Source organism: Cupriavidus sp. PET2-C1 (assembly GCF_054515855.1).
Genome location: NZ_CM137260.1, coordinates 1195990 through 1651929, shown reverse-complemented (window position 1 = coordinate 1651929; position 455940 = coordinate 1195990). Strand labels below are relative to the sequence as shown.

At 65.8% G+C, this 455940-nt stretch carries 393 protein-coding genes, 3 tRNA genes, 3 rRNA genes, 3 pseudogenes and 1 riboswitch (2 of these 403 cut by a window edge); of the genes and pseudogenes, 223 read left to right on the top strand and 179 right to left on the bottom strand.

Annotated elements, in window-relative coordinates:
• Together ACX12D_RS27355 and ACX12D_RS27350 are read left to right on the top strand one after the other, a co-directional pair.
• On the top strand, positions 1 to 681 hold the 3' portion of the coding sequence (locus ACX12D_RS27355; protein WP_459374153.1) for an ABC1 kinase family protein. The gene continues 663 nt to the left of window position 1, outside the view; only the last 681 of its 1344 coding nucleotides appear in the window; its start codon lies beyond the left edge, outside the window; it ends in the stop codon at positions 679 to 681.
• Positions 682 to 835: 154 nt separating this feature from the next.
• Positions 836 to 1351 (top strand): DUF2867 domain-containing protein, encoded by a 516-nt coding sequence (locus tag ACX12D_RS27350; RefSeq protein WP_459374152.1) that lies wholly within the window; start codon positions 836 to 838, stop codon positions 1349 to 1351.
• Between the two features lie 158 nt (positions 1352 to 1509).
• Here the strand turns inward: ACX12D_RS27350 and ACX12D_RS27345 are convergent, their stop codons facing one another.
• The 3 genes from ACX12D_RS27345 to copC all read right to left on the bottom strand — a co-directional run bounded on the left by ACX12D_RS27345 (position 1510) and on the right by copC (position 3545).
• Positions 1510 to 2091 (bottom strand): histidine phosphatase family protein, encoded by a 582-nt coding sequence (locus ACX12D_RS27345; RefSeq protein WP_459374150.1) that lies wholly within the window; start codon positions 2089 to 2091, stop codon positions 1510 to 1512.
• Positions 2092 to 2304: 213 nt separating this feature from the next.
• A complete protein-coding gene (locus tag ACX12D_RS27340) occupies positions 2305 to 3174 on the bottom strand; it encodes a CopD family protein (protein ID WP_459374148.1) in 870 nt (289 codons plus the stop codon).
• Positions 3174 to 3545 carry a copper homeostasis periplasmic binding protein CopC gene (copC, locus tag ACX12D_RS27335; RefSeq protein WP_459374147.1) on the bottom strand — a complete coding sequence of 124 codons (372 nt, stop codon included), beginning with the start codon at positions 3543 to 3545 and terminating at the stop codon, positions 3174 to 3176. The genes ACX12D_RS27340 and copC overlap by 1 nt, the downstream gene beginning before the upstream one ends.
• Before the next feature lie 395 nt (positions 3546 to 3940).
• Here copC and ACX12D_RS27330 point away from each other — a divergent pair, with 395 nt between their 5' ends.
• The 3 genes from ACX12D_RS27330 (at position 3941) to ACX12D_RS27320 (ending at position 5987) form a co-directional block, all read left to right on the top strand.
• Positions 3941 to 4324 carry a DUF2946 family protein gene (locus tag ACX12D_RS27330; protein ID WP_459374146.1) on the top strand — a complete coding sequence of 128 codons (384 nt, stop codon included), beginning with the start codon at positions 3941 to 3943 and terminating at the stop codon, positions 4322 to 4324.
• A 90-nt stretch (positions 4325 to 4414) separates the two neighbouring features.
• Positions 4415 to 5458 carry a transporter gene (locus tag ACX12D_RS27325; protein WP_459374145.1) on the top strand — a complete coding sequence of 348 codons (1044 nt, stop codon included), beginning with the start codon at positions 4415 to 4417 and terminating at the stop codon, positions 5456 to 5458.
• Positions 5448 to 5987, top strand: a complete 540-nt coding sequence (locus tag ACX12D_RS27320; protein WP_459374144.1) for a TlpA family protein disulfide reductase — start codon at positions 5448 to 5450, stop codon at positions 5985 to 5987. Before ACX12D_RS27325 ends, ACX12D_RS27320 begins: the two co-directional genes overlap by 11 nt.
• Positions 5988 to 6093: 106 nt before the next feature.
• On the opposite strand, the gene ACX12D_RS27315 is transcribed toward ACX12D_RS27320, so the two are convergent.
• From ACX12D_RS27315 to ACX12D_RS27305, 3 genes are read right to left on the bottom strand one after another with little or no spacing between them, the layout of a single operon-like run.
• Positions 6094 to 7152 carry a HoxN/HupN/NixA family nickel/cobalt transporter gene (locus ACX12D_RS27315; RefSeq protein WP_459374143.1) on the bottom strand — a complete coding sequence of 353 codons (1059 nt, stop codon included), beginning with the start codon at positions 7150 to 7152 and terminating at the stop codon, positions 6094 to 6096.
• A 53-nt stretch (positions 7153 to 7205) separates the two neighbouring features.
• The gene (locus ACX12D_RS27310; protein ID WP_459374142.1) at positions 7206 to 8720 is read right to left on the bottom strand and encodes a PepSY domain-containing protein; all 1515 of its coding nucleotides are present in this window, start codon (positions 8718 to 8720) and stop codon (positions 7206 to 7208) included.
• Positions 8721 to 8727: 7 nt separating this feature from the next.
• The gene (locus tag ACX12D_RS27305; RefSeq protein WP_459374141.1) at positions 8728 to 10986 is read right to left on the bottom strand and encodes a TonB-dependent receptor; all 2259 of its coding nucleotides are present in this window, start codon (positions 10984 to 10986) and stop codon (positions 8728 to 8730) included.
• Between the two features lie 125 nt (positions 10987 to 11111).
• A riboswitch (cobalamin riboswitch) is annotated at positions 11112 to 11369 on the bottom strand.
• Between the two features lie 304 nt (positions 11370 to 11673).
• Between ACX12D_RS27305 and ACX12D_RS27300 the strand changes: the two genes are divergently transcribed.
• Positions 11674 to 13230 (top strand): methyl-accepting chemotaxis protein, encoded by a 1557-nt coding sequence (locus ACX12D_RS27300; protein ID WP_459374139.1) that lies wholly within the window; start codon positions 11674 to 11676, stop codon positions 13228 to 13230.
• 37 nt (positions 13231 to 13267) lie between these two features.
• Here the strand turns inward: ACX12D_RS27300 and ACX12D_RS27295 are convergent, their stop codons facing one another.
• On the bottom strand, positions 13268 to 13744 hold the full coding sequence (locus ACX12D_RS27295; RefSeq protein WP_441638307.1) for a YjjA family protein: 477 nt from the start codon (positions 13742 to 13744) through the stop codon (positions 13268 to 13270).
• Positions 13745 to 13955: 211 nt separating this feature from the next.
• On the opposite strand from ACX12D_RS27295, the gene ACX12D_RS27290 reads away from it, so the two are divergent.
• Entirely contained in the window at positions 13956 to 14483 is a 528-nt protein-coding gene (locus tag ACX12D_RS27290; protein WP_459374138.1) for a hypothetical protein, read from the top strand.
• A 79-nt stretch (positions 14484 to 14562) separates the two neighbouring features.
• On the opposite strand, the gene ACX12D_RS27285 is transcribed toward ACX12D_RS27290, so the two are convergent.
• Both ACX12D_RS27285 and ACX12D_RS27280 read right to left on the bottom strand, forming a co-directional pair.
• Complete coding sequence (locus ACX12D_RS27285; RefSeq protein WP_459374137.1) at positions 14563 to 16017, bottom strand: GntP family permease; 1455 nt, start codon at positions 16015 to 16017, stop codon at positions 14563 to 14565.
• Positions 16018 to 16096: 79 nt separating this feature from the next.
• Positions 16097 to 17002, bottom strand: coding sequence for a LysR substrate-binding domain-containing protein (locus ACX12D_RS27280; RefSeq protein WP_441638311.1), 906 nt, complete (start codon positions 17000 to 17002; stop codon positions 16097 to 16099).
• A gap of 312 nt (positions 17003 to 17314) precedes the next feature.
• Between ACX12D_RS27280 and ACX12D_RS27275 the strand changes: the two genes are divergently transcribed.
• The 6 genes from ACX12D_RS27275 (at position 17315) to ACX12D_RS27250 (ending at position 24366) form a co-directional block, all read left to right on the top strand.
• Complete coding sequence (locus ACX12D_RS27275; protein ID WP_459374136.1) at positions 17315 to 18355, top strand: Bug family tripartite tricarboxylate transporter substrate binding protein; 1041 nt, start codon at positions 17315 to 17317, stop codon at positions 18353 to 18355.
• Positions 18356 to 18448: 93 nt separating this feature from the next.
• On the top strand, positions 18449 to 20041 hold the full coding sequence (locus tag ACX12D_RS27270; RefSeq protein WP_459374135.1) for a gamma-glutamyltransferase family protein: 1593 nt from the start codon (positions 18449 to 18451) through the stop codon (positions 20039 to 20041).
• Between the two features lie 146 nt (positions 20042 to 20187).
• Entirely contained in the window at positions 20188 to 20439 is a 252-nt protein-coding gene (locus ACX12D_RS27265) for a hypothetical protein (protein WP_459374134.1), read from the top strand.
• A gap of 253 nt (positions 20440 to 20692) precedes the next feature.
• Complete coding sequence (hpnD, locus tag ACX12D_RS27260) at positions 20693 to 21547, top strand: presqualene diphosphate synthase HpnD (RefSeq protein WP_459374133.1); 855 nt, start codon at positions 20693 to 20695, stop codon at positions 21545 to 21547.
• A gap of 93 nt (positions 21548 to 21640) precedes the next feature.
• Entirely contained in the window at positions 21641 to 23656 is a 2016-nt protein-coding gene (shc, locus tag ACX12D_RS27255; protein ID WP_459374131.1) for a squalene--hopene cyclase, read from the top strand.
• A gap of 53 nt (positions 23657 to 23709) precedes the next feature.
• A complete protein-coding gene (locus ACX12D_RS27250) occupies positions 23710 to 24366 on the top strand; it encodes a phosphorylase (protein ID WP_459376537.1) in 657 nt (218 codons plus the stop codon).
• A gap of 63 nt (positions 24367 to 24429) precedes the next feature.
• Here ACX12D_RS27250 and ACX12D_RS27245 read toward each other — a convergent pair whose 3' ends face one another.
• The gene (locus ACX12D_RS27245) at positions 24430 to 25275 is read right to left on the bottom strand and encodes an MlaA family lipoprotein (protein ID WP_459374130.1); all 846 of its coding nucleotides are present in this window, start codon (positions 25273 to 25275) and stop codon (positions 24430 to 24432) included.
• Between the two features lie 20 nt (positions 25276 to 25295).
• Positions 25296 to 27965 (bottom strand): hopanoid transporter HpnN, encoded by a 2670-nt coding sequence (gene hpnN / locus ACX12D_RS27240; protein ID WP_459374129.1) that lies wholly within the window; start codon positions 27963 to 27965, stop codon positions 25296 to 25298.
• Between the two features lie 281 nt (positions 27966 to 28246).
• Here hpnN and ACX12D_RS27235 point away from each other — a divergent pair, with 281 nt between their 5' ends.
• A complete protein-coding gene (locus ACX12D_RS27235) occupies positions 28247 to 28885 on the top strand; it encodes an MlaC/ttg2D family ABC transporter substrate-binding protein (protein WP_459374128.1) in 639 nt (212 codons plus the stop codon).
• A gap of 112 nt (positions 28886 to 28997) precedes the next feature.
• Here the strand turns inward: ACX12D_RS27235 and hpnH are convergent, their stop codons facing one another.
• Both hpnH and ispH read right to left on the bottom strand, forming a co-directional pair.
• Positions 28998 to 30164, bottom strand: a complete 1167-nt coding sequence (gene hpnH / locus ACX12D_RS27230; protein ID WP_441638331.1) for an adenosyl-hopene transferase HpnH — start codon at positions 30162 to 30164, stop codon at positions 28998 to 29000.
• A gap of 33 nt (positions 30165 to 30197) precedes the next feature.
• Positions 30198 to 31199, bottom strand: coding sequence for a 4-hydroxy-3-methylbut-2-enyl diphosphate reductase (gene ispH, locus ACX12D_RS27225; protein ID WP_459374127.1), 1002 nt, complete (start codon positions 31197 to 31199; stop codon positions 30198 to 30200).
• Between the two features lie 157 nt (positions 31200 to 31356).
• On the opposite strand from ispH, the gene hpnA reads away from it, so the two are divergent.
• On the top strand, positions 31357 to 32358 hold the full coding sequence (hpnA, locus tag ACX12D_RS27220) for a hopanoid-associated sugar epimerase (RefSeq protein ID WP_441638335.1): 1002 nt from the start codon (positions 31357 to 31359) through the stop codon (positions 32356 to 32358).
• A 31-nt stretch (positions 32359 to 32389) separates the two neighbouring features.
• Here hpnA and ACX12D_RS27215 read toward each other — a convergent pair whose 3' ends face one another.
• From ACX12D_RS27215 to ACX12D_RS27200, 4 genes are all read right to left on the bottom strand, one after another.
• Complete coding sequence (locus ACX12D_RS27215) at positions 32390 to 33529, bottom strand: glycosyltransferase (protein WP_459374126.1); 1140 nt, start codon at positions 33527 to 33529, stop codon at positions 32390 to 32392.
• Positions 33530 to 33597: 68 nt separating this feature from the next.
• Positions 33598 to 34566 (bottom strand): ferritin-like domain-containing protein, encoded by a 969-nt coding sequence (locus ACX12D_RS27210; protein ID WP_236702091.1) that lies wholly within the window; start codon positions 34564 to 34566, stop codon positions 33598 to 33600.
• A gap of 127 nt (positions 34567 to 34693) precedes the next feature.
• A complete protein-coding gene (locus tag ACX12D_RS27205) occupies positions 34694 to 35509 on the bottom strand; it encodes a helix-turn-helix transcriptional regulator (protein ID WP_459374125.1) in 816 nt (271 codons plus the stop codon).
• Positions 35493 to 36428, bottom strand: coding sequence for a DMT family transporter (locus ACX12D_RS27200; protein WP_459374123.1), 936 nt, complete (start codon positions 36426 to 36428; stop codon positions 35493 to 35495). Before ACX12D_RS27200 ends, ACX12D_RS27205 begins: the two co-directional genes overlap by 17 nt.
• Before the next feature lie 219 nt (positions 36429 to 36647).
• On the opposite strand from ACX12D_RS27200, the gene surE reads away from it, so the two are divergent.
• The 5 genes from surE to ACX12D_RS27175 all read left to right on the top strand — a co-directional run bounded on the left by surE (position 36648) and on the right by ACX12D_RS27175 (position 44370).
• Positions 36648 to 37418, top strand: a complete 771-nt coding sequence (gene surE / locus ACX12D_RS27195) for a 5'/3'-nucleotidase SurE (protein WP_459374122.1) — start codon at positions 36648 to 36650, stop codon at positions 37416 to 37418.
• Positions 37419 to 37658: 240 nt separating this feature from the next.
• Complete coding sequence (locus ACX12D_RS27190; protein ID WP_459374121.1) at positions 37659 to 39155, top strand: DUF3375 domain-containing protein; 1497 nt, start codon at positions 37659 to 37661, stop codon at positions 39153 to 39155.
• Between the two features lies 1 nt (position 39156).
• The gene (locus ACX12D_RS27185) at positions 39157 to 39912 is read left to right on the top strand and encodes a DUF4194 domain-containing protein (RefSeq protein ID WP_459374120.1); all 756 of its coding nucleotides are present in this window, start codon (positions 39157 to 39159) and stop codon (positions 39910 to 39912) included.
• The gene (locus ACX12D_RS27180; protein ID WP_459374119.1) at positions 39909 to 43232 is read left to right on the top strand and encodes an ATP-binding protein; all 3324 of its coding nucleotides are present in this window, start codon (positions 39909 to 39911) and stop codon (positions 43230 to 43232) included. The genes ACX12D_RS27185 and ACX12D_RS27180 overlap by 4 nt, the downstream gene beginning before the upstream one ends.
• Positions 43216 to 44370: a Wadjet anti-phage system protein JetD domain-containing protein gene (locus ACX12D_RS27175; RefSeq protein WP_459374118.1), complete on the top strand. Its 1155-nt coding sequence runs from the start codon at positions 43216 to 43218 to the stop codon at positions 44368 to 44370. The genes ACX12D_RS27180 and ACX12D_RS27175 overlap by 17 nt, the downstream gene beginning before the upstream one ends.
• 17 nt (positions 44371 to 44387) lie before the next feature.
• Here the strand turns inward: ACX12D_RS27175 and ACX12D_RS27170 are convergent, their stop codons facing one another.
• The 4 genes from ACX12D_RS27170 to ACX12D_RS27155 all read right to left on the bottom strand — a co-directional run bounded on the left by ACX12D_RS27170 (position 44388) and on the right by ACX12D_RS27155 (position 47254).
• Positions 44388 to 44816: a PIN domain-containing protein gene (locus ACX12D_RS27170; protein WP_459374117.1), complete on the bottom strand. Its 429-nt coding sequence runs from the start codon at positions 44814 to 44816 to the stop codon at positions 44388 to 44390.
• The gene (locus ACX12D_RS27165; protein ID WP_174428675.1) at positions 44803 to 45036 is read right to left on the bottom strand and encodes an AbrB/MazE/SpoVT family DNA-binding domain-containing protein; all 234 of its coding nucleotides are present in this window, start codon (positions 45034 to 45036) and stop codon (positions 44803 to 44805) included. The genes ACX12D_RS27170 and ACX12D_RS27165 overlap by 14 nt, the downstream gene beginning before the upstream one ends.
• Positions 45037 to 45224: 188 nt before the next feature.
• Positions 45225 to 46766, bottom strand: coding sequence for a tripartite tricarboxylate transporter permease (locus ACX12D_RS27160; RefSeq protein WP_459374116.1), 1542 nt, complete (start codon positions 46764 to 46766; stop codon positions 45225 to 45227).
• A 5-nt stretch (positions 46767 to 46771) separates the two neighbouring features.
• Positions 46772 to 47254 (bottom strand): tripartite tricarboxylate transporter TctB family protein, encoded by a 483-nt coding sequence (locus tag ACX12D_RS27155; RefSeq protein ID WP_459374115.1) that lies wholly within the window; start codon positions 47252 to 47254, stop codon positions 46772 to 46774.
• Between the two features lie 584 nt (positions 47255 to 47838).
• Between ACX12D_RS27155 and ACX12D_RS27150 the strand changes: the two genes are divergently transcribed.
• Positions 47839 to 48921 (top strand): porin, encoded by a 1083-nt coding sequence (locus ACX12D_RS27150; protein WP_459374114.1) that lies wholly within the window; start codon positions 47839 to 47841, stop codon positions 48919 to 48921.
• A 129-nt stretch (positions 48922 to 49050) separates the two neighbouring features.
• Here the strand turns inward: ACX12D_RS27150 and ACX12D_RS27145 are convergent, their stop codons facing one another.
• Entirely contained in the window at positions 49051 to 49398 is a 348-nt protein-coding gene (locus tag ACX12D_RS27145) for an antibiotic biosynthesis monooxygenase family protein (RefSeq protein ID WP_441641575.1), read from the bottom strand.
• Positions 49399 to 49463: 65 nt separating this feature from the next.
• Positions 49464 to 50093, bottom strand: a complete 630-nt coding sequence (locus tag ACX12D_RS27140; protein WP_459374113.1) for a LysE family translocator — start codon at positions 50091 to 50093, stop codon at positions 49464 to 49466.
• Positions 50094 to 50225: 132 nt separating this feature from the next.
• On the opposite strand from ACX12D_RS27140, the gene ACX12D_RS27135 reads away from it, so the two are divergent.
• The 6 genes from ACX12D_RS27135 to ACX12D_RS27110 all read left to right on the top strand — a co-directional run bounded on the left by ACX12D_RS27135 (position 50226) and on the right by ACX12D_RS27110 (position 60058).
• Positions 50226 to 51551, top strand: coding sequence for an aminotransferase-like domain-containing protein (locus tag ACX12D_RS27135; protein ID WP_459374112.1), 1326 nt, complete (start codon positions 50226 to 50228; stop codon positions 51549 to 51551).
• Between the two features lie 231 nt (positions 51552 to 51782).
• Positions 51783 to 52088 carry a hypothetical protein gene (locus ACX12D_RS27130; RefSeq protein ID WP_459374111.1) on the top strand — a complete coding sequence of 102 codons (306 nt, stop codon included), beginning with the start codon at positions 51783 to 51785 and terminating at the stop codon, positions 52086 to 52088.
• Between the two features lie 294 nt (positions 52089 to 52382).
• Positions 52383 to 53402, top strand: a complete 1020-nt coding sequence (locus ACX12D_RS27125) for a helix-turn-helix domain-containing protein (RefSeq protein WP_459374110.1) — start codon at positions 52383 to 52385, stop codon at positions 53400 to 53402.
• Between the two features lie 591 nt (positions 53403 to 53993).
• Positions 53994 to 55484: a phenylacetaldehyde dehydrogenase StyD gene (gene styD, locus ACX12D_RS27120; RefSeq protein WP_459374109.1), complete on the top strand. Its 1491-nt coding sequence runs from the start codon at positions 53994 to 53996 to the stop codon at positions 55482 to 55484.
• 196 nt (positions 55485 to 55680) lie between these two features.
• Entirely contained in the window at positions 55681 to 57882 is a 2202-nt protein-coding gene (locus ACX12D_RS27115) for a PQQ-dependent dehydrogenase, methanol/ethanol family (RefSeq protein WP_459374108.1), read from the top strand.
• Positions 57883 to 58027: 145 nt separating this feature from the next.
• Positions 58028 to 60058 (top strand): TonB-dependent receptor family protein, encoded by a 2031-nt coding sequence (locus ACX12D_RS27110; protein WP_459374107.1) that lies wholly within the window; start codon positions 58028 to 58030, stop codon positions 60056 to 60058.
• 99 nt (positions 60059 to 60157) lie between these two features.
• Here ACX12D_RS27110 and ACX12D_RS27105 read toward each other — a convergent pair whose 3' ends face one another.
• From ACX12D_RS27105 to ACX12D_RS27075, 7 genes and pseudogenes are all read right to left on the bottom strand, one after another.
• Positions 60158 to 61009: a glycosyltransferase family 25 protein gene (locus ACX12D_RS27105; protein WP_459374106.1), complete on the bottom strand. Its 852-nt coding sequence runs from the start codon at positions 61007 to 61009 to the stop codon at positions 60158 to 60160.
• 34 nt (positions 61010 to 61043) lie between these two features.
• On the bottom strand, positions 61044 to 62780 hold the full coding sequence (locus ACX12D_RS27100) for a ShlB/FhaC/HecB family hemolysin secretion/activation protein (RefSeq protein WP_459374105.1): 1737 nt from the start codon (positions 62778 to 62780) through the stop codon (positions 61044 to 61046).
• A gap of 703 nt (positions 62781 to 63483) precedes the next feature.
• Positions 63484 to 64374 (bottom strand): hypothetical protein, encoded by an 891-nt coding sequence (locus tag ACX12D_RS27095; protein WP_459374103.1) that lies wholly within the window; start codon positions 64372 to 64374, stop codon positions 63484 to 63486.
• 19 nt (positions 64375 to 64393) lie between these two features.
• Positions 64394 to 65008, bottom strand: coding sequence for a hypothetical protein (locus ACX12D_RS27090; RefSeq protein WP_459376536.1), 615 nt, complete (start codon positions 65006 to 65008; stop codon positions 64394 to 64396).
• A gap of 168 nt (positions 65009 to 65176) precedes the next feature.
• Positions 65177 to 65308: pseudogene (locus tag ACX12D_RS27085) on the bottom strand (hypothetical protein); the annotation flags it as partial.
• The gene (locus ACX12D_RS27080; protein ID WP_459374102.1) at positions 65309 to 65548 is read right to left on the bottom strand and encodes a hypothetical protein; all 240 of its coding nucleotides are present in this window, start codon (positions 65546 to 65548) and stop codon (positions 65309 to 65311) included.
• The gene (locus tag ACX12D_RS27075) at positions 65545 to 73974 is read right to left on the bottom strand and encodes a hemagglutinin repeat-containing protein (RefSeq protein WP_459374100.1); all 8430 of its coding nucleotides are present in this window, start codon (positions 73972 to 73974) and stop codon (positions 65545 to 65547) included. The genes ACX12D_RS27080 and ACX12D_RS27075 overlap by 4 nt, the downstream gene beginning before the upstream one ends.
• A gap of 372 nt (positions 73975 to 74346) precedes the next feature.
• Here ACX12D_RS27075 and mdtD point away from each other — a divergent pair, with 372 nt between their 5' ends.
• Positions 74347 to 75795 (top strand): multidrug transporter subunit MdtD, encoded by a 1449-nt coding sequence (gene mdtD / locus ACX12D_RS27070; protein ID WP_459374099.1) that lies wholly within the window; start codon positions 74347 to 74349, stop codon positions 75793 to 75795.
• A 7-nt stretch (positions 75796 to 75802) separates the two neighbouring features.
• On the opposite strand, the gene ACX12D_RS27065 is transcribed toward mdtD, so the two are convergent.
• Positions 75803 to 76753, bottom strand: coding sequence for a LysR substrate-binding domain-containing protein (locus tag ACX12D_RS27065; protein WP_441638560.1), 951 nt, complete (start codon positions 76751 to 76753; stop codon positions 75803 to 75805).
• 95 nt (positions 76754 to 76848) lie between these two features.
• Here ACX12D_RS27065 and pcaH point away from each other — a divergent pair, with 95 nt between their 5' ends.
• The 4 genes from pcaH (at position 76849) to pcaDC (ending at position 80931) form a co-directional block, all read left to right on the top strand.
• On the top strand, positions 76849 to 77574 hold the full coding sequence (pcaH, locus tag ACX12D_RS27060) for a protocatechuate 3,4-dioxygenase subunit beta (RefSeq protein ID WP_043355917.1): 726 nt from the start codon (positions 76849 to 76851) through the stop codon (positions 77572 to 77574).
• A gap of 3 nt (positions 77575 to 77577) precedes the next feature.
• Complete coding sequence (gene pcaG, locus ACX12D_RS27055; RefSeq protein WP_416053029.1) at positions 77578 to 78156, top strand: protocatechuate 3,4-dioxygenase subunit alpha; 579 nt, start codon at positions 77578 to 77580, stop codon at positions 78154 to 78156.
• 137 nt (positions 78157 to 78293) lie between these two features.
• A complete protein-coding gene (locus tag ACX12D_RS27050) occupies positions 78294 to 79640 on the top strand; it encodes a 3-carboxy-cis,cis-muconate cycloisomerase (RefSeq protein ID WP_459376535.1) in 1347 nt (448 codons plus the stop codon).
• A gap of 97 nt (positions 79641 to 79737) precedes the next feature.
• Entirely contained in the window at positions 79738 to 80931 is a 1194-nt protein-coding gene (gene pcaDC, locus ACX12D_RS27045) for a bifunctional 3-oxoadipate enol-lactonase/4-carboxymuconolactone decarboxylase PcaDC (protein WP_459374098.1), read from the top strand.
• 952 nt (positions 80932 to 81883) lie between these two features.
• Here pcaDC and ACX12D_RS27040 read toward each other — a convergent pair.
• Positions 81884 to 82693, bottom strand: a complete 810-nt coding sequence (locus ACX12D_RS27040; RefSeq protein ID WP_459374097.1) for a glutamate racemase — start codon at positions 82691 to 82693, stop codon at positions 81884 to 81886.
• A gap of 89 nt (positions 82694 to 82782) precedes the next feature.
• Between ACX12D_RS27040 and pdxR the strand changes: the two are divergent.
• Positions 82783 to 84159 (top strand): annotated as a pseudogene (pdxR, locus tag ACX12D_RS27035) (MocR-like pyridoxine biosynthesis transcription factor PdxR); the annotation flags it as partial.
• Positions 84160 to 84359: 200 nt separating this feature from the next.
• Here pdxR and ACX12D_RS27030 read toward each other — a convergent pair.
• The 5 genes from ACX12D_RS27030 to ACX12D_RS27010 all read right to left on the bottom strand — a co-directional run bounded on the left by ACX12D_RS27030 (position 84360) and on the right by ACX12D_RS27010 (position 92797).
• The gene (locus ACX12D_RS27030) at positions 84360 to 87152 is read right to left on the bottom strand and encodes a molybdopterin-dependent oxidoreductase (protein ID WP_459374096.1); all 2793 of its coding nucleotides are present in this window, start codon (positions 87150 to 87152) and stop codon (positions 84360 to 84362) included.
• A gap of 65 nt (positions 87153 to 87217) precedes the next feature.
• Positions 87218 to 88447 (bottom strand): NAD(P)/FAD-dependent oxidoreductase, encoded by a 1230-nt coding sequence (locus ACX12D_RS27025; protein ID WP_459374095.1) that lies wholly within the window; start codon positions 88445 to 88447, stop codon positions 87218 to 87220.
• Entirely contained in the window at positions 88444 to 88815 is a 372-nt protein-coding gene (gene nirD / locus ACX12D_RS27020; protein WP_459374094.1) for a nitrite reductase small subunit NirD, read from the bottom strand. The genes ACX12D_RS27025 and nirD overlap by 4 nt, the downstream gene beginning before the upstream one ends.
• A 45-nt stretch (positions 88816 to 88860) precedes the next feature.
• Positions 88861 to 91410 carry a nitrite reductase large subunit NirB gene (nirB, locus tag ACX12D_RS27015; protein ID WP_459374093.1) on the bottom strand — a complete coding sequence of 850 codons (2550 nt, stop codon included), beginning with the start codon at positions 91408 to 91410 and terminating at the stop codon, positions 88861 to 88863.
• Between the two features lie 64 nt (positions 91411 to 91474).
• Positions 91475 to 92797: an MFS transporter gene (locus ACX12D_RS27010; RefSeq protein ID WP_459376534.1), complete on the bottom strand. Its 1323-nt coding sequence runs from the start codon at positions 92795 to 92797 to the stop codon at positions 91475 to 91477.
• 566 nt (positions 92798 to 93363) lie between these two features.
• On the opposite strand from ACX12D_RS27010, the gene ACX12D_RS27005 reads away from it, so the two are divergent.
• Entirely contained in the window at positions 93364 to 93852 is a 489-nt protein-coding gene (locus ACX12D_RS27005) for a DUF4265 domain-containing protein (protein WP_459374092.1), read from the top strand.
• A gap of 58 nt (positions 93853 to 93910) precedes the next feature.
• Here the strand turns inward: ACX12D_RS27005 and ACX12D_RS27000 are convergent, their stop codons facing one another.
• Positions 93911 to 94414 (bottom strand): winged helix-turn-helix transcriptional regulator, encoded by a 504-nt coding sequence (locus ACX12D_RS27000; protein WP_459374091.1) that lies wholly within the window; start codon positions 94412 to 94414, stop codon positions 93911 to 93913.
• An 88-nt stretch (positions 94415 to 94502) separates the two neighbouring features.
• Here ACX12D_RS27000 and ACX12D_RS26995 point away from each other — a divergent pair, with 88 nt between their 5' ends.
• Positions 94503 to 95138, top strand: coding sequence for a GNAT family N-acetyltransferase (locus ACX12D_RS26995; RefSeq protein ID WP_459374090.1), 636 nt, complete (start codon positions 94503 to 94505; stop codon positions 95136 to 95138).
• Here ACX12D_RS26995 and ACX12D_RS26990 read toward each other — a convergent pair.
• On the bottom strand, positions 95135 to 96019 hold the full coding sequence (locus ACX12D_RS26990) for an EamA family transporter (protein WP_459374089.1): 885 nt from the start codon (positions 96017 to 96019) through the stop codon (positions 95135 to 95137). The genes ACX12D_RS26995 and ACX12D_RS26990 overlap by 4 nt on opposite strands.
• Positions 96020 to 96076: 57 nt before the next feature.
• Positions 96077 to 96613 carry an NAD(P)H-dependent oxidoreductase gene (locus ACX12D_RS26985; protein WP_459374088.1) on the bottom strand — a complete coding sequence of 179 codons (537 nt, stop codon included), beginning with the start codon at positions 96611 to 96613 and terminating at the stop codon, positions 96077 to 96079.
• Positions 96614 to 96712: 99 nt separating this feature from the next.
• Between ACX12D_RS26985 and ACX12D_RS26980 the strand changes: the two genes are divergently transcribed.
• On the top strand, positions 96713 to 97609 hold the full coding sequence (locus ACX12D_RS26980; protein WP_459374087.1) for a LysR substrate-binding domain-containing protein: 897 nt from the start codon (positions 96713 to 96715) through the stop codon (positions 97607 to 97609).
• Positions 97610 to 97621: 12 nt separating this feature from the next.
• Here ACX12D_RS26980 and ACX12D_RS26975 read toward each other — a convergent pair whose 3' ends face one another.
• A complete protein-coding gene (locus ACX12D_RS26975; RefSeq protein WP_459374086.1) occupies positions 97622 to 99721 on the bottom strand; it encodes a TonB-dependent siderophore receptor in 2100 nt (699 codons plus the stop codon).
• Between the two features lie 207 nt (positions 99722 to 99928).
• Here ACX12D_RS26975 and ACX12D_RS26970 point away from each other — a divergent pair, with 207 nt between their 5' ends.
• Positions 99929 to 100645, top strand: coding sequence for an SDR family NAD(P)-dependent oxidoreductase (locus tag ACX12D_RS26970; RefSeq protein WP_441638701.1), 717 nt, complete (start codon positions 99929 to 99931; stop codon positions 100643 to 100645).
• An 11-nt stretch (positions 100646 to 100656) separates the two neighbouring features.
• Here the strand turns inward: ACX12D_RS26970 and ACX12D_RS26965 are convergent, their stop codons facing one another.
• From ACX12D_RS26965 to ACX12D_RS26950, 4 genes are all read right to left on the bottom strand, one after another.
• Positions 100657 to 101961 carry a type II toxin-antitoxin system HipA family toxin gene (locus tag ACX12D_RS26965; protein WP_459374085.1) on the bottom strand — a complete coding sequence of 435 codons (1305 nt, stop codon included), beginning with the start codon at positions 101959 to 101961 and terminating at the stop codon, positions 100657 to 100659.
• A complete protein-coding gene (locus ACX12D_RS26960; RefSeq protein WP_459374084.1) occupies positions 101958 to 102251 on the bottom strand; it encodes a helix-turn-helix domain-containing protein in 294 nt (97 codons plus the stop codon). The genes ACX12D_RS26965 and ACX12D_RS26960 overlap by 4 nt, the downstream gene beginning before the upstream one ends.
• A 111-nt stretch (positions 102252 to 102362) precedes the next feature.
• Positions 102363 to 103988 carry a rhodanese-like domain-containing protein gene (locus ACX12D_RS26955; RefSeq protein ID WP_459374083.1) on the bottom strand — a complete coding sequence of 542 codons (1626 nt, stop codon included), beginning with the start codon at positions 103986 to 103988 and terminating at the stop codon, positions 102363 to 102365.
• A gap of 49 nt (positions 103989 to 104037) precedes the next feature.
• Positions 104038 to 104661: a cysteine dioxygenase family protein gene (locus ACX12D_RS26950; RefSeq protein ID WP_459374082.1), complete on the bottom strand. Its 624-nt coding sequence runs from the start codon at positions 104659 to 104661 to the stop codon at positions 104038 to 104040.
• A 375-nt stretch (positions 104662 to 105036) separates the two neighbouring features.
• Between ACX12D_RS26950 and ACX12D_RS26945 the strand changes: the two genes are divergently transcribed.
• A complete protein-coding gene (locus ACX12D_RS26945) occupies positions 105037 to 107331 on the top strand; it encodes a rhodanese-like domain-containing protein (protein ID WP_459374081.1) in 2295 nt (764 codons plus the stop codon).
• A 444-nt stretch (positions 107332 to 107775) separates the two neighbouring features.
• On the opposite strand, the gene ACX12D_RS26940 is transcribed toward ACX12D_RS26945, so the two are convergent.
• Entirely contained in the window at positions 107776 to 108771 is a 996-nt protein-coding gene (locus ACX12D_RS26940) for a tripartite tricarboxylate transporter substrate binding protein (RefSeq protein ID WP_459376472.1), read from the bottom strand.
• 223 nt (positions 108772 to 108994) lie between these two features.
• Here ACX12D_RS26940 and ACX12D_RS26935 point away from each other — a divergent pair, with 223 nt between their 5' ends.
• From ACX12D_RS26935 to metC (ACX12D_RS26915), 5 genes are read left to right on the top strand one after another with little or no spacing between them, the layout of a single operon-like run.
• A complete protein-coding gene (locus tag ACX12D_RS26935; RefSeq protein ID WP_459376471.1) occupies positions 108995 to 109843 on the top strand; it encodes a transporter substrate-binding domain-containing protein in 849 nt (282 codons plus the stop codon).
• Positions 109843 to 110589, top strand: a complete 747-nt coding sequence (locus ACX12D_RS26930; protein WP_459376470.1) for an amino acid ABC transporter permease — start codon at positions 109843 to 109845, stop codon at positions 110587 to 110589. The genes ACX12D_RS26935 and ACX12D_RS26930 overlap by 1 nt, the downstream gene beginning before the upstream one ends.
• On the top strand, positions 110576 to 111379 hold the full coding sequence (locus ACX12D_RS26925) for an amino acid ABC transporter permease (protein WP_459376469.1): 804 nt from the start codon (positions 110576 to 110578) through the stop codon (positions 111377 to 111379). Before ACX12D_RS26930 ends, ACX12D_RS26925 begins: the two co-directional genes overlap by 14 nt.
• Positions 111366 to 112223, top strand: coding sequence for an amino acid ABC transporter ATP-binding protein (locus tag ACX12D_RS26920; protein ID WP_441638722.1), 858 nt, complete (start codon positions 111366 to 111368; stop codon positions 112221 to 112223). The genes ACX12D_RS26925 and ACX12D_RS26920 overlap by 14 nt, the downstream gene beginning before the upstream one ends.
• Positions 112224 to 112257: 34 nt before the next feature.
• The gene (metC, locus tag ACX12D_RS26915) at positions 112258 to 113466 is read left to right on the top strand and encodes a cystathionine beta-lyase (RefSeq protein ID WP_459376468.1); all 1209 of its coding nucleotides are present in this window, start codon (positions 112258 to 112260) and stop codon (positions 113464 to 113466) included.
• A 165-nt stretch (positions 113467 to 113631) separates the two neighbouring features.
• Here metC (ACX12D_RS26915) and ACX12D_RS26910 read toward each other — a convergent pair whose 3' ends face one another.
• Positions 113632 to 115050 carry an NCS2 family permease gene (locus ACX12D_RS26910; RefSeq protein WP_459376467.1) on the bottom strand — a complete coding sequence of 473 codons (1419 nt, stop codon included), beginning with the start codon at positions 115048 to 115050 and terminating at the stop codon, positions 113632 to 113634.
• Positions 115051 to 115579: 529 nt separating this feature from the next.
• Here ACX12D_RS26910 and ACX12D_RS26905 point away from each other — a divergent pair.
• Entirely contained in the window at positions 115580 to 116293 is a 714-nt protein-coding gene (locus ACX12D_RS26905; protein ID WP_459376466.1) for a hypothetical protein, read from the top strand.
• On the opposite strand, the gene ACX12D_RS26900 is transcribed toward ACX12D_RS26905, so the two are convergent.
• From ACX12D_RS26900 to ACX12D_RS26885, 4 genes are all read right to left on the bottom strand, one after another.
• On the bottom strand, positions 116284 to 117399 hold the full coding sequence (locus tag ACX12D_RS26900) for a tetratricopeptide repeat protein (protein ID WP_459376465.1): 1116 nt from the start codon (positions 117397 to 117399) through the stop codon (positions 116284 to 116286). The two genes, ACX12D_RS26905 and ACX12D_RS26900, sit on opposite strands and share 10 nt — an antisense overlap.
• A gap of 110 nt (positions 117400 to 117509) precedes the next feature.
• Positions 117510 to 118685 (bottom strand): CaiB/BaiF CoA transferase family protein, encoded by a 1176-nt coding sequence (locus ACX12D_RS26895; protein ID WP_459376464.1) that lies wholly within the window; start codon positions 118683 to 118685, stop codon positions 117510 to 117512.
• Between the two features lie 62 nt (positions 118686 to 118747).
• The gene (locus ACX12D_RS26890) at positions 118748 to 119725 is read right to left on the bottom strand and encodes a Bug family tripartite tricarboxylate transporter substrate binding protein (protein ID WP_459376463.1); all 978 of its coding nucleotides are present in this window, start codon (positions 119723 to 119725) and stop codon (positions 118748 to 118750) included.
• A 69-nt stretch (positions 119726 to 119794) separates the two neighbouring features.
• Positions 119795 to 120559, bottom strand: a complete 765-nt coding sequence (locus ACX12D_RS26885; protein WP_459376462.1) for an enoyl-CoA hydratase/isomerase family protein — start codon at positions 120557 to 120559, stop codon at positions 119795 to 119797.
• A 73-nt stretch (positions 120560 to 120632) separates the two neighbouring features.
• Between ACX12D_RS26885 and ACX12D_RS26880 the strand changes: the two genes are divergently transcribed.
• The 4 genes from ACX12D_RS26880 (at position 120633) to ACX12D_RS26865 (ending at position 123375) form a co-directional block, all read left to right on the top strand.
• A complete protein-coding gene (locus tag ACX12D_RS26880; RefSeq protein ID WP_459376461.1) occupies positions 120633 to 121316 on the top strand; it encodes a GntR family transcriptional regulator in 684 nt (227 codons plus the stop codon).
• A gap of 150 nt (positions 121317 to 121466) precedes the next feature.
• A complete protein-coding gene (locus ACX12D_RS26875) occupies positions 121467 to 122087 on the top strand; it encodes a flavin reductase family protein (RefSeq protein ID WP_459376459.1) in 621 nt (206 codons plus the stop codon).
• Between the two features lie 188 nt (positions 122088 to 122275).
• Positions 122276 to 122755, top strand: a complete 480-nt coding sequence (locus ACX12D_RS26870; RefSeq protein ID WP_459376458.1) for a nuclear transport factor 2 family protein — start codon at positions 122276 to 122278, stop codon at positions 122753 to 122755.
• A 59-nt stretch (positions 122756 to 122814) separates the two neighbouring features.
• Positions 122815 to 123375 carry a TetR/AcrR family transcriptional regulator gene (locus ACX12D_RS26865; RefSeq protein ID WP_459376457.1) on the top strand — a complete coding sequence of 187 codons (561 nt, stop codon included), beginning with the start codon at positions 122815 to 122817 and terminating at the stop codon, positions 123373 to 123375.
• A 34-nt stretch (positions 123376 to 123409) separates the two neighbouring features.
• Here ACX12D_RS26865 and ACX12D_RS26860 read toward each other — a convergent pair whose 3' ends face one another.
• The 5 genes from ACX12D_RS26860 to ACX12D_RS26840 all read right to left on the bottom strand — a co-directional run bounded on the left by ACX12D_RS26860 (position 123410) and on the right by ACX12D_RS26840 (position 130696).
• Entirely contained in the window at positions 123410 to 123979 is a 570-nt protein-coding gene (locus ACX12D_RS26860) for a hypothetical protein (protein ID WP_459376533.1), read from the bottom strand.
• 206 nt (positions 123980 to 124185) lie between these two features.
• A complete protein-coding gene (locus ACX12D_RS26855; protein WP_459376456.1) occupies positions 124186 to 124521 on the bottom strand; it encodes a DUF4148 domain-containing protein in 336 nt (111 codons plus the stop codon).
• Between the two features lie 193 nt (positions 124522 to 124714).
• On the bottom strand, positions 124715 to 126193 hold the full coding sequence (locus ACX12D_RS26850) for an efflux transporter outer membrane subunit (protein ID WP_459376455.1): 1479 nt from the start codon (positions 126191 to 126193) through the stop codon (positions 124715 to 124717).
• A 7-nt stretch (positions 126194 to 126200) separates the two neighbouring features.
• Positions 126201 to 127433, bottom strand: coding sequence for an efflux RND transporter periplasmic adaptor subunit (locus ACX12D_RS26845; protein WP_459376454.1), 1233 nt, complete (start codon positions 127431 to 127433; stop codon positions 126201 to 126203).
• A gap of 17 nt (positions 127434 to 127450) precedes the next feature.
• Positions 127451 to 130696: an efflux RND transporter permease subunit gene (locus ACX12D_RS26840; RefSeq protein ID WP_459376453.1), complete on the bottom strand. Its 3246-nt coding sequence runs from the start codon at positions 130694 to 130696 to the stop codon at positions 127451 to 127453.
• A 218-nt stretch (positions 130697 to 130914) separates the two neighbouring features.
• On the opposite strand from ACX12D_RS26840, the gene ACX12D_RS26835 reads away from it, so the two are divergent.
• Positions 130915 to 131589 carry a heavy metal response regulator transcription factor gene (locus tag ACX12D_RS26835; RefSeq protein ID WP_150991420.1) on the top strand — a complete coding sequence of 225 codons (675 nt, stop codon included), beginning with the start codon at positions 130915 to 130917 and terminating at the stop codon, positions 131587 to 131589.
• Entirely contained in the window at positions 131589 to 133004 is a 1416-nt protein-coding gene (locus ACX12D_RS26830) for a heavy metal sensor histidine kinase (RefSeq protein ID WP_459376452.1), read from the top strand. Before ACX12D_RS26835 ends, ACX12D_RS26830 begins: the two co-directional genes overlap by 1 nt.
• A gap of 39 nt (positions 133005 to 133043) precedes the next feature.
• Here the strand turns inward: ACX12D_RS26830 and ACX12D_RS26825 are convergent, their stop codons facing one another.
• From ACX12D_RS26825 to ACX12D_RS26790, 8 genes are all read right to left on the bottom strand, one after another.
• Complete coding sequence (locus ACX12D_RS26825; protein ID WP_459376451.1) at positions 133044 to 133685, bottom strand: LysE family translocator; 642 nt, start codon at positions 133683 to 133685, stop codon at positions 133044 to 133046.
• A 120-nt stretch (positions 133686 to 133805) separates the two neighbouring features.
• Complete coding sequence (locus tag ACX12D_RS26820) at positions 133806 to 134924, bottom strand: NAD(P)H-dependent flavin oxidoreductase (protein WP_459376450.1); 1119 nt, start codon at positions 134922 to 134924, stop codon at positions 133806 to 133808.
• Positions 134925 to 135004: 80 nt separating this feature from the next.
• The gene (locus tag ACX12D_RS26815) at positions 135005 to 136186 is read right to left on the bottom strand and encodes a YbfB/YjiJ family MFS transporter (protein ID WP_459376449.1); all 1182 of its coding nucleotides are present in this window, start codon (positions 136184 to 136186) and stop codon (positions 135005 to 135007) included.
• Complete coding sequence (locus ACX12D_RS26810; RefSeq protein WP_459376448.1) at positions 136179 to 137063, bottom strand: LysR substrate-binding domain-containing protein; 885 nt, start codon at positions 137061 to 137063, stop codon at positions 136179 to 136181. The genes ACX12D_RS26815 and ACX12D_RS26810 overlap by 8 nt, the downstream gene beginning before the upstream one ends.
• Positions 137064 to 137294: 231 nt before the next feature.
• Positions 137295 to 137603 (bottom strand): hypothetical protein, encoded by a 309-nt coding sequence (locus ACX12D_RS26805; RefSeq protein WP_459376447.1) that lies wholly within the window; start codon positions 137601 to 137603, stop codon positions 137295 to 137297.
• 112 nt (positions 137604 to 137715) lie between these two features.
• Entirely contained in the window at positions 137716 to 137970 is a 255-nt protein-coding gene (locus ACX12D_RS26800) for a hypothetical protein (RefSeq protein WP_441639918.1), read from the bottom strand.
• Positions 137971 to 138209: 239 nt separating this feature from the next.
• Positions 138210 to 138437, bottom strand: coding sequence for a helix-turn-helix domain-containing protein (locus tag ACX12D_RS26795; protein WP_150991403.1), 228 nt, complete (start codon positions 138435 to 138437; stop codon positions 138210 to 138212).
• Positions 138438 to 138475: 38 nt separating this feature from the next.
• Positions 138476 to 139054, bottom strand: a complete 579-nt coding sequence (locus tag ACX12D_RS26790; protein ID WP_459376446.1) for a hypothetical protein — start codon at positions 139052 to 139054, stop codon at positions 138476 to 138478.
• Positions 139055 to 139078: 24 nt separating this feature from the next.
• Here ACX12D_RS26790 and ACX12D_RS26785 point away from each other — a divergent pair, with 24 nt between their 5' ends.
• Both ACX12D_RS26785 and ACX12D_RS26780 read left to right on the top strand, forming a co-directional pair.
• Complete coding sequence (locus tag ACX12D_RS26785; RefSeq protein ID WP_459376445.1) at positions 139079 to 139759, top strand: porin family protein; 681 nt, start codon at positions 139079 to 139081, stop codon at positions 139757 to 139759.
• 135 nt (positions 139760 to 139894) lie between these two features.
• The gene (locus tag ACX12D_RS26780) at positions 139895 to 140272 is read left to right on the top strand and encodes a DUF4156 domain-containing protein (protein ID WP_441639915.1); all 378 of its coding nucleotides are present in this window, start codon (positions 139895 to 139897) and stop codon (positions 140270 to 140272) included.
• 28 nt (positions 140273 to 140300) lie between these two features.
• Here the strand turns inward: ACX12D_RS26780 and ppk1 are convergent, their stop codons facing one another.
• Positions 140301 to 142463, bottom strand: coding sequence for a polyphosphate kinase 1 (gene ppk1, locus ACX12D_RS26775; protein ID WP_459376444.1), 2163 nt, complete (start codon positions 142461 to 142463; stop codon positions 140301 to 140303).
• 277 nt (positions 142464 to 142740) lie between these two features.
• On the opposite strand from ppk1, the gene ACX12D_RS26770 reads away from it, so the two are divergent.
• Both ACX12D_RS26770 and ACX12D_RS26765 read left to right on the top strand, forming a co-directional pair.
• Positions 142741 to 143382, top strand: a complete 642-nt coding sequence (locus tag ACX12D_RS26770; RefSeq protein WP_459376443.1) for a DsbA family oxidoreductase — start codon at positions 142741 to 142743, stop codon at positions 143380 to 143382.
• Between the two features lie 221 nt (positions 143383 to 143603).
• Entirely contained in the window at positions 143604 to 143789 is a 186-nt protein-coding gene (locus ACX12D_RS26765; protein WP_459376442.1) for a hypothetical protein, read from the top strand.
• A gap of 149 nt (positions 143790 to 143938) precedes the next feature.
• Here the strand turns inward: ACX12D_RS26765 and ACX12D_RS26760 are convergent, their stop codons facing one another.
• On the bottom strand, positions 143939 to 144979 hold the full coding sequence (locus ACX12D_RS26760; RefSeq protein WP_459376441.1) for an AraC family transcriptional regulator: 1041 nt from the start codon (positions 144977 to 144979) through the stop codon (positions 143939 to 143941).
• A gap of 278 nt (positions 144980 to 145257) precedes the next feature.
• On the opposite strand from ACX12D_RS26760, the gene ACX12D_RS26755 reads away from it, so the two are divergent.
• The 9 genes from ACX12D_RS26755 to ACX12D_RS26715 all read left to right on the top strand — a co-directional run bounded on the left by ACX12D_RS26755 (position 145258) and on the right by ACX12D_RS26715 (position 154213).
• Positions 145258 to 145533, top strand: coding sequence for a hypothetical protein (locus tag ACX12D_RS26755; protein WP_459376624.1), 276 nt, complete (start codon positions 145258 to 145260; stop codon positions 145531 to 145533).
• A 12-nt stretch (positions 145534 to 145545) separates the two neighbouring features.
• Complete coding sequence (locus ACX12D_RS26750) at positions 145546 to 146388, top strand: TauD/TfdA dioxygenase family protein (protein ID WP_441639910.1); 843 nt, start codon at positions 145546 to 145548, stop codon at positions 146386 to 146388.
• 53 nt (positions 146389 to 146441) lie between these two features.
• Positions 146442 to 147500: a beta-keto acid cleavage family enzyme gene (locus tag ACX12D_RS26745; protein WP_459376532.1), complete on the top strand. Its 1059-nt coding sequence runs from the start codon at positions 146442 to 146444 to the stop codon at positions 147498 to 147500.
• Between the two features lie 114 nt (positions 147501 to 147614).
• Positions 147615 to 148625, top strand: coding sequence for a Bug family tripartite tricarboxylate transporter substrate binding protein (locus ACX12D_RS26740; protein WP_459376440.1), 1011 nt, complete (start codon positions 147615 to 147617; stop codon positions 148623 to 148625).
• Between the two features lie 96 nt (positions 148626 to 148721).
• Complete coding sequence (locus tag ACX12D_RS26735; RefSeq protein ID WP_459376439.1) at positions 148722 to 150428, top strand: long-chain fatty acid--CoA ligase; 1707 nt, start codon at positions 148722 to 148724, stop codon at positions 150426 to 150428.
• Positions 150429 to 150688: 260 nt separating this feature from the next.
• Entirely contained in the window at positions 150689 to 151681 is a 993-nt protein-coding gene (locus ACX12D_RS26730) for a Bug family tripartite tricarboxylate transporter substrate binding protein (RefSeq protein ID WP_459376438.1), read from the top strand.
• A gap of 36 nt (positions 151682 to 151717) precedes the next feature.
• Positions 151718 to 151891 carry a DsbA family protein gene (locus tag ACX12D_RS26725; RefSeq protein ID WP_459376437.1) on the top strand — a complete coding sequence of 58 codons (174 nt, stop codon included), beginning with the start codon at positions 151718 to 151720 and terminating at the stop codon, positions 151889 to 151891.
• A 182-nt stretch (positions 151892 to 152073) separates the two neighbouring features.
• A complete protein-coding gene (locus ACX12D_RS26720; RefSeq protein ID WP_459376436.1) occupies positions 152074 to 153132 on the top strand; it encodes a beta-keto acid cleavage family enzyme in 1059 nt (352 codons plus the stop codon).
• Positions 153133 to 153232: 100 nt separating this feature from the next.
• Positions 153233 to 154213: a quinone oxidoreductase family protein gene (locus ACX12D_RS26715; RefSeq protein ID WP_459376435.1), complete on the top strand. Its 981-nt coding sequence runs from the start codon at positions 153233 to 153235 to the stop codon at positions 154211 to 154213.
• A 142-nt stretch (positions 154214 to 154355) separates the two neighbouring features.
• Here the strand turns inward: ACX12D_RS26715 and ACX12D_RS26710 are convergent, their stop codons facing one another.
• Complete coding sequence (locus tag ACX12D_RS26710) at positions 154356 to 155642, bottom strand: alpha-hydroxy acid oxidase (protein ID WP_459376434.1); 1287 nt, start codon at positions 155640 to 155642, stop codon at positions 154356 to 154358.
• A 66-nt stretch (positions 155643 to 155708) separates the two neighbouring features.
• Entirely contained in the window at positions 155709 to 156638 is a 930-nt protein-coding gene (gene glaH / locus ACX12D_RS26705) for a glutarate dioxygenase GlaH (protein ID WP_459376433.1), read from the bottom strand.
• Between the two features lie 50 nt (positions 156639 to 156688).
• On the opposite strand from glaH, the gene ACX12D_RS26700 reads away from it, so the two are divergent.
• Positions 156689 to 157645, top strand: a complete 957-nt coding sequence (locus ACX12D_RS26700; protein WP_459376432.1) for a LysR family transcriptional regulator — start codon at positions 156689 to 156691, stop codon at positions 157643 to 157645.
• A 14-nt stretch (positions 157646 to 157659) separates the two neighbouring features.
• Here the strand turns inward: ACX12D_RS26700 and ACX12D_RS26695 are convergent, their stop codons facing one another.
• Complete coding sequence (locus ACX12D_RS26695) at positions 157660 to 158931, bottom strand: MFS transporter (RefSeq protein WP_459376531.1); 1272 nt, start codon at positions 158929 to 158931, stop codon at positions 157660 to 157662.
• A gap of 313 nt (positions 158932 to 159244) precedes the next feature.
• On the opposite strand from ACX12D_RS26695, the gene ACX12D_RS26690 reads away from it, so the two are divergent.
• The gene (locus ACX12D_RS26690) at positions 159245 to 160240 is read left to right on the top strand and encodes a Bug family tripartite tricarboxylate transporter substrate binding protein (protein WP_459376431.1); all 996 of its coding nucleotides are present in this window, start codon (positions 159245 to 159247) and stop codon (positions 160238 to 160240) included.
• Positions 160241 to 160460: 220 nt separating this feature from the next.
• Here ACX12D_RS26690 and ACX12D_RS26685 read toward each other — a convergent pair whose 3' ends face one another.
• Together ACX12D_RS26685 and ACX12D_RS26680 are read right to left on the bottom strand one after the other, a co-directional pair.
• Positions 160461 to 161021, bottom strand: coding sequence for an RBBP9/YdeN family alpha/beta hydrolase (locus ACX12D_RS26685; RefSeq protein ID WP_459376430.1), 561 nt, complete (start codon positions 161019 to 161021; stop codon positions 160461 to 160463).
• A 9-nt stretch (positions 161022 to 161030) separates the two neighbouring features.
• On the bottom strand, positions 161031 to 161942 hold the full coding sequence (locus tag ACX12D_RS26680; protein WP_459376429.1) for a TauD/TfdA dioxygenase family protein: 912 nt from the start codon (positions 161940 to 161942) through the stop codon (positions 161031 to 161033).
• A 126-nt stretch (positions 161943 to 162068) separates the two neighbouring features.
• Between ACX12D_RS26680 and ACX12D_RS26675 the strand changes: the two genes are divergently transcribed.
• From ACX12D_RS26675 to ACX12D_RS26660, 4 genes are all read left to right on the top strand, one after another.
• Complete coding sequence (locus ACX12D_RS26675; RefSeq protein WP_459376428.1) at positions 162069 to 163112, top strand: AraC family transcriptional regulator; 1044 nt, start codon at positions 162069 to 162071, stop codon at positions 163110 to 163112.
• 170 nt (positions 163113 to 163282) lie between these two features.
• Positions 163283 to 163546 (top strand): hypothetical protein, encoded by a 264-nt coding sequence (locus tag ACX12D_RS26670; RefSeq protein WP_459376427.1) that lies wholly within the window; start codon positions 163283 to 163285, stop codon positions 163544 to 163546.
• A 201-nt stretch (positions 163547 to 163747) separates the two neighbouring features.
• The gene (locus tag ACX12D_RS26665) at positions 163748 to 164551 is read left to right on the top strand and encodes a GntR family transcriptional regulator (RefSeq protein WP_459376426.1); all 804 of its coding nucleotides are present in this window, start codon (positions 163748 to 163750) and stop codon (positions 164549 to 164551) included.
• A gap of 694 nt (positions 164552 to 165245) precedes the next feature.
• Positions 165246 to 166451, top strand: coding sequence for a porin (locus ACX12D_RS26660; protein WP_459376425.1), 1206 nt, complete (start codon positions 165246 to 165248; stop codon positions 166449 to 166451).
• Positions 166452 to 166705: 254 nt separating this feature from the next.
• Here ACX12D_RS26660 and ACX12D_RS26655 read toward each other — a convergent pair whose 3' ends face one another.
• From ACX12D_RS26655 to ACX12D_RS26645, 3 genes are read right to left on the bottom strand one after another with little or no spacing between them, the layout of a single operon-like run.
• On the bottom strand, positions 166706 to 168952 hold the full coding sequence (locus ACX12D_RS26655) for a xanthine dehydrogenase family protein molybdopterin-binding subunit (protein WP_459376424.1): 2247 nt from the start codon (positions 168950 to 168952) through the stop codon (positions 166706 to 166708).
• Between the two features lie 10 nt (positions 168953 to 168962).
• Entirely contained in the window at positions 168963 to 169436 is a 474-nt protein-coding gene (locus tag ACX12D_RS26650; protein ID WP_459376423.1) for a (2Fe-2S)-binding protein, read from the bottom strand.
• 47 nt (positions 169437 to 169483) lie between these two features.
• On the bottom strand, positions 169484 to 170578 hold the full coding sequence (locus ACX12D_RS26645) for an NADH:flavin oxidoreductase/NADH oxidase (RefSeq protein WP_459376422.1): 1095 nt from the start codon (positions 170576 to 170578) through the stop codon (positions 169484 to 169486).
• Positions 170579 to 170753: 175 nt separating this feature from the next.
• Between ACX12D_RS26645 and ACX12D_RS26640 the strand changes: the two genes are divergently transcribed.
• Positions 170754 to 171671 carry an AraC family transcriptional regulator gene (locus ACX12D_RS26640; RefSeq protein ID WP_459376421.1) on the top strand — a complete coding sequence of 306 codons (918 nt, stop codon included), beginning with the start codon at positions 170754 to 170756 and terminating at the stop codon, positions 171669 to 171671.
• 137 nt (positions 171672 to 171808) lie between these two features.
• On the opposite strand, the gene ACX12D_RS26635 is transcribed toward ACX12D_RS26640, so the two are convergent.
• Positions 171809 to 172705, bottom strand: a complete 897-nt coding sequence (locus ACX12D_RS26635; protein WP_441639942.1) for a LysR family transcriptional regulator ArgP — start codon at positions 172703 to 172705, stop codon at positions 171809 to 171811.
• Positions 172706 to 172778: 73 nt separating this feature from the next.
• Between ACX12D_RS26635 and ACX12D_RS26630 the strand changes: the two genes are divergently transcribed.
• Positions 172779 to 173414, top strand: coding sequence for a LysE/ArgO family amino acid transporter (locus ACX12D_RS26630; RefSeq protein ID WP_459376420.1), 636 nt, complete (start codon positions 172779 to 172781; stop codon positions 173412 to 173414).
• A 161-nt stretch (positions 173415 to 173575) separates the two neighbouring features.
• Positions 173576 to 173761, top strand: a complete 186-nt coding sequence (locus ACX12D_RS26625) for a hypothetical protein (protein WP_459376419.1) — start codon at positions 173576 to 173578, stop codon at positions 173759 to 173761.
• A 362-nt stretch (positions 173762 to 174123) separates the two neighbouring features.
• Here ACX12D_RS26625 and ACX12D_RS26620 read toward each other — a convergent pair whose 3' ends face one another.
• Positions 174124 to 175548, bottom strand: coding sequence for an aldehyde dehydrogenase family protein (locus ACX12D_RS26620; RefSeq protein WP_459376418.1), 1425 nt, complete (start codon positions 175546 to 175548; stop codon positions 174124 to 174126).
• Positions 175549 to 175653: 105 nt separating this feature from the next.
• Here ACX12D_RS26620 and ACX12D_RS26615 point away from each other — a divergent pair, with 105 nt between their 5' ends.
• Both ACX12D_RS26615 and yedA read left to right on the top strand, forming a co-directional pair.
• On the top strand, positions 175654 to 176580 hold the full coding sequence (locus ACX12D_RS26615) for a LysR family transcriptional regulator (RefSeq protein ID WP_459376417.1): 927 nt from the start codon (positions 175654 to 175656) through the stop codon (positions 176578 to 176580).
• 187 nt (positions 176581 to 176767) lie between these two features.
• A complete protein-coding gene (gene yedA / locus ACX12D_RS26610) occupies positions 176768 to 177649 on the top strand; it encodes a drug/metabolite exporter YedA (protein ID WP_459376530.1) in 882 nt (293 codons plus the stop codon).
• A gap of 35 nt (positions 177650 to 177684) precedes the next feature.
• On the opposite strand, the gene ACX12D_RS26605 is transcribed toward yedA, so the two are convergent.
• Positions 177685 to 178377: a GntR family transcriptional regulator gene (locus tag ACX12D_RS26605; RefSeq protein ID WP_459376416.1), complete on the bottom strand. Its 693-nt coding sequence runs from the start codon at positions 178375 to 178377 to the stop codon at positions 177685 to 177687.
• A gap of 307 nt (positions 178378 to 178684) precedes the next feature.
• Here ACX12D_RS26605 and ACX12D_RS26600 point away from each other — a divergent pair, with 307 nt between their 5' ends.
• The 4 genes from ACX12D_RS26600 (at position 178685) to ACX12D_RS26585 (ending at position 183559) form a co-directional block, all read left to right on the top strand.
• Complete coding sequence (locus ACX12D_RS26600; protein WP_459376415.1) at positions 178685 to 179659, top strand: 2-dehydropantoate 2-reductase; 975 nt, start codon at positions 178685 to 178687, stop codon at positions 179657 to 179659.
• Positions 179660 to 179887: 228 nt separating this feature from the next.
• A complete protein-coding gene (locus ACX12D_RS26595; RefSeq protein WP_183034614.1) occupies positions 179888 to 180607 on the top strand; it encodes a GntR family transcriptional regulator in 720 nt (239 codons plus the stop codon).
• A gap of 465 nt (positions 180608 to 181072) precedes the next feature.
• A complete protein-coding gene (locus ACX12D_RS26590) occupies positions 181073 to 182878 on the top strand; it encodes a tetratricopeptide repeat protein (RefSeq protein WP_459376414.1) in 1806 nt (601 codons plus the stop codon).
• Positions 182879 to 183091: 213 nt separating this feature from the next.
• The gene (locus ACX12D_RS26585) at positions 183092 to 183559 is read left to right on the top strand and encodes a cupin domain-containing protein (RefSeq protein WP_459376413.1); all 468 of its coding nucleotides are present in this window, start codon (positions 183092 to 183094) and stop codon (positions 183557 to 183559) included.
• A 60-nt stretch (positions 183560 to 183619) separates the two neighbouring features.
• On the opposite strand, the pseudogene ACX12D_RS26580 reads toward ACX12D_RS26585, so the two are convergent.
• Positions 183620 to 183910 (bottom strand): annotated as a pseudogene (locus ACX12D_RS26580) (SDR family NAD(P)-dependent oxidoreductase); the annotation flags it as partial.
• Complete coding sequence (locus tag ACX12D_RS26575; RefSeq protein ID WP_459376412.1) at positions 183910 to 184236, bottom strand: nuclear transport factor 2 family protein; 327 nt, start codon at positions 184234 to 184236, stop codon at positions 183910 to 183912. The gene ACX12D_RS26575 and the pseudogene ACX12D_RS26580, both read right to left, overlap by 1 nt.
• 90 nt (positions 184237 to 184326) lie before the next feature.
• On the opposite strand from ACX12D_RS26575, the gene ACX12D_RS26570 reads away from it, so the two are divergent.
• On the top strand, positions 184327 to 184665 hold the full coding sequence (locus ACX12D_RS26570) for a winged helix-turn-helix transcriptional regulator (protein ID WP_039008740.1): 339 nt from the start codon (positions 184327 to 184329) through the stop codon (positions 184663 to 184665).
• A 260-nt stretch (positions 184666 to 184925) separates the two neighbouring features.
• Here ACX12D_RS26570 and ACX12D_RS26565 read toward each other — a convergent pair whose 3' ends face one another.
• Positions 184926 to 185525: a TetR/AcrR family transcriptional regulator gene (locus ACX12D_RS26565; protein WP_459376411.1), complete on the bottom strand. Its 600-nt coding sequence runs from the start codon at positions 185523 to 185525 to the stop codon at positions 184926 to 184928.
• Positions 185526 to 185672: 147 nt separating this feature from the next.
• Between ACX12D_RS26565 and ACX12D_RS26560 the strand changes: the two genes are divergently transcribed.
• Both ACX12D_RS26560 and ACX12D_RS26555 read left to right on the top strand, forming a co-directional pair.
• Complete coding sequence (locus ACX12D_RS26560) at positions 185673 to 186089, top strand: 4-oxalocrotonate tautomerase (protein ID WP_441637556.1); 417 nt, start codon at positions 185673 to 185675, stop codon at positions 186087 to 186089.
• Positions 186090 to 186166: 77 nt separating this feature from the next.
• Positions 186167 to 186562, top strand: a complete 396-nt coding sequence (locus ACX12D_RS26555; RefSeq protein ID WP_416047008.1) for a VOC family protein — start codon at positions 186167 to 186169, stop codon at positions 186560 to 186562.
• Positions 186563 to 186897: 335 nt separating this feature from the next.
• Here the strand turns inward: ACX12D_RS26555 and sucD are convergent, their stop codons facing one another.
• The gene (sucD, locus tag ACX12D_RS26550) at positions 186898 to 187782 is read right to left on the bottom strand and encodes a succinate--CoA ligase subunit alpha (protein WP_459376410.1); all 885 of its coding nucleotides are present in this window, start codon (positions 187780 to 187782) and stop codon (positions 186898 to 186900) included.
• Between the two features lies 1 nt (position 187783).
• Positions 187784 to 189007: an ADP-forming succinate--CoA ligase subunit beta gene (gene sucC / locus ACX12D_RS26545; protein WP_459376409.1), complete on the bottom strand. Its 1224-nt coding sequence runs from the start codon at positions 189005 to 189007 to the stop codon at positions 187784 to 187786.
• A gap of 465 nt (positions 189008 to 189472) precedes the next feature.
• Here sucC and ACX12D_RS26540 point away from each other — a divergent pair, with 465 nt between their 5' ends.
• The 4 genes from ACX12D_RS26540 (at position 189473) to ACX12D_RS26525 (ending at position 195660) form a co-directional block, all read left to right on the top strand.
• Positions 189473 to 191227, top strand: coding sequence for a thiamine pyrophosphate-binding protein (locus ACX12D_RS26540; RefSeq protein WP_459376408.1), 1755 nt, complete (start codon positions 189473 to 189475; stop codon positions 191225 to 191227).
• 23 nt (positions 191228 to 191250) lie between these two features.
• Complete coding sequence (gene frc / locus ACX12D_RS26535; RefSeq protein ID WP_441637563.1) at positions 191251 to 192480, top strand: formyl-CoA transferase; 1230 nt, start codon at positions 191251 to 191253, stop codon at positions 192478 to 192480.
• A 137-nt stretch (positions 192481 to 192617) separates the two neighbouring features.
• Positions 192618 to 194747, top strand: coding sequence for an acetate--CoA ligase family protein (locus ACX12D_RS26530; RefSeq protein ID WP_459376407.1), 2130 nt, complete (start codon positions 192618 to 192620; stop codon positions 194745 to 194747).
• 139 nt (positions 194748 to 194886) lie between these two features.
• On the top strand, positions 194887 to 195660 hold the full coding sequence (locus tag ACX12D_RS26525) for a fumarylacetoacetate hydrolase family protein (RefSeq protein WP_441637567.1): 774 nt from the start codon (positions 194887 to 194889) through the stop codon (positions 195658 to 195660).
• A 114-nt stretch (positions 195661 to 195774) separates the two neighbouring features.
• On the opposite strand, the gene ACX12D_RS26520 is transcribed toward ACX12D_RS26525, so the two are convergent.
• The 3 genes from ACX12D_RS26520 to ACX12D_RS26510 form a co-directional block, all read right to left on the bottom strand.
• Positions 195775 to 196344 carry a cupin domain-containing protein gene (locus ACX12D_RS26520; protein ID WP_441637569.1) on the bottom strand — a complete coding sequence of 190 codons (570 nt, stop codon included), beginning with the start codon at positions 196342 to 196344 and terminating at the stop codon, positions 195775 to 195777.
• Between the two features lie 145 nt (positions 196345 to 196489).
• Entirely contained in the window at positions 196490 to 196801 is a 312-nt protein-coding gene (locus ACX12D_RS26515; protein ID WP_459376406.1) for a LysR family transcriptional regulator, read from the bottom strand.
• 115 nt (positions 196802 to 196916) lie between these two features.
• Positions 196917 to 197858, bottom strand: coding sequence for a LysR family transcriptional regulator (locus tag ACX12D_RS26510; RefSeq protein ID WP_183034606.1), 942 nt, complete (start codon positions 197856 to 197858; stop codon positions 196917 to 196919).
• A gap of 213 nt (positions 197859 to 198071) precedes the next feature.
• On the opposite strand from ACX12D_RS26510, the gene oxlT (ACX12D_RS26505) reads away from it, so the two are divergent.
• The 7 genes from oxlT (ACX12D_RS26505) (at position 198072) to ACX12D_RS26475 (ending at position 208704) form a co-directional block, all read left to right on the top strand.
• Complete coding sequence (gene oxlT, locus ACX12D_RS26505; RefSeq protein WP_459376405.1) at positions 198072 to 199412, top strand: oxalate/formate MFS antiporter; 1341 nt, start codon at positions 198072 to 198074, stop codon at positions 199410 to 199412.
• Positions 199413 to 199530: 118 nt separating this feature from the next.
• Positions 199531 to 200442, top strand: a complete 912-nt coding sequence (locus ACX12D_RS26500; protein ID WP_459376404.1) for a LysR family transcriptional regulator — start codon at positions 199531 to 199533, stop codon at positions 200440 to 200442.
• A 133-nt stretch (positions 200443 to 200575) separates the two neighbouring features.
• Complete coding sequence (locus ACX12D_RS26495; RefSeq protein WP_459376403.1) at positions 200576 to 200797, top strand: hypothetical protein; 222 nt, start codon at positions 200576 to 200578, stop codon at positions 200795 to 200797.
• Positions 200798 to 201453: 656 nt separating this feature from the next.
• Positions 201454 to 202770 (top strand): oxalate/formate MFS antiporter, encoded by a 1317-nt coding sequence (gene oxlT, locus ACX12D_RS26490; RefSeq protein ID WP_459376402.1) that lies wholly within the window; start codon positions 201454 to 201456, stop codon positions 202768 to 202770.
• A gap of 225 nt (positions 202771 to 202995) precedes the next feature.
• A complete protein-coding gene (locus ACX12D_RS26485; protein ID WP_459376401.1) occupies positions 202996 to 204723 on the top strand; it encodes an NADH-ubiquinone oxidoreductase-F iron-sulfur binding region domain-containing protein in 1728 nt (575 codons plus the stop codon).
• Complete coding sequence (gene fdhF, locus ACX12D_RS26480) at positions 204720 to 207557, top strand: formate dehydrogenase subunit alpha (protein WP_459376400.1); 2838 nt, start codon at positions 204720 to 204722, stop codon at positions 207555 to 207557. The genes ACX12D_RS26485 and fdhF overlap by 4 nt, the downstream gene beginning before the upstream one ends.
• A 130-nt stretch (positions 207558 to 207687) precedes the next feature.
• On the top strand, positions 207688 to 208704 hold the full coding sequence (locus ACX12D_RS26475; RefSeq protein ID WP_416052888.1) for a zinc-binding alcohol dehydrogenase family protein: 1017 nt from the start codon (positions 207688 to 207690) through the stop codon (positions 208702 to 208704).
• Between the two features lie 167 nt (positions 208705 to 208871).
• Here the strand turns inward: ACX12D_RS26475 and ACX12D_RS26470 are convergent, their stop codons facing one another.
• Positions 208872 to 209843 carry an alpha/beta fold hydrolase gene (locus tag ACX12D_RS26470; protein ID WP_459376399.1) on the bottom strand — a complete coding sequence of 324 codons (972 nt, stop codon included), beginning with the start codon at positions 209841 to 209843 and terminating at the stop codon, positions 208872 to 208874.
• Positions 209844 to 210031: 188 nt separating this feature from the next.
• On the bottom strand, positions 210032 to 210562 hold the full coding sequence (locus ACX12D_RS26465) for a TetR/AcrR family transcriptional regulator (RefSeq protein ID WP_441637591.1): 531 nt from the start codon (positions 210560 to 210562) through the stop codon (positions 210032 to 210034).
• Between the two features lie 343 nt (positions 210563 to 210905).
• Here ACX12D_RS26465 and ACX12D_RS26460 point away from each other — a divergent pair, with 343 nt between their 5' ends.
• The 24 genes from ACX12D_RS26460 (at position 210906) to ACX12D_RS26345 (ending at position 233126) form a co-directional block, all read left to right on the top strand.
• Complete coding sequence (locus ACX12D_RS26460; protein WP_459376398.1) at positions 210906 to 211298, top strand: helix-turn-helix domain-containing protein; 393 nt, start codon at positions 210906 to 210908, stop codon at positions 211296 to 211298.
• A gap of 521 nt (positions 211299 to 211819) precedes the next feature.
• Positions 211820 to 212041 carry a DUF2783 domain-containing protein gene (locus tag ACX12D_RS26455; protein ID WP_459376397.1) on the top strand — a complete coding sequence of 74 codons (222 nt, stop codon included), beginning with the start codon at positions 211820 to 211822 and terminating at the stop codon, positions 212039 to 212041.
• Positions 212042 to 212057: 16 nt separating this feature from the next.
• Positions 212058 to 213407, top strand: coding sequence for a homogentisate 1,2-dioxygenase (gene hmgA, locus ACX12D_RS26450; protein WP_459376396.1), 1350 nt, complete (start codon positions 212058 to 212060; stop codon positions 213405 to 213407).
• Between the two features lie 105 nt (positions 213408 to 213512).
• A complete protein-coding gene (gene fahA / locus ACX12D_RS26445) occupies positions 213513 to 214775 on the top strand; it encodes a fumarylacetoacetase (protein ID WP_459376395.1) in 1263 nt (420 codons plus the stop codon).
• A gap of 624 nt (positions 214776 to 215399) precedes the next feature.
• Positions 215400 to 216128 (top strand): beta-ketoacyl synthase chain length factor, encoded by a 729-nt coding sequence (locus ACX12D_RS26440; protein WP_459376394.1) that lies wholly within the window; start codon positions 215400 to 215402, stop codon positions 216126 to 216128.
• Positions 216121 to 216897 (top strand): lysophospholipid acyltransferase family protein, encoded by a 777-nt coding sequence (locus tag ACX12D_RS26435; RefSeq protein WP_459376393.1) that lies wholly within the window; start codon positions 216121 to 216123, stop codon positions 216895 to 216897. The genes ACX12D_RS26440 and ACX12D_RS26435 overlap by 8 nt, the downstream gene beginning before the upstream one ends.
• Entirely contained in the window at positions 216884 to 217156 is a 273-nt protein-coding gene (locus ACX12D_RS26430; RefSeq protein WP_459376392.1) for a phosphopantetheine-binding protein, read from the top strand. Before ACX12D_RS26435 ends, ACX12D_RS26430 begins: the two co-directional genes overlap by 14 nt.
• Before the next feature lie 87 nt (positions 217157 to 217243).
• The gene (locus ACX12D_RS26425) at positions 217244 to 217501 is read left to right on the top strand and encodes an acyl carrier protein (protein WP_043355719.1); all 258 of its coding nucleotides are present in this window, start codon (positions 217244 to 217246) and stop codon (positions 217499 to 217501) included.
• Between the two features lie 6 nt (positions 217502 to 217507).
• On the top strand, positions 217508 to 218056 hold the full coding sequence (locus ACX12D_RS26420; protein ID WP_043355718.1) for a COG4648 family protein: 549 nt from the start codon (positions 217508 to 217510) through the stop codon (positions 218054 to 218056).
• Positions 218049 to 219761 carry an AMP-binding protein gene (locus ACX12D_RS26415; RefSeq protein WP_459376391.1) on the top strand — a complete coding sequence of 571 codons (1713 nt, stop codon included), beginning with the start codon at positions 218049 to 218051 and terminating at the stop codon, positions 219759 to 219761. Before ACX12D_RS26420 ends, ACX12D_RS26415 begins: the two co-directional genes overlap by 8 nt.
• Positions 219754 to 220497 carry a glycosyltransferase family 2 protein gene (locus ACX12D_RS26410; protein ID WP_459376390.1) on the top strand — a complete coding sequence of 248 codons (744 nt, stop codon included), beginning with the start codon at positions 219754 to 219756 and terminating at the stop codon, positions 220495 to 220497. Before ACX12D_RS26415 ends, ACX12D_RS26410 begins: the two co-directional genes overlap by 8 nt.
• Entirely contained in the window at positions 220494 to 221528 is a 1035-nt protein-coding gene (locus ACX12D_RS26405) for an LpxL/LpxP family acyltransferase (protein WP_459376389.1), read from the top strand. The genes ACX12D_RS26410 and ACX12D_RS26405 overlap by 4 nt, the downstream gene beginning before the upstream one ends.
• Positions 221529 to 221559: 31 nt before the next feature.
• Entirely contained in the window at positions 221560 to 222009 is a 450-nt protein-coding gene (locus tag ACX12D_RS26400; RefSeq protein WP_459376388.1) for an acyl-CoA thioesterase, read from the top strand.
• Positions 222006 to 222632, top strand: coding sequence for a LolA family protein (locus tag ACX12D_RS26395; RefSeq protein WP_459376387.1), 627 nt, complete (start codon positions 222006 to 222008; stop codon positions 222630 to 222632). Before ACX12D_RS26400 ends, ACX12D_RS26395 begins: the two co-directional genes overlap by 4 nt.
• Positions 222625 to 225006, top strand: a complete 2382-nt coding sequence (locus tag ACX12D_RS26390) for an MMPL family transporter (RefSeq protein WP_459376386.1) — start codon at positions 222625 to 222627, stop codon at positions 225004 to 225006. The genes ACX12D_RS26395 and ACX12D_RS26390 overlap by 8 nt, the downstream gene beginning before the upstream one ends.
• 82 nt (positions 225007 to 225088) lie before the next feature.
• Positions 225089 to 226318, top strand: a complete 1230-nt coding sequence (locus tag ACX12D_RS26385; protein ID WP_441637621.1) for an NAD(P)/FAD-dependent oxidoreductase — start codon at positions 225089 to 225091, stop codon at positions 226316 to 226318.
• Positions 226306 to 226965: a DUF3261 domain-containing protein gene (locus tag ACX12D_RS26380; protein WP_459376385.1), complete on the top strand. Its 660-nt coding sequence runs from the start codon at positions 226306 to 226308 to the stop codon at positions 226963 to 226965. The genes ACX12D_RS26385 and ACX12D_RS26380 overlap by 13 nt, the downstream gene beginning before the upstream one ends.
• Positions 226962 to 228143, top strand: coding sequence for a beta-ketoacyl-ACP synthase (locus tag ACX12D_RS26375; protein WP_459376384.1), 1182 nt, complete (start codon positions 226962 to 226964; stop codon positions 228141 to 228143). The genes ACX12D_RS26380 and ACX12D_RS26375 overlap by 4 nt, the downstream gene beginning before the upstream one ends.
• Before the next feature lie 2 nt (positions 228144 to 228145).
• Positions 228146 to 228616 (top strand): ApeP family dehydratase, encoded by a 471-nt coding sequence (locus tag ACX12D_RS26370; protein ID WP_459376383.1) that lies wholly within the window; start codon positions 228146 to 228148, stop codon positions 228614 to 228616.
• Positions 228613 to 229344: a 3-oxoacyl-ACP reductase FabG gene (gene fabG / locus ACX12D_RS26365; protein WP_459376382.1), complete on the top strand. Its 732-nt coding sequence runs from the start codon at positions 228613 to 228615 to the stop codon at positions 229342 to 229344. The genes ACX12D_RS26370 and fabG overlap by 4 nt, the downstream gene beginning before the upstream one ends.
• A complete protein-coding gene (locus tag ACX12D_RS26360; protein WP_459376381.1) occupies positions 229341 to 230567 on the top strand; it encodes a beta-ketoacyl-ACP synthase in 1227 nt (408 codons plus the stop codon). The genes fabG and ACX12D_RS26360 overlap by 4 nt, the downstream gene beginning before the upstream one ends.
• A gap of 82 nt (positions 230568 to 230649) precedes the next feature.
• Entirely contained in the window at positions 230650 to 231102 is a 453-nt protein-coding gene (locus ACX12D_RS26355; protein WP_459376380.1) for an excinuclease ATPase subunit, read from the top strand.
• Positions 231103 to 231123: 21 nt separating this feature from the next.
• Positions 231124 to 231822, top strand: a complete 699-nt coding sequence (locus tag ACX12D_RS26350) for a 4'-phosphopantetheinyl transferase family protein (protein WP_459376379.1) — start codon at positions 231124 to 231126, stop codon at positions 231820 to 231822.
• Positions 231823 to 232022: 200 nt separating this feature from the next.
• Entirely contained in the window at positions 232023 to 233126 is a 1104-nt protein-coding gene (locus ACX12D_RS26345) for a Rieske 2Fe-2S domain-containing protein (protein ID WP_459376378.1), read from the top strand.
• A 34-nt stretch (positions 233127 to 233160) separates the two neighbouring features.
• Here the strand turns inward: ACX12D_RS26345 and ACX12D_RS26340 are convergent, their stop codons facing one another.
• Positions 233161 to 233916, bottom strand: coding sequence for an IclR family transcriptional regulator (locus tag ACX12D_RS26340; protein WP_043358260.1), 756 nt, complete (start codon positions 233914 to 233916; stop codon positions 233161 to 233163).
• A gap of 532 nt (positions 233917 to 234448) precedes the next feature.
• Between ACX12D_RS26340 and ACX12D_RS26335 the strand changes: the two genes are divergently transcribed.
• From ACX12D_RS26335 to ACX12D_RS26320, 4 genes are all read left to right on the top strand, one after another.
• The gene (locus ACX12D_RS26335) at positions 234449 to 234847 is read left to right on the top strand and encodes a cupin domain-containing protein (RefSeq protein WP_459376377.1); all 399 of its coding nucleotides are present in this window, start codon (positions 234449 to 234451) and stop codon (positions 234845 to 234847) included.
• An 83-nt stretch (positions 234848 to 234930) separates the two neighbouring features.
• Positions 234931 to 235908, top strand: a complete 978-nt coding sequence (locus ACX12D_RS26330; RefSeq protein ID WP_459376376.1) for a Bug family tripartite tricarboxylate transporter substrate binding protein — start codon at positions 234931 to 234933, stop codon at positions 235906 to 235908.
• A gap of 104 nt (positions 235909 to 236012) precedes the next feature.
• Positions 236013 to 236987: a Bug family tripartite tricarboxylate transporter substrate binding protein gene (locus ACX12D_RS26325; RefSeq protein ID WP_459376375.1), complete on the top strand. Its 975-nt coding sequence runs from the start codon at positions 236013 to 236015 to the stop codon at positions 236985 to 236987.
• An 8-nt stretch (positions 236988 to 236995) separates the two neighbouring features.
• The gene (locus ACX12D_RS26320) at positions 236996 to 238168 is read left to right on the top strand and encodes an acyl-CoA dehydrogenase family protein (RefSeq protein WP_416052856.1); all 1173 of its coding nucleotides are present in this window, start codon (positions 236996 to 236998) and stop codon (positions 238166 to 238168) included.
• 128 nt (positions 238169 to 238296) lie between these two features.
• Here the strand turns inward: ACX12D_RS26320 and ACX12D_RS26315 are convergent, their stop codons facing one another.
• The 6 genes from ACX12D_RS26315 to ACX12D_RS26290 all read right to left on the bottom strand — a co-directional run bounded on the left by ACX12D_RS26315 (position 238297) and on the right by ACX12D_RS26290 (position 244819).
• Positions 238297 to 238479 (bottom strand): glycine zipper 2TM domain-containing protein, encoded by a 183-nt coding sequence (locus ACX12D_RS26315; RefSeq protein WP_441637645.1) that lies wholly within the window; start codon positions 238477 to 238479, stop codon positions 238297 to 238299.
• Between the two features lie 243 nt (positions 238480 to 238722).
• On the bottom strand, positions 238723 to 239583 hold the full coding sequence (locus ACX12D_RS26310; protein WP_459376374.1) for an NAD(P)-dependent oxidoreductase: 861 nt from the start codon (positions 239581 to 239583) through the stop codon (positions 238723 to 238725).
• A gap of 170 nt (positions 239584 to 239753) precedes the next feature.
• Positions 239754 to 241403 (bottom strand): ABC transporter ATP-binding protein, encoded by a 1650-nt coding sequence (locus ACX12D_RS26305; protein WP_459376373.1) that lies wholly within the window; start codon positions 241401 to 241403, stop codon positions 239754 to 239756.
• Positions 241400 to 242230: an ABC transporter permease gene (locus ACX12D_RS26300; RefSeq protein WP_416052853.1), complete on the bottom strand. Its 831-nt coding sequence runs from the start codon at positions 242228 to 242230 to the stop codon at positions 241400 to 241402. Before ACX12D_RS26300 ends, ACX12D_RS26305 begins: the two co-directional genes overlap by 4 nt.
• Positions 242227 to 243210 carry an ABC transporter permease gene (locus tag ACX12D_RS26295; protein WP_459376372.1) on the bottom strand — a complete coding sequence of 328 codons (984 nt, stop codon included), beginning with the start codon at positions 243208 to 243210 and terminating at the stop codon, positions 242227 to 242229. Before ACX12D_RS26295 ends, ACX12D_RS26300 begins: the two co-directional genes overlap by 4 nt.
• 7 nt (positions 243211 to 243217) lie before the next feature.
• Positions 243218 to 244819 carry an ABC transporter substrate-binding protein gene (locus ACX12D_RS26290; RefSeq protein WP_459376371.1) on the bottom strand — a complete coding sequence of 534 codons (1602 nt, stop codon included), beginning with the start codon at positions 244817 to 244819 and terminating at the stop codon, positions 243218 to 243220.
• Between the two features lie 268 nt (positions 244820 to 245087).
• Here ACX12D_RS26290 and ACX12D_RS26285 point away from each other — a divergent pair, with 268 nt between their 5' ends.
• Complete coding sequence (locus tag ACX12D_RS26285; RefSeq protein ID WP_459376370.1) at positions 245088 to 245936, top strand: VOC family protein; 849 nt, start codon at positions 245088 to 245090, stop codon at positions 245934 to 245936.
• 105 nt (positions 245937 to 246041) lie between these two features.
• Here ACX12D_RS26285 and ACX12D_RS26280 read toward each other — a convergent pair whose 3' ends face one another.
• On the bottom strand, positions 246042 to 246794 hold the full coding sequence (locus ACX12D_RS26280; RefSeq protein ID WP_459376369.1) for a head GIN domain-containing protein: 753 nt from the start codon (positions 246792 to 246794) through the stop codon (positions 246042 to 246044).
• Complete coding sequence (locus tag ACX12D_RS26275; RefSeq protein ID WP_459376367.1) at positions 246791 to 247897, bottom strand: GGDEF domain-containing protein; 1107 nt, start codon at positions 247895 to 247897, stop codon at positions 246791 to 246793. The genes ACX12D_RS26280 and ACX12D_RS26275 overlap by 4 nt, the downstream gene beginning before the upstream one ends.
• 392 nt (positions 247898 to 248289) lie before the next feature.
• Between ACX12D_RS26275 and ACX12D_RS26270 the strand changes: the two genes are divergently transcribed.
• Positions 248290 to 248706: a hypothetical protein gene (locus ACX12D_RS26270; protein ID WP_459376365.1), complete on the top strand. Its 417-nt coding sequence runs from the start codon at positions 248290 to 248292 to the stop codon at positions 248704 to 248706.
• 206 nt (positions 248707 to 248912) lie between these two features.
• Here ACX12D_RS26270 and ACX12D_RS26265 read toward each other — a convergent pair whose 3' ends face one another.
• The gene (locus ACX12D_RS26265) at positions 248913 to 249503 is read right to left on the bottom strand and encodes a phasin family protein (protein ID WP_459376364.1); all 591 of its coding nucleotides are present in this window, start codon (positions 249501 to 249503) and stop codon (positions 248913 to 248915) included.
• A gap of 213 nt (positions 249504 to 249716) precedes the next feature.
• Complete coding sequence (locus ACX12D_RS26260) at positions 249717 to 250745, bottom strand: Bug family tripartite tricarboxylate transporter substrate binding protein (RefSeq protein ID WP_459376363.1); 1029 nt, start codon at positions 250743 to 250745, stop codon at positions 249717 to 249719.
• A gap of 245 nt (positions 250746 to 250990) precedes the next feature.
• Between ACX12D_RS26260 and ACX12D_RS26255 the strand changes: the two genes are divergently transcribed.
• The 3 genes from ACX12D_RS26255 to ACX12D_RS26245 all read left to right on the top strand — a co-directional run bounded on the left by ACX12D_RS26255 (position 250991) and on the right by ACX12D_RS26245 (position 255345).
• A complete protein-coding gene (locus ACX12D_RS26255; protein WP_459376362.1) occupies positions 250991 to 252790 on the top strand; it encodes an IlvD/Edd family dehydratase in 1800 nt (599 codons plus the stop codon).
• A 58-nt stretch (positions 252791 to 252848) separates the two neighbouring features.
• Entirely contained in the window at positions 252849 to 253523 is a 675-nt protein-coding gene (locus ACX12D_RS26250; RefSeq protein WP_459376361.1) for a GntR family transcriptional regulator, read from the top strand.
• Positions 253524 to 253773: 250 nt separating this feature from the next.
• Positions 253774 to 255345: a sensor domain-containing diguanylate cyclase gene (locus ACX12D_RS26245; RefSeq protein ID WP_459376529.1), complete on the top strand. Its 1572-nt coding sequence runs from the start codon at positions 253774 to 253776 to the stop codon at positions 255343 to 255345.
• A gap of 52 nt (positions 255346 to 255397) precedes the next feature.
• On the opposite strand, the gene ACX12D_RS26240 is transcribed toward ACX12D_RS26245, so the two are convergent.
• Entirely contained in the window at positions 255398 to 257530 is a 2133-nt protein-coding gene (locus ACX12D_RS26240) for a cation:proton antiporter (protein WP_459376360.1), read from the bottom strand.
• Between the two features lie 206 nt (positions 257531 to 257736).
• Positions 257737 to 258663 (bottom strand): LysR family transcriptional regulator, encoded by a 927-nt coding sequence (locus tag ACX12D_RS26235; RefSeq protein ID WP_441637784.1) that lies wholly within the window; start codon positions 258661 to 258663, stop codon positions 257737 to 257739.
• A 202-nt stretch (positions 258664 to 258865) separates the two neighbouring features.
• Here ACX12D_RS26235 and ACX12D_RS26230 point away from each other — a divergent pair, with 202 nt between their 5' ends.
• Both ACX12D_RS26230 and ACX12D_RS26225 read left to right on the top strand, forming a co-directional pair.
• Positions 258866 to 259837 carry a 3-hydroxyacyl-CoA dehydrogenase family protein gene (locus ACX12D_RS26230; protein WP_459376359.1) on the top strand — a complete coding sequence of 324 codons (972 nt, stop codon included), beginning with the start codon at positions 258866 to 258868 and terminating at the stop codon, positions 259835 to 259837.
• Between the two features lie 37 nt (positions 259838 to 259874).
• Positions 259875 to 260717 carry a beta-keto acid cleavage family enzyme gene (locus ACX12D_RS26225; protein ID WP_459376358.1) on the top strand — a complete coding sequence of 281 codons (843 nt, stop codon included), beginning with the start codon at positions 259875 to 259877 and terminating at the stop codon, positions 260715 to 260717.
• Positions 260718 to 260740: 23 nt separating this feature from the next.
• On the opposite strand, the gene ACX12D_RS26220 is transcribed toward ACX12D_RS26225, so the two are convergent.
• A complete protein-coding gene (locus ACX12D_RS26220) occupies positions 260741 to 261007 on the bottom strand; it encodes a hypothetical protein (protein WP_441637678.1) in 267 nt (88 codons plus the stop codon).
• A gap of 489 nt (positions 261008 to 261496) precedes the next feature.
• On the opposite strand from ACX12D_RS26220, the gene ACX12D_RS26215 reads away from it, so the two are divergent.
• From ACX12D_RS26215 to ACX12D_RS26165, 11 genes are all read left to right on the top strand, one after another.
• Positions 261497 to 262162, top strand: a complete 666-nt coding sequence (locus ACX12D_RS26215) for a CDP-alcohol phosphatidyltransferase family protein (RefSeq protein WP_459376528.1) — start codon at positions 261497 to 261499, stop codon at positions 262160 to 262162.
• Positions 262163 to 262168: 6 nt separating this feature from the next.
• Positions 262169 to 263959: a bifunctional alpha/beta hydrolase/class I SAM-dependent methyltransferase gene (locus ACX12D_RS26210; RefSeq protein WP_441637682.1), complete on the top strand. Its 1791-nt coding sequence runs from the start codon at positions 262169 to 262171 to the stop codon at positions 263957 to 263959.
• On the top strand, positions 263959 to 265380 hold the full coding sequence (locus ACX12D_RS26205) for a phosphatase PAP2/dual specificity phosphatase family protein (RefSeq protein WP_459376527.1): 1422 nt from the start codon (positions 263959 to 263961) through the stop codon (positions 265378 to 265380). The genes ACX12D_RS26210 and ACX12D_RS26205 overlap by 1 nt, the downstream gene beginning before the upstream one ends.
• The gene (locus ACX12D_RS26200; RefSeq protein WP_459376357.1) at positions 265361 to 265831 is read left to right on the top strand and encodes a hypothetical protein; all 471 of its coding nucleotides are present in this window, start codon (positions 265361 to 265363) and stop codon (positions 265829 to 265831) included. The genes ACX12D_RS26205 and ACX12D_RS26200 overlap by 20 nt, the downstream gene beginning before the upstream one ends.
• A gap of 6 nt (positions 265832 to 265837) precedes the next feature.
• Entirely contained in the window at positions 265838 to 266464 is a 627-nt protein-coding gene (locus ACX12D_RS26195; protein WP_459376356.1) for a lysophospholipid acyltransferase family protein, read from the top strand.
• A 6-nt stretch (positions 266465 to 266470) separates the two neighbouring features.
• The gene (locus ACX12D_RS26190) at positions 266471 to 267433 is read left to right on the top strand and encodes a phosphatidate cytidylyltransferase (RefSeq protein ID WP_441637688.1); all 963 of its coding nucleotides are present in this window, start codon (positions 266471 to 266473) and stop codon (positions 267431 to 267433) included.
• 78 nt (positions 267434 to 267511) lie between these two features.
• Complete coding sequence (locus ACX12D_RS26185) at positions 267512 to 268921, top strand: saccharopine dehydrogenase C-terminal domain-containing protein (RefSeq protein ID WP_459376355.1); 1410 nt, start codon at positions 267512 to 267514, stop codon at positions 268919 to 268921.
• Positions 268918 to 270090, top strand: coding sequence for a glutathionylspermidine synthase family protein (locus ACX12D_RS26180; RefSeq protein WP_459376354.1), 1173 nt, complete (start codon positions 268918 to 268920; stop codon positions 270088 to 270090). Before ACX12D_RS26185 ends, ACX12D_RS26180 begins: the two co-directional genes overlap by 4 nt.
• A 26-nt stretch (positions 270091 to 270116) precedes the next feature.
• Positions 270117 to 270872 (top strand): hypothetical protein, encoded by a 756-nt coding sequence (locus ACX12D_RS26175; RefSeq protein WP_459376353.1) that lies wholly within the window; start codon positions 270117 to 270119, stop codon positions 270870 to 270872.
• A gap of 60 nt (positions 270873 to 270932) precedes the next feature.
• Entirely contained in the window at positions 270933 to 271331 is a 399-nt protein-coding gene (locus ACX12D_RS26170; RefSeq protein ID WP_441637696.1) for a DUF350 domain-containing protein, read from the top strand.
• A gap of 250 nt (positions 271332 to 271581) precedes the next feature.
• Positions 271582 to 271914: an H-NS family nucleoid-associated regulatory protein gene (locus ACX12D_RS26165; protein WP_459376352.1), complete on the top strand. Its 333-nt coding sequence runs from the start codon at positions 271582 to 271584 to the stop codon at positions 271912 to 271914.
• 41 nt (positions 271915 to 271955) lie between these two features.
• On the opposite strand, the gene ACX12D_RS26160 is transcribed toward ACX12D_RS26165, so the two are convergent.
• From ACX12D_RS26160 to ACX12D_RS26135, 6 genes are all read right to left on the bottom strand, one after another.
• Positions 271956 to 272324, bottom strand: coding sequence for a copper-binding protein (locus ACX12D_RS26160; protein ID WP_459376351.1), 369 nt, complete (start codon positions 272322 to 272324; stop codon positions 271956 to 271958).
• Between the two features lie 65 nt (positions 272325 to 272389).
• Positions 272390 to 272863: a cupredoxin domain-containing protein gene (locus ACX12D_RS26155; protein ID WP_459376526.1), complete on the bottom strand. Its 474-nt coding sequence runs from the start codon at positions 272861 to 272863 to the stop codon at positions 272390 to 272392.
• Between the two features lie 65 nt (positions 272864 to 272928).
• Positions 272929 to 274230: a multicopper oxidase family protein gene (locus tag ACX12D_RS26150; RefSeq protein WP_459376350.1), complete on the bottom strand. Its 1302-nt coding sequence runs from the start codon at positions 274228 to 274230 to the stop codon at positions 272929 to 272931.
• 2 nt (positions 274231 to 274232) lie between these two features.
• On the bottom strand, positions 274233 to 275666 hold the full coding sequence (locus ACX12D_RS26145) for a TolC family protein (protein ID WP_459376349.1): 1434 nt from the start codon (positions 275664 to 275666) through the stop codon (positions 274233 to 274235).
• A gap of 9 nt (positions 275667 to 275675) precedes the next feature.
• Positions 275676 to 275981, bottom strand: a complete 306-nt coding sequence (locus ACX12D_RS26140; RefSeq protein ID WP_459376348.1) for a hypothetical protein — start codon at positions 275979 to 275981, stop codon at positions 275676 to 275678.
• Positions 275982 to 276068: 87 nt separating this feature from the next.
• Positions 276069 to 276614: a hypothetical protein gene (locus ACX12D_RS26135; protein ID WP_459376347.1), complete on the bottom strand. Its 546-nt coding sequence runs from the start codon at positions 276612 to 276614 to the stop codon at positions 276069 to 276071.
• Positions 276615 to 276770: 156 nt separating this feature from the next.
• Between ACX12D_RS26135 and ACX12D_RS26130 the strand changes: the two genes are divergently transcribed.
• Together ACX12D_RS26130 and ACX12D_RS26125 are read left to right on the top strand one after the other, a co-directional pair.
• Complete coding sequence (locus ACX12D_RS26130; RefSeq protein WP_441637712.1) at positions 276771 to 277445, top strand: heavy metal response regulator transcription factor; 675 nt, start codon at positions 276771 to 276773, stop codon at positions 277443 to 277445.
• Positions 277446 to 277482: 37 nt separating this feature from the next.
• Positions 277483 to 278916, top strand: a complete 1434-nt coding sequence (locus ACX12D_RS26125) for a heavy metal sensor histidine kinase (RefSeq protein ID WP_459376524.1) — start codon at positions 277483 to 277485, stop codon at positions 278914 to 278916.
• Positions 278917 to 279093: 177 nt separating this feature from the next.
• Here the strand turns inward: ACX12D_RS26125 and ACX12D_RS26120 are convergent, their stop codons facing one another.
• On the bottom strand, positions 279094 to 279486 hold the full coding sequence (locus tag ACX12D_RS26120) for a hypothetical protein (RefSeq protein WP_459376346.1): 393 nt from the start codon (positions 279484 to 279486) through the stop codon (positions 279094 to 279096).
• Between the two features lie 276 nt (positions 279487 to 279762).
• On the opposite strand from ACX12D_RS26120, the gene ACX12D_RS26115 reads away from it, so the two are divergent.
• Positions 279763 to 280122, top strand: coding sequence for a hypothetical protein (locus ACX12D_RS26115; protein ID WP_459376345.1), 360 nt, complete (start codon positions 279763 to 279765; stop codon positions 280120 to 280122).
• Positions 280123 to 280176: 54 nt separating this feature from the next.
• Here the strand turns inward: ACX12D_RS26115 and ACX12D_RS26110 are convergent, their stop codons facing one another.
• The 4 genes from ACX12D_RS26110 to czcI all read right to left on the bottom strand — a co-directional run bounded on the left by ACX12D_RS26110 (position 280177) and on the right by czcI (position 286441).
• Entirely contained in the window at positions 280177 to 283383 is a 3207-nt protein-coding gene (locus ACX12D_RS26110) for a CusA/CzcA family heavy metal efflux RND transporter (RefSeq protein WP_459376344.1), read from the bottom strand.
• Positions 283384 to 283397: 14 nt separating this feature from the next.
• Positions 283398 to 284684, bottom strand: a complete 1287-nt coding sequence (locus ACX12D_RS26105) for an efflux RND transporter periplasmic adaptor subunit (RefSeq protein WP_459376343.1) — start codon at positions 284682 to 284684, stop codon at positions 283398 to 283400.
• Positions 284685 to 284702: 18 nt separating this feature from the next.
• Positions 284703 to 285971: a TolC family protein gene (locus ACX12D_RS26100; protein ID WP_459376342.1), complete on the bottom strand. Its 1269-nt coding sequence runs from the start codon at positions 285969 to 285971 to the stop codon at positions 284703 to 284705.
• A 74-nt stretch (positions 285972 to 286045) separates the two neighbouring features.
• Positions 286046 to 286441, bottom strand: coding sequence for a cation efflux protein, CzcI family (gene czcI / locus ACX12D_RS26095; RefSeq protein WP_459376341.1), 396 nt, complete (start codon positions 286439 to 286441; stop codon positions 286046 to 286048).
• A 171-nt stretch (positions 286442 to 286612) separates the two neighbouring features.
• Between czcI and ACX12D_RS26090 the strand changes: the two genes are divergently transcribed.
• A complete protein-coding gene (locus ACX12D_RS26090; protein WP_459376340.1) occupies positions 286613 to 289057 on the top strand; it encodes a heavy metal translocating P-type ATPase in 2445 nt (814 codons plus the stop codon).
• Between the two features lie 140 nt (positions 289058 to 289197).
• Here ACX12D_RS26090 and ACX12D_RS26085 read toward each other — a convergent pair whose 3' ends face one another.
• The 8 genes from ACX12D_RS26085 to ACX12D_RS26050 form a co-directional block, all read right to left on the bottom strand.
• Positions 289198 to 290088 (bottom strand): polysaccharide deacetylase family protein, encoded by an 891-nt coding sequence (locus ACX12D_RS26085; RefSeq protein ID WP_459376339.1) that lies wholly within the window; start codon positions 290086 to 290088, stop codon positions 289198 to 289200.
• A 13-nt stretch (positions 290089 to 290101) separates the two neighbouring features.
• The gene (locus tag ACX12D_RS26080; RefSeq protein WP_052495092.1) at positions 290102 to 291154 is read right to left on the bottom strand and encodes a bifunctional UDP-4-keto-pentose/UDP-xylose synthase; all 1053 of its coding nucleotides are present in this window, start codon (positions 291152 to 291154) and stop codon (positions 290102 to 290104) included.
• On the bottom strand, positions 291151 to 292110 hold the full coding sequence (locus tag ACX12D_RS26075) for a formyltransferase (RefSeq protein ID WP_459376338.1): 960 nt from the start codon (positions 292108 to 292110) through the stop codon (positions 291151 to 291153). Before ACX12D_RS26075 ends, ACX12D_RS26080 begins: the two co-directional genes overlap by 4 nt.
• On the bottom strand, positions 292098 to 293090 hold the full coding sequence (locus ACX12D_RS26070; protein ID WP_459376337.1) for a glycosyltransferase: 993 nt from the start codon (positions 293088 to 293090) through the stop codon (positions 292098 to 292100). The genes ACX12D_RS26075 and ACX12D_RS26070 overlap by 13 nt, the downstream gene beginning before the upstream one ends.
• A complete protein-coding gene (locus ACX12D_RS26065) occupies positions 293069 to 294232 on the bottom strand; it encodes a DegT/DnrJ/EryC1/StrS family aminotransferase (protein ID WP_459376336.1) in 1164 nt (387 codons plus the stop codon). Before ACX12D_RS26065 ends, ACX12D_RS26070 begins: the two co-directional genes overlap by 22 nt.
• Positions 294233 to 294273: 41 nt before the next feature.
• A complete protein-coding gene (locus tag ACX12D_RS26060) occupies positions 294274 to 294645 on the bottom strand; it encodes a DMT family transporter (protein ID WP_043355625.1) in 372 nt (123 codons plus the stop codon).
• Entirely contained in the window at positions 294642 to 296414 is a 1773-nt protein-coding gene (locus tag ACX12D_RS26055) for a glycosyltransferase family 39 protein (protein ID WP_459376335.1), read from the bottom strand. Before ACX12D_RS26055 ends, ACX12D_RS26060 begins: the two co-directional genes overlap by 4 nt.
• 502 nt (positions 296415 to 296916) lie before the next feature.
• Positions 296917 to 297480, bottom strand: a complete 564-nt coding sequence (locus ACX12D_RS26050) for an HdeD family acid-resistance protein (RefSeq protein ID WP_459376334.1) — start codon at positions 297478 to 297480, stop codon at positions 296917 to 296919.
• 233 nt (positions 297481 to 297713) lie between these two features.
• On the opposite strand from ACX12D_RS26050, the gene ACX12D_RS26045 reads away from it, so the two are divergent.
• A complete protein-coding gene (locus ACX12D_RS26045; protein WP_459376333.1) occupies positions 297714 to 298535 on the top strand; it encodes a hypothetical protein in 822 nt (273 codons plus the stop codon).
• Positions 298536 to 298667: 132 nt separating this feature from the next.
• Here ACX12D_RS26045 and ACX12D_RS26040 read toward each other — a convergent pair whose 3' ends face one another.
• Both ACX12D_RS26040 and ACX12D_RS26035 read right to left on the bottom strand, forming a co-directional pair.
• Positions 298668 to 298976, bottom strand: coding sequence for a hypothetical protein (locus ACX12D_RS26040; RefSeq protein ID WP_043355619.1), 309 nt, complete (start codon positions 298974 to 298976; stop codon positions 298668 to 298670).
• Between the two features lie 348 nt (positions 298977 to 299324).
• Positions 299325 to 300263, bottom strand: coding sequence for an amino acid ABC transporter substrate-binding protein (locus tag ACX12D_RS26035; RefSeq protein WP_459376332.1), 939 nt, complete (start codon positions 300261 to 300263; stop codon positions 299325 to 299327).
• Between the two features lie 272 nt (positions 300264 to 300535).
• Between ACX12D_RS26035 and ACX12D_RS26030 the strand changes: the two genes are divergently transcribed.
• The 19 genes from ACX12D_RS26030 (at position 300536) to ACX12D_RS25940 (ending at position 324945) form a co-directional block, all read left to right on the top strand.
• Positions 300536 to 302335 (top strand): DUF2138 domain-containing protein, encoded by a 1800-nt coding sequence (locus tag ACX12D_RS26030; protein ID WP_459376331.1) that lies wholly within the window; start codon positions 300536 to 300538, stop codon positions 302333 to 302335.
• A gap of 26 nt (positions 302336 to 302361) precedes the next feature.
• Entirely contained in the window at positions 302362 to 303030 is a 669-nt protein-coding gene (locus tag ACX12D_RS26025; protein WP_459376523.1) for a DUF1175 domain-containing protein, read from the top strand.
• Positions 303031 to 303035: 5 nt separating this feature from the next.
• Positions 303036 to 307787 (top strand): alpha-2-macroglobulin family protein, encoded by a 4752-nt coding sequence (locus ACX12D_RS26020; protein ID WP_459376330.1) that lies wholly within the window; start codon positions 303036 to 303038, stop codon positions 307785 to 307787.
• 7 nt (positions 307788 to 307794) lie between these two features.
• Positions 307795 to 309534, top strand: coding sequence for a DUF2300 domain-containing protein (locus ACX12D_RS26015; protein ID WP_459376329.1), 1740 nt, complete (start codon positions 307795 to 307797; stop codon positions 309532 to 309534).
• Positions 309531 to 310355, top strand: a complete 825-nt coding sequence (locus ACX12D_RS26010; RefSeq protein WP_459376327.1) for a YfaP family protein — start codon at positions 309531 to 309533, stop codon at positions 310353 to 310355. The genes ACX12D_RS26015 and ACX12D_RS26010 overlap by 4 nt, the downstream gene beginning before the upstream one ends.
• Before the next feature lie 101 nt (positions 310356 to 310456).
• Positions 310457 to 311302: a YfaP family protein gene (locus ACX12D_RS26005; protein WP_459376326.1), complete on the top strand. Its 846-nt coding sequence runs from the start codon at positions 310457 to 310459 to the stop codon at positions 311300 to 311302.
• A gap of 80 nt (positions 311303 to 311382) precedes the next feature.
• Positions 311383 to 312564 (top strand): MGDG synthase family glycosyltransferase, encoded by a 1182-nt coding sequence (locus tag ACX12D_RS26000; protein WP_459376325.1) that lies wholly within the window; start codon positions 311383 to 311385, stop codon positions 312562 to 312564.
• Between the two features lie 67 nt (positions 312565 to 312631).
• Positions 312632 to 313108: a hypothetical protein gene (locus ACX12D_RS25995; protein ID WP_183037099.1), complete on the top strand. Its 477-nt coding sequence runs from the start codon at positions 312632 to 312634 to the stop codon at positions 313106 to 313108.
• Positions 313109 to 313275: 167 nt separating this feature from the next.
• The gene (locus ACX12D_RS25990) at positions 313276 to 314394 is read left to right on the top strand and encodes an acyltransferase family protein (RefSeq protein ID WP_459376324.1); all 1119 of its coding nucleotides are present in this window, start codon (positions 313276 to 313278) and stop codon (positions 314392 to 314394) included.
• A gap of 294 nt (positions 314395 to 314688) precedes the next feature.
• Positions 314689 to 315927: a GTP cyclohydrolase II gene (locus ACX12D_RS25985; protein WP_459376323.1), complete on the top strand. Its 1239-nt coding sequence runs from the start codon at positions 314689 to 314691 to the stop codon at positions 315925 to 315927.
• Positions 315924 to 317246, top strand: a complete 1323-nt coding sequence (locus ACX12D_RS25980; RefSeq protein ID WP_459376321.1) for a URC4/urg3 family protein — start codon at positions 315924 to 315926, stop codon at positions 317244 to 317246. The genes ACX12D_RS25985 and ACX12D_RS25980 overlap by 4 nt, the downstream gene beginning before the upstream one ends.
• An 89-nt stretch (positions 317247 to 317335) precedes the next feature.
• On the top strand, positions 317336 to 317995 hold the full coding sequence (upp, locus tag ACX12D_RS25975; protein ID WP_459376320.1) for a uracil phosphoribosyltransferase: 660 nt from the start codon (positions 317336 to 317338) through the stop codon (positions 317993 to 317995).
• Positions 317995 to 318711: a TetR family transcriptional regulator C-terminal domain-containing protein gene (locus ACX12D_RS25970; RefSeq protein WP_459376318.1), complete on the top strand. Its 717-nt coding sequence runs from the start codon at positions 317995 to 317997 to the stop codon at positions 318709 to 318711. Before upp ends, ACX12D_RS25970 begins: the two co-directional genes overlap by 1 nt.
• Entirely contained in the window at positions 318701 to 319708 is a 1008-nt protein-coding gene (locus tag ACX12D_RS25965; protein ID WP_459376317.1) for a BMP family protein, read from the top strand. Before ACX12D_RS25970 ends, ACX12D_RS25965 begins: the two co-directional genes overlap by 11 nt.
• A 106-nt stretch (positions 319709 to 319814) precedes the next feature.
• A complete protein-coding gene (locus ACX12D_RS25960; RefSeq protein WP_459376315.1) occupies positions 319815 to 321407 on the top strand; it encodes an ABC transporter ATP-binding protein in 1593 nt (530 codons plus the stop codon).
• Positions 321397 to 322488: an ABC transporter permease gene (locus tag ACX12D_RS25955; RefSeq protein ID WP_459376314.1), complete on the top strand. Its 1092-nt coding sequence runs from the start codon at positions 321397 to 321399 to the stop codon at positions 322486 to 322488. The genes ACX12D_RS25960 and ACX12D_RS25955 overlap by 11 nt, the downstream gene beginning before the upstream one ends.
• Positions 322485 to 323450, top strand: coding sequence for an ABC transporter permease (locus tag ACX12D_RS25950; RefSeq protein ID WP_459376522.1), 966 nt, complete (start codon positions 322485 to 322487; stop codon positions 323448 to 323450). Before ACX12D_RS25955 ends, ACX12D_RS25950 begins: the two co-directional genes overlap by 4 nt.
• A gap of 36 nt (positions 323451 to 323486) precedes the next feature.
• Positions 323487 to 324758 (top strand): amidohydrolase family protein, encoded by a 1272-nt coding sequence (locus ACX12D_RS25945; RefSeq protein WP_459376313.1) that lies wholly within the window; start codon positions 323487 to 323489, stop codon positions 324756 to 324758.
• 100 nt (positions 324759 to 324858) lie between these two features.
• Positions 324859 to 324945 (top strand) — tRNA-Leu (locus tag ACX12D_RS25940).
• A gap of 269 nt (positions 324946 to 325214) precedes the next feature.
• Here the strand turns inward: ACX12D_RS25940 and ACX12D_RS25935 are convergent.
• A complete protein-coding gene (locus ACX12D_RS25935; protein ID WP_459376521.1) occupies positions 325215 to 326414 on the bottom strand; it encodes a sterol desaturase family protein in 1200 nt (399 codons plus the stop codon).
• Between the two features lie 455 nt (positions 326415 to 326869).
• On the opposite strand from ACX12D_RS25935, the gene ACX12D_RS25930 reads away from it, so the two are divergent.
• The 5 genes from ACX12D_RS25930 (at position 326870) to rrf (ending at position 333506) form a co-directional block, all read left to right on the top strand.
• Positions 326870 to 327649, top strand: a complete 780-nt coding sequence (locus ACX12D_RS25930; protein ID WP_459376312.1) for a hypothetical protein — start codon at positions 326870 to 326872, stop codon at positions 327647 to 327649.
• Between the two features lie 65 nt (positions 327650 to 327714).
• Positions 327715 to 327791, top strand: a tRNA-Arg gene (locus ACX12D_RS25925).
• A gap of 697 nt (positions 327792 to 328488) precedes the next feature.
• Positions 328489 to 330020, top strand: a 16S ribosomal RNA gene (locus ACX12D_RS25920).
• A 366-nt stretch (positions 330021 to 330386) separates the two neighbouring features.
• Positions 330387 to 333265, top strand: a 23S ribosomal RNA gene (locus ACX12D_RS25915).
• A gap of 128 nt (positions 333266 to 333393) precedes the next feature.
• Positions 333394 to 333506: ribosomal RNA gene (gene rrf, locus ACX12D_RS25910) — 5S ribosomal RNA — on the top strand.
• The 16S, 23S and 5S rRNA genes sit together here, the layout of an rRNA operon.
• A 193-nt stretch (positions 333507 to 333699) precedes the next feature.
• Here the strand turns inward: rrf and ACX12D_RS25905 are convergent.
• Positions 333700 to 335778, bottom strand: a complete 2079-nt coding sequence (locus ACX12D_RS25905) for a hypothetical protein (protein ID WP_459376311.1) — start codon at positions 335776 to 335778, stop codon at positions 333700 to 333702.
• Positions 335779 to 336031: 253 nt separating this feature from the next.
• Between ACX12D_RS25905 and ACX12D_RS25900 the strand changes: the two genes are divergently transcribed.
• Both ACX12D_RS25900 and ACX12D_RS25895 read left to right on the top strand, forming a co-directional pair.
• Positions 336032 to 336244, top strand: a complete 213-nt coding sequence (locus tag ACX12D_RS25900; protein WP_459376310.1) for a hypothetical protein — start codon at positions 336032 to 336034, stop codon at positions 336242 to 336244.
• A 141-nt stretch (positions 336245 to 336385) separates the two neighbouring features.
• A tRNA-Met gene (locus tag ACX12D_RS25895) sits at positions 336386 to 336461 on the top strand.
• Between the two features lie 511 nt (positions 336462 to 336972).
• Here the strand turns inward: ACX12D_RS25895 and ACX12D_RS25890 are convergent.
• The 5 genes from ACX12D_RS25890 to ACX12D_RS25870 form a co-directional block, all read right to left on the bottom strand.
• Positions 336973 to 338301 carry a CsgG/HfaB family protein gene (locus ACX12D_RS25890; RefSeq protein ID WP_459376309.1) on the bottom strand — a complete coding sequence of 443 codons (1329 nt, stop codon included), beginning with the start codon at positions 338299 to 338301 and terminating at the stop codon, positions 336973 to 336975.
• Between the two features lie 37 nt (positions 338302 to 338338).
• Entirely contained in the window at positions 338339 to 339013 is a 675-nt protein-coding gene (locus ACX12D_RS25885; RefSeq protein WP_441631495.1) for a hypothetical protein, read from the bottom strand.
• Positions 339014 to 339093: 80 nt separating this feature from the next.
• Positions 339094 to 340167: a hypothetical protein gene (locus ACX12D_RS25880; RefSeq protein ID WP_459376307.1), complete on the bottom strand. Its 1074-nt coding sequence runs from the start codon at positions 340165 to 340167 to the stop codon at positions 339094 to 339096.
• Positions 340158 to 341318 (bottom strand): hypothetical protein, encoded by a 1161-nt coding sequence (locus tag ACX12D_RS25875; protein ID WP_459376306.1) that lies wholly within the window; start codon positions 341316 to 341318, stop codon positions 340158 to 340160. The genes ACX12D_RS25880 and ACX12D_RS25875 overlap by 10 nt, the downstream gene beginning before the upstream one ends.
• 312 nt (positions 341319 to 341630) lie before the next feature.
• Positions 341631 to 342281 (bottom strand): TetR/AcrR family transcriptional regulator, encoded by a 651-nt coding sequence (locus ACX12D_RS25870; RefSeq protein ID WP_459376305.1) that lies wholly within the window; start codon positions 342279 to 342281, stop codon positions 341631 to 341633.
• Between the two features lie 203 nt (positions 342282 to 342484).
• Between ACX12D_RS25870 and ACX12D_RS25865 the strand changes: the two genes are divergently transcribed.
• Together ACX12D_RS25865 and ACX12D_RS25860 are read left to right on the top strand one after the other, a co-directional pair.
• Positions 342485 to 344056, top strand: coding sequence for a flavin-containing monooxygenase (locus ACX12D_RS25865; RefSeq protein ID WP_459376304.1), 1572 nt, complete (start codon positions 342485 to 342487; stop codon positions 344054 to 344056).
• A gap of 66 nt (positions 344057 to 344122) precedes the next feature.
• Positions 344123 to 345061 (top strand): alpha/beta fold hydrolase, encoded by a 939-nt coding sequence (locus ACX12D_RS25860; RefSeq protein ID WP_459376303.1) that lies wholly within the window; start codon positions 344123 to 344125, stop codon positions 345059 to 345061.
• A 30-nt stretch (positions 345062 to 345091) separates the two neighbouring features.
• Here ACX12D_RS25860 and ACX12D_RS25855 read toward each other — a convergent pair whose 3' ends face one another.
• Positions 345092 to 346069 (bottom strand): tripartite tricarboxylate transporter substrate binding protein, encoded by a 978-nt coding sequence (locus ACX12D_RS25855; protein WP_459376302.1) that lies wholly within the window; start codon positions 346067 to 346069, stop codon positions 345092 to 345094.
• Positions 346070 to 346273: 204 nt separating this feature from the next.
• On the opposite strand from ACX12D_RS25855, the gene ACX12D_RS25850 reads away from it, so the two are divergent.
• The gene (locus ACX12D_RS25850; RefSeq protein ID WP_459376301.1) at positions 346274 to 346531 is read left to right on the top strand and encodes a hypothetical protein; all 258 of its coding nucleotides are present in this window, start codon (positions 346274 to 346276) and stop codon (positions 346529 to 346531) included.
• A 26-nt stretch (positions 346532 to 346557) separates the two neighbouring features.
• Here ACX12D_RS25850 and ACX12D_RS25845 read toward each other — a convergent pair whose 3' ends face one another.
• The 3 genes from ACX12D_RS25845 to ACX12D_RS25835 form a co-directional block, all read right to left on the bottom strand.
• Entirely contained in the window at positions 346558 to 346764 is a 207-nt protein-coding gene (locus ACX12D_RS25845; protein WP_459376300.1) for a hypothetical protein, read from the bottom strand.
• A 303-nt stretch (positions 346765 to 347067) separates the two neighbouring features.
• Positions 347068 to 348585, bottom strand: coding sequence for an MFS transporter (locus tag ACX12D_RS25840; protein ID WP_459376299.1), 1518 nt, complete (start codon positions 348583 to 348585; stop codon positions 347068 to 347070).
• Positions 348586 to 348717: 132 nt separating this feature from the next.
• The gene (locus ACX12D_RS25835; protein WP_459376298.1) at positions 348718 to 349473 is read right to left on the bottom strand and encodes a hypothetical protein; all 756 of its coding nucleotides are present in this window, start codon (positions 349471 to 349473) and stop codon (positions 348718 to 348720) included.
• Between the two features lie 730 nt (positions 349474 to 350203).
• Between ACX12D_RS25835 and ACX12D_RS25830 the strand changes: the two genes are divergently transcribed.
• Positions 350204 to 351628, top strand: a complete 1425-nt coding sequence (locus ACX12D_RS25830) for a DUF1254 domain-containing protein (RefSeq protein WP_459376297.1) — start codon at positions 350204 to 350206, stop codon at positions 351626 to 351628.
• A 72-nt stretch (positions 351629 to 351700) separates the two neighbouring features.
• On the opposite strand, the gene ACX12D_RS25825 is transcribed toward ACX12D_RS25830, so the two are convergent.
• Both ACX12D_RS25825 and metE read right to left on the bottom strand, forming a co-directional pair.
• Positions 351701 to 353812, bottom strand: a complete 2112-nt coding sequence (locus ACX12D_RS25825; RefSeq protein WP_459376296.1) for a TonB-dependent receptor family protein — start codon at positions 353810 to 353812, stop codon at positions 351701 to 351703.
• Positions 353813 to 354099: 287 nt separating this feature from the next.
• A complete protein-coding gene (gene metE / locus ACX12D_RS25820) occupies positions 354100 to 356487 on the bottom strand; it encodes a 5-methyltetrahydropteroyltriglutamate--homocysteine S-methyltransferase (RefSeq protein ID WP_459376295.1) in 2388 nt (795 codons plus the stop codon).
• Between the two features lie 145 nt (positions 356488 to 356632).
• Between metE and ACX12D_RS25815 the strand changes: the two genes are divergently transcribed.
• Positions 356633 to 357556 carry a LysR family transcriptional regulator gene (locus tag ACX12D_RS25815; RefSeq protein ID WP_006156332.1) on the top strand — a complete coding sequence of 308 codons (924 nt, stop codon included), beginning with the start codon at positions 356633 to 356635 and terminating at the stop codon, positions 357554 to 357556.
• Between the two features lie 9 nt (positions 357557 to 357565).
• Here ACX12D_RS25815 and ACX12D_RS25810 read toward each other — a convergent pair whose 3' ends face one another.
• Positions 357566 to 358495 (bottom strand): diacylglycerol kinase catalytic domain-containing protein, encoded by a 930-nt coding sequence (locus tag ACX12D_RS25810; protein ID WP_459376294.1) that lies wholly within the window; start codon positions 358493 to 358495, stop codon positions 357566 to 357568.
• A gap of 80 nt (positions 358496 to 358575) precedes the next feature.
• Positions 358576 to 359607, bottom strand: coding sequence for an SPFH domain-containing protein (locus ACX12D_RS25805; RefSeq protein WP_459376293.1), 1032 nt, complete (start codon positions 359605 to 359607; stop codon positions 358576 to 358578).
• 173 nt (positions 359608 to 359780) lie between these two features.
• Between ACX12D_RS25805 and ACX12D_RS25800 the strand changes: the two genes are divergently transcribed.
• Complete coding sequence (locus ACX12D_RS25800) at positions 359781 to 360494, top strand: NUDIX hydrolase (protein ID WP_459376292.1); 714 nt, start codon at positions 359781 to 359783, stop codon at positions 360492 to 360494.
• Between the two features lie 54 nt (positions 360495 to 360548).
• Here ACX12D_RS25800 and ACX12D_RS25795 read toward each other — a convergent pair whose 3' ends face one another.
• Positions 360549 to 360869, bottom strand: coding sequence for a hypothetical protein (locus ACX12D_RS25795; protein WP_459376291.1), 321 nt, complete (start codon positions 360867 to 360869; stop codon positions 360549 to 360551).
• 171 nt (positions 360870 to 361040) lie between these two features.
• Between ACX12D_RS25795 and ACX12D_RS25790 the strand changes: the two genes are divergently transcribed.
• Positions 361041 to 361511 carry an Lrp/AsnC family transcriptional regulator gene (locus ACX12D_RS25790; RefSeq protein ID WP_045240794.1) on the top strand — a complete coding sequence of 157 codons (471 nt, stop codon included), beginning with the start codon at positions 361041 to 361043 and terminating at the stop codon, positions 361509 to 361511.
• A 38-nt stretch (positions 361512 to 361549) separates the two neighbouring features.
• Here ACX12D_RS25790 and bluB read toward each other — a convergent pair whose 3' ends face one another.
• The 7 genes from bluB to ACX12D_RS25755 form a co-directional block, all read right to left on the bottom strand.
• Positions 361550 to 362227 carry a 5,6-dimethylbenzimidazole synthase gene (bluB, locus tag ACX12D_RS25785; RefSeq protein ID WP_459376290.1) on the bottom strand — a complete coding sequence of 226 codons (678 nt, stop codon included), beginning with the start codon at positions 362225 to 362227 and terminating at the stop codon, positions 361550 to 361552.
• A 121-nt stretch (positions 362228 to 362348) separates the two neighbouring features.
• Positions 362349 to 362768: a PIN domain-containing protein gene (locus ACX12D_RS25780; protein WP_459376289.1), complete on the bottom strand. Its 420-nt coding sequence runs from the start codon at positions 362766 to 362768 to the stop codon at positions 362349 to 362351.
• A complete protein-coding gene (locus ACX12D_RS25775; RefSeq protein ID WP_174425893.1) occupies positions 362765 to 363010 on the bottom strand; it encodes a FitA-like ribbon-helix-helix domain-containing protein in 246 nt (81 codons plus the stop codon). Before ACX12D_RS25775 ends, ACX12D_RS25780 begins: the two co-directional genes overlap by 4 nt.
• A gap of 57 nt (positions 363011 to 363067) precedes the next feature.
• A complete protein-coding gene (gene metC, locus ACX12D_RS25770) occupies positions 363068 to 364285 on the bottom strand; it encodes a cystathionine beta-lyase (RefSeq protein WP_459376288.1) in 1218 nt (405 codons plus the stop codon).
• Positions 364286 to 364390: 105 nt separating this feature from the next.
• Positions 364391 to 365398, bottom strand: a complete 1008-nt coding sequence (locus ACX12D_RS25765; RefSeq protein WP_459376287.1) for a Bug family tripartite tricarboxylate transporter substrate binding protein — start codon at positions 365396 to 365398, stop codon at positions 364391 to 364393.
• Between the two features lie 291 nt (positions 365399 to 365689).
• Positions 365690 to 367330: a rhodanese-like domain-containing protein gene (locus ACX12D_RS25760; RefSeq protein WP_459376286.1), complete on the bottom strand. Its 1641-nt coding sequence runs from the start codon at positions 367328 to 367330 to the stop codon at positions 365690 to 365692.
• Between the two features lie 148 nt (positions 367331 to 367478).
• Positions 367479 to 368066, bottom strand: coding sequence for a cysteine dioxygenase family protein (locus ACX12D_RS25755; RefSeq protein ID WP_441631539.1), 588 nt, complete (start codon positions 368064 to 368066; stop codon positions 367479 to 367481).
• Positions 368067 to 368203: 137 nt separating this feature from the next.
• Between ACX12D_RS25755 and ACX12D_RS25750 the strand changes: the two genes are divergently transcribed.
• Positions 368204 to 369070, top strand: a complete 867-nt coding sequence (locus ACX12D_RS25750) for a LysR substrate-binding domain-containing protein (RefSeq protein WP_459376285.1) — start codon at positions 368204 to 368206, stop codon at positions 369068 to 369070.
• A 56-nt stretch (positions 369071 to 369126) separates the two neighbouring features.
• On the opposite strand, the gene ACX12D_RS25745 is transcribed toward ACX12D_RS25750, so the two are convergent.
• Both ACX12D_RS25745 and ACX12D_RS25740 read right to left on the bottom strand, forming a co-directional pair.
• Complete coding sequence (locus ACX12D_RS25745) at positions 369127 to 370683, bottom strand: methyl-accepting chemotaxis protein (protein WP_459376520.1); 1557 nt, start codon at positions 370681 to 370683, stop codon at positions 369127 to 369129.
• 25 nt (positions 370684 to 370708) lie between these two features.
• Positions 370709 to 370897, bottom strand: a complete 189-nt coding sequence (locus tag ACX12D_RS25740) for a hypothetical protein (RefSeq protein ID WP_459376284.1) — start codon at positions 370895 to 370897, stop codon at positions 370709 to 370711.
• A 31-nt stretch (positions 370898 to 370928) separates the two neighbouring features.
• Between ACX12D_RS25740 and ACX12D_RS25735 the strand changes: the two genes are divergently transcribed.
• Both ACX12D_RS25735 and ACX12D_RS25730 read left to right on the top strand, forming a co-directional pair.
• On the top strand, positions 370929 to 372470 hold the full coding sequence (locus ACX12D_RS25735) for a methyl-accepting chemotaxis protein (protein WP_459376283.1): 1542 nt from the start codon (positions 370929 to 370931) through the stop codon (positions 372468 to 372470).
• A gap of 260 nt (positions 372471 to 372730) precedes the next feature.
• Positions 372731 to 375724 (top strand): transglycosylase domain-containing protein, encoded by a 2994-nt coding sequence (locus tag ACX12D_RS25730; RefSeq protein WP_459376282.1) that lies wholly within the window; start codon positions 372731 to 372733, stop codon positions 375722 to 375724.
• A gap of 20 nt (positions 375725 to 375744) precedes the next feature.
• On the opposite strand, the gene ACX12D_RS25725 is transcribed toward ACX12D_RS25730, so the two are convergent.
• The 3 genes from ACX12D_RS25725 to ACX12D_RS25715 all read right to left on the bottom strand — a co-directional run bounded on the left by ACX12D_RS25725 (position 375745) and on the right by ACX12D_RS25715 (position 377446).
• Positions 375745 to 375924, bottom strand: coding sequence for a hypothetical protein (locus ACX12D_RS25725; protein ID WP_441631549.1), 180 nt, complete (start codon positions 375922 to 375924; stop codon positions 375745 to 375747).
• 123 nt (positions 375925 to 376047) lie between these two features.
• Positions 376048 to 377190, bottom strand: a complete 1143-nt coding sequence (locus ACX12D_RS25720; RefSeq protein WP_459376281.1) for a DUF1275 domain-containing transporter — start codon at positions 377188 to 377190, stop codon at positions 376048 to 376050.
• 25 nt (positions 377191 to 377215) lie between these two features.
• Entirely contained in the window at positions 377216 to 377446 is a 231-nt protein-coding gene (locus ACX12D_RS25715; protein ID WP_459376280.1) for an HPr family phosphocarrier protein, read from the bottom strand.
• A gap of 290 nt (positions 377447 to 377736) precedes the next feature.
• Here ACX12D_RS25715 and ACX12D_RS25710 point away from each other — a divergent pair, with 290 nt between their 5' ends.
• Positions 377737 to 379104, top strand: coding sequence for a M20/M25/M40 family metallo-hydrolase (locus ACX12D_RS25710; RefSeq protein ID WP_459376278.1), 1368 nt, complete (start codon positions 377737 to 377739; stop codon positions 379102 to 379104).
• Between the two features lie 47 nt (positions 379105 to 379151).
• Here the strand turns inward: ACX12D_RS25710 and ACX12D_RS25705 are convergent, their stop codons facing one another.
• The gene (locus ACX12D_RS25705) at positions 379152 to 381719 is read right to left on the bottom strand and encodes a sensor domain-containing protein (RefSeq protein WP_459376277.1); all 2568 of its coding nucleotides are present in this window, start codon (positions 381717 to 381719) and stop codon (positions 379152 to 379154) included.
• A gap of 241 nt (positions 381720 to 381960) precedes the next feature.
• Between ACX12D_RS25705 and ACX12D_RS25700 the strand changes: the two genes are divergently transcribed.
• From ACX12D_RS25700 to ACX12D_RS25660, 9 genes are all read left to right on the top strand, one after another.
• Complete coding sequence (locus ACX12D_RS25700) at positions 381961 to 382650, top strand: cobalt-precorrin-7 (C(5))-methyltransferase (protein WP_459376276.1); 690 nt, start codon at positions 381961 to 381963, stop codon at positions 382648 to 382650.
• Positions 382651 to 382815: 165 nt separating this feature from the next.
• Positions 382816 to 383667 carry a universal stress protein gene (locus ACX12D_RS25695; protein WP_459376275.1) on the top strand — a complete coding sequence of 284 codons (852 nt, stop codon included), beginning with the start codon at positions 382816 to 382818 and terminating at the stop codon, positions 383665 to 383667.
• Between the two features lie 96 nt (positions 383668 to 383763).
• Positions 383764 to 384084 carry a metalloregulator ArsR/SmtB family transcription factor gene (locus ACX12D_RS25690; RefSeq protein ID WP_459376274.1) on the top strand — a complete coding sequence of 107 codons (321 nt, stop codon included), beginning with the start codon at positions 383764 to 383766 and terminating at the stop codon, positions 384082 to 384084.
• Between the two features lie 14 nt (positions 384085 to 384098).
• Positions 384099 to 384533 carry a YeeE/YedE family protein gene (locus ACX12D_RS25685; protein WP_459376273.1) on the top strand — a complete coding sequence of 145 codons (435 nt, stop codon included), beginning with the start codon at positions 384099 to 384101 and terminating at the stop codon, positions 384531 to 384533.
• Positions 384534 to 384541: 8 nt separating this feature from the next.
• Positions 384542 to 385006, top strand: coding sequence for a DUF6691 family protein (locus tag ACX12D_RS25680; protein WP_459376272.1), 465 nt, complete (start codon positions 384542 to 384544; stop codon positions 385004 to 385006).
• A 68-nt stretch (positions 385007 to 385074) separates the two neighbouring features.
• On the top strand, positions 385075 to 386025 hold the full coding sequence (locus ACX12D_RS25675) for a cation diffusion facilitator family transporter (protein WP_459376271.1): 951 nt from the start codon (positions 385075 to 385077) through the stop codon (positions 386023 to 386025).
• Between the two features lie 236 nt (positions 386026 to 386261).
• Positions 386262 to 387221, top strand: coding sequence for a Bug family tripartite tricarboxylate transporter substrate binding protein (locus ACX12D_RS25670; protein ID WP_459376519.1), 960 nt, complete (start codon positions 386262 to 386264; stop codon positions 387219 to 387221).
• Between the two features lie 144 nt (positions 387222 to 387365).
• The gene (locus ACX12D_RS25665) at positions 387366 to 388790 is read left to right on the top strand and encodes a DHA2 family efflux MFS transporter permease subunit (RefSeq protein WP_459376269.1); all 1425 of its coding nucleotides are present in this window, start codon (positions 387366 to 387368) and stop codon (positions 388788 to 388790) included.
• Between the two features lie 268 nt (positions 388791 to 389058).
• Positions 389059 to 390771 (top strand): ABC-F family ATP-binding cassette domain-containing protein, encoded by a 1713-nt coding sequence (locus tag ACX12D_RS25660; protein ID WP_459376268.1) that lies wholly within the window; start codon positions 389059 to 389061, stop codon positions 390769 to 390771.
• A gap of 16 nt (positions 390772 to 390787) precedes the next feature.
• Here the strand turns inward: ACX12D_RS25660 and ACX12D_RS25655 are convergent, their stop codons facing one another.
• On the bottom strand, positions 390788 to 391732 hold the full coding sequence (locus tag ACX12D_RS25655; RefSeq protein WP_459376267.1) for a LysR substrate-binding domain-containing protein: 945 nt from the start codon (positions 391730 to 391732) through the stop codon (positions 390788 to 390790).
• 157 nt (positions 391733 to 391889) lie between these two features.
• On the opposite strand from ACX12D_RS25655, the gene gtdA reads away from it, so the two are divergent.
• The 12 genes from gtdA (at position 391890) to ACX12D_RS25595 (ending at position 405631) form a co-directional block, all read left to right on the top strand.
• On the top strand, positions 391890 to 392936 hold the full coding sequence (gene gtdA / locus ACX12D_RS25650) for a gentisate 1,2-dioxygenase (protein WP_459376266.1): 1047 nt from the start codon (positions 391890 to 391892) through the stop codon (positions 392934 to 392936).
• A 77-nt stretch (positions 392937 to 393013) separates the two neighbouring features.
• On the top strand, positions 393014 to 393712 hold the full coding sequence (locus tag ACX12D_RS25645; protein WP_459376265.1) for a fumarylacetoacetate hydrolase family protein: 699 nt from the start codon (positions 393014 to 393016) through the stop codon (positions 393710 to 393712).
• Positions 393713 to 393753: 41 nt separating this feature from the next.
• Positions 393754 to 394398: a maleylacetoacetate isomerase gene (maiA, locus tag ACX12D_RS25640; RefSeq protein ID WP_459376264.1), complete on the top strand. Its 645-nt coding sequence runs from the start codon at positions 393754 to 393756 to the stop codon at positions 394396 to 394398.
• Between the two features lie 61 nt (positions 394399 to 394459).
• Entirely contained in the window at positions 394460 to 395668 is a 1209-nt protein-coding gene (locus ACX12D_RS25635; protein ID WP_459376263.1) for a 3-hydroxybenzoate 6-monooxygenase, read from the top strand.
• 141 nt (positions 395669 to 395809) lie between these two features.
• Entirely contained in the window at positions 395810 to 397153 is a 1344-nt protein-coding gene (locus ACX12D_RS25630) for an aromatic acid/H+ symport family MFS transporter (protein ID WP_459376262.1), read from the top strand.
• Positions 397154 to 397489: 336 nt separating this feature from the next.
• A complete protein-coding gene (locus ACX12D_RS25625) occupies positions 397490 to 399340 on the top strand; it encodes an OPT/YSL family transporter (protein ID WP_459376261.1) in 1851 nt (616 codons plus the stop codon).
• A gap of 341 nt (positions 399341 to 399681) precedes the next feature.
• Positions 399682 to 402507: a monovalent cation/H+ antiporter subunit A gene (locus ACX12D_RS25620; RefSeq protein WP_459376260.1), complete on the top strand. Its 2826-nt coding sequence runs from the start codon at positions 399682 to 399684 to the stop codon at positions 402505 to 402507.
• Entirely contained in the window at positions 402507 to 402902 is a 396-nt protein-coding gene (locus tag ACX12D_RS25615; RefSeq protein ID WP_459376259.1) for a Na+/H+ antiporter subunit C, read from the top strand. The genes ACX12D_RS25620 and ACX12D_RS25615 overlap by 1 nt, the downstream gene beginning before the upstream one ends.
• Positions 402899 to 404431 carry a monovalent cation/H+ antiporter subunit D gene (locus ACX12D_RS25610; RefSeq protein WP_459376258.1) on the top strand — a complete coding sequence of 511 codons (1533 nt, stop codon included), beginning with the start codon at positions 402899 to 402901 and terminating at the stop codon, positions 404429 to 404431. Before ACX12D_RS25615 ends, ACX12D_RS25610 begins: the two co-directional genes overlap by 4 nt.
• Before the next feature lie 4 nt (positions 404432 to 404435).
• Entirely contained in the window at positions 404436 to 404939 is a 504-nt protein-coding gene (locus ACX12D_RS25605) for a Na+/H+ antiporter subunit E (RefSeq protein WP_459376257.1), read from the top strand.
• Positions 404924 to 405199, top strand: a complete 276-nt coding sequence (locus ACX12D_RS25600; RefSeq protein ID WP_441631606.1) for a K+/H+ antiporter subunit F — start codon at positions 404924 to 404926, stop codon at positions 405197 to 405199. The genes ACX12D_RS25605 and ACX12D_RS25600 overlap by 16 nt, the downstream gene beginning before the upstream one ends.
• A gap of 27 nt (positions 405200 to 405226) precedes the next feature.
• The gene (locus ACX12D_RS25595) at positions 405227 to 405631 is read left to right on the top strand and encodes a Na+/H+ antiporter subunit G (protein ID WP_459376518.1); all 405 of its coding nucleotides are present in this window, start codon (positions 405227 to 405229) and stop codon (positions 405629 to 405631) included.
• A gap of 18 nt (positions 405632 to 405649) precedes the next feature.
• Here ACX12D_RS25595 and ACX12D_RS25590 read toward each other — a convergent pair whose 3' ends face one another.
• Entirely contained in the window at positions 405650 to 405967 is a 318-nt protein-coding gene (locus tag ACX12D_RS25590; RefSeq protein ID WP_459376256.1) for a high-potential iron-sulfur protein, read from the bottom strand.
• Positions 405968 to 406214: 247 nt separating this feature from the next.
• Between ACX12D_RS25590 and ACX12D_RS25585 the strand changes: the two genes are divergently transcribed.
• The 4 genes from ACX12D_RS25585 (at position 406215) to ACX12D_RS25570 (ending at position 409452) form a co-directional block, all read left to right on the top strand.
• The gene (locus ACX12D_RS25585) at positions 406215 to 406922 is read left to right on the top strand and encodes a hypothetical protein (protein ID WP_459376254.1); all 708 of its coding nucleotides are present in this window, start codon (positions 406215 to 406217) and stop codon (positions 406920 to 406922) included.
• 202 nt (positions 406923 to 407124) lie between these two features.
• Positions 407125 to 408066 (top strand): Bug family tripartite tricarboxylate transporter substrate binding protein, encoded by a 942-nt coding sequence (locus ACX12D_RS25580; protein ID WP_459376253.1) that lies wholly within the window; start codon positions 407125 to 407127, stop codon positions 408064 to 408066.
• A gap of 16 nt (positions 408067 to 408082) precedes the next feature.
• Entirely contained in the window at positions 408083 to 408970 is an 888-nt protein-coding gene (locus ACX12D_RS25575) for a PhzF family phenazine biosynthesis protein (protein WP_459376252.1), read from the top strand.
• Positions 408967 to 409452, top strand: coding sequence for a RidA family protein (locus ACX12D_RS25570; RefSeq protein WP_459376251.1), 486 nt, complete (start codon positions 408967 to 408969; stop codon positions 409450 to 409452). Before ACX12D_RS25575 ends, ACX12D_RS25570 begins: the two co-directional genes overlap by 4 nt.
• A gap of 20 nt (positions 409453 to 409472) precedes the next feature.
• Here ACX12D_RS25570 and ACX12D_RS25565 read toward each other — a convergent pair whose 3' ends face one another.
• Together ACX12D_RS25565 and ACX12D_RS25560 are read right to left on the bottom strand one after the other, a co-directional pair.
• Positions 409473 to 410264, bottom strand: coding sequence for a helix-turn-helix domain-containing protein (locus ACX12D_RS25565; protein ID WP_459376250.1), 792 nt, complete (start codon positions 410262 to 410264; stop codon positions 409473 to 409475).
• Positions 410265 to 410303: 39 nt separating this feature from the next.
• Positions 410304 to 411068, bottom strand: coding sequence for an SDR family oxidoreductase (locus tag ACX12D_RS25560; protein ID WP_459376249.1), 765 nt, complete (start codon positions 411066 to 411068; stop codon positions 410304 to 410306).
• A gap of 341 nt (positions 411069 to 411409) precedes the next feature.
• On the opposite strand from ACX12D_RS25560, the gene ACX12D_RS25555 reads away from it, so the two are divergent.
• The 3 genes from ACX12D_RS25555 (at position 411410) to ACX12D_RS25545 (ending at position 414419) form a co-directional block, all read left to right on the top strand.
• A complete protein-coding gene (locus ACX12D_RS25555; RefSeq protein ID WP_441631626.1) occupies positions 411410 to 412096 on the top strand; it encodes a hydrolase in 687 nt (228 codons plus the stop codon).
• Between the two features lie 78 nt (positions 412097 to 412174).
• Positions 412175 to 414046: an amidohydrolase gene (locus tag ACX12D_RS25550; RefSeq protein ID WP_459376248.1), complete on the top strand. Its 1872-nt coding sequence runs from the start codon at positions 412175 to 412177 to the stop codon at positions 414044 to 414046.
• A 79-nt stretch (positions 414047 to 414125) separates the two neighbouring features.
• A complete protein-coding gene (locus tag ACX12D_RS25545; protein ID WP_459376247.1) occupies positions 414126 to 414419 on the top strand; it encodes a XapX domain-containing protein in 294 nt (97 codons plus the stop codon).
• Positions 414420 to 414539: 120 nt separating this feature from the next.
• On the opposite strand, the gene ACX12D_RS25540 is transcribed toward ACX12D_RS25545, so the two are convergent.
• Positions 414540 to 414758: a DUF2188 domain-containing protein gene (locus ACX12D_RS25540; RefSeq protein WP_459376245.1), complete on the bottom strand. Its 219-nt coding sequence runs from the start codon at positions 414756 to 414758 to the stop codon at positions 414540 to 414542.
• 86 nt (positions 414759 to 414844) lie between these two features.
• Positions 414845 to 415570: a GntR family transcriptional regulator gene (locus ACX12D_RS25535; protein WP_459376244.1), complete on the bottom strand. Its 726-nt coding sequence runs from the start codon at positions 415568 to 415570 to the stop codon at positions 414845 to 414847.
• Positions 415571 to 415740: 170 nt separating this feature from the next.
• On the opposite strand from ACX12D_RS25535, the gene ACX12D_RS25530 reads away from it, so the two are divergent.
• The 3 genes from ACX12D_RS25530 to ACX12D_RS25520 all read left to right on the top strand — a co-directional run bounded on the left by ACX12D_RS25530 (position 415741) and on the right by ACX12D_RS25520 (position 421668).
• Positions 415741 to 416961: a pyridoxal-phosphate-dependent aminotransferase family protein gene (locus tag ACX12D_RS25530; RefSeq protein WP_459376243.1), complete on the top strand. Its 1221-nt coding sequence runs from the start codon at positions 415741 to 415743 to the stop codon at positions 416959 to 416961.
• Between the two features lie 248 nt (positions 416962 to 417209).
• On the top strand, positions 417210 to 418478 hold the full coding sequence (locus ACX12D_RS25525; RefSeq protein ID WP_459376242.1) for an MFS transporter: 1269 nt from the start codon (positions 417210 to 417212) through the stop codon (positions 418476 to 418478).
• Between the two features lie 163 nt (positions 418479 to 418641).
• Entirely contained in the window at positions 418642 to 421668 is a 3027-nt protein-coding gene (locus ACX12D_RS25520) for an FAD-binding and (Fe-S)-binding domain-containing protein (RefSeq protein WP_459376241.1), read from the top strand.
• A 112-nt stretch (positions 421669 to 421780) separates the two neighbouring features.
• Here the strand turns inward: ACX12D_RS25520 and ACX12D_RS25515 are convergent, their stop codons facing one another.
• The 6 genes from ACX12D_RS25515 to bfr form a co-directional block, all read right to left on the bottom strand.
• The gene (locus tag ACX12D_RS25515; RefSeq protein ID WP_459376240.1) at positions 421781 to 423214 is read right to left on the bottom strand and encodes an MFS transporter; all 1434 of its coding nucleotides are present in this window, start codon (positions 423212 to 423214) and stop codon (positions 421781 to 421783) included.
• Positions 423215 to 423354: 140 nt separating this feature from the next.
• Positions 423355 to 424107 carry a hypothetical protein gene (locus ACX12D_RS25510; protein ID WP_459376516.1) on the bottom strand — a complete coding sequence of 251 codons (753 nt, stop codon included), beginning with the start codon at positions 424105 to 424107 and terminating at the stop codon, positions 423355 to 423357.
• Positions 424108 to 424156: 49 nt separating this feature from the next.
• Entirely contained in the window at positions 424157 to 426640 is a 2484-nt protein-coding gene (locus tag ACX12D_RS25505; protein WP_459376239.1) for a TonB-dependent siderophore receptor, read from the bottom strand.
• 119 nt (positions 426641 to 426759) lie between these two features.
• Entirely contained in the window at positions 426760 to 427746 is a 987-nt protein-coding gene (locus ACX12D_RS25500; RefSeq protein ID WP_459376238.1) for a FecR domain-containing protein, read from the bottom strand.
• Between the two features lie 4 nt (positions 427747 to 427750).
• Positions 427751 to 428263, bottom strand: coding sequence for a sigma-70 family RNA polymerase sigma factor (locus tag ACX12D_RS25495; protein ID WP_441631646.1), 513 nt, complete (start codon positions 428261 to 428263; stop codon positions 427751 to 427753).
• Positions 428264 to 428528: 265 nt separating this feature from the next.
• On the bottom strand, positions 428529 to 429005 hold the full coding sequence (gene bfr / locus ACX12D_RS25490; RefSeq protein ID WP_459376237.1) for a bacterioferritin: 477 nt from the start codon (positions 429003 to 429005) through the stop codon (positions 428529 to 428531).
• Positions 429006 to 429531: 526 nt separating this feature from the next.
• Here bfr and ACX12D_RS25485 point away from each other — a divergent pair.
• From ACX12D_RS25485 to ACX12D_RS25465, 5 genes are read left to right on the top strand one after another with little or no spacing between them, the layout of a single operon-like run.
• Complete coding sequence (locus ACX12D_RS25485; protein ID WP_459376236.1) at positions 429532 to 430920, top strand: cytochrome-c peroxidase; 1389 nt, start codon at positions 429532 to 429534, stop codon at positions 430918 to 430920.
• Between the two features lie 40 nt (positions 430921 to 430960).
• Positions 430961 to 432370 (top strand): porin, encoded by a 1410-nt coding sequence (locus ACX12D_RS25480; RefSeq protein ID WP_459376235.1) that lies wholly within the window; start codon positions 430961 to 430963, stop codon positions 432368 to 432370.
• Between the two features lie 40 nt (positions 432371 to 432410).
• Positions 432411 to 432971, top strand: a complete 561-nt coding sequence (locus tag ACX12D_RS25475) for an FMN-binding protein (protein ID WP_459376234.1) — start codon at positions 432411 to 432413, stop codon at positions 432969 to 432971.
• 49 nt (positions 432972 to 433020) lie between these two features.
• Positions 433021 to 433821: an FAD:protein FMN transferase gene (locus tag ACX12D_RS25470; protein WP_459376233.1), complete on the top strand. Its 801-nt coding sequence runs from the start codon at positions 433021 to 433023 to the stop codon at positions 433819 to 433821.
• Between the two features lie 45 nt (positions 433822 to 433866).
• The gene (locus ACX12D_RS25465; protein WP_459376232.1) at positions 433867 to 434328 is read left to right on the top strand and encodes a hypothetical protein; all 462 of its coding nucleotides are present in this window, start codon (positions 433867 to 433869) and stop codon (positions 434326 to 434328) included.
• Between the two features lie 40 nt (positions 434329 to 434368).
• Here ACX12D_RS25465 and ACX12D_RS25460 read toward each other — a convergent pair whose 3' ends face one another.
• The 3 genes from ACX12D_RS25460 to ACX12D_RS25450 are packed head-to-tail and all read right to left on the bottom strand — an operon-like array spanning position 434369 to position 437949.
• Positions 434369 to 434908, bottom strand: a complete 540-nt coding sequence (locus tag ACX12D_RS25460) for a Fur family transcriptional regulator (protein ID WP_459376231.1) — start codon at positions 434906 to 434908, stop codon at positions 434369 to 434371.
• A 52-nt stretch (positions 434909 to 434960) separates the two neighbouring features.
• On the bottom strand, positions 434961 to 435773 hold the full coding sequence (locus ACX12D_RS25455; RefSeq protein WP_459376230.1) for a cobalt ABC transporter substrate-binding protein: 813 nt from the start codon (positions 435771 to 435773) through the stop codon (positions 434961 to 434963).
• 4 nt (positions 435774 to 435777) lie between these two features.
• A complete protein-coding gene (locus ACX12D_RS25450) occupies positions 435778 to 437949 on the bottom strand; it encodes a TonB-dependent receptor (protein WP_459376229.1) in 2172 nt (723 codons plus the stop codon).
• A 382-nt stretch (positions 437950 to 438331) separates the two neighbouring features.
• Here ACX12D_RS25450 and ACX12D_RS25445 point away from each other — a divergent pair, with 382 nt between their 5' ends.
• Positions 438332 to 438826: a helix-turn-helix transcriptional regulator gene (locus ACX12D_RS25445; RefSeq protein ID WP_441631656.1), complete on the top strand. Its 495-nt coding sequence runs from the start codon at positions 438332 to 438334 to the stop codon at positions 438824 to 438826.
• 104 nt (positions 438827 to 438930) lie between these two features.
• On the opposite strand, the gene ACX12D_RS25440 is transcribed toward ACX12D_RS25445, so the two are convergent.
• From ACX12D_RS25440 to ACX12D_RS25415, 6 genes are read right to left on the bottom strand one after another with little or no spacing between them, the layout of a single operon-like run.
• The gene (locus ACX12D_RS25440) at positions 438931 to 440661 is read right to left on the bottom strand and encodes a glycosyltransferase family 39 protein (protein ID WP_459376228.1); all 1731 of its coding nucleotides are present in this window, start codon (positions 440659 to 440661) and stop codon (positions 438931 to 438933) included.
• A 51-nt stretch (positions 440662 to 440712) separates the two neighbouring features.
• Positions 440713 to 442032 carry an ATP-binding protein gene (locus ACX12D_RS25435; protein WP_459376227.1) on the bottom strand — a complete coding sequence of 440 codons (1320 nt, stop codon included), beginning with the start codon at positions 442030 to 442032 and terminating at the stop codon, positions 440713 to 440715.
• Positions 442029 to 442700, bottom strand: a complete 672-nt coding sequence (locus ACX12D_RS25430; protein ID WP_183036434.1) for a response regulator — start codon at positions 442698 to 442700, stop codon at positions 442029 to 442031. Before ACX12D_RS25430 ends, ACX12D_RS25435 begins: the two co-directional genes overlap by 4 nt.
• Before the next feature lie 40 nt (positions 442701 to 442740).
• The gene (locus ACX12D_RS25425) at positions 442741 to 443538 is read right to left on the bottom strand and encodes an ABC transporter permease (protein ID WP_459376225.1); all 798 of its coding nucleotides are present in this window, start codon (positions 443536 to 443538) and stop codon (positions 442741 to 442743) included.
• Complete coding sequence (locus ACX12D_RS25420; protein WP_459376224.1) at positions 443535 to 444203, bottom strand: ABC transporter ATP-binding protein; 669 nt, start codon at positions 444201 to 444203, stop codon at positions 443535 to 443537. Before ACX12D_RS25420 ends, ACX12D_RS25425 begins: the two co-directional genes overlap by 4 nt.
• Positions 444200 to 444814: a phosphatase PAP2 family protein gene (locus tag ACX12D_RS25415; RefSeq protein ID WP_459376223.1), complete on the bottom strand. Its 615-nt coding sequence runs from the start codon at positions 444812 to 444814 to the stop codon at positions 444200 to 444202. The genes ACX12D_RS25420 and ACX12D_RS25415 overlap by 4 nt, the downstream gene beginning before the upstream one ends.
• A gap of 492 nt (positions 444815 to 445306) precedes the next feature.
• Between ACX12D_RS25415 and msuE the strand changes: the two genes are divergently transcribed.
• Together msuE and ACX12D_RS25405 are read left to right on the top strand one after the other, a co-directional pair.
• Positions 445307 to 445873: an FMN reductase gene (msuE, locus tag ACX12D_RS25410; RefSeq protein WP_459376222.1), complete on the top strand. Its 567-nt coding sequence runs from the start codon at positions 445307 to 445309 to the stop codon at positions 445871 to 445873.
• A gap of 150 nt (positions 445874 to 446023) precedes the next feature.
• Positions 446024 to 447232, top strand: a complete 1209-nt coding sequence (locus tag ACX12D_RS25405) for an acyl-CoA dehydrogenase family protein (RefSeq protein WP_459376221.1) — start codon at positions 446024 to 446026, stop codon at positions 447230 to 447232.
• Here the strand turns inward: ACX12D_RS25405 and ACX12D_RS25400 are convergent.
• On the bottom strand, positions 447202 to 447651 hold the full coding sequence (locus ACX12D_RS25400; RefSeq protein WP_459376220.1) for a CBS domain-containing protein: 450 nt from the start codon (positions 447649 to 447651) through the stop codon (positions 447202 to 447204). The two genes, ACX12D_RS25405 and ACX12D_RS25400, sit on opposite strands and share 31 nt — an antisense overlap.
• Positions 447652 to 448003: 352 nt before the next feature.
• Between ACX12D_RS25400 and ACX12D_RS25395 the strand changes: the two genes are divergently transcribed.
• Positions 448004 to 448840: a transporter substrate-binding domain-containing protein gene (locus tag ACX12D_RS25395; protein ID WP_459376219.1), complete on the top strand. Its 837-nt coding sequence runs from the start codon at positions 448004 to 448006 to the stop codon at positions 448838 to 448840.
• A 65-nt stretch (positions 448841 to 448905) separates the two neighbouring features.
• Here ACX12D_RS25395 and pcp read toward each other — a convergent pair whose 3' ends face one another.
• The gene (gene pcp / locus ACX12D_RS25390; protein WP_459376218.1) at positions 448906 to 449553 is read right to left on the bottom strand and encodes a pyroglutamyl-peptidase I; all 648 of its coding nucleotides are present in this window, start codon (positions 449551 to 449553) and stop codon (positions 448906 to 448908) included.
• A gap of 130 nt (positions 449554 to 449683) precedes the next feature.
• On the opposite strand from pcp, the gene ACX12D_RS25385 reads away from it, so the two are divergent.
• From ACX12D_RS25385 to ACX12D_RS25375, 3 genes are all read left to right on the top strand, one after another.
• A complete protein-coding gene (locus ACX12D_RS25385) occupies positions 449684 to 450589 on the top strand; it encodes a LysR family transcriptional regulator (RefSeq protein WP_459376217.1) in 906 nt (301 codons plus the stop codon).
• Between the two features lie 250 nt (positions 450590 to 450839).
• Positions 450840 to 451169 (top strand): type II toxin-antitoxin system PrlF family antitoxin, encoded by a 330-nt coding sequence (locus ACX12D_RS25380; RefSeq protein WP_459376216.1) that lies wholly within the window; start codon positions 450840 to 450842, stop codon positions 451167 to 451169.
• Positions 451166 to 451681, top strand: coding sequence for a type II toxin-antitoxin system YhaV family toxin (locus ACX12D_RS25375; protein WP_459376215.1), 516 nt, complete (start codon positions 451166 to 451168; stop codon positions 451679 to 451681). The genes ACX12D_RS25380 and ACX12D_RS25375 overlap by 4 nt, the downstream gene beginning before the upstream one ends.
• A gap of 31 nt (positions 451682 to 451712) precedes the next feature.
• On the opposite strand, the gene ACX12D_RS25370 is transcribed toward ACX12D_RS25375, so the two are convergent.
• The 5 genes from ACX12D_RS25370 to ACX12D_RS25350 all read right to left on the bottom strand — a co-directional run.
• The gene (locus tag ACX12D_RS25370) at positions 451713 to 452009 is read right to left on the bottom strand and encodes a XapX domain-containing protein (protein ID WP_459376214.1); all 297 of its coding nucleotides are present in this window, start codon (positions 452007 to 452009) and stop codon (positions 451713 to 451715) included.
• 110 nt (positions 452010 to 452119) lie between these two features.
• On the bottom strand, positions 452120 to 452560 hold the full coding sequence (locus ACX12D_RS25365) for a DoxX family protein (RefSeq protein ID WP_459376213.1): 441 nt from the start codon (positions 452558 to 452560) through the stop codon (positions 452120 to 452122).
• A gap of 42 nt (positions 452561 to 452602) precedes the next feature.
• A complete protein-coding gene (locus ACX12D_RS25360) occupies positions 452603 to 454468 on the bottom strand; it encodes an amidohydrolase (RefSeq protein ID WP_459376211.1) in 1866 nt (621 codons plus the stop codon).
• Between the two features lie 164 nt (positions 454469 to 454632).
• Positions 454633 to 455631 (bottom strand): alpha/beta fold hydrolase, encoded by a 999-nt coding sequence (locus tag ACX12D_RS25355; protein WP_459376210.1) that lies wholly within the window; start codon positions 455629 to 455631, stop codon positions 454633 to 454635.
• Between the two features lie 39 nt (positions 455632 to 455670).
• Positions 455671 to 455940, bottom strand: the 3' portion of a protein-coding gene (locus tag ACX12D_RS25350) for a hydrolase (RefSeq protein WP_459376209.1). 417 nt of this gene lie beyond the right edge of the window; only the last 270 of its 687 coding nucleotides appear in the window; its start codon lies off the right edge, out of view; the stop codon is at positions 455671 to 455673.

Here is a 455940-nt window from a genome sequence, read left to right as displayed (position 1 = left end):
TTACCTGGGATATTTGTCCCACAACCGATTGCGAGCCACAGCACTCGGCACGTGCTCACAATGCAGGCGGTTGACGGCCTGCATCTGGATGCCTGGCTGGCCACGAACCCGACACAGCAGGCGCGCGATCGCGCTGGGCAACTGCTATTCGATTGGTTCTTGCAAAGCGTCTTCGTATGGCGGCGCTTGCACGCCGATCCGCATCCCGGCAATTTCCTTTTCCTGGCGGACGGTCGAATCGGCGTGGTTGACTTCGGCTGCACCAAGACGATTTCCCCCGACTTTGCCGCAGCTGTGGCGAAAGCATGGTGCGCGGTACTGCGGCACGGGCCCGGCGGCGACTGCGAGGCGTTGCGGCATAACTATGTCGGCTTTGCAATGATTTCGCCGAATTTGTCGGCCGACGAATTTGAGCGGGAATTGATGCCCGCATTGGCGCCGTTGCAGGCTTGGCAGATCGCGCCTTTCCGCACGTCGCGCTTCGACTTCGCAACCCGATCGCCGTACCCCGCATTTGAGGCACCGCAGCAGCGGAAGATCGCTCGCTACATCACCGGTTTTCGTGACGAGGTTCCGTATTTTGAACGGACTTACCTGGGCCTCAACCACATGCTCAGAGCCTTGGGCGCAAAGGTGTCGACCGACAACCCGTGGATCCACCAAGGAACATCAATATGGTAACCGCAACGGCGTGGATTATTTTTTCCCTTGGCGTCATTCATTGCATCGCCGGGGTGTCGTTGAACTATGTTGGCCGCAAACAATCGCCACAGTAGGGAAATCGAAGCCGTATTTTTTCAGGATTCTGACCGCACTACATTTTCAGAGCTTACTCATGACAAACAAAGTCTTGCTGATTCCCACGCCGACGGCGGCAATTCGTGCGTCAGGATTGTCACGCATTGATTTCGCCGATGCTTATTCCGGTCAGGCAGATCGAACCTACGTCGACGCCGAACAAGCAGCGCGCGCCGTGTTCTCCGATCCGCCACCCATGGTCAGATGTCTGATGGCCTTGCGTAACGGAATCGTGGCGCCGTTCGGACTAAAGGCAAGTATTGACTTTAGCGATCGCGGACTGGGGAAGATTGACGTGTTTCCGATTATTTCAAGTACGGGCGCTGAAGTCGTCGTCGGCGGTGACGACAAGCATCTGGATTTTCGGATCTGGATAAGCATTAAACCGAGTCTGAAGGGATCGGAAGTGACGATTTCAACCTTGGTCAAAATCAACAATCTCCTTGGAAGAGCCTACTTGTTTGTCATCATGCCGTTTCATAAGCTCCTCGCTCGCTCGCAGCTGCAACTGGCGGTCAATCGGCGCGACAACGTGTCTCCGGAAGCCAGGTAGGCCTCCAGGTCGCACTGCGGTGCAACGACCATCCTCGACGCCGACGGGCAATGCTGCACATGCACCACACTTGCGGGCGGGCAGGTCATACCAAGAAACGATAGCCGCGTCGCCGGACGAATCCTAGGCTTTAGCCAGCAAGTGCTGAACACCCCCGGTTAGCAGGCAGCATTGTTATTTTGTCGGAAGTGAAAAACAGTGTGTTCCCAATACTTTCTGGGTGATTTTCCCGAACACAACCACCCCATTTTTTTGAGATATCTGGCAATGAACCAGTTTAGTGAGCCGTGCCCAACAAACAACACCGCACCGTGAGTGGAAGCCGTCTCGACCAGATGCTCGGCACAGCGGTAAGCTCTCTCTCTAGCCGCTTTGAATGGCTCTACATTTTCTGAATATCCGAATGCCCAGGCAAGCCGAAAAAATACCGACCACAGTGGTAGCGAGAGTTTCGGGATGTGCCACGCTGCATGGGGCATCTCCATCTCCCGGAACATGGAGTCACAAACACCTATACGCTTGACACCCAGAAGTCTCGCAGACTCCAACGAGCGCACCAGGTTGCTGCACACGGTAAATGCGCATTGATCGGCTTGCTCAATTGCGATCTGTGGAGGTGGGTATTTCGTATCGATACCGGCGGCATTGTATTTCTCAACCCAAACGCCGAACTCTGCTGCATTCAGTTTGCTTTTCTTGTCGATTTGAGGCTTTCCATGTCTCATCAGAACGATTTTCAACCAAGATCTCCCGCTACGGTAACTACCCTCTGGCACGCGAATTTAGGCGAGGATCAGTTAACAGGCCGCTTGTAGCCGTTCCACTCCAAATAAGCCCTCGCGCTCGTCCGTCGATTATCGACGATCTAGGCAACTACGTCGAACACGGATGGACAGTTAGCCAGGCGGCGGCGCAGGACACGTTCGTCGGCTCCCGCGTGGGCATCTCATCGACTACATGGATGGCATGGTCGAGCCAAGCCTGGCCGCAAGTAAAAGTACCAGCACCAGCAGAACAGCCTCGGCGGACAGGCAAAGCGCGAACGGTTTTCGGGCGGACGCATCGCCCTGCAGCAGGCGGGGTAATGCAATCCAACGGTTCCACGCGCCCAAGGCCGCGGCTAGTCCCACGACAATCAGTTTGACCGTCAATCGTTGCTCATAGGCGCCGAATGAGACTTGCGCTGCGTCCAGTATTCGCCATACGTTGAATAGGCCACTCACGACAACCAGGGTCAGAGCCAGCGCGGCGACCTGTGACAGCCGTTGCAGGAAGGCCGTCTGCCATAACACATTGGCTTCAGGCCGGCCCAGTAGTATTGCCTGGGAGACCATCACGCACCCTGCCCATGTGCAGCCAGCGGCAATGTGGACAACATGTACGAGTACCGCCGCACTGAAGGTGCCAGCCTCGGCCGCATGACCCGTAGCAGCGCGTGCGCCCACGAACAGCGTCAGGCTGGCAGCCATGGCGCCACGCGGCCAACGCCCCGGCGGTCCCGCCGACTCTCGTGAACTGGCAATACCGGCCGCGATCAAGGCGACGGCGCCGAGCCACCACATGGCGCCGTTATGCGTATGCCGCAGCACGAGCCAGACCGTGGGGAGGAGTTCACCGGCCGGCTCATCCGCCAGCGCCAGCGCAAAAGCCGGCAGGTAAGCCAGGAAGACGCACGCCAATAGCAACAGGCAGCTTCGCATCCAACGCTGCGCCGAGTCGGGAGGCAATGCCGGCGACAGTGACCAGACGCCGAGTGTGGCGGCAAGCACCACCGACACGCCACCGCCTAGCCACCAACTCAAGGCGGTTGCGAGGTCTTCCATTACTCAACCGTGAAGCGATAGCGACCCTTGGTGCGGTGTCCATCGATGGACACCACGTTCCAATCGACCGTGTAGTTGCCAGGAGCCAGCTTGTCGAGCGGCACGCGCAGCGTTTTTGGGGCGGCCGCGTTGAAGGCCGCCTTGTTGGCCGTGACCCGCTTGCCGGCACCATCCGTCACTTCGATCTTGCTGAGTGCGCCTTCCAGAGGCTCGGAGAAGTCGAGCCGCACCTCCTGCGGCGCGGCCTGCGTGGAGTCGGCAGCGGGCGCTTGCTGCTGGAGATGCGTGTGCGACCATGCGGCAGCGGCGTACAGCAGGGCGATGGCACCCGCGGTGATCCGGATGGGGGAGAACAAGCGTTGAATCGGCATGGGGAATCTCAAAATACAACATTCAGCCGGTCGATTCTATCGCACGGTCAGCACAAGTAGCCCTCACGGTATGTGCGAAAGCAGACCTAGGACACGGAGCTATCTCATCGCGCCGGTTCACAGCTGAGCGCGATGCCCCAAGCGCCGGCGACGGGCGACGTCGTGCTGGCTTCTTAGAACAGCGTGGCATAGCGTACAGAGTGCGGGGAGATGCGGCGTAAGCTGACTACATGAATGGACAGGGGGCCGTTTGCGATGACATCCGGCGCAAATGCGAATCCGGCGGCAGTGGGTGCGACTCGGTGTCACACCCCCGTCTAGCTGGATCAAGCCTAAAGCGTTCTTTCAGGCGGCGGCTCGCCACTATAATCGGCCACCCATTTTCGCGGCGCAACATGTCCTTCACCCGTCGGCTCGTCTTCTGGCTCGCGTTGCTGGGCATGGCGTTGCACTCGCCATGGCCCACGATGGCCCACGGGCAAGCGGCCGGGGGGATGGTAGATCACTCGATCTGCAGTGCGAGCGGCATACGTGTCGTCTCGGCAGACGATCAAACGTCCCTCGATCAGGACGCCCCTGGCAGTCACCAGAGCCTCGACGATTCCCTTTGCTGCCTGGTCTGCGCGGATCTCGGCAGCACCGTTGCCATACCGCACGCGCCGTTTGTCTTTCAGCCGCACCTGAGACAGCTTGGCCTTGTGCGGCCGGTGTTGCAGCCGGATGCCTATCGGCCTCCGGGCATTCTTCGCGCGACGGCCCGAGCGCCGCCCTTGGCATGATCGGCTTCGCCTGATCGCCCGCGCGCTATACGGGCGCGCGCCCATGCCACGGGCGGACCACCGGTCCGCCCCCGTATCGCCCTGAACACCATGAATCCGATCCTTCGCGCCGGCACCGCGGGTGCCGCCTTGCTGCTTCCCTCGTTTGCGTTCGCCTGTGCCACCTGCGGCTGCTCACTCAGCGCCGATGCCGCCATGGGCTACTCCACAATGCCGGGCTGGCGCATCAGCTTCGACTACAGCTTCATCAACCAGAACCAACTGCGCCATGGGACAGGATCCGTCCCCGCCACGCAGGCTGCCGCAATCAACGACGCCGGTGGCAACCAGGAGGTGGAGAAGCAGACAATCAACCGTTACTACAACCTGGGACTGAGCTACAGCCCGAATAGTAGTTGGAGCTTTAGCACGATTGTTCCCATCATTGACCGCAGCCACACCACGTACGGCAACGCGACTTCCGACCAGCTCACGCCGGACAACGTGAGTGGTGTGGCCGCCAGTGGCCTGGGCGATATCAAGCTCATCGGCACCTACCAGGGTTTCCTGCCCACCCGAAACCTGGGTGTGCAACTTGGCGTGAAGCTGCCCACGGGCGCCTACGGAGGCCAGAATGTCGCCACCGGCGCCACCGTGGGGCGCCGCCCGGTGTTCTTCTCGTCAGGCCCGAATGCGGCTGCGGGCCAGGCGCTCGACGCCAGCCTGCAGCCCGGTACCGGCAGCACCGACCTGATTCTTGGCGCGTACTATTACCAGCCGGTCAGCCAGAATTTCGACGCGTTCATCAACGGCCAATTCCAGGCGGCGATGATGCAACGCCTGCACGACTTCAATGCGGACTATCGTCCCGGCAATCTCCTGACCGTGAGCACCGGCCTGCGCTACGTAGCCAACCCAAAGGTGGTGCCCCAGCTACAGTTCAATTTCACTCGCAAGAGCGCAGACCAGGGCGCACTCGCCGATACCATCAGTACTGGCGGTAGCGTGCTCTACCTGAGCCCCGGGGTCACCGTCGCCGTGAGCGAGCATGTGCACGTGTACGCCTTTGTGCAGAAGTCAATCTATAGCAATCTTCAGGGATATCAGCTCTTCCCTCGCTGGACTGGCAACTTGGGGGTGTCCTATGCATTCTGATCCCTCCTCTCGTCGCGACTGGATCCGGAAGGCCGCCGCTCTTGCCTGCGGACCATCGCTGGCTGGCTGGCACGCATCGGCGAGCGCGGAGAGCCTGGCGGTGGGGCGGCCTGCGCCACCGCTGGTGCTGCGCACGCTCGACGGGCGCACCATCGATACGCGGGACCTGCATGGCCAGGTAGTCGTACTCACGTTCTGGGCGACGTGGTGCGGCCCGTGCCACACAGAGCTTCCTGTCTTGTCGACCTATGCGGCGGCGCACGCCCGCGAAGGGCTGACCGTGCTCGGCTTCAGCCTGGACACGCCGGACTCGCTCGCCGATGTGCGCAAGATGGCTGCCAGTCTCGCCTTTCCGGTAGGACTGCTGGGTAGTGCCTACGCGGGCGGCTACGGCCGGGTCTGGCGTCTTCCAGTGAACTTCACCATCGACCGCGCGGGGATCCTCGCCGATAACGGCTGGGATGATGCCAGCCCGGCCTGGACGGCCGAGCGGCTGGAGCAGGTCGTCACGCCTTTGCTGAAGCGGTAGCTGGACAGGGCCTTGGGTGACATGCATTGCGGGCGGGGTTCTTGGGCATGCCGATTCGCGGCCGACGCAACAGCTTTATTGAGCGGCACGCGCTTCCACCATACCTTCACCCCATCCTCACCTCGATTTCGTCATAACGCCGCACCCGGTACACCACCATCGAGATCAGCCAGCTCAGCACGAACACGCCGATGATCACATAGCCGAGCATGCCGAAATGCGCGTTAAGCGCGCCGATCACATCCCACAGCCCGCCTTCGAGCCCGAGCTTGTCGGCGATCAGCCCGAGTGCTTCGATGCCGCCGATGACCACCGCGACCACCACCGAGACCAGCGTGATGGTCATGTTGTAGTAGAGCTTGCGGATCGGCTTGGTGAAGGCCCAGCCGTAGGCGCCCAGCATCAGGATGCCGTCGGTGGTGTCCACCAGCGACATGCCGGCGGTAAACAGCGCGGGGAACACCATGATGGTCCAGAATGGCACGCCCTTGGCGGCTTCGGCGGCGGACAGGCCGAACAGCGCGACCTCGGTCGCGGTGTCGAAGCCGAGGCCAAACAGCAGCCCCATCGGGAACAGGTGCCAACTGCGGCTGGCCAGCCGGAACAGCGGGCGGAACAGCCGCGAGAGCACGCCGCGGTTGTTCAGCAGCAGGTCCAGGTCCTGCTCCTTGATCGCTTCGCCGCGCTTGACCGCGCGGAAGGCGCGCCACACGGAGATCAGGATCAGCAGGTTGAAGAAGGCCAGCAGGAACAGGAACAGCGCGGAGACGCTCGTGCCAATCATGCCGCCCACGGCTTTCATGTCGGCAAAGCGTGTCTGCAGCGCGGCGGCGGCAACCGCGATGCCGATCGACATCAGCGTGACCACGGTGGAGTGGCCGAGCGAGAAGAAGAAGCCGACCGTCACCGGACGCTTGCCTTCCTGCATCAGCTTGCGCGTGACGTTGTCGATGGCGGCGATATGGTCGGCGTCAACGGCGTGGCGCAGGCCGAGCGTGTAGGCCAGCACGGCGGACGCCAGCAGCATGGGGTGGTCGCGGAACGCTGCCAGTGCCCACAGCCATGCCCCCACGTTGGCGGCGATCAGGAAGACGTAGAGCGCAATGACCTTGCGGCGCACGTCGGCGTCCTGGTCGTTGAAGATGCTGGCTAGAAAGCGGAACATGAGCGGTCCGTGAAAGATCGGGGATTCTGAGTGGATGGACGCCAGGCCGGGACTCATGCCCGCCGGCGGCGCCCGCGGAACAACCTGCGCCAGCCAATCACCACGCCACTGACGCAGACTACCAGCCCGGCAACCGAAAGCAACCAGACCGTTGCGTCCCAGGCCGGGCGATGGCGCACTAGCCAGCCAAAGTCCCAGCTGTGCGCGGCATGGAACAGCCACCGGTAGGCGCGGCGGCTGCGGTCGCTGCGGCCCAGCAGGTTGCCGGTGTCCGGGTCGATGTATGCCCACGTCGCGCGATCGTCGTCAAAGCGCACGCGCAGCACCGGCAGCTTGCGCGGCTGGTGGTGGCTGTACCAGTAGGCGTCATCCTCGTGCTGCAGGTCGTGGCCGGCGACGGTGGCGTCCGGCATCAGCCGCGCGGCTGCCTGGGCCAGTGCCGCGGCCGAGAATGCCAGCGGCGCGCCGGTGTCGGCGCGATAGGCTTGCGTCGTGGCCGCGGTCGCCACCAGCATGACCGGCACGCCGGCCTGCCAGGCCAGCTTGATCTCCCTTGGGGGCCCCGCGGTGTTGGACAGCAGGCCCGCCAGCGTTGCGCCATCGCCGGCGGGGAAGTGCGGCAGGGTTGCTCCGGCGTAGCGTTCCAGCGCCGGCTGCGCAAACGCCCGTCCCGGAAACCACTGGTTGGGGTTGACCGAAAGCCAGCCGCTGGCCAGCCACGCCAGCAGGAACAGCGATGCGGCCAGCCCGGCGATATGGTGCCAGGCCATCCAGCCGTGATAGGGCGAGGTGCCGCGGACGCTGCCGTGCGCAAACCGGCGCCGCACGCGCAGTCGCAGCCAGCCGATCCAGATGCCGCTGACGGCCACGGCAATGCACGCGCCGGAGGTCCACAGCACTACCTGCCGCCATAGCGGCGGGTCGGCCCGCACCGGCGTGAAGTACAGCCAGTGCGGCACCGAGCCGAGCCAGTTCCAGAATCGTTCGGCGCGGCTCGTGTCGCGCATCACCTCGCCGGTCCTGGCAGACACATACAGCTCGGAGCCGGCCGCATCGTCCAGCGCAATGCGATGCAGCGGCCGCCAGGGATTGAGCCCGTTGGGCACGGTCCACTGGTCGCGCTCCGCGGTTTCCACCCAGCGCGCGCCCGCCGCACCGGAGAAACGCTGGGCGATGGCTTGCGCGGCGACGCCGTCCACCTGCTCGATGCGGGCCGCGTCGCGGGCGGAGACGGTGTAAGGCTTGCCGTTCCAGTCGATCATCCGGTAGACCGGGTGCGCGCCCATCATCTCCAGGCGCAGGATGCGCGGAAAGCGGGTGAGGCCCGCGCTGGCCATTGCGGCATCCGGCGTGATCCTTACCCCGGGCAGGTCCAGCGGCGGGAGCCCCGCGTGGCGCTCGGCGTCGGTCAGCGCGGGAAAGGCCACGTACATCATGACCAGTCCCGAGAGAAACCACATGGCGATCAGCAGGCAGCCCGCGATCCCGGCCCAGCGGTGCACCAGGTAGAGCCAGCGGCGCGTGAAGCGCCAGCACGCTTCACGCCAGGACAGGGGGGTGCTTGCCATGCCCGGCCTAGAAGTAGAAGTTGGCCGACAGCTCGGCCGCGCGCGGCCGGCCCAGCAGCCACTGGCTGCCGCTGTTGCCGGAGGATTCGGCGTAGTCGCGGTTGAACAGGTTGTACACGCGCAGCGTCAGCGCCGTCTTGCGCGATACGCGCCATTGCAGCGAGGCATCCACCACCGTGTACGACGGCATGGTGGTGGTATTGGCGTTGTTGGTGTAGCGCTTGCCCACGTAGCGCAGGCCGCTGCCTGCCTGCCACTGCGGTGCGAAGGCCCACGTCAGCCACAGGTTGGCCGCCTGCTGCGCAACGCTGGTGGGCACATTGCCATTGCGCGAGACCAGCGCGCCGTTCACGCTTTCCGCGAAGTTGTCGAAGCGGGCGCGCAGCACGGTGCCGTTGGCATCCAACCGCAACCCGCGCATGAGTTCCACGCTGACCGAGGCCTCCAGCCCGCGCGAGGATTGCTCGCCCACCTGCACCGACAACGCCGGGTTGTTGGCGTCGCGTGTCAGCAGGTTCTTCTTGACGATCTGGTAGGCGGTAAAAGTCCACTCGCCGCGCTGGTTCCAGAACGATTGCTTGACTCCGGCTTCGATCTGCCGCCCGGTGGCCAGCTTGAAATCCTTCTGTGCGTCCGAGGTGGAGATCAGTGCGTTCAGCGGATCGGTGGCGGTGGCGTACTGCGCATACACCGACAGGGCTGGCGTGAATGCGTAGACCGTGCCCGCGCGCCACGTGACGTTGTTGAAGCTGCGGGTCCAGTCGTCACCCGTGAGCAGGTTGCCGCGTTCCAGCTGGGCATGGTCCAGCCGCACGCCGCCAATCACCGACCATTGCCGGGTCAGCTTGAGGCGGTCCTCGCCAAACAGCGCGGCTTGCGTGGTGTGGGTGCGAAAGCGCGGCGACGTGACAATGCCCGGCGGGCTGAAGAACTGGCCCGGGTCGAACTGGTAGGCATTGACCGTGGATGCGCCGCCATAGGGCGAGTTGCTGCTATTGGTGTAGTTGATGCGGTTGACGTCGAACCCCACCATGGCGGTATTGGCCATGCCGAACAGCTGGCCATCGATCTTCAGGTCGGCGCGGTCGCCCACCTGTTCCTGGTCGTGCAGGATCTCCAGGTAGTCGGTGCGGCGCACCTGGCCCGTCGCGGGCAGGAAGGTATAGGACTCGGCGTCGCGCCAGTGGCGCTGGCTGGTGAGGTAATAGAACTGGTTGCGCACCGTGACCCGCTCGTTGGGCTGCCACTGCGCCGCGAGCCGGGTCCAGCGGTCGCGGTAGGTGATGTCGGCATCGCCAACGTTGTAGTTCTTCTTGCGCAGCGAGGTGTCCAGGCCGCCACCCGCCAGCGGCGTGCCCAGGTATTGCATCGGGTGCTGGTCGGCATCGTCATAGGACAGCGTCAGGTTGAACTCGGGCGATACGTCCAGCCGCACCGCGGCCGACACCGCCAGGCTGCGCGAGTCGCCCCGGTCCACCCAGCCGCCGGAGCGGTTGTAGCTCGCGTTGAAGCGGTAGGAGAGCGTCTCGTTGACTGCGCCGCCGCTGTCGAACGCCGCGCGTGCCGTTTTTTGCGTGCCGCCGGTGAGCTGCAGCTCGTTGGCGATCGGCGCGCGCATCGGCTTCTTGGGGATCACGTTGACCACGCCGCCGATGGCGCCTTCGCCAACCATGACGGAAGCCGCGCCGCGCAGCACTTCGATGCGGTCCACGGACCAGGTATCGAAGGGGAAGGTGACGGTGCCGGAGGCCACGTAGAGGCGCGTGCCATCGTACAACTGCATCACCGAGCCTTGGCCAGCGAAGCCGCGTGCCGCGAGCGCCGTGCCGCCGTTGCCGGGCGCGCCATTGGACGTGATGCCGGTGGCGCGGGTCACGGCCTCGCGCACCGACCAATCGCCGCGTTCGCGAATGGTGTCGCCGGACAGGACTTCCACGCTAGCCGGCGTTTCCAGCGGGGTCAGGCCAAGGCGGCTGCCGGTGCTGGTGGGCTCGGACAGCGCGAGCCCGGGCGGCTGCGAGGCGCTGCTGACTACCACTGGCGGTAGCATCGTGCTGCCGCGCGACGGCTGCGATTGCGCTCGCTCCGAAGGTTGCGCATCGTCCGCCGCCCAGGCGGCATCGGCGCCGAGGCCGGCGAAGGCCCCCAGCGATAGCGCGAGCGCGCAACGGTGCGCGAGCTGGCGCGGCTTGGGCGCATGACGACGTTTTCGTGGCGTGACGGCCGCCGATGAGGCGGTACGGGCAATGCGAGGGCGCGCGGACATGAGCTTTCCATCATTGGCCGTGGGCGACCCCGCCCGGCGGCAATAAACGAACCAGCCGCGGACGAGCGCGCAGTGACGGCCAGGCGCGTGGCCAGCCGTCTCACGCCTGGCCGCCCGTCCGCAGCCCCGGTGATCGGTCGAAGGCCGGTATCCGGGCTTGCAGGGGGACGCCTGCCGCTGGGGCGCGTCCGGGGTGCCGCCTTCCCGCGCGATGATGCGCAGTGGCTGCCGCGGCCTGTTGGCGCGGCGTGACACCTTTGTACCTGCTGACCGTTGCGGGGGCAGCACAGGATTAGCCGCGGCATGGCCGGCGGCGCACCTGTTTCCCGTTTAACCCCCGCCGCGCGCTGCGCGCCGGAGGCACCTTCGAACCCTTGGCAGTCCACTTGCTAGGTAATTGCAAGTCAATTGCAATTACTGCGTGGAATGCGAGGCGCATTGTAGCCGTATTTGCGCTGCTTTCGGGGGCGGATGGCAGGCGTTTTCTTTGCACCGTGCGGGTGCGCGGGTGTTTCAGCCTGGCGCAACCTGTCGCCATTTTGGTGCTTCATGCGACATTTTCTGCGCTTCGCGGCCTTTCGTGCCGTCCTGCCGCGCCTTTCGCTAAAGAAGGCGAGCCCGGCTCCGATATCCGGAGATGCCGCATGCCTCCTGCATGACTGGCGATTGCCCCGAGAAGCGAATGCCATGAATCGTCTGACCCTGCGAAAAAAGCTGTGGATTCCCCTTGTGCTGGCCTGGCTCGGCCTGCTGTTGCTGACCGTGATGCATGCCTTCCAGACCCGCCAGCTGCAAATGGCCGATCGCCGCAGCGAGCTGGCTAATATCGTCGACATGTCGCTCTCGCTGGTGCGCGACTATGCCGAGCAGGCGCGCCAGGGCAAGATGTCCGAGGCCGATGCCAAGGCCCAGGCCACGGCCCGCGTCGCCGCGCAGCGTTATGGCAAGGATGGCTACATCACCATCGTCGGCGCGGATTCCGTGCTGTTGATGCATCCCATCAACGCCAAGCTCAACGGCAAGAACATGAGTGACTTCAAGGACGCCAAGGGCAACGCCTTGTACGCCGATATCGCGGCCCGCGGCGCGTCGGCCGACGGCGCGGGCCACCTGGACTACTGGTGGCCCAAGCCGGGCAGCGACCAGCCCAGCCCCAAGATCGGCTACGTGGCGCGCTTCAAGCCGTGGGGCTGGGACCTGGTCGCCGGCACGTATATGGATGACGTGCAAGCGCAGTTCCGCGCCTCGCTCTATCAATCGCTGGGGCTGCTGGTGCTGCTGGGCATCGTGATTTCCGCGGTGGCCACGCTGCTGATCCGCAGCATCCAGAGCTCGGTGGGCGGCGAGCCCGCTACCGCCGCGGCCCTTGCCTTGCGCATGGCCAGCGGCGACCTCACGGCGCGGGTCGAAACCCACCCGGACGACCGCTCCAGCCTGATGTACGCCATTGGCCATATGCGCGACCAGCTCGCCGGCACGGTGGCGGGCATCCAGCAATCGGCCGATTCCATCACCTCGGCGGCCCAGGAGATCGCTTCGGGCAATAGCGACCTGTCGAGCCGCACCGAGCAGCAGGCGGCCTCGCTGCAGCAGACTGCCGCCAGCATGGAGCAGATCACCGCGACGGTGCGCCAGAATGCCGACAACGCCAAGGAGGCCAGCCAGTATGTGTCCGACGCCTCGCAGATCGCGCAGCAGGGCGGCAGCGTGGTCAGCCAGGTGGTGGACAAGATGCGCGGCATCACCGCCAGCTCGCGCAAGATCAACGACATCATCGGCGTGATCGACGGCATTGCTTTCCAGACCAATATCCTGGCGCTTAACGCCGCGGTGGAAGCCGCGCGCGCCGGCGAGCAAGGACGCGGGTTTGCGGTGGTGGCTGGCGAGGTGCGCAACCTGGCGCAGCGCAGCGCGGGTGCGGCCAAGGAAATCAAGACGCTGATCGTCGAGTCGGTGGGCCAGGTCGATAGCGGCTCGGCACTGGTGGAGCAGGCCGGGCAGACCATGGCCGAGATCGTCAACGCGGTCGGCCGCGTGACATCGATCATGGACGGCATCGCCTCGGCCACCGCGGAGCAGCGCACCGGCATCGAGGAGGTCAATCGCGCGGTCGCGCAGATGGACCAGATGACGCAGCAGAACGCGGCGCTGGTGGAGCAGGCGAGCGCGGCCGCCACGTCGCTGGAAGACCAGGCCGGCGCGCTGCACCATGCCGTGTCGGCCTTCCGCCTGTCGCCCGCCTGAGCGTTGAGCGCTGACCGGGCGCTCGGCGCGCCTGGCCCTACAGCAGCGATTTGCCCTGCGCGAGGATCTTGTCGCAGACCTGCTTGGTGACCTGCTCCTTGAGGCCGCCGCCGCTCAGGTCGAACTGCTTGCCATCGCTGCTGCTCAGGATGCCCTTGGCGCCGCTGGTGTAGCCGGCGTCCGACGTGGGCGCGTTACCGCCGACCTTGCCCAGCAGCTTGTCTTTGACCGAGGCGGCGCCGCTGGCGCCGCCAAGGTAGTTGTTCTTCACGCAGAACTCCAGGATCCCGGCGACATTGCCGGTGCTGCCCGAACTCAGCGATTGCAGCGAGGGCATTCCACTCATTCCGCCCAGGCCGCTGCCCAGGCCGCTCAGGCCACCGGACGAACTCTCGGTGCCGCCCTGCGTGGCGCCTTTGAGCAGGTCCCCGAGCTGCGCATGCGCGGCTGCCACCGGTAGCAGCGCGGCGATCAGGATCTTCAGGGCGGTGGCGCGATAGTGGCTGGCGTTCATGCGGCATCCTTCTGGCGGCGTGGAAACAGTCTTCACTATAGTGCTTGCCGCAACGGCCATCGCCCTTCGCTGCAGTGACGCTTTCTTCTCTCCCCCCCCTAGCCGATTTGCATGACGCGCGCATTAAGCGAGGCTTCGCGTATGCAATGGCCTGCGTGCCGGCAAGGCGTTCTCGGTATTTGGCGATCTCATCAACGCGCTGGACTTCAACGTGGCCGCAAGCGGCACCAAGCGCGAGATGGGCGGTGAGCTCAAGGCCCGCGCCGGCGACAGCGTGACCGTGACCATCCGCTTCAAGAGCCCGGACCGCAACAACTTCGAGTATCCGCTGGACAGCGGCGCCAACGTCAACGTCAAGCCCACGGTGGACCACATCGACCTGATCGCTGGCGACGTCACGCCGCGCGCCTTGCCTGGCACGCCGGGCTACAGCAAGGACACCAACGACTCCACCAAGGTCATCGCCACCTTCACCAAGGCTGACTGGAAGCTGGACAAGGACGGCTACAACACGGTGACCTACACCTTCAACGCGGCCAAGAGCCAGTACTTCCGGCTGCGCGGCACCAATCTTGGCATGAACGTGCCGGGCGAGACCGCCAACGGCAACCCGCTGCCCGACCTGAAGACGGACCTGACGGAGAACACGCCGCGCTTCAATGCCATCAACGCGCGCAACTACAACGACCTGTGGTTCTATTCGAACCCCGTGTTTGTGACTGTCGCTTCCGGCACCTGAGGCATCTGAGCCATCTGAGCCATCTGAGCCACCTGAGCCACCTGAGCCACCTGAGGCAAGGCGCGCGCCCGGAACCTGCCTAGAACGAGCCGAAGGCGCTGCCGAGCGCGATGACCGCCGCCAGCGCCGCGATCGGGCCGATGATGCCAACCACCACGATATCGCGATAGCTTTCGCGATGCGTGGTGCCGCAAACCGCCAGCAGCGTCACCACCGCGCCGTTGTGCGGCAGGCTGTCCAGTGTGCCAGCGCCAATCACGGCGACCCTGTGCATCAGGGCCGGGTCGATGCCCGTCACCGCCGATAGCTGCAGGTAAGTGCCGCCCAGCGCCTGCAGGGCGATGGTCAGCCCGCCCGAAGCCGAGCCGGTCAGCGCGGCGAGCACATTGGTGGCCACCGCCAGCGATACCAGCGGACCGCCCTCGATCGACAACACCCATTCGCGCACCAGTGCAAAGGCAGGCAGGGCAGCCACCACCGAGCCAAAGCCCACCAGGCTGGCCACGCTGATTGCCGGCAGCACGGCGGCATTGGCGCCCGCGTCCATGCTCTCGCGCAGCTTGCCCAGGCGCTTGCGGTGCAATGCCAGCAGGCAGAGGATGGCCGCTGCCAGCGCCACCAGCACCGACCATACGCCCCCCAGCGCCGCCAGGCTGGTGCCGCCCCAGCGCTCGTTGGCCAGGTAGCTCGCGTTCCAGCGGGGCAACACCAGCAAGCTCATCGCCAGGTTCACGGCCACCACCATCACCAAGGGCAGGAACGCGCTCCACGCTGCCGGCCATTCGGCGCTGCGCGCGCCGTGGCGCGCTTCGGCGGGATCGAACGCATTGGCTACCGTGGCGCGCTCGCGCACCAGTTCATCGCCGGCGGCACGGTCGGCGGATTCCAGCGCCTCGTCGCCAAAGCCTTCTCCTGCGCGGCGCGCGCCGCGCTCCACGCGCGCGAGCCACCACAGCCCGAAGGCCAGCATGATGGCGGACGCCAGCACGCCCAGGCCCGGCGCGGCAAACGGCGTGGTGCCGAAGAACGGCATCGGGATCGCGTTCTGGATGGCCGGGGTGCCGGGCAGGGCGGACATGGTGAAGGTGGAGGTGCCCAGCGCGATCGCCGCCGGCATCAGCCGGCGCGGGATCTGCGCGGCGGCGAACAGCGCTTGCGCCATCGGCGCCAGCACGAAGAAGGCCACGAACAGGCTGACGCCGCCGTAGGTGACCAGCGCGCCGGCCAGCACCACCGCCAGGATGGCGCGCGAGGGACCGAGCTTGAGCGTCATCCATGCGGCGATGGCGTTGACGCAGCCGCTGTCGTCCATCAGTTTGCCGAACAGCGCGCCGAGCAGGAACAACGGGAAGAACTGGGCAAGGAAGCCCGCGGCGCTGCCCATGAAGGTCTGGGTCCAGTGCGCCAGCAGGGGCTCGCCGGCCGTGGCCGCGGCCAGCAGCGACGCCGCCGGCGCCAGCAGCAGGATGCTCCAGCCCCGGTAGGCCAGCCAGATCAGCAGGCCAAGGGCCAGCAGGATGCCAAGAAGGCCCATGGTGTCGGTGCTCCCGCAGCGGTTCTCAAGCCTTTACAGCATAGGTGACGCGGCGCAGCGAGCGGTGCGGCGATGCGCGTTATTGCGCCTGCCGCTCCAGCACCTCCCAGAGCGCCAGCAGGGTAGGGTTGCTGGCATGGGTGGCGCGATACGCGCAGATATCGAATGCCGAGCACCACGCGGCGTCTCCCGCCGGCACCAGCGTGCCTGCCGCGAGCGCATCGGCAGCGGTGGTGCGCGGCAGCCAGGCCACGCCATGGCCCTCGCTGGCCATCTTCATCAGCAGGATTGCCATGTCGGCCTCATAGCAACGCTCCAGCGCGCGGCGTGGCGGCGCGTCTTCGAGAATCACCTCGACGATGCGGCCAAGCGTGGTGCTGGCCGTGTAGGCCAGGTGGGGAATCGGTTTGGCGCCACTGCTGCCCAGCGGGAACAGCGGGGCGCCGCGCGCATTGGGCGCGCACAGCGGCATCAGCACGTCGTGCCCGACCGTGAGGCTGCGGAACTTGTCCGGGTCCAGCGAGACTGGCACCCGCGCATGGTTGTAGCCCAGCATCAGGTCGCAGTTGCCCTCCGACAGCGCCACCACGGCTTCGAGCACGTTGGCGGCCACGACCCGGGCATTGAACTGGCCGTAGCGCTTCTGGCATGCCTTGAGCCAGCCCGGCAGGAAGGTCAGCGACAAGGTATGCCCGGCGGCGATCTGGATGGCCTTGCCCGGCATGCGGCTTTCCTGGCGCAGCGTGGCACGTGCCTCCATCAGCAGCGTGAGTGCCTCGCGCCCGCTGGTGCAGAAGGTCTTGCCGGCCGGGGTCAGGTCCATGGGGAAGGTGTTGCGGTCAACCAGCACCGCGCCCGCCCAGTCTTCCAGCGAACGGATGCGCCGCGACAACGCCGACTGCGTGATATGCCGCAACTCGGCGGCGCGCGAGAAGCTGCGCGTCTTCTCCAGGACCAGCAGGTCGTCGATCCATTTCAGCTGCATGGGATGTGCCTTCGGAAGCGTCGGAACGGTGAGGGAAAGCTTGCCGCCAGCCTGGCCTGGCAAGGGCGCCAGGCCGTGGCCGCAATGTGTATTCCATTTTCGCATAGCTCTATGGCCGATCCGCATTCCGGTGGCCGCCGGGCGCGCCTAAAATCTGCGCTTCCCGTCAGTCAATATCGCCCCAAGGCGAAGCCAGATCCAGCATGACAGGGGCGCGCAAACAAGCCGGCAGCCAAAGCGGCTGCGCCCCGGAACGTTCCGACTCTACCTCGGCAGTTAACGTCTTCGACGCTATCCGGAGCTACCCTGATCATGTTTATCCCGTCGCTTTACCGTACCCGCCCGTTGCAGGGGCCAGCCCGTCTCTTCCGTGGGGGCAAGCGGGCACAAGCTGGCCTGCTGCTGGCGCTGGCCGCGGGCGCCGCTGCCACCACCACGCCAGCCGCCGCAGCGGACTACCCTGACCACGCGGTCCAGCTGGTGCTGTCCTTCCCGCCGTCCGGCGCCACCGATGTGCTGGCGCGCGCGGTGGGCCAGCGCCTGTCCACCGTGCTCAAGCAACCGGTGGTGGTGGACAACCGCCCCGGCGCCGGCGGGGCCATCGGCATGAGCTTCGCGGCCAAGGCCGCGCCCGATGGCTATACGCTTTACCTGGCCGCCGTCAGCAATGCCGCCATTGCGGCTGCAACGTATAGCAACCAGCCCGCCAGCCTCGCCCGCGATTTCGTGCCCATTGCCGGCATCGGCACCGTGCCGCATATCCTGGTGGTGCCGGCCTCGTTGCCGGTGCATTCGGTGCCTGAGCTGGTCAGCCTGCTCAAGGCGTCTCCCGGCAAGTACAACTTCGCCTCGCAAGGCTCCGGCACGTTGTCGCACCTGGAGTCGGAGCTGTTCAAGCTGCGTACCGGCGTGGACGTGGTGCACGTGCCCTACAAGGGCAGCGCCTTCGCGCTGCCGGACCTGATGGCTGGCCGGGCGAGCATGATGTTCGACAGCATTCCCTCGGCCCTGCCGCACGTGAAATCCGGCAAGCTGCGGTTGCTGGCGGTGGCGTCCGATCACCGCCTGGGTTCCTTGCCCGATGCCCAGACGGTGACCGAGGCTGGCATCCGGGACTTCCGTGCCGACAACCTGTTCGGCCTGGTTGCGCCCAAGGGCACGCCGCCCCAGGTGCTCAAGCAGCTTTCCGCCGCGATGAAGGCGGTGTTGGCCTCGCCGGAGCTGGCCACGGCCATGGAAGCGCAGGGCGTGCAGATCAAGTACACCGCGCCCGAGCCGTTCGGCCGCATGATCGGCGACGAGATGCGCGCGTGGGAGAAGGTGGCGCGCGCGGCCAACGTCAAGATCGAGTAGCCGCCGCGCAAGAACAAAACACAAACGCATCTGGCCGGCGCTGCCGTGCAAGCCGCTGGCCAGATTCCCCAACCCTTGGAGTCTCGCAAAGCCATGACCAATTTCTGGAATTTCCCTTATCCCTCGCAACGCGTGCCCGTGCTGGCCGACAACGTGGTGGCCACCTCGCAGCCGCTGGCGGCCGCGGCAGGCCTGCGCATGCTGGCCCGTGGCGGCAATGCCGTGGACGCGGCGCTGGCCACGGCGATCGCGCTGACCGTGGTCGAGCCGTGCATGAACGGGATCGGCGGCGATGCCTTTGCGCTGATCTGGGACGGCAAGGAACTGCACGGCCTGAACGCCAGTGGACGGGCACCGGCGGCGTGGACGCCCGAGTATTTCTCGCGCTACGCCAGCATGCCGCTCAACGGCTGGGATACCGTGACCGTGCCGGGCGCCGTTTCCGGCTGGCGCGCCACGTGGGAAAAATTCGGCAGCCTGCCGTTTGCCGAGCTCTTCGAGCCCGCGCTGGAATACGCGCGCAACGGGTTCCTGGTCTCGCACACCGTGCACCGCCAGTGGCAGGCGCAGGTGCCCGTGCTGATCGACAAGCCGGGCTTTGCCGACGCCTTCGCGCCGAACGGCCGCGCGCCGCTGCCGGGCGAGCGCTTCATCTGCACAGGCCAGGCACAAACGCTGGCGCGCATCGCCGAGACCAAGGGCGACGACTTCTATCACGGTGAGCTGGCCGGCCGCATCGCCGCGCATGCGCGCGCCACCGGCGGCCTGATCACCGAGGCCGACCTCGCTGCCCATCGCGCGGACTGGGTCCAGCCGATCAGCATGGCCTATCGCGACCTGGAGTTGTTCGAAATCGGCCCGAACGGGCAGGGCATCGGCGCGCTGATGGCGCTGGGCATGCTGGAGCATTTCGATGTCGCGGCGATGGGCGTGGACTCCGCCGCCGCTATCCATGCGCAGGTGGAAGCCATGAAGCTGGCGTTTGCCGATCTGCACGAGTACGTGGGCGACCAGTCGGCAATGACCGAGGTGCAGGCCGCCCACCTGCTCGATCGCGGCTACCTGGCCAGCCGCGCCAAGGCCATCGACCCCGAGCGCGCGGCGGCGGCCGGCCCGGGCAAGCCCCACAGCGGCGGCACCGTGTACCTGACCACGGCGGACCGCAACGGCATGATGGTGTCGTACATCCAGTCCAACTTCAAAGGCTTCGGCTCCGGCGTGGTCGTGCCCGGCACCGGCATCGCGCTGCATAACCGTGGCTGGGGCTTCAACCTCAAGCCGGGCCACCCCAACCAGGTGGGCCCTGGCAAGCGGCCGTTCCACACCATCATCCCCGGCTTTCTGATGCGCAAGGGCGCGCCGCTGGCCAGCTTCGGCGTGATGGGCGGCTCGATGCAGGCGCAAGGCCACCTGCAAATGACCAGCCGGCTCGCGGATTTTGGCCAGAATCCGCAGGCCGCGTGCGATGCGCCTCGCTGGCGCGTGCTGGACGACAACGCCACCATCGCGGTGGAGTGGAATTGCCCGGCCGCCACCGTGGAAGGCTTGCGTGCGCGCGGCCACAAGGTGGACGTGGCGCCGCGGGGCAACCTCGAATTCGGCGGCGCGCAGATCGCGATGCGCCTGGAGGATGGCTACGCGGCGGCTTCGGACCATCGCAAGGACGGCTATCCGCTGGGGTTCTGAGCGCCCCCCTGCCTGCCGGCCGGCGGCACCGGAGTGGCTCGCGCGCCAGCCACGGCGCAAGAAAATACACCGGTGCGTGGTCCAGAGCACATTAAACGGCCGTACCACGGGCCTACACTGGCGCCATCCCTTCGAGGAAGGCCGCCATGAACAAGCTAAGGTCCAGCCGTCTGCTCGATCGCATCTCGCCGTCCGTGCTGGCCGACCTGCGCCGCATGCGCGTCGCCGCCGAGGCCGAGCGTGCCCTGGCCGCACAGGCCGCGGCAAGTGGCGCGGGTGCCGGAGAATGCAGTAACAACTCGCTAAACGACGCTAATTACGTCGAAATGGCATGCTACGACCCAAGGCGCGGCAAATTCGTGATGGAGCGCCGCCGCGCCGGCCCGCGCGTTAAATAGGCGCTCGCCCCGCCAATCTGAAGGCGGTGCCGCGCGTGCCAGGCCAGCGCCAGGCACGGCGGCGCTGGCGGTGGCCTGCACGGCATCCCCCCTCCAGCCCCCTTCTTCGGCTGGCGGCCGTGCCCATGGCCGGAGTTGGTATAATCGCCCACTACCCCAAACATGCCGCCTGGCGCTGCATGCCGGGCCGTGGCGACAAGCCAGGCCTAGGCAGTAAAGCAGCACGGCGGTCCAACGCGTGACGAGGAGTTACGTGGCCGGAACAGAAATCGCAGTGCAAACCGTCCCGCAAGCGGGCCATGCCGTATCGTCCGGCAGCTCATTCCATACCGCCCTCAAGATCCTGCCCGCCGCGCAACGCGAGGCGATGTTCGAGGTCTATGGCTTTTGCCGTGCGGTGGACGATATTGCCGATGGCGATGGCCCGCGCGCCTCGCGCCTTGCCGGGCTTGACGCCTGGCGCGACGATCTTGCCGCATGCTACGCCGGCATGCCGCCGGCGGCATTGCGCGGGCTGGCTGCCCAGATTCAGCGCTTCGGCTTGCAGCAGGAGGATTTCCTCGCTGTCATCGATGGCATGGCCATGGACGTGCATGCGGATATCCGCGCGCCGGACAACGCTACGCTGGATCTCTATTGCGACCGCGTGGCCAGCGCGGTGGGGCGCCTTGCCGTGCGCGTGTTCGGCATGGAGCGCGATGCCGGCGTAGCGCTGGCGCATCACCTTGGCCGCGCGTTGCAACTGACCAATATCCTGCGCGATATCGACGAAGACGCGGAGCTGGGCCGTGTGTACCTGCCGGCCGAAGCGCTGCTGGGCGCGGGCGTGCCGATCGGCACGCCGCATGCCATCGTCGGCCATCCCGCCGTTGGCCGCGCGTGCCTGGAAGTCGCGCAGCAGGCGCAGGCGTACTACGACCAGGCATTCGCCATCATGAACGCGGCGCCGCGCCGCACGGTCCGTTCGCCGCGCATCATGGGCGAGGTCTACCACGTGATCCTGCAGCGTTTGCTGGCCCGTGGCTGGGCCAACCCGCGGGCGCGGGCGCGGGTGCGCGTGCCGCGCGCGCGATTGCTATGGATTTTGCTGCGGCATGGCCTCGTGTGAGGTGAATCCGCCGATTGACTGCCGCCCATGGCCGCTTGCGGCCGCGTGCGGCATTGCCGTAATTGCGTTGTTGAAAAGAGGACATCGAAACCGATGAGCCAAGTTGCACTATCCCCCAATTCGAATGAGCCCGCGCATGCCGCGCCCGCGCCGGACGAGTTGGAAGGCACGCTCGATCGCGCGCTAGACGCCTTGCTGGCCACCCAGCGGCCGGACGGCCACTGGGTGTTCGAGCTGGAGGCCGACGCGACGATTCCGGCGGAATACGTATTGCTGGTGCACTATCTGGGCGAGACCCCGGATACCGTGCTGGAAGCCCGTATCGCGCGCTACCTGCGCCGCATCCAGAATGCCGATGGCGGCTGGCCGCTGTTCCATCAGGGCCGCTCGGACATCAGCGCCAGCGTGAAGGCGTATTTCGCGCTCAAGATGATTGGCGACGACACCGAGTCGGAGCCTATGCGCCGTGCCCGCGCCGCCATCCATGGGATGGGCGGTGCCGAGGCCAGCAATGTCTTCACCCGCACGCTGCTCGCGCTGTACGGCGTGATGCCGTGGCAGGCGGTGCCGATGATGCCGGTGGAGATCATGCTGCTGCCGCTGTGGTTCCCGTTCCACCTGTCCAAGGTCGCGTACTGGGCCCGCACGGTGATCGTGCCGCTGCTGGTGCTCAACAGCCTGCGTCCCCAGGCCAGGAACCCGCGTGGCGTGGGCATCGACGAATTGTTCATCCGTCCTTGCCAGGCAGCCCGGCTGGCCCCGCGCGCGCCGCACCAGAAGCGCGTGTGGTTCGGCTTGTTCCGTGTGCTGGACGCCGGCTTGCGCGTGGCGGAGCCGTTGTTCCCCCGCAGCCTGCGCGCGCGTGCCATTGCCCGCGCCGAGAAGTTCGTGCGCGAACGCCTGAACGGCGAGGATGGCCTGGGTGCGATCTTTCCGGCCATGGCGAATGCCGTGATGATGTTCGACGTGCTCGGCGTGCCGCGCACCGATCCCGACGTGGCGGTGGCCCGCGCCTCCATCGAGAAGCTGCTGGTGGTGCATGGCGACGAGGCCTATTGCCAGCCGTGCCTGTCGCCGGTGTGGGACACCTCGCTGGCCAGCCACGCCTTGCTGGAAGTGGGCGGCCCGCGCGCCGAGGCGGCCGTTGAGCGCGGCTTGCAATGGCTGCGCCCGCTGCAGGTGCTGGACGTGCGCGGCGACTGGATCGTGCGGCGCCCCGACGTGCGTCCCGGCGGCTGGGCTTTCCAGTACGCCAACCCGCATTACCCGGACGTGGACGACACCGCCGTGGTGGCGATGGCCATGGACCGCGCGGCGCGCACCGGCGCAGCCGCGCCGGCCGTGGCGCCGGCCAGCCATCTTTCACGCTACGAGGAGGCTGTCAGCCGCGCGCGCGAGTGGGTGGCGGGCATGCAGAGCGGCAACGGCGGCTGGGGCGCGTTCGAGCCCGAGAACACGCATGAGTACCTGAACAATATCCCGTTCGCGGATCACGGCGCGTTGCTCGATCCGCCCACCGCCGACGTCTCGGCGCGCTGCCTGTCGATGCTCGCGCAATTGGGCGAGACCGCGGCCAGCAGCGAAGCCTTCCGGCGCGCCCAGCGTTACCTGCTCGACGAGCAGATGGCCGACGGCAGTTGGTATGGCCGCTGGGGCACGAACTATGTCTATGGCACGTGGAGCGCATTGTGCGCGCTCAATGCCGCCGGCATGGCGCCGCAAGCGCCGGAAATGCGCCGCGCCGCCGACTGGCTGATCTCGATCCAGAACGCCGATGGCGGCTGGGGCGAGGACGGCAGCAGCTACCGCCTCGACTACCAGGGCTACGAGACCGCGCCGAGCGTGCCGTCGCAAACCGCCTGGGCGGTGCTGGGCCTGATGGCCGCGGGCCAGGTCGACCATCCGGCCGTGGCGCGCGGTGTGGACTACCTCATGCGCATGCAGCAGGCCGACGGCCTGTGGAGCGAGGCGCGCTTCACCGCGGTGGGCTTCCCCCGCGTGTTCTACCTGCGCTACCACGGCTACGCGCGCTTCTTCCCGCTGTGGGCGCTGGCGCGCTACCGCAACCTGCGCCGCGATGGCACGCGGGCAGTGGCGTGGGGGATGTGACCGCGCCAAGCTTGCCGCAACGCCATGCCGGTCCCACGCTGGTGGTGGCCGGCATGCGCTTCGAGGCCGGCATCGCCGCCGGCCCCGGCGTTGAAACCCTGCACGGCCTGCGCGCCGAAGCCTTGGCACAAGGCCTGCGGCAACGCCTGGCGCGTCCCTGCGCCGGCGTGATCAGCTTTGGCGTGGCCGGCGGGCTGGATCCCGCGCTGTTGCCCGGCCGGGTGATCGTCGCCTCTGCCATTCATGATGGGAATCGATCGCGGCCCGTTGACGCCAGCTGGTCGCACGCGCTGTCGCTTGCCTTGCCCGAGGCCATCTCCGGCACGCTTGCCGGCGCTGACCAGGCAGTGACCTCGGTGGCGGCCAAGATGGCCCTGCATGCGGCGACCGGTGCGCTGGCGGTCGACATGGAATCGCACATCGCGGCGCGTGTCGCCGAGGAATTCGGGCTGCCGTTTGCCGCCTGCCGGGTGGTGATCGATCCCGCGCAGCGGGAAGTGCCGCCCGCCGCGGTGGTCGGCATGGGCCCCGATGGCAGCACCGATATCTGGGCATTGCTCAAGGCGCTGCTGGCGGGGCCGGGACAGGTGCCGGACCTGATCCGGCTGGGCAGGGATGCGAGGCTGGCCAGGCTTGCGCTGCTGGCCGCCAGGGGCAGGGTGGGGATGGGGTTTGGCTTAGGCTTAGGCCGGGATTTAAGCCAGGGCTAAGGCCTGGGGCAGCCTGAAGCCTGCCTGGTGCTGCATGCAGCACCAGGCAGGGTCAAGCCAGGCTCAGGGCTTCTTCGCTTCGCCTTCCGGCGTCTTGTCTTGCGCGCCAGCAGGCGCGGGAGTAGCGGCCGGCGCCGCGGGTGCGCCAAGCGCAGGCGCCGCGTTTTCGGCCGGCGCGTCGGTATCCTCATATTCCGGCAGCTTCCCTCCACCGCCCTGGATCAGGTACTGCCTGCGCTGGCGGTATGCATCGCGCACAAAGCTGTACTTATCCAGCGCCGCCAGCGACAGCAGATCGGTCGCGCCAAGCGCATTGGTCCGTGCGTCCAGGAAGCCCAGGCCCCACAGGCCCCACTTCACGCCTTCATCGTTTACCCACGTGGTCGGGGACAGCTGGAAGTTCACATACAGCCCAACGCCGTCGCGGACCGAGCTGGGGCCGAACAGCGGCAGGACCAGGTACGGGCCGGCCGGCACGCCCCACACGCCGAGCGTCAGCCCGAAGTCCTGGGAGTGCTTGCTGATGCCGGCGGGCGTGGCGATATCGATCAGGCCGCCAATGCCCAGCACGGAGTTCACCGCCACTCGCATGAAGCTCTCCGCCGCATCCACGCCCTTGCCTTGCAGCAGGTTGTTGACTGTATTGCCGACGTCGGCGAGGTTCGAATAGAAATTAGTGACCGCGGTGCGCACCGGTTGCGGCGTGACGGCGCGGTAGCCCTTGGCCAGCGGCGTCGCCACGTACTCGTCCGCCTTGTCGTTGACCTTGAAGACAACGCGGTTGAGCGGCTCCAGGGGGTCGTCAGGGCTGGCTTGCGGGCCGCTGGCGCAGGCTGTGGCCAACAGCGAGAACGAGAGCGCCGGGAGGAGGCGAGAGAGGCGAGAGAGGCGAGAGTCGGGGTGAGTCATTGTTCTATGGGGACGAGACATCAATGGGCCGGACCGGTGGGGGGGGCCGACCGCGCGCGCGGCCGCCCCATCAGGATAGGCTGAAAGAATACGGCACCAACCAGCGTGCATGCTAGCGCGAGTGCCAGCAACTTGCCCATGCTGGCCGTGCCCGGATGCTGGGACAGCCACAGGCTGCCGAAGGCGGCGGCGGTGGTGGCGGCGCTGAACAGCACGGCGTGCGTCAGCGGGGATTGCAGCAGTTGGGTCTTGCCCTCGCGCCACGCGATCACATAGTAGATCTTGAAGGCCACGCCGATGCCGAACAGCAGCGGCAGCGCGATCACGTTGGCGAAATTGAGCGGAATGCCGAATACGACGCACAGCTCCAGCGTTACCAGGGCGGACACCAGCAGCGGCACCAGCGTGCGCAGCACATCGCCCACGCGGCGCAGCGTGATCCACAGCAGCAGCGTGATCGACAGCACGGCCCACACGCCGGCCTGTGCAAAGGCCGTCATGATGGTGTCGGCGGAGCCGCGGATCGAGATCGGGCCGCCAACCGCGGTGGGCTCGACGCGCTGGACGGCGTCGATAAAGCGCGTGAGCGCGGCGTCGCGCGCATCGCTGTCGCTGGCGCTGGAGGCGTCTCCCGGCGTGGCCGCGACGGGAAGCTTGGGGCTCACGCTGACGAGCGCCTGGCCATCCGGGGCAACCCAGTCGCGCACCAGTGCCGGCGGCAGGGTTTCGCGGGCGATCGGCTGTGGCGCTAGTGCGTGCTGCAGGCGCGCCAGCGCCAGGCGCAGCGGCTGGGCAATGGCTTGCCCGGCGCGCTCGCGGGTGGCCGCGTCCGCGGCGGCCAGCTTTCGCAGCGAGGCCGCCAGGCGCGCCGCCTCGGCGGCACCCGGGCCGGGGTGCTCGTCAGCGGCCAGCGCGAGCTGGCGTGCCGCGTTCTTGAGCGAATTGACCAGCCTGGCATCGTTGGCAGGGGTGGCCGTTGCCTGCGTCAGCACCGGCATCAGGCTGGCCGACGCGGCGGCGATCAAGGCGAGCCGCGCTGGCTGGTCGTCGGGGATGAAGGTCTGCAACGTGACCGCGCGCGCGACTTCCGGCAGCGCCGCCAGGCGGGCGGCGGCGGCCTGCGCGGCGGCCAGCGAGGGCGCCAGCACGCTGACGTTGTCGGTGCCGGCCTGGGGCGCGTCCTTGAGCGAGAGCAAGGTGGCCATCGACTCGGAGTGCGGATCCTTGAGGTGCAGCGGATCGAAGTCGAAGCGCAGGTGCATCAGCAGCGGCGACCCCGCCAGAATCAGGGCGCCGGTTGCCAGCAGCACGGCTTTGCGGTTGCGCTCGAAGAAATCGTCGGCGGGCGCCAGCCATTTAAAGCCTGGCACTTCGACCCGTCCCGCTTCGTCCTTCGGGCGGAACACGGCGATCAGGGCGGGCAACAGCGTGATGGTGGTGAGGAACGCCACCAGCATGCCCACGCCGGCGATCTGGCCCAGCTCGGCCACGCCGCGATAGTTGGTGGGCAGGAAGCAGAAGAAGGCCGCCGCGGTGGAGGCCGCGGCCAGCGCCAGCGGCACCCCGACTGCCCGTGCCGTGCTGGCCAGCGCGTCCGGGATGTCGGTGTGCACATGGCGCTCGGCGCGGTAGCGCACGCCAAACTGGATGCCGAAATCCACGCCCAGGCCGACAAACAATACGGCAAAGGCCACCGAGATCATGTTGAGCGCGCCCACCATGGCCAGCCCGAGGGCAGCGGTGATGGCCAGTCCGACCGCCAGGCTGGCCAGCACGGCCAGGATCAGGCGCTTGGAGCGCAACGCCAGCCACAGGATCAGGATCACCACCAGCACCGTCAGCGCGCCATTGAAGGCCGCGCCTTCCTTGACCGAGGCAAACTCGTCGTCGGCCAGCGCCTGCGAGCCGGTCAGGCGTACCTGGGCGGCGTAGCGCTGTGCCAGGCCCAGCTTGGTGGCCGTGGCGCGGATGGCATCGGCGGCATGCGCGCCGGCCTGCAAGCCAGCGTAGTCAAGCACGGGGCTGAGCGCGACGAACGCCGTGGCGGGATGGCCCGGGGCGGGCTCCTGGCTCGAATCCACCAGCCCGGTCCAGGACAAGGCGGCCGGCTTGCCAGCCAGTACCCGGTCGACCGTATCCGCGCTCTTGCCGAGCAGCGTGGCCATGTCGCCCAGCTTGACCTGCCCCAGTTGCAGCGGCAGCGACAGCGTGGTCGACAGCGTATCGGAAAGGCCGCGCAGGGTCGGGTCGTGCGCCAGCGCGTTCAGCAGCGGCCGCGCCTGGGTCAGCTGCGACGTCACGTCGCGCAGCTTGGCGGTATCGACGAAGAGCAGGCCGTTGCGTTCGAAGAACTCGCCGCCACCGGGCTGGCTGACGGCGCGAAAGAGCTTGCCTTGCTTGGCGAGCGCGCCGGCCAGCTCATTGGCGGCGGCGTCCGCCAGCTCGGGGGCCGGCGCCTGCACCACCGCCAGGATCATCTGGTCGCGTTGGGGAAACGCGGCGCTGACGGCGGCATCGCGGCGCGCCCAGGGCTGGTCCGATTCGAGCAGGCGGCTGATATCGGTATTGATGGCGAAATGGCCGGCCACATAGACGCTGCTGACGATGGTCAGCAGCAACGCCAGCGCAATGACGGGCCATGCGCGGCGGGTGGAAAACTGGACAATGCGGATGACCAACGACGTCAACATGGGCGATATAGGGAGCAGTAACGGTGTGGTGCGCAACGACGCGCGTAGTCAAAGGCGCAAAGCAGGGCGCAACATGGCAGCCGCGAGTATAACGGGACGGCGCGGTGTGGCGCTGCGCGGAGCGCACGTGCCGGTACGCTATACTGCCCCGGCACGTGCGTGCGGACCGGGCTGCAGCCTTGCAGCGGCGCAGCGCGGCGCGTTTCCTGTTTGATTTTCCTGGCAAATCCGCCGGGCATTGCCGGCGGCGAACCGACTGGCATTTTCAGGTCCAAATTCGCATGAAAAAACACGGTATTGCTTTCCAGGTCCTCGTTCCGCTTGCCGCAGTGGCCATGGTTTGCCCCGCGCAAGCGCAAACGGCCGACAGGTCCTCGCCGGACCGCCTGGTACGCGCGGCGGTCGAGGGCGTGATCGGCACCATCCAGTCCAGCCCGGACACCCGCAACGGCGACCTCGCCAAGATCACCGCGGTCGTGCAGCGCCAGTTCCTGCCGTACACCGATTTTGAGCGCACCACCCGGCTGGCGGTCGGCAGCGCCTGGCGCAATGCCACGCCCGAGCAGCAAAAGCAGCTGTACGAGCAGTTCCAGACCTTGCTGGTGCGCAGCTACGCGGTGTCGCTGTCGCAACTGCGCGAGCAGAACGTGAAGTTCAGCTACAAGCCGACGCTGGCCGCCAGCGGCGCCACGGATGTCGTGGTGGAGACGCGCGTGCTGAACAACGGCGATGAAATGCAGATCGATTACCGCCTGCAGCGCAGCGGCAACGGCTGGAAGATCTACGACATCAACATGATGGGCGCCTGGCTGATCGAGGTGTACCGCCGCCAGTTCGCCGATATCGTCGCGCGCAACGGCATCGACGGCCTGCTCAAGTACCTGGCCAACCACAACGCACGCCAGTCCGCCGACGCCTGAGCGCCTGGCCTGGGCCAGCGTATCAGCGACAGCGTCAGGCATAAAAGAAAAGGCGCGCTCCCGGTTACGCGCGGTACCCGGGAGCGCGCCTTTTTGCCAGCCAGCCTTCGGTTTAGTGCGCAGCAGCTTTGCGTGCCGCGGCGTCGTTGGCTGCCTTGGAAGGCTTCGAGCGGCCGATCTCTTCGAGCTTGATCTCCACGTGCTTCGAGAACACGTACTCGGCCGGGCGCTGCTTGGTCAGGTCGATATCCGGTGCCATCGGGCCCGACGTACGCACGCCGCGCAGGCTCACGCCCAAGGCCTTGAGCGGGTGCGCGATGGTGTCCGCTACCGCGGTGGCCTCGAAGCCGCTATGGACCATGCAGTCGGCGCACTTCTCGTAGTGGCCCACGCCATAGGCATCCCAGTCGGTGCCTTCCATCAGCTCCTTGAAGGTGTCGACGTAGCCTTCGCCGAGCAGGTAGCACGGACGCTGCCAGCCGAACACGGTGCGCGCCGGATTGCCCCAGGGCGTGCACTTGTAGGTCTGGTTGCCGGCCAGGAAGTCCAGGAACAGCGTCGACTGGCTGAATGCCCAGTTCTTGCCGGCGCGGCCGCGCGACAGGATGTCGCGGAACAGCTGGCGGGTCTTGCCGCGGTTCAGGAAGTGCTGCTGGTCGGGCGCGCGCTCATAGGCGTAGCCCGGCGAGACGGTGATGCCGTCCACGCCCATGGCCTTCACGGAGTCGAAGAAGCGGGCGACTTTTTCCGGCTCGGCATCGTTGAACAGCGTGCAGTTGATGTTGACGCGGAAGCCGCGCTTCTTGGCCGCGGCGATGGCTTCGACGCAACGGTCGTACACGCCTTCCTGGCTCACCGAGCGGTCGTGCATCTCGCGGTCGCCGTCCAGGTGCACAGACCAGACGAAGTACGGGCTCGGCTCGTACTGGTCCAGTTTCTTCTCCATCAGCAGCGCATTCGTGCACAGGTACACAAACTTGCGGCGCGCAATGATGCCCTTGACGATGGTGGGCATGTCCTTGTGCAGCAGCGGCTCGCCACCGGCAATGGAAACCACCGGCGCGCCGCATTCGTCGACCGCGCCCAGGCACTGCTCGATGGACAGGCGCTGGTTCAGGATGGGATCCGGATAGTCGATCTTGCCGCAGCCATTACAGGCCAGGTTGCAGCGGAACAGCGGCTCGAGCATCAGCGCCAGCGGATAGCGTTTGTTGCCCGAGAGGTGCTGCTTGACGACATAGGCGCCCACGCGGGCAACCTGCAGAAAGGGAATGGCCAAAATGTACTTCCTTGTTATAGGGGCGCCCGGGCGTTAGCCAGCGGCGGTTTGCGGGTCCGGCTGCGGCGCGGCTTCGGCGGTGGCCGTGCCGGCTGCCTGCCGGCGCGGCGACGGATCGGCCAGCTCGGCTGGCAAGCGGAATTCGGCGTGTTCCTCGCGGCCTTCCATGACCGACACGTCCACCGGCCCGAGCTGGCGCAACGTGGCGATCACGTCCTTGACCATTTCCTCGGGGGCGGAGGCGCCGGCCGTGATCCCCACGACCTCAACGCCACGCACCCACTCGGGGTTCAGTTCGCTGCCATCGGCAATCAAATAGCTGGGCACACCGCTCTCCGTGCCGATTTCGCGCAGGCGGTTGGAGTTGGAACTATTGGTGGCGCCGATCACAAGGATCACTTCCACCTGCTTGGAGAGCTCGCGCACGGCGCTTTGGCGGTTTTGCGTGGCGTAGCAGATGTCACGCGTATCCGGCCCGACCAGATTGGCAAAACGCCGGCTCAGGGCGGCAATTATATTACGTGTGTCGTCCACGCTGAGCGTAGTCTGGGTCACGTAGGCAACCGGGGTGTCTGCGGGCAGGTCGAGCAGCGCGACTTCCGCCTCGCTCTGCACCAGGATTACCTTGCCGGGAATCTGCCCCATCGTGCCCTCGACCTCCGGATGGCCGGCATGGCCGATCAGGATCACGGTGCGGCCACTGGCGGCGTACTGGCGCCCCTGGGTGTGGACCTTGATCACCAGCGGGCAGGTCGCGTCGATCGAGTGCAGCTGGCGGGTCCTGGCATCGCTCTCGACATCCTTGGAGACACCATGCGCGCTGAAGATGGTGACGGCGCCGGTCGGCACTTCGTCCAGTTCTTCCACGAATTGCGCGCCCTTGCGTCTCAACCCTTCGACCACGTGCTTGTTGTGCACGATTTCGTGTCGCACAAACACCGGGGCTCCGTGTTTGACGAGGGCACGGTCTACAATCTCGATCGCGCGCACCACACCAGCACAGAAACCGCGGGGTTGAGCAAGAATCACCTGCATAAAGATAGGCCCCCCGACCCAGTCAACGGGTTCAGCATAAGTTGATATTCCGGAATCACTTTCCCGTCATACGGTGGTTACTATATACCGGTGCCGCAACCTTTGCCTGGCACCTGGCTACAGCCAGCAACACTTTGAGGGTTTTTCGGTGGTTGAAATGAGTTCAGGGGACTACGTCCTGGTAACGGGCGCATCCGGCTTTCTCGGCTCGGCAGTGGCGCGGCAGGCATTGGCGCGCGGTTTTCGCGTACGGGCGATGGTACGCGCCGGCAGCCCGCGCCGCAACCTGGAGGGCCTGCCCGTGGAGATCGCCGAGGGCGACATGCGCGACGCGCGCGCCATGGAAAGCGCGCTCCGAGGGGTGCGCTATCTCTTCCACGTGGCGGCGGACTACCGGCTGTGGGCGCCGGATCCCGAGGAAATCGTGCGCACCAATGTGGCTGGCACCGAGACGGTGATGGGTGCGGCACTGGCTTGCGGGGTCGAGCGCATCGTCTACACCAGCAGCGTGGCTACCCTGCGCGTCGCGGGCGCCACCGCGCCGGTGACGGAAGAGGCCGCCATGGCCGGTCATGAGGCTATTGGCGCCTACAAGCGCAGCAAGGTGCTGGCCGAACGCGTGGTGGAGCGGATGGTGGCCCGCGACGGGCTTCCTGCCGTGATCGTCAACCCTTCCACGCCGATCGGCCCGCGTGACGTGCGGCCCACGCCCACCGGCCGCATCATCGTAGAGGCCGCCACCGGCAAGATTCCCGCCTTCGTCGATACCGGCCTGAACCTGGTGCATGTGGATGATGTGGCCGAAGGCCATATGCTGGCGCTGGCGCGCGGCGTGACCGGCGAGCGCTACATCCTCGGCGGGCAGGACGTGGGCCTGCAACAGATGCTGGCCGATATCGCTGCCATGACGGGGCGGCGTGCCCCAACCATCCGCTTGCCGCGCTGGCCGCTTTACCCGCTCGCCTACGGGGCGGAGGCGGTGGCGCGCATGACCGGCAAGGAGCCCTTCCTGACGGCGGATGGCCTGTCGATGTCGAAGTACCGGATGTTCTTCAGCTCGGAGAAAGCCCGCCTGGCGCTAGGCTACCAGGCGCGGCCATATCAACAAGGGCTGGGCGAAGCGCTCGACTGGTTCCGTAGCGCCGGCTACCTGGGCTAACGGGTTAAGCCTCGACTGTCAGCCCTGACGGTCAGCCCCGTTGGGGGGCCTGCGCGCGCCCCTTCCACTGGCCGCCTTTGCGCAGCCAGTAGCGGCGCGCGGAGTCGACCGTGGCGCCGAGGTAGAACAATGCCGTCACCGGCAGCAGTGGTGCCAGCCAGAGCGGCTGGCGGTATTCACGCAGCATGGGCACGTAGGCCAGCGCCATGGCCAGCCAGGCGGCCCATGCCGGCCACAGCCGCAGGCCGCCGCCGAGCGCCAGCAAGGGTGGCGCCAGGTAAGTGAGGACCATGCCAGCCACTGCGCCGGCCAGCAGCAGCGGCGAATAGTGCAATTGGGTGTACGCGCTGCGGGCAATCATGTCCCACAGGCTGCGCCAGTCATCGTAGGGGCGCACCGAAATGCTGTCGTCGGCCAGGTCGAGGCGGATCGAGCCGCCTTGCTTGATGCAGGCAGCCAGGCTGCAGTCATCGATCAGTTCGCCCTGGATCGCCGCAAATCCCCCAATGCGGGCCAGCGCGGCACGGCGCGCCAGCATGCAGCCGCCGGCGGCCGCCGCCACGCTGCTGCGCGGATTGTTCACCCGCGCAAACGGGTAGAGCTTGGCAAAGAAGAACACAAAGGCCGGGACGATCAGGCGTTCCCACCACGATGCGCAGCGCAGCCGCACCATCAACGACACCAGGTCCCGCTGCTCGTGCGCGGCACGCGCCACCAACCGGGCCAGTACGCCGTTGCCGTGGTGGATGTCGGCGTCCGTCAGCCATACCCAGCCGGCTCCGGGCGCTGCCTTGTCGGCGGCGGCGAGGCCTTCGGACTGCGCCCAGACCTTGCCGCTCCAGCCGGCCGGCAGGTCGCGCGCCGTGATCACGGTCAGCGCATCCGCCTTGCCCAGCGCCGCCGCGGCGCTGCGCGCGATGTCGGCGGTGTCGTCGGTGCTATGGTCATCCACCACCACCAGCCGCAGCGCTGCGGGATAGTCCTGGCCCAGCACGCTGGCCACGGCGCCGCCAATCACGTCCGCTTCGTTGCGAGCCGGGATGATGGCAACCACCTCAGGCCATTGCGCGGGCGCGGGTGCGGGGCCGGGTTTGCGCACTCGCCAGAAGCCGGCACGGCCGGCAAGCAGCACGCACCAGATGGCGAGCGAGATCAGGGACAACACAAACATCTCAAAAAACTCCAGGACAGGATGGGTAGGGCAGCAGCGACGGCATCAGCGCATCAGCGCATCACGCATCAGCGCAACAGGCGCCGGGCAAGCCGGGCAAGCTTGGGCACGGTTTCGGGGCGCAGCAGGCGCGGATCGTAGCCGGCCATGCGGCGGTCGTTCTCCGCCAGGCAAAGCTCGATCATCGCCCGCGGCGACAGGGCCTCGGCTAGCGAGGACGTGCTGTTCATGGGGAAATTGGCGTCCTTGGCCACGCCGTCGGCATCGATGCCGCGCGCAATGCCAACACGCTCCCAGATCAGGAAGGCCCACACCCGCATCACCTTGAGCGTGTAAAGCGGGCGCCGCCACCAGGGCAGGTTGCGGCGGTACCAAGCCGCCCAGTTGACGAAGAACAGGATGTGGCGGCCTTCCTCCTGGATGACCGGCTCGAACGTTTCCACCAGCTCCGCGGGGAAGAAGCCTGAGCGCTTGGCCGCGGCAAACAGGCCAAAGGCAAAAAAACTATCGATGCACTCGCTGTAGCCGGTGACCAGCCAGCCCCACTCCACGTCAGCTGGCGGGCGGTACTCAGGCTCGGGTGCCAGGGCGATGCCGTAGGCTTCTACCAGTTTCGACAGCACCACCTTGTGGCGCGCCTCCTCGCCACCATCCATTTCCAGTGCGCTGCGCAGCAGGGGGGCGGTCACGGTATCGGCGAAGGCCTGCACCCGCACGGAAGCACGGCCTTCGGTCTGCACCGCGATATCCCATATCGGCAGCGAGGTCACCCGGCGCAGGGCATCCGGGTCAAGCCTGGGCCAATCGATGACGGCGGGTTTGTAGGGGTTGTGGGTTTGCAACAGCATATTGCAGAACATGCGCAAATGCTGCGGCGAGCCGATGCGGACCGGCCCGGGCTCGGGGTCGGTCCAGTTGCGCATGGCATGGTCGGCCTGGTCGATCTCGGCCTTGGCGAGGGCAGCGACCACGGCGGCGGCCTTGGCCTCGGTGCTCGCCTCGCTGGTTCTGCTGGGTGTGGCAAGGGCGTCTGACATCCTGCTCCCCTGGCGGTTGATGGTCCGGGGGTAATTCTAGCGTGGCCGGCGCGCTTGCGCGTGCCGGCCACGCATCACGGCACGTGCAGGGTACGGCAGGGAACGGCAACGGGGGACCGCTCGCGTACTAGCGCGATGCCGGCAAGGCGATATTCGCCAGCCCGAGGCCCGCACGCCATGCACCCGGCGGCATGCCGAAGCGCTGGGTGAAGCTGCGCGTAAAGGTGGTCTGGTCGGGAAAGCCTAGCGCCAGCGAGATATCCGCCAGCGGCAGGGCCCGGTCCGCCAGCAGGCGCGCGGCCTGGTCCAGCCGCAGGCGCGTCTGGTAGCGATGCGGCGTATCGCCAAAGGCGTCGCAGAACAGGGTGTGGAAGCGCCGCACGCTCCAGCCGAACTGTGCCGCGAGCCGGTCGGCCCGCAGCGGCGCGTCCAGGTGCTGGCGCAGATAGGCGTCGATTCGCGCCAGCGGAAAATGCGTGGGCTGGGCGCGCCCGCCCACGCCCACCGCCTGCGCCAGGTCGGTGGCAAGGGTAGCGGCCAGCTGCCAGTGATGTTGCCGGGAGCTGGCTGCCTGAGGCGGCGTGGCCAGGCGCCGCACGCGATCGCTCCAGCCGCTGGTGATGGCAAACGCCGTGGGCCGGTCCATCAGCGCGGCCGGCAACGCGAGCGATCCCGGCGGAATGTCCAGCACCAACTGCCGGTTGCCGGCCAGCCCCAGGAAGTCGTGACGCTCCCCGGCGGGCACGATCAGCCCGCCGCAGGGATCGAGCCGGTGCAGGTGGCCGCCGATTTCCAGCTCGCAGGCACCGTCCAGGCCGAACAGGACCTGATGGTAGTCATGGCGATGCCACTCCCGCTCTGGCTGGTAGACGCGGGTCTCCACCAGCGGCGCCGGCCGGCCCGCCTGCGCTAGCTGCACAGCATCGTCATCGTGCGGCGGCATGGCTGGTTTTGCGAGGTCTCCCGGCGCCCTGGCCGGTCTGGCATAGCCAGACCCCAATGCCGGCAACGAGCAGGCCCAGTAGCTGCAGGGCCCCGAGCTTGTCGCCAAACAGCAGCCAGGCCTGCAGCGCCGCCAGCGGCGGCGCCAGGAACATCAGCGACGCGGCGGTGGCAGCCTGCCCGCGCCTGACGATGCGCACCAGCAGATAGGTGCCCAGGCCCGACAGCACCAGCGTGGCCCAGGCCAGCGCCGACCAAAGCGCCATGCCCGGCTGCCAGTGCGACTCGCCCAGCAGCCATGCCAGCGCGCCGGCCACCAGGGCCCCGCCCACGTTCTGCCAGGCCATGCTGGTGCGCAGGTCGGCCGCGGCAATCGAGGTTTTCTGCAGGATCGTGCCCATGGTGATGGAGAGGATGGAGATGACCGCCACCAGCACCACCCAAGGTGAAACGGGACTGGGCGCGCTGGCCAGGGTGGCGGGTGCCACCACCAATACTACGCCCAGGGAGCCCAGTGCAAGCCCGCTCCAGCCTTGCCGGGACGGAAACTCCCCCAGCAGCGGGATCGCCAGCAGCGCGGTCAGCAGCGGTTGCAAGGCACCGAGCAAGGCCATGGCCGACGGCGCAAGGCCATGCGCGATGGCCCAGTAACCGCCACCCAGGTAGCTGCCGTGCAGGAGCGCGCCCGCCAGCAAGTGCCGCGGCACTTCGCGCAGCGCTGGCCAGCGCGCGCCACCGGCCACGGCCACGGCCGCGAACAGCACGGCCGCCAGGAAGAAGCGGGCCAGCAGGAACAGGCTGGGCTGGGCCACCGGCACGATGGCACGGCCCACGATGAATCCGGTCGACCAGATCAGGACAAAGGCCAGGCTGGACAGCCAGGCGGCTGAGGCGGGGACGCTGAGGCGGGATGAGGGCATGGTATTTCAGCGCGCCGGTGGCGCGCACGGGGCGGCAATGATCGACAATGGGCTGCAGGCTAGCCGCTCGAAGCCGTCCTGTCTTGGCAAATCCGGCAACGCGTGGCCGAACCGTCACGGCTTCGGTTTATAGTCTGGCGCTAGCCCCGGCTGCCATGCCGCACGCTGCGTGCCGCGCAAGGCAACCCGGCATTCGTCAACCTACGGTCCTCTATAGCCATGTCCGAACCCCTGTTGGAACGCGTACTCCTCACCAACGATGACGGCATCGACGCCCCCGGCCTGGCCGTGCTCGAAGCCGTGGCGGCAACGCTGGCACGCGAGGTCTGGGTGGTCGCGCCCGAGCATGACCAGAGCGGCACCTCGCACTCCCTGAGCCTGCACGCGCCGCTGCGCATCAGCCAGCAAGGCGAACGCCGCTTCGGCGTGAGCGGCACACCGGGCGACTGCGTCGTCATGGCCGCCCGGCACCTGATGGCCGACACCCCGCCGAGCCTGGTCCTGTCGGGCATCAACCGTGGCGCCAACCTCGGCCTCGAAACCGTGTTCTCCGGCACCGTCGGCGCCGCCATGACCGGCGTGCTGCTGGGCATCCCGGCCATTGCGCTGAGCCAGGCTTTCACCGATCGCAACGCGGTGCGCTGGGAAACGGCGCGCGCGCTGGCGCCCGGCGTGATCCGCCGCCTGCTTGCCGCCGGCTGGAACCAGCAGGCCTGCCTGAATATCAACTTCCCCGATGTGGAGCCCGGGTCCGCCGGCCCGCTCACCGTCACCCGCCAGGGCGTTGGCCTCGTCAAGGATCTTGCCGTGCGGGCCCATGTCGACCCGCGCGGCATCCCGTATCACTGGCTGCAGTTCTCGCGCGGCCCGCAGCCGGACGCCGACGACAGCGAGGCGGTGGTGGTCGGCAGGGGCGCGATTTCTGTGACGCCGCTGCGCTTCGAGCGCACCGACGAGGAGGCGGCCGCGGAACTGGCGGGGCGGCTTTGAGGTAATGACCGGTGGTGCCGCCCGGGGGCGGCACCCTGCCACACGGCGCCCGCGTCGCTCTCCGCTGCTTCGATGATCGGCCATCACCTGGATCCTGCGCTGGCATTTCTCTCCCGCACCCGTCTGATAGCATCTCTCTTCGAGGGAATCCGGCGTTTGCCTTCACGCCGGATGATCGGACCATCACGGCATGGTTTTCCTTGATCGGAACCGACGAAAGCACTTCACACAGATAGCGAGATGGATCTCGATTGGAAGCAACGTACGCAGCAGTATGTCCAGGCCCGGCGCCAGCATCCGGCTTGGCAATTGCTTGCAGCGCGCAGTTCACCGCTGGTCCTGAGTTGTCTGCAGACTCTGTTTGAGAGGAGTCACGACGGGATCGTTTTCGAAGAGGCGCAGCAGGCCTTGGCGGCGCTGCTGGAGCAGCACGCCAATAGCGATGAATTCGGCGTCGACGCTGACGACTGCGCGGCAGCAGCGCGCAAGGAGTTGCGCGCCTGGATCCGGCGCGCGCTGGTGATCGAGCGGGAGGGGCGTCTGTATGCTACGGATGCGCTGGAGGAAGCGCTGAGGTTCGTGGCCGGACTCGAAGGCCGGCTGATGACATCAACCGCATCGCGCTTGTCCATCGTGCAACGGGAGATCGAGAATCTGGAGTCAAGCCTGAATCCGGACCCGCGCAGCCGCGCCAGATATTTGCAGCGCAAGATCGCCGAACTTGAAAGCGAACTGGCTGCGGTCAACGCAGGTGAGGTCAAAGTACTGAGCGATGCCGAGGCAGCCGAGGGCATTCGCGAAATATTCAACCTGGCCACCAGCTTGCGGGGGGACTTCCGGCGGGTGGAGGACTCCTATCGCGAGGCGGACCGGCGGCTGCGGCAATCGATTGTCAGCGAGCGCAACCACCGGGGCGAGGTTGTCGACAAGCTGCTGAATAGCCACGATGGCCTGCTGGAGACGCCGGAAGGCAAGGTGTTTCATGGTTTTCAGCAGCAGTTGGGGCGCTCGGCGGAACTGGATGCGATGAAGCATCGCTTGCGTTCGATCATCAGGCATCCAGCCACCCGGTTGGCCTTGAATTCGCAGCAGCAAGGTGAGTTGCGCTGGTTGATTATTCGCTTGGTGGACGAGTCGGCAGCGGTGATTCGCGCACGCGCCCGCAGTGAGCGTGATGTCAAGGGGTTCCTCAAGACGGGCCTGGCTGCCGAGCATCATCGGGTCGGAGAACTGGTCAATGACATTCTGCAGCAGGCCCTGGCGGTGGACTGGGGCAGTGCTGCGGTACGTCGCCAGGCCGGCCCTTTGCCGCCAGTCGCCATCGCGGTGTCGGGGTTGCCACTAGTGGAGCGGCTTCGCTTCAAGGCCAGCGAGGACGATGAGCAGCAGGGCCTCGAACTTGGCGCCCGCGGCATGGATCCCACGCTGATCGATGAGGATTTCTGGGATGCGTTCGATAGCCTTGACCGCCAGGCATTGATCGAGCGGACGCTGGCTTTGCTGCAAGAGAGCGGGCAGGCCATGGGCATTGCCGAGCTGGCGCGGCATCTGCCGCCGACCCATGATCTGGAGTCGATTGCGTTGTGGCTGGGCATGGCGAGGGAGGCTGACGCCCCGGTGCATCCGCAGCGCGAGAGCGTAGATGTGCTTGGCCGTGACGGAATTGCCCTGCGTTTCCAGGTGCCACAGGTGGAATTGGGCGCCGAACATCTGCGCGGCTTGGACATGGAGATATAGCATGGCGAGCATTTTTGATGACCTGACCGCGGCGGATGAGTCCGCCGCAACCGTGGATTCGTCTTCGCGAGACAGCGAAGAAGAGGTTCCGCTCCCATCCTCCGCGCATGCCGGGGCAGAGGGTGGGCTTGCCATCACCCCGCGCCAGGTCAAGGATGCCTGCCAGGAGTTGCTCAAGCTCGGCTTGCTGGAGGCCGCGAGAAAGCCCAACCTCTATCGTATCGCTATCACCCATGCGGCCGATATCGATCGCATCCTGGAGCCGCTGGACCTGGCCTTGAAGATCGACGACGTGCGAGGGCTGGCCTTCCTGGTGGTGTCACAACCATTGTTCGCGCAGGCGGAGGACGAGTGGTCGCATCCACTGGTGCGCCGCCAGCGCCTCACACTCGAACAATCACTGCTGGTGGCCTTGTTGCGCCAGCACTATGTGGCGCATGAGCAGGAGGGCGGGATTGGGGCCGGAGATGCCCAAGTGGCGCTGGAAGACCTGCTGCCACAGGTGCAGCTCTACCTGGGCAACCTGGGCAGCGACGCGCGCGAGCAGCAGCGTTTGCGCACCTTGCTGGAGAAGCTAAAGCCGCATGGCATTGTTTCCGAGGTCGATCCACACGATCAGGTCTCCATCCGGCCCATCATCGTCCATCTTGCCAATCCCGAGAACCTGCAAAGCCTGTTGCAGGCCCTCAGGCTCGCAGCGCAGCCTGCGGGTGGCGACGATAGCGGCGCGTCGAGCGATCCGGAGGGCGCCGTATGAAGCCTCCCCAGGCAGGGCATCCATCAATCGAGGAGTTGCTGCCCTGCGCGGCCTATGTGCTGACGCATCTCGACGTCTACAACTGGGGGCCGTTTGGGGGACGGCACCATGCCGAGATCGATATCGAGGGTACCGCCATCATCGGGCAAACCGGCAGCGGCAAGACGACGCTGGTCGATGCCCTGATGACATTGATCGCGGCCCAGCCGCGTTACAACCTGGCCTCGACCGGCGGGCATGAAAGCGATCGCGATCTGGTGTCCTATGTGCGCGGCGTGTCCGGGGCGGGTCGAGGTGGCGATACCGACCATATTGCCCGGCCGGGCAAGACCGTGTCGGCGATCGCCGCAAGCTTCGGCAACGGCAACGTGCGCTTGACCATTGCCGGCATCTTTACGTTGGAGGGGAGTAGTTCGGCGGCCGCCGACCTTGACAGGATCTGGTTGATTTCCCGGCAGGAGCAGCAAGGGCTGGACGAGTGGCTCGAAGTGCATCACGCCGGCGGCAAGCGCGCATTGAAGCAGCTTGGGCGCGAGTTTGCCGATCTGCAGGTATTCGAGAGCAAGAAGGCTTATGTCGCACAACTACGCCGCTTCTTCGAGGTGGGCGAGAACGCTTTCACCTTGTTGAATCGTGCCGCCGGCCTCAAGCAGTTGAACAGTATCGACGAATTGTTTCGCGAGTTGGTGCTCGATGACCGCTCGGCGTTCCAGCGCGCGGCCGAAGTAGCGTCCGAGTTCGACGACCTGGCGGCGATCCATCAGGAGTTGGAGATTGCGCGCAGGCAGCGGGAGTCGCTGCTGCCGGTCGAGAAGGGGTGGCAGTCGCGCGGCGAGTACCGTCAACAACAAGATGTCCAGCTCGACCTGATTGCCATGCTGCCGGTCTGCTATGCGCTGCGTGCGCACCAGCTTTGGGGGGAACGTGTCACCTATCTTGAGCGGCAGATGGAACTGTGCGCGCAGCGCATCGAGGCGCTGGCCACGGAGGCCGCCAGCCAGGAAGCCGAGGAACAGCTCCTGCGCGATCTGTACTTGCAGAGCGGCGGAAGCAGCATCGAGCTGCTGGAAGCCCAGATCGTGATGCAGCGCAATCATCGAGAGAACTTGCAGCGGCATGCGCAGGATTATCTGCGCCTGACGAAATCCCTTGGACTCGACGGTACGCTCACGCTGGATGCCTTCGTGGTGAATCAGTCGCAGGCCGGCGAGTTGAAGATGCAGGGGGAAGCGGCGTTAGCTGAGCAGGAGCGCAAGGTGTTTTCGTTGGGCGCGAACGTGGCGGCCGGCGAGAAGGCGGTTTCCGATCTGGAGACGTCCCTGGCGCAGGCGCAGGCGCGGCCCGGCTCTAATATCCCGGGACCTTACCAGCAGTTCAGGAGTGAGCTGGCCACATACCTGAACCTGGTTGAAGATGCGTTGCCGTTTGTCGCGGAGTTGGTTGAGGTACAGCCAAAGCAGGCGCAATGGCGCGGCGCTATCGAGCGCGCTCTCGGCGGGCACCGCTTGCGTCTGATGGTGCCGCCGGAGGCGATGAGCGAGGCACTCTCCTGGGTGAATGGGCGCGATAACCGGCTGCATGTACGCTTGCTGGAGGTCAGGGTGCCGACGCAGGCGGTGGCGTTCTTTGTGGATGGTTTCACGCAGAAGCTGAATTTCAAGGGCCATGACTACAGGGATGCCGTGCAGCAGTTCCTGGCGGGCATCGATCGGCATTGTGTGGCCTCCCCGGAGGCCTTGAAACACACGCCGCATGGCATGACGGCCCAAGGCCTGATGTCGGGCAAGAGCGGGTTCTTTGAGAAGCAGGACAAGACGCCCCTGAACCAGGGATGGATGACCGGCTTCGACAACAAGGATAGCCTGGCAGCGCTCCAGCAGCAGTTGCGGGATGCTCAGTCGGCGCTAAATGCGCACCGGGCGCTTTTTGAAGCTGCAAGGGGCGACGTGAGCGCAGGGCGCTTGCGCGTGGGACTGCTGGAGCGGCTGCTAAGTGTTCAGTTCCAGGATATCGACGTGCTGCAAGCCGAGCGCGCGTTGGCCAGCTCGCTCAAGCGCCTGGATGGCTTGGCGAGCCCGGCATCGGACACTGCCAAGGCAAAACGGGATTGGGAGGCTGCCAAGATGCAGTTAACCAAGACAAACGAGGCGCGCGAGAATAGCCGGATCGTCCAGGCCGGCTTGCGGAGGGAGCGCGAGGCTGCGGTGACGCAGCGCGAGCGTGCCTACCGACGAAGCGGCGATGGGCTGGGCGCGCAACAACAGGCACTAGCATGGCAGCATTTTGACTTGTCCGGTGTGCAACAAGTCGATGTGCTGGAGGATCACGAGGCCGAGGCGGAAGGGCGCTTGCGTGGGCACCTGCAAAAGCTCGCCAACGACCTTGTTCGCTGCGAGAAGGATCTGATCCGCGCTATGGGACAAGCGAAGCGCGAGGATACCGGCGCCCTGTCCGATGTGGGCACTGAACTAGAGGACGTGCCGCAATACCTGGCGCGCCTGAAGATACTGAACGAAGAGGCCCTGCCAGAGAAGCTGCAGCGCTTCCTGAACTACCTCAACCAGTCCTCCGACCAGGGCGTAACCCAGTTGCTCGGCAGTATCGAGAACGAAGTGGCGATCATCGAGGAACGCATCGAAGATCTTAACAACACCATGCGCCGGGTCGATTTCCAGCCCGGGCGGTATCTGCGGCTGGATCCGCGCCGTGTGGTTCATGAGAGCTTGAAAACGCTGCAGCAGGCGCAACGCGCGCTACGTTCGGCGGCATTGAAGGACGATCAGGGCGAAAGCCACTTCCGGGCCCTGGCGCAGGTGGTGACGTTGTTGCGAGAAGCCAGCGAGCGCCGGACCACGGTTGGCGCGCGTGCGCTGCTGGATCCGCGCTATCGCCTGCAGTTTGCCGTGTCGGTGATCGAGCGCGGCACGGGCGCGGTCATGGAAACCCGCACCGGCTCACAGGGCGGAAGTGGCGGCGAGAAGGAGATCATCGCCAGCTATATCCTGACAGCCTCGCTGAGCTATGCCCTGTGCCCGGATGGCGGGAGCAAGCCGCTATTCGGCACCATCGTGCTGGATGAGGCATTCTCGAAAAGCTCGCAGGCCGTGGCCGGGCGGATTATTTCGGCGCTGCGGGAGTTTGGCCTGCATCCGCTGTTCGTCACACCGAACAAGGAAATGCGTCTGCTGCGCGCACATACCCGCTCCGCGATCCTGATTCACCGCAGAGGGCAGCAGGCCACCATGACATCGCTGAGTTGGGAAGAGCTGGATGTGCTCGCTCGCTCTAGACAAAACAGCCAAGATGAAGTCACCGGATGAGTTGGCGGCGAAGCTCGCCAGGCATTGGCAATCCGCGGATATGCGCGTGGCGCGATTGCTCCAGGCCGATAGCTGGCCGCTGAGTCTGCCGATAGGCAGGCCGAGCGCGAGGGCTTTTGCCGACGAGACCGGTCTGGTCAGGCGGCATGTGCAGCGCTGGCGTGAGATGCAAGTCGGAACGGTTGTCTGGCAGGATGTGGCGTACCGAGCCGGCAATGCGCCGGTTGAAGTGCCGCAGAGTTGGGAGTTGCGCACGCCGTCGGAATGGGTCTTAGCCACTGGGGATACAGCGATCCAGGCTGAATATCGGGCGCTGGGCCAGCTGGTACAGGCAGTCGATCCGCGCTTCCACCCCTTGATTCTGCGTCAACGCCGCCTTGCGGTAGACCGCCCGGCAGGCGAAGTCGCCAAGGCGAGCGAGGTCGCACTGGCCTTGACGCCTGGCTGTGCGGGGGGACGGCCGCTGCGGGCATTGACTGTCTGCAATATTGATAGCAAGTTCATCGAACGCAATCGCGCCTTGTTGATCCAGATGCTCGATGTGCGCTTTGACGGACTGCCGAGCGAGCTCGGGCTGGAGTCCTTCCTGGATGCAGCCGATGATAGCGATCATTGGCTCCTGTTGGTGCCGCTGGCGCCTGGACTGCTGCCGTTTTCGCAGCAGCGCGTGCGCGTCAGCGAGCTTGGTCTGTTGCCGGAGTCCGTCAGCCATATCCTGGTCGTGGAAAACGAGCGCTGCCTGCATCAATTGCCGGCGTTGGCCGATACCGTCGCCATCCTCGGTGCGGGTTTGAACCTAGGCTGGATGCGAGCCGAATGGCTGGCGCAAAAGCATGTTGCCTATTGGGGCGACATGGACACCTGGGGGCTGACGATGCTGGCCAGGGCACGGCAGGCCCTGGCCGATGTGACTGTCGTGCAGATGAATCGAGCCTGCTTCGATCAATACGCTGTAGGGTTAGCTGTGGCGGAGCCTGTGCCGGCCGGTGTCGAGCCGCCGGAGGGCCTCACAGTTGTTGAAAGGGACTTCTATCTGTATTTGCGCCGGCAGGAGCGCGGGCGCATTGAGCAGGAGTTTCTGCCGCCAGACCCGGTAGTCGCGGCGCTAATCGCGTGGCACGGGGGCGCGCTGGATTGATCTATTGCGCGGCCCCCTCAAGCTGTCCCAAGGGACAGCCCTGCCGCAAACGGATTGCGAACACGCAATCCTTCTTCGATCAGCATCCCGTCCTGCATATCCTCGGAATACAAGATCTCGCAGTCGGACAGCAGTGCCGCCGCTATGATCATCGCATCGTAGACGCTGAACCCGTAACGTTCGGCAATCTGCCTGCCTTTGTCATGTGTTTCCACTGTGAGCGGCTCCACGGGGCACAGGGACTGAATCAGTCTCACAACCTCGCTTACTTCTGGCCACGGCATAGCCAGCTTGCGGCGAGCCACGTTGGTGATTTCGTTCAAGACCTGCACGCTGATTCTGCCCCCGGCCTGGACGACGGCTTCGGCGCGATCCGCTTTTGCCGTGTCGGCGGACAACAGGTACAACAGTACGTTGCTATCGATGAACGCCTTACGCGCGGTCATTGATATCGTCCCGGTCAAATTTGAAATCTGCCGGCAGGCGCCCGCGGAACTGCCGTAGTTTCGCCAGATAGTCGGCGCTGCCGGGTTTCTTCCTGACCTGGAAAACCCGTTCGTCGGCGATCACGACTTCAATGTCGTCGCCTTCGTGCAGCTCCAGCGCGTCCACCACGGAGGCGGGCAGACGGATGGCCAGGCTATTTCCCCATTTGCTGACTTGCATGATCTGTTTCTCCCATGCCACTCAAGGATGATATACGTTATCAAATGTATATCATCGCATGAGCGGCATCAAGGGGTGGTCAGTTTTGTGGCGTACTATCCCTTTCTCTTTCTTTTCGCGCGCTGCGCCCAGAGCCGTCCTTGTGACCTTTCCCGGGCTAGCCGCGCCGGTGCAGGCTTGCGTCGTGGCTACTCATTGACGGCAAGCTCGCCGCCGGCAAGCACGGCCCCTTTGCCTGCGCCGCGGCTGGCTCGCCACGCGGAATAGGTGACCCCGGTCAGCAGCAGGGCTGAGAGCACGACGAAGACGCAGCTGATCGGGCGATGCACGAACACCATCATGTCGCCGCGCGACAGCAGCAGCGAACGGCGGAAGTTCTCCTCCACCATCGGCCCGAGCACGAAGCCAAGCAGGATGGGCGCTACCGAGAACCCGAGCCACATGAGCACTGCGCCGATGACGCCGAACGCCAGTACTTCCCAGATCTCGAACAGGCTGTTCTGCGTGCTGAACACGCCGACCACGATGAAGAACATGGCCGAGGGGAACAGGTAGCGGTAGGGCACCTGCAGCAGCTTGACCCACACGCCGATCAGCGGGACGTTCAGCACGATCAGCAGCAGGTTGCCAATCCAGAAGCTGGCGATCAGGCCCCAGAAGATGTCGGGGTGATCGCTGATGAGCTGCGGCCCCGGGGCGATGCCCTGGATCATCAGCGCGCCAAGGATCAGCGCCATCACGGCGTCGCCCGGAATGCCAAGGCTCATGGTGGGGATGAAGTCGACCTGCGTCTTGGAGTGCGCGGAGGCTTCCGGCCCGGCGACACCCGCGATCATGCCCGTGCCGAACTTCTCCGGCGTCTTGGAGATCTTGCGCTCCAGGGCATAGGCGACGAAGGTCGTGATGGTGGGGCCGGTCCCGGGCATGGCGCCGAACACCGTGCCTACCGCAGTGCCCCGCACCATGGGCCAGAAGGCGGTCTTGAGCTCGGCCAGGCTGGGCCGCATGTCGCGGATGCGCAGCTTGGTTTTGGTGGCGATCACGCTCATCCGGTTGACGTTGAGCAGGAAGTCCGCCACGCCGAACAGTCCCATGGCGATGGCGACCAGCTCCAGTCCGTCGCTAAGCTCGGGGATGTTCATCGCCAGGCGGAAGGTGCCGCTGTTCACGTCGGTACCGACACAGCCGCAGACCAGACCGAACAGCGTCATCGCCACGCCTTTCAGCGGGGACCCGCGTGACATGGTGGAGCCTGCCAGCAAGCCCAGCAGCATGATCGAGAAGATCTCCGTGGGGCCAAACTTGAACGAAATCTCGGTAAGCAGCGGCGAGGCGAAGATCATCACGATGATGCCCACCGACGCGGCGAAGAATGAGCAGATCATGGTGATGCCCAGCGCCGTGCCGCCCTTGCCGGCGCGCGTCATCGGATAGCCGTCCAGGCAGGTGACCGCATGCGGCGGGTGCGAGGGCAGGTTGAGCAGGATTGCGCCGATGGCGCCGCCATATTGCGAGCCATAGAAGATCCCCGCCAACATCAGGATGGCGGGTACCGGGTGCATGGCATAGGTGAGCGGCAGCAGGATGGAAATGGCCGACAGCGCGCCCATGCCGGGCAGCACGCCAATCAGGTTTCCCATCAGCACGCCGAAGAAGGACCACATCAGGTTGGAACCCTGGAAGGCAACGCCAAAACCGAACCAGAGATCATGCAGAGCGTTCGCGGTCATGATGTTCAGACCCCCCAGGCAAAGAGCGGCAGCTGCAGTTGCAGCGCCCACCAAAACACCACCGTGGCGATGGCGCACATGGCCAGCGCCAGGATGGCGGCTTGCTTCATGGTGTTGCTCCGGTCGCCCAGCGCCGAGATAAACACGATGGCGAAGGTGGCGGGGATCAGGCCGCCGTATTTGCCCAGCAGCAAGAAGGCGAGCACGCCCAGGACGATGCAGGCGCATCCGCGCAAGTCTGGCAGGCCGGCGCCATGTCCGTGCTCGGACGCCCTGGCGTCAGCTGGCGGCTCCTTGCGCGCCGAGATGGCGATGAGCACGCCGACGATCGCCAGTAGCGCACCTACCGCTGCCGGGAAGAAACCGGGCCCCATGTGGCTCAGGGTGCCGGTGTGGTACTGAAGGCCGGCCGCCACCGTGGCGAGCCCGATCAGCGTCATCAGCCCGCCGCCGTAGTAGTCCTTCTTGAAGCGCGAGGGGGTGTTCATTGCAGATCCCCTCTGATCCGGCTGCCCGGGCGGTAGCGCGCGTTGGTGTGTTGATGCATGAGGTGGTCCCTCCGTCTCCTGTTTTTACGCCCTTGCCTTGCCGCGACTTCATCGCGGGCGTGAGCGGGTGCCGAGACTGTAGAAACGGCATCTTCCAAACGGCTTTCCGACGGCTTGCAAACGGCTTTCGGCGCAGCGATGTTGTGAAGAATTTCTCGTGGATAGGCGTTATCCCTAGCGCCGAAAACCCATGGAGCAGGGAACTTTGTCAGCGGATTTCGAGCCATGTGGCAGCCAAGTGGTGCATTGCTCACGCTCTGCCGGCAACCTGCACGCAAATCCATTTACATCACGTTGTGCTATATCGATCGCGCTCGCCGGATGCCCCGCATGCGCGTGGACCACGCCTGGATGACCGCAATTGCAGTCATGCAGACATGCAAGCATGCAAATCGACATCAAGCTTTCACATAAGACCTGGACAATGCGCTCAGCCGCCACGGGTGCGGTTCATGGCGTCTATCGCATGGCTGCCCGCGGCTGGCGGAAGACTGCCTCATCCATCCATAAGACAGAGAAAATCAGTGAAGAAAGCTCTCCTTGCAATGACTGCCGCGGCTGCTGCCGCAGGCTCCGGCGCAGCGTTCGCCCAAACCTCCTCGTCCGGCGTCACGCTGTACGGCATCGCCGATGTTGGCATCGAAGTCATCAACCACATGCCGGCCTCCGGCTCCGCGGGTGGCACCGTCACCCGCATGAACTCCGGCAACCTGTCCGGCTCGCGCTGGGGCCTGCGCGGCAGCGAAGACCTGGGCGGTGGCCTGAAGGGTATCTTCGTGCTGGAAAGCGGCTTCGATATCGATACCGGCATGTCCGGCCAGGGCAACCGCCTGTTCGGCCGCCAGTCGTACGTGGGCCTGCAGGGCAATTTCGGCGCCGTGACGCTGGGCCGCCAGCAAAACGCGCTGTATGACCTGTTCGGCGCCTATGACCCGATGGCCGTTGGCCCGCGCTACTCGCTCAACAGCGTCGACTCGCTGTTCAACGGCCGTGCCGACAACGCCTTCAAGTACACGGGCAAGTTCGGCGGCCTGACGGCTACCGGCTTCTACAGCACCGGGCGCGATGCCACGGTGACCAACGGCAGCGAAGTGCCGGGCGAAAGCAAGGTGGGCCGCAACTACGGCGCGGGCCTGGCCTACGCCGTTGGCAGCTTCTCGGTCGGCGCCGCGTATGACCAGTTCCAGGGCTCGTCGGTGGCACTGAAGGACCGCAGCGCCAAGCGCGCGGCCATCGGCGCGTCCTATGCCTTCGGCGATGCCAAGGTGTTTGCCGGCTACCGCTGGCTGCGTGACGACGGCACGGCCAGCGCCACGGCCTCCGTCACCCGCAGCAATGTGTACTGGGCAGGTGCGCAGTACAAGTTCACGCCTGCGTTCCAGCTGACCGGCGCAGCGTACTACACCGACATGAAGAACAGCGGCGCGGATTCGTGGATGTACGTGCTGTCGGGCGACTACTCGCTGTCCAAGCGCACCGATGCCTACGTGAACATTGGCTACGTGAAGAACAAGTCGGGCTCCACCCTGGGCCTGAACGGTGCCGGCACGGCACTGCCGGGCGCGAACCAGACCGGCGCCACCGTCGGCGTGCGTCACCGCTTCTAAGCCGCATCTAAGCCGCATCTGAGCGGTAACTGAGCGGTAACTGAGCAGCACCTGGGCGGCATCCTGCGCACGGAGGATGCCGCCAACAATCATATCGACCTTGCTGATGCGCGAGGATCGCTTGGCCGGTCAGATCGACCGGCCTTTTTTCTCTTCTTCGCCGAACCGCGTGAAGTGAGCCAGGCTGCCGTCGCCATAGACGCGCTCCACCTTTGACACCACGACGTGATAGCCGTCATACCATTTGCGGTACTGGCGCTTGGCGTCAAGGTGCCGTGGATGGGCAGCGAAGGCCCGCAGGGCTTCCTGATCCCGCCAGTAGTAGCTGGCATTGGCCAGCTTGCCGTCGGGCGAGCGCCAGGATTCGGCCCCCAGGAAGCCGGCGATGCTGCCCGCCACCTCGTCAATGACCGCGCTCAGCCGCTGGAACTCTTCGTCGATCTTGCCGGGCTTGTAGATAAAGGCTGCGATGTACATCTCGTGTTGTCTTTCTCGTATTGTCTTTTCAGGATAGGGATGAAAGTGCCCGCCATCTTCGCCGGCTAGGACACCTTCGGCATGGCAAGCAACCTCAGCGCCAGCAGCGCCAGCACCACGGCAAGCCCGTATTTCTGGAACACGGCGGCACGCGGGTTGCGGCTCAGGAACCGCCGTGCCGAGCCGCCAGCCGCGCCCAGCAGGCCGTGGAACACGGTGCTGATCGCCGTCAGCACGCAGCCCAGGACAATCAGCTGCCGGGCCACGTTGCCCTTGCCCGGGTCCACGAACTGCGGCAGGAAGACCATGAAGAACAGCAACGCCTTCGGATTCAGCAAGCTGTTCAGCGTGGAGCGGAAAAACACCGATTTCAACGAGGCCTGCCGGGTCACCGCGCCCAGCGGCAGCAGCGGTCGGCGCAGCGCTTTCCAGGCCATCCACAGCAGGTACAGGGCTCCCGCATAGCGGATCAGGTCGAAGGCCGGGGGCCACGCGGCAATCACGGCGGTGATGCCGGTTGCCGTCAGGACGGTCAGCACGAGATCCGCCGCGGCGATGCCGAGCGCGGCCGCCGCGCCGCCGCCGAGGCCGTAGGTGACGCCGTGCGCCATGACGAAGGCCATGTTTGGCCCGGGTGACAGCAGCAGCACCATCACGGCCGCGGCGAACACCGACAAGGTAGCGAATTCGATCATGCCCAGGTTTCCAGAAAGCTCCGCGGAGCCCTTTACGTTGTCGAGGCTGATAGCGTAATCTTTGTGTCTGATACAAACAAAAAATTGTTCTAGATACAAAGAACGATCCGACGAAGGCGCACAGACCAAGGCATGATCCCAGCCCGGTACAAAACCATCATGGACGAGATCGCGGGGCGCATCCGCGAGGGGGGGCTGCCGCCAGGCACGCAATTGCCGACCGTTCGCGCCTTGATGAAGCAGCATGGCATCGCCCTGGCCACCGCATCGCGCATCTACCGGGAGCTGGAATCCATCGGGCTTGTCGTTGGCGAGACCGGCCGGGGCACCTTCGTGCGCGACACCTCGCTGCCGCGCGGTCTGGGCCTGGAGCAGCACCCGGTGCGTTCCGGCGCGGTCGATCTCACCTTCAACTATCCGTCCTTGCCCGGCCAGGCCGACATGCTGCGCGACGGCCTGCGCACCATCGCGGCCTCGGGGGACCTCGACGCGCTGCTGCATTCGGCGCCCCAGGGTGGGCGGGCGCACGAGCGGCAGACCGCGGCCAGGCACCTGCGCAACCGGGGCATCCGGGTGGGCGGCGAGCAGGTGCTTATCGTCAATGGCGCGCAGCAGGGCCTCGCCGTGACGGTCATGGGCCTGCTCAAGCCGGGCGATGTCCTGGCTGTGGACGCGCTGACCTATCCCGGCATGAAGCGGCTCGCGCAGACGCACCGTCTTGACCTGGAGGCGGTGCCGCACACGGTAGAAGGCATGGACCTGGAGCATCTGGCGGCACTATGCAAACGGCGTCCGGTGCGCGCCGTCTACGTCATGCCAACGATGCACAATCCACTGGGCACGGTGATGGCTGAGCCGTCCCGGGTCCGGCTTGCCGAGCTTGCCGACAAGCATGACTTCCTGGTCATCGAGGATGGCGCCTATGCCTTCCTGGCCGAGCCGGCACCCAAGCCGGTCTTTACCTACGCGCCCGAACGCACGGTTTATGTCTCGGGGCTGTCCAAGAGCGTCGCGTCCGGCTTGCGCGTAGGTTTTGTCGCCGCGCCCCTTGCGCTGGTGCCCGCGCTGGAGGGCGCAATCCGCGTCTCGACCTGGAACACGCCCACGCTGACCGTGGCGCTGGGTTGCCACTGGATCGAGGCCGGACTGGTCGACGAGCTCGAGGATCGCAAGCGCAAGGACGCGCGGCGGCGCCAGAGCCTGGCGCGCCGCGTGCTGCGGGGGTGCGCCATCACCGCGCACCGCTCGTCCTACTATCTCTGGCTTTCCTTGCCCGAGGACCTGCGAGCCGATCGCATTGCCGTGGACCTGGCGCGCGAGGGCGTCCTGGTGACAACGGCGGAGCCGTTCGCCGCGACGCCCAACGTGCCGCATGCGCTGCGGCTCGCCATCGGCTCCATTTCGCTTGAAGCCCTGGAGGCGGCGCTGGCGAAGGTGCGCAGGGCGGTGGCCGGCTGATACCTCCCCCCTTTAAGGCTGGCAGCGGCCCGCCGTTGCGTGTAACGCATACCTCACCGTGCAAGCGGATATCGGGCTGGGCCGCGGGTTGCGCCGGAGCGGTGTCCCTGGCTGCCAAGCTTTGTCCTGCCATGACGCCAATGATGCCGGCCTATAGTGGAACGGGTGGGGCGGGGCCGGCGGCTGCTCCGCGGTCTGTGCCCTTCCGCTAACGCATCAAGGGGAAACATCATGTTGATAGCCAGATGGCAGATCGATGCCCGCTTTGGGCACAAGCAAGAGGTCATCGACCGGTTGCAGGGCTGGGCGCGCGAGATCGCGCCGCAGGTGGGGCTGGTGCGCGGGCGCCTGCTGACCGGCTCGATCGGCGCGCTGGAGGCGACCGTGGTCCACGATTGGGAAGTGAGCGACCTCGGCGAACTGGACCGTGCGTGGAGCCAGCTCGCATCGATTCCGGCCCATGCGCAATGGGGCAGGGAACTGGAGCCGTTCGTGGTCTCCGGCACTGCTCGCTGGGAAATCTATCGCGTTGTCTGAACCCGGAGTCCTCTCCCGGAGCCTGCGGCCATCGTGGCGGGCGACAAGCCAAGGCTCCCAAAGGCGCATCCCGGCAAATCACGCTTGACCGGCGCCCCGGCCGTCCCGAGCAGGTTGTGCGGCAGTGCAGCAACCGGTGCGGCGACGGGGCCGGCTTGCCATTGTCCGGGCCGGCGCGAGTGCGCCTGCGTAGTTGTTCCCATTGTCTGTCCCCGGGCTTTCCATTAGGCTGGCCGTCCAGCTTCCCGCACTTCCGGCGCGCGCGCCATGCCGCCGGTCACTGGAGATGCCCTGATGCCCGCTGTGCAGAGCCTGCCGCAGAATATGACGCGCACGACCAATATGACGTTCGATCAATGGCGCGAGGCCATCGATACGAGTTTCCTGCCGCTCGAATATTCCCGCCAGGCGCGCGGGCCGTTCCATTGCAATGTCAGCTATGCGCGCTTCGGTGCGTGCGCGGTGGCGGACATGGAGGTTGACGCGCATCGCGTGGCGCGCGAGCGCCGGCACGCGGTGGCTTCCGATGCGGGTTTCTTCAAGATTTTCTGGCAGCTGAGCGGGCGCAGCCGGGTGGCGCAGCGCGGCAACGAAGCGTCGCTGGAGCCGGGCATGTGGTCGATCTACGATACCGCGCAGCCCTATAGCATCGAGATGGCGGAGCGTTGCCGCGTGCTGGTGCTGCTGGTGCCGCAGGAGCGCGCCTTCGGCTGGCGGCAGGCGGCCACCTGCCTGGGCGGACGGGCGCTGCGCGGCGAGGGCGCGGCGCGCATCGCGGTGTCGGCGCTGGGGGCGCTGCTGCACGACACCTGCGCGGGCCACCTGCTGGACCAGCAAGGCCAGGTGGTGCTGCAGGATTCCGTCGTGTCGCTGATGGAGACGGCGCTACAGGGCGCGCACGCACCGTCGCCCGCGGTGATAAGGGACGGCACGGACGCCGCCATGGCACGCCATCTGGGCGAAGCGCGCATGAACCGCATCGCCGGGTTCGTCGACGCCCATCTGCACGATCCGGCGCTATCGGCGCAAAGCCTGGCGGTGGTCCTGAACGTCTCGCGCCGCACGCTGTATAACCTGTTCCGCGAGTTCGGCCAGACGCCGCATGCCTATATCCTCTCGCGCCGGCTGCGGCAGGCTGCGCTGCGCCTATCCGGCGGTGGGGAGGGCGGGCGCAGCATTACCGAGATTGCGTTTGCGCTGGGGTTTGCGGATGCCGCGCATTTCAGCCGGGTGTTTCATGAGCGGTTCGGGATGAGTCCGACGCAGTGGCGGCAGCAGAATGCGGGGGGCGGGGGGGTTGCTTTGCGGCATTAGATGGGGGGATGGGGGGGGCTTGGCTGCAACTGCAACTGCAACTGCAACTGCTTAAAGTCAAAGGCAACTGCAGTTTCACCTCCCCTGCGGGGCGGCGACCTACTTTTTTGTCTTGCCAAAAAAGTAGGCAAAAAAGGCGCGCCGGATGGGGCGACTACCCCCTCGGGCTTCGGCGAAAAGAGCGGCCGGGACCCAAACTCGCATCGCCTTAAGGCGATACTCAGACATGGGTCCCTCTTTTCCGCTCTTTTCGCCGAATCCCGAGGCGCCCCATACGGCCTCGGCACACCTTGACGGCTCGCTTCGCGTCGCGCTTGGGTGTTTCCCGCCCCTTCGGGCGGGAAACACGGCTACCACCGTTGGTTGATCTTGCCGCTGGTTGGCTCCCTTCTTCCACTTGTGGGAGAAGGCCGGGGGAGAGGGCGGGGGCGCACTGCGGCGTTGTGGTGCCAAGGGCCATTGGCTTGGGCCTTTCCCACGCTTTGCACGCATCGACAAGCTTTGTGCACGGCCAGACAAGCGATGATCAGGCCGTGGTGTTAACTTCGATCTCCATGACAGGGCACCAGCCAAGACCAACCGGAGACGAAGATGAATGCACCCAAGGAAGCCCGCAGCGGCCTGAACCAGGCCATCCGCAATGCCATGCTGATCGACGGCGAGTGGCGCCAGGCCGAGTCCGGCGAGACCTTCGCCGTGTTCGATCCCGCCACCGGCGAGGAGATCGCGCGCGTGCCCGCGGGCGGCGCGGCGGATATCGATGCGGCGGTGGCTGCGGCCGGGCGCGCCTTTGCCGGCGGCACGTGGCGTGCCATGATGCCGGCTCAGCGCGAGCGCCTGCTGCTCAAGCTGGCCGACCTGGTCGAGCAGCACGGCGACGAACTGGCCCGGCTTGAAACCCTCAACAATGGCAAGCTGCTGGCGTTCTCGCAAGGCCTGGAGGTGGGCGGCAGCGCGCAATGGCTGCGCTATATGGCCGGCTGGGCCACCAAGATCGAAGGCAGCACGCTGGACGTATCGGTGCCGTTTCCCCCCGGCACGCGCTATAGCGCCATGACCCGGCGCTCGCCGGTGGGCGTGGTGGGCGCCATCGTGCCGTGGAATTTCCCCTTGCTGATGGCGGTCTGGAAGATCGCCCCGGCCCTGGCCTGCGGCTGTACCGTGGTGCTCAAGCCGGCCGAGGAAACGCCGCTCACCGCGCTGCGGCTGGCCGAGCTGGCGCTGGAAGCGGGCTTCCCGCCGGGTGTGCTGAACGTGGTGACCGGCGACGGCGTGCCCGGCGCGGCGCTGGTGGCGCATCCCGGCGTCAACAAGATTACCTTCACCGGTTCGACCGAAGTCGGGCGCCTGATCGGTGCGCGCTGCGGCCAGGATATCCGCCGCGTGTCGCTGGAGCTCGGCGGCAAGAGCCCGGTCATCGTGCTGGATGACTGCGATCCCGCGCATGCCATCCAGGGCGCGGCCGGCGCCATCTTCTTCAACCAGGGCCAGGTCTGCACGGCCGGCTCGCGCCTGTACGTGGCGCGCCGCCACTATGACCAGGTGGTCGAGGGGCTGGGCAAGGTGGCCAATGCCACGGTGCTGGGCTCCGGGCTCGATCCTGCCAGCCAGATGGGGCCGCTGGTGTCGTCGCGTCACCGCGACAAGGTCATGGGGCTGATCGGCACCGGGCGCAGCGAAGGCGCGGACATCGTCGCGGGTGGCACTGCGCTGGACCGCGCCGGCTATTTCGTGCGGCCCACCGTGGTGGCCAACGCCGCGTGCAAGGACCTGACGCTGGTGCGCGAGGAAGTCTTCGGGCCGGTGGTGGTGGCCATGCCGTTCGACGATCCCGAGGCCGTGCTGGCCGAAGCCAACCGGTCCGAGTATGGCCTGGGCGCCAGCATCTGGAGCAACGACCTGCGCGCGGTGCAGCGGCTGGTCGATGGCCTGGATGCTGGCACGGTCTGGGTCAATACGCACAACATCGTGGACCCCAACATGCCTTTTGGCGGATACAAGGCCTCCGGGGTCGGGCGCGAGCATGGCCGCTCCGCCATCGAGGCCTACACCGAGATCAAGTCGGTCTGCATGGCTTACTGAGCGGCATCGCCGCGCGTGGTGGGGGAGTTCGCGCTGCGGGTAATCCCGAGTGTGTAAAACCTAGCCCTGCGGCCATTCTTAGGTCTGCTGCAATCCGGTGGCGCGACGGGCGATGTCCGTCGCGCCATTGGCCAGCCGCTGGCATAGAACCAGCCTGGCTTCCCCCCGAAGAAGAAGCAAAAAAAGAGGAGACACAATGAGCCAAGAACCCGAGCGGGTTATCTCCTGCTGGCCGCGCGTTGCGCAGCGCGCTGGCAATCAAGCAGGCCTGTCGCGCAAGGTGGCAGTGCTGGTAGCGGGGCTGGCGGCGTTCTCGCTGGCGGCGGCGCAGGCCAGGCCGCCGGCCAAGGTGGCCAGCGCCGATCACATCCGTACCGTCACCCGAAGCGTCGACGGCGCCTTCATTGAAGGCAACGCCGCCAAGACACCCGACTGGCCCAGCTACGGCCTGGATTACGCGGAAACCCGCTTCAGCCGGCTCTCGCAGATCAATGCCGACAACGTGAAGGACCTCGGGCTGGCCTGGTCCTACGATCTCGAATCCACGCGCGGGGTGGAAGCCACGCCGCTGGTGGTCAACGGCATCATGTACGTCAGCGCGTCGTGGAGCGTGGTGCATGCCATCGACACCCGCAGCGGCAAGCGCATCTGGACCTTCGACCCGAAGGTCGACAAGTCGATCGGCTACAAGGGCTGCTGCGACGTGGTCAACCGCGGCGTGGCGCTGTATCAGGGCAAGGTCTTTGTTGCCTCCTATGATGGCCGCCTGATCGCGCTCGATGCCGGCACCGGCCGCAAGCTGTGGGAGAAGGACACCATCATCGACCGCACCCACTCGTACACCATCACCGGCGCGCCGCGGGTGTTCAAGGGCAAGGTCATCATCGGCAATGGCGGCGCGGAGTACGGCGTGCGCGGCTATATCACCGCCTACGATGCCGGCACCGGCGAGCAGAAATGGCGCTGGTTCACCGTGCCCGGCGACCCCAGCAAGCCGTTCGAGGACGAGTCGATGGCCAAGGCGGCCAAGACCTGGGACCCGGCCGGCAAGTACTGGGAAGCCGGAGGCGGCGGCACCGCGTGGGACACGCTGGCCTTCGACCCCGAGCTCAACCTGATGTACGTGGGCACCGGCAACGGCTCGCCCTGGTCGCGCAGCAAGCGCAGTCCGGCCGGTGGCGACAACCTTTACCTGGCTTCCATCGTCGCGCTGGATCCGGATACCGGCAAATACGTCTGGCATTATCAGGAGACGCCCGGCGACAACTGGGACTACACCTCCACCCAGCCCATGATCCTGGCCGACCTGAACATCGGCGGCAAGGCGCGCAAGGTCATCCTGCACGCGCCCAAGAACGGCTTCTTCTTCGTCATCGACCGCACCAACGGCCAGTTCATCTCGGCCAAGAACTTCGTCGATGTGAACTGGGCCAGCGGCTATGACCAGAACGGACGCCCGATCGAGCTGCCGGAGGCACGCGCCACCGACAAGCCCTATGACGCCATCCCCGGGCCCTACGGCGCGCACAACTGGCATCCGATGTCGTTCAACCCGCAGACCGGCCTGGTCTACCTGCCCGCGCAGCATGTGCCGCTCAACCTGATGGACGACAAGAACTGGACGTTCAACGGCAAGCAGCCCGGCCAGCCGCACGGCAACGTGGGATGGAACACGGCGAAGTTCCTCAATGCCGAACCGCCCACCAGCCAGCCCTTCGGGCGCCTGATCGCCTGGGACCCGGTGCAGCAAAAGGCCGTCTGGACGCAGGAGCAGGTCTCGCCGTGGAACGGCGGCACGCTCACCACCGCCGGCAACCTCGTGTTCCAGGGTACGGCCGATGGCCGCTTCATCGCCTACAACGCCGCCACCGGTGCGAAGCTGTGGGAGTCGCCCACGGGCACCGGCGTGATCGCGGCGCCCGTGAGCTATCTGGTGGACGGCAAGCAGTACGTGTCCGTCGCTGTCGGCTGGGGTGGCGTCTACGGGCAGGCCCAGCGCGCCACCGAGCGGCAGGGGCCCGGCACCGTCTACACCTTCGCGGTTGGCGGCAAGGCACCGATGCCCGCGTTCGTGCAGTACCGCGCGGGTGAATTGCTGTCGGGCGTGAAGTACGACCCGGCCAACGTCGCGGCCGGCACGGCGCTCTACGTCAGCAACTGCGTGCTCTGCCATGGCGTGCCCGGCGTGGATCGCGGCGGCAATATTCCCAACCTCGGCTATATGAATACCGCCTATATTCAAAATCTCGACAAGTTCATCTTCAAGGGCCCCGCCATGGCGCGCGGCATGCCAGACTTCACCGGCAAGCTGAGCGCGGACGATGTCGAGAAGATCAAGGCGTTTATCCAGGGCACCGCAGACGCCATCCGGCCCAAGGCCCAGGCAATGGCCAAGTAGCGGCAGGGCAGGCTGCCCGCACAGCAGCAAAGGACGCAATCAACAAACTCAGGGCAGGGATATGGCCGGCAACAAGGGCGGTGGGCGAAGCAGGAAACGAGCTTGCGCAGAGGCTTCGCACCGCCTGCGCTGCCTGGCGGCGGCGATGCTTGCCGTCGCGCCCGGCGCGGCCTTTGCCGAGGAAATGCTGCCAGATGTGGTGGTGAGCGTCAGCCGCGCCGAGCAGAAGCGCTTTGACGCGCCGGCCGCGATCGACAGCGTTCCCGTCGATTCGCTGAGCGCGGCCAGCCCGTTGGTCAACCTGTCCGAGCTGTTGCCGCTCGTGCCCGGCGTGGCCGCGCGCGAGCGGCAGAATTACGCGCAAGACTTGCAGCTAGCCGTGCGCGGCTTTGGCAGCCGCTCCACCTTCGGTGTGCGCGGCGTGCGGCTGTTCGTGGACGGCATTCCCGCCACCATGCCGGACGGGCAGGGCCAGGCCTCCACCGCCGATCTCACCAACGCCAGCCGCATCGAGGTGTTGCGCGGCCCCTTCGCCCAGCTCTACGGCAATGCGTCGGGCGGTGTCGTGCAGATTTTCACGCCCGATCCGCCCAAGGCGCCGATGGCGCGCGCCACCACCGGATTCGGCTCCGACGGGCAATGGATGGCCGGCGTGACGGTGGGCGGCGGCAACGACAAGATCGGCGGCGTGCTGGATGCATGGACATTCGAGACCGACGGCTACCGCGACCACAGCGCGGCCCGGCGCCGCCAGCTCAACGCCAAGGTGGTGGCGGAGCCGGTCACCGGCACCCGCGTCACGCTGTTGTTCAACGCCTTCGACCAGCCCCAGGCGCAGGACCCGCTCGGCCTCACGCGCGCCCAGGCCGACGCCAACCCGCGCCAGGCCGTGTCGCTGGCCACGCAGTTCAATACCCGCAAGACCGTGCGGCAGAACCAGGGCGGCGTGCTGGTGGAGCAACGGCTAAGCGAGCAGGACAACCTTGAGTTCCGCCTCTACGGCGGCACCCGCGAGCTCACCCAATACCTGGGCTTCAGCGGCATCGCGCCCTCGTCGGCGGGCGGCATCGTGGATATCGACAGATCCTACGGCGGCGGTGCGATGTCATGGCACCACAACACCACCGTAGCCGGACTGCCTTTGCTATGGAGCGCCGGCGTGGACGCCGACGGCATGCGCGACGCGCGCACCGGCTTCGTGAACCAGAACGGCACGCAGGGCGCGCTGCGCCGTGACGAAACCGACAAGGCCGGCAGCCTGGGCGCCTTCGCCCAGTTCGACTGGACCTGGAATCCCTCCTGGCGGCTGGTCGGCGGCGTGCGCGCCAGCCAGGTCAAGCTGCGCATCGACGATCATTACATCACCGCCGCCAGCCCCGACGACAGTGGCACCGCCACCTACAACAACGTCAGCCCGGTGCTCGGCGTGGTCTGGCAGGCGGTGGACTCGCTTAATGTCTACGCCAACCTTGGCCGCGGCTTCGAAACCCCGACGCTGACCGAAGTCGCCTACGGCCGCGGCGGCATCGGCACCAACCTCGGGCTGCAGCCCTCCACCAGCCGCCAGGGCGAGATCGGCGTCAAATGGCAAGGCAAAGGGCAACGGCTGGAAGCCGCGGTGTTCGATGCAGGCAGCCACAACGAGATCGTGCCGCTGTCCAACGACAACGGCCGCTCCGTTTACCAGAACGTCAACGGCGTGCACCGGCGCGGTCTGGAACTGGGATGGCGCGGCACCTACGGCCCCGGCGAACGCTACGGCACTGGCCTGGCCTACACCTGGCTCGACGCCTACTTTGGCGACGCCTTTCGCAATGCGCAGGGCGCAACGGTAGCCTCTGGCAACCGCCTGCCCGGCACCGCTCGCCACAGCCTGTTTGCCGAGGCCACGTACAAGCCGCTGGCCGACCTCACGCTGGGCGTGGAAATGCGCGTGGAAGGGCGCGTGTTCGCCGACGACCTCAACACGCAATATGCGCCGGGTTACGCCACCTTCAACCTGCGCGCTGGCTATCAATTCCGCGTGGGGCGGATGCGCTGGTACGCCTTTGGGCGCATCGATAATATTGCCGACCGGCATTACATCGGGTCGGTGATCGTGAACGAGAGCAATGGCCGGTATTTCGAGCCGGCGCCGGGGCGGCGGTTTTTTGTGGGGCTGCGGGCGGAGATCTGATTGGCGGCTGGGCTGTCCACCCGGCAGGCATCGGTGGGCGCTGTGTCAGCGCGTGCTTCTTCGGGCAGCAAGAATTCAGTCGATATTGGTGATCCCGATTTATCGCCAGATCTGACGTACATACTTTTGCCAAAGCCTTTTCCAGGCGAAGTGCAATCTTTGCGCCTTCGCCGTACGACCGGGTTGTAGTGTTGTTTCAAAGGTGCCATTCTTGCTGCCTTGTTCAACCACCGGGTCCTCGAACCAAAGAATTTCAATGCCAACCAGCCTGTCCATCGCGTCGAAGGCAAGATCGATTGGCAAATCCATCCTGTTCGCCGACATCCATTCCAGTCTGGCGAATGCCTCCGCAATGCCAATAACATAGGAATCAGTCAAGCGTCCGCGGTTGTTTTTGTACAGGTGCTGACCAGAAATTCGTTGGCTGCGAGGAGTGTACTGGTTCCCGCCACAACCAAGATAAATGACGTGTGGGCACTTATGACTCGAGGATTCGATCAGCGCTTGCTTCAGGCCGACTAGAAAATTCTCCGCCAACACCGCGTCATCTTCCAAAATCAGGGCCCGCCGCCAACCTCGAGAGCAAATACGTTCAAGTGCGACGATATGCTTGAGCGAGCAAGACTTCTGCGTTGGACGAAGGCCTGTGCCCTTGAAGTACTTTTCGTCGACTTTCTTGTCGATGTCGACCGCGTCAAACTCGTGGACAAATTCGCCCTCTAGTCCGAATCTGAGAAGTTGTTCTTGAATATGCTTGCGCCGCTCGACAAACGAGCGAACGTTAATGATCAAGATACCGTCAAGTCCCAAGCGGCGAAGGTCACTTAGGCCAGAGCATGCGTTTTGCATCGGAAATACCCACCAAGGTTGTTGTTTGAACTCAGATGGCAAGCGCCATCCGTTGCGATCCAGCTTCGAAGCCTGATGGGGCGAACCCAATTCGTAATTCACTCAGAGTGAGCGCCGGGCTGCAGGGTGATTTGGCCTAAAACTCAACGCCAATCTGCGCCGCGATATTGGGCGTGTGCGTGCGGAAGAATTCAGGCTTCCTGAGCGGCCTGCCGAGCGTCACCTCGTAGGTCAGGGCGGCGTATCCACCCAAGGCCCAGCGTCCGCGCGCCCCTATCACGGCACCCATCAGCGTCTGGCCCACCAGGAACCCGGCGGATGGGCCGCTGACATGTCCCATGTCGAAGCCCACGAAGGCTTCCTGGCCCGTATTGGCGAGTTGCCAGGCCAGGTCGTTGCGCCAGGTGATGCCGTTCTCGGCGGCAAGGGTGAGTTGTTCATCGAAACCACGCACTGCGTAGCGGTTGCCAATGACGAAGTAGTCGGACGGCAAGATGCGGGTGCGGGCGTACTGCATGCGCACGCTGCCCTGGTAGCGCAAGCGCTCCCCGGCGACCTGGAATGGCACCATCAGGCCGGCATTCGCCAGCACGATCTCCGACTTGCCATCCCAGCCAGGCTCGCCCAGCACAAAGCCAGGCGACCTGGAGTGCGCGGGCAGCGACGCGCGCCATGCCGCGCCAACATCCAGCACCGTGTTGCCGAGGTACTGACGATGCGCGGCGCCGGCCTCGAAGCCGACGAAGTCGCGGTGCTGCACTTCGATGTCGATGCCGTCCAGGGTGGAACTGGCGGTCTTGCGGAACACCTTGGCGTACAGGCTCGTCTTGCCCGAAGCGTTGCGCAACGGCACGTAGCCAAGGCCTGCCTCGATCTGCGTGCTGCGCCCGCCGTAGACGATATCGCCGTCGAAACCCGCCACCGTCTGGTGGTAGCGCGACTGGTTGGCGTTGAAGAAAGCGTTCCAGTAACCGAAGGGAAGGCTGTAGTTGATGGCCGAAGAGTGGGTCCCAGCCGCGCCGTTGCCGGCATTGGCATTGGTGCTGCCGGAGAGGGTGAGGCTGTCGTAGAGGAACAGTGGCGAGTCCACCGTCAGCGTGCCGCCCATCTGGTAGCGCCCGGTGTTGTCCAGTCCGGCGTTATCGCCCGTCACGAGGACATGCCAGCGCTTGCCGGTGCCCGGCTTGATGATCAGTTCCGTGTCGCCGGGATTCTCGCCGGGCACCAGGTCGATGCCGGCATCGGCCTGCCCCTGCAGGCGGCGCATGTTCTCCGTGCCCTGGTCAAGGTCGCGCTGGTTCACCAGCCCGCCGGGGCCGGTGGGCAAGGCCATGCGCCACCAGCCGGGCGTGCCCTCGGCCTTGACACCAGAGAGGCGTCCCGCCACCACGCGCAGGTGCAATTCGCCGCCGGCGAGATTCTGGCCCGGGATCACCACGCGCGTGGTCATGTAGCCTCGGGCGAGCAGCCGCGCCGAAAAATAGTCCTGGATGGCCTCCAGCCCCTTGCCCCCAACGCATTGCGTGGGCAGGATGCCCGCCTCGGCCTGGAGCCATGCAAAGTCCTCGGCACCCTCCCAGCGCACCGTCCTGATGCGGAAGCAGGGCGACTCGGCAGGCAGGATCAGCGGTCCCGCGATGCCGGCGTTGGCGGGGGAGGTCGTCAGCACATCGGGACGGGCCAAGGCGCGCTCGCGCGCAGCCTCCTGCTGCTGTTCCTGGCGGCGCTCGATGGCGGCGTTCGGGGTGACAGGCGGGAACGCGGGCGGGAAAGCGGGCAAGGCCTGGGCAACCGCGAGTGTGGGCAGCGTCAGGATGAGCGGGGCAAAAGGGGAGACGCCACGCGCCTTGCGGCGCGCGTTGCGGAAGTTCATCGGCATAGGTTGACGCGGCTTACATGTCAGGCAATTCGACGCGGTGGCTGATGATCTGGTCGGATTAAATGGCTATATGTTCATGAGGGGTGCGATCGAGCGCACAGAAAACATCACGCATTGAGGCTCTGCGAGCGAGAATAAATGGACCAGATTTCCGCGGCATCGAAAGGTGATGCCGGGGTGAAAAAATAAGCCAGATCATTTTCTCCACTCCAGATTTCAGATGGCATTGTTGATGCCAGCGCCGCTGGCCGCGTTGCCAATGCCTCCCGCGCGCAAGTGCGCTGCCGCATGAGTGAGGCTGGACCACGCCCAGGCCAGACGGACGATACCGAGTTTTTGTGCAGATTGAAATCGGACAAATCCGAAAATGAGGGGTGAAATTTCCTATTCAATCGATTCAGCGCTGAATTTGGCCAGGTTCTGAATGGTCTGCGGCCGTCGGGGAGACATTGCTGGTAGGTGGCCTGCTCCTGCCGGCGGCGTATGCTTTCTGTGGCCTGGTCAATGCCGCGCGCGCGTGCGCCTGGGCCAATTGGCAAGGCCATGCGCCATTAGCCGGGCGTGTCGCCGGCCTGGCCACCTGAGACGCCTGCGGCTACGAAGCGCAGGCGGCATTCGCCGCTGGCGCGTATGGCCTCAAGTCGCTTGCCGCTGACGCATTGGGTGGGCAATTGGCGCGGTTGATCCGGGTTGATGACTACAGCACCCGCTGTCCATATATCCACTCGATACTGCCGTATGGCGCGACACGATTGAGGTCATCCAGCATCGTTCGTGCGCTTACCGCATCGCCTTTGACAAACTTCGCATAGGCCGCGCCATGGAACAAGGCTTCCGCAAATGCCTCCTGCTGCTCGGAGCCGGACATCTGTCCGATCAGCGTAGCCGCTTCTTTCTGCGTGTCCTCTCCCTGCCACATCCGCAGCAACGCACCGTAGTGGCCCTTATCCTTCTGGGCGTAGTACGTCGCCATCTCTTCCAATTGAGGGTTCACCAGCGCGTTGTCTTTGGCCCGGCTCATGATGTAGCGATAGACGAGGCTGCGGTAGGCATAGAAGCTCGGCCCTTCAAGCGGTGCCTCCGCATTGGCCAGCGTTGCGATAGCGTCACGCCACTGCTCGAGCTGGATATGCGCAAAGGTGGCTGTCACAAAGCCCTCCGTGAACGTTCCGAGCGCGAGCGCTCGCCCGGCGGCAGCCTGGCTCGCGGCGTACTTCCGTGTCGCCTCCAGTTGCGGCGCCAGCAATGCCAAGGCCCCTCGCGGGTCATTCATGCTGAACAGGATACTGGCCTTGGTAGCGATGAAGTCCTTATTCTTTCCAGGTTCGACCAAGCTCAGCGCCCGGTCGATGACGGTAAGCGCTTCCGCCGATTTGCCCATCGAGTCCAGTTCCGCCGCTTGCTGGCGCAGGGCGAACGCCTTGTCCCAGGTCGACTTGGCCGCTGACTCTTCAACGCGTGCTTTCTCCAGGCGCTGTTTGTGAGCGGCGAGTAGATAGTTTTCCGCTGCCATGGCGGGAATTGCCGCGAGGCTCAGCACGGTGACGGCGATGAGGTGCAAGGTGCGCATGCGATTCATGGTGATCATTACTCTTGTTTTTGTGGCGTCAATTGTTGGGGGCGGGCGCGGTCGGACACTTCTGCGCCAATTCCAGGCGAATGGACTCATCCGCGCCTTGGTCATCGATGCGCCTGGCGGCAACCCAACAGCGGTTGCCGGCGGTTTGCATGAAGACGTCATAATCCCTGCCCGGCTCGGGAACGAACGTAACCGCAGGCGGCGTACAGGAGGAGGACTGCGGGTTGAGCGACAACCTCACCGTGACGGGCTTTGCTGCCGGGACGACGTATTCCTTGATGAAGTCCTTGAAGGCAAGGCCGTCGACGCGCATGTAAGGGCGCGGGCTCTGCGGCATACCGATCGTTACGCTGTTGGACGAGTACTTCCACGACGCCAGAAAGCCATCGTTCACATCGACGCGTTTTTCATCCTGCAGGTAGATGTCCCTGTAGCAAGACTCGCCGGGCCGGAAAGCCGCGCTGCCAGTGCCATTGCCAGAAAGGAATCGGATGCGTGCAGAAACGGTGGGATCGTACGTCGGGGTAGCGACGGTGACGCTGTGTGTGGGTTGAGGGAGAATTGAGCAAGCCGTAGTCAGCAGCGCAGTGACCACAGCTAGGGCGAGGGTTCTTTCCGAGAACGGTACGTGGTTCTTTGTCACGAGAGTCCTTGATAGGTAGATGTTTGCACGCCTGGTGGCGGTAAGAGGGACGGCGGCCCCAGAGGTATCGCGTCTATTCTGGGAAGACCGGAGACGGAGATGCCGGATACCCGACACAAAGGTGACGGGCTCCCGGCTGACCACGTGGCCGTTAGTTTGCGAGATGCCTTCGATGCCCGAGTTGCGCTTTGCCTGGGAGGCGGAGGCCGATACGCCGGAGCCGGCGTTGCCGTTGCCAAGGCCGTACGACACACCGGCGGTGGACCTTTTTTCGCGGGCTCGCGAATTAACGAAGGCCATCTATGGTTTTTGTCTGTCAATCTTATCTTTCCTTTCAATCTGCCGTGTTTTTATCCACGCATATAAGTACCAGGCCGAAATTGCCAGCATCCATAGAAGGCACAGGGTAGAAACGGCATAAAGGTGTTTTTTGGTAACGTTAAACCCGAGAAGTTTTAGGATCGCCAGCGGTATTAACATTATCCAAGGGGCAGTAATTCCCTGGGCTGCCCACAAAATCTTCTTCAGTATTTTCTTCATTTATTCGGTTTTTGTGGGGGTGGAATGGAGGAGCCAGAACCCTGAGCCGCATTACCGAATCCGATGCCAATGAGAGGTGCCGATTGATTTGGCTTCTGAAGTAATGCTGGAATGCCAGAATTAACGTATGCTGGGAACAGGCGGGCTGCCCTTCCTTTTATATATTCTCCAGATTTCGCTCCAGAGACGCCAAAGAGGGAGCCAACGGTGGCTGCGCCCACTAAGCTATTGCTATCCCCGTAAAGCATATTTTGAAACTGCGCATTTAAAATGGCATTTACGCTACCGAGTACGGCATTACCATACGCGCCTGTGTTCATGCCTACGGGTGTCAAGATTACCCCGCTAACCGTAGCCATAGCGGTTTGTCCGGGTCGAATTCCACCAGTTACCAAAACTTGTCCTACCATATCTGCAACGCCGCTCACAACACCGCCAATACCTCCAGCGGCGGTGCAGGTCGTCGGATTGATCGAGCAATTCATAACGGTACCTTCTATTACCCCAGGTGCCGCAGCGGCAACTGCAGGGCCTACAGCAAGCACCGCAGCAGCGCCTACAACGCTGACAACTGCCCCTGCCACCCGCGTGCGTTGTGCGTCACCTGCAGCCCCGGCTGCCGCTGCTTGGTATTGTCCGGGTTGCTTCAGCCCATTGATATGGTAGAACGCCGCGGAATCACCCAGCGTCTTGCCATACATCGTCGAGTCGTTCTTCTGGGCTGCAGTGGCATGGAACATGTATCCCGTTCCGTTAGTCCCATCCGCAGGAAGAAGTCCACGGCCTAGCCTGAGGAATTCGCGTGCTGCGGTATCCTCCTCGCCGCCCACGCCCGCCTGGACTTGCCGGAATCCCTGCTGCGCAAGGCGCATTTCTGCGTCCGATTCGGAGATACCTTGTTGCTTTGCGAAAGCCTTGGCATTGTCCTTGATCCACTTCTGTTCATCCGGATGCAACTGCCGATTGAACCGATCCACATTCGCCGCCGTCGCCGCCCCCGACCCACCACTCACGATGGCACCAACGCCACCCGCTGCAATGTTGGCCGCCACGTTGCCGAGCGCTTCATTCAACCCGGCGTTGCCGGTATCGATGCTCTCTGACACCGAATTGCCAAGCGCTTGCAGTTTGGGCGCGGCCAGCGACGATGCGCCCGCGCCTGCGGCGCCGGCCAGCGCGTTGCCGCCACCGAGGCCCGCAACAAGCGCGCCGCCTGCGGCGTGCAGCACTGCGCGGTAGTCGCCGCCTTCCTCCCAGTTCTTGGCGTCGGCAAGGTACTTGTTTTCCAGTTCGGTATCCCCGGCGTCGTGGGCGGCTTTGGCATTCGCACGGGCCTGCTTCTCTTTGGTGCCGGCGACGTCGCCCACTGTCTTGGCTACCGCCTCGCCAGCGGCCTGGGCGGCGGCCATCGTGTCGGACTGTTTGTTCAGTACCTGGTCCAGATTGGGGTTCTTGCCGACCGTGCTGTTGGTGCCGGCGGTGTCCCGCTTCAGGCTGGCCAGGTCCTGCTTCTGGTTGGCCTGGTCGTTGATGGTGATGGTGCCTTCGGCGATGGCGCTGCGTGCGACGCCGTCCTGGCTGCGGCTCTCGTGCTGCGGAATCATCGGGTTGATGCCGCCGGTGTTCTTGCCGGAGGTCTGGCCGCTGTTGCGCTGGCCATTGGGTGCGCCAAATGCGCCGCCTGCGGAGAGGCCTGCGGAAGTCGCGCTGTAGTCCGAGTGGTTGGCGATGTCGCTCCAGGTGAGCGTGCCGGTGGTCAGGTTGTTCTTGTCCTTGCCTGCCTCGCTGGCGATGACTGCGCCCTTCAGGTCGGTATTGCCCTTCACGGTAATATCGAAGCCGTCCTTGCCGGCATGGATGCCGGACTGCTCACTGACGTTGGCATAGCTGCCATTGGCCTTGCCCTTGGACGCGGAGAAGCTGGCGGACCCGCCGCCCTGGCTGATGCTGAAGCCGCCGCTCATGCTCTCCTGCTTGGCGTGCATCTCCTCGGTGTCCTGGCGGCTGGCGATGTTCAGGTTGCCGCCCACGTCTGCGATCACCTTGCTGCCGCTGACGGTGGCGCCGAGGATGTTGGTGTCGTTACCCGATGCAAGGGTGACGGACTCTCGGCCGCTCACGTGGCTGTTGGCTTGCGAGACGCCTTGGCTGTCCGAGTTGCCCTTTGCCTTGGAGGCGGAGGCCGATACGCCGAAACCTTGCGCGCCATACGATACGCCGACGCTGGCGCTGCTGGACTTGTTGGTGCTGTGGCTCTCGTTGGTGTCGGTGGCGGAGACGATATTGATATCGTGCCTGGCTCCCAGCGCCACCTTGTTGGCGTCGATGTTCGAGCCTGCGATGTTGAGGTTGCCTGCCGTCTGGTTGCCGTTGGCATCCACGCCCGTCGCGACGAAGGCCGCTGTGCCGCCTGCCGATACGTTGGCGCCGTTGTGGCGGGTGGCGTCCTGCGTCATGGTCTGCTTGCTCTGGCTGGTGCCCCAGGAGAGCGTAACGGCGGCGCCTGCCAGGGGGTTGCCGCCGGCCTGCGCCAATGCGCCGCCGGTGTCGGCAATGTCGCGCGCAGCGGCGATTCCCCACAGCGCGGACGCGCGGCCGTCCTGGCTTTGACTGGCCGAGTTGACCTTGTTCCCGGCGGCGATGGCCGCGCCGATGGCGCCGCCCGACACGCCCAGCGTGAAGCCGCTTTGCTTGACCTCGTGGGTTTCGTCGTGGTGCTGGCGGTTCTGCGCGGCTTCGATGGTCACATCCGCGCCCACGCCGGTGATGTCCTGCCTGGCGATCAGGTCGCTTCCGGTGACCGTGAGGGTGCTGCCCGCGTTCATGCGGACGCTGCCGTCCGTGCTGCCTACCAGGCTCCCCACCTGCTGCGTGCCGTTGTCGTTGGTGGTGTCCTTCTGGGCGCGGTTGCCGTACGAGAGGCCGGAGCCGGTGGCGCCGAACCCCGATTTCTTCTCTTCCTTGTAGGTGTAGGCGGATGAGGTGGTCTCGGTGGTGCCGATGGTCAGGTTGCGCCCTGCGCCGAGGTTCACGTCGTGCGTGGCCGCCACGGTGCTGCCCGCGACGGCCAGGTCACGTCCTGCCGCCATGGCCACCGTGTCGCCGGAGAACGTGCTGCCCAGCGCCTCGGTCTGGCTGTTGGCATCGATGGCATGGGTGGACTTCTTCGACAGGAAGCCGCTTTCCTGGTAGGCGTGCTCGTCGCGTACGGAACTCGATGCCTGACCGGCCTTGACGATGATGTCACGTCCCGCGCCCACGGCCAGCGCGCCGTCTGCGCTGACATAGGCGGCGGTGGCGTTCACGTCGCGCCCGGCGCTCAGGGTTGTGTTCTTGCCCGCCGTGACCTGCGTGCCGATTTCCGCGCTGCGCGATACCGCTGCATTGTTTTTTGCGTCTTTGTAGCGGCGTTCCGATTCGCTGACCTCGACCGTGCCGAGGTGGATATCACGGCCCGCCGCCATGCCCAGGCTGCCGGTGGCCTGGATGTTCGCGGCCTTGGTGTTGATGTCGCGCCCGGCCACGAAGGTGGCGCTGTCGGCCGCCACGCTGGAGATGCCGGCGATCACGGCGCGGCTGCCCGCGAGGTTGCCGCTGCCGCCGGCCCCGGAGGCGGTGGTGGTGGTCAGGTTGATGTCGCGGCCTGCCGTGGCTGCCAGTTGGCCCGCCGTGATTTGTCCGGCGAGATTGTTGATGTCCTGCCTGGCGCTCAGCCCCATGACGCGCGCCGATAGCGCGCCGCTATTGTGGATATTGGCCGCGTCGATCAGCGTCACGCCGCGGCTGGCGATGGTGCCCGTGTTCTTCACGTCGCCATCGGTCTGGATGACGGTATCGCGCGCGGCCATCAGGGTGCCGTCCCCCTTCAGGTCGCCCTCGCGCACTTTCAGGTAGACCTGGGGCACCAGCACGCGCTGGGTGGTGCCGTCCGTCAGGGTGACCGTCTTCTCGACCAGCCACACGATGTCGGTGGTGAGCGCGCGCATCTGGTCCGCCGTCAGCCCGGTACCCACGTTCAGGTGGAACTGCTTGCCGAACGCGACGCCTGACTGCATCAGCGCCTTGTATTGCGCCTCGTTGTCGGTGTAGTCGCCCACGAAGCGCTGGCCGGTTCCCAGCATCACGGCGTCGGCCACCAGGCGGGCTTCATAGTAGCCGTCGCCCAGGCGCTTGAGCACGTGGGTGGGGTCCTGGCCCAGTTGCGTGAGCATGACATCGCTGGACAGCCACTGGCGCTGGTTGGTGAAGCGCGGGTCGGTCTCGATCAGGTAAGGCGTGCCCGGCTCGCCGTGAATCTTGAAGAGCGCATTGCCGGGCATCGCCAGCGACGGCGAGACGGCCCGGATGACGTCGCCGCCCAGGCGGCCTCCGGCCCCCGTGCCGAGGGAGATCTGCGTGAGCGTTGGCGCGGTGGCGATAGGGCCGGTGCCGGCCTTGTCCGCCACGATCGTGCCAGTGCCGTTCACAACCTGGTAATCCAGCGCCTCCCCCTTGGCGAGCTGGGTCGGGATTTCCAGATGTACCGCTGGCACGCCCATGTTGTCGTAGCAGCGGTCGCGCCCGCATGGGCGGGTGTATTGGCTGGTGCCGGTCGTATCCTCGATGCGCGTCGCATCGTACGCAAGATTGTTGACAGCGCCGCTGCCGCCGCCGGCAGCAAGCGTGCCGCCAACGAGAATCTGGCTTTTGTCGTTGGTGACCGCGCCAGTGAAGTTGGCGTTGCCGCCCACCAGGATGCGGGCGGGATCGGTGTGGGCGACAACCTCGTCCTGCACACGGGTGTCACGCCGTTCGATGGTCCAGGACTTCACCAGCCGGCCCTGATAGTCGCTGTTGAATGCCTGGATCTTGCCATTCAGGGCTTCGTAAAGCGGTTTGCTGGCGGCCTTTGCGGTATGGTAGGCAACCAGATCCGCCCGGTATTGCGTATGGCAGGCCACTGGCGATCCATCCAGGCAGGGGGAGGGTACGGGAGGCAGCGCGCCGGGCCGGGCCATCCCGAATTTGTCCCAGATCGGGTCGTCAGCCTTGTAGACAAGATGATCGGCTTCCAGGCTGCCATTCGCGTCCGGCGCGAACGGCAGCAGTGCCAGGCCCACGGGCCAGTTTGGACCGGACGAGCGGCTGTCGCTCTGTCCCGGGGTGCCATCGGCCTGGCGCGCCCAGTCGAACGGGGGGCCAAACACGCTGAAGGGGTACTGCGCCGAAGGCAGGAGCAGGCGCTTGTGGTCGTCATCGCCGAGGTAGGCCAGGTCATCGCCGTGACTGGCGATGTGGCCAAATATGGCCCCCGATGCCGTTGGCAGCACGAGCATCGCAGTGCTTGGGTCGATTTTCTCGGTGCTGCCATCGAGCCGATAGTAGAACGCATGCACGGTCCCGGTATCGGTGCGCTCGGTGCGGAAGTGGTCGTTGCGGTTGGCAAGGGCGGCAACGTTGAAGTTGGCGCTGCCTGCCACGTCGATGGTGGCCGAGGCGTTGGTGAGCGTATCGGCCTGGCCGGTTGCCTTGCCGCTGGTATCCAGCGCGCGGCCCACGTTCAGGTCTTGCGACGAGTAGACCAGCGCGTGCTCGCGGTTGACGATCTCCGGGGCGCCCAGCTCGATGCCGCCGCTGCGCGAGGCGATCACGGCCCCCTGGCCGGTGGCGGGGTTGATGTCGTTCAGGATATGCCGGCCGGCGCCGATGGCCACCGAGTCGCCATAGATGCGGTCGATGTTGGTGACGGTGGTGCCCGCCAGGATGCGCACGGCGCCGCCGTCGATGAGGCCTTTGTTGAGCACTGCCTGACCGGCGCGGACGGTGTTGGAGACCCGGCCGGACAGCTCGCCCGCGTTGGTGACGTTGCGCCCGTGGACGACGGCATCGCGGCCTGCCACCAGCTTGCCATCATTGGTGAGATCGCCGGCGGCATTGCCCTGGGCATCCTCGATCAGGATGTTGAGATCCCGCGCCGCGGTCACCGTGCTGGTGTTGTGGAAATCGGTTTGCAGGATCGCGGTGACGTCGCCCGCATGGGACTGCAGCGAGCCATCTCCGCTGAGGCTGTTGCCCTTGATGCCCAGGGCCTGGTTGGCGGCCAGCAGGCCATTGGTGTTGGTGATGGCCTCCACATTGAGCTGCGCCGTGCCTCCGGCGGTGACTTCGCCACGGGTGTTGCCGAGCGTCGCGGCATCGGCGGCAAGCGAGGCATCGGCACGCAGCGCGCCCTGGGCATTGTCGATGGCATGGGCGGCCAGCCTGACGTTGGCGCCCTCCATGCCCTTCGGCGCCGCGTCGGTGCCGGAGAGGGTGTCGCGGTTGAGGATGGTGCCCGCCTGCGCATCCAGGGTGCCACCGGCATGGACGAAGCCCGCCGTGTTGTCGAGGGTAGCCGCGATGCGCACCTTGGCATCGCTGTTCGATGCGACCTGGCCGCCAGTGTTGGTGAGGCTGTCGCCCGACATGGCCAGCGGGCCGCCTGCCACGATCTTGCCGCTGGTGTTGTCAAGTGCCGTGCCGGTAACGGTGAGCGCCTCTTGTCCTGACACGATGCCGTCCCGGTTGTCAAAGGCGCCGGTGCTGGCCTGGATGTTGCCCGCCGCGATCACGCCCAGGGTATTCACCAGCGCCTGCCCGCCGGTGTCCGCCGTCAGCGTTTGCCCTGCCGAGATCTGGCCATGGTCGTTGATGATGGGGCCGCCCGTCAGGGTGATATCGGTGGTGGCGAGCGCCTTGCCGCTGGTGTTGTCCAGCGCTCCGGTCACCCGTAGCGTGTCTTGTACCGACCCGATGACGCCACCGCGATTGACGGTGCTGACGGCCGCGACAGTGGTGGCGCTGGTCCCGGCGATGGTGCCGCCGGTGTTGTCCACGGCCTGCGCCGCGCCCACGCCGAGTGCGCCGCCACTGGTGATGGTGCCATCCTGGTTCAGGATGTTCGCGCCCTGGACGGCTCCGCCTTGGACGCCCCCGGCGATGGCGCCGCCGCGATTGTCCAACGTGCCGCCAGCGTTGAGCTGTACGGCATTGGCTTCCAGCCGTGCGTTCTGGTGGTTGATGTCACCCGCCGCGGACAGATAGGCGGTGTCGTGCGCAACGACTTTGCCGTTCGACAGGTCCAGCGTGGGGGCTGACAGCTTGGTGTCGGCGCCGGACACGATGGTGCCAAGGGATTGGATGGCCGTGCGCGCGGCGAGATGGGCCGTACCCGCGCCGGTCACGTTGGCATTGGCATCGACGCCCGCGCCAATGGTGCCGCTGTTGGCGATGCGGTCGGCCTGGGCCAGCAGATCCGTGCCGGCGGCCAGGGTGCCGCTGTTGCTCAGTTGTCCCGGCGTGGCCGCGGCAATGCCGCCGCGCGTGGTGATGGTGCCCGCGTTGCTGATGTTGGCGCCGGTGACGGAGGCGCTGCCCTCGGCTTGCAGGCGGCCACCTGGCACGATACGCACGTCGCCGTTGTTGTCCACCACGATGTCGCCCGAGCGGGCGGTGACGCCGCCGCCGAGATGAAAGCCGACACCGCGTTCCGTGCCGATCAATTTGACCGCGCCGCTATACATGGAACTCAGCGCCGAGGCGTCGAGCGCGAACTGCGGGGCAGGGCCGTTGCCCGCTTGCGCGGTGGCACTCAGGGTTTCATAGCCGACCTGGTTGGCACCCGCGACCACATTCAGGTGCCTGGCCCACAGCTGCGCATTGACGTGGATCGAGCGCGCCAGCAGATCGACCTGCGCCTGCGGGCTGGACAGGCCTTGTCCGCCGATGCCGATGCTGCCGCCCCGCACGTCGAAGCCGGCCAGGCTGCCATCGGCGCTGAACACCGGACGTCCGGTTGACAGCGTGAAACGGTCCGCGTTGATCGCCCCGCATCCCGAGCAGTGCAGGCCCGCCGGATTGGCCAGGATCAGATTGGCGCGGTTCCCGGCGATTTCTTGTGCGCCAAGCAATCGGGAGGGGTTCGGCTGGGTGACCTGGACCACGATGTTGCCGGCGTGGCCGTTGCCGAGCATCATGTTTCCCTGGACCCAACCCGCAATCTGCGTCTGGCTGTTTGCCCCGCTGTTATTCAGTACCACGCCGGACGGGCCGACGTTGTACTGAATGAAATGACTCACGCTGGTGCCGCCGTTACGGTTGGGCGGGGGGATGTTCACGACCGGGACGCCATTGGCCGCCACGCCCACCACCGGACGCTGCCCCGGCACATTCTTGTCCACTTGAATCGGCAAGGATTGCGCGTGCGCCGACTGGTCCAGCAACACCGGCAAGCCCATCATCGAGGCTGTCAACGCGGTGAGCCATAGCACCGGCACGAAAGCCGAGCCTAGGCCACTGCGTTCGGCGTTGCCTTGGCGGCCCTTGCCGCGCCCCGCGGCATGTTCCGGTACTGCGACCAGCATGCCGCGCACAGCGTTGAAAACCAAGCGATGGATATTCTTGTTCATCCTGCGTATCGGGAGAAGTCGGGTATGCAAGCGCGTTGACGCTTGGGCGAGGCTGGACTAGGCCCAGGCCGGACGTACGATACCGAGCCGAGATTCGGATTGAAATCGGACAGGTACGAAAATGAAGCGGGAAATTTCCGAATCGCTTATTCAATCCAGTCTGAGGGGAATGGCACCAGGCACTGAATGGCGAGGCCGCCAGGCTGACTTCAGCCCGCGGATGGCGGCCTGGCCGAGCCTGTGGCTGGAGCGGCGCAGTCCCGGAATTTGCGCGCGTCACCGTCAGGCTCCGCTACACTGCTACGGTACGCGACCCAGCGGATCTTCCCGGCGCACCTGCGCACCTGTGTTCCGGGGGAGCCGCCCATCCCGATGCAAGACACGCCTCTTCCCACCGCCGCCGCCGCCGACGACGACCGCACCCGCAGCATCATGCTGTGGGTGGTCGCCATCGGTTTCTTCATGCAGACGCTGGATTCCACGATCGTCAACACGGCATTGCCGTCGATGGCCAGGAGCCTGGGGGAGAGCCCGCTGCGGATGCAGTCGGTGATCATCGCCTACTCGCTGACCATGGCGGTGATCATTCCGGCGTCGGGCTGGCTGGCGGACCGGTTTGGTACCCGCACCATCTTCCAGACAGCCATCGTGCTGTTTGTCGTTGGCTCGCTGGCATGCGCCTATTCCAATAGCCTGACCTGGCTGGTGGTCTCGCGGGTGGTGCAGGGCGTGGGTGGCGCGATGTTGCTGCCGGTGGGGCGGCTGGCGGTGCTGCGCACGTTTCCGCGGGACCAGTACCTGCAGGCGCTCAGCTTTGTGGCGATTCCGGGCATGGTGGGGCCGCTGATCGGGCCGACGCTGGGGGGCTGGCTGACCCAGACTTTTTCCTGGCACTGGATCTTCCTGATCAATGTGCCGGTGGGGCTGCTGGGGGGGCTGGCCACCATGCGCTACATGCCCAACGCGCGCCTGCACGGGGTGGCGCCGTTCGATCTGAGCGGCTACCTGTTGCTCGCGATCTCGATGCTGACGATTTCGTTTTCTCTGGATGGCCTGGCGGAGCTTGGCTTCGAGCATGCCACCGTGCTGATGCTGCTGATTGCCAGCATGGCCTCGCTCACGGCCTATGTCCTGCATGCCGCGCGGCGGCGGCGGCCGCTGTTTGCGCTGCGGCTGTTTCGCATCCATACCTTCAGCGTGGGGCTGCTGGGCAACCTGTTTGCGCGCATCGGCAACGGCGCCATGCCGTTCCTGATCCCGCTGACGCTGCAGGTCAGCCTGGGTTACTCGCCGTTCCAGGCGGGCATGATGATGCTGCCGATCACGGCGGCGGGCATGGCGTCCAAGCGGCTTGCCACGCGTCTGATCGAGCGTCATGGCTATCGCAAGGTGCTGGTCACCAATACCTTCCTGGTGGGGCTGGCGATGGCGTCGTTCGCGCTGATCTCTCCCACCCAGCCGCTGGCGCTGGTGCTGGTGCAGCTGGCGATCTTCGGGACGGTCAATTCGATTCAGTTCACGGCCATGAACACGGTCACGCTGAAGGATCTTGGCACGGCCGGGGCTAGCGGCGGCAACAGCCTGCTGTCGATGGTGCAGATGCTGTCGATGAGCCTGGCGGTGACCTCGGCCGGCGCGTTGCTGGCGACCTTCCAGGGCACCTTCGGCCGGCACGGCGCCACCAGCGCGCTGCCGGCGTTCCACGCCACGTTTATCTGCGTGGGCCTGATTACCTCGGCCTCTGCGTGGATCTTCCTGCAACTGTCCCCTGACGTGGCCCGTCTGGCCGGCAAGCGCATCGAGGATGCGACGGAGATGTAGCCGGCGGCTATGCTCTGGGTTTGCCAGCCAGCCCGTGCGAGCGCGCCGCGGCGCGCTCGCGCAGGTCCTGCACAAAGGCTTCGGCGGCAGCGCCGAGCTCGCGGCCGCCCTGGCGCAACAGCCCGACCGGTTCCTCGCTGCCCTGGCCGGAGATGGGCAGCAGCACCAGCTCGCCGCTTTCCAGCGCCTGGCGCATGGCACAGCGCGGCGCCAGCCAGATGGCGTCGGATTTCAGGGTGACCAGCTGGCCCAGGTAAGCGTCCGAGGTTTCCAGCACGCCCGGCGGCAGCATGAAGCCGTGCCGGGCCAGCAGGCTCTCGGCGCTGTGCCGTGGCGCCGAGCCTTGCGCGGGCACCACCAACTGGCAAGCCATGAGCTCCGCCATGGAAGGGGGGGCTTTCGCCAGCGCGTGGCCCTTGCGCACGGCGAGCAGCAGCGGCTCCGCGTCCAGCATTTCAAACCAGAGCCCCTCCATCACCGTGGGATTGTCCATGCGGCCGATGGCGATATCGAGCACGTCGGCTTTCAGCCAGTCGATCAGCGTGCGGTTCATGCCCGTCTGCACCGCCAAGCCCACGTCCGGATGCGTGCGGCGAAAGGCCAGCACGGCTTCCTGAAGCAGGTCGGGCACGACGCTGGGCAGGGCGCCGACGCGGATGTGCTCAAGGCCCGCGGCGTGCGCACCGGTCACGCTTACCGCGGCTTCGTCCAGGTCCTCCAGCACGCGCAGGGCGTGGCGCAGGAATCGCTGGCCCAGCTCGGTCAGGTCGGTACCCGCCCGGCCGCGGGCTAGCAAACGTGCGCCAAGCAGCGCTTCCAGCTCGGTCAGGGTCTTGGATACGGCGGGTTGGCTGAGGCCCAGCTGCTCCCCGGCCTGGCCCAGGTGCTGGGTTTGCGCCACGGCCACGAAGCAATGCAGGTGGCGCAGGCGGACACGGTTGCGGAAGGTTGGCTGCATATCTAAAAGTTATGCAAATAGTCTAAAAACTCAATATACATGCGCTGTAGCTGCAAATAAAGTAATGAAAATTCCACCCCACGGAGACACGTATCATGGCCGACTCGCCCATCAAGCTGCCGCCAGGGCTGGCGCAATATCGCCGCCACTACTGGGACACCCAGCCGGAATACCGCTTTGACCCCTACGGTTCCACAGCACTGCGCTCGCCCAACGAGCCGCTGGTGGCGCTGAACCAGACCCTGTCCGAGGTCACCGGCCCGCTGTTCGGCGCCGAGTTCGTGCGCAATGGCGACAGCGACCTCACCGCCGGCCACGCCGGCGAGCCCATCGGTGAGCGCATCCTGGTCAGCGGCCGCGTGCTCGATGAAAACGGCCGCCCCGTGCCGAACGCGCTGATCGAGGTCTGGCAGGCCAATGCCGCTGGCCGCTATGTGCACAAGCGGGACCAGCACGACGCACCGCTCGATCCCAATTTCACCGGCGAAGGCCGCGCGGTGACCGACGCGCAGGGCCGTTACCAGTTCAAGACCATCAAGCCTGGCGCCTATCCCTGGCGCAACCACCACAACGCCTGGCGGCCGCAGCATATCCATTTCTCGCTGTTCGGCAACGCTTATGCCACGCGGCTGGTGACGCAGATGTATTTCCCGGGCGACCCGCTGCTCGCCTTCGATCCCATCTTCAATTGCGTGCCCGACGCCAAGGCGCGCGATCGCCTGGTGTCCACCTTCGACTGGGAAACCACGGTCCCCGAGTACGCGCTCGGCTACCGTTTCGATATCGTGCTGCGTGGCCGCGATGCCACGCCGATGGAGTAAGCCATGTTGTACGCCACCGCATCCCAGACCGTTGGACCCTACCTGCATATCGGCCTGTCCGGCCTTGACCGCGCCGACCTGACCGCCGAGGCGAGCGAACTGACGGGCGAGCGCATCGTGATCGAAGGCCGCGTGATCGACGGCAAGGGCGATCCCGTGCCCGACGGCATGGTTGAAATCTGGCAAGCCAACCCGGCCGGCCGCTACCGCCACCCCGATGACGCGCGCGACGGCGCCGAGACGGCGCTGGTGCCTGGCTTCACCGGTTTTGGCCGGCTGCCGACCGGGCCCGACGGCAGCTTTCGCTTCGTCACCGTCAAGCCAGGCCCAGTGCCCGGCCCCGACGGCCAGCCGCAGGCACCGCATATCGTCGTCTCGCTGTTCATGCGCGGCCTGCTCAAGCACTTGTCCACGCGCCTATACTTCCCGGACGAAGCGCAGGCCAACGCACGCGACTGGGCGTTGTCGCAGGTGCCCGCCGCGCGCCGCCACACGCTGGTGGCGCAGCAGGCAGGCGCAGGCAGGCTGCAATGGCAGGTAGTGCTGCAAGGCCAGGACGAAACGGTCTTCTTCGACATCTGATCCTGCGCGCAGCCATTGCCAGCGCGCCCGCGCTGAACCAAGCCCCGGCGCCGGACCCATCGTGGCCCGGCGCTGGGGTTTTTCCATGCTGATGCGAACCTGAATCGATGCCGACTTCATCCCGACTGACCGACCCGATGTTCGGCAGCGCCGCCACGCTGGCCGCTTTCTCCGATACGGCGACCGTGCAGCGCATGCTCGATTTTGAAGCCGCGCTGGCGCGCGCCGAAGCCAGCTGCGGGGTCATCCCCGCGGACGCCGCCGAGGCGATCGCCGCCACATGCCGCGCCGGCGAGATCGACTTCGACGCGCTGGCCGCCGCCGCCGTGGCAGGCGGCAACCTTGCCATTCCTCTGGTCAAGCAACTCACCGCCCGCGTGGCCGCGCGCGATGCGCATGCCGCGCGCTACGTGCACTGGGGCGCCACCAGCCAGGACGCGATCGACACCGGCATGGTGCTGCAATTGCGCGAAGCCTTGCAGGCGGTCGACGCCGATCTCAAGGCCCTTGGCCATGCTTGCGCGGCGCTCGCCACGCTGCACCGCGACACGCCGATGGTGGCGCGCACCTGGCTGCAGCACGCGCTGCCCACCACCTTTGGCCTCAAGGCCGCCGGCTGGCTCGATGCCCTGCGCCGCGACCTGCGCCGCCTCGATGCCGCGCGCGCGCAGGCTGCAACGCTGCAGTTCGGCGGCGCCGCCGGCACGCTGGCTAGCCTGGGCGCCGCGGCGCCGGCAGTGGCAACGGCGCTTGGCCGCGCGCTCTCGCTGACGGTGGCGCCCACGCCCTGGCATGCCTACCGGGACCGCATGGTCGAGGTAGCCGCCACGCTCGGCATGCTCACCGGCACGCTGGGCAAGATCGCCCGCGACGTGTCGCTGATGATGCAAACGGAAGTCGCCGAGGTAGCGGAGCCCACCGGCCCCGGGCGCGGCGGCTCCAGCACCATGCCGCACAAGCGCAACCCGGTTGGCTGCGCCGCAGTGCTCACCGCCGCCGTGCGCGTGCCGCCGCTGGTGGCGACCATGCTGGCAGGCATGGTGCAGGAGCACGAGCGTGCGCTGGGCGGCTGGCAGGCGGAATGGGACACCTTGCCGCAAATCGTCACGCTGGCGGCAGGGGCATTGCGGCAGATGCTGGAAGTGGTGGGAGGATTGCAGGTGGATGCCGCGCGCATGCGCGCCAACCTGGGTGTGACGCACGGGCTGATCCTGGCGGAAGCCGCCATGCTGGAGCTCGGCGGCAAGATTGGCAGGCTGCCCGCGCATCACCTGGTGGAAGGCGCCTGCCGGCGGGCCGTGGCCGAAGGCACGACATTGCGCGAAGCCCTGGGCGCGACGCTGGCCGAGGACGCAGGGCATGCGGGGTTGATGGATGCGGCCGCGCTGGACCGGGTTTGCGATCCGGCCAATTACGCCGGGCAGGCAGCGGGATTCGTCGATGCGGTCCTGGCGGCCTGGCGGCAGGAAGCCGACCAGCATTGAGCGCCCGGGAACCTAGCCACAGGCGCTTGAAGAAACACCAAGAACACACGAAGAACACACGTCACTGAACCGCGAACCGAATTCTCTGGAGACCACCTTGCCCTTCATCACCCACGCTGGCAACCGCCTCTTCTACACACTGGAAGGCCCGGCATCCGCGCCCGTCCTGATCTTCTCCAACTCGCTGGGCACTGACCACACGATGTGGGCGCCGCAGGCCGAAGCGCTGGGCCAGCAGTTCCGCATCCTGCGCTACGACACCCGCGGCCACGGCCAGTCCGCGTTGCCCCCGGGCCCGAGCAGCGTGGCGGAACTGGGCAGCGACGTCATCGCCCTGATGGACGCCTTGCAGATCCAGAAGGCCGCCTTCTGCGGCTTGTCGATGGGCGGCCTCACCGGCATGTGGCTGGGCGTGAACGCACCGCAGCGCTTCACACGCATCGTGCTGGCCAACACCGCGCCCAAGATCGGCACGCCCGAGGCGTGGAACACGCGCATCGAAGGCGTGCTGCGCGACGGCATGTCGCCGCTGGTGGAAGGCTCGTTGCAGCGCTGGTTCACGCCTGCCTTCGTCAGCGCCGCCGGCAATCAACTGGACGACCTGCGCCAGGTGCTGACTGGCCTCGATGCCCGGGGCTATGCCGCCAACTGCGCCGCGGTGCGCGACGCCGACCTGCGCGAAGCGGTCAAGACGATTCCCGTGCCGGTGCTGGTGATTGCCGGCAGCGCGGACCCGTCCACGACCGCGGCGGAAGGGCGCGCCCTGGCCGACGCCATCCCGGGCGCGCGTTATCTGGAGCTGGAAGCGGCCCACTTGTCCAACCGCGAACAGCCCGCGCGCTTCACCGAGGCCTTGCTGGACTTCCTGGGCGGCGATGCGCAACAAGCCGCCAGCCGGCCCGCCAACGATGGCGAGCGCTACCAGGCTGGCCTGGCCGTGCGCCGCGCGGTGCTGGGCAGCGCCCACGTGGATCGCTCGCTGGCCAAGCTCAACCCGCTGACCGAAGAGTTCCAGAACCTGATCACGCGCTATGCATGGGGCGAGATCTGGACCCGAGAAGGTTTGCCGCGCCATTCACGCAGCTTGATCACCATCGCGATGATGGTGGCGCTTAACCGCAGCGATGAACTCAAGCTGCATTTGCGCGCCGCGGCTAACAACAATGTTAGCCGCGACGAGGTTAAGGAAGTGCTCTTGCAGACTGCTATTTATTGCGGCGTGCCGGCGGCTAATTCGGCTTTTCATATGGCGGAGGAGGTGTTTGCAGAGGAAGATTTGAAGGGTTCGTAAGCGGCGTTGGTTTTTGGGCCCAAGGGCCGTACGACATTGCCCTGCTGGGTTGGTCGCTGTTTTTTTGATCAGCGATGGCGTTTGCACCCAAGAGCCATACGACATCCCCCTGCGGGGGCTGCCGGTCACTCTTCTTTGCGTCGGCAAAGAAGACTAACGAGAAGAAAGCCGACCCTGCCGGGCGCAGAGCAATAAGGCTTATGTGGGGCCGTGGTTGCGTCGTACGGCCCGGAGTGTTGGCTGGCGTGTCCAACCGACTCGAAGGGCATCGCTATAGCATGACCCAATGGTCACGTGGTGGTGCCCCTGATCGCTTTGCTCGGTGAGCGTTCGGGCATCTGCCGTTCGCGGTGCGCAGCGCCACGATCCTGCCTGACTTGGTGGTTTCGTGGTTTTGTCTCTGACGGTGGCCGCCCGGCCATTTGATGCCCTGCCGTACCGGCGCGAGCGGCACCTTGCTGTCACCCCCTCTGGTTTCGTGGTGGGCACCGTGGCCCGTCCGCGAGGGCCGTGCTCGCACCTCACGGCGCTCGTCCTCCGAGACAAAACCACGAAACCAGCCACCCCCGAAACGGCGCAGCCCCTCGCGCCGCGAACGGCAGATGTGGGAACGGTCACCGCGCACGAGGTCAGGGGCCGCACCACGTAACCCATGGGTCATGCAGAAGCGATGTCCTATGGGCCGGTAGGATTCGCCAGCCAACACTCCGGGCCGTACGACGAAACCACCGCCCCACATAAGCCTTATTGCTCTGCGCCCGGCAGGGTCGGCTTTCTTCTCGTTAGTCTTCTTTGCCGACGCAAAGAAGAGTGACCGGCAGCCCCCGCAGGGGGATGTCGTATGGCCCTTGGGTGCAAAAACCATCGCCGCTCAAAGAAACACCGACCAACCCCAGCAGATCGATGTCGTACGGCCCTTGGGTCCAAAAGCCAACACCGCCAGCAAACACCCCTACAACCTCCCCCCAACCACCACCACATCCAACTCAATCCCCATAGCCCCCAACATCAACCGAAAATCCGCCACCGTATGCGCCGGATTTTCCGTCACCGCACAAACAACCCGGCCGGTGCCAGTTGTCGATAGCGGTGCAAGCGCTTCCACCGAGGCGCGCACCGGATCGACGAAGGCCTTGCCGGGAAACAGCCGCTGGAAATAATCGCCGAGCCAGGGCAGGTGCGTGGACGACAAGGTAAAGACGTCGATTTCCGGGTGCGTGGCGAGGATCGTGCGCACGAATGCATCGACTTCGGCACCGGTGCGCGCCGGATCGATCAGAAACGCCCCTGACTCCACCAGTTCGACCAGTGCGGAGGCGTTGAACGAGAACGCTTGCCCGCGCCCCCGGCTGGCCGCGGTGATATACGCGCCCAGCTCAGCGCTCTCCACCATCGAGCGCACGCCCAGGACCCCGATTTGCCCGGACTTCGACAGCGCCAGGGCCTCGGCAACCGGCGGCACCACGCCAAATAGCGGCACGCTGGCGGTGCGGCGCAAATCCTCCAGCACGGTGACCGAAGGCGCGTTGGACGCCATCAGGATGGCGCTCGCCCCCAGCCCCTGCAGGCATTGCACGGCTTGCGCGGTGGCGTCCAGCAAGGCCTGCCTGTCCTTGCCGCCATAGGGAAAGCTGGCGCGGTCGGCGAGATAGATCAGGTCCTGGTTCGGGAGGCGTTCCTGCAGGCGCCGGACGGCGGCATAGCTGCCGATGCCGGCATCGAAGACACCAATCGGTTGATGCAATGTGGCGAAGGGTTCCATGACGATGCAGTGAGTGGGTTCGCAGGGACTATCGCGTCAAATTGGTACAATTAAAAGTACCAAATCAATCAATTTTAATTGGGCCATTTATGCCAAAGATGCGGGACGCCGAAGTGCTGGACCTGGCCGTGCTGCCAAGAAGTGCGGGCGAAGCCAAGCAAGCGTGGGTGTATCGCAGCATCCGCCAGGCCATCCTTGGCGGCAGCCTGCCGCGCGGCGCGCGGCTTGCGTCGACCCGTACGCTGGCGGCGCGCTGGGCGGTGTCGCGGGGGATTGTCGAACTGGCGTTCGAGCAGTTGCGGCTGGAGGGCTATATATCGAGCCGGGTCGGCTCGGGCTCGCACGTGAGCGCCAGGCTGCCGGAGGAGTTTTCGCTGCACGAAGTCAAGGACGCTAAAGCGCCACCGACGACGCAGGCCGTCATTGCCGCGAGCGGCGTGGCGGTGCAAACGCGCGTCGTTGCGGGCCGGCCTTTCGTTGCCCGCCTTGCAGATCCCGCGCTGTTCCCGCTCGACGAATGGCGCAGCCATGTCAGCCGGGCGTTGCGTTCGTTGTCCGCGCAGCAACTGGGCGACGACGATCCCTGCGGCGACCTTGCCCTGCGCGGGGAAATCGCCGCCTACCTGCGGGCGACCCGCGGCATCCGCTGCGACGCCGGGCAACTGATGATCGTGACCGGTATCCGGCAAGCCATCGACCTGGCCGCCCGCGTGGTGTTGCGCGAGCAGGGCCGCGTGCTGCTGGAGGATCCGGCCTATCTGTCGGCGGTACCGCTTTTCAGTTTGTCCTCGCCGCGCATCTCGCCGGTGCCGGTCGATGAGGAGGGCATCTCGATGGATGGCATCCGCCAGCATGTGGATGCTGCGTTGGTGTACGTCACGCCCGCTCACCAGGCGCCGCTGGGCCTGACGATGTCCGTGAGCCGGCGGCTGGCCTTGCTCGACTGGGCAAAGGCGCACGACGCCTGGGTCCTGGAGGACGACTACGACAGCGAGTTCAACTACAGCCGCGCGCCGCTGCCTGCGCTCAAGGCGCTGGACAATGGCGATCGCGTGATCCACTGCGGCAGTTTCAACAAGAGCCTCTATGCGTCGCTGCGCATTGGCTACGTGGTGATGCCCGACGCCTTGCGGCCCGCGCTGCGCCAGTTGCGCGCCACCACCGGGCGCTCCAACAGCCTGGTTGAGCAGCTAGCGCTGGCGTCCTTTATCCGCTCCGGCGCGCTGTCTCGCCACCTGCGCGTCTCCCGGAGCGTGTACCTGCGCCGCCGCGATATCGTGCTGGCGGAACTGCGGGCGGTGCTGGGCGAGCACCTGCGCGTGAGCGGGGAACACGCCGGGTTTCACTTCGTGTTGTGGCTGCCGGAAGGCATCAGCGAGCACGATGTGGTGCAAGCCTGCGCCGGCGCGAACCTGGCGCTGCAGGGCTTGGGCGAGTTCTGCCGGGAGCGGGCCATGCCGCCAGCGCTGGTGATCGGCTACGCCGCGGCGCAGGACGATGTGCTGCGCGACGCGGCGAGACGGCTGGCGCGGGAGATTGCCACACTGGCTCAGGCCGGCGGCACGAACTCGGTGACCTCCAGCTCGAATCCCGCGATATTGCGATAGGGTACCGGCTGGCTCAGCAGCCGCAGCTTGCGCGCGCCCTGGTCTCGCTGCCTGCCGCATCAAGCCACTTCCGCCACCCGTATCTCCGCCAGCAGCTTCTTCAACTCCGGCACGCAAGAGCCGCAGTTGCCGCCCGCCTTCACGCAGGCGGTGACTTCGGCCGGTGTCTTCAGATCATGCTTGCGCACGGCATCGCAGATGGTGTTGCGCCCCACGCCAAAGCAGGAGCACACGGTGGGGCCGGCGTCGGCGCCCTTTTCCATCGGCTGGCCTAGCAGCAGGCCGACGCGATCGGCGTCTTCCAGGCGGTCCTTGGCGAACAGCGTGGACAGCCATGCGCGCGAGGGCAGTTCGGGGCGCGTACACACGTAGATGCAGGCCTGGAGGCGGTCGTCGACCACGTGGCCGGCGTGGTAGATGCCGGCGGTGCGGTCTTCATACTCGATCCAGTCCGCATTGGGGTCGTCGATGCCGAGCAACTGGCGGGCCCACGCGGTGCGGTCGGCGATATTCTCGCGGCCGGCGAACTCGTAGCGCTGGAACTGGCGGCCCTGGACGCGCGTCCAGTAGGTCAGCTCGTCCGCCTGGAGGTCCTCGCGGCTCAAGACGAAGCCATGCCACGACACGCGGAACTCTTCCACGCGCACCGGCGTGTGCTTGAACTCGGGCTCGCCGGAGACCGGGTCCACCACCGGGTTGACCAGCGCGCCCACGCGCGCATCGGAGCTGAACTGGCTGTTCCAGTGGATCGGCACGAATACGCTGCCGCGCGGGATGCCGCCGCTGTGCTGCACCCGCGCCACCATGGCGCCCCAGCGCGTGGTCACGCGAGCCAGCTTGCCTTCGCTGACACCGGATAGCAGAGCGTCCTGCGGGTGCATGTCGACGAAGGGCTCGGCGATGTGGTCGGCCAGCTTGGGCGATTTGCCGGTGCGGGTCATGGTGTGCCACTGGTCGCGTACGCGCCCGGTGTTGAGCACCAGCGGGAACTCGTCGTCGGGGGCGTGGAACGGCGCGCGCGGCGCGGTGGCGATAAAGCGGGCGCGGCCATCGGGGTGGGCGAAACGGCCGTCGGCGAACAGGCGGGCAGTGCCGCCGGACGCGTTGGCGAAGCCCCCGGGGGGCATGGCCATCACCGGCCATTGCACCGGTGAGAGCGCGTCGAATTGCTTCTGGCTCATGCCAGCCAGCCCGGCGAGGTCGAACATGCGTGGCGCGTGGGCCTGATCGCTGCTGCCCGCGTTCCGGTACGTGCTCAGCCGCGCGTGCTCGTCGAAGATCTCGTGCGGTCCGGCAAAGCGGAATCCATCAAAGCCCATGCGCGTGGCGACGTCGCACAGGATCCGCCAGTCAGCGCGGGCCTCGCCGGGCGCGGGCAGGAAGGCGCGCTGGCGCGAGATGCGGCGCTCGGAACTGGTGACGGTGCCGTCCTTCTCGCCCCAGCCCAGCGCGGGCAGCAGGACGTGCGCGGCGTCGTTGGTGTCGGTGCGCAGCATGATGTCGGAGCTGATCACCAACTCGCACTTGGCCAGCGCGCGGCGGGCCTGGTCGGCATCCGGCAGGCTGACCACCGGGTTGGTGGCGATCACCCACACCGCCTTGACCCGGCCTTGCTCGATGGCCTCGAACAGTTCCACCGCCTTCAGGCCAGGCTTGTCCGCGATGGCGGGCGAGCCCCAGAACGATTGCACGATTTCCCGGTGCAGCGGATCGGCCAGCTCCATATGGGCCGCCAGCATATTGGCCAGCCCGCCAACCTCGCGCCCGCCCATGGCGTTGGGCTGGCCGGTCAGCGAGAAGGGGCCCATGCCGGGTTGGCCCACGCGGCCGGTGGCCAGGTGGCAGTTGATGATGCTGTTGACCTTGTCGGTGCCAGCCGACGACTGGTTCACGCCTTGCGAGAAGCCGGTCACCACCTTGCGCGTGGCGGCGAACAATGCATAAAAGCCGCGCAGGGCTTCAGGGTCGAGCTTGCATGCCCTGGCTACCTTGGCGATGTCGGCGCAGTCCGGGCCGGCGGCCGCCAGCGCGGCGTCCAGGCCGCTGGTGTGGGCGTTGACGAACGACTGGTCCATCGCACCGTGCTGTGCCAGGTAGTGCAGCAAGCCGTTGAACAGCCACACATCGGTGCCGGGCTTGACCGGCAGGTGCAGGTCGGCCAGCTCGCAGGTGGCGGTGCGGCGCGGGTCGATCACCACCAGCTTCATTTCCGGCCGGGCTTCCTTGGCCTTCAACAGCCGCTGGAACAGGATCGGGTGGCACCACGCGGTGTTGGAGCCGACCAGCACCACCAGGTCCGCCAGTTCCAGGTCTTGGTAGTTGCCGGGCACCAGGTCCTCGCCAAAGGCGCGCTTGTGCCCGGCCACCGCCGACGACATGCACAGCCGCGAGTTGGTGTCGATATTGGCGCTGCCGATAAAGCCCTTCATCAGCTTGTTGGCAACGTAGTAGTCCTCGGTCAACAACTGGCCGGAGACGTAGAGCGCCACGGCATCGGGGCCGTGCTCCGCGATGATGTCCTTGAAGCCCTGGGCGACCTTGTCCAGCGCGTGGTCCCAGGACACTGGCTGCAAGGCGCCGTCGGCACCGCGTACTTGCGGGTGCAGCAGGCGGCCTTCCAGGCCGACGGTTTCCGCCAGCGCCGAGCCCTTCACGCACAGGCGGCCCTGGTTGGAGCCGTGGCTGGCGTCGCCGGCCACCTCCACGCTGCCGTTGGCATGGCGGGTGGCGCGCACGCCGCAGCCCACGCCGCAATACGGGCAGGTGGTATCGGTGACGGTGACTGAGGCGTCGGCGGACAGCAGGGTGGGAGAACCGGTGGAGAGGATGACGGGGATATCGGACAGGTTCACGTTTGCGCTCGCTGCTGGCGGTCAATCGGGTATTAGGTCGTTCAAGCGTTCAGGCGTCCACGCGTTCAGGCTGCCATGGCCTCGCACTGTGCCTTGCCGAACAGCAGCCGCTGGCGCATGGCGCCTACCGGGGCGCCGCTCTGGATCAGGTCGAAGTACCAGGGGCCGTCCTGCACGTCGCCGTACAGCACCGCCCCGACCAGCCGCCCGCCTTGCAGCACCAGCCGCTTGTACATGCCGCGGCGCGGATCGCGCATGACGAGATCCTCGCTGCCTTCGCCGCCGATGAAGTCGCCGGCGGAGTAAAGATCCACGCCAGTCACTTTGAGCTTGGTGGCGGTGGCCTGCTGCACATAGCGGCGATGCCCGGCGCCGGCCAGGTGCGCGGCGGCCACGCGCGCCTGTTCCCAGATCGGCGCGACCAGCCCGAAGGTGGCTTGGCGGTGCTGCACGCATTCGCCCACGGCATACACGCGCGGATCGTAGCTCTGCAAGGTGTCGTCCACTACGATGGCGCGCTCGCAGCGCAGCCCGGCCTGCTGGGCCAGTTCGATATTGGGGCGCACGCCGGCGGTCATTACCACGAGGTCGGCGGGGATCTGGGTACCGTCTTTAAAGCATACGCCGGTGACGCGGTCTTCCCCAAGGATGCCGCTGGTATTGGCGTTAAGCAAAAAGCGCAGCCCCTTGCGCTCCAGCGCCTGCTTGAGCAGCGCGGCGGCGGGCTTGTCGAGCTGGCGCTCCATCAGGCTGTCGGCCACGTGCACTACGCTGACCTCCATGCCCTGGCGCATCAGGCCGTTGGCGGCTTCCAGGCCGAGCAGGCCGCCGCCGATCACCACGGCGTGGCGATGGTTGCGCGCCGCCGCCAGCATGGTTTCCACGTCCTGGATGTCGCGAAAGGCGATGACGCCATCGAGCTGGTGGCCTGGCACGGGGATGATGAACGGCTTGGAGCCGGTCGCCAGCAGCAGGCGGTCATAGCCCACCTCGCGCCCGGATTGCGAGCGCACCAGCCGGCGGCGGCGGTCGATCGCCACCACCGGATCGCCGGCCAGCAGTTCGATGCCGTTCTGCTCGTACCAGTCGCGGGTGTTGAGCATGATGTCCGCGACCGTCTTCTCGCCCGCCAGCACCGGCGAGAGCAGGATGCGGTTGTAGTTGCCGTGCGGCTCGGCGCCGAACACGGTGATGTCATAGAGGTCGGGCGCGAGCTTCAGCAGTTCCTCGACCGTGCGCATGCCGGCCATGCCGTTGCCGACCACCACCAGGCGGGGTTTGGGGGGCGTGGTCATGCGGCCACCCAGACTTTGCCGTCATAGACGCGGGCCGGATACGCCGCGATCGAGTGCTCGGGCGCTTCCAGGCATTCGCCGGTCTGCAGATCGAAGTGATGCTTGTAGATTGGCGACGCCACCACGATGCGTTCGCCCAGGCTGCCCACCAGGCCGCGCGACAGCACGGCGGCGTTGGCGTTGGGATCGTAGTTGGCAATGGCGAACACCTGGTCGCCATTGCCGCCCTGATCGTCGCTGTAGCCGGCGCCGACCCGGAACACGGCGATCTGTGCCTTGTCCACCAGTGCGCACACACCGGTATTGGGCACGATGTCGCGCAGGCTGCAAACGGCGGTCCAGGCTTCGGTATGGTGGGTGGGGCTCATGATGTTCTCCTTGGGCGTTGGCGCGGGATGATGGGTCGGGACGGTTCAGGCTGCCTTGACGATCACGGGGATCTGCTCAAGCCGGGATTTACGCAAGTTCCGTTCCTCCGGCGTGGCCGGGCGGATCTGGCCGCGCTCCTCCATGAAGACCAGGTTGTCGTCGCGCAGGTCGCTGTTGACGAAGTGGCGGAAGCGCTTGCGGGTTTCCGGGTTGGTCACGGCGGCCTTCCATTCGTCTTCGTAGGTGTCCACCACGTGCTGCATCTGCGCTTCCAGTTCGGCGCCGACGCCCAGGCTGTCTTCCAGCACCACGGCCTTGAGGTAGTCCAGCCCGCCTTCCATGTTGTCGCGCCAGACGCTGGTGCGTTGCAGGCGGTCCGCGGTGCGCACATAGAACATCAGGAAGCGGTCCACGTAGCGCAGCAGCGTTGCGCGGTCCAGGTCGCTGGCCAGCAGTTCGGCGTGGCGGGGCTTCATGCCGCCGTTGCCGCACACGTACAGGTTCCAGCCGCGTTCGGTGGCGATGATGCCCACGTCCTTGCCCTGTGCTTCCGCGCATTCGCGGGTGCAGCCGGAGACGCCAAACTTGATCTTGTGCGGCGCGCGCAGGCCCTTGTAGCGGTTTTCGATCTCGATGGCCAGGCCGACCGAGTCGTCCACGCCGTAGCGGCACCACGTGGAACCCACGCAGGACTTCACGGTGCGCAGGGACTTGCCATAGGCATGGCCCGATTCGAAACCGGCCGCGATCAGTTCTTCCCAGATCATCGGCAACTCTTCCACGCGCGCGCCGAACATGTCGACCCGCGCCCCGCCGGTGATCTTGGTGTACAGGCCATACTTCTTGGCCACCTGGCCGACCGCGATCAGGCCGTCGGGGGTGACTTCGCCGCCCGGCATGCGGGGCACGACCGAGTAGGTGCCGTCCTTCTGGATGTTGCCCAGGAAGTAGTCGTTCGAGTCCTGCAGGCTGGCGTGCTCTTTCTTGAGCACGAACTCGTTCCAGCACGAGGCCAGGATGCTCGCCACGGTGGGCTTGCAGACGTCGCAGCCCAGGCCCTTGCCGTGCGCTGCCAGCAGTGCGTCGAAGGTCTTGAAGCCGCCCACGCGCACCAGGTGGTAAAGCTCCTGGCGGGAGTAGGCAAAGTGCTCGCACAGGTGGTTGTTCACCGCCAGGCCTTGCTTCTTCATCTCGGCCTTCATGACCTGCGTGACCAGCGGCACGCAGCCGCCGCAGGTGCTGCCGGCCTTGGTGCAGCTCTTCATCGCACCGATGGTGGTGGTGCCGTTGCAGACGGCGGCGCAGATATCGCCCTTGGTCACGTTGTTGCAGGAGCAGATCTGCGCGGCATCGGGCAACGCGTCGGCGCCCAGCCCCGGCTTGGCCTGGCCGTCGGAGGACGGCAGGATCAGGAATTCCGGCGACTCGGGCAGCTCGATCTTGTTGAGCATCATCTGCAGCAGGGTGCCGTATTCCTCGGCATCGCCTACCAGCACGCCGCCCAGCAGGTACTTGCCGCACTCGGACACCACCAGCTTCTTGTAGACCTGCTTGCGCTCGTCGGTGAACTGGAACGAGCGGCTGCCGGGCGCATTGCCGTGCGGGTCGCCCAGGCTTGCCACGTCCACGCCCATCAGCTTGAGCTTGGTGCTCATGTCGGCGCCGGCGAACTCGGCCTGGTGGCCGAGCAGGTGCTTGGCGGCCACGCGGGCCATTTCATAGCCCGGGGCGACCAGGCCGTAGATCTTGCCGTCCCACAGCGCGCATTCGCCGATGGCGTACACGTCGGGGTCGGAGGTCAGGCACTGGTTGTCCACCGTGATGCCGCCGCGCTCGCCAATGGCCAGGCCGCTGGCGCGGGCCAGCTCGTCGCGCGGGCGGATGCCGGCCGAGAACACGATCATGTCGGTGTCCAGGTGGCTGCCATCGGCAAAGTTCATGCGATGGGTGCCGTCTTCGCCGTCGACGATCTCAACGGTGTTCTTGCGGGTATGCGCGGTGACGCCAAGCGCTTCAATCTTCCGGCGCAGCATGGCGCCGCCGCCGTCGTCCACCTGCACCGCCATCAGGCGGGGGGCAAATTCCACCACATGGGTTTGCAGGCCCATGTCGCGCAGCGCCTTGGCACATTCCAGGCCCAGCAGGCCGCCGCCGATCACCACGCCGGTCTTGGAGCGGGCGCCGCATTCCTGCATGGCTTCCAGGTCTTCGATGGTGCGGTAGACAAAGCAATCCTTGCGGTCCTTGCCGGGCAGCGGCGGCACGAAGGGGTAGGAGCCGGTGGCCATGATCAGCTTGTCGTAGGACAGTGTCTCGCCGGTGGAAACCGTCACCGTCCTGGCCGCGCGGTCGATGCCGGTGGCACGCGCGTTCAGGCGCAGCAGCATGTTGCTGCGCTCGAAGAAGCCAGTTTCGACCAGCGAGAGATCCTCGGCGGACTTGCCAGCGAAGAACTCGGACAGGTGCACACGGTCGTAGGCCGGACGCGGCTCCTCGCACAGCACCGTGACTTCGAGATCTTGCGAGCCGGCCTCGGCCAGGCATTCCAGGAATTTGTGGCCGACCATGCCGTGGCCGATGATGATCAGTTTCATGATGGTTTCCTTGTTCTGTGGGGCCGCTGGTGCGTGTGCTTTGGAGTCGTTGCGTCGGACAGGCTCAGGAGCTCGAGCCGGCCAGCGCGTTGTCGAACAGCGCCTGCTCGCTGGCCTTGTGCTCGGCCGAGAAACGCACGGCGATGGCGCACAAGGCGGAGACGATGGCCGCCGCGCCCAGCACGGTCAGCGTTTGCTGCAGGTTGCCGCCCAGGCCCTTCATCAGGAAGCCCGCCGCCACGGCGCCCACATTGCCGCCGGCGCCGATGATGCCGGCCACGCCGCCCAGCGCCTTGCGGTCGATAAAGGGCACCAGCGCATAGGTGGCGCCGCAGGCCATATGGGTGAACAGGCCGAAGCCCAGCATGGCGGCCACGGCAGCCACGACGCTATGCGCCTGGGCGAACCACAACAGGCCCAGGCCTTCACCCAGGATCAGCACGAACAGCAGCATGGAACGCGCATCCAGGCCACGGCGCAGCGCAGCCTTGTCCGACAGCCAGCCGCCCAAGGCACGGGCGAACAGGGCGAGCAGGCCAAAGCTGGCGGCGGCCAGGCCGGCGCTGCCCAGCGACAGGCCGAAGTGATCCACGTAATAGGTAGCAGCCACGTTGTGGATGAAGATCTCCACGCCGAAGCAGGCGCCGTAGGTGATAAACAGCATCCACACGCGGTAGTTGCCGGCAGCGGCGACAAAGCTGGCCCAGCCGCCTTTCTTGCCGCTGTCGATGGCGATGCCGCGCGCGCGCAGATCCTTGAAGTCGCCTTGCGGGCAGTCCTGCGTATAGCGCCAGTACAGCACTGCCATGATCAGCATCAGCACGCCCGGCACGAGCAGCGCCAGGCGCCAGCCCATGGTGTGGCTCACGCCCAGCATCAGCACGCCACCCAGCAGCAGCGGCATCAGCGCTTGCGCCGCGCCACCGCCGGCATTGCCCCAGCCGGCCGCTGCCGCGTTGGCGGTGCCCACCACGTTGGGCGCGAACATCACCGAGGTGTGGTATTGCGTGATCACGAAGCTCGCGCCAACCGCGCCAATCAACAGGCGGAAGAACAGGAAGGCTTCGTAGCTCTGCGCCATCGCCACGCCCAGCACGGGGATCGCTCCCAGCGCGAGCAAGCCGGTGTAGGCGCGGCGGGGACCAAAGCGGTCGCACAGCGGGCCGATGGCCAGCCGCACGAGAATGGTCACCGCCACTGCCGCGATATTGATATTGGCGATCTGGTCGGGAGTCAGGCCGAATTCACCCTTGAGCACCGGCATCAACGGCGCGCAAGCGAACCACGCGAAGAAGCACACGAAGAAGGCCATCCACGTCAGGTGGAAGGCGCGCATCTGCGGGGTGCGCAGGCTTAGCAGTTCGATGCGGGTGGCTTTGCCGGTCATCATGGCTCCATAAAAACAAATGGCGTCCCGCAATCCGGTCGTGAAGACCAGATCAGGGGACGCCGTTGTCCTGGTGGCAGCGGTGAAGACCGCTACCACCCTGTGTGAGGTGAGCGGGCCGCCGTTGGTCCGCTCGCGTCTTATTACGCAAGCGGTGTGCCAGGGCTGTTTGTGATGGATGGCGGGGTTTTTGCGCTGCGCAGGCGCGTCAGGCCGGGAGGCGATGCGCCGAGGTGGGGCGGGGCGGCACGGTCATGGTGCAGTGCAATGGACCGGGGCGGTGCGCGCGGTGGTGCAGGCAGCAGCTGGTATCTGGTATCGGGCTGTCCCGGCTCAGGCCGTGGATGCCGGAAGGGGCGATTGTTATGCCACTTGTTATGCCATTTCCGCCTGCCGTGCCAAGGGAACTTGGCCCCGAGCCACCAGAACCCGCGCTGGACGCCACGCAGCCCAGGCGCCGTCGTCAATTCGGGTCTCTTCAAGTCGATTCGAGGCCGAATGACACGCTTGCTATGTAAACTAGGCGATTGCGCATCAGCATCAAATTCAAGAGCGACGAGCCACCCATGGAAAACATCCCCCCAAACGTCCTGATCCACGTCTACGCCGGAGAAGACGACGCGGAGCCAATGTTCGAAGAACTGCCCGCCCGCCAGATCGATGAAGACACCTATGAGCTGCTCGCCTCGCCCGGTCTCGCCCTGAATCTGGCAAGAGGCGACATCGTCTCTATCAAGAACAGAAACGCGCATGCCGAAGTCCTGTCGAGGGGTGGCAATTTCTGCATTCAGATCTACGAGGATGAAGATATCCCACAGGCAAGCCTGGCACGCCTGGAGAAGGAAGTGCAAGCCGAACTGGGCGGTTCCCTGGATGGGATCAACGGCGGAAACCTGTCATTGACCATCCCATCCAGCAACGGGATGGACCGGATCCGCGAGGTCTTTGACAGGTTTCGCGAGCAGACCGGGATTCAGTGGTACTACGCGAACATCTACCGGAATCTGGACGATCCCGATGACGAAACACTGCTGGACTGGTGGCTGAAGGATTGACGGCTGATCGCGCCGGGATGCATGACCAAGCTGCTTTTGCGTCGCCTCGCGCCCAGGGTCACGCCTGCGTGGCAGGCGTTTGCGGGGATTCGCCTTCGGCCGCCGGCGCTGGCCGCTGGCTCGCGTGGTAGATCTCGATATCGTTGGGCCGCACCAACTGATCCGCATCATCCACCAGCGCCGCGCGCACGCGGCGCCCCTCCGGTGCGGTAAGCAGCGTCACCGGCCCTTGGCCGCTGGCGGCCAGGTGCCGATCACCCCATTGCATCAGCCCGATGATCACCGGCAGCAACTCCACTGCGGCGCGCGTCGGCCGGTACTCGAACCGTTCCCGCTCGCCCGGCTCCCGATAGCTCACCTTGCGCAGGATGCCGGCCTCGGTCAGTGTCTTGAGCCTGGCCGACAGCACGGCGGGGGAGCACTGCAGGCGCTCCAGGAACTCGTCGAAGCGCCTGATGCCGTGGAAAACGTCGCGCAGGATCAGGATCGTCCACTTCTCTCCGATCAGCGAGAGGGTCGCGGCAATCGAGCAGTTGCGGAGTTCTTGGGCGGTGAGATCCATCCATTGAGCATAGCAGGCTAACTTCATTTGCAAAAGTCAGGGTATTGCCTATACTCCTGGCTATGAAATATGAAGTCAGGAGCCGGATATGCAACCCTCGAATCCCCCCAGTCTCTCCGGCCAATCCCGCCTGACCGGCGGCGGCTGGCATGCCGGCTGCCCGGAATGTGCCGAAACCTGGAAGTTGAGCGGTGGCGAGCGCGTGGTCGTGCGCGCTGTTCGTGCCGCTGATGCCGAGAGAGAGCGGGCCTTCGTGCAGGCCCTGTCGCGCGAGAGCCGTTACTACCGCTTCCTGACCGGCGGACGCGTGTCCGACGAGGTGATCGACCTGTTCATCGAGAGCAACGCCGGCCTGGCGCTGGTGGTCACGGCGGAAGTGGAGGGACTGCCGATGATCGTCGCCAACGGCAACTACGTGGTGACGCGTGGCGAAGAGGGCGACGTTGGCGAGTTTGCCGTGGCGGTGGCCGACGACTGGCAAGGCAAGGGTATCGGCCGCCGGCTGATCCAGCGCCTGCGCGACGCGGCGCTGGGCGCCGGCCTGCATCTGCTGCGCGGGGATGTGCTGAGCGAGAACCGCCGCATGCTGGCGCTGATGCGGGAGTTCGGTTTCTCCACCCGGCGTAATCCGGAAGACAACCTGCTGTATGAGGTGAAGCTGGTGCTGGGCGAGTTGGCTGGCAACAGCGCGCCGCAGGGCGTCGCGCTGTTGCCAGCGGCCTAAGCCTCTGCGCTTGCGCGCTTGCGCGATCCGGCCGTCACGGTGCATCCCACCGACGCCGTGATGATGCTGGCAATCGCCAGCCATTGCTGTGTATTCAGCGTCTCGTGCAGGAAGGCGAGCCCTGCCAGCGCGCCCATGGCGGGTTCCATGCTGAGCAGGATGCCGAAGGTGCGGCGCGGCAGCCGCTTGAGCGCCACCATTTCCAGCGAATAGGGAATGGCGCTGGAGAGCAGGCCAACCGCCAGCCCCGCCACCAGCAGCGACGGGCTGAACATGGCCGTGCCGGCATGCGCCAGCCCGAAAGGCAGCACGACCAGCGATGCCATGGTCAGCCCGAGCGAGGTGGCTTGCCCGCCGTGCGCGTTGCCTGCCATCTGCCCGAAGATGATGTATAGCGCCCAGCCCACGCCGGCCGCCAGCGCGTAGCCGATGCCCACGGGATCGAGCGTGGCAACGTTCTGCCCAAGCGGCAACAGCAATAGCAAGCCTGCCACGGCAAAGGCAATCCAGAGAAAGTCGATGGCCCGCCGCGACGACGACACGGCTACCGCCAGCGGCCCGGTGAACTCGATGGCAATCGCCAGCCCGAGCGGGACGGTGCGCAGCGACATATAGAACAGCAGGTTGGTGGCGCCCAGCGCCGCGCCGTACAGCGCGATCACGCGGGCGTTGGCCAGGCTGAGCGGCATCCGCCAGGGCCGCCACACGCATAGCAGGATCAACGCCGAGAAGCTCACCCGCAGCGCCGTGGTGCCTTGGGCGCCAACCTCGGCGAACAGGCTCTTGGCAAACGATGTTCCGACGCAGAGCGAGGCCATCGATCCGATCAATGCCAGCACGGCGATCAGGGTGGCACTTTGTTTCAGGCGATTCAGCGGCAATTGCGACTCTCAGGCGTTTCTGCGAGCCCGAATCTTGAACGATCCTGGCGTGGCTGGCTAGGCTGCGATGTGCTGCAAGCGCACAGCATAGCGTTCGCCCGCGGCAGCCAGTGCGTGGTCATCCAGCTTGCCCGCCTCATAAAGCACGAACGGCTCGGACCACGGCAGGCCGCAGCGGTTGGCGGTGGCTTGCAAGGGGCGCAGCAACTCGGCAAGCGGAAACAGATTGACGCCGCCTGGCCCGTAGGCCTGCCGCACGTTGCCCGCGGTGGCGGCTACCAGCATGGGCTTGCCTGCCAGCGCGCGGCCCTCCGTCTCGTAGGCGATATAGAACATGCGTGTCAGCACGGCGTCCAGCCAGGCCTTGAGCAGGGCGGGCGTGGCATACCACTGGAGCGGGAACTGAAACACGATGCGGTCCGCGCCAAGCAGCCGGCGGACTTCGGCGTCCACATCGATGGCGCCGTCCGGGTAGAGGGCGTAGAGGTCGGCGATCTCCACGCCGGGCAGTGTGCTGGCCGCATTGCAGAGGGCGCGATTGGCCTTGGATTGGCCGAACCGGGGGTGGAACAGCAGGATCAGGGTCTTGGACATGATGGGCTCCGGTTGGTAGTTGCCGTGGTGATGTCTCAAGGATGCCGCTTCACACTAAATCATTCCAATGGATAGTTTGTATGTTCTATTATCTGTTTCATGAATTTACGTGCGATCGACCTCAATCTGCTGACTGTGCTGGACGCCTTGCTCGACGAAGCCCATGTGTCGCGTGCCGCGCAGCGTGTCGGGCTGTCCCAGCCAGCGGCCTCCAGCGCGCTGGAGCGGTGCCGCCATCTGTTCAAGGATCGCCTGCTGGAGCGTGCGCCTGGCGGCATGCAGCTCACGCCAAAGGCACAGGCTCTGCGCGCGCCGCTGAAGCAGGCGCTGGCCTCGGTGGCGGCGGTGATCGGCGAGCCCGAGGTGGACCTGGCGAGCTTGTCGCAAACGGTGCGCGTGCGCATGGCGGACCATCCCGCGGTGCTGGTGGCGCGGCAACTGCATCGGCAACTGGCGCGCAGCGCGCCGTGTGTCAATCTCGTGCTGCAGCCGTGGCAGGGCGCCGATGCTGCGCTCGAGTCCCTGGCGCGCGGGGATAGCGATCTCGCCGTATCCGTGTTTCCCGCCGTGGGCGCGGATTTTCGCCGCCGGCCGTTATTGCGCGAGCACTACGTGGTTGCCATGCGGCGGGGCCATCCGGCCGCCACCGGCTTTGGCCTGGAGCGCTGGCTGGACTACCCGCATGTGCTGGTATCCGGCCGTGGCGACATCCATGGGCCGCTGGACGATGCACTGGCTGGGATGGGCCTGGCGCGGCGCGTCGGCATGGTGGTGCCGAGCTTCATGATGGTGCCGCCGCTGCTGGCCGATTCCGACCTGATCGCCATGCTGCCCAGCCGCTGCCTGCCGGAGGACCCGGCACAGCCCCTGGCGACGTTCGCGCCGCCGGTGGCGGTGGAGGGTTTTTCCCTCCACCTGGCCTGGCATGTGCGCCGCGACGCCGACGTGGCCGTGCGGCATGTGGCGGGCCTGATCGAAGGCCTGCTGGCGGCGTAGCGTAGTTTGGTTTTAGTAGTTGAGCGCCACGTTGAGCATGACCGTACGGGGATTGCCCACCGGCACGATGTTGTTGCTCAGGCCGCCGGCGTAGTACGCCTTGTCGAACACGTTCTTGACGTTGAGCGCGGCCTTCCAGTGCGATGCCACATAGCCCACGCCAAGGTCCGCCACCGCGTAGCCGGGCACGGTGTAGTTGAAGGTGTAGCCGCGCTTGGCGCTCTCCGCGCGCATGCCGGCGCCGGCGTACCAGCCCGCCAGCGGCCCGCGGAAATGCTTGGTGCCCCACAGCGAGACGCTGTGCCGGGGCACGTTGTTGAGCGGCTTGCCCACATTGGCGGCAACGGTGTCTTCCGTGACCTCGCTGGCGATGTAGGCATAGGCGCCGGCCAGGCTCCAGCCGCCGCCAAGATCCGCCGTCAGCTCTGCCTCCAGCCCGCGCGTGCGCTGCTCGCCCGTGGCAATGCTGAAGCCGGTATTGACCGGGTCCGAGCTCAGCACGTTGCGCCGGGTCAGGTCGAAGGCAGACAGGGTCAGCAGGCCGCGCTTGCCGGGCAAATCGAACTTGATGCCCACCTCGGCCTGGCGTCCCGTCTCGGGCTTGAAGGTGCCGCCGTTGACGTCCGTGCCGCTATTGGGCAGGAACGAGGTCGCGTAGCTGACATAGGGCCGTGCCCAGCTGGTCAGGTCGAACATCAGCCCGGCGCTGCCGGTGACGGCCCGCGCGGTGTCGTCCAGGCGCGTGGCGGCCAGGCGGTCCGTGGTGCTGGTGCGGGCGGTGTCGTGGCGCAGGCCGGCGGTGAGCAGCCAGCGCTCGGCAAAGCGCACCTGGTCGCGCGCGTAGAAGCCCAGCGTGCTGACGTTGTCTTCCTGGTTCAAGCTGTAGGCGCTGGGGCAGTTCACGGCCGCGCCATACACCGGCTTGTAGACGTTCAGCGCGGCGACGCGGCAGGTACGCTGCAGGCGGCTCTCGTTGCTGCGGTTGTAGTCCACGCCGAGCGTGATCTCATGCTGCTGCCCGGCAATCTCGAAGCGCCGCTGCAGGTTGGTATCCACGCCGATGGTGGTGCCGGAGAAATCCTGCTGCGTGCCGCTGCGGTTGAGCAGCTGGCTGTTGACGGCCATGGTGCCGCCCGCGATCAGCGTGCCGGCCAGCGACAGCGTTTGCCAGCGGAAATTCTGGTTCAGCGTCCAGCCGGAATCAAAGCGGTGGGTCAGCGCATAGCCCAGCCGGTTCTGCTCGCCGTCGTATGGCGCCAGGCCCGGTTCGCCGGTAAAGCGGCTGTTGGGCAGGGTGCCGTTGCGGTTGGCGGTGAGCGTGCCATTCACGGGCAGGCCTTGCTGGCGCACATATTGCCGCTCGTTGTGGCTCGCCAGCAGGGTCAGGTCGGTGCGCGCGCCCAGGTCCAGCGACAGCGACGGCGCGATGTAGCGGTTGCGGTAATAGACGTAGTCGGTCGCGTCGTTGCTGTTCATCGCCAGGGCGTTCACGCGCAGCGCGGCCTTGCCGTTTTCCGACAATGGCGTGCCCACGTCCGCCGTGGCCTGCCGCAAGCCGTAGTTGCCTACCGTCAGCCCTAGTTCGCCAAACAGTTCGGGCATGGGGCGCTTGCTGACGATATTGACCATGCCACCCGGCTGCACCTTGCCGAACAATACCGAGGCCGGGCCTTTGAGCACTTCCACGCGCTGCGCGCCGAACAGCTCCTGCGCCACGCGGTTGTTCGACTCGACCAGCAGGCCATCGACAAAGACGGATTCGGATGCGCGCTGGCCGCGGATGATGAAGTCGTCCCAGCCGCGCCGGCCGTAGACATTGGTGACCACGCCGGCCGAATTGGCCAGCGCGTCACCCAGGGTTTGCGCTTGCTGGCTGTCCATCAGATCGCGCGTGATCACGGTGATGGACTGCGCGCTGTCCGCCGCGGACGTGCCGGACTTGGTCACGCCCGCTGCCCGGCGCGTGGCAAAGCCGGTGTCGGCGCGGGGATCTTCGGCGGCGCTGACCGTGACGGACGGCAGGGTGGTCTCGGCGTCGGGGGCGGCCAGGGCCATGGCGGGGGAGAGCAGGCAGCCCAGGGCGGCCGGGGCAATCAGTTGGCGAGTGAGCATGTGCTGCGAGAGTGCGGAAAGCGCCAGATTGTAAATGATAACTATTATCATTTGTAAGATTCTGCAATGATGCCGGGCTTTGCTTTGCCGGACCCGGCGAGGCCAAATGCATGCGCCGGCTTTGCACCTCGCACGCCAACGCGCTTTCCACCTCAAGCGCGGCAGACTATGGTGACTAGGAGACCGCAGCCCGAACAGGAGAACACCATGGCGTCGTCAGCATCCCCCCGCCGCATCGTGATTACTGGCGCCGGTGGCGCGCTTGGCCGCGCCGTTACCCAGGCGTTCGCGGACGAGGGGGCGCGGCTAGCCCTGATCGACCGCGACGTGGAGGTGCTGCGCGCGCACGCGCCGGTGCCCGAGGCCGCGGACTGGCACCTGTTGCTGGCGGCGGACGTGACCTCGACGGACAGCATGGCCATGGCGGCGCGCAGCATCCTTGACGCGTTCGGCGGCGTGGATGTGCTGGTGCACGTGGCAGGCGGCTTCGAGATGGGCGAGCCCGTGCATGCGCTCAGCCGCGAATCCTGGATGCGGATGATGGATCTGAACGCCTGGTCGCTGGTGGCCGTCACGCAGCACCTGGTGCCCGCCATGCTTGCGCAGGGTGCCGGCAAAGTCGTGGCTGTGACCGCGCGCGGTGCTGCCAGCGGGGCCGCCGCGATGGGCGCCTACTGCGCGTCAAAGAGCGCGTTGCAGCGTCTGGTGGAGAGCTTGTCGCATGAGGTGCGCCGGGCTGGCGTCAACGTCAACAGCGTCGCGCCGGGCACCCTCGACACCCATGCCAACCGCCAGGCCATGCCCACCGCCGATCCCACCAACTGGGTCTCGACCGCGGCGGCGGCGCGCGCCATTGCCTTCCTGGCCTCGGACGCTGCGCAGGCGATCCATGGGCAGCACGTGGTGCTGGATGGGCTGAGCTGAGGGGCGTTGAATTAAGCCTTGCGCCGTGCCAGCGGCAATGTCGCCAGCCGCTCCAGCACGATGGCACGCATGCCCGCCGGCGCCGGCAGCTGCTCCAGCAATGCCGGCCAGCGCTCGTGCGCCATCGCCACCGCGTCTTTCACGGCGGCGGTGGCGATGCGCTCGGCGATCCGGGCCTTGCGCGCGAACTCGCGGTAGGTCTGCAGGGTTTGCTCGCGCTGCTGCCGGTCGATGGCCACGTTCTGGCCGAAGCCGGCAAAGCCCGGCAGGGCGGCCACGCTGACGATGTCATAAGCGGGCGAGAGTTCGGGCGCGACGCCGTTGCGGTACAGGAACGAGAAGTTCTTCAGGTGGGCGTCGCTGTTGCCCAGCAGCGTATTGACGGCCTGGCGGATAAAGAACTGCCGCACGTCTTCGATGCCGCGCACGCTGAGGCGCTCCAGCAGTTGCACCAGGGCGGCGTAGGCGTCATGGCCGCCATACTTGCGGCTGGGCATGCGGGTCAGCAACTGGCAGCCGTCTTCGGCATGCACGCGCCCGCCGGGCTCGCGGTCGAAGCGGTCCACGGCGAGGAAGTGCAGGCCGGTGCCAAGGGCCTCGGCCAGCCCCTCGACCTCGATGGCGGCAAGCGGCGCGGGCCGGCACGGCGCCACCGCCACGCCGGCGGCCTGCGCCAGTTGCATCGACACGTATTCGTTGAAGACCTGGCTGTCGTCATTGCGCGCGGGCAGCTTGGCGATCAGGTCGGAGAGGTGCCCGTGGGTGGGCATGGTGTAGCGCTTGCCGGCATGCGCGGTGGACAGCGCTAGCTTGTTCTGTACGCCCGAGACCGAGGCCGCGCCTTCGGTGGGGCCCTCGATCACGGCAATTTCCAGGTTGTCCGCGCCACCCGTCACGCCGACGGTGCGCACGTGCTCGGGCAGGGCGTCGATGGGCGCGGGGCGCACCACTACCGCGCCCGGCAGGTCGTCGCCGGCGGCGGCCAGGATGCCGAAATCGTCACGGTCTTCGGGATGGTGGCGCGTGGCCTCCAGGCGCTTGCGCAGCTCGCTCTCGGGCAATAGCCCGGCGAAGTAGGGCGGCAGCGCCGCGTTGGTGTTGTACAGCGCGGGATGGAAGGGGTTGGACAGCACCGAGGCGGTCAGCGTGTCGTTGCCGGGGAAGGTCAGCGAAAGGCTGAGCGTGGGCCGCAGCGGGTCGCCACGGAAGGCTTCTGCCGGCACGAAGCGGCAGGTGCGCTCGACCTCGCACAGATGGCCGCACAGCACGCCGTGCAGGTGCACTTCCAGATAGCGGGGGCGCAGCCCGGGGCTCATGATTCCTGCTCCAGGAACATTTCCACCGAGGTCTTGGCCTCGCGGTCCGGCCCGCTGTCCTTGCCCTCGACCAGGCGCTTCACGGCGAGCAGGTGCTCGCGTGGCACCAGGACCCATTCCGCATCGAGCGCGGCACCCACGGCGTCGAGTGTGGAGGCGCGCACATCGCTGCGGCCGCTCAGCGCCGTGGTCAGGTTGGACGGCGCCATGCCGATCAGCCGGGCCACTTCCCCCAGCGAGGATTTGCGTGTGGCTCGGCGTGCCTGGAGCTGATCGTAGAATGATGCCATGGCATATTTTCACATCAAAAGATATGAAATAGCATAGCACATGACGGTGTTTGTTATGTTATTGCATAAAATATATCAAATTAGTATGCTATAACATAATAGCTTGATCGATCAGGCCGCCTTGCTCTGGTCTGCCGCTTGCCCTGCGGACGCCAGAATGCGGAAGCGGCCCAGCTCATCCGGCGCGCACTGTGCAATCAACCCGGTTTCCCAGGCGAGGTAGGCGCGCGCGGCGTCCTTGTTGCCCTCGTGCCGGTCGTGCACGAAAAACAGGTAATCGATACGTGCTTCGGGCGGCAGCCCCACCGGCTCGGCCGCTTCGGGCAGCCCCGCGGCCTGCCAGGTGCGGTAGCCCTCCGCCAGCCGGTACACATGGCGGTAGCCGGCGGCCAGCAGATCCCGCCCGGCCAGGTTGGCGACGTGCGGCTCGCTCGCAATCAGGATGACCGGCTGGTCATGGGTGGCGCCGAGGTGGTCCAGCGTGGCGGGCAGGCGCGGGCGGATCGACCAGGCCGCGCCTTCGGCATGGCCGCGGGCATATTCGGCGCTGTCTCGCAGGTCGATGCGCAGCGCGTCCGGCGCCTCCGCGTGCAGCGCGCGCAGCAGGTTGGCGTCGAGCACCGGCAGGGCGTGGGCGGGCAGGGTGCGCGGCGGCGCGCTCGCCTTGATGGCGGCGTTGACGCCGTGCGCGAGCACGGCGCTCTCATAGCCCAGCTGGTAAAGCCAGCTGGCCACCACAGGTGCGCGCACGCCGTCGTCGTCGAACACGATCACGCGGCTGCCGCGCACGCCGATGTATTGGTCGGTGGCCTGCACCAGCTGGCCGCCGGGCGCGTGCCGCGCGCCGTCGATCGAGCCTTGCGCGAATTCCTCGGCGGTGCGGATGTCCAGCAGGTAGGTGGTGCGGCTGTCGTCGTCCAGCCACTGCTGCGCCTGCGTGGCCGACAGCGCGGGCAAGCCGGCGCGCTGCAGCAGCCGGGCCGAGCGGGCGCGCGCCTCGGCCAGCTCGCTGGCCGGCGGGGCCGCCGGGTAGCGGCGCTGGCTGCCGTGCTCAAGCACGTGGCCGGCCAGGTACCAGCCCTGCGTGCCGTTTTCCAGCGCCAGCACGGGATTGGGCAGGCCAAGGTTGCGCAGCGTCTGCGCGCCGATGATGCTGCGCGTGCGCCCGGCGCAGTGCACCACCACGGTGGTCTGCGCATCCGGCAGCAGTGTCGCCAGGCGCAGGGCCAGCTCGCCGTTGGGCAGGCTGTGCGCGCCGGGGATGGTCATCTTCTGGTGCTCGGCAAAGGTGCGGCCATCCACCAGCACCAGCGGCTCGCCGCTGTCGCGGCGCGCCACCAGCTCAGCAGCGCTCAGGCGCGGCGTGTGCTGCTGGTGTTCGACCAGTTCGCCAAACGTCTTCGATGGCACGTTGACGCCCTTGAACAAGGTGTAGCCGGCCGCGGCCCACGCCGCGGCGCCCCCCGCCAGCAGCGTGAGATTGCTGTAGCCCAGGCCAGCCAGCCGTTGTGCCGCCAGCCCGGCCACGCCGTCGCCGTCGTCGAACAGCACGATGCGCTCGGCCAGGCGCGGCGCCAGGCGGGCAACATCCAGCTCCAGCCGGCTGTAGGGCAGGGGCACGGCGAAGAAGGGATGGCCCTCGCCATATTGGCCGTGCTCGCGCACGTCGAACAGCGCCAGGGGCTGGCCGTCGTTAAGCCAGCCGCGCAAGGTGACGGCGTCGATGGATTGGGTCATGGCGTGCTCCGCGTGAACAAAGGATGGGGCTGTCGTCTTGGCCGCAAGGTCAGGCCGCCGCTTTCTCGCTGCGGTTCAACTGGGTAGCGTTGTAGTTGACGATGCGCCCGGTCTCCAGCTCCACGCCGATGCGCCCGGTCAGCGTTTCGAGTGGGCGGCCGTAGAGGTGGAAGTGCAGCGTGGGGGCGTCGCCCACCACGTGAATGCTATGGATGTCCTGCGGCAGGAAGCTGATCGGCGTGCCCGGGCGCACCACCAGTTCGCGCTCCAGTTCGATGCTGGCCCGCTCGGGGTTGCTGCCGTCGTCGGTGCGGCGGTAGACGCGGTTGAGCTCATCGCCTTGGACGGCCACGATGACGGCCCACGTGTCATGGTTGTGCGGGATGGTCTTCTTGCCCGGCACGATCGAATTGAGATAGAGCGCCGGCAACTGGCCTTCCCCGCTCAGGCGGTAGCGGGTGGAGGTGGTGGTGCCGTCGCTGGGCGGCGGGAAATCGGCAAAGCCGAACAGGTCCTTCTGGTCGGCCAGCTTCTGCAGGGCGGCGGTGACCTGCCCGAGCGTGGCGCGATCCACCTCGCGCTGTGCCGTCAGTGCGCTGACTTCGGCGAGGGTGGCGGCAATAGCCGCATTGCGCTGGTTTTGCTGATTGGTCTGATTGGTCTGGGTCGTCATGGGGGGAGATCCTGTAGTGAATACGATGCCGTGGCAGGTGGCGGCCGTGCTCCACTCTACGGAGTGCGCGACCCGGGAAGAACTAACAATATCGCCGATGCATATTCGGTTTTGATCTGGTGCAAGGCCTTCCTGGCGCGCACGGTAAATGGCCACAACCCCGGCGCGGGCCATGTCCGCATCGCCCTGGTGGCCGCCGCCGAGGAATGCGCGCAGGGCGTGGAGCGGCTGGTGGCCTTTGCCCGCGCGCGGCAACCCGCGGCGGCATGCTGTCCACGCCAGGCACGGCATAACGATCTGCGATCTGATTCGTTAGCGCCAGGCGCAAGTTCTTTTAGGCTTCAACGTGCCCAGCATTTTCAAGAGCTTCTTGCCATGACCATTACCGACTTGTCCCAGACCTTGGCCGATACTGACGCAAAGGCCGACGCAAACGCCGACGCCACGGCCGTTGCCGGCCACGTGAGTAGCGCCCGCGCCGCGGCGGTCGCCGCCTTCATCGCCCGTGCTCGAGAGATCGCCGGCAGCCACGCCGCCGACAAGACGCCGCTGGCCGCGATCGCCGACGAACTGGTGGCGCTGGCCGGCCAGGCGCATCTGTTCCCGCCGGCGCATTTCCCCGTGGATGCGGCCAGGCCCGCCGCGATCTACCGGCTGGCGGAAGACCCGGACGGCCGCTTTGCCTTGTTCGCCTCGGCCGGCCTGCCGGGCAAGGCGCAGCCGCCGCACGACCACACCACCTGGGCGGTGATTGCCGGCGTGCGCGGTGTGGAGCGCAATGTGATCTTTCATCGCAGCCAGGGCAGCAAGCCCGGGCTCGACACGCTGGAACCGCTGCGCCAGCTCGATGTACAGGCAGGCAATGCCATCACGCTATCGCCCACCGATGTGCATACCATCGAATTGATCGGCGATACGCCTGGCTTGCACCTGCACTTCTACGGCCTCACGTTGTCCCGCCTGAGCGAGCGCGTGAAGTTCGACCCCGCGCCCGAGGGTGGCACGCAATACAGCTACCGCACCTTTGCCGCGCCTGCGCTGATCCGCCATCCGCTGGTGAGCCCGGCCGCGCTCAAGCGCGCCATTGCCGAGGGAGAGGAGCTCGCCGTGCTGGACGCGCGGGAAGAGGGCGCTTTCTCGCGTGAGCACCTGTTGTTCGCCGTGCCCGCGCCGCTGGGCCGGCTTGAGACCACGATCGACCGGCTGGTGCCGCGCCGCACCACGCGCATCGTGGTGACGGATCTGATCGAGGATATCGCCCACGCAGCCGCGGCCAAGCTGCTGCGCTTTGGCTATACCAACGTATCCGTGCTCGAAGGTGGCACGCGTGCCTGGCAGGCCGCCGGCTATGAGATCTTCAGCGGCACCAACGTGCCCAGCAAAGCCTTCGGCGAAGTGATCGAGCACGAGCTGCAGACGCCGTGGATCACCGCCGAGGCGCTCAAGCTGCACCAGACGCGTGGCGACAACGTGGTGGTGGTGGACAGCCGCCCCTTCACGGAATTCCAGAACATGAGCATCCCCGGCGCGGTGGACTGCCCGGGCGCTGAGCTGGTCTACCGCATCGGCGAGATCGCGCCCGATCCCGAGACGCTGGTGGTGGTCAATTGCGCCGGCCGCACGCGCAGCATCGTGGGCGCGCAGACGCTGATCAACGCTGGCATTCCCAATCGCGTGGTGTCGCTCAAGGACGGCACCATGGCATGGCTGCTGGCCGGCTACCAGCTCGACCACGGCCAGACCCGTTTCGCGCCACAGCCCGGCGAAGCCGCCCAGGCCGCGGCGCGTGAACGGGCCGCCCGCGTGGCGCAGCGCGCTGGCGTGCAACATATCGATGCGGCGCAGCTAGCTACCTTCGCGCAGCAGGTGGATGACCGCACGCTGTACCGCTTTGATGTCCGCTCGCCCGAGGAATACGCCGCAGGCCATCTGCCGGGCTGGCGCAGTGCCCCCGGCGGCCAGCTGGTGCAGGCCACCGACGCCTACGCCGGCACCCGCCGCGCCCGCATCGTGCTGGCCGACTGGGACGGCGTGCGCGCACATATCACGGCAGCCTGGCTGGCCCAGTTCAGCGGCCATGAGGTCTACCTGTTCCGTCCGGCACCGCTGGCACCGCGCGAATCCGGCCCCGAGCCCGTGCGCGTGCTGCGCGCCTCCGAGGCCGAAGCACCGTGGATCGAAGCCGCATCGCTGTCCGCGCTGCAAGCGCAGGGCGGGGCAACGGTGGTGGACGTGGATAGCAGCCTGGCATTCCGTCGCGGCCACCTGCCCGGCGCATGGTTCGCCACGCCAGAGAAGGTCGCGCTGGTGCTGGAGCATGCCAGTGCCGACGACATCATCGTGGTGACGTCATCCGACGGCGTGCTGGCGCAAGCGGTGGCAGCGGAGTTGCGCCGCACAAGCCAACGCGACGTCCGCGCGCTGCTGGGCGGCAATGCACGCTGGCAAGCGCTTGGCTTGCCAACGGAATCCGGCGAGGCCGGCACGGCCGCCGCAGCGCGAGTCCTGACCGGCGACGAAGACGCGTGGTACAGCGCCTACGCTTACGAGGATGAAAACCGCCGGAAGTCCGAGATGCACGCCTACCTGAACTGGGAAATCGGCCTGGTGGATCAACTCGAACGAGACGGTGATTTGCCGGTGCGGCTGGTGGACTACAGGCAGCAGTAGGCGCAAAGGCATCGCTTCGGCCAGCGCCCGCCCTCTCCCCCGGCCCCTCTCCCACAAGTGGGAGAGGGGAGAAAACCAGCGGCAAGATCAACCGTTCAACTGATCAGCCGATCAACCCATTGTGGTAGCCGTGTGAAGCGCCCGAAGGGCGGGCCACACCCCAACGCGATGCGAAGCGAGCCGTCAAGGTGTGCCAAGGCCGTATGGGGCGCCTCGGGATTTCACGAAAAGAGCGGAAAAGAGGGACCCATGTCTGAGTATCGCCTTAAGGCGATGCGAGTTTGGGTCCCGGCCGCTCTTTTCGTGAAATCCCGAGGGGGTGTCGCCCCATCCGGCGCGCCTTCTTTGCCTACTTTCTTGGCAAGACAAGAAAGTAGGTCGCCGCCCCGCAGGGGTGGTGAAACTGCAGTTGCCTTTGACTTTGACTTTGACTTTGACTTTGCCTTACCTCAACGACATCCCCGAAGCCAAAATCACCAAAGCATACCTAGGCAAATCCCGAGCCAACGTAGCATCCAACTCCTGCGCCGAAGACCCCACCACAACATACCCCGCATCCTCCAGCTGGCCGCGCGTGGCCGGCACATCAAGCACGGCCGCCACATCGCGGCTAATGCGATCCACCACATCAGCCGGCGTAGCCGCAGGCGCAAGCAAGCCCTGCCAGCTTTCCACCGCGAAACCGGCGGCACCTGCCTCCGCCATGGTCGGCACCTGTGGCAGCGCCTTCGAGCGGTAAGGCGTGGTCACCGCCAGCGCAGTCAGCCGGCCGGAGCGCACGTAATCGGTCACCGCCGCGAGCGTGATCAGCGTTGCGTCGATATGCCCGCCAAGCAGGTCGACTGTGGCGGGCGCGCCCCCGGCGTAGGGAATGTAGTTGACCTTGATGCCGGTCTGGCGCGATAGCATTTCATGGGCCACGTGGGCAATGCCGCCATTGCCCGGCAGGCCAAGCGTGATCTCGCCCGGCTTCTTGCGTGCCAGCGCGATGTAGTCCTGCAGGTTGCGCACGCCAAGATCCGGCCTGGCGACCAGGATCTGCGGATTCACCACCGCCTTGCTGACACCGCGAAACGCGCGGCTCGCATCGTACGGCAGCGTCTTGAACAGCGAGGCGTTCAGCGTCACGCCTTCGCCACCCAGCAGCAAGGTGTAGCCGTCCGGCTTGGCCCGCGCCACCTGCGCGGCACCCAGGGTGCCGCTGGCGCCCACCACGTTTTCCACCACCACGGGCTGGCCCCATTTCTCGCTGAGCTTGAGCGCCAGCGTACGCGCGAGCTTGTCGGCGCTGCCGCCGGGCGCCACCGGCACCACGATGCGCACGGGACGCGCGGGGAAGGCTTGCGGGGCATCGCTGTGCAAAGGTACGCCAGCGATGGCGGCCGCAGCAGCGGCGACGGGCAGGCAGAGGAGAGCGCGGAACAGGGTGCGACGTTGCATGACGGTATTGCCGGAGGCGAATCGAGCGCAAAGCTTAGAAAGCGTGGCCCCCGCGGCCAACGAATCTTTCCGCGCATGGATATGCGCCCGCGCTGCGCTGCCGCGGGCAACGGAATGCGCATAACGATTGGCTCTTTTATTCGTTCCGTGCCCGTCGGCGCTTGCGTACAGTTTATCGGCTGCATTGCACCAACGACTTAGCCAACAAGAACTCGAACACACCATGACCCGCACTCTTTCGCTGCGCTCCCCGCGTCCTCTCGTCTTCGCTGCCGCCTTGCTGGCCGGCACCTTCTTTGCCGGCGCCGCGCAGGCCGACGCCACGCTCGACAAGATCCGCCAGCGCGGCAAGATCGTGGTCGGCATCATGCTGTCCGGCAGCGCCTTCGGCTCGATCGATCCCGCCACGCAAAAGCCCGTCGGCTTCAACGCGGACCTCGCGCAGGACCTGGCCAGGCAGCTCAATGTGGAGCTGGAAACGGTGCAGGTGCAGCCGTCCAATCGCGTGCAGTTCCTGCAGCAGGGCAAGGTCGACGTGCTGATCGCGGCGATGGAATACAACGCCGAGCGCGGTGAGCAGCTGGGCCACGTGCCTACGCCTTACTATCGTGTGGGCGGCGCAGTGATCGTGCCCAAGCAAAGCGATATCCGCCGCTGGGAAGACTTGAAGGGCAAGACGGTGTGCATCTCGCAGGGCAGCAGCTATACGCGCCCGGTGCAGGTGGAATACGGCGCCATCCCGAAGGGCTTCAAAGGCTCGGCGGAATCGCTGCTGGCGCTGCGCGGTGACAACTGCGCCGGCGCCGTGCACGATAACACGCTGCTGCAGCCGCTGGTGCGGGGCAACCCGGAATGGCAGAACTACCGCATCGTGCTGCCTGAACTCAATCCCGCGCCGACCGTGATCTGGACCCGCAAGGGCGAGCAGGACACCATTCAGGCGGTGGACCGCATCGTGCAGAACTGGCATCGCAGCGGCTGGCTGGTTGCCACCGAGAAGAAGGCCGGCATCCTGCCGCCGTCGCCGGCGCTGACCGAGCTGCATGACAAGTTCAAGGGCGGCCGTTCCTGATGGAAGCAGCGATTGCCTGGTGGATCGATGCGGCGCACCGCATCGGCCTGAACTACGCGTTCCTCGCCGATGCCTATGACCGCGCCTCCTTCGTGCATGGCGCCTGGGTGACCATCGAGCTGGTGCTTTGCACCCTTGCCGGCAGCCTGATCGCCGGAGTGGGCATGGCGGCGGCGCTGACTTCGCGCAACGCGCTGCTGGCCGGTGCCACGCGCGCGTTTGTGGAGGTCACCCGCAACACGCCAACCCTGGTGCAGCTCTACTGCGCCTTCCTGGTCCTCAACATGCTGATCACCCATGCCTTGCAGGACGCGCAGCGGACCAATCCGCTCACGCCGTTCCTGTGGGTGGTGGTAGTGCTGTCGCTGCACAAGGGCGTGTTTCACGCCGAAGCCTTGCGCGCTGGCATCGAGGCGGTGCCCAAGGTTACGCTGGAGGCGGCGGCGTCGCTCGGCTTTGATCGCCGCACTTTGCTCTGGCGCGTGCAGTTGCCGCTGGCGGTGCGCTTTGCCCTGCCTGCCCTGGTCAACAATTCCGTGGAGCTGGTCAAGGCCACGGCGGTGGCGTCCGCGATTGCGGTGGGCGATATCACCTACGCCTCCATCATGATCTGGACCCAGCGCGACAACGTGCTGGAACTGATGGTGCTGTTGCTGTTGTTCTTCGGCCTGCTGACCTGGGTGGTCAGCCAGGCGGGCAACTGGCTGGAACTTCGACTAAGGATGCCCGGCTATGGCGAGCGCTGATTCTACTTATCTCGCCGCGCCCGCCATGTCGCGCGCCGGTCGCTATGCGGGGCTGCTGTGGCTCCTGCCGCTGGCGGTGGTGGCGCTCGCGGCGACCCGCCATCCGGACCTGGCCCGCGCGCTGGCGAGCGTTTGGCAATGGTCGCCGGCGCTGGTGCGCGGCTTCCTGGTCAATATCGGCGTGAGCCTGCTGGCGATATTGCTGGGCACGGCCGGCGGGCTGCTGGTCGGCGCGTTGCGCCTGTCGCCGGTGGCGCTGCTGTCGCGCCCGGCGCATCTGTACGTGCAGGTGTTCCGCAATGCGCCTTGGCTGGTGCTGATCTATTTTTCCACCTACGTCTTCCCGTTCGAGGTGAATATCGGCAGCCATATCGTGCCGTTCCCCGACTGGTTCAAGGTGGTGGTGGGCCTGGCGCTGCCGGCCAGCGCCAATGTGGCCGAGGTGCTGCGTGGCGCGGTGCAGTCGATCCCGCTGACGCAGTGGGAGGCGGCCAGCTCGATGGCCTTCTCGCGCTGGCAGATCCTGCGGCTGATCATCGTTGCGCAATGCGTGCGCCGCATGCTGCCGCCGTGGATGAACCTGTACGCCACGCTCACCATGGGCACCGCGCTGGCCTCGCTGGTGGGCGTGCACGATCTGCTCGATACCGCGCAGATCGCCAGCAATACCGTCAACCAGACCGCCTTCACCGTGCTGATTTATTTCACCGTGCTGGCCATGTTCTTTGCCTGGTGCTACCCGATTTCGCGCTTCACCCGTTTCCTGGAACAAAAATATGCTGTTGCCTGAACATAACGGCGGGCCCGTGTTGTCCGCGGTCCCCGTGGCTGCCGCGCCGCTGGTTGCGCTCAAGGACGTGCACCTTGCCTTTGGCGGCAACCCGGTGCTCAAGGGCATCGACCTGGAAGTGCGGCGCGGGCAGGCGGTGTCCATCATCGGTCCGTCCGGCTCGGGCAAGTCCACCATCCTGCGTTGCCTTACCGGCCTGCTGGAGCCGCAGCAGGGCACGGTGACGGTCGGCGGCGTTGCAGTGCGCGAACTGCGCAGCGAGGCCGAGCGCATTGCGCTGCGCAAGCGTGTGGGCTTTGTCTTCCAGCAGTACAACCTGTTTCCGCACCTGACCGTGCTGCAGAACCTCACCATCGCGCCATTGCGCGTGCTGGGGCGCGGCCGCGCCCAGGCGGAGGCCACCGCCATCGCGTTGCTGCGCAAAGTGCGCCTGGCCGACAAGGCCGGCGCGTATCCGGGCGAACTCTCCGGCGGCCAGCAGCAGCGGGTCGCGATCGCCCGCGCGCTGGCGATGGAGCCGGAGCTGATCCTGTTCGACGAGGTGACCTCGGCGCTGGACCCGGAGACGGTGGGCGAGGTGCTGACCGTGATCGGCGACCTGGTCGAGGAGGGGCTGACCTGCCTGCTGGTGACGCACGAGATGCGCTTTGCGCAAGAGATCAGCGACGAGGTTTACTTCACCGAAGGCGGGCGCATTGTCGAGCATGGCCCGGCCAGCCGCATTTTCAGCGCGCCGCGCAGCGAGCGCACGCGCGCCTTTCTCAACCGCTCGCTCGGCACAGCCCCGCGCGCGCAGGCCGATCCCTTCGTTTTCTCTTTCGACAAGCTGCGCTTCGCCGTCTGAGCGCGGCGCAAGCCAAATTCCCTATCGAGCAACCATGAGCCATCATCGCGATACCCAACTGATCCACGCCGGCACGCCGCCCTTTGTCCAGGGCCACGGCCCGGTCAACGTGCCGGTGGTGCGCACCAGCACCGTGCGTTTCGAGAACTCGGACGCGTATGACGATATCCGGGCGCGCCATGCGCGCGGCGAGCGTGTCAGCTCCTATGGCCGGCAGGGCATGGATACGCACCGCGCGCTGGAAGACGCGATTGCCGGGCTCGAAGGCGGCAATCGCACCTTCCTGGCGCCCTCGGGGCTGGCGGCGATCTCGCTGACCTTCCTGGCGCTGCTGTCGCCGGGGGACCATGCGCTGGTGGTGGACAGCGTCTACGCGCCGGTACGCAGGCTGGAGCAAGCGCTGCTGCGCCGCCTGGGCATCGAGGTCAGCTACTTCTCGCCCAGCCAGGACGATGTGCAAGCGCTGATCCGTCCGAACACGCGGCTGCTCTACCTGGAGTCGCCCAGTTCTCTCTTGTACGAGGTGCTGGATCTGCCGCGCCTTGCGCAGATCGCGCACCGCCACGGCGTGGTGGTGGCCGCCGACAATACGTGGGCTTCCGGCCATGTGCTGCAGCCGCTGGCGCTCGGCGTGGATGTGTCGATCCTGGCATCGACCAAGTACATCAGCGGCCATTCCGACCTGATGCAGGGTGCGGTGGTGGTCAAGGACGAAGGGCTGGCGCGACGCATTGCCGATGCCTACGATGGCTTCGGCCTGGCCATCAGCGCGGACGATGCCTACCTGGCGCTGCGCGGGATCCGCACGCTGGCGGTGCGGCTGGCCCAGCACCAGCGCAATGCCTTGGCGGTGGCACAGTTCCTGGAATCGCATGAGGCGGTAGGGCGGGTGTTCTATCCGGCCTTGCCCTCGGACCCCGGCCACGCGCTGTGGCTGCGGGATTTCTCCGGCGCCAACGGGCTGGTCTCGTTCTCGCTGCCCACCGCCGATGTGGCGGCGGCGCGCAAGCTGGTGGATTCGCTGAGCCTGTTCGGGCTGGGGGCTTCGTGGGGCGGCTATGAAAGCCTGGTGCAGGTAGCAGCGCCGGAGCGCTTGGCGCAACACTCGTATTGGCGTGGCACCGAGCCGGTGATCCGCCTGCATATCGGCCTGGAAGCACAGGAGGATCTGATCGCCGACCTGGCGCAGGGACTGGCAGCGACGGTGCAGGCACCTGCGCCGCAACGGCGCGCGGCCGCCTGAGGCGGTGCGATTTGCGGCCGTTCGCGCGAGGGCAGGCCGCTAAAAAAAAGAAGCGGGACTGGATTTTGCCCGCTTCGCAAAAAAGCCAGTGTCATCGTTGCGCTGGCTTTCAGTACCCGCTTGCGTGGCGGCACCGGCCGCGGCCAGTGCCGCGGCCGTCATGCCTCAGATTGCCCAGCCGCCGCCGTAGAACACGGCCAGCGCCAGCGCGATGGCCACGGTGCCCACGTTCAGCTTGCGGTATTCACCGGCCACGATGCGGCCGATCACCAGGGTGCAGAAGCCCAGCATGATGCCCGTGACGATATTGCAGGTCAGCACGATAAAGACCGCGCAGACCAGGCCGGCCATGGCGTCGACCATATCGTCCATATGCAGCTTGCTGACGCTGCTGAGCATCAACAGGCCCACATACATCAGGGCAGGTGCCGTCGCGTACGAAGGCACCAGCCCGGCCAGCGGCGAGAAGAAGATCACTGCCAGGAAGAGCAGGCCGACTACCACCGCGGCCAGGCCGGTCTTTGCGCCGGCGGCTACGCCAACGCTCGATTCGATGTAGGCCGCAGCGGGCGCGCCACCGAAGAAGGCCGAGAAGATCGAGCTGAGCGAGTCCGTCGTCAAGGCACGGCCGCCGTTGGGGATCTGGCCCTTCGCATCGAGCTGGCCGGCCTGGCCCGCGACGGCGCGGATGGTGCCGGTGGCGTCGAACACGGCCGTCATCACCAGTGCCAGCACGCTAGGCAGCACCGTCAGCGACAGCGCGCCCTTGATGTCCATCGCACCGATCAGCGAGGCATGGCCCGGCGCGCTCAGCGCGGGTAGCGCGAACACCCCCGTGAACTTGACGGCGGGATCGAAAGCCAGGCCCAGTGCGGAGATGGCGACGATCACCAGCAAGATGCCGCCCGGCACCCGGCGCCGCTCCAGCCCGAAGATGGCGGCCAGGCCGAGGATCGACATGACGACCGGGAAAGCGGTGATCTTGCCCAGTGCGACCGGCAGGCCGGCGCCGGGGTTCTTGATCACCAGGCCCACGTCGTTGGAGGCGATCAGCAGCAGGAACAAGCCAATGCCGATGCCCGTGCCGTGCGCCACGCCGGCCGGCAGGTTGCGCAGGATCCAGGAGCGCACGCCGGTCACGGAAATGGCGGTGAAGACCACCCCCATCAGGAAGATCGCGCCAAGCGCAACGCCCGGGGAGAGCCCCTGCCCGAGCACCAGCCCGAAGGCGGTGAAAGCGGTCAGCGAGATCGCGCAGCCGATGGCGATGGGCAGCTTGGCCCACACGCCCATCAACAAGGAGCCGAACGCCGCGGTCAGGCAGGTTGCGACGAACACGGCGCTGCCATCGAAGCCCGCCTTGCCGAGCATGCCCGGCACGACGAACACGGAGTAGACCATGGCCATGAAGGTGGTGGCGCCGGCCAATGCCTCGCGGCGCCCGGTGCTGCCGCGCTGGCTGATCTGGAAGTAACGGTCGAGGAAGCCCTTGGCTTCGATGGATGCGATGGCGTCGATGGCCTTGGCCTCGATCGCGTCGGTGCCGGGGGCGGTGGCACGGCCGGGGAACGGCTGTTCAAGCATGGCGGAGTGTCTCCTTTGTGGTGCGCTGGGGCGGCGGCTACGTCGCTCGTACCCAGGCTGTCTCGCTTTTTCGTTGTCGTTGCCGAGGCCGTCATGCGGGCCGCCGCGCACAAGATTTGTGTCGCGTTCGGCACTGCATGCAACCCGGTACGCCGCTGTCGGCCGCTTGCTCGCCACTCCGTGCTGGCGCTGCCGGTCCGACATGGCGCAAGACTAAGGGAGGGGCAGCATTCGTTCATAACGGCCGGAACATGGCTGACATTGGGAAATGAATATGAGTGGCGCCTGCGCTGGCGGCCGGCGGGGCGTTCGGAAAAGCGCGGATTGTGGCTGGACGCGGGCAGGAAGGCAACTACCAAAGCGGCGATTGTGCGAATGCCGCCCAAATTGTCAGGACTGCCGGGACATTGGGTAAGGGGTATGGCGGCGGGCGCGGCAACTAGACGGTTTCGTCTCTTCGCCCCTACACTGCATGGCCACTCCGGCACATCGCCCGCCTCCACCTAGACCTAGCCACGCCATGCACGCCATGCAAGTGACCTTCCGTTGCGATCCGCTGCTGCAGGACAACCTCCCGCGCCCGCAGCCTGCCCAGCAGGCGCTGCCGGACTGGGTGCGGGCGATGCGTCCCAAGGCGTTCTCGCCCCTGCACGGACGGGACATCCGCACCATCAAGCAATGCCCGCCGTTCATCGATGCCATGACCCACGGCTTTGTGATTCTGCTGCCATGCGACGTGCGCGTGGAGCGGGGCGTGTTCTCCTGGGATTGGGACTTGCCCGAGCCGGGCATCGACGGCCATCCGCGCGCGCCGCTGAGCTTTCACGTGCCGGAGCAACTGGGCGGCACGCCACTGCACTCGGATGCCGTCGCCGTGAAGTTCAACAGCTTCTGGACCATCGAGCTGCCGCCCGGGTGGTCGCTGCTGGCGATGCATCCGGCCAACCGCTGGGATCTACCGTTCCGCACGCTGAGCGGGCTGGTCGATGCGGACCGCTTCCATGACGTGGGCATCAATTTCCCGGCGCTATGGACCGACGCGGAGTTCGACGGTGTCCTGCCCAAAGGCACGCCTGTCGCGCAGTGCTGCCCGGTGCCGCGCGCGGAGCTCGAACTGTCTTTCGGCACGATCGACGCAGAGGGCGCCGGGCGCTATGAGAAGCTGGCGGCGGAGGTACTGACCACGCCCGGTGTGTACCGCAAGCGCTTTCGCGCGCCGCGCGAGCGGGGCGGTCAGTCCTGAACGCTGCCCGGCTGGCCCGGACGGCCCGGGCTGCCGAGGCCGGCCAGCAAGGCACGCAAGGCGCCGAGGTTGGCCCATAGCCGGCCGTGCGGTCCCGAGCACAGCGCTTGCGCGATGCGGCCGAAGGTCTCCGGCGCAACGCGGTAGGCGTGGGCATAGGCGGCCAGGGCCGCATCCGGCTGGCCGTCTTCCTGCAGCACGATGCCAAGGTTGACCGCCGCCGGCGCAGCGTCCGGCTGGCAGGCCAGGGCGCTGCGCAAGGCGGCCTGCGCACCGCGCAGGTCGCGCCGGTCTTGCCGCACCAGCCCAAGCTGGATCCAGCCGTCGTAGTCCTGCGAATGCGCGCCGACGAGGGCTTCCAGCGTGGCTTGCGCGGCGCTCAGGTCGCCGAGCGCCTGCTGCGCGATGGCCAGGTTCAGGCGCGCCTCCCGGCTGCGCGGCTCCAGCGCCACGGCACTGGAAAAGGCGCCGGCGGCCTCGGCCTTGCGCCCGAGCGCATGCAGCACTTTGCCCCGCTGGAAATGCGCGCGCGCGATATTGCCGTCCAGCGCCAGGGCGCGGTCCAGCGCCGCCAGCGCGGGTTGCAGCTCGCCGCCTCTGCGCATCGCCTCCGCCAGTTCGATCCACGCCGGCGCAAAACCCGGTGCCCGCTGGATCAGCAGGCCCAGTTCCGCCACGGCATCGGCCGTCCCGCTCTGCAACCTGGCAACGCACGCGAGATAGCTCGGCTCCAGGGCATTGCCGCTGAGCGCGCAGGCGCGCAGCAGGGGAGGCAGCGCCTCTGCCGGCGCGCCATCGGCCAGCGCCGCCCGGCCGGCGATCAGTAGCGAGGGCAGGTGATCCGGCCGCAGCGAGAGTCCCTGCGCGATATGGCGCCGCGCCAGCGCGGCATCGCCACGCTGCAAGGCAATCTGCGCGCACAGCTGGCACACGGCGGGATGCGCCGGGTAGCGGCCGATGAGCGCGGCCGCATAGCCGGCAGCGGCATCGATGTTGCCCTGGTTCAGATACGTGATGGCCGCCGTCAGCCCGGCCTCCAGCTCAATGGTCAACTCAACTGCCAGTGCGGCTTCGGGCGCGCTCGGGTCCGTACTCGGCTTGGTCATGGCAAGCGGCGTGGTTGCGGTGGCGCAAGCTTAACCGGTCTGGCCGGCTCGCGGCGTGCTCACGCCTGCTTCATTCACCGCTATCCAGCGTCATCCAACGCTATCCAACGTCAGTCAATGTTGGCGTGCTGGCCAAACTCTTCCAGCAGGCTTGCGCGATGCTCGTCCAGCCGGGGCGAGGGCCGGAAGCCGCTCGCGCCTGCCTGGCTGCCGATCTTGATCGGGTTGCCGGCCAGGGTGATCGGGCGGCCCTCGCCAATGCTGGCTTGCAGCAGCATGCCGCGCGCTTGGACGTGCGGGTCTTGCACGATGTCGGCCACGTTTTGCAGCGGGCCGTGCGGCACGCCGGCGCCTTCCAGCGTGGCAGACCAGGTGGCGCTGTCCGCATTGGCCAGGCGCGCTTCCATGCAAGTCTTGAGTTCGGCGTGGTGCTGGTTGCGCGCCACCACGGTGGCAAAGCGCGGGTCGGCAGCCAGTTCCGGCAGGCCGAGCGCGGCGCAGAGTTTCTGGAACAAGGTGTCGTTGCCCGCCGCAATGACGATGAAGCCGTCAGCGGTCTTGAACATGTCGAACGGCGTGATGGAGGGATGGCGCGTGCCCAGCGGCGCGGGCACGGCGCCGGTGGCGGAGTGGCGCGCGATGGCGTTCTCCAGCAGTGCGACCTGGCAATCGAGCATGCCGATATCGACGCGTTCGCCAAGCCCTGTGCGGCTGCGCTTGAGCAGCGCGGACTGAATGCCGATGGCGGCATACAGTCCCGCGCCAAGGTCGCCGATGGACACGCCGACGCGCACCGGGTCGCCGCCGGTCTGGCCGGTCACACTCATCAGGCCGCCCATTGCCTGCACCACCATGTCGTAGGCGGGCCGGTCGCGGTAGGGGCCGGTCTGGCCGAAACCCGAGATCGAGGCGTAGACCAGGCGCGGGTTAGCCGCATGCAGGGCCTCCCAGGTAAAGCCGAGTTTTTCCATCACGCCGGCGCGGAAGTTTTCCACCAGCACATCGGCGCCGGCGATCATGGTTGCCAGCACTTCACGGTCGCGCGGAGATTTCAGGTCGAGCGCGATGGATTCCTTGTTGCGGTTGACCGAGGCGAAGTACGCCGACTCGCCATCCACGAACGGGCCTACATGCCGGGAGTCGTCGCCGCCTGCGGGGTTTTCAATCTTGATCACGCGCGCGCCGAGGTCGGCCAGCATCATGGTGCAGTAGGGACCGGCCAGCACGCGGGTCAGGTCCACCACGGTAAAGCCCGCGAGCGGGAGGTTTGCGGCATTGCGATTCATGGAAATCCTTTTGGGCCGGGAGGCCCCGGGTACATCGAACGAGTGCGGGAAGGGCGTGTGGCTTAGTCGATCCTGGCGCCGCTGCTCAGAGTCAGGTCTGCCACGGTCTTGCCTTCGCGCTGCGCGAACTGCCGGAACTCCGCGGGCGATGCGGACGGCGAGACCTCCTCGCCGCGGCTGGCCAGCCTGGCCCGCAATTCCGGCTTGGCGAGCGCCTTGGCGGAAGCGGCGAAGAGTTTCTCGATCACGGCGGGCGGTGTTTGCGCCGGGGCAAACAGGCCATACCAGTTGGTCACGTCGTAGCCTTTGATGCCGGCTTCGGCGATGGTCGGATAGTTCGGCAGCACGGAAGAGCGCTTGGCGGAGGTGACGGCAATGCCGACCACCTTGCCGGTATCGATCATGGCCTGCACGGAAGCCGGCGTGGCAAAGGTGAACTGCGCATCGCCGGCGGCCACCGCCTGCGCGGACGGCGCGCCACCCTTGTAGGGCACGTGGGTAAGCTGGACGTCGGCCAGCTTGGTGAACTGCACGCCGGCCAAGTGCGTGATCACGCCGTTGCCGGAGGACGAGTAATTGAGCGCGCCGGGGTGCTGGCGGGCTTTCGCCAGCAGGTTGGCCACGCTGGTGATGCCGGATTCCTTGTTGGCCGCCAGAAGCAGCGGCGAGACGGTCAGCCGCGTGATGGGTGCAAAGTCCGTGGGTTCGTAGCGGATGTTCTTGTAGAGCACCTTGTCGCCGCCCATCAGGCTGGCCGAGGCGATATACAGCGTGTAGCCATCGGCCGGCGCCTTGGCCACGATCTCGGCGGCAATGGTGGTGCCCGCGCCAGGCTTGTTGTCGACGATGACCGGTTGCCCGAGTTCCTTGGAGAGCGCGTCGCCATACAGCCGCGCCACGTTGTCGGCGCCGCCGCCGGCGGGGAAGCCGATCACCACGCGGATCGGCTTGATTGGGAAGGCGTCCGCCGCCAGCGCGGGGCCGGCCAGGGCGGATGCGCACGCTAGCAGGAACAGCAGGGTTGGGTGCTGCTTGATCATCGTTGTCTCCGGGTTTTGTTTTTTTGCGTTCCGTGTTCTGTGTGCTGTGTTCTGTGTTCCGCGGCGCGCCTACCTGCCGGTGAATACCGCGGCGCGTTTCTCGCGCCAGGCGGCTGCGCCCTCGCACAAATCCGCCGACGCCCCGGCCCGCGCGATCTCGCGTTCCAGCGCGGCCGTGTCCAGCGCGCCGCGCGCAATCTGGTTCAGCGCCTGCTTCATGCCCAGCAGGGCAATGGGCGCCATGCCGGCGAGCGTGGCGCTGAGCGCATCGACGCGCTGCGCCAGGGTGTCGGCCGCGACGATCTCGGTCAGGAAGCCCACCTTGAGCATGGCATCCGCATCGAGCCGGTCGGCCGTCAGGAAGAGGCGCTTGGCGGTGTCCACGCCCAGCCGGCTGACATAGCGCTCCAGCCCGCCCCGGTAGAAATGCAGGCCGAGCCTGGCGGCCGGCATAAACATGTCGCAGTGGGGCACGCCCACGCGGAAGTCGCAGGCCAGGCACAGATCCGTGGCGCCGCCATAGACGCCGCCGTTGACCGCCGCGATGGTGACGGGGCGAGCGGCTTCGATCAGGTCGATCATCTCGCCGAAGGCCGGCGCCCCCGCCTCGTCGGCGCTGGCCAGCGCGCCGATGTCGTAGCCGCTGCAGAAATACTTGCCGGTACCGGTGAAGCGCAGAACCAAAACAGTCTCCATCGCATTGATGGAGTTGATATGCTCGCGAAGTACCAGCAAATCACGCGGACTTAGCCGATTCGCCACTTCGGGACGTTCAAAGGTGATGGTTGCAACGCTTCCATCGATGCTGAGCCGAGGTTCGCTGTGTTTTTGCATATAAGATTGATGTTTAGATATATTGAGGTTGATTTTAGATATGCCAAAGGAAGCATCAAATCGAGGTTTACCCGTGCAATCGCTCCAGGACCGGATCCGGGAGGCAATTGAGGAAGAGATTCACGCCGGCAAGCTGAAGCCCGGATCGCAGCTCGACGAGCGTGCGCTAGCCGAGCAATTCGACAGTTCGCGCACGCCGGTGCGGGAGGCATTGCTGATGCTGGCGGCGCAAGGCCTGGTGACGATCGTGCCGCGCGCGGGGATCTTCGTGCACAAGCCAACCGTGGCCGAACTGGTGGCGATGTTCGAGACGCTGGCTGAGATGGAGGGCGTGGTGGCCCGGCTGGCAACGCAGCGCATCAGCGAGGCGGGCAGGGCGGCGCTGTCGTCGGCGTTCGAGCATGGCCGGGCCTTTGTGGAGGCGGCCGATACGCCGGGCTATGTGGATGCCAATCGTGATTTCCACGACGTGCTCTATCAGGCGACAGCCAACCCCTATCTGGCAGAGCAGATCCGCATGCTGCGGCGGCGGCTGGCGATCTACTGGCGCCATCGCGGACTCATCAACCCCGCTCGCGTGCCCAGTTCCTTCCAGGAGCATGGCGTGATCGTGGCGGCGGTACTGGCGGGCGACGCGGATGCGGCGGCTGACGCGATGCGCGCGCATCTTTCGGCGGGTGGCAAGGCCATCGCCGATCTGGTGCTGCTGGCGCAGGACGCTTATGACGAGCCGGCCGCCGCCGCGGGAGGGCGCTGAGCCAACCGCGCCGCGCCGAACGCGCTGGCGCGGCAACTGGTAGCATCGCAGACGGCTTGTCTGGCGCCCACGGGCGCCCGGCAACATCTGGTCAAGGGGGCGGCGGCGCTGCCTCCGTTTTCAACGCTGTTTTCCCGAGTCTCCCGCTTCGTGTCCGCCGAACCCTATTTCTACGAGCCAGCCAACGGGCATGGCCTGCCGCATGATCCCTTCAACGCCATCGTCGGGCCGCGCCCGATCGGCTGGATTTCCTCGCGCGGTGGCGATGGGATCGTCAATCTCGCGCCCTATAGCTTCTTCAACGCCTTCAACTACACGCCGCCCATCGTGGGGTTTGCCAGCATTGGCTACAAGGACAGCGTGCGCAATATCGAGCAGACCCGCGAGTTTTGCTGGAACCTGGCCACGCGGCCGCTGGCCGACGCCATGAACGCGAGCTGCGCGGCCGTGCCGCCGGAGGTCGACGAGTTCGAACTGGCAGGGCTCACGCCGGTGGCGTCGCGCATGGTCGCGGTGCCGCGGGTGGCGCAAAGCCCGGTCTCGTTTGAATGCAAGCTCACCCAGCTGATCCAGCTCGAGGGCGTCGATGGCCATCAGGTGCCGACCTGGCTGGTGCTGGGCGAGGTGGTCGGCGTGCACGTGGACAAGGCGCTGTTGAAGGATGGCATCTATGACACTGCCGCGGCCCGGCCGATCCTGCGCGGCGGCGGGCCGGCCGACTACTTCGAGATCGGGCCCGAGGCGCTGTTCCACATGCGGCGCCCGCGCTGAGCGCTTCCTCGGCGCTGATGGCGGATTCCAGGCCGGCTGATTGCCGGCTTTTTCACGCCTGCAGATTCGGCTTGACAGACAGACCTGTCTACTAAAATAATGTAGACAGCTCTGTATCATTTTGAGTTCGCCGAATGCCCTGCAGGCCGCTTTTTCTAATTCATTGCTGTCGCAGCCAGGAGAAGTCGATGTCGTCCAACCCCGAAATCCGTCCGCCCGTGCCCCCGTTCACCCGTGAAACCGCCATCCAGAAAGTACGCGGCGCCGAAGACGGCTGGAACAGCCGCGACCCCGAGCGTGTGGCGCTCGCCTACACCGTCGACAGCGCGTGGCGCAACCGCGCGGAGTTTGTGAACGGGCGCGAGGCTATCGTGGGCTTCCTGGCGCGAAAGTGGCAGAAGGAGCTGGACTACCGCCTGATCAAGGAACTGTGGGCGTTCGACGGCAACCGCATCGCGGTACGGTTTGCGTACGAGTGGCATGACGATTCGGGCAACTGGTATCGCTCTTACGGCAACGAGAACTGGGAGTTCAACGAAGCTGGCTTGATGCAGCGGCGCTTTGCCTGCATCAACGATGCGCCGATCAAGGAGTCCGAGCGCAAATTCTTCTGGCCCCTGGGGCGCCGCCCGGACGACCACGCCAGCCTGAGCGATCTCGGCTTATAAGCCGCACGGCCCGATCAGGGATAATCGCCCCATTTTTCGCAGCAAGGAACACTTCAGCCATGGCCACGCCTTCCGCCCGCGAGCGCATCCTGGATACCGCCGCCCGCCTGTTCTACCAGGACGGGCTGCGCGCGACCGGCATCGACAAGATCATCGCCGAGTCCGGCGTGGCCAAGATGTCCCTGTACCGGCATTTCGCCTCGAAGAACGAGTTGATCGCGGCCTTCCTCGACCAGCGCCACGAGAGCTGGATGCGCTGGTTCGAGCAGGACGTGGAAGCGCGCTTTGCCGCCAGCCCCGGCCTGGAGGTCATCGCGCAGGCGCTGGCCGACTGGTTCTCCGACGAGGATTTTCGCGGTTGCGCGTTTATCAATGCGGTGGCCGAGGCGGGCGCCTCTGGCGAGGGCACTCAGGTGGCGCAATCCGTGGCGCACAAGGCGGAACTGGCGGCCTTTATCGGTTCGCTGGTCAGGCGCCTTGGCTTGCCGGAGCTCGATGCCATTGCTGAAGAGGCGATGCTTTGCGTGGAGGGCATGATCGTGCGGTACCAGATGACAGCCGATCCGGGCGTGATCGATGCAGGACGGCGGTTGCTGCGCCGGTTGCAGCAAGTGCGTTGAAGGCGGGGGCGTAAAGCCCATTTCGGGGCGGCTGTTACAGCGGCGCGGGCTGTGTCTGGGGTGGCTGCGCCGGATGCGTTGGCTGCGCTGGCGCGGCCGGCTTCTTGTCGCTCGTGCCGCTGTAGGCGAAGTACTTGGCCTTGGCGCCCTTGGCCCAATACGCCAGGGTGAACTGCTTGCTGTCGCGCGCGTAGAGCATCTCGAGGCTGCCGTTGGCTGCTTCCCACTCTGCGTAGCCGTTCTCGGCACTGGGCTCGGTCTTGCGCTTGGACTCGTAGCGGGCATCGAGCTTCTTGCTGACGTCATCCAGCGCGGACCGGTCGAACGTCAGTGTGACGAGCGCCACCGTGTCGCCCGCGTCGCAGTTCACGATCGCGCGGGTCAGGCCCGGCAGATTGAAGCGGTCAAGGTGCTTGAGCTCCACCGTGTCCCCGCCGGCCCACGGCGTGGTGCCTGTCTTGACGCGATTCGGGCCGGGCGTCATCCGTGCGCACTTGGTCTTGCCAAGCTCAAGGCCGAGGGGGGCCGCGTCCTTGCCGGGCGGTTGTGCGTGGGCGGCGATCGACGCCAATAGGAGGGCGGCGAGGAGGGGGCGCTTCTTCATCATGGTTTTGGCGAGATTCGAGATCTCGAAACGAACATGAGAGAGATTCTAAGGCCTGCCGCCGCGAGGCCATGCACTTCCGCGTTTTGCCCCAGTGTGTTGAGCAAGCTTTGACGCCACCGCCGTTTGTGTTTCGCATGGTCCATACCGCGTTCCGGGCGCGCGATTCGCGGCCGGAACGCGTAGCGTGCAGCGGCGTTGACGCGTCATGCGCCGTAGTAGAAGGCGCTGCGCACGGCATCGATCCGAGGTTGCATGCTGGCCTGAGCCTGAGCCTGAGCCTGCGCCTGTGGTGGCATGCTTGCCGTGTCCCCCTTGGCTGCCGCGGCAGCTTGCGCTGCCACCTTGGCTTCGGCCGCTTGAATGTCCTGGGGATAGGTCGCGTCGTCGCCGCGGCCCGGCTGGTAGCCGGCTTGCTCCAGCCGGATCAGGTCGGCGCGGACTTCGGCACGGGTGAGTGGCGCCGGCTCGCTTTGCGCGAAGGACAGAGCCGGCACTGCCAGGGCGCAGGACAGCAAGACTGTGCGAACGATTGCTTTCATGGTGCGTTACCTCTTTCAGTTGGAAGGGCCCGGTGTCGCTGGGGCCGCCGCGCTTTCACCGAGATGATGAAAGGCTGTCACCAGTATTGGTTTTGCACGGTGACCTCGGCCTTACCATCTCATTACAATCCCGTCATGCACCGCTGATGCTGCCAAAGCGGCTTTGCCGCTATGCCGCTATGCCGCTATGCCGCTATGGCGCCACGGCAGTCCGTTGCCAGCCACCGCCCAGTGCCTTGACCAGCATCACACTCGCGATCAACTGGCGTCGGTGCACCAGTTCGGCGGCCCGTTCGCTGGCAAGCGCGGTGCTCTCCAGCACGCTGACATCCAGGTAGGCCACCGCGCCCTTGCGGTAGCGGTCCAGCCCCAGCGCCAGGGCGCGCTCGGACGCCTCGGTGGCGGCTTGCTGGCTGCTGGCCTCTTCCTGGAGCGCATGCAGCGCGGCGAAGTTGTCTTCCACCTCCTGGAAGCCGCGCAGCACGCTTGCGCGATAGTCGGCGGCACTGGCATCGAACTGGGCGCGCGCGCTGTCGGCCATCGCCTGGCGGCGGCCGCCGTCGAACAGCGTGGCGGCCAGTGCCGGGCCGATCGCCCAGAAGCGGCTCGGCGCGGTCAGCCAGCTTGCCAGGCTGGTGCTCTCCAGCCCGCCGCCGACGGCGAGCAGCAGGCTCGGGAAAAACGCGGCGCGGGCCACGCCGATCTGTGCATTGGCGGCTGCCACGCGGCGTTCGGCGGCGGCAATGTCGGGGCGGCGCTCCAGGAGTTGCGAGGGCAGGGCGGCCGGCATGGCCGGCAGGGTGGGCAGCACGGCAGTATCGGCCAGCGGCGGCAGCGAGAAGCGCGCTACGGGCTCGCCCAGGAGCGTGGCGACGGCATGCTCCAGCTGCGTGCGGTTCAGGCGCAGGTCGGCTAGCTGCGCCTTGGTGCTTTCGAGCTGCGCCTTGGCTTGCGCCACGTCGCCTTCGGTGGCGATGCCGCCACGGTAGCGGTTGTCGGCCAGTTGCAGGACCGTGCCGTAGGCGTCGACGGTGCGCCTGAGCAGATCGATCTCCCTGTCGGCCGAACGCAGGCCGAAGTAGTCGGCAGCCAGTTCGGCCTGCAGGCCGAGGCGCACCGCCGCCACGTCGTCCGCACTGGCCTGGGCGCGCGCCTCGGCTGCATCCACGCCATTGCCGATGCGTCCCCACAGGTCGGGTTCCCAGGACGCGGTGAGCCCTAGCAGGTGGTCGGGCTCGGTCTTGCCGGCCAGTGAGCGGCCAACCACATTGGCCGAGGTATGGCTGCTGCTGGTGCTGAGCCCGGCGCTGATGGTGGGAAAGTAAGCCGCATGCGCGGCCCGGGCCTGGGCCCGCGCGTCTTCCAGCAGGGCCACGGCCTTGCGCAGCGTCTGGCTGGAAACGTCGATGCGGGCTTCGAGCGCGTTGAGCGGCGCGTCGCCATACACGCGCCACCAGTCCGGCGCGATGCCCGCCGGGCCGCCCGGATGCGCGGCGCTGGCACCGGCTTCCTTGTATGCGGCGGGCGTGTCGACAGCGGGAGGTTGATATGCCGGCGCGGTGGCACAGCCTGCCAGCAGTGCTGCCAGCGCCAACGCGGCGAGCGACGCCGCCAGCCGGCGTGGCCGCGCTGCAGGCACGCGGGTTTGATGAGAACGCTTGGGAGTCTGCATGGCGGGCCTACTTAGCCTGGCTGGCCGTGGTTGGCTGCTGGGTGGCCGGCGCATCGGGCGCATCCGGCGCATCCGGCGCAACCCGGACCTGATCGCCCGCCAGCAGGCCGTCGCCGGGGTTGACCACCACCTGTTCGCCGCCCTGCAAGCCCTCCGTGATCTCCACATGCGAGCCAAAGTCTCGGCCCAGCGTCACCTGCCGGATCGCCAGCTTGCCGTTCGTGCCCACCACGGCCACGCAGGTGCCCTGCGGGCGGAACATCAACGTGTTGGCCGGCAGGGTCAGGCCCGCCTTGGCTTGCGGCGCGCTCAGGTGGACCTCGGCATAGGCGCCCGGCAGGATCCGTCCCCCCGCATTGTCCACGTCCAGCTCCACGCGCAGGCTGCGCGTGACGTTGTCGATGGCGCCGGCATTGCGCGCCACGGCAGCGGCAAAGCGCTGGCCGGGGAACTGCGGCAGTGTCAGCCATGCCTGCATCTGCGGGCCAACCATGCCGCTTGCATCCTGCGGCACCTGCACATACACACGCAGCCGCGTGCCGGCGGAGAGATGGAACAACTCCCGGCCGGGTCCGCCGGCGCTGCCGGCATCGATCAGCGCGCCGGTGTCCACGTTGCGCGCCGTCACCACGCCGTCGAAGGGCGCGCGGATCTGCGTGTACGAGGCGAGTTGCGCCAGCCGTGCCGTGTTGGAGCGGGCGGAGGCCAGCGTGGCGGCCTTGGCCTGCATGTCGGCCACCTTCTGGTCGGTGTCCTGCTGCGCCACCGAGCGGGATTTGAGCAGGTCTTGCCAGCGCTCGGCGGTGCTTTTGGCCAGCGCGTAGTTGGCCGCGGCGATGGCTTCGTCGGCGTGCGCTTGCCGCAGCTGGTCGCTGACCTCGGGCGCGTCGATCTCCGCCAGCAACTGGCCTTGCTTGACCGGGGTGCCGATGTCGGCGTACCAGCGGCGCAGGTAGCCGTTGACGCGCGCATAGACCGGTGCGTCCTGGAAGGCGCGCACGTCGCCCGGCAAGGTCAGTTCCTGCAGTGCCGGCGCGCTGGCAGGCCGCACCGTCGAGACGGTGGTGGCCAGGGCTTCGGCGGTGCGCGTGGCCAGCGTGGCATGGGCATGCAGCCTGGGGAGGATGCCGGCGGCCAGCGCGCCGCCAAGCACGGTCAGTACCAGCAAGCTGGCTCGCAGGCGGCGCGTGCGCGCGGGCGCCATGCCTGGGGCGGCGGTGACGTCGCCGGATGGGGACATGGGAGGAGCAGGGAGAGTCATGCCGGGCCTTTCTGGTCGAGACCGAGAGCGGGATGCAAATCAGGGACAGGGATGGGGGCCGGCGCACGAGCGGCAAGCCACCGGTGCAGCAGCGCGAACAGGGTGGGCACCAGCACCAGCGTGGCGACGGTGCCGCAGGCTAGCCCGCCGATCACGGCGCGGCCGAGCGGGGCGTTCTGCGCGCCGGCATCGCCCGCGCCGAGCGCCATCGGGATCATGCCGATCAGCATGGCCATCGCGGTCATCACTACCGGACGGAAGCGCCCGATGCCGGCTTGCAGCGCCGCCTCGAGGGGCGCCACGCCCGCCGCGCGCAGTTCGCGCGCCAGGCTGACCACCAGGATGCTGTTGGCGGTGGCGATGCCGATGCACATGATGGCGCCGGTCAGTGCCGGCACGCTGATGGTGGTGCGCGTGACAAACAGCATCCACGCCATGCCCGCCAGTGCGCCCGGCAGGCCGCCGATGATGGCCAGCGGGTCAAGCCAGGACTGGAAGTTCACCACCATCAGCAGATACACCAGCACCACCGCAATCGCCAGGCCGCCAAGCAGCCCGGCGAAAGAGGCGTGCATGGTCTGCACCTGTCCACGCACCACCAGTTCGGAGCCGGGTGGCAGCGTCTTGCGCGCGGCATCGACGATGCGGCCGATGTCACCCGCCACCGCGCCAAGATCGCGCCCGCGCACCGAGCCGAAGATGTCGATCACCGGCTGCACGTTGTAGTGCGACACCACGCCTTGCTGGCTGGACCGCACCACATTGCCGAGCGAGCCAAGCAGGTCGCCGCCGCTGCCGGAGCCTGGCGTGGCGGCGCCAAGTCCCATCGGAATGTTGGACAGCGACTGCAGCGAGCCCATGGCGGACTGCGGCACCGACACCATCAGCGGATAGCTCACGCCGTTGCGTGGATTGAGCCAGAAATTGGGTGAGGTCTGGCCGCTGCCGGAGAGTGAGATCAGCAGGTTCTGCGCCACCTCGCGTTGTGACAGCCCGGCCTGCAGCGCGCGGGTGCGGTCCACATTCACCGTCAGCGCGGGCTGGTCGTCCGGTTGCTGGATATGCACATCGGCCAGCCCCGGCACCGCGCGCAACTGGCCAACCAGTTTTTGTGCCACCGCGCGATTGGCTGCCAGCTGATTGCCCACCACCTGGATATCGATCGGCGCCGGCAGCCCGAAATTCAGGATCTGGCTGACGATGTCGGCCGGCAGGAAGGAGAAGCTCACGCCAGGGAATGCCTTGGGCAGCAGGGCGCCCAGCTGGTCGACATAGCCCGCCGTGGCGCCATGGCCTGGCTTCAGCGACACCAGGATCTCGGCGTCGGCGGTGCCGATCGGCAGCGCGGAGTCATAGGTCAGGTTGATGCCGCTGACTGGCAGGCCGATGTTGTCGATGATGCCGGCCACCTGGTCCGGGCCGATGGCAGCGCGGATGCGGTTCTCCACCGCATCGGCGATGCGCGCCGTTTCCTCGATGCGGGTACCCGTGCGCGCGCGCATGTGCAGGCGGATCTCGCCGCTGTCCACGCTGGGAAAGAAGTCCTGCCCCAGGAAGGGCACCAGCGCCATCGAGGCGGCGCAGCAGGCCAGGAAGGCTGCGGACAGCCGCCTGGGGTGGCGCAGTGCTGCGGCGAGGGTAGCGGCGTAGCGCGTGCGAACGCCTTCGAACCCGCGTTCAAAGCGCGCCTGCAGCCGTGTGCAGGCGCGACGCAAGCGGCCTGGGTCGCGCGCCTGCGCAGCGTTGTCGTGTTCGTCATTGCGTTCGCCACGCAGCAGGTAATGCGCCAGCGTGGGAATCAGCGTGCGCGAGAAGAAGTAGGACGCCGCCATGGCGAACACCACGGCCTCGGCCATCGGCACGAACAGGTAGCGCGCCACGCCGCTGAGCAGGAACATCGGCAGAAACACGATGCAGATCGACAGCGTGGATACCAGCGTGGGCACGGCGATCTGCGCCGAGCCTTCCAGGATCGCATGCTCCAGCGGCTTGCCCAGCTCGCGGTGGTGGGTGATGTTCTCGATGGCCACGGTAGCGTCGTCCACCAGCACGCCCACCGCCAGCGCCAGCCCGCCCAGCGTCATGATATTGAGCGTCTCGCCGAGCGCGCTGAGCGCCATCAGCGCGGCCAGCACCGAGAGCGGGATCGAGACCGCGATGATCAGCGTGGCGCGCCAGCTGCCCAGGAACAGCAAGATCATCGCGGCGGTCAGGCAGGCGGCGATCAGCGCTTCATGCAGCACGCCGTGGATGGCGGAGGTCACAAAGACCGACTGGTCCGATACCGGCTGCACCCGCAGCGAAGACGGCAGCCCGGCCATGATGCGCGGCAGCATGGCCTTGACCTGGGCGATGATGGACAGCGTGGAGGTGTTGCCGCTTTTCTCGATCTCCAGCAGCGCGGCGCGCTTGCCGTCGCGGCGCACCACGTTGGTCTGCGGCGCGTAGCCGTCGCGCACCTGGGCCACGTCGCGCACATAGACCGTGCCGCCGGGGCCGCTCTTGACCGGCAGGTTGTTGAGTCCGTCCACGGTGGCCGTGCTGCCATTCAGGTCGACCCGGTATTCCAGCGCGCCGATCTTGGCGGTGCCTCCGGGCAGCACCAGGTTTTGCGCATTGATGGCGTTGACCACGTCCAGTGGCGCCAGGCCGCGCGCCTGCAGCGCGCGCGTGTCGAGATCCACCATCACCTGGCGTACCTTGCCGCCGTAAGGCAGCGGCACCGACGCGCCCTGCACGGTAGCCAGCTGCGTGCGGATGAAGTTGTTGCCCAGGTCGTAGAGCTGCTGCTCGGGCAGTTGGTCGCTGGCCAGCGCCAGCCGCAGGATCGGCACGGTGGAGGCGCTGTAGCTCAGGATCAGCGGCGGCGTGGTGCCCGGCGGCATGTTGCGCAGCATCGATTGCGCGCCCGACGAGGTCTCGGCAATCGCGCGGTTGATGTCGGCGCCAGGGTGGAAGAAGATCTTGATCACCGCCACGCCGGCGAGCGACTGCGACTCGATATGCTCGATATCGTCCACGCTGTTGGTCAGCGAGCGCTCGTAGCCAGTGACGATGCGGCGCGCCATATCCTCGGCGGACAGGCCGTTGTAGGTCCACACCACGCTGACCACCGGGATGTCGATGGCCGGAAAAATGTCGGTCGGCGTGCGCAGCAGCACCAGCGGGGCGGCAAGCAGCAAGCACAACGCCAGCACCACAAAGGTGTAGGGGCGGCTCAGCGCGAGCCTGACAATCCACATGGTGTGCACTCCGGGATGAGGGTTGGGGGGCAGCGACGGCCGCTTTCTTGCGGTGTCCGCGGTGAGCGATGGCCGCATTCTAGGAAGCCAGGGGGGCCGGTAACGCTGTCGAATCGATTACAGATTTGTCATTCAGGAGCGCCGCGCCAACGGCTATCATCCGAGCATGCAAGGCGCCCGAAGCGCGCCCTGCCGGTACTGGCCAGGCGAGGACGGACATGAGAATTCTGGTGGTGGAGGACGAGCCCAAGACCGGCGAGTACCTGCGCAAGGGGCTGACCGAATCGTCCTTCGTGGTCGACCTGGCGGTGACTGGCGCCGATGGCCTGCACCAGGCGCTGGAGGTGGTGTACGACCTGGTTATCCTTGACGTGATGCTGCCCGGCATGAACGGCTGGGACGTGCTCAAGCAACTGCGCGAGCACAAGGACACGCCGGTACTGTTCCTGACCGCGCGCGATGAAGTGGAGGACCGCGTGCGCGGGCTGGAGCTGGGCGGCGACGACTATCTGGCCAAGCCCTTCGCCTTTGTCGAGCTGCTGGCGCGGGTGCGTACCTTGCTGCGGCGCGGCCCGGTGCGCGAGGCCGACCGCATCGAGATCGAAGACCTGGAGATCGACCTGATCCGACACCGCGTGACGCGCGCCGGCCGGCGCATCGAGCTGACGCCGCGCGAGTTCTCCCTGCTGCATTTCCTGGCGCGGCGTCACACCGAGGTACTGAGCCGCACCCAGATCGCCTCCCATGTCTGGGACATGAACTTCGATAGCGATACCAATGTGGTGGACGTGGCGGTGCGCCGCCTGCGCGCCAAGATGGACGACGATTTCCAGCCCAAGCTGATCCACACCGTGCGTGGCATGGGCTATGTGCTGGAGCGCCGGGAACCCTGATGCGCAGGCTCTCGCTCACTGCCCGCCTGGCGCTAGCCTTTGGCCTGGTGGCCGCGATCGTGTTCGGCGGCGCGGGCGCTTACCTCTACCGCGCGCTGGCCATGCAGGTGATAGAGCGCGATGACGCGGAACTGCTGCGCAAGGTGGCGCGCGCGCGGGCCGAGCTGATGGAGCAGGGTGCCCGGCCCGACAGCGACTGGCGCGAAGTGGCGGGCGTGGTGTCCGGCAACGACGAGTTCGCGCTGGTGGTGCGCGCCGCCAGCGGCGCCGTGCTGCTCGCGGCCAATGCCGGCGAAGGGCCGCCCGCTTTGCAGCCGGTGGCGCCCGCTGCGCCGCTCGGGCCCGAAGCGATCCGTGCCTGGACCACGCAGCAGGGTTACCCGGTGCACGGCGTGCAGGCGCTGGTCCCCGTCGGGCCTGGCACTGGCGCCGCCACGCAGACGCTGACCTTCACGCTCTACCAGACCGCCATCTCCCGCACCACGTTGCTGCGCGCATACCGCGCGAAACTGCTGTTGACGGGGCTGCTGGGCACGCTGGCCGTGGCCGGGCTTGGCTACCTGGTGCTACGCGCCGGCATGGCGCCGCTGCGGCGCATCGCCGCCGGGGCATCGTCGGTCACGGTGCGGCGGCTCGAGTTGCCGATCGACCCGGCGCGGCTGCCGCCCGAACTGGCGGAACTGGCTGCGGCCCTGCAGCAGATGATGGACCGGTTGCGGGATGGGTTCGAACGCCTGTCACAGTTTTCCGCGGACCTGGCGCACGACTTCCGCACGCCCATCGGCAACCTGCTCGGGCAGAGCCAGGTCGCGCTGTCGAGCGAGCGCAGCGCCGACGAATACCAGGCGCTGCTGGCGTCCAATATCGAGGAATACGAACGCCTCGCCCGCATGATCGAGAACATGCTGTTCCTCGCGCGGGCCGAGAACGCTCGCGTGGCGGTCAACCCGGTGCGCCTGGACCTGGCACGCGAACTGGGCGCGCTGTCCGATTATTTCGAAGGGCTGGCGGAGGCGAGCGGCGTGGCGATCGCGGTGGATGGCGGGGGCGCCTTGCTGGCCGATCCGCTGCTGCTGCGGCGCGCGGTCAGCAACCTGGTGGCCAATGCCATCCGCTACACACCCGCCGGGCAGACGGTGGTGATGGCGGCGCGCACGGGCCCCGCAGGCAGCCGTATCGAAGTGCGCAACCCCGGGGCCGGCATCGCGCCGGAACACCTGCCCAAGCTGTTCGACCGCTTCTTTCGCGGTGATCCTGCCCGCGCCAACTCGGGAGAGTCGGCGGGCATCGGGCTGGCCATCGTGAAGTCCATCATGGACTTGCACCATGGGCACGTTGAGGTGGAGTCCGAAGTCGGGGGAACCACGGTCTTCAGGCTGCTGTTTCCGCCGAGCATGGCGGATTCGGTGTCTTAGGTGCCGCTGCCGCTGTAGCTGCCGCTGTAGCTGCCGCTGTTACTGGCGCAGCGACGTGAGCAGCCGGATGCCGAGCAGCGCCATCACCCCGCCGGCCGCGCGATCCAGCCACAGCTTGAAGCGCAGGTAGAACGCACGCGGCCTGGCGCTAGAGAGCGCGATCGCCACGATGGCGTACCAGCCCGTCTCGATGGCAAAGACCATCAGCGGCAGCGCCAGCAGCAGCGAAGCCGGCACCTGGGCGGGCAACAGCGCGGCAAACACGCTGGCGTAGACCACCGCCGTCTTGGGGTTGCTCAGCTGCGTGGCGAAGCCGCTCAGCAAGGCATGGCCGCGCCCCGTGGCGGGCGCTCCACCGCCTGCAGCTGCGCCGGCCGCCATTGCCAGGGGCGCGCTGGCGCCGCGCCAGATGCGCGCGCCCAGATACACCAGGTAGATGCCGCCGCCCACCTTCATCGCCATGTACAGCCAGGGCACCGCCGCCAGCAACAGCTTGAGCCCGAGCAGCGCGGCCGCGGCAAACACCACGCCGCCCAGCCCCATGCCCAGCGCCATGTAGAGCGCGTCGGCGCGGGAGCGGGCAATGGCGGCGCGTGCCACCATGACGAAGCTCGGGCCGGGGCTGACAGCGCCGAGCGCCAGCGCGCCGCCGATGGCCAATGTCGATGTGAGTGCGTCCATGGGTTTGTCTCGTCAGGAAGGCGGGGATCCGCTGCGGGCCAGCATGAGGCCGATGCGCGTGGCGAGATGGTAGCAGCAAGACGCACGCGCCGCCGGCTTCGGCAGGCCCCGCTCCCCCGCTCAGTTAGCGCCGAATCCCGCGATGCTCAGCGCCGCAATCGTCTGCGCCAGCTCCTCGCGCAGTGTCGCCACGAGCTGCGCCGCCGGCAAGGCGCGCGCCAGCGGCGCGGCCTGCCCGGCCCATTGCGCGGCGTAGTCCGCATTGCCGCGCGCCTTGGCCGCCGCATGCAGGGCCTTGCCGGCGTCGTAGGTGATGGGGTAATCGGGGATCGCCGGGCGGTCCGCCGCCTCGCCCAGTTCCGTCAGCCGGTTGACGAAGCCGCGCGCGGCCCGGCCGGAAATGGCGCGGGTCAGCGTGGTGCGGGCAGGCCGGTCCGCCAGCAGGGCGGCGCGGTAGGGCGCGTCGGCCACGGTCTCCGGGCAGGCCACGAAGGCGGTGCCGAGCTGCGCGGCCTGCGCGCCCAGCGCCAGGGCCGCCGCAATGCCGGCGCCGTCCATGATGCCGCCGGCGGCGATCACGGGCAGGGCGGTATGGCGGGCCAGCAGCCGTACCAGCGCCAGGGTGCCAAGGCCTTCGTCATGCCCTTCGGGCTTGAACGTGCCGCGGTGGCCGCCGGCTTCCACGCCCTGGGCAACGATGGCATCGACGCCGGCAGCGGCGATCTGCCGCGCTTCGTCCAGGCTGGTGGCCGTGGCCATCAGGAAGATGCCGGCAGCGTGCAGCGCGTCGATCCAGGCCTGCGGCGGCAAGCCGAAATGGAAGCTCACTACCGCGGGCCGCTCCTCCAGCAGCATCGCGAACATGGCGTCGTCGGCGATAAAGCTGGTGTAGATCTCGCGCAGGCTGGCGGGCGGCGTGGCGCCGAATTCGGCGAAGCTCGGCGCCAGGTAGGCCAGCCATTGCGCCTCGCGCGCCGGATTGGCGACGGCGGGCGCGTGGCAGAACAGGTTGATGTTGAAGGGCTTGTCCGTCAGCGCACGGGTTTCGCGGATGGTCTTGCGGGCGCCCTCGGCGTCCATGGCGCCGACGCCGAGCGAGCCCAGGCCGCCGGCATTCGACACTGCCGCGGCAAGCGCCGGCGTGCTGACGCCCGCCATGGGTGCCTGGATGATCGGGGTGGCAAGGCCGAGCCGGGAGAGCAGCGCGCGCGGTTGCGTGGCGTGGATGGGGTTGGTCATGGACGGGCTCCTCGTTTTTTCATTAATGAGTGGATTCTGTGGGGTGGGTTCTGTGCCGTGCGCCGGGCGTGCGATGGCCTTCACAGGAAGCAGAAGACGGCAGAGGCCAGCAGCGCGGCAGCGGCGGCGGCAAGCGGGCCGCTGAAGCTATGGCTGTGCGCCATCAGCGCATCGGATACCAGCGGGCCGGCAATCTGGCCTACGCCATAGGCGGCGGTCATGATGGCAAGCAGGTTGAATGTCACGCGGTGGGCCACGCGTTTCGCGGCGGGCATGGCGATGGTCACGGTGCCAACGAAGGTGCCACCCACCAGCAGCGCGCTAGCCAGGTAGGCCGCGGCCGAGTGGCTGAGCGCGGGCAGGATCACGCCCACCGCCTGCACCAGCAGGTTGAGCGCGAGCGCGCGCCGGGTGCCAAGGCGGCCGTGCAGCGCATGCCAGAGAAAACACGAAGGTGCCGCGCCAAGCCCGAACGCGGCCCAGATATGGATCGGGTCGACGTGGCCGAGCGCGTCGCGCACAAAGAGCGGCAGGTAGGTTGCCGTGACGATATAGCCGAACCCCGCCAGCCCGTAGCTGGCCACCAGCGGCCACGGACCAGGGCCGTTGGCATTGGCCTCGCCCGCGGCGTTGGCACTGGCAGCGGCATGCGGCTGGGGTGCCGGCACGCGGCCCGCAAGATACGGCCATGCCAGCAAGCTCAGCACAGCGGCGCCACCGCCGATTGCCAGCCACAGCATGGGACTGTGCCAACCGGCCAGGTTGCCGGCGGCAATGAGCTCGGCGGACAGCAGGATGCCGGCACCGACACCCGAGAACAATAGCGGCGCGCCATGCGGATGTCCTACCACCTGGAACAGCCACACGGACGCGCAGATCAGCGCGATGGCGCTGAGCACGCCCGCCAGGAAGCGCACGCCGATAAAGAACCAGGGCGCGGCCGGCACTGCCAGCGCCAGCAGGCACAGGGCGGTGCCGAAGAGGGCAATGCGGCAAAAGCGCGGCGCAACGCGCTGCGGCATGCGGCTGACCGCTAGGGCGCCCACGAGATAGCCTGCATAGTTTGCGGACGCGGCCAGCGAGCCGGCGCTGACGCTCAGCAGGCCTTCGCGCACCATCAGCGGATACATGCCGGTAAACGCAAAGCGCCCGAAGCCCATGCCCACCGCCAGCACCAGCGCGGCGGCCATCGAGGGCATCCAGGGCACCATGGCATTGCCCAAGGATTGCGGCGCTGGCGTGAGGGTCCGGATCCTAGCCATGCTGCAGCTCCTGAAGAAACGCCGCGTATGCCGACGTGGCAAAACCCGAACGGCGCACCAGTAGTGTGTGCGCGACTCGCACGGGCACGGTTTGCAGGCTTGCGGCATCGGGGTGCAGCGCCAGCAGCGACCTCGGCAGGATGGCCACGGCCGAGCCCGCCGTCACGCAGGCCAGGATCGCGTGGTAAGACGCCAGTTCCAGCACGTTCAGCGCCAGCCGCGGGCCTTCGCCGCTGGCGAGCCAGGCCTCGGCACACAGGCGGTACGTGCAGCCGCGCGAGAACGTGGCCAGGCTGCGCAGCTTGATGTCCTGCGGCGTGCGCACCGGCGGATGGCTGTGCGGCAGCACCAGCAGCAGTTCTTCGGAGAACAGGAACGTGCCTTCCAGGCCGGGGCCGAGCACGTCCATATCCAGCGTGTCTGGCGCGCCCTCGGAAGGATGGGCCACCACGGCGCAGTCGATGCGATGCGCCAGCAGTGCATCGATCAAGGCTTGCGTGGTGCCGGTCTGGATCTCGATCCGCACGTCCGGCCATTTGCCGTGATAGCGCGCCAGCGGGCGGGGCAGCCGGCTGGCAGCCGAGCTTTCCATGCTGCCCACGCGCAGCGTGCCCGAGGGCGCATCGCCGCGCACGGATTGGCGGGCCTCCTCGGCCAGCGCCAGCAACCGCTCGGTGTAGCCCAGGAAGCGCTGGCCTTGCGGCGTCAGGGTCATGCGCTTGCTGTCGCGCAGGAACAGGGCGACGCCAAGCTCCTCTTCGAGCTGCTTGACGCGCGTGGTGACATTCGACTGCACGCGGTCCAGGGTCTTGGCAGCCCGCGTGACGCTTTCTTCAAGCGCAACGGCCCGGAAAATCTCAAGTTCGGCCAGATCCACGGCAATCCTTTGGTTGAAATTTATTCTTAAAAAGAGAACAAATTTCAATTAACTATCATCTATGGGAAACGATAAGTCAAGAAAGCCCTGATGCCGGCAGGGTGGGTGGAGCGGGAAAAGCACTCTGCTGCGCGATGCCGCGCGCATCGCGAGGCGGACGCTTGTGCGGTCTGAACGGGCGCAGGCCCGCCATGTACCTAAGCCGCGGGGCTAATGCGGATCCTGATATTGCTAGGGTTGGGGTTGCGCGGGTTGATGCTGAGAATGCCGCTGTGCCGATGCGGGCCGCGCCAGGAGCGCACGGATCGACGCAAGGTAGCGGTCCCCAACCTCCCGGCTGGCCCGGTTCGACTGGGCGCGCAGGGTGCGGCGGGCCGGTGGCGTGATGTTCAGGCTGCGGCAGATCGTTGACAGGTAGGGCTTGCGGTCTCCCGCCAACCGCTGCGCCGCGGCTTGCACCGCCGCATCGCCTACGCGTTCGCGCAGCCAGGCCAGGACCTGCCTGTCGTATTCGTTCTGTACCCGGACCAGGTGTTCCATGATCGGCTCCCGTAACTACTGTTCATCCATACAGTTACTGTAAATATATACAGTAATCTGGTTTTTTCAAGGATGAATGCCGAGGACCAGATACGGGCCACCGTCCAGGGGGCTACAGGACCATGCAGGCGCCAGCGCTGGCGTCGGGGTGTTGCGCCAGGCAGGCGGGCGCGGCGGGCGGCATCTCCAGGTGGCAGCGCTGGCTCGCAGGCAGGTTCTCTTCCGGGGGCTTGCAGGCTGGGCGCGTGTCATGCCGCGGCGGGTGGTTGTCGCGCAGGGCCGGGTGGTGCTTTTCCACCCAGCGCGCCGCTCTCCAGAGCGCGAAGATGCAGGCAACCGCATAACTGCAGTAGATGAGGATCAGCATAAGCACCTTGCTTCGCGCCCGCTTGGGGGCGAGTAGTTCAAGAAAGTGCGAGTATGCGCAAGATCACTCTCGGCGCGGTATCACTCGATTGGGGGGAGCCCGGTGGTTGCGCAGGCCGTAAGGCCAGGCAGGTGGCCGATCTGGCGCCGATCTGGCGGAAATGCGGCAGCGGGGGGCGAGACAATTGTTTGCAGTTCACCCGGCCAGCGCGGGCTGCGCTGGCGCGATAGGCGAGGCGCTCAGGCCTGATCCTCGCCAGGCGTATCGGCGCGGTACTCAAGCAGGTCACCCGGCTGGCATTTCAGCGCCTCGCAGATTTTCTCCAGCGTATCGAAACGGATGCCCTTGACCTTGCCGGATTTCAGCAAGGAGAGATTGGGCTCGGTGATGCCGATGTACTGGGCGAGCTCGCGCGATTTCATCTTGCGCTCAGCAAGCAGGACATCAAGCCGGACGAGGATAGTCATAGGGTCAGGGTGCCTCAAACGCAAACGCAAACGCAAACTCAAACAAAGCTCTCATTCTCCAGCGCGACGCGCGCGGCCTCGACCATCGCCCAGGCGATGGCCAGCAGCAAGCCGCCCAGCAAGCCCAGCATCACGTCGCCGAAGGTGATGATCACCACCATGTAGGGGCCATTGGCCGCCGTGCTGGCCAGGGTCATGGCCAGCACCGTCTTGGTGAGCGGAACCACCCCGCTGAACGCCGTCACCACCAACGCCACGCGGCGCAGGCGCACGGCCGTCTCCAGGGTCAGGACCGCGCCGCTCGCCAGGGCCGCGAACAGACTGTGCGCTTGCATCAGTCCACTGACCAGCAAAGCCGTGGCCGCGCTCGTGATGGCCAGACCGAGCAACCGGTACGGCATCGACACCAGCAACTGCCCGCCTGGCGCAGGCCCGGCCAGGAACGCGCGCAGGTTCCGGTCCAGCTCCGCATCGGGAAGCAAGAACCAGAAGGCGATCAGGCCGGCCGTCGTCACGACGGCGCAGCAAAGTGTCAGCCACTGCATGCGGTGCGCGATGACACTAACGCGCGTTAACGCGCCGTCAGCGGGCAAGGAAAGGGAAAGGGGGTTCGGCATGCCGGTCTCCTGAAGGGATTGCGCATGGCAAAAAATTACTGTAAAACAGAAATGTTTTATCGTTTTACGGTAATTTATATTCGTTGGAGATTAAATTATATGCGTTCTCTCGCCTTCCCTGGTCGCCGCTTTCCCATCGCGCCTGCTGCCATGTTGATGCTTTTGTCGGCTGTGCCCGCGCATGCCGCAGCCGCGGAACTTGCCGCCAACTATTGGTACGTCGGCGGCGACCTCGATATTGCCCGCGACAAAGTCAGTACGAGCACGCCCGGATGGGCGGGCGGATCGTCCAACAATGTTGGATTTGGCTTGCGGGGCGGCTATCAGTTCTCGCCCTATGTGTCGGTCGAAGGCTCGCTAGCCAGTCTTGGCCGGGTCGTGGCCAAGAATGGCAACGCTAACGACAAATTTGACGTGAACGCCTTGTCCGTCAACGTAGTGGGCCACCTGCCCCTGACCGAGCGTTTTTCGCTGCTCGGCATCGCCGGTGTCAACTACATGCATGGCCGGCGCTCGGGCGATCTCGCATCGGGCAACAAGTCGCAGGGGCTTATCAGCCTGGGGGTGGGCGCGTCCTATGCGGTCACGCAGAGCTGGCGCTTGCGGATGCAGTACATGAACTACGGCAAGCTCAGCTGGAAGGGCAACGATGCTTCGGTCAAGAGCCAGGCGGTGTCGCTTGGCGTGGACTACCTGTTTCGCTGAGGCAGGCGCATCGCACTGGTGCCAATGACCCCGGGGTCTTGGCGCCGGGCACGCAAATCACACGCGCCGCCTTGCCGCGCAAGCGCATGGGCAGCGGCGTTACCAATACTTCAATCATTCAATACTTCAATGGCTATGACCATCAGGACAATCGCAGGCGTTGCATGGATCGCGGCTAGCTGCGCGCTCGCCGGCTGTGCGCCAACCCAGCTTGCCAGCCCGGCCGCATCGGCGGTCAGGATCACCCACAACGAGCCTGCCGCCGGATGCACCTATCTTGGCGACGTGACCGGCAGCCAGGGCGATTTTGTGCGCGGCGCCATCACGGCCAATGCGGATCTGGAGACTGGTGCACGCAATGACATCAAGAACAAGGCAGCGGCAATGGGCGGCAATCTGGTGTACCTGCTCACCCAGCGCGCAGGCCAGACCGGCAGCAGGGATCGCCTGGAACAAACCAATGTGACGCTGTCAGGCAACGTGTATCGCTGCGCGTCCCCAGGCGCGCACTAGCGCGTCGGGGTCGCGGCGCGAACAGGGATCAGGCCAGCTTCTCTTTGAGGATGTCCTGCGCGGATACCGGCTGGCGGCCCCGCTTGCGCCGGTAGTTGCCGTCCGCGTCCATTTCCCAGGTGTCGCGGTTGTCCTTCAGGTAGACCTTCAGCCCTTCCTCGATCACGCGATCCTTGAGGGCTTTGTCCAGCACGGGGAAGCAGACCTCGATGCGCCGGAAGAAGTCGCGGTCCATCCAGTCGGCGCTCGATAGCCGCACGTCTTCGGCCTTGTCGTTGTAGAAGTAGAAGATCCGCGCATGTTCCAGAAACTGGCCGAGCACGGAGCGCACACGGATATTCTCCGACAGGCCCGGAATGCCAGGACGCAATGCGCAGGCCCCGCGCACGATCAGCTCGATCCGCGCGCCATCGCTGGATGCCTGGTACAGGGCCTGGATGAGCTTGGGCTCCAGCAAGGCGTTCATCTTGGCGATGATCAATCCCTTGCGGCCAGCCTTGGCGTGCTTGCCTTCGCGGCGGATGGCTTCGAGCAGCGCCGTATGCATGGTGAACGGCGATTGCCAGAAGTGCGCCAGCGTGCCGGGGTGGCCCAGCCCGGTCAGCTGGGAGAACACGTTGGCCACATCGTCGACGAGCGCTTCCTTGCAGGTAAACAGGCCGAAGTCCGTGAAGCTCCTGGCCGTCTGCGAGTGATAGTTGCCGGTGCTGATATGCGCGTAGCGCCTGAGCTTCTTCCCTTCGCGGCGCACCACCATGGCCATCTTGGCGTGGGCCTTGTAGCCAACCACGCCGTACACCACGTGCGCGCCGGCTTCTTCAAGCTGGGCTGCCCAGTTGATATTGGCTTGCTCATCGAAGCGGGCGAGCAACTCCACCACCACGCTGACTTCCTTGCCTCTGCGCGCGGCGCCGATCAGCGTCTCCAGCAGGGCTGAGTCGTTGCCGGCGCGGTACACCGTCTGCTTGATGGCCATCACCTCCGGATCTTCCGCGGCCTGGCGGATGAAATCCACCACGGGCGAAAACGACTGGTACGGATGGTGCAGCAGGATATCGCCGTCGCGGATGGCGCGGAACATGTCGGGCTGGTCCTGCAGCGCCTTAGGCAGGCCGGGCCGGCACGGCGGGTACTTCAGGTCATCGCGGTCCACGCTGTCAGGAACCGGCAGCAAGCGCACCAGGTTGACCGGGCCATTCACCGAGAACACCTCGGCATCTTCCAGGCCGAACTGGTTTTGCAGGAAGCGGGTCATCTCCTCTGAGCAGTTGTCCGCGACCTCGAGCCGCACCGCATCGCCAAAATGCCGCTGCGGCAGCTCGCCCTGCAGCGCATCGCGCAGGTTCTTGATTTCTTCCTCGTCGACGAACAGTTCGCTGTTGCGGGTGACGCGGAACTGATAGCAGCCGCGCACGCGCATGCCGGGAAACAGCTCGCAGACGTGGGCATGGAGGATGGACGACAGGAACACGAAGCCGTGTTCGCAGCCGGAAATCTCCTTGGGCAGCAGGATCACGCGGGGCAGGGCCCGGGGCGCCTGCACGATGGCCGCGTTCGCTTCTCGGCCAAAGGCATCCTTGCCTTCGAGCTCCACGGCGAAGTTCAGGCTCTTGTTGAGCACGCGCGGAAACGGGTGCGCCGGGTCCAGGCCGATGGGGGTGAGCACCGGCATCAGCTCGCGGAAGAAATAGCTGCGGATCCACTCGCCCTGTTCCTGCGTCCAGTGCGGACGGCGCAGGAAGCGGATTCCCTCGCGGTCCAGGTCCGGAACCAGCACTTCGTTGAACAGGCGGTACTGTTCCGCGACCAGCTTGTGCGTGCGGGCGCTGACAAGCGCGTAGATCTGCCGCACGTCCAGTCCATCCGGGCCGGTGGTCGCAGGCGCCTGCAGCTTGATCTTCTCCTTCAGGCCGGCAACGCGGATCTCGAAGAACTCGTCCAGGTTGCTGCTGAAGATGCAGAGGAAGCGCAATCGCTCCAGCAACGGAATGTCGCGGTTCTCGGCCTGGGCGAGCACGCGCCGGTGGAACTCCAGCTGGCTGGCCTCACGGTTCAGGAAGAGCTGCGGTGCGTTGGCGCCGAGGTTGGTGCTGGCACTGGCGAGGAAGTCCGATGGAGCGCCGTGAACGTCACTCGGCACCAGGGGCAGGGAAGGGGCGATCTCAAGTGGAGCTGCCGAGCCTTCTTCCATGATTCGCTTCAATCCTTCTCTGGGAATGGATCATCGTGCACCGATGACCTGTTGGAAAAATATTACCGCGCGCCGCGCCGCTTGAGGAGTGGTCGCCGTGCACGTTTCCCGATCTGTACCAAGGCCGTGTGGTTGGCGGGCCACGGACAGATTCTGGGGAGGGGGTGTCTGGCCGTGGCTGTCTGGCGGGAAAACCCTGCCGGGAGTGAGGCTCTGCACCCAATGGCAATTGCAGCTACCCTGTCTCGCAGTGATGGACTGACACCGAGAAAACACAATGCAAAAGACACTGAAAATCGATTTTGTCTCCGACGTCGCGTGCCCGTGGTGCGCCGTAGGCCTGAGTTCGCTGCAACAGGCGCTGGCGCGGCTTGGCGATGACGTTTCGGCAGACATTACGCTTCGCCCATTTGAGCTCAATCCGGACATGGGGCCGGGAGGCGAATCGATCCAGGATTACATGGCGCGCAAGTATGGCCGCACCGAGGAGGAAATTGTGCAAAGCCAGGCCATGATCCGCCAGCGTGGCGCCGACGTCGGCTTTGAGTTTGGCTCTCGTACCCGCGTGTACAACACGTTCGACGCGCATCGGCTGTTGCACTGGGCAAGCCTGGAAGGGCGTCAGCTGGCGCTGAAGATGGCGCTGTTCCGTGCGTATTTCACGGAGTCCAAGGATTCCAGCAATCACGAGGTCCTCGTCGAGGCAGCGGCTGCGGCCGGCCTGGACGCCGAGAAGGCACGTACGGTGCTGTCCGGCGACGCCTATGCGGCGGAAGTCCGTGAGATGGAGAAGCACTATCAGGACATGGGCATCCGTTCCGTGCCTTCGATCATCTTCAATGACCAATACCTGGTGAGCGGCGGGCAGCCGGTGGAGGCGTTCGAGAACGCCATTCGGGAGGTGCTGGCAAAAGGCTGAAGGGGCACATGACTATCCATGACGGCTGCGCCAAGCCCCGCAGCCATGGACGTCCTGCGCACGGGGTCTCGGCGCGTCGCGCAGGCTGAGGCGCTCGAGGCTTGCTCCCTGCAAAGCGTTGCCTTTCTGCATACGTACTATCACCTAATGCTGCATTGCGTCATTTCCTTTGCTATGATTAGGGAAAACCCGATGAGGGTAATCCCTGAAGGAAAGTAGCCATGAACACGCAAAGCGACATCAAGATGACCGACCAAATGGACCGCGATCTGATCGAGCGCGAACTTGGTCCCCGCAGCCCCAGCCTGGTGGCAGACGTGAAGAGCGCCATCTCCGCCGTCCAACATATGCTGAGCCGCCTGCAGAACCAGGCACGCAAGGCAAAGATCGTCTACGCGAACGGCTGATCGTTCACGTAGCGGCATCGCATGGCGGGAGGCGTCTCCCGCGCAGCAAGACCGGCCTATACGCCGCTCCGTCGGAGCGCAGCGGGGCCGGTTTTTTTTATGGGTGTCTCGCGGAACTGGCGCAGCGGCGCATCCGATAGCTCCGGTGCTCAATCCTGCATTGGAGGATTGGCGTCTTCCCGCGAGACGATTTGCCTTCCCTCCTTCACCCACCGTGTCGGCGGTTTCCCGAACTGCGCCCCAAACCACCGCGTGAACGCGCTCACCTCTGAGAATCCAAGCAGATCCGCGGTACGCGATATGGACTGCTGCTGGCTCTGCAGATAGCGCTCGGCCAGTTCGCGGCGTACCTGATTGACCAGGCCCGAGAATGTTTCCCCGCGCTGCTCCAATTGGCGCTGCAGCGTCCTCGGGCTGACCCCGAGGTTCTGCGCAACCTGTTCCACCGCGCTGCGGCCGCGCGGCAGCAGCAGGTGAATTGCCCGTCGTGCGTCAGCCGCTACGGAGTGCTCATTCGAGGGCGATTGCAGGTCAAGGAAGCCCCTGGCGTACCTGGCCAGGCTGGCATCGGCCAGGGGGTTCACTCGATCCAGATCCTGGCTCGACAGGACCAGGCCATCGAATTCGCAGCCAAATTCGACCTGCTGGCCGAACAGGCGATGGTGCACCCGCAGGTCCGCAGGGGCCGCATGCGAAAAGTGCACGCAGCGGGGTTTCCATTGGGCGCCAAGTATGGCGCGGATCAGGCAAAGCACCGCGCCTACGGTCAACTCCATCGCCTGCCGGCCGGGTTGCTGCCTGCCGGTCAGCAACGTCACTCGCAGGACCGCAATATTCGCATGCTCGGTGAACTGCGTCGCGACAGAGTCGCTGAGCAGGTGGCGATAACGCTCGACCTCGGCCAGCGCATCCCGCAGTGTGGGCTGATGCTGCAGCGTCAGGCCGACCGGGCCGAAGTCGGATAACCGCCACGATTCGCCCATGAGCAGCCCGAGCGAATGGCAGCCAGTGATTCGCGCGGATGTCTCCAGCACCTCCGCGAGCCGGAATTCGGGGATGCGCAGGTCGGGCGTGTGCAGGCATTCCCGGTCCAGGCCGACATGGGAAACCATCTGCACCGGGTCGATACCCGCAGCGCGAGCGATCCCGGAGTACTTCGTGAGGGAGGCGCTGCGAACCAGGACGGTCATAGGGGGCACTTTCCGAAGAGGGATAGTCAGGTTGATCGAAGGCCTGCGCAATCTACCGATGAAGCCGCTGGCCTTCGCCTGGCTGCCAGTATCGGTCATGCATTGCATACGCCGCCGGCGCCGCTTTTCCGTGCAGTGACTCAGGCCGGGAATCCACTGTCATGGATGGTCAATTTCTGGCGTGGCCTGTCAAAGGTCCTGCGCATGCGTGAGCCGACAATCAACCCAGGCTACCGAATGATAGTGGCAGCAGCAATAGACAACAACAGGAGACGGAATTGGCAAATGCCGTTCGCATGTATGAGGTGGGAGGGCCAGATGCCCTCCGTTACAAGGATGCCGAGGTTGGCGAGCCGGGTCCCGGCGAGGCGCGACTCCAGCACGGCGCGGCGCGTCCGCGCTACGCCGGCACGTATTTCCCTAGTGGCACTTGCCCTGTGCCGCTGCCCAACGGCACCGGGATCGATCAGCGCCATGCGCTGCAGGACGCGGTCCAGGCCCATCGGGACCTGGAGTCACGCAAGACCACCGGCTCGTCAATTTTTGCTGTGTAAAGGAAGCCCTCCATGCACGTAGAACCTCTTACCTGCACCATCGGAGCCGAAATCGGCGGCGTCAACCTGGCCGATGCAGCGCGCGATAACGCGTTGTTTGCCGAGATCAAGGCGCTGCTGCTCAAGCACAAGGTGCTGTTCCTGCGGGACCAGGATATCAGCCGGGCCGATCACGTGGCCTTCGCCCGCCGTTTTGGCGAACTGGAGGACCACCCGGTCGCCGGCAGCGACCCGGATCATCCCGGCCTGGTACAGATCTATCGCAGCGACAAGCGCGAGAACTACGAGAACAGCTACCACACCGACGGCAGCTGGCGCGAAACCCCAACGATGGGCTGCGTCCTGCGTTGCATCGAATGCCCGCCGGTCGGCGGCGACACCATCTGGGTGAACATGGCCGCGGCCTACGAGAACCTGCCCGAGGAAATCAAGGAGCGCATTGCCGGCCTGCGCGCCAAGCATGGCATCGAACATTCATTCGGCGCGGCGATGAGCCCGGAAAATCGCGCCAAGCTTGCCGCGCAATACCCCATGGTCGAACATCCCGTGGTGCGCACGCATCCGGAGACTGGCGAGAAGGTGCTCTACGTCTGCGGCTTCTCCACGCATTTCGCGAACTTCCATACCCCAGAGAACGTGCGCTACGGACAGGACAAGACTCCGGGCGCGAGCCATCTGCTGAACTACTTGATCAGCCAGGCGGCGATTCCTGAATACCAGGTGCGGTTCCGCTGGCGGCCTAACAGCGTGGCCATTTGGGACAACCGCTGCACCCAGCACTACGCGGTACAGGATTACTGGCCGGCCCCGCGCAAGATGGAGCGCGCAGCCATCATCGGCGACAAGCCGTTCTGAGGCGCGCCAGTTGCCGCCAAGCCTTGCCCCACCTCTATAAATGGAGACATGCCGTGAACTATCTTGATGGATCCCTGTTCCCTGAAAATCAGCAGCCATTGATCATCACTGCGGCGCCCTACGCGCCGGGTTGGCTGCCGTCCGATTTCCCGGAAGACATCCCCGTGACGATGGAAGACCAGATCCAGAAGGCGGTGGACTGCTACAACGCCGGCGCGACTGTGCTGCACCTGCATGTGCGCGAACTCGATGGCAAAGGCTCGAAGCGTCTGTCCAAGTTCAACGAGCTGATTGCCGGGGTGCGCCAGGCTGTGCCGGAGATGATCATCCAGGTGGGCGGATCGATCAGTTTCGCGCCCGAAAATGAGGGGGCTGCCGCCAAGTGGCTGTCCGACGACACGCGCCACATGCTGGCCGAACTTGACCCCGTTCCGGACCAGGTGACCGTCACGGTCAACACGTCTCAGATGAACGTGACGGAGCATGCGGAACTCGCGGATTTCAAGGGCACCTCGCGCGAGAATCCCGCGATCTTCAACGCGTACAAGGAAATGACGGTCCCCGCCCAGCCTGGCTGGGTGGAAGAACACATCCGCCGCCTTACCGCAGCCGGTATCCAGAGTGCCTTCCAGTGTTACAACATCAATAGCTTCGAGTCCGTGGAGCGGCTGATTCGGCGTGGCGTCTACAAGGGCCCGCTGGTCATGAACTGGGTGGCTATCAGCGGCGGCATGGATGCACCCAGCATCTTCAACCTCGCCAACATCGTTCGTGCGGTCCCGGATGGCGCGGTGCTGACCGTCGAAAGCTCCGTGCGCAACGTGCTTCCTGTCAACATGATGGGTATTGCCTCGGGCTTGCATGTACGTTGCGGCACCGAGGACTGCCTCTGGAACCAGTCGCGCACGGCCAAGATGAGCACGGTGAAGCAGATTGAGCAGCTGGTGCGCATCGCGAGTGAGTTCGGCCGCAAAGTGGCAACGGCCCAGGAAGCGCGCGACATCCAGAAGATTGGCGTGTTCTATGACACCGTCGAGGAGACGCTGGCTGCCAACGGCTTCGCGCCGAACCGCAATGGCGGCAATCAGGGCTTCCTGCGCAAGGCTGCCTGATTCGGGCCGGTTGGAACCGACGTTCAGTCAACAGAAGGGCAAGGGCGGAAAGTAGCCGGCTCTCGACGAAGCCGGTCTCTGCCCTGACCAGCCCTCGCAATTTCGGAGACAAAAGTGAATCAAGCAGAACTGTCGGCGCGCCGCAGGGCGTCGCTGTCATCTATGTTCGGCCTTGCGCTGTCGCTCGCGTTGCCAGCCGTGCTCCCGTCAACCGCCTATGCCCAGGCGTGGCCGGCGAAGCCCATCAGGATCGTGGTCGGCGGCCCGGCTGGCGGCACTGCCGACACGCTCGGGCGTTTGCTCGCCGAGGGCATGACCCATGCCTTCGGCAAGCCCGTGATTGTCGAGTCAAGACCTGGCGCCGCTGGGGCGATCGCCGTGGGCGCACTGTTGTCTTCGCCGCACGATGGCTACACGCTCCTGCTGATTCAGGGCGGCATCGTCTCCGAGACACCCCTTGCCGTCAAGGTGTCGTTCAACCCCTTCAAGGACCTGAAGCCGATTGCCCAGGTCGCCAGGACGGGGCTAGTCCTCGTCGGCAACCCGAAACTGCCCGCGAAGAACCTGAGCGAGCTTGTTTCCTACATCAAAGGCAATCCTGGAAAGGTTGACTACGCATCCTATGCCACGGGCATGCGGGGGCAGACCATGGGCGTGCAGTTCAACCGACTGGCTGGTCTCGATATGGACCACGTTGGCTACAAGGGCTCGCCGCCCGCGCTGCAGGATGTCATGGGTGGCCATGTTCCTTTGATGTTTGACGGGCTGGCCACATCGCTTCCCCTCATCAGTGCAGGCAAGCTCAAGGCCTATGCCGTGGCCTATCCGAAGCGGATTCCGGCCCTGCCCGACGTGCCGACCGTCGCCGAGCTTGGCTATCCCGCCATGACCGAATCCGGCTGGATGGGCCTCTGGGTGCCGCCCGACGTACCGGATGCGGTGCAGGAAAAGATCCGCGCCGTCACGCTCCAGGTTACGCAGCAGCAGGGCACTCGGGACCGGATCACAGCCATGGGGATGGAAGCGGGGCTGCCGCTGAGCAGCGATGCGCTCTCAAAAGAAGCCCGCGCCGCCTACGAGCGGCAGGGGGAACTCCTGCGTTCGATTCACTTCGTTCCGGAGTGATCTGCAAGCCTGAGTCTGAGCCGCCCGGTGGGCGTAGCCGCCGTCGAGCGCGCGATGGCGGGGCCGAAGACACTGTCATTCACTGAGAAAAACACCATGCAAAATGCGCTCCCTGCGCGCGCGGACCAGCCAATCCAGTCCAGGCCGGGCCTACCCGGCCTGGTGCTGCCGCAGACCTCGCTCTGGGCCAACCTCGAGGTGTCCGCGCACCGCTATCCGGACAAGGCCGGAATCCGCTATTTCGGCAACGCCACCAGTTTTCGGGAATTACATACCCAGGCCACCGCGCTGGCAGGCTGGCTGCAGCAGAAGTGTGGCGTGAAGAAGGGCGATCGGGTGCTGTTGTATATGCAGAATTGCCCGCAGTTCATCGTCAGCTACTACGCCATCCTGCGCGCCGATGCCGTGGTGGTGCCGGTTAATCCGATGAACCGTGCCGAGGAATTCAGGCACTACGTCGCCGACGCCGGGGCACGCGTGGCAATCTGCTCCGCGGACCTGGCCTCCGTTGCGGAGCGGGCGACGGGTGAGCTCGCGTTGGCCGACAGGCTGCAGCATCTGCTGGTGACCTCGTATGCCGACGCGCTGCCGCCCAGCCACGAGTTTGCGGAAGACACGCCGCCAGCCTGGCTGACCATGTCGCATCCGCGGCCAGCCGGCGCCATGCCATGGGCCGAGGCGCTCGGCGCCGGCTTGTTACCCGGACCGCATACTGCGGGGCCCGACGACATGGCGGTCATGCCGTACACCTCGGGGACCACCGGGTTCCCCAAGGGCTGCGTCCACACCCATCGCTCGGTCATGCAGAGCGTGGTGGGCGGCCGGGCCTGGTATGACAGCAGGCCCGAGTCCGTGTCCCTGTCGGTGCTGCCGTTGTTCCATGTGAGCGGCATGCAACACGGCATGAACGTTCCCATCTACAGCGGCGCCACCGTGGTGATGCTGCCGCGCTGGGACCGTGAAGTGGCGGGCCGGCTGATTTCGCGGCATCGGATCACTCATTGGACCTGCAATCCCACCATGGTGGTCGATTTCCTGGCCAGCCCGAATGTGGCGGAGTTCGACCTGTCCAGCCTGCACCATATTGGCGGCGGCGGCGCGGCGATGCCAGAGGCGGTGGCCGACCGCCTGCGCGAAACGCTCGGCCTGAGTTTCCTGGAAGGTTACGGTCTATCCGAAACCATGGCCGCGACGCACGTCAATCCGGCAGCCAGGCCCAAGCTGCAGTGCCTCGGGCTGCCGACATCCAACCTGGACGCACGCGTGGTGGACCCCGTCACGCTCAAGGAACTGCCGCCCAACGAGATCGGCGAGATCATCGTCAGCGGTCCGCAGGTGTTCAAGGGGTACTGGGGCAAGGACGATGCCACCCGCGACGCCTTCGTTGAGATCGAAGGCAAGACCTTCTTGCGCACCGGCGACCTGGGCCGCATGGACGAAGAGGGCTACTACTTCATTACCGACCGGCTCAAGCGCATGATCAATGCGTCGGGCTTCAAAGTATGGCCTGCCGAGGTGGAGAACCTGCTGTACAAGCACCCCGACGTCCAGGAAGCCTGCATCATCGGCACGCGCGACCCGTACCGCGGCGAGACCGTCAAGGCGGTGGTGGTGCTGCGCGCCCATGCCAAGGGCAAGACCACGTCGGAGGACATCATCGAATGGGCCAAGAAGAACATGGCGGCCTACAAGTACCCGCGTACGGTGGAGTTCGTTGAGGCACTGCCGAAGTCGGGCACCGGCAAGGTGATGTGGCGCCAGCTTCAGGAGGCCGAGAATGCACAGTCCGTGGCCGGCGCTTGAAGGTGCCTGCGCGCCGAAGGTTGTGGAGCGTCAGGCGCGCCGTGCGCCAGGCCTGCTGGCCTGAAAGGATAGCGAGTGTGAGCAAGGCTACCCCTTAGTTTTATTTATGTCGACAATAAAAATCATGACTGCTATGATCGCGCCAACGATAGCCTGGGCAGGTGCAAATGGCTCGTCACGCGATTGCTTCGCGCGGTTGGTTCAGTGAGGCACGCAGCACTTGGCAGGCTGGGTCGTAGTCCAAAAAAGTGGGGGAGACGATGTCACTACTGAAAAAGCTGCTCGCAGTTGCGCTGTGCGCCGAGACAATCATTGCCTTGTGCGCGCCAGGCCCGGTCCAGGCACAGGAAGCCTGGCCCGCGCGCCCGATTCAAATGATCGTGCCCTCGTCCGCCGGATCGGGAACCGACTCGCTGGCGCGGGTCATGGCTCAACGCCTTTCCGAATCGCTGAAGCAGGCTGTGGTGGTAGAGAACCGGCCGGGTGGCAGCGGGGTGATTGGGACCAACGCCGTCCTCAAGGCGGCGCCGGATGGCTACACGATTCTCTACACAACGGCGTCCAACATGGTGGTTGCGCCAGCAGTCATCAAGTCCATTTCCCAGGAGGCAAGAAAGAGCCTCATGCCGATCGCACAGACGGCGGTGGGTGGGGTGCTGCTGCTGGTGAGCCCGGATCTGCCGGTCTATGACTTGCCTGGACTCATCGAGTTCGTGAAGGCAAATCCGGATAAGTACAGCTATGGAAGCTGGGGCACCGGGTCGTCCGCGCACTTGACGATGGAATGGTTGAAGAAGCAGACCGGCATGAAGACCGAACACGTTGCATATCGGACCTCCAGTCAACTGCTCACCGAGCTTTCCTCGGGGGTGCTCAAGATCGGCTGGACCGATCCCAGCGTGGCGGTTCCGTTCCTGCGTTCCGGGAAGGTGCGCGGCATTGCCATTGTGGGCAACGTGCGGTCTCCCCAGCTTGCCAACGTCAAGACGATGGGCGAACAGGGCTACAAGTTCGGCACCGTGGGATGGTTCGGCATGTTCGCGCCGGCCGGAACCAGTCCGGCGATCGTGAAGCGGTTGGCGGATGAGGTCAACAAGGTGCAGGCGTTGCCGGAGATCGCGGCCCTGATGAAGAGGCAGAACTTCGAGCCGCCACCGGTAAAGTCCTCCGCGCAACTGGCCGAGATCGTCCAGAGCGATCTGCAAGTCTGGACGAAGATCGCCAACGACGCGGGGATCCGGCTCGAAGAATAAGAGACGGCTCCCGGCCGGGGGCTAAGGAGTTATTGCGTGAATTGCTCTGGACTTTCGGGTGCGGGCCCTGCCCCTGCATCGTCGCGAACTCTGCGCGTTGATTTCTATCTTGACCTGATATGCCCTTGGTGCTGGATTGGGTTGCGTAATCTGCGTTCAGCAGTTGCCCGCGTGTGTCATAAAAAGGCAAGCTCAAGACGTGCAAGGTAAAGCGGGAGGTGGCGGCAGGCCAGATGATTCACTGGCGCGAAGGACACGCTGACATCAACCGGTTAAGGGAGATTCGCTCGCGTACCGCCGTGCCGAAGATGGCGCTGCACATGGGGTTCTACAGCTCTCTCATCTAGTTCGACATTCTCAATATTCACATTTCATCTTGGAGATCCATCATCATGAACTTCCTTGACGGCCACCTGTATCCCGAGAACCAGCAGCCTCTGATCATCACGGCCGCTCCCTATGCACCGGGCTGGATTCCCTCAGACTTTCCGGAAGATATCCCTGTCACAATGGAGGAGCAGATCCAGAAGGCGGTGGATTGCTACGAAGCCGGTGCCACCGTGCTGCACCTGCATGTGCGCGAACCCGATGGCAGGGGCAGCAAGCGCCTGTCCATGTTCAATGAGCTGATCGCCGGGGTGCGCGAGGCCGTGCCCGAGATGGTCATCCAGGTGGGTGGCTCGATCAGCTTTGCGCCCGAGGACGATGGCTCCGCAGCCAAATGGCTCTCCGACGACACGCGGCATATGCTGGCCGAACTCGATCCGAAGCCCGACCAGGTGACGGTGACCGTCAACACCACGCAGATGAATGTGACAGAGCATGCTGGTCTGGATGACTTCAAGGGAGTTTCGCGGGGATTCCCGCACCTCTATGCAACCTACAAGGACATGATCGTGCCTTCGAACCCCAGCTGGGTCGAGGAGCATATCCGGCGCCTGACAGCCGCCGGAATCCAAAGCGAGTTTCAGTGCTACAACATCAACAGCTTTGAAACGATTGAGCGGATGATTCGCCGCGGCGTCTACAAAGGGCCACTGGTGATGAACTGGGTGGCTATCAGCGGCGGCATGGATCAAGCGAACATCTACAACCTGGCCAACTTCCTGCGTGCCGCGCCCGACGGAGCGGTGATAACGGTGGAGAGTTCGGTGCTGAATGTGCTGCCCGTGAATATGATCGGCATGGCTTTGGGCCTGCATGTGCGGTGCGGCATCGAGGATGTGCTCTGGAACCAGACCCGCACGGGAAAGAGCACCTCCGTCGAGCAGATCAAGCAATTGGTGCGTATCGCCGGCGAATTTGGCCGCCCTATAGCGACGGCGAAACAGGCACGAGAAATCATGCAGATTGGGGTCTTCTATGACACGGCGGAAGAGACGCTTCAGGCCAATGGCTTCGCCCCCAATCGTAACGGTGGCAACCAGGGATTTCTGCGCAAGCCCGCCTAAAGCCTCTCGGTAAGCATGACTGCCAACCGGGAGAGACCACAGTCGGCTTTCTCAAGCCGACTGTGGCAATCGTAATGATTGATACAGAACAGGAGACAACATGGCGAAAGTCGTTAAATTCTACGAAACGGGCGGCCCCGAGGTCCTTCGGCTTGAAGACGCTGAGGTTGGTGAACCGGGACCGGGAGAGGTCCGCGTTCGTCACGTGGCCGTGGGCCTGAACTTTGCCGACACCTACTTCCGCGGCGGCACTTACCAGGTTCCGCTGCCCAGCGGCGTCGGTAACGAGGCAGCCGGTGTGGTCGAGGCAGTTGGTGCCGGTGTGACCCAGCTGGCGGTCGGCGACCGTGTGACCTACACGGGCTTTGTCAACACGCTAGGCGCCTACAGCACTGAGCGGTTGATTTCTGCCGCGCTGCTGATCAAGCTGCCGGAGGCCATCAGTTGCGAAGCCGCGGCGGCCATGACCATGCGGGGCTTGTCCGCCTCCTACCTGGTGCGCCGGATCTACCCCTTCGTGGCAGGTGAGGCTGTGCTGCTGCATGCCGCGGCAGGTGGTGTTGGCCTGATCGTTTCGCAATGGGCCAAATTGCTCGGGCTGACGGTGATCGGCACGGTGTCGACCGACGCCAAGGCCGAAATCGCGCGCGCTCACGGCTGTGATCACACGATCAACTACAGCCATGAGGATGTCGCCAAGCGCGTGCGGGAACTGACGGACGGCGTGGGCGTATCCGTGGTTTTCGACAGCGTGGGCAAGGCCACCTTCATGTCCTCGCTGGACTCGCTCAAGCGCCGCGGCCTGATGGTCTGCGTCGGTACCGCCTCCGGCACAATCCCGCCGTTCGATCCGCAAATCCTGGCTCGCAAGGGCTCGCTCTACCTGACCCGCCCGGGCCTGGCCGACTACATCGCCGATCCGGCCGAAAAGGCGGAACTGGTCGACGAGCTATTTGGCCACGTGGCGGCAGGGCGCATCCGTATCGAGATCAATCAGCGCTATGCCTTGGAGGACGCCGTGCAGGCACATCGGGACCTGGAGGCTCGAAAGACCACGGGCTCGTCCATTTTCGTGATTTGAAGGTTTCCCTTCCTGGGAAACGCGAGCCGGCAGGCTGGTTTGGCCTGCAAAACGTAATCCAGTGATCTGGCAGTCGGGTCAGGTTGTTCAGGGACCCGCTGCCAGTCCATGGCCACGAGGACCATGCGTTTGGCGATGCGGGCTACACGGAAGTAGGGAAACGCGACACAAACCGGGCGGCTCCGTGGCCGCGGACGATGACGGTATCGTTCACGTCTGCGATGGTCTTCGCGCCAAGCATGGCCATGTTTCGGTCGACCTCATCGAGCAAAAGCGTGATGGCGTGGCGTACGCCTTCGGCTCCCCCAACGGCCGCAGCATAAATAAAGGGTCGCCCCAGGAAGACAAAGCGGGCTCCTAGTGCCAACGCTTTGAGCACATCACCGCCTCGCCGGATACCGCTGTCCATCATGACGGTGGTCTTGTGCGCGACGGCCTCACAAATCTCCGGCAATACTGCGAGCGGTTCCACGGCACCGTCCAATTGGCGCCCACCGTGGTTCGAGACAATGATGCCGTCGGCGCCCAAGGCGACAGCGCGCTCGGCGTCGGACGTATGCAAAATGCCTTTTATGACCAGGTTGCCGCGCCATCGTTGCCGGATTCGCTCGATATCCGTCCAACTCAGGTGATCGCGCCCCGTCGTGTCGCGAATAGCGGAGGCCGACAAGATCGGCGCGCCGCGAGACGCAAAAGAATTCTCAAAATGCGGCATCCCACTCGAGATGAGCGTTCTGGCGAACGTTCCAGCCAGCCAACGCGGCCGGGACATGCCATCGAATGCCAAGCGCACGGATGGCCGCAAAGGCAAAGAGAAGCCAGTACGGACGTTATTCTCCCGGTTGGCCCAAACGGGAATATCAACCGTAAGGACAAGCGTAGCGAACCCGGCTGCTTCAATCCGCTCAATCAGAGCGTCCCTGCGTGTGGCGTCGCCTGGCAGGTACGCTTGGAACCACGTGCCTGGCGCGGCCGCATGAACGGCTTCCATTGGAATCAGGGACGTGCCGCTCATGATCGCGGGTATCCGCTCCTCCCGCGCCGTTTGCGCGAGGACCACGTCGCCGCGGTAAGCGGCAATCGCACTGATTCCAACGGGCGCCACGCCAAATGGAGACGCATAACGTTGCCCGAAGATTTCAGTCGCTTGCGACCTTCCCGACACATCGACAAGGACTTTGGGACGGAACTTGACCTCGTCGAATGCCGTCTTGTTCGCGCCAAGCGATTTTCCATCCTCCGCGGCGCCGGCAATATAGCCAAAGATCGGGCGCGGCAGGCTCTTCTTTGCCGCGACTTCAAAATCGGCAAGCGAGAGGATCGGTCGTAGTCGTCGATGAATCTGACGGTTGGCGCCATAGGCAGGCTTGGCAGGCATTCCCGCACTGGGGACGGCTTGGCTTTCTGCAACTTCTGTTAGAGATGTCATCTTGATTTGAAGCGTCTATCAGGCCCGACCGCTGTCACTATCAGCCACGCCGGATCACATTGACAATCAGGCGAACGTGCCTCGCTGGCGCATCAGCTCACGGAACAGCGCCGCATGTTTCTCGAACGGCGCGCGCCCGTGGAGGTAGAAGTAGTTGTTCAGGACAACCAGGTCGCCGACGGGCAGCGACACTTCCTTTGTTCCCGGCGATGCCTCCATGGAGGTCGACAGGTCGTTGAGAAATGCAGCCTCCTCGCGATTGCGAGGCTGTACGAACTGATCGATGAAGGACATCGACAACCCAAAGGCGTTCTGGAAGAAGAGCGGGCGCTCGACCCTATCGCTGACATTCTTGGACCCCGGCGCCTTGTAGAGGAACGGCTGCGTCCCGAGACGGTGACTGACAAACCGGTCACGGTCTTCCCAATCGTCCAGATGCAAGAATCGGGACTCCCCGCCCTTTGCATTCTCTTCTGCAAACTTCATCATCAACAGCCAGTCCGTCGCTTCGGTAACGAAGGTGCCATCGGTGTGCATCGTGAAGAGTCGATAGGCTTGGCGCAAATACGAGTCGCTATCGTCCGTGTGCTTGACCACGAAGCGAGCATAGTAGGTGCCCGACATCGCATCGTGATTGCCGGGGCCCAAGAGGTGCCCAATGGCAGTGCCGAAGCGAACGAAATCGTCGGCGTCCGTCGTCAGTCCCTGGAGGCCTACCGTAAAGCCACCGTGCTGCCGATCCTTCACAATGCCGTTGATGGTGGTCGCGAAGTCCTCACCGACATGCTTCGCGAGTACGTCCGCGAGCCCGTAGCGCATGAAGGGGACATACTCAAGGTTTTGAACATCGACCTTGCGTGCGTCATGCAGGAAGCCAAGAACGGCGTCGCGCTCAACGGTCACATGCAGGATGCGGTGGTGATCTGGGTGGGCAGACACCTGGAAGCGGGACTCGTCATTGGTGGCAAGCACTGACGCAGGAAGCGGGGCATTCATTGGTAGCTCTCCGGGAGTTGTATGGTGCTATTTCATCTGGATTATTTGATATGATCCAGATGGAAAACAGTAATCTTTGTTCCATAATTGAGATTAAAACGATGATTGATGTTCGCCAGTTGCAGTGCTTCGTCGCCGTGGCGGAAGAACTTCACTTTGCGAAGGCGGCAGATCGCTTGGGTCTCGCACAATCAGGGCTCAGCACCCAAATCCAACGCCTTGAACAAGACTTGGGCGTCACGCTCTTGAACCGCAACAAGAGGAAGCCGGTGTCGCTTACCGACGCGGGGCACCTGTTTCATGCCGAGGCTGTCGCCGCGTTGCGGCACATTGAGCGGGCCGACCAGGTGGGGCGCCTGGCTGCCCGAGGGCTGGCTGGCGTCATCCGTGTCGGCTATGTGGCATCTGGTGCGAGCAGCGGCCTTTTGTCCACGATGCTGAGCGAGTTTCGGAAATCGCACGAGATGGTCCGGATCGAAGTCGTGCCAATGGATACGCCGAGGCAGCTAGAAGCGCTCAGCGATGGCCAGATTGATGTGGGCATTGTCAGGCCCAGGCGGCTCTATCCGGCTGGCGTTATCACGAAAGTCGTACAGACTGAGCGTCTGCTGGCAGCAATGACAGCAAGCCATCCTCTTGCAAGGCGAGGGACGGTCCCAGCGCGCGCGTTAGCGGATCAATCGTTCATCGTCCCGCAGTTTACGGACGAGGAAGGCTTCGGGGATGCGCTATCCGCCCTGGGCAAAGCCGGAGGGTTCGCGCCTCATCTGGAATATCGCGTCCAGGATTTCATCTCCGCAATCTGCCTCGCGTCCGCGGGATACGGCGTGGCCATCGTGCCGGAGTCAATGCAGAATTTCTCCCAGCCAGGCATCTTCTACACAGAGATCGCCGATTTCAAATTCTCAGTGCACCTGGCGCTGGCGCATAGGCGCCGGGAAATATCCCCGGCGGTACGAGCCTTTGTGCAACTCGGAACTGAGGCTCTCAATGGCCGTGCATCGTAGACTCGGCAGTGCGCTCAGGCGCGTCGCGCTTCCGCGACGTAACACCATCTACCAATGAAGAACACGGTGAAGGGCAGTATTGCCGCGAACGGTAGCCAGCGCAAGGCGACTTGAAGACCAACCGCGTCTGCTGCCATGCCGGTGATAAAGGGGCCTGCCGCGAGACCCAATATATTGTTAAACAGCGTCAGTGTGGCAAATGCCGAGCCGTGAATGGCGGGCGGCGTGGCTCCGGCAATGAGCGCGCTACATGTGCCGAACGAGCTGGCAAGGAAGAACACCCCGGGCGCAAGTAGCGCGAGTTGCAGGTTACCTGGCGGCAAGCGGAACGCGATCGCCAGCAGAGTGCCTAACACAAGGCAATAGCCAATGGCCATGTTCCACCTCTTGAGCGACGAATCCCCGCTGATCCGATCGGTCATCACACCGCATATGAGTTGGCCCAGGCCGCTGACAAGAACAAGGCCGGCCGCCAGTGTGGCTGCTTCGCTGACAGGCATGCCCCAGTAGCGATTCAGGTAGCTGGGCAGCCATACGAACAGCGTGCCTTGAACGAAGATCTGCAGGGCGCAACCGAGGTAGGCACAAAAGACGGAACGGGACGGAAACAGGCCGGAGAGGAACGCGCGCGGTGTCAGTTTCACATGCCCGTGCACTGGAGTCCTGTTTGCATTGTCCGGTTGCGCACTTGCGAGCTTTTTCTCGGTGACCACGAAGTAATAGATGATCACCAGCACAAAGCCAAAGATCGCCATCAGACCCATCGACCATCGCCAGCCAAAGTGTGTCGCGATGATGCCGGAAAGCGAAACACCGAGCACGGACCCAAACGCTGCGGCGGACGTAAAGCCGCCGGCAATGCTAGACCGCATATGCCTGGGGAAGATGCTCATGAGCATAGCGAATCCGACACTTCCGTAGGCAGCCTCGCCGACACCAACGAACAAGCGCGCGACGAGCATCTCGTGATAGGTGCTGGCGATGGCGCACCCGAGCGTGGCAACACTCCACACCGCCACCATCAGTGCGATGCTTTTGACGCGCCCCCAGCGGTCCGCGATGATGGAAAATGGGAGGGTCAGCACGCCGACGGTCAACGGCACCACGCTGCTAATCGAACCGAGCTGGGTATCGGAAATCTGCCACTGCAGTTTCAAGAGTGGAAACAAGGCGTTGATCGCCTGCCGCGACATGTAGTCGGACAGCAGCAGGCAAAACATCAATGCAAATACCACCCACGCGTAGGGTCGCGCACCAGTGGTAGCCGACGCCGACTCAGCCGGCATCGCGTTACTCGTAGACACGTTCAATTTCTGTCTCCTCAGGACTTCTAGCGTCGGATCATCTAGCGTGGCGCTATTTCGCGCTTTACCTTGCACGCCTTGAACTTGGCTATTTATGACAGTCATCCGCTGACGCGGGGAACCGTGGTCGGGGCTAGCCAGCACTCTCTGGACATCTGAGCAGGGTTTTCCCTTTGCTTGCGCGAGTTGGTAACAACTTGTCGTGAACGGTCAAGCCGGTTGACCCGGCGCGATTCGACAATAGACGCACAAGCCTTTCTAAACGCGCAAAGCATCGCAATCAAAAGGGGTAGACATGAAGAAGCAGGCCAATCACTTGGGGTGGCGCGGTTGCGCCTTGGTAATCGGTGTTGGTGTCGCAGGGGGCATGTCCGTGGTCCAGGCGCAGGAGGCTTGGCCCAGCAGGCCGATCCGTCTGGTGGTGGCGGGGCCTGCCGGCGGCAGTGCCGATGCGTTGGCTCGGCTGCTTGCGCAAGGCCTGCAGCAAACATTGAGCAAGCCCGTGATCGTGGAGAACAAGGCTGGTGCCGCCGGTGCGCTGGCGATCAGCGATTTGCATTCCAACGGCAAGGATGGCTATACCTTCCTGGTTATCCAGGGCGGTGTCGTGAGCGAAGCGCCGTTGGCCTACAAGGTCCATTACAAGCCTTTTACGGACCTGAAGCCCCTGGCCCAGATCAGTCGCACGGGGCTGGTGCTGGTTGCCAACAAGGATGTGCCCGTCTCCAACCTGAAGCAGTTGGTGGAATATGGCAAGTCGCAAAAGGACGGCCTTGTTTTCGCCTCTTACGCTGCAGGATTGAAAGGCCACACCTCCGGCATACTGCTCGGGCAGCTCACGCATGTGCCAATGCGGCATGTGGGCTACAAAGGCTCTCCCCCGGCATTGAACGACCTGATGGGTGGCCATGTGCCCCTGATGTTCGATGGGGTGACTACCTCTTTGCCGCTGATCAAAGCGGGAAAGATCAAAGCGATTGCGTTGAACTATCCGACCCGGATTGCTGAATTGCCGGATGTACCGACTTTCAAGGAGCTCGGTTACCCGCAACTGGCGCAAGCCGGGTGGTTCGCGGTGTGGTCCCGCCCAGATGTCGCCCCGGCTGTCCAGGAGAGAGTTCGCGAGATAACACTGGCGTATTTCAAGCAACCCGCGGTGCAGAGCCACGTCAAGGACATGGGAATGGAGCAGGGGGGCGCCGCTACGCCGGAAGAGCTGATGGCGGACCTGAAGCAGGCATACCAGCAACAGTCCGCGCTGCTGAAGTCCATTAACTACCAGCCAGATTAACAAGAGGTCATTCTGCGCAAACTCGCCATGGCAGTCCGAACGGGCTTTGCGCAGTCATCGGCCAGTGTATGCGGCATCGTGGATCCGGCTCGTCCGTCAGGCAAGCATACGGATTGCGGTCGTCGAGTCTGGCTGGTCGTCCTTAGCGGGCGCTGCCGTCTTCAAATCCCGCCGGCCCGCTCCTTTTTCCCAGGCCGGCGGCATTCCGCCGTGGGTTCGGTCACGAGAGTTCGCGAATGAACTCTTTGGCTCGCGGCCATTCGCCATAGCCTGAAGCGGGATTCAAATGCCCGGCCTCGCCGAGTTCGACAAAGCGGCTGCCCCACGCCTTTGCCAGGCTACGGGCGCGATCGAGACGCATCAGAGGATCGTTGCTGCTAGCCGCAACGATGCTCGGAAACGGCAACGTGCCGCGAGGGATCGGCAGCCAGCCGTGGTCGCTCAGCGTGGCAAGCGTCGGATAGCCTGCCGGCATGGACGTTTCGAGGTCCGCGGGCGCCGCGAGCAGTGCGCCAAGGATCTCGCCTGTGGCGCCTCGGGCTGCCCAATGGGCGACCATCATCGCGCCTGCGCTGTGCGCCACGATGATCACCGGCCCCTCGATGGTGGCCAACGCGCGATCGATCGCGTTGACGCGGGCGGCGCAACTCAGCTTGTCTTGCTCAAGCGGTGCGACGCTGACGACGCGAGGCAGCGTCGCCGCAAGGAGGGTTTGCCAGTGTTCCGGCACATGGTCACGCAGGCCAGGGACGATGAGAACGGTCGATGCCGTAGAGGTCATATCGATCTTTCAGTAAGGCGCGTCACCGATGATGGCGGTACGCTCCATCTTGCGGTGGCACGGTGGATAATCCATCACTGCGTAGTGCTGGGTTGAACGGTTGTCCCAGAACGCAACGCTGTTCTTCTTCCAGCGAAAACGCACTTGGTATTCGGGGATATTGGCCTGACTGACCAGGTAGCTGAGCAAATTGCCGGCACCCGGCGCCTTGTCCAGCCCGAAGCGCACGTTGGCCGGCACATTGAAATTCGTGAAGTGCGTCGTAAAGCTCCCATTGACGAACAGCACTTTCTCCCCGGTTTCGGGATGGATGCGTACAACCGGGTGCTCGGCGTCCGGGTACTGAGCCTTCAGTGCAAGACGCTTTTCGATCGGCATGGCGGCACCGAAGCTCGCCTCGATGCTGTGGCGCGCGCGCAATGTGGCGATCTTCGTCTTGATATCCTCGGGCAACTGGTTGTAAGCCTCGACCATGTTGACCCACATCGTGTCACCGCCCACAGGCGGGCATTCGATGCAGCGCAGCACGCAGCCCATCGGAGGCTTTTCGCGCCAAGTGGCATCGGTATGCCAGGAATTCTCGTTGCGCTCGGGGGGGCTGTCCGGGGTCTTGTAGATCTGAACCAGTCCTGGGTAATCGGGATGGCTGCCTACCACCGGATGGTCCTCCAGTTCACCGAAGCGGCGCGCAAAGGCCACGTGCTGCGCGCGCGTGATGTCCTGGTCGCGGAAGAACACCACGCGATGCTTTAGGAGCAGCGCCCGAATCTCCGCCATCTGCTGGTCGTCCTCGGCAGCCGCGCCAAGGTTGACGTTGCTGAGTTCCGCGCCGATCGTGCAAGTGATGGGCTCAACCCGGATCGAATTGCCCAGCGAGGTTGCGCGGACCACTGCGGGTGCCGCCTTGAGGCGTTGATTCATGTGCGTGTCTCCGATTGTCGGTTAGGCCGATCGATCCTTGCGAGTTTGGATGTCGCGGGTATCTCCCGCTTGACAGTACATGACAGGGATTTATCATTCCATGTCAATGTCCTACTCGGCTCTCTAATGTCGTCACTTGTCCGCGCCGCGGCCCTCACCAACTACAGCGAGGTCGCTCGAGCCGCCGGACTGGATCCGGTGCGGATGCTCCTTGACGCGGGGTTGAGTCCGAGCGTACTGAGCGAACCGGACATCATGATTCCGGTCGAGCGTGTCGGAAGGCTGCTTCAGGCGTCCGCAACCATGTCAGGCAACGAGAGTTTCGGACTGTGCATGGCCGAGTCGCGCCTTTTGTCCAATCTTGGGCCGGTAGGATTGCTGATCCGCGACCAGGCGACGCTGCGCGACTCGCTTCGCATGCTGATGCGCTATCAAGCGTCGCTCAACAGTGCGTTGTCGCTGACGGTCGAGGAGTGCGATGGACTGGTCATTATTCGCGAGGGGGTAATGGCTGGCAGCGCACATCAACCCACGCGTCAAAGGGTTGAGCTGGCGCTAGGGGTCATGGTGCGATTGATACGTCAACTCCACAAGCCCGACTGGGAGCCGCGGCGCGTATGCTTTGAGCACCCGGCGCCGCACGACCTGAGTACGCACCGACGGTTTTTTGGCCCTTGCGTCGAATTCGACTATGACTTCAACTGCATTATCTGCACGAAGGCCGATCTCGATGCACGCAACCCGTCCGCGGATCCGGCCATGGGGCGCTACGCGCAGCAGTTGATAGACGCGTCTACCATGTCGCACCAGGCGACAATGCCTGAGGACGTGCGGCGCATGATCCTGCTGCTGTTGCCTAGCGGGCGCTGCAGCATCGAACAGGTTGCGGAGCATCTGGGCTTGGTGTGCCGCACGGTCCAGCGCCGGCTGGCAGAACAGGGGCAGAGCTTCTCGTCGATCGTTAACGACATCCGTACGGAACTCGCCATACGCCATGTCACCGAGAGCGATCGTCCGTTGACGGAGGTGGCGACCCTGCTTGGTTTTTCCGCGCCGAGCGGATTCTCGCGCTGGTATCACGCGCAATTTGGCTGCAGCCCCAAGGAAAGCAGGGCAGCACGCGGCACATTGCGCCGGCAGACGGCACTTTCACAGACGACCGGAGCATAACCCTAGCAGGGCTTAAGCCGCGTCGGGCCCCTCTCGCAGCGGAGCCAATTCGGATTTGAATTTTATATTGTCGACAAAAATAAAAAGAAGTACCATGGAACCGGCGCAGCTTTCCTGGTATGCCATCGGAAAGAGCAGCGCATGCTTGGATGCCAAGGAGACAAGCTTCCATGTTTTGCTCAGAAGAATCGCTAGCCATGCGCGCAGCCTTGGACGAGGGAGGCATCACAGCGACAGACGATCAGCCAACAGGCAACGGTCCGTGCCTCCACCGGATGGGCTGGATGATCTGCAAGGGATTTTGCTGGCTCGCCGAGCGGCTGTCCTATGCCACCGCAGCGATGCTGTTGACCGATCTGATTGCGTGGGAAAAGGACGGGTACATCGTGCGCAAATACCTGAACATCGATGCGCTTCCCGGAGTCGATGAGTAGGCGCGGTGTCAGAACACGCAAGCGGCGGCCGGCGTCATGCGCCGCTTTGCCGCGAGCGCGGTGGGTCCCGTTGGCTCTTGCGGTACCCGCAATCTGCCTGATTCTCCACGTGAGGTAAGATCCTGGGCGCTGCAATCGGTGTCGTGCCGACCAAGGGCAGCACCCGACCCGTTTCCCAATCATCGGAAGGACTTACCATTCATGGGCAGGCTCAAGACTACCAACACGCCGGAATTGCAGTCGCTGCTTGCACCGCAAACACCGCAGAATCCGGTCACGCTGGCTGTCGAGCAGGCGCTTATGCATGGGCGCGACTGGTCGGCATCAGTCGCTGACCAGATCGCGGTACGGCTGGCGGGCCTGATTACGATCGACGTGATCCACGCAGGCCAGCGCTTGCTGGAGAAAGACATCAGCGAGGTCCTGGCAGTCAGCCGCGCTCCTGTGCGCGAGGCCTTGCGCATCCTGGAGCGGGAGCGTTTGATTGAGTTCCGTCCCCGGCGCGGCGCCATCGTCACCGAGCCCAATGCCCAGGACCTGCGGGATATCTACGTCGTGCGGGACGCGCTGTTCGAGATCCTGCTCAGGCAGTTGATGGAAGAGCGCGCGGACGCGCTGGAAGCATTGTTCGAGCAATTCATTCCGCAGTTCAGCAAGGCCGCCGAGGAATCGGTGGACGCCTATATCAGCGTGACCTTCCTGGCAAACATGGCCATGGCAGATCTGTCCAGCAACCGGCTGGTAGGGGAGGTGCTGAACTCTATCTCGCTGCGGGTCCTGCGCTATGTGCGGCTGGGGCTGGCATCCCATCCCGGCTCGCTAGAGAACTCCCTCAAGACCTGGCGTGCCCTGCAGCGCGCCGTAACCAAGCGGGACATCGAAGCGGTCTTGCAGACCGCGCACAAGCGCATCGGAAATTCCCGCGAAGCTGCAGTCCGTGCCCTGTCATCCGGCGTCCAGAAAGGCAAGGGCAGTGTTGCCGGCCGCAGCGCTGTGCCGGCGTAGGCCTTCTAAGTCCGCGCGGGCAAGACGGCCCGCCATGGCTCTCTAGTCATCCTCGCTATCCGCAGGTAGCCAGCGAAGACCGCGATATCGGCTCGCGAGTATGGCTCCCGCCGGGAGGCATCAGCGCGGGTTAGCAGCGTCTCAAGAGCTGGGCCGCATCGAAAATGGGCTTTGCCCGAATCGAATTCCCCAGAGCGGCACCGGCTCCTCGGCACCGGCTAGACCGGCGGCTCAATCGCCTGCTGCGCACGCGGGAGAGCGAGCCAAAGCACCTGCCGATGCGCGCCACATCAGAATCTTCCAAAAACTTAAGCATGGCAGTGACCGCGGGTTCGCCCCAGCGCCGCGCGAAGGCCAACTCCGCGCGCCGGACTGCGCTGGCTATCCCACCGCTGTCATCGCACGCGCTTTCGATGTTCGACGCGTTTCAGTCAGTATTATTCATGTCGACAAAAACTATTTTCGGCTGATATCATGGTCCACACCGGAGGCTGGAATACGGCGATGGTCGGCTTATGGACAGCCGGGCACGACATGGAGAAGGACAATCGTCGACAACAAACCGGGCGCTGGTGGCGTGATCGGCATCAATTCGGTCGTGAGGGCGTCTGCAGACGGCTATGCGGGGCTCTACGAACGCTTCGTTCGCTGTGATTGCGCCAGGGGTGTAAAAAAACCTAGAGGAGAAGAGACAATGGGATCATTCAGCAAGCGCAGCAAGTTTAATAGTGCGCTCATCGCTGCGGGCGTCATCTGCACTGGCGGCTCACACGCACAGAGCAGCGTGACGCTATATGGCGTGGTGGATATGAACGTCGAGTTTGCCAGCCACGTCGGCACCGTGCCAAGCGCAGCCAACAAGTTCAATGCGGGCCCGTCCAACAATGCGTACCGCATGGACTCTGGCGGCCTGTCTGGATCGCGTTGGGGCTTGCGCGGCGTGGAAGATCTCGGCAACGGGCTGAAATCCATTTTTGTCTTGGAAAGCGGCTTTAACCTGGATACCGGCACGTCGCAGCAGGGTGGCCGCCTGTTCGGTCGCCAAGCTTACGTGGGCATGCAAAGCTCGCAGTATGGCCAACTGACTTTTGGCCGGCAGTACACCTCGATGTTCGAAGGCCTCGCGAACTTCGTACCGGCAGCCTTTGCCACCCAGTATGAACCGATCGTGATGCTGACCGGCGCGAACTTCCGCGAGGACAACACTGTCAAGTACACCGGTCGGTTCGGCCCGGTCACCGCACTGGCGCACTGGTCCTTCGGTACTGGCCTGGCATTGCCGACGACGGTGGCCAATGGCCCGCTTCTAGGTGGTAACGGCGAAGTCCCGGGCCAGTTCCGTCGCGATACCGCCTATGGTGCGGCCTTGACCTACATTTCCGGCCCTGTCGGCGTGGCTGTTGCTTACGACCAGTTCAACCCCACCATTTCGAACCCCTTGAACGCTGCTGTCCTCGGGAGCGGAAGCTTCAAGAAGGCAACGATCGCGGCAAGCTATGCGTTTGGCCAGGCAAAGATCATGGGCGGCTACCGCTGGGGTCAGAACAAGGACCAGAATGGCAGCCTGCTTGAACGCGACGACCTCTACTGGATCGGCGCCAACTACCAGGTGACGCCGGCGCTTGGCCTGACGCTCGAATACAACTATGACCACGTCAAGCGCTTTTTCGCGAACACATCGACCCCGAACCCGTGGCAAATTGCTTTCATCGCCGACTACGCCCTCTCCAAGCGGACTGATGTCTACTTGACCACGGCATATGCAAAGAACGCGGGCCTGGGACTGGATTCCGCGATGATCGCCTACGCGAACAGCCTGTCCCTTGGCAATAGCTACACACTTGCCAGCGGCCAAAGCAATATGCTCGGTGTCGCCGCAGGCATTCGCCACAAGTTCTGAGAGCTGGTTTGAGAATTCGCTGCAGAAGTGTGCTGAAGGCGCGATGTCGAAAGAAGAACACCGAGAGCGGCAAGCAAGCATGGTGGGCAAGACGAAACGATGCCAAAGCGATCTGACAGACGTGGCGTGGGCGGCAATGGCAGGCCTGCTGCCCAAGCCCGCCCAGCGAGGGCGTGGTGCAGCCCCGGCGCCTGCCAGATCAGCGCAGCGGGGTGTGCCGACGCAGGGGACTGGAATTCCCCAATGACGTCCAATCAGGCCAAATTGAAGGGCAACTGGCGCTGGGGCTTGCCGGTGAGGCGTGCAATGGCGTTGGCAAACGCTGGTGCGAGCGGCGGCAGGCCCGGTTCGCCCATGCCGGTGGGTGGGTCGGCGCTGGGCACGATGTGGACATCGAATGCGGGGGTATCCGTGATGCGCGCCACGGTGAAGTCGCCGAAATTGCTTTGCTCGACGACGCCGTCCTTTAGCGTGATGGCTGAGCCCGCCATGCACATGGACAGAGCCATGACCGCCGCACCTTGCACCTGCGCCTCCACCGTCCGTGGATTCACTACCAGGTTGCAATGCACGCCAGCGGTAACGCGGTGCAGCACCGGGCGGCCATCCCGCACCGAGGCCTCCACCACGTAAGCCACCACCGAGTCGAAGGACTCGTGAACAGCGACGCCCCAGGCGCGGCCCGAAGGCAGTTGCTTCTTGCCATAGCCGCTCTTGTTCACCGCCAGTTGCAACGCGGCGCGGTGCCGCGGATTCTTGTCACCGAACAGGCCCATGCGGTAAGCGACCGGATCCTGTTTGGTGGCGCGCGCGATCTCGTCCAGCAAGGTTTCCATGACGTATGCGGTATGGGTGGACCCCACGCTGCGCCACCACAGAACCGGTACGTTTGGCTTGGGGTGGTGAACAGTCAGGCGCATCGGTAGGGGGTAGGGAGCACGCATACCCTCCGTGGCCGTGGCGTCGATGCCGTTTTTTATCTGGAATTCCCCGAACACAGTCCCGTTAGTGATGGATTGACCAACGATGACGTGGTCCCAGGCCAGCACCTTGCCGCGCTCATCGACGCCGATGCGCGCGCGGTGCAGGTGCATGGGGCGGTAGTAGCCGCCCTTGATGTCGTCCTCGCGGCTCCAGAGCGTGCGCACCGGCACGTTCATGCCGGCGGCGCGAGCAGCCTTCGCGACCTCGCAGGCCTCGACCACATAGTCGCTCGTGCCCACGAAACGCCGGCCAAAGCCGCCCCCCGCCATTTGCACGTGGATCTTCACCTGCTCGGGCTTGAGACCCAGCGCACGCGCGGCGGCGATACCGTCGAGACCCGGGCACTGGGTGCCGACCCACAGTTCGGCATGCCCGTCAGACAGTTGGACAGTGCAGTTCAGCGGCTCCATCGGTGCGTGGGCCAGGTAGGGGAACACGAACTCGGCTTCGAGCTGGTGCGAAGCGGTGGCCAGCGGCGCCATGTCGGCGTCGAACTGGCGCGGCCCGGGACGACCGGCCAGGTCGCGGTAATGGGCCAGCAACCGTTCGCTGTCCACCTTTTCCACCGCGCCCGTATTCCACTGCAACTTCAGTGCGCCGCGCCCCTGCTTGGCAGGCCAGTAGCCGTCGGCCACCACCGCCACGCCTTCGCCGCCGCGGTCCAGCGGCACGTGCAGCACGGCCCTCACCCCTTTGACGGCGCGCGCGGCGCTATCGTCCATCGTGTTCAGTCGGGCGCCGAACACGGGCGGATGCGCCACCACAGCAGTGAGCTGACCAGGGAGATGCACGTCAATGCCGAAGTCCTGACGCCCACTGCTCTTGGCGCGCGCGTCGAGGCGCGTCGTGGGGCGCCCAATAATGCGGAAGTCCTGCGGGCTCTTGAGGGTGACGTTCTCGGGCACGGGCAGGGTCATGGCGGCCTCGGCCAGTTCGCCGTAGCCCAGCTTGCTGCCGCCCGGGCCTAGAACAGCCCCGGCCCGGGTACGCAGCGTCGACACGTTCATGTTCCAGCGAGCTGCTGCAGCAGACAGCAGCATCGCGCGGGCACGCGCACCGAGTTCTCGGTACTGCGTGAAGCTGTTCTTGACCGAATGGGAGCCACCGGTAAGGTGAATGCCAAAGAGCGGGTCGACGTAGGCTGCGTCGTTCGAGCCGTGCCGGCTACGCACCAGGTTCCAGTCGGCGTCCAGCTCCTCGGCGAGAATCATCGGCAACGCAGTTTGCACGCCTTGGCCGAACTCAAGCCGGTTGATGGTCACCATCACCTCGCCATTTGGGGAAATCTGCACGAAGGCCAATGGCTGCTGCGTCGGCTTCAGGGCATTCGTAGCCTGGCCGTTGCCGGTAGCTTGTCCTAGCGCCAGATGTGGGAAGGCACCGAGCGCCAGGCCCGCAGCGCCCGTCAGTTTCAGGAAACTACGGCGCGACAGCGTGGCGGCATTGTCGGCGTGGTCTCGCTCCAGCATTTGCTGAAGGGCGCGTGGCATTTCGCTGTAGTCAAAATTGGGCAACATGGCGGCTCCTTCAGGCGATGGACTTGGCGGCATCGGCCACCGCCGCCCGGATGCGGGCGTAGGTGCCACATCGGCAGATATTGCCTGCCATGGCGGCATCGATCTCGGCGGCGGTTGGCTGCTTGCCGCGAGGGAGCGATTTCAGAAAGGCGGTAGCGCTCATGATCTGCCCGCTCTGGCAGTAGCCGCACTGGGCCACGTCGTGCTCGACCCAGGCCGCATATACGGCGGTGCCGACCCGGTCGCTGCCATCGGTGGCGGCTTCGATGGTGACAATCTTCTTGCCCTCGGCGGCTGAGACCGGCGTGATACACGAGCGGATGGCCTGCCCGTCCAGATGCACCGTGCAGGCGCCGCACAACGCGGCACCGCAGCCAAATTTGGTGCCGGTCATACCGAGCGTGTCGCGTAAGGCCCATAGGATGGGCGTGCCGGGATCGGTGTCCACCGTGTGCTCACGGTCGTTGACGTTGAGTTTGCTCATGCTGGTTCGATTCTCCGTAGACTTTCATTCGCGCGCGCGTGCCGATCTCAGTTGGCCCAGCTCTGCAACCAGAAGGCGTAGGGTGTGGGCAGTATCGACGCCGCATTCTCGAGCTTGAGATCGCGCGCCGCATGGAACGGCCAATGCGGATTCGCCAGCAGGGTACGCGCTAAGAAGACGAGGTCCAGTTGCCCCTCACGAACAAAGGTGTCGGCCTCTTGCGCACTGGTGATCTGCCAGCTCGTTGCAACTGGCAGACTGGTTTGCACGCGAATCCGTTGTGCGTAGGGCACCAAGAAATTGGGCCCCCATGGCACCTGTTCTTCCGAGGTCGACAGCGCAAGTCCCGCGTCGACGAGATCCAGGCCGCCATCCTTGAGCCACCTCAGGACCTGAACTGACTCCGTGAGCGTTTCGTCTTCGCGACCGTCAAATTCCACAACACCCAGGCGCGCAGTCAGTGGGAGGCTTTCGGGCCATACCTTTCTCACTGCGGCCACCGTCTCGATCAGGAAGCGAGCGCGATTCTCCAGCGAGCCGCCGTAGCGGTCGTTCCGCGCATTGGTGTGAGCGGACAGGAAGTTCTGGCCGAGAAACCCGTGGGCAAAATGAAGTTCCAGCCACTGGAATCCTGCCTGCAGGGCGCGGCGGGCGGCATCCACGAAGTGTTGCTGCGTGTGCTGGATGTCCTCAACGCGCATTTCGCGCGGCATATGCTGGCTGGAGGGCATGAAGGGCAGCGCGCTTGGTGCCACCGGCTGCCAGGCTCGCGGGTCATTCTTGTCCAGCGGCGCACCGCCCTCCCAGGGCGGAGTGCAGCCGGCCTTGCGACCGGCGTGGCCAATCTGGATACCCGCGACGGCGCCGCCGGCCTTGATGGCTGTGGCCGCAGATGCGAGGCCTGCAATGTGAGAATCACGCCACAGGCCCACATCGCCAAGCGTGATCCGTCCCTCCGGCGACACGGCCGTGGCTTCAACGATGACGAGTCCAGAGCCGCCGCGGGCCAGCGTCGCGTAGTGACTCTGGTGCCAGTCGTTGAGCTGCCCGTCCTCGGCCATGTACTGGCACATCGGGGAGGCGACGATGCGATTACGAAGGGTGACGCCCTTCAAAGAGTAGGGCGAAAAAAGGGACGGCATCTGGAAAGCTCCGGGTAAGGATCAACGGGAGCCAGTTTGATGGATCAGGCGTCTAACCCGTTTGCCAAATCCGCGCCACTTTTTGCACAATTCGACGAGTCGCGCTCTATCGGGGTAAGTTGCCTTTAGCCCGGTGCTAGACTCCGAGCAGCAAACCGAGGAGCCGGGAAGGACGATGAAAGCGAGCGCCAGCAGTAGTATTCCCGTCAAGGCTGCGGGCATTGATGCCCTCGTGGAGGCAATCGGCCGGGTTGCCCAAAGTGATGGCGACTACTCCACTGCAATTTCAGGCTTGACTCTCCACCGCAGGAGCGCCTCCGCAGAACCCATGCCGTGCATCTACGGGTTCGGCCTCGGTGTTGTCGCTCAGGGCGGCAAGCAGGTCATGCTCGGTGATGACGTATTCAACTATGGTCCCGGGCAATTCATGTTGACCACTATCGACCTACCGGTCGTGTCAAATGTGACCGTAGCGACGACGGCGGCTCCGTTTCTTGGCCTGATGCTGGCCATGGATCCGCGCGTCATCGTGCAACTGGCGGCCGAGATGGAATTGGCGCAGCCCCCGAAGGAGAGTTCGGGCCGGGCAATTTCATTCAGTGATCTGGAGTCGCCCGTTCTGGATGCGTTGATCCGCCTCGTTCGATTGCTCGATGAGCCAAAGCTGATACCCCACGTCTCCTTGTTGATTCAACGGGAGATTGCCGTGCGCCTGCTGGCGGGGGCCAGTGGCCCGGCACTTCGAAGGCTGGTAGCGACAGGTTCACCGAGTCAGCAGATTGCCAGGGCGGTGGCCTGGCTCAAGTTGAATTTCGCTCAGACTCTGCACGTCGACAAACTTGCGGCGACTGCACACATGAGTCCTTCTACATTTCGGCAGCACTTTCGCACCATCACCGGGACGAGCCCGCTCCAGTACCAGAAGCAATTGCGCCTCCAGCAGGCGCGTCAGCTAATGTTCAGCCAAAACCTCGACGCGGGAAGCGCAAGCCTGCGCGTCGGGTATGAAAGTGCATCACAGTTCAGTCGAGAATATGCACGCCTTTTCGGCGCTCCTCCATTGCGTGATATCCAGCGGATGCGCATTGGGTGAAAAGCAAACACAGTCATCTCGGCATGGGGGGGGATTTGGTAGCGCTCGCAATGAAAATCCTCCCTCTCGGGACTGCTTGCAATGCGGATCCTGGCAGCCGTTCCGAATCAGACAACGCGCGTCTGACCCTGCGCCACTCAGGGCGGCAACAGCGCGGCACGGGCAGCGGCGAGAACCTCTCGATTCAAACCTTCGAGCAACCCTGACGCCGCGCGTGCGTGTTGCCAGTGAAGCGGTACATCAAGCGGGGTGTTCGGCACCAGCTCGACGAGCGAACCGTCCTCGAGATGAGGGGCGATCAGTGCCTCCGGATGCAAGCCCCAGCCCATGCCAGCCAATGCCGCGGTCACAAAGGCGTGGGACGAAGGCAGCGTGTGCCGGGGAAGCTCCACGTGCCGATGGCACAAACGCCGCGCCCACCGCGCCTGCAACTCGTCTTTGGTGTTGAACACTAGGCTGGGCGCCAGCGCCAGGCTGCCAGCGCCCACGCCATCGCCGAAATGGCGTTGGCTGAAAGCCGGGCTGGCGGCCGCCAGGTAGCGCATGGAGCCCAGCGGATGGCTGTTGCAGCCAGCGGCAGGACGGGCTGTGGCCGTTACGGCGGCGAGCACTGCGCCGCTGCGCAGCCACTCCGTAGTGTGGTCCTGGTCATCCACGGCCACCTCCATCAGCACGGGACTTTCTGCAGCGAAGGCGGCGATGGCCGGCGCTACCCAGGTGGCCAGGCTGTCGGCATTCACCGCAATGGGCAGCGCTACCCGTGCCATGCCCTCCGGGGCAAGCGCTGGCAGAGCCCCTTGCAATTCCTGCTCGAGCAGCCGCACACGGTCAATGTGTTGGCAAAGCCGGCGGCCCGTCTCCGTGGCCCGGCAGGGCTGATCGCGCACCACCAGCGCGCAGCCTACGCGTTCCTCCAGCACCCGAACGCGCTGCGAAATTGCCGATGGCGTCACATGGAGAGCGCGGGCTGCACGCTCGAAGCTACCCTCCCGAACCACGGCAGCCAAGGCAGATAGGGCAGAGTAGTCAAGCATCAGATAAGTTTGGCTAAATCGAATGAAGAAAAGGTAGTTTGTCTTCATCCGTCAATGCAGGCAAGCTGGATGCATGAATACTTCGCTTGCCTTATCCGTTTCCCTCCAAGGCCTGGCCCTGAGCCTGGGGCTCATCGTGGCCATCGGCGCACAGAATGCATTCGTACTGCGCCAGGGCCTGCGTCGTGAGCATGTGGGCAGCGTGGTGCTGTTGTGCGCCATGGCGGACGCATTGCTGATTGCAGCGGGTGTCATGGGCATGGCGCAGGCACTGGGGGAGCGCCCCGGCCTCGCGCGTGTCCTGGCGCTGGCCGGTGCCGTCTTCCTGGCGATATATGGATGGCAGGCACTGCGCCGTGCGCGGCATGCTCACCAATTGAAAGCACCTGACGGTGGGAAGGGTCTCAGCAGGGGTGCCGCGTTGGCACAGGCGGCGGCGTTCACGCTGCTCAATCCTCACGTTTATCTGGATACGGTGCTGCTGGTGGGCAGCATCGGTGCCCAGCAACCGGTGGCGCTGCGAGGCTGGTTCGTGGCGGGCGCCAGTTTTGCCAGCCTATTCTGGTTCGGGCTTCTGGGCTTTGGCGCGCGCTGGCTGGCGCCGTGGTTCGCCCGGCCGAGGGCTTGGCAGATGCTGGATGGTCTCGTCGGGACGACCATGTTCGTGTTGTCCGCTCTGCTGGTGCGTCACGTATTCCAAGGGTTGTGAGGTGCTTTCAGGTGCGTCGAATAGGCGACATCTCATGGTTGCGTTTTTCAGCATTCGCCGTGGTGCTCGGTACGTACTATCACCTAATGCTGCTCTGCGTCATTTTCTTTGCTACAATTAGGGAAAACCCGATGAGGGTTATCCCTGAAAGGAAGAAAGCCATGAACACCCAATCCGACATCAAGATGACCGACCAACTCGAACGCGAACTGATCGAACGCGAACTGGGTCCCCGCAGCCCGGCCTTCGTCGACGACGTGAAGAGCGTCATCGCCGCTGTGCAATCCGTGCTGGGCCGCCTTCAGAACCAGGCACGCAAGGCAAAGATCGTCTTCGCGAACGGCTGATCGCCCGAGCACCGACATCAAGAATCAAGAGTGAATGCTGCCGTAGTACGTCGTAGTTAACTGTTGTTGTTTGTTGTTGATGTATGTAGTTTTGGTTTGACGGCTTAAATGCTGCCCGTCGCGGAGATGCGCTAACGCATCTGTCCTGGCGAGGGACAGCAGGCACCTGTCAAACCGGCGCGGAACGCTTTCGCGCGGCAAAACCGGCCAACGCGTCGCTCCGAGGAGCGCAGCGCCTTTTGGCCGGTTTTTTTATTTCAGCACCGCGCCCGGTGTAGAAGCCCAACAGTTCGGGTGCCGCACGAGTGTCGGGAAATACGCGGGCACCCTGCGAGTACGTCGGACAAGGATTCCTGGAAGGTTCAGCCTGCGCCCACCAGCAAGGTCTTGGGTTCCAAGTACGCGCTCATGCCCCAGCGGCCCATTTCGCGCCCCAGCCCCGAATGCTTGAAGCCGCCAAAGGGCGCGCGCGGCTCGTGGGCCAGGCTGTTGATGAGCACGCGGCCCGCATCGATCTGGCGCGCCACACGTTCGCAGCTTTCCGGGTTTGTGCCCAGCACCAGGGCGCTCAGGCCATAGCGCGTGTCGTTGGCAATGGCGATCGCGTCGGCTTCGTCCTCGTAGGGGATGATGGTCAGCACGGGGCCGAAGATTTCCTCGCGCGCGATGCGCATCCGATTGTTGGCACGGGTAAAGAGCGTGGGCTTCACGAACCATCCGGCGTGCAGGCCATCGGGGCGGCCTTCACCGCCTGCCAGCAAGGTCGCACCTTCTTCCTGCCCGAGGTGGATGTAGTTCTGCACCCGCTCCCATTGCTTCTTGCTCACCATCGGGCCGATGTCGGTGTAAGCCTGGCGCGGGTCGCCGGACTGAACATGAGAGACAGCGACTTTCGCGATCTGCTCGAATTCGGGCAGGCGGCTGCGCGGCACGAGGATGCGCGTGCCGGCGATGCAGGCTTGGCCGCTGTTCATGAACCCTGCTTGGAGCACGAGCGGCATGACGGCGGTGAAGTCCGCGTCATCGAGTACCACGGTGGGCGACTTGCCGCCCAGCTCCAGCGTCACGCGCTTCATCGTGGCTGCGCCCGTGGTCACCAGGTGCTGCCCCACGGCGGACGATCCCGTGAACGAGATCTTGGCGATGCCGGGGTTGCGCGCGATCTCCTCGCCGACCACTTCGCCGCGGCCGTTGACGATGTTGAACACGCCTGGGGGCAGGTCGGCTTCGTGCAGCGCTTCGGCCAGGATCTGCGTCTGCAGCGCGCTCATCTCGCTGGGCTTGATGACAGCGGTGCAACCGGCTGCCAGCGCGGTGGCCAGCTTGTTGCAGATGAACCCTGCATTGCTGTTCCATGGCGTGATCAGGCCCGCGACGCCCACAGGCGTCTGGATTACCGTGGCCGCGCCTACCTTTTCCTCGAACGCGAAGGACTCCAGTGTGTCGATCGCCTGGGCAATAACGTCGGCAGGATACGTTGCCATCCATTGCCCGCGTACTGAGGGTGCGCCGTATTCCATCAGGATGGCCTCCATCAGCGCGTCTTTGCGCGCGGCCACGGTCCGGTGCATGCGCTGCAGGGCCGCAATGCGCTCCGCGCGCGTGGTGCGTGACCATGCCGGGAATGCAGCCTGTGCTGCCGCGATGGCGCGCTGCGCGTCCTGCGCATCGCCCAGCCGCACCTGGCCGATGACTTCCTCGGTACTCGGGTTGTGGAGGTCGAACCATTCCTGGCCGTGCGGCGTGACGAATTCGCCGTTGATGTAGATGTGCTCAACGCGCTGCATGGTAGCTCCTTGGTTGGGGATTCATGCAACTAAGTCTACGAATGCTTTATTGTTCTGATAAGCCGTCTTGTGGCTGATGAGGTATCCGTAAATTCAGGACAATACATGCACAGAACAGGAATGACCGAGCTGGAAGTGGTTCTGGCCGTCGCGCGCCGCAACAGCTTTCGCGGCGCGGCGCAGGAACTGGGCATGTCCACCACCGCCGTGAGCAGCGCCGTGGCCGGGCTGGAGGCACGCCTGAAGGTGCGGCTGTTCAACCGCTCGACGCGCAGCGTGGCGCTCACCGATGCCGGACGACGCTATGTGGAGCGGATTGCGCCGGCGCTGGCCGAAATCCAAAGCGCGGGCGAAGAGGCTGGCACCGGCCCCGACGTGCCCAGCGGCACGCTGCGCATCAACGCGCCGCAGGGTGCGGCATCCCTGCTGTTGGAGCCGCTCTTCCTGCAATACGCGCAGCGCTATCCCGAAGTACGCATCGACATCGTGAGCGAGTCGCGCATGATCGACATCGTGGCCGAGGGCTTCGATGCGGGCATCCGCCTCGCCGAAGCCGTGCCGCAGGACATGATCGCCGTGCCGCTCTCGCGCGACATCCGCATGCTCGTGGTGGCAACGCCAGAGTACCTGGCGCGCCACGGCACCCCCAGGCACCCGCGCGACCTGCTCCAGCACCAGAGCATCGGCATGCGCATGTCGCACGGCGGCATCTATCACTGGGAGCTGGAAAAAGGCGGCCAGAAGCTGCAAATGGATCTGCCCGTGCGCCTAGCGCTGAACGAGCTGCCGGCCATCAAGCAGGCGGTGCTGCTCGGGCTGGGTACCGGCTTCATCTCCGAGTGGTTCATCGAAGAAGAACTGAAGGCCGGCGCGCTGGTGCCGGTGCTGGTGCCGTGGTGCCCGTCGTTCGGTGGGCTGAGGCTGTACTACTCAGGCCACCGTTTCGTGCCTGCGCGGCTGCGTGCGCTCATCAGCCTGGTTCATGAACTGGGCTTGGCTGGGGTGCCGTCGCGAGGCGTTCAAGCAGGCTGATTCGAGCGTGTTGCTGTGTCGTCGCGCGTGCAGTGCGTGTGCATCCGCACCGCACTTCACACTGCCTCCTGCGCACCCTTGTGAGATCGCCTCACAAGCCTTGCGAGTCATTTTCCTTTTGCGGGCGCACCGGATCGCGCTATCGTGAGAGCCCTCTGTGCTTTCTCCCGGTCTTCCCGTGCCCACCATCTCCCCCCGCTTGCTGCTCTGCCTGCTGATTACCTACCTGGTCTGGGGCACGACTTATCTCGCCATCCGTTTCACCCTGGAGAGCTTTCCGCCATTCCTGATGATGGGCTCGCGTTTTCTCTGCGCCGGCTTGTTGCTGGCGCTGTGGCTGCGCTATCGCGGCGCCGCCATGCCGACCTTGCGCCAGCTGCGCAATTGCGGGGTGCTGGCTGGTTTCCTGCTGGTCGGCGGGATGGGGCTGACGGCGGTGGCGGAGCAGACCATTTCGTCTGGGGCGACCACCGTGATGATTGGCGCGATGCCGATCTTTGGCTTGTTCTGGGGAATTTGCTTTGGCGCGCGGCCGCGCTGGTACGAAGTGCTGGCCATTGCGCTGGGCAGCGCGGGCATCCTGGTGCTGACCGGCGGCGCGGAGTTTCGCGCGAGTGCCACGGGCGTCATGGCTTTGCTGGTGGCCATCGGCAGCTGGTCGTTCGGTTCGCAGATCGCCAGGCGCCTGGATTTGCCGCAGGGCGCGGTGGCATTTGCCGCCGAGATGCTGCTGGGCGGGGCGATCTTGCTGATGCTGTCTGTTGCGTTCGGCGAGCCCTGGCCGCGGACGGTCAGCAGCCAGGCGTGGTGGGCGTGGGTCTACCTGGTGGTGGCAGGGTCGCTGGTGGCGTTTTCCGCCTATATGTACCTGGTGGCAAACGTCTCGCCGACGGTTTCCTCAAGCTATGTCTACGTGAACCCGCCGGTGGCGCTGGCGGTGGGCGCGTGGCTGGGCAGCGAGCAGATCGCGCCGCAGACGTTCGGTGCGGTGGCGTTGATCCTGGGGGCGCTGGCGGTGCTTAGCCTGGGGACGTGGCGCGGGGCGCGGGCGATTGCGGCGACGACCTGAGTGAAGATTGCCGCCCGCATGCCAGAACTCAGGTTTCAGGGCTCGGACTGTTCCTCGATCCACATCGATAGCCGCGCCTTGTACGCCTGCTGGATGTGCCGGCGCGTGATTTGCTCGGCCAGCGCGGGGTCGCGTTGCTCCAGGGCTTCCACTAGCGCAATGTGATCTTCGTAGGAGACCCGGGCGCGCCCCGGCAGCGCCAGCGTGGTGCGTCCCAGCAGTGCCATCGACTCGTGCAGCGAGCGCAAGGTCTTGAGCAGGTAGCGGTTGTGCGCGCAGCGGTGCAGCGTTTCGTGGAAGAGCCGGTTGTTGGCGGCGAGCTTGTCGGGCTGGTCGGCGATGGCCAGGTCGCGCTGGACGATGTCGCGCAGCAGCGAGATTTCCACATCGGTAGCGTGGCGGGCGGCGAGCGCGGCGGCGGTGCCTTCCAGCACCTCGCGCATGACATAGAGCTCGCTCACCATGCTGGCGTCGAGCTGGGTCACCATCATGCCCCGGTTAGGCTCGTTGACGACCAGGCCTTCGGATTCCAGCCGCGACAGCGCTTCGCGCACCGGCGTGCGCGACAGCCCCAGTGAGGCGGCTAGCTCCACTTCGCGCAGGCGGGTACCGGAAGGCAGCTGCCCGGCCTGGATCGCGTTGCGCAGGTGCTGATAGGCCCGCTCGGCGCGGGGCAGCGAGGCGTCGGGGCCGGTGCCGGCCGCGCCGGCTGGATCTGCGGAAATCATTGGGCGGGTGGGATCCCGTTGTGATTGTTCGTTGTTGTGCATTGTCGTGCGTTGATCTGCGTCGCACATGATACCCGCTCCAGGCTCGGCAACATCACGCCTGCACTATGTCGGTTACCGGTAGCGCGGGCCGCAATCGAGATGGCGCCGGCTGCCTGCCGGGCCTCCGGTTCCAAGTTGGCGTGTGCCGGATTGGGCATGTAGCAGCTCCAGGGCGGCGGCAGATTGAGGTTGTATTCGGTCTTTGTGGAATATAGTATGTGATATATCAAAGCATGCATCCATAAAACAACCGGGAGACGACATCATGAAAGTGTGTATCTATGGCGCCGGCGCCATCGGCGGCTATCTCGGCGTCCAGCTGGCAATGGCGGGCGCCGAGGTCAGCCTGGTCGCACGTGGCCCCCACCTGGCCGCCATGCGCGCCAATGGCCTGCGGCTGCTGAGCGAGGGCGAGGAGAGGGTGGCCAAGGTCAATTGCACCGACGACCCGGCCACGCTGGGGCCGCAGGACTATGTGTTCATCACCCTGAAAGCGCATTCCGTGCCGGGCGTGGTGGACCTGATGCAGCCGTTGCTTGGTCCCCGGACGGCGGTGGTGACGGGCGTCAACGGCATCCCTTACTGGTACTTCCATCAGCACGGCGGCCCGCTCGCGGGCACCAGGCTGGAAAGCGTCGACCCGGGCGGGCGCCAGTGGCGCGGCCTGGGGCCGGAGCGGGCGATCGGTTGCGTGCTCTATCCCGCCGCCGAGATCGCCGCGCCCGGCGTGATCCGCCATGTCTATGGCAAGAAATTCCCGCTGGGCGAGCCCGACGGCAGCAAGTCGGCGCGTGTGAGCCACCTGAGCGAAATGATGGTGGCCGGCGGCCTGGAGGCGCCCATCCGCGACAATATCCGCGACGAGATCTGGCTCAAGTTGTGGGGCAACCTGTGCTTCAACCCGATCAGCGCGCTCACGCATGCCACGCTGGATATCATCACTGCCGATCCGGCCACCCGTGGGCTATCGCGCGCAATGATGCTGGAAGCGCAAGCGATTGCGGAACGCTTTGGCGTGCGGTTCCGGGTCGATGTGGAGCGCCGCATCGACGGTGCCGGCGCGGTTGGGGCCCACAAGACTTCCATGCTGCAGGACCTGGAGGCAGGGCGGGCCATGGAGATCGACCCCCTGCTGACGGTGGTGCAGGAAATGGGCCGGTTGGTGGACCAGCCCACGCCGATGGTGGACGCGGTGCTGGGCCTGATCAAGCAGCGTGAACGGATGGCGCAGGCCGCTTGAGCGCGGATGCCGGGCCGGTCGGGAAGAAAGGGTGGCGCCGGCCGGTTTCGGCGGCGCACCATCTGATATACCATATACGCAAAACCGCCACCCTGGCAGCCGATTTATATCAATTGTGCATTTTCCTATGCATTCAGCTCATGCAATGGCTGCTTTTGGTAAGCTAAGCGGGAAGCCGCAGGCGACCGTCCCGTCCGCTGCGGCGCTGGTTTCAACAAGAGCCCATTCATGTCTGCGCAAACTCAATCCGCGGTCCAGCCTGCTGCACTGACCCTGTCCCTCCAACCCATCAACGCCGGTGCCAGCCTGCGCGACCAGGCATATGCCATGCTGCGCCAGGCCATTGCCGACGCCGATATCTATCAGTCGACCGAGGAAATCCGGCTGGACGAGCGAGTCCTGAGCGAGGCGCTGGGCGTGAGCCGCACCCCGATCCGCGAGGCCATGACGCTGCTGGAGCAGGAAGGGTTCCTGCGCACCGTGCCGCGCCGCGGCATCTACATCATGCGCAAGACCAAGCGCGAGATCGTCGAGATGATCCAGGTGTGGGCCGCGCTCGAGAGCATGGCCGCGCGCCTGGCCACGCTGAACGCCAGCGACCAGGAGATCGCGCAACTGCGCCATATGTTCGACAGCTTCCGCGATGCCACGCCGGCCGAGCATATCGAGGAATACTCCGACGCGAACATCGCCTTCCACCAGGCGATCGTGCAGTTGTCGAAGTCGCAGATCATCATGGATTCGATCAAGAACATCTTTATCCATGTGCGCGCCATCCGGAAGATGACGATCTCGCAAAGCGATCGCGCTTCGCGCTCCATCGTCGATCACCTGCGCATCATCGAGGCGCTGGAAAAACGCGACACCGAACTGGCCGAGAAGCTGGTGCGCCAGCATTCGCTGGATCTGGCTGACTATGTCGAGAAGAACTGCGACTTCCTGGATTGAAGGCTGAAACCTGAGGCGCCTGCCTCTGGCAATAAAGAGCGGCGGACATCGTCCTGGCCGTTAACAAAATCTGCCCCGGTTCTTACATTCGAAAGAAATTCCTTTCTCCGCAACGCCCCCTCCGAGGGGGCGAGTCCACTGGAGCGGCTGGGGGGCTGCGCGATGGCGCGTAGATTTTCGTCTAAGGAAAGTAGATAGTTATTCATGTAGCTATGTTGGTGTGCTACGAATTGCAATTATCTTGATCCTCCCGCGCGCACGAATCGTTCGAGTCACTTGAAGGTTACTGGCGGACCGCAGCGCTGCGCTACCTCTCGCCACAGAAACAATGAGCGTTGTTTGTGTAGGCATGGAGAACGCCGCGCGAAGATTGCGACGGCATGTACGCCTTAGCCTACCTCCCGACTTCCTGTGCCGCGTCAGGGACCGTAACGCCTGGTCGACACGACTCTATGCGGGGACGCCATGGAAGATGAAAAAGACGGACGAACCCCACAGCGAATACCGAGGCACCTGTGGGCGATGTTGCGAGCGCGGGTTAGCGAATGGTTCATTGGGGGCGTCCTCCTGGCAATCACCGGCTTCGCGCCGCAGGAATTCATCGCTCAACTGATCCGCTATATTGCGGCGCCAGAGAGGGTCGAGCATTTGTCGCGCTTGGCGCTCGATGCCCGGCCGGCGATTGTCTTTGTTGGAATCGCGATCATTGTGGCTGATGCGCTGTATCGGAACCGGCACCGGCCGGTCACTGCTGTCCCGGGAGGGCTGCCGCTCACTGAGGAAGGAGCGGGGCGTTTGCAACCTAACGGCAGGGCGCTGGTGGAAAGCGAACCGAGTGAACCGGAAGCATTACCGCTCCCAAATTACGCATGGCTATCGGAGGGGCGAGTGATACTGGTCGTGCTTCCGTTCGAAAGTCTCGGTGGCGGCGGCAAATATGATTACTTCAGTGAGGGCTTGACCGAGGATATGATCACCCAGCTTGCCCGGCTCAGCCCGGAGCGCCTGGGTGTCATCGCCCGGACTTCGGCGATGCGCTACAAATCCACGACCAAGACCATTCATCAGATTGGCCAAGACCTCGGGGTTTCCCACGTGCTTGAGGGAAGCGTCCGACGTGCCGGAGATCGGGTACGGGTTGCGGCGCAGCTCATCCGGGTAAGCGACGAAACGCACCTTTGGGCCGAGACCTACGAGGGGAACCGACATGACATCCTGGCACTCCAGATCGAGGTGGCCAAGGCAATTGCCCGCGAAATTGAGATCAAGCTCACGCCGCACGAGCAAGGGCGTTTAGACCGTACTCCTGCCATTGATGCACAGGCGCACGAGGCGTATCTCAAGGGGCGTCACTTCTGGTCCAAGCGCACCGAAGAAGGCATGCGAAAGAGCATTGAGTATTTTCAGCTCGCTATTGGACACCAGCCGAACTTTGCGGCCGCCTATGACGGAGTGGCCGATGCTTACACGATGCTTGCATGTCGCGGCGTGAGCCCTGCGCGCGAAACGTTTCATAAAGCAAAAATGGCAGCCAGGAAAGCGCTGCAGATTGAGCCCGATTTGGGTGAGGCTTATGCATCACTGGCCCATGTGCGTTTGCACGATTGGGATTGGGTCGATCTGGAACAGGATTTTCTGCGCGCCATTGAACTGAATCCAGGACACGCGATCGCCTATTATTGGTACGCGGAATATCTCATGATGGCAGGCAGAGCCGAAGAAGCCATCGCCAGGGTCAGGCAGTCCCAACAGATGGATCCGTTGAATTCGGTGCTGAATTCATCTGTTGCCATCATCTTGTACCTGGCTCGGCGATACGATCAGGCACGGGAAGAACTTCGTAAAGCCCTGGAAATCGATCCAAACCATTTTCTGCTTCACCTCAGGCTGGGATTGGTCTACCAGCAACAGAAGTTGTTCCATGACGCAATCGAGGAGATGCAGAAGGCTGTAACGCTTTCCGGGAAGAGCACGGAGGCGCTGACGGGGCTGGCCCAGACCTACGCTGCCGCCGACATGAGAGCGGCCATGCAGCAAATCGTGGATGCGCTGGAGACGGAATCCGAAAAGCACTACGTCCACCCCTACAACATGGCGAAAGTGTTTGGTTCGCTCGGAGACAAAGAGCAGACCCTCGGCTGGCTGGAAAAAGCCTACGATGAGCACAGTCCTGACTTCATTGAGCTCAGAACAGAACCTACCTTCGACAGCGCTCGCTTCGATCCCAGATTCTCTGAGCTGGTATCCCGCGTCGGGTTCAACCAGATCTGAAGGACGAGGCTCTGCGATGGGCGGGGTCGGGAACCGCCAGCCAGAGCCGCTGAATCTCCTTCGGGCGGCCCCCTTTCGGCGAGCGATTGATTCAGTGCTTGCGGGTTTCCCCTCAATTCTGGGCGCGGATCGCGGTGAGACAATCCAGCCGTATCGCACGAATTATGCATCGTAGCGATCCAATGCTCGCAGACCAACCGAAGGGAGATGAATATGCATCGCTTTGTCGCTCCTTCCGCTGTCCCAATCGCTTTTGCCTGTGGCTACCTTACTGCCCATACGGGACTGTCGCCGGCCCACGCGCATATCCCGCCCGCCACATTGGCGCCGCAGATCATCAACTTGGTCGCCATGAGCAATGAAGACATCGGACCGCAGGTTCCCAATATGGGCACGCTACGTACGAAAGGGCTGGTGGCGACGCCACAAGGGACCGTTGCAGTGCAATCGGGCAACGTTCCGAAGCACTACCACACCAGCGCCGACGAGATCCAGTATGTCATTTCAGGAAAGGGCACATTCTGGCTGGGCAGTGAACAGCGCGAGGTCGGCCCGGGCGACCTGATTATCATTCCAAGGGGTGTCGCGCACGCGGGTTCGATCGCGACCGGCGGCGATTTCAAGGCGCTGGCAATCAAGTTGCCGCCGCAGGCTGCCGGGGATACCCATATGCTTCCCTGAAACGATGCGCACTGCCGGGAATAGGTTCAGGCTCAATGCCTTGTTCCATTCATCGTCATCCAGCACGCTGAAGCCACCGGCCGGTGCAGATGAGCCGCCCACGACGTGCACGACTATATCGACGCCACCGAACCGCTCGAGCACGGCGTCGACAATAGCTTTACAGCCCTCGGCCGTCGTGATGTCCGCCCCGATGAACCGTTCTTCGGCAAGTTCATCGGGACGGGAACGCGCCGTCGTCAGAACGTTCGCACCTGCCTCGCGAAGGCGTGCGACGACGGCTTTGCCGACGCCTTTGGTTCCGCCCGTAACGAGCGCCCGAAGCCCCAGAAGTTCGGGTGCGGAGCTCATTAGCGAATCTCCAGCGACGCAATCCTGCCGCCGGCCAGGACGAACGTGTAAGTCAGCTCGACTGGGCTACCGGGGAATGTGCCCGTGAGTCGTGCGAGCATCGTCACAGTAGCGCCGTCCTGGGATACGTCCAACGGCTCAATGCTGTACTGGTACCTGGTTTTGCTGTCTTTCTTCCAGGCCTGGATTGCTTCCAGCCCCTTGATCGTGCGGCCTTCGTCCCGCACGACGGCATCGGCGGTAAAGCAGTTCGAGAGAGGGGCGGAGTCGGTGACGGTTTCCGCGAGCAGATAGGCATCCAGTGGCGCAGGCAGCATCATGTTCATCGGGGTTCACCTCAACGTGAAGGTTTGCATGCCCCAATCATGGCGCTACAGTTACCGTATCGCAAGAACGCACAAAAAAGTAAGTAGCCCTTGGCTAACCGAAAAAACTACACCCCCGCGACTGCCGCAATCGATGTCGAAGCCGCATTCAAGCTGCTGGAAGGCCGCTGGAAGCTGGTGATCCTGTTTCACCTCTTCGGTGGTCAGGTACAGCGCTTTTCGGACCTCGAGAGACTGATTCCCGGCATCACACAGAAGATGCTTGCCCAGCAGCTACGCTGCCTCGAAGCGGACGGCATCGTGACGCGTACGGTCTATCATCAGGTGCCGCCGAAGGTGGACTACCGCCTGACTGATTGGGGCCAGGCGTTGTGCCCGGCACTGGATGCGATCTTGACATGGGCGGAGCGCCGTGAAGACTTTCCGTAGGCTGCGCCGAGCTTGTGCGGCTAGCAGCCTGTCATCCAGAACCCCAATTTCGCAAATCGGCGACGTGGTCTCATCCGCGACCGTCTCATGTCGCGCCGGAACCTGACGGTCGTAAAACTCATTTGAGGGGCAGCACTGGGTCGGCACCCGCCGATGACCGCAGTCGGTCCTCGAACGCTGAGCCGACGGCGGAGTTCGGCCACAAAGCAACGTTCGGCCGGGTCTCGATGTACCCCGAACGTGCGTCTTCGAGTCCTCGCTTAGGCGACCTTGATTGATCGCTTCCTGCCGCCCCCCTGGAGCAATGCGTGTTCTGCGCCTAGAGCGATCTGATCAGCGAAGGTTTCACTCCCCACAGCACGCGCCAGCGTGACGGCACCGACAAGCGAAGCGAGTGCTGCACAAGCCGCTCCAATGTCGCGCGGTGCACCCGGTGAGGTGGGACCATCGACGATCGCCTGTGCAACGTCACGCAAAGCCGTCTCAAACGATGCACGAGAGGATTCATCCGATCGCGCCAATTCAGTCGGCATGGTCTGCAGCGTGCAACTCTCCGTCAAATCGCACGTACGCTTGGCGCTCAGATAGAACCGCACGAACTCTGTCCACCAAGTGCGTCCATGCCGCGCTTGGAAGTACTGCACGCCGCCGCGCAATTCAGCCATGCCCAGCGCCACCGATTCCCGGAACGCTTCCGCCTTGGAGTCGAAGTGGGCATAGAACGCTCCCGACGTCACGCCTGCTTCCTTTGCCAAGCCGTCTACCCCGACCCCGTCGAATCCACCCTTTCGGAACACGCGCCCTGCCGCCTCAAGGATGCGCTGCCGCGTTTGAACTTTTTGCTCGGATCTTGACACCATGAGGCACTCCTCCAACTTGAGAAGCTGACGATTGTAGTTGCTCAGAACACGATCGTTATTTATTATAGGATAACGATCGTTACTTGAAATAGCCCTGCCGCAGGCAGCGCGCGAGTGCGACGCCCATTCCTTTACCTGGAGTAGCCCATGCCGCTAACGCTCACCCTCACCGAGGGCGTTCTTCCCAAAGGCCAAGAAAGAGTCGCGTTCCGCCGCCTGTCCGATGCCATGCTCAAGTGGCACGGACTATCGGGAAATGAGTCGATGACGCCCAACATCGTAGGTTCGATCCACGTATTGCCGAAAGAACATACGTACTCCGGATCGAAGGAGGCCTCCGTCGCCTTCGTCGAATGGAAGGTTCCGTCCTTTGTATTTGCCGACCGCGAGGTTCAAGTCGGGTACATCGACGAAGCCACGCGCATCATCCATGAGCTGTCAGGTGCGCAGCACCCGAAGGAACGCATTTGGGTCAATGTGGTGCACGCTGTCGATGGGACCTGGGGCATTGCTGGGATGGCCCTTACCAATGCGCAGCTTGGCGACGTTGCTGCTGCGACCTGACATAGCCGGGATAGCAAGGCGATCTCTCGGAGCGAGGACGACAGTGTCGCAGCCTGGTTCCTTCTAGGTACACCATCATGCAACTATCGAACTATCTATTCTTCACCACGACCTGTGATCAAGCACTGGCTTTCTATACGCGATGCGGTCTCGGCCGTGTCGTCGAGGTGCTGCGCTACGGTGTTGATGGCATGCCTGCAAAGAACGAGGCCATGCGCGGACGAGTCATGCACGCCAAATTCGAGGGGCCAGGCCTGATCTTCTATGCCTCAGACAACGATGACGCTGAGCCCATGCGGGGCTCAGCGCACTTACTGGCGATGGACGATCGACATTCCACGAACAAGCTCTTTCAAGCCTTGGCTGCTGGCGGGACAATCACAACTCCCTTGGGCATACAGCCTTGGGGGGACTACTACGGCAAGTTGACCGATCGTTTCGGCGTTCAGTGGATGCTGAACTGCACGGAGTGAGATTGTTCGCGCGCCCTGTCCAAGACTGCTGTTGAGTACCAATTTCTTGGTTAATGTCTCCTTCGGAGCAGGTCGAAGGTCCGCAGTGGGTCCGTTCAGCGACGCTCAGACCTCATACGAAGGCAACTGCGCAAGCCGCAAAGCGCGTGTGCAGAGAACGCCACGTTTCGGCCTTGCACCTCATGCGAGGAAGGGGTGGCTTTCTCCAGCGCGGAACCGCTTGCTTACAGGCAAAAAAACGGGCCCCATCTGAAAGACCGGACCCGTTTTGCGTTTCAACAGATCTTGTTAGCGGCTAGGACATCGTCCGCCGTTCTTTATCAGGCAGGCACCCGCTACACCCCCATCGCCTCCGCCATCGTCTTGCCCAGCTCGGCCGGAGAGCGCGCGATGCGGATCCCGGCAGCGCGCATGGCGTCGATCTTGGCCCCGGCCGTACCCATGCCGCCCGAGATGATCGCGCCGGCATGGCCCATGCGCCGCCCAGGCGGGGCGGTAGTGCCGGCAATAAAGCCCACCACGGGTTTGACGCGCCCGCGGCTGCGCGCGTCCTGCAGGAACTGCGCCGCTTCCTCTTCCGCCGAGCCGCCGATCTCGCCAATCATGATGATGCCTTCGGTGTCGTCATCGGCCAGGAACATTTCCAGGCAATCGATGAAGCTGGTGCCATTGACCGGATCGCCACCAATGCCGATGCAGGTGCTCTGCCCGAGCCCCGCGGCCGTGGTTTGCGCCACGGCCTCATAGGTGAGGGTGCCGGAGCGGGACACCACGCCGATCTTGCCGGGGCGGTGGATATGGCCTGGCATGATGCCGATCTTGCACTGGCCCGGCGTGATCACGCCCGGGCAGTTGGGCCCGACCAGGCGGCTGCCCGAACCGCAGAGCGCGCGCTTGACCCGCACCATGTCGATCACCGGGATGCCTTCGGTAATGCACACGATCAGGCCGATGCCGGCATCCGCGGCTTCCAGGATGGCGTCGGCGGCGAAGGGTGGCGGCACATAGATGACCGAGGCGTCGGCGCCGGTGCGCGCTACCGCCGCGGCCACGGTGTCGAACACCGGCAGCCCCAGATGCGTCTCGCCACCCTTGCCGGGCGTCACCCCGCCGACCATGCGCGTGCCATAGGCCATCGCTTGCCCGGAGTGAAAGGTGCCTTGCGCGCCGGTAAAGCCCTGGCAGATCACCTTGGTGTCTTGATGGATCAGTACGGCCATGTCAGTGCCCTCCCTGTGTTTGAACGTGACCTTGCGCGGCCTTCACCGCGTTGACCACTTTTTCGGCGGCGTCGGCAAGATGATCGGCCGACAGGATCGGCAGGCCCGAGTCGCGCAGGATGGCCTTGCCGAGTTCCACGTTGGTGCCTTCGAGCCGGACCACCAGCGGCACCGTGAGGTCGATCTCGCGCGCGGCGGCCACCACGCCTTCGGCGATCACGTCGCAGCGCATGATGCCGCCGAAGATGTTCACCAGGATGCCGTTGACCTTGGGGTCGTCCAGGATCAGGCGGAAGGCCGCCGTCACGCGCTCCTTGGTGGCGCCGCCACCCACGTCGAGGAAATTGGCCGGCTCGCCGCCGTAGAGCTTGATGATGTCCATGGTGGCCATCGCCAGCCCGGCACCGTTGACCATGCAGCCGATGCTGCCGTCGAGCTTGACGTAGTTCAGCCCGTGGCGGGCGGCTGCCGCTTCGGCGGGATCTTCCTCGGTCTCGTCGCGCAGGGATTCGATATCCGGATGGCGGTACAGCGCGTTGTCGTCAAAATTGAACTTGGCGTCGAGCGCGATCACATCGCCCGCGCGCGTGACGACCAGCGGGTTGATTTCCACGACCGACGCGTCCAGTTCGGTAAAGGCGCGATAGGCGGACAAGATGAAGCGCGAGGCCGCGCTCACCTGCTTGCCGGCGAGCCCCAGCCCAAAGGCCAGGCGGCGCGCATGGAAGGGCTGGATGCCGCTGGCCGGGTCGATCGCAACCTTCAGGATCTTCTCCGGCGTGCGGGCCGCCACTTCCTCGATCTCCATGCCGCCTTCGGTCGAGGCCATCAGCGTGATGCGGGAGGTGGCGCGGTCGATCAGCATGCCCAGGTAAAGCTCACGGGCAATCTCGCAGCCTTCCTCCACATATAGGCGCCTTACCTCGCGCCCGGCCTCTCCGGTCTGCTTGGTGACCAGGACTTTGCCGAGCATCTGCTCGGCCTGCGCACGCACCGCGTCGACGGACTTCACCACGCGGACGCCGCCCTTGCCGTCGGGGTCGCCGGCAAAGCGGCCGGCGCCGCGGCCGCCGGCATGGATCTGGGACTTCACCACCCATGTGGATCCGCCGATCTTGCACGCCGCGCTGACGGCTTCCTCGGGGGTGAAGGCGACCGCGCCGCGTGGCACGGCCACGTCGAAGCGCCTGAGCAATTCCTTGGCCTGATATTCGTGAATGTTCACAGTCTCCTCGCTCTCGGTAATGCGCGTGCCGGCGTGCCGCGGAACCGGATGGTCCGGCAAGGTGCGCTGTGAAATATGGTATGTAATATATCAACGATAAACAAGGTCATTTTCCCTGCAGGGGCAGGATGAGGTGGCGAGCCAATTCAACCCGTGAGGAATCGGAATGAATGCACATGGACTCAGCAATTCCGCTTATTCATCGTCCTTTTCTAGCTGAATTGCTGCATCGCGTCGTTGAAACACCTCTCCCAGGAGCGAAATTTCCCTTGAGCTTCGCTGATATATCACATACCGTATGTCATCAAGATCCAACGAAAAGGATCGATAGCATCGCAGGGCCAGGTGACAAGCAGGGCAGGCATCGGCCAGGCAGCCAAGCAGCAAAGGGCGAAAGGATGTCGTGACAACGGGCCAGGTCCGCGTCACAGCCTGTCGCAACCCAGTCAACGAGGAGACCAAGACATGTCTGCAGTCGCACCCACGCGGCCTGAATCCACCACGGCCGAAGACACCCTGAAGCAGAAAACCCGCGATGCCGGCGTGATTTCCGGCGGCCACCTGGTAGCGCGGGCCCTGAAGAACGAAGGCGTCGACACCATCTTCACGCTATGCGGCGGCCACATCATCGACATCTACGACGGCTGCGTGGACGAGGGCATCCGCATCATCGACGTGCGCCATGAGCAGGTTGCCGCGCACGCGGCGGACGGCTACGCCCGCCAGACCGGCAAGCTGGGCTGTGTGGTGACCACTGCCGGCCCGGGCTGCACCAATGCCGTGACCGGCGTGGCGACGGCTTTCCGCTCGGAAAGCCCGATCATCCATATCGGCGGACAGGGCGCGCTGTCCCAGCACAAGATGGGCTCGCTGCAAGACCTGCCGCACGTGGACATGATGTCGGCCATCACCAAGTTTGCCGCCACCATCCCCAGCACCGAGCGGGTGGCGGACATGATCTCGATGGCGGCGCGCGAATGCTTCAACGGTGCACCCGGCCCGGCCTACCTGGAGATCCCGCGTGACGTGCTCGACCGCGAAGTCGATGTGTCGCGCGCGGTGATTCCGCGCCCCGGCCACTATCGCGCTTCCACCAAATCCATCGGCGACCCGAGGGATATCGAGCGCCTGGCCGACATCCTGGTCAATGCCGAGCGCCCGGCCATCCTCTACGGTCAGCAGGTCTGGACCGCGCGCGGCCATGAAGAGGCTATCGCGCTGCTCAAGGGCCTGGATATTCCCGGCTATTTCAACGGCGCCAGCCGCGGCCTGCTGCCGCCGGGCGATCCGCATCACTTCGACCGCACCCGTACGCAGGCTTTCGCCAATGCCGACGTGCTGATCATTGTGGGCACGCCGTTCGACTTCCGCATGGGCTACGGCAAGCGCATCAGCAAGGAGCTGACGCTGGTGCAGATCGATATGGACTACCGCACAGTCGGCAAGAACCGTGAGATCGATCTTGGCCTGGTGGGCGACCCTGGCGCCATCCTCGGCGCGGTGCTGCAGGCTGCCAGCGGGCGCATCAAGAGCGACAAGCGCCAGGCGCGCCAGAAATGGATGGGCCAGTTGACCGAAGCCGAGGCCGTGGCGGCCGAGAAGCTGATGCCGCTGTTCCGCTCGGAAAACACGCCGATCCATCCGTACCGCGTGGCGTATGAACTCAACGAGTTTCTCTCGGATGACACGGTGTACATCGGCGACGGCGGCGACGTGGTGACCATCTCCGCGCAAGCGGTGCGCCCGCGCCGTCCCGGGCAGTGGATGGACCCGGGCGCGCTGGGATCGCTGGGCGTCGGCACCGGCTTTGCCATTGCCGCTGGCCTCGCCAACCCGAACAAGGAGATCCTCTGCTACTACGGTGATGGCTCCTTCGGCATGACGGCCTTCGACATGGAAACCGCCAACCGTTTCGGCGTGCCGTACCTGGCGGTGATCGGCAACAACTCGGCGATGAACCAGATCCGCTACGGCCAGCTTGCCAAGTACGGCGAGGCGCGCGGCAACGTGGGCAACCTGCTCTCGGACGTGCCGTTCTCCAAGTTCGCCGAAATGCTCGGCGGCTACGGCGAGGAAGTGCGCGACCCGGGCAAGATCGCCGGCGCGCTGCAGCGCGGGCGCGAGGCGGTCCAGCGTACCGGCAGATCGGCCGTGATCAATATCTGGGTGGATCCGCGCGAGTACGCGCCGGGCACCAAGAACCAGACCATGTACAAGTAACCCCGGTGCGAGGAGACAAGACCATGAACAAGGCACTCGAAGGTGTGCGGATCCTGGACATGACCCATGTACAGGCCGGCCCTTCGGCCACCCAGCTGATGGCATGGCTGGGGGCCGATGTGATCAAGGTGGAGTTGCCGGGGCGCGGCGACATCACGCGCAGCCAGCTGCGCGACGTGCCCAACGCCGACAGCCTTTACTTCACGATGCTCAACTCCAACAAGCGCAGCCTGACGCTCAATATGAAGACGCCGGAAGGCAAGGCGCTGCTGGAGGACCTGGTGCAGCGCTGCGACGTGCTGGTGGAGAACTTCGGCCCCGGCGTGCTGGACCGCGCCGGTTTCGACTGGGACCGCCTGCAGACGCTCAACCCGCGGCTAATCTACGCGTCGATCAAGGGCTTCGGCCCGGGGCCGTACGCGGATTGCAAGGCGTATGAGAACGTGGCCCAGTGCATGGGCGGCTCGGCCAGCACCACCGGTTCCAGCGAGGGCCCGCCGACTGTCACCGGCGCGCAGATCGGCGACTCCGGCACAGGCATCCACTGTGTGGTGGGCATCCTGGCGGCGCTGTTGCAGCGTGAGCATTCCGGGCGCGGGCAGCGGGTGGAGGTGGCGATGCAGGATTCCGTGCTCAACCTGTGCCGGGTCAAGCTGCGCGACCAGCAGCGCCTGGCCGCCGGCCCGATGCGCGAGTATCCCAGCCAGGCGTTCGACGACTTCGTGCCGCGCGCCGGCAATGCCTCGGGCGGTGGCCAGCCCGGCGCCGCGCTGCGCTGTGCCCCGGGCGGGGCCAACGACTACGTCTACGTCATCGTCCAGCCGCAAGGCTGGGAGCCGCTGATGCGCCTGTGCGGCAGGGAAGACCTGATCACGCATGCGCAGTTCGCGACGCCGGAAGCCCGCCTCAAATGCCTGGAAGAGTGCTTCTCCATCATCGAGAAATGGACGCGCACGCGCACCAAGTTCGAGGTGATGGAAGCGCTCAACGAGGTCGACGTGCCATGCGGCCCGATCCTGTCGATGAAAGACCTGATCGAGGACAAGTCGATGTACGAGCGCGGCTACCTGGTGGAGCTGGATCACCCGGAGCGCGGCCAGTACGTGCAGCTGGGATGCCCGATCACCTTGTCGGCGTCGCCGGTGGAGGTGGAGCGCTCGCCGCTGCTGGGCGAGCATACCGAGGAAATCCTCGACTGGCTGGGCCGCACACCCTCGCAGATCGCAGCATTGCGCGCCGCCGGGGCGGTCTGACGCCCTGGGCGTCCGTGTATTACTTCAAGCACCTCCCGAACTGAGTTCACAAGCCGCCCGCCCTCGCGTTTCACGCGAGGGCGTGGACCGGCTCATCCCTACGCAATCCATGAACAGATGGAAGATGGAGACCTGACATGGCATACAACAAGGACGCGGTGCGGAAGATCCTCGCCGCCGTGAAGGAAGAAGGCCGCAACGCACTGACGGCGCCCGAGGGCAAGCTGGTTTGCGACGCCTATGGCATCCCTGTGCCGGGCGAGGGCGTGGCGAAGTCACCCACCGGCGCGGTCGAGCTGGCGGACAAGATGGGCTACCCGGTGGTGCTCAAGATCGTGTCGCCCGACATCCTGCACAAGACCGAGGCGGGTGGGGTACTGGTGGGCCTGAAGAGCGCGGCGGATGTGGAGAACGGCTACCTGACCATCATCGAGAACGCGAAGAAGTACGACGCCAAGGCCAATATCGTCGGCGTGCAGGTGCAGCAGATGATTGCCGGCGGGCAGGAGGTGATCATCGGCGCGGTCACCGATCCGTCGTTCGGCAAGCTGGTGGCCTTTGGCCTCGGCGGCGTGCTGGTGGAAGTGCTCAAGGACATCACCTTCCGCATGGCCCCGGCCAGCCAGGAAGATGCGCTGTCGATGCTCGATGGCATCGCCGCCGCCGAAGTGCTCAAGGGCGTGCGCGGCGCCGATCCTGCCAATCGCGAAGCGCTGGCCAGCATGATCCAGCGGGTCTCCGAGCTGGTGAGCGATTTCCCGGAAATCTCGGAGCTTGACCTCAACCCGGTGTTTGCCAGCAAGGACGGCGCCATCGCCGCGGACGTGCGCATCGTGGTGGACTTCGCGCCGCAGCCTGAGCGCTATCGCCCCAGCCAGGAAGACATCGTCAGGCAGATGAACCGCATCATGCGCCCCGATTCGGTGGCCGTGATCGGCGCCTCGAACGAGGACGGCAAGATCGGCAACTCGGTGATGAAGAACCTGATCAACGGCGGCTACCAGGGCAAGATCTACCCGATCCATCCCAAGGGCGGCGAGATCATGGGCAGGACCGCCTACAAGAGCGTGCTCGATGTGCCGGGCGAGGTGGATGTGGCGGTGTTCGCCATTCCCGCCAAGCTGGTGGCCGGGGCGCTGGAAGAGGTGGGCAAGAAGCACATCCCGGGTGCGGTGCTGATTCCGTCCGGATTTGCCGAGACCGGCAACGTGCAAGGGCAGGAGGAGATCGTCGCCATCGCGCGCAAGCACGATATCCGCTTGATGGGGCCGAATATCTACGGCTTCTACTACACACCCAAGAACCTGTGCGCGACCTTCTGCACGCCGTATGACGTCAAGGGCAAGGCCGCGCTGTCGTCGCAGTCCGGCGGCATCGGCATGGCCATCATCGGCTTCTCGCGCTCGGCCAAGATGGGCGTGTCGGCCATCGTCGGGCTGGGCAACAAGTCGGATATCGATGAAGACGATCTGCTGACGTTCTTCGAGCAGGACGACAACACCGAGATCATCGCCCAGCACTGCGAGGATCTGAAGGACGGCCGCGCTTTTGCCGAAGCGGCGAAACGGGTCTCGAAGAAGAAGCCGGTGGTTGTGCTCAAGGCCGGACGCACCAGCATGGGCGCACGCGCCGCCAGTTCGCACACGGGCGCGCTGGCCGGCAACGACAAGATCTACGAGGACGTGTTCAAGCAGTGCGGCGTGATCCGTGCACGCTCGCTGCGCGACCTGCTGGAGTTCGCGCGCGGCATTCCCAAGCTGCCCACGCCCAAGGGGGAGAACGTGGTGATCATCACCGGCGCCGGGGGCTCGGGCGTGTTGCTGTCGGACGCTTGCGTGGACAACAACCTGTCGCTGATGACCATGCCGGACGATCTCGACGCGGCATTCCGCAAGTTCATCCCGCCCTTTGGCGCGGCGGGCAATCCGGTCGACATCACCGGCGGCGAGCCGCCCACCACGTACAAGAACACCTTGCGCCTGGGCATGGAGGACCCGCGTATCCACGCCATCATCCTGGGCTACTGGCACACCATCATCACGCCGCCGATGGTGTTCGCCAAGCTGGTGGTGGAGGTGAAAGAGGAGATGGCGGCGCGCGGCATCGAGAAGCCGATCGTGGCCTCGCTGGCGGGCGACGTACAGGTGGAGGAGGCTGCCGAATACTTGTACGAGCACGGCGTGCCGTCCTACGCGTACTCGACCGAGATCCCGGTCGCGGTGCTGGGGGCCAAGTACAAGTGGGCTCGCGGCGCCGGCAAGATCTGATTTGATCTGGTCTGAACGCCATGCGGTAAAACCGGGCCCGCCATGCACGCATGCGCGGGCCAGTTTCTCGACAATGCGGCACAAGCGCGGACGCGGGCACCAAGGCGCGCCCGCCAGAGGCGTGCCAGAGGAGTTTGCGATGCAAACGTGGATTCGCTTCCAGACCGGTGACGGCGAGGTCGGCTTCGGCCGGATCGAGGGCGATCATGTCATCGAGTACGACGGACCGGGCCACGCGTGGCCGGAGCCCACCGGCGCGACCTTGCCGCGCGAGGGCCTGCGGTTGCTGAGCCCGTGCGAGCCGGGCAAGATCGTTGCGCTATGGAACAACTTCCATGCGCTGGCGCGCAAGCTGGAAAAGCCGGTGCCGGCGCATCCGCTATTCCTGATCAAGCCGGCAAGTTCGCTGGCGGGGCCAGGGGATGCCATCCTGCGGCCCCGCAGCTACAGCGGCAAGGTCGTCTACGAGGGCGAGCTTGGCATCGTGATCGGCCGCCGATGCCGCAACGTGGCGCCGGACGATGCCGCGGCGCATATCTTCGGCTACACCGTGGTCAACGACGTCACCGCCGGCGAGCTGATCGCGGAAGACCCGAATTTCCCGCAGTGGTGCCGTGCCAAGGGCTTCGACACGTTCGGCTGCCTGGGCCCCGTGATCGTCACGGAGTTCGACTGGCGCGCCGCCAGTGTGGTGACGCGGCTCGACGGCGCGCAGCGGCAGAACTATCCTCTGTCCGACCTGATCTTCTCGCCCGAGCAGCAGGTCAGCCTGATCTCGCAGGATCTCACGCTGATGCCCGGCGATGTGATCGCCTGCGGCACGTCGATCGGCGTCGGCTCGATGAAAGATGGCGCCGTGGTGGAGATCACGATCGAGGGCATCGGATCGCTGGTCAACCACATGCGCGGCTAGTCGATAGTCCGGGCGCTGGCGTCCAGCAAGGGACAAGGCAAGCGCCGGTTCTCGCCAGTGCTCGCCTGTGCTCGCCGGTGCTTGCTGTTGCCCTTGCACTAACTCTTCTGCGGGTCAGAGCGGCAGCGTCATCAACAAGGTGAGGGCGGACGTATCGCGCAGGCCAATCCGTGCCATCGCGCGGCGCAGGGCAGCCGTGGCGGCACCGCAGGCCTCGCCAGCGCGGTTGGTGAAGTTCAGCCGTGCCAGCACGCGGGTGGCAAAGCGCAGCGTGACCGGAACCTGCTTGCGGCAGAACGCCACCTTGCGCACATAGCCATCGACCTCCCAGAACCAGGTCGTGTTGGCGGGGAAATAGCCGATGTCGCCGGCCCGCAGCACATGCACGCGCCCGGTGGCGCTGGTGACCTTGACCTGGCCTTCCAGGATCAGCACGGTCTCCTCCCAGCCGTAGTACCACTCGAACGTGCCACCCGTGCATTCCCACACATTGGTGGACGCCAGGCCGTCGATCGCGCGGGAATGTTGTGCGGCGCGTGATTGCGGGGCCCCGGTGCGGATCCAGGTGGGTTCGATCGGGCAATTCTGCATCGGCAGATCGCCGGTGCTGGCGAACGCCCCTTCGCGCTGCTGCGCGAGCGTGCCGGCCGGCGCGCCGGCGCCGAACATCGTCTGTGACCCCACGGCTGCCTCCTTGCCTTTGATTGGTAGGCAGACATTAGCGAGCCTGGCATCCCTGCAATGTGCGGTAACGCACTTTCGGCGCGATTTTGGTGCATGGCGCAGGCCGGCCGGGAAAAGAGGAGCCGTTGCGCCGTTGCGCAGTTGCTCAGTTGGCCTGTAGCGCCATGGCACGCAGGTAGTCGGCCTTCTTGTCAAGGATCAGCCGGCTGAGGAAGCCGGCATCGTAAGCCTTGAGCAGGTGCGCGTGATACTGCTCGATGTAGCGCGCGATGCGGCTGTGCTCGCATTCGATGCCGCATAGCCAGGCGTACATCTCGCTGTCCCAGCGAAAGCGCAGGCCAAGCTCGCTGAACGCGGCGTTGTAGGCGGCGAGTTGCGATTCATCGACCCTGCGCGGTGCGCTGGCAGCGGTGTCGGCATGGGAACGGGTGCGGGTTTCGAACTGGACCTGGTTCATGATCGGACTCCTCGGGCTCTCAGTGAAGGGTTGGGCCTGAAAAGGTTGGGCCTGAGACGAGGATAGGTTTGCCGATCAATTAACGATAATTAAAGTTTGGCTGAATAACCATAACTTATCGTTTATGTTTTATCAGGTTGTCCACGCCGGTGATGCGCTGGATCAGGGTGGCGCCTTCCTCCATCAGGAAATGCTTGAAGGCCAGCGCCACCGGTGGCAGGCGCTTGTTCTTGCGATGCACCACGTACCAGTTGAGCATGACCGGGAAGCCCTCGATATCGAGCACGGCGAGATTGCCCGTCTGCAGTTCCAGCCCGACAGTGTGTGCCGACAGGAACGCGATGCCCATGTTGGCGATGACGGCCTGCTTGATGGTCTCTGTGCTCTTGATCTCCATGGCAATGCGCAGGTTGGACAAGCGCCCGGCAAAGCCTTCCTGCATGGAGTTCCAGGTGTCGGAGCCTTTCTCGCGCGCGACGAAGGCCTCGTCGGCCAGCGCCGCCAGCGGGATGTTGCGCTCGCCCACCAGCCGGTGGTTGGGCGCGGCAACGATGACATAAGGGTGGGGCGCGAAGGATTCGCTGATGGTGTCCATGCCTTCGGGGGGGCGCACCATCACCGCCAGGTCGGTCAGGTTGCCCGCGAGCTGGTGCAGCAATTCTTCGCGATTGTGCACTGCGAGGTTGAGCGTCACGCCGTCATGGCGCTGCATGAATTCCGCGAGCAGCCGCGGGAAGAAGTAGTCGCCTGCACTGATCACGGCCACATTGAGCCGTCCGCCGGAGATGCCTTTGAGCTGCGACATCGCGTCTTCCGCTTCGCGGAATTGCTGCATGATGCTGCGGCTGTAGTGCAGCATCTCGATGCCGGCCGGGGTGAGGTAAATCTTCTTGCCAAGCTGCTCGAACAGCGGCAGGCCAACATGGCCCTCGAGCTGGCGCACCTGCGTCGAGACGGCGGGCTGCGTCAGGTGTAGCTCCTCCGCCGCGCGGGAGAAGCTCAAGTGCCTGGCGACCGTCTCGAAAACCTTCAACTGGCGCAGCGTGGCGTTCTTCATGCACTCATCCGTCCCATGTATAGAGGATCGTGAATGATCATAATAAAAAACTTTAAGCTGTGCCGAACTTAGTTTGAACTAGCATCAGTCCACGGATGCACGTGCCGCAATGTCAGGCGCGCTCAATCAAGTAGTGACCAAGGGCTCCCCCCTTCCAGAGAAGCCTACCCGTCGCGCCACAGAGCGCGACACGCACTATGCAGGAGACACGACATGGCGCACGACAATTCGGCGGCAATGGCCGCAAGCCGTCTGGGCTGGCTTCACAACCGCTGGTTCCAGCTGGCGATCGGTGTGGTCTGCATGGGGCTGGTAGCCAATCTGCAATACGGCTGGACATTATTCGTGACTCCGATGAATGCCAAGCACCACTGGGGCGAGTCGGCCATCCAGGTCGCTTTTTCCATTTTCATCGTGACCGAGACCTGGCTGGTGCCGCTTGAAGGCTGGCTGGTCGACAAGATCGGGCCGCGCCCGGTAGTGGCATGCGGCGCGGTGTGCGCGGGGCTGGCCTGGGTCATCAATGCATACGCGACCAGCCTGCCGCAGCTCTATCTGGCGGCGGTGATCGCCGGCATCGGCGCCGGCGGCGTGTATGGGACTTGCGTTGGCAATGCGCTCAAGTGGTTTCCGGACAAGCGCGGCCTGGCTGCCGGGCTGACCGCCGCTGGTTTCGGCGCGGGCTCGGCGCTGACCGTGATCCCCATCGCCAACATGATCCAGCGCTCGGGTTACGAGCAAGCCTTTATCACCTTCGGCATCCTGCAAGGCGTTTGCATCCTGCTGATGGCCTTGCTGCTGGTCAAGCCGCGTCCGCCTGTGGGCGCGGTGGCGGCCAAGGCGGTGCTGACCAATCCCATCGAGTTCACGCCGGGCCGGATGGTGAAGACGCCAGTCTTCTGGGTCATCTACGCCTCGTTCGTGGCGGTCGCGGCGGGCGGCATCATGGCCACTGCGCAACTGGGTCCGATTGCACGGGACTTCGGCTTCGCGTCGATGCCGGTAACGATGCTGGGGTTCACGCTGCCGCTGCTCACCATGACGCTGTCGATCGACAACCTGTGCAATGGCTTTACGCGGCCGCTGTGCGGTTTTATCTCGGACCGCATCGGTCGGGAAAACGCCATGTTCTTTATCTTCATTGGCGAGGGACTGTCGCTGCTCGGCCTGATGGAGTTCGGGCATAACCCGTATTTGTTCATGACGTTCGCGGCGCTGACGTTTTTGTTCTGGGGCGAGATTTTCTCGATCTTTCCCGCACTGTGCGCCGATACCTTCGGCAGCAAGTTCGCCGCGGCCAATGCCGGCACGCTGTACACGGCCAAGGGCACGGCGGCGATGCTGGTGCCGCTGGCCTCGATTCTGTCGGCGCGTGGCGGGTGGGACGCCGTCTTTACGGTGGCGGCGATCGTGACCATCGCGGCTGGTTTGTCCGCCAAGTTCGTGCTGGCCCCGATGCGACGACGGTTTATCACCGGGCATGCCGAGGCCCTGGTGCCGGCGACCGATCACGCGGCGTACCTGGCGGGACTCTCCGCGCGCAAGAGCGACTGAATCACCAGCCGGGCCCGGACTCGCGTGACGCGAATCCGGGCCCGCCGTCTATCACGATGCGCAGCGCGGGGAACGGCAAAGCCGCTCTGCGCGCCCAATGCATACAGAAGAGGTGATCATGAATATTTCGCTTCCCCAGCTCAAGGCCTTCGCGGCTGTCGCGCGACAGAGGAGCTTTACCCGCGCCGCGGCTGAGCTCGGGCTGACGCAGTCCGCCATCAGCCGCAGCGTGCGCGAGCTGGAGGACGAGATCGACCAGCGGCTGTTTGACCGCACCACGCGCCAGGTCGAGCTCACCGACGCCGGCGAGCATCTGTCGCAGCGCATCTGCCACCTGATCGAGGAAGTCGAGCAGACGCTGCGCGAGAGCCACGGCGCGGCCAGGCCGTGCCAGGGCGCGGTGCAGATCGCGTCCGATCCGGTGCTGTCTTCGATGTCGCTGCCGGGCTGGCTCGCGGGTTGCCGTGCGGCCTGGCCCGGCATCGGCATCAGCCTGAAAGACCGCTCGCATGAGGCCGTGCTGCAGTGCGTGCGCAGCGGCGAGGTGGACTTCGGCATCGCCACGAACCCGCAATCCGGTGACGATCTCTACTGCGAGGCCCTGTGCGTCGATCCGTTCCATGCGGTGCTGCCATCGCAGCATCCGCTGGCTACGCGCGAGACGGTAGGGTGGGGCGACCTGAACGATGCCAACGTGCTGATGCTGGACCAACACTCAGGCATCCAGCCGGCCGTGGAGCAGGCCTTTGGCGTATATCACGTGCGTGCCGGCTCACTGCAGGTGCTTGGCCACTTTGCCGCGATCTTCGGCATGGTGGCGCTGGGGCTGGGCATTGGCATCGTGCCATCGCGTGCCCAGGCGGCTGGGCTGAGCCGCGCTGCCGTCATGCGGCCATTGCGGCCACAGGTCACGTCCTCGGTGATGCTGGTGCGGCGCAAGAGCCGGTCGCTCAAGCCCAATGCCGCTGCCATCTGGGATGCGCTGCGCGGCATGGAGCATGAGCAGGCGTTGCTGGCGCGCGTGGGGTAGGGGAAGGGCGCTGGGAACGGCTGTTGCGTCAGCGCAAAAAATCTCATGATATATTACATACAGGATATTTACATATAGTGCGCTGCAGCATATAATGAAAACTCCTACTCACCATCCCTACCGGAGTTTTCTGATGGACAGCGCTCTTCTTCTCGGTCTTGCCTTTGGTCTGATTGCCCTCGGCGTTGGCGTTACCTTCCTGATTGCTACCCGTGTGCCGACCCCTGTGCTCGTCCGTGCCCAGGAACATGGCCGCTTTGCCGGCCTTGGCGCCTCGCAGGAAACCGCCGGCATTGGCCGCGCCAGCCCGGCTTCGTCCGGCGTGAGCGCGCAAACCAACCTGGCCCGCGCCTGATGCTCGCGTGGTGCGATTGGCGGGCCGCCTGGCCGCCAATCGCTGCCGCTGCGCTGGAGTAGGGGCCATCCCTCCGCCAGATCCCCCTTGGTTTGATCGCAGGGTCCGCTTGCACAAAGCCGCCCCGGGCACCTTTTCGCTGTTCTGCGGATCGCAGGTTCCTTGTTCGCTCCCTCCGCTCCCTCCGCTCTTCTGTCCTGAAGGGCCAGACATTTAGTACATTGATGTCCCAGTTCACCTGACTTTATCTAGGGACTTTCCCGAGGATCGTCGTTGCGACGCTGCGCCGGCCGGGTCCCCCGGACTCATTTGTACTGCCCGATAGCCGCTTGTCCGCGCGCGCCATTGATGCGGCGGAACACCCTAAGTCATTGATCCATCAGCAAGCCGGCTTGCGCTGCTCGCCCGCGTTGATGCGCGTGGCGCACGAGTAGCCTCCATGCTGCTTTCCGGCGCATTGCCACCGCTGTTTCCAGTCCGTTTCGGGGTCTGCCAAGTGGGCTAAAAGCATCTTGACTATATTGATATATCACATACTGTATAGCACTGAAACGACCACAACATCTGGGATACAGCACAAGCCGTGCCGTCCCAAAAGAGGTGTCCGAAGACGCCCTTCCCACATAAGGCGGCCCCGCCCGCCATAAGGAGACAACATGGAACATCAGCAAAACGCGCCCGATTCACGCTTTGCCTCACCCTGGGTTCAGCTCGCCTTTGGCGTGATCTGCATGGCGATGATCGCCAACATGCAATACGGCTGGACGCTGTTCGTCAACCCGATAGACGACAAGTACCACTGGGGCCGCACGGCGATCCAGGTGGCGTTCACCATCTTCGTCGTTACGGAAACCTGGCTGGTGCCGATCGAGGGCTACCTCGTGGACAAGTACGGCCCGCGTCCGGTCGTGGTGGGTGGTGGCCTGCTGTGTGCGATTGCCTGGGCCTTGAACTCCGTGGCCGCGTCGCTGCCGATGCTCTACTTCGCGGCAGCGGTGGGCGGGGTGGGGGCGGGCGCGGTGTATGGCACCTGCGTGGGCAATGCGTTGAAGTGGTTCCCCAACCGGCGCGGACTGGCGGCGGGCATCACCGCCGCCGGCTTTGGCGCGGGCTCGGCGCTGACCGTGGTGCCGATTGCCAACATGATCAAGACCAGCGGCTACGAGGCCACGTTCCTGTGGTTCGGCCTGGGCCAGGGCCTGATCGTCTTCTTCCTGGGCATGGCGCTCTATCCGCCTTCGACCAAGGTGCTGAACCAGGTCACGTCCGCGGTGAAGACCGCTGCCTACAACGCCTCGCCGAGGCAGGTCCTGTCCTCGCCGATTTTCTGGGTGATGTACGCCATGTTCGTGATGATGGCGGCCGGCGGCCTGATGGCGACCGCCCAGCTGGGCCCGATCGCCAAGGATTTCGGCCTCGATGGCGTGCCGGTTTCGCTGCTCGGCCTGACGTTGCCCGCGCTGACCTTCGCGCTCACCATCGACCGCGTGCTCAATGGGCTGACGCGTCCCTTCTTTGGCTGGATCTCGGACAACATCGGCCGTGAGAACACGATGTTCCTGGCCTTTGCGATCGAGGCGGTGGGCATTCTGCTGCTGGCTAAGTACGGGCAGGATCCCATCGCATTCGTGGTGCTGACCGGCGTCGTGTTCTTTGCCTGGGGGGAGATCTACAGCCTGTTCCCGGCAACCTGCGGCGACACCTTCGGGCCCAGGTTTGCCGCCACCAATGCTGGCCTGCTGTACACCGCCAAGGGCACGGCAGCGCTGCTGGTGCCGTTCTCCAGCGTCATCACCGCCGCTACCGGCGACTGGCACGCGGTCTTCATGCTTGCCTCGGGCATGGCTGCGCTGTCCGCCTTCCTGGCCCTGTTCGTGCTCAAGCCGATGCGCGAAGCCCATGCCAAAAAATATGTGCATGCCAACACCACCGCGCCGATGGGATATCGCGCGGTGCCGGAGGACCTGACCTGAGGGGCTTGCCGGCGTGGACCGGCGCGGTCAATGCGCCGCGGGAATAGGGATATGATCGAAGGCGGAAGCGAAAACGAACACGAACACGAAACCCCCCCCCGCGACTCCCGCTGCATGTAGCGAGGCCGCGTGCAGTGCAAGATAAGACCAGAGCGGCGGGCAAGCACTTGTAGCGCTTGCCCCGTTGCCATTCGGCCCCCTCAAGAGACAGCTTTCGAGATTGCCATGAACCAGGTCGTCATTCCTATCGCGGTCCAGGATATCGGCAAAGCGCGCAAGCGCCGCCAGCCGAAGGGGCGGCAGCCTGACCCGGCAGCCTTGGCCGAAGTCCAGGCCGTGCTGGGCGATGCGCCGCGCCGGCGCGATCTCCTGATCGAGCACCTGCATGCCATCAACGACCACTACGGCCAGCTGGCGATCCCGCACCTGGTGGCGCTGGCGCAGGAGATGGGGTTGTCGATGGTGGAGGTCTATGAGGTCGCCACGTTCTATCATCATTTCGATGTGGTACGCGAGGATGCGGATGGCGGCATTCGGCCGCCGGCCGGCGTGACGGTGCGCGTGTGCGAAGGCATCGCCTGCGAGCTGGGCGGGGCGCGCGACCTGCTCGCCCGGCTGCCGGCCCTGCTGGGCAGCGAAGTCAAGGTGGTGGCAGCGCCCTGTATCGGCCGCTGCGAGCGCGCGCCCGCCGCGCTGGTCGGGCAGAACCCGGTGGATTTTGCGAGCGCGCAAACCATTGCGGATACGGTGGCTTCGGGTGCCGTGCACCACGCGCCCGAAGCCCATCTGGGCTATGACGACTATCGCGCGCAAGGGGGCTATCGCTTGCTGCGCGCAGTGGCCTCGGGTGAGCACGATTCAGAATCCTTGCTGCGCACGATGGAGGATTCCGGCTTGCGCGGGCTGGGTGGCGCGGGTTTTCCCTCCGGGCGCAAATGGCGGATCGTGATGGCCGAGCCGGCGCCGCGCCTGATGGCCGTCAACCTGGATGAGGGCGAGCCAGGCACCTTCAAGGATCGCGTCTACCTGGAGCGCGATCCGCATCGCTTCCTCGAAGGCATGTTGATCGCCGCCGCGGTGACCCAGGTCAGCGCCATCTACATCTACCTGCGCGACGAATACGCAGGCTGCCGCGCCGTGCTGGGTGAAGCGCTGCGCCGCCTGCAGGCCGACCCGCCGATCCCGGGCATGCCGGAGATCCAGTTGCGGCGTGGCGCCGGCGCGTATATCTGCGGCGAAGAGTCCGCCATGATCGAATCGATCGAAGGCAAGCGCGGCATGCCCAGGCTGCGCCCGCCCTATGTGGCGCAGGTCGGCTTGTTCGGCCGGCCCACGCTGGAGCACAACTTCGAGACCCTTTACTGGGTCCGCGAGATCCTTGAAAAGGGCGCGAGCTGGTTCGCCGCGCAGGGACGCCACGGCCGGCACGGGCTGCGCTCGTTCTCGGTGTCGGGGCGCGTGAAGCTGCCCGGCGTGCACGTGGCGCCAGCGGGGATCACCGTGAGTGAGCTGATCGAGGAGTACTGCGGCGGCATGCAGGACGGCCATCGCTTCTATGGCTACCTGCCGGGCGGCGCTTCGGGTGGCATCCTGCCGGCGTCCCTGGGCGATGTTCCGTTGGATTTCGATACGCTGCAGCCCTACGGTTGCTTTATCGGGTCAGCCGCCATCGTGGTGTTTTCGGAGCAGGACAGTGCGGTGGCCGTGGCGCGCAACCTGATGCATTTCTTCAAGCATGAGTCCTGCGGGCAGTGCACACCATGCCGCGTGGGCACGGCCAAGGCGCTGGATGTGATCGCGCAGCCGGCATGGGACCTGGCCGCGCTGGCGGACTTGTCTGCGGTGATGCGGGATGCGTCGATCTGCGGGCTGGGGCAGGCCGCGCCCAACCCGGTGGATTGCGTGATCAAGTACTTTCCCCAGGAACTGGCCTGCGCCGCGAGGACGATATGAGTGCACTGACCCGCGCCGAGCGCGCGCAAGTGGAGGCCTCCTCGGATACCACGGTGACGTTCCGCCTGAATGGCCGGGACGTGTGCGCCGGGCCGGGCGAGAGCTTGCTTAAGGTGGCGCAGCGCGAGGGGTTCGACATCCCGCACCTGTGCTACAAGGACGGCCTGGACACCGCCGGCAACTGCCGCGCCTGCATGGTGGAGATCGAGGGCGAGCGCGTGCTGGCGCCGTCGTGCTGCCGCTACCCTGCGCAGGGCATGGAGGTGCAGACCGGCTCCGAGCGCGCGCTGCGCGCGCAGCGCATGGTGCTGGCGCTGCTGCAGTCCGATATGCCCGAGGCGCATTACACGCGCAACAATGCGCTGGACCAGTGGTCCGCCCGGCTGGGCGTCGGCAAGCCGCGCTTTGCGCCGCGCGCCGCGGTGCCAGCCGATTTGTCGCATCCGGCCATCGCCGTCAATCTCGATGCCTGCATCCAGTGCACCCGCTGCGTGCGCGCTTGCCGCGAGGAGCAGGTCAACGATGTGATCGGGCTGGCCTTTCGCGGCGACCAGGCCGCGATCGTGTTCGACATGGGCGATCCGATGGGCGCCTCCACCTGCGTAGCCTGCGGCGAGTGCGTGCAGGCCTGCCCGACCGGCGCGCTGATGCCGGCCCGCGACGCCGCGTTGCCGGTGCCGGATCGCCAGGTGGAATCGGTCTGCCCATACTGCGGGGTGGGCTGCCAGCTCACCTACAACGTCAAGGACAACCGCATCCTGTTTGTCGAGGGGCGTGATGGGCCGGCCAACCAGATGCGCCTGTGCGTGAAAGGCCGCTATGGCTTCGATTACGCCCAGCATCCGCACCGCCTGACGGTGCCGCTGGTGCGGCGCGAAGGCGCCCCCAAGCGTGGCGATTTCGTGATGGATCCCGCGCGCGTGATGGACGTGTTCCGCGAAGCCAGCTGGGATGAGGCCCTTGCGCTGGCGGGCACCAGCCTGTCGGCCATCCGCGACACGTACGGCAAGCGCGCGCTGGCCGGCTTTGGCTCCGCCAAGGGGAGCAACGAAGAGGCCTACTTGTTTCAAAAGCTCGTGCGCACCGGCTTCGGCAGCAATAACGTGGACCATTGCACGCGGCTTTGCCACGCGTCGTCGGTGGCGGCGCTGCTCGAAGGCATCGGCTCGGGCGCGGTTTCCAACCCGGTAATGGATGTGGCGCGCGCGCAGGTGGTGATCGTGATCGGCGCCAATCCAACGGTGAACCATCCGGTGGCGGCAACCTGGATCAAGAACGCGGTAAAAAATGGCACCAAGCTGATCGTGGCCGATCCACGCCGCTCCGACCTGGCGCGCTTCGCCCATCGCTTCCTGCAGTTCGAGCCCGATACCGACGTGGCGCTGCTCAACGCCATGATGCATGTGATCGTGGCCGAAGGACTGGTCGATCAGGATTTCATCGCCAGCCGCACCATCGGCTATGAGGAACTGCAGCGCAATGTGGCGGCCTACAGCCCGGAGCTGATGGCGCCGGTTTGCGGCATCGATGCCGACACCATCCGCTATGTGGCCCGGCTGTATGCCAGTTCCAAAGCTTCGATGATCCTCTGGGGCATGGGGATCTCCCAGCATATCCACGGCACCGACAATGCCCGCTGCCTGATCGCCCTGGCGCTGATGACGGGGCAGATCGGCCGGCCGGGCACGGGGCTGCACCCGCTGCGCGGCCAGAACAACGTGCAGGGCGCCTCCGACGCCGGACTGATCCCGATGATGTATCCGGACTACCATCGTGTCGACGATGCCGAGGCAGTTGCGCGCTTCGAGTCGTTGTGGGGCATGCCGCTGGATCGCCAGCCGGGGCTGACCGTGGTCGAAGTGATGCAGGCCATCGAGCGGGGCGAAGTGCGCGGGATGTACATCATGGGCGAGAACCCCGCCATGTCGGATCCCGATGCCCAGCATGCGCGCGAGGCGCTGGCGGCGCTGGACCACCTGGTGGTGCAGGATATCTTCCTGACGGAGACCGCCTACCTCGCCGATGTGGTGCTGCCGGCTTCGGCGTTCCCTGAGAAGACGGGCACCTTTACCAACACGGACCGCACGGTGCAGCTTGGCCGCCAGGCGATCGATCCGCCCGGGCAGGCGCGGCAGGACCTGTGGATCATCCAGCAGATGGCCGCCAGGCTGGGGCTGGACTGGTCATACGCAAGCGTGGCCGACGTGTTCGACGAAATGCGCCATGCCATGCCCAGCATCGGCGGCATTACCTGGGAGCGCTTGCAGCGGGAGGACGCGGTGACCTATCCCTGCCGCGCTGAAGGCGACCCGGGGGAGCCGGTCATCTTTACGGATGCGTTTCCGACGGCTTCCGGCCGGGCCCGCTTCGTCCCGGCCGACATCATTCCTGCGGCCGAGCGCCCCGACCAGGAGTACCCGGTTGTGCTCATCACCGGCCGGCAGCTCGAGCACTGGCATACCGGCAGCATGACCCGGCGCGCGGGCGTGCTGGATGCCATCGAACCGGAGCCGGTGGCGCTGGTGCATCCGCTCGACCTTGCCGCCATCGGTGGCCAGCCGGGCGACGTGGTAACGCTCGCATCGCGCCGGGGCCAGGTATCGCTGTTTGCCCGGGTGGACGACGGCACGCCGCGCGGCGCGGTGTTCGTGCCGTTCTGCTACTACGAGGCCGCCATCAACAAGCTGACCAACGCGGCGCTAGACCCCTTCGGCAAGATTCCGGAGTTCAAGTACTGCGCGATCCGCATCGCGCTGGGTGGTGAGGTGCCGCGGCAGTCTAGTTTTGGCGGCGGACAGATCCTTGCGCCAGGCAGCAAACAAGCAGACGGCTAGATTTTCCGGAAAATCAGGAAATTGATTGTTGGATTTTCCGGCTAATCAATGTGCGGCAACGGGACTACGCTGTGGCCATGGCGCAATCCCGTGCCGCAGAACCTGCTTGATTGACTTGGTGGAACCCGCAATGAAAGCCGTTGGCCTGACCCGTTACCTGCCGATCGACGACCCGCAATCGCTGGTCGACGTGGACATCGCCACCCCTGTGCCCGAAGGCCGCGACCTGCTGGTCAAGGTGGCGGCCATCTCGGTCAACCCCGTGGATGCCAAGGTGCGCGCGCCCAAGGACAAGGTCGAGCCTGCCACGCGCGTGCTCGGATGGGATGCGGCAGGCACCGTGGCCGCGGTGGGCCCGGATGTCACCCTGTTCAAGGTGGGCGACCCGGTCTTCTACGCTGGCAGCATTACCCGGCCTGGCGCCAATAGCGAGTTCCACCTGGTGGATGAGCGCATCGTCGGCCATAAGCCCGCATTGCTCGATTTTGCCCAGGCCGCCGCATTGCCGCTGACTGCCATTACGGCGTGGGAAGCCTTGTTCGATCGCCTGGGTGTCTCGCCGCAGGGCGAGCATGCCGGGCGCTCCGTGCTGGTCATCGGCGGGGCAGGGGGCGTGGGCTCTATCGGCATCCAGCTGGCCAAGACGCTGGCGGGGCTGACGGTCATCGCCACCGCGTCGCGGCCGGAGTCGGCTGCCTGGTGCCGCGAGCTGGGCGCTGACCACACCATCGATCACCGTGGCGACATGCCGGCCCAGTTGCGCAAGCTCGGGTTTGCCGAGGTCGACTACATCCTGTGTTTTAACGACACGGACCGCCACTTTGCTGCCATGGCGACCGTGATTGCGCCGCAAGGCAAGATCTGCTCGATCGTGGAGAACAGCGGCCCGCTGGCCGTGGGCGACCTGAAGAGCAAGAGCGCCACTTTTGTGTGGGAGTTCATGTTCACCCGCTCGATGTTCGGCACGCCGGACATGATTGAGCAGTATCTCTTGCTCAACGAGGTGGCACGGCTGGTCGATGCCGGCCGGCTGCGGACCACGCTGGGCGAGAACCTCGGGCGGATCGACGCGGCCAACCTGCGCCGCGCCCATGCCATGCTGGAGAGCGGGCGGACCATCGGCAAGCTGGTGCTGGAAGGGTTCTGACGCAGCGTTCTGACGCGTCTCCAAGGAGGAGGCCGGCGGGTGAGGTGCCAGCCGGCCTTCCTTTCTCGTTTAATCAGCAATTAACCGCCAAGACCCGACCCCAACCGCCAGCGGCGATGTTGTGGCATGCCACAACATCGCTGCCGCAAGCAGGGTTTGGGCGTGACTCAGGCATCGGCCTGGGCTTGCATCCTGCGAGTGGCCTCGGCAAGCCCGGGTGTGTCCGCAGCGCCGCGGATGAACGATACCGTCCGTGCAATGACCTGTGCGTCATACAGGACACGGCGATGGCCCAACCCGTCCGTGGCCATCAACTGCGCGCCAGGCCATGCACCAGCAATGGCCGCGCCGCTCTCCCAGCCCACTTCCTTGTCTTGCCGGTCGTGGATCACCAGCGTAGGCGGCACCGGGCGGGCGCGCCCGATGGCCGGGACGTTGAAGGCAGACCACGGCATGCCCAGCCAGCGCTCGCTGTTGCGCTGCATGCGGGCCAGTACGCCGGGGCCAATGCCGAGCCGCCAGGCCAATGCAGCGGCGGCAGTGTGCATGTCGGCCGGCGGGCCGATCATCACGGCAGCCTGCAGATGCAAGCCTTCGCGCACGGCCAGCGCCAGGGCGGCGCTGCCGAGCGAATGCGCAATCACCGCGTGGACCGGGCCGGCGTGCCACGCCGTGGCCAACAGCGAATGTGACATTTCCACAACAGAAGTCTGGCCCGCGCCGCGCGCACCTGCGTCGGAGCCGCCGTGCGAGAGTGCATCAAAGGCGACCACACGCATGCCAGCCGCCAGCAGCGGTGCAACCAGCGGCTGCCACTGGGCCGCATGGCCACCCCAACCGTGGGCCAGCAAGACAGCCGGCCCAGTATTGCCCCAACGATAGACGCGCACGCGCCGGCTTGCTCCCTGGCCGGTCACGAGCGCCCAGTCCGCGCGCGCACGGTCAAGCAGCTCGCGGCCAGCGCCATCCGGGCCGCTGCCATGGGGCGGACGGAACCATGCGTGCTCGAGCGCGCGCGCTACGCCGGCCGGATAAATCAGCTCGGCCAATTGCCAGCCAAGGCGCCCCAAGCGCATTGGCGCCCTGGATTCCGGCGCGGCCTGGCGGGTTCTGGTGGATGAGTAAATCGCTTGCGTCACGGCGGTCACCTCTAGCGAAGACTTCTGGCATTCCAGGCCGTGGCCTCGGGGAGGGGCGATACCCCTCCGGTAAGACCGACCAGTCGTGCTATTTTTTATTTCAAAAAAAGACAACATCCTGCCGTCTTGAAATTCAGCCCGATCTGCCTCGCGAGAGGCGTCTCGCGCAGGTGCCTCCTCGTCCTTGGCTACTTGCGCACGGGCTGCGCAAGCTCGGCGCGGCGGAGCAGTGCCTCGAACGCCCGGCGGGCCATGGTCTCGGCATCTTCACGGCCCAGCAGCTTGTAAGACTGTTGAAAGGACATACCGATACCAACCATCTCGAAGGCGAACTGCCGCGCGTCTTGTGCCGGCGAAAGATCGCCTTCTTCGATCGCGTCGGTCACGGCCCTGGCGATGAGGCTATGCCAGTCTTTCAGCGATTGCACCACCTGATCCCTGACGGCGCCAGGGCGGTCGCGGTATTCCTGGCCTAGCGCCATGAACAGGCAGCGGCCTTTATTGACGGATCCACCGAGCCAGAGCATGTACCCATCGAAGAGAGCTTGCACCCGGCGCGTGCCGCGCGGCAGGCGCATGGCCGGCCTGAAGACGATGTCCGAAAAGCGCTCCAGGGCGAGCGCCAAAACGGCTTGCTGCAAGGCTTCTTTTGACTTGAAGTGCGCGTAGAGCCCGCTCTTGGACATGCTGGTGTCGGCGGCCAAGGTGGCGAGCGACAATTGCTCGAACCCGACCTGGGCGGCGGTGTCCAGGGCCTGCTCGATGATCGCTGCGCGGGTAAGTTGTCCTTTCTGCATGTCGAAAGAATAGCACGACCGGTCGTATTGTCAACTTCGCGCTTGTGCGTTTTCGTCAACCTATTTCACTGCCGCCCGTTATGTCACCACGGAGGCAGATAATTGTGCTGTATCGGACCTATTGACAGGCTAGGATTAGCCTGCGCAGGGTGCCAACAAGAAATCTGCACAAAGTGTTGCCCTGATTACATACGGAACGCTTTGCGTGCTCTATACTCGAATGCACGTCCGCGCACTTTTTTTTCATTGGTGACTGGAGACCGACATGAACAGTACAGCCGTGCCTAGAGGCGCTAGCGAACCGTTCCGGCAACTGCGGGCGTTGCGCCGAGCGCGAAAGCTCAAGCAGGAAGACGTCGCCCGTAAGGCCGGGATCTCCCGGGAAGCTTACTTGCGGGCAGAATCGGGTCAAGCCGACCCCCGCATGTCGACTTTCCTAGCGGCTTGCGAGGCGCTTGGCCTGGAAGTGGTGCTGGCACCCCAGCATCTTGCTGCCGACGTCAACGCGTTTATTGCCAGCCGCAATGGCGGCGTCACGGCCGCTTCCATGGCCGGGCAGGCACCTGCCGCAACGCCTACCGCCGCAAGCCCTGCACCGGCCACCCCGGTCAGCACAGGCTTCGCGTCGAACCCGGGCGAAGGTCACAAGCCAGCCTGAGTACTCGTGCTGGCTCCGGCCGGGTCTGCGGCCGGACTGGCGCGCGCTTGTCATACCGGCAGCGGGCACGCCCCCACGTGCCTGCTGCTGGGGTTTTGCCTGCTTTACAAGGATGCCACGCCTGACGGCATCCGCCTGTCTTCGACGGCCTCGGCCCCGTGCCGAGGCCGGGTTGTTCGTTTGCCTGTCGAGCCTGTCGCTTTCTCCCTGTTCGTCTTGCCTCTCTTGTCCGCCTGACTTTGCTCGGGCCGCCTGCGCTTGTGCGCCGTCTGGCGTCACGTCTTTGTCTCACCCTGTCCTTCGCGCCTAACCTACAAAGGTAGTGTCCACCGGTTTTCGCCGTCCACGGCGAAATAAGGGCCGATACGGGTTTGACACGTCCGGGACCTGAGATTACGATATGGTAAATCAATTACGGATTGTGAAATTCACGATCCAGCGTTCAAAAAGACACCGCTAGTGTGATCACTCGGCCACTATGCCCGCTGCGGCAGTGGCCCGAGGCGTAGGGAGACAAGCCAATGCCGCTGAGTACCGAACCCAACCTTGCCCGTCCGGACGACTTCTACGAGGCGCTGATCGACATGCATCGCGATCTCTCCGACACGCAGAGCCAGGCCGCCAACGCGCAACTGATCCTGCTGCTGGCCAATCACATCGGCGATCTTGCTGTTCTGCAGGAAGCCATGGAGCTAGCCCGCGCGGGCGTGCTCGATTCATCGAAAGCGAAATCGCAAGCGTAAGAGGAAGACCCAAGATATGACGCAGACGCAATTGAACGTTGTGAACGTGAAAGGGCAGGCGCCCGACCACGGCACGCCCGGCTACCAATCCGGTTTTGCCAACGAGTTCGCCACCGAGGCACTGCCCGGTGCGTTGCCGGTGGGGCAGAACTCGCCCCAGCGCGCGCCGTATGGCCTGTATGCCGAGCAGATTTCCGGTACGGCGTTTACCGCGCCGCGCGCGCACAACCGGCGCAGCTGGTGCTATCGCATTCGCCCGGCGGCGATGCATGAGCCGTTCACGCGGGTCGAGCAGTCGCGCATCGTCAGCCATTTCGATGCGGTGCCGCCATCGCCCAACCAGATGCGCTGGAGCCCGCCGGCGATGCCCAAGGAGCCCACCGACTTTGTCGACGGCATCGTCACCATGGCCGGCAACGGCGGCCCGGAAGCCATGTCGGGCTGCGGCATTCACCTGTACCTGGCCAACCGGTCGATGACGGACCGCTTCTTCTACAACGCCGACGGCGAGATGCTGATCGTGCCGCAGCAGGGCAGGCTGCGCGTGGCGACCGAGATGGGCCTGCTGGACGTCGAGCCGCAGGAGATCGTGGTGATCCCGCGCGGCGTGCGTTTTCGCGTGGAACTGCCGGATGGCGAGGCGCGCGGCTATATCTGCGAAAACTACGGCGCCTTGTTCCGCTTGCCCGACCTGGGCGTCATCGGCTCCAATGGCCTGGCCAATCCGCGTGACTTCCTCACGCCGCATGCATGGTACGAGGATCGCGAGGGCGATTTCGAGCTGGTGGCGAAGTTCCAGGGCAACCTGTGGCGCGCCGCGATCGGGCACTCACCGCTGGATGTGGTGGCCTGGCATGGCAATTACGCGCCGTACAAGTACGACCTGCGCCGCTTCAATACCATCGGCTCGATCAGCTTCGATCACCCGGACCCCTCGATTTTCCTGGTGCTGCAAAGCCCGTCCGACACCCCGGGCGTGGACAGCATTGATTTCGTCATCTTTGGCCCGCGCTGGCTGGCGATGCAGAACTCCTTCCGCCCGCCCTGGTTCCACCGCAATATCGCCAGCGAGTTCATGGGTCTGATCGAGGGTGTCTACGATGCCAAGGCCGATGGCTTCTCGCCTGGCGGCGCCAGCCTGCACAACTGCATGAGCGGCCACGGCCCGGATGCCGAGACGTTCGCCAAGGCCACCGCCGCGGATACCTCGCAGCCGCACCGCATCAGCGATACCATGGCGTTCATGTTCGAGACGCCGGCCGTGATCCGGCCGACGCCGTATGCCGCGGAGTCGGCGCAGTTGCAGGACGACTACTACAGGTGCTGGCAAGGCCTGAAGAAGCATTTCAACCCCAACGAGCGCTGATCCTCAAGTCCCAGGGCCGGCTTCGTCCGGCCAACCATCATGATTCCAGGGTGCCCGTGCGGCGCATGTCGCCGGCACCCTTGTCATTCCCCTCCGGAGCCCCCGATGACCACTGTCCAGCAGAGTTGGATCGAATCCGCCAATGATGGCGTCACGCATTTCCCGCTGCAGAACCTGCCCTACGGCATTTTTTCCCCGAACGGGCAGGGCCCGCGCGTAGGCGTCGCCATCGGCGACTTCATTCTCGACCTGTCCGTGCTGGACGAGGCCGGCCTGCTGCCTGCTTCCGTCAAAGGCGTGTTTGGCGGCGCCACGCTCAATGCCTTCATCGCGCTCGGCAAGCCGGCATGGACCGAAACCCGCCAGCGCCTGACGTCCTTGCTGGCAGCGGACGACACCACCTTGCATCCCAAGTCGGCCCTGCATGAGCAGGCCCTGGTGCCGATGGCCTGGGCTACCATGCACCTGCCGGTGGACATCCCCGGCTACACCGATTTCTACTCCTCGCGCGAGCACGCCACCAACGTCGGCCGCATGTTCCGCGATCCGGAAAATGCGCTGCTCCCCAACTGGCTGGAGATTCCCATCGGCTACAACGGCCGCGCCAGCTCGGTGGTGGTGAGCGGCACGGAACTGCGCCGCCCAAAGGGGCAGATCAAGCCGCCGAACGCGCCGCGCCCGGTCTTTACGGCTTGCCAGAAGCTCGACTACGAACTGGAAATGGCCTTCATCGTCGGCAAGCCGTCGACCCTGGGCGAGCCGGTCAGCACCGCTGCGGCAGCCGGGCACATGTTCGGCATGGTGATCCTCAACGACTGGAGCGCGCGCGATATCCAGCAGTGGGAGTACGTGCCGCTGGGTCCGTTCAACAGCAAGGGCTTCGGCACCTCGATCTCCCCGTGGGTGGTCACCATGGACGCGCTCGAGCCGTTCCGCCGCGACAATCCGGTGCAATCGCCCGAGCCGCTGGCGTATCTGCAGCAGCCCGAGCGCAATGCCTATGACATCGCACTGGAAGTCTCGCTGCGCCCCGAAGGCGCGGCGCAGGCCACCACCGTCTGTCGCACCAACTTCAAGGCCATGTACTGGACCATGGTCCAGCAACTGGCGCACCACACCGTGTCCGGCTGCAATGTCCGTGTGGGCGACCTGATGGGCTCCGGCACCATCAGCGGCACCACGCCGGATTCCTATGGCAGCCTGCTGGAACTGACCCGTAACGGTGCCGAACCCTTGACGCTGGCGGACGGCGGCAAGCGCGGCTTCCTGGAAGACGGCGACGAAGTGGTCATGGCTGGCTGGTGCCAGGGCGACGGCTATCGCGTCGGCTTTGGCGAGGTGGCAGGAAAGATCCTGCCCGCGCTGTAAGCCGCATCAGGCTCGTTTTGCCAAAGACCCCCGCCGCGCTACGCCGGGCGGGGGATAGTCCGCTCGCACGCCCCCTCACTCCCACCCCCCCGTTTCCCTCCCGGCCTTGACAGGCATGGCTACGCCACCGCATGGCCGGCTGGCGCGCGCCGTTACAATTGACAACCTTCTTAACCTTCTTGCATCCCCTGTTGCCGCGCCTTTGTGCGAGAATTCGGCCCTGACAAAATGGGCGAGTCAAAGTTCGGCATTCCTGCCAAAAATGATGTTTTGATTGTCCCGCGGCTGACGCCGATGGGTCGCCTGGGGTCAGTTTTGCGGGTTTTCGGTCGTTAACACCGATTTAATACCAATTTGGTCCCGACTCGCAGACGGGCAACGTCATTTGCCGGCAGGCGGCCATGTCCGCCACGGCAGCGGCCCCGGAGTCAATGCAAGACAAGTATTCAAGTAGCAATCAAGCGGAAAACCAGGGCAAACAGGCGGTATCTGCCCACAAAATTCGGCAACGGGTGTGATTCGTGATGTGTGCGAAACGCCTGCGTGTCTGCTGGCGCCGGTGTGCATCACCCGCGCGCCGGCGGCGACCCGCCTTTTCATCCACCCTACGCGAACGGCACGGCAATGGAATTTGGTATTCGCGCATGGGCGGCATGTGCAGCACAACTAGAAACGCAGCAAGCCTGGCAGGCCTGGAGCCGCGCGCCCTGGCTGCCTGAAGGCGACGCATTGCCCACGCTGGCCGCCATGGCCCCGATGCTGCGCCGCAGGATCACCGCGCTGGGCCGCGCGGCCCTGCACCCCGCCTATGCCTGCCAGCCGGGCGTGGATGGCATTCCCGTCATCTTTGCATCGCGCCACGGCGACACCCTGCGCCCGCTGCAAATGCTCGGCGACCTTGCCGGCGGCGAGCCCTTGTCGCCCACGGCCTTCGGCCTGTCCGTGCATAACGCCATCGGCGCGCTGTATTCGATCGACCGGGGCGATCCGGGCAACCTGCAAGCCCTGGCCGCTGGCCGCGATACGGTAGAGGCGGCGGTGGTGGAAGCGTGCGGCCTGCTGGCCGACGGCGCCCCGGAAGTCTTGCTGGTGCACTACGAGGCGCCGCTGCCCGAGGCCTATGCCGTCTTCGCGGACGAACCGGAGTGCCTGTTCGGCTGGGCGTGGCGGGTCGGCATGCCGCAAGCGGGGCAGCCGGTGTTCAGCCTTGAGGTGATGGGGGAGGCCCTGCCGGCCGCCGCCGGCGCAACGCTGCCGCATGGGCTGGAGGTGCTGCGCTTCATGCTGTCGGGCGACGCCGAGTTGCGCCACGCCGGGGAGCGTGCCGGCTGGAGGTGGCAGCGACATGGTTGAGCGCCTGGACCGGGCCTGGCGCGTCTGCGCGACCGGGCTGTGCTTCTCCAGCTTCGGCGTCGGCGGGCTTGTGCTGCGGGTGCTGGTGTTCCCGTTGCTTGCCGTCTTGCTGTGGTCTTCGGCGCGCCGGCAGCGGGTCTGCAAGAACGTGGTGCATTACGCGTTCCGGCTTTTCCTGTGGCTGATGCGCTCGGTCGGGGTGATCCGCTACGAGGTGCTGCATCCCGAGCGGCTGCGCCGCCAAGGCTTGCTGATCGTGGCCAACCATCCGTCGCTGATCGATGTCGTCTTTCTGATCGCGCTGACGCGCCAGGCCGATTGCGTGGTGCGCTCCGGCCTGGCCCACAACCCGTTTACCCGTGGCCCGGTGCGCGCCACCGGCTACGTCTGCAATGACTCCGGCGCAGGCATGGTGGATGACTGCATTGCCTCGTTGCGCGCGGGCAATAATCTCGTCATCTTCCCCGAGGGCACGCGCACGCCGTTGCATGGCCCGCTGCGCTTGCAACGGGGTGCGGCCAATGTCGCGGTGCGCGGCGGCTTTGCGCTTACGCCTGTGGTGATCCGGTGCGAGCCGCCCACGCTCACCAAGGGTGAGAAGTGGTACCGCGTGCCGGCCCGCAGGCCTCGTTTCATCATTGACGTGCGAGAGGATGTCAGTGTCGCCCAGATGGTGCCGTCCGGATTGGACGATGCGCTGGCGGTACGGCACCTGACCCAATCGCTATCTGAGTTTTTTTCCAGGGAGGTCCGCCGTGACGGCGCTTGAGCAAGAAATCAAGGAACTGATCATTTCATCGTTGTCGCTGGAGGATATCGGCGTGGACGATATCGACGCCGAAGCACCGCTGTTCATCGAAGGGCTGGGCCTGGATTCGATCGATGCGCTCGAACTCGGGCTGGCGCTGCAAAAGCGCTACGGCGTCACCATGAACGGCGACAAGGAAGACATGCGCGCGCGCTTTGCCAGCGTGACAGCGCTGGCCACGTTCGTCGCATCTCAGCGCGCTGGCCAGGCTTCTGCCTGAACCCGTCCGCGACACACCAAGGATCCACATACCACTTGCCAGGCCGGCAACCACAGCCGGTCATAGCCGAACAGGGGGAAGCCCATCATGACCCATGACGAAATCTTTGCGCGGGTGGCCGCGGTGCTCGAGGAAACCTTCGAGATCGACCCGGCCCGCATTCGTCCCGAAGCCCGTCTCTATGACGACCTGGACATCGACAGCATCGACGCGGTCGACCTGCTGGTGAAGCTCAAGCCGATGCTGAACAAGCCGATCAAGCCGGAGCAGTTCAAGGCCGTGCGCACCGTGCAGGACGTGGTGCAGGCGCTGGCCTTGCTGATCGACTCGCCCGCCACGGCCTGAGCGCGCATGCCCGTGCGTAAATTGCTGCTCGGCGTGTTGACGCTGTGCTATCCGGTGGCGATCTACTTCGGCCTGCAGCATTGGTCGCCGCGCGTGATGGCGCTGGCGCTGGTGGCATTGGCGCTGCTGCGCGCCCTGACCAGCCGCCAGGCCGGCTGGCGCCTGCTTGCCGTGGCTGCCGCCGTGCTGGCCGCGATCGTGGCCGCGTCCAACCACGCGTTGCCCCTCAAGCTGTATCCCGTGCTGGTCAATGCCGCGATGCTGGGCTTGTTTGGCTGGAGCCTGCGGCACCCGCCCAGCCTGGTGGAGCGGCTGGCGCGGCTGCGCGAGCCGGACCTGCCGCCCTCGGGCGTGGCGTACACGCGCCGCGTGACGCAAGCCTGGTGCGTGTTCTTCGTGTGCAACGGCACGGTAGCCGCGCTGACCGCCGTGCTGGCCAGCGACCGCATCTGGGCTCTCTATAACGGCGGCATCGCCTACGGTTTGATCGGCGCCATGTTCGCCGGCGAATGGCTGGTGCGCCAGCGTGTGATGGCAAGGGGGCGGCATGGCTGAGTGGCTGGGCGTAAGCGGGTTGATGGCGGCGCTGGCTCAGCGCTCGCACGTGGTCGCGCATGGCGCGGCCGGCGCGACCACCGCACCGGAGTTCGTGCGGCGCGTGGCCGCCTGGCGGCAAGCGTTTGCTGCCGCGCCGGGGAAATCCTGGGCGCTCTACATCGAATCGACCGCCGAGTTCGCGGCGGCGCTGTTCGGCGCCTGGCACGCGGGCAAGCACGTGGTGCTGCCCGGCGACACGCGTGCCGAAACGCTGGCGGCATTGCGCGAGCGCGCCGATGGCTGCGCCGGCGAGTTGCCCGATGGCCTGTGGCCGCAAGCATCGATCGAGCCGGCCAACGGCAGCATGGACTGGCCTGCGCTGGCGCCAAGCGACACGCTGGTGACGATGTTCACCTCAGGTTCCACCGGCGCGCCCGGCGCCATCGTCAAGCACCTGTCGCAGCTCGACGCGGAAGTGCAGGCGTTGCAGGCCGCGTTCGGCGCGGGGCTGCCGGCGCAGCTGAGAGTGCTCGCAACGGTGTCGCACCAGCATATCTACGGCCTGTTGTTCTGCGTGTTGTGGCCGCTCGCGGCAGCGCGCGCCATGCCGGCGGACCGGCTAGCGTTCCATGAGGAAATCGTGCGCGCGTGCGGGGATGCCCCGGCGCTGCTGGTCACCAGCCCGGCGCACCTGCGGCGCATGCCGCAAGCGCTCGACTGGTCTGCCGCCCGCGGCGTGCTGCGCGCCGTGTTTTCGTCGGGCGGGCCTTTGCCGCCAGAGGCCGCGGCCGACGCGCTGCGCCACCTGGGACAAGCCCCCATCGAAGTGTTCGGCAGCTCGGAAACCGGCGGTATCGCCTGGCGGCAGCGTGCCCGCCACGAAGACCGCTGGACTCCGCTGCCGGGCGTGCAATGGCGCTTGCAGGACGGCTTCCTGGCGGTGCGCTCCGCGCACCTTCCGGACGACGGCTGGTTTCTGTGCGCGGACCATGTGCTGCCCGCCGCGGATGGCGGCTTCACCCTGGCGGGCCGGGCCGACCGCATCGTCAAGATCGAGGAAAAGCGCGTATCGCTGACCCAGGTCGAGCAGGCGCTGGCCGCGTCGCCGCTGGTGCGGGAGGCGCGCGTAGTGCTGCTGGAGCTGGATGTCGGCACGCGCCTTGGCGCCGTGCTGGTGCCCAGCGAGAGCGGCGCGGCCATGCTGGCCGGGCAGGGCCGCGTGGCGCTGCTCGCCGCGTTGCGCGCCCGCCTTGCGGATGCCGTGGACGCGGTGGCGTTGCCGCGGCGCTGGAGCTTTGCCGAGGCGCTGCCCTGCAACGCGCAGGGCAAGACCACGCAAGCCATGCTGCGCGACGTGTTCCGCCGCGTGCTGCCGGCCGTGCGCTGGCAGGCCGCGGAGGATGCGCTGTCCGCCGCCGCCGAGCTGGAGGTCAGCGAGGACCTGGCCGTGTTCGACGGCCATTTCCCGGGCAGCCCCATCGTGCCAGGCGTGGCCCAGGTCGACTGGGTGATGGCGCTGGCGCCCGAGCGCCTGCCGGTGCCGCCGCGCGCGCGTTTTCGCCGGCTCGAGATACTCAAGTTCCAGGCCGTGATCACGCCCGGCACCCTGGTGCACATGACGCTGGCCTGGCAGCCCGAGCGCAGCGCGCTGGCCTTTCGCCTGAGTTCGGCGCGCGGCCCGCACGCCAGCGGGCGCATCATTTTTGGAGAGGCGGATGTTTAAGCCCGTGGCGCTCGTCCCGGTCTACGACCACGAACATGCCATCGGTGCGATGGTGCAAGCCATTCTCGCGCACCCTGTGCCGTGCCTGCTGGTGGACGACGGCAGCAGCCCGGCCTGCGAGCGTGTGCTGCGCGAGCTTGCCGCAAACCATGCCGATCGGGTCCACCTGATCCGCCTGCCGCAGAACCAGGGCAAGGGCGGAGCCATCATGGCGGGCTTCGAGGAGGCCGCGCGTATGGGATTTACGCATGCGCTGCAGATCGATGCCGACGGGCAGCATGATGCCGGCTGCATCCCCCAGTTCCTGGCCCTGGCGCAGGCCAGCCCGGACGCCATGATCTGCGGCTGCCCGGTCTACGACGAATCGGTGCCGCGCGTGCGGCTGCTGGCGCGCTACCTGACCCACGTCTGGGTCTGGATCAACACGCTGTCGTTCGCCGTGCGCGATTCGATGTGCGGGCTGCGCGTCTATCCCCTTGCGCACGTGCTCCCGCTGGTGCGCCAGGTCAAGCTGGGCCGGCGCATGCAGTTCGATACCGAGGTGCTGGTGCACCTGGTCTGGCGCGGCGTGCGCGTCGTCAACGTACCCACGCGCGTGACGTATCCTACCGACGGCGTTTCCCATTTCCAGGTCTGGCGCGACAACGTGCTGATCTCTTCCATGCATACGCGGCTCTTCTTCGGCATGCTCAAGCGCTTGCCGGTGCTGCTGTGGCGCAAGGTGCGGCCGGCATGAGCACGCCCCAAGCCACCCAAGGCACCCAAGCTGCCCAAGCGGCGCAACCCGGGCGCATGGCCCGTCACTGGAGCCAGATCCGCGAATCCACTTGCGTATGGGGCGTGTGGAGCCTGTACTGGCTGTATCGCCTGTGCGGCCGTGTGCTGTTCCGCGCGGTGCTGTACCCGGTGGTGACCTACTACTGGCTTGCCAAGCCGCTGGCGCGCCATGCGTCGCTCGACTATCTGCGCCGCATCCAGGCCGCCACGGGCGCGGTCGGCCCGGCGGGCATGATGCCGGGGCTGCGCCATAGCCTGCGCCACCTGTTCTCGTTTGCCGACACGTTGCTCGACAAGCTGCTGGCCATCGGCGGCGGCTACCGCTATGGCGCGGTGCGGCGTGAAGGCGCCGAGGTGATGCTGGCGCAGATCGCCAGCGGGAAGGGCGGCATCATCGTGACCGCCCACATGGGCTGCCTGGAGCTGTGCCGGGTGCTGGCCAACCAGCGCGCTGGCCTGCGCCTGACGGTGCTGGTGCATACCGCGCACGCGGCGCAGTTCAACCGCATCCTGTCGCGGCTGGACCCGCGCTCCGGGCTGCAGCTGTTCCAGGTCGACGATATTTCGCCGGCCACCGCCTTGCTGTTGGCCGAGAAGGTCCGCGCGGGCGAGTTCGTGGCGATTGCGGGCGACCGGGTCCCGGTGCATGGCGGCCGCGCCGTGACGGTGCCGTTCCTGGGCGCGCCCGCGCGCTTTCCCGTGGGGCCTTATGTGCTGGCGGCGTTGCTGGAATGCCCGTTGTTCGCCATGGGCTGCGTGCGTTCGGGCAAAGGCCATCTGCTGCGCTTTACCGAGCTGGCCCGCGAAGTGCGCCTGCCGCGCGCGCGGCGCGACGCGATCCTGACCGAGCACGCGGCCGGCTATGCGCAATGGCTGTCGCAACTGCTGGTGGAGTCGCCCTACGACTGGTTCAACTTCTACGATTTCTGGGGCCAGGGCGGCGCCGTGCCGGACGCAGCGCGCGCCAGCGCCACGCCCATTGAAAGCTGACCTGAATCCGGACATCGCGATACCCAACCTTATGCCCCAAGCCTCCCAGGACTTCAGCTTCGAGATCACGCTCAGCGCGGCCTTCCACGACCTCGACCCGATGAACGTGGTCTGGCACGGCAACTACGTGCGCTATTTCGAGCAGGCACGCTGCGCGCTGCTGGCGCGCTACCACTACGACTACCCAGCCATGCGGGACTCGGGCTATGCGTGGCCCGTGGTGGACATGCGCGTCAAGTATGTCGGGCCGCTTACCTATGGCCAGTCGTTCATCGTGCGCGCCACCATCGTCGAGTGGGAGAACCGGCTCAAGATCGAGTACGTGGTCCGCGATGCCGCCAGCGGCCGGCGCCTGACCAAGGGCTACACCATCCAGGTGGCGGTGGACCTGGCCAATGGCGAGATGCAGTACGTCTGCCCGCCGGTCCTGCTGGCGTGCCTTGGCGTGCAAGACGGGGCGCAGCCGGAGTGCCAGGCATGATGCGCCGCCGCTTGTTGCAGGCGCTTTGCTGCGCCGTGCTGGCTGGCCCGGGCCTTGCCGCCGCGGCCGCGCCGGATTTGCTGGCCTCGGTGGCTGCGCGCTTGTCCGATGCCCCGGTCATCCACGGACGCTTCGAGCAGGTCCGCCGCCTGTCCGGCTTTGCCAATCCGCTGGTCTCACGTGGCGACTTCGTGCTCGCGCGCGAGCGTGGCGTGGTGTGGAGCACGCGTGAGCCGTTTGCGTCCAGCCTGCTGGTCACGCCGGACCGGCTGGTCATGCGCGGTGCCGATGGCCGCGTGCAGCAACAGTTGCAGGCAGACGCCCAGCCCGCCATGCGGGTCGTGGGCGAATCGGTGATTGCCGTGCTGCGCGGCGACCTGCGCGCGTTGTCCACACGTTTCGAGGTGGCCGGCCAACTGGTTGGCAAGAGCGGCTGGACGCTGACGCTGACGCCGACCGATGCCGGCATGCGGCGCGTATTCACCCGCATCGAGCTGGCCGGGGACCGCTTTGTGCGCAACGTGCGCCTGGAAGAAGGCAGCGGCGACAGCACCACCGTCAAGATGATCGACCCGAGCGCGGCCGCCAAACTCGGTGCGGATGAGGAGAAGCGCTTTGAGTAAGGCGGCAAAGGTGGCTAGGGCCGCCCCGGCCACTGGCAAGCCCGCGCACGGGCTCAGCACGCTGGAGCGGGTGCTGGCCGTGGCGTGGCTGCTGCTGGTGATCGCGCTGACGGTGCACCAGTTGCAGTTCTGGCGCGCCTCGCGGCTCGACACCGATGTGATGGCCTTGTTGCCCACCAGCCAGCGCACCGCCACCGCCGACCGCGTGCTGCGCCGGCTGGCCGATGGCGTCTCGCGCGAGATCGTGGTGCTGGTCGGCGCGCCCGACTGGGCCCGCGCCCGTGCCGCCGCCGATCGCTTCAGCACGGCCGCGAAGCCGCAGGCGAGCTTGCTGCAGCCAGTGGACCGCATCGCCAGTTTCGACCTCGACGCGGCGCTGGCCTTCTACCGGCCTTACCGCGACCGCCTGCTTACCGATAGCCAGCGCGCCATGCTGCGCCAGGCTGATCCCGATGTATTGTCCCAGCAGGCGCTGACCCGGCTCTACCAGCTTTCCACCGGCCCGCGCCTGACCGACTGGGCCGCCGACCCGATCGGGCTCTGGCAGGACTGGTGGCTGTCGCGCGCGGCCATCACGCGCGTGCATGAGCGTGATGGCCGCGCAGCGCTCAGCGCCGAGGGCAAGGAGTGGGTGCTGCTGACGTATCGCATCACCAAGCCTGCGTTCTCGGTGAGCGGCAATACAGACTACGGCGATGTGCTCCAGATGGGCGAGCGCGCCGCCGCGCAGGGCGACGACGGCGTGCACGTGGTGGCCGCCGGCATTCCCTTGCATGCGGAAGCCGCCGCATCCCAGGCCAACCTGGAGATGAACGTGATTGGCTGGGGTTCGCTGGCGGCGGTCTTGCTGCTGGTCTGGCTGGCCTTCCGTTCGCTGCGCCCGATCATCCTGGTGGGGCTGTCGCTGCTGATCGGCACGGCTGCCGCGGTATCTGCCACCGCGCTGGTGTTTGACCGCGTCCACCTGATCACGCTGGTGTTCGGTGCCAGCCTGGTGGGCGTGGCCGAGGACTTCGGCATTCACTATTTCGTGTCGCGGCAGGCCAGTCCTGGCCTGTCGCCGCCGCAGGTGATGCGCAGGCTGCTGCCGGGCATGGCGCTGGCGCTGTCGACCAGCGTGGTGGCCTACTTGGCGCTGGGTATCGCGCCGTTCCCGGGGCTGCGGCAAATGGCGCTGTTCTCGGCCGTGGGGCTGGTGGCGGCTTTCCTGACCGTGGTGTTCTGGTTCCCGCTGCTTGACCGCGGCCAGCTGCGCCAGACGCGCCTGTCGAGTTGGCTGACCGCCAGCCTGGCCCGCTGGCCGCGCGTGGGCATGGATCGCGCTTCGATGCTGCTGCTGGGTGCCCTGGCCCTGTTCATCGTGCCGGGGCTGTGGCAGGTCAAGGTGGCGGATGACGTGCGCCAGCTGCAAAGCTCGCCGCCGGCGCTGATCGAGGCGCAGCGCACCGCCGGGCGCTTGCTGGGCACGCCTAGCCCCGCCCAGTTCCTGCTGGTGCGCGGCAACTCGCCGGACCAGGTGCTGGCGCGCGAGGAAGCGGTCAAGGCGGCGCTGGCGGGCGTGGTGGCGCGCGGCGAGCTGGAGGGCTTTGTGGCCATCTCCGATTGGGTGCCATCGGCGTCCCGCCAGCATGCCGATGCCACGCTGACGGACGGCCTGGAGGCCGCCGTGCGCGAGCGCGTGGCGCGCGCGGTGGGCGGCCCCGTGGGCGCGCCCAATGCCGCCGCGCCGGACCGCGTGCTGACGTTGCCGGCGTGGCTGGCGAACCCGGTTTCCGAGACGTTGCGTCACCTCTGGCTGGATCGCGAGGGCCAGGGCTACGCCAGCGTCATGCTGCTGCGCGGGCTGGACAAGCCCACCACCATTGCGCTGATCGAGGCGGCGGCGGCCAAGGTACCGGGCGTCGAGTGGGTGGACCGCGTGGCCGACCTGTCCTCGCTGCTCAAGCACTACCGCGTGCTGATGACCTGGCTGCTGGGCGCCGGCGCGCTGGGCGTGGCGCTGTTGCTGGCATGGCGCTATGGCAGCGCCTCGTGGCGGGCGCTGGTGCCGACCTTGCTGGCGGGGGTATTCAGCGTGGCGCTGCTGGGCTGGCTGCATGTGCCGCTGCAGCTGTTCTCCGTGCTTGCGCTGGCGTTGCTGCTTGGCGTGGGCGTGGACTACGGCATCTTCCTGCTGGAGCATCCCGGCGATGGCGAGTCATGGACGGCGATCGTGCTTGGCGCGGCCAGCACGCTGCTGGCCTTCGGCCTGCTGGCGCTGTCGTCCACGCCGGCGCTGCATGCCTTTGGCATGACCATGCTGTCCGGCGTGGGGGCGGTATGGGTGCTGTCGCCATGGTTCCGGCCGCACGCGGCGCATGGGCATGCGCACTAGTTTCATGTGAAGTAGCAGCAAGACAAATAAAATAGCAAGACAAATAAAACCAACAAGATCAACGAGTCAAACAGGGTTGCTAATGAATACCGAACAGGTGGATGTCCTTATCATCGGCGCGGGCCCGGCGGGCTCCGTGGCGGCGGGCCTTTTGCGCAAGCGCGGCATTGATGTGCTGGTGATCGAGAAAGAGACCTTTCCGCGCTTCTCGATCGGGGAAAGCCTGCTGCCGCAGAGCATGGCCTACATCGAAGAGGCGGGCATGCTGCAGGCGGTGGTCGAAGCCGGCTTCCAGTACAAGAACGGCGCTGCCTTCGTGCGTGGCGACCGCTATACGGATTTCGATTTCCGCGACAAGTTCTCCGCCGGCTGGGGCACCACCTACCAGGTCCAGCGCGCGCGCTTCGACGACGTGCTGATCCGCGAGGCGCAGAAGCAGGGCGCCGAGGTCCGTTTCCAGCACCAGGTGAGCGCCGTCGACCTGGAGGGCGAGCAGCCTTGCGTCACCGTGCGCGACCCCGATGGCAAGGTGTACCAGGTGCAGGCGCGCTTCCTGCTGGATGCCTCGGGTTTCGGCCGCGTGCTGCCGCGCCTGCTGGACCTGGAGTCGCCGTCGCACTTCCCCGTGCGCAGCGCCATCTTCACCCACGTGGAAGACCGCATCCCGCTGGGCACCTTCGATCGCAACAAGATCCGCGTCAGCGTGCATCCGGAGCATGTCGATGTCTGGTATTGGACCATTCCGTTCTCGGACGGCCGCTGCTCGCAGGGCGTGGTGGCGGAAAAGCGTTTCCTCGACCAGTACACAGGGACCGAGACCGAGCGGCTGCGGGCGCTGGTGGGCGAGGAGCCCGGCCTTGCCAAGCTGCTGGCCAACGCCAGCTGGGATACCCCGGCCCGGCAGATCGCCGGTTACTCGGCCAACGTGAAATCGCTGTGGGGCAAGGGCTATGCGTTGCTGGGCAATGCGGGCGAATTCCTCGACCCGGTGTTCTCGTCGGGCGTGACCATTGCCTTCAAGTCCGCCAGCCTGGCCACGGCCTGCCTGGCGCGCCAGTTGAATGGCGAGGCGGTGGACTGGCAGGCCGATTACGGCCGCCCGCTCAAGGACGGTGTGGATTGCTTCCGCACCTTTGTGGAAGCGTGGTACGAAGGCCGCTTCCAGAAGCTGATTTTCCATCCCAATGCCACGCCGGAAATCCGCCGCATGATCTCGGCCATCCTGGCGGGCTATGCCTGGGACCGCACCAACCCGTTCGTCACCGAGTCGCGGCGCCGCCTTGGCGTGCTGGAGCAGCTTTGCGAAGCCTGATTGCCGGGCATCCGGCCATTGGCGCCGTGCCGGCGCGGATGCTGCTGGGTGTTGCCGCGTGTGCGTTGCTGCTGGCGGGCTGCGCCGGCCCGGGCGCGGGGCCGGCGGCAGGTTCCGCTTCGCCGCCTGCCGCGCCCACCGTGCCGGCCGGGCAGCAGGCCGTGCCGTTGCTGCGCCTGCCGCCGGCATCGCTGGGCCGCGCGCTGGCGCTGCAGCAGCAGATCACCGTGGTGTACCGCACCCCGCGCGGAGAGGAGCGCCGCGAGATCCAGGCCTTGCTGGAAGCCGACGCCACCCACACGCGGCTGGCCGCGCTGGCCGGCGGGCAGGTGCTGGCGCGGCTGGACTGGGATGGGCAGGACCTGCGCGTGGTGCGCTCGCCCTGGGCGCCGGCCGAGCTGGTGCCGGAGCGTATCCTGAGTGAAATGCAGTTGTCGTTGTGGCCGGTCGAGGCGATTGCCGCGGCCTTGCCGGCGGGCTGGCGCCTGGAGACCGAGGCCGGCCGGCGCGTGCTGCGCGCGGCTGGCGAGGTGGTGGCGGAGGTGCGCTATCCGGACCCGCAGACGATCGAGTTCGAGCAATACCGCGATGGCTATCGGCTGACCATCCGCACCCTGCCGCCGGCAGGGCAAGGAGGCATGAAATGAATGTCTTTATTAATGCACTGGGCATGACCTGCGCGCTGGGCGACGGCGCGGATGCCGTGCGCGCGGCGCTCTGGCGCGGCGACGCTCCGCAGGGCGGCGAGGTGACCGAGCTGTACAGCCCGGGCCGGCCGCTGCAACTTGGCACGGTCAACGCCGCGCTCAGCCTGCCGGACGACACGCCACGGGTGCACCGTACCCGCAACAATGCGCTGCTGTATCACGCCGCGCTCCAGTTCATGCCGCAGGCGCAGGCCGCCATCGCCCGGGTTGGCCCGGCACGGGTGGCCGTGGTGCTGGGCACCAGCACCTCCGGCATTGCCGAGGGCGGCGTGGCCGTGCGCGCGCGCGCTGCCACCGGTGCGTGGCCGGAGGGTTTCCACTACGGGCAGCAGGAGCTGGGCTCGCCGGCGCAGTTCCTGGCCGGCGTGCTGGGCGTGACCGGCGTGGCCTACACGCTGTCCACCGCCTGCTCGTCGAGCGCCAAGGCACTCGGGGCTGCCGCGCGCCTGCTGCGCAGCGGCATGGCGGACGTGGTGATCGCGGGCGGCGCGGATACCCTGTGCTCCTTCACCGTGGCCGGCTTCAGCGCGCTGGATTCCGTCTCGGCGTCGCGCTGCAACCCGCTGTCGGCCAACCGTTGCGGCATCAACCTGGGCGAAGGCGCCGGCTTGTTCCTGCTGTCCGCCGAGCCGGGGCCGGTGCGTCTTGCCGGCTGCGGCGAGACCTCCGACGCGCATCACATGTCGGCGCCGGACCCCAGCGGCACTGGTGCCCGGGCCGCCATGCTGCAGGCGCTGGAGCGCGCCGGGCTTGCGCCCGCGGACATCGATTACCTTAACCTGCACGGCACCGCCACGCCGCAGAACGACGCCATGGAAGCGCTGGCATGCGCCGCGCTGTTCGGCGCAGATCTGCCGCTCAGCTCGACCAAGCCGATGACCGGGCACGCGCTCGGCGCGGCCGGTGCGATCGAGGCCGCGCTGATGTGGCTGACGCTGGTCGACAACCCAGACGGCCGCCTGCCCCCGCACTGGTGGGATGGCGTGCCCGATCCCGCCTTGCCGGCGCTGCGCGTGGTGGCCCCCGGCGAAGCGCTGGGCCGCGCGCCGCGCTACGTGATGAGCAACTCCTTCGCTTTCGGCGGCAGCAACAGCGCCGTGATACTGGGAGCCGGCTGACCATGACCACGACGTCCGTTGCCGCGTTGCCGGCAATCGCCGAGGTGCTGCCGCACGCCGGCGGGATGCGCTTGCTGGATGAGCTGTTGCGCGCCGATGAGGAACACGCGGCTGCGCGCACCACGGTGCGCGCCACCCAGCTGTTTGTCGATGAGTCCGGCATGCCGGGCTGGGTCGGCATCGAATACATGGCGCAGACCATCGCCGCCTGGGCCGGCGCGCAGGACTGGCGTGCCGGGCGGGCGCCGGGCATCGGTTTCCTGCTTGGCTCGCGGCGCTACGAATGCGATGTGCCGGCGTTCCCGGTGGGCAGCGTGCTGACCATACAAGTGCGCGCCGAGCTGGTCGGTGACAACGGGCTCGGCATGTTTGCCTGCTCGCTGTCGCTGGGCGAGCGCGAAGTGGCGCGCGCCAACGTTTCCGTTTTCCAGCCTGCCGACGCGCAGGCTTTCTTGCAAGGACAACAACCATGACGAACCGAACCGTGCTCGTCACAGGGTCTTCGCGCGGCATCGGCCGCGCCATCGCGCTGCGCATGGCGCGCGAGGGCTACGATGTGGTGGTGCATTGCCGCTCCCGGCGCGATGAAGCCGAATCGGTGGCCGATGCGATCCGCGCCCTGGGCCGCACCGCGCGCGTGCTTTGTTTCGACGTCAGCCAGCGGGAGCAGGCCGCGGCCGCGCTGCTGGCCGATATCGAAACCCATGGCTGCTACTACGGTGTGGTCTGCAATGCGGGCATTGCGCGCGATGCGGCGTTCCCGGTCATGACCGGGGCAGAGTGGGACGAGGTGATCCACACCAACCTGGACGCCTTCTACAACGTGCTCAACCCGTTGGTGATGCCCATGGTGCAGCGGCGCAAGCCGGGCCGCATCGTCACGCTGTCCTCGGTGTCGGGGCTGGTGGGCAACCGGGGCCAGACCAACTACAGCGCGGCCAAGGCCGGCGTGATCGGCGCCACCAAGGCGCTGGCCATCGAGCTGGCCAAGCGCGCTATTACCGTCAATTGCGTGGCCCCCGGCCTGATCGATACGGAGATGGTCGACGAACACGTGCTGGAGGAAGCCTTGCGCATGATCCCGGCACGCCGCATGGGCACGCCGGACGAGGTGGCTGCCACCGTGGCGTTCCTGATGTCCGCCGATGCGGGCTATATCACCCGGCAGGTGATTTCGGTCAACGGGGGGATGTTCGGATGAAGCGAGTCGTCATTACCGGAGCCGGCGCAGTCTGCTCGCTGGGCAACGACTGGGCGAGCGTGCGCGAGCGCCTGGCCAGCGGCCGCAACGCGGTCGTGCGGATGCCGGAGTGGGCCGTCTACAAGGGTCTCAACACGCAGCTTGCGGCACCTGTGCCGCCGTTCGCGCTGCCGGCGCATTACACCCGCAAGGTCACGCGGGCCATGGGCCGCGTGGCCGTGATGTCGGTGCTGGCCAGCGAGGCCGCCTTGCGCGATGCGGGGCTGCTTGGCGATCCGCTGGTCGCAAGCGGCAAGCTCGGCATTGCCTACGGCTCGTCCACCGGCACGCCGTCGGCCGTGGCCGATTTTGGCCGCATGATGATCGATCGCACCACCGAGGACGTCAGCGCTACCACCTACATCCGCATGATGCCGCATACCACGGCGGTGAACATCGGCGTGTTCTTCGGCATTACCGGGCGCATCCTCACCACCTCCAGCGCCTGCACCTCGGGCAGCCAGGGCATCGGCTACGCTTACGAAACCATCCGCAGCGGCCGGCAGGTGGCCATGCTGGCGGGCGGCGCCGAGGAGCTGGATCCCACCGAGGCCGCCGTGTTCGATACGCTGTTTGCCACCAGCACCTGCAACGATGCGCCGCATAGCACGCCGCGCCCGTTCGACAGCGAGCGCGACGGCCTGGTGCTGGGCGAGGGTGCCGGCACGCTGGTGCTGGAGGAGCTGGAGCACGCGCTGGCGCGCGGCGCGCACATCCTGGCCGAGATTGTCGGTTTTGGCACCAACAGCGACGGCGCCCACGTGACCCAGCCCAAGGCGGACACCATGGCGCAGGCCATGCGCCTGGCGCTGGAGGATGCCGGCCTGCCGGCCTCGGCGATCGGCTACGTCAATGCCCACGGCACCGCCACCGACCAGGGCGATATCGCCGAGTCCCATGCCACCCGCGAGGTGCTGGGCGACGCGGTGCCGGTGAGTTCGCTCAAGAGCTATATGGGCCATACGCTAGGCGCCTGCGGCGCACTCGAGGCGTGGATGACGGTCGAGATGATGCGCGACGGCTGGTTTTCGCCCACCATCAACCTGGCCAACCCGGACCCGCGCTGTGCCTCCCTTGACTACATCATGGGCGAGGGCAGGCGGCTCGACATCGATCATGCGATGAGCAACAATTTTGCCTTTGGCGGCATCAACACGTCGCTGGTGTTCCGCCGCTGGCGTTGATCTGCCAGTACTACCGCGCCTTTTCCTTATCGATAAAATCAACAACGCCAACAACATCAACAACACCAAGAAAGGAAGGTCAATGAAGCACGCTCTCTCCATCCTGGCCGCAACCGCCTCGGCCGCCATGCTGTTGTCCACGCCCGCCGCGGCGCGCGATACCAAGTACATGCTGCCGTTCCAGGAAGTACTGGATATGCCGGAAGCCCAGGAAAAGCTAGATGGCTCGGTCAAGTTCTTCCTGGCGGGACAGAAGAAGCCCAAGGTCCTGGAGACCAAGGATAGCGATGTGTCCAACCGCAAGACCAACAGCTTCGGCAAGAGCGATGAAGAGGCCTGCCGCTGGGCCGCGCTGTCCGCGCTGATCGCGTTCCAGGACAAGGCCAAGACGCTCGGCGCCAATGCCGTGGTCGACGTGGTGAGCTACTACAAGAAGGACTCGGTCGCCAGCCCGACCGAGTACGAATGCCACGCCGGCGCCGTGGTGGCCGGTGTGGCGCTCAAGGGCACGTACGCCAAGGTGGCGGGCAAGTAAGGCCGCGCGCCGCACCACGCCATGCCGGCCGCCCCGATTCACGTTCGCGTTGCGTCGGTAGCTGGCCTGGCCGGACAGGTCCCGCCCGCCAGGCAATGGCTGGGCGCGGACGAAGCGCGGCGCCTGGACGCCCTGCAGGCCGGCCAGCGCGCCGCCCAGTTCGTGGCCGGGCGCTGGATCGCGCGCCAGTTGCTGGCGCAAGCTTACGGCGGCGGCTGGCAGGACTGGACGCTGACCGCCGCGCCGGACAGCCCGCCGCGGGCCGTCGGGCCTGTGCCCGCTTTTCTCTCCCTCTCCCATTCCGGCGACCACGTCGCCTGTGCCGTCGGGCTGGAATCGCTCGGGTTGGACATCGAGCGCGTGCTGCCGCGCAAAGGGCTGGACGCGCTGGTGCTTGCGGTCAGCAGCGAAGCCGAGCGCGCCGCCTTGCCGGCATTGCGCCCGGGCGGCGATCCGGCGGCGCAACGCGAGGCCTTCTTCCAGCTCTGGACCTTGAAGGAAGCCTGGCTCAAGCGCGGCGGCGGGGGCCTGTTCCAGACCATGCTCGGGCAGGCGGTGGCGGTGTCGCCGGCGGCCAGCCCGGCCACCGCCAATGCTTGCAGCTGGCGCCACGGCGACGCTGTGCTGGCGATCCACGCCGCGCCCGCTATCTCGTTGTCGGATACCGTGCCTGCGGGCCTGCGCTACTGGTGCCTGGCGCCAGCGGCGGATGCGCCCTGAGCATCACGTCATCGAGGGCACCATCCACGCCACTTCCGGTACGTGCGGCCGGTGTCGGGGTAAGCCCGGATGCCCGTCATTACCCCGCGGCGGGCAACACATCTCTTGGCACGCCTTCGGTTAGACTTAGCCCTTGGTTTCGTCCTCCCGCCCACGCAGTCGGCTAATCGAGATACCAGTCTTGCAAGGAGAAGTCCCCCATGCATGCAGTTCCGTTGCTAGATAGCAGTGCCAACGATAGCGATAGCCCCACCGAAGTCCCGCTGCGCGACCTGCGCCGCGTCACCATTCATCCCGATCACTGGTATCCCCTGGCCTGGTCGCGCGAGGTCAAGCGCGGCAAGGCGCATGGCGTGCGTTTTGCCGGGGAGCCGATTGTGCTGGTGCGCACGGCGTCCGGCGCGGTGTTCGCGCTCGAAGATCGTTGCGCGCACCGGCAGGTGCCGTTGCATGCGGGCGTGGTCGAAGGCGAATCGATCCGTTGCTGCTATCACGGCTGGACCTATGACTGCACCGGCCGCTGCATCGATGTGCCTTACCTGGGCCGCGAGCGCTTGCCCAACGGCGTGCGCTCCTACCCCTGCCGCGAGGTGGAAGGGCTGATCTTCGTGTTCCCCGGCAGCGCGGTGCTGGCCGACGAAACCCCGTTGCCCAGCCTGGGCTCGGTGGCCAACAAGGCCTACAAGACGCGGCGTTTTGGCCGCGAGGTCAAATGCCATTACTCGTTCATGCACGAGAACCTGATGGACATGAACCATCAGTTCCTGCACCGGCGGCAGATGGGGCAGATGCGCGCCAGCTCGCTGGGCCGCCGGCGCGGCGACGGATGGGTTGAGGTGGACTACACCTTCGCTCGCGAGCAAGGCAAGCAGCCGGTGGGCGAAGCGCTGGTGTTCGGCGGCGGCAACAAGGGCAGCAAGGGCGGGCAAGGAGGCAAGGACGTGATGACGGTCCGCACCCTGTATCCGTACCAGACCCTGCAGATCCGCACCTCGGATGCCACGCTGGTGATGGACCTGTGGATCGTCTACGTGCCGCTCGACGCCGAGCAGCGCACCAACCGCACGTTCGGGCTGCTGTCGATCAAGAAGCCCGGCATTCCCGGCATACTGGATCTGGCCTGGCCGCTGCTGGTGTGGTTTACCGAGCGGATCTTCAAAGAGGACCGCTGGATCGTCGAGAGCGAGCAGGCGGCGCACGACGAGCAGGGCGCCGACTGGAACCAGGAGGTGTTTCCGGTCATCAACGAACTGCGCGACCTGCTGCGCGAATGCGGCATGCCGGAAGCGTCGGCCGGGAGCTGACGGCGGATAGGCGGATAGGCGGATAGCCTGATCGCTATTGCGAGAACCGGCTGCGCTCGTCGCGCTCGAGTGCGGAGCAGGCCGTCCTGAGGATGGCCGAGAACCGCGTCAGCGCGGGCTCGATGCGGTACGCCGGCCCGGCAATGGAAATCCCGTAGCATTCTCCCGACAGCCGCACCGGCCAGGCCAGCGCGCCAACATCGGGCAGCGACTCGCCCAGGTTGATGAAGCAGCCTTGCTCGGCGGACTTCTTCAGCTCGGCTTCCAGCTGCGCCGCGTTGGCTACCGTGCGTGGCGTGAAGCGCTCGAAGCTGAGCTGCGCGATCAGCGCGCTGCGCTCGTCCTCGGGCATGACGGACAGCAAGGCCTTGCCGATCGAGTTCGCATGGAGCTCACGCCGCTCGCCTGCGGTGGCGATATAGCGGATCGCATGCGGGGATTCGAGCACGTCCAGGTACACCACCCACCGGCCTTCATGCAGCTTGCCGATCACCACGGTCTCGCCGGTGGCGGCACGCAGCTCGTTCATGGTGCCGTGCACCCGGTCCAGCACCGGGTCGTGCCGCGCGATCTGCTGCGCCATGGCCAGCAGGCGGCCTGTGGGGTAATAGCCCTGGCGGCGGCCGGTCTCGTACAGGTAACCCAGCGAGGTCAGGGTGCGGATCAGCGCCAGGCAGCTCGATGCCGGCACCGCCAGCAACCGGGCCAGCTCCGATAGCGACAGCGCGCGCCGCTCGCGCGCGAAGGTTTCGATGATCTCGAGTACGCGCAACGCCGTCTTCACGTTCATCGGCGGCGCTTTGTTGTCGTTGGCGGTCATGAGTGGGGCAGGCCGGGATTGGCCGGAAGAGAAGCACTCATCATAGTCGATCGTCCCATGGTCCCCGTGACCGACCGCGCAGCCCACCATCAGGCCGTTGCCCACGGCGGCAATGCGGTAGGTGGCAATCAACTTGATCAGCCACAGTCAAGCGTCCGGGGGCAGGCGGGAAGCCAAGGTGCGGTTTACCTTTCCGAGGGCGGATCAAGTCAGGAGGGATGCGTTAGGAAAAATGCGTTTGGACGGGTGCCGCAAAGGCTGCAGCGTCTCTGCATCCCTGATGCGCGAGATTGCAGACTCTGCCGGGGCTGCCAGGAAATTTTCGTTTTGTGCGTAAAAAGGCATTCCGAATCCATTGCCGAGGTGGTTGAGGCGCCGCGGGCTGGCTGAAACAGTTGACTAGTTTTTTCATAGGTATAAAATAACTTTCACAAACATGAAAAACAGCCGGGCATCACAGCCGCCCTCATGGGGTCGCGGCGAAGCCGGCATGGAGACTGCAATGACCCCCTCGTCGTCCTCACCGAACTACTTTGTCCGTGCCGAAGACGTGCCCGGCTACCACCCGGCCAATCATGTCGGCACGCTGAACCGCCGCATCATCGGCCGCGAGAACGTCGGCGCTACCCAGCTAGAAGTCATCCACGGCACCATCGAGCGCGGCAAAGGCGCCTTGCCTCATGCGCATCCCGGCATCGAGCAGGTCTGCTATGTGCTGGAGGGCAGGGCGCGCGCCGAGGTGAACGGGCAATCGCGCGAGCTTGGCCCCGGCGATTGCTGCTTCTTCCCGGCCGAGGCCATGCATGTGTTCACGGTGATCAGTGACGAGCCCGTGAAGCTGCTGGTGATCTACGCCCCGCCTTACGAGGAATCCCCGGAGCGCGTGATCCGTCCCGCCTGAGGAACGCTGCCGAGCGCCGCCATTCCGCCTGGGTGCCCGCACCCGATACGACGTTTGTTGTTCAAGCCTGGTAGGAGATTCCGATGACACCGTCTTCCCGACGCCGTTTGCTCGCTTGCGCCGCTATCTGGAGCGTCATGCCCGCATTGGCGTGGAGCAGCACCTATCCCGCCAAGCCGATCCGCATGGTGGTGCCTTTCGCGCCGGGCGGCGCCTCCGACGTGGTCGCGCGGCTGGTGTCGCAGAGGCTGGCGGAGGCCTTGAAGCAACCGGTGGTGGTGGAGAACCGCCCCGGCGCCAATGGCATCATCGGCACCGATATGGTCGCGCGTGCCGCCCCCGATGGCTATACGCTGCTGCTCAACACCGCTGGCGCGCAGACGCTCAGCCCCGTGCTGTACAAGGCAGGTTACGAGCCGCTGAAGAGCTTTGTGCCCATCAGCCTGATCAGCAGCATCGGCTTTGTGATGGTGGTGCACCCCTCGGTGCCGGCCAAGACCGTGCAGGAGTTCGTCACGCTGGCCCGCGCCAAGAGCCGTCCGCTGAGCCTGTCGGCTGGCAGCAGCATGATCGAGCTGATCGGGGAGACATTCAAATCCACCGTCGGCACGCCGGACGTGGTCAGTGTGTCGTACCGGGGCACCGGCCCGCAGATGCAGGCCGTGGTGGCGGGCGAGGTCGACATGACCATCGATCCCTTCAATTCGATGGCGATGATCCGGGCCGGCAGGCTGCGCCCGCTGGCCGTGCTGTCGCCCAAGCGCTCGCCGGCGCTGCCCGATGTGCCGACCATGCAGGAGGCGGGGATCCAGGGCATGAACTTCAATTCCTGGGCCGGGCTGCTGGCACCGGCAGGCACGCCCAAGGAAATCGTCACCCGGCTGAACCAGGAAATCGTGCGGATCGTCGCGATGCCGGATATCAAGGAGCGCCTTGCCGCCATCGACTATGAGGCCGTGGGCAGCACGCCCGAGCAGTTCGCCGCCATCATTGCCGACGACGCCGCGCGCTGGGCCAAGCTGGTCAAGGACACGAACTACAAAGAGAAGACCGCGCGGTGAGGCGGCATGGTGCCCGGGGGGCATCGCAAAGACAAAGCTAACAAAGCTAACAAAGCTAATCCACGACAACGAGATAGCTAGCCCAAAAAACAGGAGACAACACGATGCCAAGCCTCACCACGCTGCTGCGCGCGGCGCTGCCATTGCTGAGCCTCGCCACGGCGCCGTTCGCGGCGGCGGCCGACGCTTATCCCAGCAAGCCGATCCGCATGGTGGTGCCGTTCGCCGCCGGCAGCGGCACCGACGCGGTGGCCCGCATCACCGCCAAGGAGCTCGGCGATGCGCTCAAGACCAATGTGGTGGTGGACAACCGCCCCGGGGCAAACGGCGCGATTGCTGCCGAGATCGTCGCGCAGGCCGCGCCGGACGGCTACACGCTGTTCATGACCACCAACACGACCCATTCGGCCAACCCTTCGCTGATGAAGAAGCTGCCGTACGACCCGATCCGCGACTTCACGCCGGTGGCGCGCATGGGAAACCTGCCGTTCATGCTGGTGGTCAACCCGAAGCTGCCGGTCAAGACCGTGGCGGAGCTGATCGCCTATGCGCGCACGCATCCGGGCATGTCTTACGCCAGCGGCAACAGCACCGGCATCGTGTCGGGCGCCACGCTCGGGCGCATGGCCGGGCTGGACTTGCTGCACGTGCCATACAAGAGCACGCCGCCGGCCATGACCGATGTGATCGCGGGGCAGGTGCCGATGATGTTTGTCGACGTGGCGGCCGGCATTGCCAACGTGAAGGCGGGCAAGCTGCACGCGCTGGCCGTGACCACCGCGCAGCGCAGCCGGCTGCTGCCGGAACTGCCGCCGCTGGCCGACACGCCTGAGCTGAAAGGCTTCGACATTACGTCCTGGAATGGCGTGTTCGCGCCGGCGAAGGCGCCCGCGGAGGTGGTCGAGCGGCTCAACCGCGAGCTGTCGCGCATCGCCGCCAGCAAGGAAGTCGCCCCGCGCTTCGAGGCGCTGGGCTTTGAGGCATTCGGGCAATCGCCCAAGCAGTTCTCCGGCTTTGTGGCCGGCGAGCTGGTCAAGTGGACCAAGCTGGTCAAGGACGCTGGCATCCAGCCGGAATGAGGTAGGGCATGAACTTTGAAAGAACCCCCGAGCAGCGCGCCATCGTCGAAGCGGTGACGCAGCTATGCAGCGACTTCGGCGCCGACTACTGGTCGGGGCTGGACGACGAAGGCAAGTTTCCCCATGCCTTCCACCAGGCCATGGCGCAGGCGGGCTGGCTCGGCATCGCGATGCCGGAGGCGTACGGCGGCGCCGGCCTGGGCATTACCGAGGCGGCGCTGATCATGCAGACGGTGTCGGCGTCCGGCGCGGGTTTCTCCGGCGCGTCGGCCATCCATATGAATGTGTTTGGCCTCAACCCGGTGGTGGTGTTCGGCAACGATCGCCAGAAGGAGGCGGCGCTGGCGCCGCTGATCGCCGGGACCGAGAAGGCCTGCTTTGCCGTGACGGAGCCCGACGCGGGGCTGGATACCACCCATCTCAAGACCCAGGCGGTGTTGTCGGCGGATGGGGCGAGCTATCGCGTGGACGGCCGCAAGATCTGGATCTCCACCGCGCAGGTGGCCGACCGCATGCTGCTGCTGGCCCGCACCACGCCGCTGGACAAGGTGGCCAAGCCGACGCAGGGCCTGAGCCTGTTCTACACGGCGCTGGACCGCAAGCACATCGAGGTGCGCGAGATCCACAAGATGGGGCGCGCCGCGGTGGACTCGAACATGCTCTTTATCGACGGGCTGACGGTGCCGGTGGCCGACCGCATCGGGGAAGAAGGGCGCGGCTTCGAATACATCCTGCACGGCCTCAACCCCGAGCGCATCCTGATTGCCGCCGAAGCCGTCGGCCTTGGCCGCGTGGCGCTGGAAGCGGCAACGCGCTATGCGAAGGAGCGCACGGTGTTCGGGCGCCCGATTGGCCAGAACCAGGGCATCCAGCATCCGCTGGCGCAAGCGTGGATGGCGCTGGAGGCCGCCGACATGATGGTGTGGAAAGCGGCCTGGCTGTATGACAACGGCAAGCCCTGCGGGGCCGAAGCCAATACCGCCAAGTACCTCGCGGCGGAGGCCGCGCACCAGGCCTGCCAGACCGCGGTCCTGACATTGGGCGGCATGGGCTATGCGCGTGAGTACCAGGTGGAGCGTTACCTGCGCGAGTCGTATATCCCGCGCATTGCCCCGGTCAGCGCGCAGCTCATCATGTGCCATATCGCCGAGCGCGTGCTGGGTTTGCCGAAGTCGTATTGAACTCGCTCTTGATGCATTGCCCGCCAATCCGTGCGGCGGCGCTGTCATTCTTTCAGCGATGAAAATAATAAAAAAACGCGCCGCATCTTCATGCGGCGCGTTTTTTAATCCGAGGCATTGACGGCTGCTTACTTGCCCAGTTCGTGACCGATGATGCCGCCTGCCACCGCACCGCCGATGGTGCCCGCGGTGCTGCCGTGCGACAGTTCATGGCCTGCCACACCGCCAGCCACGGCGCCGGTAGCGGTACAACCGTTCAATCCGAACAGAAGCGCTGCGCTCGCGATGAGCGCGCTTGCCAGTCTCAACATAGTGGTCTCCTACGTGAATGATGCTGCACGGCGCGAACAGGCGCGCCTGCCATGCTGACAAGATAGCCGGGCGCGCCGTCCGGCCCAGCCAGACGGCCTCTGATATGGATGTAGGAATTGGATGACGCCGCGAGTGCGGTGTCAGGAAGGGTGCAACCGGGAAATGGGCGGCAGAGCGGGGCGACAGAACGGCCGGCGGTGCGGGCAGCGCACGTGCCCGGCAGCCGTTCGGTCAGCGCAGAATCAACGCAGGCGCTTGATCAGCGAGGAGGTATCGGCACGGCCGCAGCCGTCTTGCTGGAGGTCCGCGTAGAACTGGTCCACCACGGCGGTGACCGGCAGGCTGGCGCCGTTGCGGCGCGCCTCGTCCAGGCACAGGCCCAGATCCTTGCGCATCCAGTCCACCGCGAAGCCGAAATCGAACTTGCCTTCGATCATGGTGGGGCCGCGGTTTTCCAGCTGCCAGGAGCCGGCGGCGCCCTTGCTGATCACGTCCAGCACTACCTTCATGTCCAGCCCCGCGCGCTCGCCAAAGGCGATGGCTTCGGACAGGCCCTGCAGCAGGCCGGCGATGCAGATCTGGTTGACCATCTTGGCCAGCTGGCCCGCGCCGGCGCCACCAATGCGGGTGACGGCGCGCCCATAGGCGCCCAGCACTGCCTCGATTCGACCGAACACGGCCTCGTCGGCGCCGCACATGACGGTCAGGATGCCCTTTTGCGCGCCGACTTCGCCGCCCGAGACGGGCGCGTCGACAAAGTGCAGGCCCCGCTCACTAGCCGCGGCATACAACTCGCGCGCCACATTGGCGCTGGCGGTGGTGTGGTCCACGAACACGCAGCCTGCCGGTGCGTTGCTGTAGGCGCCGTCCTTGCCAGTGAGGACCGAGCGCAGGTCATCGTCGTTGCCCACGCAGGAGCAGACCACTTCGGCGTCTTGCGCGGCCAGCGCCGGGGTGGCGGCCGACTTGCCGCCGAACGCGGCGACCCACTGCTCGGCCTTGGCAGCCGTGCGGTTGTAGACGGTGACCTGATGGCCCTTGGCGGCGAGATGGCCCGCCATGTGATAGCCCATGATACCCAGGCCGATAAATGCAACGCGCATGACTTGAATACTCCGAAGCCCGCGTTGGCGGCGGGCGAGTGTATGGGCAGGTGGGCAGCCCACCGAAGCCGGGAATGCTGCCATTCTTGCACTGCAACGTCAACAAGCGTTGCCGCGCGAAATTGTTGTGCGCACGCGCATGTCGGGGGCGGCGAGGCGGTCAACAACCGTCAGCGCACGCTGCGTTCGCTGACCGCTGCGCTTGCCCGGCCCACCGCCCGCCTGCCGGGCACGGCTGCCAGCAAGGCCTGGGTGTACGGATGGCGGGGCGCGCCGAACAGCGTGGCGGTATCCGCTTCTTCCACCACGCGCCCGTCCTTCATGACCGCCACCCGGTCGCAGACCTGGGCCGCCACGCGCAAATCGTGCGTGATCAGGATCAGCGACAAGCCGGTGCGCGCGCGCAGGTCGTCGAGCAGCGCCAGCACCTGTGCCTGCACCGAGACATCCAGCGCGGATACGGGCTCGTCCGCCACCAGCACGTCGGGCGACAGGGCCAGCGCCCGGGCCAGGCCGATGCGCTGGCGCTGGCCGCCGGAGAACTCGTGCGGATAGCGGTCGAGCGCGCTGGGATCCAGCCCTACCAGTTCGAACAGCTCGGCGGCGCGAAGGCGAGCCCGCAGCGGATGTTCCCCATGGATCAGCGGGCCCTGCGCGACCAGCTCGCCCACGCGGCGGCGTGGGTTGAGCGAGCCATACGGGTCCTGGAACACCATCTGGATGCGCCGGGCGCGCTGCCGGCGCTGCCCAGCACCGGCTGCCAGCAAATCGGCGCCATCGAGCCGCAAGCTGCCGCGATCCGGGTCGAGCAGGCCCACGAGGCAACGCGCAAGCGTGCTCTTGCCGGAGCCGCTCTCGCCCACGATGCCGAGCGCGCCGCCGCGCGGCAGCGCGAGCGATACCTGGTCGAGCGCCTGCACCTGGCGCCGTCCCCGGCCGAGCCAGCCGCCGCCGCGGTAGGTTTTGCCGATGCCGTCGATGGCGAGCAGCGTGCCACCCGTTTGCACGCGCGGTGGCGGCGGCTCCAGCGCGGGCACGGCGGCCAGAAGCGCTTGGGTGTAGGGATGCTGTGGCCGCGCCAGGATCTCGGCGGCCGGCCCGGTCTCCACCACCTCGCCTTGGCGCATGACCGCGATGCGGTCGGCAATCTCCGCCACCACGCCGAAGTCGTGCGTGATGAACAGCACCGCCGTGCCCTTGCGCTGCTGCAATTCGCGGATCAGCCGCAGGATCTGGGCCTGGGTGGTGACGTCGAGCGCAGTGGTGGGTTCATCGGCAATCAGCAAGCTGGGCTCGAGCGCCAGTGCCATGGCAATCATGGCGCGCTGGCGCTGCCCGCCTGACAGCGCATGCGGATAGGCGTCAGCGGCGGCAAGCGGCTGCGGGATCTGCACGTCTTCCAGCAGGCGCTGTACCTTGCGTGCGATCTCCGCCTTGGGTAACCGGGTGTGGGTGCGGAACACCTCGCCGATCTGGTCGCCGATGGTGCGCAGGGGATTGAGCGCCGTCATCGGCTCCTGGAAGATCATGCCGATGCGGGCGCCGCGTATGCGCCGCAGATCCGCCTCGGACAGCGCCGTCAGCTCGCGGCCTTCAAACAGGATGCGCCCGGCGCTGCGGCGCACGCCATCGGGCAGCAGCCCAAGCACGGCGCCGGCGGTCATGGATTTGCCGGAGCCGCTTTCGCCAACCACGCACAGGATTTCGCCTGGCGCCAGCGCCAGGCAGACGCCGTCTAGCGCGAGTGGGCGGTCGGCACCGGCGGGCAAGGCGACGCTGAGCGCGTCGATGCTGAGAAGGAAGGGCAAGGGTCCGCTCATGCGCGTTTCAGCCTGGGGTTGAGTGCGTCGTTCAAGCCTTGTCCCACCAGCGACACAGCCAGCACGGTGAGCAGGATGGCGATGCCGGGAATGGCCGAGACATACCACTGCGAACGCAGCACGCTTCGCCCGCCTCCGATCAGGTTGCCCCAGGAGGCCACGTTCGGGTCTGACAGGTTGAGAAAGGCCAGCGCGCTTTCCAGCAGGATGGCCAGCGCCATCACCACGCTGGCATACACCACCACTGGCGGCAGCGCGTTAGGCAGGATCTCGCGAAAGATGATCTGCAGGTCGCGCATGCCCAGCGCGCGGCAGGAGTGGACGAAGTCGCGGTTGCGCAGGGTCAGGAACTCGGCGCGCGTCAGCCGCGCGGTGGCGGGCCAGGACACCACGCCGATGGCCAGCGTCACAGTGGTGATGCCGGAGCCGAATACCGATACCAGCACCAGCAGCAGCAAGAAGCTGGGCAGCGTCTGGAAGCCTTCGGTCAGCCGCATCAGCAGGTTGTCGGCCCAGCCGCCGTAGTACCCCGCGAACGCGCCGATCAGGATGCCGATGGACACGGCAATCAGCGTGGCCACGAAGCCGATCAGCAGCGAGACGCGCGCGCCGTGAAAGATCTGGGCGGCGATGTCGCGCCCGGTCTGGTCAGTGCCTAGCCAGAAATGCGGGTCCTCCAGCGGCCACTGCAACGGGCGGCCGGCAAGGGAAAGCGGATCGGCGGGAAACACGGCCGAGGCGCACGCGGCCATGGCAATGACCGCCAGCAACACCAGCAGGCCAAAGGCTGCGGCCGGGTTGCGCAGGTAACGTCGGAGCAGCTTCATGCCTTGCGTTCGTGAAGGATGCGGGGGTCGAGCAGCGCATACAGCATGTCGACGATGAAATTGATGGCGATCACCAGCAGCGCGCTGATGAAGACGATGCCCAGCAGGGTGTTCAGGTCGCGCTGGACCACCGAGTCATAGGCCAGCCGGCCCAGCCCCGGCAACGCGAACACGCTTTCGATCACCACCGAGCCCCCCAGCATGGTGCCGAACTGCAGCCCGGCCAGCGTGAGCAGCGGCAGCAGCGCGTTGCGCAGCACATGGCGCACCAGCACGGCGTACTCGGACAGGCCCTTGGCGCGCGCGCTGCGCACGAAATCCAGCGTCAGCACCTCCAGCATCGACGCGCGCATGATGCGCAGGTAGATGGCCAGGTAGATCAGCGCCAGGGTCACGGTGGGCAGCACCAGGTGCCAGGCGATGTCGGCCAGGCGCGCCAGGCCCGTGTAGCCCGCGGCGACGTCCAGGTAGCCACCGGGCGGCAGCCACCCCAGGTGGATGGCGAACACCACGATGCCCATCAGGCCGAACCAGAACGATGGCGTGGCGTAGAACACCAGCCCGAGCATGGACACCAGCGTATCCGGCCAGCGGTCGGCCCGGTGCGCCGCGGCTACGCCCAGCGCAATGCCGCACACGGCGGCCAGCACCTGCGCGCAGCCCATCAGCAGCAGTGTGACGGGCAAGCGCTCCAGGATGACGGCGGCCACCGGCTTGCCGTAGATGGCGGAGTAGCCCAGGTCCAGATGCACCAGACGCCACAGGTAGCGGCCAAGCTGCACCGTGGTGGAGGCGTCAAGCCCGTAGAACTGCCGCAGCTGGCCGATGACGGCGGCATCCGCGCCGCCCATTTCGGCGACCAGGGCATCGACGGTGTCTCCCGGGGCGAATTGCAGCAGCAGGAACAGGCCGCACAGGATCAGCAGCAGCGAGGGCAGGCTGGCTGCCAGCCTGCGCAGGGCGAGTGACAAGATGCGCATGGCCTGCTCAGGCCGACAGCCAGGTGTCGTACCAACTGCTGGACGGCCAGCGCGGCGTGTTGTGGTCGTTGTGCACGCGCTTGCTGGTGATCGAGTAGAACTCGCGCTCCGTCACCATCCAGACCGGCAGCTCGTCATTGACCGCCTTGACCCACTCGGCATAGAGCGCCTTGCGCTTGGCCGGGTTGATCTCCGAGCCGGCGTCGTCGATCAGCTTGTCGACCTTGGCGGACTGCCAGCCGTACTGGTTGGTCCAGGGCGCGCCCTTGGGGCTGCCTGAGCGGTACCAGACGGTGGTCGAGACCGCGGGGTCGCCGCGGTACTGGTGCCAGCCGGTGGCAAGGTCGAAATTCCAGTCGCGGTACACGGTCGACAACGCGCCGGCGATGTCGAGTTGCTGCACGGTGACCTTGATGCCCACCTGCGCCAGCGACTGCTGCACGTAGGTGGCGAACAGTGGCACGTCTTCGCCGTTCTGGATCGGCACCAGCTTGAGCGTGAAGCGGTTGCCGTCGGCGCCGCGCTTGAAGCCGGCTTCGTCGAGCAGGGCTTCGGCGCGCTTGCGGTCGAACGGGTAGGGTTGCTTGCCGCCCGGATAGAACGACGAGGTCGAGGGAATCGGGCCGGTGGCTGGCTTGGCGGTGCCATACAGGAAATTCTTGATGAAGAAGTCGACATCGATGGCGTGCGCGATGGCGCGGCGCACGCGCACGTCCGACAGCTCCTTGCGGCGCACGTTGAACTCCAGCGTGTTGTTGTAGGAGTTGGCCTCCAGTCCCTTGGTGGACACCTTGAAGCGCCCATCCTTCTTGAACCGCTCAAGATCCGCCAGGCCGACATGCGAATAGGTGGTTAGCTGCGCCTCGCCGGTTTCGAGCGCGGCAGCCGCGGCGGACTTGTCGGTGATGATGCGCCACACCACGCGGTCCAGGTACGGCGCGGTCTTGCGCCAATATGCGGCATTGCGCTCGGCGATCACGAACTGGCCCCGTTCATACTGGGTGAAGCGGAACGGCCCCGTGCCGACCGGCGCGGTATTGGCGGGGTTCTCCAGCACGTTGGTGCCTTCGAACTTGTGGCGCGGCACCACGTAGCCAAGGTCGCACAGCGCGCGCAGCAGCAGCTCGATCGGCATCGGGCGCGAATAGCGGAATACCGCGGTCTGTGCGTTGGGGGTATCGACGGCATCGAGGTACAGGTGCAGCGCGGTGCCGTAGTTCAGGTGCTTCTTCCACAGCGCCATCGCGTTGTACTGCACGTCGGCCGAGGTGAAGGGCTTGCCGTCGTGCCAGGTCACGCCCTCGCGCAGCTTGAAGGTGATGGTCTTGCCGTCCGGTGAGCTGCTCCAGCTGGTGGCCAGCACGGGAGCGGGCTTGCCGCTGGCGTCCAGGTCCACCAGCGACTCGATGATCTTGCTGGACACCACGTAGACGCCGGTGGACGCGCGGAGCGCAGGGTTGAGGATGCGCTGCTCGCCGCCCAGCAGGACCGTCAGCACGCCGCCCTTGCGCGGCGTGTCGGCAGCCTGTGCCAGCAGCGTGCCCGGGAGGGAGGCGCCAGCGGCAAGGGCACCGGATTGAATCAGGAAGTCGCGTCGCGTCAGGGACATGGCAGGGGTTCCACAATAACCGAAGGAATGCTGGAAGCAGGGAGCACGAAGGCTGGACAGCCAGCGAGTGTAGGGGGCGCCGCTGCGCGAGGGAAACGCGCTTTTCGTCTAAGCAAAGACGTTGGCTGCGCGGCGCGCTGCGCACCCGGCGGGCGCGCGCGGCGCGCATATGCAAAGACGAAACGCGCAGTTGGGGATCGCGCCGTGCTCGCGTACGCTCGCCAACTGCTCGTTCCAACTGCTCGTTTATTCCAACGGAACCCCTCTCATGCCAAACCTGATCCCGCTGCTCGACCACGTGGTCGTCAATGTCCATGAAGGCCTGGACGGCGCCGCCAGCCGCTATCGCCGCCTGGGTTTCCAGCTGACGCCGCGCGGCCATCATTCGCTCGGGTCTAGCAACCACCTTGCGATCTTCGATACGGACTACCTGGAGCTGCTCGGCTTTGAAGCCGGCAAGGCGGCGACCGGCCGTGCGGACCTGCTGGCCGAGCCGGCTGGCCTGACCGGACTCGTCTTCAAGAGCGCCGACTCCACCGGCCTGCACCGCGAGATCCTGGCGCGCGGGCTGGAAGTGGAAGGGCCGCCGCGTGAGTTCACGCGCCCGGTCGAGCTGCCGGGCGCCACCGGCGAAGCGCGCTTTCGCACGGTGCGGCTGGCCGCGCACCTGGTGCCAAACGGACGCCTCTACTTTTGCCACCACTTCACGCCGGAACTGGTCTGGCGCGGGCACTGGCAGGCCCATCCCAACGGCGTGACCGGCGTGGCGCAATACGTGATCGCGGCCGCGGACCCGGCGCGCACCATCGGCCTGCTGTCGCGCTTGTTCGGCGCCGAGCACGTGAGCAAGGGTGCGCACGGCGAGCTGCTGCGCGCCGGCGGTGCGTCGGTGGTGGTGCTGACGCCGCAGGCGGCGGCGCGGCGCTTTGGCGCGAGCGTGCCGCCGCTGATTGATGGGCGCGACCGCATGGTGGCGCTGGTGCTGCGCACCACGGCGCTGGCAACGGCGCGCGCCGCGCTGGCGGCAGGCGAGATCCGCGGCGTCGAGGAGATTGACGGCCTGCTGGTGGTGCCACCTGCCGAGGCGGCGGGTGTCACCCTTGCCTTTACCGAATAAGCGCGGACGGTATAACGATGGATTTCACGGATTTCTACGCATGGCGTCGCCATCACCCAGCAGGCGGTGGACGGGCTGGCCGCCTGGTAGGTCCGGCGCGACCGGCTATTCGAACGATACCTGGCCGGAACCCGTCCGGCTGACGGCACGCTGGTGCGGCTTGCCGGCAACGATGATGTCGCCGGATCCCGTCAGCGCCACGCTGGCCGTATCCGACGCGTAGCCGAGGATGCGGCCCGAGCCGCTGACCTGCGCGTCCAGCCTCTGCGCGCGCAAGGCGCTGGCATCGACCTCGCCGGAGCCGGAGATCGCGGCGCGCACGCTGCCCACGGTGCCCTCGGCAACGATCGAGCCGGAGCCGGACAGGCGCAGGTCGATGGATGCCTCGTGCAGGCCGGACGCACGCAGGGTGCCGGCGCCGGGAATGCTGACCGCCTGGAGCGAGGGCCCGGTAATGGCCACCCTGAGCGGCGCCGCGAGCACGACTGGCGCGCTCAGGCCAATCGTTAGCCTGCCGTTGTCCAGGCTGGTGAGCACCAGCGGCAGGATGTCCGCGGGGCCGGTGATGGAGACGGAGTACGCGCGCGCAACCGAGAACACCACATCGGCCGGGGCATTGAGCTGCACGCCGGAGAACGCGCCGACCATGCGCTGCTCGGTCTTCTCGGGGCCACCTCCCTTGGTGGCGTCATGGGAAGTCACCACCTGGCCATTGACGATGACGACACTGCTCCCGGACGTGCCCGAGGCGGAAATGCCGCTCTGGTTGATAACCACGGTGCTTGACTGAGCCAGCGCCATGCCGGCAAGGCAGGTGGATGCCAGCCAGGCAGCGCAAAGCAGGTTGATATGGGTCATGGCGATCCTTCGGGCTGGCGGGGCTCCTGGTGAAACGTGTACTTGTCCTTGCCGGTCCTCTTTGAATCATAGAGCGCTTCATCGGCTTTGATGAGCGCCTTGGTGAGCGTGTCGCCGCTGACCATGTGGGTGACGCCAATGCTGATGGTCACGGGGGGCTCCGATGGCGCATCCCGGATGCTGCGGCACAGCATGCCGATGCGGATTTCCGCCTCGGCGCGCGTCATCCCCTTGAGATAAATGCCGAACTCCTCTCCGCCCAGGCGCGCATACTGGCAGTCCCCCATCGCCAGCTTGATCCCCGCGGCCACGTGCTTTAGCACTGCGTCGCCCATGTCGTGGCCGTAGCGGTCATTGACCTTCTTGAAGTCGTCGATGTCCACCATCGCCAGGTAGTGGTCTTGCTCCGCGGCGGCGCGCGGCACCAGGCTGCCCACGTTGAGCATGAAGGCCCGGCGGTTGGGAATCTCGGTCAGCGCGTCCACATAAGCCTGCTGCAGCAGCAAGGCCTTGGCCATGACGAAGTTCTGCAGCTTCGCGCGCCGCAGCGTGATGAATGTGTACACCGTGATGCCGGTGAAATAGAGCGCGTAGCAGACGACCAGGATGCCTTTGAGTTCCAGCAGGTCCTGCGCCGCCATCATGGGAAAGAGCAGGACCCAGGCCAGCGCGATGACGCCGAAAAACGCCCTGGAGCTCAGCGGCAGCGTGGAGGCGCAGAACAGCACGCTGGCCGCCACCAGCATCGACCAGATCGGACGGGTGTCGTCCGGCGTGCCGTCCAGCACCAGGCGGGCACCTACGCAGAAGGCCACCACAAAGGCAAAGTTGAGAACCTGGAATTGTTGCGCGCGCCGCACGAAGGGCACGGCCGCGGTCAGCACCGACAACAGGGCAAGGTGGAAGATCGAATTGATCGTGAAACCCTGGCCCCCCTTGAAGCTGACCAGCAGATCGAACACGAGCCAGATCCCCACGCTGGCCGCGAAGGTCATGAGGCAAAAGCGCTGCAGCCTCTCGAATTCATGCTGGGCAAACTCCGCTTGCACCGGCGCCGGCACCGGCTTGTTCAGCAACTCTGACTCAACGGTGCGAAACATCATTCGACTTGCCTCTGGAAGGGGCGGATGGTCGGTGGGGCAGGGCAATGAATCCAGCGGCAATCATACAAGGACCAGAAGCGTGCGGGCGCCGGGCGCAGCGGTTTCACACGGGCGTTTGGACGCCCTGGCCGGGCACCGTGCGCAGCGCTCTTTTGCCGTCGCCGCGCTCGGTGGTGCGACGCTCACAGGCTTGCATGGCGGGGTTCCCTGTGTCGGGTCCCGATGCCTATGCTAGAGGTAGCGGTGCATCGCTTCGGCTGACGTGGCGGTCGGCGCTGTAGTCGGGTGTCCCGTGCAAAACAGCACGATGCCCGGCGCTCGCCAGTGCCGGAACATACGATCCGGCGCGGGCGGTTCGTGCGATTCGCGCTGGCAGTCGAATAGGAGGAAACATGAGAACGCTGGGCTTGCTGTTCGCCACCACGTTGGCGATGGCGTCGCCGCTGCACGCAGTCGCAGCGGGTTGTCAATATGACATGCAGTGCAAAGGTGAGCGGATCTGCCAGAATGGCCGGTGCATGTCTCCGGATGACGACGACCAGAGCGTCGACCAGCCCGCCAAGCCGCCAGTCTCTCGCATTGCTCCCGCGCCAACTCCCGCCGCCAGTCAGACGCCGGCGTCCTCCCGCATGGCGAAGAGCGCGCCGCCGGCAACGCCCATCCCGGGCGAGCCGCGCTTTTGCTGCACGGTAGCGGGCAGGCTCAAGCCATATAACAACGCCGCCTTCGACTCCGACACCATCGTTGGCGACGCTTGCCAGGGCATGACCAACTCGGGCAAGCCTGTGCCCGGCACCGCCTGCCAATGACGTCGCCAAGCGCGTTGCGCAAGCGCTGATTCAGACGCATCGAATCAGCGCTTTCTCGCTACGCGAGGAGGACAGCGCCGCAGGGGAATTCCACTTCGGGCTGGTTGCCATTGAAACGCCGCCACGCCAGTTCGCGCCACCCGCTCAAGGCGGGCACCGCGGTTGCTGCTGGCGGACGTGACCGGCAAGGGCCGCCTGAGCCGGGTTTATTCGGCTGGCTTGGCCGGCGCCACGACCGGCTCCACGACTGGCTTCACAATCGGCTCCGCGACCGGCTCCACAACGTCGGCTGGTGCCGCCAGCAGCGCGGTCTTGCGTGGCGCGGCTTCGGCGATTGCCTCCGGCAGCGGCTTGCCGGCTGGCAGGTAGGCCGCAACCCAGCCTGTCATCGCCGCGCCCATGGCGGGCAGCCCGTTGCCGTACTCCGGCAGGAAATCCCGGCCCATCAGGCACCATTGAAACGGGTCCTGGCCGCCGATCGTGGCGAAATGGCGTTGAACGTTGTCGGAAAAATCCGCATTCGCGCCAAACACGATCTCGATCAGGCTGTGGGTGTAGGCGGCAACGTGCTGCGCCATCACGTCGGCCAGCTCGGGCCGGAACGTGGTGAAGCTGAACGGTTGCGCGGCCGCCTCGCGCAAGTAGTCGGTGCCTTCGGCAATGAGCGTCTTTGCCGTTTGCAGGTTCAGCGCACCGATCTTCTGCGCCACCTGCGCCCAGGGGCTTGCCAGGCCAAAATCGATAACGGGGTAAGGCAGAGGCGCCTCGACGTGTTCAGCGTGAGAGAGGGTAGCCATGAGCGTCTCCGATAGTTCATGACGAGGCAACGCGTCCGAAGGGATTTCGTCGGTGGCAATCGTCACTTGCTGCGCCGCAGCATTGCGCTAGTCATCATAGGCGCAATCGTCAGGGTGTCAAGGCGCGCGACGACAGGCGCCCACCCCGTCACATCAGGGCGGGGCGGGCAACCTGCAATCCGGGATCCGGGATCCCAGGGGCTGCGGGGCGGCTTACTCGGGCTTGACGCCCGCTTCCCGGATCACCGCGGTCCACTTCGCCAGCTCGGATTTGATGCGGGCCTGGGTCTGCGCCGGCGTGGTCCAGGTGGCGATGGCGCCTTGCTTGAGCAGGGAGGCCTTCACGTCGGGCTCGGCCAGGATCTTCTTGAGCTCGGCGTTGAGCCGGTCCACCACCGGCGCCGGGGTGCCGGCCGGGGCCACGATGCCAAACATGGAGTTGACCTCGAAGTCCTTCAGGCCCGCTTCATTGGCAGTTGGCACGTCGGGCAGCGCCGCCACGCGCTCGCTGGTGGTAACGGCCAGCGCGCGGATCTTGCCGCCCTTTACGTAGGACTGCGCCGCCGGCACGGTCTCGACCATGCTGAGCACTTGCCCGCCGATCAGGTCGGTCATGGCGGGGCCGCTGCCTTTGTAAGGCACGTGCAGCATGTCCACGCCGGCCATGCGCTTGAACATCTCGCCGGCCAGATGCTGGGGCGAGCCATTGCCGGCGGAGGCAAAGGTGATCGCGCCAGGGGAAGCCTTTGCCAGCGCGATCAACTGCGGCAGGCTGTTGGCCTTGACGCTGGGATTGACCACGAACACAAGCGGCACGGTACCCACGATGGCCACCGGCGCAAAGCTCTTCTCGATGTCGTAGGAGACGCGGTTCTTGTACAGCGCCGCGTTGATCGCGTGGCTGGTCAACGCACCCATCAGCAGGGTATAGCCGTCGGCGGGCGACTTGGCGACCAGCTCCGCGCCGATATTGCCGGCGGCGCCGGCCCGGTTGTCGACCACGACCTGCTGGCCCAACGCGGTGGACAGGTGCTGCGCCAGGGTGCGGCCGATGACGTCGGTGGCGCCACCCGGCGGGTAGGGTACGACCAGGCGGATCGGCTTGGTCGGATAGTCGGCGGCAGCGGCCAGGCCGGGGAAGGCGGCCGTGCCTGCCAGCATGGCGCCGGCGAGCGCGGAGAGGATCAGATGGCGCCTGGGTGCGGAAACGCGCGTCCGCGCGTGGCGTCGAATGCCGGTCATAGGGGAATCTCCTGCGCCGGGTTGGTATGGATGGGAAGGCACAGCAAGGCTGTGCAGCGCGGGACGCCCGGCTCGTCGCTACGGCAGAGTGTAGGGGGCGTCTCTTGATTGAAGAATCAGAAGTTTTCTATCGACTGATCTGAATTTTCAATCAAAGGTGCGGGGCCGAATTTTCCATTGCGGCGCAGCGGCAAGGCCAGATATGATGCCTGTCTCGATTATCAATAATATTATTGGAGATATGCATGGCCGGCTCCCACGATTCCCCCAAGGACCCTTCCGCCTCGGCACAGGCCGGCCAAGACCCCTTCGAACCGGCGCAGGATGCCGAGAGCGGCCTGGGCAAGGGCCTGACCAACTATGGCGACAAAGGCTTCTCGCTGTTCCTGCGCAAGGCCTTTATCAAGGGCGCGGGCTATACCGACGACGCGCTGTCGCGGCCGGTGATCGGCATCGTCAACACCAACAGCAGCTACAACCCCTGCCACGGCAACGCGCCGCAACTGGTGGAAGCCGTCAAGCGCGGCGTCATGCTGGCGGGCGGCCTGCCGGTAGACTTTCCCACCATCTCCGTGCATGAGAGCTTCTCGGCGCCCACCAGCATGTACCTGCGCAACCTCATGTCGATGGACACCGAGGAAATGATCCGCGCGCAGCCCATGGACGCCGTGGTGCTGATCGGAGGCTGCGACAAGACCGTGCCCGCGCAACTGATGGGCGCGGCCTCGGCCGGCGTGCCGGCGATCCAGCTGGTCACCGGCTCCATGCTGACCGGCTCGCATCGCGGCGAGCGCGTGGGCGCCTGCACCGATTGCCGCCGCTACTGGGGCCGCTACCGTGCCGAGGAGATCGATGCGCCCGAGATTGCCGACGTGAACAACCAGCTGGTAGCCAGCGTGGGCACCTGCTCGGTGATGGGCACGGCCAGCACCATGGCCTGCCTGACCGAAGCGCTCGGCATGATGGTGGCCGGTGGCGCATCGGCCCCGGCGGTTACCGCCGACCGCGTGCGGGTGGCCGAGCGCACCGGCACCACTGCCGTGGCCATGGCCCGCTCCGGCCTGACGCCGGACCGCATCCTCACCGGCCGCGCGATCGAGAATGCCATCCGCGTGCTGCTGGCCATTGGCGGCTCCACCAACGGCATCGTGCACCTGACCGCCATCGCCGGGCGCCTGGGCATCGACATCGACCTGGCCGGGCTGGACCGGATGAGCCGCGAGACCCCCGTGCTGGTGGACCTGAAGCCCTCCGGCCAGCATTACATGGAGGACTTCCACGCGGCCGGCGGCATGCCCGCGCTGCTGCGCGAGCTGCGCCCGCTGCTGCACCTGGACACGCTGACGGTTTCAGGCCGCACGCTGGGCGAGGAGCTCGACGCTGCGCCCGCGCCGTTCGCGCAGGATGTGATTCGCCCGTTCGACGCGCCGATCTATCCGGTGGGTGGCCTGGCCGTGCTGCGCGGCAACCTGGCTCCGGGCGGCGCCATCATCAAGCAATCCGCCGCCGATCCTGTGCTGATGGAGCATGAAGGACGCGCCGTGGTGTTCGAGGATGCCGAGGACATGGCGCTGCGCATCGACGACGACGCGCTGGATGTGAAAGCCGACGACATCCTCGTGCTCAAGCGCATCGGTCCGACCGGCGCGCCCGGCATGCCCGAGGCCGGCTATATGCCGATTCCCAGGAAGCTGGCGCGTGCCGGCGTGAAGGATATGGTGCGCATCTCGGACGGCCGGATGAGCGGGACCGCGGCCGGCACCATCGTGCTGCACGTGACGCCGGAAGCCGCCATCGGTGGCCCGCTGGCGCACGTGCGCAACGGTGACCGCATCCGCCTGTCGGTGGCGCGGCGCGAAATTTCCCTGCTGATCGACGACGCGGAACTGGCCCGCCGCGCGGCCGAGCACGAAGTGGTGCGGCCTACCGCCGAGCGCGGCTATCGCAAGTTGTTCCTGGCCACGGTGACGCAGGCCGACCAGGGCGTGGATTTCGATTTTCTGCGCGCCGCGCGGACCAGCGAAACCGTGCCGCGCAAGTCCTGAGCGTCCTGTCATGGATCGGTCAACCCGTGCAGGAACGCGCGCACAAGCGACGCATAGCATGCAGGACGATACCGCCGGCGGCGCCCAAGCCATGCTGGCCGCCGCCGCGATCCTTGAGGAAGACATCGTCTTTGGCTTGCTGAGTCCGCGCGAGCGGCTGGTCGAAGACGACCTGATGGCGCGCTTCAACCTGAAGCGCCATGTGGTGCGCCAGTTGCTCGTCACGCTCGAAGGCATGGGCGTGGTCGAGCGCAAGCGCAACGTCGGCGCGGTGGTGCGCGCCTTTCCGGCGCGCGAGGTGATGGAGCTGTACGCACTGCGCGAAGTGCTGGAAACGCACGCCGCCAGCCTGATCGCGCTGCCGGTGCCCGCGGCGCGGCTACAGGCGCTGGTGGCCGTGCAGCAGGAGCACGATGTTGCGGTGGCCGCAGGCGATGCGCGCGCGGTGTTTCGCATCAACCAGCGCTTTCACCGGGAGTTGTTCGCCCTGGTCGACAATGCGGTGCTGCGGCAGGCCATCGAGGAATACGCGCGCCGCGCCCATCCGATCCGCTTTGGGTCGCTGGCTGCAGCGGGCTATCGCGAGCGTGCCAGGCAGGAACACTGGGCCATGATCGAGGCCTTGCGCGAGGGCCGGCGCGAGGATCTTGTCGCACTATGCCGTAGCCATCTGCTGCCCTCGCGTGACGCATACCTCGCGGCAGAACGGGAGCGTGCCGGAGGGCCTGCTTAGTACATTACATTATTTGTCTCCCGGGCATGGTTAATGGAAATATTGGGGAAATCAATACGCCAGTCGAGGGGAAACTTGAAATCCCTTTCCCAATCCTTAACCGCGCGGGCTGGCATTTGCGCGTTGCGGCAGGAATATTAGCCGGTGGACCGTGCTAAAATCGGTCCCTTCCGAAGATTCTGAAGATTGTCGGCCTGCAAAAGAGATGTCAGCGCAACCGTGTAAGCCGCTTCCGGAGCGCTCGCCCAAAATAGGGCTAGGTGGTCTGATCCTGTTCCTGGCCTTGGGATCGGTCCTGCTGACGATGGCCAATGCGCTGTACTCCAGTTACCGCGTGCAGCGTGACTTGCTGATCCGGAATACGCTGGAAGCCAACCGTGTCTATGCGGCCAAGCTGGCACAGTCCACGGGAGCCCATCTTGAAAGCACCATGCAGCAACTGGCATACAGCGCCAGTTTGCTGGCTGCGGCCATGGATGATCCGACTCGTGTGGACGAGGAGGCCGAGCGCTTGCGCTTGCAGACCAGGAGCCTGAACTCGGTGGCCATCGTCCGCCGGGACGGCATGGTGCTATCCGTGTCGCCAGCGGCCTTGCGCCGGGCCGGACAGAGCGTGAAGACCGATTGGGGGCGCGCGCTCCTGACCACCCGCACCCCGGAGATCAGCGAGCCCTTTAAGACCTCCGGCGGGCGGCTGATTATCTTTATTTCCCATCCCATCATTAATGCGGAAGGGCGGCTGCTTGGTTATGTCGGGGGCACGATTTACCTGAATGCCAAGAACCTGCTGCATGAGATTCTCGATAACCATTATTATCGGGATAGCTCTTATGTCTATGTGGTGGACCGTAAAGGCACCGTGATATTTCATCCGGACGACGCCCATGTTGGCAAGTCGATCTTCAAGAATTCAGTCGTGCTGGCGGTAACCAGCGGCGCAGCGGGCGCGCAGCAGATAGTGAACCAGTACGGTGTCGAGATGCTCGCAGGCTATGCGCCGGTCGCGTCCACCGGGTGGGGCATCGTGGCGCAGAGATCCACGCAAGCCACGCTGGCCGATCTGAATGACCTGGTGCTGGTGACGTTCGGCAACAGCATTCCCTTCCTGCTCCTGTCGCTGGTCTTTATCTGGTGGTTTTCCCGCTGGATCTCGCGGCCGCTGGGGCAGTTGGCCGATGACGCCCGGATGGGGACCACGCCCGACGGGATGGAGCGGATCGAGCGGATCCAGGCCAGGTATGTCGAAGCCGATCGTCTCAAGAAAGCGCTGCTGCGGGGCATGAGCCTGACCAGCAGCAAGCTGGACCGGCTTAACCATGAATCCATCACCGACGCACTGACGGGTTTGCGTAATCGCCGCGGGCTGGGCAACGCGCTCAGCCTGTACGAGCTTGGCGGGCAGTCCTTTGCCGTCATCACGCTCGACGTGGACCACTTCAAGTCGATCAATGACCGCTACGGGCACGATGTCGGCGACGAGGTGCTGGTGCATATCGCTAGCCTGATGCGGGCCGGTTCCCGGGGTGGCGACATGACATGCCGCAACGGCGGGGAGGAGTTCGTTATCTTGCTGCCCGGCACGACCGTGGACAATGCGTTCCTGATTGCGGAGCGTTTGCGCGAGGCTGTGCAAAAGACGCCGAACCCCACCGGTGGGGTCGTGACGGTTTCGCTTGGCATCGCGCATTTTCCTTCGTCGGCGGAGGAGGTTGGCGAAGTGCTGAAAAAGTCGGATATCGCGCTCTATCAGGCCAAGCGCAACGGACGCAACAACACGGTCCGGTACCAGCCGGAGCCGGAGGTTCAGGCGGACTCACCCTGATCGCGCTGGCAGCGGCGCCTGGCGCGATCCGTTGCGCGAAGCACGGCGCCCCTCATTCGCGGGACGACGACTCCGTTGCTGGCACCGGGTGCGCAGACATCGCGCTGCGCAGCGGCGGACGCGCCAGGTTGGCCCGCCACGCGCGCTGGATCACTTGCGCGATCTGGTTGTAGGCCTGGCTGGAGATGACTTTCTCCTCGCGCATGGCCTCCAGCGAACGCTGGCCCTTGCGCAGGGCAAACAGCATCAGCAGGCGCTTTTCCAGCGCCACCGTGTAGCCGCCGAACTGCGCGCGCATCTCATCCAGGCCACCGCCGGCCGATTTGACGCGCTCCTCCAGCACGCCGTCCAGCAGGGTTGCCATGCGCGCGCCGAACACCGGCGTGAGCAGCGAGCGGTTGTACTGGCGCAGCCGCTCCAGCACCGTCTGGCGGCAAACCAGCAGCTCGAAGCGGTCGGCCAGCGCGTGGGCCAGCGGCCGGTCGATCGACAGGCGCCGGTGCAGGAAGAGCGCCACGCGGTAGCCGCGCTGGTAATCCAGGATATGCCGGGCGGCGCGGTTGTAGCCCAGGCGGCCATGCTCGCGCGCGGCGTCGATCATCAGCGTGGTGTTGCGCATCATGGCGTCGAGATTGGCGACCGAGATCACGCCGTTGCCGTACTCCGGGATCAGTTCGCGCTCGCGCGTGGCCAGCGTGACCAGGCCAATGGTGACGCGGTCGCGCTCGGATAGCGCGGTGTCGAAATCGAACGCCAGCGCGCCCAGCTCGATCTCGCGCCGGTAGCGCTGCGCCACCTCGCGCGCTGCCGCGGGAGGCAGGTCGAAGGTCTGCGCGATGTGGTCGAGCGTGGTTTCGACCTCCTCGGTGGAGAGCTGGATGGCCTGCTGCTGCAATGCCCGGTCCTGGGCGGTGAGCTGGTCCAGCCCGAGCCGGTGGATCAGCCCGCGCAGGGTGGTGCCGTTCAGCAGCAGGCTGACCAGCACGAATCCGGTGGCCAGGATGGCGATGAAGTGCCGTGCCTCGTACGGCAGCGCCTCGTTTTCGGCAATGCCCAGCGCCAGCACCAGCGTCACCGCGCCGCGCAGGCCGCCCCACGCAATGGCCAGCTTGTAGGCATTGCTGATCGGCGCGCTGACCTTCAGCCAGGAGAGCAGCGGCAGCAGGCCGAACAGCGTGAGCAGGCGCGCCCCCAGCGCGGCCACTACCAGTGCCAGCAGCAGCAAGCCGTGATGCACGGTCACCCCGGCCAGCAAGGACGGCACGCGCACCGCCGCCAGCAAGAACACGACGGCCCCCGTGATGCCGGCGTACTGCTCCCAGATCATGCGCATGTGGTTCCAGTTGCGCGGGCTCAGCCGGGTGGGCCCGAGCGCGCTCACCACAAGGCCGGCGCATACCACGGCCACCACCCCGGACACGCCGAGCAGCTGGTCGGCTAGCAGGTAGAGCGGATAGGGCAGCGCCAGCGTCAGCGCGCCCTCGGCCATGGCCAGCCCGGCCAGGCGCGGCAGCAGGTCGGCCAGCAGGCGTCCGGCGATCGCGCCGCACAGTACGCCGCCCACGAACGACCAGGCCAGTTCCCGTGCGCCAGCGGCCAGCGTGGCCTCGGCGCCATGGCCGGTCAGCATGGCCACCAGCACGCCGGCAATGGCAATGGCGGCGGCATCGTTGAGCAGGCTCTCGCCTTCGACCAGCCGGATCAGCCGGCCGGGTGCGCCGACATCGCGGAAGATGGCGATCACCGCGGCCGGGTCGGTGGTGGCGACCACCGCGCCCAGCAGCAGGCACACTACCAGGCTGGCGCCGCTGACCAGCGTGGTGACCAGCCCGATCACGCCCGTGGCCACGATCACCGCGACGATGGCCAGCAGCAGGATCGGCGCGGCGTCCGGCAGCATGCTGCGCACATCGGCGGTCAGCGCGGCGTGGAACAGCAAAGGCGGCAGGAAGATCCACAGATAGGCCTCGGGCGGGAGCGCCGGGTCGATCAGGGGATGGAGGAAATGCAAGGCGAACTGCGGGAAGGCGGCGTCGATGGCCACATAGCCCGCGCCGATGGCGATGCCGATGGCCGAGAGCAGCGTGGACTCAGGCAATGCCAGCTTGGCGGCGGCGACCTGCACCACGGCCACGATGGCCAGCAGCGCGCCCGCCAGGATGAGCACGTCGACGACGATATTCAAGCGCGCCTCCGTTGCGGGGCGCGGGCCGGCCCGGGTTGTACTGTGGGCGACGACTGTGTCACTCGGGGATCCTCAGGCTTAGTTGGCTATGGCTGTGGCTATGGCTGCCGGCTCCGAACATACCGCGATATCGCGCGCGCCTTCAAGCCTCGTGCGCTTTGTCCGCCGCATTGCACACCGCTTCGCGCGATCCCGTTCCCGCTCGCTCATGCCGGATCGGCCACGCCGCCGCCAGCTTGGGCCAGGTGGGCGCGCAGCACGCCGACCAGCGCCGCCGCCGCGGGCGACAGGCTGCGGTTGCGTGCCGTCACCAGCCCGATCGAGCGCTCCGTCACCGGCGCGGTGAGCAAGCGCTCGACAATGCCGGCCTGGCGCACCGTGCCGGCCGCGATCTCAGGCAGCGCCGCCACGCCGAAGCCGCATTCGACCATGGCCGCGATGGTGGCCAGGTGCTCGGCCTCGAACACCGGCTGGAAGCGGATACGGTTCTGCAGGAAGGCCCATTCGGCGTACTGGCGCACGCTGCTGGGGTGCGTCATGGAAACATGGGCGGCGTCCACCGTATCGGCCCAACGCACCGGCCCCTTGCCGTGGGCCAGCGGGTGCTCGCTGGGAATCAGCAGCACAAAGCGGTCGGACATCATGGGGTCGTAGTGCAGGTCCGCCTGCTGCGGGTCGGCCGCGGTCAGCGCGAAGTCCACCTCGCCCGCCCGCACCAGGTCGAAGGCCGGGCCGGAGAGCGTGTCGAAGACCTTGAGCGTGACCTTGGGATGCTCCCGCCGGTAGGCCATCAGCACGCGCGGCAGCAGGCGGGCGGCCAGCGAGGGCAGGGCGGCCACCGCAACATGGCCGCGCTCGGCGCTGGCAATGCCGCTCACGGCGTCGATGGCGTCCCGGAAGGCGGCCTGCAGGATCGCAGCCTGCTGCATGAAGACTTCGCCTGCCGCGGTTAGCCGCACGGTGCGGGTGGTGCGATCGAACAGCCGCACACCGAGGGATTCCTCGATGCGCAGGATCTGGGTGGACAGCGCCGATTGCGACAGGTGCAACTGCCCTGCTGCCTGGCGGAAGTTCAGGGTGCGGCCGAGCACCAGGGTGGTCTCGACATCGCGCATCGACAGGTTGATTTTCACGGCACGAATGGCGGATTGATCTTGATTGTCGATCATTTTATCCAGAAAATCTGATTCATCAATCAAAGCGGCTTGTCTACACTCATGGTCAATCCCGCTGAACCCGGGCCATGACGCGGCGCAGGCGATGTTTTCGCCATATTTCATGGCAAACACGGGTTCAACCGCCCAACGACAACACCAGATAGTTCAAAGGAACGCCATGCCCGACGCCGCCCACTTTTCGCTAGCCACGCCTGGCACCGCACACGCCGTGGTGGTAGGCGGCGGCACCATGGGCGCCGACGTGGCCGTGGTGCTCACCCGTGCGCACTGCCGCACCACCGTCGTGGAGCCGGATACGCAGCGCGCGGAGGCAGTCGCCGCAAGGGTAGCCGCCAATCTCGCCGCGATCGGCCCGGCGGCCGAGGTTGGCCTCGCGGGATTGTCGGTAGCCGCAGGGCTCGACGCGGTTGACTGGAGCACGGTCGACCTGGTGATCGAGTGCATCCCCGAGCGGCTCGACATCAAGCGCGCGCTGTTCGCCGACCTGGCCCAGCGCGCCCGCCCGGATGCCATCCTCGCCAGCAATAGCTCGAGTTTCCCGATCAGCGCCATCGGCGCGGGCCTGTCCACCCGCGAGCGCATGCTCGGCCTGCATTTCTTCATGCCCGCGCACCTGGTGCCGCTGGTGGAGGTGGTGCTGGGCGAGGGCAGCGCCGAAGCCGGCGCCGACGCCTTGATCGCTTTCATGCGCCGTTGCGGCATGGTGCCGGTCAAGGTGAAGAAGGACCTGCCGGGATTTCTCGCCAACCGCCTGCAGCACGCGCTGTCGCGCGAAGCCTTCGACCTGATCGACCGCGGCATCGCCTCGCCCGAGGATGTGGATGCGGCGGTGCGCTTTGGCTTCGGCTTTCGTTTCCTGGCCGCTGGGCCGGTCATGCAGCGCGACCACGCCGGCATCGACGTGCACGCGGCGGCCGGGGCTACCATGTATCCCACGTTCAACAACGCGGCGGAGCCGGCCCGGTGCCTGACCGAGCGCGCGTCGGACGGCCGCCACGGCATGAAGAGCGGCGAAGGCTTTTACCAGTGGACGCCGCAGACCATCGCCGCGGAACGCGAGCGCTATGATCGGCTGCTGCGCGCGGGGCTCGACCTGATCGCGCCGGAGCTGCCCAAGATCGAACCCTGAACCTCACCAGATCCACAAGATTCTTTAGAAGCGCACCATGAGTGAACACACCTTGCTGGCGGATTCGCCACTGATCATTACCGTCGCGCCCAACGGCGCCTACAAGACCGCCAAGGACCACCAGGCCGTGCCGCTGACCGCTGCCGCGCTGGCGGCCGACGCGCGGGCCTGCCTGGAAGCCGGCGCGGCCATGATGCACATGCACGTGCGCCAGCCCGACGGCCGCCATTCTCTGGATCCGCAGATTTATCGCGAAGCGCTTGCCGTGGTGAAGCAGGAAGTGGGCGACGCCTTGCTGGTCCAGGTGACCAGCGAAGCCGCCGGCATTTACCACGCGGCCGAGCAGATCGCCATGGTGCGCGAGCTGCGCCCGGAGGCAGTTTCCATCGGACTGCGCGAGATCGCCGTGCCTGACATTCCCGAGGCCGAGCTGGCCGATTTCCTGGCCTGGCTGGCGCGCGAGCGGGTGATGACGCAGATCATCCTGTACGACGCGGCCGACGTGGCGCGCTGGCAAGCGCTGCGCGCGCGCGGGCTGGTGCCGCCGGGCGCATGGTCGGTGCTGTTTGTGCTGGGCCGGTATTCGGCGGGGCAGGTATCGTCGCCGCGCGACCTGCTGCCGTTCCTGCAGGTCTATGACGGCGCGCTGCCGTGGGCAATCTGCGCCTTCGGGCGCGAGGAGAATGCCTGCGTGACCACGGCCGCCGCGTTTGGCGGGCACGTGCGGGTGGGCTTCGAGAACAACCTGAAGCTGCGCGACGGCAGCACCGCGCCAGGCAACGCGGCACTCGTCGGGCAGGCGGCCGAAGGCGCGCGCACGCTTGGGCGCCCGCTAGCTTCGGCCAACGAAGCCAGGCAAATCTACAGCGAGATCCGCTGATCGGCGGCGCTCAGCGCCGGTGCTCATGCGCCGTCGCTGAACGAGTCGCGGGTGCCGTTGCGCGCGCCGTCTGTGAACGGGTCCCGCGTGCCGGTGCGTGCGCCGTCGGTGAACGGGTCGCGCGGGCCGAGCTTGCTGGCGCCCTGGGTGTAGACGTCCCGAGCCTGGCCGGTGGCCGCGCCATCGAGATACGGGTCCACGCTGCGCGGGGCGGCGCTGGCGAGGCTGGCGACACCGCCAAGGGTGGCGGCCAGCGCAGTGGCGAGCAGGGCTTGCTTGAGAGTACGCATCGTTTTTTCTCCGAGGATTCGAGGGGCGGGCGATCTCTTTCGATCGACCGTGCTGGCAGTCTAAGAAACAGGCACCCACGACAACATGACCGGCACATGACAATGCTGTCATGCAGCAGGCGTTGCCTCGGCGGCATTCCTTGTCCGCCGCCACTTGATTTCGGCAAGGTCCAACGCCTTCGAAGTTCGCGCAACTTCTTCCCCTGAGGCCCCAACTTTTGCCAACTGGCATGACTCGCCAATCCTGGCGGGCAACTTGGCCCGACACGCCCAAACTGTGTCGAAAATGTGCCAAAAATCTCATAACTTCTTAATGATTGGCGAAAACGCGCAATCAAGCTATGCTTCCCCGATTGTCGGGCGTGCAGCACACCATCCGGCCGTCAAAGGCGGCTGCAGGGAGACTGGGCAACGGGTCCGGCATGGCCAGTGGCCGCGGGCGCGGATACCATGGCCGAAAATGACATAAGGCCTGAAAAGGTCGTGAACATGACGCTTTACCAGATCAAACCGAAGTTCCAGGCCCTTCTGCGGCCCTTGGTGAAGCGCCTCGCCGCGCGCGGCGTCACCGCCAACCAGGTCACGCTGGCGGCCGCTGGCGGGTCATTGGTGGTGGGGGCGCTGGTGGCCGCGCTGGCCTGGCTGCCGGGCGTCTTCCTGCTGATGCCGCTCTGGCTGTTCGTGCGCATGGCGCTCAACGCCATCGACGGCATGCTGGCCCGCGAGCACGGGCAGCAAAGCGTGCTGGGCGCCTATCTCAATGAACTTGGGGACATCGTCTCCGATATCGCGCTGATCCTGCCGTTCGCCCTCGTTGCACCGTTTGGTGCCGGCGAGATCATGGTGTTTGCGCTGCTGGCCGTCATCGTCGAGTGCGCTGGCCTGATCGGGCCGCTGGCCGGTGCCAGCCGCCGCTACGATGGCCCCCTGGGCAAGAGCGACCGGGCCCTGGTGATGGGCGCGCTGGGCTTGTGGACCGGCCTCGGGCTGAGCCTGGCGCACGCCGCTCACTGGCTGTGGGTGCTGTTGTCGCTGCTGTCGTTGCTGACCATCGCCAACCGGGTGCGCCGCGGCGTGGCCGAGGGCGAGCAGGCACGCCAGGCCCGTGCCCAGGCAGCCCCGCACGTCAATTCGTCTTCCCAACCCGTGGAGTGATACTACGTGGATAGTCAAACCGGCCGTACCGCTGTCGAGTCACAGTTCGAAACCCACGATGGCCAGTCGCTGTTCTATCGCCACTGGCCTGCGGCGCCTGCCACCGGCCAGGCGCCGCAGGGCGCCGTTGTGCTGTTTCACCGCGGGCACGAGCACTCGGGCCGCATCGCCCACCTGGTCGATGAGCTGGGCTTGCCCGGCCACGCCTTTTTCGCCTGGGACGCGCGCGGCCACGGCCGTTCGCCGGGCGAGCGCGGCTATAGCCCCAGCCTGGCCACGTCGGTGCGCGATATCCAGACGTTCATCGACCACATCGCCACCGAGCACGGCATTCCTGTCGAGCGCATCGCCGTGGTCGCGCAGAGCGTGGGCGCTGTCCTGGCATCAACATGGGTGCACGACTACGCGCCGCGGATCCGCGCCCTTGTGCTGGCTTCGCCGGCGTTCAAGGTCAAGCTCTACGTGCCGCTGGCGCGGCCGGGCCTCAAGCTCATGCACAAGCTGCGGGGCAAGTTCTTCGTCAACAGCTACGTCAAGGCCAGGTTCCTCACGCACGATCCCGACCGTATCGCCAGTTACCAGCAAGATCCGCTGATTACGCGCCCGATTGCCGTCAATATCCTGCTGGATCTCTACGAGACGGCCGATCGCATCGTGGCCGATGCGGCCGCCATCACCGTGCCCACGCAGTTGCTGATCTCCGGCGCGGACTGGGTGGTGCATCGCGGCCCGCAGGATGCGTTCTATGAGCGGCTGGGCTCCAGCGTCAAGGAGCGCATCGTGCTGGACGGCTTCTACCACGACACCCTGGGCGAGCGCGACCGCGCGCAGGCCGTGGCGGCGGCGCGGCGCTTTATCGTGCGCGAGTTCGAGACGCCATCGGCGCCGGTCTCCTTGCTGAACGCCGATCGCGGCGGCGCCTTCAAGGATGAGTCCGACCGGCTGGCGCAGCCGCTGTCCCCGGCCAGCCCGGCAGGCATTTACTGGGGCCTGACGCGCGCTGGCCTGAAGTTCGGCGGCTTGCTGTCCGACGGGGTGCGGCTCGGGCACAAGACCGGTTTCGATTCTGGCTCCACGCTCGACTACGTCTACTGCAACAAGGCGCAGGGGCGGTTTGGCGTCGGCTCGATGGTCGACCGCAACTACCTGGACGCGATCGGCTGGCGGGGCATCCGCCAGCGCAAGGTGAACATCGAGGAACTGCTTGGCGTCGCGATCGGCAGCCTGCGCGCCGCCGGCGTGCCGGTGCGCATCGTCGATATCGCCGCGGGCCATGGCCGCTACGTGCTGGAGGCGCTGGCAGCCAAGGGCATCAACGGAGCGGCCGCGCAACAGGTGCAGAGCATCCTGCTGCGCGACTACAGCGATATCAACGTGCAACAGGGCCGCGCGCTGATCCGCAGCAAGGGCCTGTCCGACATTGCCCGCTTCGAGAAGGGCGACGCCTTCGACGGCGACGATCTCGCCGCGCTCGATCCGGCCCCCACGCTGGCCATCGTCTCAGGCCTGTATGAGCTGTTCGGCGACAACGGCATGGTGTCTCGTTCGCTTGGCGGCCTGTCGCGGGCGGTGGCGCCGGGCGGCTACCTCGTCTATACCGGGCAGCCCTGGCACCCGCAGCTCGAGTTCATCGCGCGTGCGCTCACCAGCCATCGCGCAGGCTCGGCCTGGGTGATGCGGCGCCGCTCGCAGGCGGAGATGGATGAGCTGGTCCGGCAAGCCGGCTTCGAGAAGATCGCGCAGCGCATCGACCCGTGGGGCATCTTCACGGTCAGCCTGGCGCGCAGGGTCGCGTGATGCTGCGCCGGCAGGCCGAAGGCGGGGCCGCAGACGTGGCCGCAGGGGAGCCGGGCGCTGCCGAGGCTCGCCCCTGGGGCCTTGCCCTGGTCCTGCTGGCCGGCATGGGCGCCTTGTTTTTCTCGTCCTATGGGCTGGCCAACTGGCTGGCGAGCCAGCGTGCCGAGGTCCCGTTCTTCTACTTTGAATGGGAGCGGCACATTCCCTTTGTGCCCTGGAGCATCGTGCCGTACTGGTCGATCGACCTGCTCTACGGCCTGTCCTTTTTCCTCTGGCGCACGCGCGCCGAGCTGCTCGTCCATGCCAAGCGCTTGCTGGCGGCGCAACTGATCTCGGTTGCCTGCTTCATTGCCTTTCCGCTGCGTTTCGCCTTCGATCGCCCGCAGGCCGACGGCGTGCCCGGCCACCTCTTCACGCTGCTGGGCGGCTTCGACAAGCCGTTCAACCAGGCGCCGTCACTACACATCAGCCTGCTGGTGATCCTGTGGGTGGCCTATGCCATGCACGCGCGCGGCGCCTGGCGCTGGCTGCTGCACGGCTGGTTTGCGCTGATCGGCGTGTCGGTGCTGACCACTTACCAGCACCATGTCATCGACGTGCCCACCGGCTGGCTGGTGGGCTGGTTCTGCGTTTTCCTGTTTCCCTTCGGGACGGGGCAGGGCAATGCGGTGCCCGCTGCCCGCGTGCGCACGCGGCAACTGGCCGGGCGTTACGCCATGGGCGCACTGGCCGTCGGGGCGCTAGCGCTGGCGCTGTTGCCCGCCTCGGCCCTCGCCGCGTTGCTGCTGGGCTGGCTGGCCCTGTCGCTGGCTTGCGTCGCGGCGATCTACCGGCGAGGCGTTCCGGCCATGTTCCAGAAGCGGCACGACGGCACCATGCCGATGGCGGCGCGCTGGGTGCTGGCGCCCTACCTGCTGGGCGCGCTGGCCAACTCACGCTGGTGGACACGCCGCCAGCCCGGCGCCAGCCAGATCGTGCCTGGCCTCTGGGTCGGCCGCTTCCCCGGCGGCGCCGAACTGCGCCGCCTCGGGGCCGATGCCGTGCTCGACCTGACCGCCGAGCTGCCGCGGCTGGCGGATGCCGCCTGGTACCGCTGCGTGCCGGTGCTGGACCTGACCGTGCCCGCGCCGGCGCAGCTGGACGAAGCGGTGGCCGTGCTCGAAGCCTGGCATCGCGATGGCCGCAAGGTGCTTGTATGCTGCGCGCTGGGTTATTCGCGCAGCGCGCTGGTGGCTGCCGCATGGCTCGCCGGCCACGCCGGCGCGCGCGACGCCGGGCAGGCGCTGGCCCTGCTGCGCAAGGGGCGTCCGGCCGTGGTGCTGGGCCCGGATAGCGTGGCGGCGCTGTCGCAGTTCATCCGCCGCCGGCAGGCGGCCGCACAGGCTTCAGGGGGAGCAGGCCATGTCGGTTCCGATGCATGACGACCATCACCTGGATGCCGCCGCCGGGCACTGGATGGCGCAGGCCGCGGTGGGTGGCCTCGATGGCGCGGGCCGCGTGCTCTGGGCCGGGCTGGTGCTGGCACTCATCAACCTGCTGCTGGCCGGTACTTTGTCGCCGGCGGGGCAGGTCTATCTGGTCCTTGGTATCGTGGCGGCGCTGCTTGGCGCGGTCCAGTTGTGGCTGCTGATCCGCGTGGCGATCGACAGCCGCTTGTTTGCGGCGCTTGCCGATGCCTTGCGCATTGTCGATCCAGTCTCGACGCTGGCCTCGCTGGACCAGGCGCTGGTGCTGCTCGGATGGGCGGCTCCCGAGGCCGGCGGGCGATCCCTGGCGCAGCGCGCTCGCGGCGCCTTGCGCTTTCTCCACTGGGCCGCGGGACTCGCCGCCCTGCAATTGCTGGTGGCCTTGCTGCTACTGCTGCTGAGATAACACACGATGTGGATTTCCAAACTGGTGGCGCGCGCCATCATCCTGTTCGCGCGCTTGCTGACCGGCATGCAGGCACGCTGGAACGGCTGCATGCCCGCTGCGGCGCAGCGTATCTATTTCGCCAACCACAGCAGCCACGGCGACTTCGTGCTGATCTGGGGCTGCCTGCCGCCGGACTTGCGCTCGCTAACGCGGCCCGTGGCCGGCGCGGATTACTGGAACAAATCGGCGTTGCGCCGCTTTATCGGCAAGGATGTATTCAACGCGCTGCTGATCGATCGCACCCGCGCCGAGCCGGGCAGCGATCCCGTGGCCCTGATGCAGCAGGCGGTGCGCAAGGGCGACTCGCTGATCCTGTTTCCCGAGGGCACGCGCAATACCACCGACGAACGGCTCCTGCCCTTCAAGAGCGGCATCTACCACCTGGCGAAGATTTGCGGACAGATCGAATTCGTGCCCGTGTGGATCGACAACCTCAACCGCGTGATGCCCAAGGGCGAGATCGTGCCGGTGCCGCTGCTGTGCACCGTGACCTTCGGCAAGCCGCTGACCCTGGGCGCGGAAGAAGCCAAGGATGACTTCCTGGCGCGCTGCCGGGATGGCCTGTTGACACTGGCGCCCGCGCTGGACTAAGAACCCATGACCTTTCCTCACCTGACCATGATGCATGAGACCTGGCTGCTGTTCGGCGGCGTGCTGGGCGTACTCGTGCTGGCTTCCACGGTGACCGCGCTGCTGCGCTGGCGCGTGGCCCGGGGCGGCCCGCACGCGGTCATCGACAACCTTGCCGCGCGCGTATCGGCATGGTGGTGGATGATCGGCGTGCTGGGGGTAGCGTTCGCGATGGGGCGCACCGCCATCATCGTGCTGTTCTACCTGCTGTCGTTCTTCGCCTTGCGCGAGTTCATCACCATCACCACCACGCGGCGGGGGGACCATCGCGCCATCGTCGCCGCCTTCTTTGTCTTCCTGCCGCTGCAATACGTGCTGGTGTACACCGGCTGGTACGGGCTGTTTTCCATCTTCATCCCGGTCTACGCTTTCCTGATCCTGCCCATACTCTCAGCGCTGTCTGCGGAGACCACGCGCTTTCTGGAGCGTTGCGCGGGGGTGCAGTGGGCGGTGATGATCTGCGTGTTCTGCGTGTCGCATGTGCCGGCGTTGCTGACCTTGCCGATTCCCGGCTTCGAGGATCGCAACCTGTTGCTGATCGCATTCCTGGTGATCGTGGTGCAGGGCAGCGACGTGCTGCAGTACGTGTGGGGCAAGCTGCTAGGCAAGACCAAGATCGCGCCGCTGCTGTCGCCATCCAAGACTGTGGAAGGCTTTATCGGCGGCGTGGCCAGCGCCACCGCGCTGGGCGCCTCGCTTTGGTGGATCACGCCGTATGGCTCGCCCTGGAAGGCGGGGCTGATCGCGCTGGTGATTGCCTTGATGGGCTTCCTGGGCGGGCTGGTGATGTCGGCCATCAAGCGCGACCGCAATATCAAGGATTGGGGCCAGATGATCCAGGGCCACGGCGGCATGCTGGACCGGCTGGATTCGGTGGTGTTCGCCGCGCCAATCTTCTTTCACATCACGCGGTACTGGTGGGTGCCCTGAGCGGCTCCATCGTTTTCGTCGCTATTTTTCTTGAATTTTGCCGGTCCAGCCCGCGCGTTGGCCCGGCGCGTTGTCATCATGTCTAGCAAGCGCATCGAGCATATCGTCATTGTCGGTTTCGGCTGCATCGGCCAGGCCATCCTGCCTTTGCTGGCGCAGGCGCACCCGGAAGCGGCGGTTACGGTTGTCGACCGGGCCATGGACGCCCACCGCCTGGCGCTGGCCCGGCAATACTGCGCCACGCCGCTGCATGCCACGGTGGCGCCGGACAACTTTGCGCGGGTGCTGAGTCCGCTGCTGGGAGCGCAAACCTGCCTGCTTAACCTGGCGCCCGCCGTGTGCAGCCGCGACCTGATCGCGCTGGCGCAGGCGCACCACGCGCTCTACCTGGATAGCGGCATCGAGCCATGGGACTACGAAGACGGCGCAGCCTCATCTCATCTGAGCAACTACGCCCTGCGCAGCGAGATGCTGGCGTTTGCCCGCGGCCGCGAGCGGATGTCCACCGCGCTGGTTGCCCACGGCGCCAATCCCGGGTTGGTCTCGCTACTGGTCAAGGCCGCCTTGCTGAAACTCGCGCGGCACGCCGGCGTGCCAGACACCCCACCGCAGGACCAGGCTGGCTGGGCCCGGCTCGCGCGCCGGCTCGACGTGCGCGTGATCCAGGTGGCGGAGCACGACAGCCAGTGCGCGCCGGGCTATCCGGCGCACGGCGAATTCGCCAATACGTGGTCGGCCGATGGCTTCATCACGGAATGCCTGCAGGACGCCGAACTGGGCTGGGGCAGCCACGAGCCCGCGCTGCCTGCCGGTGGCCGCCGCCATGGCTACGGCAGCGATGCGGCGATCGTGCTGGACCGGCCCGGACACCGCACCCGTGTGCGCTCATGGTCCGCGCTGCACGGTCCGTTCGATGCCTACCTGATCACGCACAACGAATCGATCTCGATCGCCGAGTACCTTAGCTGTGCCACGCCCGGCGAGCCGCATTACCGGCCCACGGCCTACTACGCCTACCGCCCCACCCGCGCCACGATGGCATCGATGCAGTGGCTGGGCGAGCGCGACGCCAGCCGCATTGCCAGCCACCGCATCCTCAAGGACGAGATCGTCGATGGCGTGGATGAGCTTGGCGTGCTGCTGATGAGCGGGCGCCATGGCGCGGTGTGGCACGGCTCGCAGCTCGACATCCACCGGGCACGCGCGCTGGCGCCGCACAACTCCGCCACCAGCCTGCAGGTGGCCTCCAGCATCGTCGCCGCGATGCGCTGGGCGCAGGCCAATCCGGCGCGCGGCGTGACCGAGTCCGATGCCATGGATCACCACGTGGTGCTGGAGCACGCAGCCGGCTGGTGGGCGCCGCTCGTCACGCGCTTCACCGACTGGACGCCCAGGCCGGGTCGTCGCTCGCTGGCCTTCGACGAATTCCTCATTACCGCATCCGCACCGGCGCCAACGCCGAGTGCCGCGGAGATCGCCCTGCCATGAAACGCATTGCCCAGACCCCGCGTGCCGACTGGCCGCAGCAGCTTGAGCGCATCGGTTTTCACTTCCACTCGCTCGACGAGCAAAACCTGCCGCGCCAGGTGGATCGCAACACGTTCTTCTATTGGCGCGAGGACGTCGCCTACGAGTTCGAGGCGCAGGAGATCGAGGCGCTGTATGCCGCCGCGCTCGATCTGAACCAGCGCTGCCTGGAAGCCGTGCAGCACGTGATCGACCACGACCTGTTTGCGCGGCTCGCCATTGCCCCGGATTTTGCCGAGCTGATCCGCACCTCCTGGGACCGCGACGAGCCAACGCTGTTCGGCCGCTTCGACATGACCATGGACGCGCTTGGCGTGCCCAAGATGTACGAGTTCAACGCCGATACCCCCACCTCGCTGATCGAATCGAGCCTGGCGCAATGGTTCTGGAAGGAGGCGGTGCGGCCGGATGCCGATCAGTTCAACAGCCTGCACGAAGCGCTGGTGTCGCGCTGGCGATGGCTGCGCCGCCACTATCGCGACGCCAAGGTCCTGCATTTCGCCTGCATGTTCGACAGCCAGGAGGATGTCTGCAATGTTGAGTACCTGATGGACACGGCGCTGCAGGCCGGGTGGTCGGTCAAGCTGGCCGACCTGGAGCAGGTTGGCTCCGATGGGCGCGGCGGCTTCTACGATGGCGACGACCAGCCGATGGAGCTGGTCTTCAAGCTCTACCCGTGGGAATGGATGGCCACTTCCGACTATCGTACGGAGCTGGCGGGCAGCGCGGTGCGATGGGTGGAGCCACCCTGGAAGGCCGTGCTCTCCAACAAGGCCATCCTGCCGATCCTGTGGGACCTGTTCCCCGGCCATCCGAATTTGCTCGAGGCCTCGTTTCGCGAAGCCACCTTTGCCGGGCGCTCTTACGCCAAGAAGCCGTTCCTGTCGCGCGAGGGCGAGAGCGTGGCGCTGGTGACCCCACAGGGGCGTTTCGAGAATCCCGGTGAGTACGGCGAGGAAGGCTTTATCTATCAGGCTTACGCGCCCGCGCAGCGCTTTGACGATCGCTACACCACGCTCGGCGTATGGCTGGTCGACGACGTGCCCAGCGGCCTGTGCGTGCGCGAGGAACTGGGACCGATCGCCAAGAACACCAGCTTCTTCGTCCCGCATTATTTTCAGCACGCCTGATCCGGAGAAAGGAGAAACGCAGCGCAATGGCCAAGAAGAAAGGCAAGAAGGGCGGCCAGCCGTCAAAGTACGATAGTCCCTACCAGCCGCGGGCAAGCGGCTCCAGCCAGTCCGCATGGTCCGGCCGGCCCGCGCTCGCCGCCCGCGGCCGGCGCAAGTCCCGCTCGCCGGCGCTGTGGCTGATCGGCGCTTGCGCGCTGGCGGCTGGCGTGGCGGTGATCGGCTCATGCAGCGACGATGGCGACGACGAGGCCGTGACCGTGCGGCGCGCCAGCTATGCCTCGCAAGCCGATTGCGTGGCCGACTGGAATGCGCCCGAGGATTGCGAAGGCGTGCCGGTCGACAACATCTACGCCTCCAGCCTGGCGGATACGGCCGGCAGCGATGGCAGCGGCGCCAGCACGAGCAGCGGCGGCCATGGCGGTGGCTACTATGGCGGGTATCACGGCGGCATGGCCCGCTGGTACGGGCCGTACTACACCGAGTCCGGCACCGTCTACCACCCGGACGGCACGCAGACCCGGCGCGACATGTCGAGCGGCAATTCGCGGCCCATGGGGGTCTATGACAGCAATGGCAACCTGACCCGCGTGAGCCAGGCGCCGGGCACGCCGCATGCGACGATGGTCGAGGAGGCCACGCTGAGCCGCGGCAGTCTGGGGCGTGGCGCGAGCGGCGGCATGTCGATGCGCGCGGCCGCTGTCAGCCGGGCGCCTGCAGTGTCCTCGCGCGGCGGCTTTACCAGCCGCTTTGGCGGGTCTGGGCGCTCCGGCGGCGGCTAAGGCCGCATCGCATCCTTCCAGATTCGCTCCCAATCCGGTCCAACCCAACCAGGAATCCACATGACATTGCCCCTACAACCGGTCTATGCCTACCTGATCTATATTCTCTCCAGCTTCGCCATGCTGGGGCTGTTTCTGCTCGTATACACGCGGATCACGCCGCACCGCGAGTTCGAACTGATACGCCAGGGCAATGTGGCGGCGGCCTTGTCGCTGGGCGGCGCGGTGCTAGGGTTTTCGCTGACGCTCTCGGCCAGCATCCAGCACAATGCCGCCTTCTCGATGTTCGTGCTGTGGGGCTTTGGCGCGTTCGTGGTGCAGGTGCTGGCCTATGTGCTGGTGGCGCGCGCGCTGCGCGGCGTCAGCGAGGAAATCACCGCGGATAATCGCGGCATGGGGGCGCTGATGGGGGTGGTATCGCTGGCGGCGGGCATCGTCAATGCCGCCTGCCTGGCCTAGCTTTGCCGCTGCTTTGGCATGTGGGCGGGCGCCGAGAGACGGAGTGTGCACCTTACGGTGCGTTGGCGGGATCTGCGGACGTGCCAGGAGCCGCGCGGCAACTGGCATTAACGCTTAGGAAATGTCTGCGCCAGCAAAGACGCAAGACCCTGTAAAATCGTGCCTCACAGGCGGCTTGACCCGCTGGATTGCCCCCCCTTCCTCCGCTTTGCAGGCCATTTGTCCGCCGGCAAAGTCAATTACGAAAGTCATGTCAGAGTCTGATGAAGCCAAACTAGCCGCGGCGGCGTGGGTCCGTGAGCAGATGGACCGCCACGGCCTCACGCTCGACGATTTACTCGAAGCGGGCTGTTTCGCTGCCCCCACGGCGCCGCCGGCACCGGCTCAGGCAGTGCCAAGGGCCACGCTGGCCGTTACGCCCCCGGTTGCTGCGCCTGCAGCAGCCCCCGAGGCGGAAAAGCCAGCCCGGGCGCTTTACCGCAACGCCATGGGCCAGAGTTGGGACGGTACCGGCGAGCGTCCGGAGTGGCTGCAGCGGGCAGTCAACGCAGGGCAGACGGTCGATTTCTTCCGGGTCGGATAGACATCGGATAACCGTCGGATCACCGTCGGATCAACATCCCCTTACTTCTCCGGCGGCTGCACCACCAGCGTGGTTACCGTCAGCGCGCCGTTGGCCCGGATCACGCTGAATTTTACCTGGTCGCCTTCCTTGACCTGACCCAGCAGAGCCGGGTCTTGCACGCGGAAGATCATTGTCATGGCGCCCATATCCAGGTTGGCGATGGGGCCATGCTTGATGGTCAGCTTGCCCGCCGCGGCGTCTACCTTGCGGATTTCCCCGTCGGTGATTGGCACAGCCTCGGCTTGCGCCGCGCTGGCCGGGGCGAGAGCATTGCCGGCATGGGTGGCGGCCTGGGCCGGCAAGGTGGCGAAGGCTGCCAGTAGCGGCAGCAGCGGCAGCAACGCGCGCAGGTTCTTGCTGGGGTTCATTTGCATTCCTTTCTGGTTGGCTGGTATTGAATACAGGGGGCGGTGTCGCCGCGTCGCTAAATCGCTCAGCGCACGCTGACCTTGCCGCGCATGCCGGCGTCATAGTGGCCGGGCTGCAGGCAGGCAAAGTCCACCCGGCCGCTGCGCGTAAAGCGCCACACCATTTCGCCGCGCTGGCTGGCTTCGAGCGTGACCGCGTTCGGGTCGGCGTGTTCCATCTCCGGCATCTTCAGCATCTCGGCGTAGTGCGCCTTCAGGTCGGCCTCGGTGCCGAGCACCATCTCATGCCGCAGCTGGCCTGCGTTGTGCACCACGAAGCGGACGGTCTCGCCGGCTTTGACCTGGATATCGGCCGGGGTGAAGCGCATGTTGTCGGTCATGCTGACCTGGATGGTGCGGCTCACGCTGGCCGCGTTGCCAGGCTCGCCAATGGCGCTGGTGGCGCCGGCTGCCTCATTGGCATGATGGCCGCCGTGGTTGCCGGCGGCGAAGGCGCCGGCGCCCGGCAGGGTTAGGGCAACGGCACTGGCCACCGCCATCCAGGCGGTGGCGGCGCGGGATTTCCTGCTTCGCATGTTGTCTTTCCTTTTTCTGGTTGATGTGGTCATTGGCCGGTGCCTGGCGTGCCGGCGTATTCGAAGGCAACGGTGCCTTTGGGATGGCGGTACCAGCCGGGGTCGCGGTAGTCGTTGCGGCCAAGGCCGGCGCGCACCTTGAGCACCGTGAACATGCCGCCCATCTCGATGGGCCCGAATGGCCCCTGTCCTGTCATCATCGGCAAGGTGTTGTCCGGCAACGGCATCTCCATGCCGCCCATGTCCGCCATGCCTGCCTCGCCCATCGCCATGTACTCCGGCACCAGCGCGTTCATCCGCTTGGCCAGGTCCTTTTGCTTGACGCCGATCATGGTCGGCAGCTGATGGCCCATCGCGTTCATGGTGTGGTGGGATTTGTGGCAGTGGAAAGCCCAGTCGCCGGGGTTGTCGGCGATGAATTCGATGGCGCGCATCTGTCCCACCGCCACGTCGGTGGTCACCTCCGGCCAGCGCGCGGACGGGGGCACCCAGCCACCGTCCGTGCCGCTTACCTCGAAGCGGTGCCCGTGCAAGTGGATCGGGTGGTTGGTCATGGTCAGGTTGCCAAAGCGGATCCGCACGCGATCGCCCAGGCGTACCGGCAGGCTGTCGATCCCCGGGAACACGCGGCTGTTCCACGTCCACATATTGAAATCCGTCATCTCGGCCACGCGCGGCGTGTAGGAGCCGGGGTCGATGTCGTAGGCCGAGATCAGGAACACAAAATCGCGATCGACCCGCATCTGCGCGGGGTCTTTCGGATGCACCACGAGGAACCCCATCATGCCCATCGCCATCTGCACCATCTCGTCGGAATGCGGGTGGTACATGAAGGTGCCGGCGTGCTTCATCTCGAACTCGTAGACAAAGGTCTTGCCGGGCGGGATATGCGGCTGCGAAAGGCCGCCGACACCGTCCATGCCAGCCGGCAGGATGATGCCGTGCCAGTGCACGGTGGTGTGTTCCGGCAGCTTGTTGGTGACGAAGATCCGCACCTTGTCGCCTTCCACGCACTCGATGGTGGGGCCGGGGCTCTGGCCGTTGTAGCCCCACAGGTGCGCCTTCATGCCGGGCGCGAACTCGCGCTCGACGGGCTCCGCCACCAGGTGGAACTCCTTCCAGCCTTGGCGCATGCGCCAGGGCAGGGTCCAGCCGTTGAGTGTCACCACCGGGTTGTACGGGCGGCCAGCGGCAGGCGCCAGCGGCGGCTGGGTGGCGGGGCTGGCTTGCAGCGCGGCCTCGGGCAGCACGGCGGCGCCGGCGCGCGTCACCAGCGCCGCGCCGAGCATGGTGGCGCCGGAGCCATGCAGGAATTGTCTTCGGGTAACCATGGTCATTGTCCTTTGGGCGAGGCGGGCGCGGCGGGCGCGGCTGGGGAAGAGGATGCAGGCAGAGGCAATGCGCCGCCGTCCGGCAGCCGTCCGCCGAGCGCGCCCTGCAGTTCGGTTTCGGCCACCCAGTATTCGCGCAGCGCATCGAGATAGCCGTTGACGGCGCCGACCTGCTCGCGCGCGTCGGCCAGCAGCTCGAACACGCTGACCAGCATGCCGTTGTAGCGCAGCATGCCTTCGTCGGAGATGCGCTTGCGCAGCGGCACTACCTCGTCGCGGTAATGCCGGGCGATGTCGTAGCGCGCCTGGTAGCCGGCATAGGTCTCGCGCACTTCCGAGCGGGCATTGATAGCACTCTCGGCGAGCCGGCTGGCGGCCTGCATGTAGACCGCCTCGGCCCGCGCCACGCGGGCGCCGCCCCAGTCGAACAGCGGGATCTCGATATCGATGCCGTAGCCGGTCTCGCGCGGCCTGCCGGTTTCCGAGTTGTGCAGGTAGCTCACGTCCAGCACGCTGATAAAGCGCGTAGCGCGGGTCAGTCCAAGCGAGCGCGCCAGGCTATCCAGTTGCAGCTTGCCGGCTTGCAGGTCGAGGCGGCTGGCAATGGCATAGCCCTCCAGGTCCGCCATGGCGGGACGCCCCTTCGGCAGGTCCGGCAGGCGTTCGGGGAGCCGGTATTGCGCGCCGGTGCCCCACAGGCCGAGCCGGCGCGTGAGCTGCTCGCGCGCGGCCAGTGCCTGCTGGCGGGTGCGGGCCAGCTGGGTCGCGGCCTCGGCGTAAAAGGCCTGTTCGCGCGCGTGATCGAGCGCACTGACGTTGCCTGCGCGCGCCAGGTCGCGGGCGAACAGCGCGCCGGTCTCGGCTGCGTTCTTGACCTGCTCGGCATAGCGCGCCGCTTGTTCCGCGGCGACGGCATTGACAAAGGCCTTGCGCGTTTCCAGCGCCTGCCGCAGCAAGGTGTCGGCCACGGCGAGCCGGGTTTGGGTAAAGCGGTCCTGCTCGATGCGGGCCGCCAGCGGCAGCACCAGCAGGTTCATCAGGCCGACGGATATGGCGCGGTCGATCTTGAGGTCGTCGCCCTGGCGCTTGCGGCTGAAGGAGAATCCCGGGTTGGGCAGGCGCGTTGCCTGGACGTACTCGGCCTCGGAAATGCCCAGATCGGCAAAGGCCGCCTGCAGGCCGGCGTTGTTGAGCAGCGCGATCTGCACGGCGCTGTCGGCGTCGAGCGGCTGCGCCAGCAAGGCCTGGGTGCGCTCGTAGACGGCAGCGCGGTCCTGGTCGGAGCGGACCCAGATGGCATCCTTGCCGAGGCGCTCGCGCGCGGCGGTGGCCGCGGTGTCGAAGCCACCATCGGCGGTAAACCCGGCGCAGCCGGCCAGCAGCAGGGCACAGGCCGCCGCGGCCAGTCCCGGCCGGATTGGCAATGGGAGAGACATGCGGCCTCCTTAGTGGTGGTGGCCGTGGCCGGCGGCGGGCCTGGCGGCCGGTGTCGACGCGGGCATGGACATGGGCACGCTGGCGCCCGTTGCGCCCTTGCCCACCGTCGGCGTGACCTGCGCGTTGGACTCGCGCCACGGGGCGATGGCTTGCGCCTGGAATGGCACGTAGCCGGCCAGCACGTTCGGTGCCGGCAGCGGCGGCACGGATGCGCGGGGATCGAGTGGATCGGCGGCGGGTGCGCTGGACTGGGCCGACGACAAGGTCGGCCCGAGCACCAGGCAAGCCGCCGCAAGAATGCGGACGAAATGCATGACAACCTCAGGGTTCGTGGGATGCGCGAAGGACGGCGCGGGGTAAGACGAACGGGGGGCGAGCGTGCGCTGGACGCACCTCGGGTGTCAGCAGCGCGCGGCGGGCGGGCGGTCGGAGGGGGCGGGGAGGAAACCGGCGTAGGCAGCCAGGGCGGCTACCGGTGCGGCATGGCCATGGCTGGCCAGGGCGAGCTCAGGCAGGATGGTGGGCATGACGGCACCGAGCGCGCAGGCCGAGCAGGCGCTGCAGGTGCCACCGGCGCCATGGCTGGCGTGGTGATCCTGATGGTCTTGATGGTCTTGAAGGGCTGGCTGGTCAGCCATGCCAGTCACGCCAGATAGATTGGCCATCCCGTCCCGCTGCTGGGCCGGGTCCGCCGCGTCATGGCAATGCGCGCCGGCATGGCTGCCAAGCGCGGCTTCCGCCTGCGATTTGATGGCCGCATGGCGTAACATCATCGATTCCACGGCCGGCGAATCGGCCGGCAGTACGACGGATGGCACCTGCATCGAATGCCTCGATTGCACAGATTGCGCCGCGCTGCAGACCATCATGACCGCCGCCGCGACACCCTGTGCGGGCAGCGCGATCATGGCAAGGCACAACAGGAAGTAGCTAAGGACGCGTTTCATCGGGGCAGGGGAATCAGCAGCCGACATTGTACCTGCATCGAAAGGTGCGGTAGCGTGACGCCAACATGACAATGCTGACATCTTCGGCCGCGGCGGGGCTTCCTCGTATAGCGTGTCGGTCTTGCAGGGCCGGTGGATGGCCCGGAGTGAATAACTATGCGCATACTGATTGTCGAAGACGAACCCAAGGCAGGCGACTACCTGCGCAAGGGTCTGAGCGAATCCGGTTTCGTGGTGGACCTGGCGCGCGATGGCGTGGACGGCCTGGCCCACGCACGCGGGCAGGAGTACGACCTCATCGTGCTGGATGTGATGCTGCCGGGCATGGATGGCTGGCAGGTGCTCCAGGAACTGCGGCGCGAGCGCGATACGCCGGTCCTGTTCCTCACCGCGCGCGATGCGCTTTCCGACCGGCTCAAGGGCCTGGAGCTGGGCGCCGATGACTATATGGTCAAGCCCTTCGCCTTCGCCGAGCTGGTCATGCGCATCCGCACCATCCTGCGGCGCGGCCCGCTGCGCGAAAGCGAGCTGATCGAAGTGGCGGACCTGCAGATCGATACCGTCAAGCGCCGCGTCACGCGCAACGGCCAGAAGCTGGAACTGACCTCCAAGGAGTTCGCGCTGCTGCAACTGCTGGCGCGCCGCAGCGGCGAAGTGCTGTCGCGTTCGCTGATCGCCTCCCACGTCTGGGACATGAATTTCGACAGCAATACCAATGTGGTCGATGTCTCCATCCGCCGGCTGCGCGCCAAGGTCGACGACCCCTTTCCCGCCAAGCTGATCCACACGCGCCGGGGCATGGGCTACGTGCTGGAGGAGGAGGCCCGGTGATCCGGGCCATGTCAGGGGCCGCCTCGTGATCCGCGCTGTGCTCCGCCTGCCGGCATCGCTCACGGCACGGCTGGCGCTGGCCTACGGCGCCGCCACCGTGGCGATCCTGGTGGCCGTTGGCACCTACCTGGCAAGCGCGCTTGCCGCCCAGCTGCAGGATCGCGACGAGAGCGAGCTGGTCAGCGAAGTGCTGCTGGTGCGCCATCTGCTGCGCGAGGTGGGCTCGGAGGCAGAGATCCGCGCCGACACGCATCGTTTCGCCGATCTCGCGCTGGGCCATGAAGGATTGATCCTGCTGGTGCGCGGCAGCGGCGGCGAGCCGCTGGTCACCCTGAACCCGCGCCATGAGCCGGTGCCGGCATTGCCAGTGCTGCCCGCGGCCACACCGCCCGACAAATCCCAACTGCATACCTGGTATCCCCGCAACGGCGTCGCCTCGCGCGGCATCTCCGCGTTGGGGCAGTTGGGGGATTCCGAGCGCGCGGTCGAGATCGTGGTGCTGCGTGATGCCGGCTACCGCGTGGCGCTGATGAAGGCCTACCAGACGCAGATGCTGTGGGCAACGCTATGCGGCGCGGCGGTCGCGGCGGGGCTGGGATACCTGCTGGCCAGGCGCGGCCTGCGCCCGCTCAGGCGCATGGCGCAGGACGCTTCGGCCGTCACCATGAGCCGGCTCGCCACGCGGCTCGATGCCGGCCAGGCGCCCACTGAGCTGCGCGCGCTTGTCGCCGCGCTGAACGACATGCTGGCAAGGCTGGAAGACGGCTTTCATCGGCTCTCCGAATTCTCTGCCGACCTGGCGCACGATTTTCGCACGCCCATCAGCAACCTGATCGGCCAGACCCAGGTCACGCTGGGCCATAGCCGCCCGGTGCAGGAGTACGAGAGCCTGCTGGAATCCAACCTGGAAGAATACGAACGGCTGGCCCGCATGATCGAGAACATGCTGTTCCTCGCGCGCGCTGACCATGCCCAGGTGGCCATGAAGGTGCGAGAGCTGGACGCGCGTGCGGAGCTGGACAAGGTTGCCGAGTACTACGAAGCCGTGGCGGCGGACCGAGACATCAAGGTGCAACTTGCCGGCCAGGGCGCCGTGCGCGCTGACCAGACGCTGCTGCGGCGCGCGGTGACCAACCTCGTCGACAACGCCTTGCGCCACGCGCCCGCGGGCAGCGCCGTGGACATCCGGGTCGTGGCGGAAGCCGCCGTGACCCGGATCCAGGTGAGCAACGGCGGCGCCGGCATTGCCGCCGAGGCACTGCCGCATGTGTTCGGACGCTTTTACAGGGGTGACCCCGCGCGCAGCAATTCGGCGGGCTCGACCGGGCTTGGGCTGGCCATCGTGGATACGATCATGCGGCTGCATGGCGGCAGCGTGAGCATGCGCAGCCGGGCCGGCGAGACGGTGGCGGAGCTGATGTTTCCGATGCAATATGCCGGGTCTGCGGCAGACTCGACAAGCAGGGGTTAAGAGCCATCCCTTTCAAGGTGACGAGAATTAGGGAACTCCGGTTCTATCAAATTGGAATCGGAGGCAATGGCGTGGTAGTGGATGCAGAGGTGGAACGCCTTCGTGATGGCGTGCTCCGCGTTACAACGGGCGTTGGAGGGCCAATCGGCATCGGTGAGCAGCTATCGATTATCACCGTTACGCTTCCGCAGCCTGATTGGCATCTTCGATACATAACGATGCGATCTGCCACCGCTCATCGATAATTAGCCACAGCTCAAAAAAATTGCATTGGCTAACGATCTCTCCGTTTCTCTTGAATGAGGCGGAGCCATAGACAGTGGCCCAGCCCTTGCGTTCTTGCATATCGATAATTGATTCTCTAAACTCTACCCCTTTGGATTTCTTTGTCGGAAATTTGGCTCGACTTCGTTCGATAAAGGATATCTGTTCGGATTTGAAAATGAGTTTGTCGCCTCTTTTAACGAAAAAGGTAGGGGCCTCCAAATATGATAGCCAATCCACCTCGCCATTTAGATAGGCATTAATCCAAACCTCCCTTATTTGATTTAGCAAATATCTGTTATTCATGCTGTAGCAACAAATCAAGTTGTTCCGAAATATCGGACAACTTTCGATCCAGTAAGCGTTGTGAGTCTAGTATACCTTCGTTGTACGCATGGGATCGAACCAGTTTGTACAATTTCTCCCCGAACGGAACAATCTCCATATTCCCCACCGAAATTCCTAACTCACTGTTCAGTAAGTCGCGGACCTCTGAGGAGAATTTAATCAAATCAAATTTATCGAAATTCATAGTATCTCCTAAAGTGTGCGGAGCTTGAGTATCACGGATACCGTACGCGAATGGTAATCGATTTTCATGATCTGCTTGTCAGGCCAGGCGCGCGGTCAATGAGCGTGGGTGGCTCGATCCGGCGAACCAAGCCCTCGTGCATCAAGCGCGTGACGTTGCTAGCTCTGCAAGAATCGGTGCCCGGCAAAGAATATCGATTTCAAGCGCCGGCAGGATTCGGAAAATTCAGATTCTCATTTTGCCGCGCCGGTGGCCCGCGAACCCCGGCTATCGCATATCGCTCTTTCAGAGGCGCGCGCGCTGGCGGTGGCGATGTGCAGCCGTTTGGCGACAATGCCAGCGCGGCCGGGCGCGCAATGGACCGCAGCATGGAAATCGTGCTGGCGCCGCCGGGCATCGGGTTGCACTGACGCGCAACGGTGCTTGATGGCAGGAGCGGCGTGCCGCTCCTGCTGTCGCCAGGCTTAGCCGTTGGGCAATGCCGGTGGCACTGTCAAACCGCCAGCCAGGCGTCCGCTGCCTGCGTCATCTGCAACGCCAGCCTCCTCCTTGTCGCGCCGATGCGCCAGCCGGTACAGCACCGGCAGCACCAGCAAGGTCAGCGCGGTGGAAGACAGGATGCCGCCTATCACTACCGTGGCCAGCGGACGCTGTACCTCGGCCCCGGTCCCGGTGGCTATCGCCATCGGGATAAAGCCCAGCGATGCCACCAGCGCGGTCATCAGCACCGGGCGCAGCCGGGTCAGCGCGCCGGTGTGGATGGCTTCATCGAGCGGCTTGCCTTCTTCGCGCAGGCTGCGGATGAAGGACAGCATCACCAGTCCGTTGAGCACCGCCACGCCGGACAATGCGATAAAGCCCACGGCCGCCGAGATCGACAGCGGAATGCCCCGCAGCCACAGCGCCAGGATGCCGCCAGTGAGCGCAAAGGGAATGCCGGTAAAGACCAGCAGGCCATCGCGCGCATTGCCGAACATGGCGAACAGCAGCACGAACACCATCAGCAGCGCCACCGGCACCACGATCTGCAGCCGCGTGGTGGCCGATTGCAATTGCTCGAAGGTGCCGCCCCAGGTGACCCAGTAGCCCGCCGGGACCTTGACCTGACGATCCAGCGACGCCATCGCCTCGGGCACGAAGGTGCCCACGTCGCGCCCGCGCACGTTGGCGCTGACCACGATGCGGCGCTTGCCGTTCTCGCGCGAGACCTGGTTGGGGCCGGGGGCCAGCGTGAGCGTGGCCACTTCGCCCAGCGGGATATAGCTGGCGGTTGCCGTACTTCCTTTCGGCAAGGGAATCGGCAGCCGGCGCAGCGCCTCCACATCGCCACGGATGCCTTCCGGCAGGCGTACGCCGATATTGAAGCGGCGGTCGCCCTGGAAGAAGATGCCGGCGTCCCTGCCGCCCACGGCAATGGCCACGGTGTCCTGCACGTCGATCATGTTGAGGCCGTAGCGGGCCGCGCGGGCGCGGTCCACGTCCACCGTCAGCATCGGCAGGCCGCTGGTCTGCTCGACCTTGACCTCGGTTGCGCCGGGGACGGCCCGCAGCACGGTGGCGACCTTTTGCGCGGTGTCCTCCAGCACGGCGTTGTCGTCACCGAAGATCTTCACGGCCACGTCGCTGCGCACCCCGGAGATCAGCTCGTTGAAGCGCAGCTGGATCGGCTGCGAGAACTCGTACTTGTTGCCGGGGATGGTTGCCAATTCGGCCTCCATCTGCGCCAGCAGTTGCTCGCGCGTTTTCGATGGATCGGGCCACTTTGTCCGTGGCCGGAGCATGATGTAGCCATCCGAGGCGTTGGGCGGCATCGGGTCCGAGGCGATCTCGGCGGTGCCGGTGCGGGCGAAGACGCGCTCGATTTCGGGGAATTTCTCCTTGAGGCGCGTCTCGATCTGCTGCTGCATGGCGAGCGACTGGGTGAGGCTGGTGCCGGGAATGCGCAGCGCCTGCACGGCGAAATCCCCTTCGTTCAGGTTGGGGATGAACTCGCTGCCCAGCCGCGTCGCCACCAGGCCGCTCAACAGCACCGCGACCGCGGCAAGGGTCAGCACCACCGGTGTGTTGGCGATGGTCTTGCCAAGCATGGGCGCGTAGGCGCGCTTGGCCCACAGCATCAGGCGGTTTTCCTTCTCGCCTACCTTGTCGCCGATGAACAGCGCCACGGCCGCCGGCACGAAGGTCACCGACAGGATCATTGCGCCGATCAGCGCCAGCACCACGGTCATGGCCATGGGGTGGAACATCTTGCCCTCTACGCCGGTCAGCGCAAAGATGGGGATGTACACGATCATGATGATGAGCTGGCCGAAGATCAGCGGGCGGCGCGCTTCCCGCGAGGCCGCAAAAACTTCGTGGAAGCGCTCGCCGCGGGTGAGCGGGCGGCCGTGCTGTTGCTGGGCATGGGCGAGGCGCCGCACGCAGTTCTCCACGATCACCACCGCGCCGTCGATGATGATGCCGAAGTCCAGCGCGCCCAGGCTCATCAGGTTGGCGCTGATCTTGTACGTCACCATGCCGGTGAACGTAAACAGCATGGACAGCGGGATGACCAGCGCGGTGATGATGGCGGCGCGCAGGTTGCCGAGGAACAGGAAGAGGATCACGATCACCAGGATCGCGCCCTCGACCAGGTTCTTCTTGACGGTGGCGATGGCGCGGTCCACCAGCACGGTGCGGTCATACACGGTGACAGCCTTGACGCCGGCCGGCAGCGAGCGGTTGATGGCGGCCATGCGCTGGTCCACCGCTTGCGACACGGCACGGCTGTTCTCGCCGATCAGCATGAAGACGGTGCCCAGCACCACTTCGCGCCCGTTGTCGGTGGCCGCGCCGGTACGCAGTTCGCGGCCGATGCCCACGTCCGCCAGGTCGCGGATGCGGATGGGCTGGCCCTGCGCGCTACCCACGATGATCTCGCGGATATCGTCGACGGACCTGACCTGCCCCGGCGCGCGCACCAGGTATTGCTCGCCGCGCCGCTCGATATAGCCGGCGCCCACGTTGGCGTTGTTCTTCTCCAGCGCCACCACCACGTCCTGCAGGCTCAGGCCGTAGGAGGCCATCCGTTCCGGGCTGGGCGCCACCAGGTACTCCTTGGCGAAGCCGCCGATGGAGTTGATCTCGGTGACGCCGGGCACCGTGCGCAGCTGCGGCTTGATGACCCAGTCCTGGATCTCGCGCAGGTCGGTGGGCGTGTAGGGCGTGCCATCAGCCTTCCTGGCGCCGTCCTCGGCTTCCACCGTCCACAGGTAGATCTCGCCGAGCCCGGTGGAGATCGGGCCCATCTGTGGCGCAACGCCTGTGGGCAGGTTTTGCGCGGCTTCCTGGATGCGCTGGTTGACCAGCTGGCGCGCGAAGTAGATATCGGTGCCGTCCTTGAAGATCACCGTTACCTGCGACAAGCCATAGCGCGACAGCGAGCGGGTTTGCTCCAGGCCCGGCAGGCCGGACATCGCGGTCTCGATCGGGTAGGTGACGCGCTGCTCGGTTTCCAGCGGCGAATAGCCCGGCGCGGAGGTGTTGACCTGCACCTGCACGTTGGTGATGTCGGGCACGGCGTCGATGGGCAGCCGGCTGTAGTTGTAGATGCCGAGCGCCGCCATGGCGGCCACCGCCAGCAGCACCAGCCACCGCTGCTCGATGGCAAAGCGGATCAGTCTTTCAAACATGAGGGATTCTCCGCTTAGTGGCTATGTTCGGCGCCGGCCTTGCCAAGCTCGGCCTTGATCACGAAGCTGTTGCCCGCCACGTATTGCATGCCGGCTTTCAGGCCGTCGGTGATCTCCACCAGCTTGCCGTCGCTGCGGCCGGTCTTGACCGGCTGCGCCTGGAAGCCGCCCGGAACGACAGCGAACACCACCTGCTGATCGCCATTGCTTTGCAGGGCTTCGGCCTCGATCGCCACCGGGACCTCGGCGCTGGAGTCGGTCACGCCTACGGTGACGAACAGGCCGGGACGCCAGGCCGCCTTGGGGTTGGGCAGCGTGACGCGGGCGGTGGCGGTGCGCGTTTGCTGGCCCAGCAGCGAGCCGACATACGAGACCGTGCCTTCGGCCTTGCCGTCGAAGGCGGTGGAGGCGATCTTCACCTTCTCGCCAACCCGCACGCGATCCAGGTCCTTGGGCGCGATCACGAACTCGGCCCATACCGTGCTGAGGTCGGAGATGACGAACACGTTGGCGTCGGCCGCCACGGCTTCGCCCAGCGCCAGGTGCTTCTCGACCACGGTGCCGTCAAAGGGCGCGCGCAGCTCGAAGCGGTTGAGCGACCTGGCGCTGCCTGCGTTGCCGCTGGCGCCGATGGCGGTCAGCTTCTGCGTGGCGTTCTGCGTGGCGATGCGGGCTTCCTGCAGCGCGGCGCGCGCGGCCAGGTAGTCCTGCTCGGCGGAGATCTTGTCCTCCCACAGCTTCTTCTCGCGCTGGAAGGTGGATTCGGCCAGTTCCTGGCGCTTTTGCGCGGCCAGCAGTTCGCTGCGCTGGTCGGACAGCGCGGTGCTGGCCAGGACCGCCAGCAAATCGCCCTTCTTCACCTGTTGCCCCAGGTTGGCGGACACGCCTTCCACCACGCCGGCTACGCGCGGCACCACGTGGGCCGTGCGGTCCTCGTTGAAGCGGATCTCGCCGGGGAAGGATGCCGTGCCCTCGATGTGCGCGGGTCCTGCGGTGCGCAGCGTGAGCCCGGCCGCCTGGACCTGCGCCGGGGTCATCTCGATGTGGCCTTCTTTCTCTTGCGTTTCGTGATGCTCCCCGTCGGTGTGCCTGGCGGCGTCGCCGTGCGCCGCGCTGGCCGGGCTGCCGTGATGCTCGCCGTCGCCGTGGGCCGCGTCTTCGCCATGCGCGCCTGCTGCGTGGGCGGCCTCGGGCGTGGCGTCGGCGCTGCCGCGCCCGGCGAAGATCAGTCCCGCGGCTGCGATGGCGCCGCCCGCCAGGATGATGGCGATGCTCGTTTTCTGCTTGTTGCTGATTGCCATGATGGGGTTCCTTTGGCGCTAGCGGCCAAGAATGCGGTCGATGGTGGTGGCTGCCTGGTAGGCATTGGCGACCACGCCGAGATAGCGGACGCGCGCCTGGAACCAGGTGCGCTGCGCATCGAGCACGTCGAGGAAGTTGAACTTGCCGGCTTCGAAGCCGCGCGTGGCGGCCTCATAGGCCTGCTGGGCAGCCGGTAGCACGGTGCCCTTGAGCGAGTCGGCCGAGGTCCGCGATACGCTCAATTGCCGCGTGGCCTGCTGCAGCGCATTGGCGAGGCGCACCTGCGTGGCGCGGTACTCGTCGGCCGCTTTATCCGCCTGGCGCAGCGCGGCGTAGAGATTGCCCTGGTTGCGGTCGAACAGCGGCAGCGGCAGCGACACGCCCAGCACGGGCATGGTGCCGCGGTCTGAGCCGTTGTCGCGCTTGCTGCCCAGGCTGACGGTCAGGTCGGGATACTGGCGGCTGCGCTCCACGCCGATGATGGCCTGCCTGCGCTCCAGTTCCAGCCGCTGGCTTGCCAGTTCCGGCGCGCTGTCCAGCGCTTGCGCGAGACTGGCGCCGTCGGGCCGAGCGGGCAGGGTGTCCAGGTTGCCGGCGGCTTCCTGGAAGCGGGCTTCGCTGCTGCCCCAAAGGCCGGCCAGCGACTGGCGTGCCATCGCTAGTGCCGCCTCGGCGTCGGCGACCTCGAGTTCCGCATTGGCCTGCTCCACGCGCGCCTTGCTCTCTTCGAGCGGCGCGATCTTGCCGGCGGCTACGCGGCGGATTGCCGCCTGTGCGCCCTTGGCGGCGATCTCGGCCGAGCCACGCGCCAGCTTGACGCGCTCCTGCGCGATGACCACCGCGAAGAAGCCGCCAACCACGGCCGCGCGCAGGTCGGTGCGCGTTGCGCCCAGTTGCGATTGGGCGAGCTCACGCGCCTTCTGCGCGGCGCCGATGCGCGCGGCGCGCTTGCCGCCAAGCTCGATCGGCAGGCTGACCTGGGTCGTGGTGGTGCGGGTGTCGCGGCGGTTGTCCTCGAATTGCACCGCGACTTCCGGGTTGGGGATGGTGCGGGCCTGCATGATGCCGCCTTCGGCGGCATCGAGCTCATGGCCGGCGGCCGAGAGCGTGAAGCTGCGTTCGGCCGCGAGGGCGAGCGCATCGTCCAGCGTGAGCGTGCCGGCGGGCTCGGGGATCTGTTGCGCCGCTTGCGCGGCGGGCAATGGGGTCGTCGCCGCGTTCTGGGCGAACGCGGCAGGGCTGAGCAAAGCTGCCGCCAGCCCGAGCGGCATCACAAGTGTTCTCATCGAATTTCACCGGGAAAAAGCCAGGGAAGTTCGGCGAGACGAGAGTCTGGAGGTAAAGGGAGTCGTCTCGCCGTTTAGGCGGCGAGCGGCCACTGCGGGCGGTCGGGGGTGGCGCCGGGCGCCGACAGGTAGGACGCGGCTAGCGCCCGGTAGCTGATGGCCACGCCATGGTGCGAGGCGCTCGTGGCCATGTCCGGCAAGACCAGCTGAGCGCTGGCAAAGTGGCACACGGCGCAGTCCAGGTCGGGCAACTTGATGTTGTCCTTGCCGTTCTTGCTGTCGCTGCTGCCGTGCTGGCTGAGCTTGCCCTGATGGGCGTGGCTATGGTGGCCGAAATGCCAGCTGGCGCTGGCTGTGGCGGTGCCGTTGCCCGGCTGCGTGCTTTCGTGATTGCAATACGCCGCAGCCCCGGCCCAGGCGAACTGGAGGGGCAGCATGATGGCGAAAAGCAGGATCAGGAAACGGCGCATGCGGCGGATTATATAGGCAGCAAGCGTGACCCTTGTGCAACTGTGGCTTAAACCGTGGTGCAAAGGTGATCTCAGGCGCGCGCATCGATTGATGTGCAGAGAACACTTGACCCTGTAGTCGCTTCAGGGTCTTAAATGGGCGGTAAGCAAAAACAAGCAGGGAAAACCGCCATGCCTAGCGCAACGCCAGACCAAGCTTCGCTCCGTGACCCATCTTGCTGCGGTCATGAGCATTCTGATGCACACGAACACGCGCATAAGCACGATCAAGCACACCAGCACAACCATGGCCACGATCACGGCCACGATCACGGCCACCAGCACGGCCACCAGCACAGCGATGATCACGGCCACGGCCACCAGCACGCTCAGGCGGCCGGCGCCGCTTGCTGTGGCAGCGCGAGCATGGCGCCTCCGATTGCCGTAGCCGTTCCTGCCGGCGCCGCCGAGGCCAGCTATCGCATCGACGCGATGGATTGCCCCACGGAAGAGACCCTGATCCGCAACACGCTGGGCAGCATGGCCGGCGTGGCCGCGCTGCAGTTCAACCTGATGCAGCGCGTGCTGACGGTGCACCATACGCTGGACTCCCTGGAGCCCGTGGTGCGGGCCATCGAGAGCCTCGGCATGAAGGCCGAGCCGCTGTCGGAGCAGGCTGCGGCGCTGCCGCCGCAAGCCGCCAAGTCGTGGTGGCCGCTGGCGCTCGCCGGCGTGGCCGCGCTCGGCGCGGAGGCCGTGCAGTGGCTGCAAGTGCCCGGCCAGGAATGGCTGGCGCCCGTGCTGGCGTTGGCGGCTGTGGCAATAGCCGGGCTGGGCGTCTACAAGAAGGGCTGGATTGCGCTGTCCAATGGCAACCTGAACATCAACGCATTGATGAGCATCGCTGTCACCGGCGCCATGCTCATCCGGCAGTGGCCAGAGGCGGCCATGGTGATGGTGCTGTTCGCGCTGGCCGAGCGCATCGAAGCGGCGTCGCTGGACCGTGCCCGCAATGCCGTGCGCGGCCTGATGGCAATGGCGCCGGAGCAGGCCACGGTGCAGCAGCCCGACGGCAGCTGGCTGCCCGTGGAGGCTAGCGCGGTGGCCATCGGCGCCTTGGTGCGCCTGCGCCCTGGCGAACGCGTGGCGCTCGACGGGCGGGTGTTGCGTGGCCAGTCCACGCTGGACCAGGCACCGATCACTGGCGAGAGCGTTCCGGTCGACAAGACCATCGGCGATGCACTTTTCGCCGGCACCATCAACCAGGCTGGCGAACTGGAGTACGAAGTCACCGCGCCGGCCAGCGGCTCCACGCTGGCGCGGATCATCCACGCGGTAGAGGCGGCGCAGGGCAGCCGCGCGCCCACGCAGCGCTTTGTCGACCGCTTTGCCCGCATCTACACGCCGCTGGTCTTCCTTGGCGCGGTGCTGGTGGCCGTGGTGCCGCCGCTGGTGATCGACGGCGACTGGAGCGCATGGATCTACAAGGCGCTGGTGCTGCTGGTGATTGCCTGCCCGTGCGCGCTGGTGATCTCCACGCCGGTAACGATCGTGAGCGGCCTTGCGGCCGCGGCGCGGCGCGGCATCCTGATCAAGGGTGGCGTCTACCTGGAGCAGGGCAAGGATCTGAAATGGCTGGCGCTGGACAAGACCGGCACCATCACCCACGGCAAGCCGGCCCAGACCGATTTCCAGCCCCTGGGCGCAACCGCCGCGGCAGGTGCGGCGGCTAGCGATGCGGCGCGCGTGATGGCGGCCAGCCTGGCAGCCCGGTCCGACCATCCGGTGTCGATGGCCGTGGCCAATGCCGCGCGTGCGCACGGCATCGTTGCGCTGGAAGTGCAGGACTTTGCCGCGCTGCCCGGGTACGGTGTCAGCGGCAGCGTGAACGGGCGCAGCTATTACCTGGGGAACCATCGCCTGATCCACGACCGCGGGCTGTGCTCGCCGGAACTGGAGGCTACGCTGGAAGCGCTGGAGCGGCAGGGGAAGACGGTTGTGCTGCTGGGCGCGGATCACGGCGTCGAGGCGCTGTTCGGCGTGGCGGACACGGTCAAGGACAGCAGCCGCGAGGCGGTGGCTGAGCTGCACGCGCTGGGCGTCAAGACGCTGATGCTGTCGGGCGACAACCCGCATACCGCGCAAGCGATCGCAGCGCAGGTGCAGATCGACGAGGCACGCGGCAATCAGTTGCCGCAGGACAAGGCAGACGCCATCGCTGCGCTGAGCGTGAAGGGGGCAGAAGGGGCGCCGGGTAATGGCAGCGGTGGCAGCAATGGCAGCAAGCGCGTCGTGGTGGGCATGGTGGGTGACGGCGTCAATGATGCGCCCGCGCTGGCCCGTGCCGATATCGGTTTCGCCATGGGCGCGGCCGGGACCGATACGGCGATCGAGACCGCCGACGTGGCGCTGATGGACGACGACCTGCGCAAGATCCCCGCCTTTATCCGGCTGTCGCGGCAGACTTCGACGATCCTGAAGCAGAACATTGCCCTGGCGCTTGGCATCAAGGCGATTTTCCTGGCACTCACGGTCATGGGCCTGGGCACCATGTGGATGGCGGTGTTCGCCGATATGGGGGCGAGCTTGCTGGTGGTGTTCAACGGGTTGCGGCTGGCGGGGAGGGACCGTAGCTGAACGTTGCCGAGGGTCCGCCAGGACCTTCGACAACGCGGCAATGCCGTTCGAAGGCATTCCCACTTTCACCGCGGTCCGGCTCGACGTCTGCGACGCCGGTGCCATGCAGCGGTTGAGCGACGCTTACGCCGGCCAGATGCCTACGGCTGCAGGATCAGCTCGCCGCTTCGTCCCTCGATCGCGCCCCACGTCACCGGCAGTTGCGGCAGGGCGCTGCGATCGATGTGCCGGTAGAGCGTGGCCATCGACACCAGTTCATGCCCCTGCGCGCGCCAGCCATCCAGCAGGCGGTTGAACACCGGCGCAAGCTTGCCGCCCTCGAGTTCGGTGTGCAGGGTGAACACGTGGTCGCGCCCATCTTCGCTCAGGCGCAGCACGGCCTGGTGGACGTTGTCTTCCGTCAGGTCGCCCACGCCGATCAGTTCGTCCAGCGTCGGCAGCGTGGTTGGCATCTGCACGTGGCGGCATGCCACGCCATTGACCGTGGGGATATACGGACCGGTGCCGCGGCCATCGGACGCGTACACCATGCCCCAGTCGTCGATCTGGCGGAAGGCCTCATTGTTCATTTGCCAACCGGCCGCGCCATGGGTGGGCGGCGCTTCGCCGAAAATCTCGACGTAGCGGTCGAACGCACTCTGCATCTGGCGCCGGGTCCAGGCCGCATCGCGCTCGCGCACGTTGTCCTGCCAGTAGACGTGATCCCAAGTGTGGATGCCGCACTCGTGTCCTGCCGCACGCGCCGCGCGCATCTCGGCCGCGCCCTTGCGGCCGATATCGGGACCGGGCAGCAGCACGCCGTACATCAGCGTGCGCAAGCCATAGTTCGACACCACCGAGGTACGCGACACCTTCTTCAGGAAGCCGGGACGGAATACGCGCCGCAGCGCCCAGCCGGTATGGTCGGGGCCGAGACTGAACAGAAAGGTGGCCTCGGCCCGCACGCGGGCCAGCATGGCGAGCAGCGCCGGCACGCCTTCGCGGGTGCCGCGCAGCGTGTCGACGTCGACCTTCAGGGCGATACGGGCCATCGGGTGCGTGCGCTCAGTTGGCCGAATCGACCAGGGTGCGCGCCTCGATCACCTTGCTGCGGTAAGCCTCGAAGATGGCGCGCAGCGCGTCTTCCATGCTGACCTCGGGCTTCCAGCCGAGCTCTTCCACGGTGTTGTCGATCTTCGGCACGCGGTTCTGCACGTCCTGGTAGCCCTTGCCGTAGAAGTCGCCCGAGGAGGTTTCCACGATCTGGGTCTTCTTGGCTTCTTCCGCGTACTCGGCGTAGTCGCCGGCCATCTTCAGCATCATCTCGGCCAGCTCGCGCACGGAGTGGATGTTGCGCGGGTTGCCGATGTTGTAGATCTTGCCGGTGGCGATGCCGTTCGGGTTCTCGATGATGCGCATCAGTGCGCTGATGCCGTCGGTGACGTCGGCAAAGGCACGCTTTTGCGCGCCGCCGTCCACCAGCTTGATCGGCTCGCCGCGCACGATGTGGCCGAGGAACTGGGTGACCACGCGCGAAGAACCTTCCTTCGATTCGAAGATCGAGTCCAGGCCGGCGCCGATCCAGTTGAACGGGCGGAACAGGGTGTAGTTCAGGCCTTGCTCCATGCCGTAGGCGTGGATCACGCGGTCCATCAGCTGCTTGGAGCAGGCATAGATCCAGCGCGGCTTGTTGATCGGGCCGCAGATCAGCTCGGACGTTTCGGGATCGAACTCGTCGTCATGGCACATGCCGTACACCTCGGAGGTGGACGGGAACACCAGGTGCTTGCCGTACTTCACGGCGGCGCGCACGATCGGCAGGTTGGCTTCGAAGTCGAGTTCGAACACGCGCAGCGGCTGGCGCACGTAGGTAGCGGGCGTGGCGATGGCCACCAGCGGCAGCACCACGTCGCACTTGCGGATGTTGTACTCGATCCACTCCTTGTTGATGGTGATGTCACCTTCAAAGAAGTGCATGCGCGGATGGTCGATCAGGTCGCCAAGGCGATCGCTGGACATGTCCATGCCGTAGACTTCCCACGACGTGGTTTCGAGAATGCGGCGCGTCAGGTGGTGGCCGATGAAGCCGTTGACGCCAAGAATCAGGACCTTTTTCATCGGTTTTCCTCTTTGGACAATGCGGTAAGAAATGTGGAAAGCGCGGCAGGCGAGACGGGCGCGGGTTGGGCGCCATCGTCCAGCAGTTCGCGTACAAGGATCAGGCCGCCATCGCCGCACACGCCGACGATCTGCCCGTCGATCACGTGCAAGCCCGGGCGGGCGGCGCTGGTGGACTGCAATTGGGCTGCTCCGCCTGCGCTGCCGGCATGCGGCAGGCGCGCCTGCGCCACCACGAAGCGGCGCGAGCCGGCATCGGTGAAGGCGCCGGGATAGGGCGGTGCGACTGCGCGGATCAGGTTGTAGACCTGCGCGGCGGGCTGCTGCCAGTCGATGCGGCCGTCCTCCGGCTTGCGCCCGGAGAAGTAGCTGCCTTCGGCCAGGCGGTTGGGCAGCGGCGTGATGTTGCCGGCCATCATGGCGGGCAGGGCACGCCACAGCGTTTGCTCGGCGGCCACGGTTACTTTCTCGAAGACCTCGCCGGCGGTGTCGTCGGGCAGGATCGGCACTGACGTCTGGTCGACGATGAAGCCGGCATCCGGCTTGGCTTCCATCGCATGCAGCGTGGCGCCGGTCTCGCTCTCTCCGTGCAGCACCGCCCAGTTCACCGGCACGCGGCCGCGATACTTGGGCAGCAGCGAGCCGTGCATATTGAACGCGCCTTGCGGCGCCAGCGCCAGCACTGCCGCGGGAATCATCGCGCGGTAGTAGAAAGAGAAGATCACGTCCGGGCGCGCCGCAGCCACCGCGGCGGCCAGCGCCGGATCGGCGGGGTCTTCGCCGTAGGTGACAGGCAGGCCGAGTTCGGCGGCGGTATCGGCAACGCGGCGGAACCAGATGTTCTCATCCGGGCGGTCGCGGTGCGTCACCACCAGCGCCACTTCCACGCCGCGCGCGTGCAGCACGCGCAGGCAACGGTCGCCGACGTTGTGATAAGCGAAGACTACTGCGCGCACGGGACCTCCGTCGCTTTTTGCTGTTCCGGCGTGCCTTCAAGCACCGCCTGGATGCGGTAGCGCGGACGGTTGCGCACTTCCTGGTAGATGCGGCCGATGTACTCGCCCAGCAGGCCGATGCCGAACAGCATGATGCCAACCAGGAAGAAGTTGAAGGCGAGCAGGGTGAACACACCCTGCACTTCCGCGCCAAGCACGAAGCGCCGAACCAGCAGCACGGCCACCAGGCCCGCCGATGCCAGCGACAACAAGGTGCCGATGGCGGAGAACCACTGCAGCGGCACGATGGAGAAGCCGGTGACCAGGTCGAAGTTCAGCCGGATGAGCTGGAACAGCGAATACTTGGATTCGCCGGCGTGGCGTTCTTCATGCTCGACCACGATCTCCACCGGATTGGAGGAGAAGGTGTAGGCCAGCGCGGGGATGAAGGTATTGACCTCACGGCAGGCATTGATGGTGTCGACGACATTGCGGTCGTAGGCACGCAGCATGCAGCCCTGGTCGGTCATCTTGATGCGCGTGATGCGCTCGCGCAGCCGGTTCATGGCCCGGGACGCAATGCGGCGGAACGCCGTGTCGTTGCGCTCGCGGCGGATGGTGCCAACGTAGTCATGGCCTTCGCGCATGGTTGCCACCAGCCGCGGGATTTCCTCCGGCGGGTTTTGCAGGTCGGCGTCCAGCGTGATCACGATCTGGCCGCGGGTGTGCTCGAAGCCAGCCAGGATGGCCATATGCTGGCCAAAGTTGCCGTTGAACAGCACGACGCGCGTCGTGTCCGGGCGCTTGTGAAACTGGCTGGCCAGGATCTGTGCCGAACGGTCGCGACTGCCGTCGTTGACGAAGATGATCTCGTAGTTGCAGCCGAGCCCGTCCATCGCCGGGTAGAGCCGGTCGAACAGGGCTTGCAGGCCATCTTCCTCGTTATAGACGGGAATGACGACGGAGACTTCGACAGGGCTCATTTGAAGAGGCGTTTGCATGTTTCACTAAGAGTTGCGCATACCCGCTCCACGTCGGCGGCTTGCATGGCGGGGAACATCGGCAGCGTGACGATGCCCCTTCCGATGCGCTCGGCGTGCGGCAGCATGCCTTCGCGCCAGCCCAGGGAGCGGTAATAAGAGAACAGGTGCACGGCGGGATAATGCACACCGGTGCCGACGCCTTGCTCGCGCATGGCCTCCATCACCGCGGTGCGCCCGCCCTCGATGCGTTCGGCCGGCAGCACCACCTGGAACATATGCCAGTTGGTGGTGGCCAGCTCTGCGTCACGCGGCAGCGGCAGCTCGATGCCGAGTTCGGCCAGGCCGCTGGCGGCGGCGCAGCGGTAGTACGCCTCGGCCAGTTCGGCACGGCGTGCCGTGATGGCGTCAAGTTGCGCCAGTTGCGACAGGCCGATGGCGGCGTTGACATCGGTCAGGTTGAATTTGCCGCCGGGCTCTTCCACATCCATGCCGTCCATGCCGGTACGAATCACGCCTTGCAGGCGCAGGCGTTCGGCACGTTCGGCTTCTTCGGGCGAGTTCATCACCAGGCAGCCGCCTTCGACGCTGGTGATGTTCTTGTTGGCCTGGAAGCTGAAGCTGACCAGGTCGCCGAAGGCACCGATGCGCTGGCCGCGCCAGCGCGAGTCGATGGCCTGCGCGGCATCCTCGATCACGCGCAGGTTGTGCTTCTTCGCGATGGCGTAGAGGCGGTCCATATCCACCGGCAGGCCCGACAGGTAGACCGGCATGATGGCGCGGGTACGGGGCGTGATGGCGGCTTCCACGGCGTCGAGATCGATATTGCGCGTGCGCGGGTCGATGTCGACGAAGACGGGCTTGGCGCCCACCGTGATCACGACGTTAGCCGTCGCAACCCAGGTAATCGGGGTGGTGATGACTTCGTCGCCGGGGCCGATATTGGCCACGCGCAGCGCGATTTCCATCGTCGCCGAGCCATTGGCGAAGGTGCGCACCGGGCGGCCCCCGAACAGCTCGGACAGGGCGGCCTCGAAGGCGTGCATCTTGGGGCCGGAGGTGATCCAGCCCGAGGCCAGCACCTTGCCCACCTCGGCGATGGCAGCGGCGTCAATATTCGGCTTGACGAAGGGCAGGAAGGCTTGCGCAGCGGAAGCGGTCATGGCAATCAGGCTCTTGTGGCGATGGTGCGAAGGTGTGGTGATCAGGAACGAGCGATGAGAAACACGCCGGCGAGGATCAGCAGAATGCCGGCAACGCGCAGCGGGCCGATCATTTCACCGAACAGCCACCACGCTGCCAGGGCGTTCACCACATAACCGAGCGACAGCATCGGGTAAGCGATCGATACGTCGACCCTCGACAGCCCGACGATCCACACGCCAACGCTGACTACGTACAGCGTCAGGCCAGCCAGCACCGGCCACTGGGTCAGCACGCGAAACGCCGTGGCAAACAGCGTCGCGCGCTCGATGGTGATGGCGCCCACGGCGTTGGTGCCGGCTTTGAGCAGCAGCTGCGCGCACGCATTGAGCAGCACGCCGGTGAAGATGAAAGCGAAAGTAGAGAGCGTCATGGCGCGCGGTTCGGTTCTTGCTGCGGGGCTGCCGGCGCCTGGCCGGGAGGCGGGAAGTTGGTGACCGCGACGCGGCGCTTGTCCTGCCCGATCTTGTACATCGGCACCTTGCTCTCTTGCAGCAGCTTGTAGGTGGCAGCCGACATGATGCCAACGGCGTGCTGGCCATCCTGCCATTTTGCAATAAAGGCATCCAGCGTGGGGAGCCATTTCTGCGGCTCCTGCTTGGTGCCGAACTCCAGTTCGTCCGGCCATTCCACCATGATGGTGGTGCGGCGCAGATAGTACGGCAGCGTGTGGTCCAGCATGCGCACGCCGTAAATCGGCATGTCATCCGTCAGCACGGCATTGATGGCGGGCACCATGTCCACGCCCGAAGTCTGCCGTCCCATGACCTCGTGGCCCAGCAGCGCCACTGTGAAGCTGGTGAACAAGCCGAGCGAGTAAACGGTGATGCTGACCATCAGGCCCTTGCTTGCCAGGAGCTTGCGCGCGAGGAACACGGCGCCGAGCATCAGCACGAAGGCGGCGCCGACCCAGACCGCGAACAAGCGGTACAGCTCGTTGGGCGTATTGTCGGAATTCAGCGTGGCCACCACCGGGCTGGCCAGCAAGCCGATTGCCGCAATGACCAGCATGCCGTTGAGCTGCCGCTTCCAGCTGCGCTCATCGATGTGCTGCAGCGCCACGGCTGCCAGCATGCCGAGCGCCGGGAAGATCGGCACGATGTAGCCGGGCAGCTTCGAGCCGGACAGGCTGAAGAAGACAAAGATGGCAATGGCCCACACGGCCAGCAACAGCGCCGGCTGGAATGGCCGTGCCGGCGCCACGCGTGCCGCCGCGCCTTCGCCACGGACCACTTGCCACATGCGCGGCGCCAGCCCCAGCCAGGGGATGAAGCCCGCCACTAGCAACGGCACGAAGTACCACAGCGGGCCCTTGCGCGAGTGTACCGTCGAGGTATAGCGCTGCCAGTGCTCGTGGATAAAGAAGAAATTCAGGAATTCGGGGTTGCGCTCCGACACCAGCCAGAACCAGGGCACCGTGACGATCAGCATCAGCGCGATGCCGGTGATCAGGTGCAGGCGGCGCCACAGGCCGAAATCCCGCGAGATCAGGGTGTAGATGACCAGCACGAGGCCGGGCAGGGCAATGCCTACCAGCCCCTTGGTCAGGATCGCCACGCCCATGGCCACCCAGCAGGCCCACATCCAGTAGCGGCGGGCGGCCGGCGTAGCCGCCGGGTGCTGCGCGAGCAACATGAAGGCCAGCACGCAGGCCATGGCGCCGGACAGCGTCATGTCCAGCGAGTTGAAGTGCGAGGCCACGCTCCACATCGGCGCGGCGGCCAGCACCAGCCCGGTCAGGAAGGCGGCCCGGAAGCCATACCAGCGATGGGCGGCGAGCATCGAGACCACGAGGCCGACCATGCCGGACAGCGCCACGCATAGCCGGGCCTGCCAGTCGCCTACGCCGAACACGGTGTAGGACAGCGCCGTCACCCACATATGGAAGGGCGGCTTCTCGAAGTACTTGAGTGCGTTGTAGCGGATGGTTACCCAGTCGCCGGTGGAGAACATCTCACGGGCGATCTCGGCATAGCGGCCTTCATCGGAGCGCAGCAGGTGGCGAGCGTCGAGCGTGCCGAACCAGACCAGGAGAATAAACAGGCAAACCAGGACGATGGTGGTCGTGGGCAAGCCGGCAGATTGCGAAACACCTTGTGCGGTGCTTCGCGAGGTGTCTCGCGAGGTCACGGAACTACGCATACGTCTCCTGGAAAGGGATCGGGTGACCGCCATGGCTTGCGCACATAACGACCGGTTCTCGGGCTTGCGGGGTGTGGCGATCCGCGCGCGGGCCGACCGGATGGCTTGTCCCGCCTGCTGCCACACATTCATTGCATTGGCTCGCGATGCCGCGGCCACTTGCATGATGATTAAAGCTTGGTCATACCGCCTAGGCACTGCTAAAAAAGCGGCGTCAGGCTGTTGCCGCAGCGCGCGGCCAGGCTGTTTGACGGTTTCGGGCTGCCCGGGCACCCGGCGAAAACATCACAACGCGGCAGCGACGGCTTTGGTAGACAAGAATTGAAGGCAGGCAATCGTGCCCGTTGCCACGCGCCTTCTGCTTTGTCAGTCCTTCTAGCCGTTACCCCATGGCCAACCGTGGTTGCCAAGTGGCGCGGCGCGCAATGTTAGCACGACCGCCGCAACCCGCCGTCGCGCGCGGGGTCGGCGCACGCGGGGCGGCCGGGGCTGCGCGCGTGGTTTAGCCGGAAAGTGTAGTAATCGGCATGTTTCTGGCGCGGCGCAAGCGCAGCGAGACGCCGATCAGCAGAACGCCGCAAACCACCGCCCAGGCTCCGATCATCCACAGCGCCGCCAGCGCACCGGCAAGGGGTTGCCACAGCAGCACGAAGGCGAGCACGATGCTCGCCAGCCCGGCCAGGATCAGCCACCATTCATTGGGAATGTCCTTGCGCAGGCGGATTGCGGCGACAATTTGCAGCACCCCTGTGGCAAGCGTCCAGGCGGCGATATATAACAGCAGGGAAAACGCGGTGACCACGGGGCTGAACCAGGTCAGCAGGCCCACGCCGAGGCCAAGCAGGCCCTGCAGTGCAAGGATGCCGCGGTCGCTAGCCTCGCGCTGGTTGCCCGAGATGGCCATCAGCAGCGCGCTGATGCCGTCGGCGGCGGCAAAGGCGCCAAACAGGAGTACGAGCGCAGCCAGCGTGGCAATGGGGGCGAAAAAAGCACAAAACCCGAAAAGAACGGCGAGAATGCCGCGCAAGGCCACGACCCACCATAGCTTGGCGTAATACTGAAGCATAGGAACTCCCTGGCAAGCTGCCCGCACGGGCCGGCAGCGACGGCGACCGGCTAAGATCGACAACACGCGCGGGCAAAAACGCGCTAGCTTCTAGCCAGCGCGAGCCACAATGGCTGGCTGGCCTTGCGCGTGGGACGCCTGGTCGGAGCGAGCGGGGGCGTGAAATCATTCTAGACAGGATTCATGTGAGGACAAAGGCGCAATGGCTTAGGGCTGCTTCCATTGCCAGCGCAATGCTGCTGGCCGTGGGCAGCCTTGCACAGGCTCAGACGGTGGCGGTGGCCGCCGCCGCGCCCGAGGAGACGCCGGCGCGGCCTCTTGCCCCGCTGTGCGACGCGCCATGGTTCCGCTCCGGCTCGCGGGTGCAGATGGAAGGCGACGGGGCCATGCCCATGTCGATCACCATGACCTTGCGCCGGGCGACCAAGAACCAGACCGGATGCCGTGCGCAGCTCGAGGTGCGCTCCAAGTCGGCGCTGTCTGCCCTGATGGGGCCGCCGGTCATCATGGACCAGGTCCACATGGTCAATATCGACCGCCGCTCCGACAGTGCCAAGAGCAGTATCGAGAGCGAGCATGCCGTCATCAATGCACAAGGGCGCTATGCCCGCATGTACGGCGAAGCCGCCTTCAGGGGCCAGGGCGTGTTCAGCTACGCGGGCATGGATATCCACGAGGGCGGCACCCTTGACGGCGAGGCGTTCGAATCCAGCGTCTCGCTGCAGATCTATCCGGTCGGCGCGGACGAGGTCGTGGGAAGCATGCGGGCGCTATATGCCTCGATCAGCGTCGGATCCCGCCACGTGGGCAAGCGCCAGATGATCGATACCGTGCTGGGCCGCAAGGAGTGCATGCCGATCACCTACGAGAAGCGGACTTCGCTGGGGCCGCTGATGGTGGGGGAGGAGGTGGTGCAGGTGGAGCCCACGCTGATGCACGTTACCGACTGGTATTGCCCCGCCGAGGCATTCGTGCTGCGCACCGAGATTCGCCAGCAGGACAAGGTGCAACGGATCGACGTCACGGGGATGGATCTGGATACGGCTTCGCCCTGACGCTTTGCCCGCCTGCCGAGGCTGATGCTCCGATAGCAGACAGCTGACAGCAGAAAGCCCGCCAATTTGCATTGGCGGGCTTTCTGCTGTCAGGGCGCCGGACGCCGGATACCAGCGCGGCGCCCCTGCCGATCAGTTCGCGGCTGCGGCCGATGCGGCGGGCTTCTTGCTCTTGCTCTTCTTGCTCTTCTTGGTCGACTTCTTGGCCGGCGGCGCGGAGGCGTCGGTCAGGTCCGTGCGGGTGCTCTTGTTCGCGCCCTGGGAATACGGGTCGAACTTGTCACCGGACTTGGCACCCTGGCTATACGGGTCGAACTTATCGCCCGACTTGGCGCCCTGGCTATACGGGTCGAATTGCTTCTTCCCGGTCGATTGCGCCTGGGCAGCCACGGAGACGGCGCCAATGCACAGCGCGATGGCTGTCGCGACGAACTTGTTCATGTTTTCTCCTGGTAAATGCCGCCTTCCGGCGGTTCGAATACACGGAAACTGACGGCTAAGGCCGCCACGCCGATTGCGTGGGATACCGTTGCCGCGTTGTCCGCTGGTCCTCAGTGTCGCCAACATTTCGCCTGGCTGTCAACATGCGCTGTATTGTGAAATGCACGCTTTGTATCGTCCTATGGAAAGCCGCTATTGCCTTTATCGCCAGGACTTGCTTGACGTTTGGTTATCGGTGTGCGTTTGAGCGCACGTTTCGTTTGCGTTATGTGCAAAATCAAAGCCCCCGCAGGCCTGATGGCGTGCGGGGGCTTTGGTTTTTGGTGGATCGCCGGGCTCCGAAGGCCGTTATTCGGTAGCGACATCCGAGGGATGCTTCCACGCATCGCGGACTTCCGAGCTCGGTGCCAGCGCAAGGTTGATGTTGCGGGCGCCGATTGGCTGCTGGAACCATTGCTTTTGCAGGGCGATCACCTGCGGGCCGGCGAATACCGAGGCCAGGGTCTGGTCCACCAGTTGCTTCCACTGCGGATCGGCCTTGGACATCATCAGCGCATTCTGCTCGATCGACAGAGCGGGACCCACGATCACGAACTGCGAAGGGTCCTTGGCGCGGGCGCGCAGTCCCGACAGCAACACATCGTCCATCACGAATGCCTGCGCACGGCCGGATTCGAGCAGCAGGAAGGATTCGCCATGGTCCTTCGCGTAGATGTCATGGAAACCATACTGGCTCTTCAGGCGGCGCACATGGCGATCGCCTGTGGAGCCGGCGCTGGTCACCACGTTCTTGCCGCGCAGGTCTTCGAAGGACTTGATGCCCGAATCCGCGCGCACCAGCATGCGGACCGTGGAAATGTAATGCGAGACGCTGAAGGCGACCTGCTTCTGGCGTTCCAGCGAGTTCGTGTTGGGCGCGCAGTCGAGATCGACCAGGCCATTGACCACGGCGGGGATCCGGTTCTGCGGGGTGAGCGGCATCCAGCGCACCTTGATCGTCTTCAGTCCGAGCTTTACGCGCGCGGCCTCCGCGGCGCGCAGGCACAGGTCCACCGCGTAGCCCGCGGGCTCGCCCTTGTCGTTGGCGAAGGAGAAGGGCAGCGCCGATTCACGATAGCCCAGCACGATGGTGCCGGTGTCGCGGATCTTGTCCAGCACCGGGCTTTGGGCCTGGGCGGCGTGCGGGGCGGAAACCGAAAGGGCGGCGGCAGCGACGAACGCTAGCTTTGCCAGCAGGCGGGAGGCACGGATCGTGCCGGCACTGGCGAATGTGGCAAACGAGAACATATGTCGAATATTTCAAAAGTGCCGAGGCTACGCCTGTGGCCTGCAGCGGCAAAGTACATCTTTGTCATAAGCAAATATCGGCCGGGAGAGCCGCCTGGGCAAAGGTGCCCGGTCGAAAAGCGCGCTGCGCTGGCGGGTAGCGCCGAGCGCGCGGTTGCGCAGGCGGTCACAAAAATTCACCTTGGCTGGGTTGCGGTTTGATTGATGTGCGCGGTACGCTACCGGGTTCGCTGCGTCTGTGACGTGCAGTGATCACGATCGTGAAGGGAATCATGAAGATTTCGCGCAAGAAAATCGCGCTTGGCACCGCCGCGCTGGCGATTGCCGCTGGTGTGGCCGTGCAAATGGTCTGGCACCCGTTCGGACGCGCCTGGAAGGGGCAGCCCCGCCAGCTTGAACTCGATTTCAGCCGCCCCGATGCGCTGGTCGACAGCGAAAGCCTGTCCAGCCTGCCGCGCGATATGCTCCGCGTGCCGCTGCTGCGCGATGTGCTCACCGAGGATTTCGTCAATTATTACGAAGACAACGAAGGCCGCCTGTCTGCCTCGGGCGCCTTGCGCCGCATTGCCTTCGAGCACGACCTGGACTGGGGCGATGCGTTGCTCAAGCGCGTGTTCGACGAACCGGGCCGGCTCATGGCCTGGCGCGGCGCCGATGGCACCTTGCGCTATTGGGCGCTGTCGATGGAGCGCAACGGGCTGGCCAAGGTGCTGCAGACACTTGGCACGATCGCCCCGGCTGATACGCAGTTGAGCCGCGCCGGTGAAGTCGGCGGCACGCCGCTGTATGCGTTGCGGATCGGCCCGGCCCGCAGCTTGCTGCTGGCGGGCAAGGGCGATCGCCTGGTAGTCCTGTCGGAAGCCGGCATGCTGCTGGACGCTGAAGGCAAGCCCATCGGCGCTCGCGCCAAGGCAGTGGCCGCCTGGCTGTCCGACGACGCCGGCGCGCGCGAGGCCCCGCTGCAATCGTTCGCGCTCGACGCCGCCAAGGGTCCGCCCAAGGGCCATCGCGTGCTGGTGGGCGCGAATTACCTCTCCTTTGGGTACCAGGCATTCTTCCCGGGCATCGAAGCGCTGCGTTTCGATTTTGCCGGCGCCGATTCTAAGTCCGATGCCGGCGACGCCGCCTGGCACAGCGCGGTGCTGGTCGATGGCGCGCGCCTGCCGGGCGCGTGGAACACGGCCGAACTCTGGAAGGCCTTGCCGGCCGATCCCGCGGCGTGCGCCACGCTGCCGGTGGACTGGCAGGCAGCAGGCAAGATGCTGCAGAAGGTCAGCGACGGCAAGGACGAACTGGCTACGCAGGTGGCCCAGGCCTTCGAAGGGCCGGCTGCCGTGTGCTGGTACAGCAAGTCGGCGCTGGTGGCGCCGTTGTTCATGGCCCGGGTCAAGTCGGCCGATGCCGCTACCGCGCTGCGTCCGGTGCTGGCGAGCCTGTTCGAGCAAGTGATCGGCGCCTATGAACCCAAGGCCGACGCGGAAAAGGGCGCCTATGCGCGCCTGCCGGTGCAGAACCGCCAGGGCGCGGGCGGCGCGGTGTTGTGGTCGCGCGCGGTCAGCTCGCCCTACGGCACGCGTGAGGGCAAGGGGGCGCCGTTCGCGGCGCAGCTTTCGGCGGGCGCCTATTTCCCCGTGACGCTGGCACTGGCTGGCAACACTGTGCTGTTCTCGCCTGACGGCGCGTTGGTGGATGACGCGCTGGCGGTGCAGGGCAAGCGCTTCCCCGCGGTGGCCGACACCATGCAGCGCGGCCAGCAGGCCCGTACCGTGCTCAGCTTCACCCCGTCGACGCTGGCGCCGCTGGTGCGCCGCGAAGCCACCAAGGCGCTGCCGGCGGACCAGGAAGCCCTGTTCCTGAACGCGGCGCGCGCTCACCTGTTCCCCAAGCTGAAGACCCTTGCGGCCTACCCGGCGGTCTCGCTGGTGCTGCCCGATAGCCTGCCTTCGGGGCGTGCGTGGGTGCCGGTGACCTGGCAGCAGGCTGGCACACCGCCGCGCGGCGCGCTGGCCGCGGCCCCGTCGATTGCGCCGATGGCGCCGATAGCACCGGCGCCGCAAGAGGCTGCGCAGTGATAGCTGTGAGCCGAGGCCGCCGCTCGATGCTGGCGGCGCTGGCGCTTGCCTTGCCCCTGGCCGGCGGCGGTCGGGCCTGGGCCTTGTCCGGCCTGGCGTCGGACACGCCCGAGGCGGATGCGCTCGATGCCACGCAATCGGCGGCGTTTCGCGCCTGGTTCGTGCGCATCGTCGGTGAGCAACTGCGCCAGGGCCCGACCCCACGCTGGTACCAGCGCGATTGTGCCGGCCTGGTGCGCTTTGCCGTGGGCGAGGCGCTCAAGGTGCATGACGCGCGCTGGCTGCGCGCCAACGGCATGCAAGGCGGCGCCTCGGCCCGCCAGTTGCCGCCGGAGCTTAGCCTGAGCGCTGGCCAGCGCACGCTTGGCCAGCGCTGGACCCGCGCCGACGGCAGCACCGGGGCTTATGCATCCGCCCTGGCCCTGGTGCAGGGCAATAGCCGCTTTGTCGCCAGGAACGTCAACCTGGCCCAGCCCGGCGACCTGCTTTTCTACGACCAGGGCGATGAACAGCACCTGATGATCTGGATGGGCCAGTACCTGGCCTATCACACCGGCACCGTGACCCGTACCGATAACGGCCTGCGTGCCGTCACCCTTTCCCGCTTGATGCAATGGAACGATTCGCGCTGGCAGCCGCAGGAAGGCAATCCCAATTTCATCGGCGTATTCCGTTTCGCCTTTTTGTCGAGGTAAAGACGATGCTTGTCGTCATGACGCGCGCGAGCGCGCTTCTGCGTTCCTCCATCCCCCGCGTGCTGCTGGCGCTTGCCTTGCTGGCAGGCACCCAGGCGGCAGGCGCCGCCGAGCGGCCGAGTGCCACGCTCGATACGGTGCCGTCAAGCGGCTATAGCGCTTTCCAGGGCCAACCGTTCTTCCTGCTGTCGGACGCCAGCTACGGCAGCGACCAGACGGCGCAGGTGCGCCTGGAAGCGCCGGGCCGCGAATACAAGAGCGAGCTGCAGCGCTACGGCGGCGCCGACATCCTCGTGTACCGGGTCGCCGATCCGATCGCCTTCCTGAAGGCGCAAAAGAACCTGCACCGGATCGACGTCAAGGCGAACTACCGCGGCGAAGGCTTGGCCAACACCTTGTCCTACCTGTGGGACAGCTGGTACAAGCAGGCGCGCCGCGCATGGCAACGCGTGCTGTCGTTCGCGACCCGCAGCAAGGCGGTGGAGGACGCGCCGCAGTTCAGCATGGGCGACCAGATTGCCCAGCCGACCCGTTTCGAGAACAACCCGCAGTTCGAGCCGCTCAAGGGCTATGACGTGGTCGAGCGCTTCCGCTACCCGATCTGGGACGCCAAGGAAATCGCGCCGCCCAAGGACGTCAAGCTGGAAGGCAGCAGCAGCGAGTTCCTGCCGCGAGATGCGGGCAACGTGATGGTGCCGCTGGGCAAGCTCAAGCCGGGCCTATACATCGTCGAAGGCATCATCGGCACCTACCGTGCCCATACCTTGCTGTTTGTGTCCGATACCGTGGCCATTACCAAGAGCACCGGCAACGGCATGCTGGTCTGGGCGGCGCAGCGCAAGAGCGGCCGCCCGGTTGCCGGCGCCAGCCTGGCCTGGACCGATGGCCTTGGCGTGCTCCAAAGCGCCACCACTGGTGCTGACGGTGCGGCAGATCTGGCCCACACCAGCCCGGAGCGCAGCTACCTGCTGGGCGTGGATCCGGCCGGCGGCGCGTTTATCTCGGAAAACTTCTACTACGACAGCGAGATCTACAACACCAAGCTGTACGCCTTCACCGACCGGCCGCTGTACCGTCCCGGCGACGAAGTCCGGGTCAAGTTCATCGGCCGCAATTTCCGCAATGCCACCGAATCCGGCCCCGCGGCACCCGGCGATATCAAGCTGGAGGTGCTGGACCCCAACGGCGCGCCGCTGGCCTCGGTCGCTACCGCGCTGGCGGCGGACAACGGCGCCGACACGCGCTTCACGCTGCCCGCCAATGCCCTGGCCGGCGGCTATACGCTGCGCTTCGACTACGGCGGCAATACCTACGGTGGCGCCTTCCGCGTGGCCGAATACATCAAGCCGCATTTCGACGTGAATCTTGCGTTGGACAAGGCCGACTATGCCACCGGCGAGGCGGTCAAGGGCAAGATCCAGCTGCGCTATCCGGACGGCAAGCCGGTCAAGGACGCCAAGCTGTCCATCAGCCTGCGTGCGCAGCAGGTGACGATGGTGGAGGGCGAGCTGCAATATGCCGGCCTGTTCCCGGTCAAGCTGGAGCAGCAGGAGCTGACCACCGACGGCAGTGGCAATGCCGCGCTGGTGCTGCCTGCTGCCAAGGACCCGAGCCGTTACGTGGTGACGGTGTTCGCCAACGATGGCGCGGCCTACCGGGTCAAGGTCACGCGCGAACTGCTGATCGCGCGCGGCGCCACGCCGTACAAGCTGACGGCGCTGGCCAACTTCACCAACCCGGGCCAGAGCGTGACCTTCCAGCTGCAGGCGCTGGCCGCCGCCGGGCAGGCATCGGCGCAGGCGCCGGCCAAGTGGGAACTGGTGCGGCTGGAGTCCCGCACCCGCAGCGAAGGCGCGCTGAGCCCCGCCGCCAACGGCACAGTGTCGTTCCCGGTCAAGTTCGACCAGCCTGGCTCGTACACGCTCTCCGTCAAGGACGGCGCAGGCAACCTGCTGGCCGCCGCCAGCCACTGGGTGGCGGGCGAGGGCCTGCAGACCGTGCCAGGCAATATCGAGATCGTGTTCGACCGGGACCGCTACCGCATCGGCGACACCGCCGAAGCGCTGGTGACGTTCCCGCTCGCCGTCGAGGATGCCTTGCTGACGCTGGAGCGCGACCGGGTGGAGCGGCGCGGCCTGCTGTCCAAGGGCGGCGACTGGCTGTCGCTGGAGAAGGTCACCGACAAGCAATGGCGGGCGCGGATCAAGGTGGGCAACGATTTCAGCCCCAATATGACGTTCTCCGTGCTGTACGTGAAGGACGGCGACTACGTGTTCCAGAACGCCGGCATTGCCGTGGTGCAGCCCACGATCGAGCTGGCCGTCAAGAGCGACAAGCCTGTCTATGCTCCCGGCGAGACCGTCACGCTGGACCTTACCAGCGTCTTCAATGGCAAGCCCGTGCCGGCGAATCTCACCGTCAGCGTGGTGGACGAGATGGTCTACGTGCTGCAGCCTGAAATCGCCCCGAGCATCGTCGACTTCTTCTACCATCCGCGCCGCAACAGCGTGCGCACCACGTCCAGCCTGAACTTCATCGGCTACGACCTTGCCGTGTCGGGCCAGCCCGGTGCCGGTGGCCCTGAGCGAGGCCGCTATAACGAACGTGGCGTGAAGGTGCTGGAGCGCCCGCGCCGGGATGAGAAAGACACTGCCGCGTGGGAGGCCAACCTGCGTACCAGCGCAGATGGCCGCGCGCGCATGAGCTTCACCATGCCTGACTCCCTGACGCGCTGGCGCATCACGGTGCGCGCGATGTCAGGCGACGGCATGGTCGGGCAGCGCACCGCCAGCATCCGCTCCGACAAGGGCTTGTATCTCAAATGGACCGGGCCGCAGCGCTACCGCGCCGAGGACGCGCCGCGCATCGACATGGTGGCCTTCAACCAGGGCGAGCAGGACGTGGCGGCGGACCTTGTGGTGATCGGTGCCGGCCTTAATGTCAACCAGAGCGTGACGCTCAAGCGTGGCGCCAACTACGTGCGCCTGCCGGTGGCGCAGGGCGCTTTGCAGGGCGGCGTGGTCAATGCCGAGATCAAGCTGCAGGGCAAGACGCTGGACCGCCTGCAGACCACGCTCACGGTCGAGCCCACCGGCTGGCTCTCGCAGCGCGAGCTGACGCTGCCGCTGGCCGGCGCCAATGCCGCGTTCAAGCTGCCGGCGGATGCGCAGGACGTGCGCCTGCGCTTCGTCGATGGCGCCGCCAGCCAGTTCGCCCGCGTGGCGGACGACCTGCTGGCCTATCCTTATGGCTGCACCGAGCAGACGGCGAGCCGGCTGATTCCGCTGGCGTTGGCGCAGCGCAGCCTGGCCGCCACCGGCGCGGACACGGGCGGCGGCACCCAGGGCATCGACGCGCTGCTGCGCACCCAGCGCCAGCGCCTGGCGCTGCTGGCTGGGGTCAATGGCCAGTTTGGGTGGTGGGGCGATACGGTGGGCAATAGCGCGCTGCTGACGGCGTATGCCTATTACGCCGACTGGCTGGCAACGCGCGCCGTCGGCATCAGCCTGCCGCCCGATCACTGGAAGCGCACGCTGGAAGCTTACAAGCAGGCCATGAAGGAGCCGCTGCTGCACCGTGCGCTCGCGCTGTGGTTCATCAACGAGATGGGCCTGCCGGTGGCCACGCAGCTCGGTGGGGTGGCCGGCGAGCTCGCTCGCCCCGGCGCCGACGCACCGGGCGCGGCCGTGGGCGAAAGCCTGGTGTTTGCCGCGCCGGATTCGCCGCAAGGCCGCCGCGTGGCGACCGTCCTGGCCGCGCAGCTCTACAAGCAGATCGGCCAGCCGATGCCGGAAGGCCTGGCCAGCGCCGCCGAGGCCGCGCGCCAGACGCTGGCGAGCGATCCTTCGCCGCTGGTGCAGAGCCTGCTGCTGATGGCGGGCAAGGGTGCGGCCACCTCCGACGTGCAGGCGCTGCTGGCCCGCGCCGGCGCTGCCTCACCGACGATTGACCGGGCCGTGACGCTGGTGTGGCTCAACAAGGCCCTTGGCGGCGGGCTGGGCCGCGGGCTGGCCGGCGAGGGTGACCCCGCGCTACGCGTGCCGCAGGGCAACTGGAAGGCTGCGCGCAGCCCGCTTGGCCTGCCGGAATGGCGCTGGAGCGGGGCGCAACTGCCCGAGACGCTCGCGCTTACCGTGCCGCCGAACATGGATGCGGCCTCACAATCGTTCAACACCAATGCCGTGGTGTCATACCGCAGCCGTGCCCAGGAAGCCTCGCGCCTGCCGATCGGCATCGAGCGCAAGCTCTACCGCCTGGTGCCCACGAGCGATGGCGCGGCGAAAGACGGCAAGCCAGCCGAAGCCGCTGCCGCGGGTACGGCCGGCCTGGCCTTCTCGGCCAAGCCGGTCAAGCCGGGCGACAAGCTCGACAGCAACACGCTCTACGTCGATGAGATCGTGCTGAGCCCGCGCCAGGGCACCTACCGCTACGGGCTGGTCGAAGCACCGCTGCCGCCCGGCGGCGAGGTCGAGGGCACGACGTGGGGCCTGCGGATCGACGGCTTGCCGGATCCGGACAATAAGGCCACCGGCCTGCAGCCGTTCCAGCGCGCGGTGACGTACGAGATGGGCATGCTGTCGTATCACCAGCCGGTCGTCTCGCTGGAGCGCCCGGTGGTGCTGCGCCAGTTGGTGCGCTTCTCGCTGCCGGGCAGGTTCAACCTGCCGCCGGTGCGCTACTTCCGCATGTACCAGCCAGATGCCAAGGCCCTGCAAGGCGACGGCAAGACGGCGGGCTTCCCCTTGACGGTGGAGTGAGGCAAGCATGAACGGGGCAGCGCGCATGGCGCCCGGCCGTGCCTGGTGGCGTCGGCTTGCGGTGCTGGCCGCCGTGGGCGCGGCGTGCGCCGGGCCCGCGCTGGCTGCCACGCCCGCGCCCGCCGAGCCCCTGCGCTTCGCGCGGCTCGCGGGAGCGGACGCGCAATTGTTCGGGCTCGACGGCAACGCCGCCGTGCCCGCTGCCACGCCATTGCCTGCCAGCTTGCAGACCCCGTTGGGCAGCGTGTGGAAGCTGTTCGTCTATGGCTACCTGGTTGGCCGCGACAAGCCATCCAACGACTACACCTGCCGTGGCGGTGACCCCGAAGAGGTTTACTGCTGCACGGCCGGCCAGAGCATCGACCGCGAGCGTGCGCTGATTCAGTCCTGTGGACGCTACTTCGAGCCGCGGCGGCTGGGTTTGTCCGCTGCCGACTGGCGCCGTTTCTGGAAGGAGGCAGGCGCGCCCGTGTGGCTGCAGGACATGCAGGCGATGCAGCCCGCTCGCAGCGTGGCCGTTGCCGATCTGCTGGCCGGGCTGCATGCCATGCCCCCCGCCGCGCAACAGGCAGCGGCCGCGACGCTGGTCTCGGTACTGACGGTGGGGCGCGGCGAAGGCACGCTGGCCAGCTATGGCAGCCTGCTGCGCGTCAAGACCTGGACCATGCCGGACCCCGCGCGGCCGGGCGCATCCATCGGCGGCGCGGCCGGCTGGCTTGCCGATGGGAGCCCGGTCTGGCTGGGCGGTCCCGGCGCCAGTGCCAATGTGCTGCGCCGCGCGGCGCCCCGCCTGCAGCCGTTGCTGGCCGCCGTGCCGGTGCCCGATGATGGCGCCTGCGTGCTGGTCGACATGTTCGAGCGCTATCCGCTGCGCGATCTGCAAGTTGCCGGCACTGGCGCAAGTCGCCAGCCCGTGGCGGATGGCCCGCTCAACGGCACCTACCGCGCCGAGTTTGCCAATGGCAACAGCCTGCGCGTGGAAAGCCGTGGCGAACTCACGCTGCTGCGCAAGCCCGGCGCCGCGCCGCGCGTAGTGGGCCGCTTGGGCCTCAATGACTACGTGGCGCGGGTTGTCGAGCGCGAGGGCGACACCACCGAGCCCGAGGCCGCCCGCGCCCTGGCGGTGGCTGCGCGCAGCTACCTGATCCAGCAAGCCACGCGCGAGCAAGGCTGCTTTCATATTGCCGATAGCAGCCGCACCCAGCGTGTGCTGCCGCGCGCACCCACCGCCGCGGCACGGCGCGCCGCCGATGCGACCGATGCGCTGGTGCTGTCCGGCGTGGCCGTGCGTTATCACCACGACGCGAGTGGCCAGGGGCGCATGGCCTGGCTGGAAGCCCGGCGCGCGGCCGGGCAGGGGCAGTCGTTCGATGCCATCCTGGCCCGCTGGTGGCCTCAGGCCACGCTCACTTCGTTCCAGAGCCCCGTGGCCGGCGATTGCCAGGCGGTGGCCAATGCGCGGCAGTGGCTGGCGCAGCGCGCGCCGCAGTGGGAGCGCCGGCTGGCGGCGGAGCCGGGCTATGAAACGCCGCCGCTGCCCGCCGTGTGCGAAGTGCGCGAAGGCCGCCCTTATGCCGACGCGCGCCGCAACCGGCTCTATATCCACCGGCTGGCCAGCGAGGACGACCGCATTGCGCTGGCGCACGAATATCTCCATCTTGCTTTTGCCCGCCACCCGCGCGGGCAGGACGAAGGCTTTGTCGAAGCCATGGCGCGCAAGCTGGTACGTACGCAGAACCCATCATGAATCTCACCCGCAATCTGTCCCGCAACTGGCGCCACGGCGTGCTCGCCCTGGCCTGCGCCGCGGCACCGCTGCTGGCCACGGCCGAGCCGGTTGCCGATCTGGACGGCCCGGTTGGCGGCTGGCGTCACGGCGGCTTGACCAACGAACTCGAGCGCTATACCGCCGCGTATCCCAAGCCGCCGGTGGACCGGGGCACGCAGAAGTACCGCACGCTGATCGAGGGGCGCCTGCGCAAGGTCGGCAAGGAAGGCCGCAAGCCGCCCACGCTGGTGGTCAACGGCACGGCCATGCCGCTGTATGCCGACGAGCAGGGCCGCTTTGCGCGGCCGTGGGCGTTTGGCCGCGGCTCCAACAGTGTGGAGATCGTGTCCGCCGATGGCGCCTCGCGCCAGCGCCTGCAGTTCTACGAGGCCGACGCGACCAAGATCCAGGCCAAGCTGCGCGCGGTGTTGACCTGGGACGATCCCAAGGCCGAGGTCGACCTGCATGTGATTTCACCCGACGGTGGCCATGCCTTCTTTGCCAGCCCCTTGCTGCCGGAAGGGGGCGGTCTGGACGTGGATAGCGTGGACGGCGCGGGGCCGGAGATTTTCTCGAGCGCGGCGCCGCGTCCCGGCGTTTGGTTGTTCTATGTGAACTACTGGGGCAATTTCAACGCTGACGGCTACAACTTCGAGAAAGGCAAGAACGATCGCGACCTGATTACCGCCAAGCTCACGCTGATCTACAACGAGAACACGCTCAATGAAAAGCGTGAGACGCTCGTGGTGCCGCTGCGCAAGCTGGGCGAACTGGCGCTGATGAAGTCGGTGCGTTTCTGATCCGGCACATCGATGAGCCATACTGACAGCCACACTGTGACAGCCGCACTGGTGTCCAGCCAGAAAACCAGTCGCAAAGAAAGCAGGAAGGAACCGCGGATATGCTGCACTTGCCGAAACTAGCCTTGATCAGCCTGACCCTGCCGGCACTGTTGCTGGCCGGCGCCGCGCGTGCCGACGATGCCATCGAGTTCACCACGCCGCGCAATGGCTGGCGCAACTCGGCTGGCGATGCTTCGGCCTATACGCAGGAAGTGCATTACCCGGCAGTGGCGGTCTCCACGCGAGCCGGGCAAGCCGCCAGCGCCATGATTGCCGGGCGCATCCGCGCGGCGCCCAAGCCCGAGGCGGATGCCGCGAGCGCCGCGTCGAACCCCGCACCCGGCGGGCGCGGGCGGCGCGGCGGCGGCTCGGTTGCCACCCTGGTGGTCAACGGCGTGGCGATGCCGCAGCGGGTCGAGGAAGATGGCCGCTTCTCACGGCCCTACGCCTTCTCGGGCGGCAGCAACAGCGTGGAGATCCGCAGTGCGCAAGGCGCCAGCAAGCGCGTGCAGTTCTACGACGGCTACCAGGGCAAGACCCGTCCACGCCTGCGCGTGGTGCTGTCCTGGGACAGCGATCAGACCGACCTGGACCTGCATGTGGTGGCGCCCGACGGCCAGCACACCTTCTATGCGAATCGCGTGGCCAGCAATGGCGGCGCGCTCGATGTTGACGTCACCACCGGCTATGGCCCGGAGATCTATTCGATTGCCGCGCCGCCACCCGGCACCTACCTGGTCTATGTGAACTACTACGGCAGCGGCGCCGGCCCCGAAGCCATTACCGTGGCGCAAGTGGCGCTGATCACCGATGAAAACACGCCCAACGAAAAACAACAGGTGTTCCGCGTGCCGATGCGCAAGCCCGGCGAACTGACGCTGATCAAGTCCTTCGTCATGAAGTGAACACCGCCCCGAAACTCTCCAACACCCCAGCGTCCCGGCACTTCCGGGATCACCCCGGAAGGTCAAACTCCCTGATCCCCATGCAGCAGCAGAAGATCCTGTTCCTCAGTGTTTCCGCCGGCGCCGGCCACATGCGCGCCGCCGAGGCACTGCGCCTTACCGCCGAAGCCGAATTCCCCGGCGTGCAGACGCTTCACCTTGACGTGATGGAATACGTCCCGGCCACGTTTCGCAAGCTCTACACCGACTTCTACATCAAGCTGGTGAACAGCTATCCGGCCCTCTGGGGCATGCTTTACCAGCACACTTCCGAGGCCGACCCGGCGGCGCCGATGCAAAAGCTGCGGCGCGCTGCCGAGCGCCTGAGCACGCGCGCGTTGCGCCGTGCGATTGACGAGTTCGCCCCGGATGCCATCGTCTGCACGCACTTCCTGCCCGCCGAGATCCTGATGCATGAGGTGCGTCGGCAGCGGCTGGCGGTGCCGGTGTGGGTGCAGGTGACGGACTTTGATCTGCACGGCATGTGGGTGATTCCCCATATGACGGGTTATTTCGCCGCCAGCGAGGAAATCGCGTTTCGCATGCGGGCCAGCCGGATCGAGGCTGGCCGCATCCATACCACGGGGATTCCGGTGGTGCCGGCGTTCTCCCACCCGCAGGATCGCCAGGCCTGCGCACGGCATTTCGGGCTCGATCCGGCACGGCGCACCATCATGCTGATGGGCGGCGGGGCAGGGCTCGGCGGCCTTGACGAGGTGGCCGGCGCGCTGATGCGGCTGGACCACGATTTCCAGCTGATCGTGCTGGCCGGGCGCAACGAGACCGCGCTGGCGCGGCTCAAGACCCTGGCCGCCGCACACCCCGGACGCCTCTTTCCCTTCGGCTTTACCAACGAGGTGGAGCGCCTGATGGCGTGCTCCGACCTTGTCATCACCAAGCCTGGCGGCCTGACCACGTCCGAATGCCTGGCGATGGGCGTGCCGATGGTGGTCAATGCGCCGATTCCCGGGCAGGAAGAGCGCAATGCCGATTACCTGCTGGAGCAAGGCGCCGCGCTCAAGGCGGTCGACCTGGTATCGCTCGAATACCGGGTGCGCCTTTTGCTGGCGGAGCCGGTGCGGCTCGACCAGATGCGTGCGCGGGCTAGCGCGCTGGGGCAGCCGGCGGCGGCGCGCCGCGTGCTGGAAACCGTGCTCGGGCAATTGGCGCGGTGCGGCCAGCCAGCCGGCCACGGCGGTGCGGCTGCGACGGCGGCGCGTTGAGATGCGCGCGCTGAACCTGTCTTCATCAACTCGGCACGCGGGCCAGTCCTATCCGTCGCGCCATCCCATGGTGCTGGTCCTTACCGTGGCGTGGACCCTGCTGCTGGCCTATTTTTTTGCGAACGTGGAGATCCAGATCGAGGGTGCTGCGGGCTGGGCGGCCAACCTGCCCACCTGGCGCATCGAGCATCACTGGTTGCTGGATATTTTCTGGGGCGGGCGCCCGATGACGGGGTATCACGCGTGGGTATTCCCCTGCGTGGCGCTGTTCTTCCATTTTTCACTGGTGTTCGGCGGGCGCTGGAACTGGCGCGCCGAGGCGCGCGTGATCGCCTGCATCATGGTGTTCTGGATCAGCGAGGATTTTCTCTGGTTCGTGCTGAACCCGGCATTCGGGCTGGCGCGCTTTGCGCCGAGTTTCGTGCCCTGGCACATCCACTGGTGGGCCGGCGCGCCCACGGATTATTGGGTTTCGCTGGGCGTGGCGGCCGCGTTGCTCTGGCTGTCATGCCGGGGGCCGGTGGGGAATCGTTACAGTTTTTAGGTAAACGCCGTCAATATGCTGCTTGGTACATATATTGCGGTGCAATGTGTGATCAACACAACGCTTTTTGCCGTTTTGCGGCAGTGCATCGTGGCCCGTTTTGGCGCCATCCTGTTTCCTGGGGGTAGAATCCGGTCCTTGTGCACTTTGTAGCATTCTTATAACAAATGAGCCCCCGTCCTTCGCGCATGGCGTGCATTGACGCTCTCAAGGCGATCAGTTCACAGCTGATCGTGCTGCACCATCTTGCCTTCTATGGCCCCATGTCCGATGCGGCCCACGTGCTGGCGCCCGGCCTGCTCGACTGGTTCTCGCAGTACGCGCGCATCGCCGTGCAGGCGTTCCTCGTCATCAGTGGCTTCCTGGCGGCTCGCAGCCTGGCGCCCGGCGGGCATTTGATGGTGCCGCGCCCCTTGCAGGCAATCTGGCGCCGCTACCAGAAGCTGGTGGTGCCCTATACCGCGGCTATCTTGATTGCCATTGCCGGTGCCGCCATTGCGCGCACCTGGATGCACCACGACTCCATTCCCGGCGCCCCCGGCCTGCACCAGTTCCTGGCGCATGTGCTGCTGCTGCACAACGTGCTGGACTTCGATGCCTTGTCCGCCGGCGTCTGGTATGTGGCCATCGACCTGCAATTGTTCGCGTTGCTGATGGTGGCATTGTGGGCAGCCCGCCGCTGCGAGCAATGGTTCGACGTGGGCGGCAGCCCGATGGGCCCGCTGGTGGTGGCCGGGCTGGTGCTGGCTTCGCTGTTCTGGTTCAACCGTGATGCCACGTGGGATATCTGGGCGATTTATTTCTTTGGCGCCTACGGCTTGGGCACGCTGGCCTTCTGGGCATCCGAGCCTGAGCGTTCGCCGGTGGCATTGCTGGTGTTGTGCACCGTGGTGCTGGCAGCGTTGGCCGTGGATTTCCGGCTGCGCATCGCGGTGGCGCTGGTGATCGCGCTCGTGCTCGCCACGGCGCGCCGTGGCGGTTGGCTTGAGCACTGGCCGCAGGCCCGGTTCCTGGCGTTTTTCGGGCGTATTTCCTACTCGGTGTTCCTGGTGCATTTCCCGATTTGCCTGGTGGTCAATGCCCTGCTCTTCCATCTGGCGCCGCACCAGCCCGTGCTCAATGCGCTCGGCATGGTGCTGGCCTGGCTGCTTAGCAACGCCGCTGGCGCCTTGTTCCATCGCTACGTGGAGAGCGGTGCACCGTTGCGTGCATTGCGCCTGGCGCTATGGCCGGCTGCCCCTGAGCCGGTCCAGCGGCAGCCGGCGGGGCAGTCACGGTCATCCTGACCGACCGATAGCCCCGATCGTCCCGATAGTCCCGATAGTCCCGATAGCGCTTCCGGTTTATCCGAAGGCACATCCAGCGGCACCCGGCCCCAGCGGCCCGGTGCCGCTTTTACATGGTGCCTATGCACCAGGACTAGCGCTGGCCGCGGCGCTGGCGCACAGGCACGGTGCGCCAGCGGTATCGTGCGGTGTGCAACACAGGGTAAAAACGAGCATTGGGATATGGCACGAAGGTTGCCTACTATGGAATCGTAAACCTGACCGTTTGGTCAGGATTCACGTTCCGAGGCTGCCATGTCCGATCATATTGTCCTGACCTCGCACGCGCGCCGCGACAAGCCGGCCGAGCCAATCCACTGGGGGGCCGCCACGGCAGCGGAGCGCGGTCCCGTGATCGCGAGCCTGACCAATCCGGCTCAGCGCAATGTGATCGGCACCCATTCCGGCGCTTACGCGGTCTACCGCGCGCTGGCAGTCGCGTCCGGCAAGCTGCAGCGAGACCACCGCGCCGATCTCACCGATACCTCGCCGGCTGACGCCATCGGGCCCCACCCGCAGTGGGGCGACCCGGACAAGATCGTCTCGATGGATCCCTGGGGTCACCTGGTTTCCAGCGCCTTCGGCGACCGGATCGCCGCGGGCATCGATATCCGTCCCTCGATCGCCATTACGCGCGCCCACATCAACATGCCGGAACTGATGGGCGCCATCGCGGCGGGCCGGCTCACGCCAGACGGGCAGATCCTTCATGCCAATGGCGACGTGCGGGTCACCAAAGCCGCGATCGATCCGGTCTGGTACCTGCCGGGACTGGCGCGCCGCTTCGAGATCAAGGAAAGCATGCTGCGCCGCAGCCTGTTCGAGCAGACCAGCGGCATGTTTCCGGAACTGGTCACGCGCCCCGACCTGAAAGTGTTCTTGCCGCCGATCGGCGGCATGACCCTGTACTTCTTCGGCGATGTCAGCCAGCTTGGCAAGCCCGAGACCAAGGTGGCCTGCCGCGTGCACGACGAGTGCAACGGCTCGGACGTGTTCGGCTCCGACATATGTACCTGCCGGCCGTACCTGGCCCACGGCATCGAGGTGTGCATCGAGATGGCGCAGCAGGGCGGTGTCGGGCTGGTGGTCTATAACCGGAAGGAAGGCCGGGCACTGGGCGAGGTAACCAAGTTCCTGGTCTACAACGCCCGCAAGCGCCAGGTTGGCGGCGACCGGGCCGAGACTTATTTCGCACGCACGGAATGTATCGCCGGCGTGCAGGACATGCGCTTCCAGGAGCTCATGCCCGATGTGTTCCATTGGCTCGGCATCAAGCGTATCGACCGCTGGGCTTCAATGAGCAATATGAAGCATGGGGCGCTTACCGCTCAGGGTATCGAGGTGGTTGAGCAGGTTGCGATTCCCGATGCACTGATCCCGGCCGATGCCCGCGTGGAAATTGACGCCAAGGTGGCGGCTGGCTACTTCACGAGCTATACCCCGCCCGACGCGGAAGAACTCGCGCTGGCCAAGGGTAGAGGACTGCACGAATGAACGAGATACCCGAAGCGGGTGGCGTCCGCGGCGCCGCGAATCCCTTCACCAACGGCGAGGATGATGCCGGTGGCTGGGCCAGTCCCGTGCCGCCGGGCCATCCGGCCGCCGCATTGCTCACCGGCCACGCGGTACGCACCCGCTGCGCTGCCGTGACGGATCATGTGGCAGCCGGCGCGTCCAAGCTGTTTACCTGGCATCCGGAGCGGATCCCGGCAGTGGCCGATTACGTGGCGGCCACCATCCGCCAGCGCTATCCCGACCTCAACGTGCCGTATCACAGCCGCTGGCGTCATTTCGAGAGCGGCGGCCCTGGCGAGAAGCTGGACCGCTGGCAGATCCTGTGCGAACGCGGCGGGCTCTCCGGCGAGGCCGACCGCGAAGAACGCGCCCGCATCGGCATCGACCTGGTGATCCCCAGCGTATTGCTGGATGCCGGCGCAGGCCCGGACTGGCGCTATCGCGATCCCGCCAGCGACCTGTTGCTGACGCGCTCCGAAGGGCTTGGCGTGGCCAGCTTCGACCTGTTCGCGCGTGGCGGCTTTTCTGCCCAGCCGGGCCAGCCGCTGCGCTCCGATGCCGAGCGCCTGATGCGTATCGATGCGTCCTCCATCGCAACCGCATTCCAGGTGGCCCAGCACAACCCGCTGGTGGGCCTGGATGGACGTGCCGGGCTGTTGCGCCGTCTTGGCGAGGTGGCGCAAGCCACGCCAGCGGTCTTTGGTTCGCCGGCGCGGCTGGGCAACCTGTTCGACTACCTCAAGGCCCATGCCAGCGCTGGGCAGATCGAGGCCGGCTTCGTGCTCACCACGCTGCTGGTGGCGCTGGGGCCGGTATGGCCAGGGCGCATCAGCCTGGAAGGCGTGTCGCTGGGCGACTGCTGGCACCACCAAGCCTGCGCTGATGGCCTGGTGCCGTTTCACAAGCTGACCCAGTGGCTCACCTACTCGCTGCTGGAACCGCTGGAAGATGCCGGCCTGACCGTGACCGGGCTGGAAGTCCTGACTGGCTTGCCCGAATACCGCAACGGCGGGCTGCTGTTCGATTTCGAGCTGATGGTGCCGCGCGACCCTGGTTTCGCCGCCGTGGCGCACACGGTGGATGAGGCGGTTATCGTGGAATGGCGCGCGCTCACGGTGACGGGACTCGACCTCGTGGCCGCGTCGGTGCGCGAGGCGCTCGGGCTGTCGGCGGAGTCGTTCCCGCTGGCCCGCGTGCTGGAGGGCGGCACCTGGGCCGCGGGGCGGCGTATTGCCGCCAAGCGCAGGCCAGGTGGCCCGCCGCCTTTCGCCATCAACAGCGACGGCACGGTGTTCTAGCGGGTTTGCCAGACCCGCGCCGCAGCAAACAGCAAACAGCAAACAGCAACCAGCAAGACCTATCCGCTACCGCCCTCCAGGAGCGCATCATGACCGACCTCTCCGCCGTACCGCCCGTCACCGCGTCCGTGATGGTGGTGGATCACCCGCTCGTGCAGCACAAGGTCACGCTGGTCCGCAGCGAAGACACCACCACCGACAATTTCCGCCGGCTGGTGCGCGAGATCAGCCAGCTGCTGACCTACGAAGCGACCCGCGACCTGGCGATGGAGACCATCGCCATCAAGACCCCGATCGCACCCATGCAGTCGCCGGTGCTCTCAGGCAAGAAGCTGTGCCTGGTGTCGATCCTGCGGGCCGGCAATGGCTTCCTGGACGGCATGCTGGACTTGCTGCCGGCCGCGCGGGTCGGGCATATCGGCCTGTACCGCGATCCGGAAACGCTGGAGCCGATCGAGTACTACTTCAAGATGCCGGAGGACATCCATGAGCGGCTGGTGATCGTGGTCGACCCGATGCTGGCTACCGGCAACTCCGCCATCGCCGCGCTCAACCGCTTGAAGGAGGCCGGCGTGAGCACGCTCAAGTACGTGTGCCTGATCGCTTCGCGGCAGGGCTTGATGGCCTTGCGGGCGGCGCATCCCGACGTAGCCATCGTCACCGCGGCCATTGACGAGGAGCTCAACGAGCACGGCTACATCGTGCCAGGCCTGGGCGACGCCGGCGACCGCCTCTACGGCACCAAGTAATGGGAGCGCCGGCTACGGCGCCGCCGCCATGCTTTCCGCCGCCGCGGGAAGTGGCGGGGGGGCGCATCCGCCAGGAGAACGAGGCGCTGATCCTGCGCGCGGCCGAATACGTGTTCGCCCGGGCCGGGTTCGCCGGCGCGACCATGAACGAGATCGCCACGCGCGCGGGCGTGCCGAAGTCCAACCTGCATTACTACTTCCGCACCAAGCAGGCGCTATATCGGGCCGTGCTGGCGCATACGCTTGCGCTGTGGCTGTCCGAGACCGACATCATCGGCACGGAGCAGCGGCCCCAGGTGGCACTGGAACAGTACATCCGCGCCAAGATGCGGCTGTCGGCCAGCCATCCGGATGCCTCGCGCGTGTTTGCCAACGAGCTGCTGCACGGTGCGCCGGAGATCCGCGACGTGCTCAGCGGCGCGCTGCGCGCGCTGGTGGCGCGCAAGGCTGGCGTGATCCGGGAATGGATCGCGCGCGGTGAGATGGCCAGCGTGGATCCGCAGCACCTGTTTTTCACGATCTGGGCCGCCACCCAGACCTATGCCGATTTTGAGTCGCAAGTTTGCGCCGTGCTTGGGGTGAGCCACCTTGGCCAGCGCGACTATGAACAGGCCACCGACCACCTGGTGCGGCTTTTGCTGCGCGGTTGCGGGCTGGAACCGGCTGGCCTGGCCGTGGAGTTATCGTCAACAAGGGGAGAGAGCCATGAGTTTTGAGGGTAAGCGCAGGTCTTGGTTGAAATTCGCGGCAGCTGCCGCCAGCGTGGCCGCACTCGGTGGCGTCGTGCCGGCGCAGGCGCAGGCCAGGCTGAAGGTGGCGGCGGTATACACCGTGCCCGTCGAGCAGCAATGGGTGTCGCGCATTCACAAGGCGCTCAACGAGGCCAAGGCGCGCGGCGAGATCGACTATGTGTTCTCGGAAAGCGTGTCCAATGCCGACTATGAGCGCGTGCTGCGCCAGTACGCGGAGCAGGGCTCATCGCTGATCCTGGGCGAATCGTTCGCCGTCGAGGCGGCCGCGCGCAAGGTGGCCAAGGACTATCCCAAGACCGCGTTCCTGATGGGCTCTTCCGGCAAGCCGCAGGCGCCTAACTTCTCGGTGTTCGACAACTACATCCAGGAGCCGTCCTACCTCTCCGGCATGATCGCCGGTGGCATGACCAAGACTAACCATATCGGCATGGTGGGTGGCTACGCCATCCCCGAGGTCAACCGGCTGATGCACGCCTTCATGGAAGGCGCGCGCGAAGTCAATCCCAAGGTAAAGTTCACGGTCAGCTTCATCGGCTCGTGGTTCGATCCGCCCAAGGCCAAGGAGGCGGCCTTTGCCATGATCGACAAGGGCGCCGACGTGCTCTACGCCGAACGCTTTGGCGTATCCGACGCCGCGAAGGAAAAGGGCAAGCTGGCGATCGGCAATGTCATCAACACGCAGCCGCAGTATCCCGCTACCGTGGTGGCCTCGGCGCTGTGGAACATGGAGCCCACCGTGGGCGCCGCGCTCGGCAAGGTCAAGGCCGGCCAGTTCAAGAGCGAGGACTACGGCCCGTATTCGCTGATGAAGTTCAAGGGGGCGGAGCTGGCGCCGCTGGGCACGTTCGACGGCAAGGTGCCAGGCGACGTGATGACCAAGGTCAAGGCGAAAGAGAGGGCGATCCTCGATGGCAAGTTCGCGGTCAAGGTGGTGGAAACGGAGCCGAAGTCGTCGCAGTAAGGTGGCCAGAGCCACTTGAAGTGCCCGGCTGCATTTGCTCCCCTCGCCCGCGTTTGGGCTAGGGGAGCAAACCGTCGACGCTTTTGAACGCCATCATCAGCCATCCATGCTCACACCTATCCTGCGCCTTGCCGGCATTACCAAGCGATTCGGCCCGCTTGTGGCCAACGACGATATCTCTCTGGAGTTGCGGCGCGGTGAGGTGCTGGCCCTGCTGGGCGAGAACGGCGCCGGCAAGAGCACGCTGGTCAGCATCCTGTTCGGGCACTACGTGGCAGACGCCGGCACGGTGGAGGTGGACGGCCGGCCGTTGCCGCCCGGCCAGCCGCGCGCGGCGCTGGCAGCCGGCATCGGCATGGTGCACCAGCATTTCACCCTAGCCGACAATCTCTCGGTGCTAGACAACATCATGCTTGGCACCCAGCCGCTGTGGCAATGGCGCCTTGAGCGGCGCGCCGCGCGCGACAAGGTGCTGGCCCTGGCTGCGCGCTTCGGCCTGGCGGTGCGCCCCCAGGCAAGGGTTGGCGAGCTGTCGGTAGGAGAGCGCCAGCGCGTGGAGATCGTGAAGGCGCTGTATCGCGGCGCCCGCGTGCTGATTCTCGATGAGCCGACTGCCGTCTTGACGCCGCACGAGGCCGAGACGCTGTTCGCCACGCTGGCGCAACTGATCGCCGAAGGATTGTCTGTGATTTTTATCAGCCACAAGCTTGATGAGGTGCTGCGAGTTTCCGACCGCATCGCGGTACTGCGTGGCGGCAAGCTGGTGGCGCAGTGCGCCGCGGCGCAGACCACCAAGGCCGAACTGGCAGAGCTGATGGTCGGCCGCGTGGTAGCGATGCCGGAACGCGCGGCGCGGCCGAGTGTCGAGGAGGGCGCAGCTGGCAACGCGGCGGCGCCCGTGTTTGCGCTGGAGCACGTAGGCGCGCGGGCCGCGGACGGGCGCGCGCTGCTGCGCGAGGTCAGCCTGCAGGTGCGTGCCGGCGAGATCGTCGGCATTGCCGGTGTCTCCGGCAACGGGCAGGCCGCGTTGGCGGAGCTGGCCAGCGGCACGCTGGAGGCTAGCGAGGGGTGTGTCACCTTGGCAGGCAAGCCGATGCCCGCCAAGCCCCGCGCATGGATAGGCGCTGGCGTGGCACGCGTGCCGGAGGATCGCCATGCGGTCGGCGTCGTGGGCGATCTTGCCGTGTGGGAGAACGCCGCGAGCGAACAACTCTGCGAGCCGCGCTTTTCGCGCTGGGGCATCATCCGGCGCGCCGCCGCGCAGCGGTTCGCGCGGGATCTGGTGGCGCGTTTTGATGTGCGCACCGCCGGCCTCGATGTGCCGGCGCGAACCATGTCGGGCGGCAATATGCAAAAGCTGATCCTGGGCCGGGCGCTCTCGGTGCGGGGTGAGGGCCGCGCGCCGCTGCTTGTGGTGGCCAGCCAGCCTACGTGGGGGCTCGATATCGGCGCGGTAGCCTATGTGCGCGCCCGCCTGCTCGATGCAGCGCGCGAAGGTGCAGCCGTACTGCTGATCTCGGAGGACCTGGACGAGCTGCACGCACTGGCCGACCGCATCGCCGTGATACATGCCGGACATCTGACCGAAGCGCGGCCTACGGCGGCGTGGACGTTGGGCGAGCTCGGCCTGGCCATGGCGGGCTCGGGCGGTGGCCGGCACGCGCAAGCGGGCAAGGAGGAGGCCCTCCATGCGGCTTGAAGCCCGTACCGGCGTTTCGCGCGTGGCCATGCTGGCCGCGCCCATCGTCGCCATTCTTGCCACGCTGCTGATCTGCGCCTTGCTGGTGCGCTGGGCCGGCGCACCGGTTGGACGTGCCTATGCGCAACTGCTGGAAGGCGGCTTTGGCTCGCGCTTTGCGTGGTCGGAAACGCTCACGCGCGCCACGCCGCTGATCCTGACTGGTTTGTCGGTGGCGGTGGCCTTTCGCGCGCGGCTGTTCAATATCGGCGCGGAAGGGCAACTCTACCTCGGTGCGCTGGCCGCTGTGGCGGTTGGCGGCCAGGTCGATGGCGCGGTTGCGCCCTGGGCGCAGCAACTGCCCATGGGCTTGCTCTTTGTCCTGATGGTGGTGGCGGGCATGCTGGCCGGCGCCATGTTATTGCTCGGGGCCGCGTGGCTCAAGACCCGGCTCGGCGTGGATGAGGTGGTCACGACCCTGTTGGCCAATTTCATCGTGCTGCTGTTTGTCTCGATGATGCTGGATGGCCCGATGAAAGACGTCACCGCGATGGGCTGGCCGCAATCGGTGGCGCTGGTGCCGGAGCTGGAGCTGGCCAAGCTGGTTGAGCGTTCGCGCGTGCACAGCGGTTTGTTGCTGGCCAGCGCGCTGGCCGTGATTCTGTGGGCGCTCAACCGCTTCACGGTGTTTGGCCTGCAGATGCGCGCGGTAGGCGCCAATGCACGGGCTGCGGCCTTCGCGGGCATGCCGGTGCGCAGCGTGACGATGTGGGCCGCGTTGTTGTCCGGCGGGCTTGCGGGGCTGGCGGGCGTGGTGGAGGTGGCCGGGCGCACCAGCTACCTCACGCTCGATATTTCTCCCGGCTATGGCTATGCGGGCGTGGTCATCGCGATGCTGGCGGGGCTGCATCCGCTTGGCGTGGTGGCGGCGTCGGTGTTCGTGGCCGGGGTGCTGGTGGGGGCGGATGGCATGAGCCGCGCGGTGGGCGTGCCCAACAGCATTGCCGATGTGATCGTGGCGGTGGCGCTGCTCGCGATGCTGGTGGCGACCATGCTGGCACGCTACCGCATCCGCTTCGATGCCCCGGGTAAGGTGGCCTGATGGAACTGCTCGACATCGTGGCCTCGGCGCCCTTTTGGATCGCGGTACTGCGCGTGGCCACGCCGCTGATCTTCGGCACGCTGGGCGTGCTGCTGTGCGAGCGTGCCGGCGTACTCAACCTTGGCATCGAGGGCATCATGGTGGCTGGCGCTTTCGGCGGCTGGCTGGCCGTCTACCACGGTGCGCCGCTATGGGGCGGGGTGGCGGTGGCAGCCGGTGTCGGGCTGGCCTTCGGGCTGTTGCATGGCTGGCTGACCGTGAGCCTGGCGCTGTCCCAGCATGTGGCCGGGCTGGGCGTGACCATGCTGGCCACCAGCCTGTCCTACTATGCCTACCGGCTCGGCTTTGCCTCGGTGGCCACGCCGCCTACCATCACGCCATTTGCCCCGATGCACTGGATCGGCGGCATTCCGCTGATCGGCGGTATGTTGAGCCCGGTGTTTGGCGAGGAAACTGCGTTGACGCTCCTGGCGCTGGGGCTGGTGCCCGTGGTGGCCTGGCTGCTCTACCGGACTCCGCTCGGGCTGGCCGTGCGCATGGTCGGCGAGAATCCCGCCGCGGCGGAGGGGCAGGGGATTCGCGTGGGCGCGATGCGTATCGGTGCGATCATGGCGGGTTCCGCCCTGATGGCGGTGGGCGGCGCGTTCCTCACGCTCTCCGCGTTCAACGCATTCTTCTTTAATATGATCAACGGCCGGGGCTGGATCTGCGTGGCGCTGGTGGTGTTTGCTTCGTGGCGGCCGGGCCGCGCGCTGGCCGGCGCGTTGCTGTTCGCCGCCTTCGATGCGCTGCAGCTGCGCCTGCAGCAAAGCGGCGCCAGCCTGCCCGGCTTGCCGCCGCTGCCTTACCAGCTTTACTTGATGTTGCCGTACGTGCTGTCGATCCTCGCGCTGGTGCTGGTGGCGCGCCGCGCCGCCTACCCGCAGGCGCTGATGAAGCCCTATCGCAAGGGTGAACGCTGATTCCAGGCAAGCAATCATAATGACAAGGCCCGCACCATGCTCGACCTGATCCTACGCAACTGCACGCTCCCCGATGGCCGCACCGGCATCGACATCGGCATCCTGGGCGATCGCATCAAGGCGGTGGAACCGGCGCTCAAGGCGCCTGCCGCTGCCGAGGTCGATGCCGCGGGGCAACTGGTGACGCCGCCATTTGTCGATGCGCATTTCCACATGGACTCGACGCTGTCCTATGGCCTGCCGCGCATCAACCAGTCCGGCACGTTGCTCGAAGGCATCGCGCTATGGGGCGAGCTCAAGCCGCTGCTGACGCAGGACGCCATCGTCGAGCGCGCGCTGGCCTATTGCGACTGGGCGGTGGCCAAGGGCCTGCTGGCGATCCGTTCGCATGTGGATGTGTGCGACCCGCGCCTGCTTGCCACCGAGGCGCTGCTGCACGTGCGCGAGAAGGTCCGGCCTTACCTTGACCTGCAACTGGTGGCCTTTCCGCAGGACGGCGTGCTGCGCGCGCCGGGCGCGCTCGACAATCTCAAGCGGGCACTCGGCATGGGCGTGGACGTGGTGGGCGGCATCCCGCATTTCGAGCGAACCATGGCCGACGGCGCCGAGTCTGTGCGCATCCTGTGCGAGCTGGCCTGCGAGCGGGGCCTGCGGGTGGACATGCACTGCGACGAGAGCGACGATCCGATGTCCCGTCATATCGAGACGCTGGCCTGGCAGGCCGTGCGCCTTGGCTTGCAGGGCAGGGTGACGGGCTCGCACCTGACCTCGATGCATTCGATGGACAACTACTACGTCTCCAAGCTGATCCCGCTGATTCGGGAGTCGGGCGTGGCGGCCATCGCCAACCCGCTGATCAACATCACGCTGCAAGGCCGGCACGATAGCTATCCGAAGCGGCGAGGCATGACCCGTGTGCCGGAACTGCTGGCCGCCGGCGTGCCGGTGGCGTTCGGCCACGATTGCGTGATGGACCCGTGGTACAGCCTGGGCTCGGGTGACATGCTGGAGGTGGCGCATATGGGGCTTCACGTGGCCCAGATGACCGGGCAGGACGCCATGCGCGCGTGCTTTGCTGCCGTCACCGAAACACCGGCGCGCATCCTCGGCCTGGAAGGCTATGGCATCGCGCCGGGCTGCCGGGCCGACCTGGTGCTGCTGCAGGCACGCGATGCGGTCGAGGCGATCCGGCTGCGCGCCGCCCGACTGCTGGTTCTGCGGGCCGGCAAGGTGGTGGCCAGCACGCGTCCCGCCACGGCGACCTTGCACCTGGATGGCAGGCCTGGGCACGTCTGTTTTCAGCCTTGAGCGCGGACACCGAAGAAATTTCGGGGCGGGAGTTGACAGCAGATTCCGTGTTCTGCATAATGTCGTTCTTCGCAGCGCTGCAGCAAAGCGGCAAAACGAAGCCCAGATGGCGAAATTGGTAGACGCACTAGGTTCAGGTCCTAGCGGTGGCAACACTGTGGAGGTTCGAGTCCTCTTCTGGGCACCAAGACTCGATGAAAAAGGCCGTTGCTTATGCAGCGGCCTTTTTCTTTTGTGCCGCGCTTTCATGCGGTTGCTACCCGCGCGGCATCCGGCCCCTCTCAGCGGCCCATTTCAGGGCACCGCCGCCCAAGGCGGCCTATTTCTCGCACTCCACGCACGCCACTTAGTCTTGCCCCCATCCGCGATGGGGCGCTGGCCGGCAGCAGAATATCGCCGGCCTGCATGGCTTCGACCCCGAGCGAGCGTACGTCGATGCCACCTTGCCGGACCGACTTATGCCTCGTCGTCCTTGCGTGCCGGCGGCATCGGCCGGAAGGGGAATAGCTGCTGGCGCACGAAGCCGTCCGGCATGTAGTCGCCGACTACGCCGTATTTTTCCGGGAAACGCTTGCCGGATTTCACCGCGGTGCCAAACAGGTAATCGAGAAAGGCATAGTGCGCCGAGTAGTTCTTGTCGATCGCCTCGTCATCCGACGCATGATGCCAGTGATGGAAGTCCGGCGTGACCACCAGGTAGCGCAGCGGGCCCCACGGCAGGTGGACATTGGCATGGTTGAACACCGCCTGGAAGCCGACGATGATGATGTACGCATCGATGACGCCCTTGTTGAAGCCCAGCACGTATAGCGGCGCCAGCACCAGCACGCGCGTGAACACCAGCTCCAGCATGTGCTGGCGCGAGCCGGCGAGCCAGTCCATGGTCTTGGTGCTGTGGTGTACGGCGTGGAATTTCCACAGGAAGGGCACCTCGTGATACGCGCGGTGGGTCCAGTACTGCGCCAGGTCGGCCGCGAGTATGCACAGCAGCAGTTGCAGCACGAAGGGAATGCCACCCACGAACGCGTGCACGCTGTCGCGCACCAGCCAGCCGAACAAGCGGAAGATCAGGAAGTTGACCGTCAACAGGATCAGGCCAACGATGAAGTGGTTGACCGCGAAGTGCACCAGATCGGTCTGCCATTCGCGCCGGAATACGGCCTGCCCGCGATAGAGCGGGAACATCTTTTCGATCACGACGAAGATCAGCGTCGAGCCGAGCAGGTCGAGGATGAACCAGTCCAGGCCGATATACGGCGTGTGGTCCGGGAAGTCGCCCACGGCTACGCGTGATCCGCCCAATGCCACCGCCAGCGCTACCAGTGCGAATGCCGCGGCGTTCAGGCTGCGCCTGCGGCCCAGCACCAGGTTGCTCAGCGACATGCCGCCGGACACCAGCAGCGCGGCAAACAGGACATGACGCAGCACGTCGACCGAATACTTGTGGCGTAGTTCGGGCGTGGTCAGGTATTGCGGGAAATGGAAGGCGATCACACCTAGCAGGCTCAGTCCGCCCAGGGCCAGCGCAAGGATGGCAGTGATCATGCCGCGTCCGGCTTCGAGCTCGCCGCTGCTGCCCAGCAGCTCGCGCGTGTCGCGCAGGACGTTGTGCACCGGGGCGATCGGCAACTTGCCGGCAGTGCCATTCTGTTTCATTTTTGAAGCATCGGGCTCGCCAGGATTGCCAGGCCGGTCAATGGGGTCGTTGGTCATCAGGATCTTCCGCTGTTCCGTTGTTTCGCTTCTTCTTGTACTGGTACGGCTGGCTCGCCGAGCTTTCGTCTTGTGTCCCGGCAGCCAGCCGCGATCCTAGCGGAGCGCCCCCGGTTTGCATAGCAATGTGCCAGCGGCCGGCACGTTCCGGCCGCTCGCCTGGCAGCCTTGTACGGTGCCACACGCAAGGCGCGCCCAACCCCTAACGCTTGCGCTTTGTTTGGCCTATGCTCAAACAGAGTCGACATGGTTCATTTCAGCCAGGGGTTGCAGTCATGGCCAGGGGTGTGTCATCTGCGAGCGCGACGCAAGGCGGTGCACGCACCGCGGGGACCGGGCTTTGCACATACGCCGCTCATCCCCATCCTTGCCGGCTTTGTTGCTGCTCGATCCTTGCGATGTTGGTGGCCTCCCTGGCGCAGGCCGAAGAGCGTCCCTCCGGTAGCAACACCGGTCTCGGCTGGGACCAGCTCGAGCCCGATTCCGTTGCGCAACTTGCCGGCGAATCCCAGTCGCCGGTGGCGCCAGTCAGCGGTGGCGATATGCAGGCGCCGCTGGTTGCGTCGATCGGCAAGTGGTCCTCCTGGGGCGGCGGTACTTCAGCTGCATCGGCTTCACCCAGCGCGGACAACGATGCCCCCGGTCTCTCGGCGGCCTTGCGCGATCCGGTTTATGCCGAACCCGCCAGCCGGCCGCGACACGCCGAGTTCTTCCTGCGGCTGGACGATGCCACTTCGGCCACCGGGTTTGTTGGCGGCCGGATGCAAAGCATGGCGCTCGCGCTGGATACCGTATTGCCTCGCAGCGGCGGCCTGACGATACAGTCGCGCTTGCAACTCGCCTATCAGCCCGGCCTGGATAAGAGCGCAACCGGTTTTCTCTCCGGACAGCCGGCGGACACAAGCGCCGCGGAGGTGGTGGTGCGGGTCTACCGGACGCAACCAACCCGGCTGACCGGCGTCGGCGGGGTCTACCCCTTTGTCGAGGCGGATCTTTGGCAGGACCGCAAGCAGGTGATCAATATCAATGGCACCCGCATCGATCCCGACATGCTGCGTGGGCTACTCTCCGTCAACCTTGGCGCACACGGCAGCACAAACGGGGGCGTCAAGCTCTGGGTCAAGCTGAAAGCCGGGCGCAATCCTGGGGGCACGCTGGGCGCGCGCTATCGCTGGTAGCCAGGACGGCAGGCAAGAAGGGACTTGCATTTTTCTCTCACTGCGCTAGAATGCCGTCTTCGCGTGCGGCTGTAGCTCAGTTGGATAGAGTACTTGGCTACGAACCAAGGGGTCGTGGGTTCGAATCCTGCCAGCCGCACCACTTATTGCAAGCAGTAAAAGAAGCACAAAAAATGGCCTGAAGCGTCAAGCGCTCCAGGCCATTTTTTTGTTCGTGCCGTTGGGGCAGGGCTTGCCGGGCTGCCATAGCCGAGTAGTGGCTCGATGTGGTCGGCCTTGGTGGCTCGGCCTGCGCGCCACGCATCGCGTCTTGCTTTCCTATTTGGGTCGCTTCCGAAAGTGCGCTACAAAGGGTGATCGAAAAGCCTCTCATAATATTTCCCGAAAAGGGCTTGTCAGGCTGGCTTGGACCCTTTAGTATTCGCCCCCTCGTAACACGAACAACGCGCTGCAAAGCAGACGGGGCAAGGGTTGTGGGGTTTGCGGCAAGGGTGGCAAAGCAGAAATAGCAAAGCTTCCCGAAGCGGCAAAAGATTAAAAGTGTTTGACGAAACGTAGAAAGTTCTTTATAGTCTCGTTTCTCTGCTGCAGCAAACGCAGCGACGCGGTAAGCAAAGCGAACCGTGGCAAGTTCTTTAACAAACAAACAACCGATAAGTGTGGGCGCTTGATAGCGGATGCGGAAGACTTCGGTCTTTTAGCTTACAAGTTATAAAGTGCTCGCACAGTAAAACATATTGGTTATGTCTTCGGACGTAACCAGTCAGTTTTCTGAGAGTGAGCGACCGCTCGAAAGAGCGAGGTTTCAGCAGGCAACTGCGCGGAACCACACAGGTATTAAACTGAAGAGTTTGATCCTGGCTCAGATTGAACGCTGGCGGCATGCCTTACACATGCAAGTCGAACGGCAGCACGGGAGCAATCCTGGTGGCGAGTGGCGAACGGGTGAGTAATACATCGGAACGTGCCCTGTCGTGGGGGATAACTAGTCGAAAGATTAGCTAATACCGCATACGACCTGAGGGTGAAAGCGGGGGACCGTAAGGCCTCGCGCGATAGGAGCGGCCGATGTCTGATTAGCTAGTTGGTGGGGTAAAGGCCCACCAAGGCGACGATCAGTAGCTGGTCTGAGAGGACGATCAGCCACACTGGGACTGAGACACGGCCCAGACTCCTACGGGAGGCAGCAGTGGGGAATTTTGGACAATGGGGGCAACCCTGATCCAGCAATGCCGCGTGTGTGAAGAAGGCCTTCGGGTTGTAAAGCACTTTTGTCCGGAAAGAAATCCCTTGCCCTAATACGGCGGGGGGATGACGGTACCGGAAGAATAAGCACCGGCTAACTACGTGCCAGCAGCCGCGGTAATACGTAGGGTGCGAGCGTTAATCGGAATTACTGGGCGTAAAGCGTGCGCAGGCGGTTTTGTAAGACAGGCGTGAAATCCCCGAGCTCAACTTGGGAATGGCGCTTGTGACTGCAAGGCTAGAGTATGTCAGAGGGGGGTAGAATTCCACGTGTAGCAGTGAAATGCGTAGAGATGTGGAGGAATACCGATGGCGAAGGCAGCCCCCTGGGACGTCACTGACGCTCATGCACGAAAGCGTGGGGAGCAAACAGGATTAGATACCCTGGTAGTCCACGCCCTAAACGATGTCAACTAGTTGTTGGGGATTCATTTCTTCAGTAACGTAGCTAACGCGTGAAGTTGACCGCCTGGGGAGTACGGTCGCAAGATTAAAACTCAAAGGAATTGACGGGGACCCGCACAAGCGGTGGATGATGTGGATTAATTCGATGCAACGCGAAAAACCTTACCTACCCTTGACATGCCACTAACGAAGCAGAGATGCATCAGGTGCTCGAAAGAGAAAGTGGACACAGGTGCTGCATGGCTGTCGTCAGCTCGTGTCGTGAGATGTTGGGTTAAGTCCCGCAACGAGCGCAACCCTTGTCTTTAGTTGCTACGCAAGAGCACTCTAGAGAGACTGCCGGTGACAAACCGGAGGAAGGTGGGGATGACGTCAAGTCCTCATGGCCCTTATGGGTAGGGCTTCACACGTCATACAATGGTGCGTACAGAGGGTTGCCAACCCGCGAGGGGGAGCTAATCCCAGAAAACGCATCGTAGTCCGGATCGTAGTCTGCAACTCGACTACGTGAAGCTGGAATCGCTAGTAATCGCGGATCAGCATGCCGCGGTGAATACGTTCCCGGGTCTTGTACACACCGCCCGTCACACCATGGGAGTGGGTTTTGCCAGAAGTAGTTAGCCTAACCGCAAGGAGGGCGATTACCACGGCAGGGTTCATGACTGGGGTGAAGTCGTAACAAGGTAGCCGTATCGGAAGGTGCGGCTGGATCACCTCCTTTCAGAGCGTGCATCTCAAGTCGAGCGTTCACACTTATCGGTTTGTTAATTGTTGGAGCCAGGATGCGCGTTGCGTGTCTTGCGTTGCATGGTCAAATGCAAGCGCTTAGCGTTGAGCGCTTGCATTTGGCTTTGCCAAGACGACCGGAGACCCAGTCTCAGTCGGCTGTTCTTTAAAAATATGGGATGTAGTAAAGGTGTCGTGAGCGTTGATGAGACGCTGCAGTAAAACACGATACCGGGTTGTGATTGTATCAACCGAAATGTATTTAAGTGATCGAAAGATGACTTGGAATACGGCACAAATGCGAGAACTCATCCTGTAGCGAGCACGGCTTGAACGCAAGTTTGAGACACACTCGTTATAGGGTCAAGCGAACAAGTGCATGTGGTGGATGCCTTGGCGATCACAGGCGATGAAGGACGCGGTAGCCTGCGAAAAGCTTCGGGGAGCTGGCAAACAAGCTTTGATCCGGAGATGTCCGAATGGGGAAACCCGGCCCTTATGGGTCATCCCTGACTGAATACATAGGTCAGGGAAGCGAACGCGGCGAACTGAAACATCTAAGTAGCTGCAGGAACAGAAATCAACCGAGATTCCCAGAGTAGTGGCGAACGAAATGGGAAGAGCCTTGTACTCTTTAGCAGCATTGTTAGCAGAACGGGATGGAAAGCCCGGCCCTAGCAGGTGATAGCCCTGTATGCGAAAACAGCGTTGTGGAACTAGGTGTACGACAAGTAGGGCGGGACACGTGAAATCCTGTCTGAAGATGGGGGGACCATCCTCCAAGGCTAAATACTCGTGATCGACCGATAGTGAACCAGTACCGTGAGGGAAAGGCGAAAAGAACCCCGGGAGGGGAGTGAAATAGATCCTGAAACCGCATGCATACAAACAGTCGGAGCCTGGAAACGGGTGACGGCGTACCTTTTGTATAATGGGTCAGCGACTTACATTCAGTGGCAAGCTTAACCGATTAGGGAAGGCGTAGCGAAAGCGAGTCCGAATAGGGCGTTCAGTCGCTGGGTGTAGACCCGAAACCAGACGATCTATCCATGGCCAGGTTGAAGGTGCGGTAACACGTACTGGAGGACCGAACCCACTAACGTTGAAAAGTTAGGGGATGAGCTGTGGATAGGGGTGAAAGGCTAAACAAGTCTGGAAATAGCTGGTTCTCTCCGAAAACTATTTAGGTAGTGCCTCGTGTCTCACCTTCGGGGGTAGAGCACTGTCATGGTTGGGGGGTCTATTGCTGATTACCCCGCCGTAGCAAACTCCGAATACCGAAGAGTGCAATCACGGGAGACAGACATCGGGTGCTAACGTCCGGTGTCAAGAGGGAAACAACCCAGACCGCCAGCTAAGGTCCCTAAGATTGGCTAAGTGGGAAACGAAGTGGGAAGGCTAAAACAGTCAGGAGGTTGGCTTAGAAGCAGCCATCCTTTAAAGAAAGCGTAATAGCTCACTGATCGAGTCGTCCTGCGCGGAAGATGTAACGGGGCTAAGCCAGTCACCGAAGCTGCGGATGCACGTAAGTGCATGGTAGGAGAGCGTTCTGTAAGCCTGTGAAGGTGTCTTGTAAAGGATGCTGGAGGTATCAGAAGTGCGAATGCTGACATGAGTAGCGATAAAGGGGGTGAAAAGCCCCCTCGCCGTAAGCCCAAGGTTTCCTACGCAACGTTCATCGGCGTAGGGTGAGTCGGCCCCTAAGGCGAGGCAGAGATGCGTAGCTGATGGGAAGCAGGTTAATATTCCTGCACCGTCGTATGATGCGATGGGGGGACGGATCGCGGAAGGTTGTCCGGGTGTTGGAAGTCCCGGTCCCTGCATTGGAGAAGGCGCTTAGGCAAATCCGGGCGCGGAATTCAAGGATGTGGGGCGAGCGGCCTAGTGCTGCGAAGCAATTGGAAGTGGTTCCAAGAAAAGCCTCTAAGCTTCAGTCATACGAGACCGTACCGCAAACCGACACAGGTGGGCGAGATGAGTATTCTAAGGCGCTTGAGAGAACTCGGGAGAAGGAACTCGGCAAATTGGTACCGTAACTTCGGGATAAGGTACGCCCTTGTAGCTTGACTGGCCTGCGCCAGGAGGGTGAAGGGGTTGCAATAAAATGGTGGCTGCGACTGTTTAATAAAAACACAGCACTCTGCAAACACGAAAGTGGACGTATAGGGTGTGACGCCTGCCCGGTGCCGGAAGATTAAATGATGGGGTGCAAGCTCTTGATTGAAGTCCCGGTAAACGGCGGCCGTAACTATAACGGTCCTAAGGTAGCGAAATTCCTTGTCGGGTAAGTTCCGACCTGCACGAATGGCGTAACGATGGCCACACTGTCTCCTCCCGAGACTCAGCGAAGTTGAAGTGTTTGTGATGATGCAATCTCCCCGCGGCTAGACGGAAAGACCCCATGAACCTTTACTGTAGCTTTGCATTGGACTTTGAACCGATCTGTGTAGGATAGGTGGGAGGCTTTGAAGCGTGGACGCTAGTCTGCGTGGAGCCGTCCTTGAAATACCACCCTGGTTTGTTTGAGGTTCTAACCTTGGTCCGTGAATCCGGATCGGGGACAGTGCATGGTAGGCAGTTTGACTGGGGCGGTCTCCTCCCAAAGTGTAACGGAGGAGTTCGAAGGTACGCTTGGTACGGTCGGACATCGTACCTAAAGTGCAATGGCAAAAGCGTGCTTAACTGCGAGACCGACAAGTCGAGCAGGTGCGAAAGCAGGACATAGTGATCCGGTGGTTCTGAATGGAAGGGCCATCGCTCAACGGATAAAAGGTACTCTGGGGATAACAGGCTGATACCGCCCAAGAGTTCATATCGACGGCGGTGTTTGGCACCTCGATGTCGGCTCATCTCATCCTGGGGCTGTAGCCGGTCCCAAGGGTATGGCTGTTCGCCATTTAAAGAGGTACGTGAGCTGGGTTTAAAACGTCGTGAGACAGTTTGGTCCCTATCTGCCGTGGGCGTTGGAATCTTGACGGGGGCTGCTCCTAGTACGAGAGGACCGGAGTGGACGTACCGCTGGTGTACCTGTTGTCTCGCCAGAGGCATCGCAGGGTAGCTATGTACGGAAGAGATAACCGCTGAAAGCATCTAAGCGGGAAACTCGCCTGAAGATGAGGATTCCCTGGAGCCTTGAGCTCCTTGAAGGGTCGTTCGAGACCAGGACGTTGATAGGCTGGGTGTGGAAGCGCAGTAATGCGTTAAGCTAACCAGTACTAATTGCCCGTAAGGCTTGATCCTATAACCAGTGTGTTTCTACCTGGTGTGAGTGTCGCGTGCCGCTGCCCAGCAGCTAGGCCGATACGCACAACCCCTACTACATCCCTATTCGCTGCGTTGAGCAAACCTCAGCGCGGCCACCGTTTATGCCTGGTGACCATAGCGAGTTGGAACCACCCCTTCCCATCCCGAACAGGACCGTGAAACGACTCCACGCCGATGATAGTGCGGATACCCGTGTGAAAGTAGGTAATCGCCAGGCTCTCCCTTGAAACCCCCCAGTACGAAAGTACTGGGGGGTTTTGCTTTTGCGGGATCGAAATGGCGAAGGAAATAGCGATGAATTCCCGAGACGGCGATATCCAGATCATTCGCAATAGAAAAAGGCCGGCGCTTGCCGGCCTTTTTCATTGCGTAATCGCCGCTGACCATTGTCAGCGGCGATAGCATCTCAGTTACCGCACCGTACCAACAATACGCACGAACTTCTGCGTGTCGTCCGCAGTCGTGGATCGGATTTCAACAGTGCGCTGGTCGCCCGCCAAGCCGAATGCCGGGAACACGGCGGTGCTGCAGTCCGTCATCGCGCTGGATGCCGAATTGGTTGCACGGACCGTATCGCTGCGAGCGGACCGCGCGACGGGCGATCCCTGAATCAGCACGCGCTCGGGCAGTGGCACCGCACTCTGCAGGGAGCCAAACGCCAGGGCGCGGTCGACCGTCTCCGCGTTTTGCGTCCAGTTGATTTGCGTGCCGGACTGCGCCGCGGTTTTGCTGCCCCCCGTGGTGACAAAGTCCAGGCTGCCCGCGTCGATGCTGTTCCAGGTCTGCCGCGCCAGTACCGACGGCGTGAGCACGCTGCCCGATGTTGTCACGTAGAACGAATCGTCAGCCGCTGCCAGGCTGGTTTTGTAGCTGGCGTCGAGGTTGCGGTTCCACACCTCGAACTTGTAGCGGCCATGGGCCGGAAGGCTCTCGATGGCGGAGTCCGGCAGGGCCGCAGACAGGTACGTGTTGCCGCCGCTGGATAGCCCGCTCCACCTCACTGCCTGGCTGCTATCGATTGCCGTGGCCGCCAGGACCACGGTGCTGCTCGACTGCCCGCTGGTGCCGATGATCGCGTTGGGCATCACAGGATCGTCCGTAGCGTAGGTCAGCGATCCGGCCTGATTCTGTACCACCAGGTTGCTGAAGCTGCCGCAAACACGCGAGCGCGAGAGGGTGATGCCCGCAGCCGGCAATCCCGGACCCGTCACCCGTACCAGTTGCACATTCATACCTGCGCCCCGGGCGGGGTTGAACAGAAAACGCAGCGCACTCTCATAGCGCGATACGATCCCCTGCGCCGATAGCGGATTCAACTCGGTGACCTTGCTGATTCTCCGCGTGACAGCGGCTTCGTAGCTGCGCTGGTTGCCCGTCAACTGCCAGCCGGCGGGCGCGCGATTGGTGACAATGCGTGTGATGTGGTCGGTGGATTTGTCGGCGCGAACGAAGGGCAGGCGTACCAGCGCGGTTGCCTGGTTCTGGGCATTGGTCGAATTGAACAGGACAACCGGCGCCTCGAACTTCGCGCCCTTCATGTCGCTCGCAGCCAGCAGGGTGAACAGGTCGTCGCGAGCGGTGTAGCTGTTGTTCAGGTAATCGCCGGAGAATGCGGTGCTGCAAGCGCCAAGCAAGCTAGTGCTATTCGCGCGGGCGGTGGGATCCAGCGCAAAACAGGCCTGAAGGGCGGCACGGATGCCTTCGAACGTTGCTGCATTGGTCTTGACTTCGGGCTTGGGCAACGCGGACGGAGGCGATGCCAGCGAGCCCGGCGTCAGGATGACTTCGTGCGCGGCATTGTTGTCGCCTAGCACGGAGCCGGTGCTGGTCAGCTTTGCACCGCTTGCGGTCAGCGTGACCCGGATGACGTCGAGGACGCTATCGGCACCTTCCCCCTGTTTGCTCAGGGGCGTGGAAATCGGGTCAAAGGCGGTCGGGTCCAGTCCCGCATCGCTCGTGACATTGGCCAGTACGGCGCGCAGCAAGCCGACGATCTGCTGCACCTGGGCGCTGCTTGCCTTGCTACCAAGCACCGACGACTTCGTCAGGTCCAGGGGATTGCCACCAACCAGCAGCGCTGCCACGGCGGTCGTCAGCGGCGTCACGTTGACGGTGGCGGAGCCATTGGCCGGCTTGGTCGCCAGTACCGAGACATAGGTCAGCTGATCGCCTCCGCTGCTGCCGGTGGCGACAACCGCAAACGGTGCACGAAAAGCGGTGACATCGAATTCAAAATGGCCACTGCCATCCGCCGTGTTGCTGCCCACGACCTTTCCATCAGCGTCATAGACGGTGACCAGGGCATTGGCCATGAAGGCGCCGCTGGCTGCCGTGCCTTGCAGCGTTACCTTGGCAGCCGGGGTCGTCGCCGTGCCGCCGTCTCCACCTCCGCCACACGCGCTCAATACGGCAAGCGTGATCGCTGCAACTGCGGGCGTCAGCAGGGTGCGGCGATTCATCCCCGACCTGGATTTCTCTCTAATATCCATTGGATTTCCTTTTCATTATTATCTGCAGATACAGCGGGCTTTCGAGTCCCTGACCACGCTGCGCACGCAGGTTACAGGATGAGACGTTGACGGCACCCCCCCACAGCGGTGGGGTTATTCGACAATTTTGCAAAAAATGACAATTGGCATTTCGTGTCGGAGATACACCGGCGCTGATGTGAATGAAAAACCCTGCGCGTGCTAGGATCCAGCGAGATTTCGACGAGAAGCATGCAGGGGAGCCAGGACGCAGATGGAAAGCGGCATCACAGAGTACAAAGGGTACGTAGTCCACGTCTTCTGCAAGACGATCAAGGACGGTTTGCACATTGCGTCATGCGCGATCTGGGAGGACGGGGCGATAGTGCAGGATTCCAAATCCATTGGCCGCAATCACGCCACGGCAGCCGACGCAAAAATCGCGGCTTACGCGTGGGCGAAGCAGTGGATCGATGAAAATAGCTGAGTGCCGCTGACGCGGCTGCGTGCATTCGCGAGCGTACATGGAGCGGCAGCCGCCGCACGCCAAAAGAATGGGCGCTAGCACTTTTCAGTTCTTTTTGTATTAGGGCTATCCAGATGCCGCTAATCGGCGTATATTCTCATTCGCGGGGTGGAGCAGTTGGCAGCTCGTCGGGCTCATAACCCGAAGGTCGCAGGTTCAAGTCCTGCCCCCGCAACCAAATTCCAAAAGCCCGTCCGGTTCAAGCCGCACGGGCTTTTTGCTTTGTCGCCTTGCCCTTATGCGCTAAGCGAAATCACCCGGAGGGTCGTCCGGGATGGTCCACTTGATCGGCTTTTCTTCAGAGGCCGGTGGCGGCTTCTGCGATCGCGAAGGGGGTTGGGGCGCAATTTGTGACAGGAGTTGAGCGGACGATACATTGACGGTTTCCTCATCGCCGTCTTCTGACCAATACCTGAGCGTCACTGACATGTTCCTCTCCGGTAAGTGACTCAAAGAACCCCAGCTGCCGGTCGCACAGGAGGGGGCCAACTCTTACCTTAGAACCATCTGGCGCGCTTGCCTGTCGTCAATGGCGATGGCGATGGCGATGGCGATGGCGATGGCGTATGCAAGCGGCGCCCGGAATGGACAAAGCCGCACGCCAGGACGGCGTGCGGCTTTGTCGTGCGAGCCGTCTTTCAGACCGGCTGGCGTTAAGGCTTCAACAGATCACCCGATCGATCACCCGATCACCAGTTCGCGTCGCTCTTGGGCGGCCCCAGGGACTCTTCCTTGCGCGGTGCTGCCTTCTTCTTGGGCTTGGTATCAGCCGCCGGTGGCGCAGGCGGAATCTCCGCGCGCAGCTGCAGGGAGCCAGCTGGAATATCGTCGAGCTTTACCTTGACGTCTTCCAGATGCCCATACGACAAGGAAGGGGTGACCCGGTCCACCACCACGGTGCAGCACTCCTGCTCGGTACGTCCGAGCGAGCGGCCGGTCTGCGGATCGCGCAGCTCGTTGCCCAGCATGACGACCTGATAGGCCGTGCCGCTGCTCACCGACTGGCCACCCTGGCTCAGCACCACGTTGTGGCCATCGCGGGAGGCCACGCTGACGGGGTAGAGGCGCACCAGGATGTCGGCTACCACTTTGGAGACGACGGCGCCTTCCATGGCTTCCACGCGCTCGCCTGCCGCGCGTCCGGCGTCGCCCTTGGCGGTATTGCTGAACAGGACTTCGCTGGTGGTCACGTTGACGAACTTCTGCGAGACCGACCAGTGCCCTGGCACGCCGGCCTCGCCATCTGCATTGGCGCGGCGTCCCGGCTCGAACGCATTGACGCGGCCGAACCAGATCAGGTCCGCGCCGAGTCCCTGGCCGAGCTTGGCGAACTGGTCCGCCGAGGTCTGGCCGTTCGAGATGCGATCCATTTCGTCACCGAGCTCCGGTGCCACATCGCGCTCCAGCACGGTGAAGCGTCCGCTCTGCGTCAGCGCGTCCATAATGCGCTGGCGCAGCTCGGCGGCGATGCGCACGGTGTCGCCGCCGGCGCGGCTATCCACGCGCAGCGGGGCGATGGCGATGCGCAGCTTGCCCTGGTCCGCCGGCGCCTTGTACTTGGCCACATTGGCCTCGATGGTGGCCTTGATCATGCGCTCGGTCAGGCCGGGCTCGCTGATCTCGATCACCTTGAAGTTGCTGATGGCGCCACGGCTGCTCTGGCTCACCAGCTCGGCGAAGCCGGCCGAGCTCAGCGTGAGCGGATCGCGTCCCACGGCCAGGCCCAGCACCGACTTGAACTGCGTCGACGACTGCTCGATGGTCATGCCATTGACCTGCATGACGGCCTGGCGCAGTGCCTGGTCGATAGCTTCGGCCGGCGTATGGCCAAGCCCGGTGGTGGTGACCCGCACCTTTTCGACCTGGCCCACGTCGGGTGCGCCACTGCCGCTTGCCACCGGCGCGGAAGCGCCCGCGGACGCGGCGGCCGGTGGCGGCTCCGCGTCACGGCCTTTGCAGCCTGCCACCGACACCGTCAATGCGAGGCCGCAGACTGCCAGCGCACGATGCCATTTCATGGGGAGTGTTCCGCTCTGGTTCACGATGGCAACAGGCTTAGAACTTGGCCGAGAGTGCCGCGGTGGCATCCTTCGGCACGGGGATTTCGTTGCTCTTCGCGTATGCGGTGGCGGCCTGCAGCGTGCTGCCCAGGCGGGTCACGTGGCCCGGTGCTTCGCTAGCGATGTAGGTGCCCGTCGACAGCTTGTTGGTCAGCGTCAGCTTTTCCATCACCGATGCGCTGGTGAGTTGCGACTGTGCGGCATCCTTGAAGGCGATCAGGCTGGGCCGCAGGCCCACATAGCGCAGCACGCCCAGGCCAAGGTGCTTCATGCCTTCGACGTACGATTGCTTGCCGGCGGCGTCGATCTTGGTGTTCGAGTCTTTCAGCTTGGCTTCGATGGCGGCCGAGGCTTCGCTCTGCAGCTTGTCGGAGTCTTCCAGGTTGCCCTTGGTGGCGCCGTCGGTCAGCGCGTCAGCCGTCGCCTTTGCCTTGGCCGACAGTTCCTTCAGGCCAACCGCGTCCGCCAGGTGGGACTGGGCCACCAGCACTTCGCGGCCGGCAGCCACGTAGGCCTTGGACAACTGATCTTGCGCGCCGCTTGCATCGGCGGTGGCGCCGCTGCTGGACGAGGACGAACCACCCGTCAGGCTGCCCAGCGAGGGCAGGGCGTGGGCCTGGCCAGCGGCCAGCAGGGACAGTGCAGCGATCGAGATGACTTTCTTCAGCATGTTTGTTCTCCAGGGAAAGCAAAGGGGTAGGGCGGCCGGCCGTACGGTACCGTGACGCGCTTGCGCCGGCCTGGAAGCAATTAGCGGACTTTGGCGTTGTTCAGTTGCGCGGCCAGTTCACGTGCCGCCGAGTCGGCCGCGCGCTTGAGCGCGTTGGTCTGTGCCACGCTGGCGTCCGGGCCGGTGCCGGCGTATTGCACCGGGCCGACCGACGACACCGTGCGCGGGAAACGCGTGGTCACGTCAAGCAGCTTGGCCGTTACCGTCACGTACATGCGGGTCAGGCCGGTGACCGGGTCGCTGTCCTGCATGCCGATGTCGAGCGTGCCGAGCGCCAGGTAAGGGACCTGGGCGGTCTGCAGGCCCAGCACGGCCTCGCGCATGGTGGCGGGCTGCAGGTCGTTGCCGCTCTTGTAGTCGTTTTCCAGTGCGCTGATGCGCAGGTGGCCGCCCGAGGAGGGCTCGACATAGGCGGCTTCCACCACCTGGAAGCCCGACTGCGCGAACACGCCGGTGAACACCGAGTTCAGGTTGCCCGACGGCACCAGGCGCCAGCTCACGTCATCCGCCTTGCGGGTGCGGCTGCCGCCAGTTTCGACGGAGACAGAGGCATTGGCCGAATAGCTGTTGCGGGTCGACTTCTCGTTGACGTTTTCCTTCATGTCGGCGCGCTTGTAGACGCGCGTATCGAAGGACTTGACGGAGTCCTGCTGGCGCGCCACGAACAGGAAGGTCAGCGGGGATTTCTGCGCGTCCGAAGCGGTGGCCACAGCCGCGCCGCCCTTGACCGCGTTACGCAGCTTGGCGACGTTGATGTCGACGCGGACCACCACCGAATACTGGCTGGCGTCCTTCTTGTCTTCCTCGCTGATGATGGTCGCGCCCAGCACGAACTTGTCGAGGTTGGCCGCGACCTTGTCGCGGATGCTGTCGAAATTCTCGGCTTGCGATTCACCGCTCTCGGCGTAGTAGCGCTCGATGGCGTTGACCTGCGCGGTCTTGAAGGCGCGGTCCTTGTCCTCGGCGCTGGCCTTGCTCGAGAACACCGAGCTGTCGTACTTCACGTTTGCCATGCCCTTGGATGACACCACCTGTGCCGACGCCAGGCTGCACGCGAACAAAAACAGCCAACAGAGCTGACGGATTACTTGCATGACTTGACCACTCCTCTTGTGACATCTACTTGTTTACCAACGTTGTCGCCCGACGATGCCGCAGCCAGCCAGTCGCTGTCCTGGCCGCCCAGCGAACTGGACAGCTTGGTGAACAGGCCTCGCAGGGAATCCGCGTAAGCGGGGAAATCATCGATCTCCGACTGCGTGACGGGGACGGCTTTCACTTCGCCGTTCTTGAAATCTGCATCGAGGTACTGTTTGCCGGACATCGGCTCGCCCAGCTTGACGTGGCTGTACACCGCATAGATGTAGCTGGTGCCGGCCGCAGAGCTGCCGTACTCGACCCGCTTGAAGCCCTTCAGGTCCACCTGGATGGTGTAGTCGGGCTCAGGCAGCTTGAGGTTGAAGACTTCGCCGTCGGCGAAGCGCATCGCCATCGCATTGCCAATGGCATAGCCTTTGGTGAACGGCAGGATCGGTACGCCCGCCTTATCCAGCAGGGCTTCGCCGAACATGTCGGCGAGCCAGCCTTCGGCCACGCCGGAGCCCGACTTCAGGCCTTCGGGCAACTGGGCCAGCGCTTCGGGCGCCACGTTGACTTGCGCTACCTGCAGGTAGCGGGTGCCCGACGACGGCAGCTTCGCGCCCGACAGGACCTGAGCGTAGCGATCGAACAGGCCCGGCTTGTCGCCGCCGAGCAGCAGGCGCTTGACGCGGTCGCGCTTCTCACGCTCGCTGGGCTGATGGTCGAGCACGTCGAGGTAGGTCACATTGATCGGGTAGGCGCGCAGCACCGTCATGGCCTTGAAGTCGAACACCAAGGCTTGGCCACGCACGTTGGCCAGCACTTTGTACAGGCGGCCGAAGCGCTCGGACGAGATGGTCTCGCTGGTCACCACCAGTGCGGTGGCGAGAGCCTGGTCGCTATTCTTCAGGCTGGCCATGCCGTCGCTGGACAGCGTGAAATTGGCCGGGGGGCGCGCGGCCAGGGACCTGCTGATGGCCTTGTTCGGCGCGCTGCCGGAGGCGGTCAGCTCGGCCTCGACCTGTCGCGTAACCGGGAAGCGGGCCGCGATCTGTTGCGCGTCGCCGGCATAGGCAAAGCCGGCAAAGGCGACGCTGTCGGCAGCGGCTGCCTGGGTAGCCGCGAGGGCAGTAAACAGCAAAACGACAAGTCGGAAAGCTTGCATTGGCAGAGTCAAAAATGAAGGGAGGGCAGCGAGAGATGCAAGGTGCCGCGCATTCAAGCGAACGCGCCGGCCTATGAACATTGGCGGGTATTCGGAAATGTCTTAGGACCCAATCCGAAATGTCTTAGGACTCGCGCGCTCGCAAGGCCGGGATTCTACTGTAGAAAAACAGCAAAAATGACTTTAGTGATTTTTTTTAGAAAAATTAAGAATTGCCTTATTGACTTCCACATGCCTTTAATGGCATGGCATGCTGGAGTTGGCAATTAGAGGGCGGTGGAGGGCCGCCTCTCAAGGTCGCGGCGCCTTGCGTCAGCCTTCGCTTGGCTGGATATTCAGCAAGCCGATGCCGACCTGCGTGAGGAAGGGCGAGAACAGGCTCATGAGCTGCGACGCGCCCCAATTGATGTGCTCGCGCTTGATGGCATCGATGCCGTGCCGGGACCGCAGGTAGTCGATCCAATAGGTCGATACGATCCACGTGTTGACGACCAAGTGGTCAAGCTGCTCGGGCGTGGCGCGCAGCAATCCTTGCGCTTGCATGGCGCCGAACACGCGACGGACATGGTGCTGTCCGTCGTTGGCAAGCGCCTCGGTGCGCAACCTCAGCGTTGGCGCCAGGCCGTAGATGGACGCCGCATCGCGATAGAAGAAGCGCCACTCCCACATCAGGTTGAACCAGCCGCTCAGGTAGCCCGCGAAACGGCTGGGTGCGTCGCCTTGCGCCAGATCCGCGACCGAGGTGTCGCGCAGCGCCCGCTCGAAGTTGTCGAACAGGGCCTCGAGGATCTGTTCCTTGCGGTGAAAGTGATAGTAGAGATTCCCTTCCTGTATGCCGACCGCCGAGGCGATCTCCGCGGTGGTCACCACGACTGGCCCGCGCTCGTTGAACAGGCTCAGGCAAGCGTCAAGGATGCGCTCGCGCGTTTTGGGGCGCCGGGCTAGCGCGACTTGCACTGTCATGGTTGGTTCATGGTTGGTAACTCCCTGCATATTCTGTTATCTGCATGTTTGCACGGCAGATGGTTAGGGGTAAGCCCTAGTTTTGGCAATCTCGGTTGATTAATTAGGGTGAACACCCTAGTCTAGTCTGAATACAGTACGGACGCACCGTGAGAATTCGACGCGACAAGCGCCGGCTCGGTTTGGCCAACAGGAGACGAACGATGCTATCAGGCAATGCGAAGCACCCGCATCCCGATGTTCACGCCGGCACGGCGGCGGCAGAGCGCCAGGACGAGCAGGCGCCAGGGCAGGCAGCGGCGCAGCACGTCGATGTGCTGGTAGTCGGGGCGGGGCTTTCGGGCATCTGCGCTGGCTACCATCTGCAGACCAGTTGCCCGGGCAAGACCTACGCGATCCTGGAAGGGCGCGAGGCCATCGGTGGCACATGGGATCTGTTTCGCTACCCCGGTGTGCGGTCCGATTCGGACATGTACACCCTGGGTTTCAGCTTCCACCCATGGCGAAGCGAAAAATCCATTGCCGATGGTGACTCGATCCTTGAATACATCCGTGGCACGGCCAAGGAATTCGGCATCGAGCGGCACATCCGCTTTGGCCATCGCGTATGGCGTGCGTCGTGGTCGTCCGAGGCCGCAAGGTGGACGGTCGATGCCACGGTAGGCCCGCAAGGCACGCCTGCCCGTTTTACCTGCAGTTTTCTCTACCTGTGCAGCGGCTACTACGATTATGCCGACGGCTATATGCCCGGGTGGCCGGGCATGGAGCGCTTCAATGGCCGTGTGGTGCACCCTCAGCACTGGCCGGCGGACCTGGTGTACGACGGCAAGCGCGTGGTCGTGATCGGCAGCGGCGCCACGGCCGTTACGCTGCTGCCGGCGATGGCCGAGCGGGCGGCCCACGTGACCATGCTGCAGCGCTCGCCAACGTACATCGTGGCGCGCCCGTCCAGCGATGCTGTCTCCGCATGGTTGCAGCGGCGGCTGCCGGCATCCATGGCGCATCGCGTCACGCGCTGGAAGAACGTGCTCCTGGGCATGTACTTCTACAATCTCTCGCGCAAGAAGCCAGACCTGGTCAAGAGCAAGATCCTCAAGGGGGTGCGCGCGCAACTCGGTCCGGACTACGATATCGACAAGCATTTCACGCCGTCTTACAAGCCATGGGACCAGCGGCTCTGCCTGGTGCCCGACTCGGATCTGTTCAAGTCCATCCGCTCAGGCAAGGCTTCGGTAGTCACCGACCAGATCGAGTCGTTCACCGAGGCCGGCCTGCTGCTGCGCTCCGGCGAGCGGCTCGACGCGGATGTCATCATCACGGCTACCGGGCTTCAGTTGAAGGTGGCCGGGGGGATGAAGCTCGAAGTGGACGGCACCCCGATGAACCCGGCGCAGGCCTTCATGTACAAGGGCATGATGTATAGCGACATGCCGAACCTGGCGGTGGCCATGGGCTATGTCAACGCCTCCTGGACGCTAAAGGCGGAGCTCTCGTCGACCTACGTGTGCCGCCTGATCAATCATATGGACGCGAAGGGTCATGCCTGGTGCGCGCCGCGCCGCACGGATCGGGCATCCGATGAGGAGCCTTCGCTCTCGCTGAGCTCCGGCTATGTCCAGCGGGCCAGCAACATCTTGCCCAAGCAGGGCTCCAGGCGGCCGTGGAAGGTGCATCAGAACTACCTGTTCGACCTGATGGCCCTGAAGTTCGGCAAGGTGGAAGACAGCGAGATGGCCTTCGGCCGTGCAGGCACGGCTGCCTCGGTGAATGGCTGACGGATAATGCTTGAACGTCAAGGTTGAACGTCAAGGTTGAATTTCAACGGTGAAGGTACATACACAATGACCATATTGATTGCCTGCGTCGCCGTGGGCGCCGTCGTTCTGCTTGGGTTGGTGGCATTCTCCGGCCTGATTGCGCGCAAGGTGGAAAATGCGCTGCCGCCCAAGGGGAAGTTTATCGAGATCGATGGCGCCCGCCTTCATTACATCGACAAGGGCGAGGGCCCGGCTATCGTGATGGTTCACGGGCTGGGGGGGCAGACCGGCAATTTTTCCTATGCGCTGCTTGAAAAGCTGACCGGCCGGTTCCGCGTGATCCTGGTCGACCGGCCCGGCTCGGGCCATTCGACGCGGCCACCGGCGATGTCGGCCCGCCTGAGCGTGCAGAGCGCGGTCGTGGCCAAGTTCATCCGTGCGCTAGACCTGCAGAATCCGCTGTTGGTCGGGCACTCCCTGGGTGGGGCGGTGGCGCTTGGCGTTGCGCTCGATCACCCCGGCACGGTCGGCGGGCTGGCGTTGATTGCTCCGCTGACGCATCCGGTGGAGGGCGTGCCGCCCATGTTCCGTACGCTGTCGATTTCCTCCGCCGCCATGCGCCGCGTGATCGCATGGACGTGGGCGATCCCACGGTCTATCTTGCGCGGCAAGGCCATGGTCGAACTGATCTTCAGCCCCGACCGGCTGCCGCAGGACTTCGGCATCGCAGGCGGCGGCCTTCTCAGCCTGAGGCCGCGCAGCTTCTATGCCACTTCGACGGATATGGTCAGCGTGGAGGAGGACCTGCCATCCATGGCGCAGCGTTATGCCTCGCTGGCCTTGCCGATCAGCATCCTGTACGGGACCGAGGATGCCGTGCTCGACTGGCAGGCGCAGGGCAAGGCGATGAAGGACAAGCTGCCGGCGCTGGATCTCGAACTTGTCCCTGGCGGCCACATGCTGCCGATCACAATTCCCGACCAGACCGCGGCCTGGCTCACGGCGGCCGCCGCGCGGCTCTGACACGGCGCGCGCCGGTCGCCGTGCTGCCGGTCAAGCGTCGATGGTGAAGCCGATCTCCTTGATGAACTCGCCCCAGCGCAGGTAGTCCGCCTTGACCTGCGCGGCGAAGGCAGGCGGCGTGATGGCCTGCGGCGGCAGCACGCCGACCGCGAACAGCCGCTTGTGATAGGCCGGGTCGGCGAGCACCTTCTGGATCGCCGCCGAGGCCGCGCCAACCACGTCCGCCGGCATGGCCTTGGGGCCGAACAGCGCGAAGTAGCCGCTCAATTGCTCCATGCCCGGAAATCCCAGTTCACGGAACGAGGCAACGCCCGGCGCCATGTCGGAGCGTTCCGGCGTGGTGATGGCCAGCGCCTTGGTCTTGCCCGACTGATAGAGCGGCACGGCGGTGGTCAGCCCGTCGATCATTACCGGCACCACGCCACCCACCAGGTCTTGCGTGGCAGGAGCCGAACCCTTGTACAACACCGGTTCGAGCCGGCTGCCAGATAGCTTGTTCAGCAGCAGGGGGCCAAAGTGCGACGATGTGCCCGGACCATACGAGGCCGAATGCAGCGCAGACTTCGCGCTCTTGGAGTAGGCGATCATCTCCGCCAGCGTGGAGAAGGGCGCGTTCCTGGTGGCGACCAGCAAGACGGGCGCCCGTGCGGCTTCGGCCAGCGCGGTCAGGTCAGTGAGCGGGTCGTAGGGTACCTTGTTGATATGGGCACCCGAAGTGGCCGAGGAGCCGAGCGTCATCAGCAGCGTGTGGCCGTCCGGCTTGGCGCGGATCACGTCGAGCGTAGCGGGAATCGTCGCGCCACCCGGCTTGTTCTCGACCACGACCGATTGGCCAACGGCCTTGCCAAGGAAGTCCGCGAACAGCCGCGCGACCACATCGGTGCCGCCGCCAGCAGGGTAGGCCACGACCAGCCGCAGTGGGCGGCTTGGCCAGCCATGGGCAAAGGCAGGGGCTGCGCCGAGTGCGGCGGCGGCTACCGCGGTGGTAAGGAAATGACGACGATCCATGTTTTTGTCTCCTGGCGGTGATGCACGTTCAGCGGCACTTCAGGTGCTCTTTAGTGCGCAAGGAAGATACTCATGGAAGATGGGATGGTCATGGAATCAGGCGATACCCTTCCCATGACGGCATGCATGGACGCTGATCGTGCAGCGTGATCGCGCGGCGTCGCTCATGCTACGATCCGCCCTCTGAATCCACGTGAGCTAACGATGTCGACAGCCTTCCTGATACTCAATCCGGCCCCGTCTGACGATGGCGAGCAAATTGGCTTTTCCATTGTGGCAAACGGCGTGGACAGCAGCGGCTTTGTTTCGCGCTCGGCGCTGGATGAACTGGCGCAAGGCCAGATTGGCAGCCACCTGGATATTTTTGAGCGTAATCTCGGCCGCATCCAGGAAGTGGCCTTGCGGAAATGGTCTGCGGACCCGTCTGTTAACCCCATCATGCTGGGGGACCACGATTTCTGATTGCGTCACGCGGCCTGGCGCACGCGCTATGCCTGCGAGAACGTGCGGACCAGCTTGGATTTCAGTGGCCAGGGGCGTGAGGCGAGAATCCAGATGCACAGCAGCGGCCCGATGAACGGCAGCAGCGCCAGATAGGCGTAGTGCGGACCAAAATGGGCAGCCTTGAATACCTTCCTGAACGGGAAGAACCACAAGGCTTCGAAGATTAGGAATCCGAGTAGATAAAGCGTCATGGATGTGCTTCCTGTGCGGCTCGCCTCGCGAAGCGTATGCCCCGCGCAGCCGCATTGTAGAGCCCATTCGTTTGCTCACAATCCCGCCACTTTGGGGGATTTTTGCCGGTCTGGCACCCATACTTACGTCGCAATTCCGTGCGCCGCCGAGTCCTCCGCCCCCTCCCGCCGCGTTCTTTGACGCGACTTAGAGGCCGTTTCAAAATGAAGCGAAGCGGTTCTGGCTAGGCGCGCGGCCGCAGACAGTACAAGTGGTACGGCCAAGGCCGCGCAACGACGCCAGCATCTTTTTGAAACGGCCTCTTAGCGCAGCGCGCGCTGCGCCACGGCGATCAGCGCCACGCCCATGCACGCCACCGCCAGCAGCGCGAACAGATTGCTCACCGCAATCAGCTGCGCCTGTTGGTCGATCAGCGCCGACCAGCGTAGCAGCGTGGCGGCGTCAAAACCATCGGGCAGGTCGAAGGGCGTAATCCGCGCTACCAGCTGTGTGCGTGCCATGGCCTCGCCATACTGGAGCCACAGGCTTGCCACGCCCGTGCCGCCGGCGGTTGCGATCTGGCGCACGATGTTCTTGAACTGATAGGCGTGGGCAAAATCCTCGACGCTGAATTCCGCATAGGTTAGCCCCGCCACCAACGCCAGGATGAATGGCGTGGTCAGGCTTTGCAGGGTCAGGGCCGGCAGCAGGACGGCCATGGAGGCCCCCGGCATCATCCGCTGGCTCAGCATCCAGGCCGCGCCGGCAAACATGCAATACCCCAGCGCGATGTAGCGGCGTTGCCCCGTCAAGCGGGCGCCGGCATAGGTAAAGACGCAAAGGCCCGCGAAGCCGATCAGTCCGGTGATGGTGAGCACCTTGCCGGCGGTCTGGAAGGTAAAGCCCAGCCCGGACTGCAGCGTGGTAGGTACCACATAGCCCCAGAGCCCGTTGAGGAAGTAATACAAGGTATAGAAGCCCAGCCCGACCAGGTAGCGGCGGCCGAACAGCAGCTTGGGGTTGAGCCAGGGATCGGGGTGGCGATGCTGGTGGATGAATACGCTAGCCACGAGCAACAGCCCGACGATCGGGGTGATCGCTACCGACGGCGAGTTCGCCAGCTCGTAGAATCGCAGGTCGCCCAGCCCGTGTAGCAGCACCAGCGCGCCCGTGCCCAGCAAGATCACGGTCACCCAATCCATGCCGCCGACGTCTACCTCCCACGGCGCCAGCGAGGTCGCGAGCCGGCGCGGATACGAGACCAGCACCAGCAATATCGCCGCGACCGACATCGCGGCCTGGACCACGAAGATCATCCGCCAGCTCGCATCCTCCACCAGCACCGCGGAAATCCATGGGGCCAGTGCCGCCAGGCCCATGCCGCCGGCGTTGAAGCCCAGGAAGAGGGGCCGGCGCTCTTCACGGGCGGCGACCAGCTGGATGATGATGCGCGACGCGGTGAACAGGCCACCCGCGCCAAGACCCTGCACCGCGCGCGCCAGGCTCAGTTCGAGCGGTGTATTGCAGACAGCGCAAAGCGCGGCGCCCACGGTGGCGATGAGCAGGCCGAGCAGCGTGAATCCGCGATAGCTGATGTCCTGCGCGATGCGCCGCAGCACCAGATTGGCGACGGTGGCCGCGGCGGCATAGGCGGTGAGGCTCCAGAGAAAATCCTCAGGCGAGGCGTGAATGCCACCCCGGATATGGGTGCCCGCGACGCCCATCATGGACGACGCCACGAAGTCCACGCCGGTGGCGCAGCCCAGGGTAAAGGCGAAGAGATAAACCTGCGCAGCCGACAGGTCGGGGTGCTTGGCCAGCATCGCACTGCCAGTTGCCATGACGGTCCCATCGATCGCGTAGATGCAATTCGCAGTCTGGCGCCGCCGGGGCGGCGACCCGCTTACCCAGTATCGGCGAAATGATCCGGGCGCCCAAGCGGAACCGATGGGGGGTGACAGGAGGACGTGGCTTCAGGCCCGCGGTCTGGTGCGCTGGAACGCGTCAAGCAGCCGGTCGCGCAACGCGCGCCACGCGCGCGGCACCGTGCTGAGCCCGGCGGTCAGGCCGGGATCGTAATAGTGGACGATCAAGGAACGGCGCTCGCCCGCCTCGGCATGCAGGTTGGCGTGCAGGGTGACGAAGCCGTTGAACGCATAGACATTGCCCGGCACACAGGCGATGCGGTCGCACTGGTGCTCGGCAAGATGGCGGAAGGTCTGCGCGCGGCGGATGACGAACGGCAGGTTGCGCAACAGGATCAGCCGGATCTTCGCAACGATATTCGACAAGGCCGTCACCGCATGGCGCTGGCGCCGGTAGATGATCAGGTCCCCGTTTTCCTGGGTGGCCTGCGCCTCTTGCAGCGGAACCAGCAGCGTCAGGATATGGGAGTCGTAATGCCGCAGGTGGCTCTGGGCGGGCAAGCCGCTATTGACACAGCGCAGTACGCACAGTGGCGGCTCGCCGTTGAGCTCCCAGCCGGCCTTGCGCGCCCATCGCCTTGAGATTTCGCAGGCCTGCCGCTCCGCCAGCTGAAAGCCCTCGTTTTGGCGCAGCATGTCTGCAAATTGCACGGCTGCCTGCGTGGCGCGGCGGCCATCTGCGGGCCGCCACGTTGGCCGGCTGGCGTCGATTGCCGCATTGATCTCGTCGAGCAGATGTCGAGTCACGACGCCTTCGAATACCTGGAGCCCGGGCGGCTCCGCGTCGATGTCGTAGTCATGCATCGCATGTTGCTCCGCTTCCCGCCCCGTTCCGCCCAGTGCAAGGGCCGGGAAGGGGGCGATATGTTGCGGCCGGCCACAAATGGCCCGCCGCTACCGGACGAGGCGCGGCTGGCGTTGCCGGCCTTCCTCCTGATGATCTTGCGCAGGCAGCCGCTGGCATCGATTAGCGTTGCCAGGGAAGAAAACGCGGGCGGTCCCATGTCCGGTGTTATGAATCTACGGCTTCCGAGCGTTACCGAACGGACAAAACTACTTTCGGATCCGCCAGATGACGCAACCCGAGCTGCCTTGTTTTTGTGGTTTTTGGTGCACTTTTTGATGCCGAGAGTTCGGGCGGGGCGCTGCAGTCCAACACGCTCGGGCTCCGGTTTTACCGGGCAGCCATCGAGGCTGAATGTGTTGGGCCAATAATGGATTCCAGGGGCTTGGCCATATTAATTTCATCAGGCGGCTCTTATCGGCAAGATAATCATCAAGGTAATCGAAGCAGTAATGAGAGACGGCGCCGGTCCATCAGCTTCCAGTCAAATGCATTGTGCGGGGTCAGCGTTGGTAGGCGTTGGTGGGCGATGGTGCGTTTGCCCTCACTGTTTACCGTTGCTCAATTGACAACTCCGGTTGCCGGGAACATCATCGCTCGGGAAAATAGACGCGCCTCTGTGCAACGATGTCGCCCATACGTCGGCGAAAAGCGCACGGAAGGTAGCCATTCCGACGAGGAACCGGGGTCATGATTATTTCGCTACGCCGAATTGCGAGCGCGCTTGCGCTCGGTCTGCTGTTGTCTGCCTGCGCCGCGGGCCCGCAAACTTCCGCGGTGCCGCAGCCAGCTTCGCCGCCATCCGATGAGGCGGTCAAGGCGTTATCTGCCCAGATATTTGTCTATGCCTATCCGCTGGTGCTGATGGATGTCACGCGTGAGGTCATGAGTGCCCGCGTGCCGGCCAATACCTTCTCGCATAAGCGCAGTTTCCCGGACGCCACCTTTACCGACGTGGTCAGCCCGAATGCCGATACGCTCTATTCGACGGCATGGCTGGATTTGTCCGGCGGCCCGGTGATCCTCGCGCTGCCCGACACGCACGGGCGTTATTACCTGATGCCGCTGATGGACGCCTGGACCAACGTCTTCGCGTCGCCGGGCAAACGCACCGCGGGCACCAAAAAAGCGGTCTACGCTGTCACGGGGCCGATGTGGAATGGCACCTTGCCGCCAGGCGTCACGGAAATCCGCTCGCCGACCGAGATGGTGTGGCTCATCGGCCGTACGCAAACCAATGGCAAGCAGGATTACGCAGCGGTCCGCCGCTTGCAGGACCAATATCGCCTGGCGCCGCTCTCCGCCTTGCAGCGTGGCGGCAAGGCGCGGCCTAAGCCCGCCGAGGCGATGCTGCCCGAAGCGGTTCCCGTGGATATGGAAACGCCGCCCGTTGAGCAGGTGGCGGCGATGGACGCGCAGGCATTCTTCACCCGCTTCGCCGAATTGCTGCCGGCCAATCCTCCGGCCGCGGCCGATGCGGCCATGGTGGAATCGATCAAGAAGTTCGGGATCGTTCCGGGCAAGCCCTTCTCCGTGACCGCGCTGGAGCCATCGACGGCCCGCGCGGTGCAGGAGGGCGCCACCGCCGCCCTGGCGGGCATCGTGGCCATGGCCAAGCGCGGCAGTGGCGAAGGGGACGGCAAATGGATCGTGCACCGGGATCTCGGCGACTACGGCACGGCCTATGCCAAGCGCGCGCTGGTGGCCCGGGTTGGGCTTGGCGCCAACCTGCCGGCGGATGCGCTGTATCCCAGCACGCGGGTCGACGCCGGCGGCAAGCCGTTGAACGGGGCAAACCGCTACGTCATGCATTTCAACAAAGGCCAGATGCCGCCGGGCACGGCCTTCTGGTCACTGACGCTCTATAACGACAAGCAGGCGTTTGTCGCCAATCCGCTAAACCGCTATGCCATCGGGGACCGTGACCGGCTGCGGTACAACCGGGACGGCTCGCTCGATATCTATATCCAGAATGCGCGCCCGGCGGGCAAGCGGGTGGCCAACTGGCTGCCGGCGCCGCCTGATGGCTTCAACCTGATGATGCGGGTGTATTGGCCCCGGCAGGTGATGCTGGACGGCACCTGGAGCACGCCGCCGGTGATGCGGGTGGAGTGATGGCGGGCGCCAAGCCGCGCGCTGAGATGAAAAAGCCCGCCGAGGCGGGTTTTTTCATGACAAGGTGCGCGCTCAGAACTTGTATTTGATGCCAGCATAAAGCGCTCGGCCCGAACCGGGATAGAACACCGCGGTGTTGGCTGTCCGCGCGTTGGCCACGGTGCTGAAGTCGCTCACATAGCGCTTGTTGCCGAGATTGCGCGCATCTAGGAACACCGTCACGCCGCGCTGGAATGCGTAGCTGGCCTGCAGGCCAAATAGCACGTAGCCAGGCGTGCGCAGCGTGTTGGCGTAGTCGACATAGGCGCCGCCCGGCACCCAGTCGATGGTCCCGGCAACCCGCAGCCCGGCCGCGCGGCTGTAGGCAACGGTGGTGCGCAGCACGTGCTCGGGTATGCCGGCGATGCGGTTGTTGCCGTACTGCGGATCGTTGTCGAAGCGGAAGTCGCTGTAATTCCACAGTTGCGACAGCGTGAGCTTGTCGCCGGGGCCGAACAGGTTCTGCAGCACGTCGCCGGAGACGCCGAGCTCCACGCCTTGCAGCGTGGTGCGGTTGGCGTTGAAGGTCGCGGCCGGGATGTTCGGGTTGGTGGTGTATTGCAGCAACTGGTCGCGTACCAGCGAGCGGTAGGCCGTCACGTCCCAGGAGAAACGTTCGCGCTTGCCCCGCGTGCCCAGCTCAAGCGTCCAGCCGCGCTGCGCGCTCAGCGGCACAAAGCGGGTGGTGGTGGCCATGGTCTGGCTCAGGTCGGTAAAGTCGGGTACGTCCGCGCTGCGCGTGATGTCGGCAAACGCCTGCACGTCAGGCGCCGGCTCCCACAGCACGCCGAATTTCGGGTTCACGCCGCTGTAGGTGGCGCTATCGGACTTGGCCGTGGGATTGGCCGGCAGGCCGCCGTAGTCCTGATAGCGGCGGACATTGCGGTAGGCCTTGGCACCGGCCATCAGCGCGATGGTGGGGGTCACGTAAAGGCGGTCTTCGAGATATGCCTCGTAGTTGTACGCATCCTGCGCGGCGTTGAGCGTCTGCGCGCCGCGGTTGCCGGCGTTGTTGACGTACTGGCGCGCATCGTTGTTGCCGCCGAAGAAGCGCGCGCCGACGATGAGCTGGTTGCGCAGGCCGCCGATAGTCTGCGTGCCGGTGTAGCGCGGCGCGAAGCCATAGGTCCAGTAGTCCTGGTCGATGACCTGGAAGATCGGGTGGTACAGGCTCTTGTGAATGACCCAGGTGCTGAAATCGAGCTGGCCGCTGTCTAGCTTGACGGTGGTGACATTGGCCACGCGCTCGGTGCGCGTGTTGCGCGCCTGGTCGCCGGACAGCGCGGCTGGCGCGGCCTTCTTCGGATTGTTCAGCGCATCGGTGAGCGACAGCGCGCCGGGCAATTGCTGGTCGACGATATAGGCGCCCACATAGAAACGGGTTTCCACCGCCGGGCTGAACCGATAGCCGAAGTTGGCGTTGAACTGCTCGTACTGGCCGCGCTCGTGCGCACGGAACCCGTCCGAGTGGTTGACGCTCAGGTTGGCGAGAAAGTCGAAGGCGCCGATCTGGCGCGAGACCTGGCCGCTGGCGCGCGCCGTGCCGAAGCTGCCGCCATCGACGCGCACCTGGTTGGGCGCATCGGCGGTGAGCGCGGTGGGCGTGGTGAAGTTGATCGCACCGCCCAGCGTGGTGGTACCGTAAGCCAGCCCGTTGCCGCCCTTGTAGATTTCGGCCGCGCTCAGGCCGAGCGGGTCGATCTGGTAGTAGTCGCCGCTGCCGTCGGCAAAGTTGGTGGGGACGCCATCCTGCAGGAGATCCAAGCCGCGCGCGTGATAGCCGCGCGCAATGCCCGAGCCGCGGATCGACAGGCGCAGTTCCTGGCCGTAGCGCTCCTGCACATACACGCCGGGCGCATCCTTGAGCACGTCGCGCAGGTTGCTGGCGTAGGTGTCGCCGTAGGACGCGGCGTCGACAAAGCCGACCGAGCCGGCCGTCTGGTCCAGTGCCTGTTGTTGCTGCTGCACGTTCGGCGCGGTGAGCGAGCCTGGGGCCTTGGCCGTAACGGTCGCCGCAGGCAACGTGACAGTTGCATCGGGTGTGGCGGGCGCGCCAGCCTGTGCGAGCGCGGCGGTGGTGAATGTGGTGAAGGCGGCGGCGGGCAGGGCGGCGGCGCGCTGCTTCCAGTGTCTGGCTCGTTTCATGATTTCCCTTGTGGCGGCAGGCCTGCTTTGGGTCGCGCCTTTTAACCGTGCTTGGATAGCCGCGTACGATACGGAGGGAGGCCTGGTGTGCGCTATGTGACACAGTGCCGCAACGTGCGCCCGGGCGCAGTCTGTCCGTCGCGGTGCGGCGTTTTGCCGCTTGGCGTGCAAGGGAACGCAAGACGGCCAACGGGCCGGCATGCGATGCATGCCGGCCCGTTGGCTTGGTAAGGCCGGTAAAGCTGGTAAGGCTTGGTGACGCTTGATCGGACCCGGCAGGGCGCGGATCAGGCCGCCTGGCTAGCGCAATCGGCGCAACCCGCTGCGTGCGCGGCGCCATGGTGTGCGGCGTGCCCGCCCAGCCCGGTGCGGCGGGTGGCGCGCTGCCACTTGGTCGCGCTGTCCTTGCCGATCTGCTCGCGCAGGCTGCGCGCGGCAGCGACCATATTGGCCAGCGCGGCTTCGGTTTCGGGCCAGGCGCGCGTCTTCAGCCCACAGTCCGGATTGACCCACAGCCGTTGCGGCGGAATGACCTCGCAGGCGCGCTCCAGCAGATGCGTGATGGCTTGCACGCTAGGCACGCGCGGCGAGTGGATGTCGTACACGCCCGGTCCGATCTCGTTGGGGTAGTCGAACTCGCCGAAGCCTTCGAGCAGCTCCATGGCGGAGCGCGAGGTTTCGATGGTGATCACGTCGGCGTCCAGCGCGGCAATGGCAGGCAGGATGTCGTTGAACTCGGCGTAGCACATATGGGTGTGGATCTGCGTTTCGTCCGCCACCGAGGCGGCCGAGATCTTGAACGCATGCACGGCCCAGTCCAGGTACGCGGCCCAGTCACCCTTGCGCAGCGGCAAGCCTTCGCGCAGCGCGGGCTCGTCGATCTGGATGATGCGGATGCCGGCTTGTTCCAGGTCCGAGACCTCGTCGCGGATCGCCAGCGCGAGTTGCAGCGTGGTGGTGGCGCGCGGCTGGTCGTCGCGCACGAAGGACCATTGCAGCATGGTGACGGGGCCGGTGAGCATGCCCTTCATCGGACGGTCGGTGAGCGATTGCGCATAGCGCGTGGTTTCCACCGTCATCGGCTCGGGGCGGTACACATCGCCGTAGATCACCGGCGGCTTGACGCAGCGCGAGCCATAGCTTTGCACCCAGCCGTTTTCGGTGAAGGTGTAACCGCACAGCTGCTCGCCGAAATACTCGACCATGTCGTTGCGCTCGGCTTCACCATGCACCAGCACGTCCAGGCCGAGCGCTTCCTGCTTGCGCACGGCGGTCTCGATTTCTCCGCGGATGCGGTGCAGGTAATCCAGCGCGCCGATGTCGCCGCGGCGGTAGGCGGCACGGGTCTGGCGGATTGCCGGCGTCTGCGGGAAGGAGCCGATGGTGGTGGTCGGCAGCGCCGGCAGCTGCAGCGCGGCGCGCTGGTGTTCGATGCGGGCCTGGAACGGGCTCTTGCGCTCCGCCATGGCAGCGGTGACTGCCGCGACGCGTGCCTGCACCTGCTGGTTAACCACGCGGCGCGAGCTGCGGCGCGAGGCCAGCGCGGCATCGGCGGCGGCCAGCTCGGCGGCGACCGCTGCCTCGCCTTCGTTCAAGGCGCGGGCCAGCACGCTGACCTCGGCCAGCTTCTCGGTGGCGAAGGCCAGCCAGGTCTTGATTTCCGCATCGAGCTTGCGCTCGGCCTCTAGCGAGACCGGCACGTGCAACAGCGAGCAGGACGGCGCGACCCACAGGCGCTCGCCCAGTTCGGCATGCAGCGGTGCCAGCGCGGCCAGCGCGCGGCGCAGGTCGGTGCGCCAGATGTTGCGGCCATCGATGACGCCGGCGGACAGCACCGCGCCGGCCGGCAGCACCTTGCGCCAGGCGTCGAGCTGCTGCGGTGCGCGGACCAGGTCGACGTGGAAGCCTTGCACCGGCAGGGCAGCGGCGCGCTCGGCGTGGTCGGCGGCGCTGTCGAAGTAGGTAGCCAGCAGCAGCTTGACGCCGGACTTGGCCAGTTCGGCATAGGCGCTGTCACAGGCATCGAGCCATGCCGGCTCCAGGTCCAGGCACAGCGCGGGCTCGTCGATTTGCACCCATTCGATGCCACGTTCGCGCAGGCGGGCCAGGATGCGGCCATAGGCGGCTACCAGGCTGGGCAGCAGGCTCAGGCGGTCGAATCCGTCCACGTGGGTCTTGGACAGCCACAGGTAGGTGACCGGCCCGATCAGCACCGGCTTGGTCTTGAGGCCCAGCGCCAGCGCTTCTTCCACTTCATCGAAGAACCAGTCCACGCCGCCGTCGAAACGGGTGTCGGGGCCGAGTTCCGGGACCAGGTAGTGGTAGTTGGTATCGAACCACTTGGTCATTTCCATGGCCGGCTGGGCCTTGTTGCCGCGGGCCAGCTCGAAGTACTGGGCCAGGCTCAGCTGCTTCGGGTCGAAGCCGAAACGCGTGGGCAGGGCGCCGAGCAAGGCGCTCAGGCCCAGCACCTGGTCGTAGTAGGCGAAGTCGCCCACCGCCACGCTGTCCAGCCCGGCTTGCGCCTGCGACTGCCAGTGGCGCTGGCGCAGGCCGGCCGCTACCTGGCGCAGGCTGGCCTCGTCCGTTTCGCCGCGCCAGAACGCCTCCTGGGCGAATTTCAGTTCGCGCTGGGCGCCGATGCGCGGAAATCCAGCGATATGAGTGCGTGCCATGCCGTGCTCCGTATTGGGAATGTGACGATGGCGCACAGTGTGGAATCCAGCGTAAAATGAATCAAGCGATAAGATTTAATCAACGTATGAATCAATTTCATATCGGCCCGTCCAGGCGCCATGTTTCACATTCCAGGAGCAAACCGTGATCGAAGTCAGGCACCTGCGCTCGCTGGTGGCGATTGCCGAATCCGGCAAGCTCGCCACGGCCGCGGAGCGCGTGCACGTCAGCCAGTCGGCGCTGTCCCATCAGATCAAAGGCATCGAGGCGCACTACGGCCTGCCGCTGTTCGACCGCACCCGCCAGGGCCTGCGCTTCACGCCGGCCGGCGACCGGCTGCTGGCGCTGGCGCGCGAGACGCTGGCGGCCATCAGCACGGCTGAGCGTGACCTGGCCCGGCTCAAGGGCGACACGCGCGGCGAGCTGCGCATCGTGCTGGAGTGCCATACCTGCTTTGACTGGCTGATGCCTGTGATGGACGAGTTCCGCCGGCGCTGGCCGGAGGTGGAGGTGGACCTGGTGGCGGGCTTCCACGCCGATCCCCTGGCGCTGCTGGCCGAGGGCCGCACCGACATGGTGATCGGCTCGATGCCGCCGGCCAAGCGCGGCCTGGCGGTGGCGCCGCTGTTCCGCTTCGAGATCCTCGCGGTGATCGCCAACGAGCACCGGCTGCGCAACAAGCGCCGGATCGAGGCGGCCGACCTGGACGGCGAAACGCTGATCACCTATCCGGTGCCGGAGCAGCGCATCGACCTGATCCGCGAAGTGCTGGAGCCCGCCGGCATCAAGCTGCAGCGGCGCACCGCCGAGCTGACGGTGGCCGTGCTGCAGCTGGTGGCCAGCCGCCGCGGCGTGGCCGCGCTGCCCAACTGGGGCGTGAAGAACTATGTCGACCACGATTACGTGCTGGCCAAGCGCATCGGCGCCAAGGGTTTGTGGAGCGAGCTCTATGCCACCACGCCGGCGCCGCTCGCGCAGCGCCCCTATGTGCGCGACTTTGTCTCGATCGTGCGCGATACCTGCGCGGCCGAGCTGGATGGGATCGAACTGCTGCCGGAGGGCGAATAAGGGGCGGCCCTACTGCACCAGCTGCCCGCTGCGCTCGGCCACGCCGATGCGGGCCTCGGTGCCCGCGTTGAATTGCAGGAAATCGGCTTCGATGCCGTCGCTGAAGATCACGCCGGTTTCCGGCATCAGCGAGCGCAGCACGATCTGCTCGCCGCGCGGCACGTTGCCATAGACCAACGTGGCCTGGCTGGCGCGGCTCGGAAAGGGCTCGCGCACCGCAAACACCAGCCGGTCGGTATCCCATGGCAAGGGTTGATACGCTGCGTCGGCGCCACCGTCTGGCTGCGCAATGGCGCGCGCGCCGGTGACGATGCTCTTGAGCCAGGCTGTGGAGCCAAGTCCCGTGGAGACAATGACGCCGCTCGACGACTGCACCTCGCTGCGCGCGCCGAGCTGGATCTCGTAGCGCGCCGAGGTGTGGCTGCGCGGCCCGATAAAGAAGTCGTTGACCGCGTACAGCACCTGCTGGTCCGACAGTTCGGCGCGCGCCATGGTGACCGGGCGCGCGGGGCGGCGGTCCTGCATGGCTTCGGCCAGCACACGCGCCAGGTCGCCCACCTTGAATGGCAGCAGCACACCGTCGTGGCGCGCCGGATCCGGGTTCACGCCGATCAGCGGCTGGCCGTTCAGGTATTTCATGGTGTTGGCAACCAGGCCGTCCTGGCCCAGCGCCACCACGATGTCCTCCGGGCCGAACAGGAAGTTGGGCAGGAACTGGCGGTCCACCACCTGCCGGCGCAGGTAGCGCGACAGCACGGCGGCCACCTGTTCGCGCGCGGCAAGATAGGTGTCGTGCTCACGCTGGTAATCGGTGATGTCCGCGCCGAGGTGTTCCAGGTAGAAGCGTGCCTGCGCCAGCGAGTGGTAGCGCGCCAGCAACTCTTCCAGCCGTGTCTTGCGCGTCACCAGCACTACCTTGCGATCGGCGCTTGCGCTCATTGTTCTGGCTCCTTTTTCTCTTAACTACTTAATACCGCTTAAAGCGTCTTAAAGCGTCTTAAAGCTGCGCTGATCCTCGGTTATTTCGCGCGGCCGCTGCTCTGCGGTGCCAGCAGCGACTGAAGCAGTTCCGGCGACATATTCAGCTGCCCGATCTTCTCGGCCTTGTCGGCAATGCCGCCGAAGGCCTGCGCGATCAACTGGCCCGGCGCCATGCCCGATGCGGCCAGCGCCTGCACGATGCGCGCGTCGGCGCCCTGCAGGGCCTGCATCACGGCGCCCAGGCGGTGTGCCTCGGCCTCGGCGGTGGTGCGTGTGTTGTCGGCCTCCAGGCCCACGAACTCCTTGCGGCGCGCTTCCAGCGTGATCTGCGCCTCCATGGTGCTGGCCTGCAGTTCCGCCTGCTTCTTCTGCACCGCGGCTTCGGCTTCCATCTGGGTTTCGCGGATCGTGCGCTGCTTGAGTTCCACCGCGACTTCGGTGTCGAGCTCGCTCTCCTTGATGGCGCGTTCGTTTTCCACCGCGGCATTGCGGCGGGCGTAGATGGCGTCGTCGGCGGCCTTCAGGATCTGCTCGCGGACCTCGGCTTCCAGCGCCCGCGCGGTTTCGGCGCGCGGCTTGACGGCCACCATCGAGAACGACAGGATTTCCAGGCCGAGGGCCAGCACGTCCGGATGCGCCTTGAGCGCGCCTTCGACCTGGCGGGCCATGCGGTCGGACGCCTGCAGCGCGGAGCGCAGCGTTTCGGCGCTCACGGCCTGCTGCACCAGTACCTCCACCACGCCCTCGACGCGGGTGCGCAGGTTCTGCGGATCCTCGGAGATGTAGTTGCGGCCGTCCGGCTTGAGCGCGAAATTGAGCATGGCGGCCGTCTTGCGCGGCTCGGTGATGCGGTAGGAGAGGTTGCCTTGCACGGTGACGGACTGGAAGTCGGTCGTGATCAGCTCGAAGATATACGGCAGGATCTGGCTGCCCACGGGCACCGCAACGAGAGACGTGGTGGGCGCGTAGTAGTAGAACGACTGGCCGCTGCCTTCGCGGATGATCTTGCCGCTCTTCATCTGCATCAGATAGGTGGTGGGATCTGCCTTGATGAATCGGATGCCGAACATGGTGGTCCTTTCCGGTGGTGTTGTTGGATTCGCCCGTGCCGGGCGCCTGGCATTAAGTGTGTCTGTGCCACTAATATAAGTGTGGCTGAGACACTTGTCAATCTATAATCCGGCGTGAATGGCTTGAACCGCTTGAATCGCTTGAACCGCCTCCTTCCAGGAACGCCCGCCCTATGACGAAACCCACCACCGCCGCATTCCCGCGCCCCTTGACCACCGTCGACGTGGTCATCCTGACGATCCGTGCGGGGGCGCTGCAGGTTCTGCTCGTGCAGCGGCCGGAACAGTCCGGTGAGCCATTTCCCGGGCAATGGGCCTTGCCGGGCGGCTTTGTCGATATCGAACGGGACCTGGATCTACAGGGCTGCGCGTTGCGCAAGCTGGCGGAGAAGACCGGGGTCAATAGTCCCTACCTTGAACAGGTAGGCAGTTGGGGCAGCGCCACGCGCGATCCGCGCGGATGGTCCACCACCCATGTCTACGTTGCCTTGCTGGCGGATGACACGCTGGCCTTGCAGAAAGGCGGCAACGCCGCCGACCTGCGCTGGGCGCCGGTGGAAGGTGATGGCGTGGGGATGCCGCTAGCCTTTGATCACGCCACGCTGCTAAGCGCGGCGCTCGGGCGCGTGCGGGGCAAGACCGAGTACACGTCGCTGCCCGCGCATTTGCTGCCGGCCGCGTTCACGTTAGGCGAGCTGCAGCATGTCTACGAGATCGTGCTGGGCCGCCCTCTCGAAAAAAAGGCCTTCCGCACCCGCATGCTCGCTGCGGACTTGCTGGAAGACCTGGGCACCCAAAAAGAGACCGGGCGCCGCCCGGCCTCCCTGTACCGCTTGCGCGAGCAGGCCGGCCTGGTCTACTTCACGCGCAGCTTCGAGCAGCGCTGAATCAGGCGGGCGTGGTGCCGGACTGCGTACCGGGACCCGTTATTTGGCGACGGCCTAGGCCAATGCCAGCGAAGGTTCCACCACGTCACGCCATGCCTCGACAGGCGCCGGCGCCTCGGCAGCGCGCTCGCCCGGCGCCGCAATCTCGAAGACCTCCAGCACGTCCACGCCGTTTTCCAGGCGCCTGACGAACAGGTCCAGCCGGTCCGCATCTTCCGCGCCGACCGACAACGTGAGCTGGTAGGGCGCGGCCGCTTGCCCGAAGCACAGGTCGATCAGGTGCAGGCCGGTGCGGCGGGCGTTGGCCAGCGTCCATTCGACGGCGCCGAAGAGGTCAGTGCGGTCCAGCCGCAGGGCGAGGTTCAAGGTTGACATGGTATCGGCGGCAGTTTGTTGGGGTTTGTGGCCGGGAAGGCATGCGACAAATTTACCAGCGCCACCCCAGAATGGGCTTCTTTATTGCCTCCAATTCTGATCAATTTGGAGATGAATTATCTGTTGATGATAGAGTTGTGGGTGATTCCTTCCTTATCATCGGCAGAAGACATGGCAACCTCCCCAAAACTGGACGAAACCGACCGCCGCATCCTGCGCGCGCTGCGGCGCGACGGCAGGCTCTCCAACCTCAAGCTGGCCGAGCAGGTTGGCTTGTCGCCCACGCCGTGCTGGAACCGCGTGCGCGCTTTGGAAGAAAGCGGTGTGATCGAGGGCTATGCGGCCTTGCTGAACCAGAAGGCGCTCGGCCTGCCTGACACCGTGCTGATCGAGGTCACGCTGGACCGGCACGACGACGACATGCTGGATCGCTTCGGCGAAGCGCTGGCCGAATTGCCGGAAGTGATGGAGGCGTACCTGCTCACCGGCGAATACGATTACCTGATCAAGGTAGCGGTGGCGGGCACGGAAGGGTACGAGGAATTCCTGCGCCACAAGCTCTACAAGCTGCCGGGCTTGCGGCACAGCCATTCCACCTTCGTGCTGCGCTGCATGAAGCGAGAGCCGTCAGTGGCGCCTTGAGTGCGCCTTGCGTGCGCCGTGCGTGGCCCGACGGGGCTTCAGGCGTCCGGCCGGTCCCAGGTGTCCGTGGACATCAGGTCCGCGAGCGGGCGGCCCTGGCGCCAGCCTTCCAGCTCCAGCATTGGCGCGGGGTAGAAGGCCTGCACGGGGCCGAGGCAGAGAATGGCGATAGGCTGGCCACCCGGCGGCAACCGCAACAGCGCAGCCAGCGCGTCGGGCGCGAACATCGAGACCCAGCCCAGCCCAAGGTTTTCCACGCGCGCCGCCAGCCAGAGGTTTTCAATGGCGCAGGCCGCCGAGCACAGCGCCATCTCGCGCGGCATGGTGCGCCGGCCAAACACGGTGCCGTCATCCGGTGCCATCGCCACCACCAACAGCTCGGCGCACTCGCGCACGCCCTCCACCTTCAGCCGCAGGAACTCGCCATCGCGCTCGCCCAGCGCCACGGCGGTCTTCTGCCGTTCGGCCTCGACCAGCGCGGCGATCTCTTTGCGCAAGGCGGCATCGGCGACGCGGATAAAGCGCCACGGCTGCATCAGCCCCACCGAAGGCGCACTGTGCGCGGCCCTCAGCAGGCGCATCAGGACAGCTTCATCGACCGACGCGCCCGCAATGAAATGCCGCATGTCGCGGCGCGACGCGATGAGACGATAGAAGCTCTCCTGTTCCTCGGGCGAGAAAACGGCGGAGTGGCTTTCGGTCAGGGGTGCGGGCATCGCGGGGCGCAAGGGCGAAAGCCGGCATTGTATGCCTGCGCGAAGCGGCGGATCGCAAGGTGGGCTTGCGAGGGAAGCAGTCAGCACGTAGCGCTGAGTCTTTGCGCTGGCACGCTTGACATTACTCGAGCCAAGGATTTACCAGGCTCAGGCCTGTTCCTTCGAAGTCCTTGCCGTTGCGAGTAGCAAGCACGGCGCCGTGGTGACGGCAAATAGCTGCAATCTGTGCATCTGCCATGCTGACGGGTCGTCCAGATCGTTCCCGCTGAGTTACGACTGCGGCGTAATGGGGGGCTGTATGTTCGTCGAATGGAAGTACCATGCCCGCGAATTCATCTTCGATCATTTGGAGTGCCGCTTCCTGGAGCCCGCCTTTCCTGCGCCCTTCGGGCAAACGGGCAATGCCGTATAGAAGTTCAGCAACAGTCACCGCCGTAATCGCGTATTCATGTTGTGAGTGCAGGTCGAGCCAACGTATGACCGCTGGCTCAGGCTGGCCTCGCATGAATTCGGATAGCACATTAGTATCAAGTACGATCATTCGGGTAAATCCGCGGCCCGCGGTTGGTCGTCGCGCGGTGGAAGCTCGAGCCCTGGATCGGACAGGCTTGCGAATCGCTGGCGCAGTCGACTTCCAAATGCGCCGGGGCCAGGGGGTTTGTTCAGCGCACGCCGCAGAATGGCGCGAACTTCCTCTTCCATCGAGTGGCCGTGCTGCGCGGCCTCCATGCGCAAACGTGCCTTGAGTTCCTCATCCACATGACGGATGGTCAGTGTCGCCATGTCAATCTCCTGTGCTAGCAATGCATGCAATGCTAGCACAGGGCGCAGATTGGTTCACTAAGCCGTATCCAGGCGCGCCTCCAACGCCCGCCCGTCAACCCGGCCGCCGCCAATCACCTCGAATCCTCGCTCCAGATCCGCTAGCAGGTCATCCACATCCTCCAGCCCGATATGCAGCCGGACCACGTGGCCGCGCCTGGACCAGTCGGTGACGCTGCGCGCGCCGCGCATGTCGGCGACTACGGCGAGGCTTTCGAAGCCTCCCCAGGAGGCGCCGATGCCGAACAGTGCAAGGCTGTCGATGAAGCGTTCGGCGGCGTCCGGTGCCGCGGCGCGCAGCGAGAACGACAGCAGGCCATTGGTGCCGCGGCAGTCGCGCTGCCACAGCGCGTGGCCGGGGTCGCCGGGCAGGGCGGGGCAAAAGACCTCCGCCACTTCGGGGCGGGTGCGCAGCCAGTGCGCGACCGTCAGCGCGCTGCGCTCGTGCTGGGACAGGCGCGCACCGAGGGAGCGCATGCCGCGCTGGACCAGGTAGGCGTCGTCCGGGCTGACGCTGATGCCGAAGGCGTCGGCCACCGCGGCGAGTGCGGGCCAGGCGGCTTCAACGGTACAGACCGTGCCCATCATCACGTCCGAATGCCCGGACAGGTATTTGGTCGCGGCCATCAGGGAGATATCGGCGCCGAGCGCAAGGGGCTGGTACAGCAGGCCGGAGCCCCAGGTGTTGTCAGCCGCCACCAGCGCGCCGTGCCGGTGGGCGATGTCGGCGATGGCCGGCAGGTCACACATTTCATAGGCCAGCGAACCGGGCGCCTCCACGTACACCAGCCGGGTTTCGCGCCGCAGCCTGGCTTGCAGGTCGTGGCCATCGGCCGCGTAGAAGCTGGCGGCGATGCCGTGCTGCGCCAGGAAACCTTCGGCCAGCTTGCGCACCGGCTCATACACGCAATCGGGCAGCAGCACGTGCTGGCCGGGGCGCAGGTAGGCCAGCAGCGTCATCGCGGCGGCCGCAAGGCCGCTGGGGAACAGGCGTGTGCGGTAGCCGCCTTCGAGCTCGGTGACCATGTCTTCCAGCGCAAACGCCGTCGGATTGCCGCGCGCGCCGTAGGTAAACAGGCGTTCGCTGCCGCGCCGCGCGCGCATTTCGCGCATCTGTGCCACCGAGTCGAACAACACGGTGCTGGCGCGCACCACGGGCGGGTTGACGGGCTGTCCGCCATCCACGGCGCTGGCGCGGCCCGCGTGCGCGAGGTGGGTAAGGATGCTGGGCTTCATGGCTTGGCCTGGTGGGGTGCCGCGCCAGGGTGGCGCGGCTGGTGTGACAACTTGCGATGGCAGGCAGCAGCAAGAGCCATGCCGCCTGCCCCGGCTGCGAGCGGATCAGTCCACGCGGGCGCCGGAGAGCTTGACGATCTGCGACCAGCGCGCGATGTCGCCCTTGAGCTGCGCGGCGAATGCCTCCGGCTTGTTGCCCACCACGTCGCTGCCGCCTTCGTTGATCAGCTTCACCACCTCCGGCATCTGCAGTACCTGCACGATGGCGCGGTTCAGGTAGGCCACGCGCTCGGGCGAAGTGCCGGCGGGGGCGAACACCCCGTACCAGTCCTCGAAACGGGCATTGCGATAGCCCAGTTCCTCCAGCGTCGGCACCTTGGCAAACACGCCCAGGCGGCGCGGGCTGGTGACCGCCAGCGCGCGCATGCGGCCGGCCTGGACAAAGCCTGCCACCGAGGAGGTCGAGGTGATCAGCACGTTCACCTGCCCGCCCAGCAGGTCATTGATGGCCGGGCCGGCGCCCTTGTAGGGCACGTGCTGCAGGGCGATGCCGCTATCCTTGTCCAGCACCACGCCGACCAGGTGCGAGAGCGTGCCGTTGCCGGGCGTGGCAAAGGTGATCTTTTGCGGCTGGGCCTTGGCCTGCGTGGCCAGTTCGGCAAAGGTCTGCCACGGCGCGTTGGCCGCCACCACGATGGCCAGCGGCGCCGCATTGATTTGGGTGACCGGCGTGAAGTTCTTGATCGGGTCGAAGCCAGGCGCGCTGTACAGCGTCGGGTTCACCGCCATGACCGACACCTGCGAGGTCAGCAGGGTGTAGCCGTCCGGCTTGGCCTCGGCCACGAAGCGCGTGCCGATATTGCCGCCGGCGCCTCCGCGGTTGTCGGTGACGGCGGTCTGCCCCAGCACTTCACTGAGCCGCGTGGTGACGATGCGCGTGACGGCATCGTTGCCACCGCCGGCGGGAAACGGCGAGACAAAGCGCAGCGGCTGCGAGGGAAAGCCGCCGACCGGCGCGAGTGGTTGTGCGCTGGCGGGGGCCCCGGCCATGGCGAGGGTGATGGTGGCGGCGGTGGCGAAGGTGCGGGTCAGGACTTGCTGGATGCGTGGCATGAAAAACCCCTGTGATGTAGAGAGATGTCAGAGCGAAGGGGGCTGGGCAGGTTTTTCGTGGGCCCGGTGGCCGGTCTGGCATACCGGTCGCGGCCACTTGCCTCTTGCCCCTGTGTCCCCGGAATGCCGGGTTGTCCCCTTGGCGCTGCACCGTCGAGCCGGATGGGAATCAATGCCTCGCGACTCGCCTTGCCAGCCATGCGCACCGTTGCCCGCCGCGAGGGGCGGGAGGTGGCTGCGTGACGGGCTCGGTCGCTGATGGCGGGTCATGTCGGAAGGACGCTGTGCGGATCAGGCGAAGCGGAAAGTGGCCAGTTCCTGGGCGTCGAGCTGGCCGATCAGGTTGGTTTCCCAGGCCAGGTAGCGGCGCGCGGCTTCCTTGTTGCCGTCGTGACGGTCGTGGACGAAGAACAGGAAATCGATGCAGCGCGCATCGGGCAGGCTGCTTGCCGCGTCGCCATCCCCGGCATGGCTTGCCAGCGCATGGCCCGCCGCCTGCCAGGCGCCTGCGCCACCGGCGAGCAGCCTGATGTCGCTATAGCCAAGTGCGGCCAGTTCGGCGGCGGCCAGCGTGGCCATGCCCGGTTGATCGTCATCGCCGATAAGCACGATTGGCGTGTCGCGCGGCACGCCGGCGAGATCACGGGCAAACACCGGGCGGATCGACCAGCGGCTGCCCGGCACGTGCCCGGCGCGATACGCCATGCTGGCGCGCACGTCGAGCGCCAGCAGCTGCTGCCCGGCCAGGCCAGCCGCCAGCGCGGGGGCGTCGATGCCCGGCAAGGCACGGGAGGGCGCCACGGGGCCGGTGGGCGCGGCGAGGCCGTAGGCAAGCGCAGCCGCAAGGCCGCCTTCAAGCACCACGGCGTCATGGCCCATCTGGCGCAGCCAGCTCGCCACCACCGTGGCGCGCACGCCATCGGCATCGATCAGCACGAGGCGCGCGCGGCGCACGCCCACGTATTGGTCGGTGGCCTGCATCAACTGGCCGCCCGGCGTGTTCTGGGCGCCGGGCACGGAGCCGGCGCTGTATTCCTCCGGCGTGCGCACGTCGCACAGGAAGGTGGTGCGCGAGCGGTCGTTCAGCCACGCGCCCGCTTCGGCGGCGTTGATGTGCGGTACCGCAAAGCGCACCGCCATCGTTTGCGCGGCGGCCCGGGCCGCGTCCAGCCCGGCCGGCGCAGCGCTGTCGGGATAGCGCCGGGTGCCGCCGTGTTCCAGCTTGTAATCGTTCAGGTACCAGCCCTGGGTGCCGTTTTCCAGCGCGAACACGGGGTTGGGCACGCCGAAGTTGATCAGGGTTTGCGCGCCGATGATGCTGCGCGTGCGGCCGGCGCAGTTGACCACGATCGGCGTGGCCGGGTCGGGCACCAGGTCGCGCAGCCGGTAAGCCAGCTCGCCGTTGGGGCAGCAGATGGCGCCGGGGATATTCATCTTGCGGAATTCCGCCACGGGCCGGCCATCGAGCACCACCGGGGCTTGCTCGCCTGCCTGCATGGCTGCCAGCTCCGCGGCCGAGACGCGCGGCGTGCCGTAATGATGCTCGGCCAGCTCGCCGAAGGTCTTGGAGGGCACGTTGACGCCGGCGAACAAGGCGTAGCCGGCGGCCTGCCAGCCCGGCACGCCGCCGTCCAGCACGATCAGGCGGGTGTAGCCGAAGGCGGCCAGTGCCTGCGCGGCGCGCGCTGCCACGCCGTCGCCGTCGTCCGCCAGCACGATGCGCGCCGCGGTGTTGGGGGCCAGGCGGCCGATATCCAGCTCCAGCCGGCTAAAGGGGAGCGGCACTGCGTAGAACGGATGGCCTTCGCCATACTGGCCATGCTCGCGGATATCGAACAGGGCGATCTCGTCCTGGTCGTGCAGCCAGCCCTTGAGGGTGACCGGGTCGACTCGGGTGTAGCGGGTGTCGGGCGTGTTCAGGATGGCGGGCATGCGTTTGTTCAGGCAAAAAGGGGGCCAGACCTCCTGGCCGCACGCGGGCGGGAGGCAACTGGAAATGCGTTGGAGATGGGCTTCGGCAGAAGCCGGGAGGTGGGTGTTGGCGGTAGGGCGGGTTAGCGCTGCACCTCCCGGGTGCCGTTTAGCGGCGCGTCTTGACGCCCACGCTCATGGCCTGGCAGCGGCCGGTCTCGAGGTCGTAGGCGGTGCGCCCGGTCAGGGTTTCCAGCGCGCGGCCGTACATGTGCAGGTGGCGGATCACGGATTCGCCGCGGATCTCTACCGAGTGGATGTCGTCGGGCAGCAGCGCGATGCCAGACCCCGGGCCCACTTCCACCGTGTGCGAGTGTTTCAGCGTGCCGACGCCTGGCTCGCTGCCATCGTCGGTGCGCAGGTAGACGTCGTTGTACTCGGTGCCCACTACGCCGGCCACGCAGGCCCAGGTGGTGTGGTCGTGCGGGGGGATGCGCTTGCCGGGGCGCATCACGTTGAGGTACAGCGCGAAGGTCTGGTCGGGGTCTTCTGCGATCAGGTAGCGGGCCTGGCGCTCGCCTTCCTCCGGTGGGGCGAATTCGCTCTGCGCCCACAGGTGCGGCATGGCCGCGAGCTGCTCGACCTGGCCCAGCACGCTGGCCAGCGATTCGCGGGTGACGCCGCCGCTGGCTACGATTTCCTTGATCGATTGAATTGTGTCCCCGACGGCGGCCTGGCGTTGTTGTGCGATCGACATGTCTCTAGAATCCTTGCTGAGTCTTGATGGTTATTGGTTTGCGGTGTGGTGCATCACCGTGCATGGTTTCACTGTAATGAAGGCCGGCACCTGAAACCACTTAATCACCCATGAAAATACTTAAGCAAGTCTAATGAATGCGTAATCTCGATCTGGACCTGTTGCGCACCTTGGTGGCCATTGCCGACCACGGTACCTTTGCCGCCGCGGCGCAGCGGCTGCACCGCACTCAGTCCGCCGTCACCCAGCAGATGCAGCGGCTGGAGGAGCAGGTGGCGCTGGTGCTGTTCGAGCGGCACGGGCGCGGCAAGCAGCTCACGCGGCACGGCAACAAGCTGGTGGAATACGCGCGGCAATTGCTGAGCCTGAACGACGAGGCGCTGCGCGTGCTGCGCGAGGGCGACCTGACAGGCTCGCTGCGGATCGGGGCGCCGCACGATGTGGCCGACACGATCCTGCCGCCGCTGCTGTCGCATATCGCGCGTGCCTCGCCTGCCCTGCGGCTGGAGATCCATGTGGGGCGCAGCCCCTTCCTGATGGAATCGTTGCGGCGGGGCGAGATCGATCTGACCGTTTCCACCCGGGAAGACACCAGCCTGGACGGCCTGGTCTTGCGCACCTCGCCCACGATCTGGGTTTGCGCGGCGGATTTTGCCTATGAGAGCGGCAGCACGGTGCCGCTGATCCTGGCTGACGAGCCCAGCCTGTTTCGCAAGCTGGCGCTGGATGCACTGAAGGAGGCCGGCGTGCCTTGGCGCGCGGCGTATTTCGCGCCGAGCCTGATCGGCATCAAGGCGGCGATCCGCGCCGGACTGGGGATCACGGCGCGCAGCATCGACCTGCTGGGTGCCGACATGCGGGTGCTGGGCGACAAGGACGGGCTGCCACGCCTGCCCGATGTGACGTACTACTTGTGGGCGCGGCCCAACGCGGCCAACCCGGTGGCGCGGCAGGTGTTTTCCATGCTCAAGACCACCTTGCAGCGCGGCATCGCGGCCGTGTGAAGGTGGCTTGAGGTTGGCTTGAGCCTGGCTTCGGGGGGAGGGGGTGCTGCGGTCCCTCAGGCTGCCGGCGCAAGCCGGAAGGCACCCACCGCCTCGGCAAGCTGGCGCGCCTGCGCTTCCAGCGATCCGGCCGCGGCGGCGGCCTGTTCCACCAGCGCCGCGTTCTGCTGGGTGACGGCTTCCATCTGTGTCACCGCCTGGCTCACCTGCACGATGCCGGCGCTTTGTTCCAGCGACGCCGACGAGATGTCTTCCATGATCCGCGCCAGGCGGCCCACGGCGTCCACCGTCTCGCTCATGGTCTGGCCGGCCTGGGCCACGAGCGCGTTGCCGGCGCCCACCTTGCTGGCGGAGTCGTCGATCAGCGACTTGATCTCCCGTGCCGCGTTGGCGCTGCGCTGCGCCAGTGCGCGCACCTCGCTCGCTACCACGGCAAAGCCGCGGCCCGCCTCGCCCGCGCGCGCCGCTTCCACGGCGGCGTTGAGCGCCAGGATATTGGTCTGGAAGGCAATGCCGTCGATCACGCCGATGATGTCGGCGATCCGCTGCGAACTGCTGCTGATGTCGCCCATGGTCTGGACCACGCCGCGCACGTCGTCGCCGCCGCGCGTGGCCAGCCGCGCCGCTTCGGCGGCCAGCGCGCTGGCCTGGCGCGCGCTCTCGGTGTTGTTGCTCACCGTGGAGGTGAGCTCCTCCATGCTGGCCGCGGTTTGCTCCAGCGATGCGGACTGCTGCTCGGTGCGCGAGGACAGGTCGGTATTGCCGGCCGCGATCTCGCGCGCGCCGATGTTGACCGAGTCCGAGCTGGCGCGCACCTGGCTGACTGTGCGCGTGAGCGCGACCTGCATGCGTGCCACGGCGGCCAGCACGCGGCCTACCTCGTTATTGCCGGCGGCAGCGGTGGGATGGCTCAGGTCGCCTTGCGCCACGCGGTCGAGGTGCTCGGCGGCCGTGGCCAGCGGCGCCACGATGGCCGCGCGCAGCCCGAGGTGCACCGCGACGATCAAGCCTAGCGCGGCAGTGATGCCAACCACCACCAGCCTCACTACCCACTGGTAGCGAGAGCGGCTAGTCGCGGTTTCCTGCCGCGCCTGCTGGCTCGCCTGTTCCTGGAAGCGCTCGACGCCCACCGAATACTCGGCCCCGGAGGCGGTGATGTCGCGCTCGTTGATCGCCGCGTAGGCGGCGGGGTCTCCCGCGCGCAAGGCGGCCAGGGCTCGCTCGACCGTGCCGGCATGCCGGCGCGCGGCATCCGCGACCTGTCGGCGCTGGGCGTCGTCCTGGCCTTCCTGCGCGGGCGCGGCCTCGAAGCGCTGCAACGCCTCGGCCGAGCGCTTGAGCGATTTGCCGGCGGCATCGAGCGCGCCGGTGTTGACTTCCGTGCTGCCCTCGCGGGCCGAGGCGTAGGCGCGCGCGAGCGCCGAGCGTGCCCGGGTCATGTCCTTGTACGCATCGTTGAGCAGCAGGGCGCTGGCGGAGAGTTGCTCCACGCGCCCGGTCGCCTGGTCCGCGGCGCGCAGCGCGAGCACGCCAACGCCCGCGCCGAACACGATCATGCAGGCAAAGGTCACCAGGACTGCCAGCAGGGCAGTGCGCACGCTCAGGTTTTTCATCATCGTCTGGAACAGGGGTTTGAGATCACTGAGCTAACGGACGGCTTTGGCCGGACTTGACCGAGGCCGGCGCGCGGACGCATGAAAGTTTGCGCAAAATCAATTGCGGCGCCTGAATTCGCCCTTCAAGTGCAGTCCTGCGCACAACCGACAGCACGGCCTCAAGTTGTTGCTGCACCGCACCGATAGACAGGTTTTCCGCCCAGCGCGCCATTTCAGCCTTTCACTCTCCGGGCCACTTTCACATGCTTGCCAGCCTTACCATCCGCGCCCGCCTCGTTGCCACCGTTTCCCTGTTGTTCCTGCTTGCGCTTGGTGTGGGCGTGGCCGGCTTGCTCGGCTTGCGCGCCGCCAACGACGCCCATGAATCCACTTACTCGAACCAGCTTGCCTCTGCCCTGGCGCTGGGCGAGGCGGACCTGAGCCTCACCCGGGCGCGCACCGCGCTCGACCGAGCCATGCTGTACCCGGACAGCCCGGAAGCCCCTGGCTTGCTGGACCGCACCGAAGAACTCACGCGGCGCTCGGACGACGCCTGGAAGCGCTTCATGGCCCTGCCGCGCGACAGCGAGGAGGACCGGCTCGCCGTGGCCGTGTCGGCCAAGCGGGATGCCGCCAACCGCGAAGGCATCGCCGCCATCATCACCGCGCTGCGCGCCAAGGATCGCGCGCTGGCCGACCAGATCATGGATGGCAAGCTGTCCCGGCTGTTTCGGGACGCCAACGACAGCAGCCTGAAGCTGAGCCAGTTCCAGCTCAAGATGGCGGCGGGCAACTTCGAGGCGTCGCAGGTGGCGTACCGGCATTTCCGCCATGGCGTGATTGCCGCGATCGTGCTGGCGCTGCTGGTCGCGGCCGCCTGCGCGGTGTTTCTGCTGCGCGCCATCGTTGGCCCGCTGGAGCTGGCGCTGACGCAATTCGACCGCATCGCGGCCGGCGATCTCAGCCACCCCGTGCAGGTTGTCCGCCGCGATGAAATGGGCCGCTTGCTGGAGGGCCTTGCGCGCATGCAGGCCAGCCTTGCGCTCACCGTGGGGCGGGTGCGCCAGGGCTCGGATGCGATCACGTCGGCCACCCGGCAGATCGCCGCGGGCAACGCGGATTTGTCCAGCCGCACGGAAGCGCAGGCTGCCTCGCTCGAGGAAACGGCCTCTAGCATGGAGCAGATGACCTCCACCGTGCGCCAGAACGCAGACAACGCGCGCCAGGCCAGCCAACTTGCTGTCAGCGCGGTCGAGGTGGCTAGCCAGGGCGGGGCGGTGGTGGGCGATGTGCTGGCCACCATGGGCGATATCAGCACGGCGGCCAGGACGGTCGCGGAGATCATCGGCGTGGTGGACGGCATTGCCTTCCAGACCAATATCCTGGCGCTCAACGCCGCCGTGGAAGCTGCCCGCGCCGGCGAGCAGGGGCGCGGGTTCGCGGTGGTTGCCGGCGAAGTGCGCGGCCTGGCCCAGCGCAGCGCCGGGGCGGCCCGCGAGATCAAGTCCATGATCGAGACGTCGCTGGCGCATGTGGCTTTGGGCAGTGGCCAGGCCGGGCGCGCGGCCAGCACCATGGAGGAGGTGGTTGCGGCGATCCGCCGGGTGACCGACATCATGAGCGAGATCGCGGCGGCTTCGGTCGAGCAGAGCAGCGGCATCGAGCAGGTCAATCAGGCGGTGGCGTCGATGGACCAGTCCACCCAGCAGAACGCGGCGCTGGTCGAGGAGGCCGCCGCCGCTGCCGCGTCGCTGGAGGACCAGGCGCGCCAGCTTAACCAGGCCATCGCGGCGTTCAGCGTCTAGGCGGAGGCGGCCAGGCGGGCCGGGAGCGCCGGCGCGCAGCAGGAAATGACGTGAACATGGCAGAAAACGCCGCGATGGCGCACGCGTACTTTGTGCGTTAGGCCCCATTAGACTAGGGTATACGTTGTGACGAGAGTGGCGGAATAGTGCCATCGTTGCCAGCAGGCGCACGGCATAGGCCGACGCGCCGGGAACAGCCCCGGTTTCCTCGCAAACGGACCCGAATCGTGCGTCGACGTCTCTGGCCCAGGCTCCTGGTATTGGCTCTGCTTGTAGGGGGCGGTTACGTCCTTTGCGCCGTCGTTGCCGAGGAACTCGCCACCTCGCGGCTGCAGGCGCGCTACTTCGCCGGGCGGGCGAAAGACGTCGCCTTCGCGGTAAAGGACGGCCCGAGCGAGCGCATCCGCTTTCCGGACGACGGCCCCTATGACCTGCGCTTTGGCTATAGCCGGATGCCGCAGTTCACCGAATTGCTGGAAGGGCGGGGCTTTCGGCGCGAACGCCAGGCGCAGTGGTCCGACCGCATGCTTGAACTGACGGACTCCGGCCTGTTCGCGCCCTATCACGAGAAGACCCAGGCCGGCCTGGACCTGCTTGACTGCAATGACCTGCCAATTGGCGCCCGGCGCCCGGCGCCTCGTACCTACGCCAGCTTCGAGGCCATTCCAGTCCTGCTCGTAAACTCGCTGCTCTTCATCGAGAACCGCGACCTGCTCGATCCCGAATTTCCCACGCGCAATCCCGCGCTGGACGTGCGGCGCTTCACGCGCGCCGCATTGGATCAGGGCGTGCACTTCTTCAACGAGAAGCACGACGCCGCCGGCGGCAGCACGCTCGCTACCCAGATCGAGAAATACCGGCATTCGCGCGCCGGGCGCACCGGTTCGCCCAAGGAAAAGCTGCGCCAGATGGCCAGCGCATCGATGCGCGCCTACCTGGACGGCCCGAACACCGTGGCCGCCAGGGAGCGCATCCTGCTGGATTACCTCAACACCGTGCCACTCTCGGCCCGGGCCGGCGTGGGCGAGGTCAACGGGCTGGGCGATGGCCTGTGGGCCTGGTACGGGCAGGACTTCGACGAGGCCAACCGCTTGCTGGCGAACGCCGCGGGGCCGGGACCCGGCGCGGGCCAGGGCGAGGGCGAGCTTGGCCAGCGGCAGGCGCGGGTGTTCAAGCAGGCGCTCTCGCTGATCATTGCGCAGCGCGGGCCATCGCATTTTCTGCGGCGCGATACCGCCACGCTGGTGGAGCTGACCGACAGCTACATTCGCTTGCTTTCGGCCGCCGGTGCCATCCCGCCCTGGCTGCGCGACGCTTCGCTGGCCCAGTCCTTGACGCTGGCCCCCCCGGCGATGGACCAGCCGGAGGTGTCATTTATCTCGCGCAAGGCCATCAGCGGGGTGCGCACCGATTTGCTGCGCTACCTTGACCTTGGCAGCAGCTACGAGCTGGACCGGCTCGACCTGACTGTCCACAGCACCATCAACACGGGCCTGCAACGGGTGGTCACCGAGGCGCTGCTGCGGGCGGGCACGCGTGACGGCGCGCATGGCTTCGGGATGTACGGCCACAGCCTGCTGCGCGAGGGCGACGACCCGGGCAAGCTGGCGATCAGCTTCACGCTCTACGAGAAGGTGGACGGCGCCAACCTGCTGCGCGTGCAGGCCGACAACCTCGACCTGCCGTTCGACCTGAACCGCGGCGCGCGGCTGAACCTGGGCTCCACCGCCAAGCTGCGCACGCTGGTGGCCTACCTGGAAATCCTCTCCGAGCTCCACGAGAAATATGCCGGCATGTCCGCCGCCGAGCTGCGCGAGATCAAGCCAGCCAAGCTGGATGCGCTGACCCAGTGGGTGGTGGGCTACCTGCTCGCCGCACCCGACAAGAGCCGCCGCGCCATGCTGGAAGCCGCCATGCTGCGCCGCTATTCCGGCAGTGCGGGAGAGGCCTTCTTTACCGGGGGCGGGCTGCAGACGTTCACCAACTTCGAGCGCTGGGAGAACATGAAGATCATGACCGTGCGCGAAGCGTTCGAGCACTCGGTGAACCTGGTCTTTATCCGCCTGATGCGCGATATCGTGCGCTACGAAACCTATCGCCTGCATCCCGATGCCGACGACTGGCTGAACAATCCGGCCGCGCCGCAGCGCCGCGCCTACCTGGTGCGCTTTGCCGACAAGGAAGGCAGCGACTACCTGCGTGCTTTCTATGGGAAATATCGTGGCATGACCCAGCAGGAAGCGGCCAGGCGCGTGCTCCAGAATCGCCATTTCTCGCCGGTGGGGCTGGCGGTGACGCTGCGCAGCATCGATCCCGACATCGATCCGGCGCAGTTCAACAAGGTCATGCTCGCCACCCTGCCCAAGGCGGGGCTGACCGATGAGAAGCTGGCCAAGCTGTACAGCAAATACGGACCGACCAGCTTTTCGCTCAATGACCGGGGCTACCTGGCGCGGGTGCACCCGCTTGAGCTATGGCTGCTCAATTACCTGCGCCAGCGCCCCGATGCCAGCCTGGATGAAGTCTTGCGCGACAGCACCGCGCAACGCCAGGAGGTGTATGCCTGGCTGTTCAAGACCCGCCATCCCGGCGGCCAGACGCGCCGCATCCGCAGCCAGCTGGAGCGCCAGGCCTTTGTCGAGATTGCGCACCGGTGGCAGCGCCTGGGCTATCCGTTCAGCGCGATCACGGCGTCCTATGCTTCGGCAATCGGCGCGGCGGGGGACCGGCCGGCCGCGCTGGCCGAGCTGGTCGGCATCGTGCAGGGCAACGGCGTGCGCCAGCAGGCCACGGCGCTGCGCAGCCTGGAGTTTGCGGCGGGCACGCCGTACGCGACGGATTTTGGGTTGGGGCAGAAGGGCACGCGCTTGCTGAGCGAGGATATCACCGAGGTGGTGCGCGCCGCGCTGATCGGCGTGGTGGATTCGGGCACGGCGGGAATGCTGAAGTCCGCGCTGGCTGGCAGCGGCATCGTGGCAGGCGGCAAGACCGGCACGGGCGATCATCGCTACGAAGTCTACGGGCCAGGCGGCAGGCTGATTTCCTCGCGCGTGGTCAGCCGCTCTGCCACCTTCGTGTTCTTCCTTGGCGACCGTTACTTCGGCAACGTCACGGCGTACGTGCAAGAGCCCTACGCCGCGCGCTATGCCTTCACCAGCGCGCTGTCCGTGCAGTTGCTGAAATCGCTGGCGCCAACCATCCTGCCACTGGTGCGCGACGGCGGCGTGCGTTCGCCGCTGGCGTGCAAGCACTGAGCGGCGCTGCCGGGGTGACGTCAATCCCAGCTATGTCGTCGGGCGCAGTATTCGTCTTCGGAGGTGCGGGCGTGCCGTTCGTACTCGGCAATGACCTGCAAGGTGGCGGACTGGAGCAGGGAGCCCGCGGTGAGCAGGGCCGCGAGATCGCGCAGGCCCTGCAGGCAGGTCACGGTGGGGGATAAGGCTTGGTCCTGCATGATGCGTTGCTGGCTCTGTGATGGGCGGGATGTGCCTCCCGACAATTCGATTGTAGGTAGCGCCGGCCGTGCCAAATGCAAACCAATGTGTCCGCGCGTACCTTGAGAGCCTGGAATTGCAAATCAGTTGCTTCGGAGCCACGGAACATAGCGCGCGAGCAGCGCAGCCATCACAAGCGCGCCGCCAATCCACAGCGCGATGATGACCACGGCCGCCACGCGGCTGCTTGGGCGTTGCCCGGCCGCAACGGCGGCGGCCCGGTACTCGCGGATGAGGTCCGGCGGGATCATCCGGATGGCCAGCATGACCCCGAGCGGCACCAGCACGACGTCGTCCAGGTAGCCGAGCACCGGGATGAAGTCGGGGATCAGGTCGATCGGCGACAGCGCGTAGCCCGCCACCAGCAGGGCCACGGCTTTTGCGTACCACGGCGTGCGCGGGTCGCGCGCGGCCAGCCACAGCGCATGGACATCGCGCAATACCTCGCGCGCCCATTTGCGCCCGTAGGCGGCCAGCCGCGCGCCGTGGGCCCGCACATCGTCCACCACCGGCACGAACGCCAGCACCAGCAGCAACGCCGCCAGCGCCAGCGTGGCGCTGAATCCCAGATGCTTGAAACCTAGCGCGCCGACAACGCCGCCGAAGAAAAACAGCGCCACCAGCATGGCCAGCATGCGCAGCCGGGACCGGTTGGCCAGCACCGGCGGCCTGGTCTCGTCGGATTTGGCGAGGTTCCAGTAGAACAGCTTGCCGAGCTCGATGCCGATATCGGTCACCATCCCGGTGATGTGGGTGGTGCGGATCTCGGCGTGGGAAATCTTGGTGATCATGGCGTTTTGCAGGCCCATGATGAAGCACAGCACCATCACCGTGGCGGGTATGAACAGCCATTGGTGATTGCCAAGGTTGCCGCCGAGCAAGCCAAAGCACAGCAACAGGAGAGCCTCCAGCATCAGGGGCAAGGCATATTCGCTGTTCAGGTGTTCACGCCGTGCCCAGTTGATGAGCACGGCGGAAGTGGCCGCGCCCGCCAGGAAGGACAGCAGCGCGCCAAGGCCCTCCAGGATCAGCCCGACCTGCCCCAGCGCCAGGTGGTCCGCCATGGCCGAGACGATGCCCGTCATGTGGGAGGTGTACTGCTGCACGGCAAGGAAGCCGCCGGCGTTGGTGGCGCCGGCCACAAAGCTGAGATAGCCGGCAAGCAGCCGGTTGGCGTGCGGGCTGCGTACCCGTCCGGTGAGGTTGCGCAGGTAGGTGATGGGCATGGTCGCTGACTGCCGGGCCGGCCGCTTAGTCGGTCAGCAAGGCGCAGATGACGCGCAGCGCCACCGATTCATCCACGCCGCTGGCCTGGATGCGCAAGCGCAGGCCGGCGCGCGCCGACAAGCGCATGACTTCGGACACATTCTTGGCGTCCGCCGTGCAGTCGTTGCTGCTCAGGTGGATGTTGCACTCGAACTGGCTGGCCGTGGTGGTCAGCCGTGTGGCCCTGCGGCCCTGCAGGCCGTGCGGACTGGACATCTCAATCGTTGCTTCTACCACATCACCCTCGGTAAAACCGCTATGCAGCGTGGACACCGGGCAAGCCGGAAGGCGGGCAACTGGCATGGCACAGCCTGCCGCCAAGTATTGAATGGTAATCCAATTTGGTAATCCAAATACCTTGCCCGGCGCGTGGATGCCCCAGGCAGCCCACTCGTTGCCGCCCACCATCTCACGCCTCGCTGGCAGAATATGGCTTCGCCCGGCCACACCCGATGCCTGTGCCGTTCGCCATGCTGCCATGTCCTTTCCGGAGCCATCGCCCCACCATGCAAGCACACTCCCAATCCGTTGCCATCCCGTTCCGTCCGATTTCCCTGATGCTCGCGGCGTTAGCCCTGGCAGGCACCCACGCCGTTGCGCAGACCATCCCCGTGCCAACGGTCTCGCCTGCGGTGGAGCGCACCTACGCCACGCTCGAAGCCGCCCCGCTGGTCAGGAAGGTGCTGGCCGACGTGAAGGCGGATGACGCGCGCTCGTTGGGCGATCTCAAGGCGCTGACCGAGATCCCTGCGCCGCCGTTCAAGGAGAAGGCACGGGCCGAGTATTTCCTCTCCCGGCTCAAGGCGCTTGGCCTTGCCGATGCGCATATCGATGCCGAGGGCAATGCCATTGGCATCCGCAAGGGCAGCGGGAACGGCCCCAAGCTGCTGATCTCGGCGCATCTGGACACGGTGTTTCCCGAAGGCACCGACGTCACGGTCAAGCCGCGCGATGGCCGTCTCTATGCGCCAGGCATCTCGGATGACACGCGCGGGCTGACAGTCCTGTTGTCATGGCTCAAGGTGCTCAACGACAACCAGGTGCGCACCGTGGGCGACCTGGTGTTCGTTGGCAACGTGGGCGAGGAAGAACTGGGCAACCTGCGCGGCATGAAGGCCGTGTTCCGCGACCACCCGGATATCGATGGCATGGTCGGGCTGGAGCCGGGCGTGGGCGACCGGGTGCTGTCGCTCGGCACCGGCAGCCATCGCTACGAGGTGACGTTCCGCGGCCCGGGCGGCCACAGCTTCGGCGCCTTCGGCCTGCCCAGCGCCATCCACGCGATGGGACGGGCCATTGCCAAGGTGAGCGACGTGCGCCCGCCCGAGGATCCCAAGACCACGTTCACGGTGGGCACGGTGGGCGGCGGCACGTCGGTCAACGCGATTGCGGGCGATGCGCGCATGGCGGTGGATATCCGCTCCAACGCGACGCCGTCGCTGCTGGAAACCGAGAAGCAGATCATGGCGGCCATCGAGGCCGGGGTTGCCGAGGAAAACCGCCGCTGGCATCCGGCCGACGCTGCCAGCCAGATCACCTACCAGGTCAAGCTGATCGGCGACCGTCCGGCGGGCCGCACGCCGCCTGACGCCACCATCGTGCAGGCGGCGGTGCGTGCCATCAAGGGCCACGGCAAGGGCACGCCCAGCCTGCGCGGCGGCAGCACCGACGCCAACGTGCCGATGTCGCTCGGCATTCCCGCCATCATCATCGGCAGCGGCGGCAAGACCGGCGGCTTCCATGCCCGGGATGAATGGTACGACCCGGCCAACGCCTGGGAAGGCGCCCAGGTCGGGCTAACCACCGTGCTCGGGCTGGTGGGCGTGCAGGGCGTGAGCCAGCCGTTGCTGGAAAAGCGCGCCGCCGCCAGGTAGCCAGCGGGCGGTGCCGGCCTAAGCCGCCACCGCCACCGGCTCGTCCTTCAACGCCGGGAATGCCGCTCCCCATGTTCCGCCGGCTGCCGCTCCACCGCCTGCGGCGCGGCGATCCATTTCGCCACCGCCAAGGCATCCAGCGGGCGCGAGAACAGGTAGCCTTGCCCCATATGGCATCCCTGCGATAGCAGGAAGCGCCGCTGGGCTTCGTTCTCCACGCCTTCGGCGATCACCGCGAGCTTCAGGCTGTCGCCAATGCGGATGACGGCGCTGGCCAGCTCGCGGGCGGCGGCATCGCTTTCCAGGTCGATCACAAAGCTCTTGTCCAGCTTGAGCTGGTGCACGGGCAGCTGCCTGAGGTAACCCAGGCTGGAATATCCCGTGCCGAAGTCGTCCATGGACAAGCGCACGCCCTGCGCGTGGATGGCGGCAACGGTGGCGGCGAGGCCCGCGTCGTCTTCCATCAGCAGCCCTTCGGTCATTTCCAGCACCAGCGCCTGGGCGGGCAGCCCATGGCGGGCCAGGGTCTCGGCCACTTGCGCAGGCAGCCCCGGGTCGCGGAAGCTGGCGGGCGAGATATTGACGGAGATCGTGGGTACGGAAAGCCCTTCCCGGCGCCAGGCAGCTAGCTGCGCGCACGATTGCTCCAGCACCCAGCGATCCAGCGTGCCGATCAGGCCGCTGTCTTCGGCCAGTGGCACGAAGCGGTCCGGCGACACCATCCCAAAGTGCGGGTGGTGCCAGCGCACCAGCACCTCCAGGCCATAGAGGCGCCCATCGCGCAGGAACACCTGGGGCTGGAAGTTGAGATGAAGCTCCTCGGCCAGCAGGGCGTCGCGCAGCGCGGACTCCAGCGCCAGGCGCTCCTGGGCGGCCCAGTTCATCTCGATGCTGAAGAAGCGGAACAGGTTGCGCCCCGCGGCCTTGGCGTCGTACATGGCCATCTCGGCGCAGTGCAGCAGGTAGTCCAGCGCATCGCCGTCGGCCGGGAACATGCTGATGCCGATGCTGGCCGAGGGGGCAATGCTGGCGTGGTCGATGCGCAGCGGCTGGCGCAGCGCGGCCAGGATGCGCTTGCCCGCCGCAATGGTCTGAGTGCGGTCGCTGTCGGGCAGCACCAGCGCGAATTCGTCGCCCGACAGCCGCGCCACCAGCGCGGTATCCCCGGCGTGCGCGCTAAGGCGTTGCGCAACCTCGCGCAGCAGCTTGTCGCCGCCGACGTGGCCGAGCGAGTCGTTGATATGCTTGAAGCGGTCCAGGTCGACGAACAGCACGCTGAGCGTGGTGCCGGCCGAGCGCGCCGCGAGCAGCAGGGTGCTGGCCTGCATCTGCAGCAGGCTGCGGTTGGGCAAGCCGGTCAGTGAGTCGTAGTGGTCGAGCTGCAGGATCCGCTCGGCGGCTTCCTCGCGCTCGAACGCGAGCTTGCACAGCGAGGCGCATACCTCGGCCAGTTGCTGGTGGAAGGCGTCGGGCTGGCGGACGGTGCGGCAGTAGAAGGCCAGCGTGGCAAGCACGCGGCCATCGCTTGCCTTGATGGGGTAGGACCAGCATGCCGCCAGGCCGAGGGGCAGGGCAAGATCGCGAAAATCCGCCCATAGCGGATCGTTGGCAATATCGCTGACCATTACCGGCTCGCCCAGCCAGGCGGCCGTGCCGCAGGAACCCACGGACGGCCCGATGACGAGGCTGTCCAGCGCGGCCGAATACTCGGGCGGCAGGCCGGGCGCGGCCAGCGGGTGCATGCGCCCATCGGCGTCGACCCGCAGCACGGACGCGATCACGGAGGGCGCCACGCGTTGTACTTCTTCGCAGATCAACTCCATCACGGCGGGCAGCGGCTGCTCCATCACCATGGCTTGCAGGACCTTTCGCTGCAGCATCTCGTAGGTCCGCTGCTGGGTGATGTCGGAGAGGATGACGATGGCGTGATGCCGGTCGCCGGTCGCGCTGACCAGATGGCGGACGGTGGCGCAGACCCAGAGCGCGCTGCCGTTGCGCGCATACACCAGGGCCTCGTGGCGCTCGCCGCCCGGGGAGGAGCGCTGGGCATGCAAGCGTTGCATCACGCCGGGATCGGTGAACTCGCCGGCCAGTATCTCGCGCGGGGTCTTGCCCGTCAGTTCGCTGGGCTTGTAGCCCAGCATGCGCGTGAGCCCGGCGTTGGCGTACACGATGTGCCAGTCGGCATCGACCACCAGCACGGCGCTGTCGATCTCGTCGGCGATGACCGATAGCAAAGGGTGATCGTCGCGGCTGGCATCCTGGTGGCTGGGCACCTTGACCAGCAGCGTGCGCAGCGTAACGTCGCCCAGGCGGGTGCTGGATTCCGCGACATGGCCAACGCGAAATTCGCCATCCGGCCTCAGGATCCGGACGGCGGGCAAGGGCTGGCCGCGCTGCGCGCCGGTATCCGGCAGCTTTTGCACGAGCGCCTCCACGTTCATGCCGAAGACCTGCGTACGGGATGCGCCATAGAGCGCCTCCGCAGCAGCGTTCAGGAAGATCACCTTGTTGTCCGTGTTCAGGATGAAGACGGCATCGGTGGCTTGCTCGAGCGAATTGCGGAACAACTGATGGGGGTCGGCTATGCTGAGCGCTTTGTCTCTATCTGGCATGAGTGAGGTAAACGTCGCTAACGACCGAGAATGCCTGCCTTGCCCGGTAGGGCTCGCGGGACATTGACTCGGCTCTGAAGCAGGTATCGGCATCCATGGATGGATCCTGAAGTACTTTTTTTTGTGCGAGGCAGCCCCCGGCGCCCGCCTCGCGCGCCGATGGCTTGGCATAATCGCGCCCTGTCTTGACGGGGCGATGCGCGCGCCGTCCCCATTTGCATCGATCGAACCGGGACTCTTCATGATCATCTGCGCCGGCGTTGGCCCCGGGCACCTCGACTTCCTGACCCACGGCGTGGCGGACCTGATCCGTGGCGCCGACATCGTGGCCGGCTTCGACACGGTCATCGACGTCATCCGGCCGCTGGTGCCGCCGGCGGCCCAGGTGGTCACCATGGGATACCAGGACCAGGTGGAACGGCTCGCCTGGGTTGCCGCCGAGCACCATGGCGGCCGGCGCTGCGTGGTGCTGTTCATGGGCGACATGCATTTCAGCGGATTCCAGTACCTGGAGCGGGTCGAGCGGGCATGCGGCCATCCGGTGGATACCGTGCCCGGCATCTCTTCGGCCCAGGTGCTGGCCGCGCGCGGCAAGGTTTGCTTTGACGAGACCACCTTCCTGACCTTTCACCGGCGCGGAGACCTAGCGCCCTTCAAGCGCCATCTGGTGCACGTGCTGGCGGACCAGCGCAACGCCATCGTGATTCCGCGCCCGTGGGATTTCATGCCCAGCGATATCGCCGCCTGGCTGGTGGCGCAGGGCGTGCCGCCCGAGCATCCGGTCGAGGTCTGGGAGAACCTGACGCTGGCCGATGCGGACTGGCGTGGCACGCTGGCCAGTTGCACGCTGGCGTTCACCGATATGAGCATCATGCTGATCCGTGCGCTGGCGCCAATGGCCAGCCAGATCGAGCCGCCGCCGCTTGCCTAGCCGCGCGCGCCGGCCGCGCGGGGTAGGCTCCCGGCATTGATCTGCCGCAATTCGCCCGCATTGCCCGCTTGCGCTGCCCCGCGCACGGAGTAGAGTCCATTTTCGGATACTCGGAAAAACGTCTGCAACTGTGTGCAGAGGTCTCCAGACCGGAGGGAAAACATCATGGATTTCAAGACCGTGCTGGTCGAGCTCGGTGCCGACCCCGGCTGTGCGGATCGCGTCAACCTGGCTGCGGAACTGGCGCAGCGCTCGGCCGGCCATGTGATCGGGGTGACGGCCACCGGCATGCGGCTGGAGCCGTTCCGGGGCGCGGGCGACGAGGCGGGATACTACGCGGAACTGGCCCGGCGCCAGTTGCTGGCGCAGGGCGCCGAAGCCAGCGCTGCATTTCATCGGGCCATGCGCGAAGCGGCGCCCGGCGTGGGGTTCACCCACCGGGTCATCGAGGACGACGTGGGCTGGGCGCTGGTCCAGCAAGGGCGGGTGGCGGACGTGGTCGTCCTGGCCCGCTTGCCCGGGCCGGAAACCATTCCCGTGCTGGTGGCGCAGACCCCGGAATATGTGTTGCTCAACGCTGGCCGCCCGGTGCTGCTGGTGCCGCCGGGCGTGCGGCATTTGCCCTGCGAGCATGTTGCCATTGCATGGGATGGTGGGCGGGAAGCCGCCCGGGCCGTGGCCGATGCGATGCCCCTGCTGCGCCTGGCCAAGCGTGTCACCGTGGTGGCGGCGTCCAGCACGCATGACGGCTCGGCGGCCCACGGCATGCCCGATGTGCCCGGTGCGCACGCCGGCCTGCGCGATCACCTGGCGCGCCAGGGCATCACCAGCATCATGCACGCCGTGCAAGGCAGCCAAGGGATCGGCGAGCTATTGCTGGATGCGGTGCGGCACTTGCAGGCCGACCTGCTGGTGGCGGGTGGTTATGGGCACGCCCGGTTGCGTGAACTGGTCACTGGCGGCACCACCCGCACCCTGATGCGCCGCGCCGGCATTCCGGTGTTGATGTCGCATTGAGGGTCGGTCTGGACTGGCATCAATATACTTTTTGATATAATATTCGGCCGTATATTGATTAGCAGGCCGGGGTCTCGCCCGGCCTATGCCGAACCCATGCAAGCGGCTTCTCCCTCCCTGAGCCTGGACACGATGCGCGCCGCCGCGGGCGACGCCACCGCCATGTTGCGCGCCCTCGCCAATGAAGACAGGCTGCTGCTGCTTTGCCAGCTCAGCCAGGGCGAGATGTCGGTGGGCGAGCTCGAAGCGCTGCTCGGCATCCACCAACCCACCTTGTCGCAACAACTCGGTGTGCTGCGCGCGGAAGGGCTGGTCAACACGCGGCGCGACGGCAAGCGGATTTTTTACGCGGTTGCCGATGCGCGGGTGCTGGCCGTGCTCGAAACGCTTTACGCCCTGTATTGCCCCACTGAATGAAGGAGCCACTGGCAATGACCATTGACTGGACACACTTCACGCCCTGGTCCGCGCTGAGCGGGGGCCTGCTCATTGGACTGGCCGCCGCCGCGCTCGTGCTGCTCAACGGGCGCATCGCGGGCATCAGCGGCATCGTTGGTGGCCTGCTGCGGCCAACGCGCGCGGAAGCCGGCTGGCGTATCGCCTTTGTGCTTGGCCTGCTGGCGGCGCCGCTGCTCTGGCGCCTGTTCGGCGCGCTGCCGGAGATCCGGGTCCATGCCGGCGCCGGCCTGCTGGCCGTGGCTGGCTTGCTGGTGGGATTGGGTACCCGCTACGGCGCGGGCTGCACTAGTGGGCATGGCGTTTGCGGGCTGTCGCGGCTCTCGCCACGCTCGCTGGCGGCCACCGCGGCCTTTATGGGGGCCGGTTTTGCGACGGTCTTTGTCGCACGGCACCTGCTCGGCGCGTGAGGAGCGACATGAACCGTCTTTCTTCCTTGCTGATCTCGCTGGCCTCTGGCCTGGTGTTTGGCCTCGGGCTGATCCTGGCCGGCATGGCCAATCCAGAGAAGGTGCTCGGATTCCTCGACCTTGCCGGGCGCTGGGATCCCTCGCTGGCGCTGGTGATGGGCGGCGCGATCGCGGTGGGCGTGGTGGCGTTCGGCATCGCCCGGCGGCGTGCCGTCTCGCTGCTGGACTTGCCCATGCAGCTGCCGGTGTCGCGCCGGATTGACCGGCGCTTGCTTGGTGGTAGCCTGTTGTTCGGTGTGGGCTGGGGGCTGGCGGGGATCTGCCCGGGGCCGGCGCTGGTGCTGCTGGGCGCGGGCGCATGGCAAGGCGCAGTCTTTGTGCTGGCCATGCTGGCCGGAATGGCGCTGTTCGAGTGGCTGGAATGGCTCGGACGCGGCCGCGCTTTACCCGGCAAGGCATTCACCGGGCGCTAATTGGGCATGAATCGGACGGTAGCCAGACGGTAGCCGGACGTTTGCCGGGCAACAGGAGTTATCCATCGATGCAATCTGATGAGGTCATTGACGAGGCCGAGGTAGAAACGCCGGCCAGGGCCCGGGCGGCGCGGCGCAGCACCTGGGTGAGCGTGGCCGTGAATATCCTGCTGACCTGCATGCAGTTGGTGGCGGGCGTGGCGGCAGGCTCCCAGGCGTTGATCGCGGATGCCATTCACTCGCTTTCCGACCTGGTCTCGGACTTTGTCGTGCTGTTTGCCAGCCACCATAGCCGCAAAGGCGCGGATGCCGACCACCAATACGGCCACCAGCGTTTCGAGACCGCCGCTTCGCTAGCGATCGGCCTGCTGCTGCTCGCGGTCGGCGTCGGCATGCTGTGGTCGGCTGTGCAAAAGCTGGAGCATCCCGAGTTGATCCAGCCGGTCAAGGGGGTCGCGCTGTGGGTGGCATTGGGCGCGCTGGCGGCAAAGGAATCGTTGTTCCGCTACATGCTTGCCGTGGCCGAGCGCGTGCGCTCCAGCATGCTGGTTGCCAACGCATGGCATGCGCGCTCGGACGCGGCATCGTCGCTGGTGGTTGCCGTGGGCATCGGCGGCAACCTGCTTGGCTACCACATGCTCGACCCTGTGGCCGCCCTGGTGGTCGGCCTGATGGTGACCAGGATGGGCTGGAAGTTCTCCTGGGACGCCCTGCATGACCTGATGGACCGTGCCGTGGATGCGCAGAGCATCGAGGCGATTCGCCAGGCCATGCTGGCCACGCCCGGCGTGCTGGGCCTGCATGACCTGAAGACCCGCAAGATGGGCGACGCGATCCTGGTCGATGTGCACCTGGAGATCGATGGCGCCATGACGGTCGAGGCGGGGCACCGTATTGCGGTGGAGGCGCGCCTCGCCGCCATGCAGATTCAGGACGTGCTCAATGTGATGACCCATGTCGACCCGGTGCGCGTGCCGCAGCGCCAGGCTGAGGACCCGGCGCGCGCAGGCGCGGCATGACGGCGGCCGCGCTTTCGTATTGCGCCTGCATTGATCTGGCGCCGCGATCAATAGATCGGTAAATGCGGATTCCCGCCATGAAGGCAGCCCCATATACTCGCGCTCACCAGGACGCGGCGCGCGGCTGAACCCAAGGTTGTGCGCGCTCTCCTGCGTAAAAGAAGCGAAGGCATCGGACCTGACCTAAGCGAGGGGAGACAAAGATGGAAAATAAACGGGCTGTTGCCTGTGCAGCCATGCTGGCCGCCGGCATCACCGGCATCATCGACATGCAGGGCGCGGCGCTCGCCGCCGATGCCTATCCGGCCAAGCCAATCCGTTTCGTGGTGCCATATCCGCCGGGCGGCCCGACCGACCTGATGGCGCGGCTGCTGCAGGCCAGCTTGCAGGCGCGCTTCAATATTCCGGTGGTGGTGGAAAACCGCGCCGGCGCCGGCGGCAATATCGGCACCGACGCGGTCGCCAAGTCCGCGCCCGACGGCTACACCATCCTGCTCGCGGCAAGCGGGCCGATGGCCGTCAACCCCACGCTGTACAAGGGCTTGCCGTTCAACCCGCAGAAAGACCTCGCGCCGGTGATCCAGATATCCGCGTTCCCGCTTGTGCTGGAAGTGCATCCGTCCAGCCCGCTCAAGGACGTGAAGGCATTGATTGCCGCGGCCAGCAGCAAGCCGGGCGACTACAGCTTCGCGTCCGCGGGCAACGGCACGCCGCAGCACCTGGTCGGCGAGCTCTTCAATACCGCAGCCGGCACCAAGATGCAGCATATCGGCTACAAGGGCGCTGGCCCGGCGCTCAACGATGTGCTGGGTGCCCAGGTGCCCGTCATGTTCGATATCCTGGCCAGCTCGCTGCCGTACATCAAGGGTGGCAAGCTGCGGCCGCTGGCGGTCACCACCAAGGCGCGCGTGCCGGCCTTGCCGGACGTGCCCACGCTGGCGGAAGCCGGCCTGCCGGGGTTTGAGTTCGTTGCCTGGCATGGCATTGCCGTGCCGGCAGCGACGCCGCGCGAGATCGTGCTCAAGCTCAACAGCACCATCAACACGATCTTTGCCGATCCGGAGTTCCGCAAGCGCTGGGAAGCCATCGGCACACCGGTGGTGGGCGGCACGCCGGAAGCCTTCGGCATGCTGATCCGCAGCGAAACCACCAAGCTCGGGAAGATCGTGCGCGATACGGGCGCCACGGTGGACTGACCAAAGCGTGGGCCGGGCGGGGGCGAACGTCCTTTGCCGATGCCCGGTATGATTGCCATCCTGGCTTGAAATGGCTTTCCGGTGGCAAAAAGGCGGTCCGCCCGCTTCGCCGCGCAGACCCGCATCCCCCGCACCCGCCGCTCCATGGACCACACGCAAACCCAGTCATCGTCGATGAGATTCCTGCCTTATCTCGTCGCGGCTACCTTCTTCATGGAGTACCTCGATACCACCGTGCTCGCCACGGCGTTGCCGCAGATGGCGCGCTCGTTCGGGGTCGGGCCGAATGATCTGAGCCTGGGCATGACGGCCTATATGCTGGCGCTGGCGGTGTTTATCCCGATCAGTGGCTGGATCGCCGATCGCTTCGGGTCAAGGACGGTGTTCGGCGGGGCGATCGTTGTTTTCACGGTGGCCTCGGTGCTGTGCGGCGCATCGAACGGGTTGTTCGCGTTCACCGCGGCGCGCGTGCTGCAGGGCATTGGCGGCGCGATGATGGTGCCGGTCGGGCGGCTGATCGTGGTGCGCAACACGGATAAGCGCCAATTGATCAAGGCCATTTCCACCATCACCTGGCCGGCCATCGTGGCGCCCGTGGTGGGGCCGCCCATCGGCGGGTTCATCACCACCTACGCCTCCTGGCGCTGGATCTTCCTGCTGAACGTGCCATTCGGCATTGCCGCGCTGATCGCCACCTTCATGATGATCCGCAACGAACGCGCGAGCGAGCCCAAGCCACTTGATATCGTTGGCTTCCTGCTCAGTGGCGCGACGCTCACCTTCGTGCTGTACGGCACGGAACTGGCCAGCCAGCAAGGCTCCAGCCTGGCAACGGCGGGCGCTTTCGTGGCCGCCGGCCTGGCCCTGGGCGTGCTTGCCGTGCGCCATGCGGCGGGACGCGAGCATCCGCTGCTCGATTTCACGACGCTGCGCGTGCCGACGTTCTCGGTCACGGTGATCACCGGGTCCGTCACCCGTATCGGCATCGGGGCGGTGCCATACCTGATGCCGCTGCTGTTCCAGGTTGGCTTCGGGCTGTCCGCGTTCCGCTCCGGGCTGTTGCTGCTCGCCAGCGCGCTCGGCAACCTCGGCATGAAGGCATTGACCACGCGCGTGCTGCAACACTACGGCTTTCGCGCCACCGCGATCGTCGACGTGGCTTTCGCCAGCGTGTTCATCGTCGCGTGCGGGTTGCTCACGCCCGAGACGCCGCTCGCCATCGTGCTGTTCGTGGTGTTTATCTACGGGGTGACGCGCTCGATGCAGTTCTCCACGCTTGCCACGCTGGCCTACGCCGATATCCCGCAAAACCAGATGAGCAGCGCCAATACGCTATGGAATGCTGCCCAGCAGATGTCGATCGGCCTTGGCATCGCGTTTGGCTCGCTGTCGCTGAGGATTGCCGCATCGCTGCGCGGCGAGGCCAGCGACGTGCCGCACTTCACGCTCGGCGATTTTCGCTGGGCGTTTCTCTTCGCGGGCGTGCTGACGCTGGTGTCGTTGATCGGGTATGTCCGGCTCGCGCCGGATGCCGGGCGGCATCTGTCGAGCCGGCGGGCGGCCGGATGACAGGTTCCTCCCGATACGAAGCGAGCGACGGGCGGGCGTGAGCCTGGCGAACGCGCCGCAATACTCGCCCGCCGCGGGCTATACAAACTGAGCGGAACTCGGCAGGGGCCTGACCGGTCACACCATCCGTATCCACCGGAGTCAACGCAAAATGAACCTGTAAGCCCACTTCAAACCTGTTCGCGCTTGTTGAGCCCTTGTTGAGTTCTCGTGAGTCTTCGTGAGGCCTCGGGTTCCAGGCGCGCTACCTGTCTTGTCTGGAGCTTGCATGGCTGACTTCCTATCGATGCCGTTCGCGGTTTTCTCCGCGCCGCCGTCCGGCGGCAATTCTGGTCCCACCTCCATAGATTCCCACTCAGGTTCGCCGCCGGCGTTCTGGATTTCCCTGCGCCACGTCACCGTGGCGCTGCCCGACGGGCGGGTGCTGCTGGACGACCTGAGCGACACCTTCCAGCCCCAGCGCATCGGCCTGGTTGGCCGCAATGGCACCGGCAAGAGCGTGCTGGCAAAGGTGCTGGCGGGCCTGGTTACTCCGGATGCCGGGCGCATCGTCAGGCATGCCACCGTTGCCTATGTGCCGCAAGACGGCAGCTTGGCACCAGACGCGACGCTGGCGGACGTCGCGGGCCTGACGCCCGCTTTCGATGCGCTCGCCCGGGTGGAGCGGGGCGAGCCGGAGGGCACGGATTTCGACCTGCTGGAAGGGCGGTGGGACCTGCGCGACCAGCTGCGGCTGGCCTGCGAGGCGGCTGGCCTGGGGCATCTGGAGCCGGAGCGGCTCGCTGCCAGCCTTAGCGGTGGCGAACTCACGCGCGTGGCGCTGGTGGGGGCCTTTCTTTCCCGGGCAGATGGACTGGTGCTCGATGAGCCCAGCAATCACCTCGACCTCGCCGCCAGGCAATGGCTGCGCGCTCAGTTGCGGCAATGGCGTGGCGGCCTGGTGGTGGTCAGCCATGACCGCGAATTGCTGGAAGACATGGACCACATCGCCGCGCTGACGCCGGATGGCTTGCGCCACTACGGCGGCAACTACAAGCTGTATGCGGCGCAGCGCGACGCCGAAGCCACTGCCGCGCAAGCCGCGCTGGAGCACGCGCGTACCAGCCGCAACTCGGCCTTGCGCGACTTGCGGCGCCAGCACGATGCCCATCAGCGCCGCGCCGCGCGCAACGACCGCGCGGGCAAGATGGCCAACCTGCCCGGCATCTACCTCGGCCGGCTGAAGGACGGTGCGCAGGGGCATTCCGGGCGCGAGCAGCGGCGCCAGCAGGAAACCCGGGCGACGCTGGACGATGCCGTGCAGCAAGCCGCGCAGCGCATCGAGCCAGGCCCGCCGGTGGCGCTGATGCTGCCCGGCGCGGTGGTTGCCGCGGGCAAGCGCGTGGTGCACGTGCAAGACGTGATCCTGCCGTTTCCGGCCGGCGCAAAGCCGCTCAACCTGACGCTCTCGGGGCCGGTGCGCGTTGCCGTGACCGGGCCGAACGGCTGCGGCAAGACGACGTTGCTCAAATTGCTGGCCAGCGTCGAGGACCCGGTTTCCGGGACCTGCGCGGCAGGCATTCCCAAAGCCTGGCTCGATCAGCAGGCGGCGACCCTGCTGCCGCCGGCGATGTCCGTGCTGGAGCGGCTGCGCGAACTGGACAGCCCCTTGCCGGAGGGCGTGCTGCGCAGCCATTTGTCGTTGCTCGGGCTGGGCGCGGCGCTGGTGCGGCAGCCTTCCGGCGTATTGAGCGGGGGCGAGCGCCTGAAGGCAGCCCTTGCCTGCGCCTTATGGGCCGCGCAGCCCGCCCAAATGCTCTTGCTCGACGAGCCCACCAATCACCTCGACCTGGATTCGGTGCGCGCGCTGGAGCAGGCCTTGAGCGCCTATCCCGGCGCCATCCTGGTGGCGTCGCACGACCGGCGTTTCCTCGACGCGCTGGGGTTGACTCATAGGCTGGCGTGGCAAGACGGGGACTGGCAGCTGGCGGCTTGCCGGTAAGCCGCGCTGGCCGGCGTCAGCCGTGCGTGTCGTCGGGCGTTTCGTCGACCGATCGCACCGCCGCGCGCCGCAGGGCGTCCAGCGCGGCGCTGACCGCGATACGGCCAAAGCCGTCGTCGCGCCAGTACATGGATACCGAGCCAAAGCCCGCCAGCCGCAGCGGCAGGATGCGCAGGGCGCCAAGGTGCTCCAGGCGCCGCGCGGTCCGGTGCGAGGCCACGCCGATCATATTGCTGTGGTTGAGCAAGGTCAGGTTGAGGATGACCGAGTTCGACTCCACGCAATCGGCCGGCATGCCCTGGCCAGCCGCGTTCAGCGCCGACTCCAGCGTGTTGCGGATGGGCGTGCCGCGTGGCCACACGATCCACCGGTACGCCTGCAGGTCGGCCCAGCCCGGTTCGGCCAGCTCAAACAGCGGATGCCGCGGGCGCGTGACGAAGTGGATCGGCTCCATGTAGAGCGCCTCGGCGCGCATCTGCCCGTCCTGCAGTTCCGGCGCGGAGCGGCCCACCACGATATCGACCTCGCCCCGGGCCAACTGCGCCATCAGCAGGTTCATGGTGCTTTCCACCAGCCGGACATGGGCTTTCGGCAGGCGCTGCAAGAGCGAGGTGACGGCTAGCGGCACGGTATCGGCAGCCGACGCGCCGGAGGTGCCGATCACCACCAGGCCGCTGCCGCCTTCGCGCATCGCCTGCATGTCGTCGCGGGCGGTATCCAGGTGCGCCTCGATGCGCCTGGCATGGGCAATCATCGATTCGCCATAGGGCGTGGGGCGCAGGCCGCGCGCATGGCGCTCGAACAGCGGCAAGCCGATGTCGTCTTCGAGTTCCTTGAGCCATTTCGACAAGGCGGGCTGCGTGGTGCTGAGCGCCGCGGCCGTCTGGCTCATGTTTCCGGTCTGCGCCAGGCTAAGCAGCATCTGCAGGTTGCGCAGCCGGAGCCGCTGGGTCCAATCCATCAGGGTATTCCCTTTGAGATATATCCATATCCATATGGATAAGAGGAATTTGTCATTTTACAAGGTATATCTCCGGGCGTATAAATCTTCCATCGCACCCCGCAGCCCACAGCGGCTGCTCAACGCCCCGACCGGGCGATGAATCGGAGACAAGGCCATGCCAGACGCAAAGAAGAGCACCGACCGTTCCGCTTATTACAGCCGCATCGGCCGCAACCAGATGGCGCCCCTGTGGGAATCGCTGCACGCGCTGGTCCCGCGCGAGCCCCGCCCGCAAGCGCAGCCGGCGATCTGGAAATACGCCGAGATCCGCCCGCTGGTGATGCAGGCGGGCGAGGTCATCAGCGCGGAAGAAGCCGTGCGCCGCGTGCTGGTGCTGGAAAATCCCGGCCTGCCCGGCAAGTCCAGCATCACCTCCACGCTGTACGCCGGCTTGCAGCTGATCCTGCCCGGCGAGATTGCCCCCAGCCATCGCCATACCCAGTCCGCGCTGCGCTTTATCGTGGAAGGCCGTGGTGCCTGGACCGCCGTCAACGGCGAGCGCACCACCATGCATCCGGGCGATTTCATCATCACGCCGTCGTGGACCTGGCATGACCACGGCAACCCGTCCGTGGCGCAGGGCGGCGAGCCGGTGGTTTGGCTCGACGGGCTGGATATCCCGCTGCTGCAGCACCTGGATGCCGGCTTTGCGGAGAACTACCCCGAAGCCTCGCAGCCGGTGCTGCGTCCCGAAGGTGACAGCTTTGCCCGCTTCGGCCACAACATGCTGCCGGTGCGCCACCGCGTCACCGATCCCACCTCGCCAATCTTCAGCTACCCCTATGCCCGCAGCCGCGAGGCGCTGGACCAGCTCTACCGCAACGGCGAGCTCGATGCCTGGGACGGCGTGAAGCTGCGCTATGTGAACCCGGCCACCGGCGGCTGGCCGATGCCGACCATGGCTACCTTTATGCAATACCTTCCCGCCGGTTTCCAGGGCAAAACGTATCGCAGCACCGACGCCACCGTCTATTCCGTGGTGGAAGGGCGCGGCACCGTGCGCATCGGCGAGGCGCAGTTCCAGTTCGAGCCGCGCGACACCTTCGTGGCGCCGTCCTGGCAGCCGGTGCAACTGGCTTCGGTCGAGGACACTGTGCTGTTCAGCTATTCCGACCGCCCGGTGCTGTCCGCGCTCAACCTGCTGCGCGAAGAGCGCACCTGATCCGGCCCGGTTCCCTTGCCGCTTTTGCTGCCCTTGCTGCCTTTTCCCATTTCCTTGCTTCTTGCCTGAGGTCTTCCATGTCTTTCGTCATTACCCCTCCCGCCGCCGTGGCCCTGCCGGTCGTTGGCACCAGCGACCAGTTTCCCGTGCGCCGCGTCTACTGCGTGGGCCGCAACTACGCCGCGCATGCCCGCGAGATGGGCTTCGATCCGGACCGCGAGCCGCCGTTCTTCTTCTGCAAGCCGGCCGATGCCGTGATCCCGGTCGCCTACGGCGAGACCCTGACGCTGCCGTACCCGGCCCAGACCAGCAACTACCACTATGAATCCGAGCTGGTCGCCGCCATCGGCAAGGGCGGCTCGGATATTCCGCTGGAACAGGCACTGGAACACGTCTGGGGCTATGCCGTGGGCCTGGACATGACCCGCCGCGACCTGCAGATGAAGATGCGCGAGATGGGCCGCCCGTGGGAAATCGGCAAGGCCTTCGACGCCTCGGCGCCGATCGGCCCGATCCATCCGGCTCGCGATGTGGGGCATTTCGAGCAGGCCGCGATCTGGCTGACCGTCAACGGCGCCGACAAGCAGCGTAGCGACGTCACGCACCTGATCTGGTCGGTGGCCGAGACCGTGGCGGACCTGTCCAAGTACTTCCGCCTGGAACCGGGCGACCTGATCTACACCGGTACGCCGGAAGGCGTCGGGGCCGTCAAGCCGGGTGACCTGATGGTCGCCGGCGTGGAGCGCCTCGGCGAGCTGTCGGTACGTGTGGCCTGACGGCGTCGAGATTCCGGGATTTCGAGAAAGAGGGCTTCACCGTGCAGATCTATAGTTTCTTCAACAGCTCCACGTCGTACCGCGTGCGCATCGCGCTGGCGCTCAAGGGCCTGCCGTACGACTACCAGCCGGTCAATATCCGCGTGGGCGAGCATCGCGTCCCGGACTATGTGGCGGCCATCAACCCCTCGGCGGTGGTGCCGGCGCTGGTGGATGGCGACTTCCACCTGGGCCAGTCGATGGCGATCATCGACTACCTCGACGCCCGCCATCCCGAGCCGCGGCTGATCCCGCAAGCGGCGGAGCTGCGCGCGCGGGTGCTGGAGCTGGCCAATGTGATTGCCTGCGATATCCATCCGGTCAACAACCTGCGCATCCTGCGCTACCTGCAGGACACGCTGGGCGTGACGCCGGAGCAAAAGGACGCCTGGTACCAGCATTGGGTGGACGAAGGGCTGGGCGCGGTGGAGCGGCTGCTGGCGCAGTACGGGCGCGGCCCGTGGTGTTTCGGCGACCAGCCCACGCTGGCCGACTGCTGCCTGGTGCCGCAGATCGCCAATGCGCAGCGCATGGGCTGCCGTACCGAACGCTTCGAGCGCGCCATGGCGGTCTACCGCCATGCCTGCGAGCACCCGGCCTTCCAGCAGGCAGAACCTCAGCGGCAGCCGGACTACACGGCGCGCTAACCAACGCTACAGGGCACCCCGGGGCCGGATGGCCACCGGGTGCGCACCCAAGGAGACGAACATGAACAACACGCGCAGCACGGACCGCAAGGTGATCGTGGTCGGCGGCGGCATCGGCGGCCTGGCCGCCGCACTGGCGCTCGCCCGGCAGGGCATCCGCGTTGAATTGCTCGAACAGGCGGCCCAGATCGGTGAAATCGGCGCCGGCATCCAGCTTGGCGCCAACGCCTTTGCCGCGCTGGATGCGCTGGGTGTGGGCGAAGCCGCGCGCAAGCGCTCCGTTTTCACCGACTACCTGGTGATGATGGACGCGATCGACGCCACCGAAGTCGCCAAGGTGGATGTCGGCGAGCGCTATCGCCAGCGCTTTGGCAACCCCTACGCGGTGATCCATCGCGCCGACATCCACCTGTCCATCCTGGAAGCCGTGCGGGATCACCCGCTGATTCAGTTCCGCACCGCCACCACGGTGTGCGCGCTGGAGCAGGACGAGCGCGGCGTGACGGTGATCGACCAGCACGGCGAACGCCACCAGGGCGATGCCGTGATCGGCTGCGACGGCGTGAAATCCACCGTGCGCCAGGCCTTGCTCGGTGACGAGCCACGCGTGACCGGCCACGTGGTGTACCGCGCCGTGGTGGATGTGGCCGACATGCCGGCCGACCTGCAGATCAATGCGCCGGTGGTGTGGGCCGGCCCCAACTGCCATCTGGTGCACTACCCGCTGCGCGGCGGCGAGCAGTACAACCTGGTGGTGACCTTCCATAGCCGCGAGCAAGAAGTCTGGGGCGTGCGCGATGGCAGCAAGGAAGAAGTGCTGTCGTACTTCGAGGGCATCCACGCCCGCCCGCACCAGATGTTGGACCGGCCCACCTCCTGGCGGCGCTGGGCCACCGCGGACCGCGACCCGGTGGAGCAATGGAGCTTTGGCCGCGCCACCATCCTGGGCGATGCCGCCCACCCCATGACGCAGTACCTCGCGCAGGGTGCCTGCCAGGCGCTGGAAGATGCCGTGACACTGGGCGCGGCCGTGGCCGAGACCGACGGCGATTTCGTGGTGGCCTTTGCCCTGTACGAGAAGGCGCGCATCCCGCGCACCGCGCGCGTGCTGTACTCCGCCCGCGAGATGGGCCGGCTGTATCACGCCAAGGGCGTGGAGCGGCTGGTGCGCAATTCGCTGTGGGTCGGACGCACGCAGGATCAGTTCTACGACGCGCTGCAATGGCTGCACGGCTGGCGCGCGGAAGACTGCCTGGGCGGGGCGCGATAGGGGGCACCGGCCCGAAGTAACCCAAAGTGGCCAAAATTGGCAGAAATTCGCCAAAAGAAGCAAAGAGCGGCCAAAGAGCCGCCAAAAAACGGCGAGCCGATCGCAAATCGGCCGCTTCGAAACACAATGCAGGAGACCGCTGTGCCCACGCAACCATCTATCGGCATCACCGAATTCATCGATCGCCAGCCGCTATCGGCCTTCCAGGTCACGATTGTCGCGCTTTGTTTTTTGATCGTCGCCATCGACGGATTTGATACCGCCGCGATTGGCTTTATCGCACCCGCGATCCGCGCCGAATGGGAGCTCACGCCGGCGCACCTGGCGCCGTTGTTTGGCGCCGGGCTCACCGGCCTGATGGCTGGCGCCTTCCTGTTCGGCCCGCTGGCCGACCGCTTCGGCCGCAAGAACGTGCTGCTTTTCTGCGTGCTGTTCTTTGGCATCGCGAGCCTGGCCTCCGCGTTCTCCGGCTCGCTGTGGGGGCTGGTGGCGCTGCGTTTCCTGACCGGTCTGGGGTTGGGCGGCGCCATGCCCAATACCATCACGCTGACCTCCGAGTATTGCCCGGCCAAGCGCCGCTCCTTCCTGGTTACGACCATGTTCTGCGGCTTCACGATTGGCTCGGCCCTCGGCGGGCTGGCCTCGGCGAACCTGATCGAGGAGCACGGCTGGCGCGCCGTGCTGCTGCTGGGCGGCGTGCTGCCGTTGCTGCTGCTGCCGCTCCTGGTCTGGAAGCTGCCTGAGTCGGTCCGCTACCTGGTGCTGAGCGGCAAGCACCCGGACAAGGTGGCGGCCATCCTGGAGCGGATCGCGCCGCGCGAGCGTGTCGCGCCTGGCAGCATCGTGGTGGCGGACAAGCGCGCGCCCGGCTCGCCGGTTGCGCACTTGTTCAAGCCCGAACTGGTGCGCGGGACCCTGCTGCTGTGGCTGACCTTCTTCATGAGCTTGCTGGTGATCTACCTGCTGTCCAGCTGGCTGCCCACATTGCTGCGGGCGACCGGGATCTCGCTCAAGACGGCGGCCCTGGTCACCATGATGTTCCAGGTGGGCGGCACCCTCGGCGCCATCGTGCTGGGCTGGCTGATGGACCGGGCCAACCCGCACTATGTGCTGGCCGCAAGCTACGCGCTGGCAGGTGTGTTCATCACCGCCATCGGCAGCCTGACCACGGCGCCATGGCTGGCCGGGGTGGCTGTATTCGCCGCCGGCTTTTGCATCTCCGGCTCGCAAGTAGGCGCCAATGCCTTGTCGGCGGCCTACTATCCCACCGATTGCCGCGCCACCGGCGTGAGCTGGGCCAATGGCGTCGGGCGGATGGGCTCGGTGGTTGGCTCGGTCGGGGGCGGCACCATGTTGTCCATGGGCCTGACCATGCCGGCGTTGTTCCTGATGGTGGGGATACCGGCGGTGATGGCTGGCGCCACCATGCTCCGGTTCGGTCGCCATCGCGCGGGCCAGGCACGGCGCATGGCGGTGGCGGCCTGAGGGCTTCCAGCGGCTGCGTATGCGTTTCATCCTTGAGTACTCAAATGATAATCGTTATCATTTGAGTACTCGGATTAGTGACACGATCTGAGTCAGCAAATGGGTTACCGGACACGCCTCGTGTCCGGTTTTTTTTGCGCCTCCGCCTTGCCGTGCCTTACCGTTCCTGAGTGCCAGAGTCCCAGCGTGCCCTTGCGCACGCACGCCGTGCCCGCGGTGCGCCGCTTGCGGTAGCATCTGCCCAGCGCCGGCAGCATTGTCCTCGCCGCGCGGGCCTTTTTTCGTTTTCCTTCGATCCAGCAGCCACCGATGCGGCTAGCGCGCATGGGGAAGCCAATGACGGCAGTCGGCAGGCCACCGCAAGATGCTACCTCGCCGGCACACGCCGAGAGGCTTGGTGCCATTGCCGCCAGCGGCCGGCGTTGGGCATGGCTGCCAGAGCAGGGCGGCTGGAAATACTATGCGCTGCTCGGCGCCATCGGGGTCCTTGTCCTCGGCCCGCTGGGCGGGATCGCCGCGGCGTACATGAATTTCTCGCTCGGCTTCTTTGTCGGCGGGCAGGTGCTGGCGGGCATCCTCGGCTCCACGGTGACCTACGGCTATGGCGCGGACGGCCGCCATGGCGCGAACTATATCCAGACCATTGCCGCATCGGTCGCCGGCATGAGCGGCATGGCCGTGGTGGTCCAGGCCATGACCTGGATGGGCTTGCCCGAGCCGCCGATCTGGCAGTTGATGCTGTACATGCTTTGCGTGGGCATGTTCGGCGTGGGCGTGGGCATGTTGTATACGCCGATCCTGGTCGACCGGCTGCAACTCACGTTTCCCTCCGGGCTGGCGGTGGCCAACATCCTGCGCGCCCTGACGGATCCGGTGCTGCTCCGGCAGTCGGTGTCGCGGCTGGCCGGGGGGACGGTGCTGGGCATCGTCAGCGGCATCGGTGCGGCCCGCGTGGAGCGGCTTGCCGCGATCGATTTGTCCGCCTCCACCTTTGGCGCGGGCATGATCGTCGGGGCCCGCATCGGCGTGGCGGCGCTTGTTGCCGGGCTGGCGGGCCGGGCGCTGATCCCCTTCTTTGTCTCCATCGGCTGGCTGGCGCCGGGCGACCCCTTTCGCAAGATCACGTTCCTGATTGCGCTCGGCATGATCATGGGCGCCGCGCTGCTCGATATCTCGCTGATCCTGCTCAAGGTGTACCGGCATGGCCGGCAGCTGCCCGGCGGGATACGGCGCGGGCCTTCCGCGGCGGCAGGTGGCGGCAGCCCGTGGCGGATGGTGGCGTGGGTGCTGTTCTGGGGGCTCGCGGTGGTGGCGGTGGGCGTGGGCCTGCTGCATCAGCCCGCGGGCTACATGGTGCTGGCGGTGCTGCTGGTGTTCGTGTTCGCCATGGTCAACGGCATCTCGGTGGGCATGGTCGACCAGAACCCGATTTCTTCCGCCTTCGTGCTGTCCGTCATCCTGATGGCCGCGCTGGGTTTGCGCGACCCGCACGTGGGGCTGATCGCGGCGGCGGTGCTGCTGGTGTCGACCAGCGAGGCGTGCGACATGCAGCAAGACCGCTCCACCGGCTGGCGGCTCGGCACCAACCGCACCGTGCAGTTTCGCTTCCAGGTGGCGGGCATCGTTGCCGGCGCGGTGCTGGCGGTGTTGTTCGCCAGGCTGTTCATGCGGGCGTATCCGGCGCTGGCGCTCGACCAGACTGTGCTCTCGGCCGGTGCGCAGCCCCAGCACTGGGCTTCGGCCATGACTTACAAGATCGTCGGCGCGTTGCGCGGCCTGACCAACGACTTGCCGCACCAGCGCACGGCGGTTGCGCTGGGCATCGTCCTTGGGCTGGCCATCGCGGCGCTGCGCCTGCTGGTCAAGTCGTGGCCGCGCTACCAGCGCTTTGCCCAGGCGGGAAGGGGTGGCGGCGTTGCCGATTTCCTGCTGGATACGGTGGTGCTGCCGTCGCCCTATGCCTCGTCCTTTGGCGGATTTGTCAACTTGCCCACCTCGGCGTGGTTTGCGCTGGGCGGCGTCGTGGCCAGCGTGCTCAACAGCTTGCGCAAGCCCGAGGACGCGCCGGATGCCTTGCCCGAGGACATGAGCACGACATCGCTGGTGGGTGGCGGGCTGATCGCAGGGGATGCGCTGGCAGCGGTCGGGCTTGGCATTGCGGGGCTGCTATTGATGGCTTCGCGCTAGCGCGTGCGGGACATCGATGACCAGCCTGCCATCCGGCATCCGGCTCGAAGCGCTGCCCGGGCGTGCGGTCGCCGATGGCATGGTTGCGCTGCCGCGTCCCGTGTTCAATTCTCATAAGATGGGGTCGTGAGATGACGGTTTTTGGTGCTTGCGCCGGTCGCCCATGAAATCCATCGCCATGGGTTCACCGGCGGCCCCGCGCGTGAGATCATGCGCTGGCATGCCCATGAACGCCACGGAGCTTCCCAGGACGCCGACACATTGAACGCCCTCGAAAACCCCTTGAACCTCATTGACGCCCCCGTCGCCGGCAGCACGCGGCGCGCCTGCGGAGCCCGCCGATGGTGATGGCCTGGTTGATCGCGCTTCCCTTGCTGGCAGCGTTGCTGTTGTTGCCGGTGCGGCGTCACGCGCGCTTCCTGGCCGCGCCCATCGTGGTGGGCACGCCGCTGATTGGCCTTGGCTTGCTGCTCAGCGTGCGCAGCGCGGTGTTCGAGGGCCGCGCCATTGCCTGGCGCCAGCCCTGGCTCGAGGACATCGGGCTAAGCCTCAGCCTGCGGCTGGACGGCCTGGCCTACGTGTTTGCGTTGCTGGTGCTGGGCATCGGGTTGCTGGTCATCCTCTATGCGCGCTATTACCTGCCGCGCAGCGAATCCACCGTACGTTTCTTCTCCTTGCTGCTGCTGTTCATGGCGGCGATGCTGGGCGTGGTGCTGTCCAGCAACCTGCTGCTGCTGGCGGTGTTCTGGGAGATGACCAGCATTGTGTCGTTCCTGCTGATCGGCTTCTGGTCCTATCGCTCCGATGCGCGCAAGGGCGCGCGCATGGCGCTGACGGTGACCGGCGGGGGCGGGCTGGCGTTGCTGGCCGGCGTGCTATTGCTCGGGCATATCTGCGGCAGCATGGAGCTCTCCGTGGTGCTGGCGCAGGCCGGCACCGTGCAGCGCCACCCGCTGTATCCGGTGATGCTGAGCCTGATCCTGCTGGCGGCGTTTACCAAGTCCGCGCAATTTCCCTTCAGTTTCTGGCTGCCGCACGCGATGGCGGCGCCCACGCCGGTGTCCGCCTACCTGCATTCCGCCACGATGGTCAAGGCTGGTGTCTTCCTGCTGGCGCGGCTGTATCCGGTGCTGGACGGCACCAACTGGTGGTTCTACATGGTCAGCCTCACCGGCCTTGCCACGCTGGTGCTTGGCGCGGGCATGGCCTTGCTGCAGCGGGACCTCAAAGGCCTGCTGGCGTATTCCACCATCAGCCATCTTGGCCTGATCACGCTGCTGTTCGGCCTGGACACGCAGCTGAGCACGGTGGCCGCGCTGTTCCACATCATCAACCATGCGGTGTTCAAGGCGTCGCTGTTCATGGCGGCGGGCATCATCGACCATGAAACCGGCACGCGCGACCTGCAACGGCTGCGGGGCCTGCGCCCCTACATGCCGCACACGGCGTTGCTGGCCATCGTGGCGTCGCTTTCGATGGCGGGGGTGCCACTGTTCAACGGCTTCCTGAGCAAGGAGATGTTCTTCGGCGAGACGCTCGCACAGGGCCTGCTGGGCGATTTCAACTGGATCATCCCGGCGGCGGCGACCTTTGCCGGGGCGCTGACGGTGGCGTACTCGCTGCGCTTTATCTACGGCGTGTTCTTCGGCGGCGTGCCGGACGACCTGCCGAACTATCCGCCGCATGAGCCGCCACGCTCCATGAAGATCCCGGTGGAGGTGCTGGTTGCCATCTGCCTTGTGGTCGGGCTGTTCCCGGCGTATACGGTGGGGCCCTTGCTGGCGACTGCCGCCCTGGCCACGCTGGGCGGGCCGCTGCCGGAATACAGCCTCAGCCTGTGGCATGGCGTCAATCTGCCCTTGTTGATGAGCCTGGTCTCGATGGGCTGCGGCGGCGTGCTGTTCTTCTTGCGGCGCAACGCTTTTCATCGAACGCACGCGCGTTTTGCCCACCTGAACGCGCGCGATGCATTCGAGGCCGGCATCGACGGCCTGGCGCGGATGGCCGGCCGCGTCACCGGCGCATTCGAGACCGGCTCGCTGCAAGGCTACCTGGCGTGGATGCTGGCCGCCATGCTGCTGATTCCCGCCATCTTCCTGTCCGACCTGGACACGCTGGCTGGCCCGGTGCCAGCGATCCCGCTCGACCTCCTGACCGTGGCGGGGATGGGTTTGCTGGGGCTGGCGGCGATCGGCGTGGTGATTGCCCACCGGCAACGGCTGACCGCGCTGGTGCTGCTGAGCGCGTGCGGCTTGCTGGTGGCGTTGCTGTTCACGCGCTTCTCGGCGCCGGACCTGGCGCTGACGCAGGTCTCGGTCGAGATCGTCACGATCCTGCTGCTGGTGCTGGCCTTGTACTTCCTGCCCGCCGGCCGGCCCGATTCGTCATCGGTGGGCCGGCATGTGCGCGACGGCGGCCTGGCGCTGGGCGGCGGCACGTTGCTGGCCATCCTGGCCTACGCCGTGATGACCCGGCCTTACGACGCGATCTCCACGTTCTTCCTGGCCAACAGCGTGGAAGGCGGCGGTGGCCACAATGTGGTCAACGTGATCCTGGTGGACTTCCGCGGCTTCGATACGATGGGCGAGATCTGCGTGCTGCTGATCGCCGGCCTGGCGGTGCAGGCGCTGCTCAAGGGCATGCGCCTGACGGCGCCGCCAGCGGGGCCCAACGGGCTGCCGTGGTCGAGCCAGAGCCATCCCTTGCTGCTCGCCATCCTGGCTCGGCTGATGTTGCCGCTGACCATGCTGGTCGCGGTCTTCGTGCTGCTGCGCGGGCACAATCTGCCGGGCGGCGGCTTTATCGCCGCGCTGATCACGGCGGTGGCCTTGCTGCTGCAGTACGTGGCCAGCGGCGTGCTGTGGACCGAGGCGCGTATCACGCTGAACTATCGCGCGCTGGCCGGTAGCGGCATCCTGGTAGCGGGGCTGACCGGCCTGGGCAGCTGGGCATTTGGCTTCCCGTTCCTGACCACGGCCTTCGGCCATTTCCATATACCGTTGCTGGGAGACATCGAACTGGCGACCGCCATGGTGTTTGACCTTGGCGTTTATTTCACGGTGGTCGGCACGACCTTGCTGATCGTGTCGCACCTCGGCGTGCGCGACAAGCGCGGCAATGTCAACGGCAATGTCCGCGGCAATGTCAATGCGAAGGAGGGGGACTGATGGAAGCCGTCTACGCCGGCACGGTCGGCATCCTGATGGCCTGTGGCATCTACCTATTGCTGCGTGCGCGCACGTTTTCCGTGGTGGTGGGGCTGGCGCTGATCTCGTACGCCGTGAGCCTGTTCCTGCTGGGGATGGGGCGGCTCTCCACCGGCCGCCCGCCGATCATCGCCACGGGCGCGCAATATGCCGATCCGCTGCCGCAGGGCCTGGTGCTGACAGCCATCGTCATCGGCTTTGCCATGACGGCATTCGCGGTGGTGCTGGCCTTGCGCTCGCTCGGCATCACGGGCAGCGATCATGTGGACGGCAGGGAAGCGGGCCCGGCGCAGGGCGAGCCGCCGGCGGCCGGCACCCCCGGCACGCACGGCGCCGACAGGGCGAGCAGCCAATGACCCACAGCCTCCAACTGTCGATTCTCCTGCCCATCCTGCTGCCGATGTTTGCCGGCGGCCTGCTGGTGGCCACGCCGGCGCGCTGGGCCCGGGCCCAGCGCGCGCTGAGCACCGCGGTCACGCTGCTGTTGCTGCCGGTTGCGGCGTGCATGGTCAGCGTGGCGGCCACGGGCGCCATCATGGTCGATCACATCGGGAACTGGCCAGCGCCGTTTGGCATCGTGCTCCAGCTCGACCGGCTGGGCGCCCTGATGCTGTTGCTGACCGCGGTGCTGGGCGCCGCCGCCGTGGTGGCGGCGGGCCGGGGCGATGCGCGCCTCGGGCGGCATTTCCACGCGCTGTTCCAGTTCCAGCTGATGGGGCTGAACGGCGCCTTCCTCGCCGGCGACCTGTTCAATCTCTTCGTCTTCTTCGAGATCCTGCTGATCGCCTCCTATGCCTTGCTGCTGCATGGCGGTGGCCGGGCACGCACCGGCGCCGGGCTGCACTATGTCGTGCTGAACCTGGCGGGATCCGCATTCTTCCTGATTGCGATCGGCGTGCTGTACGGGCTGAGCGGCACGCTCAACATGGCGCATATGGGCGTGCGGCTGGCCGGGCTGGCGCCGGCCGATGTGCCGCTGGCCACGGCGGCGGGCGTCATGCTGATGCTGGTCTTCGCGCTCAAGGCCGCGCTGTTTCCCATGGTTTTCTGGCTGCCCAAGGCCTACGCCAGCGCCACGGGCTCGGCCGCGGCGCTGTTCGCCATCATGACCAAGGTGGGCATCTACGCCATCCTGCGCTGCGCCGCGCTGGTTTTCGATGCACCGGATGGCATGCTGGGCGTGTTCCTGCATGACTGGGTGTGGTGGATGGCCCTTGCCACCATGGCGTTCGGCGCCCTCGGCGCGCTGACCGCCCCGAACCTCAAATCGCTGACCTGCTACCTTGTGCTGGCATCGGTAGGGCTGCTGGCGGCCAGCGTGTCGATGCAGACAGCGCAAAGCTGGGCGGGCGCGCTGTATTACCTGCTCAGCACCACGCTGTGCACGGCGGCGCTGTTCCTGCTGGCGGACGCGCTGGAGCCGGCGCCGCCTGCCGCCCCGGCGCGCGAGCCGGTGGCGGTGGTCCGTGGCTCGCGGCTGGCCGGCCTGCTGTTCCTGGTCGCGGCGGTGGCGGCGATCGGCCTGCCGCCGTTATCCGGCTTCATCGGCAAGGTCATGGTCATGCGCAGTGCCTCGCTGCCGGCGGCGGCCGTGTTGTGGCCTTGCATCCTGCTGTCCAGCCTGGCGCTGCTGATTGCGGTCAGCCGCACGGGCACGCGGCTGTTGTGGCGCCTGCCCCAGGATCACGATCCGGAGCGCCACGGCGCTTACCAGCGCATTGCGCCCGACGGCTGGAAACTGGGCTGCTGCGCGTTCCTGCTGGCCTGCAGCTTGGCGCTGGTCGTGTGTGCCCGTCCGCTGAGCCAGTATCTTGCCGACACGTCTGCCCAGTTGTTCGACCGTGGCGCGTACCTGCGCGCGGTGCTGCCGTCCGGGGGAGGCTGACACCATGTGGAAACGCATGTTCCCGCATCCTTGGCTCAGCCTGGCGCTGCTGGCGATCTGGCTGCTGCTGACCGATAGCGCATCGCCTGGCAACTGCGCGCTGGGTGCCTTCCTCGGCTGGGCATTCTCGCTGCGGATCGGGTCGCGGCTCTGGCTGCGGCCGGTGCGGCTGTCTCGTCCCGACCTGATGCTGCGCTTGTTCGTGCATGTGCTCATCGACATCGTGGTCGCCAATGTGGAAGTGGCCATCCTGGTGCTGGGGCCGGTATCCCGGCTGCGCCCGGCCTTTATCCAGCTGCCGATCGATGTCGAGCACGAGCTGGCGCTGGCCGCGCTGATCAGCATCGTGTCGCTCAGCCCTGGCACCTTGTGCGCCGAACTCAGCGACGACCGCCGCCGCCTGCTGGTGCATGTGCTGGATCTTGACGATGAAGCCAGGCTGATCGCGCTGATCAAGACGCGCTACGAGACGCCGTTAAGGGAGATATTCGAATGCTTGCCGTCGTAATACCGATCTCGCTGGCGATCCTCGGCGTTGCCTGCCTGCTGGCCTTTATCCGCCTGGTGCGCGGCCCGGGCCTGCCCGACCGCATCGTGGCGCTCGATACGCTCAATATCAATGCCATCGCGCTGATCGTGGTGTTCGGCATCTGGCTGCGCTCGGCGCTGTTCTTCGAGATTGCGCTGCTGATCGCGGTGATGGGCTTTATCGGCACCGTCGCGCTGACCAAGTACCTGCAGCGCGGCGACATCATCGAACTCAAGTAACCGGCACCGGGAGACCCCATGGATTCGATGAGCCCCGCCGCGGAAATCGCCACCTGCGCGCTGCTGCTGATCGGCAGTGTCTTCACCCTGGTCGGCGCCATCGGCCTCGTCCGGCTGCCGGATTTCTTCATGCGCCTGCACGGCCCGACCAAGTCGACCACGCTTGGCGTTGGCGGCGTGGTGCTGGCGTCGGTGGTGTTCTTCAGCAACCAAGGCGACGGCCTGAGCCTGCATGAGTTGCTGGTCACCGCCTTCCTGTTTCTCACCGCGCCGATCAGCGCCCATATGCTGGCCAAGGCGGCCATGCAGCAGCGGCTGCCGGTGGACCCGCGCACGCGCGGGCGATTGTGGGATGCGCAGGACCGGGAGCGCGGCGAAGCGCCGGCGCAGGGTGTGGAGCCGGCTTCGCCCCGGGACGCTCCGGGCAACTGAGCGCGCAACCTTCGGCTTTTATCCCTGTTCCCACGCACTGCACCATCCCGCGGCAGCAACCTGCTTGTCGCCAAACAGCACGCAGCCGCCTGTTGCCGGGTTGGCGCCCTCCTGGAACAGCTGGCAGTTGGCGCAGGTCTGGCTCGCGGCATGCCTGGGATATTTCGCCTGGTCTACCTTGCGGGTATCCGCCTTGTAGCCTAGCTTGACCGCCTGCGGGTCGGCCTCGTCGAGCGTGGGCGCGGCGGCGTAAGCGCCACGCCAGGCCGGGACGGCGGCAAGGCTTGCGACAACGGCCACCGGCATTGTTTTCAGGAATTGACGGCGGGAGGACATGGGGCTTCCTTTTTTCTGTGGGCCGGCGGATATTTTGCGGGGTGTTTCGGCATCCGGCCGGGCGATTGTGGCACAGGCGCTGCTGGCCCGTTGCGGATTGAGGCGGCGCCCACCCATCCGAGCGCTTCGCCGTGCCATATCTGTGGCAAACTCGGCGCTGACTTTTTTGTGCCTGCGCCGCTGGCACGCATTCGATCCCAGGCCCTCAAGCCCTAAAGCCCTTAAGCCCTCAAGCTCTATCAAGCCCATGACCGCGTCCACCAATACCGACACCCTCCGCCAAGCCCTGCAGGCGCCGCTGCCTTTGCAGCTCGCGCCCTTGATGGGCACCGCCTTTGCCGAGGCGGGCGAGGCAGAGCGGTTTGCCATCTATACGGAACCGCCGGAAGCGCCGGGGCGCGATGAGGTGCTCGCTGCGCTGCGCAGCCATCTCGATGCGCACGCCAGCGACGAGCCGGCCGCTGGCGAAGTCCTCGACAGCGAGGATTGGGAGCCGGGCCAGGCATTCGAGATGGACATGGACACCGATGAGGTTTGCGGCCAGGTCCTGTTCTACCGCCTGATCCTCGCGCGGGACCTGGATCCGGTCGGGTACTGCGCGTTCGAGATCAATGCCGACGAAACCGGCGTGATCTTCGTCACGCTGGTCGAGTCGTGGATTCGCCCGCCGTACCAGCCGCTTGGCCTCCAGCGCGGCTTTGTGCAACTGCTGGCCAATGCCGTCTACGCCTTGCTGGGCGACCTGGATGCGCGGCTGCAGGTGGCGGGCGAGCGCAGCGCGTCGTTCGAGGTGTTGCTGGGGCTGGACCAAGCGTCCACTACGGGGGCGGCGCTGTTGCAGTCGGTCGCCGAGACGCTGAAGGCGTGGACGGTCGCAGCGGATGCTGCCGGGCGCGAGCCGCTGGGCATTACCAGCGTCCGTGTCTCGGTGCTTCCCGCCAGTTCGGCGGGTTGAGGCGAGGGCGGGGAACACGGGGTGGCGTGTCGCATTTGGGCTTGCCGCTTGTCGCATCCAGGTTTGGCCCGCCCAGGGCGCCTCAATAGACTCGTTGCTTCCATCCAGGGAGAACGCCATGTCATCTGCGCCACGACTGCCTTACCGATCTATCCGTCGATCTTTCCATCGACTTTTTCTGTCTTACGGAGCCTGCGGGGCTTTGGCCGTCATCCTTGCCGCCCAGAGCTTCGGGACGGCCTTTGCGCAGGGCTGGCCTGCCCGGCCCATCACGCTGGTCGTCCCGTTCCCGGCGGCCGGGGGCACCGACCTTGTCATCCGGTCGATCCAGCCGCTGCTGCAAAAGGAACTCGGGCAGCCGGTCGTCATCGACAACCGTAGCGGGGCCGGCGGCACCATCGGCTCGACCTTTGTCGCGCGGGCCACGCCGGATGGCTACACCGCCGGGGTCGTCACCACCAGCACGCATGCGGTCAGCGTCAGCGTGTACCCGAAGCTGGCGTATGACCCGGCCAGCGACTTCGCCTACGCGGGTTTCATCGGCACGTCGCCCTATGTGCTGGCAGTCAACCGGTCCTTGCAGGCCAAGGACGTCAAGGGGCTGCTGGAGAAGCTGAAGGCGGCAGGCGGGCAGCCCACGATCGGCTCGGTTGGCGTGGGCACGGTCTCCCACCTGATGGGAGAGCAGTTCAGCAAGCTGGTGAACGTGCCCATGATCCACGTGCCGTATCGCGGCGCGGCGCCGGCCTATACCGACCTGATGGGCGGGCAGGTCCAGTTGATGTTCGATAACCCGGTCGGCCTGGCGCCTTACGTGAAAGCGCAGAAGATCACGGCCATCGCGACGACCGCGCCTACGCCGCTGCTGGCGGACGTGCCGACCTTCGCCAGGCAGGGCATTGCCAACTTCGAGCAGCAGCTCTGGTATGGCGTGGCCTTTCCCAAGGGCACGCCGCTGGCCATCGTCAGCCGCTTCAATGCGGCGCTGAACAAGGTGCTCTCGCAGCGCGACGTGGCCCGCGACCTGGCCACCAAGGGCGTTACCGCGCATCCGGGCACGCCGGCCGAGATGCAGGCAACGGTGAACAAGGACATTCCGTACTGGGGCGCTATTGCCAGATCCGTGGGGGCCACCGTTGAATAAGCCCGCCTCGATCAGCATGCCCACTACGCCCGGCGCGGTCACGGTCATGCGCGTGTTTGTGCGCGGTGCGAACGCGGCCCGTGGCGGCAACCCGGTTCCCCTTGTCGCCGATGCGCGCGGCATGTCCGACGCTGCCATGCAGCAGGTGGCGCTCAGCCACGGACATGAATCCGCCTTTGTCCTGCCGCCGAGCGATAGCCGATTCGACTGGCGCCTGCGCTTCTTTGTCCCGCAGCACGAGATGGAAATGTGCGGGCACGCCACCGTCGGCACGCTCTGGGCGCTGCGCCAATGGAAACGCTGGACCAGCCCCACGGCATGGGTGGAGACCTTGAGCGGCCCGGTCGTCGCCCGGTGGGATGAAGCGCACCAGCGCGCCTGGATCTCGCAGCCGCCCGTCAATCGCCGCGCGCTGTCGGAGCCGGAGCGCCAGCGCGTGGCCGACGTGCTTCGTTTGCCGGCCGGCGCCGCGCACTATGCCATGACCAACGCATCCACCAGCCGGGTCAAGACCCTGGTGGCACTGCCGGATGTGGCGGCGCTCAACCGGTTGCAGCCGGATTTCGACGCGATGGCGGCGCTGTGCGAGTCGATCGGTTCCACGGGGCTCTATCCGTTTGCGATGGATGCGACGGCGCCGCACGTTGTGCATGCCCGGCAGTTCCCCAAATCCTCTGGCTACCCGGAGGACGCGGCGACGGGCATCGCCGCGGCCGCGCTCTGGGGGCATCTGATTGCGTCGGGCGCATTTGCCAGCGACGGTGCTGGCTCGCAAACGGTCACCGTCATGCAAGGCGAAGCCATGGGCTGCCCGTCCGAGATCCAGGTGAGCCCTCGGTATTCGCCAGAAGGGGGGAGCGATGGTTGCTGGTTAAGCGGCAACGTGGAATGGGAGGCGCCGTGAGCCATGCATCTCCGGAGGCCCGGCTGGCAGCCGCCGGCTTTGCATTGCCGAGCGCGCCCGTGCCGCGCGGCATGTATGCCCCTTCCTGCATGGTGTCCGGGCAGGAAGGGCGATGGATTGCCATCAGCGGCCAGACGTGCCGGCAAGATGGGATAGCCATCGCGGGCATATGCCACGGCGAGTACGACGTGGCCGACGCGCGCCTTGCCGCCGAAGTGGCCATGCTGAATGCGCTGGCGGCGCTGCGGGATGCTTGCGGCGGCCAGCTGGACCGGGTGGCACAAGTGATGCGCTTGCGCGGCTTCATTCGTGCATCGGCGGATTTCGCGCACCATCCCGCGGTGCTGGACGCGGCCTCGGCCGTGCTGTGCGTGGCGTTTCCCGGCCAGTTGCTGCCTGCCCGCAGCGCGGTTGGCGTGGCCAGCCTGCCGAGCCATGCCTGGATCGAAATCGAGATCGATGCGTGGGCGCTGGCCGGCTAAACGCGTTGTCGGACGGCTGGCTAACGGGTTTGCTCGCCGGCCGTCCGCAGTAGCCTGGAGAGGTGCCCGCTGGTAGCGAATCCAAGCCGCTCGCTGACCCGGGCCAGTGAATGCCCCTCGCTCAGCAATGCCCTGGCGTGCGCTGCCAGCAGCCTGCGCCGGATGCTGACGGGACTGGCGCCGAACTCCTCCTGCGCGGCGCGTTGAAGCTGGCGCGTTGAGACGCCGAGCTCGCAAGCCACCGTTTCCACGGCGGGGAGCGCGGCCTCGTATTCCAATGCCAGCATGAAGCACTGCACCATCCTGCTCCCGATGGAGATGGGCGCTGGCGGCAAGGCCAGCGGCCGGCTCGATAGCACTTGCGCAACGATCGCGCGCACCAATAGCGCGGCGCTGGCCGTGGTGAGGGTCGGCGCCAGCAGGGCATCCAGCATGGCGATGGTGGCGCCGTCCAGACGGAGGGCCCCGAAATGCCGGCACTCGCGCAGGCTGTCGGGCGGCAGGTACAGCTCCCCGTGTTGTTGGCGGCCCGAGTCCGAGACGGTGAGGTGCGCGGCACAAACGGGAAGCAAGACGGCCGAACCCCGGACCAGCCTTGCGGCGCGGGAGTCCGCGAGGCCAGGGGCGCGATCGGAATCATGGCCTGGCGCCATCCACGCACTCTTGAGCTTGCCCAGGCGCGGCCACAGCAGCATGGCGCAATCGTGCGTATGCCATTCGAAGCGGTAGTCCGGCTGGCGGCTTTCGCGGAACGCGAATCCTTGGGCCGAGATCAGGGCAAGCTTGGAGGAGAGTGGCGCAGTGATGGGCATCGGAACGCGTTGCTGGTGTCGTGGCTTTCGAGCCTTTGCTCAGGTACGGGTGATCGATGCACCACCATCCACCAGGGATGCGGTACCGGTCACGAAGGCTGAATCGTCGGATGCCAGGTACAGCACCGATCTGGCCAGTTCGTCCGCGCTGGCCACGCGCTTGAGGGCGTGGAGGTTGGTGATAAAGGCCTGGGACTCCGCCGTGCTGTTCATGCTGCGGTACATGTCGGTGTCCACCGCCCCCGGCAGTATCGCATTGACACGCACCCCTTGTGGCCCGAACTCGGCGGCCAGCGCCTGGGTCAGGCCGATCAGGCCCGATTTGCTTGCCGCGTAGGCTGCCACACCGGGGAACGCAAAGCTGTAGCCGACGAACGTCGAGGTGAAGATGACCGAGCCGCCGCCGTTCTTGAGCATTTGCGCGATCTGGTGCTTGGCGCCGAGGAAGGAACCCGTCAGGTTGATCGCGATGGCGTCATTCCAGCCCGCCTCGGAAACACCGGTGCTGGGACCGGACTCGCCCAGCGTGCCCGCGTTGTTGAACGCGACATCCAGCCTGCCGTAGCGCTCGACCGCCAGCGCGACCAGTGCCTCGGCATAGCTCTCCGCGCGCACATCGCCAGCCAGCGCGGTGGCGTCGCCGCCGGCCGCGCGGATCTGCGTGGCCAGTTTGTCCAGTTCGTCCTGGCGCCGCGCCCCGATGACGACCTTGGCGCCCTGGGCGGCAAACAGCGTCGCCGTGGCGAATCCGATGCCGCCGCTGGCACCGGTGACGATGGCGACCTTTCCGGCCAAGCGTTCCATGGCGTTTCTCCTGTTCGGCGCATGCGGAGGGCTCCGCCTGATTTCGCCTGGTTAAGCGAGTATGGTTGCCAAATGCGATTTCCAACAGGGCCGTATCGCAAAATTCACATAAGCGCATGACGCCATGCCGGCGCCGAAGGCAAGGAGAAACGCGCCCGCTGCCGGGCAAGAAAAGCCTGGCCCGTTTGAAAAGAGTTCCTATATTAGTAAGGCTCAAAGCATGGGGCGCGTTTCACGCCGCCGCATGTGCACGCATGCGGGCGCCACGCCCGCCAGGCGAATCCAGGACGAGGGCACCACGCGTCCTCAATCCATCGGCACGTCCGTATCGGAGAACCACCATGGCTAACCCGAAGCTCGAGGTATTGACGCCACAGAACAGTCAGTTGATTTTCATTGATCACCAGCCGCAGATGGCCTTCGGCGTGCAATCCATGGACCGGCAGGCCCTCAAGAACAATACGGTCGGATTGGCCAAGGCCGCGAAGATCTTCAATATTCCCACCACGATCACTACCGTGGAGTCCGAGAGCTTTTCGGGCTTCACCTATCCGGAATTGCTCGATGTGTTTCCTGGCAAGACGCTGCTTGAGCGCACGTCGATGAACTCCTGGGATGACCAGAAGGTACGTGACGCGCTCGCGGCGAACGGGCGCAAGAAAGTCGTCGTCTCAGGCTTGTGGACCGAGGTGTGCAACAACAGCTTTGCGCTGTGCGCGATGGCCGAGGGCAACTACGAAATCTACATGGTGGCCGACGCCTCGGGCGGCACTTCCAAGGAAGCGCACGACTATGCCATGCAGCGCATGATCCAGGCTGGCGTCGTCCCCGTGACCTGGCAGCAGGTGCTGCTCGAATGGCAGCGCGACTGGGCGCACCGCGACACCTATGACGCCGTGATGAAACTGGTCAAGGAGCATTCCGGCGCTTACGGCATGGGCGTGGACTATGCCTACACGATGGTGCACAAGGCCGAGCAACGGACCACCGACAAGCACGAGGCCCTGCCGGCAGTGCCCGCCCGCTGACTGCGCTTTGCCGAACCGGCGGGTGCCGCTTCGCCGCGGCCCCCGCTGCATGTCGTTGCCATCGACCGGAGCCTCGCCATGGATGCCACCGCCAAGCCCGAACTGATCCTGATGAACGGGCGCTTTGCCACGCTTGACCGCGCCAACCCGCAGGCCGATGCCGTTGCCATCCAGGACGGCAAGTTCGTTGCCGTGGGCACGCGGCAGGATGTGATGGCCCTGGCGCACAGCGGCACCCAGGTGATCGACCTGCATGGCCGCTGCGTTGTGCCGGGGCTGATCGACAGCCATATGCACATCATCCGCGGCGGGCTGAACTACAACATGGAGTTGCGCTGGGATGGCGTGCGCTCGCTGGCCGATGCCATGCGCATGCTCAAGGAGCAAGTGGCGCGCACGCCGGCACCGCAATGGGTGCGCGTGGTGGGCGGCTTTACCGACCAGCAGTTCGCGGAAAGGCGCCTGCCTACCATCGACGAGCTGAACGCGGCCGCGCCGGATACCCCGGTATTCATCCTGCACCTTTACGACCGCGCCATTCTCAATGGCGCCGCCCTGCGTACCGTGGGCTACACCAAGCACACGCCGAATCCGCCGGGCGGCGAGATCGTGCATGATGCCCAGGGCAATCCCACCGGGCTGCTGCTGGCCAAGCCGAATGCGACCATCCTCTATGCGACGCTGGCCAAGGGCCCCAAGCTGCCGCCCGAGTACCAGAAGAATTCCACGCGGCATTTCATGCGCGAGGTCAACCGTCTTGGCGTCACCGGCGTGATCGATGCCGGCGGCGGCTTCCAGAATTATCCGGAGGACTACAGCATCATCGAGGCCCTGCATGCCGAAGGGCTGCTGACCATCCGGCTGGCTTATAACCTCTTCACGCAGAAGCCCAAGGATGAGCTCAATGATTTCAAGACCTGGGCCGGCAAGGTCAGGCCGGGGCAGGGCGACGACGTCTACCGGCACAACGGCGCCGGGGAAATGCTGGTCTATAGCGCCGCGGACTTCGAGGATTTTCGTGTCGAGCGTCCCGAGATGCCGCCCTCCATGGAGAGCGACCTGGAGCCGGTGATCCGGCTGCTGGCGGAAAACCGCTGGCCATGGCGGCTGCACGCCACCTATGACGAGACCATCTCCCGCGCGCTGGACGTCTATGAAAAGGTAGCGAAGGACGTGCCCTTCGACGGCCTGCACTGGTTCTTCGACCACGCGGAGACCATCACGGACCGCAACATCGACCGCATCGCCGCGCTGGGCGGCGGCATTGCCGTGCAGCACCGCATGGCCTACCAGGGCGAGTACTTCGTCGAGCGCTATGGCGCCAAGGCCGCTGAGAGCACGCCACCCATCAAGCGCATGCTGGAGCGCGGAGTCAAGGTGGGCGGCGGCACCGATGCCACGCGCGTGGCGTCGTACAACCCCTGGGTGTCGCTGTCCTGGATGGTCACCGGCAAGACCCTGGGCGGACTCTCGCTGTATCCGCAGGCCAACCTGCTCGACCGCGAAGCCGCGTTGCGCCTGTGGACCGAGGCCAATACCTGGTTCTCCTCCGAACAAGGCAAGAAGGGCCAGATCCAGGCCGGGCAACTGGCCGACCTGGCGGTGCTGTCGAGCGACTATTTCTCCGTGCCGGGCGACGAGATCCAGGACATCACCTCGGTGCTGACCATGCTGGGCGGCAAAGTCGTGTATGGCGATGGCGACTTCGGCAAGCTGGCGCCGCCGCTGCCACCCGCCATGCCGGACTGGGCGCCGGTGCGCGCTTTTGGCGGTTACCAGCCACGCCGAGCGCCGGGCGCGCAGGCGCTGGCCGTGACGGCTGGCTGCGGCTGCGCGAGCGCCTGCGGCGTGCACGGCCATGCACACGCGGGTGCGTGGCAGTCCAGCGCGCCGGTGTCGGATTACCGCGGGTTCTGGGGCGCGTTGGGTTGCTCCTGCTGGGCGTTCTGATTTCTGATAGCAGGGAACACCTTTTGCTTTTGGCCCGCACCACCATCCTGACCGGCGGCTACTTCCAGGGAGAAGCACCATGAAGCTGTTTCTTGTTTCGTTCGGCGCGGGGATTCTGGTCGGCATCATCTATGCGCTGCTGCAGGTCCGCTCGCCGGCCCCGCCCGCCATTGCCTTGATCGGGCTGCTTGGGATGCTGGTTGGCGAACAGGTGGTGCCTACCGCGAAGCGCTTGATGGCCGGCGAGCCGATCACCGTTGCGTGGTTCCGCTCCGAGTGCGTGCCCAAGATCAGTGGCGCGCCGCCCGCGACGCCTGCGCCGGCACAGGCGGCGGCAACAGTGGCCAGCACAGGGGACAAGAGCGGCACGTAGGTGCCGCTCCACGCGGGGCATGGCGCCAGGACCTGGACTTATGTCCCGGCTTGCCCTTCTGGCTGGTGGATGCCATCTCGTGCCGTTCGGCTTCGCGCATCGGCTTGGCCATCTTCAGCGCTATGTCGAGCGAGGCTCTTGCCCGAAGCTGCTGCGGGTACGGATCTGTCCGTCCAGTCCGTGAATCAACAACTCGACCTGCTCGCGCTGGGCGTCGCGCGTGCCGGCCGCCACGGCGTCTTCCTGCGACGCGTGATGTGAGTTGGCATACCGCGCGCCCTCCTGGATCACGTCCCATCCGGAACCATGTGGCAAAACGTGGATGTTATGGGCTGTCATGACGATCTCCTGTGGGGGTCTTGCAGATAGCGGCTCACTCCATTCTGGTCCAGTGCCAGCGCACGGCTATCGGAGATCGTCTGACTTTAGGCGTTGTGGGCGGGCGGGTCGCCGACCGGATCCGGGTGGATCTGCATGATGGCGTCGCGCTTTTCCAGCAAGTGGCGCTTGAGGATGGCGCCCAGCAGCTTGCCGTCACGCGCCTCCAGTGCCTTGATCATGTCTTCGTGATCATGCACGGCGCGGTCCCACTTGTCGGTCTGGTGGTTGGAGCGAAAGCGCAGCGCCTTCAGGCGGCGGTTGATGCCCTGGTAGGTCTGGCGCAGCGCGGTATTGCGCGCCGCCTCGTTGATGCGGTCGTGGATTTCCTGGTTGCGGCTGTAGTAGCCCGGCAGGTCGTTCTGCACGCGGCAGGCCAGCATCGAATAATGCAGCGCCTTGATCTCGGCCAGTTCGGCCGGCGTGATGCGCTCGCAAGCCAGCTCGCCCGAGAAGGCCTCCAGGCCGCTCATCAGCTCGAACGTCTCCCAGACTTCCGCCTCCGTCATGCGCGAGACGCTGGCGCCCCGGTTGGGCGAGATGTCGATCAGGCCCTCCGCCGCCAGCACCTTGAACGCCTCGCGCAGCGGCGTGCGGGAGATGCCCAGCGTTTCACATAACTCACGCTCGTTGAGCTTCATGCCCGAGGATAGCACCCCTTCCACGATGAACTTGCGCAGGTGCTCGACTACCGTGTCGTGCAGCCGCTGGCGCTCGACCTTGGGGAGGACCGTGGCAGGGCGCGTGAGGTCGCTGCCAGATGGATTCTGCATTCAAAGTCCTTATCTTTGCGTTTTTCGCATTCTACTGCATCTCTTCGCAGGCACCCAAATTCGGGGTAAACACCCAGTGTTCAGGCCAAAACAGCGCTTGGAGGTGGTGCGTTTCGTCTGCTAAAGTATTTTGAATGCAAAATGCATAATTCACAAAGGAAGGACAATCCATGATCAAACTCGACTTCCATCCCGCCGGCCGCCACTTCCTGCAGATTCCCGGCCCGAGCCCCGTGCCCGACCGGATCCTGCGTGCCATGAGCTACCCGACCATCGACCATCGCGGCCCGGAGTTCGGCGCGCTGGGCCGCAAGGTGCTGGCGGACATCAAGAAGATCTTCAAGACCGAGCAGCCGGTCATCATCTATCCGGCCTCCGGCACCGGCGCCTGGGAGGCCGCGCTGACCAACACGCTGAGCCCCGGCGACACGGTGCTGATGTTCGAGACAGGTCACTTCGCCACACTGTGGAAAAAGATGGCGGAAGCGCTCGGGTTGAAGCCGGAATTCCTCGGGCTGCCGGGCATCGAAGGCTGGCGCCGCGGCGTGCAGGCCGACATGATCGAAGCCCGCCTGCGCGCCGACAGCGCGCACGCCATCAAGGCGGTGTGCGTGGTGCACAACGAGACCTCGACCGGCGTGACCTCCGACATCGCCGCGGTGCGCCGCGCCATCGACGCCGCCGGCCACCCGGCGCTGCTGCTGGTGGACACCATCTCCGGCCTGGCCTCGGCGGACTATCGCCACGACGAGTGGGGCGTGGACGTGACGGTATCGGGCTCGCAGAAAGGGCTGATGCTGCCGCCGGGGATCAGCTTCAATGCGCTGTCGCCCAAGGCCATCGCGGCCAGCAAGGCGGCCAAGCTGCCGCGCGCGTTCTGGGCCTGGGACGAGATCATCGAAGCCAACAAGAACGGCTACTGGCCGTACACCCCGAACACCAATCTGCTCTACGGCCTGTCCGAGGCGCTGGACATGATCCTGGAGGAGGGCCTGGACAACGTCTTCGCGCGGCACCAGCGGCTGGCCGAAGCCACGCGCCGCGCGGTGCGGGCCTGGGGCCTGGAAATCCAGTGCGCGGATGCCTCCGTGTACAGCCCCGTGCTGACGGGCGTGATGATGCCCGACGGCGTGGATGCCGACCAAGTGCGCAAGCGCATCTATGAACGCTTCGACATGTCGCTGGGACAGGCGCTGGGCAAGATCCGCGGCACGATGTTCCGTATCGGGCATCTCGGCGACTGCAACGACCTCACGCTGATGGCCACGCTGTCCGGCTGCGAAATGGGGCTGAAGCTCGCCGGCGTGCCGGTGGCGGCCAGCGGCGTCGTGGCGGCGATGGAGTACCTGGCCTCGCATGCGGCTAGCCCGGTGCTGAAGGCCGCGGCATAAGCCAGCGCGGGAGGGCCGGGCGGCCTTCCTGAACCCGCGCAACGCAATAGCAAGCGAACAAGTGCAATCAGGCATGGCTTCACCCCTGGGGTGAGGCCAGGGACAGGTGTTGCCCATTTTTGCCGTTCGGCAGCCATGCCACCGCCCGTGCGCAGCAGCGGGAACCGGCCATAGAGCCGGCCGCGATGAATTTGCCTCGGCCCCGGCGCCCCGCCGGGCGGGCAGGAACAACACAACGGAGACAAACCATGAAGCGCCTGCGTGCAACCAGCGTCGTGCTGGGGATGCTATGCATCATGTATTTCATCACCTACCTGGACCGCGTCAATGTGAGTACGGCCGCGGCCGGCTTTGGCCAGGAGTTCAACCTCAGCAAGACCGAAATCGGCCTGGTGTTCTCGGCCTTTGCCTATCCCTACCTGGTGTTCCAGATCATCGGCGGCTGGGTCAGCGACCGGTTCGGCGCCAAGCGCACCCTGATGGTCTGCGGCGTGCTGTGGGCCGTCGCCACCTTGCTCACGGGCTTTGCCGGCGGGCTGGTTTCCCTGCTCGCCGCGCGCCTGCTGCTGGGCCTGGGCGAGGGCGCTACCTTTCCGGCGGCCACCGCCGCCATGGCGCGCTGGGTGCCCAAGGAAAAGCGCGGCTTCGCGCAGGGCATCACCCATGCCTGCGCCCGGGTCGGCAACGCCGTGGCCCCGGCGGCGGTCGTCGCCATCATGGCGGTCTACGGCTGGCGCGAGTCGTTTTACATCTGCGGCGCGATCAGCCTGGTCTGGGTGGCGCTGTGGGCGGTGACCTTCACCGAGCATCCGAAGGACCATCCCCGCATGACCCCGGCAGAACTCGAAACGCTGCCCGCCCCCAGGAAGAAGTCTGTCGACGTGCCCTGGCGCCGCCTGTTCAAGCGCATGGCCCCGGTCACCATCGTCTACTTCTGCTACGGCTGGACGCTGTGGTTGTTCCTGAGCTGGATTCCGCAGTACTTCCTGCATAGCTACGACCTGGACCTGAAGAAGTCCGCCATCTTTGCCTCCGCCGTATTCTTTGCCGGTGTGATCGGCGACACCCTGGGCGGCATCGTCACCGACAAGCTCTATGACCGTACCGGCAGCCTGAAGCGCGCGCGCAGCGGGATGGTGGCGGTCTGCATGCTGCTGACCATGTTGTCGCTGCTCCCCTTGCTGTTTACTCACAACCTCTATGTCTCGATGGCTTGCCTGGCCGCCGGTTTCTTCTTTGCCGAGATGACGATCGGGCCGATGTGGGCGATTCCCATGGACATCGCGCCCGAGCACTCCGGCACCGCGAGCGGCATGATGAATTCCGGCTCGGCGCTGGCCGCGATCATCTCGCCGGTGCTCTCGGGCTACCTGATCGACCGCTTCGGCAGCTGGGAGCTGCCGTTTATCGGCAGCATGGTGCTGATGGGCATCGGCGTGATCCTGGCCTTGCGCATGCAGCCCGAGAGCAAGTTCGAAACCGAGCCCGCGGATGCCGCGAAGCCGTTGCGCGCCTGAGCCACGCAGACATGCCAACCGACCCGCAAACCATGCGCCGGCCCTATCCCCATCTCCGTTCCTATCCGGAGCAGGAGCTCGCCAGCCGCCGGTTGCGCTGATCCTCGCATGACACGGCGCACCGGCACGGCAACCCCCTCCACACAAGCCCTGGCAGAAAGCCATGAACCCATCCTCCTCCCCGATGCTCGTCAAGCCGATCCATCTTGTGCCGTCGCCGGGCCGCGCCGGCCCGGCACTGTCGCCGCTCTCGGCCCGTTTGCGCAAGGAACTGCGCGGCGACGTGTTCTTCGACCGCGCCAACCGGGGCCGCTACGCCACCGATGCCTCGATCTACCAGATCACGCCCATCGGCGTGGTGGTGCCGCGGGACCAGGCGGACCTGCTGCTGGCGCTGGAGATCGCCCGCGACGAAAAAGCCCCGGTGCTGGCACGCGGCGCCGGCACCAGCCAGTGCGGCCAGACGGTTGGCGAGGCGCTGGTGATCGACAACAGCAAGTGGCTGAACAACGTGGTGGATTTCGATCCGGTGGCCGCTACCGTCACGGTTGAGCCAGGCATCGTGCTGGACCACCTCAATGCCTGGCTGAAGCCGCACGGCCTGTGGTTTCCGGTGGATGTATCGACGGGGGCGCAATGCACCATCGGCGGCATGGCCGGCAACAACTCATGCGGCTCGCGCTCCATCGAGTACGGCAACATGGTGCACAACGTGCTGGGCATCGATGCCGTGCTGGCAGATGGCAGCCAATGCCATTTCGGCTCGCTGAAGGCGCCCGTTTCCGATCCGCGCGTGGCGGGCATCCTGAATGGCTTGCAACGCATCGCCACGCGCGAGCGGGACGAGATCGCCGAGCGCATGCCCAAGGTGCTGCGCCGCGTGGCCGGCTACAACATCGACCTGTTCGCATGCCAGAATCCGCGCGCCTATACCGACGACGGCTACGCCAATCTATCGCATATCCTCGTGGGTTCGGAGGGCACGCTGGCTTATAGCCGCCAGGTCACGCTGAAGCTGTCCGCGCTGCCGCGGCACAAGGTACTGGGCGTGGTGAATTTCCCCACGTTCTACCAGGCCATGGACATGACGCAGCATATCGTCAGGCTCAAGCCGGCTGCGGTGGAGCTGGTGGATCGCACCATGATCGACCTGTCGATGGAGAACCCGGCGTTCCGCCCCGTCATCGAGAGCGCCTTGTCCGGCGAGCCGCAGGCCATCCTGCTGGTCGAGTTCGCAGGGGAGGAACACAGCGCGCTGCTGGCGCAGCTCGACGACCTGGCGGCGCTGATGAGCGACCTTGGGCTGCCCGGCTCGGTGGTCAAGATGGCCGACGCCAAGTCGCAGAAGGCGTTGTGGGACGTGCGCAAGGCCGGGCTCAACATCATGATGAGCATGAAGGGCGACGGCAAGCCGGTCTCCTTCATCGAGGATTGCGCCGTGCCGCTGGAGCACCTGGCAGAGTACACCCGCCGGCTTACCGCCGTGTTCCACAAGCACGAGACCGAGGGCACCTGGTATGCCCATGCCAGCGTGGGCACGCTGCATGTGCGCCCGATCCTGGACATGCGGCGCGACGGCGCGGCGCGCATGCGCGAGATCGCCGAGGAAGCGGCGGAGCTGGTGCGCGAGTACAAGGGCGCGTACTCCGGAGAGCACGGCGACGGCCTGTGCCGGGGCGAATGGGTGGCCTGGCAGTACGGCCCGCGCATCAACGCCGCCTTCGGCGAGATCAAGGCGCTGTTCGATCCGGACAACCGCTTCAACCCGGACAAGATCGTACGCCCGCCCAGGATGGACGCGCGCGAGAACTTCCGCTTTGCGCCGGGCTATGCCGCCTTGCCGCTCACGCCGGCGCTCGACTGGTCCGCATGGAACGTCAGCCGCAACCCGCTGACCGGCGAGGAAACGGCGCCCGGCACGGGCACCGACCGCGCCGGCGGCCTGGCCGCGGCGGTGGAGATGTGCAACAACAACGGCCACTGCCGCAAGTTCGATGCGGGCACCATGTGCCCGAGCTATCGCGTGACCAAGGACGAGCAGCACGTCACGCGCGGCCGCGCCAATACGCTGCGGCTGGCCGTGTCGGGGCAGCTGGGCGATGACGGCCTTGCCAGCCCCGAAGTCAAGGAAGCGCTCGATCTGTGCGTCTCCTGCAAAGGCTGCAAGCGCGATTGCCCGACCGGTGTGGACATGGCCAGGTTCAAGATCGAGGCGCGCCATGCCTGGGCCCGGCGGCACGGCATCACCCTGCGCGAGCGCATGGTGGCGTTCATGCCGCGCTATGCGCCCGTGGCGAGCCGCCTTGCCGGGCTGCTGGCGCTGGCCGATAGCATTCCCGGCATCTCCGGCGTGGTGAAGCGGGCCATGGGATTCGCGCCCCAGCGCTCGCTGCCGCGCTTCAAGGCCGCGTTCCTGTCGCAAGCCAAGGCAACGCACCAAGGCGGGGGGGCGCGCGAAGTCATGCTCTTCGTCGATACCTTCAGCAACTACATGGAGCCGGAGAACGCACTGGCGGCGCAGCAGGTGCTGGAGGCGGCGGGCTACACGGTGCATTTCAACCGCCGCGAAGGCGAGCGCCCCTTGTGCTGCGGCCGCACCTTTCTAGCAGCGGGGCTGGTGGACCAGGCCAAAGAGGAGGCGCGGCGCCTGCTGGATGCGGTCAAGCCCTATGTCGATCGCGGCATCCCCATCGTCGGCCTGGAGCCTTCGTGCCTGCTGTCCTTGCGCGATGAGTTCCTCAACTATGGCTACGGCGACGAGGCCAGGAAGCTGGCCGCACAAGCCTTCCTGTTCGAGGAGTTCCTGGTGCGCGAGAAGGAAGCCGGCCGCCTCTCGCTCGATCTCGATGCCTTGCAGACGAGCGAGGCCGTGGTGCATGGCCACTGCCACCAGAAGGCATTCGACGCCTTCATCCCGGTGCAGGCCGTGCTGGGCTGGATCCCCGGCCTGAAGGTCTCCCCGGTGGAATCGTCCTGCTGCGGCATGGCGGGCAGCTTTGGCTACGAGGCCGAGCATTACGAGGCATCCAAGGCCATGGCCGAGCTGTCGCTGCTGCCAGCGGTGCGCAAGCGCGCCGCCAACGCCATCGTGGTGGCCGACGGCACCAGCTGCCGCCACCAGATCCTGGACGGCGCCGACACCGAGGCCATGCACGTGGCGCGTGTGCTGGCGATGGCGCTGAAGCGGTAGGGCGGGCCTGAGGCCCGCGCAGTGCACCGTAGTGCCGCTCTGCCCACGCCGCGGTCGCTGCCTGAACCTGGGGCGTGGCTGCGCTGGCAGCGTCAGACAGGGGCAGGCAAAGTCATCGTGATGCGCCTGCAGCGCGGTGGGTGATCCGGCGCGCCGCCAGTGCGGCCAGCGCGGGCGCCAGGGCAAAGCTGGCAAACAGCCAGGCGGCGGCGGACTGCGCGCCTGCCGTGCCGCCGGGGGTGATGAGCCCGGCCGCATTGGCGACCAGCCCTGCGACCGCCGCGCCGATCGCCATGCCGTAGAGCTGGACCGTGGTGATCGCGGCCGAGGCCATGCCTTCCTCGCCGCGCGGCGCCAGCGTCAATACATGTGTCAGCAGATGCGGCCAGCCGATGCCCACGCCGGCACCCGCGCCGGCCAGTGCCAGGCCGCTCAGCAGCGTGCGCACCGCCGGCGCGAGGCTTGCGCCCGCCGGCACAGCCAGCGCCAGTGCGAGCAAGCTGGCCGCGCATAGCACCGGCCCCACGCGCAGCAGGCGCGCCGCGCGCTCGCTGTCCTGGCCGGAGGAGAGCAGCGCGCCCAGGCTCCAGCCGCCCGCCATGGCCGCGGTAAGGTATCCCGCGGCCAGCGGCGTGTGGCCGTGCAAGGTTTGCAGGAAATACGGCACGAAGACCTCGGTGGTGGTGCCGACCAGCAGCAAGGCCACGCTGGCGTAAACCGCGCCCAGCGGCGTGCCGGGCTTGGTGCCGCCGGTTGGCAGCAATCGCACTGGCGCGCGCCGGTCCCACGCCACCGCCATGGCGCCCAGCATCAGCCCTGCCACCATGCCGGCGGCCTGCCAGGCCATCTCGTCCGACAGGCTGCCCGCGGCCACCGCCAGCACGGAAGCCGCCAGCAACGCGATCTGCACAGCAGGAACGCTTGGCGCCGCGCCCGACGCAGCCGGCTTGCCGTTGGGCCGCAACTGCCCGGCCACCAGCACACCCTGCATCAACGACACCGGCAGCAGCGCCCAGAACGCCCAGCGCCAATGCCCGATTTGCGCGAACAGCCCGCCGACAGCCGGCCCGCACAGCGTGGCGACGCCCCACATGCCCGAGACCAGCGCCACGGCGCGCGGCCACAGCGGCGGGGCAAACACGACGCGGATCAGCGCATAGCTCAGCGCCGCCAGCGTGCCGCCGCCCAGGCCTTGCACGCCGCGGCTGGCCAGCATCCAGGGCATGGACGGCGCCAGGGCACAGCCAGCGGAGCCCAGCGCGAACACCGCCAGCGCGGCGATGGGCGCGCCGCGCTGGCCCAGCGCGGCCAGCAGGCGCACGGACAATGCCGCGCCGACGATGGAGGCCACGACGAAGAGGGTGGTGTTCCAGGCGTACCAGTCGAGGCCGCCGATGTCCTGCACCACCGATGGCAGCACGGTGGTGACAATGTGAACGTTGATGGCATGGAGCGCCACGCCGCCGGTCAGGGCCAGGGCGAGCAGCCCGTTTTTTGCGCGCAGCAGGTTGCGCCAGGTGCCGGTAGCGGCTTGGTCAGGAGACATTGAGAGAGGGGCGACAGGCTGGCTGTCATTGCCTTATTATCCAAATTAGTTCTTGGATAATAAGGTGTCGCCTTCAATTACACAAGTATATGCTTTGTAAATTCGGGCGAACTGGAAGGGAAGCCCCCCTTGCCGGCGTCCTACCGCAAGCCCGCGGCCCAATCCACCGCCGCGTCGAAGAGCTGCTGCCCCGGCGCCGCAAGGTTGCTGAACGTGTCGTTGTCGAGGAAGAACATGACGCGGCGTGCCGGGGCGATCGATTCATAGTCCATCGTCGCGCCCTTTTCGTAGGCGAAGATGGCGGCCTTCTCAGGCTGGCCATATAGCGTGGCGATGATGCTGGCACCCAGGCCGGGCTTGCCCCAGCTCATGCCGGCCTGGCGGTTGTAGACGCTGATCGCTCCGGCCGGCAGGCCCGCTGCCATGGGGTGCGGCGCATTGACCAGCCACACATAGCGCTCCTTCGGCGCCTCGCCAAAGTCCACGTCGTGGCGCTTGCCGGTCATGGCCAGGTCGTCCAGCAAGTCGTTCTCCCAGGTCAGTAGCGGCTTGGGCAACTGGCGCCATCCGGCCGCGACGCGCTTGGCGGAGATGGTGGACGACATGACGATGAGATCCGCGTCGCGCGCTGCGTCGGGCGATTGATCCTGCTCAACCAGGCTGACCGCGTAGCCGCGTGCTTCCAGGTGCGATTTGATCTTCTGGTCGACGGGCATGTCGGGCCCTGCGGCCTGGACGATCAACGCGATCCTCTTGCCTTGCCCGCTGGGCTGCGCGGCGTGGGCGGACATGCCGGCACCGCAGGCGGCCACCAGCACGGCGGCGATCGTTGCGCGGAGCGCTCTGGCCATGACGCTGGCGCAGGCAGTGGGGCGGTAGTTTTCGAGCGGCATGGTGTCAGTCTTCCTCATCGGGCAATCAGGTAATCGGGTAATCGGTGGCTCAGAATTCAAAGGTGGACAGGAGCGTGACCTGACGCGCATCGCCCACGGATACGAAGTACTTGTTGACGCTGGACGGGTAGTAGGTGCGGTTGAAGAGGTTCTTCACGTTGAGCTGGAACCTGAGCTTGCGCTGCCCGATCTTGGTCTCGTAGGTAGCGAAAGCGTCGGCCACGGTATAGGCCGGCAGCGTGAAGCTGTTGGCCGAATCGCCCGGGCGGTTGCCTACATAGTGCGCGCCCGCGCCCAGGCGCAGCTTGTCGCCGCCAAAGATCTGGCCGAAATCGTAGACGGCCGACAGGGACGCCGTGTGCTGCGCCACATTCCACAGGCGATTGCCCGCGTACAAGGGATCCTCGGTGGTCTTGGCGTCGATATACGCGTAGCTGCCGATCAGGTTCCAGTGCTCGCCGATCTGGCCGGCCACGTCCAGCTCGATCCCGCGCGAGCGCGCGCGGCCGGAGGTGCGCCAGTCGGTCAGCCGGGTCACGTCGTTGTACTGGGACACCAGCACGTTCTTCTTGTCGATATTGAAGAACGCCAGCGAGCCGGTCATGCTGCCCGGAAGGTCCAGCTTGGTGCCCAGTTCCCACGACCGGGCCTCTTCCGGCAGCACGCCCGAGTCGATCACCACGCCGGAGCTGAGCGGCGCGATGGTCGAGGTTGGCTTGAGGGACTGGGTGTAGCTGCCATACAGCGACACGGCCTTGGTCCATTTGTAGACCAGGCCGGCGCGCGGCAGCCATTTGTTACCGTTGATGTCGGTGTTGACGTTGAACGGACGGCCGCGTCCGGCGACCTGGCTGTATGACAGGAAGCGGGCGCCGCCCACCAGGATCCATTTCTCGCCCAGGTGCAGGCTGTCCTGGAAGAACAACGAGGTGTTGTGCAGCGTGTCCGCCTGGTCGCTGTCGCTCGCCGAGACCGTGCTGGATGGCGACTCCAGGCCGTAGACCGGATTCAGGTAGTTGAAGGCGCGGGTGGTGTTCTGGCGCAGCAGGTCCGCGCGGTAGATCCTGCGGTACTCGCTGTCGACACCGACCTGCAGGTCGTTGCGCAGCCCGGCCACGGTGAAGCTGCCATCCACATAGGCAATGCCGTAGCTGTCCGTACTCAAGGCGCCATGGGTGGCGTCGTTGCTGCGCGACAGCACGCCGGTGGTGGCGTTGACCCCGAACACGCGCAACTGGTTGGCGTCGTAGCTCTCGCGGTTGTAGCTGTACCCGAAGTGTCCTTTCCAGTCGGCATTGAACTGGTGGTCGACCGCCAGCTGCACCAGGTGGGACTGCCCGTCCATGCTGTTGAACGGCTCATCCAGCCGGCGCCGGCTGGGGATGGCAAGGGGCTCGTTGGTCTTCGGGTCGATGGCCGTGCCGCGATCGAACGGATACAGAAACTTGCGGTATTCGTAGGACAGGACCACCTGCGTGTCCTTGCCGTACCAGGCCAGCGAGGGCGCTACCAGCGTCTCGCGATGCTCGCCGAAGTTGCGCCAGTATTGCTCGTTGACCTGGTCCACCACCAGCCGATAAGCCAGGCCCGAGGTACCGATGGGGCCGGTGGAATCCAGCGTGGCGCCCGCGCCGTTCTTGCCGTGGCCATAAGTGGAGCCGAGCACGGAGATGGCGTTGTACTGCTGCAGCATGGGCCGCTTGCTGACGATATTGATCACGCCGCCCGGATCCATGATGCCGTACAGCAGCGAAGACGGGCCTTTGAGCACCTCCACGCTGTCGGCCGCCGCGTTGAGCCCGCGGCCCTGAATCAGCGGCATGCCGTTGTGCATCACCGAGCCGTCGCGATTGCCGCCAAAGCCACGCTTCATGATGGTGTCCTGCGTGCCGGCCAGCGTATTGCCCTGGGTGATGCCGCTGATGTTGCCGAGCGCGTCGTCCAGGTTGCGGGGGCGCTGATCGCGAAGCGCCTGCGCCGGTACCACGTTCACTACCTGCGGGGTGTCGAGCAACGGTGTGTCGGAGCGCATCACGGATGCCGTGGGCGCGGGACGGTAGCTGTCTTCACGGGCGGCATCGGCGCGCACGGTGACCGGCGGCAGGGCGGCCTCATGGCCGCTCGCGGCGGGTGCCGCTGCCGAGGGCTCGATGCGCCTGACCAGCGCATAGCCGCCATTGGCCTGCGCCACGGCGGCCAGGCCGGTGCCTTGCAGCAGTTGGGCCAGCGCGTCCGGCACGTTATAGCGGCCGTGCAAGCCCTTGCTTTGCAGGCCGGCGGTGGTTTCCGTGGGGAAGGCAAGCAAGATGCCGGCTTCGCGGCCCAGGCGGTTGAGCGCGCCCTCGAGCGGGCCGGCGGGGATGTCGTAAGCCCTGGCGGCGGCTGGCGCCCCAGGTGCGTCCGCCGCCCACGCCGTGCCGGGAAGCAGGCTGGCCGTGGTGAGGCCCATGGCGAGCGCGGCGTGCCCGATGGCGGACGCTAGCGTCTGCCGCTTGATGCGGCCAAAGGCGCCGGCGTTTTGATGAGGTTCCATATTCGATGGCTCGGTGGAGGATGGAAGATGTGGTGCGCTTACCTCCCATGTCACGCGAGAATCAAAAACAGACCACCTCCGGCAAGGATTTTTTCGGGGAAAGGAACGGGTACCTGAACCTAAGGGCGCGCAGGCCGTACGGTTGCCCAGTAGCGTGTCATGAAGCGGATTTCCACCGGCAGCGTGGTACGCAGCATATCGAGGACGCGGTCGGTATCCGCCAGCGGGTACGTGCCGGAAACGCGCAGGCCGGCGATCGCCGGATCGCAGTGCAGCAGCCCCGGACGATGCCGACCAAGTTCGGCCAGGAACCGGTCCAGGCGCATGCCGCTGGCCACGAGCATGTTGTCGACCCAGGCGGTATCGGCGTCGTTGGCCTGCTCGGGCTCACCGATTGCCGTGCCGGTGAAACGCGCCAGCTCGCCGGCTTGCAGCGTGCGTGCCAGGCCATGCCCGTCGCGCGGGCGGATTGCCACAGCGCCTTCGAATACAGCGACGCGGCTGGCGTCGGGCTGCAACCGCACCGTGAAACGTGTGCCGAGCGGTTGCAGTTCTCCGTGCGCGGTCTCGAGGATGAAGGGACGCGCCCCCGCGCCGCCGTCCTTGCCGGTAGCCACCATGATTTCGCCGGCAAGCAGCCGCACACGGCGCTCGGCATGTGAGAAACGTACGTTGAAGGCGCTATCGGTATTCAGCGAGACCACGGTACCGTCTGCCAGCGCGACGGTGCGCCGCTCGCCCACGCGCGTGCGCTCATCCGCCACCCATTCGCGCCACGGTGTGCGCTCTTGCACCATCCACGCGCCGCCGCCGGCAAACACCAGCAGCGCCAGCGTCTTGACGGCCTCGCGGCGCCGGGGTGAGCGGGGCGGCGCCAGCGTGGCGTGGGCCACGGCCGAGGCCTGCGGCGACGAGAGCGCGCGCAGCCTGCCATTGACCGCTTCGATGCGTTGCCAGGCGCGAGCGTGATCGGGGTGGGCTTTCAGCCACTGCTGCCAGGCAAGCGTCGTGGCGCCGGTGGCATCCTCGGCTTGCAGCGCGAGCAGCCATTCGACCGCGCGCGTGGCGACCTCAGGGGGAATCCCCGCGGGTGTGTTTAGCGGCATGATGTCAAGCCACCGGCAGCGCGAAATAGCACTGCGTGCCGGCACGGACGAGGTAGCGCTTCACGGTAGTCACGGAGATGCCAAGCTGCGTGGCGATCTCGGCCTGGCCAAGGCCGTCAAGCTGCGAGAGCAGGAATGCCCGCTTGACCGGCGTGGGCAGGCCGGCCAGCAAGCGGTCGATTTCAAACAAGGTTTCCAGCAGGATGGCGCGGTCTTCGGGCGAGGGCGCCAGCGGTTGCGGCAACTGCGCCAGCGCTTCAAGGTAGGCGCGTTCGATTTGCTCGCGCCGCCAGTGATTGGCCAGCACCCGCTGGGCAACGGTGGTCAGAAACGCGCGCGGCTCCTGGATCGCGATGGCTTCTTCGCGGGCAAGCAGGCGCAGGAAGGTGTCGTGGGCCAGATCCGCGGCGCGATGCGTGCAGCCGAGCTTCTTGCGCAGCCAGCCGCACAGCCAGCGGTGGTGGTCACTGTAAAGCGTGAGCAAGTCGCGCTGACGCGGAGAATCGGCGGCCGGCATGGGCACTGTTTACTCAGGAGGGGGTGCGCGGCACCGGACAAAAGAAATGAGAACGATTCTCAGTATAACAAAACGAGGATGCCCGTGGCAATGACGATCATCGCCGCTGGCGAGGGGGAGGCGCGAGCCGGGCAGAGGTGTTGTGTGAGTGGCCTGGGTGCGCAAGGGCGCACCAGTGCATGGCCGGGCGCCGGGCGGCGCCCGGTCGATCCCGGTCGATCCCGCTGAACCGGGATCAGCCGGTATCAGTCTGGATCAGCCGGTATCAGCCGGGAGCACCCATGGCGGACTGCAGGTAGTTTTGCAGGCCAACCTTCGCGACAAGCGCCAACTGGGTCTGGAGCCAGTCGATGTGCTCTTCCGTGTCGTCCAGAATCCCGACAATGATTTCCCGCGACACGTAATCGCTGACGGATTCAAAGTACTTGATGGCTTCTTTACAACTGGCTTGTGAAACAAGTTCAAGTTTCAGGTCGCAGGCCAGCATCTCTTCGGTATTTTCTCCAAGCAGCAGCTTGTCGAGGTCCTGGAGGTTCGGAAGCCCATCGAGCATGAGGATGCGCTCAATGAGCTTGTCCGCGTGCTTCATCTCTTCAATCGACTCTTCATACTCGTGCTTGCCAAGCGCGCTCAGGCCCCAGTGCCTGTACATGCGCGCGTGCAAAAAATACTGGTTGATTGCAGTCAATTCATGCTTCAGCTGGCCATTGAGAAGCTGAAGAACCTTCTTGTCGACTTTCATGATATTGATTCCCAGTAACTGATTAAAAACTGGATAATTCAATCAATATATTAATTTCAGCGTACTGGAAGGCAAGGTATTAATTGAATCGATTTTTTAATATTGCAAATGCTAATTGCTTTGATTTTCATTGTGGTTGGCACTCCTCACACTCATCACACGCCTCAGGGAGGAAGGGCGGTCGGCGTCGTGGTCAACACCTCTAGCATCCGATGCGTGTGATCAATGCGTACCTAGCTGGGCTTTCTTTGTTTTGTTTCTACGTAAGAACATTCGAGTGCACTTTAATTGTCTGCAAGTTCTTCTTGATTCGCGCATCCATATATCAAAATTTCCGATTTTTCCATTGCCTGCTGTGCCGATGCAACACTTTCGCCTTGGTCCGGCTGAAGCGCGAAAGGCTGCTGGCGGTGCTTGCTTTTTCCTTTATATAATCGATAACGCAAATCGTTCGTATTCGTGATTCGGAACGGATACGACCCGCCGATCGCGCAAGCATCGCACTTCAAGACAGAGCCACAGGGACATGACAACAAGAACAGGCCGCAGTGAGCGGCACTGCGCGGAGGCGGCTGTGCGCGCCTGGGCTGGCGCGGCATTGGCACTTGCGCTGCTGGCCGGCTGCGGTGGCGGCAGTGACAGCAGCTCGACATCGTCCAGCACCGCCACGCCGGCCGCCAGTTCGCTGTCGGCCATGGCGCAGGTCGGCGAGAAGATCTTCTCCGACACGGCACTGTCGGCCTCCGGCAAGCAATCCTGCGCCACCTGCCATGTGCAGAGCCGGGCCTATGCCGCCGATGACGGGCTGGCCGTGCCCCTGGGCGGCCCCAATATGGATCTGCAGGGCTTGCGCAACGCGCCGTCGCTTGTCTACACGCAATTCACACCGGCTTTCAGTTTCCCATCAGGCGGCAAGGCCGTCGGCGGGTTCTTCCGGGATGGTCGGTCGGCGTCGCTTGCCGACCAGGGCGAGCAGCCGTTCGTGACGCCATTCGAAATGGCCAATGCATCCGCCGACGAGGTGCTGGCCAAGCTGCTGACCCGGCCTTACCTGGCGGATTTCAAGGCCGTCTTCGGCCAGGATTCCGTCAAGGATGCGACGGCAACCCTACACAATATCGGGCAGGCGCTTGCCCAATACCAGAAGGAAGACCCGTCCTTCCATCCTTTCTCGAGCAAGTACGACGCCTACCTGAAGGGCAGCGTGGCACTGGCCCCGCAGGAGCTCAATGGCCTGGCACTGTTCAACAACCCGGCCAAAGGCAACTGCACGGCTTGTCACGTGTCCACGCCGACGGCTACCACGCCAGCGCTGTTTACCGACTTCAGCTATGACAATGTCGGCATCCCGCGTAACTGGAAGATTGCCGCGAACATCGATGGCAATACCCTTGACTACGCTCCCAAGAACGGCAGGGCGCTGGGCGCGCCCAATCACGATTACTTCGACCTGGGGCTGTGCGGCCCGCTGCGCAGCGAGTTCTCCAGCCGCACCAGCGTGTGCGGTGCGTTCAAGGTGCCGACCTTGCGCAATATTGCGCTGACCGGGCCGTATTTCCACAACGGTGTGTTCAACACGCTGGAAGAGGTCGTGGCGTGGTACATCACGCGCGATACCGATCCCGCCCGCTGGTACGTCAAAGCCGACGGCACCCCCGATGTTCCCTACAACGACCTGCCAACGGCCTACGGCGCCAATGTCAACGTGGCCGAGGTGCCCTACATCCCGTCGCTGGCCCCCAACCTGACCAATAGCGAAATCGCCGACCTGGTGCGATTCCTGTGCACCCTGACCGATGGCTTCGATCCTGCCAATCCGCCGGCCTATCCGGTTCCGGCGCAGTGCCAGTCGAGCGCGGCCAGCGTTGCCGCCACGCGCGCGGGGTCCGTTGTCGCTACCACACAAAGCAAATAGTCAGGAAATCAGGAAATCAGGAAAAAAAGGGGGGCGTGAGATGAAGAGAAGCACAATTGCCGCGGCTGTGCTGGCCGTGGTGGGAACACCTGTGTGGGGTGCGCCGGCGACAGTGAGCCCTGCCGTGGTGCAGCAGCTTGAGCGCAAGATCGACGACATGGCCAGCCAGCTCGAAGCCCTCAAGGCGGAACTCAAGGCCGTCAAGGACCAGAACACCGCCATGGCCACGCAGCAGCAGACGCAGGCTAAGCAGCAGGCCGACCAGACCGCCCAGGTGGCGCAGCTGCAGGCCTCGCAGGAGACCTTGCAGCAGGTAGCCGCCAAGCCATCGCCGCTGGATAACCTGAGCGTGTTTGGCTACGGCGAGATCAACTACTCTCGCCCCAGCCGCAATACCAACGACACGCGCGCGGATATCGGCCGGGCGGTCTTTGGCTTCGGGTACCGTTTCGACGAGAAGACCCGGTTCGCCTCCGAGTTCGAGGTCGAGCATGCCATCGCGTCCTCCTCGGACCGGGGCGAGTTCGAGGTCGAGCAGTTCTACGTCGATCACATGTTCACCAACAAAGTCGGCATGACGGCCGGGGTGTTCCTGATGCCTGTGGGCTTGATCAACGAGCACCACGAGCCCACGGCCTACTATGGTGTCTACCGAAATTTCATCGAAACCCTGATCATTCCGAGCACCTGGCGCGAGGGCGGCTTTGCCCTGCATGGCAATACGGATTTCGGCCTCGACTGGAATGTCGGGCTGACCACCGGCCTGGACCTGTCCAAGTGGAATTTCACGCCGGAGACGCCGCTCTACAGTTCGGCGCTTGACCTGCAGATCAACGGCGTGGCGCCGATGCAGGCGACCCACCAGGAAATGTCCCTGGCGAATGCGAAGAATGCCGCGCAATACATCTCGCTGAACTATCGTGGCGTGTCCTCGCTGTTGCTGGGCGGCTCGGTGTTTACCGGCAACGCCAACCCGGCGGCGGGTGCGGGCAGCCAGCGCTCCACGCTGTGGGAGACCCACGCACGCTGGAACCCGGGCAAATGGGACCTGTCAGCCCTCTACGCGCAAGGCAGTATCAGCAATACGGCCCAGGTCAACGCGCAGTTCCCGGGTACGGCCAACCCGATGCCTGCCTCCTTCTATGGCTGGTACCTGCAGGCCGCCTACAACGTGTGGCAGCACGGCAATTATCGCGCGGTGCCGTTCGTGCGTTTCGAGCGCTACAACATGGGCGCCAGGTACGAAGGCATTGCCCCGGGCTTCTCGGCCACGCCGAGCCAGCCGGTCACGGCAACGGGCGCGGTCTTCCCCAAGCCCTACGATATCGTGTGGACGGCGGGCCTGAATTTTTACCTGAACCCGAACGTCGTGTTCAAGATCGACTATCAGCGCTTCCGCATCAACCGCGATTTCACGCGGATCGATCTTGGCCTGGGCGTGTATTTCTAAACGCCTGCTCGCGGCGCCTGCCGCTTACAAGGAGGATGCCATGCGTTACCGGTCTGTCCCTACCGCACTGGTCTGCGCCGCAGCCACGGCGTGCGCCGGGGTGGTCGTCACCCAGGTGCACGCGGCGGAATACATGAGCGTGGCCGATAGCCAGAAGCTCATGTTCGCTGACGCCACCGAGTTCGTGCCAATGGTGGCCGCGCTCAATCCGGACCAGCTCAGGCAACTGGCGGACCGCGCCGGCGGGCCGGCACGCATGGGCGCATGGCGGATCTGGCAGGCCAGGCAGGGCGGCAATGTACTCGGCTTTGTCGTGGCCGACGCCGTGATCGGCAAGTTCGAGCTGATCAACTATGCGATTGCCCTGGGCCCGGCCGGCGAGATCCGCGACGTGGAGATCCTGGCCTATCGGGAGAGCCACGGCTACGAGGTGCGCAACAAGCCCTGGCGCAGCCAGTTCACCGGCAAGTCCGCGCAGGCGTCGCTGCGCATCGGGGACGACATCGACAACATCAGCGGCGCCACGCTGTCGTGCACGCACATCACGGACGGGATCCGGCGCATTGTGGTGATGGCGCAAATGGCACTTGTAAAGAGATGAAGGCGTGGAGGACTGGTGGGAATGGTGGGAATGGAGGAGTGACGTTTTCGTGAGCCACGCTGCCGCCTGCCGCCGCGCCCGCCCGCTGCTTGGGACGCTGGTGGATATCCACGTGCGCGGCACCGGCGCCGCACAGGCAGTATGTGCCGCGTTTGCCCAGATTGCACAGGTCCAGCGGCTGATGAGCCGCCACGACCGCTTTAGCGACATCGGCCGTTTCAACGCAGCCGGGGTGGGCCAGCCGGTGGAGATGGATGCGCGCACGCTGGCCGTGCTTACCGTCGCCGCCAGCCTGCAGGACGAGAGTGACGGTGCGTTCGACTGCGAGCGCAGCGCGCCAGGGATGCGCGTCGCTGGCGGCCGCGCGTGGGTCATCGAAGGGACGAAGGTACGCAAGTACAGGCCCCTGCAGCTCGACCTGGGCGGCATTGCCAAGGGCTATGCGGTGGACTGCGCGGTCGAGGCCCTGGGCGGTCTCGGTCTCGACTACGCGCTGGTCAACGCCGGCGGCGACATGCGCCATGCCGGCACCGCCCCGGCTGTGGTCGCGCTGCGCGAGCCGGGGGCGCCAGCCCGCACCGCGCTGGCCTGGCGGCTCGACAATGCGGCGCTTGCGAGTTCCTGCGTGGGCGGCCTGTGGCCGGAACCAGGCTCGGCCCCGCGCATAGACAGCCCGCACTTGTCTGACGCGCTGGCTGCTGGCGCCGGCGCGAGCGTGCTGGCGCCATCGTGCCTGTTTGCCGATGCCCTGACCAAGGTAGTATTGGCCTGCCGCGCGCCAGAGCATCCGTTGCTGGCCCGATATGGCGCTCGCACCTTGCTCTACCGCGATGGCCATCCAGGCGGTTAGCGCTTTGCGGTTCCGTGTTCAGCAATTACCAGTCATTCCGGCCCGATGTCGAATCCCCATATCTCTTCTCGCCAGTTGCACCGGACCTTGCGCCTCAGCCGCCAGCGGCGCTGGGCCTTGTACGCGGCGTTCGCGTTACTGCTGCTGACCGGCCTGGCATGGTTGCTTGTGCATTTTATGGAGTTCGAGCCGGAAACTATCGCGCCGTGGCAGGCCTGGAGCATGCGCGTGCACGGGGCCGCAGCGTTCTATGTGACATTCCTGCTCGGTGTCATCTGGTCGGTGCACATCCGGTACTGCTGGACGCGGCGCCACAATCGCCTTGCGGGCGGCTTGTTCGGGGGCGTTGTGGCATTGCTGGTCGCGACCGGCTTGGGCCTCTATTACTTCAATGGCGAAGCCTTGCGCAACGCGACGGAGTGGCTGCACTGGGGCGGCGGCGTCGTTGTTTGTGCCTTGTTCTGGATCCACCAGGTCATGGGGCGCAAGGCAACCGGACGCGACTGAGCCCTGCCGGGCTAGCGTTCCGGCGCTTTGGCGTTCGCCCTCAGTCCTGCTGCCGCGCCTTGTGGCCGGTGCAATCCTTGCATCGGCCAATGAGCGCATTGCGCACATTGGCAGGCCGCAGTCTCTGCGCGGCAAGACGCGTGCGCTGCATGGCCATCAGCGGTTCGTCGAAGACCTCTTCCATGCGGTGGCATTGGATGCAATAGAGGTGCTCATGCGGGGGGCGGTCGGCCAGTTCGTAGTAGTGCACCAGGGAATGGTCGCTGCCGGGCGCGGATACGCGCCACAGCAGCCCCGAAACCGTCAGCTCGTAGATGGCCGTCCTGAAGGTCGAGACCGGTGTGCGGTACCGAGAGAGCATCATTTCCCGGCAGATCTGCTCGGCGGTGGCGTGCCGCGACGGAATCTGCCGCATCACCAGCAATACGGAGATCCGGGCAATGGAAGCCGCAAGCCCGCTCGCCGCAATGTCTTGCGCGGCGGCTTTGCCAGCGTCTCCCCAGATGAATCCTTGCATGGCGGCGCGCGCCATGCCGCCGGGGGCAAGGGCGGTGCCGGCGCGCCGGGCGATCTTCAGCATTGTGCTGGCAGCGTCTTCACGCGCGACCTTGCTGCACCTTGCCGAAGGCGCGTCAGTGCGTTGGCGAGGCGCGCCATGTCGTCGGGGTTTCGGTGCGGGCGCCGCCGGAGGTCGTCAAGGTGGCCGTGGCGCGATGGCGGATGGCTGCGTAGGGCGTCCCGTCGAACGTGCCTGCCGTGCGCTCCAGGTGGATGACGTGCAGGATGTACTGGCCCCGCCACGGGAACTTGAAGCGGACCAGGCCCTGGCTGTCGGTCGCCACTTCGCGGGTCCAGGCATTCGGCGCGATGATCCGCACGTCGGTCGCGGGAAGCGGTGCGCCCTGAAACACCACGCGGAACTCCCCGGCCTTGCCCGTCGGCAGGATATCGAGCGCCTGGATCGTGTCGGGCGGCACCGCGAGCATGCCTGCCTTGGCCTCGCCCAGCAGGCGGGCATAGAACATCGGCTTGACCACGCCGATCCCCGCATGCGTCCAGTCCTTTACGGCGTACCGGCCCTCGCTGGCCACGACGGCGCCACGCTGGGCCGGCATGGCAAAGCTGAAGCCTTGCGGGCCACGGGTGGCATCGAGCGCGACGGTCTTGCCGGCGCCGTCCGGGGCGCTGATTTGCGGCGCGGGCATTTCGTCCAGGCGCCCCGGCGAGCGTTCGCGCAAGCCTTCCTCGAACTCGCCGAAATAGAGGTGCGCGAGGGGCTTGCCGGGCTCCAGCCACAGGTAATGCGCGCCTGCCGGCGCCGCCAGGGCAATGCCGGCAAGCGTCAGGGCGATGCGCGCGATCACGCCCGGACGGCGGCGGGCGCTACGGGCGCTACGGACGCTATGGGTGCTATGAGCCAAGGTGGTCATCATCATCATCATCATGTCCTTACTGGAAACGATAGCGTGCGGTCAGCATCGCGCTGCGCGTGTCGCCCGGGAGCGCGCCGGAGAAGGTCGGCGAGATGTAATAGGTCTTGTCGGTCAGGTTGCGCAGGTTGAGCGTCACGTCCCAGGTCTTCTGGCGATAGTAGACCGCGGCATCGAGCACCACGTAGGCTGGCACGCGGTACAGGTTCAGGCTGTCGGCGTAGCTATCGCCTTTATAGGTCAGGCCGAGGCCGACCCCCCAGCCGTGCAGCGCCATTTGCTGGAAGTCGTAGGTGGTCCACAGGCGTCCGCCGGTGCGCGCCACGCCGGTCGGGCGCGTGCCGGCGATGCTGCGGTTGGCGACGCCCATCTGCGTGTTCGAGGCCAGGGCACCGGATTCGACCTTGACGTTCTGCACCACAAAGTTCGCCAGCACCGACCAGCCGGCCACGGGCCGCGCGGTGACTTCCAGCTCCAGCCCGCGCGAGCGGTCGCGTCCGTCGGGGGTTGGGTTGAGCGCGCCGGGCAGCGTGATGTAGTAGTTCTTGCGCTCGGTCTCGAACAGCGCGACGTTGGTCTGCAGGCGTCCGTCCAGGAAGTCCGCCTTGACGCCGATCTCCTTTTGCAACGCGCTCTCCGGCTGCGGGCTCAGGGCCGCAGGCTCGGTGGAGACGTTGATGAACTTGCTGGTCGAAACCCCGGCATAGAACGACAGCGATTGACGGGGCTGCCAGACGGCGCCGAGGGAGCCGGAAGTCAGGTTCTGGGTGTCGCCGATTGAGCGGAAGGCGACGCCCTGCGTGCCCACGTCGCTGAACTTGACACGGTCGGTCCGCACCGCCGCGCGCAGCTTGAACTGCTCGCCAAGCGCCAGCTGGTCTTGCAGGTAGACGCCGAAGTCCTCCTGCTTGAGCTTGCGGTTGAAGCCCTGCGCCGGCACCGGCGCGAGGCCGTTGAGGGTGGTCTCCGGCACCACCGGCGCGTTGATATTGAGGATATTGGGCAGGTTGTAGCCCGTGCGGACCGTGTCGATGCGCGTATCGGAGTATTCCAGGCCGAACAGCACCGTGTGATCGACCGGGCCGGTGCGGGTCTTCCAGACCAGTTCGTTTTGCACCAGCGCGAACTGGCTGTCGTCCACCTGGGTGCGCACCGCGCGCCCGGTCATCTGGTTGGCGGCATTGCCGCCGTTGCCGCCGGCATTGCGCGTCATGTTCAGGCCGCGCTCGTCGTAGATAAAGGCGGTGCGCATGCTGAGCGCGGGGTCGATGTGCCAGTCGTGGCTCAGCGTGACCCGGTCAATGGTCTGCCGGGTGTCGTTGAACGGGCTGTAGTAACGCGAGTCGCGCGGGGCCGAGGCGATGTTGCCCTGGGCATTGAACACGATGCCGTAGTTGTCCGGCTTGATGCGGATATCGCGGTGGTCGTAATCCAGCGTCAGCGTCTTGTTGTTGTCATACGCCCAGCTCAGCGAGGGCGAGACCTCCTTGATGTCGCGCGACAGTCCGCGGTAGCCGTCGCTCCTTTCCACGTCGGCGATCAGCCGGGTGGAGAGTTGCGAGCTGACCGGCCCGCCCACGTCCACGTACGTGCCCCAGGTGCCGAAGCTGCCGCCGAACGCACCGATCTCCGCGCCGAACTTGGCGAGCGGCGCCTTGGTGACGACGTTGACGGTGCCGCCGGGCTGGCCGGAGCCGTACAACGCCGAACCCGGGCCCTTGAGCACCTCGATCCGGTCCACGTCGTACATGGTGCGGTAGTAGCCGTTCTGGGTGGGACCGTCGAGGTAGCCGTCGCGCAGGAAGCGCATGCCCAGGCCACGGATGGTGTAGTTGTTGGCGAAGCCGTAGCCGCCAGCCAGCAGAGGCTGCACACCGGCGGAGTTCTGCAGCGCGTAGTTCATGTCCACCGCGCCTTGCTCGCGCAGCACGCTGTCGGGAATGACGGTGATGGCGGCCGGGATGTCGCGCAAGGGGGTGTCCGTCTTGGTGCCGGTCGTCACCGTGTCGCGCAGGCTGCCGGGCGCCACCTTGCCGGCGGAGGTAGTGACCTGGGGCAAGGTCTGTTCGGCCTGCGAAGTCTGGGCGCCCTGCGCCCGCGCTGCCAGCGGCAGGCCGGCGATCAGCGCGGAAGCCAAGGCCGCAATGGCGTGTGGGCGTGGGACGAAGCCGGGACGGGAAGCACGTGACATGAAAGAGAAACTCGCGGAAAAGTTGGCTGGATGCAGAGCGTGAAGAGCCCGCTCGCAGAGGGCTGGCAATACCCTCGGAGCAGAAGACAGCGGAGGTTAATGCGAATCATTCTTGTATTCAACGGAAGTTCGCGCGGGTGGGACATCTGCCCTGCGTCCACAGGCGGTTTGCCGCGTGAGCATTGGCCTTGCGGGCGTTGCGCAAGGGCTGCGGGACATATGTCCCGGTACCGATAGGTAGCGGATAGATAACTTTTCCTGCCAGGCCGAGGCGACGCCGCACGTTGCGCTTTTCTTGGTAACGAGAATCAGTTACATTTCGTTTTTCGTGCCGTCAGCGCGAGCGGGTCTTCGTTGTCCGCATGCCTGGAATCCATCCCCCATGTCGCCCAAGCTTTTACTTTTGCTCGCCTTCTTCCCGGCCTACCAGGCCTGGGACCTGAGTCAGATCCACCTCACCGGCGGCGTCAACTACCACCTGGTGACGGAAGCCATCGCCACGCTGGTCTTCGTGTGGATCCTCTATCTGTTTGTGCGGGAACGGGAGCGCGCCGCGCGTGACCTGGCGGAGTTGCGCAACGCGGCGCACGCGCGCGAGCGCGCGATGGCCGAGCGCGGCGACGCTGCCCGCGTTTCGACGCGCCATTTCCTGCAGCTGATGCAGGATCAGTTCGAGGCCTGGAAGCTGACCCCGGCGGAAAAGGATGTGGCGCTGCTGCTGGTCAAGGGGCTGTCGCTGGAAGAGATCGCGGCGCTGCGCGAGAGCCGTGCCAAGACGGTGCGCCAGCATGCCGCCAATGTCTACGCCAAGGCGCAACTGGAAGGGCGCCATCAGCTCTCCGCGTATTTCCTCGAAGACCTGATGGCGCCGGCCTGAGCGCGGTGAGCGCCGATGCCGATGTCTATGCCGATGGCACTATCCGCTGCGCGGGTCATGCTGACCGGCAGGATGCCGGGCTGCGCATCGACCGTTCGCGGCGTTCAGCGGCCAGGCGAAGGCGGCACCGGAAAATTGGCCACCACGATGCGCCGCTGGTCCTGCGCAACCAGGTGCATGGGCACCTGGCGCGTGGTCAGCTCGCGGTAGGTATCGGCGGACATGATCGCCAGCGCCGGCGGCCCCTCGCGCCAGCGCGCGATAAAGCTGTCGAGCGTCGGCAGCCATTTCTGCGGCTCCTGCTGGGTGCCGAACTCCAGCTCGTCGGGGTGTTCCACCATCACCGTGGTGTGGCGCAGGTAGTACGGCAGGGTGTGGTCCAGCGTGCGCACGCCGTAGATCGGCATGTCATCCTTGAGCACCGCCCGGATGGCCGGCACCAGGCTGGCGCCCGAGGCCGGGCCGCCGATCGATTCGTGCCCGAGCAGCGCGGTGGTAAAGCCGGTGAACAGCGCTAGCGTGTAGACCACGATGCTCGGCATCAGCCCGTGGGTGCGCAGCAGCCGGCGCGCCAGCCACGTGCCCGCCAGCATCACGACAAACGCGGCGGCTACCCAGACCGCGTAGCGGCGGTAGTCGGCGGTCGCGGTGTGGTTGGAATGCAGCGTGGCCACCACCGGGCTGGCCAGCAACCCGATCGCCATGATCACCAGCATGGCGTTGAGCTGCTGGTGCCAGCCGCGCTCGCCGATGCGCTCCAGCGCCATGGCGGCCAGCATGCCGAGCGCCGGGAAGACCGGCACGATATAGCCGGGCAGCTTGGAGCCGGACAGGCTGAAGAAGACAAAGATGGCGACGGCCCACACGGCCAGCAACAGCGCCGGCCGGAGGCGCCGCATCGGCGCAGCGCGCGCCGCGGCGCCATCGTCGCGGACCACCTCCCACATGCGCGGCGCCAGTCCCAGCCAGGGCACGAAGCCCCCCACCAGCAACGGCACGAAGTACCAGACCGGCCCGCCGCGCGAGTGCACCGTCGAGGTGTAGCGCTGCCAGTGCTCGTGGATAAAGAAAAAATTCGGGAATTCTGGGTTGCGCGCCGACACCAGCCAGAACCAGGGCACCGTGACGATCAGCATCAGCACGATGCCGGAGATCAGGTGCAGGCGCCGCCACAGGCCGAAGTCGCGCGAGATCAGGGTGTAAATCACCAGCACCAGCCCGGGCAGGGCAATGCCTACCAGCCCCTTGCTCAGGATTGCCACGCCCATGGCCACCCAGCAGGCCCACATCCAGTAGCGGCGGGCCGCAGGCGTTGCGTCGGGATGCTGTGCCACCAGCATGAAGGCCAGCACGCAGGCCATGGCGCCCGACAGCGTCATGTCCAGCGAGTTGAAGTGCGAGGCCACGCTCCACATCGGCGCGGCCACAAGCACCAGGCCGGTCAGCAGGCCAGCGCGAATGCCGTACCAGCGCGTTGCCGCAAACATCGACGCGATCAGGCCAACCATGCCGGACAGCGCCACGCACAGCCGTGCCTGCCAGTCGCCTACGCCGAACAAGGTATACGACAGCGCCGTCACCCACATATGGAAAGGCGGCTTCTCGAAGTACTTGAGCGCGTTATAGCGGATCGTTACCCAGTCCCCGCTGGCGAACATCTCGCGCGAGATCTCGGCGTAGCGGCCTTCATCGGAGCTGAGCAAGTGGCGAAAATCAAGCGTGCCGAACCACAGCAGCAGGATCAGCAGGCCGGCAAGCAGCCACAGGGCGATGGGCAGGCCGGCCACCTGCCGGGCGAAGAACGCAGGGGAGCGAGAGTCGGATTGGGGAGGCATCGGGGCTCCGGAGAAGAATGAAGTCTAGCCGTGCACGACCGGCGCTGCCTTTCACGCACCGCTTTGCGCCGGGAATACCACGGCCACCGTGAGCCCGCGGCCCGCCGGGCCGTCCTCCAGCAACACCGTGGCGCCATGGCGCGCGGCAATGCTCTGCACGATCGCCAAGCCGAGTCCGCTGCCATGCGCGTCGCTGGCGTCGCCGCGATGAAAGCGGCGGAACACATTGTCGCGCTCGGCCGGCGCGATGCCCGGGCCGGTGTCGCTCACGCCCAGCATGGGCGCGCCGTTGCGCCATTCGATGCGCAGGTCGACCCGGCCGCCCGGGCTGGTATAGCGGATCGCGTTGTCGGCAAGGTTGCGCAGCAGGATGAAGAGATCGCCGCCCACGCCACGTACCTGGCATTCGGGCGCGCTCGCGTCCAGGCCGAGGTCCACATCCTTGGCTTCGGCCATGGGCAGCAGCTCGCGCACCACCTGCACCGCCACGTCGCGCAAGCTCACGTCGGCGAGCGGGGCCTGGGTGGCAGGGGCGCCGTCCTCGCTGCGTGCCAGCGTCAGCAATTGCGCTACCAGGTGGGTGGTGCGGTCCAGACGCTCGCCCAGCTTGGCGAGCGCCAGTTTCTGCTTGTCTTCGCTGTCGGCGCGCAGGGCCAGCTGCAGTTGCAGCTTGAGCGCGGTGAGCGGCGTGCGCAGTTCGTGCGCGGCGTCGGCGACAAAGGCGCGCTGGGTGTCCATGGATTGCTGCAGGCGGGCCAGCAGGGCATTGAGGGCTTCCACCACCGGCACCAATTCCGGCGGCCAGCCGTGCGCGTCCAGCGGCGCCAGGGCGTCTGCCGAGCGGCTGCCGACCGCGCGCGCGATCTCCTCGACCGGGCGCAGCGAGCGCCTGACCACCAGGTGGATCAGCAAGCCAAGCGCTGGCACCAGCGCCAGGATGGGCAGCAGCGCGCCAAGCGACAGCGAGGCCGCCAGCTTGTGGCGGAACGCGACCGATTGCGCGGCCTGCACATAGCGATCCCCGGCGAGCACGCCGTAGATGCGCCATTCGCTGCCGCGCGCCTTCATGTCATGAAAGCCCGGCAGGTCCGCGCGTGGCAGCGTGACCGGGTGCGAGGCGTAGATCTGGCGGCCCTGCACATCCCAGGCCTGCACCACGATCTCCTCGTCGAGTTCGCCGCCGCCCAGCGGCGGCGTGGCGTCGCGCTCCAGATGTGCCGGCAGCATGCGTGCCGCTTGCTGCAGTTGCGCATCGAAGACCTCGCTGGCTTCGCGGCGCACCTTGAAATAGGCGGCCGCGCCTGCCACCAGGGCGCAGGCGAGCATGGCCCCGAGCAGGCCGGCCAGCAACTGGGCGCGTATCGTTCTCATGCCGGGCCGCCCAGCTTGTAGCCGACACCGCGCACATTGCGGATAAAGTCGGCGCCGAGCTTCTTGCGCAGCGCATGGATATGGACTTCCACCGTATTGCTGCTGATTTCCTCGTTCATGTTGTAGACCGCCTCGCGCAGGCGCTCGTGGGTCACAACGTGGCCCGGCTGCTCCATCAAGGCCTGCAGCACCATGAACTCGCGCATCGACAGCGCCACGATCTCGCCGGCGCAGCGCACCTCGCGCGTGGCGGGGTCCAGGCGCACCGGGCCATGCGCCAGCTCGGTGCTGACGCGCCCGGCACTACGGCGCAGCAAGGCGCGGATGCGCGCGAACAACTCGTCGAGGTCGAACGGCTTGACCAGGTAATCGTCGGCGCCGGCATCCAGGCCGCGCACGCGGTCAGCGGTGGCGTCGCGCGCGGTCAGGATCAGCACCGGCAGCGCCAGCCCGCGGGCGCGCAGTTGCCGCAGCACCGCCTCGCCGGAGCGGCCGGGCAGGCCAAGGTCGAGCAGCACGGCGTCGTAGGTGCCGGGCGCATTGGCGGCCAGCGCGGCATCGGCGAGGCGGCCATCCCTGACCCAGTCGACCGCGTAGCCTTCGGCCCGCAGGCCTTCCTCTACGCTTTCGCCGATCATCGGGTCGTCTTCCACCAGCAGCAGGCGCATGGCATGGTTCCTTGGTTGGTGATGAGTGGGTGCCCTGGGGTCAACGGCGTTGCAGCCGGTCCAGGCGCAGGCGGTGGCGGTGGTCGGTCAGGCGCCGGACCGCCAGCGTGGCGGCCAGGATCACGCCCAGCATGCTGCCGCCGGCGAGCAGGAACATCAGCAGGATCTGGTACCGGGCCGCGGCGATCGGGTCCATCCCGGCCAGGATCTGGCCGGTCATGATGCCTGGCATGGTGATGATGCCGGCCGCCGCCATGGTGTTCATGGTGGGCAGCATGCCGCTGCGCACCGCCTGGCGCACGATCACGCGCAGGGCCGCCTGGCGGTCATCGCCAAGCGCCAGGCGCGCATCGATGGCGGCGCGCTGGTGCCAGACCGCGGTAAAGGCGCCGTTGAGGGCCAGGCTCGCGGCGTTCATCACGTTGCCCAGGATGATGCCGGCCAGCGGGATCGCGTGGCGGGCGTCGTACCAGGGCGTCGGGCGCAAGGCCGTGGTCAGCGCCAGCACGGTCACCAGCAGTGTCGGCAGGCTCACGGCGGCGGCGCCGATCATTGCGTGCCAGGGCCCCGCCAGGCGGCGCTCCTGCCGGCTGCCCACCTCGCGGGCGGCGGCCGCGATCATGGCGGCTACCGTCAGCGCGGTCACCAGCGGCGACGACAAGCCAAACACCGTGCGCAGCACCAGTCCGACCAGCAGCAGTTGCACCACCATGCGGCCCGCGGCCCAGAGCAGGCTGCGGTGCACGTCCAGCGACATCGCCAGCGAGGCGCCCGCGCCGGCCAGCACCAGCAGGCTGGCCAGCGCCAGGTCATAGGCTGTGAGCGGGATCGGGCTCATGCCGGCACCGCTTCCAGTCCGGCGGCGCCGAGGCGATAGTGGCGGTCCTGCAGGCGTGCCGCCTGCGCGGGATTGTGCGAGACGATCAGCAGCCCCAGCCCCTGTGCCTTGCAGTCGTGCAGCAGCGCCTCGACGGCCAACGTGGTCTCGGCGTCCAGCGCCGAGGTCGGCTCATCCAGCAGCAGGAAGCGCGGACGGCGCACCAGTGCGCGGATCAGCGCGAGGCGCTGGCGCTCGCCGGTGGACAGGCGGCTCACGGGCGCCTGCAGGATGTCCGCGGGCAGGCGCAGCCGCGCCAGCAGCGCCTTGGCGGCCGGCACGTCCGTCATATGTTCGAGCACGTCGTCGCCCCACCAGCCGGATTCGGCCGCCACGTACATGACCTGGCGCCGCCAAGCCGGCCCGCTCATGCTCTCGCGCGGGGACTGGCCTAGCCGGACTTGCCCGCGATTGGGATCGAGATCGGCAATCATGCGCAGCAGCAGGCTCTTGCCCGCGCCGGACGCGCCGGACAGGATCACGCAACTGCCGGGCGCGATGGTGAGGCTGAACGGCCCGCGGCCAGCGCCTTCGAGGCCGCTGATGGCCAGGCTGGCGTCGGCACCGCGCGTTGACGGCAGGGCGCCAACGGTGGCAAGGGGTGGCATCGTGTCAGCCAATGTCATGGGTTGAGCCATCCGCGTGCGATGGGGTAGGCCAGCAGGTGCCGGTAAAGCTGCTCCGCGCGCGCCGTGGCAGCGGCAAGCAGCGGGCGCGTGAAGGCAGACGTAGCCACGGCCGCGCAGCATGCCGCTATCGCAAATGCGCCGACGATGTCCAGTGGAAAGTGTACGCCGAGGAAGACGCGGGCCCAGCCGGTTAGGGCCGCGGCTACCAGCAGGCCGGCCCCGCTCAGGCGCTGGGCCCTGCCAGGCGCGCGCAGCAGGACGAAGGCCAGCGTGGCCAGCAGCGTGACGTGGTCGCTCGGAAAGGAGGGGTCGGCGGCATGCGCCAGGTAGGTATGCCCGATGCCCGCCATGAAGGGCCTCGGCATCGGCAGCAGCAGGCCGAACAGGGTCGAGCAGAGCCCGCCCAGCGCCACGGCCGCCAGTGCGCTCGTCGCCATCTGGCGCTCGCCCGGCCGCGCGCGCAGCCAGCCCGCGGCCAGCACCAGCGGCGCGGCCGCGATCAGCCCTTCGGCGAGGAAGGCGGCCACCCAGAGGCCGGCGCCAGACAGCCCTGCGGGGGCGTTCAGGCGCTGGAACAGCGTGAGGTTCAGGGCAAGGAGCGTCGACATCGGGAGCGTTGGATTCTGGCGATGCGGCAAGGATAGTGCACAGCGGCTTAAGGAACGCTTAAGGCTGGCTGGCCGTGCCCGGCCCGCGCTCCATGCCGGCGGCGTGGACCCGGGCAAATCATGCGCGTCGCGCAACGCAGCGTGGCCTTGGCCTGTTCGGCGGCTTCGGCTGGTGCTTCAGGTTTGTCAGCAGCCTGGAAGGGGGTTCGCGCGTCTATGCATAGACGAAAATCGTCCTTCGATGGCCAGTGCCGTTGCGTTATCGTGGGGGACTTGTAAGCGCTTGCCTAAGACGGCTGCGGTGGCTACGCCCCTCTCTCCACACTGTTGCACCGGCAACAGCAGATCGACAGTGTGCTCCGGGAGAACGGTGCAGATCCGCGCCAGGAATGGCGCACAGGCAAAGAGCATGGTGCCTGATGCATTGCCGGCAACGAATTGCGCCCCGCGCGTGAATCCACAAACCATCGATATCGACAGGAGGTTCTTCCCATGGCTACACCGCTGAACGTGGTCGCCGTCAACGGTAGCGCGCAGCAGCCCTCGCGCACGCTTGCGCTCGTGCAGGCACTGCTCACGGAACTGGATAGCCGGCTGCATTTGCAAAGCCATATCGTCAACCTGGGCGACATCGCGCGTCCGCTGGGCGCGGCGCTGTCGCGCGCAGAGCTGCCGGCCGAGATCGAAAACGAGCTGGTCGCCATCGAGTCCGCGGACCTGCTGGTGGTGGCCGCGCCGGTATATCGCGGTTCTTATCCTGGCCACTTCAAGCATCTGTTCGACCTGGTGGGGCAGGAGGCGCTGGTGGACAAGCCGGTGCTGCTGGGGGCCACGGGCGGCAGCGACCGCCACGCGCTGGTGCTGGAGCATCAGTTGCGGCCGCTGTTCGGCTTCCTGCAGGCGCTCACGCTGCCCATCGGCGTGTACGGCAGCCCGGGGGATTTCCACAATTACCAGGTCAGCAGCGCCGCGCTGGCCGAACGCATTCGCCTGGCCGCGGATCGTTGCGCGCCGTTGTTCGAAGCCAGCCGCAAATTGCCGCTGCAGCGCGCGGCTTGAAGGGGAGAGCCGCGGCAATCAATGTCTTCTGGTCCAGATCGGTGAGCTGCGGGCTAACCGGCACAAGCCCGGCGAGCCGGACGACCCCGACGCCGCCGCTGGCGAGCCTCCTGTGTTTGCCATCGCTATCTAAACCCAGACAACAAACGCATGCCAGAACTCAATCCTTCCCAGGCGGATCTCTCCGTCCGCTTCCGCCCGGTCTTTGCGCAGATCGCTGAACGCGCGGCTGAGCGCGAACAGGAGCGCGAGCTTGCTTTCGATGCGGTCGCCCTGCTGCGCGATGCCGGCTTCGGCGCCTTGCGCGTGCCGGTGGCGCTCGGCGGGCTGGGCGCTTCGGTCGAGCAACTGTTTGCATTGCTGATCGAACTAGGCGAAGCGGATTCCAACTTGCCGCAGATCCTGCGCGCCCATTTTGGCTTTGTCGAGCGGCTTTATGCGGAGATAGCGCCCGAACTGCGGGAGCGCTGGCTGCGGCTCGTCGCGCAGGGCGCGATCTTCGGCAACGCCACGACCGAGCTTGGCGACGGCGCGCCAGGCAAGCACAAGACCACCTTGTCGCCAGCTGGCGAAGGCTGGCGCCTCGACGGTGAGAAGTTCTACAGCACAGGCACGCTCTATGCCGACTGGATTGCCGTCAGCGCCAGCCGCGAGGGCAGTGCTGAACCCGTTTATGTGCTGGTGCCGGCTAATGCGGCGGGCATCGACCGCATCGACGACTGGCGGGGCTTTGGCCAGCGCCTCACCGGCTCCGGCACCACACGCTTTCGCGGTGTCGCGGTGTCCGGCCAACAGGTGCTGAGCTTCCCGCGCAATGTGCCCACGTCCATCACGGCTTACTTCCAGCTGGTGCACCTGGCGACGCTGGCCGGCATCGCCCGGGCCATCGAGCGCGACGCGGCCGCCTTTGTGCGCGCGCGCAAGCGGGTGTACAGCCACGGCAGCGGACGCACGCCAGCCGAGGATCCGCTGGTGCAGCAGGTGGTGGGCCAGTTGGCCGGCACGGCGTTCGTGGCAGCTGCCGCCGTCGCCGCCGTGGCGCAAGGCCTGGGTGAGATCGATCGCCTGCGCCAGCGCGGCAAAGCCGTGCCGGTCGGCTTGCTGGACGATGTGGAGTTGCGTACCGCCAGGGCGCAGGTTGGCATCGCGGACCAGGTGCTGGCGGCGGCCACACGGCTGTTCGACATCGGCGGCGCTTCCGCGCTGGACGAAGGCCGCCGGCTGGACCGCCACTGGCGCAATGCCCGCACGCTGGCTTCGCATAATCCGACCATCTACAAGGCAAGGGTGGTTGGGGATCACAGCATCAACGGCACGGCACCGGCTTACTATTGGTCGGTTGGGGCGAAGGCGGCCTGACTGTCACCGGGGGCATCACTTGCCGCCAGCGATCGCAGGATGTCTCGCCAACTCACGATGCCAACCGGCCGAAACTGCTCGTCGACGATGGGAATGCACGAGACCTGGTGGGCAAGAAATAGCGCAATGGCATCAGCAATCCCGGCCTCGGGGCGCAGCGTTACCGGCTTGCGCGTCATGATCTGGTGCACGCGCTTCTTGAGGGTGTTGACGTCCCTGGCCGACTCTACCGTGCTGCCTATAAACGGGCTCATGGCTCGCAGCAGATCGCGGTCCGATACAAGACCGTGCAGCTTCCCGTCTTCCACGACGAGCACGTGGTGGAACTTTGCCTCGTCGAAGATATTCTTGATCGTTGCCAACGTGTCGTCGAACACGACGGTGACGAGCTTTCTAGACATGATGCTATCGATGCTCACTACTAGCTCCATGTTTGTCTTTTCCTGTGGTCGTAAGCGATCCGCATGCGCGTACGCGCACCTGGCCGGTCACAGACCAAAGCCGTGATCCCTTCTATCGCCCCCCTGGGGGAAAACTTGACCCTACGATCGGGGGGGGCTTGTATTTCTGTATGTGCCGCTGCCTGGCGCCGGGTGCATGCCGATTGCAAATGAGAGGGGCCTTTGGCGAGCAGATTGCGGGCACTCGCAGCGGCCTGCCGCGCGCCCGGTCCGCAAGCAGATATCCATATCCGAAACCCTTTCTTGTGATCGTGCGCGCCATCGAGCAAGATCCCCGTTTCCCTTTCACTTGCCTCGGCGCGTGGCCCGCATGAATTCCGTCTTCCGCTTCCCGTCCGTTTCCCGAATCGCCGCCGCCTTGCTTTGCCTGGCGGCGGGCGCCGCGCATGCCGATGCCACGCTCGACAAGATCAGGCAGCGCGGCAAGCTCGTGGTAGGCGTGATCCTCTCGGGCCCGCCCTTCGGCACCATCGACCCGGCTACGCAAAAGCACATCGGCTATAACGTGGAGTTGTCCGAAGGCGTGGCCAGGGGCCTTGGCGTAACACTGGAAACCATCCAGGTGCAGCCCTCGAACCGCGTGCAGTTCCTCCAGCAAGGCAAGGTCGACATCCTGATCGCCAATATGCAATGGACGCAGGAGCGCAGCGAGATCCTGTCCTTCGTGCCCACGCCCTTTGAAGAGGTCGGGGGTGCGGCTATCGCCAGGAAGGGTAGCGGCATCGCCAGGTGGGAAGACACAAAGGGCAAGCCGGTCTGCGTTTCGCAGGGCAGCAACTTCACCAAGCCGCTGGCCGAGCAGTATGGCGCGCAGATCAAGGCCTTTCGCGGCCAGCCGGAGTCGCTGCTGGCGCTCAGGGGCGGCAATTGCGTGGCGGCGGTGCATGTGAGCCCGACGCTGCGCGACCTGGTGGAGAACAACGCCGACTGGAAGGACTACGAGATCGTCTCCCCACGCGACCTGATCCCGTCGCCATCGGTGATCTGGGTGCGCAAGGGCGAGACCGATACGCAGGCCGCCATCGACCGCATCGTGCAGGACTGGCATCGCACCGGCTGGCTGATTGGCGTAGAAAAAAAGAATGGCATGACGCCCACGCCGCTGCTGCGCCAGCTGCACGAAAAGTTTCGCAAGACGCCCGCCTGAGGCGACGCACACATGGCAGAGCATCGCTAAAGCGCAGGCTCGGCAATGTTGAGTTCCTGGCCGATTCAGTGCAGCGCGCCCGCCCCTTCGCGGATGTCCTGCTCCACGGCTAGCGTGGTCGCCACGATCACCCGGACGCCGGCAATGAGCGTAGCGAGCGCAAGGCTGGGAGCGCCCGGATGGCGGGCCGCCATTTCGGGCAAATAGGGCACGTGGACGAAGCCGCCGCGCAGGCCGGGCCGGCTTTTGGCGATGTAGTGCGATAGCCCGTAGAAAATCGCATTGCAGTTGTACGTGCCAGCCGTTTGCGACACAGAGGCGGGCACGCCATGTTGACGGAGCGCTCCGACAATGGCCTTGATCGGCAGCGTGGAGAAATAGGCTGCCGGCCCGTCAACGACAACCGGTTCGTCGACAGGCTGGTGCCCTTCATTGTCGGGGATCCGTGCATCGACCACATTGATCGCGACTCGCTCTATCGAGATATCGTTGCGGCCGCCGGCCTGTCCGAGGCAAATGACCACGGTCGGATCGACCTCCTCGATGGCGCGCTGCAAGACGCCGTTCACCTTACCGATCACGCACGGCAGTTGACGGGCGACGATGCTTGCCCCATCAATGGACTCGCCGTCGAGCGCGCGCGCCGCTTCCCATGACGGATTGATCGTTTCGCCATCGAAGGGTTCGATGCCGGTGAGCAAAATCTTGGCCATTGCGCGCTCCAAACCTGGTTAGCTGGTAGATCCGTAAGCATAGAGCTGCGGGTATGAATTCTTGAAATAGATAATCAATATCCGTAGTATTGGAATCATGAATTTAGCTTCCATCGACCTGAACCTGCTGGTGGCCTTCGAGGCCGTGTTCGAGACGCGTAACGTCACGCTGGCCGCGCAGCGTCTGCACCGAGCCCAGCCGTCGGTCAGCAACGCGCTGAGCCGCCTGCGCACGTTGTTTCAAGACGAACTGTTCATGCGGACCGCTGCCGGCATGGTGCCAACCGAACGGGCCATGGCCCTGATGCCGTCCATCGGCCAGGCGCTGGCGCAGATCCGCGAGGTGCTGGACCAGGGCGCCGGCTTCGATCCCGCGACGGCTACCGGCAAGCGCTTCACCATCGCCGCCAGCGACTATGCCGACATCGTGGTCGTGCCACATATATTGGCGCGGCTGCGTCGCCTGGCACCGCACACCGATCTGCGCGTCGCCAAGCTCGACCGTGCTGCCATCTACAAGCAATTGGATGAAGGCGTGCTGGACATGGCCATTGGCGGCCACCTGGCGCCGCCAAAACGCATGCTTGTCACCCCTCTGTATGAGGAGCAATTCGTTTGCATCGCAGACCGCCGCCATCCGCGCCTGCGCAAGCACGTGCTGGACCTGCAGACCTTCATCGCGTTGCCGCACGCACTGTTCGTGCCGAGCGACGACGGTTCCACCCGCGGCGTGATTGATGAGAAGCTGGCTAGGCTGGGAGTCAAGCGACGCGTGGCCGCAACCTTCGCCCACATTATTGCGTTGCCCTATGCCGTACAGAACACCGACCTCGTCGCAACGCTCGCGCGGCGCGCGGCGTTGCAACTGGCAGGCCGGCAGATCGCGCTGCATGCGCTGCCGCCGGAACTGGGCGAAAACGCGTTTAGCGTAGACATGGTCTGCAGTCGCCGCGTGCAGGGTAATGCAGCGCTCGGGTGGCTACGCCGCATCGTCGGTGAAGCGGTGGGCGATATGGACAGGAACGGCGCGGCCTAGCTGCCGCACACGCGCCGTGAGCCAGCCGCGCATTCGTCCTTATGGATTGGGGGGGCATTCCGGTTCCCGTTCTGCTGGCGCTTCAATGGGAAAAGTGAAGAAAGCGCTATCTCAATGTGGTCGGTTGGTAGGCCGTCTTCATCTGGGCTTGGGGGCACGATGGTACAAGTCGGAGACAATGCACTTGCATTGACTTGGTAAGGCGATTGCATTACCATGCACAGCATCACCCCTTTGACCGGAGAGCCCCATGGCTGCCACCCTCGAAGTCGAATCCACGCTGACCGACCGCTACCAGACCACGGTGCCGGAAACCGTGCGCCGCGCCCTGCGGCTGGGCAAGCGCGACAAGATCCACTACACGATCCGCCCCGGCGGCGAAGTCGTGCTGACGCGCGCCGAGGCTTCCGAGGGAGACGATCCGGTGCTGGGCAATTTCCTGGGTTTCCTGGTCCGCGACATCGCCAGCCATCCGGAGCGCCTGCAGGCCGTCGATGCCAGCTTTGTGCAGCGCATCCAGTCGCTGGTCGGTGGCATCGAAGTTGATCTTGATGCCGCCCTTTCGGCAGACGATGAATGAGTGCGAGTCAGCCTGCGCCTTTGGTCATCAACGGTTGGACCGTTTTCGCCCATCCGCTGTTTCTCGCTCAACTTGAGGGGCTGACCCAACAAGTCGAAGCGCTCAGGCAAAGAGACCCAACCGGGTACGTGAAGAAGAACGCCAGCAAGCGGCTGGCGGCGATCACGAGGTTGGCGTTCGAGGTGATCGCGCAGGACCCGGCACGGCCGGAATACCGGCAGGGCGGCACGCTCGGCGACGATCACAAACATTGGTTCCGGGCCAAGTTCTTTCAACAGTACCGGCTGTTCTTTCGCTACCACGCGCAAAGCAAGGTAATCGTATTTGCCTGGGTCAACGACGAAGACACCAAGCGCGCCTTCGAGAGCAGCGACGACGCCTACCGCGTGTTCCGCAGGATGCTGGAAAGTGGCCGCCCTCCGGACGACTGGGACCAGCTACTGGCCGAGGCGCGCGCAGAAGGTCTGCGCTTGCAGCGGATGGCTGCGGGAGCCGCGCAGGTGCAGCCCTGAATCGCCGGAAGGCTTGGCTTGTGAGGCGGGCTCAGTGCGATTCGGTGGTGCCGCGCGGCGCTGGCGGCATGTCGTTGCGGGCCGCGGTCAAGGTTGCCGGCGGCGGTGCGCCGGTGATCTTGGGTACGCACTCCGCGTGGAACCAGGCGGCGGTGACGGGCTCGCCGGCCAGCATGCGCTTGATCGGCGGCACGACCTGCTCGCCGATCAGCATGCCAAGCAGCCCGATCAGCGCGACCACGGGCGGGGCGGGCGAGCGGACCTGCATCAAGGCGTAGATGATGCCGACGAGGATGCCGGCGCCAAGCGAAACGATATAGAGTTTCATCGCATTTCCAGTGTTCAGTGTTCAGTGTTCAGTGTTCAGTGTTCAGTGTTCAGTGATCAGCGATCAGTGTGGGTTGCCGAGTTCGCGGCATGGCCAGGCCATGGACAGCTTCATGCCGTTTGCCTTGCGGCGCGGCGGGAGAGGTCTTCCCATGCCACCAGCACGAAGCCGCCGACCAGGCCGATGTGCTCGAAGAAGGCATTGGCCAGCATGAACTGCTCGGCTGGCGGCGCCGTCCAGAAACGGTTGGCCAGCAGGGTCGCCAGCAGCGTGAAGACCGCCAGCGCCAGCGCGCCGAGCCAGCGGTAGACGCCGCACAAGATCATCAGCGACGCGCCCAGCTCCAGCGCGATCACCGCGGCGGCCAGCGGCGCCGCCGGCGCGAGGCCGAAGTGCTGCATCTCGCCGATGGCGCTGGCGAAGTCCGTGGCCTTGACCAGGCCGCCTTGCAGGTAGGCGGCGCACAGCGCCAGTAGCGCAAGCCAGCGCAGCCAGGACGGGAGCGCGACGGCGCCTGCCGTGCTAGGGTGGGTGGAGGCTGAAGGGCGCATCTTGGAGTCTCCCTGGCAGGATGCGTGGATCGGATACGCGTCTCAGAAGGCCCAGCAGGAACAGCCGAGCGCGCCCCAGAATGTGCTTTCGTCCGACGCCGGCACGCCCGCGGTCCACGCGTTGGCATGGCCGTGGCCGTGCACGCCGCAGGCACTGGCGCAGGCGCACGCGGTGTTGAGCGCGAGCGCTTTGGCCTGTGGCCGCGGCTGGTAGCCGCCGGCGTGGCGCACCGGCGACCAGTCCGGCATGGCGGGCGGCAGCGCCGGCGCGAGCTTGTCGAAATCGCCGTCGCCGTACACCACCTTGCCGCCCAGCACGGTCATCACCGAGGTGATGTCCTGGATATCGTCTCCGGGCACGCTGAAGTAGTCGGCGGAGAGCACCGCCAGGTCAGCCAGCTGGCCGGCCTTGATCTGGCCCTTCTTGCCCTCCTCGGAGGAGAACCAGGTATTGGCCTCGGTCCACAGCCGCAGCGCCGTTTCGCGGTCGAGCAGGTTGGCTTGCGGATACATCGACAGCCCGCCCACCGTCTTGCCGGTGGTCAGCCAGTACAGCGACACCCACGGGTTGTACGAGGCCACGCGCGTGGCATCGGTGCCGGCGCCGACCTTGACACCGCGCTCGAGCATGCGCTTGATCGGTGGCGTGGCCTCGGCTGCGCGCGCGCCGTAGCGCTCGACGAAATACTCGCCCTGGTAGGCCATGCGGTGTTGAACGGCGATGCCGCCGCCCAGCGCCGCGATGCGGTCGATGTTGCGGTCCGTGATGGTCTCGGCGTGGTCGAAGAACCAGTGCAGGCCATCGAAGGGCACGTCCTTCGCTACCTTCTCGTAGACATCCAGCGCACGTGAGATGGTCTCGTTGTAGGTGGCGTGCAGACGCCAGGGCCAGCGGTTCTCCGCCAGCAGGCGGATCACCGGCTCCAGGTCGCCTTCCATCGACGGCGGCATATCGGGCCGCTCGACACGGAAGTCCTCGAAGTCGGCGGCGCTGTAGACCAGCATCTCGCCGGCGCCGTTGTGACGGTACAGGTCGTCGCCCTGGCCAGGCTTGATCTGCTTGGACCAGCCGCTGAAATCGCTGAGCTCATCCTTGGGCTTCTGCGTGAACAGGTTGTAGGCCAGGCGCACCGTCAGCTGCCCGTCCTTGTGCAGCTCCTCGATGATGTGATAGTCCTCAGGGTAATTCTGGTAGCCGCCGCCAGCGTCGATGACGCCGGTGACGCCAAGCCGGTTGACCTCGCGCATGAAATGCCGCGTGGAATTCTTCTGGTACTCGGGCGGCAGCTTGGGGCCCTTGGCCAGCGTGGCATAGAGGATCGTGGCGTTTGGCTTGGCGAGCAGCAGGCCCGTGGGGTTGCCGGCCTTGTCGTGCACGATCTCGCCGCCCGGCGGGTTCGGCGTGTCCTTGGTATAGCCCACGGCGCGCAGCGCGGCGCCGTTGAGGATGGCACGGTCGTACAGGTGCAGGATGAACACGGGCGTATCCGGCGCCGCCGCATTCAGCTCCTCGATGGTCGGCAGGCGCTTTTCGGCGAACTGATGCTCGGTGAAGCCGCCGACCACGCGTACCCACTGCGGCGCGGGCGTGCGTGCCACCTGGTCCTTGAGCATGCGCATGGCATCGGCCAGCGAGCGCACGCCGTCCCAGCGCAGCTCCATGTTGTAGTTCAGCCCGCCGCGGATGATGTGCATGTGGCTGTCGATCAGCCCGGGAATCGCGCGGCGGCCTTGCAGGTCGACCACCTTGGTAGCGGCGCCGGCCAGTTGCATGATCTCGTGCCGGGTGCCGACGGCAATGAACTTGCCGTCCTGGATGGCAACGGCATCGGCCTGCGGATTGGCGCGGTCAAGCGTGGCGAACTTGCCGTTGACGAGGATAAGCTCGGGCGTGCTGGTTTGGGTCATGGCGAAACTCCGGCTGGCGGCCGCCGCGCCGAGCGCGGCGGCGCCGGCAATGAACTGGCGGCGGGTCAGTGAGACGGAAGGCGAGGAGGACTGGGAGGACTGGGAGGCGTCGGATGCAGACAGGCCGTCCCGGCCTGTCTGCTGGTCGCGGGACGGCATGTTCATCAGGCCGAGAGGAAGGCCAGCAGGTCGGTGTTGACCTTGTCGGCTTCCACCACGCACATGCCGTGCGCGCCACCGGGGTAGATCTTCAGCGTGGCGTTCTTGACGATCTTGGCGCTGAGCTTGCCCGCATTGTCGATCGGCACGATCTGGTCGTCATCACCGTGCAGGATCAGCGTCGGCACGTCGATCTTCTTCAGGTCCTCGGTGTAGTCGACTTCCGAGAATTCCTTGATGCACAGGTACTGGCCCAGGATGCTGCCGGTCATGCCCTGCGCCCAGAACGCATCGATGGTGCCTTGCGAGACCTTGGCGCCGGGACGGTTGAAGCCGAAGAACGGCACCGCCAGATCCTTGAAGAACTGCGAGCGGTTTTCAGCCGTGCTCTTGCGGATGCCGTCGAACACGTCCATCGGCAGGCCGCCGGGGTTGGATGTGGTCTTTGCCATGATGGGCGGCACCGCGCCGATCAGCACGGCCTTGGCCACGCGCCCGGTGCCGTGGCGGCCGATGTAGTGGGCCACCTCGCCACCGCCGGTGGAGTGGCCGACCAGCGCCGCACCCTTCAGGTCCAGCGCTTCGATCACCGCCGCCAGGTCGTCGGCATAGGTGTCCATGTCGTTGCCCTTGGCGGCCTGGTCGGAGCGGCCATGGCCACGGCGGTCATGCGCGATCACGCGAAATCCGTGCTGTACCAGGAACAGCATCTGCGCGTCCCAGGCGTCGGCGTTCAACGGCCAGCCGTGCGAGAACACGACCGGGCGGCCGGTGCCCCAGTCCTTGTAGTAGATCCGGGTGCCGTCCTTGGTGGTGATGGTGCTCATGCTGCGTGCTCCGGTATGGTGGGAGGCGGCGTGGCCCTGCGGCTTGCCGGCGGCCACGGCGGCGGTGCTGCCCAGCGCCGCGAGTGCGGCGGCACCGGCCGTGCTGGCGCCGGATACCAGCAGCTCGCGCCGCGACGGGTTCCGGGCTGTGCCTTGCTGATTGGATTGCGCGCTCATGGTTGTCTGCCCGAGAGATCAGTGCGGTGCTTGCGCGAATCAGCGGGCCGGCACCGGCGCGAGGGACTCGTGCGGCGTGGCGGTGCGCTGCGCGGCCTTGTGCACCATGGTGTAGGCATAGTCCACGCCCATGCCGTAGGCGCCCGAGTGTTCCTTGACCAGCTTCATCACGGCGTCATAGGTGTCGCGGTGGGCCCAGTCGCGTTGCCATTCGAGCAGCACCTGCTGCCAGGTCACCGGCACCACGCCGGCCTGCACCATGCGTTGCATGGCGTAGTCATGCGCTTCCTTGCTGGTGCCGCCGGAGGC

Excerpts from the sequence above, each read along its gene's own strand:
- ACX12D_RS27350 (WP_459374152.1), top strand. The coding sequence starts at position 836 with ATGACAAACAAAGTCTTGCTGATTCCCACGCCGACGGCGGCAATTCGT.
- ACX12D_RS27340 (WP_459374148.1), bottom strand. The coding sequence starts at position 3,174 with ATGGAAGACCTCGCAACCGCCTTGAGTTGGTGGCTAGGCGGTGGCGTG.
- copC (WP_459374147.1), bottom strand. The coding sequence starts at position 3,545 with ATGCCGATTCAACGCTTGTTCTCCCCCATCCGGATCACCGCGGGTGCC.
- ACX12D_RS27330 (WP_459374146.1), top strand. The coding sequence starts at position 3,941 with ATGTCCTTCACCCGTCGGCTCGTCTTCTGGCTCGCGTTGCTGGGCATG.
- ACX12D_RS27325 (WP_459374145.1), top strand. The coding sequence starts at position 4,415 with ATGAATCCGATCCTTCGCGCCGGCACCGCGGGTGCCGCCTTGCTGCTT.
- ACX12D_RS27320 (WP_459374144.1), top strand. The coding sequence starts at position 5,448 with ATGCATTCTGATCCCTCCTCTCGTCGCGACTGGATCCGGAAGGCCGCC.
- ACX12D_RS27315 (WP_459374143.1), bottom strand. The coding sequence starts at position 7,152 with ATGTTCCGCTTTCTAGCCAGCATCTTCAACGACCAGGACGCCGACGTG.
- ACX12D_RS27310 (WP_459374142.1), bottom strand. The coding sequence starts at position 8,720 with ATGGCAAGCACCCCCCTGTCCTGGCGTGAAGCGTGCTGGCGCTTCACG.
- ACX12D_RS27305 (WP_459374141.1), bottom strand. The coding sequence starts at position 10,986 with ATGTCCGCGCGCCCTCGCATTGCCCGTACCGCCTCATCGGCGGCCGTC.
- ACX12D_RS27300 (WP_459374139.1), top strand. The coding sequence starts at position 11,674 with ATGAATCGTCTGACCCTGCGAAAAAAGCTGTGGATTCCCCTTGTGCTG.
- ACX12D_RS27295 (WP_441638307.1), bottom strand. The coding sequence starts at position 13,744 with ATGAACGCCAGCCACTATCGCGCCACCGCCCTGAAGATCCTGATCGCC.
- ACX12D_RS27285 (WP_459374137.1), bottom strand. The coding sequence starts at position 16,017 with ATGGGCCTTCTTGGCATCCTGCTGGCCCTTGGCCTGCTGATCTGGCTG.
- ACX12D_RS27280 (WP_441638311.1), bottom strand. The coding sequence starts at position 17,002 with ATGCAGCTGAAATGGATCGACGACCTGCTGGTCCTGGAGAAGACGCGC.
- ACX12D_RS27275 (WP_459374136.1), top strand. The coding sequence starts at position 17,315 with ATGTTTATCCCGTCGCTTTACCGTACCCGCCCGTTGCAGGGGCCAGCC.
- ACX12D_RS27270 (WP_459374135.1), top strand. The coding sequence starts at position 18,449 with ATGACCAATTTCTGGAATTTCCCTTATCCCTCGCAACGCGTGCCCGTG.
- ACX12D_RS27265 (WP_459374134.1), top strand. The coding sequence starts at position 20,188 with ATGAACAAGCTAAGGTCCAGCCGTCTGCTCGATCGCATCTCGCCGTCC.
- shc (WP_459374131.1), top strand. The coding sequence starts at position 21,641 with ATGAGCCAAGTTGCACTATCCCCCAATTCGAATGAGCCCGCGCATGCC.
- ACX12D_RS27250 (WP_459376537.1), top strand. The coding sequence starts at position 23,710 with ATGCGCTTCGAGGCCGGCATCGCCGCCGGCCCCGGCGTTGAAACCCTG.
- ACX12D_RS27245 (WP_459374130.1), bottom strand. The coding sequence starts at position 25,275 with ATGACTCACCCCGACTCTCGCCTCTCTCGCCTCTCTCGCCTCCTCCCG.
- hpnN (WP_459374129.1), bottom strand. The coding sequence starts at position 27,965 with ATGTTGACGTCGTTGGTCATCCGCATTGTCCAGTTTTCCACCCGCCGC.
- ACX12D_RS27235 (WP_459374128.1), top strand. The coding sequence starts at position 28,247 with ATGAAAAAACACGGTATTGCTTTCCAGGTCCTCGTTCCGCTTGCCGCA.
- ispH (WP_459374127.1), bottom strand. The coding sequence starts at position 31,199 with ATGCAGGTGATTCTTGCTCAACCCCGCGGTTTCTGTGCTGGTGTGGTG.
- hpnA (WP_441638335.1), top strand. The coding sequence starts at position 31,357 with ATGAGTTCAGGGGACTACGTCCTGGTAACGGGCGCATCCGGCTTTCTC.
- ACX12D_RS27215 (WP_459374126.1), bottom strand. The coding sequence starts at position 33,529 with ATGTTTGTGTTGTCCCTGATCTCGCTCGCCATCTGGTGCGTGCTGCTT.
- ACX12D_RS27210 (WP_236702091.1), bottom strand. The coding sequence starts at position 34,566 with ATGTCAGACGCCCTTGCCACACCCAGCAGAACCAGCGAGGCGAGCACC.
- ACX12D_RS27205 (WP_459374125.1), bottom strand. The coding sequence starts at position 35,509 with ATGCCGCCGCACGATGACGATGCTGTGCAGCTAGCGCAGGCGGGCCGG.
- ACX12D_RS27200 (WP_459374123.1), bottom strand. The coding sequence starts at position 36,428 with ATGCCCTCATCCCGCCTCAGCGTCCCCGCCTCAGCCGCCTGGCTGTCC.
- surE (WP_459374122.1), top strand. The coding sequence starts at position 36,648 with ATGTCCGAACCCCTGTTGGAACGCGTACTCCTCACCAACGATGACGGC.
- ACX12D_RS27190 (WP_459374121.1), top strand. The coding sequence starts at position 37,659 with ATGGATCTCGATTGGAAGCAACGTACGCAGCAGTATGTCCAGGCCCGG.
- ACX12D_RS27185 (WP_459374120.1), top strand. The coding sequence starts at position 39,157 with ATGGCGAGCATTTTTGATGACCTGACCGCGGCGGATGAGTCCGCCGCA.
- ACX12D_RS27180 (WP_459374119.1), top strand. The coding sequence starts at position 39,909 with ATGAAGCCTCCCCAGGCAGGGCATCCATCAATCGAGGAGTTGCTGCCC.
- ACX12D_RS27175 (WP_459374118.1), top strand. The coding sequence starts at position 43,216 with ATGAAGTCACCGGATGAGTTGGCGGCGAAGCTCGCCAGGCATTGGCAA.
- ACX12D_RS27170 (WP_459374117.1), bottom strand. The coding sequence starts at position 44,816 with ATGACCGCGCGTAAGGCGTTCATCGATAGCAACGTACTGTTGTACCTG.
- ACX12D_RS27165 (WP_174428675.1), bottom strand. The coding sequence starts at position 45,036 with ATGCAAGTCAGCAAATGGGGAAATAGCCTGGCCATCCGTCTGCCCGCC.
- ACX12D_RS27160 (WP_459374116.1), bottom strand. The coding sequence starts at position 46,766 with ATGACCGCGAACGCTCTGCATGATCTCTGGTTCGGTTTTGGCGTTGCC.
- ACX12D_RS27155 (WP_459374115.1), bottom strand. The coding sequence starts at position 47,254 with ATGAACACCCCCTCGCGCTTCAAGAAGGACTACTACGGCGGCGGGCTG.
- ACX12D_RS27145 (WP_441641575.1), bottom strand. The coding sequence starts at position 49,398 with ATGTACATCGCAGCCTTTATCTACAAGCCCGGCAAGATCGACGAAGAG.
- ACX12D_RS27140 (WP_459374113.1), bottom strand. The coding sequence starts at position 50,093 with ATGATCGAATTCGCTACCTTGTCGGTGTTCGCCGCGGCCGTGATGGTG.
- ACX12D_RS27135 (WP_459374112.1), top strand. The coding sequence starts at position 50,226 with ATGATCCCAGCCCGGTACAAAACCATCATGGACGAGATCGCGGGGCGC.
- ACX12D_RS27130 (WP_459374111.1), top strand. The coding sequence starts at position 51,783 with ATGTTGATAGCCAGATGGCAGATCGATGCCCGCTTTGGGCACAAGCAA.
- ACX12D_RS27125 (WP_459374110.1), top strand. The coding sequence starts at position 52,383 with ATGCCCGCTGTGCAGAGCCTGCCGCAGAATATGACGCGCACGACCAAT.
- styD (WP_459374109.1), top strand. The coding sequence starts at position 53,994 with ATGAATGCACCCAAGGAAGCCCGCAGCGGCCTGAACCAGGCCATCCGC.
- ACX12D_RS27115 (WP_459374108.1), top strand. The coding sequence starts at position 55,681 with ATGAGCCAAGAACCCGAGCGGGTTATCTCCTGCTGGCCGCGCGTTGCG.
- ACX12D_RS27110 (WP_459374107.1), top strand. The coding sequence starts at position 58,028 with ATGCTTGCCGTCGCGCCCGGCGCGGCCTTTGCCGAGGAAATGCTGCCA.
- ACX12D_RS27100 (WP_459374105.1), bottom strand. The coding sequence starts at position 62,780 with ATGAACTTCCGCAACGCGCGCCGCAAGGCGCGTGGCGTCTCCCCTTTT.
- ACX12D_RS27095 (WP_459374103.1), bottom strand. The coding sequence starts at position 64,374 with ATGATCACCATGAATCGCATGCGCACCTTGCACCTCATCGCCGTCACC.
- ACX12D_RS27080 (WP_459374102.1), bottom strand. The coding sequence starts at position 65,548 with ATGAAGAAAATACTGAAGAAGATTTTGTGGGCAGCCCAGGGAATTACT.
- ACX12D_RS27075 (WP_459374100.1), bottom strand. The coding sequence starts at position 73,974 with ATGAACAAGAATATCCATCGCTTGGTTTTCAACGCTGTGCGCGGCATG.
- mdtD (WP_459374099.1), top strand. The coding sequence starts at position 74,347 with ATGCAAGACACGCCTCTTCCCACCGCCGCCGCCGCCGACGACGACCGC.
- ACX12D_RS27065 (WP_441638560.1), bottom strand. The coding sequence starts at position 76,753 with ATGCAGCCAACCTTCCGCAACCGTGTCCGCCTGCGCCACCTGCATTGC.
- pcaH (WP_043355917.1), top strand. The coding sequence starts at position 76,849 with ATGGCCGACTCGCCCATCAAGCTGCCGCCAGGGCTGGCGCAATATCGC.
- pcaG (WP_416053029.1), top strand. The coding sequence starts at position 77,578 with ATGTTGTACGCCACCGCATCCCAGACCGTTGGACCCTACCTGCATATC.
- ACX12D_RS27050 (WP_459376535.1), top strand. The coding sequence starts at position 78,294 with ATGTTCGGCAGCGCCGCCACGCTGGCCGCTTTCTCCGATACGGCGACC.
- ACX12D_RS27040 (WP_459374097.1), bottom strand. The coding sequence starts at position 82,693 with ATGGAACCCTTCGCCACATTGCATCAACCGATTGGTGTCTTCGATGCC.
- ACX12D_RS27025 (WP_459374095.1), bottom strand. The coding sequence starts at position 88,447 with ATGACCACGCCCCCCAAACCCCGCCTGGTGGTGGTCGGCAACGGCATG.
- nirD (WP_459374094.1), bottom strand. The coding sequence starts at position 88,815 with ATGAGCCCCACCCACCATACCGAAGCCTGGACCGCCGTTTGCAGCCTG.
- nirB (WP_459374093.1), bottom strand. The coding sequence starts at position 91,410 with ATGAAACTGATCATCATCGGCCACGGCATGGTCGGCCACAAATTCCTG.
- ACX12D_RS27010 (WP_459376534.1), bottom strand. The coding sequence starts at position 92,797 with ATGACCGGCAAAGCCACCCGCATCGAACTGCTAAGCCTGCGCACCCCG.
- ACX12D_RS27005 (WP_459374092.1), top strand. The coding sequence starts at position 93,364 with ATGGAAAACATCCCCCCAAACGTCCTGATCCACGTCTACGCCGGAGAA.
- ACX12D_RS27000 (WP_459374091.1), bottom strand. The coding sequence starts at position 94,414 with ATGGATCTCACCGCCCAAGAACTCCGCAACTGCTCGATTGCCGCGACC.
- ACX12D_RS26995 (WP_459374090.1), top strand. The coding sequence starts at position 94,503 with ATGCAACCCTCGAATCCCCCCAGTCTCTCCGGCCAATCCCGCCTGACC.
- ACX12D_RS26985 (WP_459374088.1), bottom strand. The coding sequence starts at position 96,613 with ATGTCCAAGACCCTGATCCTGCTGTTCCACCCCCGGTTCGGCCAATCC.
- ACX12D_RS26980 (WP_459374087.1), top strand. The coding sequence starts at position 96,713 with ATGAATTTACGTGCGATCGACCTCAATCTGCTGACTGTGCTGGACGCC.
- ACX12D_RS26975 (WP_459374086.1), bottom strand. The coding sequence starts at position 99,721 with ATGCTCACTCGCCAACTGATTGCCCCGGCCGCCCTGGGCTGCCTGCTC.
- ACX12D_RS26970 (WP_441638701.1), top strand. The coding sequence starts at position 99,929 with ATGGCGTCGTCAGCATCCCCCCGCCGCATCGTGATTACTGGCGCCGGT.
- ACX12D_RS26965 (WP_459374085.1), bottom strand. The coding sequence starts at position 101,961 with ATGAGCCCCGGGCTGCGCCCCCGCTATCTGGAAGTGCACCTGCACGGC.
- ACX12D_RS26960 (WP_459374084.1), bottom strand. The coding sequence starts at position 102,251 with ATGGCATCATTCTACGATCAGCTCCAGGCACGCCGAGCCACACGCAAA.
- ACX12D_RS26955 (WP_459374083.1), bottom strand. The coding sequence starts at position 103,988 with ATGACCCAATCCATCGACGCCGTCACCTTGCGCGGCTGGCTTAACGAC.
- ACX12D_RS26950 (WP_459374082.1), bottom strand. The coding sequence starts at position 104,661 with ATGACGACCCAGACCAATCAGACCAATCAGCAAAACCAGCGCAATGCG.
- ACX12D_RS26945 (WP_459374081.1), top strand. The coding sequence starts at position 105,037 with ATGACCATTACCGACTTGTCCCAGACCTTGGCCGATACTGACGCAAAG.
- ACX12D_RS26940 (WP_459376472.1), bottom strand. The coding sequence starts at position 108,771 with ATGCAACGTCGCACCCTGTTCCGCGCTCTCCTCTGCCTGCCCGTCGCC.
- ACX12D_RS26935 (WP_459376471.1), top strand. The coding sequence starts at position 108,995 with ATGACCCGCACTCTTTCGCTGCGCTCCCCGCGTCCTCTCGTCTTCGCT.
- ACX12D_RS26930 (WP_459376470.1), top strand. The coding sequence starts at position 109,843 with ATGGAAGCAGCGATTGCCTGGTGGATCGATGCGGCGCACCGCATCGGC.
- ACX12D_RS26925 (WP_459376469.1), top strand. The coding sequence starts at position 110,576 with ATGGCGAGCGCTGATTCTACTTATCTCGCCGCGCCCGCCATGTCGCGC.
- ACX12D_RS26920 (WP_441638722.1), top strand. The coding sequence starts at position 111,366 with ATGCTGTTGCCTGAACATAACGGCGGGCCCGTGTTGTCCGCGGTCCCC.
- metC (WP_459376468.1), top strand. The coding sequence starts at position 112,258 with ATGAGCCATCATCGCGATACCCAACTGATCCACGCCGGCACGCCGCCC.
- ACX12D_RS26910 (WP_459376467.1), bottom strand. The coding sequence starts at position 115,050 with ATGCTTGAACAGCCGTTCCCCGGCCGTGCCACCGCCCCCGGCACCGAC.
- ACX12D_RS26905 (WP_459376466.1), top strand. The coding sequence starts at position 115,580 with ATGCAAGTGACCTTCCGTTGCGATCCGCTGCTGCAGGACAACCTCCCG.
- ACX12D_RS26900 (WP_459376465.1), bottom strand. The coding sequence starts at position 117,399 with ATGACCAAGCCGAGTACGGACCCGAGCGCGCCCGAAGCCGCACTGGCA.
- ACX12D_RS26895 (WP_459376464.1), bottom strand. The coding sequence starts at position 118,685 with ATGAATCGCAATGCCGCAAACCTCCCGCTCGCGGGCTTTACCGTGGTG.
- ACX12D_RS26890 (WP_459376463.1), bottom strand. The coding sequence starts at position 119,725 with ATGATCAAGCAGCACCCAACCCTGCTGTTCCTGCTAGCGTGCGCATCC.
- ACX12D_RS26885 (WP_459376462.1), bottom strand. The coding sequence starts at position 120,559 with ATGCAAAAACACAGCGAACCTCGGCTCAGCATCGATGGAAGCGTTGCA.
- ACX12D_RS26870 (WP_459376458.1), top strand. The coding sequence starts at position 122,276 with ATGTCGTCCAACCCCGAAATCCGTCCGCCCGTGCCCCCGTTCACCCGT.
- ACX12D_RS26865 (WP_459376457.1), top strand. The coding sequence starts at position 122,815 with ATGGCCACGCCTTCCGCCCGCGAGCGCATCCTGGATACCGCCGCCCGC.
- ACX12D_RS26860 (WP_459376533.1), bottom strand. The coding sequence starts at position 123,979 with ATGAAGAAGCGCCCCCTCCTCGCCGCCCTCCTATTGGCGTCGATCGCC.
- ACX12D_RS26855 (WP_459376456.1), bottom strand. The coding sequence starts at position 124,521 with ATGAAAGCAATCGTTCGCACAGTCTTGCTGTCCTGCGCCCTGGCAGTG.
- ACX12D_RS26850 (WP_459376455.1), bottom strand. The coding sequence starts at position 126,193 with ATGCAGACTCCCAAGCGTTCTCATCAAACCCGCGTGCCTGCAGCGCGG.
- ACX12D_RS26845 (WP_459376454.1), bottom strand. The coding sequence starts at position 127,433 with ATGTCCCCATCCGGCGACGTCACCGCCGCCCCAGGCATGGCGCCCGCG.
- ACX12D_RS26840 (WP_459376453.1), bottom strand. The coding sequence starts at position 130,696 with ATGTGGATTGTCAGGCTCGCGCTGAGCCGCCCCTACACCTTTGTGGTG.
- ACX12D_RS26835 (WP_150991420.1), top strand. The coding sequence starts at position 130,915 with ATGAGAATTCTGGTGGTGGAGGACGAGCCCAAGACCGGCGAGTACCTG.
- ACX12D_RS26830 (WP_459376452.1), top strand. The coding sequence starts at position 131,589 with ATGCGCAGGCTCTCGCTCACTGCCCGCCTGGCGCTAGCCTTTGGCCTG.
- ACX12D_RS26825 (WP_459376451.1), bottom strand. The coding sequence starts at position 133,685 with ATGGACGCACTCACATCGACATTGGCCATCGGCGGCGCGCTGGCGCTC.
- ACX12D_RS26820 (WP_459376450.1), bottom strand. The coding sequence starts at position 134,924 with ATGACCAACCCCATCCACGCCACGCAACCGCGCGCGCTGCTCTCCCGG.
- ACX12D_RS26815 (WP_459376449.1), bottom strand. The coding sequence starts at position 136,186 with ATGGCTAGGATCCGGACCCTCACGCCAGCGCCGCAATCCTTGGGCAAT.
- ACX12D_RS26805 (WP_459376447.1), bottom strand. The coding sequence starts at position 137,603 with ATGGAACACCTGGTCCGGGTACAGAACGAATACGACAGGCAGGTCCTG.
- ACX12D_RS26800 (WP_441639918.1), bottom strand. The coding sequence starts at position 137,970 with ATGCTGATCCTCATCTACTGCAGTTATGCGGTTGCCTGCATCTTCGCG.
- ACX12D_RS26795 (WP_150991403.1), bottom strand. The coding sequence starts at position 138,437 with ATGACTATCCTCGTCCGGCTTGATGTCCTGCTTGCTGAGCGCAAGATG.
- ACX12D_RS26790 (WP_459376446.1), bottom strand. The coding sequence starts at position 139,054 with ATGCCGAACCCCCTTTCCCTTTCCTTGCCCGCTGACGGCGCGTTAACG.
- ACX12D_RS26785 (WP_459376445.1), top strand. The coding sequence starts at position 139,079 with ATGGCAAAAAATTACTGTAAAACAGAAATGTTTTATCGTTTTACGGTA.
- ACX12D_RS26780 (WP_441639915.1), top strand. The coding sequence starts at position 139,895 with ATGACCATCAGGACAATCGCAGGCGTTGCATGGATCGCGGCTAGCTGC.
- ppk1 (WP_459376444.1), bottom strand. The coding sequence starts at position 142,463 with ATGGAAGAAGGCTCGGCAGCTCCACTTGAGATCGCCCCTTCCCTGCCC.
- ACX12D_RS26770 (WP_459376443.1), top strand. The coding sequence starts at position 142,741 with ATGCAAAAGACACTGAAAATCGATTTTGTCTCCGACGTCGCGTGCCCG.
- ACX12D_RS26765 (WP_459376442.1), top strand. The coding sequence starts at position 143,604 with ATGAACACGCAAAGCGACATCAAGATGACCGACCAAATGGACCGCGAT.
- ACX12D_RS26760 (WP_459376441.1), bottom strand. The coding sequence starts at position 144,979 with ATGACCGTCCTGGTTCGCAGCGCCTCCCTCACGAAGTACTCCGGGATC.
- ACX12D_RS26750 (WP_441639910.1), top strand. The coding sequence starts at position 145,546 with ATGCACGTAGAACCTCTTACCTGCACCATCGGAGCCGAAATCGGCGGC.
- ACX12D_RS26735 (WP_459376439.1), top strand. The coding sequence starts at position 148,722 with ATGCAAAATGCGCTCCCTGCGCGCGCGGACCAGCCAATCCAGTCCAGG.
- ACX12D_RS26730 (WP_459376438.1), top strand. The coding sequence starts at position 150,689 with ATGTCACTACTGAAAAAGCTGCTCGCAGTTGCGCTGTGCGCCGAGACA.
- ACX12D_RS26720 (WP_459376436.1), top strand. The coding sequence starts at position 152,074 with ATGAACTTCCTTGACGGCCACCTGTATCCCGAGAACCAGCAGCCTCTG.
- ACX12D_RS26715 (WP_459376435.1), top strand. The coding sequence starts at position 153,233 with ATGGCGAAAGTCGTTAAATTCTACGAAACGGGCGGCCCCGAGGTCCTT.
- ACX12D_RS26710 (WP_459376434.1), bottom strand. The coding sequence starts at position 155,642 with ATGACATCTCTAACAGAAGTTGCAGAAAGCCAAGCCGTCCCCAGTGCG.
- glaH (WP_459376433.1), bottom strand. The coding sequence starts at position 156,638 with ATGAATGCCCCGCTTCCTGCGTCAGTGCTTGCCACCAATGACGAGTCC.
- ACX12D_RS26700 (WP_459376432.1), top strand. The coding sequence starts at position 156,689 with ATGATCCAGATGGAAAACAGTAATCTTTGTTCCATAATTGAGATTAAA.
- ACX12D_RS26695 (WP_459376531.1), bottom strand. The coding sequence starts at position 158,931 with ATGCCGGCTGAGTCGGCGTCGGCTACCACTGGTGCGCGACCCTACGCG.
- ACX12D_RS26690 (WP_459376431.1), top strand. The coding sequence starts at position 159,245 with ATGAAGAAGCAGGCCAATCACTTGGGGTGGCGCGGTTGCGCCTTGGTA.
- ACX12D_RS26685 (WP_459376430.1), bottom strand. The coding sequence starts at position 161,021 with ATGACCTCTACGGCATCGACCGTTCTCATCGTCCCTGGCCTGCGTGAC.
- ACX12D_RS26680 (WP_459376429.1), bottom strand. The coding sequence starts at position 161,942 with ATGAATCAACGCCTCAAGGCGGCACCCGCAGTGGTCCGCGCAACCTCG.
- ACX12D_RS26675 (WP_459376428.1), top strand. The coding sequence starts at position 162,069 with ATGTCGTCACTTGTCCGCGCCGCGGCCCTCACCAACTACAGCGAGGTC.
- ACX12D_RS26670 (WP_459376427.1), top strand. The coding sequence starts at position 163,283 with ATGTTTTGCTCAGAAGAATCGCTAGCCATGCGCGCAGCCTTGGACGAG.
- ACX12D_RS26665 (WP_459376426.1), top strand. The coding sequence starts at position 163,748 with ATGGGCAGGCTCAAGACTACCAACACGCCGGAATTGCAGTCGCTGCTT.
- ACX12D_RS26660 (WP_459376425.1), top strand. The coding sequence starts at position 165,246 with ATGGGATCATTCAGCAAGCGCAGCAAGTTTAATAGTGCGCTCATCGCT.
- ACX12D_RS26655 (WP_459376424.1), bottom strand. The coding sequence starts at position 168,952 with ATGTTGCCCAATTTTGACTACAGCGAAATGCCACGCGCCCTTCAGCAA.
- ACX12D_RS26650 (WP_459376423.1), bottom strand. The coding sequence starts at position 169,436 with ATGAGCAAACTCAACGTCAACGACCGTGAGCACACGGTGGACACCGAT.
- ACX12D_RS26645 (WP_459376422.1), bottom strand. The coding sequence starts at position 170,578 with ATGCCGTCCCTTTTTTCGCCCTACTCTTTGAAGGGCGTCACCCTTCGT.
- ACX12D_RS26640 (WP_459376421.1), top strand. The coding sequence starts at position 170,754 with ATGAAAGCGAGCGCCAGCAGTAGTATTCCCGTCAAGGCTGCGGGCATT.
- ACX12D_RS26635 (WP_441639942.1), bottom strand. The coding sequence starts at position 172,705 with ATGCTTGACTACTCTGCCCTATCTGCCTTGGCTGCCGTGGTTCGGGAG.
- ACX12D_RS26630 (WP_459376420.1), top strand. The coding sequence starts at position 172,779 with ATGAATACTTCGCTTGCCTTATCCGTTTCCCTCCAAGGCCTGGCCCTG.
- ACX12D_RS26625 (WP_459376419.1), top strand. The coding sequence starts at position 173,576 with ATGAACACCCAATCCGACATCAAGATGACCGACCAACTCGAACGCGAA.
- ACX12D_RS26620 (WP_459376418.1), bottom strand. The coding sequence starts at position 175,548 with ATGCAGCGCGTTGAGCACATCTACATCAACGGCGAATTCGTCACGCCG.
- ACX12D_RS26615 (WP_459376417.1), top strand. The coding sequence starts at position 175,654 with ATGCACAGAACAGGAATGACCGAGCTGGAAGTGGTTCTGGCCGTCGCG.
- ACX12D_RS26605 (WP_459376416.1), bottom strand. The coding sequence starts at position 178,377 with ATGATTTCCGCAGATCCAGCCGGCGCGGCCGGCACCGGCCCCGACGCC.
- ACX12D_RS26600 (WP_459376415.1), top strand. The coding sequence starts at position 178,685 with ATGAAAGTGTGTATCTATGGCGCCGGCGCCATCGGCGGCTATCTCGGC.
- ACX12D_RS26595 (WP_183034614.1), top strand. The coding sequence starts at position 179,888 with ATGTCTGCGCAAACTCAATCCGCGGTCCAGCCTGCTGCACTGACCCTG.
- ACX12D_RS26590 (WP_459376414.1), top strand. The coding sequence starts at position 181,073 with ATGGAAGATGAAAAAGACGGACGAACCCCACAGCGAATACCGAGGCAC.
- ACX12D_RS26585 (WP_459376413.1), top strand. The coding sequence starts at position 183,092 with ATGCATCGCTTTGTCGCTCCTTCCGCTGTCCCAATCGCTTTTGCCTGT.
- ACX12D_RS26575 (WP_459376412.1), bottom strand. The coding sequence starts at position 184,236 with ATGAACATGATGCTGCCTGCGCCACTGGATGCCTATCTGCTCGCGGAA.
- ACX12D_RS26565 (WP_459376411.1), bottom strand. The coding sequence starts at position 185,525 with ATGGTGTCAAGATCCGAGCAAAAAGTTCAAACGCGGCAGCGCATCCTT.
- ACX12D_RS26560 (WP_441637556.1), top strand. The coding sequence starts at position 185,673 with ATGCCGCTAACGCTCACCCTCACCGAGGGCGTTCTTCCCAAAGGCCAA.
- ACX12D_RS26555 (WP_416047008.1), top strand. The coding sequence starts at position 186,167 with ATGCAACTATCGAACTATCTATTCTTCACCACGACCTGTGATCAAGCA.
- sucD (WP_459376410.1), bottom strand. The coding sequence starts at position 187,782 with ATGGCCGTACTGATCCATCAAGACACCAAGGTGATCTGCCAGGGCTTT.
- ACX12D_RS26540 (WP_459376408.1), top strand. The coding sequence starts at position 189,473 with ATGTCTGCAGTCGCACCCACGCGGCCTGAATCCACCACGGCCGAAGAC.
- frc (WP_441637563.1), top strand. The coding sequence starts at position 191,251 with ATGAACAAGGCACTCGAAGGTGTGCGGATCCTGGACATGACCCATGTA.
- ACX12D_RS26530 (WP_459376407.1), top strand. The coding sequence starts at position 192,618 with ATGGCATACAACAAGGACGCGGTGCGGAAGATCCTCGCCGCCGTGAAG.
- ACX12D_RS26525 (WP_441637567.1), top strand. The coding sequence starts at position 194,887 with ATGCAAACGTGGATTCGCTTCCAGACCGGTGACGGCGAGGTCGGCTTC.
- ACX12D_RS26515 (WP_459376406.1), bottom strand. The coding sequence starts at position 196,801 with ATGAACCAGGTCCAGTTCGAAACCCGCACCCGTTCCCATGCCGACACC.
- ACX12D_RS26510 (WP_183034606.1), bottom strand. The coding sequence starts at position 197,858 with ATGAAGAACGCCACGCTGCGCCAGTTGAAGGTTTTCGAGACGGTCGCC.
- oxlT (WP_459376405.1), top strand. The coding sequence starts at position 198,072 with ATGGCGCACGACAATTCGGCGGCAATGGCCGCAAGCCGTCTGGGCTGG.
- ACX12D_RS26500 (WP_459376404.1), top strand. The coding sequence starts at position 199,531 with ATGAATATTTCGCTTCCCCAGCTCAAGGCCTTCGCGGCTGTCGCGCGA.
- ACX12D_RS26495 (WP_459376403.1), top strand. The coding sequence starts at position 200,576 with ATGGACAGCGCTCTTCTTCTCGGTCTTGCCTTTGGTCTGATTGCCCTC.
- oxlT (WP_459376402.1), top strand. The coding sequence starts at position 201,454 with ATGGAACATCAGCAAAACGCGCCCGATTCACGCTTTGCCTCACCCTGG.
- ACX12D_RS26485 (WP_459376401.1), top strand. The coding sequence starts at position 202,996 with ATGAACCAGGTCGTCATTCCTATCGCGGTCCAGGATATCGGCAAAGCG.
- fdhF (WP_459376400.1), top strand. The coding sequence starts at position 204,720 with ATGAGTGCACTGACCCGCGCCGAGCGCGCGCAAGTGGAGGCCTCCTCG.
- ACX12D_RS26475 (WP_416052888.1), top strand. The coding sequence starts at position 207,688 with ATGAAAGCCGTTGGCCTGACCCGTTACCTGCCGATCGACGACCCGCAA.
- ACX12D_RS26460 (WP_459376398.1), top strand. The coding sequence starts at position 210,906 with ATGAACAGTACAGCCGTGCCTAGAGGCGCTAGCGAACCGTTCCGGCAA.
- ACX12D_RS26455 (WP_459376397.1), top strand. The coding sequence starts at position 211,820 with ATGCCGCTGAGTACCGAACCCAACCTTGCCCGTCCGGACGACTTCTAC.
- hmgA (WP_459376396.1), top strand. The coding sequence starts at position 212,058 with ATGACGCAGACGCAATTGAACGTTGTGAACGTGAAAGGGCAGGCGCCC.
- fahA (WP_459376395.1), top strand. The coding sequence starts at position 213,513 with ATGACCACTGTCCAGCAGAGTTGGATCGAATCCGCCAATGATGGCGTC.
- ACX12D_RS26440 (WP_459376394.1), top strand. The coding sequence starts at position 215,400 with ATGGAATTTGGTATTCGCGCATGGGCGGCATGTGCAGCACAACTAGAA.
- ACX12D_RS26435 (WP_459376393.1), top strand. The coding sequence starts at position 216,121 with ATGGTTGAGCGCCTGGACCGGGCCTGGCGCGTCTGCGCGACCGGGCTG.
- ACX12D_RS26425 (WP_043355719.1), top strand. The coding sequence starts at position 217,244 with ATGACCCATGACGAAATCTTTGCGCGGGTGGCCGCGGTGCTCGAGGAA.
- ACX12D_RS26420 (WP_043355718.1), top strand. The coding sequence starts at position 217,508 with ATGCCCGTGCGTAAATTGCTGCTCGGCGTGTTGACGCTGTGCTATCCG.
- ACX12D_RS26415 (WP_459376391.1), top strand. The coding sequence starts at position 218,049 with ATGGCTGAGTGGCTGGGCGTAAGCGGGTTGATGGCGGCGCTGGCTCAG.
- ACX12D_RS26410 (WP_459376390.1), top strand. The coding sequence starts at position 219,754 with ATGTTTAAGCCCGTGGCGCTCGTCCCGGTCTACGACCACGAACATGCC.
- ACX12D_RS26405 (WP_459376389.1), top strand. The coding sequence starts at position 220,494 with ATGAGCACGCCCCAAGCCACCCAAGGCACCCAAGCTGCCCAAGCGGCG.
- ACX12D_RS26400 (WP_459376388.1), top strand. The coding sequence starts at position 221,560 with ATGCCCCAAGCCTCCCAGGACTTCAGCTTCGAGATCACGCTCAGCGCG.
- ACX12D_RS26395 (WP_459376387.1), top strand. The coding sequence starts at position 222,006 with ATGATGCGCCGCCGCTTGTTGCAGGCGCTTTGCTGCGCCGTGCTGGCT.
- ACX12D_RS26385 (WP_441637621.1), top strand. The coding sequence starts at position 225,089 with ATGAATACCGAACAGGTGGATGTCCTTATCATCGGCGCGGGCCCGGCG.
- ACX12D_RS26375 (WP_459376384.1), top strand. The coding sequence starts at position 226,962 with ATGAATGTCTTTATTAATGCACTGGGCATGACCTGCGCGCTGGGCGAC.
- ACX12D_RS26370 (WP_459376383.1), top strand. The coding sequence starts at position 228,146 with ATGACCACGACGTCCGTTGCCGCGTTGCCGGCAATCGCCGAGGTGCTG.
- fabG (WP_459376382.1), top strand. The coding sequence starts at position 228,613 with ATGACGAACCGAACCGTGCTCGTCACAGGGTCTTCGCGCGGCATCGGC.
- ACX12D_RS26360 (WP_459376381.1), top strand. The coding sequence starts at position 229,341 with ATGAAGCGAGTCGTCATTACCGGAGCCGGCGCAGTCTGCTCGCTGGGC.
- ACX12D_RS26355 (WP_459376380.1), top strand. The coding sequence starts at position 230,650 with ATGAAGCACGCTCTCTCCATCCTGGCCGCAACCGCCTCGGCCGCCATG.
- ACX12D_RS26350 (WP_459376379.1), top strand. The coding sequence starts at position 231,124 with ATGCCGGCCGCCCCGATTCACGTTCGCGTTGCGTCGGTAGCTGGCCTG.
- ACX12D_RS26345 (WP_459376378.1), top strand. The coding sequence starts at position 232,023 with ATGCATGCAGTTCCGTTGCTAGATAGCAGTGCCAACGATAGCGATAGC.
- ACX12D_RS26340 (WP_043358260.1), bottom strand. The coding sequence starts at position 233,916 with ATGAACGTGAAGACGGCGTTGCGCGTACTCGAGATCATCGAAACCTTC.
- ACX12D_RS26335 (WP_459376377.1), top strand. The coding sequence starts at position 234,449 with ATGACCCCCTCGTCGTCCTCACCGAACTACTTTGTCCGTGCCGAAGAC.
- ACX12D_RS26330 (WP_459376376.1), top strand. The coding sequence starts at position 234,931 with ATGACACCGTCTTCCCGACGCCGTTTGCTCGCTTGCGCCGCTATCTGG.
- ACX12D_RS26325 (WP_459376375.1), top strand. The coding sequence starts at position 236,013 with ATGCCAAGCCTCACCACGCTGCTGCGCGCGGCGCTGCCATTGCTGAGC.
- ACX12D_RS26320 (WP_416052856.1), top strand. The coding sequence starts at position 236,996 with ATGAACTTTGAAAGAACCCCCGAGCAGCGCGCCATCGTCGAAGCGGTG.
- ACX12D_RS26315 (WP_441637645.1), bottom strand. The coding sequence starts at position 238,479 with ATGTTGAGACTGGCAAGCGCGCTCATCGCGAGCGCAGCGCTTCTGTTC.
- ACX12D_RS26310 (WP_459376374.1), bottom strand. The coding sequence starts at position 239,583 with ATGCGCGTTGCATTTATCGGCCTGGGTATCATGGGCTATCACATGGCG.
- ACX12D_RS26305 (WP_459376373.1), bottom strand. The coding sequence starts at position 241,403 with ATGAGCGGACCCTTGCCCTTCCTTCTCAGCATCGACGCGCTCAGCGTC.
- ACX12D_RS26300 (WP_416052853.1), bottom strand. The coding sequence starts at position 242,230 with ATGAAGCTGCTCCGACGTTACCTGCGCAACCCGGCCGCAGCCTTTGGC.
- ACX12D_RS26295 (WP_459376372.1), bottom strand. The coding sequence starts at position 243,210 with ATGCGCATCTTGTCACTCGCCCTGCGCAGGCTGGCAGCCAGCCTGCCC.
- ACX12D_RS26290 (WP_459376371.1), bottom strand. The coding sequence starts at position 244,819 with ATGTCCCTGACGCGACGCGACTTCCTGATTCAATCCGGTGCCCTTGCC.
- ACX12D_RS26285 (WP_459376370.1), top strand. The coding sequence starts at position 245,088 with ATGCCAAACCTGATCCCGCTGCTCGACCACGTGGTCGTCAATGTCCAT.
- ACX12D_RS26280 (WP_459376369.1), bottom strand. The coding sequence starts at position 246,794 with ATGACCCATATCAACCTGCTTTGCGCTGCCTGGCTGGCATCCACCTGC.
- ACX12D_RS26275 (WP_459376367.1), bottom strand. The coding sequence starts at position 247,897 with ATGATGTTTCGCACCGTTGAGTCAGAGTTGCTGAACAAGCCGGTGCCG.
- ACX12D_RS26270 (WP_459376365.1), top strand. The coding sequence starts at position 248,290 with ATGAGAACGCTGGGCTTGCTGTTCGCCACCACGTTGGCGATGGCGTCG.
- ACX12D_RS26265 (WP_459376364.1), bottom strand. The coding sequence starts at position 249,503 with ATGGCTACCCTCTCTCACGCTGAACACGTCGAGGCGCCTCTGCCTTAC.
- ACX12D_RS26260 (WP_459376363.1), bottom strand. The coding sequence starts at position 250,745 with ATGACCGGCATTCGACGCCACGCGCGGACGCGCGTTTCCGCACCCAGG.
- ACX12D_RS26255 (WP_459376362.1), top strand. The coding sequence starts at position 250,991 with ATGGCCGGCTCCCACGATTCCCCCAAGGACCCTTCCGCCTCGGCACAG.
- ACX12D_RS26250 (WP_459376361.1), top strand. The coding sequence starts at position 252,849 with ATGCAGGACGATACCGCCGGCGGCGCCCAAGCCATGCTGGCCGCCGCC.
- ACX12D_RS26230 (WP_459376359.1), top strand. The coding sequence starts at position 258,866 with ATGCCCGACGCCGCCCACTTTTCGCTAGCCACGCCTGGCACCGCACAC.
- ACX12D_RS26225 (WP_459376358.1), top strand. The coding sequence starts at position 259,875 with ATGAGTGAACACACCTTGCTGGCGGATTCGCCACTGATCATTACCGTC.
- ACX12D_RS26220 (WP_441637678.1), bottom strand. The coding sequence starts at position 261,007 with ATGCGTACTCTCAAGCAAGCCCTGCTCGCCACTGCGCTGGCCGCCACC.
- ACX12D_RS26215 (WP_459376528.1), top strand. The coding sequence starts at position 261,497 with ATGACGCTTTACCAGATCAAACCGAAGTTCCAGGCCCTTCTGCGGCCC.
- ACX12D_RS26205 (WP_459376527.1), top strand. The coding sequence starts at position 263,959 with ATGCTGCGCCGGCAGGCCGAAGGCGGGGCCGCAGACGTGGCCGCAGGG.
- ACX12D_RS26200 (WP_459376357.1), top strand. The coding sequence starts at position 265,361 with ATGTCGGTTCCGATGCATGACGACCATCACCTGGATGCCGCCGCCGGG.
- ACX12D_RS26195 (WP_459376356.1), top strand. The coding sequence starts at position 265,838 with ATGTGGATTTCCAAACTGGTGGCGCGCGCCATCATCCTGTTCGCGCGC.
- ACX12D_RS26190 (WP_441637688.1), top strand. The coding sequence starts at position 266,471 with ATGACCTTTCCTCACCTGACCATGATGCATGAGACCTGGCTGCTGTTC.
- ACX12D_RS26185 (WP_459376355.1), top strand. The coding sequence starts at position 267,512 with ATGTCTAGCAAGCGCATCGAGCATATCGTCATTGTCGGTTTCGGCTGC.
- ACX12D_RS26180 (WP_459376354.1), top strand. The coding sequence starts at position 268,918 with ATGAAACGCATTGCCCAGACCCCGCGTGCCGACTGGCCGCAGCAGCTT.
- ACX12D_RS26175 (WP_459376353.1), top strand. The coding sequence starts at position 270,117 with ATGGCCAAGAAGAAAGGCAAGAAGGGCGGCCAGCCGTCAAAGTACGAT.
- ACX12D_RS26170 (WP_441637696.1), top strand. The coding sequence starts at position 270,933 with ATGACATTGCCCCTACAACCGGTCTATGCCTACCTGATCTATATTCTC.
- ACX12D_RS26165 (WP_459376352.1), top strand. The coding sequence starts at position 271,582 with ATGTCAGAGTCTGATGAAGCCAAACTAGCCGCGGCGGCGTGGGTCCGT.
- ACX12D_RS26160 (WP_459376351.1), bottom strand. The coding sequence starts at position 272,324 with ATGAACCCCAGCAAGAACCTGCGCGCGTTGCTGCCGCTGCTGCCGCTA.
- ACX12D_RS26155 (WP_459376526.1), bottom strand. The coding sequence starts at position 272,863 with ATGGCGGTGGCCAGTGCCGTTGCCCTAACCCTGCCGGGCGCCGGCGCC.
- ACX12D_RS26150 (WP_459376350.1), bottom strand. The coding sequence starts at position 274,230 with ATGGTTACCCGAAGACAATTCCTGCATGGCTCCGGCGCCACCATGCTC.
- ACX12D_RS26145 (WP_459376349.1), bottom strand. The coding sequence starts at position 275,666 with ATGTCTCTCCCATTGCCAATCCGGCCGGGACTGGCCGCGGCGGCCTGT.
- ACX12D_RS26140 (WP_459376348.1), bottom strand. The coding sequence starts at position 275,981 with ATGCATTTCGTCCGCATTCTTGCGGCGGCTTGCCTGGTGCTCGGGCCG.
- ACX12D_RS26135 (WP_459376347.1), bottom strand. The coding sequence starts at position 276,614 with ATGAAACGCGTCCTTAGCTACTTCCTGTTGTGCCTTGCCATGATCGCG.
- ACX12D_RS26130 (WP_441637712.1), top strand. The coding sequence starts at position 276,771 with ATGCGCATACTGATTGTCGAAGACGAACCCAAGGCAGGCGACTACCTG.
- ACX12D_RS26120 (WP_459376346.1), bottom strand. The coding sequence starts at position 279,486 with ATGAATAACAGATATTTGCTAAATCAAATAAGGGAGGTTTGGATTAAT.
- ACX12D_RS26115 (WP_459376345.1), top strand. The coding sequence starts at position 279,763 with ATGGTAATCGATTTTCATGATCTGCTTGTCAGGCCAGGCGCGCGGTCA.
- ACX12D_RS26110 (WP_459376344.1), bottom strand. The coding sequence starts at position 283,383 with ATGTTTGAAAGACTGATCCGCTTTGCCATCGAGCAGCGGTGGCTGGTG.
- ACX12D_RS26105 (WP_459376343.1), bottom strand. The coding sequence starts at position 284,684 with ATGGCAATCAGCAACAAGCAGAAAACGAGCATCGCCATCATCCTGGCG.
- ACX12D_RS26100 (WP_459376342.1), bottom strand. The coding sequence starts at position 285,971 with ATGAGAACACTTGTGATGCCGCTCGGGCTGGCGGCAGCTTTGCTCAGC.
- czcI (WP_459376341.1), bottom strand. The coding sequence starts at position 286,441 with ATGCGCCGTTTCCTGATCCTGCTTTTCGCCATCATGCTGCCCCTCCAG.
- ACX12D_RS26090 (WP_459376340.1), top strand. The coding sequence starts at position 286,613 with ATGCCTAGCGCAACGCCAGACCAAGCTTCGCTCCGTGACCCATCTTGC.
- ACX12D_RS26085 (WP_459376339.1), bottom strand. The coding sequence starts at position 290,088 with ATGGCCCGTATCGCCCTGAAGGTCGACGTCGACACGCTGCGCGGCACC.
- ACX12D_RS26080 (WP_052495092.1), bottom strand. The coding sequence starts at position 291,154 with ATGAAAAAGGTCCTGATTCTTGGCGTCAACGGCTTCATCGGCCACCAC.
- ACX12D_RS26070 (WP_459376337.1), bottom strand. The coding sequence starts at position 293,090 with ATGCAAACGCCTCTTCAAATGAGCCCTGTCGAAGTCTCCGTCGTCATT.
- ACX12D_RS26065 (WP_459376336.1), bottom strand. The coding sequence starts at position 294,232 with ATGACCGCTTCCGCTGCGCAAGCCTTCCTGCCCTTCGTCAAGCCGAAT.
- ACX12D_RS26060 (WP_043355625.1), bottom strand. The coding sequence starts at position 294,645 with ATGACGCTCTCTACTTTCGCTTTCATCTTCACCGGCGTGCTGCTCAAT.
- ACX12D_RS26055 (WP_459376335.1), bottom strand. The coding sequence starts at position 296,414 with ATGCGTAGTTCCGTGACCTCGCGAGACACCTCGCGAAGCACCGCACAA.
- ACX12D_RS26050 (WP_459376334.1), bottom strand. The coding sequence starts at position 297,480 with ATGCTTCAGTATTACGCCAAGCTATGGTGGGTCGTGGCCTTGCGCGGC.
- ACX12D_RS26045 (WP_459376333.1), top strand. The coding sequence starts at position 297,714 with ATGCTGCTGGCCGTGGGCAGCCTTGCACAGGCTCAGACGGTGGCGGTG.
- ACX12D_RS26040 (WP_043355619.1), bottom strand. The coding sequence starts at position 298,976 with ATGAACAAGTTCGTCGCGACAGCCATCGCGCTGTGCATTGGCGCCGTC.
- ACX12D_RS26035 (WP_459376332.1), bottom strand. The coding sequence starts at position 300,263 with ATGTTCTCGTTTGCCACATTCGCCAGTGCCGGCACGATCCGTGCCTCC.
- ACX12D_RS26030 (WP_459376331.1), top strand. The coding sequence starts at position 300,536 with ATGAAGATTTCGCGCAAGAAAATCGCGCTTGGCACCGCCGCGCTGGCG.
- ACX12D_RS26025 (WP_459376523.1), top strand. The coding sequence starts at position 302,362 with ATGCTGGCGGCGCTGGCGCTTGCCTTGCCCCTGGCCGGCGGCGGTCGG.
- ACX12D_RS26020 (WP_459376330.1), top strand. The coding sequence starts at position 303,036 with ATGCTTGTCGTCATGACGCGCGCGAGCGCGCTTCTGCGTTCCTCCATC.
- ACX12D_RS26015 (WP_459376329.1), top strand. The coding sequence starts at position 307,795 with ATGAACGGGGCAGCGCGCATGGCGCCCGGCCGTGCCTGGTGGCGTCGG.
- ACX12D_RS26010 (WP_459376327.1), top strand. The coding sequence starts at position 309,531 with ATGAATCTCACCCGCAATCTGTCCCGCAACTGGCGCCACGGCGTGCTC.
- ACX12D_RS26005 (WP_459376326.1), top strand. The coding sequence starts at position 310,457 with ATGCTGCACTTGCCGAAACTAGCCTTGATCAGCCTGACCCTGCCGGCA.
- ACX12D_RS26000 (WP_459376325.1), top strand. The coding sequence starts at position 311,383 with ATGCAGCAGCAGAAGATCCTGTTCCTCAGTGTTTCCGCCGGCGCCGGC.
- ACX12D_RS25995 (WP_183037099.1), top strand. The coding sequence starts at position 312,632 with ATGGTGCTGGTCCTTACCGTGGCGTGGACCCTGCTGCTGGCCTATTTT.
- ACX12D_RS25990 (WP_459376324.1), top strand. The coding sequence starts at position 313,276 with ATGAGCCCCCGTCCTTCGCGCATGGCGTGCATTGACGCTCTCAAGGCG.
- ACX12D_RS25985 (WP_459376323.1), top strand. The coding sequence starts at position 314,689 with ATGTCCGATCATATTGTCCTGACCTCGCACGCGCGCCGCGACAAGCCG.
- ACX12D_RS25980 (WP_459376321.1), top strand. The coding sequence starts at position 315,924 with ATGAACGAGATACCCGAAGCGGGTGGCGTCCGCGGCGCCGCGAATCCC.
- upp (WP_459376320.1), top strand. The coding sequence starts at position 317,336 with ATGACCGACCTCTCCGCCGTACCGCCCGTCACCGCGTCCGTGATGGTG.
- ACX12D_RS25970 (WP_459376318.1), top strand. The coding sequence starts at position 317,995 with ATGGGAGCGCCGGCTACGGCGCCGCCGCCATGCTTTCCGCCGCCGCGG.
- ACX12D_RS25965 (WP_459376317.1), top strand. The coding sequence starts at position 318,701 with ATGAGTTTTGAGGGTAAGCGCAGGTCTTGGTTGAAATTCGCGGCAGCT.
- ACX12D_RS25960 (WP_459376315.1), top strand. The coding sequence starts at position 319,815 with ATGCTCACACCTATCCTGCGCCTTGCCGGCATTACCAAGCGATTCGGC.
- ACX12D_RS25955 (WP_459376314.1), top strand. The coding sequence starts at position 321,397 with ATGCGGCTTGAAGCCCGTACCGGCGTTTCGCGCGTGGCCATGCTGGCC.
- ACX12D_RS25945 (WP_459376313.1), top strand. The coding sequence starts at position 323,487 with ATGCTCGACCTGATCCTACGCAACTGCACGCTCCCCGATGGCCGCACC.
- ACX12D_RS25935 (WP_459376521.1), bottom strand. The coding sequence starts at position 326,414 with ATGAAACAGAATGGCACTGCCGGCAAGTTGCCGATCGCCCCGGTGCAC.
- ACX12D_RS25930 (WP_459376312.1), top strand. The coding sequence starts at position 326,870 with ATGTTGGTGGCCTCCCTGGCGCAGGCCGAAGAGCGTCCCTCCGGTAGC.
- ACX12D_RS25905 (WP_459376311.1), bottom strand. The coding sequence starts at position 335,778 with ATGGATATTAGAGAGAAATCCAGGTCGGGGATGAATCGCCGCACCCTG.
- ACX12D_RS25900 (WP_459376310.1), top strand. The coding sequence starts at position 336,032 with ATGGAAAGCGGCATCACAGAGTACAAAGGGTACGTAGTCCACGTCTTC.
- ACX12D_RS25890 (WP_459376309.1), bottom strand. The coding sequence starts at position 338,301 with ATGAAATGGCATCGTGCGCTGGCAGTCTGCGGCCTCGCATTGACGGTG.
- ACX12D_RS25885 (WP_441631495.1), bottom strand. The coding sequence starts at position 339,013 with ATGCTGAAGAAAGTCATCTCGATCGCTGCACTGTCCCTGCTGGCCGCT.
- ACX12D_RS25880 (WP_459376307.1), bottom strand. The coding sequence starts at position 340,167 with ATGCAAGTAATCCGTCAGCTCTGTTGGCTGTTTTTGTTCGCGTGCAGC.
- ACX12D_RS25875 (WP_459376306.1), bottom strand. The coding sequence starts at position 341,318 with ATGCAAGCTTTCCGACTTGTCGTTTTGCTGTTTACTGCCCTCGCGGCT.
- ACX12D_RS25870 (WP_459376305.1), bottom strand. The coding sequence starts at position 342,281 with ATGACAGTGCAAGTCGCGCTAGCCCGGCGCCCCAAAACGCGCGAGCGC.
- ACX12D_RS25865 (WP_459376304.1), top strand. The coding sequence starts at position 342,485 with ATGCTATCAGGCAATGCGAAGCACCCGCATCCCGATGTTCACGCCGGC.
- ACX12D_RS25860 (WP_459376303.1), top strand. The coding sequence starts at position 344,123 with ATGACCATATTGATTGCCTGCGTCGCCGTGGGCGCCGTCGTTCTGCTT.
- ACX12D_RS25855 (WP_459376302.1), bottom strand. The coding sequence starts at position 346,069 with ATGGATCGTCGTCATTTCCTTACCACCGCGGTAGCCGCCGCCGCACTC.
- ACX12D_RS25850 (WP_459376301.1), top strand. The coding sequence starts at position 346,274 with ATGTCGACAGCCTTCCTGATACTCAATCCGGCCCCGTCTGACGATGGC.
- ACX12D_RS25845 (WP_459376300.1), bottom strand. The coding sequence starts at position 346,764 with ATGACGCTTTATCTACTCGGATTCCTAATCTTCGAAGCCTTGTGGTTC.
- ACX12D_RS25840 (WP_459376299.1), bottom strand. The coding sequence starts at position 348,585 with ATGGCAACTGGCAGTGCGATGCTGGCCAAGCACCCCGACCTGTCGGCT.
- ACX12D_RS25835 (WP_459376298.1), bottom strand. The coding sequence starts at position 349,473 with ATGCATGACTACGACATCGACGCGGAGCCGCCCGGGCTCCAGGTATTC.
- ACX12D_RS25830 (WP_459376297.1), top strand. The coding sequence starts at position 350,204 with ATGATTATTTCGCTACGCCGAATTGCGAGCGCGCTTGCGCTCGGTCTG.
- ACX12D_RS25825 (WP_459376296.1), bottom strand. The coding sequence starts at position 353,812 with ATGAAACGAGCCAGACACTGGAAGCAGCGCGCCGCCGCCCTGCCCGCC.
- metE (WP_459376295.1), bottom strand. The coding sequence starts at position 356,487 with ATGGCACGCACTCATATCGCTGGATTTCCGCGCATCGGCGCCCAGCGC.
- ACX12D_RS25810 (WP_459376294.1), bottom strand. The coding sequence starts at position 358,495 with ATGAGCGCAAGCGCCGATCGCAAGGTAGTGCTGGTGACGCGCAAGACA.
- ACX12D_RS25805 (WP_459376293.1), bottom strand. The coding sequence starts at position 359,607 with ATGTTCGGCATCCGATTCATCAAGGCAGATCCCACCACCTATCTGATG.
- ACX12D_RS25800 (WP_459376292.1), top strand. The coding sequence starts at position 359,781 with ATGACGAAACCCACCACCGCCGCATTCCCGCGCCCCTTGACCACCGTC.
- ACX12D_RS25795 (WP_459376291.1), bottom strand. The coding sequence starts at position 360,869 with ATGTCAACCTTGAACCTCGCCCTGCGGCTGGACCGCACTGACCTCTTC.
- ACX12D_RS25790 (WP_045240794.1), top strand. The coding sequence starts at position 361,041 with ATGGCAACCTCCCCAAAACTGGACGAAACCGACCGCCGCATCCTGCGC.
- bluB (WP_459376290.1), bottom strand. The coding sequence starts at position 362,227 with ATGCCCGCACCCCTGACCGAAAGCCACTCCGCCGTTTTCTCGCCCGAG.
- ACX12D_RS25780 (WP_459376289.1), bottom strand. The coding sequence starts at position 362,768 with ATGATCGTACTTGATACTAATGTGCTATCCGAATTCATGCGAGGCCAG.
- ACX12D_RS25775 (WP_174425893.1), bottom strand. The coding sequence starts at position 363,010 with ATGGCGACACTGACCATCCGTCATGTGGATGAGGAACTCAAGGCACGT.
- metC (WP_459376288.1), bottom strand. The coding sequence starts at position 364,285 with ATGAAGCCCAGCATCCTTACCCACCTCGCGCACGCGGGCCGCGCCAGC.
- ACX12D_RS25765 (WP_459376287.1), bottom strand. The coding sequence starts at position 365,398 with ATGCCACGCATCCAGCAAGTCCTGACCCGCACCTTCGCCACCGCCGCC.
- ACX12D_RS25760 (WP_459376286.1), bottom strand. The coding sequence starts at position 367,330 with ATGCCCGCCATCCTGAACACGCCCGACACCCGCTACACCCGAGTCGAC.
- ACX12D_RS25755 (WP_441631539.1), bottom strand. The coding sequence starts at position 368,066 with ATGTCGATCGCACAACAACGCCAGGCCGCCGTCGGGGACACAATTCAA.
- ACX12D_RS25750 (WP_459376285.1), top strand. The coding sequence starts at position 368,204 with ATGCGTAATCTCGATCTGGACCTGTTGCGCACCTTGGTGGCCATTGCC.
- ACX12D_RS25745 (WP_459376520.1), bottom strand. The coding sequence starts at position 370,683 with ATGAAAAACCTGAGCGTGCGCACTGCCCTGCTGGCAGTCCTGGTGACC.
- ACX12D_RS25740 (WP_459376284.1), bottom strand. The coding sequence starts at position 370,897 with ATGGCGCGCTGGGCGGAAAACCTGTCTATCGGTGCGGTGCAGCAACAA.
- ACX12D_RS25735 (WP_459376283.1), top strand. The coding sequence starts at position 370,929 with ATGCTTGCCAGCCTTACCATCCGCGCCCGCCTCGTTGCCACCGTTTCC.
- ACX12D_RS25725 (WP_441631549.1), bottom strand. The coding sequence starts at position 375,924 with ATGCAGGACCAAGCCTTATCCCCCACCGTGACCTGCCTGCAGGGCCTG.
- ACX12D_RS25720 (WP_459376281.1), bottom strand. The coding sequence starts at position 377,190 with ATGCCCATCACCTACCTGCGCAACCTCACCGGACGGGTACGCAGCCCG.
- ACX12D_RS25715 (WP_459376280.1), bottom strand. The coding sequence starts at position 377,446 with ATGTCCAGTCCGCACGGCCTGCAGGGCCGCAGGGCCACACGGCTGACC.
- ACX12D_RS25710 (WP_459376278.1), top strand. The coding sequence starts at position 377,737 with ATGCAAGCACACTCCCAATCCGTTGCCATCCCGTTCCGTCCGATTTCC.
- ACX12D_RS25705 (WP_459376277.1), bottom strand. The coding sequence starts at position 381,719 with ATGCCAGATAGAGACAAAGCGCTCAGCATAGCCGACCCCCATCAGTTG.
- ACX12D_RS25700 (WP_459376276.1), top strand. The coding sequence starts at position 381,961 with ATGATCATCTGCGCCGGCGTTGGCCCCGGGCACCTCGACTTCCTGACC.
- ACX12D_RS25695 (WP_459376275.1), top strand. The coding sequence starts at position 382,816 with ATGGATTTCAAGACCGTGCTGGTCGAGCTCGGTGCCGACCCCGGCTGT.
- ACX12D_RS25690 (WP_459376274.1), top strand. The coding sequence starts at position 383,764 with ATGCAAGCGGCTTCTCCCTCCCTGAGCCTGGACACGATGCGCGCCGCC.
- ACX12D_RS25685 (WP_459376273.1), top strand. The coding sequence starts at position 384,099 with ATGACCATTGACTGGACACACTTCACGCCCTGGTCCGCGCTGAGCGGG.
- ACX12D_RS25680 (WP_459376272.1), top strand. The coding sequence starts at position 384,542 with ATGAACCGTCTTTCTTCCTTGCTGATCTCGCTGGCCTCTGGCCTGGTG.
- ACX12D_RS25675 (WP_459376271.1), top strand. The coding sequence starts at position 385,075 with ATGCAATCTGATGAGGTCATTGACGAGGCCGAGGTAGAAACGCCGGCC.
- ACX12D_RS25670 (WP_459376519.1), top strand. The coding sequence starts at position 386,262 with ATGCTGGCCGCCGGCATCACCGGCATCATCGACATGCAGGGCGCGGCG.
- ACX12D_RS25665 (WP_459376269.1), top strand. The coding sequence starts at position 387,366 with ATGGACCACACGCAAACCCAGTCATCGTCGATGAGATTCCTGCCTTAT.
- ACX12D_RS25660 (WP_459376268.1), top strand. The coding sequence starts at position 389,059 with ATGGCTGACTTCCTATCGATGCCGTTCGCGGTTTTCTCCGCGCCGCCG.
- ACX12D_RS25655 (WP_459376267.1), bottom strand. The coding sequence starts at position 391,732 with ATGGATTGGACCCAGCGGCTCCGGCTGCGCAACCTGCAGATGCTGCTT.
- gtdA (WP_459376266.1), top strand. The coding sequence starts at position 391,890 with ATGCCAGACGCAAAGAAGAGCACCGACCGTTCCGCTTATTACAGCCGC.
- ACX12D_RS25645 (WP_459376265.1), top strand. The coding sequence starts at position 393,014 with ATGTCTTTCGTCATTACCCCTCCCGCCGCCGTGGCCCTGCCGGTCGTT.
- ACX12D_RS25635 (WP_459376263.1), top strand. The coding sequence starts at position 394,460 with ATGAACAACACGCGCAGCACGGACCGCAAGGTGATCGTGGTCGGCGGC.
- ACX12D_RS25625 (WP_459376261.1), top strand. The coding sequence starts at position 397,490 with ATGACGGCAGTCGGCAGGCCACCGCAAGATGCTACCTCGCCGGCACAC.
- ACX12D_RS25620 (WP_459376260.1), top strand. The coding sequence starts at position 399,682 with ATGGTGATGGCCTGGTTGATCGCGCTTCCCTTGCTGGCAGCGTTGCTG.
- ACX12D_RS25615 (WP_459376259.1), top strand. The coding sequence starts at position 402,507 with ATGGAAGCCGTCTACGCCGGCACGGTCGGCATCCTGATGGCCTGTGGC.
- ACX12D_RS25610 (WP_459376258.1), top strand. The coding sequence starts at position 402,899 with ATGACCCACAGCCTCCAACTGTCGATTCTCCTGCCCATCCTGCTGCCG.
- ACX12D_RS25605 (WP_459376257.1), top strand. The coding sequence starts at position 404,436 with ATGTGGAAACGCATGTTCCCGCATCCTTGGCTCAGCCTGGCGCTGCTG.
- ACX12D_RS25600 (WP_441631606.1), top strand. The coding sequence starts at position 404,924 with ATGCTTGCCGTCGTAATACCGATCTCGCTGGCGATCCTCGGCGTTGCC.
- ACX12D_RS25595 (WP_459376518.1), top strand. The coding sequence starts at position 405,227 with ATGAGCCCCGCCGCGGAAATCGCCACCTGCGCGCTGCTGCTGATCGGC.
- ACX12D_RS25590 (WP_459376256.1), bottom strand. The coding sequence starts at position 405,967 with ATGTCCTCCCGCCGTCAATTCCTGAAAACAATGCCGGTGGCCGTTGTC.
- ACX12D_RS25585 (WP_459376254.1), top strand. The coding sequence starts at position 406,215 with ATGACCGCGTCCACCAATACCGACACCCTCCGCCAAGCCCTGCAGGCG.
- ACX12D_RS25575 (WP_459376252.1), top strand. The coding sequence starts at position 408,083 with ATGCCCACTACGCCCGGCGCGGTCACGGTCATGCGCGTGTTTGTGCGC.
- ACX12D_RS25565 (WP_459376250.1), bottom strand. The coding sequence starts at position 410,264 with ATGCCCATCACTGCGCCACTCTCCTCCAAGCTTGCCCTGATCTCGGCC.
- ACX12D_RS25560 (WP_459376249.1), bottom strand. The coding sequence starts at position 411,068 with ATGGAACGCTTGGCCGGAAAGGTCGCCATCGTCACCGGTGCCAGCGGC.
- ACX12D_RS25555 (WP_441631626.1), top strand. The coding sequence starts at position 411,410 with ATGGCTAACCCGAAGCTCGAGGTATTGACGCCACAGAACAGTCAGTTG.
- ACX12D_RS25550 (WP_459376248.1), top strand. The coding sequence starts at position 412,175 with ATGGATGCCACCGCCAAGCCCGAACTGATCCTGATGAACGGGCGCTTT.
- ACX12D_RS25545 (WP_459376247.1), top strand. The coding sequence starts at position 414,126 with ATGAAGCTGTTTCTTGTTTCGTTCGGCGCGGGGATTCTGGTCGGCATC.
- ACX12D_RS25540 (WP_459376245.1), bottom strand. The coding sequence starts at position 414,758 with ATGACAGCCCATAACATCCACGTTTTGCCACATGGTTCCGGATGGGAC.
- ACX12D_RS25535 (WP_459376244.1), bottom strand. The coding sequence starts at position 415,570 with ATGCAGAATCCATCTGGCAGCGACCTCACGCGCCCTGCCACGGTCCTC.
- ACX12D_RS25530 (WP_459376243.1), top strand. The coding sequence starts at position 415,741 with ATGATCAAACTCGACTTCCATCCCGCCGGCCGCCACTTCCTGCAGATT.
- ACX12D_RS25525 (WP_459376242.1), top strand. The coding sequence starts at position 417,210 with ATGAAGCGCCTGCGTGCAACCAGCGTCGTGCTGGGGATGCTATGCATC.
- ACX12D_RS25520 (WP_459376241.1), top strand. The coding sequence starts at position 418,642 with ATGAACCCATCCTCCTCCCCGATGCTCGTCAAGCCGATCCATCTTGTG.
- ACX12D_RS25515 (WP_459376240.1), bottom strand. The coding sequence starts at position 423,214 with ATGTCTCCTGACCAAGCCGCTACCGGCACCTGGCGCAACCTGCTGCGC.
- ACX12D_RS25510 (WP_459376516.1), bottom strand. The coding sequence starts at position 424,107 with ATGCCGCTCGAAAACTACCGCCCCACTGCCTGCGCCAGCGTCATGGCC.
- ACX12D_RS25505 (WP_459376239.1), bottom strand. The coding sequence starts at position 426,640 with ATGGAACCTCATCAAAACGCCGGCGCCTTTGGCCGCATCAAGCGGCAG.
- ACX12D_RS25500 (WP_459376238.1), bottom strand. The coding sequence starts at position 427,746 with ATGCCGCTAAACACACCCGCGGGGATTCCCCCTGAGGTCGCCACGCGC.
- ACX12D_RS25495 (WP_441631646.1), bottom strand. The coding sequence starts at position 428,263 with ATGCCGGCCGCCGATTCTCCGCGTCAGCGCGACTTGCTCACGCTTTAC.
- bfr (WP_459376237.1), bottom strand. The coding sequence starts at position 429,005 with ATGAAAGTCGACAAGAAGGTTCTTCAGCTTCTCAATGGCCAGCTGAAG.
- ACX12D_RS25485 (WP_459376236.1), top strand. The coding sequence starts at position 429,532 with ATGACAACAAGAACAGGCCGCAGTGAGCGGCACTGCGCGGAGGCGGCT.
- ACX12D_RS25480 (WP_459376235.1), top strand. The coding sequence starts at position 430,961 with ATGAAGAGAAGCACAATTGCCGCGGCTGTGCTGGCCGTGGTGGGAACA.
- ACX12D_RS25475 (WP_459376234.1), top strand. The coding sequence starts at position 432,411 with ATGCGTTACCGGTCTGTCCCTACCGCACTGGTCTGCGCCGCAGCCACG.
- ACX12D_RS25465 (WP_459376232.1), top strand. The coding sequence starts at position 433,867 with ATGTCGAATCCCCATATCTCTTCTCGCCAGTTGCACCGGACCTTGCGC.
- ACX12D_RS25460 (WP_459376231.1), bottom strand. The coding sequence starts at position 434,908 with ATGCTGAAGATCGCCCGGCGCGCCGGCACCGCCCTTGCCCCCGGCGGC.
- ACX12D_RS25455 (WP_459376230.1), bottom strand. The coding sequence starts at position 435,773 with ATGATGATGATGATGATGACCACCTTGGCTCATAGCACCCATAGCGTC.
- ACX12D_RS25450 (WP_459376229.1), bottom strand. The coding sequence starts at position 437,949 with ATGTCACGTGCTTCCCGTCCCGGCTTCGTCCCACGCCCACACGCCATT.
- ACX12D_RS25445 (WP_441631656.1), top strand. The coding sequence starts at position 438,332 with ATGTCGCCCAAGCTTTTACTTTTGCTCGCCTTCTTCCCGGCCTACCAG.
- ACX12D_RS25440 (WP_459376228.1), bottom strand. The coding sequence starts at position 440,661 with ATGCCTCCCCAATCCGACTCTCGCTCCCCTGCGTTCTTCGCCCGGCAG.
- ACX12D_RS25435 (WP_459376227.1), bottom strand. The coding sequence starts at position 442,032 with ATGAGAACGATACGCGCCCAGTTGCTGGCCGGCCTGCTCGGGGCCATG.
- ACX12D_RS25430 (WP_183036434.1), bottom strand. The coding sequence starts at position 442,700 with ATGCGCCTGCTGCTGGTGGAAGACGACCCGATGATCGGCGAAAGCGTA.
- ACX12D_RS25425 (WP_459376225.1), bottom strand. The coding sequence starts at position 443,538 with ATGAGCCCGATCCCGCTCACAGCCTATGACCTGGCGCTGGCCAGCCTG.
- ACX12D_RS25420 (WP_459376224.1), bottom strand. The coding sequence starts at position 444,203 with ATGACATTGGCTGACACGATGCCACCCCTTGCCACCGTTGGCGCCCTG.
- ACX12D_RS25415 (WP_459376223.1), bottom strand. The coding sequence starts at position 444,814 with ATGTCGACGCTCCTTGCCCTGAACCTCACGCTGTTCCAGCGCCTGAAC.
- msuE (WP_459376222.1), top strand. The coding sequence starts at position 445,307 with ATGGCTACACCGCTGAACGTGGTCGCCGTCAACGGTAGCGCGCAGCAG.
- ACX12D_RS25405 (WP_459376221.1), top strand. The coding sequence starts at position 446,024 with ATGCCAGAACTCAATCCTTCCCAGGCGGATCTCTCCGTCCGCTTCCGC.
- ACX12D_RS25395 (WP_459376219.1), top strand. The coding sequence starts at position 448,004 with ATGAATTCCGTCTTCCGCTTCCCGTCCGTTTCCCGAATCGCCGCCGCC.
- pcp (WP_459376218.1), bottom strand. The coding sequence starts at position 449,553 with ATGGCCAAGATTTTGCTCACCGGCATCGAACCCTTCGATGGCGAAACG.
- ACX12D_RS25380 (WP_459376216.1), top strand. The coding sequence starts at position 450,840 with ATGGCTGCCACCCTCGAAGTCGAATCCACGCTGACCGACCGCTACCAG.
- ACX12D_RS25375 (WP_459376215.1), top strand. The coding sequence starts at position 451,166 with ATGAGTGCGAGTCAGCCTGCGCCTTTGGTCATCAACGGTTGGACCGTT.
- ACX12D_RS25370 (WP_459376214.1), bottom strand. The coding sequence starts at position 452,009 with ATGAAACTCTATATCGTTTCGCTTGGCGCCGGCATCCTCGTCGGCATC.
- ACX12D_RS25365 (WP_459376213.1), bottom strand. The coding sequence starts at position 452,560 with ATGCGCCCTTCAGCCTCCACCCACCCTAGCACGGCAGGCGCCGTCGCG.
- ACX12D_RS25360 (WP_459376211.1), bottom strand. The coding sequence starts at position 454,468 with ATGACCCAAACCAGCACGCCCGAGCTTATCCTCGTCAACGGCAAGTTC.
- ACX12D_RS25355 (WP_459376210.1), bottom strand. The coding sequence starts at position 455,631 with ATGAGCGCGCAATCCAATCAGCAAGGCACAGCCCGGAACCCGTCGCGG.